The sequence below is a fragment of the Streptomyces sp. NPDC058796 genome (assembly GCF_042745235.1).
GTDB lineage: Bacteria > Actinomycetota > Actinomycetes > Streptomycetales > Streptomycetaceae > Streptomyces.
This window is the reverse complement of record NZ_JBHYOP010000005.1, coordinates 1-360,000: the sequence shown is the minus strand read 5'-3', so window position 1 is coordinate 360,000 and position 360,000 is coordinate 1. Positions and strand designations below refer to the sequence as shown.

At 72.7% G+C, this 360,000-nt stretch carries 298 protein-coding genes, 4 tRNA genes, 3 pseudogenes and 1 riboswitch (1 of these 306 only partly in view); of the genes and pseudogenes, 168 read left to right on the top strand and 137 right to left on the bottom strand.

The window, feature by feature from the left end; translation table 11 throughout:
- The 4 genes from ACFW47_RS15770 to ACFW47_RS15755 form a co-directional block, all read left to right on the top strand.
- Nucleotides 1-498 carry the 3' portion of an RNA polymerase sigma factor SigF gene (locus tag ACFW47_RS15770; RefSeq protein ID WP_386278518.1) on the top strand. It extends 297 nt beyond the left edge of the window, so 498 of the gene's 795 nt are visible here — the last part of the coding sequence; its start codon lies off the left edge, out of view; it ends in the stop codon at nucleotides 496-498.
- Between the two features lie 356 nt (nucleotides 499-854).
- A complete protein-coding gene (locus tag ACFW47_RS15765) occupies nucleotides 855-1,703 on the top strand; it encodes a hypothetical protein (RefSeq protein WP_386306058.1) in 849 nt (282 codons plus the stop codon).
- A 146-nt stretch (nucleotides 1,704-1,849) separates the two neighbouring features.
- Nucleotides 1,850-3,157, top strand: coding sequence for an aminotransferase class I/II-fold pyridoxal phosphate-dependent enzyme (locus tag ACFW47_RS15760; RefSeq protein WP_386278514.1), 1,308 nt, complete (start codon nucleotides 1,850-1,852; stop codon nucleotides 3,155-3,157).
- Nucleotides 3,154-4,221, top strand: a complete 1,068-nt coding sequence (locus tag ACFW47_RS15755; protein WP_386278512.1) for an MBL fold metallo-hydrolase — start codon at nucleotides 3,154-3,156, stop codon at nucleotides 4,219-4,221. The genes ACFW47_RS15760 and ACFW47_RS15755 overlap by 4 nt, the downstream gene beginning before the upstream one ends.
- A 49-nt stretch (nucleotides 4,222-4,270) precedes the next feature.
- On the opposite strand, the gene ACFW47_RS15750 is transcribed toward ACFW47_RS15755, so the two are convergent.
- Both ACFW47_RS15750 and ACFW47_RS15745 read right to left on the bottom strand, forming a co-directional pair.
- Nucleotides 4,271-4,897, bottom strand: a complete 627-nt coding sequence (locus ACFW47_RS15750) for a DedA family protein (RefSeq protein WP_386278511.1) — start codon at nucleotides 4,895-4,897, stop codon at nucleotides 4,271-4,273.
- A complete protein-coding gene (locus ACFW47_RS15745; protein WP_386278509.1) occupies nucleotides 4,894-5,667 on the bottom strand; it encodes an MBL fold metallo-hydrolase in 774 nt (257 codons plus the stop codon). The genes ACFW47_RS15750 and ACFW47_RS15745 overlap by 4 nt, the downstream gene beginning before the upstream one ends.
- Nucleotides 5,668-5,749: 82 nt before the next feature.
- Between ACFW47_RS15745 and ACFW47_RS15740 the strand changes: the two genes are divergently transcribed.
- From ACFW47_RS15740 to ACFW47_RS15715, 6 genes are all read left to right on the top strand, one after another.
- Nucleotides 5,750-6,151 carry a hypothetical protein gene (locus tag ACFW47_RS15740; RefSeq protein ID WP_386278507.1) on the top strand — a complete coding sequence of 134 codons (402 nt, stop codon included), beginning with the start codon at nucleotides 5,750-5,752 and terminating at the stop codon, nucleotides 6,149-6,151.
- Nucleotides 6,152-6,258: 107 nt separating this feature from the next.
- Complete coding sequence (locus ACFW47_RS15735; protein WP_386306057.1) at nucleotides 6,259-8,403, top strand: alkaline phosphatase family protein; 2,145 nt, start codon at nucleotides 6,259-6,261, stop codon at nucleotides 8,401-8,403.
- Between the two features lie 84 nt (nucleotides 8,404-8,487).
- Nucleotides 8,488-9,900 (top strand): amino acid permease, encoded by a 1,413-nt coding sequence (locus ACFW47_RS15730; protein ID WP_386306056.1) that lies wholly within the window; start codon nucleotides 8,488-8,490, stop codon nucleotides 9,898-9,900.
- 76 nt (nucleotides 9,901-9,976) lie between these two features.
- Nucleotides 9,977-11,038: an ATP-binding protein gene (locus ACFW47_RS15725; RefSeq protein ID WP_386306055.1), complete on the top strand. Its 1,062-nt coding sequence runs from the start codon at nucleotides 9,977-9,979 to the stop codon at nucleotides 11,036-11,038.
- Nucleotides 11,035-12,837 carry a hypothetical protein gene (locus ACFW47_RS15720; protein WP_386306054.1) on the top strand — a complete coding sequence of 601 codons (1,803 nt, stop codon included), beginning with the start codon at nucleotides 11,035-11,037 and terminating at the stop codon, nucleotides 12,835-12,837. Before ACFW47_RS15725 ends, ACFW47_RS15720 begins: the two co-directional genes overlap by 4 nt.
- Nucleotides 12,838-12,923: 86 nt before the next feature.
- Entirely contained in the window at nucleotides 12,924-13,349 is a 426-nt protein-coding gene (locus ACFW47_RS15715; RefSeq protein ID WP_217253971.1) for an OsmC family protein, read from the top strand.
- 4 nt (nucleotides 13,350-13,353) lie between these two features.
- Here the strand turns inward: ACFW47_RS15715 and narI are convergent, their stop codons facing one another.
- From narI to ACFW47_RS15685, 6 genes are all read right to left on the bottom strand, one after another.
- Complete coding sequence (narI, locus tag ACFW47_RS15710) at nucleotides 13,354-14,076, bottom strand: respiratory nitrate reductase subunit gamma (RefSeq protein WP_386278496.1); 723 nt, start codon at nucleotides 14,074-14,076, stop codon at nucleotides 13,354-13,356.
- A complete protein-coding gene (gene narJ, locus ACFW47_RS15705; protein ID WP_217253969.1) occupies nucleotides 14,073-14,567 on the bottom strand; it encodes a nitrate reductase molybdenum cofactor assembly chaperone in 495 nt (164 codons plus the stop codon). Before narJ ends, narI begins: the two co-directional genes overlap by 4 nt.
- A 4-nt stretch (nucleotides 14,568-14,571) precedes the next feature.
- Nucleotides 14,572-16,167 carry a nitrate reductase subunit beta gene (narH, locus tag ACFW47_RS15700; RefSeq protein WP_386306053.1) on the bottom strand — a complete coding sequence of 532 codons (1,596 nt, stop codon included), beginning with the start codon at nucleotides 16,165-16,167 and terminating at the stop codon, nucleotides 14,572-14,574.
- Complete coding sequence (locus ACFW47_RS15695; RefSeq protein WP_386306052.1) at nucleotides 16,167-19,862, bottom strand: nitrate reductase subunit alpha; 3,696 nt, start codon at nucleotides 19,860-19,862, stop codon at nucleotides 16,167-16,169. The genes narH and ACFW47_RS15695 overlap by 1 nt, the downstream gene beginning before the upstream one ends.
- Before the next feature lie 109 nt (nucleotides 19,863-19,971).
- Nucleotides 19,972-20,787, bottom strand: coding sequence for an SAM-dependent methyltransferase (locus ACFW47_RS15690; protein ID WP_386306051.1), 816 nt, complete (start codon nucleotides 20,785-20,787; stop codon nucleotides 19,972-19,974).
- A 57-nt stretch (nucleotides 20,788-20,844) separates the two neighbouring features.
- The gene (locus tag ACFW47_RS15685; protein WP_386306050.1) at nucleotides 20,845-21,708 is read right to left on the bottom strand and encodes a helix-turn-helix transcriptional regulator; all 864 of its coding nucleotides are present in this window, start codon (nucleotides 21,706-21,708) and stop codon (nucleotides 20,845-20,847) included.
- A 219-nt stretch (nucleotides 21,709-21,927) separates the two neighbouring features.
- Between ACFW47_RS15685 and ACFW47_RS15680 the strand changes: the two genes are divergently transcribed.
- Nucleotides 21,928-22,353, top strand: coding sequence for a hypothetical protein (locus tag ACFW47_RS15680; protein ID WP_386278486.1), 426 nt, complete (start codon nucleotides 21,928-21,930; stop codon nucleotides 22,351-22,353).
- Here the strand turns inward: ACFW47_RS15680 and ACFW47_RS15675 are convergent.
- Nucleotides 22,335-23,150: a helix-turn-helix domain-containing protein gene (locus ACFW47_RS15675; protein ID WP_386306049.1), complete on the bottom strand. Its 816-nt coding sequence runs from the start codon at nucleotides 23,148-23,150 to the stop codon at nucleotides 22,335-22,337. The genes ACFW47_RS15680 and ACFW47_RS15675 overlap by 19 nt on opposite strands.
- A gap of 149 nt (nucleotides 23,151-23,299) precedes the next feature.
- On the opposite strand from ACFW47_RS15675, the gene ACFW47_RS15670 reads away from it, so the two are divergent.
- The 4 genes from ACFW47_RS15670 to ACFW47_RS15655 all read left to right on the top strand — a co-directional run bounded on the left by ACFW47_RS15670 (nucleotide 23,300) and on the right by ACFW47_RS15655 (nucleotide 26,837).
- Nucleotides 23,300-23,605 carry a 4a-hydroxytetrahydrobiopterin dehydratase gene (locus ACFW47_RS15670; RefSeq protein WP_386306048.1) on the top strand — a complete coding sequence of 102 codons (306 nt, stop codon included), beginning with the start codon at nucleotides 23,300-23,302 and terminating at the stop codon, nucleotides 23,603-23,605.
- 4 nt (nucleotides 23,606-23,609) lie between these two features.
- Nucleotides 23,610-24,350 (top strand): class I SAM-dependent methyltransferase, encoded by a 741-nt coding sequence (locus tag ACFW47_RS15665; protein WP_386278480.1) that lies wholly within the window; start codon nucleotides 23,610-23,612, stop codon nucleotides 24,348-24,350.
- 101 nt (nucleotides 24,351-24,451) lie between these two features.
- Complete coding sequence (locus ACFW47_RS15660) at nucleotides 24,452-26,329, top strand: rhamnogalacturonan lyase (protein WP_386306047.1); 1,878 nt, start codon at nucleotides 24,452-24,454, stop codon at nucleotides 26,327-26,329.
- A 106-nt stretch (nucleotides 26,330-26,435) separates the two neighbouring features.
- Nucleotides 26,436-26,837 carry a hypothetical protein gene (locus tag ACFW47_RS15655; protein ID WP_386278476.1) on the top strand — a complete coding sequence of 134 codons (402 nt, stop codon included), beginning with the start codon at nucleotides 26,436-26,438 and terminating at the stop codon, nucleotides 26,835-26,837.
- 91 nt (nucleotides 26,838-26,928) lie between these two features.
- Here the strand turns inward: ACFW47_RS15655 and ACFW47_RS15650 are convergent, their stop codons facing one another.
- Both ACFW47_RS15650 and ACFW47_RS15645 read right to left on the bottom strand, forming a co-directional pair.
- Nucleotides 26,929-29,583, bottom strand: coding sequence for a cellulose binding domain-containing protein (locus ACFW47_RS15650; RefSeq protein ID WP_386306046.1), 2,655 nt, complete (start codon nucleotides 29,581-29,583; stop codon nucleotides 26,929-26,931).
- A gap of 218 nt (nucleotides 29,584-29,801) precedes the next feature.
- Entirely contained in the window at nucleotides 29,802-32,723 is a 2,922-nt protein-coding gene (locus ACFW47_RS15645; RefSeq protein WP_386278472.1) for a glycoside hydrolase family 48 protein, read from the bottom strand.
- Nucleotides 32,724-33,259: 536 nt separating this feature from the next.
- On the opposite strand from ACFW47_RS15645, the gene ACFW47_RS15640 reads away from it, so the two are divergent.
- Nucleotides 33,260-34,996 (top strand): glycoside hydrolase family 6 protein, encoded by a 1,737-nt coding sequence (locus ACFW47_RS15640; protein ID WP_386278470.1) that lies wholly within the window; start codon nucleotides 33,260-33,262, stop codon nucleotides 34,994-34,996.
- A 147-nt stretch (nucleotides 34,997-35,143) separates the two neighbouring features.
- Nucleotides 35,144-36,058, top strand: a complete 915-nt coding sequence (locus ACFW47_RS15635; RefSeq protein WP_386306045.1) for a class I SAM-dependent methyltransferase — start codon at nucleotides 35,144-35,146, stop codon at nucleotides 36,056-36,058.
- 178 nt (nucleotides 36,059-36,236) lie between these two features.
- On the opposite strand, the gene ACFW47_RS15630 is transcribed toward ACFW47_RS15635, so the two are convergent.
- The 3 genes from ACFW47_RS15630 to ACFW47_RS15620 form a co-directional block, all read right to left on the bottom strand.
- Nucleotides 36,237-37,073 (bottom strand): aldo/keto reductase, encoded by an 837-nt coding sequence (locus ACFW47_RS15630; RefSeq protein ID WP_386278462.1) that lies wholly within the window; start codon nucleotides 37,071-37,073, stop codon nucleotides 36,237-36,239.
- 83 nt (nucleotides 37,074-37,156) lie between these two features.
- Nucleotides 37,157-38,983, bottom strand: coding sequence for an AMP-dependent synthetase/ligase (locus tag ACFW47_RS15625; protein ID WP_386278460.1), 1,827 nt, complete (start codon nucleotides 38,981-38,983; stop codon nucleotides 37,157-37,159).
- Nucleotides 38,984-39,292: 309 nt separating this feature from the next.
- Nucleotides 39,293-40,174 carry a LysR substrate-binding domain-containing protein gene (locus tag ACFW47_RS15620; protein ID WP_386278458.1) on the bottom strand — a complete coding sequence of 294 codons (882 nt, stop codon included), beginning with the start codon at nucleotides 40,172-40,174 and terminating at the stop codon, nucleotides 39,293-39,295.
- A gap of 176 nt (nucleotides 40,175-40,350) precedes the next feature.
- On the opposite strand from ACFW47_RS15620, the gene ACFW47_RS15615 reads away from it, so the two are divergent.
- Nucleotides 40,351-41,355, top strand: coding sequence for a bile acid:sodium symporter family protein (locus tag ACFW47_RS15615; RefSeq protein ID WP_386306044.1), 1,005 nt, complete (start codon nucleotides 40,351-40,353; stop codon nucleotides 41,353-41,355).
- A 15-nt stretch (nucleotides 41,356-41,370) separates the two neighbouring features.
- On the opposite strand, the gene ACFW47_RS15610 is transcribed toward ACFW47_RS15615, so the two are convergent.
- The 6 genes from ACFW47_RS15610 to ACFW47_RS15585 all read right to left on the bottom strand — a co-directional run bounded on the left by ACFW47_RS15610 (nucleotide 41,371) and on the right by ACFW47_RS15585 (nucleotide 50,007).
- Nucleotides 41,371-43,257: an exo-alpha-sialidase gene (locus ACFW47_RS15610; protein WP_386278454.1), complete on the bottom strand. Its 1,887-nt coding sequence runs from the start codon at nucleotides 43,255-43,257 to the stop codon at nucleotides 41,371-41,373.
- 209 nt (nucleotides 43,258-43,466) lie between these two features.
- The gene (gene fdhD / locus ACFW47_RS15605) at nucleotides 43,467-44,315 is read right to left on the bottom strand and encodes a formate dehydrogenase accessory sulfurtransferase FdhD (RefSeq protein WP_386306043.1); all 849 of its coding nucleotides are present in this window, start codon (nucleotides 44,313-44,315) and stop codon (nucleotides 43,467-43,469) included.
- Between the two features lie 5 nt (nucleotides 44,316-44,320).
- The gene (locus ACFW47_RS15600; protein WP_386278450.1) at nucleotides 44,321-45,181 is read right to left on the bottom strand and encodes a 2Fe-2S iron-sulfur cluster-binding protein; all 861 of its coding nucleotides are present in this window, start codon (nucleotides 45,179-45,181) and stop codon (nucleotides 44,321-44,323) included.
- Nucleotides 45,178-47,136, bottom strand: a complete 1,959-nt coding sequence (locus tag ACFW47_RS15595) for an NAD(P)H-dependent oxidoreductase subunit E (protein ID WP_386306042.1) — start codon at nucleotides 47,134-47,136, stop codon at nucleotides 45,178-45,180. The genes ACFW47_RS15600 and ACFW47_RS15595 overlap by 4 nt, the downstream gene beginning before the upstream one ends.
- The gene (locus ACFW47_RS15590) at nucleotides 47,117-49,039 is read right to left on the bottom strand and encodes a molybdopterin oxidoreductase family protein (protein WP_386306041.1); all 1,923 of its coding nucleotides are present in this window, start codon (nucleotides 49,037-49,039) and stop codon (nucleotides 47,117-47,119) included. Before ACFW47_RS15590 ends, ACFW47_RS15595 begins: the two co-directional genes overlap by 20 nt.
- Nucleotides 49,036-50,007, bottom strand: a complete 972-nt coding sequence (locus ACFW47_RS15585; protein ID WP_386278445.1) for a 2-dehydropantoate 2-reductase — start codon at nucleotides 50,005-50,007, stop codon at nucleotides 49,036-49,038. Before ACFW47_RS15585 ends, ACFW47_RS15590 begins: the two co-directional genes overlap by 4 nt.
- Nucleotides 50,008-50,183: 176 nt before the next feature.
- On the opposite strand from ACFW47_RS15585, the gene ACFW47_RS15580 reads away from it, so the two are divergent.
- The 19 genes from ACFW47_RS15580 to ACFW47_RS15490 all read left to right on the top strand — a co-directional run bounded on the left by ACFW47_RS15580 (nucleotide 50,184) and on the right by ACFW47_RS15490 (nucleotide 74,152).
- Entirely contained in the window at nucleotides 50,184-51,503 is a 1,320-nt protein-coding gene (locus tag ACFW47_RS15580; RefSeq protein WP_386278443.1) for an OFA family MFS transporter, read from the top strand.
- The gene (locus tag ACFW47_RS15575) at nucleotides 51,493-51,636 is read left to right on the top strand and encodes a hypothetical protein (RefSeq protein ID WP_217253948.1); all 144 of its coding nucleotides are present in this window, start codon (nucleotides 51,493-51,495) and stop codon (nucleotides 51,634-51,636) included. Before ACFW47_RS15580 ends, ACFW47_RS15575 begins: the two co-directional genes overlap by 11 nt.
- A 137-nt stretch (nucleotides 51,637-51,773) precedes the next feature.
- Nucleotides 51,774-52,724 carry a beta-ketoacyl-ACP synthase III gene (locus tag ACFW47_RS15570; RefSeq protein ID WP_386278439.1) on the top strand — a complete coding sequence of 317 codons (951 nt, stop codon included), beginning with the start codon at nucleotides 51,774-51,776 and terminating at the stop codon, nucleotides 52,722-52,724.
- 117 nt (nucleotides 52,725-52,841) lie between these two features.
- Nucleotides 52,842-53,519, top strand: a complete 678-nt coding sequence (locus ACFW47_RS15565; protein ID WP_386278436.1) for a GntR family transcriptional regulator — start codon at nucleotides 52,842-52,844, stop codon at nucleotides 53,517-53,519.
- Between the two features lie 261 nt (nucleotides 53,520-53,780).
- Complete coding sequence (locus ACFW47_RS15560) at nucleotides 53,781-54,962, top strand: ROK family protein (protein ID WP_386278434.1); 1,182 nt, start codon at nucleotides 53,781-53,783, stop codon at nucleotides 54,960-54,962.
- 134 nt (nucleotides 54,963-55,096) lie between these two features.
- Nucleotides 55,097-56,614 (top strand): sugar ABC transporter ATP-binding protein, encoded by a 1,518-nt coding sequence (locus ACFW47_RS15555; RefSeq protein ID WP_386278432.1) that lies wholly within the window; start codon nucleotides 55,097-55,099, stop codon nucleotides 56,612-56,614.
- Nucleotides 56,611-57,630 carry an ABC transporter permease gene (locus ACFW47_RS15550; protein ID WP_386278430.1) on the top strand — a complete coding sequence of 340 codons (1,020 nt, stop codon included), beginning with the start codon at nucleotides 56,611-56,613 and terminating at the stop codon, nucleotides 57,628-57,630. Before ACFW47_RS15555 ends, ACFW47_RS15550 begins: the two co-directional genes overlap by 4 nt.
- 17 nt (nucleotides 57,631-57,647) lie before the next feature.
- Nucleotides 57,648-58,691 carry a substrate-binding domain-containing protein gene (locus ACFW47_RS15545; protein ID WP_386306040.1) on the top strand — a complete coding sequence of 348 codons (1,044 nt, stop codon included), beginning with the start codon at nucleotides 57,648-57,650 and terminating at the stop codon, nucleotides 58,689-58,691.
- An 85-nt stretch (nucleotides 58,692-58,776) separates the two neighbouring features.
- Nucleotides 58,777-60,066, top strand: coding sequence for a Gfo/Idh/MocA family protein (locus ACFW47_RS15540; protein ID WP_386278426.1), 1,290 nt, complete (start codon nucleotides 58,777-58,779; stop codon nucleotides 60,064-60,066).
- 16 nt (nucleotides 60,067-60,082) lie between these two features.
- Nucleotides 60,083-61,081, top strand: coding sequence for a sugar phosphate isomerase/epimerase family protein (locus ACFW47_RS15535; protein WP_386306039.1), 999 nt, complete (start codon nucleotides 60,083-60,085; stop codon nucleotides 61,079-61,081).
- 293 nt (nucleotides 61,082-61,374) lie between these two features.
- On the top strand, nucleotides 61,375-65,088 hold the full coding sequence (locus ACFW47_RS15530) for a ThuA domain-containing protein (protein ID WP_386306038.1): 3,714 nt from the start codon (nucleotides 61,375-61,377) through the stop codon (nucleotides 65,086-65,088).
- A gap of 159 nt (nucleotides 65,089-65,247) precedes the next feature.
- The gene (locus tag ACFW47_RS15525) at nucleotides 65,248-66,564 is read left to right on the top strand and encodes an inositol-3-phosphate synthase (RefSeq protein WP_386306037.1); all 1,317 of its coding nucleotides are present in this window, start codon (nucleotides 65,248-65,250) and stop codon (nucleotides 66,562-66,564) included.
- Nucleotides 66,561-67,646: an SCO3242 family prenyltransferase gene (locus ACFW47_RS15520; protein WP_386306036.1), complete on the top strand. Its 1,086-nt coding sequence runs from the start codon at nucleotides 66,561-66,563 to the stop codon at nucleotides 67,644-67,646. The genes ACFW47_RS15525 and ACFW47_RS15520 overlap by 4 nt, the downstream gene beginning before the upstream one ends.
- Nucleotides 67,643-68,611, top strand: a complete 969-nt coding sequence (locus ACFW47_RS15515; RefSeq protein WP_386306035.1) for a sugar phosphate isomerase/epimerase family protein — start codon at nucleotides 67,643-67,645, stop codon at nucleotides 68,609-68,611. Before ACFW47_RS15520 ends, ACFW47_RS15515 begins: the two co-directional genes overlap by 4 nt.
- 14 nt (nucleotides 68,612-68,625) lie before the next feature.
- Nucleotides 68,626-69,363 (top strand): EboA domain-containing protein, encoded by a 738-nt coding sequence (locus ACFW47_RS15510; protein ID WP_386306034.1) that lies wholly within the window; start codon nucleotides 68,626-68,628, stop codon nucleotides 69,361-69,363.
- Nucleotides 69,363-70,211: a TatD family hydrolase gene (locus ACFW47_RS15505; protein WP_386306033.1), complete on the top strand. Its 849-nt coding sequence runs from the start codon at nucleotides 69,363-69,365 to the stop codon at nucleotides 70,209-70,211. Before ACFW47_RS15510 ends, ACFW47_RS15505 begins: the two co-directional genes overlap by 1 nt.
- 3 nt (nucleotides 70,212-70,214) lie before the next feature.
- Nucleotides 70,215-71,432 (top strand): metabolite traffic protein EboE, encoded by a 1,218-nt coding sequence (gene eboE, locus ACFW47_RS15500; protein ID WP_386306032.1) that lies wholly within the window; start codon nucleotides 70,215-70,217, stop codon nucleotides 71,430-71,432.
- Nucleotides 71,429-72,829, top strand: a complete 1,401-nt coding sequence (locus ACFW47_RS15495; RefSeq protein ID WP_386278409.1) for an alkaline phosphatase family protein — start codon at nucleotides 71,429-71,431, stop codon at nucleotides 72,827-72,829. Before eboE ends, ACFW47_RS15495 begins: the two co-directional genes overlap by 4 nt.
- A gap of 114 nt (nucleotides 72,830-72,943) precedes the next feature.
- Nucleotides 72,944-74,152, top strand: coding sequence for a sugar phosphate isomerase/epimerase family protein (locus tag ACFW47_RS15490; protein WP_386306031.1), 1,209 nt, complete (start codon nucleotides 72,944-72,946; stop codon nucleotides 74,150-74,152).
- A gap of 77 nt (nucleotides 74,153-74,229) precedes the next feature.
- On the opposite strand, the gene ACFW47_RS15485 is transcribed toward ACFW47_RS15490, so the two are convergent.
- The 4 genes from ACFW47_RS15485 to ACFW47_RS15470 all read right to left on the bottom strand — a co-directional run bounded on the left by ACFW47_RS15485 (nucleotide 74,230) and on the right by ACFW47_RS15470 (nucleotide 80,806).
- On the bottom strand, nucleotides 74,230-75,609 hold the full coding sequence (locus ACFW47_RS15485) for an OFA family MFS transporter (protein WP_386278405.1): 1,380 nt from the start codon (nucleotides 75,607-75,609) through the stop codon (nucleotides 74,230-74,232).
- A gap of 121 nt (nucleotides 75,610-75,730) precedes the next feature.
- Entirely contained in the window at nucleotides 75,731-77,875 is a 2,145-nt protein-coding gene (locus ACFW47_RS15480) for an acetate--CoA ligase family protein (RefSeq protein WP_386306030.1), read from the bottom strand.
- A 4-nt stretch (nucleotides 77,876-77,879) separates the two neighbouring features.
- Entirely contained in the window at nucleotides 77,880-79,112 is a 1,233-nt protein-coding gene (gene frc / locus ACFW47_RS15475; RefSeq protein ID WP_386278401.1) for a formyl-CoA transferase, read from the bottom strand.
- A gap of 11 nt (nucleotides 79,113-79,123) precedes the next feature.
- Nucleotides 79,124-80,806: a thiamine pyrophosphate-binding protein gene (locus ACFW47_RS15470; RefSeq protein WP_386278399.1), complete on the bottom strand. Its 1,683-nt coding sequence runs from the start codon at nucleotides 80,804-80,806 to the stop codon at nucleotides 79,124-79,126.
- A gap of 142 nt (nucleotides 80,807-80,948) precedes the next feature.
- On the opposite strand from ACFW47_RS15470, the gene sucC reads away from it, so the two are divergent.
- From sucC to ACFW47_RS15455, 3 genes are read left to right on the top strand one after another with little or no spacing between them, the layout of a single operon-like run.
- Complete coding sequence (gene sucC / locus ACFW47_RS15465; RefSeq protein ID WP_386278397.1) at nucleotides 80,949-82,079, top strand: ADP-forming succinate--CoA ligase subunit beta; 1,131 nt, start codon at nucleotides 80,949-80,951, stop codon at nucleotides 82,077-82,079.
- Nucleotides 82,080-82,093: 14 nt separating this feature from the next.
- On the top strand, nucleotides 82,094-83,005 hold the full coding sequence (sucD, locus tag ACFW47_RS15460; protein ID WP_386278395.1) for a succinate--CoA ligase subunit alpha: 912 nt from the start codon (nucleotides 82,094-82,096) through the stop codon (nucleotides 83,003-83,005).
- A complete protein-coding gene (locus ACFW47_RS15455; RefSeq protein ID WP_386306029.1) occupies nucleotides 83,002-84,579 on the top strand; it encodes an aldehyde dehydrogenase family protein in 1,578 nt (525 codons plus the stop codon). Before sucD ends, ACFW47_RS15455 begins: the two co-directional genes overlap by 4 nt.
- A gap of 40 nt (nucleotides 84,580-84,619) precedes the next feature.
- Here the strand turns inward: ACFW47_RS15455 and ACFW47_RS15450 are convergent, their stop codons facing one another.
- Entirely contained in the window at nucleotides 84,620-85,951 is a 1,332-nt protein-coding gene (locus ACFW47_RS15450; protein ID WP_386278391.1) for a DUF2254 domain-containing protein, read from the bottom strand.
- 141 nt (nucleotides 85,952-86,092) lie between these two features.
- Between ACFW47_RS15450 and ACFW47_RS15445 the strand changes: the two genes are divergently transcribed.
- Together ACFW47_RS15445 and fusA are read left to right on the top strand one after the other, a co-directional pair.
- Nucleotides 86,093-86,177, top strand: a tRNA-Leu gene (locus ACFW47_RS15445).
- A 390-nt stretch (nucleotides 86,178-86,567) separates the two neighbouring features.
- A complete protein-coding gene (gene fusA, locus ACFW47_RS15440; protein WP_386306028.1) occupies nucleotides 86,568-88,613 on the top strand; it encodes an elongation factor G in 2,046 nt (681 codons plus the stop codon).
- 173 nt (nucleotides 88,614-88,786) lie between these two features.
- Here fusA and ACFW47_RS15435 read toward each other — a convergent pair whose 3' ends face one another.
- Genes ACFW47_RS15435 through ACFW47_RS15415 form a run of 5 tightly spaced genes read right to left on the bottom strand, consistent with a single transcriptional unit; the run spans nucleotide 88,787 to nucleotide 96,314 of the window.
- Nucleotides 88,787-91,765 (bottom strand): hypothetical protein, encoded by a 2,979-nt coding sequence (locus ACFW47_RS15435; RefSeq protein ID WP_386306027.1) that lies wholly within the window; start codon nucleotides 91,763-91,765, stop codon nucleotides 88,787-88,789.
- Entirely contained in the window at nucleotides 91,762-92,886 is a 1,125-nt protein-coding gene (locus ACFW47_RS15430) for an AAA family ATPase (RefSeq protein ID WP_019330725.1), read from the bottom strand. Before ACFW47_RS15430 ends, ACFW47_RS15435 begins: the two co-directional genes overlap by 4 nt.
- Nucleotides 92,887-92,944: 58 nt before the next feature.
- Nucleotides 92,945-94,396 carry a VWA domain-containing protein gene (locus tag ACFW47_RS15425; protein ID WP_386278385.1) on the bottom strand — a complete coding sequence of 484 codons (1,452 nt, stop codon included), beginning with the start codon at nucleotides 94,394-94,396 and terminating at the stop codon, nucleotides 92,945-92,947.
- Nucleotides 94,393-95,796, bottom strand: coding sequence for a hypothetical protein (locus ACFW47_RS15420; RefSeq protein WP_386306026.1), 1,404 nt, complete (start codon nucleotides 95,794-95,796; stop codon nucleotides 94,393-94,395). The genes ACFW47_RS15425 and ACFW47_RS15420 overlap by 4 nt, the downstream gene beginning before the upstream one ends.
- Entirely contained in the window at nucleotides 95,796-96,314 is a 519-nt protein-coding gene (locus ACFW47_RS15415; protein WP_386278619.1) for a hypothetical protein, read from the bottom strand. The genes ACFW47_RS15420 and ACFW47_RS15415 overlap by 1 nt, the downstream gene beginning before the upstream one ends.
- Before the next feature lie 115 nt (nucleotides 96,315-96,429).
- Here ACFW47_RS15415 and ACFW47_RS15410 point away from each other — a divergent pair, with 115 nt between their 5' ends.
- From ACFW47_RS15410 to ACFW47_RS15365, 10 genes are all read left to right on the top strand, one after another.
- Nucleotides 96,430-96,879, top strand: a complete 450-nt coding sequence (locus tag ACFW47_RS15410) for a hypothetical protein (RefSeq protein ID WP_386278381.1) — start codon at nucleotides 96,430-96,432, stop codon at nucleotides 96,877-96,879.
- Between the two features lie 187 nt (nucleotides 96,880-97,066).
- Nucleotides 97,067-98,695: a phosphodiester glycosidase family protein gene (locus ACFW47_RS15405; protein WP_386306025.1), complete on the top strand. Its 1,629-nt coding sequence runs from the start codon at nucleotides 97,067-97,069 to the stop codon at nucleotides 98,693-98,695.
- A 73-nt stretch (nucleotides 98,696-98,768) separates the two neighbouring features.
- Nucleotides 98,769-99,791 carry an alpha/beta hydrolase gene (locus ACFW47_RS15400; RefSeq protein ID WP_386306024.1) on the top strand — a complete coding sequence of 341 codons (1,023 nt, stop codon included), beginning with the start codon at nucleotides 98,769-98,771 and terminating at the stop codon, nucleotides 99,789-99,791.
- Between the two features lie 472 nt (nucleotides 99,792-100,263).
- Entirely contained in the window at nucleotides 100,264-102,150 is a 1,887-nt protein-coding gene (locus ACFW47_RS15395; protein WP_386306023.1) for a DNA/RNA helicase domain-containing protein, read from the top strand.
- 113 nt (nucleotides 102,151-102,263) lie between these two features.
- Nucleotides 102,264-103,250: a DNA/RNA helicase domain-containing protein gene (locus ACFW47_RS15390; RefSeq protein ID WP_386306112.1), complete on the top strand. Its 987-nt coding sequence runs from the start codon at nucleotides 102,264-102,266 to the stop codon at nucleotides 103,248-103,250.
- A 132-nt stretch (nucleotides 103,251-103,382) separates the two neighbouring features.
- Nucleotides 103,383-103,655 carry a hypothetical protein gene (locus ACFW47_RS15385; protein WP_386306022.1) on the top strand — a complete coding sequence of 91 codons (273 nt, stop codon included), beginning with the start codon at nucleotides 103,383-103,385 and terminating at the stop codon, nucleotides 103,653-103,655.
- A gap of 131 nt (nucleotides 103,656-103,786) precedes the next feature.
- A complete protein-coding gene (locus tag ACFW47_RS15380) occupies nucleotides 103,787-104,323 on the top strand; it encodes a GNAT family N-acetyltransferase (RefSeq protein WP_386306021.1) in 537 nt (178 codons plus the stop codon).
- Nucleotides 104,324-104,437: 114 nt separating this feature from the next.
- The gene (locus ACFW47_RS15375; protein ID WP_386306020.1) at nucleotides 104,438-105,943 is read left to right on the top strand and encodes an ABC transporter substrate-binding protein; all 1,506 of its coding nucleotides are present in this window, start codon (nucleotides 104,438-104,440) and stop codon (nucleotides 105,941-105,943) included.
- Between the two features lie 3 nt (nucleotides 105,944-105,946).
- Nucleotides 105,947-107,737, top strand: a complete 1,791-nt coding sequence (locus tag ACFW47_RS15370; RefSeq protein ID WP_386278332.1) for an ABC transporter permease subunit — start codon at nucleotides 105,947-105,949, stop codon at nucleotides 107,735-107,737.
- Complete coding sequence (locus tag ACFW47_RS15365) at nucleotides 107,734-108,972, top strand: MDR family MFS transporter (protein ID WP_386306019.1); 1,239 nt, start codon at nucleotides 107,734-107,736, stop codon at nucleotides 108,970-108,972. The genes ACFW47_RS15370 and ACFW47_RS15365 overlap by 4 nt, the downstream gene beginning before the upstream one ends.
- 524 nt (nucleotides 108,973-109,496) lie before the next feature.
- Here the strand turns inward: ACFW47_RS15365 and ACFW47_RS15360 are convergent.
- On the bottom strand, nucleotides 109,497-110,288 hold the full coding sequence (locus tag ACFW47_RS15360; RefSeq protein WP_386306018.1) for a CDP-alcohol phosphatidyltransferase family protein: 792 nt from the start codon (nucleotides 110,286-110,288) through the stop codon (nucleotides 109,497-109,499).
- A gap of 107 nt (nucleotides 110,289-110,395) precedes the next feature.
- Here ACFW47_RS15360 and ACFW47_RS15355 point away from each other — a divergent pair, with 107 nt between their 5' ends.
- The 5 genes and pseudogenes from ACFW47_RS15355 to ACFW47_RS15335 all read left to right on the top strand — a co-directional run.
- Complete coding sequence (locus ACFW47_RS15355; RefSeq protein ID WP_386278326.1) at nucleotides 110,396-111,382, top strand: zinc-binding alcohol dehydrogenase; 987 nt, start codon at nucleotides 110,396-110,398, stop codon at nucleotides 111,380-111,382.
- A gap of 139 nt (nucleotides 111,383-111,521) precedes the next feature.
- A complete protein-coding gene (locus ACFW47_RS15350) occupies nucleotides 111,522-111,920 on the top strand; it encodes a 6-pyruvoyl tetrahydropterin synthase family protein (protein WP_386278324.1) in 399 nt (132 codons plus the stop codon).
- A complete protein-coding gene (locus ACFW47_RS15345) occupies nucleotides 111,917-113,125 on the top strand; it encodes a glycosyltransferase family 4 protein (protein WP_386278322.1) in 1,209 nt (402 codons plus the stop codon). The genes ACFW47_RS15350 and ACFW47_RS15345 overlap by 4 nt, the downstream gene beginning before the upstream one ends.
- Before the next feature lie 419 nt (nucleotides 113,126-113,544).
- Nucleotides 113,545-114,492 carry a class I SAM-dependent methyltransferase gene (locus ACFW47_RS15340; protein WP_386306111.1) on the top strand — a complete coding sequence of 316 codons (948 nt, stop codon included), beginning with the start codon at nucleotides 113,545-113,547 and terminating at the stop codon, nucleotides 114,490-114,492.
- Nucleotides 114,465-115,409 (top strand): annotated as a pseudogene (locus tag ACFW47_RS15335) (YbhN family protein); the annotation flags it as partial. The gene ACFW47_RS15340 and the pseudogene ACFW47_RS15335, both read left to right, overlap by 28 nt.
- Before the next feature lie 137 nt (nucleotides 115,410-115,546).
- Here ACFW47_RS15335 and ACFW47_RS15330 read toward each other — a convergent pair.
- Nucleotides 115,547-116,305 carry a creatininase family protein gene (locus ACFW47_RS15330; RefSeq protein WP_386278320.1) on the bottom strand — a complete coding sequence of 253 codons (759 nt, stop codon included), beginning with the start codon at nucleotides 116,303-116,305 and terminating at the stop codon, nucleotides 115,547-115,549.
- A 73-nt stretch (nucleotides 116,306-116,378) separates the two neighbouring features.
- Between ACFW47_RS15330 and ribA the strand changes: the two genes are divergently transcribed.
- Entirely contained in the window at nucleotides 116,379-117,041 is a 663-nt protein-coding gene (gene ribA, locus ACFW47_RS15325) for a GTP cyclohydrolase II (protein WP_386278318.1), read from the top strand.
- 13 nt (nucleotides 117,042-117,054) lie between these two features.
- Here the strand turns inward: ribA and ACFW47_RS15320 are convergent, their stop codons facing one another.
- Nucleotides 117,055-118,287, bottom strand: coding sequence for a serine hydrolase domain-containing protein (locus ACFW47_RS15320; RefSeq protein ID WP_386306017.1), 1,233 nt, complete (start codon nucleotides 118,285-118,287; stop codon nucleotides 117,055-117,057).
- 66 nt (nucleotides 118,288-118,353) lie between these two features.
- Entirely contained in the window at nucleotides 118,354-119,238 is an 885-nt protein-coding gene (locus ACFW47_RS15315; RefSeq protein WP_386306016.1) for an NAD(P)-dependent oxidoreductase, read from the bottom strand.
- A 158-nt stretch (nucleotides 119,239-119,396) separates the two neighbouring features.
- Between ACFW47_RS15315 and ACFW47_RS15310 the strand changes: the two genes are divergently transcribed.
- The gene (locus tag ACFW47_RS15310; RefSeq protein ID WP_386278312.1) at nucleotides 119,397-119,993 is read left to right on the top strand and encodes a TetR/AcrR family transcriptional regulator; all 597 of its coding nucleotides are present in this window, start codon (nucleotides 119,397-119,399) and stop codon (nucleotides 119,991-119,993) included.
- Nucleotides 119,994-120,051: 58 nt separating this feature from the next.
- Here the strand turns inward: ACFW47_RS15310 and ACFW47_RS15305 are convergent, their stop codons facing one another.
- Nucleotides 120,052-121,410, bottom strand: coding sequence for an MFS transporter (locus ACFW47_RS15305; RefSeq protein ID WP_386306015.1), 1,359 nt, complete (start codon nucleotides 121,408-121,410; stop codon nucleotides 120,052-120,054).
- A 162-nt stretch (nucleotides 121,411-121,572) separates the two neighbouring features.
- Nucleotides 121,573-122,238 carry a TetR/AcrR family transcriptional regulator gene (locus ACFW47_RS15300; protein WP_386306014.1) on the bottom strand — a complete coding sequence of 222 codons (666 nt, stop codon included), beginning with the start codon at nucleotides 122,236-122,238 and terminating at the stop codon, nucleotides 121,573-121,575.
- A gap of 180 nt (nucleotides 122,239-122,418) precedes the next feature.
- Between ACFW47_RS15300 and ACFW47_RS15295 the strand changes: the two genes are divergently transcribed.
- Both ACFW47_RS15295 and ACFW47_RS15290 read left to right on the top strand, forming a co-directional pair.
- Entirely contained in the window at nucleotides 122,419-123,297 is an 879-nt protein-coding gene (locus tag ACFW47_RS15295; protein ID WP_386306013.1) for a shikimate dehydrogenase, read from the top strand.
- Between the two features lie 14 nt (nucleotides 123,298-123,311).
- The gene (locus tag ACFW47_RS15290; protein ID WP_386306012.1) at nucleotides 123,312-125,108 is read left to right on the top strand and encodes a bifunctional sugar phosphate isomerase/epimerase/4-hydroxyphenylpyruvate dioxygenase family protein; all 1,797 of its coding nucleotides are present in this window, start codon (nucleotides 123,312-123,314) and stop codon (nucleotides 125,106-125,108) included.
- On the opposite strand, the gene ACFW47_RS15285 is transcribed toward ACFW47_RS15290, so the two are convergent.
- From ACFW47_RS15285 to tkt, 7 genes are all read right to left on the bottom strand, one after another.
- Nucleotides 125,095-126,555, bottom strand: coding sequence for a membrane-associated oxidoreductase (locus ACFW47_RS15285; protein WP_386278303.1), 1,461 nt, complete (start codon nucleotides 126,553-126,555; stop codon nucleotides 125,095-125,097). The genes ACFW47_RS15290 and ACFW47_RS15285 overlap by 14 nt on opposite strands.
- 79 nt (nucleotides 126,556-126,634) lie before the next feature.
- Nucleotides 126,635-127,516, bottom strand: a complete 882-nt coding sequence (gene gnd / locus ACFW47_RS15280; protein WP_386278301.1) for a phosphogluconate dehydrogenase (NAD(+)-dependent, decarboxylating) — start codon at nucleotides 127,514-127,516, stop codon at nucleotides 126,635-126,637.
- A 1-nt stretch (nucleotide 127,517) separates the two neighbouring features.
- Nucleotides 127,518-129,176 carry a glucose-6-phosphate isomerase gene (pgi, locus tag ACFW47_RS15275; RefSeq protein WP_386306011.1) on the bottom strand — a complete coding sequence of 553 codons (1,659 nt, stop codon included), beginning with the start codon at nucleotides 129,174-129,176 and terminating at the stop codon, nucleotides 127,518-127,520.
- A complete protein-coding gene (gene opcA / locus ACFW47_RS15270) occupies nucleotides 129,169-130,104 on the bottom strand; it encodes a glucose-6-phosphate dehydrogenase assembly protein OpcA (protein WP_386278296.1) in 936 nt (311 codons plus the stop codon). The genes pgi and opcA overlap by 8 nt, the downstream gene beginning before the upstream one ends.
- Nucleotides 130,101-131,879, bottom strand: a complete 1,779-nt coding sequence (zwf, locus tag ACFW47_RS15265) for a glucose-6-phosphate dehydrogenase (protein WP_386278294.1) — start codon at nucleotides 131,877-131,879, stop codon at nucleotides 130,101-130,103. The genes opcA and zwf overlap by 4 nt, the downstream gene beginning before the upstream one ends.
- Complete coding sequence (tal, locus tag ACFW47_RS15260; RefSeq protein WP_386278292.1) at nucleotides 131,876-133,045, bottom strand: transaldolase; 1,170 nt, start codon at nucleotides 133,043-133,045, stop codon at nucleotides 131,876-131,878. Before tal ends, zwf begins: the two co-directional genes overlap by 4 nt.
- Nucleotides 133,046-133,075: 30 nt before the next feature.
- Nucleotides 133,076-135,160 (bottom strand): transketolase, encoded by a 2,085-nt coding sequence (gene tkt / locus ACFW47_RS15255; RefSeq protein WP_386306010.1) that lies wholly within the window; start codon nucleotides 135,158-135,160, stop codon nucleotides 133,076-133,078.
- A 157-nt stretch (nucleotides 135,161-135,317) separates the two neighbouring features.
- Between tkt and ACFW47_RS15250 the strand changes: the two genes are divergently transcribed.
- On the top strand, nucleotides 135,318-136,235 hold the full coding sequence (locus tag ACFW47_RS15250; RefSeq protein ID WP_386306009.1) for an AraC family transcriptional regulator: 918 nt from the start codon (nucleotides 135,318-135,320) through the stop codon (nucleotides 136,233-136,235).
- Nucleotides 136,236-136,307: 72 nt separating this feature from the next.
- Here ACFW47_RS15250 and ACFW47_RS15245 read toward each other — a convergent pair whose 3' ends face one another.
- From ACFW47_RS15245 to ACFW47_RS15230, 4 genes are all read right to left on the bottom strand, one after another.
- The gene (locus ACFW47_RS15245) at nucleotides 136,308-138,413 is read right to left on the bottom strand and encodes an MMPL family transporter (protein ID WP_386306008.1); all 2,106 of its coding nucleotides are present in this window, start codon (nucleotides 138,411-138,413) and stop codon (nucleotides 136,308-136,310) included.
- Nucleotides 138,414-138,575: 162 nt separating this feature from the next.
- The gene (locus ACFW47_RS15240; RefSeq protein ID WP_386278284.1) at nucleotides 138,576-139,244 is read right to left on the bottom strand and encodes a response regulator; all 669 of its coding nucleotides are present in this window, start codon (nucleotides 139,242-139,244) and stop codon (nucleotides 138,576-138,578) included.
- On the bottom strand, nucleotides 139,241-140,482 hold the full coding sequence (locus tag ACFW47_RS15235; RefSeq protein ID WP_386278282.1) for a sensor histidine kinase: 1,242 nt from the start codon (nucleotides 140,480-140,482) through the stop codon (nucleotides 139,241-139,243). Before ACFW47_RS15235 ends, ACFW47_RS15240 begins: the two co-directional genes overlap by 4 nt.
- A 136-nt stretch (nucleotides 140,483-140,618) precedes the next feature.
- Nucleotides 140,619-141,449 carry an IclR family transcriptional regulator gene (locus ACFW47_RS15230; RefSeq protein ID WP_386306007.1) on the bottom strand — a complete coding sequence of 277 codons (831 nt, stop codon included), beginning with the start codon at nucleotides 141,447-141,449 and terminating at the stop codon, nucleotides 140,619-140,621.
- Nucleotides 141,450-141,607: 158 nt separating this feature from the next.
- Between ACFW47_RS15230 and ACFW47_RS15225 the strand changes: the two genes are divergently transcribed.
- On the top strand, nucleotides 141,608-142,945 hold the full coding sequence (locus ACFW47_RS15225) for a 6-phospho-beta-glucosidase (protein WP_386306006.1): 1,338 nt from the start codon (nucleotides 141,608-141,610) through the stop codon (nucleotides 142,943-142,945).
- A gap of 197 nt (nucleotides 142,946-143,142) precedes the next feature.
- Here the strand turns inward: ACFW47_RS15225 and ACFW47_RS15220 are convergent, their stop codons facing one another.
- Nucleotides 143,143-144,300, bottom strand: a complete 1,158-nt coding sequence (locus ACFW47_RS15220) for an ATP-grasp domain-containing protein (RefSeq protein ID WP_386278275.1) — start codon at nucleotides 144,298-144,300, stop codon at nucleotides 143,143-143,145.
- Nucleotides 144,301-144,581: 281 nt separating this feature from the next.
- On the opposite strand from ACFW47_RS15220, the gene ACFW47_RS15215 reads away from it, so the two are divergent.
- The gene (locus ACFW47_RS15215; protein WP_386278273.1) at nucleotides 144,582-145,451 is read left to right on the top strand and encodes a metallophosphoesterase family protein; all 870 of its coding nucleotides are present in this window, start codon (nucleotides 144,582-144,584) and stop codon (nucleotides 145,449-145,451) included.
- On the top strand, nucleotides 145,448-146,128 hold the full coding sequence (locus ACFW47_RS15210; RefSeq protein WP_386306005.1) for a 4'-phosphopantetheinyl transferase: 681 nt from the start codon (nucleotides 145,448-145,450) through the stop codon (nucleotides 146,126-146,128). The genes ACFW47_RS15215 and ACFW47_RS15210 overlap by 4 nt, the downstream gene beginning before the upstream one ends.
- A 30-nt stretch (nucleotides 146,129-146,158) precedes the next feature.
- Here ACFW47_RS15210 and ACFW47_RS15205 read toward each other — a convergent pair whose 3' ends face one another.
- From ACFW47_RS15205 to ACFW47_RS15195, 3 genes are all read right to left on the bottom strand, one after another.
- Nucleotides 146,159-146,395, bottom strand: coding sequence for a hypothetical protein (locus ACFW47_RS15205; protein WP_386278269.1), 237 nt, complete (start codon nucleotides 146,393-146,395; stop codon nucleotides 146,159-146,161).
- 134 nt (nucleotides 146,396-146,529) lie between these two features.
- On the bottom strand, nucleotides 146,530-147,069 hold the full coding sequence (locus ACFW47_RS15200) for a toxin-antitoxin system, toxin component (RefSeq protein WP_386306110.1): 540 nt from the start codon (nucleotides 147,067-147,069) through the stop codon (nucleotides 146,530-146,532).
- Between the two features lie 32 nt (nucleotides 147,070-147,101).
- Nucleotides 147,102-147,758 carry a helix-turn-helix domain-containing protein gene (locus ACFW47_RS15195; RefSeq protein WP_386278267.1) on the bottom strand — a complete coding sequence of 219 codons (657 nt, stop codon included), beginning with the start codon at nucleotides 147,756-147,758 and terminating at the stop codon, nucleotides 147,102-147,104.
- 232 nt (nucleotides 147,759-147,990) lie between these two features.
- Here ACFW47_RS15195 and ACFW47_RS15190 point away from each other — a divergent pair, with 232 nt between their 5' ends.
- On the top strand, nucleotides 147,991-148,650 hold the full coding sequence (locus ACFW47_RS15190) for a hypothetical protein (protein ID WP_386278265.1): 660 nt from the start codon (nucleotides 147,991-147,993) through the stop codon (nucleotides 148,648-148,650).
- 11 nt (nucleotides 148,651-148,661) lie between these two features.
- Here the strand turns inward: ACFW47_RS15190 and ACFW47_RS15185 are convergent, their stop codons facing one another.
- From ACFW47_RS15185 to ACFW47_RS15170, 4 genes are read right to left on the bottom strand one after another with little or no spacing between them, the layout of a single operon-like run.
- Entirely contained in the window at nucleotides 148,662-149,465 is an 804-nt protein-coding gene (locus ACFW47_RS15185) for an ABC transporter ATP-binding protein (protein ID WP_386306004.1), read from the bottom strand.
- Between the two features lie 11 nt (nucleotides 149,466-149,476).
- Complete coding sequence (locus ACFW47_RS15180; RefSeq protein ID WP_386306003.1) at nucleotides 149,477-150,265, bottom strand: ABC transporter permease; 789 nt, start codon at nucleotides 150,263-150,265, stop codon at nucleotides 149,477-149,479.
- On the bottom strand, nucleotides 150,262-151,035 hold the full coding sequence (locus ACFW47_RS15175) for an ABC transporter permease (protein WP_386306002.1): 774 nt from the start codon (nucleotides 151,033-151,035) through the stop codon (nucleotides 150,262-150,264). Before ACFW47_RS15175 ends, ACFW47_RS15180 begins: the two co-directional genes overlap by 4 nt.
- Nucleotides 151,032-152,006, bottom strand: coding sequence for an ABC transporter substrate-binding protein (locus tag ACFW47_RS15170; RefSeq protein WP_386278257.1), 975 nt, complete (start codon nucleotides 152,004-152,006; stop codon nucleotides 151,032-151,034). Before ACFW47_RS15170 ends, ACFW47_RS15175 begins: the two co-directional genes overlap by 4 nt.
- Before the next feature lie 235 nt (nucleotides 152,007-152,241).
- Here ACFW47_RS15170 and ACFW47_RS15165 point away from each other — a divergent pair, with 235 nt between their 5' ends.
- Nucleotides 152,242-153,072 (top strand): IclR family transcriptional regulator C-terminal domain-containing protein, encoded by an 831-nt coding sequence (locus ACFW47_RS15165; protein ID WP_386278255.1) that lies wholly within the window; start codon nucleotides 152,242-152,244, stop codon nucleotides 153,070-153,072.
- Here ACFW47_RS15165 and ACFW47_RS15160 read toward each other — a convergent pair.
- From ACFW47_RS15160 to ACFW47_RS15145, 4 genes are all read right to left on the bottom strand, one after another.
- Entirely contained in the window at nucleotides 153,023-153,961 is a 939-nt protein-coding gene (locus ACFW47_RS15160; RefSeq protein ID WP_386306001.1) for a PDR/VanB family oxidoreductase, read from the bottom strand. The two genes, ACFW47_RS15165 and ACFW47_RS15160, sit on opposite strands and share 50 nt — an antisense overlap.
- Nucleotides 153,958-154,140 (bottom strand): hypothetical protein, encoded by a 183-nt coding sequence (locus tag ACFW47_RS15155; RefSeq protein WP_386278251.1) that lies wholly within the window; start codon nucleotides 154,138-154,140, stop codon nucleotides 153,958-153,960. Before ACFW47_RS15155 ends, ACFW47_RS15160 begins: the two co-directional genes overlap by 4 nt.
- Nucleotides 154,137-155,213 carry a Rieske 2Fe-2S domain-containing protein gene (locus ACFW47_RS15150; RefSeq protein ID WP_386306000.1) on the bottom strand — a complete coding sequence of 359 codons (1,077 nt, stop codon included), beginning with the start codon at nucleotides 155,211-155,213 and terminating at the stop codon, nucleotides 154,137-154,139. Before ACFW47_RS15150 ends, ACFW47_RS15155 begins: the two co-directional genes overlap by 4 nt.
- Before the next feature lie 107 nt (nucleotides 155,214-155,320).
- Entirely contained in the window at nucleotides 155,321-156,616 is a 1,296-nt protein-coding gene (locus tag ACFW47_RS15145) for an MFS transporter (RefSeq protein ID WP_386305999.1), read from the bottom strand.
- 170 nt (nucleotides 156,617-156,786) lie between these two features.
- Between ACFW47_RS15145 and ACFW47_RS15140 the strand changes: the two genes are divergently transcribed.
- On the top strand, nucleotides 156,787-158,841 hold the full coding sequence (locus tag ACFW47_RS15140; RefSeq protein ID WP_386305998.1) for a phosphocholine-specific phospholipase C: 2,055 nt from the start codon (nucleotides 156,787-156,789) through the stop codon (nucleotides 158,839-158,841).
- A gap of 498 nt (nucleotides 158,842-159,339) precedes the next feature.
- Here ACFW47_RS15140 and ACFW47_RS15135 read toward each other — a convergent pair whose 3' ends face one another.
- Complete coding sequence (locus ACFW47_RS15135) at nucleotides 159,340-160,275, bottom strand: hypothetical protein (protein WP_386305997.1); 936 nt, start codon at nucleotides 160,273-160,275, stop codon at nucleotides 159,340-159,342.
- Nucleotides 160,272-161,075 (bottom strand): phosphatase PAP2 family protein, encoded by an 804-nt coding sequence (locus ACFW47_RS15130; protein ID WP_386305996.1) that lies wholly within the window; start codon nucleotides 161,073-161,075, stop codon nucleotides 160,272-160,274. The genes ACFW47_RS15135 and ACFW47_RS15130 overlap by 4 nt, the downstream gene beginning before the upstream one ends.
- Before the next feature lie 212 nt (nucleotides 161,076-161,287).
- Here ACFW47_RS15130 and ACFW47_RS15125 point away from each other — a divergent pair, with 212 nt between their 5' ends.
- Nucleotides 161,288-161,902: a TetR/AcrR family transcriptional regulator gene (locus ACFW47_RS15125; protein WP_386305995.1), complete on the top strand. Its 615-nt coding sequence runs from the start codon at nucleotides 161,288-161,290 to the stop codon at nucleotides 161,900-161,902.
- A 144-nt stretch (nucleotides 161,903-162,046) separates the two neighbouring features.
- Here the strand turns inward: ACFW47_RS15125 and ACFW47_RS15120 are convergent, their stop codons facing one another.
- Nucleotides 162,047-163,096, bottom strand: coding sequence for a DUF2510 domain-containing protein (locus tag ACFW47_RS15120; protein ID WP_386305994.1), 1,050 nt, complete (start codon nucleotides 163,094-163,096; stop codon nucleotides 162,047-162,049).
- A gap of 273 nt (nucleotides 163,097-163,369) precedes the next feature.
- Here ACFW47_RS15120 and ACFW47_RS15115 point away from each other — a divergent pair, with 273 nt between their 5' ends.
- Nucleotides 163,370-166,048, top strand: coding sequence for an ATP-binding protein (locus tag ACFW47_RS15115; protein WP_386278234.1), 2,679 nt, complete (start codon nucleotides 163,370-163,372; stop codon nucleotides 166,046-166,048).
- 2 nt (nucleotides 166,049-166,050) lie between these two features.
- Here ACFW47_RS15115 and pcaD read toward each other — a convergent pair whose 3' ends face one another.
- From pcaD to ACFW47_RS15080, 7 genes are read right to left on the bottom strand one after another with little or no spacing between them, the layout of a single operon-like run.
- Entirely contained in the window at nucleotides 166,051-167,172 is a 1,122-nt protein-coding gene (gene pcaD / locus ACFW47_RS15110; protein WP_386305993.1) for a 3-oxoadipate enol-lactonase, read from the bottom strand.
- Nucleotides 167,169-168,515, bottom strand: coding sequence for a 3-carboxy-cis,cis-muconate cycloisomerase (gene pcaB, locus ACFW47_RS15105; RefSeq protein WP_386278230.1), 1,347 nt, complete (start codon nucleotides 168,513-168,515; stop codon nucleotides 167,169-167,171). The genes pcaD and pcaB overlap by 4 nt, the downstream gene beginning before the upstream one ends.
- Nucleotides 168,512-169,117, bottom strand: coding sequence for a protocatechuate 3,4-dioxygenase subunit alpha (pcaG, locus tag ACFW47_RS15100; protein WP_386278228.1), 606 nt, complete (start codon nucleotides 169,115-169,117; stop codon nucleotides 168,512-168,514). The genes pcaB and pcaG overlap by 4 nt, the downstream gene beginning before the upstream one ends.
- Nucleotides 169,118-169,122: 5 nt before the next feature.
- Nucleotides 169,123-169,896, bottom strand: coding sequence for a protocatechuate 3,4-dioxygenase subunit beta (gene pcaH, locus ACFW47_RS15095; RefSeq protein WP_386305992.1), 774 nt, complete (start codon nucleotides 169,894-169,896; stop codon nucleotides 169,123-169,125).
- 18 nt (nucleotides 169,897-169,914) lie between these two features.
- Nucleotides 169,915-171,117: a thiolase family protein gene (locus ACFW47_RS15090; protein ID WP_386305991.1), complete on the bottom strand. Its 1,203-nt coding sequence runs from the start codon at nucleotides 171,115-171,117 to the stop codon at nucleotides 169,915-169,917.
- Nucleotides 171,114-171,758, bottom strand: coding sequence for a CoA transferase subunit B (locus ACFW47_RS15085; protein WP_386278222.1), 645 nt, complete (start codon nucleotides 171,756-171,758; stop codon nucleotides 171,114-171,116). The genes ACFW47_RS15090 and ACFW47_RS15085 overlap by 4 nt, the downstream gene beginning before the upstream one ends.
- Nucleotides 171,758-172,513, bottom strand: coding sequence for a CoA transferase subunit A (locus ACFW47_RS15080; protein ID WP_386305990.1), 756 nt, complete (start codon nucleotides 172,511-172,513; stop codon nucleotides 171,758-171,760). The genes ACFW47_RS15085 and ACFW47_RS15080 overlap by 1 nt, the downstream gene beginning before the upstream one ends.
- Nucleotides 172,514-172,705: 192 nt before the next feature.
- On the opposite strand from ACFW47_RS15080, the gene ACFW47_RS15075 reads away from it, so the two are divergent.
- Entirely contained in the window at nucleotides 172,706-173,170 is a 465-nt protein-coding gene (locus tag ACFW47_RS15075; protein WP_386278218.1) for a MarR family winged helix-turn-helix transcriptional regulator, read from the top strand.
- 66 nt (nucleotides 173,171-173,236) lie between these two features.
- Here ACFW47_RS15075 and ACFW47_RS15070 read toward each other — a convergent pair whose 3' ends face one another.
- Complete coding sequence (locus ACFW47_RS15070) at nucleotides 173,237-174,217, bottom strand: DUF3048 domain-containing protein (RefSeq protein ID WP_386278216.1); 981 nt, start codon at nucleotides 174,215-174,217, stop codon at nucleotides 173,237-173,239.
- A gap of 219 nt (nucleotides 174,218-174,436) precedes the next feature.
- Between ACFW47_RS15070 and ACFW47_RS15065 the strand changes: the two genes are divergently transcribed.
- Nucleotides 174,437-175,627 carry a zinc-dependent alcohol dehydrogenase gene (locus ACFW47_RS15065; RefSeq protein WP_386305989.1) on the top strand — a complete coding sequence of 397 codons (1,191 nt, stop codon included), beginning with the start codon at nucleotides 174,437-174,439 and terminating at the stop codon, nucleotides 175,625-175,627.
- A 27-nt stretch (nucleotides 175,628-175,654) separates the two neighbouring features.
- On the opposite strand, the gene ACFW47_RS15060 is transcribed toward ACFW47_RS15065, so the two are convergent.
- Nucleotides 175,655-176,722, bottom strand: a complete 1,068-nt coding sequence (locus tag ACFW47_RS15060; protein ID WP_386278212.1) for an ATP-dependent DNA ligase — start codon at nucleotides 176,720-176,722, stop codon at nucleotides 175,655-175,657.
- 190 nt (nucleotides 176,723-176,912) lie between these two features.
- Here ACFW47_RS15060 and ACFW47_RS15055 point away from each other — a divergent pair, with 190 nt between their 5' ends.
- Complete coding sequence (locus tag ACFW47_RS15055; protein ID WP_386278210.1) at nucleotides 176,913-178,607, top strand: TlrC/CarA/OleB/SrmB family ABC-F type ribosomal protection protein; 1,695 nt, start codon at nucleotides 176,913-176,915, stop codon at nucleotides 178,605-178,607.
- Nucleotides 178,608-178,701: 94 nt separating this feature from the next.
- A complete protein-coding gene (gene ligD, locus ACFW47_RS15050; RefSeq protein ID WP_386305988.1) occupies nucleotides 178,702-179,727 on the top strand; it encodes a non-homologous end-joining DNA ligase in 1,026 nt (341 codons plus the stop codon).
- 1 nt (nucleotide 179,728) lies between these two features.
- Here the strand turns inward: ligD and ACFW47_RS15045 are convergent, their stop codons facing one another.
- Both ACFW47_RS15045 and ACFW47_RS15040 read right to left on the bottom strand, forming a co-directional pair.
- On the bottom strand, nucleotides 179,729-181,918 hold the full coding sequence (locus ACFW47_RS15045) for an OmpL47-type beta-barrel domain-containing protein (protein WP_386278613.1): 2,190 nt from the start codon (nucleotides 181,916-181,918) through the stop codon (nucleotides 179,729-179,731).
- Between the two features lie 14 nt (nucleotides 181,919-181,932).
- The gene (locus ACFW47_RS15040) at nucleotides 181,933-184,410 is read right to left on the bottom strand and encodes a ThuA domain-containing protein (protein WP_386305987.1); all 2,478 of its coding nucleotides are present in this window, start codon (nucleotides 184,408-184,410) and stop codon (nucleotides 181,933-181,935) included.
- Nucleotides 184,411-184,620: 210 nt separating this feature from the next.
- On the opposite strand from ACFW47_RS15040, the gene ACFW47_RS15035 reads away from it, so the two are divergent.
- The 3 genes from ACFW47_RS15035 (at nucleotide 184,621) to ACFW47_RS15025 (ending at nucleotide 187,161) form a co-directional block, all read left to right on the top strand.
- Nucleotides 184,621-185,625: a multicopper oxidase domain-containing protein gene (locus ACFW47_RS15035; RefSeq protein WP_386305986.1), complete on the top strand. Its 1,005-nt coding sequence runs from the start codon at nucleotides 184,621-184,623 to the stop codon at nucleotides 185,623-185,625.
- 87 nt (nucleotides 185,626-185,712) lie between these two features.
- The gene (locus ACFW47_RS15030) at nucleotides 185,713-186,762 is read left to right on the top strand and encodes a LacI family DNA-binding transcriptional regulator (RefSeq protein WP_386305985.1); all 1,050 of its coding nucleotides are present in this window, start codon (nucleotides 185,713-185,715) and stop codon (nucleotides 186,760-186,762) included.
- Nucleotides 186,763-186,909: 147 nt separating this feature from the next.
- On the top strand, nucleotides 186,910-187,161 hold the full coding sequence (locus tag ACFW47_RS15025) for a WhiB family transcriptional regulator (protein WP_386278200.1): 252 nt from the start codon (nucleotides 186,910-186,912) through the stop codon (nucleotides 187,159-187,161).
- Nucleotides 187,162-187,551: 390 nt separating this feature from the next.
- Here the strand turns inward: ACFW47_RS15025 and ACFW47_RS15020 are convergent, their stop codons facing one another.
- From ACFW47_RS15020 to ACFW47_RS15005, 4 genes are all read right to left on the bottom strand, one after another.
- Nucleotides 187,552-188,526: an acyl-ACP desaturase gene (locus ACFW47_RS15020; RefSeq protein ID WP_386278198.1), complete on the bottom strand. Its 975-nt coding sequence runs from the start codon at nucleotides 188,524-188,526 to the stop codon at nucleotides 187,552-187,554.
- 216 nt (nucleotides 188,527-188,742) lie between these two features.
- Nucleotides 188,743-189,519: a dimethylargininase gene (ddaH, locus tag ACFW47_RS15015; protein ID WP_386305984.1), complete on the bottom strand. Its 777-nt coding sequence runs from the start codon at nucleotides 189,517-189,519 to the stop codon at nucleotides 188,743-188,745.
- Between the two features lie 104 nt (nucleotides 189,520-189,623).
- The gene (locus tag ACFW47_RS15010) at nucleotides 189,624-191,882 is read right to left on the bottom strand and encodes an ATP-binding cassette domain-containing protein (protein ID WP_386278193.1); all 2,259 of its coding nucleotides are present in this window, start codon (nucleotides 191,880-191,882) and stop codon (nucleotides 189,624-189,626) included.
- Nucleotides 191,883-191,892: 10 nt separating this feature from the next.
- Entirely contained in the window at nucleotides 191,893-193,515 is a 1,623-nt protein-coding gene (locus ACFW47_RS15005; protein WP_386305983.1) for an ABC-F family ATP-binding cassette domain-containing protein, read from the bottom strand.
- 328 nt (nucleotides 193,516-193,843) lie between these two features.
- Between ACFW47_RS15005 and ACFW47_RS15000 the strand changes: the two genes are divergently transcribed.
- Complete coding sequence (locus tag ACFW47_RS15000) at nucleotides 193,844-194,521, top strand: GPP34 family phosphoprotein (RefSeq protein ID WP_386278189.1); 678 nt, start codon at nucleotides 193,844-193,846, stop codon at nucleotides 194,519-194,521.
- A 35-nt stretch (nucleotides 194,522-194,556) separates the two neighbouring features.
- On the opposite strand, the gene ACFW47_RS14995 is transcribed toward ACFW47_RS15000, so the two are convergent.
- On the bottom strand, nucleotides 194,557-194,973 hold the full coding sequence (locus ACFW47_RS14995; protein ID WP_386278188.1) for an SsgA family sporulation/cell division regulator: 417 nt from the start codon (nucleotides 194,971-194,973) through the stop codon (nucleotides 194,557-194,559).
- A gap of 262 nt (nucleotides 194,974-195,235) precedes the next feature.
- On the opposite strand from ACFW47_RS14995, the gene ACFW47_RS14990 reads away from it, so the two are divergent.
- Together ACFW47_RS14990 and ACFW47_RS14985 are read left to right on the top strand one after the other, a co-directional pair.
- Nucleotides 195,236-196,345, top strand: a complete 1,110-nt coding sequence (locus ACFW47_RS14990; RefSeq protein WP_386305982.1) for a WD40/YVTN/BNR-like repeat-containing protein — start codon at nucleotides 195,236-195,238, stop codon at nucleotides 196,343-196,345.
- A 71-nt stretch (nucleotides 196,346-196,416) separates the two neighbouring features.
- A complete protein-coding gene (locus tag ACFW47_RS14985) occupies nucleotides 196,417-196,746 on the top strand; it encodes a plasmid stabilization protein (protein ID WP_386305981.1) in 330 nt (109 codons plus the stop codon).
- Nucleotides 196,747-196,749: 3 nt separating this feature from the next.
- On the opposite strand, the gene ACFW47_RS14980 is transcribed toward ACFW47_RS14985, so the two are convergent.
- Entirely contained in the window at nucleotides 196,750-197,052 is a 303-nt protein-coding gene (locus ACFW47_RS14980) for a YciI family protein (RefSeq protein WP_386278183.1), read from the bottom strand.
- Between the two features lie 42 nt (nucleotides 197,053-197,094).
- Between ACFW47_RS14980 and ACFW47_RS14975 the strand changes: the two genes are divergently transcribed.
- A complete protein-coding gene (locus ACFW47_RS14975) occupies nucleotides 197,095-197,796 on the top strand; it encodes an endonuclease V (protein WP_386305980.1) in 702 nt (233 codons plus the stop codon).
- Here the strand turns inward: ACFW47_RS14975 and ACFW47_RS14970 are convergent.
- Entirely contained in the window at nucleotides 197,784-197,978 is a 195-nt protein-coding gene (locus tag ACFW47_RS14970; protein ID WP_386278179.1) for a hypothetical protein, read from the bottom strand. The genes ACFW47_RS14975 and ACFW47_RS14970 overlap by 13 nt on opposite strands.
- Nucleotides 197,979-198,158: 180 nt before the next feature.
- Here ACFW47_RS14970 and mmpA point away from each other — a divergent pair, with 180 nt between their 5' ends.
- On the top strand, nucleotides 198,159-198,308 hold the full coding sequence (gene mmpA, locus ACFW47_RS14965) for a morphogenic membrane protein MmpA (protein WP_386278611.1): 150 nt from the start codon (nucleotides 198,159-198,161) through the stop codon (nucleotides 198,306-198,308).
- Between the two features lie 34 nt (nucleotides 198,309-198,342).
- Here mmpA and ACFW47_RS14960 read toward each other — a convergent pair whose 3' ends face one another.
- The gene (locus tag ACFW47_RS14960; RefSeq protein WP_386305979.1) at nucleotides 198,343-199,521 is read right to left on the bottom strand and encodes a saccharopine dehydrogenase family protein; all 1,179 of its coding nucleotides are present in this window, start codon (nucleotides 199,519-199,521) and stop codon (nucleotides 198,343-198,345) included.
- 204 nt (nucleotides 199,522-199,725) lie between these two features.
- Between ACFW47_RS14960 and ACFW47_RS14955 the strand changes: the two genes are divergently transcribed.
- Genes ACFW47_RS14955 through ACFW47_RS14945 form a run of 3 tightly spaced genes read left to right on the top strand, consistent with a single transcriptional unit; the run spans nucleotide 199,726 to nucleotide 204,335 of the window.
- Nucleotides 199,726-200,883 (top strand): CaiB/BaiF CoA transferase family protein, encoded by a 1,158-nt coding sequence (locus ACFW47_RS14955; protein ID WP_386278175.1) that lies wholly within the window; start codon nucleotides 199,726-199,728, stop codon nucleotides 200,881-200,883.
- An 11-nt stretch (nucleotides 200,884-200,894) separates the two neighbouring features.
- Nucleotides 200,895-202,109 (top strand): acetyl-CoA C-acetyltransferase, encoded by a 1,215-nt coding sequence (locus ACFW47_RS14950; protein ID WP_386305978.1) that lies wholly within the window; start codon nucleotides 200,895-200,897, stop codon nucleotides 202,107-202,109.
- A 45-nt stretch (nucleotides 202,110-202,154) separates the two neighbouring features.
- Nucleotides 202,155-204,335 (top strand): 3-hydroxyacyl-CoA dehydrogenase NAD-binding domain-containing protein, encoded by a 2,181-nt coding sequence (locus ACFW47_RS14945; protein WP_386305977.1) that lies wholly within the window; start codon nucleotides 202,155-202,157, stop codon nucleotides 204,333-204,335.
- 27 nt (nucleotides 204,336-204,362) lie between these two features.
- Here ACFW47_RS14945 and ACFW47_RS14940 read toward each other — a convergent pair whose 3' ends face one another.
- Nucleotides 204,363-205,085, bottom strand: coding sequence for a MerR family transcriptional regulator (locus tag ACFW47_RS14940; protein ID WP_386278169.1), 723 nt, complete (start codon nucleotides 205,083-205,085; stop codon nucleotides 204,363-204,365).
- Between the two features lie 267 nt (nucleotides 205,086-205,352).
- On the opposite strand from ACFW47_RS14940, the gene ACFW47_RS14935 reads away from it, so the two are divergent.
- Nucleotides 205,353-206,819 carry an amino acid permease gene (locus ACFW47_RS14935; RefSeq protein ID WP_386278167.1) on the top strand — a complete coding sequence of 489 codons (1,467 nt, stop codon included), beginning with the start codon at nucleotides 205,353-205,355 and terminating at the stop codon, nucleotides 206,817-206,819.
- Nucleotides 206,820-206,873: 54 nt separating this feature from the next.
- A pseudogene (locus ACFW47_RS14930) lies at nucleotides 206,874-207,113 on the top strand (GNAT family N-acetyltransferase); the annotation flags it as partial.
- Between the two features lie 103 nt (nucleotides 207,114-207,216).
- Here ACFW47_RS14930 and ACFW47_RS14925 read toward each other — a convergent pair.
- Nucleotides 207,217-207,426: pseudogene (locus tag ACFW47_RS14925) on the bottom strand (M1 family peptidase); the annotation flags it as partial.
- A gap of 199 nt (nucleotides 207,427-207,625) precedes the next feature.
- On the opposite strand from ACFW47_RS14925, the gene ACFW47_RS14920 reads away from it, so the two are divergent.
- The 3 genes from ACFW47_RS14920 (at nucleotide 207,626) to ACFW47_RS14910 (ending at nucleotide 212,675) form a co-directional block, all read left to right on the top strand.
- Nucleotides 207,626-209,587 (top strand): Xaa-Pro dipeptidyl-peptidase, encoded by a 1,962-nt coding sequence (locus ACFW47_RS14920; protein WP_386305976.1) that lies wholly within the window; start codon nucleotides 207,626-207,628, stop codon nucleotides 209,585-209,587.
- Entirely contained in the window at nucleotides 209,584-210,864 is a 1,281-nt protein-coding gene (locus tag ACFW47_RS14915) for a M14 family metallocarboxypeptidase (RefSeq protein WP_386278163.1), read from the top strand. The genes ACFW47_RS14920 and ACFW47_RS14915 overlap by 4 nt, the downstream gene beginning before the upstream one ends.
- An 80-nt stretch (nucleotides 210,865-210,944) precedes the next feature.
- Nucleotides 210,945-212,675 (top strand): BCCT family transporter, encoded by a 1,731-nt coding sequence (locus ACFW47_RS14910; protein WP_386278161.1) that lies wholly within the window; start codon nucleotides 210,945-210,947, stop codon nucleotides 212,673-212,675.
- A gap of 78 nt (nucleotides 212,676-212,753) precedes the next feature.
- Here ACFW47_RS14910 and ACFW47_RS14905 read toward each other — a convergent pair whose 3' ends face one another.
- Entirely contained in the window at nucleotides 212,754-213,707 is a 954-nt protein-coding gene (locus ACFW47_RS14905) for an FAD-dependent oxidoreductase (protein WP_386278159.1), read from the bottom strand.
- A 65-nt stretch (nucleotides 213,708-213,772) separates the two neighbouring features.
- On the opposite strand from ACFW47_RS14905, the gene ACFW47_RS14900 reads away from it, so the two are divergent.
- Together ACFW47_RS14900 and ACFW47_RS14895 are read left to right on the top strand one after the other, a co-directional pair.
- Nucleotides 213,773-214,810: an oxidoreductase gene (locus tag ACFW47_RS14900; RefSeq protein ID WP_386305975.1), complete on the top strand. Its 1,038-nt coding sequence runs from the start codon at nucleotides 213,773-213,775 to the stop codon at nucleotides 214,808-214,810.
- Between the two features lie 35 nt (nucleotides 214,811-214,845).
- On the top strand, nucleotides 214,846-216,486 hold the full coding sequence (locus tag ACFW47_RS14895; protein WP_386305974.1) for an ABC-F family ATP-binding cassette domain-containing protein: 1,641 nt from the start codon (nucleotides 214,846-214,848) through the stop codon (nucleotides 216,484-216,486).
- Nucleotides 216,487-216,509: 23 nt separating this feature from the next.
- On the opposite strand, the gene ACFW47_RS14890 is transcribed toward ACFW47_RS14895, so the two are convergent.
- The 3 genes from ACFW47_RS14890 to ACFW47_RS14880 form a co-directional block, all read right to left on the bottom strand.
- On the bottom strand, nucleotides 216,510-218,855 hold the full coding sequence (locus ACFW47_RS14890; protein ID WP_386305973.1) for a Tex family protein: 2,346 nt from the start codon (nucleotides 218,853-218,855) through the stop codon (nucleotides 216,510-216,512).
- Nucleotides 218,856-218,970: 115 nt separating this feature from the next.
- Nucleotides 218,971-219,102 carry an LPFR motif small protein gene (locus ACFW47_RS14885; RefSeq protein ID WP_257003040.1) on the bottom strand — a complete coding sequence of 44 codons (132 nt, stop codon included), beginning with the start codon at nucleotides 219,100-219,102 and terminating at the stop codon, nucleotides 218,971-218,973.
- A 198-nt stretch (nucleotides 219,103-219,300) separates the two neighbouring features.
- Entirely contained in the window at nucleotides 219,301-220,170 is an 870-nt protein-coding gene (locus ACFW47_RS14880; protein WP_386278149.1) for a hypothetical protein, read from the bottom strand.
- 122 nt (nucleotides 220,171-220,292) lie between these two features.
- Between ACFW47_RS14880 and ACFW47_RS14875 the strand changes: the two genes are divergently transcribed.
- On the top strand, nucleotides 220,293-221,255 hold the full coding sequence (locus ACFW47_RS14875) for a GlxA family transcriptional regulator (protein ID WP_386278147.1): 963 nt from the start codon (nucleotides 220,293-220,295) through the stop codon (nucleotides 221,253-221,255).
- A gap of 37 nt (nucleotides 221,256-221,292) precedes the next feature.
- A complete protein-coding gene (locus tag ACFW47_RS14870) occupies nucleotides 221,293-221,928 on the top strand; it encodes a DJ-1/PfpI family protein (protein WP_386278145.1) in 636 nt (211 codons plus the stop codon).
- Here ACFW47_RS14870 and ACFW47_RS14865 read toward each other — a convergent pair.
- Nucleotides 221,915-222,682 carry an enoyl-CoA hydratase/isomerase family protein gene (locus ACFW47_RS14865; RefSeq protein WP_386278143.1) on the bottom strand — a complete coding sequence of 256 codons (768 nt, stop codon included), beginning with the start codon at nucleotides 222,680-222,682 and terminating at the stop codon, nucleotides 221,915-221,917. The two genes, ACFW47_RS14870 and ACFW47_RS14865, sit on opposite strands and share 14 nt — an antisense overlap.
- Nucleotides 222,683-222,887: 205 nt before the next feature.
- On the opposite strand from ACFW47_RS14865, the gene ACFW47_RS14860 reads away from it, so the two are divergent.
- Nucleotides 222,888-223,340, top strand: coding sequence for an ATP-binding protein (locus tag ACFW47_RS14860; RefSeq protein ID WP_217254077.1), 453 nt, complete (start codon nucleotides 222,888-222,890; stop codon nucleotides 223,338-223,340).
- A 6-nt stretch (nucleotides 223,341-223,346) separates the two neighbouring features.
- Here the strand turns inward: ACFW47_RS14860 and idi are convergent, their stop codons facing one another.
- A complete protein-coding gene (idi, locus tag ACFW47_RS14855) occupies nucleotides 223,347-223,940 on the bottom strand; it encodes an isopentenyl-diphosphate Delta-isomerase (protein WP_386278141.1) in 594 nt (197 codons plus the stop codon).
- 360 nt (nucleotides 223,941-224,300) lie between these two features.
- Nucleotides 224,301-225,239 (bottom strand): cation diffusion facilitator family transporter, encoded by a 939-nt coding sequence (locus tag ACFW47_RS14850; protein ID WP_386278139.1) that lies wholly within the window; start codon nucleotides 225,237-225,239, stop codon nucleotides 224,301-224,303.
- A 487-nt stretch (nucleotides 225,240-225,726) separates the two neighbouring features.
- Here ACFW47_RS14850 and ACFW47_RS14845 point away from each other — a divergent pair, with 487 nt between their 5' ends.
- The 20 genes from ACFW47_RS14845 to ACFW47_RS14750 all read left to right on the top strand — a co-directional run bounded on the left by ACFW47_RS14845 (nucleotide 225,727) and on the right by ACFW47_RS14750 (nucleotide 246,990).
- Nucleotides 225,727-227,586: a DUF5941 domain-containing protein gene (locus tag ACFW47_RS14845; protein ID WP_386278137.1), complete on the top strand. Its 1,860-nt coding sequence runs from the start codon at nucleotides 225,727-225,729 to the stop codon at nucleotides 227,584-227,586.
- Complete coding sequence (locus ACFW47_RS14840; RefSeq protein ID WP_386305972.1) at nucleotides 227,583-228,335, top strand: sugar phosphate nucleotidyltransferase; 753 nt, start codon at nucleotides 227,583-227,585, stop codon at nucleotides 228,333-228,335. Before ACFW47_RS14845 ends, ACFW47_RS14840 begins: the two co-directional genes overlap by 4 nt.
- Nucleotides 228,323-229,384, top strand: coding sequence for an iron-containing alcohol dehydrogenase family protein (locus tag ACFW47_RS14835; protein WP_386278132.1), 1,062 nt, complete (start codon nucleotides 228,323-228,325; stop codon nucleotides 229,382-229,384). Before ACFW47_RS14840 ends, ACFW47_RS14835 begins: the two co-directional genes overlap by 13 nt.
- Entirely contained in the window at nucleotides 229,362-230,141 is a 780-nt protein-coding gene (locus ACFW47_RS14830) for a CDP-alcohol phosphatidyltransferase family protein (RefSeq protein WP_361210689.1), read from the top strand. The genes ACFW47_RS14835 and ACFW47_RS14830 overlap by 23 nt, the downstream gene beginning before the upstream one ends.
- An 8-nt stretch (nucleotides 230,142-230,149) precedes the next feature.
- A complete protein-coding gene (locus ACFW47_RS14825) occupies nucleotides 230,150-231,022 on the top strand; it encodes a glycosyltransferase family 2 protein (protein ID WP_386278128.1) in 873 nt (290 codons plus the stop codon).
- 119 nt (nucleotides 231,023-231,141) lie between these two features.
- Nucleotides 231,142-232,071: an ABC transporter permease gene (locus ACFW47_RS14820; protein ID WP_386278126.1), complete on the top strand. Its 930-nt coding sequence runs from the start codon at nucleotides 231,142-231,144 to the stop codon at nucleotides 232,069-232,071.
- Entirely contained in the window at nucleotides 232,064-232,852 is a 789-nt protein-coding gene (locus ACFW47_RS14815) for an ABC transporter ATP-binding protein (RefSeq protein ID WP_386278124.1), read from the top strand. The genes ACFW47_RS14820 and ACFW47_RS14815 overlap by 8 nt, the downstream gene beginning before the upstream one ends.
- A 358-nt stretch (nucleotides 232,853-233,210) precedes the next feature.
- The gene (gene hpnC / locus ACFW47_RS14810) at nucleotides 233,211-234,113 is read left to right on the top strand and encodes a squalene synthase HpnC (RefSeq protein ID WP_386278122.1); all 903 of its coding nucleotides are present in this window, start codon (nucleotides 233,211-233,213) and stop codon (nucleotides 234,111-234,113) included.
- On the top strand, nucleotides 234,110-235,060 hold the full coding sequence (hpnD, locus tag ACFW47_RS14805) for a presqualene diphosphate synthase HpnD (protein ID WP_386305971.1): 951 nt from the start codon (nucleotides 234,110-234,112) through the stop codon (nucleotides 235,058-235,060). The genes hpnC and hpnD overlap by 4 nt, the downstream gene beginning before the upstream one ends.
- Nucleotides 235,060-235,218, top strand: coding sequence for a DUF6380 family protein (locus ACFW47_RS14800; protein ID WP_386278118.1), 159 nt, complete (start codon nucleotides 235,060-235,062; stop codon nucleotides 235,216-235,218). The genes hpnD and ACFW47_RS14800 overlap by 1 nt, the downstream gene beginning before the upstream one ends.
- Nucleotides 235,215-236,651, top strand: a complete 1,437-nt coding sequence (hpnE, locus tag ACFW47_RS14795; protein ID WP_386278116.1) for a hydroxysqualene dehydroxylase HpnE — start codon at nucleotides 235,215-235,217, stop codon at nucleotides 236,649-236,651. Before ACFW47_RS14800 ends, hpnE begins: the two co-directional genes overlap by 4 nt.
- 68 nt (nucleotides 236,652-236,719) lie before the next feature.
- A complete protein-coding gene (locus ACFW47_RS14790) occupies nucleotides 236,720-237,784 on the top strand; it encodes a polyprenyl synthetase family protein (RefSeq protein WP_386278609.1) in 1,065 nt (354 codons plus the stop codon).
- Between the two features lie 117 nt (nucleotides 237,785-237,901).
- Nucleotides 237,902-239,959, top strand: a complete 2,058-nt coding sequence (gene shc / locus ACFW47_RS14785; RefSeq protein ID WP_386278114.1) for a squalene--hopene cyclase — start codon at nucleotides 237,902-237,904, stop codon at nucleotides 239,957-239,959.
- Nucleotides 239,959-240,600: a 1-hydroxy-2-methyl-2-butenyl 4-diphosphate reductase gene (locus tag ACFW47_RS14780; RefSeq protein WP_386278112.1), complete on the top strand. Its 642-nt coding sequence runs from the start codon at nucleotides 239,959-239,961 to the stop codon at nucleotides 240,598-240,600. Before shc ends, ACFW47_RS14780 begins: the two co-directional genes overlap by 1 nt.
- A gap of 6 nt (nucleotides 240,601-240,606) precedes the next feature.
- The gene (hpnH, locus tag ACFW47_RS14775; RefSeq protein ID WP_073728153.1) at nucleotides 240,607-241,629 is read left to right on the top strand and encodes an adenosyl-hopene transferase HpnH; all 1,023 of its coding nucleotides are present in this window, start codon (nucleotides 240,607-240,609) and stop codon (nucleotides 241,627-241,629) included.
- A 4-nt stretch (nucleotides 241,630-241,633) separates the two neighbouring features.
- Nucleotides 241,634-242,788 carry a flavodoxin-dependent (E)-4-hydroxy-3-methylbut-2-enyl-diphosphate synthase gene (gene ispG / locus ACFW47_RS14770; RefSeq protein ID WP_386278109.1) on the top strand — a complete coding sequence of 385 codons (1,155 nt, stop codon included), beginning with the start codon at nucleotides 241,634-241,636 and terminating at the stop codon, nucleotides 242,786-242,788.
- Nucleotides 242,789-242,815: 27 nt separating this feature from the next.
- Nucleotides 242,816-244,732 carry a 1-deoxy-D-xylulose-5-phosphate synthase gene (gene dxs / locus ACFW47_RS14765; protein ID WP_386278107.1) on the top strand — a complete coding sequence of 639 codons (1,917 nt, stop codon included), beginning with the start codon at nucleotides 242,816-242,818 and terminating at the stop codon, nucleotides 244,730-244,732.
- Complete coding sequence (locus tag ACFW47_RS14760; protein ID WP_386305970.1) at nucleotides 244,733-246,118, top strand: aspartate aminotransferase family protein; 1,386 nt, start codon at nucleotides 244,733-244,735, stop codon at nucleotides 246,116-246,118. It abuts the gene before it with no gap.
- Between the two features lie 87 nt (nucleotides 246,119-246,205).
- Nucleotides 246,206-246,871 (top strand): helix-turn-helix domain-containing protein, encoded by a 666-nt coding sequence (locus tag ACFW47_RS14755; protein ID WP_386305969.1) that lies wholly within the window; start codon nucleotides 246,206-246,208, stop codon nucleotides 246,869-246,871.
- Nucleotides 246,872-246,873: 2 nt separating this feature from the next.
- Complete coding sequence (locus tag ACFW47_RS14750; protein ID WP_079187547.1) at nucleotides 246,874-246,990, top strand: DUF6126 family protein; 117 nt, start codon at nucleotides 246,874-246,876, stop codon at nucleotides 246,988-246,990.
- A 9-nt stretch (nucleotides 246,991-246,999) separates the two neighbouring features.
- On the opposite strand, the gene ACFW47_RS14745 is transcribed toward ACFW47_RS14750, so the two are convergent.
- Nucleotides 247,000-247,797, bottom strand: a complete 798-nt coding sequence (locus ACFW47_RS14745; RefSeq protein ID WP_386305968.1) for a tyrosine-protein phosphatase — start codon at nucleotides 247,795-247,797, stop codon at nucleotides 247,000-247,002.
- Nucleotides 247,798-248,219: 422 nt separating this feature from the next.
- Nucleotides 248,220-248,377, top strand: a riboswitch (cyclic di-AMP (ydaO/yuaA leader).
- Between the two features lie 4 nt (nucleotides 248,378-248,381).
- Here ACFW47_RS14745 and ACFW47_RS14740 point away from each other — a divergent pair.
- Both ACFW47_RS14740 and ACFW47_RS14735 read left to right on the top strand, forming a co-directional pair.
- On the top strand, nucleotides 248,382-249,338 hold the full coding sequence (locus tag ACFW47_RS14740) for a peptidoglycan DD-metalloendopeptidase family protein (protein WP_386305967.1): 957 nt from the start codon (nucleotides 248,382-248,384) through the stop codon (nucleotides 249,336-249,338).
- Between the two features lie 201 nt (nucleotides 249,339-249,539).
- Complete coding sequence (locus ACFW47_RS14735) at nucleotides 249,540-250,325, top strand: SGNH/GDSL hydrolase family protein (RefSeq protein ID WP_386278606.1); 786 nt, start codon at nucleotides 249,540-249,542, stop codon at nucleotides 250,323-250,325.
- Between the two features lie 23 nt (nucleotides 250,326-250,348).
- Here the strand turns inward: ACFW47_RS14735 and ACFW47_RS14730 are convergent, their stop codons facing one another.
- Together ACFW47_RS14730 and ACFW47_RS14725 are read right to left on the bottom strand one after the other, a co-directional pair.
- A complete protein-coding gene (locus tag ACFW47_RS14730) occupies nucleotides 250,349-250,969 on the bottom strand; it encodes a TetR/AcrR family transcriptional regulator (RefSeq protein WP_386305966.1) in 621 nt (206 codons plus the stop codon).
- A gap of 52 nt (nucleotides 250,970-251,021) precedes the next feature.
- On the bottom strand, nucleotides 251,022-251,609 hold the full coding sequence (locus ACFW47_RS14725) for a carboxymuconolactone decarboxylase family protein (protein WP_386305965.1): 588 nt from the start codon (nucleotides 251,607-251,609) through the stop codon (nucleotides 251,022-251,024).
- Between the two features lie 176 nt (nucleotides 251,610-251,785).
- On the opposite strand from ACFW47_RS14725, the gene ACFW47_RS14720 reads away from it, so the two are divergent.
- Nucleotides 251,786-252,979: an MBL fold metallo-hydrolase gene (locus ACFW47_RS14720; protein ID WP_386278092.1), complete on the top strand. Its 1,194-nt coding sequence runs from the start codon at nucleotides 251,786-251,788 to the stop codon at nucleotides 252,977-252,979.
- Between the two features lie 181 nt (nucleotides 252,980-253,160).
- On the opposite strand, the gene ACFW47_RS14715 is transcribed toward ACFW47_RS14720, so the two are convergent.
- Nucleotides 253,161-253,865 carry a hypothetical protein gene (locus ACFW47_RS14715; RefSeq protein ID WP_386305964.1) on the bottom strand — a complete coding sequence of 235 codons (705 nt, stop codon included), beginning with the start codon at nucleotides 253,863-253,865 and terminating at the stop codon, nucleotides 253,161-253,163.
- A 455-nt stretch (nucleotides 253,866-254,320) separates the two neighbouring features.
- Between ACFW47_RS14715 and ACFW47_RS14710 the strand changes: the two genes are divergently transcribed.
- The 19 genes from ACFW47_RS14710 (at nucleotide 254,321) to mnhG (ending at nucleotide 271,734) form a co-directional block, all read left to right on the top strand.
- Nucleotides 254,321-256,276 (top strand): ATP-binding protein, encoded by a 1,956-nt coding sequence (locus ACFW47_RS14710; protein ID WP_386278087.1) that lies wholly within the window; start codon nucleotides 254,321-254,323, stop codon nucleotides 256,274-256,276.
- Nucleotides 256,277-256,392: 116 nt separating this feature from the next.
- The gene (locus ACFW47_RS14705; RefSeq protein WP_217253603.1) at nucleotides 256,393-256,827 is read left to right on the top strand and encodes a roadblock/LC7 domain-containing protein; all 435 of its coding nucleotides are present in this window, start codon (nucleotides 256,393-256,395) and stop codon (nucleotides 256,825-256,827) included.
- Nucleotides 256,828-256,829: 2 nt separating this feature from the next.
- A complete protein-coding gene (locus tag ACFW47_RS14700) occupies nucleotides 256,830-257,204 on the top strand; it encodes a DUF742 domain-containing protein (RefSeq protein ID WP_019330485.1) in 375 nt (124 codons plus the stop codon).
- Complete coding sequence (locus ACFW47_RS14695; protein WP_386278084.1) at nucleotides 257,182-257,832, top strand: ATP/GTP-binding protein; 651 nt, start codon at nucleotides 257,182-257,184, stop codon at nucleotides 257,830-257,832. Before ACFW47_RS14700 ends, ACFW47_RS14695 begins: the two co-directional genes overlap by 23 nt.
- Complete coding sequence (locus ACFW47_RS14690; protein WP_386305963.1) at nucleotides 257,829-258,404, top strand: GAF domain-containing protein; 576 nt, start codon at nucleotides 257,829-257,831, stop codon at nucleotides 258,402-258,404. Before ACFW47_RS14695 ends, ACFW47_RS14690 begins: the two co-directional genes overlap by 4 nt.
- A gap of 203 nt (nucleotides 258,405-258,607) precedes the next feature.
- Nucleotides 258,608-259,636, top strand: a complete 1,029-nt coding sequence (gene tdh, locus ACFW47_RS14685; protein WP_386278079.1) for an L-threonine 3-dehydrogenase — start codon at nucleotides 258,608-258,610, stop codon at nucleotides 259,634-259,636.
- 40 nt (nucleotides 259,637-259,676) lie between these two features.
- A complete protein-coding gene (locus ACFW47_RS14680) occupies nucleotides 259,677-260,870 on the top strand; it encodes a glycine C-acetyltransferase (protein WP_386305962.1) in 1,194 nt (397 codons plus the stop codon).
- A gap of 41 nt (nucleotides 260,871-260,911) precedes the next feature.
- A complete protein-coding gene (locus ACFW47_RS14675; protein WP_386278075.1) occupies nucleotides 260,912-261,814 on the top strand; it encodes a LysR family transcriptional regulator in 903 nt (300 codons plus the stop codon).
- Nucleotides 261,815-261,860: 46 nt separating this feature from the next.
- Nucleotides 261,861-262,430, top strand: a complete 570-nt coding sequence (locus ACFW47_RS14670; protein ID WP_386278073.1) for a helix-turn-helix domain-containing protein — start codon at nucleotides 261,861-261,863, stop codon at nucleotides 262,428-262,430.
- Nucleotides 262,427-262,960: a GNAT family N-acetyltransferase gene (locus ACFW47_RS14665; protein ID WP_386305961.1), complete on the top strand. Its 534-nt coding sequence runs from the start codon at nucleotides 262,427-262,429 to the stop codon at nucleotides 262,958-262,960. Before ACFW47_RS14670 ends, ACFW47_RS14665 begins: the two co-directional genes overlap by 4 nt.
- A gap of 30 nt (nucleotides 262,961-262,990) precedes the next feature.
- Nucleotides 262,991-263,359, top strand: coding sequence for an MmcQ/YjbR family DNA-binding protein (locus ACFW47_RS14660; RefSeq protein ID WP_386305960.1), 369 nt, complete (start codon nucleotides 262,991-262,993; stop codon nucleotides 263,357-263,359).
- Between the two features lie 161 nt (nucleotides 263,360-263,520).
- Nucleotides 263,521-264,846 (top strand): MFS transporter, encoded by a 1,326-nt coding sequence (locus ACFW47_RS14655; protein WP_386278067.1) that lies wholly within the window; start codon nucleotides 263,521-263,523, stop codon nucleotides 264,844-264,846.
- Between the two features lie 106 nt (nucleotides 264,847-264,952).
- Nucleotides 264,953-265,026 (top strand) — tRNA-Pro (locus tag ACFW47_RS14650).
- 116 nt (nucleotides 265,027-265,142) lie between these two features.
- Complete coding sequence (locus tag ACFW47_RS14645; protein WP_386305959.1) at nucleotides 265,143-268,061, top strand: Na+/H+ antiporter subunit A; 2,919 nt, start codon at nucleotides 265,143-265,145, stop codon at nucleotides 268,059-268,061.
- Nucleotides 268,058-268,819: a Na(+)/H(+) antiporter subunit C gene (locus tag ACFW47_RS14640; RefSeq protein ID WP_386278063.1), complete on the top strand. Its 762-nt coding sequence runs from the start codon at nucleotides 268,058-268,060 to the stop codon at nucleotides 268,817-268,819. The genes ACFW47_RS14645 and ACFW47_RS14640 overlap by 4 nt, the downstream gene beginning before the upstream one ends.
- Nucleotides 268,816-270,462 carry a Na+/H+ antiporter subunit D gene (locus ACFW47_RS14635; protein ID WP_386278061.1) on the top strand — a complete coding sequence of 549 codons (1,647 nt, stop codon included), beginning with the start codon at nucleotides 268,816-268,818 and terminating at the stop codon, nucleotides 270,460-270,462. Before ACFW47_RS14640 ends, ACFW47_RS14635 begins: the two co-directional genes overlap by 4 nt.
- Nucleotides 270,459-271,058, top strand: coding sequence for a Na+/H+ antiporter subunit E (locus ACFW47_RS14630; protein ID WP_386305958.1), 600 nt, complete (start codon nucleotides 270,459-270,461; stop codon nucleotides 271,056-271,058). Before ACFW47_RS14635 ends, ACFW47_RS14630 begins: the two co-directional genes overlap by 4 nt.
- Nucleotides 271,055-271,372, top strand: coding sequence for a monovalent cation/H+ antiporter complex subunit F (locus ACFW47_RS14625; protein WP_382713400.1), 318 nt, complete (start codon nucleotides 271,055-271,057; stop codon nucleotides 271,370-271,372). The genes ACFW47_RS14630 and ACFW47_RS14625 overlap by 4 nt, the downstream gene beginning before the upstream one ends.
- The gene (gene mnhG, locus ACFW47_RS14620) at nucleotides 271,369-271,734 is read left to right on the top strand and encodes a monovalent cation/H(+) antiporter subunit G (protein WP_386278057.1); all 366 of its coding nucleotides are present in this window, start codon (nucleotides 271,369-271,371) and stop codon (nucleotides 271,732-271,734) included. Before ACFW47_RS14625 ends, mnhG begins: the two co-directional genes overlap by 4 nt.
- Nucleotides 271,735-271,749: 15 nt before the next feature.
- Here mnhG and ACFW47_RS14615 read toward each other — a convergent pair whose 3' ends face one another.
- From ACFW47_RS14615 to ACFW47_RS14585, 7 genes are all read right to left on the bottom strand, one after another.
- On the bottom strand, nucleotides 271,750-272,277 hold the full coding sequence (locus tag ACFW47_RS14615; RefSeq protein ID WP_217254071.1) for an NUDIX hydrolase family protein: 528 nt from the start codon (nucleotides 272,275-272,277) through the stop codon (nucleotides 271,750-271,752).
- Between the two features lie 80 nt (nucleotides 272,278-272,357).
- Entirely contained in the window at nucleotides 272,358-273,515 is a 1,158-nt protein-coding gene (locus ACFW47_RS14610; protein ID WP_386305957.1) for an amidohydrolase family protein, read from the bottom strand.
- Between the two features lies 1 nt (nucleotide 273,516).
- The gene (locus ACFW47_RS14605) at nucleotides 273,517-274,917 is read right to left on the bottom strand and encodes a glutamine synthetase (RefSeq protein ID WP_386278053.1); all 1,401 of its coding nucleotides are present in this window, start codon (nucleotides 274,915-274,917) and stop codon (nucleotides 273,517-273,519) included.
- A 105-nt stretch (nucleotides 274,918-275,022) separates the two neighbouring features.
- Nucleotides 275,023-275,883, bottom strand: coding sequence for a hypothetical protein (locus ACFW47_RS14600; RefSeq protein WP_386305956.1), 861 nt, complete (start codon nucleotides 275,881-275,883; stop codon nucleotides 275,023-275,025).
- A 101-nt stretch (nucleotides 275,884-275,984) separates the two neighbouring features.
- The gene (locus tag ACFW47_RS14595) at nucleotides 275,985-276,635 is read right to left on the bottom strand and encodes an endonuclease (protein ID WP_386305955.1); all 651 of its coding nucleotides are present in this window, start codon (nucleotides 276,633-276,635) and stop codon (nucleotides 275,985-275,987) included.
- 2 nt (nucleotides 276,636-276,637) lie between these two features.
- The gene (locus ACFW47_RS14590) at nucleotides 276,638-276,970 is read right to left on the bottom strand and encodes a DUF3140 domain-containing protein (RefSeq protein WP_386278047.1); all 333 of its coding nucleotides are present in this window, start codon (nucleotides 276,968-276,970) and stop codon (nucleotides 276,638-276,640) included.
- A 108-nt stretch (nucleotides 276,971-277,078) separates the two neighbouring features.
- On the bottom strand, nucleotides 277,079-277,888 hold the full coding sequence (locus tag ACFW47_RS14585) for an alpha/beta hydrolase (protein WP_386278045.1): 810 nt from the start codon (nucleotides 277,886-277,888) through the stop codon (nucleotides 277,079-277,081).
- A 146-nt stretch (nucleotides 277,889-278,034) separates the two neighbouring features.
- Between ACFW47_RS14585 and ACFW47_RS14580 the strand changes: the two genes are divergently transcribed.
- The 4 genes from ACFW47_RS14580 to ACFW47_RS14565 all read left to right on the top strand — a co-directional run bounded on the left by ACFW47_RS14580 (nucleotide 278,035) and on the right by ACFW47_RS14565 (nucleotide 282,469).
- Nucleotides 278,035-279,222 (top strand): thiolase family protein, encoded by a 1,188-nt coding sequence (locus ACFW47_RS14580; RefSeq protein ID WP_386278043.1) that lies wholly within the window; start codon nucleotides 278,035-278,037, stop codon nucleotides 279,220-279,222.
- Between the two features lie 59 nt (nucleotides 279,223-279,281).
- A complete protein-coding gene (locus ACFW47_RS14575; RefSeq protein WP_386278041.1) occupies nucleotides 279,282-280,793 on the top strand; it encodes a long-chain fatty acid--CoA ligase in 1,512 nt (503 codons plus the stop codon).
- A 74-nt stretch (nucleotides 280,794-280,867) separates the two neighbouring features.
- On the top strand, nucleotides 280,868-281,659 hold the full coding sequence (locus tag ACFW47_RS14570; protein WP_386305954.1) for a sulfite exporter TauE/SafE family protein: 792 nt from the start codon (nucleotides 280,868-280,870) through the stop codon (nucleotides 281,657-281,659).
- Nucleotides 281,660-281,704: 45 nt separating this feature from the next.
- Entirely contained in the window at nucleotides 281,705-282,469 is a 765-nt protein-coding gene (locus tag ACFW47_RS14565) for a cobalt-precorrin-6A reductase (protein WP_386305953.1), read from the top strand.
- Between the two features lie 22 nt (nucleotides 282,470-282,491).
- Here ACFW47_RS14565 and ACFW47_RS14560 read toward each other — a convergent pair whose 3' ends face one another.
- From ACFW47_RS14560 to ACFW47_RS14550, 3 genes are all read right to left on the bottom strand, one after another.
- Entirely contained in the window at nucleotides 282,492-284,561 is a 2,070-nt protein-coding gene (locus ACFW47_RS14560; RefSeq protein WP_386305952.1) for an MDR family MFS transporter, read from the bottom strand.
- An 87-nt stretch (nucleotides 284,562-284,648) separates the two neighbouring features.
- Nucleotides 284,649-285,422 (bottom strand): precorrin-6A synthase (deacetylating), encoded by a 774-nt coding sequence (gene cobF / locus ACFW47_RS14555; RefSeq protein ID WP_386278032.1) that lies wholly within the window; start codon nucleotides 285,420-285,422, stop codon nucleotides 284,649-284,651.
- Between the two features lie 49 nt (nucleotides 285,423-285,471).
- Nucleotides 285,472-286,023, bottom strand: coding sequence for a DUF309 domain-containing protein (locus ACFW47_RS14550; protein WP_386305951.1), 552 nt, complete (start codon nucleotides 286,021-286,023; stop codon nucleotides 285,472-285,474).
- Between the two features lie 99 nt (nucleotides 286,024-286,122).
- Between ACFW47_RS14550 and ACFW47_RS14545 the strand changes: the two genes are divergently transcribed.
- Nucleotides 286,123-286,196, top strand: a tRNA-Pro gene (locus ACFW47_RS14545).
- Between the two features lie 114 nt (nucleotides 286,197-286,310).
- Here ACFW47_RS14545 and ACFW47_RS14540 read toward each other — a convergent pair.
- Nucleotides 286,311-287,582, bottom strand: coding sequence for a S1 RNA-binding domain-containing protein (locus ACFW47_RS14540; protein ID WP_386278028.1), 1,272 nt, complete (start codon nucleotides 287,580-287,582; stop codon nucleotides 286,311-286,313).
- A 184-nt stretch (nucleotides 287,583-287,766) separates the two neighbouring features.
- Here ACFW47_RS14540 and ACFW47_RS14535 point away from each other — a divergent pair, with 184 nt between their 5' ends.
- Nucleotides 287,767-288,975 (top strand): hypothetical protein, encoded by a 1,209-nt coding sequence (locus tag ACFW47_RS14535; protein ID WP_386305950.1) that lies wholly within the window; start codon nucleotides 287,767-287,769, stop codon nucleotides 288,973-288,975.
- 13 nt (nucleotides 288,976-288,988) lie between these two features.
- Here the strand turns inward: ACFW47_RS14535 and ACFW47_RS14530 are convergent, their stop codons facing one another.
- The 6 genes from ACFW47_RS14530 to ACFW47_RS14505 form a co-directional block, all read right to left on the bottom strand.
- Nucleotides 288,989-291,469, bottom strand: a complete 2,481-nt coding sequence (locus ACFW47_RS14530) for a sensor histidine kinase (protein ID WP_386278024.1) — start codon at nucleotides 291,467-291,469, stop codon at nucleotides 288,989-288,991.
- A complete protein-coding gene (locus ACFW47_RS14525) occupies nucleotides 291,466-294,753 on the bottom strand; it encodes a hypothetical protein (RefSeq protein ID WP_386278022.1) in 3,288 nt (1,095 codons plus the stop codon). Before ACFW47_RS14525 ends, ACFW47_RS14530 begins: the two co-directional genes overlap by 4 nt.
- On the bottom strand, nucleotides 294,750-298,445 hold the full coding sequence (locus tag ACFW47_RS14520) for an AAA domain-containing protein (RefSeq protein WP_386278020.1): 3,696 nt from the start codon (nucleotides 298,443-298,445) through the stop codon (nucleotides 294,750-294,752). Before ACFW47_RS14520 ends, ACFW47_RS14525 begins: the two co-directional genes overlap by 4 nt.
- Nucleotides 298,446-298,685: 240 nt before the next feature.
- Nucleotides 298,686-299,108 (bottom strand): ankyrin repeat domain-containing protein, encoded by a 423-nt coding sequence (locus tag ACFW47_RS14515; protein ID WP_386278018.1) that lies wholly within the window; start codon nucleotides 299,106-299,108, stop codon nucleotides 298,686-298,688.
- A 44-nt stretch (nucleotides 299,109-299,152) separates the two neighbouring features.
- Entirely contained in the window at nucleotides 299,153-300,154 is a 1,002-nt protein-coding gene (locus tag ACFW47_RS14510; protein WP_386278603.1) for an SDR family NAD(P)-dependent oxidoreductase, read from the bottom strand.
- A gap of 11 nt (nucleotides 300,155-300,165) precedes the next feature.
- On the bottom strand, nucleotides 300,166-301,293 hold the full coding sequence (locus ACFW47_RS14505; protein ID WP_386306109.1) for a glycosyltransferase: 1,128 nt from the start codon (nucleotides 301,291-301,293) through the stop codon (nucleotides 300,166-300,168).
- Between the two features lie 150 nt (nucleotides 301,294-301,443).
- Here ACFW47_RS14505 and ACFW47_RS14500 point away from each other — a divergent pair, with 150 nt between their 5' ends.
- The 4 genes from ACFW47_RS14500 (at nucleotide 301,444) to ACFW47_RS14485 (ending at nucleotide 305,446) form a co-directional block, all read left to right on the top strand.
- Nucleotides 301,444-302,130, top strand: coding sequence for a response regulator transcription factor (locus tag ACFW47_RS14500; protein ID WP_386278016.1), 687 nt, complete (start codon nucleotides 301,444-301,446; stop codon nucleotides 302,128-302,130).
- Nucleotides 302,127-303,566: a sensor histidine kinase gene (locus ACFW47_RS14495; protein ID WP_386278014.1), complete on the top strand. Its 1,440-nt coding sequence runs from the start codon at nucleotides 302,127-302,129 to the stop codon at nucleotides 303,564-303,566. Before ACFW47_RS14500 ends, ACFW47_RS14495 begins: the two co-directional genes overlap by 4 nt.
- A gap of 497 nt (nucleotides 303,567-304,063) precedes the next feature.
- The gene (locus ACFW47_RS14490; protein ID WP_386278010.1) at nucleotides 304,064-304,795 is read left to right on the top strand and encodes an NUDIX domain-containing protein; all 732 of its coding nucleotides are present in this window, start codon (nucleotides 304,064-304,066) and stop codon (nucleotides 304,793-304,795) included.
- A 15-nt stretch (nucleotides 304,796-304,810) separates the two neighbouring features.
- On the top strand, nucleotides 304,811-305,446 hold the full coding sequence (locus ACFW47_RS14485; RefSeq protein WP_386278008.1) for a class I SAM-dependent methyltransferase: 636 nt from the start codon (nucleotides 304,811-304,813) through the stop codon (nucleotides 305,444-305,446).
- On the opposite strand, the gene ACFW47_RS14480 is transcribed toward ACFW47_RS14485, so the two are convergent.
- From ACFW47_RS14480 to iolC, 5 genes are read right to left on the bottom strand one after another with little or no spacing between them, the layout of a single operon-like run.
- Nucleotides 305,436-306,221 (bottom strand): GntR family transcriptional regulator, encoded by a 786-nt coding sequence (locus tag ACFW47_RS14480; RefSeq protein ID WP_386278006.1) that lies wholly within the window; start codon nucleotides 306,219-306,221, stop codon nucleotides 305,436-305,438. The two genes, ACFW47_RS14485 and ACFW47_RS14480, sit on opposite strands and share 11 nt — an antisense overlap.
- Before the next feature lie 32 nt (nucleotides 306,222-306,253).
- Nucleotides 306,254-308,128: a 3D-(3,5/4)-trihydroxycyclohexane-1,2-dione acylhydrolase (decyclizing) gene (gene iolD / locus ACFW47_RS14475; protein ID WP_386278004.1), complete on the bottom strand. Its 1,875-nt coding sequence runs from the start codon at nucleotides 308,126-308,128 to the stop codon at nucleotides 306,254-306,256.
- Nucleotides 308,125-309,042: a 5-deoxy-glucuronate isomerase gene (gene iolB, locus ACFW47_RS14470; protein WP_386278002.1), complete on the bottom strand. Its 918-nt coding sequence runs from the start codon at nucleotides 309,040-309,042 to the stop codon at nucleotides 308,125-308,127. Before iolB ends, iolD begins: the two co-directional genes overlap by 4 nt.
- A gap of 42 nt (nucleotides 309,043-309,084) precedes the next feature.
- The gene (locus ACFW47_RS14465) at nucleotides 309,085-309,972 is read right to left on the bottom strand and encodes a deoxyribose-phosphate aldolase (protein WP_386278000.1); all 888 of its coding nucleotides are present in this window, start codon (nucleotides 309,970-309,972) and stop codon (nucleotides 309,085-309,087) included.
- Between the two features lie 13 nt (nucleotides 309,973-309,985).
- Complete coding sequence (iolC, locus tag ACFW47_RS14460) at nucleotides 309,986-310,948, bottom strand: 5-dehydro-2-deoxygluconokinase (RefSeq protein ID WP_386277998.1); 963 nt, start codon at nucleotides 310,946-310,948, stop codon at nucleotides 309,986-309,988.
- 238 nt (nucleotides 310,949-311,186) lie between these two features.
- Here iolC and ACFW47_RS14455 point away from each other — a divergent pair, with 238 nt between their 5' ends.
- From ACFW47_RS14455 to ACFW47_RS14435, 5 genes are all read left to right on the top strand, one after another.
- A complete protein-coding gene (locus tag ACFW47_RS14455) occupies nucleotides 311,187-312,209 on the top strand; it encodes a sugar ABC transporter substrate-binding protein (protein ID WP_386277996.1) in 1,023 nt (340 codons plus the stop codon).
- On the top strand, nucleotides 312,209-313,285 hold the full coding sequence (locus ACFW47_RS14450) for an ABC transporter permease (RefSeq protein ID WP_386305949.1): 1,077 nt from the start codon (nucleotides 312,209-312,211) through the stop codon (nucleotides 313,283-313,285). The genes ACFW47_RS14455 and ACFW47_RS14450 overlap by 1 nt, the downstream gene beginning before the upstream one ends.
- A 5-nt stretch (nucleotides 313,286-313,290) precedes the next feature.
- Nucleotides 313,291-314,259 (top strand): ATP-binding cassette domain-containing protein, encoded by a 969-nt coding sequence (locus tag ACFW47_RS14445; protein WP_386305948.1) that lies wholly within the window; start codon nucleotides 313,291-313,293, stop codon nucleotides 314,257-314,259.
- Nucleotide 314,260: 1 nt separating this feature from the next.
- Nucleotides 314,261-315,163, top strand: coding sequence for a sugar phosphate isomerase/epimerase family protein (locus tag ACFW47_RS14440; RefSeq protein WP_386305947.1), 903 nt, complete (start codon nucleotides 314,261-314,263; stop codon nucleotides 315,161-315,163).
- A gap of 113 nt (nucleotides 315,164-315,276) precedes the next feature.
- Nucleotides 315,277-315,690: a VOC family protein gene (locus ACFW47_RS14435; RefSeq protein WP_386305946.1), complete on the top strand. Its 414-nt coding sequence runs from the start codon at nucleotides 315,277-315,279 to the stop codon at nucleotides 315,688-315,690.
- A 30-nt stretch (nucleotides 315,691-315,720) separates the two neighbouring features.
- Here the strand turns inward: ACFW47_RS14435 and ACFW47_RS14430 are convergent, their stop codons facing one another.
- From ACFW47_RS14430 to ACFW47_RS14420, 3 genes are all read right to left on the bottom strand, one after another.
- Nucleotides 315,721-316,725, bottom strand: a complete 1,005-nt coding sequence (locus ACFW47_RS14430) for a Gfo/Idh/MocA family oxidoreductase (RefSeq protein ID WP_386305945.1) — start codon at nucleotides 316,723-316,725, stop codon at nucleotides 315,721-315,723.
- A gap of 104 nt (nucleotides 316,726-316,829) precedes the next feature.
- On the bottom strand, nucleotides 316,830-317,606 hold the full coding sequence (locus ACFW47_RS14425) for an SDR family oxidoreductase (RefSeq protein WP_386305944.1): 777 nt from the start codon (nucleotides 317,604-317,606) through the stop codon (nucleotides 316,830-316,832).
- Entirely contained in the window at nucleotides 317,603-318,775 is a 1,173-nt protein-coding gene (locus tag ACFW47_RS14420) for a phytanoyl-CoA dioxygenase family protein (RefSeq protein ID WP_386305943.1), read from the bottom strand. Before ACFW47_RS14420 ends, ACFW47_RS14425 begins: the two co-directional genes overlap by 4 nt.
- A gap of 129 nt (nucleotides 318,776-318,904) precedes the next feature.
- Here ACFW47_RS14420 and ACFW47_RS14415 point away from each other — a divergent pair, with 129 nt between their 5' ends.
- Together ACFW47_RS14415 and ACFW47_RS14410 are read left to right on the top strand one after the other, a co-directional pair.
- Entirely contained in the window at nucleotides 318,905-319,939 is a 1,035-nt protein-coding gene (locus tag ACFW47_RS14415; RefSeq protein WP_386305942.1) for a LacI family DNA-binding transcriptional regulator, read from the top strand.
- A 63-nt stretch (nucleotides 319,940-320,002) separates the two neighbouring features.
- Nucleotides 320,003-320,644 carry a TMEM175 family protein gene (locus ACFW47_RS14410; RefSeq protein ID WP_386305941.1) on the top strand — a complete coding sequence of 214 codons (642 nt, stop codon included), beginning with the start codon at nucleotides 320,003-320,005 and terminating at the stop codon, nucleotides 320,642-320,644.
- On the opposite strand, the gene ACFW47_RS14405 is transcribed toward ACFW47_RS14410, so the two are convergent.
- On the bottom strand, nucleotides 320,622-321,785 hold the full coding sequence (locus ACFW47_RS14405; RefSeq protein WP_386305940.1) for a Gfo/Idh/MocA family protein: 1,164 nt from the start codon (nucleotides 321,783-321,785) through the stop codon (nucleotides 320,622-320,624). The two genes, ACFW47_RS14410 and ACFW47_RS14405, sit on opposite strands and share 23 nt — an antisense overlap.
- 66 nt (nucleotides 321,786-321,851) lie before the next feature.
- Nucleotides 321,852-322,238 carry a cupin domain-containing protein gene (locus ACFW47_RS14400; RefSeq protein ID WP_386305939.1) on the bottom strand — a complete coding sequence of 129 codons (387 nt, stop codon included), beginning with the start codon at nucleotides 322,236-322,238 and terminating at the stop codon, nucleotides 321,852-321,854.
- 150 nt (nucleotides 322,239-322,388) lie between these two features.
- On the opposite strand from ACFW47_RS14400, the gene ACFW47_RS14395 reads away from it, so the two are divergent.
- Nucleotides 322,389-322,865, top strand: a complete 477-nt coding sequence (locus ACFW47_RS14395; protein ID WP_386277970.1) for a GNAT family N-acetyltransferase — start codon at nucleotides 322,389-322,391, stop codon at nucleotides 322,863-322,865.
- Here the strand turns inward: ACFW47_RS14395 and ACFW47_RS14390 are convergent.
- Entirely contained in the window at nucleotides 322,848-323,807 is a 960-nt protein-coding gene (locus ACFW47_RS14390; RefSeq protein WP_386277968.1) for a bile acid:sodium symporter family protein, read from the bottom strand. The two genes, ACFW47_RS14395 and ACFW47_RS14390, sit on opposite strands and share 18 nt — an antisense overlap.
- Before the next feature lie 152 nt (nucleotides 323,808-323,959).
- Between ACFW47_RS14390 and ACFW47_RS14385 the strand changes: the two genes are divergently transcribed.
- Nucleotides 323,960-324,033 (top strand) — tRNA-Pro (locus ACFW47_RS14385).
- Nucleotides 324,034-324,226: 193 nt separating this feature from the next.
- Nucleotides 324,227-325,015 carry an FHA domain-containing protein gene (locus ACFW47_RS14380; protein ID WP_386277966.1) on the top strand — a complete coding sequence of 263 codons (789 nt, stop codon included), beginning with the start codon at nucleotides 324,227-324,229 and terminating at the stop codon, nucleotides 325,013-325,015.
- 45 nt (nucleotides 325,016-325,060) lie between these two features.
- Here the strand turns inward: ACFW47_RS14380 and ACFW47_RS14375 are convergent, their stop codons facing one another.
- A complete protein-coding gene (locus tag ACFW47_RS14375) occupies nucleotides 325,061-327,007 on the bottom strand; it encodes a serine/threonine-protein kinase (protein ID WP_386305938.1) in 1,947 nt (648 codons plus the stop codon).
- A gap of 224 nt (nucleotides 327,008-327,231) precedes the next feature.
- On the opposite strand from ACFW47_RS14375, the gene ACFW47_RS14370 reads away from it, so the two are divergent.
- From ACFW47_RS14370 to ACFW47_RS14345, 6 genes are all read left to right on the top strand, one after another.
- The gene (locus tag ACFW47_RS14370) at nucleotides 327,232-328,014 is read left to right on the top strand and encodes a polysaccharide lyase family 7 protein (protein ID WP_386305937.1); all 783 of its coding nucleotides are present in this window, start codon (nucleotides 327,232-327,234) and stop codon (nucleotides 328,012-328,014) included.
- Between the two features lie 99 nt (nucleotides 328,015-328,113).
- Entirely contained in the window at nucleotides 328,114-329,196 is a 1,083-nt protein-coding gene (locus ACFW47_RS14365) for a protein kinase (RefSeq protein WP_386277960.1), read from the top strand.
- A 62-nt stretch (nucleotides 329,197-329,258) separates the two neighbouring features.
- On the top strand, nucleotides 329,259-330,515 hold the full coding sequence (locus tag ACFW47_RS14360; protein WP_386277958.1) for a hypothetical protein: 1,257 nt from the start codon (nucleotides 329,259-329,261) through the stop codon (nucleotides 330,513-330,515).
- A gap of 26 nt (nucleotides 330,516-330,541) precedes the next feature.
- Nucleotides 330,542-331,054, top strand: a complete 513-nt coding sequence (locus tag ACFW47_RS14355; protein WP_386277956.1) for a hypothetical protein — start codon at nucleotides 330,542-330,544, stop codon at nucleotides 331,052-331,054.
- Between the two features lie 21 nt (nucleotides 331,055-331,075).
- On the top strand, nucleotides 331,076-333,577 hold the full coding sequence (locus ACFW47_RS14350) for an Hsp70 family protein (protein ID WP_386277954.1): 2,502 nt from the start codon (nucleotides 331,076-331,078) through the stop codon (nucleotides 333,575-333,577).
- A gap of 23 nt (nucleotides 333,578-333,600) precedes the next feature.
- Nucleotides 333,601-334,704 (top strand): tetratricopeptide repeat protein, encoded by a 1,104-nt coding sequence (locus tag ACFW47_RS14345; RefSeq protein ID WP_386305936.1) that lies wholly within the window; start codon nucleotides 333,601-333,603, stop codon nucleotides 334,702-334,704.
- Between the two features lie 166 nt (nucleotides 334,705-334,870).
- Here the strand turns inward: ACFW47_RS14345 and ACFW47_RS14340 are convergent, their stop codons facing one another.
- Nucleotides 334,871-335,950, bottom strand: a complete 1,080-nt coding sequence (locus tag ACFW47_RS14340) for a hypothetical protein (RefSeq protein WP_386277950.1) — start codon at nucleotides 335,948-335,950, stop codon at nucleotides 334,871-334,873.
- 117 nt (nucleotides 335,951-336,067) lie between these two features.
- Here ACFW47_RS14340 and ACFW47_RS14335 point away from each other — a divergent pair, with 117 nt between their 5' ends.
- On the top strand, nucleotides 336,068-337,861 hold the full coding sequence (locus ACFW47_RS14335) for a LuxR C-terminal-related transcriptional regulator (RefSeq protein WP_386305935.1): 1,794 nt from the start codon (nucleotides 336,068-336,070) through the stop codon (nucleotides 337,859-337,861).
- A gap of 105 nt (nucleotides 337,862-337,966) precedes the next feature.
- Here ACFW47_RS14335 and ACFW47_RS14330 read toward each other — a convergent pair whose 3' ends face one another.
- Entirely contained in the window at nucleotides 337,967-340,654 is a 2,688-nt protein-coding gene (locus ACFW47_RS14330) for a CHAT domain-containing protein (RefSeq protein ID WP_386306108.1), read from the bottom strand.
- A 181-nt stretch (nucleotides 340,655-340,835) separates the two neighbouring features.
- Here ACFW47_RS14330 and ACFW47_RS14325 point away from each other — a divergent pair, with 181 nt between their 5' ends.
- Genes ACFW47_RS14325 through ACFW47_RS14315 form a run of 3 tightly spaced genes read left to right on the top strand, consistent with a single transcriptional unit; the run spans nucleotide 340,836 to nucleotide 343,386 of the window.
- Complete coding sequence (locus tag ACFW47_RS14325) at nucleotides 340,836-342,269, top strand: S8/S53 family peptidase (protein ID WP_386305934.1); 1,434 nt, start codon at nucleotides 340,836-340,838, stop codon at nucleotides 342,267-342,269.
- 8 nt (nucleotides 342,270-342,277) lie between these two features.
- Nucleotides 342,278-342,919 (top strand): RNA polymerase sigma factor, encoded by a 642-nt coding sequence (locus ACFW47_RS14320; RefSeq protein ID WP_386277944.1) that lies wholly within the window; start codon nucleotides 342,278-342,280, stop codon nucleotides 342,917-342,919.
- Complete coding sequence (locus ACFW47_RS14315) at nucleotides 342,916-343,386, top strand: hypothetical protein (protein ID WP_386277942.1); 471 nt, start codon at nucleotides 342,916-342,918, stop codon at nucleotides 343,384-343,386. The genes ACFW47_RS14320 and ACFW47_RS14315 overlap by 4 nt, the downstream gene beginning before the upstream one ends.
- Before the next feature lie 11 nt (nucleotides 343,387-343,397).
- On the opposite strand, the gene ACFW47_RS14310 is transcribed toward ACFW47_RS14315, so the two are convergent.
- The 6 genes from ACFW47_RS14310 to ACFW47_RS14285 all read right to left on the bottom strand — a co-directional run bounded on the left by ACFW47_RS14310 (nucleotide 343,398) and on the right by ACFW47_RS14285 (nucleotide 350,583).
- A complete protein-coding gene (locus tag ACFW47_RS14310) occupies nucleotides 343,398-344,624 on the bottom strand; it encodes a cytochrome P450 (RefSeq protein WP_386305933.1) in 1,227 nt (408 codons plus the stop codon).
- A gap of 82 nt (nucleotides 344,625-344,706) precedes the next feature.
- Nucleotides 344,707-345,504 (bottom strand): N-formylglutamate amidohydrolase, encoded by a 798-nt coding sequence (locus ACFW47_RS14305; RefSeq protein ID WP_386277938.1) that lies wholly within the window; start codon nucleotides 345,502-345,504, stop codon nucleotides 344,707-344,709.
- 120 nt (nucleotides 345,505-345,624) lie between these two features.
- The gene (locus ACFW47_RS14300; RefSeq protein WP_386277936.1) at nucleotides 345,625-347,844 is read right to left on the bottom strand and encodes an NADP-dependent isocitrate dehydrogenase; all 2,220 of its coding nucleotides are present in this window, start codon (nucleotides 347,842-347,844) and stop codon (nucleotides 345,625-345,627) included.
- 128 nt (nucleotides 347,845-347,972) lie between these two features.
- Nucleotides 347,973-349,034: a mechanosensitive ion channel family protein gene (locus ACFW47_RS14295; protein WP_386278597.1), complete on the bottom strand. Its 1,062-nt coding sequence runs from the start codon at nucleotides 349,032-349,034 to the stop codon at nucleotides 347,973-347,975.
- Between the two features lie 131 nt (nucleotides 349,035-349,165).
- Nucleotides 349,166-349,636 carry a GNAT family N-acetyltransferase gene (locus tag ACFW47_RS14290; RefSeq protein WP_386277934.1) on the bottom strand — a complete coding sequence of 157 codons (471 nt, stop codon included), beginning with the start codon at nucleotides 349,634-349,636 and terminating at the stop codon, nucleotides 349,166-349,168.
- A gap of 47 nt (nucleotides 349,637-349,683) precedes the next feature.
- Nucleotides 349,684-350,583, bottom strand: coding sequence for a YbhN family protein (locus ACFW47_RS14285; protein WP_386278595.1), 900 nt, complete (start codon nucleotides 350,581-350,583; stop codon nucleotides 349,684-349,686).
- A gap of 231 nt (nucleotides 350,584-350,814) precedes the next feature.
- Here ACFW47_RS14285 and ACFW47_RS14280 point away from each other — a divergent pair, with 231 nt between their 5' ends.
- Complete coding sequence (locus ACFW47_RS14280; RefSeq protein WP_386306107.1) at nucleotides 350,815-352,689, top strand: ABC transporter ATP-binding protein; 1,875 nt, start codon at nucleotides 350,815-350,817, stop codon at nucleotides 352,687-352,689.
- Nucleotides 352,690-352,693: 4 nt separating this feature from the next.
- Here ACFW47_RS14280 and ACFW47_RS14275 read toward each other — a convergent pair whose 3' ends face one another.
- The 6 genes from ACFW47_RS14275 to ACFW47_RS14250 all read right to left on the bottom strand — a co-directional run.
- A complete protein-coding gene (locus tag ACFW47_RS14275; protein WP_386305932.1) occupies nucleotides 352,694-354,499 on the bottom strand; it encodes a SpoIIE family protein phosphatase in 1,806 nt (601 codons plus the stop codon).
- 113 nt (nucleotides 354,500-354,612) lie between these two features.
- Nucleotides 354,613-356,217, bottom strand: a complete 1,605-nt coding sequence (locus ACFW47_RS14270; protein WP_386277930.1) for a glycoside hydrolase family 13 protein — start codon at nucleotides 356,215-356,217, stop codon at nucleotides 354,613-354,615.
- Nucleotides 356,218-356,337: 120 nt separating this feature from the next.
- Entirely contained in the window at nucleotides 356,338-357,213 is an 876-nt protein-coding gene (locus ACFW47_RS14265) for a carbohydrate ABC transporter permease (RefSeq protein WP_073728334.1), read from the bottom strand.
- 17 nt (nucleotides 357,214-357,230) lie between these two features.
- A complete protein-coding gene (locus ACFW47_RS14260) occupies nucleotides 357,231-358,190 on the bottom strand; it encodes a carbohydrate ABC transporter permease (protein WP_386305931.1) in 960 nt (319 codons plus the stop codon).
- Nucleotides 358,191-358,257: 67 nt separating this feature from the next.
- Nucleotides 358,258-359,673 carry an extracellular solute-binding protein gene (locus tag ACFW47_RS14255; protein ID WP_386277925.1) on the bottom strand — a complete coding sequence of 472 codons (1,416 nt, stop codon included), beginning with the start codon at nucleotides 359,671-359,673 and terminating at the stop codon, nucleotides 358,258-358,260.
- A 162-nt stretch (nucleotides 359,674-359,835) separates the two neighbouring features.
- The coding region (locus tag ACFW47_RS14250) for a substrate-binding domain-containing protein (RefSeq protein ID WP_386306106.1) at nucleotides 359,836-360,000 on the bottom strand (165 nt) is incomplete at its 5' end.

Here is a 360,000-nt window from a genome sequence, read left to right as displayed (position 1 = left end):
ATCAAGCGGCACTTCCGCGACCACATGTGGACCCTGCACGTGCCGCGCCGGGTACAGGACCTGCGCAACCGGGTCCGCCACGCCGGGCAGGACCTGTCCCAGACCATCTCGGGCCGCAGGCCCACCGTCGCCGAGATCGCCGAGCACGCCGACATGAGCGAGGAGGACGCGCGGGTCGGCCTGGAGGCCCTGGAGAGCTTCACGGCCCTGTCCCTGGACGCCGAACTCCCCGGCAGTGAGGACGGCTACTCCCTCGGCGACGCCCTCGGCGCCTCCGACCCCGCCCTGGACACCGTCGTCGACCGCGAGGCCGTGAAGGACCGCCTGGCCGCGCTGCCCGAGCGCGAACGCGCCATCCTCTACATGCGCTTCTTCGACGACATGACCCAGAGCCGCATCGCCGAACAGCTCGGCATCTCCCAGATGCACGTCTCCCGACTGATCAGCCGCTGCTGCGACCGGGTACGGGAACAGGTACTGCGGGACCCGGCGGCCTGACCCGGGGCCGCTCCGGACCCCGACCCCGGTGACCGGCGAGGAGGGCGCGTCCCCGAGCCGCCCCGCCCTCGCCGCCCGGCCGACGGACCGCGCACGCCGTCCTGCCCCCCGTCGGTCGGTCCGCGAGCGACCCGTCTCCGTTGGCCGACGAGCGCGGCGGGCGTCGTCGCGTCGGCCGTTTCCGTGTCGTGGGCGGCACCCGCGAGGGCGGGTCCCAAACCTGGGTCTCACCCGCTCGGGCGCTCGGTTCCCGCGAACGGCGCACGGCGGCGCGCGGGCCCGTGCCGGGCGGGCTGTGATGGCCGAGGGGCGCGAGTGCCGTGCCCCCGCAGCCGTCGCTCGAAGGAGCCCGACCCATGCGCCGCACCGCCCGCGCCCTGTCCACCACCGTCCTGGCCGGTGCCGCCCTCGGCGTCTTCGCGGCGCCCGCACCGGCCGACCCCGGCGTTCCCCCGCCCCCCGTCGGCGTCGGTGAACCCGTCGCCGAGGTCACCCCGGCCGAGGCGGCCCCCGGCGGCACCGTCACCGTCTCCGTGACCTGCGCCCCGACCGGCGGCTCCGCACCCGCGACCCTCGACGCCACGTCGTCGGCCTTCGAGTCGGGCACGGTCGAGCTGCGCAAGGTGGGCGGCGGGAACGAGGCGACGGCCGGGGCCGCCTACCGGGGCACCGCCCGCATAGCCGCGGCCGGGGACGTGGCGAGCGATCCCGGGGCGAGCGACCCGGAGGCGGCGGGCTCCGAGGAGGCGTGGACCGTCGACGGCGCCTGCCCGGAGGCGTCCGGCGAGGAGGGCGACCCCTGGAGCGCGACGATGACCGCGCCCCAGGCGCCGCGGACGGTGCCCGAGGAACCGCTGACGGTGCCGGACGAGCCGGCGGCCGTGCCGGAGGAGGGCGCCGGCACCGTCGCTCCGCCCTGCCCCGTACCGACGGCCGGGCACGGCGGAGCCTCCTCCCGCGGTACGTCCTGTGCCACGAAACCCGCGTGCCCGGAACCGGCCGCCCCGCACGACGGCGCCGCCGCGCAGCGGAAGGACTGCGGCGGCACGACCGCGGAGCACGGAGTGCACGCCGGCGCGGGCGGAACCTTCACCGACTCGGTGCCCGCGCTGGCCGCCGGAGGTCTCCTCATCGCGGGCGCGGGAGCCGCCGCCGCGCACCGGCTGCTGCGGTTCCGGCCGCGCGGGGACGCCGAGCACCGCTGACCCGCACCGCGTCCGGCCCGCGTGTGATCCGTACGACCGGGGGCCACAGCCATGGCCGGGCGCCCCGGTGGGTACTTGGAGCAACGACCGGACGAATCGTGCCGGCGGCGACGGGACACGGCACCACGGACTGCGCGGAGGCACGCATGCGGCGGACGGACCCCTCAGGGCACGGCCCCGACCGTCATGACTCCGAGGGCCGTGCCTCCGAAGACCACGACCCGGTGGGGCACGGGCCCGTCCGCTACGGCCCGCACCTCCCCGACGACGGGCTGCCGGTCCTGCCCGAGCTGTCCGCCGTACTCGCCGCCGCCGCGGGCCGCGCCGAGGAGGAACCCGCCGGGGGCGCGCCGGCCCTCCTGGACGCCGCCTGCGGCTACTGGGACCGGCGCGGACTGACCACCGACCCGGGTCACGTCGCCGCCGCCCCCGGCGCGGGCGCCCTGCTGCTCGCGCTGACCGCCGCGCTCGGCGGCGACGTCCTGGTGCCCCGGCCCTGCGCCGCCTGGTGGGCGCCGTACGCGCGGCTGCTGGGCAGGCCCGTCTTCCACGTGCCGACCCAGGCCGAGTCCGGCGGCGTCCCCGACCCGTACGCCCTCCTGGAGACCGTCCGACGGGTCCGCGCCGAGGGCGGCGAACCCCGCCTGCTCGTCCTGTCGGTCGCCGACGACCCGACCGGCACCGTCGCGCCGCCCGAGCTGCTGCACGAGACCGTGGAGGCGGCCGCGGGCGAGGGGCTGCACCTGGTCAGCGACGAGACCTGGCGCGACACCCTGCACGACCCCCACGCCACCGTGATCCTCAGCCCCGCCGAGATGCTGCACGAGCGGGTCACCGTCGTCACCGACCTGGCCGGCGCGCTGCTGCCGCCCGCCTGGCCCGCCGCCGTCGCCCGCTTCCCGGCGTCCGCCGCCGGAGACGGCCTGCACGCCCGCGTCCTCGACGTGCTCACCGCGCTCGGCGCCCGCGTCGCCGCGCCCGTCGCCGCCGCGGCCGGATACGCGCTCGGCGAACCCGAGCCCGTGACCGAACGCCGGTCCGCCGCCGTACGCCTGCACGCACGGCTGGCCGCCGCCGCGCACGCGGCCGTCGTCGCCGCGGGCGCCACCGCCCGGCCCCCGCAGGCCGGCCGCCACCTCTACGCCGACCTCGGCCCGCTGCGCGACGCGCTCGCCGCCGAGGGCGTCGGCGACGCCCAGGAACTGGAGGACCTCCTCACCGCCCGGCTCGGCATGCCCGCCCCAGGCGGCCACCGCTTCGGCGACGACCTGTCGGCCCTGCGCGTACGACTCGCCACCGGCCCCTTGCTCGGCAGCGGCACGGGCGAGCGGCGCGCGGAATGCCTCACGTCCCCCGACCCGTTGGAACTGCCACAGGTGCAACGCGCGTTGGTCCGCCTGGAGTCGGTCTTCGGCGGCCTCCGCGACGCTCAGCGATGGGAGCCTCCTCGATGACGCAGCAGCCCCGGTCGACCACGAGCACCCCCACTCCCGCCGTGGCCGCGGACGCGGACGCGCCGCCGGTCAAGCCCTCCCCGGCCCCCTCGTACCCGCCGCTCGCCGACCCCCGGCCGCCGGCCGAGCACCGGGTCTGGCCGCGCACCTTCCACGACCGGCTGACCGCGCCGCTGCCCGGACTGAAGGCCATCGCGAGATTCGCCCGCGAGGGGGCGGTCAGACCCGGCCCCGAAGGCCTCGCCGACATCCCCCGGCTGCCGTACGAGCCCGGCCCGCTGCCCAGTGTGGACGCCGGCACAGTCGCCGTCACCTGGGCGGGACACGCCAGCTGGGTGGTGCGGATCGGCGGGCTCACCGTGCTGACCGACCCGGTCTGGTCCCGCCGCATCCTCGGCACCCCGGCCCGCGTCACGCCCGTCGGCGTCCCCTGGAGCGCCCTGCCGCGCGTCGACGCGGTCGTCATCAGCCACAACCACTACGACCATCTGGACGCCCCGACCCTGCGCAGGCTCCCGCGCGACACCCCCGTCCTCGTACCGGCCGGACTCGGCCGCTGGTTCCACCGCCGCCGCTTCACCCGCGTCACCGAACTGGACTGGTGGGAGGCGACGGAGCTGGACGGCGTCCGCTTCGACTTCGTACCGGCCCACCACTGGTCCAAGCGCACCCTCACCGACACCTGCCGCACCCTGTGGGGCGGCTGGGTCCTCACCGCGCCCGACGGCCGGCGCGTGTACTTCGCCGGCGACACCGGGTACGGCCACTGGTTCGCCCGCATCGGCCGCCGCTACCCCGGCATCGACCTCGCCCTGCTCCCCATCGGCGCCTACGACCCGCGCTGGTGGCTCCGGGACGTCCACTGCGACCCGGAGGAAGCGGTGCGGGCCGCCCAGGACGTCGGCGCCCGCCGGATGGCGCCGATGCACTGGGGCACGTTCGTCCTGTCCGCGGAACCGGTCCTGGAACCCCTCACCCGCGTACGCACCGCCTGGCAACGCGCCGGCCTGCCCCGCGAGCACCTGTGGGACCTGCCGGTGGGCGCCTCCCGCGTACTGGAGTGACTTCCCGCCGGCCGTCCCGGCCCCCACCACGGTCACACCGCCGGGAGGCCTAAGCCCTCGCGGGCCCCCGCAGCCGCCGCCACACGCTCGGCGCGCCGCTGACCAGCACCGTCAGGGCGATCGCCGCGGCCACGCCCTCCCACGGCTTGCTGAACAGGGCACCGCTCAGGATGCCGATCAGCTGGTACGTCACCGCCCAGGCCAGGCAAGCCGGGAGGTTGCCCCGGGCGAAGCGGCGCGCCGGCCACTCGGCCAGCAGGCAGGCCAGCATCACGGGTATGCGGCCCGCCGGCACCAGCCGCGACAGCACCAGCACCGCGACGTCGTGCTCGGCGAGCTTCTCCTGCGCCTGCTCCAGCCGGTCCTCGGGTGCCCTGGACCGGATCGCCTCCAGCCACCGCGAGCCGTTCTTCGAACCGACCCCGCGCCGCCCCAGCCAGTACAGCGCCATGTCCCCGCAGAACGCGGCCAGCGACGCGGTGGCGAACACCATCAGCATCGAGAACGGCAGCGTCTGGTGCATCGCCACCACGGCCGCCGAACTCACCAGCGCACCCGTCGGCACCACCGGCACCAGCGCCCCGATCAGCACCAGCAGGAACAGCGAGGGATAGCCGAACGCCTGCTGGGCCGGCTCGGTCGGAATGCTCGTCACGGCGGTGCCCAGCGTGCTCACCGCGCGACCTCCACGCGCACACTCCCACCGTGCGCCAGCCGGTGCACCGCCACGCCGGGCGCGCGCAGCGCCGCCAGGCGCACGAACTCCTCACCCGGCGTGTGGAACTCGTGCGGGCGCACCGCGTCCATCCCGATCGGCCAGTACGTGCCGTAGTGCACCGGCACCGCCGTGTGCGGCGCCAGCCGGGCCAGCGCCTCGGCCGCCCGCCCCGCGTCCAGGTGCTCGGAGCCCAGGTACGGCCCCCAGCCGCCCACCGGCAGCAGCGCCGCGTCGACCGGCCCGACCTCCTTCTCCATGTCGTCGAACAGACCGGTGTCCCCGGCGAAGTACGTCCGGGCCTCGCCCTCGACGACATAGCCGAGCGCGGGGGAGCGGTGCGGGCCGAGCGGCAGCCGGCGACCGTCGTGCCGGGCGGGAACCGCCCGTATCCGCAGGTCGCCGACGGCCGTCTCGTCGCCGGGCGCCACCTCGGTCAGCCTCAGATGCCCGAGCCTGCGCATCCCCGGCACCGCACGCGGCGCGCCCCGGGGCACGAGCAGGCGCGTACCCGGCGCGAGCCGCGCGAGCGACGGCACGTGCAGGTGGTCGGCGTGCAGGTGCGACACCAGCACCACGTCCGCGCGCCAGGCGTCCGGCGGCGGCACCGCGCCCCGTCTGCGCCGCAGGTGGGCGAGCCGGCGGACGAACAGGGGATCGGTGAGCACGCGTATGTCCGAGTCCTCGACCGTGCAGGTGGCGTGACCCCACCACGTGAGCTCCACCGGCACCTCTTTGCCTCCTTCGCGCGACTCCCCGAAGCCTACGTCCAGGAGTAGGGTCGGCGGCGAAACGGGAGGTGAGGGGGACATCATGGGGCCGGTGAGGGTGACGGCGATCGCGAGTCTGACGCCGCTGGAGCAGCTGGACGACGACCCCTTCCTGGTCGACTCCCGCAGCCAGCACGCCATGTGCGCCCGCTGGGCCGCGGAACAGGGCTACGTCGTCGCGCGGGAACTGCTGGTGCGCGGACTGCGGCCCGACCACGACGCCCTGTGGGACGGAGTGCGCCCCGGGCGCGACCTGTTCGTCGCGCCCAGCCGCCGGGTGCTGGAGAGCGCGCTGTCGTCCGTGGACGCGTTCACCGCCGAGTGCGCGCGGCGCGGGGTCCGCGTCGAGACCGTCGGCCGTGCCGAACCGGCGTACGACGCCCGGATGAAGGCGTGCGTGCACCGGCGCCTGTCCATGCCGACTGCGGGGTACGACGGCCGCTGACCCCGTGCGGGGGGTCTGAACCGGACCCGGGGGGACAAACGGACGTCCCGGAGCGTTGTGGCAGGGTGGGGAAGGCCCGCGCCGACGGACGGGCCGGGACGTGAGGTGTGCGGAGCGTGGGTGGAGGGCGTTGGCGCCGGGTCGCCAGTCAGATCGGCCGGATGGTCACGGTGTGGGCCGTGTCGACCCTCACCATGCTCACGCTCGCCGGCATCCTGCCGGACTTCCGGCTCCAGTCGCCGGACGGGGACAGCGCCACCGACATCGCCGTGACCGCCGCGGTCGGCGCCGGCGCCTTCGGTCTGCTGTCCGCCCTGGTGTGGCCGCTGATGGTGCGGCTGCTGCTCCTGGTGCCGGCGCTCGTCCTCGGACTGCTGGTCTTCTTCCTCAACGGCGGTCTGCTGCTCCTCGCCATCGACGTCAACCCGGCCGGCCGCGGCGGCGTCGCCCCGGAGACCGCGGTCGTGGTGGCCGCCGTCATGTCCGCCGTCGCCTCCGCCACCGGCGGTGCCCTGGCCGTGCGCGACGACGACGCCTACCGGCGCCGGCTCTACCGCCTCGCCGACCGCCGCCGCAGATCCGGCCCGCCCTGCCCGGCCGGCCCCGGCACCGTCTTCCTGCAACTGGACGGCGTCGGCCACGACGTCCTGCTGGACGCCGTCGACGCCGGCGACATGCCCACCGTCGCCCGCTGGCTCGGCCGCGACGGCGCCGGTGCCACCCACCGCCTCGCACCGTGGCGCACCGACTGGTCCAGCCAGACCGGCGCCAGCCAGCTCGGCATCCTGCACGGCTCCAACCACGACGTCCCCGCCTTCCGCTGGTTCGAGAAGGACACCGGCGAGGTCGTGGTCTGCAACCGCCCCACCAGCGCCGCCGCACTCCAGCACCGCGCCATCGAGCGCACCGGCGACGGCGGGCTGCTGACCTTCGACGGCGCCAGCCGCGGCAACCTCTTCAGCGGCGGCGCCGACGAGCAGGCCCTCGTCCTGTCCATCGCCACCCGCCGCCGCAGCAAGGAGAACCGCTCCCGCTCCGGCTACTTCGCCTACTTCTCCGACCCGGCCAACGCGGTGCGCACCGCGATGTCCTTCGTCGCCGAGGTGTGCCGGGAGATCGGCCAGTCCACCCGCGCCCGCGTCCACAAGGTCCGCCCCCGTGTCTCCCGCGGCGGCCTCTACCCCTTCGTCCGCGCCTTCGCCACCGTCGTCGAACGGGACGTCGTCGTCGCCGCGGTGATGGGCGACATGCTCGCCGGCCGCACCGCCGTCTACGCCGACCTGGTCGCCTACGACGAGGTCGCGCACCACTCCGGACCGCGCAGCCGGGACGCCGCGAAGGTCCTCCAGCGGCTCGACCGCTCCCTCGCGCTGATCGAGAAGGTCGCCGAGCACGCCCCCCGCAAGTACCGGATCGTCGTCCTGTCCGACCACGGCCAGAGCCCCGGGGAGACCTTCCGCGCCCGCTACGGCCTCACCCTCGGCGACCTGGTCCGGGCCGGCTGCGGACTGCCCGTGCCCCGCCGGGCCCAGCGCACCCGCAGCGGCGCCGAGGCCCGCAACACCGTACGGGCCGCCCTGCACCGCCCCGTCGAGGAGGGCGCCGACCAGCAGCGCCCCGCGGACCGTCCCGGCGGCCGCCGCTCCGACCCGATCGTGCTGGCCTCCGGCAACCTGGGCCTGGTCTCCTTCCCGGACGTCCACCACCGGATGACCCGCGAGGAGATCGACGCCCGCTACCCGGCCCTGCTGCCCACCCTCGCCAACCACCCCGGCATCGGCTTCCTGCTCGTCGGCAGCGAGGAGCACGACGGTGTGGTGCTCGGCGCCCGCGGCGCGGAGGTCCCGCTGGACCGGCTCGACGAGGACCCCGGCCCGCTCGCGCCCTTCGGACCCGGCGCCGCCGACGCCGTCCGTCGCACCCACTCCTTCCCGCACACCGCCGACATCATGGTCAACTCCTTCCACGACCCGGCCGACGGCGAGGTGCTCGCCTTCGAGGAGCAGATCGGCTCCCACGGCGGACTCGGCGGCGCCCAGTCCCGCGCCTTCCTGCTCTCTCCGGTCGTCCTGTCCGCGCCGGCCGGCGAGGGCACGGAGATCGCCGGGGCCGAGGCCGTCCACCGGGTGCTGCGCCGCTGGCTGCGCGAGTCCAACGGCCCGCAGGTCCCCGTGGAGGATCCCCGGCCCAGAGCCGTCGGCGGCGGACCATTTCCGGTCCCGGACGGGGTCGTGCAGGACAAAAGCGCCTGATTTGGAGCCGTGCCCGGCCGTGCCGGACCATGGGCGCCGTCCCGGCGATCCCGGGCACCAGTTCCAAGGAAGGCGCACCACCCCATGCACGTCACCGGGACCGTCCCCCCATCGGCTCCGGCCCCGCAGGAGACCCCCGCGGCCCCCGGTTCCACCCCCGCCCCCGAGGGCACCAGGCACGCCCGCCGCTTCGGGCTCCCCGTCGCCACCGCTCTGGTCATGGGCAACATCATCGGCGGCGGCATCTTCCTGCTCCCGGCCTCCGTCGCCCCCTTCGGCACCATCAGCCTGCTCGCCTTCGGCGTCCTCACCGTCGGCGCCATCGCGCTCGCCCTGGTCTTCGGCAGCCTCGCCCAGCGCGACCCGCGCACCGGCGGCCCGTACGTCTACGCCCGCGAGGCCTTCGGCGACTTCGCCGGCTTCCTCGCCGCCTGGGCCTACTGGATCACCACCTGGGTGTCCAACGCGGCCCTCGCCGTCGCGGCCGTCGGCTACCTCGACGTCCTGATCCCGGTGGGCGACCACCGCTGGACCGCCTGTCTGGCGGCCCTCGTCATCCAGTGGCTGCCCGCGCTCGCCAACTTCGCCGGCACCCGCTACGTCGGCGCCGTCCAGCTCGTCGCGACGGTCCTGAAGTTCGCGCCGCTCCTGCTCGTCGCCGTCGGCGGTCTGTTCTTCTTCGACGCCGACAACCTGGGCCCGTTCAACGCCACCGGCGGCAGCGGCATCGGCGCGGTCTCGGCCGCCGCCGCGATCCTGCTCTTCTCCTACCTCGGCGTGGAGTCCGCCGCCGTCAGCGCCGGCGAGGTCAAGGACCCCCGCCGCACGGTCGGCCGTGCCACCGTCATCGGCACCGCGGGCGCCGCCCTCGTCTACCTGCTGGGCACTCTCTCGGTCTTCGGCACGGTCGCCCACGACCGCCTGGTCGACTCCACCGCCCCCTTCTCGGACGCCGTCGACGCCATGTTCGGCGGGGCCTGGGGCGGCTGGGCCGTCGCCCTGGCCGCCCTGGTCTCGATGACCGGCTGCCTCAACGGCTGGACCCTGCTGAGCGCCCAGACCCCGTACGCGGCGGCGAAGGACGGCCTCTTCCCGGCCGCGTTCGCGCGCAAGCGGCGCGGGGTCCCCACCGTCGGCGTCGGCGTCACCGTCGTCCTCGCCTCCCTGCTCACCGTCTACAACTACACGGCCGGCTCGGCGAAGGTCTTCGAGATCCTGGTCCTCGTCACCACCTTCACGGCGACCGTGCCCTACCTGCTGGCCACCGCCGCCCAGCTCTTCCACCTGCTCTCCGGGCAGCGCGAGAAGGTCGACCGGGGCCGGCTGGTGCGGGACGGCGTGATCGCGGCGGTCGCGGCCGGCTTCTCCCTCTGGCTGGTCGCCGGCGCCGGCTACGCGGCCGTCTACCAGGGCGTCCTCTTCCTCTTCGCGGGCGTGCTGGTCTACGCGGTGATGGCGGCCCGCAGGCGGCGCGCGGAGGGTCCCGGCACACCGTAATTCGGCTGCGCGGGAACGGGCGGGGACCCACACTGGTGCGGTCCCCTCCCGCCCCCTCCCCCCGAGGAGCCCCTGCGTGCAGGCAGCCGTCACCGTCACTCCCGCCCGCCTCCCGGAGCTGCTGCTCGGTCTCGCCACCGTGCGGCCGGTCTTCCTCTGGGGCGCACCCGGCATCGGCAAGTCCTCCCTGGTGAGGAACTTCGCCGACTCGCTGGGCCTGGAGTGTGTGAGCCTGCTCGGCACCCAGCTCGCACCGGAGGACCTGATCGGCGTACCGCAGATCCGGGACGGCCGGTCGGTGTTCTGCCCTCCGGAGTCCATCGCCCGCGACGAGCCGTACTGCCTCTTCCTCGACGAGCTGAACGCGGCCACCCCCGACGTGCAGAAGGCGTTCTACTCCCTCATCCTCGACCGCCGCATCGGCAACTACGAGCTGCCCAAGGGCTCCATCGTCATCGGTGCCGGCAACCGCGCCACCGACAACGCCCTGGCCCGCCCCATCGCCTCCGCGCTGGTCAACCGCCTCACCCACGTCCACCTGGACGCCTCCGCGAAGGACTGGCTGGTCTGGGCTGCCGAGAACGGCATCCACCCCTGGATCACGGACCACCTCACCGACCGCCCCGGCCATCTGTGGTCCAAGCCGCCCAAGACCGAGGAGCCCTTCTCCACCCCACGCTCCTGGCACATGCTCTCCGACGCCCTGCACTCCTTCGGACGCGACCTCGACGAGGAGACGCTGAAGGTCCTCGCCCACGGCACGCTCTCCCCGTCCCACGCCACGGCCTTCTGCGGCTACGTCAAGATCGTGCGCAGCCGGTTCGGCATCGAGGCGATCCTCAAGGGCGAGGCCCGCTGGCCCAGCCGCCTGGAGGACCGCGACCTGCTCTACTACCTGGCCGAGTCCTTCCGCGGCCGGCTGGTCAAGGAACTGCCCGCGAGCAAGGAGCACATGTCGGCGAACGGCCGCCAGACCGCCTACCGCGCCAAGTCGCTGCTCGTCCAGCTCGCCGAGATCTCCGTCGAGGTCGCCCAGAGCGTCATCGCCTCCGACGCCGACGGCAACCCGGTGCTGCCCGCCTGGTTCCTCGTCGAGGCCGCCCGCGACATGCCCCGGCTGGTGGAGGCCCGGCGGTGAGCCCGGCCCGGACCACCAAGGGCAAGAAGAAGCGGGACCTGGCGGCGGAGGCGTTCGAGACGGGACTGCGGCTGGTCCGCGCCGACCCCTCCTTGAGCACGGTGGAATTCACGGTCTGCCGCCAGGAGCAGTGCACCGTCGCGCCCCGGGGCGGGCTGGTGCGCGTCGACTCCGACGGTGTCGTGCACGCCCACCCGGACCGGCTCGCCGATCCCGCTCTCTGGGCCTGGGCCATCGCCCACGCCGCACTCCACCTCGGCTTCGGCCACGTCCCCGCGGCCACGGGCGAGCGTGTCCAGCCGGACTGCGCCGACCTCGCCGCGCGCTGCGCCGTCGTCAACCGCTTCCTGCTCGGCTTCCGCGTCGGCCGCGCCCCCGACGACCTCCCCGCCGCCTACCCCGACGGCGACGAGGAGCGGCTCGCCGCGAGCTGGCGCAGGGACGGGGTGCCCGCCGTGTACGAGCGGTGCGGCACGGCGGGCCACGAGGCCGACCTGCAGCTCGTGCCGTGGAACGGCTGGCTCGGGCGGGTCCCTGACTGGCAGACGGCGTTCGCGAGCGCGCTCACCCGGACCGTCTCCACCGCGCTGGACATGGCGGGCGGCCGCCGGGACTCCATGGACGGCGAGGCTCCCCGCCTGCACCCCTGGCAGCAGGCGTTGAGCTGGTTCGTCTCCTCCTACCCGCTCCTCGGCGGCATCGCGGCCGGCATCACCCTCGTCGCCGACGCCGAACTCGCCCGCGCCCACGGCATCTCCGTCGCCGCCGTCAACGCCGAGGCCGGCGAGATCTACGTCAACCCGCTGCGCCGGTACGACGACGAGGAGTGGCGCTTCGTCCTCGCCCACGAGATGCTCCACGCCGCCCTGCGCCACGGCGACCGCCGCGGCACCCGCGACCCGTACCTCTTCAACGTCGCCTGCGACTACGTCGTCAACGGCTGGCTCGTCGAGATGCGGGTCGGCACCATGCCCGAGGGCCTGCTGCACGACCCGGCGCTGGCCGGCCTGTCCGCCGAGGAGGTCTACGACCGCATCGCCGGCGACCTGCGCCGCATGCGCCGCCTGTCCACCCCGCGCGGCAAGGGCGTCGGCGACATCCTCGGCGGCCCGCTCGGTCCGCCCCGTGACTACGTCGACCTCGACGGTTTCTACCGGCGCGGCCTCGCCCAGGGACTGGACCTGCACCAGCGGCAGGAGCGCGGTTTCCTGCCCGGCGGACTGGTCCAGGAGATCCGCGCCCTCAGCCATCCGCCGCTGCCCTGGGACGCGCGGCTCGCCCGCTGGTTCGACGAGTTCGTGCCCCGTCCCGAGCCCGTACGGTCGTACGCGCGCCCCTCCCGGCGCCAGGCCGCCACCCCCGGCATCCCGCGTGCCGGACGGTACTTCCCGCCGGAGGAGATCGCCCGCTGCACCTTCGGCGTAGTCCTGGACACCTCCGGCTCGATGGACCGCACCCTGCTCGGCAAGGCGCTCGGCGCCATCGCCTCCTACGCCGAGGCCCGCGACGTGCCCGCCGCCCGCGTCGTCTTCTGCGACGCGGCACCGCACGACGCCGGGTATCTGCCGGTGACGGACATCGCGGGCCGGGTGCGGGTGCACGGGCGCGGCGGCACCGTCCTCCAGCCCGGCGTGGACCTGCTGCTGCGCGCCGGCGACTTCCCGCCCACCGCGCCGGTCCTCGTCATCACCGACGGATGGTGCGACGTGCTGCGGGTGCGGCGCGAGCACGCCTACCTGATCCCGAAGGGCGCGCGGCTGCCGTTCACCGCCCGGGGGCCGGTCTTCCGGGTGAGCTGAGCCGGAGTGTGATCGGATGGGGGTGGGAACCCGGCCGCCGGGCTCCCACCGCCCAGGTACAGCAAGAGAATTCGAGAGGACCCGCCGTGGCAACCACGCGCTCCGCACACACCGTCTGGGAAGGCAACCTGCTCGAGGGCAACGGTGTCGTCACCTTCGACTCGTCCGGCATCGGCGAGCAGCCGGTGTCGTGGCCGTCGCGCGCCGAGCAGGCGAACGGCAAGACCAGCCCCGAGGAGCTGATCGCCGCCGCCCACTCCAGCTGCTTCTCCATGGCGCTGTCGCACGGCCTGGCCGGCGCCGGCACCCCGCCCACCAAGCTCACCACCTCCGCCGACGTCACCTTCCAGCCGGGTGAGGGCATCAAGGGCATCCACCTCACCGTGGAGGGCACCGTTCCCGGCATCGACAACGACGCGTTCGTCGCCGCCGCCGAGGACGCCAAGAAGAACTGCCCGGTCAGCCAGGCCCTGACCGGCACGACCATCACCCTCACCGCGAAGCTGGCGTAACCGGCTAGGAGCCCGCGCGCTCCCAGCCCCGCCGGTCCGGGCGCGGCCCCAGCTGCCTGGGGTCGCGTGACCGGTACACCACGTACGGGCGGGTGAGGTACTGCACCGGCGCGCTGAACATGTGCACCAGCCGGGTGTAGGGCACCAGCGCGATCAGCAGCATCCCGACCACGGCGTGCACCTGGTACAGCACCGGAACCCCCACCATCAGCTCCGTCTTCGGCTGCAGGGTGAACAGGCTGCGCGACCAGGGCGCGATGGTGTGCCGGTAGTCGTAGCCGGTGCCGGAGGCGTGCGCGAGCTTGGCGACCATGCCGAGGACGATCGCCGCCAGCAGGAAGACGTACATGACCTTGTCGTTGGCGGTCGTCGCCCGGAAGACGGGCGCGTTGGTGCGCCGGCGGTAGATCAGCATGAGGATGCCCGCGACGGCGAGCACCCCGGCCGCCGTGCCGCCGTACAGCGACAGCAGGTGGTACGCGTGCTCGCTCACGCCCAGCGCGTCCGTCCACGACTCCGGGACGAACAGCCCGACGAGGTGCCCGACCAGCACGAACAGGATGCCGTAGTGGAAGACCGGCGACGCGATGTTCAGCAGCTTCGACTCGTAGACCTGAGAGGAGCGTGTCGTCCAGCCGAAACGGTCGTAGCGGTGGCGCCAGACCAGGCCCGCGATCAGCAGGGCGAAGGCGGCGTAGGGCAGCACGCCCCAGAGAAAGACGGTCACGGGCGGGCTCCGGTGGGTGCGGGCGGCAGGGTGGCGCACACGGCGTCCAGGACGCACGCGTAGGGCGTGCCGAAGGCGGTCAGCCGGGAACGGAGCTGGTCCAGGGCCTCGCGGTGCTCGGTGAGCATGCCGATGTCCCCGGTGCGGGAGGCGAATTCCAGCACCGCCGGCAGGAAGTCGGGCAGCTCCTCGTCGGTGAACTCCAGTCCGTGCGCCCGGTACAGCTCCTTGAAGCGGACCAGGGACATCCCCCGGTTGCGGGTGTCGCCGTCGGTCCACCAGCTCAGGTACAGGCTGTGCCGGTTCTTGAAGTCGAAGACCTCCACGTAGTGCGCCTGCAGTTCGCCCTGCTCGGTCGCCGCCGCGTGGTCGGTGAAGCCGCGCAGTTGCGGCGCGGCCTCGCGCAGCAGCGGCAGCCGGGCGCGGAAGTCGTCGTCGGGATACGTCAGACAGAGCGCCGCCGCCTGGTACAGCACCTCGAAGCCGGGCATCGGATCAGACCTCCCTCTCGTCGTCCGCGGTCTGCCGCCTGCGCAGGATGTGGAAGTTCTCCACCGGCACCAGCGGCAGCCGCCTGCGCCCCGAGTCCTGGCCGAACGGCCCGTCCCCGCCCATCCCGGGGCCGCCGTCGGTGTCCAGGCTGCACGTGTCCGGCAGCGCGGAGGCCTCCAGCCGGTGCGCGTCGCCGACGGCCGCCGTCGGGATGACGTACCGCTCCTCGTACTTGGCGAGCGCCAGCAGGCGGTACATGTCCTCCACCTCCTGGGCGCTCATGCCGACACTGCCGCAGACACCGGGGTCGGGGTCCTCGCCGAGGTTGACCGACCGCATGTGGGAGCGCATCGCCGCCAGCTTCTCCAGCGACGCCCGCACGGGGCCGGTGTCGCCCGCCGTGAACAGCTCCGCCAGGTACTCCAGGGGGATGCGGAGCGTGTCGATGGCCCCGAAGAGGTTGTCCGCGTCCTCGCCGTCGTGTCCCGTCTCCGTCAGCGCGTCCACCACCGGTGACAGCGGCGGGATGTACCAGACCATCGGCATGGTGCGGTACTCCGGGTGCAGGGGCAGTGCGACGCGGTACCTGCTCACCAGCGCGTGCACGGGGGAGCGCCGGGCCGCCTCGATCCAGTCGAACGGGACGCCCGCCTCCTCGGCCGCCCGCCGCACCGCGGGGTCCCCGGGGTCGAGGAAGACGCCCAGCTGGGCCTCGTACAGCTCCTGCTCATTCGGTGTCGAGGCCGCCTCGGTCACCCTGTCGGCGTCGTACAGCACCACACCCAGGTACCGGAGCCGGCCGACGCAGGTCTCCGAGCAGACCGTCGGCTGACCGATCTCGATGCGCGGGTAGCAGAAGGTGCACTTCTCGGCCTTGCCGGTGCGGTGGTTGAAGTACACCTTCTTGTACGGGCATCCGGTCACGCACATCCGCCAGCCCCGGCAGCGGTCCTGGTCGACGAGGACGATGCCGTCCTCCGAGCGCTTGTACATCGCCCCGGACGGGCACGACGCCACGCACGACGGATTGAGGCAGTGCTCGCAGATGCGCGGCAGGTAGAACATGAAGGTCTCTTCGTACGCGAACCGCACCTTCTGAGAAGCCTCCTGCCGGGTCCGCTCCACCATGGGGTCGAGGTCGCCGTAGGCGGGGGCACCGCCCAGGTTGTCGTCCCAGTTCGAGGACCAGCCGATCTTCACCGGCTTGCCGTCGAGCTGGGAGACGGGCCGCGCGACGGGGTAGTCGGACCCGAGCGGGGCGTCGGTGAGGTTCTTGTAGTCGTACGTCCAGGGCTCGTAGTAGTCCTTGATCTCCGGGAGCCTCGGGTTGGAGAAGATCCCGGCGAGCTTCTTGATCCGGCCGCCCGCCTTGAGCTTGAGCGCGCCGCGCCGGTTCAGCTCCCAGCCGCCCCTCCACTTCTCCTGGTCCTCGTAGCGGCGCGGATACCCCTGCCCAGGGCGGGTCTCGACGTTGTTGAACCAGACGTACTCCATGCCGCGCCGGTTCGTCCACGCCTGCTTGCAGGTGACCGAGCAGGTGTGGCAGCCGATGCACTTGTCGAGGTTCATGACCATCGCGACCTGGGCCATCACTCGCATCAGTACTCGACCTCCTGGCCGCGGCGGCGGATGACGGTGACCTCGTCGCGCTGGTTGCCCGTCGGACCGAGGTAGTTGAACGCCCACGACAACTGGGCGTAGCCGCCGATGAGATGGCTCGGTTTGAGGAGCAGCCGGGTGAGCGAGTTGTGGATGCCGCCGCGCTTCCCGGTGGTCTCCGCGAGCGGCACGTTCACCGTGCGTTCCTGCGCGTGGTGCATGTAGACGGTGCCCGGCGGCATCCGGTGCGAGACGATCGCGCGGGCCACCACCACGCCGTTGCGGTTGACGGCCTCGATCCAGTCGTCGTCACAGACCCCGATCGCCTCCGCGTCCCGCGCCGACATCCAGATGGTCTGGCCGCCCCGGGACAGCGCCAGCATGAACAGGTTGTCCTGGTACTCGGAGTGGATGGACCACTTGTTGTGCGGGGTGAGGTAGCGGACCGTCACCTCGCGGTGCCCGTCGGGGCCGAGCTGCGGCTCGCCGAAGAGCCGGCTCATGTCCAGCGGCGGCCGGTACACGGGCAGCGCCTCGCCCAGCTCGTGCATCCAGTCGTGGTCGAGGAAGAAGTGCTGCCGCCCGGTGAGCGTGTGCCAGGGCTTGAGGTGCTCGGTGTTGAGCGTGAACGCCGTGTAGCGCCGGCCACCGGCCTCGCTGCCCGACCACTCCGGCGAGGTGATGACCGGCACGGGTGCCGCCTGGGTGTCGGCGTACGTGATCCGCTTGCCCTCGTGCTCGGCGGCGAGGTGGGCCATCTCCTGCCCGGTCTTCGCCTCCAGGGTGTGGAAGCCCTGGGTGGCCAGGCGGCCGTTGGTGGTGCCGGACAGGGCCAGGATGGTGTTGGCGGCCTTCACCGCGGTGTCCAGTGCCGGGCGGCCGTCGGCCGGGCCGCCGCGCACCGCGCCGTTCAGCTCCCGCAGCCGCGCCACCTCCTCGTCCGGCCGCAGCGTGATCCCCTTCGCGGGCAGGCCCTCGGCCTCCACCAGCGGGCCCAGTGCCGCGAACTTGGCGCCGATCGCCGTGTAGTCCCGCTCCACGACGACGAGGTTCGGCATGGTCTTCCCGGGCTCCGGGTCACACTCCCCGCGCCGCCAGTCCCGTACGACCCCGCCCGGCTGGGCGGTCTCGCCCGGCGTGTCGTGCTGGAGCGGCGCCGCCACCAGGTCCTTGCGCACGCCGAGGTGGCCGGCGGCCAGCTCGCTCAGCTTCTCCGCGAGCACCTTGAACGTGTCGAAGTCGGTGCGCGTCTGCCACGGAGGGCTCACGGCCGGGGAGAAGGCGTGCACATAGGGGTGCATGTCCGTGCTGGACAGGTCGTGCTTCTCGTACCAGGTCGCGGCGGGCAGCACCACGTCGGACAGCAGCGTGGACGAGGTGTGCCGGAAGTCCAGCGACAGCAGCAGGTCGAGCTTGCCCTCGGGCGCCTCCTCGTGCCACACCACGTCCCGGGGCCGCTGGTCCGGTGCGGCCTCCTCGGCGCGCAGCGAGGAGTGGGTGCCCAGCAGGTGCCTGGTGAAGTACTCGGCGCCCTTGGCCGACGAGCCCAGCAGGTTGGCCCGCCACAGGGTCACGATGCGCGGCCAGTTCTCCGGCGCGTCCGGGTCCTCGCAGGCGAACTTCAGAGTGCCCGCCCGCAGTTCGGCCACCGCGTTCGCCACCGGGTCGCCGAAGGTCTCGCCCAGCTCCAGGGGATTGCGGTCGAACGTCGGGTACGACGGCATCCACCCCGTCCGCGCCGACAGCGCCAGGCAGTCCGCGCCCGTCATCCCCTCGAACCGGCCCTCACCCAGCGGCGAGGCCAGCACGTCCGCACCGAACCGGTCGTAGCGGAACTGGTCGGTGTTCAGATACCAGTACGCGGTGCCGATCATCTGGCGCGGCGGGCGCGACCAGTCCGAGGCGGCGGCCAGCGACGCCCAGCCCGTCACCGGACGGCACTTCTCCTGGCCCACGTAGTGCGCCCAGCCGCCGCCGTTGCGGCCCTGGCAGCCGGTGAGCTGGAGCAGGGCGAGGAACGCCCGGTAGATCGTCTCGGAGTGGAACCAGTGGTTGGTGCCCGCGCCCATGAGGATCATGCAGCGCCCCTTGGAGCGCTCGGCGGTCCGCGCGAACTCCCGGGCGATCCGCACACAGGCCGCCGCCGGCACTGAGGTGTGCGTCTCCTGCCAGGCCGGGGTGCCGAGCGCGTCCGCGTCCTCGTACGACGCCGGCCACTCGCCCGGCACCCCCGGCCGCGCCACGCCGTACTGGGCCAGCAGCAGGTCGAACACCGTCGTCACCAGGGGCCCGGTCGCCCCGCCCAGCCGTGTCGCCGGCACGCCCCGCGTCACGACCTCACCACGGCCCTGCGCGTGCGCGCCGCCCTCGGTGTCGAAGCGGGGGAGCAGCACCGAAACGCCCGACGCCATCTCGTGGCCGTGCAGGCTCAGCCGGGGGCGCACGTCACCCAGATCGAGGTTCCACCTGCCCTGGTCGGCCTCGTTCCAGCGGAAGCCCAGCGAGCCGTTCGGCACGACCGCGCGGCCCGTCGCGTCGTCCAGCACCACCGTCTTCCAGGCGGCGTCCGCGCCCTCCTGCCCCAGATCGGCCGCGCGCAGGAACTTCGCCGGCACGTACGCCCCGTCCCGCTCGGTCAGCGTCACCAGGAACGGCAGGTCGGTGAAGCGCCGTACGTAGTCGTCGAAGAAGGGCGTCTCGCGGTCGACGAAGAACTCCTTGAGCACCACGTGCCCCATCGCCAGGGCCAGCGCGGCGTCCGTGCCCGGGTGCGGGTGCAGCCACTGGTCGGCGAACTTGGTGTTGTCGGCGTAGTCCGGCGAGACCACGACCACCTTCTGGCCCCGGTAGCGGGCCTCCGCCATCCAGTGCGCGTCCGGCGTCCGCGTCACCGGGACGTTCGACCCCCACATGATCAGGTAGGCCGCGTCCCACCAGTCGCCCGACTCCGGCACGTCCGTCTGGTCGCCGAAGACCTGAGGGGACGCCACCGGCAGGTCGGCGTACCAGTCGTAGAACGACAGCATCGGGGCGCCGATGAGGGAGTGGAAGCGGGCCCCCGCCGCGTGCGACACCATCGACATCGCCGGGATGGGGGAGAAACCCGCGATGCGGTCCGGGCCCTGGGTGCGGATGGTGTGGACGTGGGCCGCTGCCACCATCTCGACCGCCTCGTCCCAGCTCGCCCGGACCAGGCCGCCCTTGCCGCGCGCCCGCTGGTAGCACCGCCGCCGCTCGGGGTCGCCCTGGACGTCGGCCCAGGCCAGCACCGGGTCCGTCAGCCGCGCCTTCGCCTCCCGGTACATCTCCAGGAGCACCCCGCGCACGTAGGGGTAGCGCACCCGGGTCGGCGAGTACGTGTACCAGGAGAACGCCGCGCCCCTCGGACAGCCGCGCGGCTCGTACTCGGGGCGGTCCGGGCCCACCGACGGGTAGTCCGTCGCCTGAGTCTCCCAGGTGATGATGCCGTCCTTGACGAACACGTTCCAGCGGCACGATCCCGTGCAGTTCACGCCGTGCGTGGAGGTCACGACCTTGTCGTGGCTCCAGCGGTCCCGGTAGAACGCGTCCGACTCCCGGCCGCCGACCAGACCGATGCTGTGCAGGTCGGGGGCGGCGGTGCCGGGCCGGAAGAACCGGCCCGCGCGCAGCAGTGCCGCGCCCGGTTCGGTGGGCGGTGTCCGCGTGTCGGTCACGTGCGCTCCCTTGATCGACCGGGCCCTGGTTTCCGAACCTAGGGGCGGGCGCGGGAGCGCACCCGTTCGCGGCGCCCGTACGGGTCAGTGCGGACGCCGGCCGGTCCCGTCAGACCTTGCGCGCCACCCCCGCGTACACCGGCACGATGCCCTCCGCCTGGACCGCCACGTCCTCCGGGTCCGGCCGCCAGCCGGTGACCGGGATGACGCCGGGGCCCAGCAGCTCCAGGCCCTCGAAGAAGCGGGAGAACTCGCCGAGCGAGCGCGGGTGGAACGGCGTGCCGCTGCTGGCGAACAGACCGGCCGCCTTCCCCACCGCCTCCGGGTTCAGGTCCGGCGTGACCTGGGAGAGGACCAGGTAGCTCCCCGGCGCCAGGGCGTCCACGTACCGCTTCAGCAGGCCGTGCACGTCGTCGCCGTCGGCCGCGTCCCCGAGGTAGTGCGTCAGGGCCACCATCGACAGCGCCACCGGCCGGGCGAAGTCCAGGGACTCGGCCGCCAGCCGCAGAATGGTGTCCGGGTCGCGGACGTCCGCGTGGACGTACTCCGTCGAGCCCTCGGCGGAGCCGTGCAGCAGCGCCTCGGCGTGCCGCAGCACGATCGGGTCGTTGTCGGCGTAGACCACCCGCGCCTCCGTCGCCACGGCCTGCGCGACCTGGTGCAGGTTCGGTTCGGTGGGGATGCCGGTGCCGATGTCCAGGAACTGGCGCACCCCGGCCTCGGCGAGGGTCCGCACCGCACGGTGCATGAACCGGCGGTTGGCCCGCGCGCCGCGAACCGCCGTGTCGTCCGCGGCGAGGATCCTGCGGGCCAGTTCCTCGTCCACGGGGTAGTTGTCCTTGCCGCCCAGCCACCAGTCGTAGACGCGGGCCGGGTGCGGCCGGCTGGTGTCGATGGGCGCGGGGGTGGCGCCGGATCCGGTCATGCGGGGTGGTCTCCTCGGTGCCGGGGTGTGAGAGGTGCGGTTGCCGGGACTGCCGGTTCAGAAGTACTCGCGGTACGCGCGCAGGATCTTCTCGGTGCGCTGGGTCGAGGCCGCGCGCGCCGTCATGTGGTCCAGGACCTCCAGGTGCGCGGAGACCTCCGTACGGGAGTCCAGGTACAGGGCGCCCGTCAGGTACTCGGTGAAGACCATGTCGGGCAGCTCCGGCTCCGCGAACCGGAACAGGGTGAACGGCGCGTACGTCCCGGGGTGCGGACCGTCGTCGAACTCGGCGACCTGGAGCGTCACCCGGTCCCGGGTCGCGAACTCCAGCAACTTGTCCAGCTGACCGCGCATCACCCGCCCGTCGATGCTCACCGGCCGCCGCAGCACCGTCTCGTCCATCACCACCCACAGGTGCGGCGGGTCCGCCCGCTCCAGCAGCCGCTGCCGCTCCATGCGCAGCGACACGTGCCGCTCGACGGCCTCACCGCCCGCGTTGCCGATCGTCCCGGCCTCCATGACCGCGCGCGCGTAGTCCTCGGTCTGCAGCAGCCCCGGCACGAAGTGCGGCTCGTAGGAGCGGACGATCCGCGCGGCGCCCTCCAGGCTCACGTACATGCTGAACCAGTCCGGCAGCACGTCGTGGTACCGCTGCCACCAGCCCGGCTGGTTCGCCTCCTCGGCCAGCGCCACGAACGCCGTGACCTCCGCCGCGGGCACCCCGTACGCCGTCAGCAGGATCTGGACGTACGGTATTTTCAGCGCGACCTCGGCCATCTCCATGCGCCGCACGGTCGCCGGGGCCACCCGGAGCACCTTGGCGGCCTCCTCGCGCTTGAGGCCCGCCGTCTCCCGCAGTTCCTGCAGCCTTCTGCCCAGGACCACCTGGCCCACGGTGGGTGCGGCCCGCCGCTCACTCACGCCACGCCTCCCCAACGCGCCCAAGTCTCAACGCAGTCTGTCATGTTCCCCTGTCAGTCTCACAAGGGGTGTTCGTGGATCAACATCATTACCTGCCGGGTAATCGACCGTGCGCGGCCGGGGCGCCATCGTGGAGCCACCGGGTTCCGGGCCGGCGCACTCCGTTCCGGAACCCGGTCCCCGCAGCCGCGCACCGACCCCGACGGAGGATGACTCGTCATGTCCACCAACCAGCTGGCCGTCCTCGCCCGCACCACCGAACCGCAGCTGATGCTGCGCCGGTTCCTCGCCCTCGACGCGGTGGTGACCGGCGCCAACGCGGTCGCCTACCTCGCGCTCTCCGGGCCGCTCGGCCGCTTCCTCGGCGCCGGCTCCGGGCTGCTCCTCGCCCTCGGCGCGTTCCTCGCGGTGTACGCCGGGTGCGTCGCCCTGCTGGCCGCGCGCCCCCGGCCGCCGGCCCTCGGGGTGCGGGCGGTCGTCGAGGCCAACCTCGCCTGGGCGGCGGTCAGCTTCGCCGCCCTCGGCCTGTGGCTGACGCCCACCACGGCCGGCGCCGTGTGGACCGTCCTCCAGGCGCTCACCGTCGCCGGGTTCGCACTGCTCCAGTACGCAGCGCTGAGGCAGCGTCAGGACACCAGCGTCTGAAGGTGCTTGACCGTCGCCGGGTCGGCCGGGAGCAGCGTCTCGATGGCCAGCTCGGCGACGGTCACGTCCATCGGCGTGTTGAAGGTGGAGATGGACGAGATGAACGACAGGGTCCGTCCCTCGTGCTCGATCTGCATCGGCAGCGCGAAGTACGGCACGGGTTCGGCCGGCTCCTCACCCGCGCCGCCGACCGGCACCGGGTACGCCGCCACCTCCTCGTACAGCGCGCGGAGCGGCTCCGAGCGGTGCAGGGCGATCTGCCGCTCCATCTGCTCCAGCAGGTGCCCGCGCCACTCGCGCAGATTGCGGATGCGCGGCGCCAGGCCCTCCGGGTGCAGGGTCAGCCGCATCGCGTTGACCGGTGGCTGGAGCAGGTGCTCCGGCAGGCCCTCCAGCAGCATCAGGATGCCCCGGTTGGCGGCCAGCACCTGGTACGTCGCGTCCACGACCAGGGCGGGATACGGCTCGTAGCCCCGGATCAGCCGTTCCATGCCCTCGCGCAGGGCACCCAGCGCCGGGTCGTCCAGCGGGGTCTCCGGGTAGCGCGGGGCGTAACCGGCCGCGAGCAGCAGCGCGTTGCGCTCGCGCACCGGCACTTCCAGGTGCTCGGCGAGCCGCAGCACCATCTCCTCGCTCGGCCGGGAGCGGCCCGTCTCGACGAAGCTGATGTGCCGGGCGGAGGAGTCGGCGCGCAGCGCCAGCTCCAGCTGGCTGACCCGCCGCCGCTCCCGCCAGGCCCGCAGCAGCGGACCCACGCCCTGGGCGGTGGGGGCGGTACCTGACACGAGTGCGGTCATACTCCGCACGGTAGCCGACCCGGGCCCCTGAAGGGGCGGGCCGGCCCTCCTGACCAGGGCCCGCACGGCCCGGCTGTGGCAGGCTGAGGGTGATGCGGCCACCGAGCAGTCCGCCGAGCCGTCGGCCGCCCAGGAAAGGAGCGCAGCCCATGCCCGTCGAACCGCTGTCGCGGCAGGAGATCGAGGAACGGCTGGCCGGGCTGCCGGGCTGGTCCCTCGACGACGGCCGCCTCACCCGCTCCTACCGGCTCGGCTCGCACTTCGCGGCGGCCGCGATGGTCGTCCACGTCGCCCAGGTGCAGGAGGAGCTCGACCACCACTCCGACCTGACCCTCGGCTACAACACGGTCTCCCTCGCCGTGCACACCCACAGCGCGGGCGGCGCCGTCACCGAGAAGGACGTGGAGCTCGCCCGCAGGGTGGAGGACCTGGCCGCCGGCCACGGGGCACACTGACGGTGTGCTCGACTACGACAAGGAAGCGGAAGTCTACGACGCCTCCCGCGGCGGCGAGCCGCGCGCCGAGGCCGCCGCACGGGCCGTACTGAGCCTCGTACCGGCACGGGCGCGCAGCCTGCTCGACGTCGCCTGCGGCACCGGCATCGTCACCCGGCGGCTCGCGGCCGGCCGGGCGGGGCTGCGCGTGACCGGCGCCGACCTGGCGCCCGCCATGGCCCGGCGCGCCGCCGCGCGGCTGCCCGGCGCGGTGCTGCTCGCCGACAGCCGCAGGCTGCCTTTCCGGGACGGCGAGTTCGACGCCGTCAGCAGCGTGTGGCTGCTCCACCTGGCGGGCGGCGGCGCGAACGTGCGGGCGATCGTCGGGGAGTGCGCCCGCGTCCTGCGCCCCGGCGGGGTGTACGTGACCACGGTCGACAAGGGCGCCTCGCACAACGTGGGCAGCGACATCGACGCCGTACTGGCCACCCGCCCGCCGAGCACCGCGCACGACGCGGCCGGCCTCGTCGAGTCCCACGCCCGCGCCCACGGCCTGCTCCCCGCCGGACACGCCCGCTTCACCGGCCACGGCCAGGGACGCAGCCCCCGCCGCACGATCGCCGACCTCAGGCGCGGCTGGTTCGTCACGCTGCCGCCGGGCGACCCGCTCGCGGACGAGTTCGCCGACCGGCTCGCGGCGCTGCCCGACCAGGACCGGCCCCGGCCCGACCCGGTGTTCACGCTGAGGGCGTTCGCGAAGCCGTAGGGGACCGAACACGGGGAATCCGTGGGCGGCGGGCGGCAACCCGGCCGTGCCGGGCGGCGACCAAGAGACGGAACCCATCCGTCCTCCAGGAGGTCCGTCCCGTGAGCCACCCCCACAAGCACCGCAGACGCCGTCCGCTCGTCCTCGGCGCGGCCCTCGCCGCCGCCGCACTCGTCGGCACCGGTCTGACCACGCTCACCACCGACACCGCCGAAGCGGCGACCGCCCGGCAGGCCGAGGCACTCGACCGGGGCGTGGTCAGCGTCCACACGGGCGCCGGCAACCTGGTCGGCTGGCGCTGGCTGGCCACCGACCCGGACAACGTCTCCTTCAACGTCTACCGGGCCGGCACGAAGGTCAACTCCACCCCCGTCACCGGCTCCACGACCTTCTTCCACTCCGGCGCCCCCTCCCACGCCGACTACACCGTCCGCGCGGTCGTGAACGGCACCGAGCAGGGCGACTCGGTCCACGCGATCCAGTTCCGGGCCGGGTACAAGGACGTGCCGATCTCCCCGCCCGCCGGCGGCACCACCCCCGACGGCGTCTCCTACACCTACGAGGCCAACGACGCCTCCGTCGGCGACCTCGACGGCGACGGCGCCCTCGACCTCGTCCTGAAGTGGCAGCCCACCAACGCCAAGGACAACTCCCAGTCCGGCCACACCGGCAACACGATCGTCGACGGCATCCGGCTCGACGGCACCCGGCTGTGGCGCGTCGACCTGGGCCGCAACATCCGCTCCGGCGCCCACTACACGCAGTTCCAGGTGTACGACTACGACGGCGACGGCAGGGCCGAGGTCGCCATGAAGACCGCCGACGGCACGATGGACGGCACGGGCGCGGTCATCGGCGACTCATCGGCCGACCACCGCAACTCGTCCGGATACATCCTCACCGGCCCCGAGTACCTGACGATGTTCGACGGGCGGACCGGCAGGGCCATGGGCACGGTCGACTACGTCCCCGGCCGGGGCAACGTCTCCTCCTGGGGCGACTCCTACGGCAACCGCGTCGACCGCTTTCTGGCCGGCACGGCCTACCTGGACGGCTCCCGCCCCTCCCTGATCATGGCGCGCGGCTACTACACCCGCTCGGTGATCGCCGCCTGGGACTGGCGGGACGGCCGCTTCACCCGCCGCTGGACCTTCGACACCAACTCCTCCACCAACGCGGGCAAGGGCTACGACGGCCAGGGCAACCACCAGCTGTCCGTGGCGGACGTCGACGGCGACGGCAGGGACGAGATCGTGTACGGCGCGATGGCCGTCGACGACAACGGCCACGCCCTGTGGACCACGCGCAACGGCCACGGCGACACGATGCACGTCGGCGACCTCGACCCGTCCCGTCCCGGCCTGGAGGAGTTCAAGGTCGACGAGGACAGTTCGAAGCCCTCCTCCTGGATGGCCGACGCCCGCACCGGCCAGATCATCTGGGCGACGGGCGCGAGCGGCGACAACGGCCGGGGCGTCTCGGCCGACATCTGGTCCGGCAGCGCGGGCGCGGAGTCCTGGTCGTCGGCCGAGAGCGGCATCCGCAACCCGAAGGGCACGGTCGTACACAGCCGCAAGCCCTCCAGCGCCAACTTCCTGTCCTGGTGGGACGGCGACCCCGTCCGCGAACTCCTCGACGGCACCCGCGTCGACAAGTACGGCACCTCGGGCGACACCCGCCTGCTCACCGGCTCCTCGGTCGCCTCCAACAACGGCACGAAGGCCACCCCGGTCCTGTCCGGCGACATCCTCGGCGACTGGCGGGAGGAGGTCGTCTGGCGCACGAGCAACAACACCGCCCTGCGTATCTACTCGACCCCGCACGACACGGACCGCAGGATCACGACCCTCCTTCACGACACCCAGTACCGCACCGCCCTGGCCTGGCAGAACACCGCCTACAACCAGCCTCCGCACCCGAGCTTCTTCATCGGCGCGGGGATGGCGACGGCGCCGAGGCCGACGGTGTACACGCCGTGAACTGCGGTGAGGGAGGTGGAAGCGAGTTTCCGCAAGTGATTCACGTGTGGCATATTGTCCCGAGCATGCCAGGGGCGCGGTGTCCGTGGCAGGAGGGGAACGCAACATGAAGAGCCGCAGAACCGCGGTCCGCGCACTCGTCACCGGCGCCTGTGCGGTCGGCCTGGCCGTCGGGATGCAGGGACAGGCCTGGGCGGGCAGCGTGACCATCTACGCGCCCAACAGCGCGGGCAGCGCAACCTTCAACGCGGACCCCTCCGGTTCGATCCCCGGCGACGCCATCCGGGCGTGCGACACCAAGTCGGACGGCTGGGGCATCGAGGCCGCGCTGGACTACAACTTCGACGGGATCGTCGACCGCAGGGTGGACACCCGCGGTCACACCGCCGGGTACTGCAGCCCCTGGAAGAGCGGCGACCTCACCGAGGGCAAGTCCGTCCGGCTGTACGTCGTGCCGGTCAAGGGCAGCAGCTACGGGCCCTGGACGTACATCGACGTCGTCGCCTGACCTGCCCGGCAGGGCGACGGCCCCGGACCGACACGGTCCGGGGCCGTCGCGCGTGGCCGTCCGGGCCGCCGCGGGGCGCGGGCGGGCTGGATCAGCCGGTGGAGCAGGCCTCACCCCCGGCGGTGAACGACGCCGGAAGGGAGTTGCCTCCCGACCATTGACCCGTGAAGCCGAAGGCCACCGACGCTCCGGCGGCCACCGTGCCGTTCCAGCCGGTGTTCCGCGCGGTCACCGACCCGCCCGACGCGGTGTGTTCCGCGTTCCACATCCGGGTCACCCGCTGGCCGTCCGGGAAGGACCAGCGCAGGGACCAGCCGTCCCAGGCGGAGGTGCCCGTGTTGGTGAGCCGCACATCGGCCTGGAAGCCGCCCCCCCACTGGTTGGTGACCGTGTACGCCACCGCGCACGCCCCGGCCGGCTCCGGGTCCGGCCCGGGGCCGGGGTCGGTACCGGCGGTGTCGCCGTAGACGATCCCGCGCCCGTTGGTCGCCACGTACACCCGCCCGTAGACGCGCGGGTCGCCCGTGATGGCCGCGCCGGTCCAGCCCCACTGGTGGGCGTCGTCGTTGACGCGGGTCCAGGTGGCGCCCTGGTCGGTGGAGCGGAAGATGCCGCGCACCCCGGCTATCTCGGCGCTGGTGTAGAGGGTCTGGTACGAGGCGCCCGGCGCCGCCTTGCCGAAGCCGACGGTGTCGGCCTCGTCGACGTTCGGCAGCTTGGTGAAGCTCGCGCCGCCGTCCGTCGAGTGCCACAGCCCGTACGGACCGTCCGCAGCCCCGCCCGCCAGCCAGATGTCACCCTCCCCGCCCGGCAGCGCCTTGAAGCGTACGCTGTCCCCGGCGGGCAGGCCGGTGGCCACCGACGCGGTGAAGGTCGCGCCGCCGTCCGTGCTGACGTAGAACTTCCCGGACTTGAAGCCGTAGAAGGTGTGCGGGTCGACCCGGTCGGACTCTACGACCGCGCCGGCCGGGATGCCGCTCGACGGCTGCCAGGACGTGCCGAAGCCCGCCGTGTGGTGCACTCCGGCGCCCTGCGGGCTCCACACGAAGCGGCTGCCGTCCGCGCCGGCGGCCACGGTGCCCCCGCCACTCACGCCCGCGGGGTCGGTGCCGCCGAACCAGTTGGCGCCGTTGTCCGTGGAGAAGGCGATGTGCGGGCCCGCGTCGAGGTTCCCGGCCCGCACGACGACGTCCGGGTTCGTCTCCGCGAAGTCCAGACTCGTGGTGGAGGTGAAGTTGGGGGAGGTGAACATCATCGACGGCACCTCGGTCAGGCTCGTGTGCCGGAAGCCGCCGACGTCACCCAGCGCACTGAGCAGCGGGGCGCCCGACGGGGGAGCGGCCAGGTCGTTCACGGCCGTCTCCTCCAGCCCGCGGACCATGGGCTCGATGGCGAACTCGCCGCCCTCGTCGTCCCAGTTCGTGAGGTTCTCCGTGCCGTAGACGGTCGCCCCGGTCCCGTACATCATCCGGTCCGAGTCGAACGGGTCGATCTCCAGCGCCTCCGTCATCCAGCCCAGCTTCGGCGTCTGCTCGGGCGGGCTGGGATTCGCGCCCCAGGTCAGCCACGGGGACGAGGAGACGTCCATGGTGTAGCGGTTCTCGCGGGCCGGGTACGACGTGTACTCCCATGCCTGCGTCCACGTCGCGCCGCTGTCCGTGGAGCGGTAGATCTGCGTGTCCGGCCACCAGGAGCTGTACGCCGTCGCCATCACCGTGCCGGGGTTCTGCCGGTCGACGGTCAGTCCGCTGAAGCCGAAGTAGGTGTCGGCCTCGGCGACCGGGCTGATGTCCGTCCAGGTGCCCGTCACCGTCGCGTACCGGTACAGCCGGCCCTTGCCGCCGTCGTACGGGCCGCCCGTGTCGCTGTAGGCCAGGTACAGGTGGCCGTTCTCGGCGTCCAGGACGCCCTTGTGGGCGAGGTAGCCGGTCGGCTGCCCGGCGACGCGCTCCCAGGTCGCGCCCGCGTCGGTCGAGCGGTAGACGGCGTTCTCCTTGTCGGCGACCCCCATGTAGACCGTCTTCGTGGGGGCGCCCGCCGTACCCGTGGACTCGTCGAAGGTGACCCAGACGACGCCCTGGTTGTCCGAGGCGTAGCCGCTCGTGTCCGTGGGGTCCTGCACGTAGTTCCCGGGGTTGGGGAAAGCCGTCACCTCGGACCAGGTGACACCCGCGTCCGTCGAGCGCCACAGGCCGTTGCCGCTGGGCGCGCCCAGGTACAGCACGTCGTTGTCGTGCGGGTCGACGGCCAGGCGCTCGCCCATGCCGCGGCCCGGCATGTTGCCGCCCAGCTTGAACGGCAGGTCGGCCTTCTCCCACGTCGCGCCCCGGTCGGCGGAGCGCAGCACCGCGCCGTTGCCCGGGTCCCAGTCGTTGGTGTACGTGCCGACCGCCGCGTACACCCGGTCGGGGTCGACGGAGTCGGAGGCGACGCTGACCACGCCCGTGTGGCCCCAGTCGTCCCAGCCGACGTGGTCGAGGAGGGGAGTCCAGCTCTTCGTCCCCTCCTCCCAGCGGTAGGCGCCGCCGATGTCGGTGCGGGCGTAGGCCAGGTCCTTCTCGGAGCGGTTGAAGACGATGCCGGGGACGAAGCCGCCCCCGTCGACGCGGGCGTTCTTCCAGGTGTAGGAGTCGGCGGCCACGGCGGCCGCCGCCGGTGAACCGGAGGCCAGCGCGGCGGGCGGGCCGCCGGTGAGGAGGCCGGCCGCCAGGGCCAGCAGGACTGTGAGGATCCGGGTTCTTCGCACGGTGGGGAACCGTCCTTCCGTCGGGAACAGAACACATGCGAGGCCGGGCGGCCCTCGGCGTGGACGAGGGCCGCCCGGCAGATGGCCCCGCCGTCCGGTGGCGGAACCCTGCACACGGAGCCGTCAAGCGCCCCGGCGCGGCGCGGGGAACTGCGCGACCAGCCACGCACGGCCCGCAGCCGAGCATCCCGCGCCACCCGCGGAGCGCTTCGCGGGGGCTATTCGAGAAGCTCCGCGTACGAACCCATGGCGAGGGCGATGTCCGCCTGCGCCCAGAAGCGGTGGTACGTGAACGTGGGCGCGGCGCCGCCCGCGAGGTAGCTCTCGATCTTGGACCAGGCGGGGTCGTCCTGGTAGAAGGAGCGGATCGAGGAGAAGGTCGACGACGCGTCGATCGTGTCGCCGTTCGGCATGGTCCCGGTCCAGCCGCTGGGGACGTGCACCGGGTCGTCGAAGCGGTTGTAGTCGGCGCGGGTCTCCGGGACGGCGATGCCCAGCGCGGTCTGGTTGTTCTCCCACATGCCGTCCAGCAGTGCCTTGGCCGTCGACGCCGCCTCCGAGTCGCCGGAGCGGTCGGCGTAGTACGTCAGGGTCTTGGCGTACGCCGCCGCCACACCGACGTCGTTCGTGTAGTCCGCGACGGTGACGTGCAGGCCGGCGTTGTCACCGGGGGAGGACGCGTTCCAGGTGTCCGGCTGCCCCGACCACTTCAGCGTCGCCGGGATCAGGAAGGTGCCGTCCGGGTTGACCGTCGTCTCCGACAGCGCCCAGTCGACCCACTTGTCCAGGACCTCCTCGGCCCGCGCGTCGCCGCTCTGCTGGTAGTACTCGGCGACCCGCTCCATGGACCACGCCTGGAAGCCGAACCACTGGTTGGACGGCGGGTCGTGGTAGACCGGCTTCTCGTCGTAGTACATGCCGTAGAAAGTCGGCGTACCGGCCGGCGGGGTCGCGTACCGGCCCGCCCAGCTGTTGGTGGCGCCGCCCGCGATGGCGCCCTCGTCGGACTGGAGCCAGCGGTAGAACTCGATCTGCCGGTCCAGGGACTTGGCCCAGTCCGCCGCGCCCGTCGCCGACTTCGGCTTCAGGTCGTCGTACGTGCTCAGCGCGTACGCCGCCAGCGGGTTCTGGTAGCCGCCGTGGGTGTGGCTGGAGCCGATGCGCCAGGCCCAGCCCGCCGAGGTGTCCACGGCGCCGCCCCACGCGTAGTACCAGGACAGCAGGTAGTGCGAGGAGTCCTTGCCGGTGCCCGCCGGGCAGCTCGACGGCCCCACACAGTTCCCGACCTTCTTGAAATACTTGTCGTACATGGCGTAGCGCAGGTAGTCACCCATCTTGGCGGCCTTGTCCAGGGTGCCGGCGATCTCCTCGCCCCTGCCCTGCTCCTCGGCCCAGACGTCCGCCCAGTACGCCGCCTGCACCGCCCGCGCGTCGGCGTCCGGGGCGTTGGTGAACTTCCACTGCTTCGCGTAGGAGGCGTCACCCGTGAACAGGTCCAGGTAGCCGTTGGGGCCGCCGTACTTGAAGGCGTCGCAGGTCGGCTGCGGCACCGTCTCCCACACCGACTCCTGCGCGCCGCGCTGGAAGGTGTTGATGTAGGAGGGGCCGGTGTCCGACGGGCCCGCCTCGCAGTTGCCGGGCGAGTTGCCGTAGCCGTAGGTGTTGTCGACGTCCTGGAGCCAGTGCATGCCGTAGACGTCGTCCGTGCCGTACGCCGACCTCAGCTCGCCGGCGATCGGGTCCGGACCGACCGGCACCGTGCCGTCCAGCGGCGCCGGGTACTCGTCCGGCGTGTCCAGCTCGGGGGCGTAGGTCGCCGGCTCGGACGCGTTGTAGGACGAGTTGGTCGGCTGGTCGGCGTGGGTGGGGATCATGTAGGTCTCCATGATCTCCCAGGCGTTGTTGAACCGGTCCCAGTCGCCGGTCACCTTGCCGTACATGGCCTGGAGCCACAGCAGGTAGCTGTACGCCTCGGACGTGGTCTCGTGCCCGTGGTCCGGCGCCTCCACGATCAGCGTTTCGACCGAGTGGTACGGAATGCCCTCGGGGGAGAAGTAGCCGTTCGCCGGGTCGGTGATCTTCCCGTAGAGCTCCAGGAAGCGGGCGTCGTAATCCTTCTGGGCGCCCAGCTGGGTCACGGTGACCGAGGCCTTGCCGTGGCCGGGGGCCGTCGACTCGAAGACCGCCGAGCCGGTGCCGGAGGCGTCGGCCGCGATGGTCACCTCCTGGGCGGTGTCCCAGTTCGCCGGGGTGAAGGTGAGGCTCGCCCCGGCGGAGACCGACAGGCCGGTGTTGCCGCTCGCGCGTGCCGTGGTCACCGTGACGTTCGCGGCCGGCTCCTTCGAGAGCTTGACCTCGTACGTGCCCGACTCGCCCTGCTGGACGCCCAGTTGCCCGGGCGTGGCGACCACGGTCGGTCCCGAGGCGACCGTGATGCCGACCGGCACGGAGGCGGCGGAGGCGCCCATGCTGTCGTAGGCCTTCGCCACCAGGGAATGACTGCCCACGGTCAAACCGGAGGCGGAGTAGGTGTAGGGGGCGCTGGTGTCGGTGCCCAGCAGCGTGGTGTCGTCGTAGAACTCCACCTTGCTGATGGTGGCGTCGTCGGCCGCCGCGGCCGTGGCGGCCAGTGGAACGGCCTCGCCCTGCGAGTAGACCGATCCCGGCTCCGGGCTGGTCAGCACGGTGATCGGGGGCTGGTGCGCGCCGGCGCAGGTGGTGCCGTTGACGGCGAAGCTCGTCGGCGCGGTGTTGGCGCCGCTGTAGGTGAACTGCCCGCCGGTGGTGACGGCGGCGCCGGCCGCGACGCGGGCGTTGTACGCGGCGTTCTTGACGGTGACGGTCTTCCCGGACTGGCTCCAGGTGCCGTTCCAGCCGTTGGTCAGCTTCTGGTTGCCCGCGTAGTCGTACGTCAGCGTCCAGCCGTCGATGGCGTCGGTGCCGCGGTTGGTGAGCGTCAGCTCGGCGGTGAATCCGGAGCCCCAGTCGTTGGTCCTGTAGTCCACGCTGCACTGAAGTGCGGCCGCCTGGGCGGGAGTCGAACCGGTGCCCAGCATGGTGAGGGGTAAGGCGAGGGCCGCCAGGGCGGCCGTCCACAGACGCCGCGCGGTGCGGCGTCTGGGTCTGTGTGCGGGGTGCATGGTGCTGGTTCCTCCTTGCGGCTCGGGGAGTGTGGGGGAGGAGCGACAAGCCTTGAACCAGTGGGAGCGCTCCCATAGTGGGGAGGGGGGTCTGTGCGGTCAAGATGTGTGGAGAGTCGAAAAGATTCGACACGCACCGCCGGGAGAAAATCGGTAACTCCTCTGTTCTTTACCGTCACTTGGCGCTACCTTCATCGGCACCAGTGGGAGCGGTTCCATCAGTCGAAGTGTCCGTCGCGGCGCTTCCGAACTGCGAGGAGTCGCTCATGCGCCACCCCCCGCACCACCTTTCGCGTTCAGGACTTGGAGCCGTGGCAGCGGCACGTCCGACGCTTCACCGGCCGGCGCGCCGGCTCGTACACGCACACCCCCCGGGCCGCTCCACCGTGCCCGCGGGCCGTTCCTGATCTCCGTCCGCGACGGCACCCCCTTGCCGTGCGGAGGCGGACCGTGCCCAGTGCGCGCGGTCCCGGACGAACAGCACGCGCACCCCTGACCGCAGCACGCGCACCCCACGAAAGAAGGAACCCGCACTCATGACCCGCAGCAGAACCGCGATGCTCGCCGCCCTGGCGCTGGTCGCCGGGGCCTCCGGCACGGCCTTCGCCGCGCAGTCCGCCGGCGCCGGCGCGGCGGCCGTCCCGTGCACCGTCGACTACCAGGTGCAGAACGACTGGGGGAGCGGCTTCACCGCCGCCGTGACCGTCACCAACAACGGTGCCGCCACCTCCGGCTGGTCCCTGGGCTGGACGTTCGCCGGCAGCCAGAAGGTCACCAACGGCTGGAACGCGAAGCTCAGCCAGAGCGGCGCCGCCGTCACCGCGACCAACGAGGCCTACAACGGCACGCTCTCCACGGGCGGTTCGGCGAGCTTCGGCTTCCAGGGCACCTACAGCGGCAGCAACGCCGTCCCCGCCACCTTCACCCTGAACGGCGTGACCTGCAACGTCGACGACGGCGGTTCGACCGACCCCGACCCGACCGACCCGCCGGACCCGACCGATCCGCCGGAGCAGGGCGAGCGGGTGGACAACCCGTACGACGGAGCCAAGGTCTACGTGAACCCCGAGTGGAGCGCCAAGGCGGCGGCCGAGCCCGGCGGCGACCGCATCGCCGACCAGCCCACCGGTGTGTGGCTCGACCGGATCGCCGCCATCGAGGGGGTCAACGGCGGCATGGGGCTGCGCGACCACCTCGACGAGGCGCTGACACAGAAGGGCTCCGGGGAACTCGCCGTCCAGCTCGTCATCTACAACCTGCCCGGACGCGACTGCGCCGCCCTCGCCTCCAACGGCGAGCTGGGCCCGACGGAGATCGACCGGTACAAGACCGAGTACATCGACCCGATCGCCGAGATCCTCGCCGACCCCAAGTACGCGGACCTCCGGATCGTCACCACGGTCGAGATCGACTCGCTGCCCAACCTGGTCACCAACGTCTCCGGGCGGCCGACCGCCACGGAGAACTGCGACGTCATGAAGGCCAACGGCAACTACCAGAAGGGCGTCGGGTACGCCCTGAACAAGCTCGGCGACGTCGGCAACGTCTACAACTACGTCGACGCCGGCCACCACGGCTGGCTCGGCTGGGACAGCAACTTCGGTCCCTCCGCCGACATGTTCAAGACCGCCGCCACCACCGAGGGCGCGACCGTCGACGATGTGCACGGCTTCATCGTCAACACCGCCAACTACAGCGCCCTGAAGGAGGAGAACTTCAAGATCACGGACTCGGTCAACGGAACCTCCGTGCGCCAGTCCGACTGGATCGACTGGAACCAGTACACCGACGAGCTGTCCTACGCCCAGGCCATGCGCGACAAGCTGGTCTCGCTCGGCTTCGACCAGAACCTCGGCATGCTGATCGACACCTCGCGCAACGGCTGGGGCGGCGAGGCGCGGCCCACCGGACCGGGCGCGACGACCGACGTGAACACCTACGTGGACGGCGGGCGCTACGACCGCCGCATCCACCTCGGCAACTGGTGCAACCAGTCCGGAGCCGGCCTCGGCGAGCGGCCGCAGGCCAGCCCCGCCGCCGGGATCGACGCGTACGTGTGGATGAAGCCCCCGGGCGAGTCCGACGGCGCGAGCGAGGAGATCCCGAACGACGAGGGCAAGGGCTTCGACCGGATGTGCGACCCCACCTACGAGGGCAACGCGCGCAACGGCAACAGCCCCTCCGGTGCGCTGCCCGACGCACCGATCTCCGGCCACTGGTTCTCCGCGCAGTTCCAGGAGCTGATGAAGAACGCCTACCCGCCCCTGTCCTGACGGGACTCCGGCGTAGCTGACGCCGTCGGGGCCCGGCCCTCCCCGGCCGGGCCCCGGCGGTACTTTTTGCGGTCACGGCAACTTCGTTTGCCTTCGCGCGGTGCGTCGTCGCACCCTGACGGCACCGCGAACGGGAGGCTGACCACCATGGCGCACGACCACCACGACACCCACCACCGGCACGACACCGGACACGGACACGACCACGGCCACGGCCACAGCGACATGGACTGGGCCGAGATGGCCCCGCTGCTTCAGGCCCAGGCGGAGCTGTACACACCGCTGTACCGGCAGGCCATGACCTGGCTGGCGCGGGAGGTGACCGAGCCCGGCCTGGTCGTCGACGTCGGCAGCGGACCCGGCGTCGTCTCCTGCCTGTTCGCCGACACCTTCCCCGGCGCCCGCGTCCTCGCCGTCGACGGCGCCGAGCCCCTGCTGGAGCGCGCCCGCGACCGCGCCGCCCGTCTCGGTGCCGCCGACCGCTTCGGCACCCTCGCCGGAGAGCTGCCCGGGGTGCTGGGCGAGCTGGACTACCCGGCCGACCTGATGTGGGCGAGCCAGAGCCTGCACCACCTCGGCGACCAGCGCGCGGCCGTGGCCGCACTCGCCGGGCACCTCGCACCGGGCGGCACCCTGGCGCTCCTGGAGGGCGGGCTGCCCGCCCGTTTCCTGCCCCGAGACATCGGGATCGGGCGTCCCGGGCTGCAGGCCCGGATGCACGCGGTGGAGGAGGACGCCTTCGCCGAGATGCGCGCGAACACGCCCGGCTCCGTGCCCGAGACCGAGGACTGGCCGGCGATGCTGACCGCCGCCGGCCTGAAGCACACCGGCACCCGGAGCTTCCTGCTGGACCTGCCTGCGCCGCTGTCGGACGAGGCCCGCGCCTACGTCACCACGTCCCTGTCCCGCCTGCGCGACCGCCTCGGCGACGGCCTGGACGCCACCGACCGGGAGACCCTCGACCGGCTGCTCGACCCCGCCGACGAGGCGAGCGCGCACCGGCGGCAGGACGTGTTCGTACTGGTGGCGCACACGGTCTACACGGCGGTGCGGCCCGCCTGACGCGCAGGCGCCGGTCTCCCTGCTGGTGAGGCGCCCGGCGGATGCCCGGTGGCCCCGACCGGCACCGTGCAGAGCCGGGCCAGGCGCCTGATTCTGAGGGTGACGGCGGCCCCGGCCCGAGCGAAGCCGAGAGTCGGGGCCGGGCCGGTGCCGGCCCGGCCCCCACGCGGGCGTCGTCTCACTCGCCGTTGAACTCCGCCGGGTCCGGGCCGGTGCGCCGGTCCTCGTTGAGCGCGCTGATCGCCGCGAGGTCCTCGGTGTCCAGGCTGAAGCCGAACACGTCGATGTTCTCCTTGATCCGCGACGGCGTCACGGACTTCGGGATCACCACGTTGCCGACCTGGAGGTGCCAGCGCAGCACCACCTGCGCCGGGGTGCGGCCGTGCTTCTGGGCGATCGCCACGATCGCCGGGATCTCGAGGATGCCCTTGCCGGAGCCGAGCGGGGACCACGCCTCGGTGGCGATGCCCTGCTCCGCGTGGTACTCGCGGGCGGCGTGCTGCTGGAGGTGCGGGTGCAGCTCGATCTGGTTGACGGCAGGGATGACCGACGTCTCGCCGATCAGCCGCTCCAGGTGCTCCGGCAGGAAGTTGGAGACGCCGATGGCCCGGATACGGCCGTCGGCGTGCAGCTTCTCGAACGCCTTGTACGTGTCGACGTAGCGCTCCTTGGCCGGCATCGGCCAGTGGATCAGGTACAGGTCCACGTATTCCAGGCCCAGCTTCGCCAGCGACGTGTCGAAGGCGCGGAGGGTCGAGTCGTATCCCTGGTCCTTGTTCCAGAGCTTGGTGGTGACGAACAGATCCTCGCGGGGGACGCCGGAGGCGGCGATCGCCCGGCCGGTGCCCTCCTCGTTGCCGTAGATCGCCGCTGTGTCGATGCTGCGGTACCCGGCCTCCAGCGCCTGGGCGACGGCCGTCTGAGCCTCGTCGTCCGGCACCTGCCAGACGCCGAAGCCCAGCTGGGGCATCTCGACGCCGTTGTTCAGGGTGATCGGGGGGACCTTGCTGCTCACGAGCTCTTGATCCTTCGGTTGTGGTCAGGTGGTACTCACATCGTCAACGATCACGGCCCGTGCCGCATTCCTGACCGGCGAACTCACGCTCTGTAAAGCGCCTCGACCTCCGCGCCGTAGGCGTTCTCGATGGCCTTGCGCTTGAGCTTGAGCGACGGGGTGAGCAGCCCGTGCTCCTCGGTGAACGGCTGGGCCAGTATGCGGAAGGTGCGGATCGACTCGGCCTGCGACACCAGCGTGTTGGCGGCCACGACCGCCCGCCGCACCTCCGTCTCCAGGTCGGCGTCGTGCACCAGCTCGGCCGGGGACATCCGTGGCTTGTTGCGCATGGTCAGCCAGTGGTCGACCGCCTCACTGTCCAGGGTGATGAGGGCGGCGACGTAGGGGCGGTCGTTGCCGACGACGATGCACTGGTTGACCAGCGGGTGGTCCCGGACGCGCTCCTCCAGCAGGCCGGGGGAGACGCTCTTGCCGCCGGAGGTCACCAGGATCTCCTTCTTGCGGCCGGTGATGGTCAGGTAGCCGTCCTCGTCCAGCACGCCCAGGTCACCGGTGGCCAGCCAGCCCTCGTGCAGGGTCTCGTCGGTGGCCTTGGGGTTGTTCAGGTAGCCCTGGAAGACGTTGTCGCCGTTCAGCCAGATCTCGCCGTCGTCCGCGATGTGCACGGTGACGCCCGGGACGGGCCGGCCGACGGTGCCGTAGCGGGTGCGCTCGGGCGGGTTGGCGGTGGCCGCCGCGGTGGACTCGGTCAGTCCGTAGCCCTCGTAGATCTGCACGCCCGCGCCCGCGAAGAAGAGTCCGAGCCGCCGGTCCATCGCCGAGCCGCCCGACATGGCGTTGCGGATGCGTCCGCCCATCGCCGCCCGCACCTTGGCGTAGACGAGCTTGTCGAAGAGCTGGTGCTGCATCCGCAGGCCCGCCGACGGTCCCGGCCCGATGCCCCAGGCCTTCGCCTCCACCGCCTCCGCGTACCGCACGGCCACGTCGACGGCCTTCTCGAAGGGGCCGGCCTTGCCCTCCTTCTCGGCCTTGCGCCGGGCCGCGTGGAACACCTTCTCGAAGATGTACGGCACGGCCAGGATGAAGGTCGGTCTGAAGGCGGCCAGGTCGGGCAGGAGCGCGGCGGCGTTGAGCTGCGGCTGGTGGCCGAAGCGGACCTTGCCGCGGATCGCCGCGACCTCCACCATCCGCCCGAAGACGTGGGCGAGCGGGAGGAACAGCAGGGTCGCCACCTCGTCGCCCTTCTTGGAGTGGAACACCGGCTCCCAGCGCTCGATGACGGTGTCCGCCTCGTACATGAAGTTGCCGTGCGTCAGCACGCAGCCCTTGGGGCGGCCCGTGGTGCCCGAGGTGTAGATGACGGTGGCGACCGTGTCCGGCGTGACCGCCTTGCGGTGCCGGTGCACCACCTCGTCGTCGAGGTGGGCGCCCGCGTCGTACAGTTCCTGGACGGCGCCGGAGTCGAGCTGCCACAGGCCGCGCAGGCGCGGCAGCCGGTCGATGACGGTGGCGATCGTCATCGCGTGGTCCTCGTGCTCCACGACCGCGGCCGTCACCTCGGCGTCGTGGAGCATCCACAGGCACTGCTCGGCCGAGGAGGTCGGGTAGACGGGCACCACCTGGGCGCCGATCGTCCACAGGGCGAAGTCGAAGAGCGTCCACTCGTAGCGGGTGCGGGACATGATGGCGACCCGGTCACCGAAGCGGACGCCCTGGGCGAGCAGCCCCTTGGCGAGGGCCAGCACCTCGTCGCGGAACGCGCCCGCGGTCACGTCCCGCCACTGCCCGGCGTCGTCCTTACGGCCGAGCGCGATGTGTCCCGGGTCCTCCTGGGCATGCCGGAAGACGACATCGGCCAGACCGCCCACCGGTGGTGCCGACGTCGACGGAGGACTGGTGAACTCGCGCAAACCCCGCTCCCCGCTCCTGGCTCCCTGGCTCCGGGTGACGCCCCGCACAGCGCGGTGAAAGCTACCCCACGCGGAACGGCGGCGGCAGGGGCGGCGAATGCGAGCAGTGCTCAGGTCCGCGCTGGTCAGCGGGAGGAAATGCGCTCACATGGGGAAGGGTCGGACACGTTCCTGACGTTTGAGTAAGTTTCGGTGGCGTAATCTCCACCGAATCTGTACGGCCCACTTACCGCCGGTCGCGCGGCGGCCGACGCCCCTCCCCTCTACAGCGCGGGCGGCGGGGAAGGTGTCACACCACGCGTCGCCCGGCTACCCGAGCGCGGCCCGCCTCGATCGGTGCAGGCGGTCGCCGCCCGCCAGGATCGCGGCCGCCAGGGCGTCCGCCGCGCCCTGCGCCGAGCGATGCCGCCTGCCGTGCACGAGTACGAAGTCGACCCGGCCGAGCTCCGGCAGCCCGGCCCGGTCCGGCACCCGCACCAGGCCGGGCGGGATCAGCCCCCGCGAGTGCGCCATCACGCCGAGTCCGGCGCGAGCCGCCGCGATCAGTCCGTTGAGGCTGCCGCTGGTGCAGGCGACGCGCCACTCGCGGCCCTGCCGCTGCAGGGCGTCGAAGGCGAGCGCGCGGGTGATGCCCGGCGGGGGGTAGACGATGAGCGGTACCGGACGGTCCGGGTCGAGACGCAGGCGCTCCGCGCCGATCCACACCAGCCGGTCGCTCCAGACCGGCTCGCCCCGCGGGTCCTCGGGCCGCCGCTTGGCCAGGACCAGGTCCAGCTTCCCGGCGGCCAGCTGCTCGTGCAGCGTCCCCGACAGTTCCACCGTCAGCTCCAGGTCGACGTCGGGGTGATCGTGCCGGAAGCCCTCCAGGATCTCCGGCAGCCGGGTCAGCACGAAGTCCTCGGACGCCCCGAACCGCAGCCGCCCGCGCAGCCGCGTACCGGTGAAGAAGGCCGTCGCCTGCTCGTGCACCTCCAGAATGCGGCGCGCGAACCCGAGCATCGCCTCGCCGTCCTCGGTCAGCTCCACGGAGTGGGTGTCGCGGCTGAAGAGCTGCCGGCCGGTGGCGTCCTCCAGCCGCCGCACGTGCTGGCTCACGGTCGACTGGCGCAGCCCGAGCCGCCGGGCGGCCTGCGTGAAGCTCAGCGTCTGCGCCACCGACAGGAAAGTGCGCAGGTGGGACGGCTCGTACATCCCACCAGCCTATCGCCGATCGTGATGGCAGTCAGAGCGGTATACCGGATTCCCGATCGCCGGGCGGGGGAGCAGGATGGAGCGGGGACCCGTGAGCCCCAAAAGCGCGACGAACGACCAGAACGAGCAGAACGAGCAAGTGGAGCACCGTGAGACGCCTGCGATGGCCGCGTTGGATGCCGATCGACCCGTACATCCTGCTGCTGCTCGGTACGGTGGGGCTCGCGGCACTGCTGCCGGCCCGGGACACGGGCGCGGACGTCGCCTCCGGCGCGTCCACGGCCGCGATCGCCTTCCTCTTCTTCCTCTACGGGGCCCGTCTCTCCACTCGTGAGGCGATGGACGGACTGCGGCACTGGCGGCTCCACGTCACCGTGCTGGCCTGCACCTTCGTCGTCTTCCCGCTGCTGGGCCTCGCCTCGCGCGGACTCGTCCCGGTCTTCCTGACCGACCCCCTCTACCAGGGCCTGCTCTTCCTCACCCTGGTGCCGTCCACCATCCAGTCGTCGATCGCCTTCACCTCGATCGCCCGCGGCAACGTGCCCGCCGCGATCTGCGCGGGCTCCTTCTCCTCGCTGGTCGGCATCGTCGTGACGCCGCTGCTGGCGGCCGCGCTGCTGGGCGGCGACGGGGGCGGGTTCTCCGCCGACTCGGTGGTGGAGATCGTGCTGCAACTGCTGGTGCCGTTCGCCGCCGGGCAGGCGCTGCGCCGCTGGATCGGAGGCTTCGTGGCCCGGCACAAGAAGGTGCTCGGGCTCGTCGACCGCGGCTCGATCCTCCTCGTCGTCTACACGGCGTTCAGCGAGGGCATGGTCGAGGGGGTCTGGCACCAGGTCAGCCCGGCGCGGATGGCCGGGCTGCTGGCCGTCCAGGCCGTGCTGCTCGCCGTGATGCTGCTGCTGACCTGGTACGGGGCGAAGGCCCTGGGCTTCGGCCGGGCGGACCGGATCGCGATCCAGTTCGCCGGGTCCAAGAAGTCCCTCGCCGCCGGACTGCCGATGGCGAGCGTCCTGTTCGGCGCCCAGGCCTCGCTGGCCGTGCTGCCGCTGATGCTCTTCCACCAGATGCAGCTGATGGTGTGCGCGGTCATCGCCAAGCGCCGGTCGCACGACCCGGAGGCGGAAGACGCCGAGGGGGCGGCCGCTCCCGAAGGCGCGGCGGCGGGCACCGGCGGCCGCTGACCCGGGGCGGCGGTCTCACCCGCCCGGCGCCACCTCGTCCATGGGCAGGTGCAGCACGGTGTTCCCCAGCGCCGAGGGCGGGTTCCCGGCGGCGATCTCCTCGTCGGTCAGTGCCCGGTTCCACACGTGCACCTCGTCGATCGCGCCGGTGAAGCGGGCCCGGCCGTCCATCCGCTCGCCGATGTGCACACCGAACGGAGAGTAGCGGCTCACCGATCCGGGGACGTCCGCCGTGCCGGCCGCCGTACCGTCGAGGAACAGGGTCAGCCGGCCACCGCCGCGGCGGAGCGCCAGGTGGTGCCAGCGGCCGTCGTTGTGGGCACCGTCGGTACGCACCCACGCCGAGCGCGGGGCGTCCCCGCCGTCGCGTGCGGTGATCAGCCCCTGGACCCGGCCGTTGCCGGGCTCGGCGCGCAACCACACCTGGGGCTGCCGGGTGCCGATCCCGCCCATCCACAGCAGCGGCTGCTCCCCGTCGTCCGCCGAGTACCGGAACCACAGTGACGCCGTGAAGTCCCCGCTCCCCAGCGGCAGCCGCTCGCGGTACGGCAGCCGTACGGCGTCGTCGGCGCCGTCGAAGCGGAGGGCGCCGCCCACCGCGCCGTCCGTCGTCCCGGCGCCCCCGAGCACGGCCGCGGGCGCGGCACCGGCGGCCAGGTCGGGGGTGGCGGGACCGGCGCCCCGGCGCGGCTGGAGCCAGTCCTCGGAGAAGCGGGCGAAGCGGATCTCGTCCCGGGCGTCCACCGGTCCGGCCTCGTACAGCAGCCCCACCGTCCCGTCGTCGTCCACGGCCGCCATGTCGGAGTAGCCGGACCAGTCCCGGGTGACGACCGTGCCGCGGTCCACGCTGTCCCAGGTCGCCCCGCCGTCGTAGGAGGAGCGGACGGTCATCGTGCGGCGGCGGTCGGGGTCGGCGGGGGCGGACAGCAGGAGGCGGTCGCCGAGCCGGAGCACGGCGCCCTGCACCTGTGGGGTGTACAGGTCCGGCAGGGCCCTGAACGGCGCCGTGAAGCTGTCGCCGCCGTCACGGCTGACGGCCTGGGTGCGGTGGCCGAGGTCGGTGCCGTTCTCCTCCCGGCCGCTGACCAGGAGTGAGCCGTCGGCGCGCTCGGTGAGGGTGAGTTCGGACGGCTTCTGCCGGAAGGTGCCGTCGGCGGCCACCGGCCAGGTGTCGGTGGCCCCGATCCTCCAGTGCTCGCCGCCGTCGTCGCTGACCACGAGCGCCGCGTGGTTGGCGGTGACCCGGTCGCCGTCCCAGGTCTCCGCGTTGACGCCGATCACCAGCCGCCCGGCGTGGCCGCCGCCGGTGAGCTGGACGCCGTGCACGGGGCCGGTGGCGTACCAGGAGTTCCAGTCGGGCGGCAGGATCTGGGCGCCCAGGTCGCGGGGCGCTGACCAGGTGCGGCCGTCGTCGTCGCTGTACTGGAGGTGGGGCGTGCGGGCACAGGGCACCGCGCAGTTGCCGGCGTCCGCGCGGCCCGCGTTGTACGTCTCGACCAGCAGGACGCGCCCGGTGGTGCGGTCCACGACCGGCGCCGGGTTGCCGTGGGTGTCGCCGCCGCCCTCGTTGACGACCCGGAGCGGGCCCCAGGTGCGCCCGCCGTCCGTGGAGCGCTTGACGACGATGTCGATGTCGCCGGCGTCCCCGCAGTCGAGGACGCGCCCCTCGGCGAAGGCCAGCAGGGTGCCCTCCGTCGTCCGCACGATCGCCGGGATGCGGAAGCAGGCGTAGCCTCCCGGGTCCTGGTCGGCCCGGAAGAGCACCCGCTCCTCGAACTCCCCGGCCCTGCCGAGCCCCTCCGCGTGTACGGCGGGGACGGGCAGCGCGGAGGCGGCCAGGGCGAACAGGGCGGCGAGGGCGAGCAGGGGGGAGCGCGGACGCGTGCGGGGAGGTGACGGCATGGAGCGGTCTGCCCTTCAGGCGGCTGGTCGGAGCCGGTCGTCAGGGCCTCAGTAGATCAGGGCGGCGGGTGTCTGATACGCCCCATTCGTTCGCTCGCGTGTCGCCGTGCGGTGCCCGGGCCCCGGGGCCCGGATCACGGCGGGGCCCCTGCGGCGCAGGGGGCGCTCCCCGCCGGTCGGGGCCCCGCCGCCGTGCCGCGGGGAGCCGGTCAGCCCCGGGCGGCCGCGGCCCGGAGGACGACGCGGTCCTCACCCGCGTACACGTTCATGGAGTCGCCGCGCAGGAAGCCCACCAGGGTCAGCCCCGTCTCGGCGGCCAGGTCCACCGCGAGCGAGGACGGCGCCGACACGGCTGCCAGCACCGGGATGCCCGCCATCACGGCCTTCTGCGCCAGCTCGAACGAGGCCCGGCCCGACACCAGCAGCACCGAGCGGGACAGCGGCAGGTCCCCGTTCCGCAGCGCGCGGCCGACCAGCTTGTCGACCGCGTTGTGCCGGCCCACGTCCTCCCGTACGTCCACCAGTTCACCGCCCTCGTCGAACAGGGCCGCCGCGTGCAGGCCCCCGGTGCGGTCGAAGACCCGCTGGGCGGCGCGCAGCCGGTCGGGCAGGCTCGCCAGCAGTTCGGGGGTGACGCGGACCGGGGGAGTGTCGGCGATGGGCCAGCGGGCCGTCGTGCGCACCGCGTCCAGGCTCGCCTTGCCGCACAGGCCGCAGGAGGAGGTGGTGTAGACGTTCCGCTCCAGGGTGATGTCCGGCACCGGCACGTGCGCGGCGGTCCGCACGTCCACCACGTTGTACGTGTTCGAGCCGTTCTCCGTCGCGCCCGCGCAGTAGACGATGTTCCGCAGGTCGTCCTGGCCGGCGAGCACGCCCTCGCTCACCAGGAAACCGGCCGCCAGCGCGAAGTCGTCACCCGGAGTGCGCATCGTGATCGCGAGGGGCTTGCCGTTCAGCCGGATCTCCAGCGGTTCCTCGGCGACGAGCGTGTCCGGCCGGGTGGAGACCGCGCCGTCCCGGATGCGGATGACCTTGCGTCGTTCCGTGACTCGTCCCATGTGTGTCAGTCCCGGTTCTGTACGTGCTGGTAGCCGAAGCGGCCCTTGATGCAGAGGTTGCCGTGGGTCACCGGATTGTCGTGCGGGGAGGTGACCTTCACGATCTCATTGTCCTGCACGTGGAGGGTGAGGTTGCAGCCCACACCGCAGTACGCGCACACCGTGGTCGTCTCCGTCTGCCGCTCCTCGTCCCAGGTGCCGGCCGCGCGCATGTCGTACTCGGACTTGAAGGACAGCGCCCCGGTGGGGCAGACCTCGACGCAGTTGCCGCAGTAGACGCACGCCGAGTCGGTCAGCGGGGCGTCGTGCTCGACGGAGATCCGGGCGTCGAAGCCGCGTCCGGCAACGGAGATCGCGAAGGTGTTCTGCCACTGGTCGCCGCAGGCGTCCACGCACTTGTAGCAGAGGATGCACTTGCCGTAGTCGCGGACGTACAGGTCGTTGTCGATCCGCGGTTCCTCGTCGACCCGGGCCGCGTCCGGACCGAAGCGGCCGGGTTTCGCCTCGTACTCCTTCAGCCATCCGGCGACCTCCGGAGTCGTGGACAGGTCGACGGAGGAGGCGAGCAGCTCGAGGACGACCTTGCGGCTGTGCCGGGCCCGCTCGGTGTCCGTGCGCACCACCATGCCCGGTTCCGCCCGGCGGGAGCAGGCGGGGGCGAGGGCGCGGGCGCCCTCGACCTCGACCACGCAGACCCGGCAGGCGTTCTTCGGGGTGAGCGTGTCGCCCTGGCAGAGCGTCGGGACGTCCTTCCCGGCGGCCCGGCAGGCGTCGAGGATCGTCGAACCCTCGGGGACCCGGGCCTCCTGCCCGTCGAGGGTGAACTCCACGAGCCGGCGCGGCACGCCGAGCGGAATCGCGGTCATTCGTAGGCCCCCAGACGGTCGATGGCGGATTCCACGGCGTTCCACGCGGTCTGCCCCAGGCCGCAGATCGAGGCGTCCCGCATCGCTCGGCCCACCTCGCGCAGAAGGGTGATGTCCAAGGCGGCGTCGGCTCCCGTGCGCTCGGCGATCCGGCGCAGCGCCTCCTCCTGGCGCACGGTCCCGACGCGGCAGGGCACGCACTGCCCGCACGACTCGTCGCGGAAGAACTCGGCGATGCGCAGGAGCAGGCGGGGGAGGGGCACCGTGTCGTCGAAGGCCATCACGACCCCGGAGCCGAGTGTCGTGCCCGCCTCGCGGGTGCCCTCGAAGGTGAGCGGGATGTCGAGTTCGTCCGGGCGCACGAAGCCGCCGGCGGCTCCGCCGAGCAGGACCGCCCTCAGGTTGTCCCGGACGCCGGCGAGCGTGAGCAGGTCACCCAGCGTCGTACCGAAGGGGAGTTCGTAGACACCGGGGCGGGCCACGCTGCCCGAGACGCAGAACAGCTTCGGGCCGGTGGAGGCGGGGGTGCCGATCGCCGCGTACGCCTGGGCGCCCATGGTGAGGATCGGCAGGACGTTGACCAGCGTCTCGACGTTGTTCGCCACCGTGGGCTTGCCGAACAGGCCCTTCTCGACCGGGAACGGCGGCTTGGAACGGGGTTCGCCCCGGTGGCCCTCGATGGAGTTGAACAGGGCCGTCTCCTCGCCGCAGACGTACGCGCCCGCGCCGCGCCGGATCTCGATGTCGAAGGCGTAGCCCTGGCCCAGGACGTCTTCGCCGAGCAGCCCGCGGGCACGGGCCTGCGCGATGGCGTGGGTCAGGCGGGCGAGGGCGCGCGGGTACTCGCCGCGGAGGTAGAGGTAGCCCTGGTGGGCGCCGGTCGCGTACGCGGCGACGGTCATCGCCTCGACGAGTGCGTACGGGTCGCCCTCCATGAGGACGCGGTCCTTGAAGGTGCCCGGTTCGGACTCGTCGGCGTTGCAGACGAGGTAGTGCGGGTGGTCGGGCTGGGCGGCGGTCGCCTGCCACTTGCGACCGGTGGGGAAGGCGGCTCCGCCGCGGCCGAGCAGGCCGGCGTCGGTGACCTCGCGGATGACACCGGCGGGGCCGAGGGCGAAGGCGCGGCGGAGGGCGGTGTAGCCGCCGTGGGCGCGGTAGTCGTCGAGGGAGGTGGGGTCGGTGGTGCCGACGCGGGTGAGGAGGGCGAGGGTGGGGTCGCCTGCTTGGGGGACGGCGAGGGCGGGGGCGGGCTCGGCGGGGGCCGATTCGGGGGCGGTGGCCGCGTGGAGTGCGGTGGCTGGGGTCGCGGGGGCGCATACGGCGGTGGCGTGGAGGGTGTTTCGCCCCCGCCGCCCCTTCCCGTCCCGTCCCCGGGGGCTGCGCCCCCGGACCCCCGCTGCGGCCTGGACGGCCTCGTCCTCGAACGCCGGACGGGCCGGGATGACACCCTGCGCCGGACGGGCTGAGGGCCTGCCTGCCCGCACCACCAGCGCCGCCGGTGCCCGCTCGCACAGGCCCAGGCACGGGGACTGCTCGACCCGCACCCCGCTCTCCGGACCCAGCCGCCGCTCCACATCCGCGCACAGCTCCGCCGCCCCCGCCGCCGTGCACGCCAGGTCGGTGCAGACCTGGAGGACCGTGGCCGGGCGGGGGCGGAGGGAGAACATGGCGTAGAAGGTCGCCACGCCGTACGCCTCGGCCGGGGGGACCGTCAGGCGGCGGCACACGTACTCCAGGGCGCCCTCGCTGATCCAGCCGACCCGGTCGTTGACCGCGTGCAGGGCCGGGAGGAGCAGGTCGCGGCGGTCGCGGGCCTGCCTGCCGCCCCGCGCCCACCTGAGGTCCGCGTCGGTGCGGTCGGCGCCCTCCCAGGACGACTCGGGCGGGCCGAGCAGGGCGTCGACGGCCTCGCGCTCCTCGTCCGTGGGCTTGCTGTCACCGAAGCGCAGGTCCACCGCCGCTCACCTTCTCGATCCGGATCGCCGAGGCCTTGAACTCCGCCGTACCGGCGATCGGGCAGTTGGCCTCGATGGTCAGCTGGTTGGTGTCCACCTCGTCGGGAAAGTGGAAGCTCATGAAGGCCAGTCCGGGACGCAGCGCCGTGTCGACCCAGACGGGCGCGAGCAGCGTCCCGCGCCGTGAGGTCACCCGTACCTCCTCGCCGACCACGACCCCGTAGCGCTCGGCGTCCTCCGGGCACAGCTCGACGGACTCGCCGCGCCGCAGGGGGGAGGCGTAGCCGCCGCTCTGGACGCCGGTGTTGTAGGAGTCGAGGCGCCTGCCCGTGGTGAGGCGGATCGGGTACTCCTCGTCGGTGAGGTCCACCGGCGGCTCGTGCCGGACGAGACCGAAGGGCGCGCGGGGGCCGCGGCGCGCCGGGTCCGGGTCCCACAACCTGCCGTGCAGGTACGTCGGCTCCAGTTCCTCGGTGCTCGGGCACGGCCACTGGATGCCCTGGTGCTCCTCCAGGCGCGCGTAGGTCATTCCGCGGTGGTCCGGCGAGAGGGAGCGCAGCTCGTTCCAGACCGCCTCGGCGTCGGCGTACTTCCAGTCGTGGCCGAGGCGCGCCGCCAGGTCGCAGAGGATGTCGATGTCCTCGCGGGCCTCGCCGGGCGGGGTCACGGCCCGGCGCACGCGCTGGACGCGCCGCTCGCTGTTGGTGGTGGTGCCTTCGGTCTCCGCCCAGCCGGCGGTGGCCGGGAGGACCACGTCGGCCAGTTCGGCGGTCCGGGTGAGGAAGATGTCCTGGACGACGAGGAAGTCCAGGCTCCGCAGGCGGCGGACCGCCTGCTCGCTGTCGGCCTCCGACTGGGCCGGGTTCTCGCCGATGCAGTACACGGCCCGCAGCGCCCCCTCGTCCATGGCCTCGAACATCTCGGTGAGGGTGAGGCCGTGGTGCGGTCGGATGACGGTGTCCCAGGCCGACTCGAACTTACGGCGGACGCCGTCGTCGAGGACGTCCTGGAAGCCGGGCAGCCGGTTGGGGATCGCCCCCATGTCGCCGCCGCCCTGCACGTTGTTCTGGCCGCGCAGCGGCTGCAGCCCGCAGCCGTAGCGGCCGACGTGTCCGGTGAGCAGGGAGAGGTTGATCAGCGCGCGCACGTTGTCCGTGCCGTTGTGGTGCTCGGTGATGCCGAGGGTCCAGCACAACTGGGCGCGCTCGGCGCGGGCGTAGGCGTGCGCCAGGTCCCGGACGGCGGCGGCCGGTACGCCGGTCACCTTCTCCGCGAGGGAGAGCGTCCACGGTTCGACCAGGGCCCGGTACTCCTCGTAGCCGGTGGTGGCCCGTTCGACGAACGCCTCGTTGACGAGCCCCGCGTGGATGATCTCGCGGCCGACCGCGTGCGCCAGCGGGATGTCGGTGCCGACGTTCGGGCCGAGCCAGCTCTCCGCCCACTCGGCGGTGGCGGTGCGGCGCGGGTCGACGGCGTACATGCGGGCGCCGTTCCGGATCCCCTTCAGGACGTGCTGGAAGAAGATGGGGTGGGCGAAGCGGGCGTTGGAGCCCCACATCACGATGACGTCGGTGTGCTCGATCTCCTCGTACGAGGAGGTGCCGCCGCCCGAGCCGAAGGCGGCCGAGAGTCCGGCGACGCTCGGGGCGTGGCAGGTGCGGTTGCAGGAGTCGACGTTGTGGGTGCCCATGACCACCCGGGCGAACTTCTGGGCGACGTAGTTCATCTCGTTGGTCGCGCGGGCGCAGGAGAACATCCCGAACGCGCCGCGCGCCGCGGCCAGGCCCCGGGCGGTGCGTTCCAGGGCCTCGTCCCAGGAGGCGCGGCGGAAGGGCTGGTCGCGCGAGTCGCGGACCAGGGGGTGGGTGAGGCGGGTGTAGGTCTTCGGTTGCCGTTTCCTCATGCGGCGCTCCTCAGCGCGAGCAGGTCGGACAGGGCGTGCACGGTGCGCAGGGTGGGCACCGGGACCCCGGTGATCTCCGCCAGCTCGACGACGGCCGCGAGCAGGACGTCGAGTTCCAGCGGCTTGCCGCGCTCCAGGTCCTGGAGCGTGGAGGTGCGGTGGTCGCCGACCCGCTCGGCGCCCGCGAGCCGGCGTTCGATGGAGACGCCGACCTCGCAGCCGAGGGCCGCGGCGACCGCCAGCGTCTCGGTCATCATCGTCTCGATGACCCGGCGGGTGCCGCCGTGCAGACACATCTGGCGCATGGTGGCGCGGGCCAGGGCGCTGATCGGGTTGAAGGAGATGTTGCCCAGCAGCTTGAGCCAGATGTCCTGGCGCAGGTCCGGTTCGACGGGGCACTTCAGTCCGCCCGCGCGCATCGCCTCGCTCAGTGCCAGGCAGCGGGCGGAGACGCCGCGGCCGGGTTCGCCGAGCGAGAAGCGGGTGCCCTCCACGTGGCGTACGACGCCGGGCTGTTCGAGCTCGGTGGCCGCGTAGACGACGCAGCCGACGGCGCGTTCGGGGGCGAGCACGGCGCTGACCGCGCCGCCGGGGTCGACGCTCTCCAGACGGCGGCCGTCGTACGGACCGCCGTGCCGGTGGAAGTACCACCAGGGGATGCCGTTCTGGGCGGCCACGATCGCCGTGGTGTCGTGGAGCAGCGGCTCGATCAGCGGCCCGCACGCCGCGTACGAGGTCGCCTTGAGGCCCAGGAACACGTAGTCGGCCGGGCCGACCTCGGCGGGGTCGTCGGTGGCGCGGGGGTGCGCGGTGAAGTCGCCGCGCGGACTGCGCACCCGTACTCCGTACTGCCTCATGACCGCCAGATGCGGTCCACGGGCGATGAGGTGCACGTCGGCGCCCGCGCGGTGGAGCGCGGCACCGACGTAGGCGCCGATCGCCCCGGCGCCGAGGACTGCGACTTTCATGGCGGGGAAGCTCCGTTCGGTCGAGGGATACCGCGGAACTGTCGATGAGGAGGACAACGTCGACGAAATATTGTCTACAGTATGGAAGATGGCCCGGCAAGGCTTTGTGCAAGGACGGTGGTTGTCCGCTCAACCGTCTTCTCAACCGCTTTCCGCCTGCCTACGGTTGGGGACCCATGAGTCCCCCCGTCGCACCCCCGGGCTGGAGCCGCTGGCTCGTCCCCCCCGCCGCACTCTCCGTCCACCTCTCCATCGGCCAGGCCTACGCCTGGTCCGTGTTCAAACCGCCCCTGGAGTCCGCCCTCGGTCTCAGCGGCACGCAGAGCGCGCTGCCGTTCCAGCTCGGCATCGTCATGCTCGGGCTGTCCGCCGCCTTCGGCGGCACGCTCGTGGAACGGCACGGCCCGCGCTGGGCGATGACCGTCGCCCTGGTCTGCTTCTCGTCCGGCTTCCTGCTCTCCGCGCTCGGCGCGGCGGCGGAGCAGTACTGGCTGATCGTCCTCGGCTACGGCTTCGTCGGCGGCATCGGCCTCGGCATCGGCTACATCTCGCCCGTCTCGACGCTCATCAAGTGGTTCCCGGACCGGCCCGGCATGGCCACCGGCATCGCCATCATGGGCTTCGGCGGCGGCGCGCTGATCGCCTCGCCCTGGTCGGCGCAGATGCTGAAGTCCTTCGGCACCGACAGCTCCGGCATCGCCCTCGCCTTCCTCGTGCACGGACTCGCGTACGCCGTCTTCATGCTGCTGGGCGTGCTGCTGGTGCGGGTGCCGCGCCCCGAGCGACGGGCGGACGGCGAACCGGCCGCCCTCGAAGGCGTCCAGGTGTCGGCGCGCGGTGCCATGCGCACCCCGCAGTTCTGGCTGCTGTGGGTCGTGCTCTGCATGAACGTCACGGCCGGCATCGGCATCCTGGAGAAGGCCGCGCCGATGATCACCGACTTCTTCGCCGACACCTCCGCACCGGTCTCGGCCACGGCCGCCGCCGGGTTCGTGGCGCTGCTGTCGGCGGCCAACATGGCCGGCCGCATCGGCTGGTCCTCGGCCTCCGACCTGATCGGGCGCAAGAACATCTACCGCGTCTACCTGGGCGTCGGCGCACTGATGTACACGCTGATCGCCCTGTTCGGCGACTCCTCAAAGCCGCTGTTCGTGCTGTGCGCCCTGGTCGTCCTCTCCTTCTACGGCGGCGGCTTCGCCGCGGTCCCCGCCTATCTGAAGGACCTCTTCGGCACCTACCAGGTCGGCGCGATCCACGGCCGGCTGCTGACCGCCTGGTCCGCGGCCGGCGTCCTCGGGCCGCTGATCGTGAACTGGATCGCCGACCGGCAGGAGGAGGCCGGCAAGCACGGCGCCGCCCTGTACGGAACGAGCTTCGTCATCATGATCGGACTGCTGGTCGTCGGCTTCGTGGCCAACGAACTCGTCCGCCCGGTCCACCCCCGCCACCACGTGTCCGCCGCCCCGGCGCGGAAGGAGGCCGTCGATGTCCCATGACAGCAGCCAGAGCCCGCCTGACCTGCCTTCCCGGCGGCCGCTGATCGCCTTCACCTGGCTGTGGGTGGGGGCACCGCTCGGTTACGGTCTGTACGAACTCGTCCGCAAGGCCACCCAGCTGTTCACCGGGTGACGCCCGAGCAGCGTCCGGGATGCTGATCGAAGCCGACAAGGCGGACGCCCGTTTCCTGTCGCTTCACCTGCCCTCGTACCCGTCGGTCACTGATCACACTGGTGGATCCCGTACCCGAGGCAGCGAGGACTCCACCCATGCACCACGGCTCCCGCATCACCGCCGTCGGCCACTACCAGCCCGCCGGAATCCTCACCAACGAGGACCTGGCGGGCATGGTCGACACCAGCGACGAGTGGATCCGGAGCCGTGTCGGCATTCGTTCCCGCCGGATCGCCGGGCCCGACGAGCCGGTCGACGAGCTGGCCGGCCACGCCGCCGCCAAGGCGCTCGCGGCGGCCGGGGCCACCCCCGCCGACGTGGACCTGGTCGTGGTCGCCACCTCCACCGCGATCGACCGCTCCCCGAACACCGCCGCCCGCGTCGCGGCCCGCCTCGGCATCCCCGGGCCCGCCGCGCTGGACGTGAACGTCGTGTGCGCGGGCTTCACCCACGCCCTGGCCACCGCCGACCACGCCGTCCGGGCCGGCTCGGCCGGCCGGGCGCTGGTCATCGGCGCCGACAAGATGTCCGAGGTGACCGACTGGTCCGACCGCACCACCTGCGTGCTGGTCGGCGACGGGGCGGGGGCCGCCGTCGTGGAGGCCTGCGCCCCGGGCGAGGATGCCGGGATCGGACCCGTGCTGTGGGGATCGGTGCCGGAGATGGGCAACGCGGTCCGCATCGAGGGCACCCCGCCGAGGTTCGCGCAGGAGGGCCAGAGCGTCTACCGCTGGGCGACCACGAAGCTGCCCGCCATCGCCCGCCAGGCCTGCGCGCGGTCCGGGCTCGCACCCTCCGACCTCGCCGCGGTCGTCCTGCACCAGGCCAACCTGCGCATCATCGAACCCCTCGCCGCGAAGATCGGCGCCGTGAACGCCGTCGTCGCCCGCGACGTCGTGGAGTCCGGCAACACCTCGGCGGCGAGCATCCCCCTTGCCCTCTCCAAGCTGGTCGAGCGGGGCGAGATCACCACCGGCGACCCGGTGCTGCTCTTCGGCTTCGGCGGCAACCTCTCCTACGCCGGACAGGTCGTCCGCTGCCCCTGACGAGCCGTCACCGGACCCGGGTGTGACGTACCACACCCCTCTCCGTCGGGACACGCGCGCCGTAGACTGTAGACGAAAGACAATCACTGCTCGGCGTCACGCTTCCGAGGGGGACCGATGTTGTCCGCAGGACTGCCGCAGGGCGCGGTGCCCAGACTCGAACGGCCCGGCCCGCTGCGCGACCGCGTTTACGAGGCGCTGCTGGAACTCATCACGACCCGGGCCCTCCAGCCCGGCCAGCACCTCGTCGAGAGCGAACTCGCCGGCCATCTCGGGGTGTCGAGGCAGCCCGTACGGGAAGCGCTGCAGCGGCTCAACACCGAGGGCTGGGTCGATCTGCGGCCCGCCCAGGGCGCCTTCGTGCACGAGCCGACAGAGGAGGAGGCCGACCAGCTGCTGACGGTCCGTACGCTGCTGGAGGCCGAGGCCGCCCGGCTCGCCGCCGCGAACGCCTCCAGCGCGGGCGTGGCCGCCCTGGAGGAGCTGTGCGAGGAGGGGGAGGCGGCCGTCGCCGCGGACGACGTGGACGGCGCCGTCGCCGCCAACGCCCGCTTCCACGCGAAGATCATGGAGTTGGCGGGCAACGCCGTCCTCGCCGAACTCGCCGCGCAGGTCGACCGCCGGGTCCGCTGGTACTACACGCCCGTCGCCCGCCAGCGCGGCCGGCAGTCCTGGATCGAGCACCGCCGGCTGATCACCGCGATCACCGACCGGGACGAGCAGACGGCGACGCGGCTCATGCGCGAGCACACCGAACACACCCGGCGTTCCTACCACGCGCGCGGACAAGCGTAGGGATCGCAGAGGAAAACACGAGGTCAGCGGCTGCTCGTGGGCCGCCCGGCGGGAAGGCCGGGCGGCCCTGCCGCGTCCCGGGCCCGGGAACGCCCGGCTCGCCTTTGTCCACTCAGTGGAGAAAGTTCGCAGGAATTCGTGCGTGACTTCTTCCCACGCCGGGCGCCCACTGCTACGTTCCCTCCGAAAGCAAGCCAAGGAACGTGGCCGGAAACCGGCACACTCAAGGCCGATTGAGGCGGGGAGGGGCTCGTGAGACGCATGACCGCACGACCCGCCAACACCCACCAGGCGCGACTGCTCCAGCTGCTGCGCGACTCGGGACCCAACTCCCGCGCCCAGCTCGGCGACCAGGTCGACCTCTCCCGGTCGAAGCTGGCCGTCGAGGTGGACCGGCTGCTGGAGACCGGACTGGTCGTGGCCGACGGGCTCGCCGCCTCGCGCGGCGGGCGGCGCAGCCACAACGTCCGGCTCAATCCCGAACTGCGCTTCCTCGGCGTCGACATCGGCGCGACCTCGGTCGACGTCGCCGTCACCAACGCCGAGCTGGAGATCCTCGGGCACATCAACCAGCCCATGGACGTACGCGAGGGACCGGTCGCGGTCTTCGAGCAGGTGCTGTCCATGGCCGCCAAGTTGCGTGCCTCGGGGCTCGCGGAGGGCTTCGACGGCGCCGGTATCGGCGTCCCCGGGCCCGTCCGCTTCCCCGAGGGCGTGCCGGTGGCTCCGCCGATCATGCCGGGCTGGGACGGCTTCCCCGTGCGGGAGGCGCTCAGCCAGGAACTCGGCTGCCCGGTCATGGTCGACAACGACGTGAACCTGATGGCGCTGGGGGAGCAGCACGCGGGCGTCGCCCGCACCGTGCACGACTTCCTCGTCGTCAAGATCGGTACCGGCATCGGCTGCGGCATCGTCGTCGGCGGTGAGGTCTACCGCGGTACGACGGGCAGCGCGGGCGACATCGGGCACATCCAGGCCGTGCCCGACGGACGCCCGTGCGCCTGCGGCAACCGGGGCTGTCTGGAGGCCCACTTCAGCGGCGCGGCCCTGGCCCGCGACGCCACCGAGGCCGCCCAGCAGGGACTGTCGGCCGAACTCGCGGGCCGGCTGGAGGCGAACGGGGGCCTCAGCGCCGCCGACGTCGCCGCCGCGGCCGCCGCGGGTGACGCCACGGCGCTCGGCCTGATCCGGGAGGGCGGCCGGAGCACCGGTCAGGTCATCGCCGGTCTGGTCAGCTTCTTCAACCCGGGCCTGGTGGTGATCGGCGGCGGGGTGACCGGCCTCGGCCACAACCTGCTCGCCGCGATCCGCACCCAGGTCTACCGCCAGTCGCTGCCGCTGGCGACCGGCAACCTGCCCATCGTCCTGGGCGAGCTGGGCCCCACCGCCGGAGTCATCGGCGGAGCCCGGCTGATCAGCGACCACCTGTTCTCACCCGCGTAGGCACCGACCGCCTCCACGGGCCCCGCAGCGCCACCCGGCACAACGCCCTACCCAGATACGCCCTGTTCTGCTCAGCCCAGCTCTGCCCTGCTCTGCCCTGACACCGGCCCGCATGCCCGCCGAGGGGACCTCACATGGCACCAGAACCACCGCTGCTCAGCATGTCCGGCATCACCAAGTCGTTCCCCGGAGTCCGGGCCCTGGACGGCGTCGACCTCGACGTCCAGGCGGGCGAGGTGCACTGCCTGCTCGGCCAGAACGGCGCCGGCAAGTCCACCCTCATCAAGGTGCTGGCCGGCGCCCATCAGCCCGACACCGGCACCATCAGCTGGCGCGGCGAGAACGTCACGCTGCGCTCGCCCATCGCGGCCATGCGCCTCGGCATCGCCACCATCTACCAGGAACTCGACCTGGTCGAGCACATGTCCGTCGCCGAGAACGTCCATCTCGGCCACGAGCCGACCTCGGCCGGTTTCGTCGTACGCGGGAAGGCCGCCAAGGAGTCGACGGCCGCGCTGCTGGCGCGGCTCGGGCACCCGGAGGTCGACCCCGGACGGCTGGTCGGGGAACTCTCGGCGGCGCAGCAGCAGATCGTGTCCATGGCGCGGGCGCTGTCGCACGACGTACGGCTGATCGTGATGGACGAGCCGTCCGCCGCACTCGACCCGGACGAGGTCGACAACCTCTTCCGCATCGTCGCCGACCTCACCGCCGCCGGCGTCGCCGTCGTCTACATCTCGCACCGCCTGGAGGAGATCCGCCGCATCGGCGACCGGGTCACCGTCCTCAAGGACGGCCGGGCCGTCGCGGGCGGGCTGCCCGCCGAGTCGACGCCCACCCGCGACGTGGTGGCGCTGATGACCGGCCGCAACGTCGAGTACGTCTTCCCGGAACGGCCGGCCGCGCCACCCGCGGGCGAGCCCGTGCTGAGCGTCAAGGGACTCTCCCGCCAGGGCGAGTTCGAGACCCTCGACCTGGAGGTCCGGCCCGGCGAGATCGTCGGTCTCGCCGGCCTCGTCGGCTCCGGCCGCTCCGAGATCCTGGAGACGGTCTACGGCGCCCGCAAGGCGGGCACCGGCCAGGTCCTCGTCGAGGGACGGCCGCTCAGGCCGGGCAGCGTGCGCGCCGCCGTCCGCGCCGGTCTCGGCCTCGCCCCCGAGGAACGCAAGGCCCAGGCCCTGCTGATGCTGGAGTCCGTCACCCGCAACGTGTCGGTCTCCGCCATGTCCCGCTTCTCGCGCGGCGGCTGGCTCGACCGCGGCGCCGAACTGGCCGCGGCCCGCGCGGCGACCCGCGAGCTGTCCCTGCGGCCCGACAACCCCTCCGTGCCCGTGCGCACCCTGTCCGGCGGCAACCAGCAGAAGGCGGTCCTCGCCCGCTGGCTGCTGCGCGGCTGCAAGGTCCTGCTGCTCGACGAACCCACCCGCGGCGTCGACGTCGGCGCCCGCGCCGAGCTCTACGCGGTCATCCGCCGCCTCGCCGACGAGGGTCTCGCCGTCCTGCTGGTCTCCAGCGAGGTGCCCGAGGTGCTGGGCCTCGCCGACCGCGTGCTGGTACTGCGCGAGGGCCGGGTCGTGCACGAGGCCCCCGCCCGCGAACTCGACGAACACCGCGTACTCGACCTCGTGATGGAAGGAAGCCCGGCGTCATGACGCAGCACGTGTCCCCGCCCCGGGACGGCACCGGCAAGGCGGCACCGGTGGACGGTCCGCCCGCCTGGCGGGTCCAGTTGGGCCGCGCCGACGTCCGCACCCTCACCCTGCTCGGCGTGCTCGCCGCACTGGTCCTCATCGGCGGCATCACCCAGCCCGACTCGTTCCTCGACACCCGCAACCTCCAACTGGTGCTCACCCAGGCGTCCGTGATCGGGGTCGTCACCGTCGGCATGACCTTCGTGATCATCTCCGGGGGCATCGACCTGTCCGTGGGTGCCATCGTCGCCCTGGCGTCGGTGTGGGCGACCACCGTCGCCACCCAGGAGTTCGGGTTCTTCGGCATCCTCTTCACGGCGATCGTGGTCGGAGTGGGCTGCGGACTGGTCAACGGGGTGCTCATAGCCTTCGGCCAGATGGTGCCGTTCATCGCCACCCTCGCCATGCTGGCCTCGGCCCGTGGCCTCGCGCTCCAGATCACCGACGGCCGCACCCAGGTCGTCACGGTCCCCAGCGTCCTCGACCTCGGCGAGCGCGACTCCTACGTCCTCGGCATCCCGCCGCTGGTCCTCGTCTTCGCGGCCGTCACCGTCATCGGCTGGCTGGTGCTCAACCGGACCACCTTCGGCCGCCGCACCGTGGCTGTCGGCGGCAACGCGGAGGCCGCCCGCCTGGCCGGCATCGACGTCCGCCGCCAGCGGCTCTACCTCTACCTGCTGTCCGGGCTGTGCTGCGGCATCGCCGCCTTCCTGCTGATCGTCCTGGCCGGCTCCGGCCAGAACACCAACGGCAACCTCTACGAACTCGACGCCATCGCCGCCGCGATCATCGGCGGCACCCTGCTCAGCGGCGGCCGCGGCACCATCGTCGGCTCCGTGCTCGGCGTCCTGATCTTCACCACCATCACCAACATCTTCGCCCTGAACAACCTCGAGACCGCCGTCCAGCAGATCGCCAAGGGAGCGATCATCGTCGCCGCCGTGCTGGTCCAGCGCCGTACCGCAAGCACGCATTGAGGAAAGGGTCCACCGTCATGACGAACCTCACGAGCCGCAGAGGGCTGCTCTTCGGAGCGGCCGCCGTGTCCGCCGGTGCCGTCCTCACCGGGTGCACGAGCAACGAACCCGACGACGGCGGCGACAAGGCCGCGGACACGCAGCCGGCCGCCGACGACAAGCCGGGCAAGCAGGTCACCATCGGCTACGCCGGCCCGCTGGCCGACCACGGCTGGCTCAACGCCGTCAACGACCAGGCCCAGAAGCGCGCCGAGAAGTACTCCGACGTCACCCTGGAGGTGACCGAGGGTTCCAACGACACCGCCCAGCAGATCGGCCAGATCGAGACCCTCATCAACAAGAAGGTCGACGTCCTGGTCGTCCTGCCCGCCGACGGCAAGGCCCTCACCCAGGTGGGGCTGAAGGCGATGCGCGCCGGAATCCCGGTCGTCAACCTCGACCGCATCTTCAACAGCCCGCAGGCCTACCGCTGCTGGATCGGCGGTGACAACTACGGCATGGGCCTCAACGCCGCCCACTACATCGGCGAGAAGCTGAAGGGCAAGCAGAACGCCAAGGTCATCGAGCTGGCCGGCCTGGACAACCTGGAGCTGACCCAGCAGCGCACCAAGGGCTTCGACGACGGCCTGAAGAACTACCCGTACATCCAGAAGGTGGCCCGCCAGGCCGCCGAGTTCACCGTCGAGTCGGGACAGTCCAAGATGGCCCAGCTGCTCCAGGCCCAGTCCCAGTTCGACGCCCTGTGGAACCACGACGACGACCAGGGCGTGGGCGCCCTGCGCGCCATCGAGCAGGCCGGGCGCGACGACTTCCTGATGGTCGGCGGCGCGGGCGCGCTCTCCGCCTTCCAGGCCATCAAGGCGGACAGCGGCGTGCTGAAGGCGACCGTGCTGTACCCGCCGACCATGGCCGCCTCCGCGATCGACCTCGCCCGTGCGCTCGGCCAGGGCAAGGGGGTCAGCGGCCTCGCCGAGTTCGAGATCCCCTCGACCGTCACGTGCTACTCGGCCGTCGTCGACAAGGAGAACGTCGACCAGTACATGTCCACGGGCTTCAAGTGAGGGCCGCCGCCCCGGAGCGGCCCGACCAGCCGACCGGGGCGGGGCCCACCCCCCACCGCGCCACGACGACGAGGAGGACATCCGCATGGGACAGCCGCAGCAGCCCGAGGGGGCCGGGGAACACGAATCGGCCACCGGGAGCGGGGCCGGCAACGGGACCGGAGCGACGGGGGCGTCCGCGACCAGACCGCCGCTGCGCGTCGGCATGGTCGGCTACGCCTTCATGGGCGCCGCACACTCCCAGGGCTGGCGCACCGCCGGCCGGGTCTTCGACCTGCCGCTGAACCCGGTCCGGGCGGCCATCTGCGGCCGGGACGCCGACGCCGTCCGCACGGCTGCCGACCGGCACGGCTGGGCGAGCACCGAGACCGACTGGCGGACCCTGGTCGAACGGGACGACATCGACCTCGTCGACATCTGCACCCCCGGCGACAGCCATGCCGAGATCGCGCTGGCCGCGCTCGCCGCCGGCAAGCACGTCCTGTGCGAGAAGCCGCTGGCCAACACGGTCGCGGAGGCGGAGGCGATGACCCGGGCCGCCGAGGAGGCCGGCGCCCGAGGCCAACTGGCCATGGTCGGCTTCAACTACCGCCGGGTACCCGCCACCGCGCTGGCCCGGCGGATGGTGGCCGAGGGCCGCGTCGGCCGGCTGCGGCACGTGCGGGTGACGTACCTCCAGGACTGGCTGGTGGACCCGAAGGCGCCGCTGACCTGGCGGCTGCGCAAGGACCTGGCCGGCTCGGGAGCCCTCGGCGACCTGGGCGCGCACATCGTCGACCTCGCGCAGTACCTGACGGGGGAGCGGATCGCGGGCGTCTCCGCCCTCACCGAGACCTTCGTGCGGGAACGCCCGCTGCCCGAGGGCGCCGCCCGGGGCCTGTCGGCCGGTTCGGCGGACGGCACCACGGGAGAGGTGACCGTGGACGACGCCGCCGTGTTCACCGGCCGCCTCACCTCCGGCGCCCTGGTCTCCTTCGAGGCCACCCGGTACGCCACCGGCCGCAAGAACGCCCTGCGCATCGAGCTCAACGGTGAGCGCGGATCGCTCGCCTTCGACCTGGAGCGGCTGAACGAGCTGGAGTACCACGACGGTACGGAGCCGGGGGAGCACGCCGGTTTCCGCCGCATCCTCGTCACCGAACCCGAGCACCCCTACCTGGACGCCTGGTGGCCGCCGGGCCACGGCCTCGGCTACGAGCACACCTTCGTCCACCAGGTGCGCGACCTCGTCCACGCCGTCGCCGAGGGCCGCCGGCCCGAACCGTCCTTCGCCGACGGGCTGCAGGTGCAGCGCGTGCTGGCCGCGGTCGAGGAGAGCGCCGAGAAGAACTCCGTCTACACCCCGATAGCCCCCACTGCCCCCATCGCGCCCTGAGGAGGCCGGCAGCGACATGCCACGCAACTTCACTCTCTTCACCGGCCAGTGGGCGGACCTGCCGCTGGAGGAGGTCTGCCGGCTCGCCCGCGACTTCGGCTACGACGGCCTGGAACTCGCCTGCTGGGGCGACCACTTCGAGGTCGACAAGGCTCTGGCCGACCCGTCGTACGTGGACTCGCGCCACCAGCTGCTCGACAAGTACGGGCTGAAGTGCTGGGCGATCTCCAACCACCTGGTCGGCCAGGCCGTCTGCGACGCCATCATCGACGAACGCCACGAGGCCATCCTGCCCGCCCGCATCTGGGGCGACGGCGACGCCGAGGGCGTACGGCAGCGGGCCGCGGCCGAGATCAAGGACACCGCGCGGGCCGCCGCACGCTTCGGCGTCGACACCGTCATCGGCTTCACCGGCTCGGCGATCTGGCACCTGGTCGCCATGTTCCCGCCCGCCCCGGAGTCCATGATCGAACGCGGTTACCAGGACTTCGCCGACCGCTGGAACCCCATCCTCGACGTCTTCGACGCCGAGGGCGTGCGGTTCGCCCACGAGGTCCACCCCAGCGAGATCGCCTACGACTACTGGACGACCCAGCGGGCGCTGGAGGCGGTGGACCACCGCCCGGCCTTCGGTCTCAACTTCGACCCCTCGCACTTCGTGTGGCAGGACCTCGACCCGGTCGGCTTCCTGTGGGACTTCCGCGACCGGATCTACCACGTCGACTGCAAGGAGGCCCGCAGGCGCCTCGACGGCCGCAACGGGCGGCTCGGCTCCCACCTGCCGTGGGGCGACCCGCGCCGCGGCTGGGACTTCGTGTCGGCCGGCCACGGCGACGTCCCCTGGGAGGACGTCTTCCGGATGCTGCGCTCCATCGACTACCAGGGCCCCGTCTCCGTGGAATGGGAAGACGCCGGCATGGACCGCCTCCAGGGCGCCCCCGAGGCCCTCACCCGGCTCAAGGCCTTCGACTTCGAGCCGCCGACCGTATCCTTCGACGCCGCGTTCAACAGCTGATCCGCACACCCGGCAGCAGGCCGGGACGGGGACCGGGGGCCGGTGTGCTCCGCCGGTCCCCGGTCCGGCCTGCCCGGATACCGCTTTGTCCTCTGATGAGATGAAGTTCAACTATTCCTGACCCGCGGGGTGTCGGCCCAGGACGAACGCGGCTACCGTCGCTGAAGTGTTCAGGACACTCACGCCTCCGGGGTGACGGCGCACCCCGGCGCCCGCACCGCACGTCTCCTCTCGCACGTACCGCACGCTCTCGCACCATCCCGTACGGCCCATCCCGTTCCCGGAGGGACTTCGTGCACAGAAGCAGACCCAAAGGCACCCACACCACGAGGCGTCCCAGGCTTCGCACCGCCCTCGCCCTGGCCACCGGCCTGATGCTGGCCGTGGGCACACCGGCGACCGTCGCCGGGGCCCAGCCGGCGGCCGACGAGCCGGCCGCCGCCGAGGGGCAGTTCCAGCAGGTACCGCTCGCCAAGGGCGAGCCCGAGACGGGCGAGCCGATGTCGCTCGCCGTGCTCCCGGACCGCAGCGTCCTGCACACCTCGCGCGACGGGACCCTGCGCATCACCGACCAGGGCGGCGTCACCAAGGTCGCCGGCAAGCTCGACGTCTACAGCCACGACGAGGAGGGCCTGCAGGGCGTAGGCGTCGACCCGGACTTCGAGAACAACCGGGCGGTCTACCTCTACTACGCCCCGCCGCTCGACACCCCCGCGGGTGACGCCCCGGAGACCGGCACCACCGAGGACTTCGCGAAGTTCGACGGCGTCAACCGCCTCTCCCGGTTCGTCCTCAACCCCAACGGCACGCTGGACATGGCCAGCGAGAAGAAGGTGCTGGACGTCGCGGCCTCCCGCGGCACCTGCTGCCACGTCGGCGGCGACATCGACTTCGACGCCGAGGGCAACCTCTACCTGTCCACCGGCGACGACACCAACCCCTTCGCCTCCGACGGCTACACGCCGATCGACGAGCGGGAGAACCGCAACCCGGCCTTCGACGCCCGCCGCAGCTCCGGAAACACCAACGACCTGCGCGGCAAGATCCTGCGCATCAAGGTCGCCGAGGACGGCTCGTACACCGTCCCGGAGGGCAACCTCTTCGCCCCCGGGACCGAGAAGACCCGTCCCGAGATCTACGCGATGGGCTTCCGCAACCCGTTCCGCATGAGCGTCGACGACAAGACCGGTACGGTCTACGTCGGCGACTACGGTCCCGACGCCGGCTCCGCCGACCCGAACCGCGGCCCGGCCGGACAGGTCGAGTTCGCCAAGGTCACCAAGCCCGCCAACTTCGGCTGGCCGTTCTGCACCGGCGCCAACGACGCCTACGTCGACTACGACTTCGCCACCGGCACCTCCGGCGGGAAGTTCGACTGCGCCGCACCGAAGAACACCTCGCGGCACAACACCGGCCTGGTCGACCTGCCGCCCGCCCAGCCCGCCTGGATCCCGTACGACGGCGGCAGCGTCCCCGAGTTCGGCAGCGGGTCCGAGTCCCCGATGGCGGGCCCGGTCTACCGCTACGACCCGGAGCTCGACTCCTCGGTGAAGTTCCCGGAGGAGTTCGACGGCGACTTCTTCGCGGGTGAGTTCGGCCGCCGCTGGATCAAGCGGATCGAGCAGACCGAAGACGGACCCGACGGCACCGTCGCGAAGATCAACGACTTCCCGTGGACCGGCACCCAGATCATGGACATGGAGTTCGGCCCCGACGGCGCGCTCTACGTCCTCGACTACGGCGTCTCCTGGTTCCAGGGCGACGAGCACTCCGCGCTGTACCGGATCGAGAACGCCGAGGACGGCTTCTCACCGATCGCCGAGGTCAGGGCGGACAAGACGTCCGGCGCCGCCGGCCTGAAGGTCAAGTTCACCGCCACCGCCAAGGACGCCGACTCCCCGGACCTCACCTACGGCTGGGACTTCGGCGACGGCACCAAGGGCGAGGGCCTGACCCCCACCCACAAGTACAAGAAGGTCGGCACCTACACCGCGACCTTCACCGCCAAGGACCCCGAGGGCAACACCGGCAACGCCAGCGTGCGCGTCGTCGTCGGCAACACCGAGCCCAAGGTGACCATCGAGACCCCGGGCAACGGCACCCTGCTGCCCATGGGGGAGCCCGTCCCCTTCAAGGTAAAGGTCACCGACCCCGAGGAGACGATCGACTGCTCCAAGGTCAAGGTCGCCTACAGCCTCGGCCACGACTCCCACGCCCACGAGCTGACCAGCGAGACGGGCTGTGAGGGTACCCTCAACCCGCCGCCGGGCGACGGCGGCCACGACCCCAACGCCAACATCTACGGCGTCGTCGGCGCGAGCTACACCGACGGCGGGGCCAACGGCCAGGAGGCCCTGACCGGCACCGCGCGCACCGTCATCCAGCCCCCGCACCGCCAGGCCGAGCACTTCACCACCCAGTCGGGCGTCAAAACGTACGACAAGACCGGTGCCAACGGCGGCAAGACCGTCGGGGACATCCACGACGGCGACTGGATCTCCTTCAGCCCCTACAAGTTCGACGGGCAGAAGAAGCTGACCGTCCGCGCCTCCTCCGGCGGCTCCGGCGGCTTCATCGAGCTGCGCACCGGCTCGCCCACCGGCAAGCTGCACGGCTCCGCGTACATCCCGCCGACCGGCAGCTGGGAGACGTTCCAGAACGTCGACGTGCCGCTGCGGTCACTGCCGGGACGCACCACGGAGATCTACCTGGTCTTCCGCGGCGGCGACGGCGCGCTCTACGACGTGGACGACTTCGAGTTCTCCAAGGAGCCGTTCAAGAAGGGCAAGAAGGTCCTGGTCTTCTCCAGGACGGCCGGCTTCCGCCACGACTCCATCCCGGAGGGCATCGCCGCCCTGAAGGAGCTGGGCGCCCCGGCCGGCATCTCGGTCGCGGCCACCGAGGAGGCCCGCCAGTTCACCACGGCCAACCTCGCCAAGTACGACGCGGTCGCCTTCCTGTCGACCACCGGTGACGTGCTCAACGCCGACCAGCAGAAGGCGTTCGAGAACTACGTCAAGAACGGCGGCGGCTACATGGGCATCCACGCCGCCGCCGACACCGAGTACGACTGGGAGTTCTACGGCGGCCTGGTCGGCGCCTACTTCGACTCGCACCCGGCCATCCAGGAGGCCACCGTCCGCGTCCACGACCACGACCACCCGTCCACCGCGCACCTCGGCGACACCTGGGAGCGCACCGACGAGTGGTACAACTACCGCACCAACCCGCGTGATCAGGCCAAGGTACTCGCCACCCTGGACGAGACCACCTACGACGGCGGCAACATGAAGGGCGACCACCCGATCGCCTGGTGCCAGAACTACGGCGGCGGCCGCTCCTTCTACACCGGCGGCGGCCACACCAAGGAGTCCTACGCCGACGAGGCCTTCCGCGCCCACCTGCTCGGCGGTCTGCAGTACGCCACCGGCCAGGTCAAGGCGGACTGCAAGCCGAGCAAGGGCTACCGGGACATCTTCAACGGCGAGACCCTGGACGGCTGGAAGCAGGCCGGCCCCGGCAGGTTCACCGTCAAGGACGGCACCATGGAGTCCGAAGGCGGCATGGGCCTGCTCTGGTACCAGGCCAAGGAGCTGCAGTCGTACTCCCTCAAGCTCGACTGGAAGATGCGGGGCGACGACAACTCCGGGATCTTCGTCGGCTTCCCGGCCTCCGACGACCCCTGGTCCGCGGTGAACAAGGGCTACGAGATCCAGATCGACGCCACCGACGCGCCCGACCGCACCACGGGCTCCGTCTACTCGTTCAAGTCGGCGAACATCAAGGCCCGTGACCAGGTCCTGCGGCCGCCCGGCCAGTGGAACTCCTACGAGATCAAGGTCCGCGGCGAGCGCCTCCAGGTGTTCCTCAACGGAGTCAAGATCAACGACTTCACCAACACGGACCCCGAGCGGAGCCTGACCGACGGCTACATCGGCCTGCAGAACCACGGCGCCGACGACCAGGTCTCCTTCCGCAACATCCAGCTGAAGGAACTGCCCTCCTAGGGCCACCAGCCCCTTTGGGGCAACCGCCCTCCGGGGCGACCCGAACGGCGGCGGGCGGAGGACGCCGGACCTCCGCCCGCCGTCCCGCCGGGGCCACCGCGCCCGGCACCCCCTCCTCCGGCGCTCGCACCAGGTTCGCGTACGACAAGGAGGCTGCCCATGTCCGCCGAACCGTCCCTGCCCCTTCCCTCCACGGCCCCGCGCTTCGGCGTCTGGCTCATCGGGGCGCGCGGCTCCGTCGCCACGACCGCGATCGCGGGCTGCGCCGCCGTCGCCGCCGGGCTCCACCCGCCGACCGGCATGGTCACCGAGACCCCCGACTTCGCCGCGTGCGGTCTGCCATCGTTGTCCTCCCTCGTCTTCGGCGGTCACGACACTCTCGACTGTCCGCTGCCCAAGCGGGCCGAGCACCTCGCCGCCGGCGGTGTCCTGCCGCACGGCCTGCCCTCCGCCGTGCACGCCGAACTCGTCGCCGCCGACCGCGAGATCAGGCCCGGCGGCCCCCTGCCCGGCGACATGGACGGCGGTCCCGCCCGCACCGACGAGGACTGGATCGACGTGTTCGCCGCCGACATCCGCGACTTCGTCCGCCGCCACCGCCTCGCGGGCGCCGTCGTGGTGAACGTCGCCTCCACCGAGCCGGCAACCACCGACGCCTCGCTCCCGCCCAGCTCCCTCTACGCGGCGGCCGCCCTGCGCGCCGACTGCCCCTACGTCAACTTCACCCCTTCCACGGGCCTGCACCACCCGGCGCTGGCCCCGCTCGCCGAGGCCTCGGGCCTGCCGTACGCCGGCCGTGACGGCAAGACCGGGCAGACCCTGCTGCGCTCGGTGCTTGGCCCGATGTTCGCGCAGCGGGCGCTGGCGGTCCGGGCCTGGTCGGGCACGAACCTGCTGGGCGGCGGCGACGGTGCCGCCCTCGCCGACCCGGATGCCGCCGCCGCGAAGAACGCCGGCAAGGAACGCGTCCTCGCCGACACCCTCGGTGCCGTGCCCGAGGGCGAGGTCCACATCGACGACGTGCCCTCGCTCGGCGACTGGAAGACCGCTTGGGACCACATCACCTTCGACGGCTTCCTCGGCGCCCGCATGGTCCTCCAGACCACCTGGCAGGGCTGCGACTCCGCGCTCGCCGCCCCGCTCGTCCTCGACCTGGCCCGGCTGGCCGCCCGCGCCCGGGAGCGGGGCCTGTCCGGTCCGCTGGGCGAACTGGGCTTCTACTTCAAGGACCCGGTCGGTGACGGCCCCGCGTCACTGGCCGAGCAGTACGCCGAGCTGAAACGCTTCGCCGGGCGACTGCGGGACGGCGCGGACGTGCGGGGGGACGCGGGGGCCCGGCGTGCAGCCGGGAGCGACGCGTACCTGGACGCGTCCGGGGACGGTGGTGCCGGCGGCCGGAAGGCCGGAAGGCCGGGTGTGGACGCGAGGGCCGGAAGGTCCCGGCCGGGCGCCGACGAGCGCGGTGAGCAGCGATGAGCCGCACGGCAGCCGCGGCGCGGGCCGGGGTCGCGGCGGATCCGTCCGCTCCGGGGCAGCGCCCGACGTCCGGGACCGTCGCCCCGGCGACCTCCTCCGACGCCGTGTCCCGTGCTTCCCGCCGCCCCTCGGGACGGGTCGGTGCCGGCGCCTGGGCCGAACTGCTCCGCCTGCCCGCCTTGTTCACCGTCCCCGGCGACGCCCTGGCCGGCGCGGCGGCGGCCGGCGCGCGGCCGGGACCCCGGACCCTGCTCGCCATCGGCTCCTCCCTGTGCCTGTACGAGGCCGGCATGGCCCTGAACGACTGGGCGGACCGCGCCGAGGACGCCGTGGAACGCCCGCACCGCCCCCTGCCGTCCGGCCGCATCCGCCCGGCGGCCGCCCTCGCGGCGGCCGGCGCCCTCACCGGCGCCGGACTGGCGCTGGCCGCAGGTGCCGGACGCCCCGCCCTCGCGGTGGCCGCGCCCCTGGCGGCGACCGTCTGGGCCTACGACCTCACCCTGAAGCACACTCCCGCCGGACCGGCGGCCATGGCCGCCGCCCGCGGCCTGGACCTGCTCCTGGGTGCCGCCGCCACCGGCGGCGGCACCCGCGCCGCACTGCCCTCCGCCGCGCTGCTCGGCAGCCACACCCTCGCGGTCACGGCCGTGTCCCGGCGGGAGACGACCGGCGGTTCGGTCCTGGCCCCGCTCGCGGCCCTCGCGACGACGGGGGCGCTGACCCGGCTGGTCACCGACGGCCGCATCCGACTCCCGGCAGGCCGGCGGGCAGCAGCCGCCCCCGGCCTGCCGGGCCCCACCCCGGCCGCCCGGCCGTCCCGGACCACCGGCGCCCTCACCACCGCACTGGCCGCCGCCTACGCCGCCACCGCCGCCCGCCCCTACTTCCACGCCACCCTCAACCCCTCACCCCCACTCACCCAACGCGCGGTCGGCGACGGCATCCGGGCCACCGTCCCGCTCCAGGCCGCACTGGCCGCCCGCTCCGGCGCGCCCGTCACCTCCCTGCTGGTCGCCGCCCTGGCCCCGGCGGGCCGGCTGTTCGCGCGGAGGGCCGGCATGAGGAAGGTGAGCATCACGTGAACACGCACCCCGCTCAAGGACCGCAGGAGCGGACGGCGGACGGCCCGCCAACACACCGGGACGCGTCCGGGGACGCCACGCGCCCCCTCCGTTTCGGCTACGGCACCAACGGACTCGCCGACCTCCGTCTCGACGACGCCCTCGCCCTCCTCGCCGACCTCGGCTACGACGGCGTCGGCCTGACCCTCGACCACATGCACCTCGATCCGCTCGCTCCCGGCCTGGCCGCCCGCACCCGGCGGGTCGCGCACCGGCTGACGGAGCTCGGACTCGGCGTCACCGTGGAGACCGGGGCCCGCTACGTCCTCGACCCGCGCCGCAAGCACGGTCCCTCGCTCCTCGACCCCGACCCCGGGGACCGGGCGCTCCGCACGGACCTGCTGCTGCGGGCCGTGCGCGTCGCCGCCGACCTCGGTGCGCACGCCGTGCACTGCTTCAGCGGCATCACCCCGCCGGGGACGGACGAGGAGACGGCGTGGAAGCGCCTCGCGGAAACCCTCACCCCGGTACTGGACGCCGCGGCGGCCGCCGGTGTGCCGCTCGCGGTGGAGCCGGAACCGGGCCACCTCCTGGCCGACCTCGACGGCTTCCACCGGCTGCGGCGCGCCCTCGGTGACCCCGAGCCCCTCGGCCTCACCCTCGACATCGGTCACTGCCAGTGCCTCGAACCCCTCCCTCCCGCCGACTGCGTACGCGCCGCCGCTCCCTGGCTGCGTCACGTCCAGATCGAGGACATGCGCCGCGGCGTCCACGAACACCTTCCCTTCGGTGACGGCGAGATCGACTTCCCCCCCGTCCTCGAGGCCCTCGCCGCCACCGGCTACCAAGGCCTGACCGTCGTCGAACTGCCCCGCCACTCCCACGCGGGCCCCCACTTCGCCGAACGCTCCCTCCCCTTCCTCCGCCGGGCCGCTGCCGCCTCACCCCGCACGAACCGCTCGGGCGAGCCCTCCGCCACCCACTGAAGGGAGCCACTCCCATGACCCAGCCACACGCCACCCGCGACACCTCACAGACCCGGTCCCCCAACGGCCCCTTCGCCGAGCGGAACCCTCAGGGCACCACCCCCGCCCACATGTCGCCCGCGGACCTGCGCACCGCCCTCGCCGCCGTGCTCGACGGAGCCGCCCGGGCCTGGCTGGACCAGGCCCTGGACGAGGCCGCCGCCCACCCCGGCACGCACGGGCCCATCTCGGTGTGGGAGCTGCGCCTGGCCGAGGCCGGCCGCCGCTGCGGTCCCGCCCACGCGGATGCCGCCCGTGTCCTGGTCCTGCACGCCGCCCGCGCCGGCACCGACGCCCTGACCCGGGTCTACTACCAGGGCACATCCGACGAACGCCGCGCCGTCCTGCACGCCCTCGCGCACCTCGTCCCCGGCCCCGACGCCCTCCCGCTCGTCGAGGACGCCCTGCGCACCAACGACACCCGGCTGGTCGCCGCCGCACTCGGCCCGTACGCCGCCCGGCACCTCGACGCCCACCAGTGGCGGCACGCCGTGCTCAAGTGCCTGTTCACCGGCGTCCCCGTCGACCACGTGGCGGACCTCGCCCGACGGGCCGCCGCCGACGCGGAACTGGCCCGCATGCTCGCCGACTACGCCGCCGAACGCACCGCCGCCGGCCGCCCCGTCCCCGAAGACCTCCACCGCGTCCTGGCCCTGACCGAGTCCGAGCCCTCCGCTCCCGGCCCGGTCGACCCCCACGGCAAGGAGTCCTGATGCGCATCTTCGACCCCCACATCCACATGACCTCCCGCACCACCGACGACTACGAGGCCATGCACGCCGCCGGCGTCCGCGCCGTCGTCGAGCCCTCCTTCTGGCTCGGCCAGCCCCGTACCTCCCCCGACTCCTTCCGCGACTACTTCGACGCCCTGCTCGGCTGGGAACCCTTCCGCGCCGCCCAGTACGGCATCGCCCACCACTGCACGATCGCCCTCAACCCCAAGGAGGCGAACGACCCGCGCTGCACCCCCGTCCTCGACGAGCTGCCCCGCTACCTCGTCAAGGACCGCGTCGTGGCGGTCGGTGAGATCGGCTACGACTCCATGACCGCCGCCGAGGACGCCGCCCTGGCCGCCCAGCTCCAGCTCGCCGCCGACCACGGCCTGCCCGCCCTCGTGCACACCCCGCACCGCGACAAGCTCGCCGGCCTGCGCCGCACCCTGGACGCCGTGCGCGAGTCCGCGCTGCCCACGGACCGGGTGCTGATCGACCACCTCAACGAGACCACTGTGAAGGAGGCGAAGGACAGCGGCGCCTGGCTCGGCTTCTCCGTCTACCCGGACACCAAGATGGACGAGGCCCGGATGGTCGCCCTGCTGCGCGAGTACGGCCCGGAACGGGTCCTGGTGAACTCCGCCGCCGACTGGGGCAAGAGCGACCCGCTCAAGACCCGCAAGGTCGGCGACCTGATGCTCGACGAGGGCTTCAGCGAGGACGACGTGGACCGCGTGCTGTGGCGCAATCCCGTCGCCTTCTACGGCCTTAGCGGACGCCTGAGCCTGGACGTCACCTCGCAGGACGCCACGCACGAGGGCAACTCCATCCTGCGCGGCGGTGAGTGAGCCATGCGCTTCCGGCACCCGGACGGCTCGACCGTCCACCTCGCCTACTGCACCAACGTCCACCCCGCCGAGACCCTCGACGGCGTCCTCGCCCAGCTGCGCGACCACTGCGAGCCGGTCCGCCGCCGCCTCGGCCGCGACCGCCTCGGCATCGGGCTGTGGCTCGCCAGGGACGCCGCCCAAGCCCTGGTCACCGACCCCTCCGCGCTGCGCGGCCTGCGCTTCGAACTCGACCGGCGCGGCCTGGAGGTCGTCACCCTCAACGGCTTCCCCTATGAGGGCTTCGGCGCCGAGGAGGTCAAGTACCGCGTCTACAAGCCGGACTGGGCCGACCCCGAACGTCTCGAGCACACCACCTCCCTGGCCCGTGTCCTCGCCGGACTGCTGCCCGACGACGTCACGGACGGCTCCATCTCCACCCTGCCGCTCGCCTGGCGCACCGCCTACGACGAGACCCGCGCCGACAAGGCCCGCACGGCTCTGGTCACCCTCGCCGAACGCCTCGACGCCCTCCAGGAGCTGACCGGCCGCTCCATCCGCGTCGGCCTGGAACCCGAACCGGGCTGCGTCGTCGAGACCACCCGCGACGCCATCGCCCCCCTGACCGCGATCGCGCACGACCGCATCGGCATCTGCGTCGACACCTGCCACCTCGCCACCTCCTTCGAAGACCCGCACACCGCCCTGGACGCGCTGACCGCGGCCCGCGTCCCCGTGGTCAAGTCCCAGCTCTCCGCCGCCCTGCACGCCGAGCACCCCTCCCGTCCCGAAGTACGCGACGCCCTCGCCGCCTTCGCCGAACCCCGCTTCCTGCACCAGACCCGCACCGTCACCCCGCCGGCCACCACCGCCCCGACGGACCCCGCCGCCACGACGGCCACGGCCGGCCTGCGCGGCACCGACGACCTCGACGAGGCCCTGGCCGGCGACGGGCCGCTGCCCGGCACCGCGCCCTGGCGCGCCCACTTCCACGTCCCCCTGCACGCGGCGCCCGCCGCGCCCCTCACCTCCACACTCCCCGTGCTCAAGGCCGCACTGACCCGCCTCGTCGGCGGCCCGCACCCGCTCACCCGCCATCTGGAGGTCGAGACCTACACCTGGCAGGCCCTCCCGCCCGAGCTGCGGCCCCGCGCCCGCGCCCAGCTCACCGACGGCATCGCCGCCGAGCTCACCCTCGCCCGCGACCTGCTGACCGATCTCGGCCTCAAGGAGCTGCCATGACCTCGGCCACCTCCTCCTCCGGCGGACCGACCCCGCTGCTGGTCCTGGACGTCGTCGGCCTCACCCCCCGTCTCCTGGACCACATGCCCCACCTCAAGCAGCTCGGCCAGTCCGGCTGCCGGGCCCCGCTGGGCACCGTCCTGCCGGCCGTGACCTGCGCCGCCCAGTCCACCTTCCTCACCGGCACGCCCCCGTCGCAGCACGGCATCGTCGGCAACGGCTGGTACTTCCGCGAACTCGGCGACGTCCTGCTGTGGCGCCAGCACAACGGACTCGTCGCCGGCGACAAACTCTGGGACGCCGCCCGCCGCGCCCACCCCGGCTACACCGTCGCCAACATCTGCTGGTGGTACGCCATGGGCGCCGACACCGACATCACCGTCACCCCCCGTCCCGTCTACTACGCCGACGGCCGCAAGGAACCCGACTGCTACACCCGCCCTGCGGCCCTGCACGACGAACTCACCGACAAGCTCGGCACCTTCCCCCTCTTCCACTTCTGGGGACCCGGCGCCGACCTGGTCTCCAGCCAGTGGATCATCAACGCCACCCGCCACATCATGACGACCCGCCACCCCGACCTGACCCTCTGCTACCTCCCACACCTCGACTACGACCTGCAGCGCTACGGCCCCGACGACCCGCGCTCCCTGAAGGCGGCGGCCGACCTGGACACCGCCCTGGCCCCCCTCCTCGACGACGCCCGCGCCCAGGGACGCACCGTCGTCGCGCTCTCCGAGTACGGCATCACCCCCGTCAGCCGGCCCGTGGACATCAACCGCGCCCTGCGCCGCGCCGGACTGCTCGAGGTGCACACCCAGGACGGCATGGAATACCTCGACCCGATGGCCTCCCGCGCCTTCGCGGTCGCCGACCACCAGATCGCCCACGTGTACGTCCGCCGCCCCGAAGACCTCGACGCCGCCCGGAACGCCCTCGACGGCCTGCCCGGCATCGAGACGCTCCTCGACGACGAGGGCAAGAAGGCCCACGACCTCGACCACCCCCGCGCCGGCGAACTCGTCGCCGTCGCGGAGCCCGACGCCTGGTTCACGTACTACTACTGGCTCGACGACGACCGCGCGCCCGACTTCGCGCAGCTCGTCGAGATCCACCGCAAACCCGGCTACGACCCGGCCGAGCTGTTCATGGATCCCCTCGACCCCTACGTCAAGGTCAAGGCGGCCACCGCCCTGGCCCGCAAGAAACTCGGCATGCGCTACCGCATGGCGGTCGTGCCCCTGGACGCCTCACCTGTCCGGGGCAGCCACGGCCGCCTCCCAGCGAGCGACGACGACGGACCGCTCCTCATCTGCTCCACCCCCCGCGCTGTCGGAGACCGCGTCGCGGCCACCGACGTGAAACAACTCCTGCTCCGGCTGGCCGGACTCGGCTGAGGCACCATCCGGCAACTCCGCCGAGATCCGACTACTGAGAGTGAAACACACGGCACTGACAACGGCCCGCCCCAGCCGCATCGGAGCAGGCCACGACCCAGAAGGCAGGCACCCGTGACCCCGTTCTCACACCCCGCCCGCACCGGCGCCACCGCGGACCCGTCCGCCGGCGGCCCGGACGAGGGCCTGCGCCGCACCCTCGGCGTCGACCGGCGCCGCTTCCTCAGCACCTGCACCGCCGTAGCCGCCGGCGCGGTCGCGGCACCCGTGTTCGGCGCCGCCCCGGCCCTGGCTCACGACCGGGACAGAGACCACGACCGGGACCGCGACCACGGACACGGACACGTCCTCGTCCCGGCGGACAAGCGCGGCATCATCCTCTACACGGTCCGGGACGCGACCGCTCGCGACCCCCTCGCCACCGACCTGCCCTCCGGCTTCCGCGAGGTGTTCAAGCAGCTCTCCCGCCACGGCTACCGCCAGGTGGAGTTCGCCGGCTACCGGCAGCACGCCAACGCCCCCGGCGGCGCCAACCTCGAATCCGTGGAGGGCGCCAGGCTGCTGCGCCGCTGGCTCGACGACTACGGGCTGCGCGCCCAGGGCAACCACGGCTTCATCCCGCCCTCCTGGCCGCTCACCACGGCGGACAAGGACACCTTCAAGAAGCACCTGGAGATCGCCAACATCATCGGCATGGACCACATGGGCACCGGTGGCGATCCCACGGGCAGCTCCTACCGCGCCGACTGGGACGTCGCCGCCGACAAGTGGAACGCACTCGGTGCGATAGCCCGCCGGGAGGGCATCAAGCTCTACACCCACAACCACGACAGCGCCTACGGCTTCCTGCTCGACGGCGGCCCGCTGGACGACCAGGGCCGGCCGACCCGCAGCTCGGGCATCCGCAAGCTCGAGTACTTCCTGAAGGTCACCGACCCGAGGCTGGTCTGGCTGGAGATGGACATCTTCTGGGCGCACGTCGCCCAGTACAAGTTCCACACCTACACCGCCCACGACGGCTCGACTCGCAGGGACGTCTTCGACCCGGCCGGTCTCGTCGCCCGCCACAACAAGCGCTACCCGCTGTTCCACGCCAAGGACGGCGTCGTCAGCACGACCAACGGCATGGGCTACGACATGGTGCCCTTCGGAACGGGCGTCATCGACTACACCACGTTCTTCTCACGCGTCGGACAGCGGAACTACCACAACCCGATGGTCGAGGACGACAACTCCCCGAGCGCCACCGACCCGGCGCAGTCACTGCGCGAAGCCAAGATCAGCTACGACAACCTGGCGGCCCTGCGCAGGCGTCGCCGCTGACCCGGAACACGGACCGGGCGGTCCCTCCCGCGTGCTGGGGGAGGGGCCGCCCGGTCCGTGCGAGAAGACCAGCCGCCTCATCCCTCACCCAGTGGCCGGGGGTTGGGTGTGACGCGCTTGGCCTTCGGCCTGCCCGGAGGCCGCAGGAACAGGGCCATGAAGCCAGCGAAGATCGAGATGCAGCCCGCCAGGGTGAAGGCACCGTTGTAGCCCCAGGCGGCGACGACCACGGAACCCATGCCCGCGCCCAGCCCGGAGACGAGCTTGGAGCTGTAGACCATTCCGTAGTTCGTGGCGTTGTTGTTCTCGCCGAAGTAGTCCGCCGTCAGTGCCGCGAACATCGGGAATATGGCACCGCCGCCGAATCCGGAGACGGCGGAGAACAGCAGGAACAGCGGCAGGTTCTTGATCTCGGCCGACCAGATGATGCCGAACTGGGCGAGGCCCAGGATCGCGCACACGTAGAGCAGGCACTGCTTGCGGCCGTACAGGTCGGAGAGCCAGCCGATGACCCCGCGCCCGGTGCCGTTGACGATCGCCTTCAGCGACATCGCGGTGGCCACGATCCCGGCCGCGAAGCCCGCCTCCTCACCGATGTCGACCTGGAAGGCGATGCCGAAGATGTTCACGCCGGAGGTGCAGGCGAGACAGAACCACATCAGGGCCACCCGGCCGGTCCGCCAGGCCTCCATGGGGGAGTACTGCTTGACGGCCGGGGGATTCTTCTCCAGCGAACGCCGGGCCCGCGGGTCGGCCGGCGGGTTCAGCGGGTCGACGTCCGCCGGCCACCAGTTCTTCGGCGGGTCCCGGAAGTAGAACCCGGCGATCGCCACCGTCGCGGCGAGGAAGACACCCGCGGAAACGAGCACCCAGCGGAAGTTGGAGGTGTCCATGTAGCCGTGGAAGATGAAGACGAACGGCACCGAGCCGTAGGCGAAACCGCCGTTGACGAAGCCGGTCTTCCCGCCCCTGCGCTCCGGGTACCACTTGCCGACCATGTTGACGCAGGTCGCGTAGACCATGCCCGCGCCCATGCCGCTGAACACGCCGAACCCGATGAAGGCGAGCGTGACGTGCGGCGCGAACGCCAGCGACAGGTAGCCGAGCAGGGTGCCGGCCGAACCCAGCATCATCGCCCAGCGCGCCGGCAGTCTGCCGCTCTCCCGCAGCCGCCCCGCCGGAAAGGCGACCGCGGCCTGGCAGAACACCCAGGCGGTCATCATCCAGTAGATGCTGCCGCTGGACCAGTGGTGGGCCTCGTGGAGCGTGTCCTCGGCGGACGCGAACGCGTACTCCGCGGAGGAGATGCCCATCATGCCGACCCACGGCAGGATCACCATCCACTTGCGCTTGCGCCCCATGATGTCGATGTCGGACTCGCCCACGCGGTAGACGCGCCCGTTCCTGTCGGTCACCTCCCGGTAGGCGGCGACCCGTGTGACATCGGTGGTTGTCATGTCGTTTGCACCCCTAGCGTCGAAAGTTCTGGCCAGCGCCCCCTGTCCAATGCCTTTCGTGCGCGCGCGGGTCCCGGGCCGGCCGACGCGCACCCGCCGGCCGGTCCCTCGCTGCCTCAGCTCATGAACCGCCCCCCAGCAGCCCCGCGGCCCGCGCCCACCGGTACTTCGCACCCAGCACGGCCACCGGCTTCTCCGTCGTGTACGGGTACGCCACGACCCCGCGCTCGAAGAGGTACTGGCACGCCTCCTCCACCTCCACGTCGCCCGCGAGGGAGGCCACCACGGGCTTCTCGATCCCGCGTTCGCGGAACTCGGCCACCACGCGCGCGGTGAGTTCGGCGAACACCATGGGAGGCGTGACGATGGTGTGCCAGTAGCCGAGCACCAGCGCGTGGATGCGCGGGTCCTGAAGACCGAGCCGGATCGTCGCCTCGTACGTCGACGGCGGCTCGCCCCCGGTGATGTCCACCGGGTTGCCCGCCGCCCCGAACGGCGGGATGAACGCGCGGAACGCCGCGTCCAGGTCCGGCGGTATCTCCATCAGCGACAGCCCGTTGTCCGTCACCGCGTCGGAGAGCAGCACTCCGCTTCCGCCGGCCCCGGTGATGATCACCACGTTGTCGCCCTCCGGGGCGGGCAGCACCGGCAACGCGCGCGCGTACTCGAGCATCTCGTTGAGCCCCGGTGCCCGGATGACACCGGCCTGCCTGAGGACGTCGTCGTACACGGCGTCGTCCCCGGCGAGCGCTCCGGTGTGCGAGCCCGCGGCCCTCGCGCCCGCCGCCGTACGTCCCGCCTTGAGCACCACGACCGGCTTCCTCGGCACGGTCGCCCGCGCGGCGTCCACGAAGGCGCGCCCGTCCTTGAGGTCCTCCAGGTGCATCGCGACGCACTCGGTGCGCGGGTCCTCGGCGAACCAGGTCAGCAGGTCGTCCTCGTCCAGGTCCGACTTGTTGCCCAGGCCGACGATCGCCGACACGCCGGTCTTCGTGGCCCGCGCGAAGCCCAGGATCGCCATACCGATGCCGCCCGACTGCGAGGTCAGCGCGACGCCGCCCTTCACGTCGTACGGCGTGCAGAACGTGGCGCACAGGTTCTGCCAGGTGGAGTAGTAGCCGTAGATGTTCGGCCCCAGCAGGCGGACGCCGTGCCGCTCGGCGACCGCCACGATCTCCTCCTGCAGGGCGTGCTCACCGGTCTCCGCGAACCCGGAGGGGATCAGCACGGCGTTGGGTATCCTCTTCCGCCCCACCTCCTCCAGCGCCGCCGCCACGAACCGCGCGGGGATCGCGAAGACCGCCACATCCACCTCGCCGGGAACGTCGGTGACACTCTTGTACGCCTTGCGGCCCAAGATGTCATCGGCCTTGGGGTTCACCGGATGGATCCCGCCCGCGAAACCGCCGTCGACGAGGTTGCGCATCACCGAGTTGCCGATCTTGCCGGGCTCGGCCGACGCGCCGATCACCGCGACCGACGAGGGCTGCATCAGGCGGCGCATCGAGGTGAGGATCTCCTCGCGCGTGTACCGGCGCCGTTCCCTCGGCAGGCCGGTCGCCAGGATCACCCGGATGTCGGCGGCGACCGCCCCCTCGGACGTCGCGATCACGGGGTTCAGGTCCACCTCGGCGATCTCCGGGAAGTCGGCGACCAGCTCGGAGACCCGGCGTATCTGCTCCGCCACCGCCCACCGGTCCACGCCGGCCCGCCCGCGCACCCCGCGCAGTACCTCGGCCGCACGGATCGAGCCGAGCATGGACAGCGCCTCGCCGGCGTCCACGGGGGCGAGCCGGAAGGTGACGTCCTTCAGCACCTCCACCAGCACTCCGCCGAGCCCGAACGCCACCACCTTCCCGAACGTCGGATCGGTGACCGCGCCGACGATGACCTCCAGCCCCGGCGGCAGCAGCTCCTGGATCTGCACGCCCTCGATCCGCGCGGAGGCGTCGTACGCCCGCGCGTTGCCGACGATCCGGCAGAACGCGGCCCGCACGTCCGCCGCGCCCTCCACCCCCACGACCACCCCGCCCGCGTCGGTCTTGTGCAGGATGTCCGGCGACACGATCTTCATCACCACCGGCCCGCCGAAGCGCGCCGCGCAGGCCACCGCCTCGTCGACGTCCCGCGCCAGCTCCTCGCCCGGCACGGCGATCCCGTAGGCGTCGGCGAGCGCCTTCCCCTCGGGAGCCGTCAGGGCGGTGCGTCCGTCGGCCCGCACGGAGTCCAGCAGCCGGCGCACCCGCTGTGCGCGGTCCTCGGCCACCACCTCAGACCACCCCGTTCGACTTGAGCAGGCGCAGCTCCTCGTCGCCGAGGCCCAGCTCGCCGACGTAGACCTCTTCGTTGTGCTCGCCGAGCAGCGGCGAACTGCTGATCTCCACCGGTGAGTCGGAGAGCTTGAGCGGGCTGCCGACCGTCACGAACTCGCCGCGCTCGGGGTGCGGGACGGTGACGATCATCTCGTTGGCCGCCAGCGAACGGTCCTCGATGATCTCCTTGGCGGACAGGATCGGCCCGCACGGGATGTTGTGGGCGTTCAGCCGCTCCAGGACCTCCCACTTGGGAAGGGTGGACGACCACTCCTCGATCAGCTGGAACATCTTGTTCAGCTTCGGCAGCCGTGCCTGGGGCGTCGCCCACTCGGGGTCGTCGGCCAGCTCGGGCCGGCCGATCAGCTCGCTCAGCGGGCGCCAGCCGACCGGCTGGACGATGACGTACACGTAGTCGTTGGGGCCGCCCGGCGCGCACTTGACGGCCCAGCCCGGCTGCCCGCCGCCGGACGCGTTCCCGGACCTGGGAACCTCCGCGCCGAAGTCCTCGTTGGGATATTCGGCGAGTGGACCATGGGCCAGGCGCTGCTGGTCGCGCAGCTTCACCCGGCAGAGGTTGAGCACCGCGTGCTGCATGGCCACGTTCACCCGCTGACCGCGTCCGGTGCGCTCCCGCTGGTACAGCGCGGCGAGGATGCCCGCCACGACGTGCACGCCCGTGCCCGAGTCCCCGATCTGGGCTCCCGTCGCCAGCGGTGGCCCGTCCTCGAAACCGGTGGTGGACATCGATCCGCCCATGGCCTGTGCGACGACCTCGTACGCCTTGAAGTCGGTGTACGGGCCCTCGCCGAACCCCTTGACGGAGGCGTAGACGATCCGTGGATTGATCTCCTTGACGCGGTCCCAGGTGAACCCCATCCGGTCGACCGCGCCCGGCCCGAAGTTCTCGACCATGACGTCCGAGCGCCGGATCAGCTCGGTGAGGATCTCCTTGCCGCGCTCGGTCTTGGTGTTGAGGGTGATGCTCCGCTTGTTGCAGTTGAGCATCGTGAAGTAGAGGGAGTCGACGTCCGGCAGATCGCGCAGTTGCTTCCGCGTGATGTCACCGCTCGGCGCCTCCAGCTTGACGACGTCCGCGCCGAGCCAGGCGAGGAGCTGGGTCGCGGAGGGTCCCGACTGCACGTGCGTCATGTCCAGGACGCGGATGCCCTCAAGAGCCTTGGCTGTCATGGGCGGTCACCTCACTTGTACATCGTCTGGTTCATGGTTCCGGGGGCGTACGCGTCCGGGTCGACCCAGACGTTGACCAGGGACGGCTTGCCGGACTCGCGGGCACGCCGCAGGGCCGGGCCGATGTCGGCGGGGTCGCGGACCTCCTCGCCGTGACCGCCCAGCATCCGGGCGAACTGGTCGTACGGGACGTCGCCGAGCGTGTTGCCGACCCGCTCGCGGTCCTTGCCGTACTTGGCGGCCTGGCCGTAGCGGATCTGGTTCATGGAGGAGTTGTTGCCGACGATGCCGACGAAGGGCAGGTCGTAGCGGACGAGGGTCTCGAAGTCCCAGCCGGTGAGCGAGAAGGCACCGTCGCCGAAGAGGGCGACGACCTCCTTGTCGGGCCGGGCCTGCTTGGCCGCCAGTACGAAGGGGACACCGACCCCGAGCGTGCCCAGCGGACCCGGGTCCATCCAGTGGCCCGGTGACTTGGGCTGCACGACCTGCCCGGAGAAGGTGACGATGTCGCCGCCGTCGCCGATGTAGACCGAGTCCTCGGTGAGGAAGTCGTTGATCTCGCTCACCAGCCGGTACGGGTGGATGGGGGAGGCGTCCGACCTGAGCTGCGGCAGCCGCTTGTCCAGGGCGGTCCGCTCGGCCGCGCGCAGCTCGTCCAGCCACTCCTTGCGTCTCGACGCGCCGCCGTTGACCCGCCCCGACGCCGCCTCGGTCACCGACCTCAGGACGAGCCCGGCGTCGCCGACGATGCCGAGGTCGATGTCGCGGTTCTTGCCTACGGTGCGGTAGTCGAGGTCGATCTGCACCACGGTCGCGTCGGGGGAGAGCCGCTTGCCGTAGCCCATGCGGAAGTCGAAGGGCGTGCCGACGATGACGATGACGTCGGCGTTGGAGAAGGCGTACCGGCGCGAGAGCTGGAAGTGGTGCGGGTCGCCGGGCGGCAGGGTGCCGCGTCCGGCGCCGTTCATGTACGCCGGAACGTTCAGTGTGCGGACGAGTTCGACGGCGGCCTCCGTCGCGCGCGTCGTCCACACCTGGCTGCCGAGCAGGATGGCCGGCTTCTCGGCGTGTACCAGCAGGTCGGCCAGCCGCTCGACGGCGTCGGGGTCGCCCGGGGAGCGGGTCGAGGCGCGGTAGGCCCCGGCCTTCGGCACCCGGGCCCTGTCCGTCGCCACCTTGGCGTCCAGCACGTCGCGGGGGATCTCCAGGAAGGAGGGGCCGGGCGCGCCGTGGTAGCACTCGCGGAACGCCATCGACACCATGTCCGCCGCCCGCGCGGTGTCCGGCACGGTCGCCGCGAACTTGGTGATCGGTGTCATCATGTCGACGTGCGGCAGGTCCTGGAGGGAGCCCATCTTGTGCTGGGTGTGCGCGCCCTGACCGCCAATCAGCAGCATCGGTGACTCGGCGCGGAAGGCGTTGGCGACACCGGTGACGGCGTCGGTCGTACCCGGTCCCGCGGTGACCACCGCGCAGCCGGGCTTGCCGGTGACGCGGGCGTAGCCGTCGGCGGCGTGCGCGGCGACCTGCTCGTGGCGTACGTCGACGACCTCGATGCCCTCGTCGACGCAGCCGTCGTAGATGTCGATGATGTGGCCGCCGCACAGGGTGTATATGCGGTCGACTCCCTCGGCCTTGAGTGCCTTGGCGACGAGGTGACCGCCGGAGATGACGTCCTGGGTGTCGTCGGGCATGGCGAAGTCCTGTCCCTTCACGAGGGGTTGGGGCGCTTTCCCGTACATTGCATACAGTCGACGAATACTGTATGAAGCTTGTTATCCCGCATCCGGTGGGTGGTGTCCAGGGGGCGTGCGGCACTTTCAGACAGGAGCCGGAATGGACCTGTACGAACACCAGGCAAGGGAACTCTTCGCGGAGCACGGCATTCTGGTGCCGAGGGCCGAGGTCACCGCCTCGCCCGAACGCGCCCGGGAGATCGCCCGCGGTCTCGGCGGACGCGCCGTCGTCAAGGCGCAGGTGAGGACCGGCGGGCGCGGCAAGGCGGGCGGGGTGCGGCTCGCCGCCGACCCGGCCGCGGCCGAGGAGGCCGCCCGGCACATCCTCGGCATGGACATCAAGGGCCACACGGCCGACACGGTCATGCTCGCCGAACCGGTCGACGTCGAGCGCGAGTTCTACGTCTCCTACGTCCTCGACCGCGCGGCCGGCCGTTTCCTGGCCGTCGCCTCCGCCGAGGGCGGCACGGAGATCGAGGAGGTCGCGGGCGAACGGCCCGAGGCCGTCGCGCGCGTCCCCGTCGACCCCGCCGTGGGGGTGACCACGGCCACCGCGGTACGCATCGCGGACGCGGCCGGGCTGCCCCCGCAGACCGTCGACACCCTGGTACGGCTCTGGCGGGTCCTGGTCCGCGAGGACGCCCTGCTCGTGGAGGTCAACCCGCTGGTCCGGACGGCCGACGGGAGGACGATGGCCCTCGACGGCAAGGTCACCCTCGACGACAACGCCCTCTTCCGCCAGGCGCGATGGGGGGACGAACGCGCGATGCCCGCCGACCCGTCGGAGGCACGGGCCGCCGCCAAGGGCCTCGACTACGTGAAGCTCCACGGCGAGGTCGGCGTCATCGGGAACGGCGCCGGACTGGTCATGTCGACGCTCGACGTGGTCGCCGGCTGCGGGGCCCGCCCCGCCAACTTCCTCGACATCGGCGGCGGCGCCTCCGCGCGGGTGATGGCCGACGGGCTGTCGGTCGTCCTCTCCGACCCCGCCGTGAAGTCCGTCCTCGTCAACGTCTTCGGCGGCATCACCGCCTGCGACGCGGTCGCCGACGGCATCGTCCGGGCCCTGGAGGAGGTCCGGCCGACCAAACCGCTCGTCGTGCGCCTCGACGGCAACAACGCCGCCCGCGGCCGGGCCGTCCTCGACGCACGCGCGCATCCGCTGGTCGAACAGGCCACCACCATGGACGGCGCCGCCCGCCGTGCCGCCCGACTCGCCACCACGGCGTGAGGAGACAGACCGACATGGCGATATACCTCACCAAGGAGAGCAGGATCCTCGTCCAGGGCATGACCGGAGCCGAGGGCATGAAGCACACCCGTCGGATGCTGGCCGCCGGCACCGACGTGGCCGGCGGCGTCAACCCGCGCAAGGCCGGCCGCACCGTGGCCTTCGACGGACGGTCCGTACCCGTCTTCGGTTCGGTGAGCGAAGGAGTGGAGCGCACCGGCGCGGACGTGACCGTCGTCTTCGTACCGCCCGCCTTCGCCAAGGCCGCGGTCGTCGAGGCCGCCGACGCGGGGATCGGCCTCACCGTCGTCATCACCGAGGGCATCCCGGTCCACGACTCCGTCGCCTTCACCGCGTACGCCGGGGCCAGGGGCACCCGGGTCATCGGCCCCAACTGCCCCGGCCTGATCAGCCCCGGCCAGTCCGACGCGGGCATCATCCCGCCGGACATCGCCAGACCCGGCCGCGTCGGTCTGGTCTCCAAGTCGGGCACGCTCACGTACCAGCTCATGCACGAGCTGCGCGACACCGGCTTCTCCACCTGCGTCGGCATCGGCGGCGACCCGGTGGTCGGCACCACTCACATCGACTGCCTCGCCGCCTTCCAGGGCGACCCCGACACCGATCTGATCGTCCTCATCGGCGAGATCGGCGGCGACGCCGAGGAACGCGCCGCGGCCCACATCCGCGACCACGTCACCAAGCCGGTCGTCGGCTACATCGCCGGATTCACCGCCCCCGAGGGCCGCACCATGGGACACGCCGGCGCGATCGTGTCCGGGTCCTCGGGCACGGCCCGTGCCAAGAAGGAAGCCCTGGAGGCCGCCGGCGTGCTGGTCGGCTCCACCCCGACGGAGACGGCACGTCACGTACTGGCCGTCCTCGCCGGCCTCGGCGGCGGGGCACGGGACGGAGCACCCGCATGACGGCACGACACCCCCGCACCACGACCGGCGCCGAGCCCGCCGCCCTGACCCTCAAGTCCGGCACCTCCTGGACCGACCTCTGGCGCCGTTGCCTCGCCGTCGCCCCCGAGGCGTTCCGGGACGACCGGGTCCTCAACCTCTGGGACGCCCGGTGGCGGGCCGACGGCCGGGTCCTGCCCGCCACCAGCCCCGTCGACGGCACCCCGGTCGCAGGCCCGCCCCGGCTGGACGGGACCACCGCCCACCGGGCCGTACGCGCCTCGCTCGACCAGCACCGCGCCTGGCGCCACGTGCCCCTGCCCGAACGCCGTGCCCGCGTCGCCGCCACCCTCGACGCCCTCGCCCAGCACCGGGAACTCCTCGCGCTGCTCCTCGTCCGGGAGATCGGCAAGCCCTGGCGGCTCGCGCAGGCCGACGTCGACCGCGCGGTGGACGGCGTGCGCTGGTACGTCGACGGCATCGACCGGATGACCGAGGGGCGCGCGCCGCTGGACGGGCCGGTGTCCAACATCGCCAGCTGGAACTACCCGATGAGCGTGCTCGTTCACGCATTGCTGGTACAGGCCCTCGCGGGCAACGCGGTCATCGCCAAGACCCCGACCGACGGCGGTGTCGCCTGTCTGACCCTGGCCTGCGCACTCGCCGCCCGCGAAGGGATACCCGTCACCCTCGTCAGCGGCAGCGGGGGCGAGCTGTCCCAGGCGCTGGTCCGGGCGCCCGAGATCGGCTGCGTCTCCTTCGTAGGCGGGCGCGGCACCGGCGCCGCCGTCGCCACGGCCCTCGCCGACCTCGGCAAGCGGCACATCCTCGAACAGGAAGGACTGAACACCTGGGGCATCTGGAACTTCACGGACTGGCCCACGCTCACCGCGGTCATCCCCAAGCTCTTCGACTACGGCAAGCAGCGCTGCACCGCCTACCCGCGCTTCGTCGTCCAGCGGCACCTGTTCGACGCGTTCCTCGCGGCGTACCTCCCGGCGGTCCGCACACTGCGCGTCGGCCACCCGCTCGCCGTCGCGGCACCGGACGACCCGTACCCGGAGCTGGACTTCGGACCGTTGATCAACGCGGTCAAGGCCAAGGAGCTGGGCGACCAGGTCGCCGAGGCCGTCGAGCGCGGCGCCGTACCACTGCACCGCGGCAGCGCGGCCGACGCACGGTTCCTGCCCGGCCAGGACACCTCCGCCTACCTGCAGCCGGTCACGCTGCTGAACCCGCCACGGTCCTCGCCGCTGCACCACGCCGAACCGTTCGGCCCGGTCGACACCGTCGTCCTGGTCGACACCGAGGCCGAGCTGCTCGCCGCGATGAACGCCTCCAACGGCGCGCTGGTCGCCACGCTCTCCACGGACGACCGGGCGACGTACGACAGGCTGGCGCCGCAGATCCGCGCGTTCAAGACCGGCCACGGCGTCCCGCGCTCCCGGGGCGACCGCGAGGAGCTGTTCGGCGGACACGGCGGGTCCTGGCGTGGCGCCTTCGTCGGCGGCGAGCTGCTGGTGCGCGCCGTCACGCGGGGTCCGGCGGGGGAGCGGCTGCCGGGGAACTTCCCGGACCATCACCTCATGCCGTGACCGTCGCCGTCCGCGGGCATCCGTGCGGGGCGTTCGCGGGTCAGCCGATGCCCTGACGGTCCGGCAGCAGGGCGAAGGCCCGGTCCGCCGGGGTCGGCGCGATCCGCTCGACGGCCTGCCGCAGCAGCTCACGGTGGCGCCGCAGCGGCTCGCGCCGCTCCGGCGGGGCGAGCCGCAGCAGGTCGTCGAGCCCGGCCAGTATCCGCCGCGTGACCTGTGCGTTTCCCACCCCGCAGGACCGGATCTCGGTGAACCCGAGGTCCACCAGTTCCGCCCAGCCCGGCACGGGCTGCACGAGCCGGACGGCACCGCGCCGGTCCCGGTGCACGACGGCGTCCAGCGGCCGGCGGGACAGGGTGGCCAGGATCTGGACGATCCGGTCCAGGGCCTGGACAGCGGTGGTCGGATCGTTGACCGCGCTGGACAGGGCCCGCAACGCGATGTCGGACAGCTGGCGCAGCCCGAACGCCAGGTCCTGGTGGAAGGTTCGCTCCACCCCCACGCTCAGGGCGTACCGCAGCACCCGGCGCGGGGGCGCCTGCCCGCCGTGCACCGCCAGGACGGGGGTGCCCGGCACCAGGAAGTCACCGATGCGAGGGACGAGCCGCAGGACCACCCCCTGTTTGCGCGCCACCCGCACCAGACGCGCGATGTGCACGTCCCGCAGCACACCGGCATGCCCGCCGTGATCGACCCAGGCGGTCACCGGGCCGAGGACGGGTGCCCGCCCGCCCTCCGCCGGCGCGGGCATCAGCGCCGCCACCCGGAAGGACTCCGCCGCGATCCGGGCGATCACATGACTGACCCGCATCAGCCGCAGCGTCGCGTTCACGTACATCACGAAGAGCAGCAGGCTCAGCGCGACCATGACGAGCGTGAGCACCGACTGGACCAGCGGGACAGAGCTGGTGACCCGGGGGTCGGGGGTGCTGTCGTAGCTCGTCAGGACGAGCAGCGTCAGCACGAAGGTGGCGAGGAAGACCGCGAACGTGGCCTTCGTGATCCGGCTGCGCACGAAGAGCCGCACCACCCGCGGCGTGAACTGCCCGCTCGCCATCTGCACCGCCACCAGCGAGATGCTGAACACCACACCGATGAACGTCATCATCGCCGAGCCGACCGCCGACACCACCGTCTTCGCGTCGTCCGCGAACCGCAGCAGTTCGGCGACCGTCTCGTAGTCACCGGCGTCCTGCAGCGACCGGACGAGAGCGGCGTCGAGCTCCTGGGCCGCCAGCCACACCGCGAAGACGCCCACCATGGCGGCGGTGGGCGCGAACCAGAACGTGTCCCGCAGATGCTCCCTGAGCGGCGACAACGCGCGCGGCCGACGACGCGGAAGCGGGCTCTGGGTAACCGACCAGTCACTCATGGTGCGACCTTAGGCGCAGCGGAGCCGCCGGCCCCGGATCGGCGCTCAGGGGAAGGAAACGCAGGTGAAAGGCACTGCGAAACCTTGGTATGGTTGTCCATGTCGCCGCGAGGGAAAGCCCGCGCGGGCGACAGACACCTAGTCCGGGTGGCGGAATGGCAGACGCGCTAGCTTGAGGTGCTAGTGCCCTTTATCGGGCGTGGGGGTTCAAGTCCCCCCTCGGACACAGATCAGGTCGAGCGAGATGCCGGCCGGGAGAGATCCCGGCCGGCATCTCGCGTTGTGTGCGCCGTGGGGCGCGGACGGCGCGACCGTTGCCGCGAAAATGCGCTGCGGCGCGCCGCCCCGCTTCCCTACACTCACCACGACATCGAGAACGAGTGAGGGGAGCCGGGCCGTGCGCATCCGCACCGCTGCCGTCGTTCCCCCGTCCCGGTACGAGGTGATCCTCGTGTCTCGGGCCGTCCGGTGTCCGCAGCGCGGTCGGCACCGGAAGCCCGCGACGAGCATCTGACGAGCGACCGCTCCCGTCACCGTGCGGTGAGCCCCGTCCTCGCTCCGTCCTCCTCCCGGGAATCGCGCCGCCCTGCTCACACACAGCGAAAGGCCACGGGCCGTGCGCACCAACACCAACCCCCTCGCCACCGTACGCAACCTGGGCATCCTCGCCCACGTCGACGCCGGCAAGACCACCGTCACCGAGCGGATCCTCTACACCACCGGCACCACCTACAAGCGCGGCGAGGTCCACGACGGCACCACCGTCACCGACTTCGACCCGCAGGAGCGCGACCGCGGCATCACCATCTTCGCCGCGGCCGTCAGCTGCTCCTGGGACGGCCACCGGATCAACCTGATCGACACCCCGGGCCACGTCGACTTCGCCGACGAGGTCGAGCGCTCCCTGCGCGTGCTGGACGGGGCGGTCGCCGTGTTCGACGCCGTCGCGGGCGTGGAACCGCAGAGCGAGTCCGTGTGGCGGCAGGCCGACCGGCACGGGGTGCCGAGGATCGCGTTCGTCAACAAGATGGACCGCGCGGGCGCCGACCTGGACACCGCCGTCGCCTCGATCCGCGAGCGGCTGCACCCGGTCCCCCTGGTCGTGCAGCTGCCCATCGGCGCCGAGGACGAGTTCACCGGCGTGGTCGACCTGCTGCGCATGCGGGCCCTGGTGTGGACGGACGGTGCGGAGACGGCCGAGGAGGGGCCGGTGCCCGACGCCCTGCGCGAAGAGGCGGCCCGCAGGCGGCGCCTGCTGGAGGAAGCGGTGGCGGAACGGCACCCGGCCGCGCTGGAGGAGTTCTGCGACCGGGAGACGCTCACGGCGGACACCCTCGCCGGCGCACTGCGCGACCTGACCCGCGAAGGCGACGGCGTGGTGGTGCTGTGCGGCTCGGCCTACCGCAACCGCGGTGTCGAGCCGCTGCTGGACGCCGTGGTCGCCTACCTGCCGTCCCCGCTGGACGTGCCCCCCGTGCGCGGCACCCACGACGGCACGGAGCAGGAACGGACCGCCGACCCGGCGGCACCGATGGCGGCACTCGCGTTCAAGGTGAACGCCACCCCGACGGGACGGCTGACGTACGTGAGGGTGTACTCGGGCACGATCGAGAAGGGAGACACCGTGCGGGACGCGGGCACCGGCCGCGCCGAACGCGTCGGCCGCCTCCTGCGGGTACGGGCCGACCGCCACGACCCGCTGGAGCGCGCGGTGGCCGGGGACATCGTCGCGGTGATCGGGCTGAAGGCCGCCCGCGCCGGTTCGACCCTGTGCGCGCCGGGTTCCCCGCTCGTCCTGGAACCGCCGGGCGTCGCCGAACCGGTCGTGCACGTCGCGGTCGAGGCCCGCCGCGCCACCGACACCGACCGGCTGGCCTCGGCGCTGGCGCGGCTGACCGAGGAGGACCCCTCGCTGGCCGTGCGGTCCGACCCGGAGACCGGGCAGACCGTCCTGTCGGGCATGGGCGAACTTCACCTGGAGGTCGCGGTGGAGCGGGTGCGCCGCGAGCACGGTCTCGAGGTCACCGTCGGACGGCCGGGCGTGGCGTACCGCGAGACGGTCGGCGAGGGCGTGACCGGGTTCGTCCACCGGCACGTCAAGCAGGACGGCGGTGCCGGGCAGTTCGCGCACGTCGTCCTCGACGTCGAGCCCAGGGACGAGGGCGGGTTCGAGTTCCGTTCCACGGTGGTCGGCGGGCGCGTGCCGCAGGAGTTCGTGCGGGCCGTCGAGGCGGGCTGCCGGGAAGCCCTGGCCGAGGGGCCCCTCGGCGGTCACCCGGTGACCGGCCTCAGGGTCACGCTCACCGACGGCCAGACCCACGTGAAGGACTCCTCGGACACCGCCTTCCGCACCGCCGGCCGGTTCGGTCTCCGCGACGCCCTGCGCGCCTCGGCGATGGTCCTGCTGGAACCGGTCGTCGAGGTCACGGTCACTGTGCCCGAGGACGCGGTCGGCGGCGTACTGGGCGACCTCGCCGCCCGCCGCGGCCGGGTCACCGGCTCCGACACGCGGGGCGGCGCGGCGGTCGTCACGGCCACTGTGCCGCTGGCCGAACTGTTCGGCTACGCGACCCGGCTGCGCAGCCGCACCCAGGGCCGCGGCACCTTCACGGCCCGTCCGACCGGCTACGCACCGGCACCGGCAGCCGTGCCGGCGCGGTAGCGCACGGGTCGCCCACTCCCGCGATGCCACCGGTGAAATCGGGGGCTCTTGAGTGACGTCGGTCGCGCGGCTCGCGAGACCCCGGCCCGCAACCGCAGGTCACACCCGGCAGCGCTTCGCCCCGCCGAGCAAGAACTCGACGGGGCGAAGCGCCGTTCGCTGCCGCTCGCCCGTCACACTCCCGTCAGGAGCGACTCGAGCGCCGCCGACGTCGCGGGGTGACGGCTCGTCAGCACGGCACCCGGCGTGTGGGTGCCGCCTGCCGGAGCCGCCCACTCCTCGTCGCAGCCGAGCAGCTCCGCCACCGCGTCGCAGGCCGCCGGATGTACGACCAGCAGGCCGACCCCCGGCCGAGCCGCCCCGGCCCGGTCCCCGGGGCTCGCCCACCCCTCCGTGCAGCCCAGCAGGCCGGCCACCGCGTCGCAGGCCGCCGGATGGGCCGGGAGCAGTGCCGCGCCCCGGGGGCCCTCCTCCCCGGCGCCCGTCCGGCGTGCCGCCGGCGTGACCGGGGGCGTCCGCCACGGGGGCACCCAAGCGTCCAGCGCCTCCAGCCGGCCGGGGAAGATCCGCCCGGCCTCGCGGATCAGCAGCGGGGCGAGTTCCGCGGCACCGGACCGCAGGGTGGTGATCAGCAGCGGCAGCCACGGCAGCAGCACCCGGTCCGGCAGCCGCCCGAACGCGTTCGACACCGCCTCCACGACCACGTCCGCCAGCCCCGGAACGGGCTCCAGCGCGTGGACGAAGCCGCTGAGGTAGCGCGGATACGAGGGCACCACCAGCGGATTGTCCAGCAACTCGTCGCACCGGGCCCGCAGCTCGGCCCGCGACAGCGTGCCCAGTTGCACCTGCGCCGCCCACAACAGGGCCGTCTTGGACGGGTCCTCCGGATGCGACTGGGCGACCGCCAGCTCCAGCTGGGCGCGGTCGCACCCCAGCGACAGGGCGAGGCCCTCCATGCTGAACAGGAAGCCCAGCATCGCCGCGACCTGCCCGACCGCCGCCTCCTCGTCCCGGAAAGCCGTCGGCAGCAGTGTGCAGTAGTGCGCGTACCCGGTCTTGACGAACGACTCGATCCACGTCGGCAGCACCGGTTCGCTGGTCCGGTAGTAGGCCAGCAGCGTGCGCACCCGGCGCAGCACCTCCGGCGCGCCGTCGACGCTGCGTTCGGTGGCGAGCACCTTCAGCGCGTGGGTGCCGAGCTCGTCGGCGAGGCGGCGGCTGCCGAGATACAGGGTCGCGTCCTCGACGGCGGCCAGCACGGTCGCCGTCGTCGCCCGCGGCCCGTAGGCGTCACGCCGCAGCCGCTGCTCCAGGACCTGCTCGATGCTGACGCCCTCGTAGCCGAGTTCGATGAGCGCCCGCTGATGGGTGCCGAGCGCCAGGTCCCAGGACTCCTGGATCGACCGCTCGCCGAGCTTGCGCTCGCCCATGATGGGCCGCGCCGTGCCGTGCGGCATCAGGCGCCGCAGCATCCACAGCACGTCGGAACACGCCTCGAGCTCCGGCCGGGACGCCATGTCGAGCAGTGCCCGCTGCACCCCGCGCTGCTGGAGCTTCAGCCCGAGCGGCGCCAGCCGGTCGTGCACGTCACGGGCGAGCGGCGGCAGCGCCTCGTAGCCGACCTGGCCGACCCGGTCGCCACCCATCATGATCTCGACGAGCCGCCGCACGTCCCGGCGCCCGGGGACGATGTCCTTCTCGATGCAGGTGACCGCCGCGTCCTGGAAGTCGTACGGCGTCGGCTTGGCCCGGTCCCGCATGCCGGCGAGCAGGATCGACGTCTCGAAGACGGCGATGGCGTCGGCGGTGGAGGCGAGGTAGCCGGCCCGCCGGGCGGCCCGCACGATGTCCACGGACCAGCCGAGCAGCTCCGCCTCGTCCAGCGAGTCGATCACGGGCGGCCGCTGCAGGAACCCGGACAGCCGGTCCTCGGCGGCGGAGTCCGACACCGGGGCGGGCGAGGGCTGCGTGGGCCGGGCCGCCACCGCCTTCCTCGCGGTGCGCTTCTTCGCCCCCGCCTGCCCCGCCAGCCGGTACGCCTGCACGCGGGTGCGCTTGAGGCTCTTCGCCCACTCCGTCGCCGCGATCGACACCGAACCCGCGGCGAGGCCGAACTGCGCCTCGATCGCCGCGTGACTCGACGGGATCAGCCCGTACTGCCAGGTGGTACCGGTACGCGGTGAAATGGTGAACGTGTCGCTGCCGTCCACTCCGAACTCGGCCACCCGGCTGGCCGCGTGGAAGGCCCCGCACACGTACAGCGCGTCCGCCGGATCGGTCCCGGTCGCGCTCATGTGCTCACGCATCCGCGTCCACATGTACCGTTCGCGGTCCTCGTCCACGCGGACCCGGGCCCCGTCACCGGGGGCGAGCCGCCGGAAGAGGCTGCCGATGAGGAACATGACCTGGCGGTAGGTGTCGTGGTCGGCCGCGCTGTCGCCGAGCGGTACCTCGACGTACTGGTGCCACCACTCCGACCAGTGCCGCACCTTGCCGTGGCGCAGCAGGTGCTCCTCCAGCTCGGCGAAGCGCGGCCGCAGGTCGCCGATCTCGACGCCGACGGCCTCGCCGTGCAGGGCGGCCTCGGGTTCCTCGGGAGCCCGGGAGGTCTCGCCGTTCTCGGCCGCCTTCCCGCCCCTGCTGTCCCACTGGAAGACGTGGTCCGCCGACCGGTCGACGAGGACCAGCTCCACGCCCGGGGTGTCGAGGGCGTACGCGATCGCCTGGTACTCGGCGGACGCCTCGGTGATCGGCGCGACGACCGACAACGGTGCCCACTCCTGGGGGAAGCCGTCGACGTCACCGGCGAACGCCTGCACCGCCACCGGCAGCCGGCAGTTGCGCAGCTCGGTCAGCAGCGGCGCCATGTCCTCGCACAGCTCCAGATACACGACCTTGGGCTGCTTCTGACGCAGCCGGCGGGCCATGGCGGTCGCCGAGGCGGGGGAGTGGTGGCAGACGGGGAATATCTCCAGCGGCTCGCGCACCGCCCGGTCGACGTCGTCGACCAGTCCGAGGAGGATGCCCTCCAACGCGTCCGGACCGCCCGCGAAGGCGGCGGCGGCCTCCTGCAACTGCCCCCGCAGCGCGGCGAACGACGTGCTCTCCTGCGGGCCGCCTTCCTGGGGCGCCCTCTTCCGGGGCCCGCTCACGACAGCGTGGCGATCGCGTCGCGGCCGCCCTCCAGGAACTCGGGCCAGGAGCCGCCCTCCTCCTTGCTGCGCGGCTCGACGACGCCGTGCAGGTACTTGTTGAGGATGGCCAGGTCCTCGGGCTCGCGGCGGGTGAGGGAACCGACGAGCGACGAGGCGAGCGTACGGGCGGTCAGCGCGCGCTCGCCGAAGAAGTTGCTGTGCAGGACGGCGTCCTCCAGCACGCCGATCTGCTCGGCCGTCGACAGCGCGGACTCCAGCTTCTCGTCGTCGCTGCCGGCCGCGGCGGCGGAGGCGCGCAGGTCGGCGAAGCTCTGCAGGAGCACGTCCAGCAGGGTCGGCGGCACGTCCAGGTCGATGGAGTGCCGGCGCAGCAGCTCCTCCGTGCGGAAGCGGACGATCTCCGCCTCGCTCTTCTTGTTCGTCACGACCGGGATGCGTACGAAGTTGAAACGGCGCTTGAGCGCGGAGGAGAGGTCGTTGACACCCCGGTCGCGGCTGTTGGCCGTGGCGATGATCGAGAAGCCGGGCTTGGCGAAGACGATGTTGTCGTCACCGCCGCCGCTCTCCAGTTCGGGAACGGAGATGTACTTCTCGGAGAGGATCGAGATCAGGGCGTCCTGGACGTCGCTGGTCGACCGGGTCAGCTCCTCGAACCGTCCGATGGAACCGGCCTCCATCGCGGTCATGATCGGCGAGGGGATCATCGACTCGCGCGACTGCCCCTTGGCGATGACCATGGAGACGTTCCACGAGTACTTGATGTGGTCCTCGGTGGTGCCGGCCGTGCCCTGCACCACCAGCGTGGAGTTGCGGCAGATCGCTGCCGACAGCAGCTCGGCCAGCCAGCTCTTGCCGGTGCCGGGGTCGCCGATGAGCAGCAGCCCGCGGTCGGAGGCGAGGGTGACGATCGACCGCTCCACGAAACTGCGGTCACCGAACCACTTCTGCGAGACCTCCCGGTCCAGGCCGTCGGACCGCTCGGACCCGAGGATGAACAGCCGGACCATCTTCGGCGACAGACGCCACGAGAACGGCTTGGGGTTGTCGTCGATCGACTCCAGCCAGTCGAGCTCCTCGGCGTACTTGATCTCGGCGGGCGCGCGCAGCAGGTCGGACATGAGGGAAGAGCCTTTCCGTACGGGGATCACTACGAGACGAAGGAGATGTACTCGGTGATCAGGTGAGAAACGTCTTGAGCTCGTGCACGAGCTTCTTGATGTGGCCGGAGATCACCGGCGCGCCGAGGTCCTTGAACCGCTCCCGGAACCACGGGTTGACGCTGCCGCGTCCGGAGCTGGTCACCGACCCGACCGGGATGAACTTCGCGCCCGAGCGGTGGACCGCGGCCATGCTGTCGAACAGCTCCTGCTGCCGCCACTCGTAGAAGTCCGAGATCCACACCACCACGGTGTTGCGCGGCTCGGCGATCTTCGGCTGGGCGAGCGCCATGGCGACCGTTCCGTCGGTGCCGCCGCCGAGCTTCGTGCGCAGCAGCGTCTCGAACGGGTCGTGCGCCCAGGGAGTGAGGTCCAGCGCCTGCGTGTCGTACGCGATCAGATGGACGTCCACCTTCGGCAGCCCGGCGAAGATCGACGCCAGGATGGTGCAGTTGACCATCGAGTCGACCATCGACCCCGACTGGTCCACGACGACGATCAGCCGCTGGGGCGTCGTCTTGCGGCTGGTGTGCCGGTAGTAGAGCCGGTCGACGTAGAGCCGCTCCTCCTCCGGGCTCCAGTTGGTGAGGTTCTTCCAGATGGTGCGGTCGATGTCGAGGTTGCGGAAGACCCGCTTGGGCGGCACGGACCGGTCCAGCTCGCCGACCGTGGACTTCTCCACCTGGGTGCGCAGCACCTCGGTGACCTCGTCGACGTAACGCCGGATCAGCGCCTTGGCGTTGCTGAGGGCCACCCCGGACAGGTTGTCCTTGTCCCGCAGCAACTGCTCGATCAACGACATGCTCGGCGTCAGCCGCGCGGCCAGCGCGGGATCGGCCAGCACCTCACGCAGGTGCATGCGCTTGACGAGACCGGCCTCGATGGAGCCGAGCTCCGGACCGATCGCGGGGATCAGGCGGCTGAGGTCGGGCGCGGGCGCGCCGACGCCGGTGCCCGTCGGACTGACACCGGTACCGCCCGCGGCACCCGCCCGTCCCGCGCCGCCCCGTCCGCCCCGCAGCTCGCCGGGCCGGCAGCCGAGGGCCCGCTCCAGCCACTCGGCGTCGGACTGCCAGCGGGCCAGCTGCTCGGCGGTGACCGTGCCCGGGCTGGAGGCGAAGACGTTCAGCAGCACCTTCGACGCCAGCGCCGCGCGCCGCACCTCGGCGGCCCGGTCACGCCCGCCCTCCTCCTCCGGCTCGGGCGTCATCAACCCGTCGAACTCGGCCGCGAGCTCCGGATGCCGCTGCACGACGGAGCCTACGGACGCCCCCGGGTCGAGCAGGGCGGACGGCAGACCGATGTCCTCGACGACGGCGAGACTCGCCGACTCCAGGGCGGGCTGCTCCTCGTGGTCGAAGAGCCGGGCGAGCAGGCGCCAGTAGAGCACCTGCCGACGGTTGTCGTTCGGGTCGGGGACGCCGGCGGCGGCGTCCGCGCCCGCTCCGTGTTCGCCAGTCTGGTGGGTCATTTCCGCAGCAGCTTCCCCGCGCGTTCGCGCAGCACCTTGACGGCGTCGGTGGCGGCCTTCTCCGCCCGGACCCCCGCCTTGTCGGTCGTACCCCCGGCCCAGGCCCCGGCGTGCACGGCGACGGTCTTCTTCCGCACGGTCCGCTCGACGGCGAGCGGCTGGAGCAGGAACGCCCCGGCGTCCCAGCGCAGCAGCCCCAGGCAGGCCCCGGACGAGGCCACCATCTCCGGCGTCAGCGGCCCGGCGGCCGGCACCCGGCCGGCGTCGACCCCGATACGGCACCCGGCGACCTCGAACACGAGCCCGCCGTCCCCTTCGGCTTCCTCCACGCCGTACCCCTCCAGCAGGACGGGCACCGCGATCCGGGCCGGATGCCGGTCGAGCGGCGAGACGGCGGACGCGGCGGCGGCCGGCAGAGCTACCCGGGCGGTGACGAACGCGTCGGCGGGCTCACCCGCCCGGGCGTGGGCGTCGTCCCATACGAGGTCACCCTCGGCGGTGACCGGCATCGCGTCGAGCTCCATGGAGCGGCCTTCGCTCACGGCCCCCAGCAGGGACATGTGCGGCCGCAGCAACTGCCACAGACCGGCCCCGACGACCGTGTCGGGCTTGGGCGCGGACACCGAGGCCCGCACCAGCCGCGAGGCACCCCCGTCCGACGGCTCGAACACCGCGTGCACCTGCGCCTGAACGGCGGTGGCGTGCTCCTGGACGTCGACGCCGAGCGGCAGCAGACGCCCGCTCGCCTCGCCCACCGCGGGCGCGGAGCCCGCCCCGGGCAGCGTCAGCAACAGGGCCCGCGACCACAGATCCGCCCAGCGACGCACCGGCACCCGCTCCAGGGAGGCACCGGGACAGGACGCGGCCAGCTCGGCGGCGAACCCGTCGAGGAGCGTCGCGAGCCGACGCAGCGCCGGGTCGGGCAGCATCGCGGAGACCACGGACGCGGCACCGCCGACGAGGTCGTGATCGATGCCCTGCCAGCCGGCCCGCGCCAGATCACACAGCCAACTGCGCGCGGCGGCACACAGGTTGCCGGCGTGCTCCTCTCCGGTGACCGAGCCGCCACCCGCGTCAGCCGCGGCCCCCGACCGCCCGGTGGCTTCCCCCACCCGGGCGACGAGCGCGTCGTGCACGGACCCGAACAGCGCCGTACGAGCCGCGGCGAGCGCGACGAAGTGCCCCTCGTCACCGGCCCCGGCGGCCGTCTTGTCGGCGGCCTCGGCCACCCGCGACGCCAGCGGCGTCCCGGCCACGGCGTCCGCGAGTCCGGTCAGCCCCCCGGCCTGCCCGGGCTGCGGTCGCAGCAGCCCGCCCACGAGCGCGGCGTCGAAACCGTCCACCGCGGCAAGCGCCTCGTCGAGCCCGTCCACGTCGTCGAAAAGCAGGTCGGCACGCATCAGGCCGCCACCGCCCCGGCCGTCGGGAACCACTGCATTTCGGGCAACGGCCCGGTGCTCGCCGGAAGTTCGAGATAGGCGAGGTGTCGCAGGAACCGGCTGAACACCTGAGCGGCAGCCGAGCCGTCGTCCGCCCCGGGCCGCGTGGCCGTCATGGCGGACGTGAGGACGTGCGCGTCGGCGGCCCCTTCGGCGTCGACCTTCAGATACCGGCCCACACGCTCCGCCCCGTACTGCAGCACCGCCTCACCGACGAGCGCCCGGACATGGTTGCAGAACGAACCCCGCGCCCCGCCGCAGGGACGGTTGTTGTTGGTACTGCACGAGTACGCGTACGACCCCGCCGCGATCGACGACACGTACACGCGCCCGATGTCCGACCCACTGGACACCACACCCTGCAACCGCCCGTCCGCCAACTCGGCGAACGGCACCTTGGCGAGCTTCCGCGGCCGCGCGGACGGCACCACCCGAACCGTGCTCGACTTCTCCCAGACCGACAACGCACCATCTCCCATGCAGGCGAAGGGGGCGTCCACGCCACCTCGGCGGAACGAGATCGAATCTATCGGCGACCACTGACAACGAGGTCTCCGGCGGACGCCGGGAGGCCGGCCTCGTAGCCTGACGACCATGGCCGACCTCTACGAACTCCAGCTCACGCTCAACCTGCCCGACTCCCTCCCGAGCGAGGAAGTGGACCTGATCCGCTGGCACCTGGGCCAGGAGAACGGCCCGTACGACGGGGACGCGTACGACTACCCGCTCTGGAACGCCCGAGGGCCGGCGCACCGCATCGAAGGTGCCCTGGTGGGAGAGCTGTGCCCGAACGGGAGGGGCTGGTCACTGACCGTGCGACAGGAAGCGCACCCGGACGAGTTCGGCGACCTCCGAAGGATGGTGGAGTGGCTGGGTGCGCGCACGACGAGCCGGGGAGCGATCGGCTACCTGCGCTTCTACGAGTCCACTGTGCCCGACGTACTGATCGCCCAGGAGGAAGCGGCGCAGGGAGCGGTGAGCTGCGCCGTCCTACGGGGGGACAAGGTCGTCGGCACGTTCGCCGAGGCGATCGCCGGGCTCTGACGGAGAAGGCCGCGACCTTGACGGTGCGCCCGAAGGGGCCACTACTTGTGCAGTGAGCGTTGGACGGCTGTCCACGTCCGCTTCAGGAGTGAGCGGAGAGGATGGACGGCGAACGATCGCCCCACCCCAGGTCACCGGGCTCATCCATGCGCCCGTCACCTCGAGCCCATCCCCCCAGGCGGTGCAGATGAAGAAGAGACTGTGCGGCGCGGCTGCCGTCCTCGGCGTCCTCGTCACGGCGAGCGCTCTGCCGTCCCAGGCAATCGCCCCGGCCGCTCAGCCGACCCGGCACGCACTCCCCCTCGGCCCCGCCGACCTCACCGAGACCCGCACCACCACAACCCTCCAACCCGGCGTCACTCTCACCCGCATCGTGCGAGGCGGCGGGACCGCCGACTCCGCCCTGCACTGGACGGTCGAGGTCTCCATCCCCGGCGGCGAGACCTCACCGGACCCCGACGCGCCGCCGACCACCCTCAAGGACCGGGCGAGCGCCGACGAACTGACCGCCGAGCTGAGGGCAAAGGGCTTCCAGGCCCGCGCGGAGCAGGTCAGGACACCGCGCACGGCCGACTACGCGGGCGGCACCCTCGGCTGGCGGGTCCGCGTAGGCACATTCGACTCCCAGTCCGCCGCGAGCGCCGAACGAACACGCCTGAGATCGGCCGGTCACACGGGATCGGCCGTCTACACCGGCTGGGACGGCGACGCCGACGCCCGCGGCCCGTGGCACATCGACGTGCTCACCATCGACCCGCGCGAGTTCCGCGGCCGCCTCGACGCGTCGTACGGCCCCGACCTGGAGAACCGCGAGACGACCAGCGACCTGTCCACGACGGCCGGCGCCACCGCGGCGGTCAACGCCGGCTTCTTCGTCCTCGACCCCAAGGCGGGCGCCCCCGGCGACCCGGCGGGCGTGGGCGTCTACGACGGCCGTCTCCTGAGCGAACCGGTCGCCGGACGCCCCGGCCTCGTGCTCCAGGACAACGGCAGACGCACGCAGGTCACCCGCCTCACCTGGCGAGGCAGCGTCAGCGCAGGAACCGCCTCCCTCCCCCTGAACGGCATCAACCGAGTACCCGGCCTGATCAGGAACTGCGGCGGCACCACCGGTGACGTCCCGACCTCCCTGCCCCTCCACGACGTGACCTGCACCAACCCCGACGAACTGGTCACCTTCACCCCCGAGTACGGCGACACCACACCACCCGGCGACGGAGCGGAAGCCGTACTGGACGCCCACGACCGGGTGGTCGAACTGCGCTCACCCCGAGGCGGCACCCTCCCGCCCGGCGGCAGCTCCGTCCAGGCGACCGGCCGACGCGTCGCGGACCTGACCTCCCTCGCACACGTCGGCGACCGTCTCCGCATCACCACGACCCTCCTGGACGAACGAGGCCACCGCGTCCAGCCAACACCCAAGACGCACATCCTGAACGCGGGCCCGGAACTGGTCCGCGACGGACGCCTGCACGTCACCCCCGCCACCGACGGCATGGTCCACCCGGACGACCCGAGCTGGTACTACGGCTGGGTCCACAAGCGCAACCCGCGCACCCTGGCCGGCGTGGACACAGCAGGCCGGACCGTCCTCGTCACGGCCGACGGCCGCAGCACCGAGTCCCTCGGCCTGAGCATCGGCGAGAGCGCCGAGGTCGCCAAGTCCCTGGGCCTGCGCGACGCCGTCAACTTCGACGGCGGCGGCTCCACGACGATGGTGACCGACGGCGCCCTGCTCAACGACCCGTCCGACGCCGCCGGCGAACGCCCGGTCGGCGACGCGCTGCTGATCCTGCCCCGCAGGCAGGGCCACTGACGCCGACCGAGCCCGCCCCGCACGCGAGAACCGCACCGCAGCGAAGCACCACCACCCACCCCAGGGAGCCGCCGTGTTCGCGAACGTGCCCACCGCCCTGACCCTACGAACAGCCCTACGAACCCGAGTCCTGCTCATCCTGTCCGTACTGCTCGCCACCCTGAGCCCCACCGCCCCGGCCCTGGCGGCAGCCCACTCCTCCGGCTCCCACGGCGCGGAGGTCGTGGCCGTCACCCGGGTCGCGGACCGCCAGGTCGACCTCTCGGTCCGCTCGACGGCCCTCGGCGGCCGTACGGTCAAGGTCCGCCTGCTGACCCCCGACGGCTGGAACCCCCACGACCGACGCCGACAGCACTGGCCGACCCTGTGGCTCCTGCACGGCTGCTGCGGCGACTACACGTCGTGGACCGCGATGACGGACGTCGCGGAGACCGATGCCCTCCGCGACGTCCTCGTCGTCATGCCGGAGGCGGGCTGGAACGGCTGGTACAGCGACTGGTGGAACCACGGCCGGGGCGGCGGCCCCGCCTGGGAGACCTTCCACACCAAGGAGCTGCGCCACCTCCTGGAACGCGACTGGGGCGCCGGCCGCGACCGCGTCGTCGCCGGCCTCTCGATGGGCGGCCAGGGCGCCCTCCTGTACGCCGCCCGCCACCCGGGCATGTTCAAGGCGACGGCCTCCTACTCCGGCTCGGCCCACCCCCTCCTCGACGAGGAGTCGGTCAACCGCATCCTGGGCCTCTTCGCCGGCCGGGACAACGACCCGTTGAGGGTCTGGGGAGACCCGGTCGCGCAACGCCGGATCTGGGAGGCACACGACCCCGTCCACCTCGCGAAACGGCTCCGCCACATCCCGGTGTACCTCTCCTGCGGGGACGGGACGACGGGACCGCTGGACGCGCCGGGTGCCACCAGTGCCCTCGAGGCCGACTTCAATCGGCAGAACCATGCGCTCGCCGGTGAGCTGCGGCGGGTGGGGGCGCGGCATCTGACGACCAACTTCTACGGGCCGGGGACCCACGGGTGGGCGTATTGGGAGCGGGAGCTGCGTGCTTCGTTGCCGGTGTTGCTGGGGGCGCTGGTGGGCGACGGATGATGGGGGCCGGTGAGCGTCTGCCGTGCGACTGCACAGTGGACGATCACGACACAGCTCGGCTAAAGGATGTCCTGTCAGAAGGTTGGCCACCAGGTGCCGTGTGGCTGTTGGGTCCAGGTGGTCCGACGGAGCGGCGGCCACGTCCGCCAGGGCTGTTTCGGCGATTGTGGACCCTGGGTGTGCTGGACGCGTAGCCGTTCCAAGAGGAGCCGTGGGTACCGACACGGCGGGCAGGCGTCGCCGGGCACCGGTCACACCACTGACGGGCGCGATCCGTTCAGCGTCCGGGGCGAACTGAACCGGGCTGGCTGCCCAGCCGGCTCGGCGGCCACCAGCGAACTCTGTCAGGGGCACCAGGTAATGTCACACACATCGTCAAAGCGGCCCGACGGGCTTCCGCTCCGCCTCGGTGGAGTCTCGAAGGACATGCCCCCACCCGCACGAGTCATTTCGTGCTGCCTGGGGGAAGTTCTTGCTGTTCCGCGAGTCCGCCAAGTCGATCGCCGCGAGGACGCTCGACAGTTCTCTGTATCTCCACCTCACCGAGCAGTTCGTCCACATGCATGGATACCGACCCGGAGCCGCAGAGGCGCGATCCTGGGAACGGAGCATCCCCGCGCTGACGGCGGCCCTGATCGACGCGGGTCTCGGCGACGTCGAGGTGTTGATCGAGTACGCGCTCCCGCTGAACAGCAAGCGGGCCGATGCCGTGCTCGCGGGCGTGCACCCCGACACGGGTGAACCGTCGTACGTCGTGGTGGAACTGAAGCAGTGGAGTCAGGCACTCCCCAACGAGGACGACCCCACCCTGTGCCACGTGGATGCCTATTCCCACCCCGTCCTCAACCCCATTGAGCAAGTACGCCGGTACTGCGAGTACCTGGTCAACTTCAACGGAGCCGTTGCGGAGCACGGCCACAGGGTCAGCGGGGTGGCGTTCCTGCACAATGCCACCGAGTTCGGGGTGACCGGCCTGCGGGAGATCGAGCGCGACGGCCGCGGTCTGCTCTTCACCGGGGAACGCCGAGGTGCCTTCCTCGACCACCTCCGCGCGAAACTGAGCGACAAGCATTCGGGCGCACGCGCGGCGGACGAACTGTGCGACGGCGTCAAGGTGCCCTCGAAGCAGCTGATGTCGGTGGCTGCTGAAGAGGTGCGAGAGCGCACGCAGTTCGTGCTCCTCGACGAGCAGCAGGTCGCTTACCGCATGGTGCTCAATGCCGTGCAAAAGGCGAAGAACGCAGACCGCAAGGAAGTCGTCGTCGTCACGGGCGGTCCGGGAACGGGCAAGAGCGTCGTCGCCCTCCAGTTGCTCGGCGAGTTGTACCGCCGCGGTGTACCCGCGCTGCACGCCACCGGGTCCCAATCCTTCACCAAGACGATGAGGAAGATCGCCGGGGCCCGCAAGCGAGAGGTCCAGGACCTCTTCAAGTACTTCAACAGCTTCATGACGGCAGAGAAGAACAGTTTGGGTGCTCTGATCTGCGACGAGGCCCACCGTATCCGCGAGACTTCGGCCAACCGGTACACCCGAGCCGCGCTCCGAACCGGCAGGGCACAGATCGACGAACTGATCGATGTCGCCTATGTTCCCGTCTTCTTCCTGGACGAGCATCAGGTTGTGCGTCCTGGTGAGATGGGCACCGTGGCGGACATCAAGAAAGCTGCGGCAAGGCGGGACATCCCTTGCCGCGTCGTCCCTCTGGACAGCCAGTTCCGCTGCGGCGGCAGCGACGCCTACCTGCGCTGGGTGGTCCGACTACTGGGCCTCGAACCCGGTGGGCCCGTGACCTGGGAACCCGACGGCCGTATGCAGTTGCTGGTCGCCGGCAGCCCGCAGCAGATGGAGGCGTTCCTCGAGGCGCGCCGCGTCCAGGGCTACGGCGCTCGTATGTCCGCCGGTTACTGCTGGCGGTGGTCGCCGGAACCCAAGCCCGGAAGTCCTCTTCCGCCCGACGTCGTCATCGGCGACTGGGCCCGCCCCTGGAACCTGCGCGGTGACCGCTCCGTCTCCGGTGCCCCACCGGCAGCCCTGTGGGCCACCGACCCGGCAGGTTTCGGACAGGTCGGCTGTGTCTACACCGCCCAAGGCTTCGAATACGACTGGTCCGGCGTCATCATCGGTCCCGATCTGCTGTGGCGAGGCGACCGCTGGATCACTGACCGTACGGCGTCGGAGGACCCGGTCTTCAAGAAGTCGACTACCGACGAAGACGTCGACCGCCTGATCCGCAACACCTACAAGGTGTTGCTGACGCGGGGGATGGTCGGCACGGTCGTCTTCTCGACGGACCCCGAGACCAGGGAGAAATTGCGTCAGCTGGCGGGAGGTTCGACTCGGGTACCCGCTTCGGTCTGACCGTTTCCGCCCGCTAAGATCCCCGACACCGGTTGCGGCCCGACGGGCTTCCTGCATGGACACGCCCCCACCCGCACGAGTCACTCGTGCTCTGGGGGATCGTCCTCGTGTCCATGCTCCTGCTGCGATTGGCAGCACAGGATTTGCTTGCCCTGAATGAACGGCGTCGCCTGGTACCCCACCTGGCTGCCCGTTGGGTGCACTTTCAACGGGGCGAATCCTCTGACGGCGAGCGCTCGGCATGGGCTGAAAGTCTTGTCTCGCTCGCCCAAGACCTGGTTGCCGCCGAGCGCGGCAATGTCGAGATGATCGTTGAGTGTTCTCCGACGGTGGACGCGTCCGAAGGGGCGAACGGGCTGGGCCAGATTGATGTGGTCCTCGTAGGCCGACATCCCGTGAAAGGGGACCTCTCCGTACAACTTGTCGAGCTGAAGCAATGGTCGTCGGTGACGAGGGTGGAGGCCGCGACAGCTGACCTCGTGTACGTGCCGGGGATCGAAGATCCCGTTGCTCACCCTGCTCTTCAGCTCGGTGAGTACCACGCACTGTTCACCGGTCCCACCGGACCACTCAACGGGCTCCAGTTCGAATGCGGTGGCTTCGCGTATCTCCACAACGCCACGGACGACTCGGTCCGGCCACTGCTCGGGGTCGATGCCCCTACGGGACCGTACGCCCGTACGTACACCAAGGACACCCGGGGCAGACTCCTCAAGGATTTGCAAGCTCACTTCGCCGCCGGCGACGACTACTCCTCCGCCGAATACATCCTGCACCGGATGAACCTCCGGAACACCCCGCTCCTCGACGCCATGGTCAGATCGAACGGGGAGGACACCGTCTTCACCCTGAGGGACAGGCAGAAGGAGGTGGCCGACGACGTGCTCGAGGCGTCGGAGCTGATTCTGGACAGTCCGGACCGTGAGGCACTCGTCCCCCGGCCACAGCGCGCGGTCTTCCTGATCACCGGGGGCGCGGGCACTGGGAAGAGCGCGATCGGGCTTCAGTTGCGAGCCGACCTCGAAGGCGCCGGGCGAACGGTGAAATACGCGAGCGGATCGCGAGCCTTCAACGGCACTCGCCGACGCCAGGACGCCTGAACCGGCCGGCGCCAAGACGGCCGAACCCACTCCCGGCGGGAAACGGACAGCCCCCAGGCCGGACAGGGAGACTCTGGAGCCGCTCGCCGCCCGCGCGTCCTGCTGCAAGACACCGCACGCGCCGGAACAACGGTGACCTGGGGGGATCTGCGCCGACGGATGGGCGGCGAGCTGCCCTACCTGCATCCGGACGACCAGGGCGAGATTCTTTTCCTGGCCGACCGGGAGACCCCGGCGGGTGAGCCTATGCTGTCCGCGTTGGTAGCCGGTGCCGACCTGTCGCCGCACGCCCTGCACCGCCACGTCCGTTACAGCCTCGGCCGGGAGCGTATACGGGAGAAGTCCCTCGAGACGCACTGGCGGATGGAGGTCTCCCAGCTCTACAGGCTATGGCGGCACCGCTGATCGTCCGCTACCCGGCCCGGCGCTCAGGCGGAGGCGCCGGGATGTGCCTCGTCGTCAGGGCCGGCACGCAGACGAGTCCTGCACGGAAGCCCCTGAACAGCGCCGTCCCCCTTAATGCGTACGATGTGCAAGTGCGCACCACCGACTACACCATCAGGACAGCGACCGCCGCCGACCTGGACGGAGCCCGAGCCGTCATGCTCGACACCGTCTACCGCGACTTCGGTACCGGCTACGTCCCCCGCTGGCACGGCGACATCATCGACCTGGCCGGGGCCTACGTGACCCCCGAGCGGCACACCCTCCTCGTCGCCGTCGATGAGGAGGGCGAGGCCGTCGCCACCGCTGCCCTGGACTCCCGCGGCCCCGCGCACCCCCCGAACCCGCTGCACGTCGCCGAGAAGTACCCCTCCGGCGTCACCGCGCAGCTGCGTCGCGTGTACGTCCGGCCCGAGCACCGTCGGCGCGGACTCGCGCGGCGGCTCGTGGACGAGCTGCTCGCCTTCGCCGCCGCCGATGGCGGGTACCGGGCCGTGTACCTGCACACCGATCCCGCCGTCACCGGCGCCGAGCCGTTCTGGCGTTCGCTCGCCAAGGTCGTGCACGACGAGCGGGAGGACGCGGGAGGCGGCCAGGGGATCGTCCACTTCGACGTGCCCATGGGTTGAGTTCCCGAGTTTTCCTGCGCTGATTTCGTTGTGAAAATCGTTCTCATGTAATCTCCGGTTCGCTGCCTCAAGCCCGGCCTCCCTGCCCCACGCCCCCCGACCGATCCGAGGACCATGCGCTCCCACCGCCGCTCCCGGCTGCTCGCCCCCCTCATGCTCGCCCCGCTGATAGCCGGCTGCTTCGCCTCCGGAGGCGGTGACGACTCCGGGGACGGTGGCGGCGACGGAGGGTCCCGTCTCCGTGTCGCCCTCGCCTTCCCGCCCGCCGAGAACCTCTCCCCGTACGGCGCCGACGCCACCCTCCTCAGCCGTCTCGGTGTCACCGAAGGCCTCACCGCCCTCGACGCCAACGGCTCCGCCGCCCCCGCACTCGCCGAGTCCTGGCGCAGGGACGGGGAGAAGACCTGGGAGTTCACCCTCCGCGACGCCACCTTCCAGGACGGCGGCGACGTCACCCCGGCCGCAGTCGCCGACTCCCTCACCCACGCCACCGACGCGAAGCCCGCGCCCGCCGCCCTCGCCGGTGTCACCCTCAGTGCCAGGGCGCAGGGGGAGAGGGTCGTCCGGATCACCACCGCCGAGCCCGACCCCGTACTGCCGCTGCGGCTGTCCAGCCCGAGCCTCGCCATCCTCTCCGCGAAGGCCTACGAGAAGGGGAACGGCCGTGTCGACCCCGTCGGCCACGCCACCGGCCCCTTCGAGCTGACCAAGGTCAACGGCGCCACCTCCGCCTCCCTCGACCGGTTCGACGACTACTGGGGAGGGCGCGCCCAGGCCTCCGGCATCGACGCCCGCTTCATCGCCGACGGCACCGCACGCGCCAACGCCCTGCGGACCGGGGAGCTCGACATCGCCGAGGCCGTTCCGGTGGCCCAGGCGGCGACGCTCGACGAGGAGACGCGGCGCGACACCGCCACCACCCGGACCACCAGCCTGCTCCTCAACGCCTCCTCCGGGACGTTCAAGGACGCCGGGCAGCGGGCCGCCGCGCGTGCCGCCATCGACACCTCCGTGTTCGCCAAGGACGTGTACGAGGGGTACGCCGACCCCAGTGCGGGGATCTACGGGCCCGCCGTGACCTGGGCCGAGGGGAAGCGGACCGAGCCCGTCGGGCGGGCGGAGGCGAAGAAGCCCGGCGGTGAGACCGTCAACCTCGCCACCTACGACAACCGGCCCGAGCTGCCCGAGGTCGCCCAGGTGGTGAAGCAGCAGCTGGAGAAGGCCGGGTTCAAGGTGAAGCTCACCGTGCGGGAGTACTCGCGGCTGGAGCAGGACGCCCTCGACGGCATGTTCGACGCCTTCGTGCTCGCCCGCAACACCCTCCTCGACACCGGTGACCCCGTCGCCGTGCTCGCCAGCGACTACACCTGCGACGGCGGGTTCAACATCGCCCAGCTCTGCGACAAGGGCGTGGACCGCGCCGTCGCCGACGCCGAGAAGATCGCCGACACCGCGAAGCGGCAGGACGCCGCCATGGCCGCCGAGGCCCGCGTCCTCGGCAGCGACGCCGTCGTGCCGCTCGTGCACCAGCGGATCATCACCGGGGTCGCCGACTCCGTACAGGGCGTGATCCTCGACCCGTACGAGCGCACCCTCGTCGGCACCGGCACCCGGCGCTGAGCCGTGCGGCAGCGGGTGGCCACCGCGGTGTGGCGGATCGTGCTGGCGGCGGGACTGGTGTGCGGGGTCGGGCTGCTGCCGTGGCTGACGCGGACGGACCCCGCCCACACCGTGCTCAAGGCGCGGTCCGCCGAGCGCGAGCCCACGCCCGAGGTGCTCGACGGCATACGCGCACAGCTCGGGCTCGACGGCGGGCCGATGCACGTGCTCGGGCGGTGGCTCGGCGGGCTGGCGCACGGGGACGCCGGGCGGTCGTGGATCTCCGGGAGCGACGTCCTGCCCGACGTCTTGCGGGCGCTCGGGGCCTCACTGCTGCTCATGTCCGTCGCGCTCGTCGTCGCCGCCCTCACCGCCGGGATCGTCTGCGCCCGCACACTGCGGCTGGGCGCCCGGCGGCGGCTCGACGGGAGGCGGCGCGGGGGGACCGGGTCCGCCGTGATCGCCTCGCTGCCCGAGTTCCTCGTCGCCTCCGTGCTCGCCACCGTCGTCGGGGTACAGCTGGGGTGGCTGCCCGCGCTGGGGTGGTACGGGGCCCAGTGGACCGTGCTGCCCGCGCTCGCGCTCGGGTTGCCCGCCGGGGCCGTGATCGGGCGGCTGCTGGATGATCTGCTGCCGGGTGCCTTCGGTGAGCCGTGGGCGCTCGCCGCCGCCGCCCGCGGCCTGACGGGCCGGCGGATCGCACGGCAGGCGCTGCGGCGGTGCGTGCCCGCGCTGCTGCCCAACCTCGGGCTGTTCGTCGTGGGGCTCACCGGCGGCGCCGTCGCCGTCGAGCAGGTCTTCGACATCCCGGGGCTGGGCCGGACCACCCTCCAGGCCGCCCTCGCCCAGGACCTGCCCGTCCTCCAGGCCGGCACCCTCGTGCTCCTCCTGCTCGCCGCGCTCGCCACCGGCGTCACCCGCCTCGCCGCCCGCCTGCTCACCGGGCCCGCCCTGCGCGACGGCGCCCTGTCCTCCCTGCACCGACCCACCCCGCCCGCCCGCGGGCTGCTGCCGCTCGTCTACGGTGCCGTGCTGCTCGCCGTCATCGGGGCCGGGCTCCCCCGTGACCCGCTCGCCCTCGACACGGGGGAGCGGCTGCTGGCGCCCTCCCCCGACCATCCCTTCGGCACCGACTCCCTCGGGCGCGACCTGCTCGCCCGCGTCGGGCACGGCGCGCTCGACACCCTGCTGCTCGCCTCCGCCATCAGCGCCGCCGCGCTGCTCGCGGGCGTACTCCTCGGGCTCGTGCCCCGCGTGTCCGGACCGCTCGTCGACACCGTCAACGCCGTGCCGCCCGTGCTCGTCGCCCTCCTCGTCACCGCCGTCGCGGGCAGCGGAGCGGCCACGCCCGCCCTCGCCGTGGGCGCCGTCGCCTGGGCGCCGCTCGCCGCGCACACCGCCGCGCTGCTCCGCCAGGAACGCGCCACGCTGCACATCACCGCCACCCGGGGGCTGGGCGCCGGACGCTGGTACCTGCTGCGCCGCGAACTGCTGCCGGCCGTGCTGCCCCCCGTCCTGCGCCACGCGCTGCTGCGGCTGCCCGCCGTCGCACTCTCCCTCGCCTCCCTCGGGTTCCTCGGGCTGGGCGCACAGCCGCCGTCGCCCGAGTGGGGGCTGCTCCTCGCCGAGAACCAGCCCTACGCCGAACGCGCCCCCTGGGCCGTCCTCGCCCCCGCCGCCGTCCTCGCCCTGCTCGGCGCCCTCGCCGTCACCGCGGCGGGCGGACTGCGCCGGCCCCGGAGGCGACGTGAAGCGGTCGAACCGGTCGCTCCGGAACAGCCGACCGCGGAGAAGGAACTGGCCGGCGCACGATGACCTCGCTGTTCACCGGCCGGAAGGCAGGCTCCGCCGCCGCCCCCGCGGCCGCGCCGCTCTCGCCGCTACTGCGCCTCCTCGTCCTCACCCAGCTCGCCTTCAACATCGGCTTCTTCGCCGTGCTGCCCTTCCTCTCCGAGCATCTGGGGCAGGGCATCGGCATGGCCGGGTGGCTGGTCGGGTTCGTGCTCGGGCTGCGGACCTTCAGCCAGCAGGGGCTGTTCGTGGTGGGCGGGGCGCTCGCCGACCGGTACGGCGTCCGGCCCGTCGTGCTCGCAGGGTGCGTGCTGCGGATCGCCGGGTTCGTCTGGCTCGGGTTCGCCGAGCGGACCGGGGCCGTCGTGGCCGCCGTGCTGCTCATCGGGTTCGCCGCCGCGCTCTTCTCCCCGGCCGTCGAGTCCGAAGTGGCCCGGCAGGCCGTCGTGTGGGAGGAGACGGGCGGTGGGGACCGGACCCGGGTGCTCGCGCTGTTCACCGTCGCCGGGCAGGCGGGGGCCTTCGTCGGGCCGCTGCTCGGCGCGCTGCTGCTGGCCGTCGACTTCCGTACCGCGTGTCTGGCCGGGGCCGCTGTCTTCGTGCTGGTCCTCGGCGGGCACGCCTGGCTGCTGCCGCAGCACATTCCGGGGCGGGCGAAAGTCCAGGTCAAGGGCGGCGCGCGGCTGCTGCTGCGCAACCGGCGCTTCCTCGCACTGTGCTGCGCGTACGGCGCCTACCTGCTCGCCTACAACCAGCTCTACCTCGCCCTGCCCGCCGAGGTGGAGCGGGCGGCCGGTTCACAGGCACCGCTGGCCTGGTTGTTCGCGCTGTCCTCGCTGCTGGTGGTGACGGCGCAGTTGCCGGTGACGCGGTGGGCGGGGGAGCGGCTGGCACCGCGCCGGTCGATGGTGGCGGGGCTGGCGCTGGTCGCGGCCGGGTTCGGTGTCGTGGGTGTCGCGCGGCCCGCCGGGTGGACGGGGACGGGTGGGCTGGTGCCCGCCGCCGGGTTCGTCGTCCTGCTCACCCTCGGGCAGATGCTGGTCGCGCCCGTCGCCCGGGCCTGGGTGCCGGACCTGGCCGAGGACGGACGGCTCGGGCTGTACACGGGGGCGCTGTCCTCGGTCTCCGGGCTCATCGTGCTCGTCGGCAGTTCCGCGACCGGGCTGCTGCTGGACGGTGGGCTGCCGAGCGCCGTGCCGTGGCTGGTCCTGGCCGCCGTACCGCTGGCGGCGGCGGGGTTGCTGCCCCGGCGGCACTGAGTCCCGTCCGTCCATGAGCCACAGGGTCAGGCCCGACACTCCGGCCGCGCTCAACAGGGCTCCCGGTACACGCAGCCGAGGCTCTTCGAAAACCGCCGCGAGCGGGAGGAAGTGCAGCCCCACGACGATCGCGATCAGCGGGGGAATGAGTGCGGGCGCCCCGGCGCGAGCGCACACCTGGGCGGTGATCAGGCGCAACAGCCACTGGAGGCCGTTGATCTGGACGAATCGCCGGCGCCGGTCGGCGGGGAACGGACCGTCCGCCGACGCGGGAAGAACGCGGCGCGCGGTGAGCATCAGCCCCACCGCGACGGCACAGCCGGCCAGGACCCCGGCCGGCCGCACAGAGCCGCCGACCGCACTCGAGGCCAGCAGCCACCAGCCCAGCCCGAACAACGCGAGGACCCCACCCCTGACTTGCACATGATCGACACCCTAGGCGGAACAGCACCGCGCCCACGGGAATGGTGAAGTCCGACGAAGGCCGACGGAAGGCAGGGCGCCGATCCCTTCCCCGCCCCGGCTCACCGGGCGGCGGGCTCCCGCGCCGCCGCCCGCGCCAGTGCCCGCGGCACCCGCCACAGCCACAGCACGTCCCGGCCGAAGGACCACACCAGCAGCCCCAGCGCCAGCACCACCACACCCGCGTTGGCCGGCCGGGGGAGCAGGTCCGCGCCCGCCACCAGCAGCAGTACGCCCTGCAGCGCGGCCACCGTCTTGCGGGCCGTGCTCGGCGGCAGCGGGGCGGTCAGCCACGGCCACACGCGGGCCGCGGCGACGAACGCGTAGCGCATGCCGCCGATGAGCAGCACCCACGGGCCCAGGTCCGTCGCGACGTACACGCTGAGCACCAGGATCAGGAACGCGTCGACCTCCATGTCGAAGCGGGCGCCCAGCGGGGAGCAGGTGCCGGTGCGGCGGGCGACCTTGCCGTCCACGCCGTCCAGGAGCAGGGCCACGGCCGTCAGGCCGACGAGGAGGGAGACGGGCGGTGCGCCGCTGAAGGAGTCCGCGACCAGTGCCGTCACCCCGCCGACCAGGGTGGCCCGGCCGAGGGTGACCCGGTTGGCGGGGCCGAACGACGGCAGCCGGGAGCGGTGCAGGGCCCGGGAGAGCACCGCCCAGGACGCCAGGGCGAAGGCCAGGCCGGTCAGCCAGCCCGCGGTGCCCATGCCGATCGCGGTACCGAGCAGCACGAGCAGGAGGGTCTGCGCGGCCGCTCCCACCGCGGTCTCCTGCTGAACGGGCCTCGCGTCGTAAGCGTCATAAGCGTCGTAGGCGTTGTACGTGTCGTCGTACGTGTTGTTCAGGGCCACCGAACACCCTCCGGCCGAGTGACAGAGTCGATCGACGCCGCTACTGTGCGCGGCTCGTGCATCCCTCGGTACGTGGGCGGCTCGGCGATCGTTCAGGAGGACATCCGATGACAGGCACCGCACGCGCGTTCTGGCTCGACTCTCCCGGCCGGGGTGTGATCCGCGAGGTGCGGCTGCCCGGGCCGGGGGCGGGCGAGGTGCTGGTGCGTACGCTCTTCAGCGGGGTCAGCCGGGGCACGGAGACGCTCGTCTTCCGCGGCCGGGTGCCCGAGAGCCAGCACGCCGCCATGCGCGCGCCGTTCCAGGAGGGCGGCTTCCCGGGGCCCGTGAAGTACGGCTACCTCAATGTGGGTGTGGTGGAGGCGGGACCGGAGGACCTCGTCGGCCGGACCGTTTTCTGCCTGTACCCGCACCAGACGCGGTACGTCGTCCCGGCCGCCGCCGTCACCCCGGTGCCCCCGGCCGTCCCCGCCGGGCGGGCCGTGCTCGCCGGCACCGTCGAGACCGCCGTGAACGCGCTGTGGGACGCGGCGCCCCTGGTCGGGGACCGGATCGCCGTGGTCGGCGGCGGCATGGTCGGCTGCTCGGTGGCCGCGCTGCTGGCCCGTTTCCCGGGCGTCCGCGTCCAGTTGGTCGACGCCGACCCGGAACGGGCGAAGGTCGCGGACGCGCTCGGTGTCGGCTTCGCGCCCCCCGCCGACGCCCTCGGCGGCCTCGACCTCGTCGTGCACGCCAGCGCGACCGAGGCGGGGCTCGCCCGGTCGCTGGAGCTGCTGCGGCCGGAGGGCACCGTCCTCGAACTCAGCTGGTACGGCGACCGGCGCGTCGCCCTCCCGCTCGGCGAGGCCTTCCACTCCCGCCGCCTGACCCTGCGGAGCAGCCAGGTCGGCACCGTCTCCCCGGCGCGCGCGGCCACCCGCACCTACGCCGACCGGCTCGCCCTCGCCCTCGACCTGCTCGGCGACCCGGCGCTGGACGCGCTCGTCACCGGCGAGTCCGCGTTCGCCGATCTGCCCGACGTCATGCCGGGGCTGGCCTCCGGCGAGATCCCCGCCCTGTGCCACCGGATCAGGTACGCCGGGGACGACCACTGAGGCGGTGCCGGAGCATCGGCGCCTGACCTTGAGAAAGAGGTGCGGCCGCTGAACACGGGACGGCACCCGGCCGTAAAGGACGGTACCCCGCGCAGCGACAGGCGGGAGACCAGACGTGCCACACCGGGAGGGTCGTCCGTTGTTCAGCATCACCGTCCGCGATCACATCATGATCGCCCACAGCTTCCGCGGCGAGGTCTTCGGGCCGGCGCAGCGCCTGCACGGAGCGACGTTCCTGGTGGACGCCACCTTCCGGCGCGAGCAGCTGGACGACGACAACATCGTCGTCGACATCGGACTGGCCACCCGGGAGCTGGCCGCCGTCGTCAGCGAGCTGAACTACCGCAACCTCGACCACGAACCGGATTTCGCCGGCGTCAACACCTCGACCGAGTTCCTGGCGAAGGTCGTCGCCGACCGGCTCGCCGAGCGCGTGCACAAGGGGGCGCTGGGCGAGGGGGCCGAAGGCCTGGCCGGCCTGACCGTGACCCTGCACGAGTCGCACGTCGCCTGGGCGAGTTACGAGCGTGCGCTGTGACGGACGTGTCCACCGAACCGGTGGTGTCCCCGACGGCGGGGCGCGCTCGTCTCGCCCACGTGCCCGCACAGACGACGGCCGCCCCGAGGAACGGCGGGATCGTCCCCATGTCCCTGCGCTCCGTGCACTTCGTCATGCCCGGCGGGGTCGACGACCCGGCCGCGCCCAGCGGCGGCAACGCCTATGACCGGCGCGTGCGGCTGGACCTGCCCGGCTTCGGCTGGCGGGTGCGCGGGCTGCCCGTCGACGGGGCCTGGCCACGGCCGGACGAGTCCGCACGCGCCGAACTCGCGCGCTCCCTGCGGCGGTTGCCGGACGGAGCCGTCGTACTGCTCGACGGGCTGGTCGCCTGCGGCGTACCGGAGATCGTCGTCCCGGAGGCGGAGCGGCTGCGCATGGCCGTCCTCGTCCACCTCCCGCTGGGCGACGAAACCGGCCTCGACGCCGCCGTCGCCGCCGACCTGGACGCCCGCGAGCGCGCGGTGCTCCGTGCCGTCCCCGCGGTCGTCGCGACCAGCGACTGGGCGGTGCGCCGGCTCGTCTCCCACCACGGGCTCGACCCGGCCCGCGTCCACGTCGCCGCGCCCGGAGCCGACATCGCGCCGCTCGCGCCCGGCACCGACGGCGTCTCCCGGCTGGTCTGCGTCGCCGCCGTCACCCCGCGCAAGGGCCAGCACCGGCTCGTGGAGGCGCTCGCGGCCGTCGCCGACCTGCCGTGGAGCTGCGTGTGCGTCGGCGGGCTGGGGCACGACCCCGAGTACGTCGACCGGCTGCGGGAGCGGATCGCGGGGCACGGCCTGGCGGAACGGCTCGTGCTCGCCGGACCGCGGTCCGGCGCGGAACTGGACGCCACCTACGCCACCGCCGACCTCTTGGTTCTCACCTCCTACGCCGAGACGTACGGCATGGCCGTGACGGAGGCCCTCGCACGCGGCATCCCCGTGCTGGCCACGGATGTCGGCGGCCTGCCGGAGGCGGTGGGGCGCGCGCCCGACGGCGGGGTGCCCGGCATCCTCGTCCCGCCGGAGGAGCCCGCCGCGCTCGCCGCCGAACTGCGCGGCTGGTTCGGCGAGGCGGACGTACGGCGCCGGCTCAAGGCCGCGGCACGAGGCCGCCGCGCGGCCCTGAACGGCTGGGCGGCCACGGCCCGGAGCCTGGCGGCGGTACTGCACCGGCTGACGGACCAACCGCGGAGGGCGGCATGAGGAAGACGACGGCACCGGCCGCGGGGGCCATTCCTGCCCAGCCCGGCCCGCAGGACGCCGCCGAGTCCACGAACGGTGTGATCCCCGGCGCCGGACCGGCCGGTGGCCGGCCGACGCCACGACCGGCGGAGCCGCGGGGGGTTTCCACCGGGGGGCGACAGGGGGCGCGGAGCGCGAACCCGCCCACCGGCGCCGCCGAGCCCACCGACGCCGCCGAGCCTGCCGGGTCGGCCGCGTCCGTCGGGTCCGCCGCCTCCACCGGCTGGCCCGCCGCCTGGGCCGCCGGACGGTCGAGTGGGCACGCGGGCCCGGTGGGCACGCGAGGTGAGGACGGTCCCGGCCGTCGCGAGGAGCGGCAGGGTGAGGGGCTCACGGACGGCGGTGGTACCGACCGGGCCGCAGCACTCGCCCCCGGTCCCATCGCCCCTGCCGCCCTGCCGGGCACCGGGCGGCATCTCACCGACGACCCCGCCCGGCCCGCCGCCGAGCGAGCCACCCTCCGCCTCCGCGACCGCGCCCCTGGGCAACCCGGCGACCCGCCGCGCTACGCGCCCGAGTGGCTGCGGCTCCGCGAGCCCGCCGACGGCGCCGCTCGGTCGCACGATCTGCTCGATCCGCTCCGGATCCGCCTCGCCAACCTGCCGAGCCGGGCGGACGGGCTGGTCGTGCACGACGTGGGCTGCGGCACCGGCTCGATGGGGCGCTGGCTCGCCCCGCTGCTCGACGGCGCCCAGCACTGGGTGCTGCACGACCGCGACCCCTACCTCCTGCACTTCGCCGCCGTCGGCGCCCCGCGTTCGGCGGCGGACGGAAGCCGCGTCACCGTCGAGACCCGGCGCGGCGACCTCGCCCGGCTCACGCCGGACGCGCTGGCCGGCGCCGGGCTGGTCACGGCGTCCGCGCTGCTGGACGTGCTCACCGCCGAGGAGGTGGGCACCCTCGCCGCCTCCTGCGCCGCGGCGGGCTGCCCGGCTCTGCTGACGCTCTCCGTCGCCGGGCGGGTCGAACTCACCCCCGCCCACCCCTTGGACGCCGAGATCACCGAGGCGTTCAACGACCACCAGCGGCGCACCGGCATGCTCGGTCCGGACGCGGTGACCTGCGCCGCGGAGGCCTTCGCCGCGCACGGTGCCACCGTACGGGCGCACCCCAGTGCCTGGCGGCTGGGTGCGGGCGAGGCAGCGCTCGCCGAGCAGTGGCTGCGCGGCTGGGTCGCCGCGGCCGTGGAGCAGCGGCCGGAGCTGGGCGAGCCGGCCCGCCGGTACCTGGAGGAGCGTCTCGCCGCCTGTGCCGCGGGGGAGTTGCGCGTCGTCGTCCACCACACCGACCTGCTGGCGCTGTGCCGGCCGACGGGCGGTCCGGCGTGAGCGCGCCGACGGTGGCGGCGGGAGCCGAGCCCTTGCCGGCGGCGACGCCCCGGAACCCCTCGACCTCCACCACCACCGGCGGCGACGGCGGCGCGCCCCGCCGCCGGGCCGCCCTGCGCACCCGTCTGGGGACGCTCGCCGGCCTCGCCGTCCTCGGCGTGCTCCTGTGGCGGACGGGGACCGGCCCCCTCCTGGACGGGCTGCGCGGGATCGACGGGCCCACACTGCTGGCGGCCCTCGGCATCGGGCTCGTCACCACCGTGTTCAGCGCCTGGCGCTGGGCCCTGGTGGCCCGGGGGCTGCGCATCCGGCTGCGGCTCGCACCGGCCGTCGCCGACTACTACCGCGCGCTGTTCCTGAACGCCGCCCTCCCCGGCGGTGTCCTCGGCGACGTGCACCGCGCGGTGCGGCACGGGCGGAGCGCCGGCGACCTGGGGCGCGGAGTGCGGTCCGTCGTCCTCGAACGCGCCGCCGGACAGGCGGCGTTGATCCTCGTCGCGGTCGTCGTGCTGCTCACCATGCCGTCCCCGGTGCTGACCGGGGCCCGGCAGGTCGCGCCGCTCGTGGGGCTGGCGCTGGCCGGGGCGCTCGCCGTCGTCCTGGCCCTGCGCATGAACCAGGCGCCCTCCCGCGGGAGACGGGTGCTGCGGGCGATGCTCGCCGAGGCGCGCGAAGCGCTGCTGTCCCGGCGGAACCTGCCGTGGGTCGCGGTGTCGTCGGCCGTCGTCCTGGCCGGGTACCTCGCGATGTTCGTCCTCGCCGCCCGCGTGGCCGGCAGCGGCGCCCCCGTCGCCGTACTGACACCGCTGGCCGTGCTCGCGCTGCTCGCCATGACGCTGCCCCTGAACGTCGGCGGCTGGGGCCCCCGGGAGGGCGTCACCGCCTGGGCGTTCGGCGCGGCCGGGCTCGGGGCCGGCACCGGACTGGGCGTGGCCGCGGTGTACGGGGTGCTCAGCCTCGTGGCGAGCCTGCCCGGCGCCGTCGTGCTCCTCGTACGCCGGTACGGGGGGAAGCGCGCGGGGTCGGCGGCGGCCGAGTCCGGCCCCGGCGGGCACTACCCGCGTTCGCCCCCCTGCCGGGGCGCCTCCGCCGCCGTCAGGACCGAGAAATACGCCCCGAAGGAATCCGCGAGGCTCGCCAGCAGTTCCTTCCCCTTTTCCGCCGAACCGAGTGACGGGCGCCCGATGACACCGGAATCGGTATAGGCGGACATACCGAGGGAGAGCAGATGACGCCGGTCGTCCGCGACGAAGTCGGCGGCCTCGTAACCGGGCCGGACCAAATCGGGATGCGTGTGCAGAAGAATGGAGGTCTCTATTTCCCCCGCGTGCATGTCGGTGAGCAGCGAGGTGGCCACCCCCGCCCGCTCCCGGGCCGTCTCCCAGTCCTCCGCGGCCGGGAACAGCGCCATCCGCTCGCCGCGCGCGGAGGCCTCCTGGACGACGTTGCCCAGGACGTAGTTGCCGCCGTGGCCGTTCACGACGACCAGGGCGTCGACACCCGAGCGGCGCAGGGAGTCCGCTATGTCCCGCACCACCGCGTGCAGGGTGACCGCGGAGACGCTGACGGTCCCCGGCCAGTCCGCGTGCTCGTGCGAGCAGCCGACCGTCACCGGCGGCAGCGGGTGCACCGGGTGGGCGGCGGCGATGCTCCGGGAGACGGCGCAGGCGACGAGCGTGTCGGTCGCCAGCGGCAGGTACGGCCCGTGCTGCTCGTAACTGCCCACAGGCAGCACCGCCACCTGGCGCGGCGCTCCGGAGCCCCGCCCGCGCACGTCCTCGGTCGTGTCCGCCGGCACCAGTGAGACATCCATCCCCGCACGGCCTTTCGTCTCGGTCGAGAAAACTGTTGAGCCATTAGAGCACCTGTTGAGGAACGCGAGAATCATGACCGAAAAAATTGGTGTACTCGGCAAAAAAGCGGCGCAGCGCACGGATGTGGAGCGCGTCGTGGTGACACCGTTGCCCACCGTGTACGGGGAATTCCGGGTGTACGGCTACGTCGACCACGAGCGCGGTGACGAGCAGGTCGCCCTCGTCCACGGCGATCCGGGCACCGACGGGGTGCTCACCCGGCTGCACTCCGAGTGCCTGACGGGCGATGCCTTCGGCTCCCAGCACTGCGAGTGCGGCGCCCAACTCGCCTCGGCGCTGCGGGAGGTGGCCGCCGCCGGCAGCGGTGTCGTCGTCTATCTGCGCGGGCACGAGGGGCGCGGCATCGGGCTGCTCGCGAAGCTGCGTGCGATGGCGTTGCAGGCGGAGGGCCTGGACACCGTGGAGGCGAACCTCGCCCTCGGCCTGCCGGTGGACGCCCGCGACTACGGCGTGGCCGCCCGTATCCTGGCCGACCTCGGGGTGAGTTCGGTGCGCCTGATGTCCAACAACCCGCGCAAACGGGAGGCGTTGCTGCGGCACGGCATCGAGGTCACCGAGCAGGTGCCGCTGCTGATACCGCCGTGCGAGAGCAACATCACCTACCTGCGCACGAAGCGGGAACGTCTCGACCACCACCTGCCCCACCTCGACGCGGTGGCCCACCTGTCCTTCTGAAACAGGAGGAGCGTCAGTCCGCCACGGCGGCGGCCACCAGCCGCTTGAGGTCCGGGTAGACCGTGTGCGACGACTTCGGCCGCACCTGCGTCATGAACTGCACCGTCAGGTCGTGCTCCGGGTCGACCCAGAAGGTGGTCGTCGCCACCCCGCTCCAGCCGTACGTGCCGAGCCCGGACGGCGCCTCGGTGCGGCCGGGGTCGATCACCACGGAGATCCCGAGGCCGAACCCGACACCGTCGTTGCCGGGCCGGTCGTGCGCCGGGCGGCTGCCGACGGCGCGCAGGTCGGCGCCGCCGGGCAGGTGGTTGCGGGTCATCAGGTCCACCGTCGCGGGGGCGAGCAGGCGCACACCGTCGAGTTCGCCCCGGCGCCGCAGGAGTTCCGCGAAGCGGTGCACGTCGTACGCCGAGGAGACCAGGCCGCCGCTGCCCGACAGGAACCGCGGCCGCCCGCCCCGCAGCGGCAGTCCGGGGACCGGCTCGATGCCGCCGCCGTCCGTCTCGCCGTACAGTTCGGCCAGCCGGCCCGCCTGCTCGTCGGTCACGTGGAACCCGGTGTCCGTCATGCCGAGCGGCTGGAAGATCCGCTCGGCGCAGAACGCGTCGAGCGGCAGCCCGGACACCACCTCCACGAGCCGCCCGAGCACATTGCTGGCCACCGAGTAGTTCCAGCGCGTGCCCGGCTCGAACTGGAGCGGCAGACCGGCGTACAGGTCGACGGTCTCGGCCAGGTCGGCGCCCGGCCGCACCGACGACTCCAGGCCGGCCGCCCGGTACAGCGCGTCGACCGGGTGGGCGTGGTAGAAGCCGAAGGTCAGTCCGGCGGTGTGGGTCATCAGGTGCCGGACGAGGACCGGTCCGGCGGCGGGCCGGGTGACCGCCTCGTGCGCGGGCCCCTCCACGTACACCCGGGGCTCGGCGAACGCCGGGAGGTACCGGTCCACCGGGTCGTCGAGCGACAGCCGTCCCTCCTCCACCAGCATCAGCACGGCCACCGCCGTGACCGGCTTGGTCATGGAGTAGATCCGCCACAGCGTGTCGGCCGTCACGGGCAGTCCGGCCGCGACGTCCCGCAGGCCGTGCACGGTCAGGTGGGCGACGCGCCCGCCCCGGGCGACGGCCACCAGGAATCCGGGCAGCCGCCCCTCGTCGACCTGCCCGGCGAAGTGCCCGTCGAGCCGGTCCAGAGCCTTCGCGTCCAGTCCCGCCGCCTCCGCGTCGATCTCCTGCCGCAGCGGTGCCATGCCCATCGCCTCCCTGGTCGTTCACCGAGGTGCGTCCGGCATACCCCGCCAGGGCGCCTTCAGACCTCAGGACCCGCCGCGCGCTCCGGTACGCGCCTCGATCGCGCGCAGCACCGCCACCATGTCCTCGCCGCCGTGCCCGAGGGCCACCGTCTCCTCGAACAGGGCGTGGGCGGTGTCGAGGAGGGGTGAGGCGAGACCCGCCCCGCGGGCGGCCTCGGCGATCAGCCGGTTGTTCTTCAGGACGTCCAGGGCCGCCGCCTGCACGCTGTAGTCGCCCGTCAGCAGCTTCGGCGCCTTCATGCGGGATACGGCGCTGGCCATGGGGCCGGCTTCGAGGACGTCGAGGAAGCGGCCGCGGTCCAGACCCTGGCGTTCCGCGAAGTGGAACGCCTCGACGAGGCCGGTCACCTGGGTGATCAGGAACAGGTTCACGGACAGTTTCGTCAGCAGGGCGTCCGGCACCGCGCCGCACACGAACGACTCGTGGCACAGGGGAGCGAGGAGCGGAGCCACCTCGGCCACCGCGTTCTCCTCGCCGGCCAGCATCGCCACCAGCCGGCCGTTCTCCGCCGGTACGCGGGAGCCGGAGACGGGCGCCTCGACGTAGCGCCCGCCCGCCGCGCGGACGTCGGCCTCCAGGCCGCGTGAGTACCGCGGTGACGTCGTGCCCATGTGGACGACCGTGCGGCCGTCGACGCGGGAGGCGAACTCTGGTGTGCCGCGTGCCACAACGGCGTCCGTCGCCGTCTCGTCGGCGAGCATGAGGAGCACCGTGCCGGCGCGCTCGAAGACCTCGGCTGGACCGGCCGCCACCTCGGCGCCGGCCGCGCGCAGGGGCTCGGCCCGTGCGGCCGTGCGGTTGAACACCACGAGGGGTGTCCCGGCGTCCGCCAGGCGCAGCGCCATCGGCTGACCCATGACGCCGAGACCGATGAAACCGACCCGCATGACGCACCACCCGTCCCTCCGCCACGGGCACACCGCTCGGCGGCCCTCGTTATGACACTCGTCATAGTAGCCCTGCTTATGACGGCCGTCATAGAGTGGTCGCGCAGCCGCAGCCGCGGGCGCGGTGGGCGGCGCGGAACGGGGCAGGGAGGCCGGCGATGGCGAAGTCCGAGCGGGGGCCGAGGGAGCGGATGGTCTTCAGCGCCGCCCAGCTCATCCGCCGCGACGGCGTGGAGGCGACCGGGATGCGCGACGTCGCCGCGCACGCCGGGGCGCCCCGGGGCTCGCTCCAGCACTACTTCCCCGGCGGCAAGGAGCAGCTCGTCGGCGAGGCCCTGCGGTGGGCGGGACGGTACGCGGCCAAGCGGGTCGACCGCTTCCTGGCGGCGATGGAGCGGCCGACGCCGAGCGGGCTGTTCGAGGCGATGGTGGGCCAGTGGACCGACGAGTACGAGACCGCCGGCTTCGCCGCCGGGTGCCCGGTCGCGGCGGCGACGGTGGACTGCGCCGGGAGCAGCGACGCCACCCGCGAGGCGGCCGCCGACGCCTTCGCCACCTGGACCCGGCCCGTCGCCGACGCGCTGACCGGCATGGGCGTGCCCGCGGCCCGGTCCGAGCCGCTCGCCACGCTGATGATCAGCGCCCTGGAGGGGGCGGTCGTCATCGCCCGCGCCGAGCGGGACGTACGGGCGCTGACGACCGTCGCCCGCGAACTGGGGCCGCTGCTGGACGCAGCCGTCGCCACCGGAGCGTGAACCGGGGCGGCGGAGCGACCAGCGGGCCGGCACGGGCGGCCGGGGACGGCCCCGGGCTTCAGACCGTCACCGTCTCCGGCTTCGCGGCCTCCGCGCGGTCCCGCTCGCCCAGCTCCTGTGTCGGCACCCGGTGGGTCTCCCGGGCCGACAGCGCGGCGATCACCGGCGGGACGCACAGCGCCGCCGTGAACAGTGCCACCGCGAACCAGTCGTCGCCGTCCGGACCGGCGATCTGCGCCGCGAAGGTCACCGCGAACCCGGCCACCGCGAAGCCGATCTGCGTGCCGATCGCCACGCCGGACAGGCGGACCCGCGTGGAGAACATCTCGCCGTAGAAGGCGGGCCACACGCCGTTCGCGGCGCTGTAGACGACGCCGAAGGCGATGATGCCGGTGAGGAAGGTGAGCGGGTACGAGCCGGTCGAGACCGCCCACAGGTACAGGAACATCGTCACCGCGCTGCCCACCGCGCCGATCAGATACACCGGGCGCCGGCCGATCCGGTCGGACAGCGTCGCCCACAGCGGGATGGCGGCGAGCGCGACGACGTTGGCGAGGGCACCCACCCACAGCATCGCGGTACGGGACATGCCGACCGAGTCGCTGGTGGCGTACGCCAGCGCCCACACCGTGAAGATCGTGCTGACCGAGGCGATCAGCGCACCGGCGACCACCCGCAGCACGTCCGCCCAGTGGTCGCGCGCCAGCACGGCCAGCGGCATCTTCGCGACGCCCTCCGTGGCGGTCTGCTGCGTGAAGGCCGGCGTCTCGTCCAGCTTGCGGCGGATGACGTAGCCGACGGCCGCGACCACGACGCTCAGCCAGAACGGCACGCGCCAGCCCCAGGCCAGCAGGTGCTCCTCGGGCAGCGCGGCGACGGGGAGGAAGACCAGGGTGGCGAGCAGCTGCCCGCCCTGGGTGCCACTGAGGGTGAAGCTGGTGAAGAAGCCGCGTTTGCCCGGCGGCGCGTGCTCGAGCGTCATCGAGTTGGCGCTGGCCTGCTCGCCCGCCGCCGAAATGCCCTGGAGGATCCGGCACAGCACCAGCAGGACCGGGGCGAGCGTGCCGACCTGGTCCCGCGTGGGCAGACAGCCGATGAGGAACGTCGACACGCCCATCAGGATCAGTGTGAACACCATGATCTTCTTGCGGCCCATGCGGTCGCCGATGTGGCCGAGGAAGAACGCGCCGACCGGGCGGGCGGCGTAGGCGACACCGAACGTGGCCAGCGACAGCAGGGTCGCGGTGGCCGGATCGGACTCGTCGAAGAAGATCTCGGGGAAGATCAGGGCGGCGGCGCTGCCGTAGATGAAGAAGTCGTAGTACTCCAGCGCGCTGCCGATCCAGGCGGCGGTCGCCGCCTTCTTCGGCTGGCCGGGCGGGGCGGCGCCCTGTGGCGCGGGGGCGGGGACGGACACGGCGTTGCTCCTTCGGGGGACCCCACGGTAGGCGGAGTGAGCGGAGGGGAGAAGTGCCGATCGGCTAATTAACCCACTGGGTAGTTAGTCGCGGTTGGGAAGGGATGTTGCGCGCACGTTTCCCGTGTGTCAAGAGGTCCCGCCGCTCCGGAGCCGGAACGCTCAGTCCGCCGCGCGCTCCGCCGTCAGATACGCGATCACCATGTCGCCGAGCATGGTCCGGTAGTGCTCGCGCTGGTCCGGGGCGACCAGGTCGCGGCCGAACAGGGCGCCGAAGGTGTGCCGGTTGGCGACCCGGAAGAAGCAGAAGGAACTGATCATCGCGTGCAGGTCGACGGCGTCCACGTCGGCCGTGAACAGACCCGAGCGCTGCCCCTCCTCCAGGATGCGCCGGATGACGTCGAGGGCCGGGGAGCCGATGCTCGCCAGCATCTCCGAGGACGCGATGTGCTCGGCGTCGTGGATGTTCTCGATGGAGACCAGGCGGATGAAGTCGGGGTGCCGTTCGTGGTGGTCGAAGGTCACCTCGGTCAGGCGCCGGATGGCCGCCACCGGGTCCAGGTGTTCGACGTCGAGCTGCTGTTCGGCCTCCCGGATCACGCCGTACGCCCGCTCCAGTACGGCCGTGAACAGCTGCTCCTTGCCGCCGAAGTAGTAGTAGATCATCCGCTTGGTGGTCCGGGTGCGGGCGGCGATCTCGTCGACGCGGGCCCCGTCGTAGCCGGCCCGGGCGAACTCCCGCGTGGCCACGTCGAGGATCTCGGCCTGGGTGCGGGCGGCGTCGCGGGTGCGCGTGCCGGATCGTGCCGGTTCGTCGACGCTGGTCATCGGGTTCCTTCGGGGGCCGGGGCGGGAACTGCGGGGCTGGGAGGCGACTGCGGGCGAGGGGCGTGCGGTGATTGTAGAAGCCCCGGCCTTCCCATCCGCCCCGGCCTCCTGCTATGACTAACGTACTGGTTCGTACATTGGTCGCTCGGGTGCGGACCCGAGCCGCTCAGGAGGTCCCCGGTGGCCAAGGACTCGTATCTCGTCGGGCTGATCGGCTCCGGCATCGGCCCGTCGCTCAGCCCGGCACTGCACCAGCGGGAGGCCGGCCGCCAGGGTCTGCGCTACCTGTACCGGCTGATCGACATCGACACCCTCGGGGTGCCGCCCGAGGGGGTGGGCGACCTGGTGCGCGCGGCCCGGGACCTCGGCTTCGACGGACTGAACATCACCCACCCCTGCAAGCAGCTCGTCATCGGGCACCTGGACGCGCTCGCCCCGCAGGCCGAGGCGCTCGGCGCGGTCAACACGGTCGTCTTCGACGACGCGGGCCGGGCGACCGGTCACAACACCGACGTCACCGGCTTCGCCGCGTCCTTCGCCCGGGGCCTGCCCGACGCGCCGCTGGAGCGGATCGTGCAGCTCGGCGCCGGCGGCGCGGGCGCGGCGGTCGCCCACGCCACGCTCACCCTGGGCGCCGGCCGGGTCACCGTCGTGGACGCGCTGCCCGACCGGGCCGCCGCCCTCGCCACGCAGCTCGAGAGGCACTTCGGCGAGGGACGCGCCGCACACGCCACCCCGGACCGGCTGCCCGCGCTGCTGACCACCGCCGACGGCATCGTGCACGCCACCCCCACCGGCATGGCCGCCCACCCCGGCCTGCCCCTGCCCGCCGGCCTGCTCCACCCCGGGCTGTGGGTCGCCGAGGTCGTCTACCGCCCGCTGGAGACCGAACTGCTGCGCACCGCCCGGGCCCTGGGCTGCGCCACCCTCGACGGCGGCGGCATGGCCGTCTTCCAGGCCGCCGACGCGTTCCGGCTGTTCACCGGGCGGGAACCCGACGCCGTACGGATGCTCGCCGACATCACCGGCCTGGCCGGCGTGGTCGGCGCCCCGAAGTAGGAAGAGGTACCGACGTGCGGACGTCCATCGCCACCGTCTCCCTCAGCGGCTCGCTCACCGAGAAGCTGACCGCCGCCTCCCGGGCCGGCTTCGACGGCGTGGAGATCTTCGAGAACGACCTGCTGGCCAGCCCCCTGACCCCCGAGGAGATCCGCGCCCGCTGCGCCGACCTCGGCCTCTCGATCGACCTCTACCAGCCCATGCGGGACGTCGAGGCGCTGCCCGAGGGAGAGTTCGCCCGCGCCCTGTGCCGGGCCCGGCACAAGTTCGAGCTGATGGAGAGGCTCGGCGCGGACACCGTCCTGGTCTGCTCCAGCGTCTCCCCGCACGCCCTGGACGACGACGCCCTCGCCGCCGAGCAGCTGAGCCGCCTCGCCGGCCTGGCCGAGGACCACGGGGTCCGCGTCGCCTACGAGGCCTTGGCCTGGGGCCGGCACATCAGTACCTACGACCACGCCTGGCGCGTGGTCGAGACCGCCGGGCACCCCGCGCTCGGCACCTGCCTCGACAGCTTCCACATCCTCTCCCGGGGCAGCGACCCCAAGGGCATCGAGGACATCCCCGGGGAGAAGATCTTCTTCCTCCAGCTCGCCGACGCGCCGCTGCTCGCCATGGACGTCCTCCAGTGGAGCCGCCACTACCGCTGCTTCCCCGGCCAGGGCGGCTTCGACGTCGCCGGGCTGGTGCGGCACGTCCTGCGCGCCGGGTACGACGGCCCGCTCTCCCTGGAGGTGTTCAATGACGTCTTCCGGCAGTCCGAGGCCGGCCCGACGGCCGTGGACGCCCGGCGCTCCCTGCTGACCCTCCAGGAGACCGTCGGCCTCGCGGCCCCGCCCGCACCCGCCCCGCCCACCGGCATCGCCTTCGCCGAACTGGTCACGCCCGACGCCGCACCCGTCTCCGCCGTACTGGGCGCGCTGGGCTTCACCCGGACCGCACGGCACCGGGGCAAGCCCGTCGACCTGTGGCAGCACGGCGACGCGCGCGTCCTGGTCAACACCGGCCCGGCCGAACGCCGCGACGGCACCCGGCTGGCCGCCGTCGGCCTGGAGTCGCCCGACCCCGCCGGCGCGGCCCGCCGTGCCGAGGCGCTGCTCGCCCCGGTGCTGCCGCGCCGCCGGGCGCCCGGGGACGCGGCCCCGGAGGCGGTCGCCGCGCCCGACGGCACGGAGCTGTTCTTCTGCGCGACCGGACGCCCCGGGCTTCCCGACTGGCGCGCCGACTTCGAGGACGTCGCGCGCCCCACCCACCACGGCGGCCCCTGGCGCGTCGACCACCTCTCCCTCACCCAGCCCTGGCACCAGTTCGACGAGGCGGCGCTCTTCCACCGCGCCGTGCTCGGGCTGCGCCCGCAGGAGAGCGTGGACGTCGCCGACCCCTACGGCCTGCTGCGCAGTCGCGCCGTGAGCACGGACGACGGCGCCGTCCGCATCGTCCTGACCGTCGGCCCGGCACCCACGGACGGCACCGCGCACGCCCAGCACATCGCCCTGGCCACCGACGACGTGGTCGCCGCCGCCCGCCGCTACCGGGCGGCCGGAGGCGCCCCGCTGCCGATCCCCGCCAACTACTACGACGACCTCGCCGCCCGCTTCGAGTTCGCCGACGGGGAGCTGGAGACGTACCGGGAGCTGGGCATCCTCTACGACCGCGACGCGCACGGCACCTTCCGTCACTGCTACACGCACACCGTCGGCCGGGTCTTCTTCGAACTCGTCCAGCGCGACGGCGGCTACCGGGGCTACGGCGCGGCGAACGCCCCGGTCCGGCTGGCGGCGCAGCACGCGGTGCGCGGGTTCACTGGCGGCTGACGGTGCGGGTCAGACCCGTGATCACCGTCGTGGCGAGGATCCAGCCCGTGATGATGAGGACGTACGCCAGGGTCTGGTAGCCGCCCTCGGGGGCGAAGGCGTTCTCCTGACCGAAGGAGATCACCGGCAGCAGCAGGTCCAGGGTGTAGAAGACCGGGTCGAAGTCGGGGGACTCGGTGGGCTTGAGCGGCGGCGGATGGTGCAGCCCGTACGCGACCGAGCCGACCGCGAGCAGCGACAGCAGCCAGCCGCCGGCCCGCAGCGGCCGGAAGCCGTAGCCGACCGTGACGTCCTGGAGGTGCCCCCACAGCCTGCCGTACCAGGGCAGCGTGCGCCGGTGCCGCCGCTGCTTGGCGAGCTGGACCCTGCGGGCAGCGTCGTCGTCGCCGATCCTGCGGTAGGAGGCGGTCAGCTGCTCGTAGATGAAGGGCAGATAGCTGTCGCCCTTCTCCAGCATCGGCAACCGCCGCTCGGCGGGCTCGTGCGGGATCAGCGACGTGTAGGTGAGGTCGTTGAGCTGGACCCAGGCCGGTACGGCCTCCGGTTCGAGGAACAGGACGTCCACCTGGGAGCGGCGCAGATTGAGGGCGCCCGCCACCCTCGGGCACGCCCGCAGCCACAGTTCGCCGATCACACAGCTGCTGGCCCGCAGCGCGGTCCCGCCGGGGTTGTCCAGACGCGCGTGCGACAGGTCCAGCCGCCCCGGTATGCGCGCGCCGCGCAGCTCCAGCCGGCCCCGCACCTCGGCGTTCCGCATCAGCACGTCGGACTCGGCCGCCAGGGTCTCGGCCTTCAGCGCGGTGCCGCCCGGCCGGTCGAGCACCGCGTCGGTCAGGTTGACGGTCCCGGCCACCCGGGCACCGTCGAGCCGCACCTCGCCCCGCGCCACGAGGCCCGGTGCCCACAGGTCGGCGCCGAGCACCGCCTGGTTGAGCTGGAGCACCGGCCCCTCGGTGTCCGGCGCGTGGACACGCGTGCTCTCGAGGTACAGGCTCCCGGTGACCTCCGCGCCCCCGAGCCTCACCATCCCGGAGAACCGGGCGCGGGTCAGCCGCAGCACTCCCTCCACCCGGACGGCGTGCGAGATCAGCCCGGGCAGCACGGACTCGCTCAGGTTCACCTCGCGCAACCGCGCTCCGTACAGGCGCGGAACGTCCTCGAAGTAGCAGTGCCGCAGCCGCACCGGGTGGTCGACCGTCGCGTACTGGAGCTCCAGGACACCGCTGACGCGCGCCCCCGCCAGATTGAGCGCGGGCACCTCGCCGTCCGCGCGGGGGCCGTTCAGCAGCAGCGCCCTCAGCACGCCGGCACGGACGGTGCGTTCGGCGCCCCAGGCGCCCCCGTCGGACGGGTCCTCGTCCTCGGCTGCGCGGAAGTCCACGAGGGTGCCCGTGGCGAACGCCCGCCAGACGCGCGTCTCGGCCGGTGTCAGGTCGTTGATCTCCATCAGGGATGGACTCTGACCCGAACCGGCCGATCACGTCAACGCGCTTTCCGGACCGCCCCGGTGAGCGCCCGGAGAGCGTCTACTTCTTCGCCGCCTCCACCGCGTGGCCGCCGAACTGGTTGCGCAGCGCGGCGATCATCTTCATCTGCGGCGAGTCGTCCTGCCGGGACGCGAACCGCGCGAAGAGCGAGGCCGTGATCGCGGGCAGCGGCACCGCGTTGTCGATGGCCGCCTCGACGGTCCAGCGGCCCTCGCCCGAGTCCTGAGCGTAGCCGCGCAGGTTGTCCAGGTGGTGGTCCTCGTCGAGGGCGTTGACGGCCAGGTCGAGGAGCCAGGAGCGGATGACCGTGCCCTCCTGCCAGGAGCGGAAGACCTCGCGGACGTTGTCCACCGAGTCGACCTTCTCCAGCAGCTCCCAGCCCTCGGCGTAGGCCTGCATCATGGCGTACTCGATGCCGTTGTGGACCATCTTGGAGAAGTGCCCGGCGCCGACCTTGCCCGCGTGGACGTAGCCGTAGGGGCCCTCGGGCTTGAGCGCGTCGAAGATGGGCCTGAGGTCGTCGACGACCTCCTTCTCGCCGCCGACCATCAGAGCGTAGCCGTTCTTCAGGCCCCACACGCCGCCGGAGACGCCGGCGTCGACGAAGTTGATGCCGTGCTTGGCCAGCTCCTCGGCGTGCTTCTCGTCGTCCGTCCAGCGGGAGTTGCCGCCGTCGATGACGGTGTCGCCGTGCCGGAGCAGGGTCGCCAGCTGGTCGATGACGCCCTGGGTGGCGGCGCCGGCCGGCACCATCACCCAGACCGCGCGCGGCCGCTCCAGCTGCTCGACGAGGTCGACGAGGCTGCCCACGTCGGCCTTCTCCGGATCGGTGTCGTATCCGACGACCGTGTGGCCGGCGTTGCGCAGGCGCTCGCGCATGTTGCCGCCCATCTTGCCGAGACCCACAAGACCGATCTGCATGTCAGTGCACTTCCTTCAGTTCACGGTAGGCGGCCACCAGCGCGGCCGTGGACGGGTCGAGGCCGGGCACGTCGGCGCCCTCGGTCAGGGCGGGCTCGACGCGCTTGGCCAGTACCTTGCCGAGTTCGACGCCCCACTGGTCGAAGGAGTCGATGTTCCAGACCGCTCCCTGGACGAACACCTTGTGCTCGTACAGCGCGATCAGCTGCCCGAGAACGGAGGGGGTCAGTTCACCGGCCAGAACGGTGGTGGTCGGGTGGTTGCCCCGGAAGGTGCGGTGCGGCACCTGCTCCTCGGGCACACCCTCCGCGCGGACCTCGTCGGAGGTCTTGCCGAAGGCCAGCGCCTGCCCCTGGGCGAACAGGTTGGCCATCAGCAGGTCGTGCTGGGCCTTCAGCTCGTCGCTCAGCTCGGCGACGGGCCGGGCGAAGCCGATCAGGTCGGCCGGGATGAGCTTGGTGCCCTGGTGGATCAGCTGGTAGTAGGCGTGCTGGCCGTTGGTCCCCGGCGTGCCCCAGACCACCGGCCCGGTCTGCCACTGAACCGGCCGCCCCTCGCGGTCGACCGACTTGCCGTTCGACTCCATGTCCAGCTGCTGGAGGTAGGCCGTGAACTTCGACAGGTAATGGCTGTACGGCAGCACCGCGTGCGACTGGGCGCCCAGGAAGTTGCCGTACCAGACGCCCAGCAGGCCCAGGATCAGCGGGGCGTTGGCCGGGGCCTCGGCGTTCTGGAAGTGCTCGTCGACGATGCGGAAGCCGTCGAGCATCTCCCGGAAGCGGTCCGGGCCGATGGCGATCATCAGGGAGAGGCCGATCGCCGAGTCGTACGAGTAGCGGCCGCCGACCCAGTCCCAGAACTCGAACATGTTGGCCGTGTCGATGCCGAAGTCCGCGACCTTCTCGGCGTTCGTCGACAGGGCGACGAAGTGCTTGGCGACCGCCTTCTCCTCGCCGCCGAGGCCGGCCAGCAGCCAGGTGCGCGCCGAGGTCGCGTTCGTGATCGTCTCGATCGTCGTGAACGTCTTGGACGCCACGATGAACAGCGTCTCGGCCGGGTCCAGGTCCCGCACCGCCTCGTGCAGGTCGGCGCCGTCCACGTTCGACACGAACCGGAAGGTGAGCGAGCGGTCGGTGAACGCCCGCAGCGCCTCGTACGCCATCGCCGGACCGAGGTCCGATCCGCCGATGCCGATGTTGACCACGTTCTTGATGCGCTTGCCGGTGTGGCCGGTCCACTCGCCGGAGCGGACCCGGTCGGAGAAGCCGGCCATCTTGTCGAGCACGGCGTGCACCTTGGGGACGACGTTCTCGCCGTCGACCTCGATCACCGCGTCCCGCGGGGCGCGCAGCGCGGTGTGCAGGACCGCCCGGTCCTCGGTGATGTTGATCCGCTCGCCGCGGAACATGGCGTCGCGCAGTTCGAACACGCCGGTCGCGGCGGCCAGTTCCCGCAGCAGGGCCAGCGTCTCGTCGGTGACCAGGTTCTTCGAGTAGTCGATGCGCAGGTCGCCGACGCGCACGACGTACCGTTCGGCCCGCCCGGGGTCGTCGGCGAGCAGCTCGCGCAGGTCCGGGCGCGGCAGCGCGTCCTTGCGGTGGTCCGCCAGCGCGGTCCACTCGGGCCGCCGGTCGAGCTTCGGGGTGTCGGTGTCAGACATGGACAGGGGTCTCCTTGCCGGCCGCGCCGCGCAGGGCGACGGCGTACATGTCGTCCGCGTCGAGGCGCCTGAGCTCCTCGGCGATGAGCTCGGCGGTCGAGCGGACCTTCAGTGCGAGGGAACGCGGGGGCTGGTCGGGCAGGGTCATCGTGGCGATCGGTCCCTCGGGCCGGTCGATGACGATCTCCCCGTTCGCGGTCCCGAGACGGACGGCCGTGACGACCGGGCCGTCGGTGACCACCCGGTCGACCGTGACGTGCAGCCGCGCCTCCAGCCAGCGGGCCAGCAGCTCGGCCGCCGGGTTGTCCGCCTCGGCCTCCACGGTCGCCGAGGTCACCGGCACCCGGGCCTGGTCGAGGGCGGCGGCCAGCATGGAACGCCACAGCGTCAGCCGGGTCCAGGCCAGGTCGGTGTCGCCGGGCGTGTACGCGCGGACCCGGCGCTCCAGGGTCTCCATCGGGCGCTCCACCGCGTACAGGTCGGTGATGCGGCGCTGGGCCAGCGCGCCCAGCGGGTCGCCCGCCGGGTCGTCGGGCGCGTCCACCGGCCACCACACGACGACCGGGGCGTCCGGCAGCAGCAGCGGCAGCACGACCGAGTCGGCGTGCTCGGAGACCTCGCCGTACATGCGCAGCACCACCGTCTCGCCGGTGCCGGCCTCGGAGCCCACCCGGACCTCGGCGTCGAGGTGCGAACGGGTGCGGTCGCGCAGGTTGCGCGGGTGCCGCTTGATCACGACCAGGGTGCGCGAGGGGTGCTCGTGGGATGCCTCCTCGCCCGCCTTGATCGAGTCGTAGGCGTTCTCCTCGTCCGTGACGATCACCAGGGTGAGCACCATGCCCACCGCCGGGGTGCCGATGGCGCGGCGGCCCTGGACCAGCGCCTTGTTGATCTTGCTTGCCGTGGTGTCGGTCAGGTCGATCCTCATGGCCTGCGCCAGCTCCGTCCGTCTCGTGCGAGCATCTCGTCGGCTTCCCGCGGCCCCCAGCCGCCCGAGGCGTACTGCGCGGGCTTCCCGTGCGTGCCCCAGTACTCCTCGATCGGGTCGAGGATCCGCCAGGACTCTTCCACTTCCTGGTGACGGGGGAACAGGTTCGCGTCGCCCAGGAGGACGTCCAGGATCAGCCGTTCGTACGCCTCCGGGCTGGACTCCGTGAAGGACTCGCCGTACGCGAAGTCCATGGAGACGTCCCGGATCTCCATCGACGTGCCCGGCACCTTCGAACCGAACCGCACCGTCATGCCCTCGTCGGGCTGGACGCGGATGACGATCGCGTTCTCGCCCAGTTCCTCCGTCGCGGTGGAGTCGAAGGGGGAGTGCGGGGCCCGCTGGAAGACGACCGCGATCTCGGTGACGCGGCGGCCCAGGCGCTTGCCGGTGCGCAGGTAGAAGGGGACGCCCGCCCAGCGGCGGTTGTCGATGCCCAGCTTGATCGCCGCGTAGGTGTCGGTGACGGAGGCCGGGTCGATGCCCTCCTCCTCCAGGTAGCCGGGCACCTGCGCGCCGCCCTGCCAGCCGCCCTCGTACTGTCCGCGCACGGTGTGCTCACCGAGGTCGTCGGGCAGCCGCACGGCCTTGAGCACCTTCAGCTTCTCGGTGAGCAGCGACGGCGCGTCGAAGGAGGCGGGCTCTTCCATCGCGGTGAGCGCGAGGAGCTGGAGGAGGTGGTTCTGGATGACGTCGCGGGCGGCGCCGATGCCGTCGTAGTAGCCGGCCCGGCCGCCGATGCCGATGTCCTCGGCCATGGTGATCTGCACGTGGTCCACGTAGGACCGGTTCCAGATCGGCTCGTACATCTGGTTGGCGAAGCGCAGCGCCAGGATGTTCTGGACCGTCTCCTTGCCCAGGTAGTGGTCGATACGGAAGACCTGCTCCGGGTCGAACACCTCGTGCACCAGCGCGTTCAGCTCCCGGGCGCTGCCCAGGTCGTGCCCGAACGGCTTCTCGATCACCGCTCGGCGCCAGGAGCCGTCCGGGGCGTCGGTCAGCCCGTGCTTCTTGAGCTGCTGGACGACCTTCGGGAAGAACTTCGGCGGCACCGACAGGTAGAAGGCGTAGTTGCCGCTGGTCCCGCGTGAGGTGTCCAGCTCCTGCACGGCCTTGCGGAGCTGCTCGAACGCCTCGTCGTCGTCGAAGTCGCCGGGGATGAAGCGCATGCCCTCGGCGAGCTGCTGCCAGACCTCCTCGCGGAAGGGCGTGCGCGCGTGCTCCTTGACCGCGTCGTGCACGACCTGGGCGAAGTCCTGGTTCTCCCAGTCGCGCCGGGCGAAGCCGACCAGGGAGAAGCCCGGCGGCAGCAGGCCGCGGTTGGCCAGGTCGTAGACGGCCGGCATCAGCTTGCGGCGGGACAGGTCGCCGGTCACGCCGAAGATGACCAGTCCGGACGGGCCCGCGATCCGGGGGAGGCGGCGGTCCTGGGGATCGCGCAGGGGGTTGCTCCAGTCGAGGGGCGCGGCCGGCTCGACGGCCTTCTCGTCCGCCCCCGCCGCCTTGGCGCCCTGCGCGGCACCGGCGGTCCCGGTCTTCCTCCGGCCCCGGCCGGACCCGGCCGCCTTGGCCCCCTTGGGCGCCCCGGCCGCGCGGGACTCCTCGGTCTCCTGGGCGTGCAGCGGCCCCGCCGCCTCCCGGGCGGTCCCGGCCTCCTTGGCCTCCTTCGTCGCCTTGGTCTCGTGGACCGTCGTCGCGGGAAGGTCCTCGCTCATTCCCCGTCAACTCCCTTGCTGTCGAGGGACTTCGTCACGGCGTCCAGCAGGTCCTGCCAGGCCGCCTCGAACTTGGCCACGCCCTCCTGCTCCAGCTGCTCCACCACCTCGTCGTACGAGATGCCGAGCCGCTCCACGGCCGCGAGGTCGGCCCGGGCCTGGGCGTACCCACCGGTGACCGTGTCGCCCCGCACGTCGCCGTGGTCGGCGGCGGCGCGCAGGGTGGCCTCCGGCATCGTGTTCACGGTGCCGGGAGCGACCAGCTCCTCCACGTACAGGGTGTCCCGGAATGCCGGGTCCTTCACCCCGGTCGACGCCCACAGGGGACGCTGGGCGTTGGCACGGGCCCCGGCCAGCGCGGTGAACCGGTCGCCCGGCCGGGTCGCGGCGTCGGCGGAGCCGAACACGCTCTCGTACGCCTCGTAGGCCAGCCGCGCGTTGGCCAGCGCCGCCTTCCCCTTCAGGGCCAGGGCCTCGTCCGTGCCCAGCACCGTCAGCCGCTTGTCGATCTCGCTGTCGACCCGGGAGACGAAGAAGGAGGCCACGGAGTGGATGCCGGCGAGGTCCAGCCCGGCCGCCTGCGCCTGCTCCAGACCGGCGAGGTAGGCGTCCATGACCTCGCGGTAGCGCTCCAGCGAGAAGATCAGCGTGACGTTGACACTGATGCCGGCGCCGATGACCTCGGTGACCGCGGGGAGACCGGCCTTCGTCGCCGGGATCTTGATCATCACGTTGGGGCGGTCGACCAGCCAGGCCAGCTGACGCGCCTCGGCGACCGTGGCCCGCGTGTCGTGGGCGAGCCGCGGGTCGACCTCGATGGAGACCCGGCCGTCCCGCCCGCCGGTCGCGTCGAAGACCGGACGCAGCACGTCGGCGGCGGCGCGGACGTCGGCGGTGGTCATCATGCGGACGGCCTCGTCGACGGTGACGCCCCGGGTCGCGAGGTCGGCGAGCTGCTCCTCGTAGCCTTCGCCGGAGCCGATGGCGGCCTGGAAGATCGACGGGTTGGTGGTGACGCCGACGACGTGCTCCGTCCCGATGAGCTCGGCGAGGTTGCCGGACTCGATCCGCCGCCGCGACAGGTCGTCCAGCCAGATGGAGACGCCCGCCTCGGACAGGCGTCGCAGTGCTCCCGCGGTCGCGGTTGCTTCGGTCACAGTGATCATCTTCTCTTTCTGCTTGTCCGTGTGTCCGGCTCAGCCGCGGGCGGCGGCCAGGGACTCCCTGGCGGCGGCGGCCACGTGTTCGGCGGTGAAGCCGTACTCGGTGAACAGGGTCTTGGCGTCGGCGGAGGCGCCGAAGTGCTCCAGCGAGACGATGCGGCCCGCGTCGCCCACGAAGCGGTACCAGGTCAGGCCGATCCCGGCCTCCACGGCCACCCGGGCCCGCACGGCGGGCGGCAGTACGCTCTCGCGGTACTCGCGGGTCTGCTCCTCGAACCACTCCACGGACGGCATCGACACCACCCGCGTGGGCGTGCCCTCGGCCTCCAGCGCCTCCCGCGCGGCCACGGCGAGCTGGACCTCGGAACCGGTGGCGATCAGGATCACCTCCGGACTGTCCGCGGAGGCGTCGGCGAGGACGTAGCCGCCGCGTGCCGCGTCCGGGTTCGGCTCGTACGTCGGCACGCCCTGCCGGGTGAGGGCCAGACCGTGCGGGGCCGGGCGGGTGGAGTGCCGCTTGAGGATCTCCGCCCAGGCGATCGCGGTCTCGTTGGCGTCGGCCGGGCGGACCACGTTGAGGCCGGGGATGGCCCGCAGGGCGGCCAGGTGCTCGACCGGCTGGTGGGTCGGGCCGTCCTCGCCCAGGCCGACGGAGTCGTGCGTCCAGACGTACGTCACCGGGAGCTGCATGAGGGCCGACATGCGTACGGCGTTGCGCATGTAGTCGGAGAACACCAGGAAGGTGCCGCCGTAGACGCGGGTGTTGCCGTGCAGGGCGATGCCGTTCATCTCCGCCGCCATCGAGAACTCGCGGATGCCGAAGTGCACGGTGCGGCCGTACGGGTCGGCCTCCGGCAGCGGGTTGCCCGCGGGGAGGAAGGACGAGGTCTTGTCGATCGTCGTGTTGTTCGAGCCGGCCAGGTCGGCGGAGCCGCCCCACAGCTCCGGCAGTACGGGGCCGAGCGCCTGGAGGACCTTGCCGGACGCGGCGCGCGTGGCGACCGCCTTGCCGGTCTCGAACACCGGCAGGGTGTCCTCCCAGCCCTCGGGCAGCCGGCCCGCGACCACGCGGTCGAACAGCGCCGCGTGCTCGGGCCGGTCGTCCCGCCACGTGGCGATCCGCTTGTCCCAGGCGGCGTGCGCCTCGGTGCCCCGGTCCAGGGCACGGCGGGTGTGGGCGAGGACGTCGTCGGCGACCTCGAAGGACTTCTCCGGGTCGAAGCCGAGGACGCGCTTGGTGGCGGCGACCTCTTCCTCGCCGAGGGCGGAGCCGTGGGAGGCCTCGGTGTTCCGCGCGTTCGGGGCGGGCCACGCGATGATCGTGCGCATGGCGATGATGGAGGGGCGGCCGGTCTCCGCCTTCGCCGCCGTCAGGGCCGCGTACAGGGCGTGCACGTCGACGTCGCCGTTCTCGGCGGGCTCGACGCGCTGCACGTGCCAGCCGTAGGCCTCGTACCGCTTCAGCACGTCCTCGGAGAACGCGGTCGCGGTGTCGCCCTCGATGGAGATGTGGTTGTCGTCGTAGAGGAAGACGAGGTTGCCGAGCTTCTGGTGTCCGGCCATCGACGAGGCCTCGGCGGAGACGCCCTCCTGGAGGTCGCCGTCGGAGACGATCGCCCAGACGGTGTGGTCGAAGGGGGACTCGCCGGCCGGTGCCCCGGGGTCGAAGAGGCCGCGCTCGTAGCGGGCGGCCATTGCCATGCCGACCGCGTTGGCGACGCCCTGGCCGAGCGGCCCGGTCGTCGTCTCCACGCCCGCCGTGTGCCCGTACTCGGGGTGGCCGGGCGTCTTCGAGCCGTGCGTGCGGAAGGCCTTCAGGTCGTCCAGCTCCAGCTCGTACCCGGCGAGGTAGAGCTGGGTGTAGAGGGTCAGCGAGGTGTGACCGGGGGAGAGGACGAAGCGGTCACGGCCGGTCCACTCCGGGTCGGCCGGGTCGTGCCGCATCACCTTCTGAAAGATCGTGTACGCGGCGGGAGCCAGGGCCATCGCCGTGCCGGGGTGGCCGTTTCCGACCTTCTGCACCGCGTCGGCCGCGAGAATACGGGCCGTGTCGACGGCACGCCGGTCGAGTTCGGTCCATTCGAAGCGGTCCGCGCTGTCCACTGTGTGCGTGCTCATCTTCAAGAAATCCTCGATCGGAGCCGGGTAGCTGGTCTGACGTGTTCAAACTTAAAAGTCTGACTTTTGAGCGTGAAGGTCGTGGTGTGCCAGCCTTTGGTGAAACTGGGACACGCCCCGGCGCGCGGGCGCACGGGCGGGACGGCACGAGAAGGACATGGCGGACGAAAACCAACAAGACGGCGGCGGTGGCCCGAAGAGCGGCGACGGGATCAGAACGTTCCCCTTCCCGGTCGATCTCAGCCTCCTCGGGGTCGGCATGCAGGTGGGCCCCATGGGCGCCGGCCGCACCTGGCACGCGCACGCCCCGCTGCACCGCGTGCACCGCATCGACTTCCACGTCGTCATGCTCTTCACCGGCGACCCGGTCCGCCACATGATCGACTTCGCCGAGTACGAGGCGTCGGCCGGCGAGCTGCTGTGGATCCGGCCCGGACAGGTCCACCGCTTCTCGCCGGACAGCGAGTACCGCGGAACGGTGCTGACCATGCAGCCCGGCTTCCTGCCCCGCGCCACGGTGGAGGCCGCCGGCCTCTACCGCTACGACCTGCCGCCCCTGCTCCGCCCCGACGAGGCGCGGCTCGCCGGGCTCACCGCCTCCCTCGACCAGCTCCGCCGCGAGTACGAGGACGCCACCACCCTGCCGCTGAGCCTGCACACCGCCGTACTGCGCCACACGCTCTCCGCGTTCCTGCTGCGCCTCGCGCACCTCGCGGTCAGCTCGGCGCGGGAGGCGAGCCCGGGGGCGGCGTCCGGGGACACGACGTTCACCCTCTTCCGGGACGCCGTCGAGCGGGGCTTCCCCACCAACCACAGCGTCAGCGCCTACGCGGACACGCTCGGCTACTCCCGCCGCACCCTCGTCCGCGCGGTGCGCGCCGCCACCGGTCAGACGCCCAAGGGATTCATCGACAAGCGTGTCGTGCTGGAGGCGAAGCGGCTGCTCGCCCACACGGACATGCCGATCGGCCGGGTGGGTGCGGCGGTCGGCTTCCCGGACGCGGCGAACTTCTCGAAGTTCTTCCAGCAGCACACGGACCAGACGCCGGCGGCGTTCCGGGCGGAGCTGCGCTGACCGCGCGCGGGGAACAGGGGCTCCACGCGTGCGCGGAGCCCCTGTTCCTCCTGTGAGGGGGCCGGTCGCCGCTCAGCGGTGTGCCGGCTCCCGCAGCCGCGGGGCGGTGGCCTCCTCGCGCACCCCGAACCTCTCGTGCGCCCGGCGCAGCGGCTTCGGCGCCCACCAGGCGTGCCGCCCGAGCAGCGCCATGCTCGCCGGGACGAGCAGCATCCGTACGACCGTCGCGTCGATCAGCACCGCCAGGGTGAGGCCGAGCCCGATCTGCAGGATGGGGGAGAAGCCGCCCGTCATGAAGGCGCCGAACACCACGGCGAGGAGCAGCGCCGCACAGGTCACCACCCGGCCGGAGCGGCGCAGCCCGGTGACCACGGCCTCCCGGTCGCCGCCGCCTTGCTCCCGGGCCTCCCGCATCCGGGCCAGGATGAACAGCTCGTAGTCCATGGCGAGTCCGAACGCGATCGCGATGATCAGCGGCGGTGCCGTCAGACTCAGCGCGCCCAGCCCCTCCGCACCGACCAGCCCGGCCAGATGGCCGTCCTGGAACACCCAGACCACGGCGCCCAGCGCGGCGGCGAGACTGAGCAGCGTGGTCGCGATCGTGCGCAGCGGCAGCAGCACCGACCCGGTGAACGCGAACAGCAGCACGAAGATCCCGGCCAGCACGGTCAGCGCGGCCCAGGGCGCCCGGTCGGCCAGCATCTGCCGGAAGTCGACCAACTGGGCGGCGGTGCCGGTGACCTGGACGGGCGCGTCGCCGCGCAGGTCGCGTACCCGCTCGACCAGTGCGGTGGCCGCGGCTCCGTCGACCGTGCCGGCCGGCCGCAGTTCGAGCACGGTCGTACCACCGGGCAGCTCACGGCGCTCGGTGCCCGGCGCGAGCGTGCCGATCCGGTCGGCCGTCGCGTGGTCCGTGCCGGGCCGCAGGACCACGGTGACCGGCGAGACGCCCGTGCCCGGCGGGAAGTGCGCCTCCACGGCGTCGTACAACTGCCGTGCCTCGGTGCTCCCGGGGAGTTGCCGCGCGTCCCCGATGTTGATGCGCATCCCCGTGACGGGCAGCGCCAGCACCAGCAGGGCCGGGACCGCGACCGCCAGGACGGCCACCCGCCGACGGGCGGCGAAGCGGGCCAGGCGGGCGAAGAGCCGGCCCTCCTCGCCCTCCGGCCGGGCCTTGGCCGGGGCGATCCGCCCGCCGAACCGGGCCAGCAGCGCGGGCAGCAGGGTCAGCGCGGCGAGCATGTCGACGACGACGACCGCGGCCACCGCCAGGCCCATGCTGCGCAGGAAGGTGCTCGGGAAGACCAGCAGCCCGGCCAGGCTCACCGCCACCGTCAGCCCGGAGAACAGCACGGTCCGCCCGGCCGCCGCCACGGTGCGGTGCACGGCCTCCACCACGTCCGGGACCTCCCGGCGCTCTTCGCGGAAGCGGACCAGCATCAGCAGGGCGTAGTCCACGGCGAGGCCCAGCCCCAGCATCGTCGTGACCTGGATCGCGTAGACGGAGATGTCGGTGAACTGGCTGAACGCGAACAGGCCGAGGAAGGCGCCCGCGATGCCCGCCACCGCGACCAGCAGCGGCAGCCCGGCCGCGCGCAGCCCGCCGAAGACGACCAGCAGCAGCACCAGTACGACCGGCAGCGAGATCAACTCGGCGTTCTTCACGTCCTCCTGGGCGCGTTCGCCGAGCTGTTCGCCGAGCAGCGGTCCGCCGCTGACGTGGACCGCGGACGCGTCGATGCCGTGCAGCCGCCCGGCCGCCGCCGCCACCGCGTCCTGTTCGGCCTCGTCCCCCAGACCGCCCTCGAACTCGACGGGGACGATCAGCGCCCGCCCGTCCTCGGCGACCAGACCGCGCGTGGCGTACGGGTCGGGCACGGCGGCGACGCCGGCGAGCTCCCGCAGGTCGGCGACGGCCCGGCCCACCTCGGCGCGCACGGCGGGGCCGGTGACGGCGGCGGCCTCGACGACGGCGGTGATCGACTCGCCGGACGGGTCGAGGCCGTCCAGGTACTCGGCGGCCACCTCCGACTCGGTGCCGGGGACGTCGGGCACGTCGTCGGAGAGCTTCCCGAAGACGCCCGTGCCGAGGCCGAAGCCGAGCAGCAGGAACACGCCCCACAGGAGCATCACGGTCAGCGGGCGGCGGGTCGCCGCCCGGGCGAGTGTGGACAGCACGGTCCCTCCCGGCGGTGGTCGTACGGCATGGGACGCGTCCGACGCGCGACGCGTCGGTGGCATCGCCAACAGACTGGTGCCGGGAGGTGTGCCGCCGGATCGCCGGGGAGAGCGGTTTGCCCGGCTCGCCCGTGCGGGGGAGACGGGCGCCCGCCTCACCCGTCAGGGGGAGCCCGGGGCGACCAGGCCGGACTCGTAGGCGCAGATCACCGCCTGCACCCGGTCCCTGAGACCGAGCTTGCCCAGCACGTTGCTGACATGGGTCTTGACGGTGTGCTCGCTCACGAACAGAGTCGTGGCGATCTCGGAGTTGGACAGCCCGCGCGCCAGCAGCCGCAGCGTCTCCACCTCGCGGGCGGTCAGTACCTCCAGGCGCCGCGGGGTGGCGTCGGGGACGGCCTCCTCCCGCCGGCGGCGCACGATGTCCGCGACCAGCCGGCGCGTCACCGCGGGCGCCAGCAGCGAGTCGCCGGCCGCGACCACCCGCACCGCGTGCACCAGGTCGTCCCGGCGCACGTCCTTGAGCAGGAAGCCGCTGGCACCCGCGTACAGCGCCTCGTACACGTACTCGTCCAGGTCGAAGGTGGTCAGCATGACGACCTTGCAGGCCGACCGCGCGCACACCCGCCGGGCCGCCTCCAGGCCGTCCATGACCGGCATGCGGATGTCCAGGAGCAGTACGTCGGGCGCCCGCGCCTCGACCGCGGCGACCGCCCCGGCGCCGTCCCCGGCCTCGGCGACGACCTCGATGTCGGGCTGCGCCTCAAGGATCATGCTGAACCCGCTGCGGACCAGCTCCTGGTCGTCGGCGACGACCACCCGGATGCTCACCCGAGCCCCGTCCGCCGTCCGGCCCCGACCGGCAGGCGCACGGCGACGCGGAAGCCGCCGTCCGGTCCGCCGCCGGTGACGGCGTCGCCCCCGCAGGCGGCGGCCCGCTCCCGGATGCCGATCAGCCCGTGCCCGCCGCCGTCCCCGGGCGCCGGGGACGGCCCCCGCCCGTCGTCCGTCACCGTCAGGGTCACCTCGTCATCCCCCCAGTCGAGTCCGACCGTCGCGGAGGAAGCGTACGCGTGCTTGACTGTGTTGGTGAGTGCCTCCTGTGTGATCCGGTAGGCGGCGACCCCGGTGTCCGGCGGCAGCGGCCGCGGCTCGCCCGTCACGCGCAACTCCACGCGCAGCCCGGTCGACTCGGTGACCTGCCGGACCAGGCCGGACAGTCCGTCCACGCCCGGCTGCGGCAGCCGCCGCGGCCCGGCGTCCGGCTGCTCCTCGTTCAGCACGCCGAGGATGCGCCGCAGTTGGGCCATGGCGTCCCGCCCCGTGCCCGCGATCGCGTCGAACGCGGCCTCCGCCCGTGCGGGATCACTGCGCACCACCACCGGCCCCGCCTCGGCCTGTACCACCATCAGGCTCACCGCGTGCGCCAGGATGTCGTGCATGTCACGGGCGATCCGGGCGCGTTCCCGCGCCGCGGCCCGCGCGGTGTCGGCGGCCCGCTCGCGCTCCAGCCGCCGGGCCCGGTCCTCCAGTTCGGCCGTGTAGGCACGCTGTGTCCGGGCGAGCACGCCGAGGGCGTAGGCGCCCACGATGCTGAGCAGCTGGAAGGCGTACTCGAAGGGATCGGCGTCCTCGTTGTGCCGGATGGTGACGGCCACCCCGATGAGCCAGCCCGCCAGCATCAGCCGCCGCTGCCAGGGCCGGCCGAGGGCGGCCAGCGTGTACAGGACGACGAACCCGCCGTACATCAGGTCGGGCGGCGGCGCGTGGTACACCGCCTGCGCGGGGGTGGCCACCGACACGGCACAGGCCGTCGCGAAGGGCGCCGCGCGCCGCCACACCAAGGGCACCGCCGTGGCCGCCCCGAGCAGCCAGCCCTGCAAGGAGAGCGGGTCGTCCCCCTCGTCGGGGAACAGCCACTGCAGGGAGACGGCGAACAGGACCAGCACGGCGACGGCCGCGTCGACGGCGTACGGATGCGTCGTGCGCAGCCGGGCGACGACGGGGGCGAACGCGGTGAACGGATACCGGGAGAGCGGGGACCGGTGGAACGGCGGCCGGGCGGGCATGGGCGGCTCCTCAGGCAAGGGCCGTCCCAGTATCGGGGGCTCCCGGGGGTGCGTCCTCACCGGTGCGAGGGATATTCGGTGCCGGGCATCCGGTAGGCGGCCGATCCGGAGCGGCGGTCCTCCCGCCATGCGACGGTCAGTCCGTCAGGCGGTCCTCGCCGGCCGGCTGTCCCGGGCGCCACCCCAGCGCCCGTGACATCCCCCGCCCGGCCAGTCGGACGGCGGGCACCAGCGCCGGCACCCGCGCGCCCGCGTACGGGACGACGACCGAGACGGCCGCGGTCACCGCGCCGTCCGGGCCGTACACCGGAGCGGCCACCGACAGGGCGTCGTCCGTGACCTGCCGGTCGCTCACCGCGGTGCCGGTGCGCCGCACCTCGGCCAGCACCCGGCGCAGCCGGGCCGGATCGGTCAGGGTGTACGGGGTGAACGAGGCCAGCGGGCCCGCGAGGTAAGCCTCCTGGTACTCGGGCCCGGCGAACGCGAGCAGGGCGAGGCCGACCCCGGTGGCGTGCAGCGGCCAGCGGGTGCCGACGCGGATGTGCACGCCGACCGACGACCGGGCCGCCAGCCACTCGGTGTAGACGACCTCGTCGCCGTCCCGCACCGCCAGCTGCACGTTCTCGTGCGTCGCCTCGTACAGGTCCTCGAGATACGGCAGCGCGACCTGCCGCAGGGCGAGACCGCGCGGGGCGAGTGCGGCGATCTCCCAGAGCCGCAGCCCCACGTGGTACACGCCCGACTCGTCCCGCTCCAGTGCGCCCCACTCGGTCAGCGCACCCACCAGCCGGTGCGCGGTGGTCAGGCTCAGCCCGGCCCGGCGGCCGATGTCGGTCAGGCACAGCGCCGGATGCTCGTGGTCGAACGCGGCGAGCGCGGACAGCAGCCGGTCGGCCGCGGTGGGGGGACCCCCACGCGCACGGTGCCGGGCGTGGGGGAGCGGCCGGGGCCGGGGGACGGCGGTCATGGCGGGGCACCTCCTCGGGACGGGCGGGGCGGCGTTGCGGCAGAGCGTACGGTCCGCGCCGGGCTTCGCACAGGGGTGCCGGGGTCGGCCGGAAGCCGGGCCGGACGTGCCATGATCGGCGCCGGACGCACATGGGCCGGCGACGGAGGGGTACGGGCGTGAGGCTGACGATTCTGGGCGGCGGCGGATTCCGGGTGCCGCTCGTGTACGGGGCGCTCCTCGGGGACCGCGCCGACGGCAGGGTGACCGACGTCGTCCTGCACGACCTCGACGCGAACCGGCTGTCGGCGGTGACCCGGGTGCTGGCCGAGCAGGCGGCGGGGGTGCCGGACGCGCCGGCCGTCACCGCCACGACCGACCTGGACGAGGCCCTGCGCGGCGCCGACTTCGTCTTCTCCGCGATCCGCGTCGGCGGCCTGGAAGGGAGGGCCGAAGACGAGCGGGTGGCGCTCGCCGAGGGGGTCCTCGGGCAGGAGACGGTCGGTGCGGGCGGCATCGCCTACGGGCTGCGGACCGTGCCGGTCGCCGTCGACATCGCGCGCCGGGTGGCCCGGCTGGCGCCGGACGCCTGGGTCATCAACTTCACCAACCCGGCCGGTCTGGTCACCGAGGCCATGTCCCGGCACCTCGGCGACCGCGTCATCGGCATCTGCGACTCGCCGGTCGGCCTCGGCCGCCGCATCGCCCGTGTGCTGGGCGCCGACCCGGACCGGGCCTTCATCGACTACGTCGGGCTCAATCACCTCGGCTGGGTCCGCGGCCTCCGCGTCGCCGGCCGGGACGAACTCCCGCGGCTGCTCGCCGACCCCGCGCTGCTCGGCTCCTTCGAGGAGGGCCGGCTCTTCGGCCCCGAGTGGCTGCGCTCGCTCGGCGCGGTCCCCAACGAGTACCTGCACTACTACTACTTCAACCGCGAGACCGTCCGCGCGTACCAGGAGGCCGACCGCACCCGCGGCGCGTTCCTCCGCGACCAGCAGGCACGCTTCTACGAGCGGATGCGCCACGAGGACGCCCCCGCGCTGGCCACCTGGGACCGCACCCGCCACGAACGCGAGGCCACCTACATGGCCGAGAACCGGGAGACGGCGGGCGCCGGCGAGCGCGAGGCCGACGACCTGTCCGGCGGCTACGAGAAGGTGGCGCTGGCGCTGATGAGGGCCGTCGCCCGCGACGAGCGCGCCACCCTGATCCTCAACGTCCGCAACCGCGGCACGCTGTCCGCCCTCGACGCCGACGCCGTGATCGAGGGCCCGTGCCTGGTCGACGCGAACGGCGCCCACCCGGTGGCCGTGGACCCGCTGCCGGCCCACGCCACGGGCCTGGTCTGCGCCGTCAAGGCGGTGGAACGGGAGGTCCTGGCGGCGGCCGACTCGGGCTCCCGGGCCTCGGCGGTCCGCGCCTTCGCCCTGCATCCCCTGGTCGACTCGGTCAACGTCGCCCACCGCCTCGTCGAGGGCTACACGGCGGTCCATCCGGGCCTGGCGTATCTGCGGTAGGGCCCCGGCACGCCGGCCCCGCAGCCGCCCTCCAGGGCGGCAGTTGCCGCACGGCACGGGGAGCGGGGCAGCGGGTGCGGTGGGCGAGTCAGGCGGTGCTCGCGGACGGGCTGCTCGGTGCTTGGCGGCCGGTCGCCCGGTACTTGCGGGCCGGTCGCCGGGGGAGCCCGGGGTCTGCCCGTCCCCGCGCGGAGCGCCTACGCGGGGGCGCCGGCCGCCGGGTCGGGGGCGACGGCGCCGGCCGGGGTGGTGCGCGGCGCGGCGGGCGACCGGCGGGGCACGGGCGCCGGGGGCGGGGCGGCGGTGAGGTCCGTGCGCGGGTGGGGCACGGGGACCGGGCGCAGCGGACGCGGTCCGGACACCACCGAGTAGTCCTGGCCCAGGAAGGGCGGTGTCACCTCCCCCGGATCGTCCCCGAGGGCCAGCCGGACCGCCGCCCACGGCGCGTTGATCCCGCACAGCGCCAGCTGGTGCAGCCCCCCGGCCGGGCGCGTGTTGACGTCCATCAGCACCGGCCGGTCCCCGTACATCCGGAACTGCACGTTGGACAGGTGGTGCAGCCCGAACGTCTCGGCGATCCGCCGGGCCGGGGCCAGCCACTGCTCCTGGAGGGTGAACCCGCGGCGGCGGCCGTTCTTGGTGCGGCCCACGGCCATGCGCACACGGTTGTCGGGACCGGTGAGGCAGTCCACCGACACCTCCGGCTCCTCCAGCCGCGGCATCACCAGCCAGTCGACGGGTTCCTCGGCCGCCCGCAGCGCCTCGACGACCAGGGGCAACGGGACGTACGGGCTCGGGAAACCGTTCAGGTGCGTGAGCGAGAAGGGGTCCCGGGAGACCGTCCGGAAGCCCACGCCGCCCGCGCCGGAGGCCGGCTTGAAGCAGGCCTGGTGGCCGTGCGCCTCCAACTCCTCCACGGCGGCCACGAGCTCGTCGGCCGTGCGCACCCGCCACCACGGTGGCACCGGCACACCGACCGCCCGGACCGCCTCGTAGGCGATCACCTTGTCCTGGAAGACCGCCACGGCCTCGGGCGGCGGCGCCAGCAGGGCCGTGCCGGCCGCCTCGAACTCCGCGCGGTGGGCGACGATCGCCGTCTGGTGCAGACGGGGGACGAACACGTCGATGCCGCGCCGCGCACACTGGTCCAGCGCGAACTCGACGTAGGCCGCCGCGGACAGGCCCTCCGGCTCCAGGTCCGCGGTGTCGGCGGCGGCCAGCACGGGGGAGTCCGGGTCGCCGTGCGTGGCGTGGATCTCGACGGCCCGGTCGGCGGGATTTCGCCGCAGCTGATCCATGAAGAAGACGTTCTCCGCGTACGTGCGGTTGAGCCAGACGCGTACGGGAGAAACCATGCAGGCCGCCTTTCACGGTTCGCGGGCAGGGCGGAGCGGGCCGTGCCCGGCCAGGGGGTTGGAGGGACACCGAGCCGCCCTGCGCGAAGGGTGAATCGGGGCGGTGGTGTTGGGGCGATCATAGGGGTACGCACGCCTGCGAGTGCAAAGTGCGCCACTCGGGCCCCACAGCGCCGGGGCGGGGCGGCCAGAAGCCCCCGGCCGGACCCGGCGGGATTCGCTTGTGACCGGTGCCGGGATGTGATCTCGTGACATCGAACGCGCGTCCGGAAGGAGTGGGTATGGCGTCGGCGACCGGTGGCCCGAGGAGCATGTGGGCCATCAGCGACCTGCACATCGGATATCCGGACAACCGCGCGCTCGTGGAGGGGATGCGTCCCGGCACCGACGACGACTGGCTCCTGGTGGCCGGCGACGTGGCGGAGACCGTCTCCGACATCCACTGGGCGCTCGGCACCCTCGCGGACCGCTTCCGCCGGGTCGTGTGGGCCCCCGGCAACCACGAACTGTGGACCCACCCCAAGGACCCCGTCACGCTGCGCGGCGCCGCCCGCTACGAGCACCTCGTCGAAGTGTGCCGGGACCTGGGCGTGACGACGCCCGAGGACCCCTACCCCGTGTGGGACGGGCCCGGCGGCCCGGCGGTGGTCGCGCCGCTCTTCCTGCTGTACGACTACTCGTTCCTGCCCGCCGGATGCGCCACCAAGCACGAGGGACTGGCCTACGCCCACGGCACCGGCATCGTGTGCAGCGACGAGTTCCTGCTGCACCCCGACCCCTACCCGAGTCGCGAGGCCTGGTGCCGGGCGCGCGTCACCGAGACCGAGCGCAGGCTCGCGGGGCTCCCCGACGGCCTGCCGGCCGTCCTCGTCAACCACTACCCGCTGGACCGGCACCCCACCGAGGTCCTGTGGCACCCGGAGTTCGCCATGTGGTGCGGCACCCGGCTGACCGCCGACTGGCACCGCAGGTTCCGGGTCGACACCATGGTCTACGGTCATCTGCACATCCCCCGGACCACCTGGCGCGAGGGGGTCCGCTTCGAGGAGGTGTCGGTGGGCTATCCCCGTGAATGGCGCAAGCGGAGCGGACCGCCGGGCGAGCTGCGCCGCATCCTGCCCTCGCCGGCCCGGCAGGAGGCGGCCGGGTGATCGAGGAACTGCTGCCCGACACGGTCGCCACCGTCGAGGCCCACGGCGACGACGACGCGGATCACCTGCCCCTCTTCCCGGAGGAGGAGCCGCTCGTGGCGCGGGCGGTCGCCAAGCGCCGCCGGGAGTTCACCGTGGTGCGGTCCTGCGCCCGCCGGGCCATGGCGAAGCTGGGCGTGCCCGCGCGGCCCGTGCTCAACGGCGAGCGAGGGGCGCCCATCTGGCCCGAGGGGCTGACCGGAAGCATGACCCACTGCGACGGCTACTGCGCCGCCGCGCTCGTCCGCGTCACCGATCTCGCCTCCCTGGGCATCGACGCCGAGCCCGACGGGCCGCTCCCGGAGGGCGTCCTGCCCGCCGTCTCCCTGCCCACGGAGGCGGAGCGGCTGCGCCCACTGGCCCGGGAGCATCCCGGTGTCCACTGGGACCGGCTGCTGTTCAGCGCCAAGGAGGCCGTCTACAAGACGTGGTTCCCCCTCACCGGACGGTGGCTGGACTTCACCGAGGCCGACATCGAGATCACCGTGGACCCGGGCGACCCGCGCCGCGGCACCCTGCGCGCCTCGCTCCTGGTGCCGGGACCGACCGTGGGCGGCCGGCGCCTGTCCGGTTTCGACGGCCGCTGGACGGCCCGGCACGGCCTGGTCGCCACGGCCGTGACGGCCCCGCACGCCTGACCCGTCAGGACGCTCGCGGCATCCGGCCCGTCAGCTCGTCGGGCACCAGCTCCGCAGCAGCCGGAAGAACGCCTCCTCGTTCCCCGCCAGCCCCGCGGCCCGCAGCGCCTGCTCGGCCTCGGCCAGTACGGAGGGCGGTACGACGGCGGGCCGGGGCGCACCGGCCGGTCCCGGCGCGGCGTCGAACCCGGCCCGTACGGTGTGCAGCAGCCGCAGGTAGGCCTGTACGGCCGTGCGCTCGTGATCGGTCAGTACGGCGGTGGTCATCGGTCGGCTCTCCCCACAACGACGTCAGCGGTCACGCGCCCCCGCCCCCGGCGGCGGCACATGCCCAGCTTGCCGCCCACCACTGACAATCGCGGCGAGCCGCGCCCCGCGCCCGGCACGAGCCGGTCGAGGCATCAGCCCGGGTAGCCCAGCGACGCGCCGATCCGGCCCGCCAGGTGGTCCCGCTGCACCGGGCCGCGCAGCGGCGAACCGTCCAGCCACGTCCGGCACTTGCTGGCCAGCAGCAGCCCGAAGGACTCCGCCTCCTTCTCCTCGGCGAGGTCGAAGCGGGAGCGTGCGGCGACCGCGCGCACCGTGGCGCGCAACGCCTCCTCGTCCGGGTCCGGGCCGGCCCCGTCCAACAGCCGGGCCGCGACCCCACCGCCCTCGAAGTGGTGGCCGTGGTGCCCGGCCTGCATGTGCCACAGCTCGTGCCCCAGGATCACCAACTGGTGGTCCGGCGCGGTGCGTTCCTCGACCACGACCAGATCCTGCTCGGCCATGTCGAGCCACAGGCCGCTGGCCGTCCCCGGTGGAAAGGCGGCCGTGCGGTACACCACCGGACGGCCCCGGCGCCTGCTCATCGCCCCGCACAGCGCCGCGTACAGCTCGGCGGGCGGCGCGGGGGCGGGGAGCGTCAGCTCCTCGACCAGCTCACCGCACAGGCGGCGCATCTCCTTGCCGATGCCCACGTGTCTCCCCACACTCACGACTCGGGCCGCTTGACGCTCTCCAGGAGCATGTCCAGCCACTCGGCGACCTTGTCGCGGTGCTGGTCGGTGGGCAGTTGGGCGGCCCGCCAGGCGATGCCGCGCACGCCGTGGTCCTGGAGCAGCCGCTCCAGCGGGTCCTCGGCGGCGGCCGTCGCCGCCCGCTCCCGGTCGGCGAGCTGCTGCAGCAGTTCCTGCTCGGTGTGCTGGAGCGCGACCGCCAGCGCCTCGGGGTCCTCGGCGGTCAGGAAACCCGCGTGCACCCGGAAGAAGCGCTGGATGGCGTCGCAGTGCTCCATGGTGGGCCGCCGGTCGCCGTTGATGAGGGCACCCGCCTGCTGCCGGGACATGCCGGCGCCGTCGGCGATCTCCTGCTGGGTGTACCTGCGGCCGTTGGGCTTGAGCCGGGTGCGACGCAGCAGGTCCAGGCGCTGTACGAAACGGGCCTGCACATCGGGCTCCCCGGCGGGCCGGCCGCTCAGCAGCGCCGCGGCCACGGACTCGGGAACGCCGGACGCGGCGGACAGGCGGCCGATGTCGAAGACCTCCGCGGGAGGCACGCCGAGCCGCTCCGCGAGTGCGGTGACGCGGGCGACGACGGCGGGCAGCGCGGCCGTCGGCAGGGCGCCCGGACCCTCGAAGCCATCCGTCACCGACAGCTCTCCTACCTCTCTCACAGGCCTCACAGGCTTCTCACAAGCGGTTGCCGTGAACTTCCCGGAGAGTAACCTGCCGCTCGAACTCACATCCAGGTCTCGCCACAACTGTGGCCTATTTCAGCCGTCAACAGGCACGAAATGCCACGATAGTTGACACGCCTCGCGTCGGGGCACCAGGATCGGGACGCCGCGAGAAGGCCGCATAGGCAAGAGGGGTGACCTCCCGATGGCATTTCAGGCAGGAGGGCAGCGGCCGGCGCCGCGGCCCGCTCCCGCGACCCCCGAGGTCCAGGCGTATCTCCAGGACTACACGACGTTCCTGGAGGCCGTCCCCTTCCCTTCCTTCGTCGTCGACCACCGCTGGGACGTGGTGCTGACCAACGGCGCCTTCCGGACACTCTTCCAAGGTGCCGGACCGCACGCGACGGCGATGCCGGGCGACAACTTCCTCCGGTTCGTCCTGTTCCACCCGGACGCGTCCGCGGTCCTCGGGGACCACGAGTCGAGCTGGTGCCTGCCCATGCTGGCGCACTTCGCCGCGGCCCTGGAGCGGTACGGCCACGACCCCGGCCTGCAGGCCGTCCGCCGCGACATCGCCCAGGACCCGATCATGGAGGCCGCCTACCGCCAGGGCCTGCCGCACTGGGTCCGTGCCGTCGGCGCGGAGGCCGTCGAGCACGACGGCGCCGTACGGCCGCTGCACCACCCCGACCCGCGCCGGGGCACCACCGAGTGCCGGGTCGTGGTGGAGACGCCCAGGGTCCTGGCGGAGCTGGGCTACAGCCGCCTGACCCTGGTCCTGCGCGAGCCGCGCCGCACCCCGCCCCGTCTCGCACGCCCCCGCCGCACCGCGGCCCACCTGAGAGTGGTCTCCTCCTCCGAGTGACCGAGGGACGGTCACCGCCGCGGCGGGTCCGGCTTGACCGGCCGCTCCGCACCGCGCTTCGCCGCCTGGATCTGCTCGTACACATGGGTGCGCAGCTCGGCGAAGCGCGGGGCCACCCGGGTGTGCACCTGATCCCGCCCGTCCGGCAGGTCGACCCTCAGCTGCTCCCGGACGACGGTGGGGGAGGCGGACAGCACGACCACCCGCTCGCCCAGGTAGACGGCTTCGTCGATGTCGTGCGTGACGAACAGGATCGTCACCGAGCGCTCCCGCCACAGCCGCCGCACCAGGTCCTCCAGGTCGGCGCGGGTCTGCGCGTCCACCGCCGCGAACGGCTCGTCCATCAGCAGCACTTCGGGCTCGTAGGCCAGCGCCCGCGCGATGGCCACCCGCTGCTGCATGCCCCCGGACAGCTGCCACGGGTACGCCCCGGCGGCGTCCGAGAGCCCCACCGAGGCGAGGGCGTCCGCGACCAGCTCACCGCGCCGCGCCCTGCCCAGGTTCTTCTGCTTCAGCGGCAGTTCGACGTTCTCGCCGACCCGCATCCACGGGAACAGGCTCCGCCCGTACTCCTGGAAGACGAACGCCATGCCGTCGGGCGGGCCGTCCACCCTCCGCCCGGCCAGCAACACCTCACCGGCCGTCGGCCGCAGCAGCCCGCCGACGCACTTCAGCAGCGTCGTCTTGCCGCAGCCGGACGGGCCGACCAGGCACACCAGTTCCCCGGCCGCCACCGAGAAGGTCAGGTCCCGCACCGCCTCGACGCGCCGCCCGGATCCCTCGTACACCTTGTTCAGGCCGCGTACCTCGAGCATGGACCGCCCTTTCAGGAGCTTCGGCCGGACCGCCGGGCGGCGGCGCGCAGACCGTGGTACCAGCCGAGCGCCCGCCGCTCGACCAGCTGGAACAGGACCGAGAGTACGAAGCCGAGCAGACCGAGCAGCAGGATGCCGGTCCACATACCGGGGATCGCGAACGAACGCTGGAACTGCACGATGGTGAAGCCCAGCCCGTTGCTGGCCGCGAACATCTCGCTGATCACCATCAGGATGATGCCGATCGACAACGCCTGGCGCAGACCCGCGAAGATCTGCGGGCTCGCCGAGCGCAGCACCACGTGCCGCAGCCACGCCACACCCGTGATGCCGTACGAGCGGGCCGTCTCCGCCGTCACCGCGTCGACCGCCCGGACCCCTTCCACCGTGTTGAGCAGCACCGGCCACACACAGCCGGCCGCGATGACGACGATCTTCATCGTGTCGCCGATGCCCGCGAACAGCATGATCACCGGCACCAGCACCGGCGGCGGCACCGCCCGCAGGAACTCAAGCACCGGCTCGCACACCGCCCGCACCCGCCGGTGGGAGCCCACCAGGGTGCCGAGCGCCACGCCCACGACGGCCGCGAGCGCGTAGCCCGCCGCGAGCCTGAGCACGCTGGGCAGCACGTCCCCGCGCCACCGCTCACCGGTCCAAACCTCCGGGAAGGTCTCCAGGATGGTGCCGAGCGGCGGCCAGTACACGTCCTCGCTGCCGGCCGAGGAGACCCACCACACCGTCACCAGCACGGCCGGCAGCGCGCACACGTGCACCAGCCGCAGCAGCACGCGCCTCACACCGCCACCTCCCCGCGCACCGACTGGTGCCAGGCCAGCGCCCGCCGCTCCACCGTCCGGGCCCCGACGTTGATCAGCAGCCCCAGCAGACCGGCGACCACGATCAGCGCGTACATCTCGGGCACCGCCTGCGAGGTCTGCGCCACCGCGATCCGGGCACCCAGTCCCGGTGCGCCGATGACCAGTTCGGCGGTGATGGCGAGGATCAGCGCGACGGCCGCCGCGAGGCGCACGCCCGTCATGACATAGGGCAGCGCGGTCGGCCACAGCACGTGCCGGACCCGCGCCCAGGTGCCGAGGCCGTAGGACCGCGCCGTCTCCTCGGCGACCGGGTCGACGTCCCGCACCCCGTACAGGACCTGGATCAGCACCTGCCAGAAGGCGGCGTACACGACCAGGAGCAGCACCGACCTCAGCCCGGCGCCGTACAGCAGCACCGCCAGCGGGATCAGCGCCACCGACGGGATCGGGCGCAGGAACTCGATCGTGGACGCCGTCACCTCGCGCAGGTACGGCACCACCGAAAGGGCCACCCCCGCGACGATGCCGGCCACGGCCGCGATCGCCAGGCCCAGAGCCCAGCCGGTGAGGGTGTCGCCGAGCGCGGCCCAGAAGGCGCCGTCCCCGAGCTCCGTGCCGAGCGCGTCGGCGATGCGGCTGGCCGGCGGGAAGTACTCCTCCTTCACCAGGCCGAGCCGCGGCACCGCCTCGCCGAGGCCGAGGAAGACCGCGAGCCCGGCCGCCCCGAGGGCGGCGTCGGAGGCCCTCACGGCAGCAGCTCGTCCAGGTCCGGCGCCTTCTCGAACAGGCCGTCCGCCTCGCCGAGTTTCGCCAGCTCCTCGATGGCGGCGCGGTTGGGCTCGGCCGGCCATTTCGGCAGGGTCACCTTCGCCAGCACGTCCGCCGGGATCTTCGTGTACGTGGTGACGATCTCGCGCACCTCGTCGGGGTGGGAGTCGGCGTACGCCAGCGACTCGGCGGTGGCCTCCTGGAACTTCTTCACCGTCTCCGGGTTCTCCTGCGCGTACCGGGTGGAGGTGAAGTACATGGCGACCGTCAGCTCCGGCGCTATGTCCACCATGGGGGAGGCGATCTCCCGGCCGCCCTGGTCCTTGATCGTGGCCAGCGCCGGTTCCACCACCATCGCCGCGTCGACGCGGCCGGCGTCGAGCGCGGCCGGCATCTGGTCGAAGGCCAGCTCGACCAGCTCCACCTCGTCCGGGTCGCCCCCCGCCTCGCGCACCGAGGCCCGCACCGCGGTCTCGTTGATGTTCTTCAGCGTGTTGATGGCGACCTTCTTGCCCTCCAGCTCCTTCGGCGACTTGACCGGGCTGTCGCCCTTGACGGTGAGCGCCTCGAAGTCCTCGCCCACCACACCGGTCGAGGCGATGCCGTTGGCCACCGCCTTCACCGGCACGTCGTTGGACTGGGCGATCATGAGGGAGGTCGTGTTGCTGAAGCCGAACTGGAACTGGCCGCTCACCACACCGGGCACGATCGCCGCGCCGCCCTGCGCGCTGGAGAACTCGAGCTTCAGCCCGCGTTCTGCGAAGAAGCCCTTCTTCTGCCCCAGGTACAGGGGCGCCACGTCGACGATGGGGATGAGGCCCACCTTCACCGTGGTGGTGCCGCCGGCGCCCAAGGACCCGGAGTCGTCCGGCCCCCCGGAGCCGGACGAGCCGCACGCCGTCGCGGCGGCCAGGACGGACACGGCCGTGAGGCCGGTGAACAGACGACGCATGACTCCCCCTGTGGGACCGGACCAGGTACTCCGACAGGCTGTGCGCAGACAGCACGAACGTGCTCAGCGGGAACGTAGGGCCCGCGCCGAGTTCCGGTCAATGCCCTTGCACACAAGGCCTGTTGACGACCGCGGTGGCGGTCGTTGACAGTGCGAGTCGTGCACTCGTAGCGTGCGCACACCGTACGGCCGTCCGTGCCGTACGTCCTGCCGTGAGGCTTTCGCCGGAGGCCAGATGCCCGATGCAGCCCGCGCACCCCACTTCGTACGGTCCTTCGAGCGGGGCCTCGCCGTCATCCGCGCCTTCGACGCCGACCGTCCGGCGCTCACCCTGAGCGAGGTCGCCCGTGCCTCGGAGCTGACCCGCGCGGCGGCCCGCCGCTTCCTGCTCACCCTGGCCGACCTCGGCTACGTCCACACCGACGGCCGGCTCTTCCGGCTCACCCCGCGCGTGCTGGAGCTCGGCTACGCATACCTGGCCGGCTTCACACTGCCGCAGATCGCCGAACCGCACCTGGAGCAACTGGTCGGCCAGGTACGGGAGTCGTCCTCGCTGTGCGTCCTGGACGGCGACGACGTCGTGTACGTCGCGCGGGTGCCGACCAGCCGCATCATGACCGCGTCGATCACGGTCGGGACCCGCTTCCCGGCCCACCTCACCTCCGTGGGCCGGGTGATCCTCGCCGACCTGCCGGACGCCGAGATCGAGACCCGGCTGGGCCGGGCCGACCTGCGCCCGCACACCGCCCGCACCCTCACCTCGGCGGATGCCCTGCGCGCGGAACTGCGCCGGGTGCGCCGGCAGGGCTACTCCCTCGTCGACCAGGAACTGGAGGACGGCCTCAGGTCGGTCGCCGCGCCGGTGCGGGACCGGGACGGAGCCGTGGTGGCCGGCGTGAACATCGCCGTGCACGCCGGCCGCAACTCCGTGGAGTCCGTACGCCGGGACCTGCTGCCCCACCTGCTGGCGACGGTCGCCCGGATCGACGCCGACCTCCGGATCACCGGCGCGGGCGTCACAGGTCCAGCACCAGCCGCCGGCCACGGCAGCGCGACACACAGATGAGCATCGTCTCCCCGGCGGCCCGTTCCTCGTCGGTGAGCACCGAGTCCCGGTGGTCCGGCACGCCCTCGACGACGTCGGTCTCGCAGGTGCCGCAGGTGCCCTCGGTGCAGGAGTACAGCACCTCCACCCCGGCCCCGCGCACGGCGTCCAGCACGGAGACGCCGGGCGGCACGGCGACCGTGCGCCCGCTGCGCGCCAGTACGACGTCGAACTCCTCGTCCGGGGCGGCCGGTACGGGCTCCCTCGGGCTGAACCGCTCCACGCGCAGGACGCCGGGCGGGCAGCGCGCCTCGACCGCGTCCAGCAGCGGGCCGGGCCCGCAGCAGTAGACCAGGGTGGCCTCGGGCACGTCGTCGAGCACCGGGGCCAGGTCCAGCGGCCCCGTCTCGTCCTCGGGCGCGACGGTGACCCGGGCGCCGTAGCGCTCCAGCTCCCCGGTGAACGCCATGGTCCCGCGGGTGCGGCCGCCGTACAGCAGTGTCCATTCGGCGCCCGCGGCCTCCGCGGCGGCCAGCATCGGCAGGAGAGGGGTGATGCCGATGCCGCCGGCGACGAAGCGGTATCGGGCGGCCCGCTCCAGCCGGAAGTGGTTGCGCGGTCCCCGGACCCGTACCTTGTCGCCGGCCCGCAACTCCTCGTGCACGTAGACGGACCCGCCCCGGCCCCGCGCCTCGCGGAGCACGGCGACGCGCCACGCCTCCCGGTCGGCGGGGTCGCCGCACAGCGAGTACTGCCGTTCCAGATCCGGGCCGAGCACGACGTCGATGTGGGCGCCGGGCTCCCACCGGGGCAGCGGTTCGCCCAGCGGATGGCGCAGGGAGAGGACGAGCACGCCGGCGGCCGCGGTCTCCCGGCCGCCGACGACGAGTTCCGTCTCGTACGCGGTCATGAGCTCCGTCCCCGGACGTGGTGCACGGGTGGGTGTCCTTGCGGGTGGGCGAGCATCCAGTCCCACATGGCGACGGGGTCCTCGGCGGTGTGCTCGGCGCCGCAGTGGCAGGTGCCGTGCAGCACGTCGGTGCCCGGCAGCCAGTCGACGCGGTAGACGTCGCCGGTGCGGGCGCTCACCGGGCCGCCCGCTCGGCGGACTCGGCGCCGCCCTCCTCGACCAGCCGGGCGAGGATGCGCCGGGCGGCCAGGCCGCCGGTGTCGATGTTGATGCTCAGCTCCTGGTAGCCGGTGCGCTCGGAACCGAGCGTGCGCTGGAGCAGGTTGAGCGCGTCGACGTCCTGCATGACGACCGTGTGGTTGTTCTTCCGCAGGAACTCGGTGACCTCGGCGTCGTCCGTCGCCCAGTCCCGGGAGACCGCCCAGAAGTCGTACACCCTGCCGTCGCCGGACGGTGTGATGGCGTAGGTGATCTCGGTGTGGAAGCCGTGCGGGTCGCTGCCGTCCGCCTCGGGCCCCACGCCGGTCGGGGCGACCCTGCTGTGCAGCAGGTACAGACAGGGCGCGTGGTACTCGATGTCCTGCCAGCGGTCGATGCGGCCTTCCACGCCGGTGGACTTCGCGTAGAACGGCGGGCACTCGGCGTCGTCCATGTGCCGGCTGACCCGGACGATCCCCGCCCCCTCGTCGACCTCGGTGGTGATCGGCGTCTCGGCGACCTCGGGCGTGCCGATGTAGCCGCCGTGCAGATACGTCTCGTGGGACAGGTCCAGGAGGTTGTCGACCAGCAGCCCGTAGTCGGCGTCGATCGGCTCCATGCCGCGGACCGTGACCCAGCCGGGGGAGTCCAGGTGCCGGGCCCGCGGCACGCCTTCCGGGTCCGCCAGGGCGGGGTCGCCGATCCACACCCACACCAGGGAGTCCTGTTCGAGGACCGGGTAGGAGACGACGCGGGCGGTGCGCGGGACGCGCTTCTGGCCCGGCACGTACACGCAGGTGCCGGTCGTGTCGTAGGTGAACCCGTGGTAGCCGCAGACGATCCGGTCGCCGTCGAGCCGCGTCGGCGGCTCGGACAGCGGATAGCGGCGGTGCACGCACCGGTCGTGCAGGACGACCGGCGTGCCGTCCTCCTCGGAACGGTACAGGACGAGCGGCTCTCCGAGGACCGTCCGTCCCAGCAACTCGCGTCCCACCTCGTGGCTGTAGGCGGCGACGTACCACTGGTTCCTTGCGAAGGCGGTCATGTGCGGCATCGTTGCGGCTCCCGTCCGTCGTGGGTGCTGGCATCGTGGGCGAGGGCCCCGGGGCGGGGCAACGCCGCTTCCGCCGGGCGGAAGCCGTCGTGCTCACGCCCCGCGCGTCAGCGCTCCAGCTCCTTGTGCGCCGTCTCCGGCAGCCGCAGGTACACCAGCGAGGACAGCAGGCAGAGCGCGGCGACGTACCAGGGGAAGAACCCGGAGTGGCCGAGGTCCTTGAACAGCGTGCCCACGTACGGCGCCGTGCCGCCGAACAGGGCGACGGTGAGGGAGTAGGGGAAGCCGATGCCCGCCGCCCGCACCCGGGGCGGGAAGACCTCGGCGTTGACGGCCGCGCTGATCGAGGTGAAGCCGGTCAGCAGGATCATGCCGGCACACTGCACGAGCAGCAGCACGGCGAACGAGTCGCGCAGGGCGTGCAGCAGCGGCACGCTGAGCAGGGCGAAGCCCACACCGAAGAACAGCAGCAGCGGACGGCGGCCGAACCGGTCGGACAGCATCCCGCCGAGCGGCTGGAGCAGTGCGAAGAAGGCCAGCGAGATGGTGCCCGCCAGCAGCGCGTCCGACTTGTCCAGCCCGGTGTTGAGCTCCGCGTACGTCGGCAGGTACGACGTCCAGGTGTAGTAGGCGATGGTGCCGCCCGCCGTGATGCCGCAGATCAGCAGGGACTCGCGCGGGTGGCGCCACAGCGCCTCGAAGAGGCCGGGTCGCGGCGCCCGTCGCTGCTCCGCGCTGCGGGTCTCCTCGGCGCCCTGCCGGATCCAGAAGCCGACCAGGCTGAGCACGGCCCCGAGGACGAACGGCACGCGCCAGCCCCAGCCGTTCATCCGGTCCTCGCTGAGGGTGTCCACCAGCACCGTCGCCACACCCGACGCGACGAGCTGCCCGGCCGTGGTCGACACGTACTGGAAGCTGGAGAACAGCCCGCGCCGGCCCGGGCCCGCCGACTCCACCAGGAAGGTCGTCGAGGCCGCGAACTCGCCGCCCACCGACAGGCCCTGGAGCAGCCGCGCGGCGACCAGGATCACCGGGGCCAGCACACCGGCCGCCGCGTAGGTCGGGGTCAGGCCGACCAGCAGACTGCTGCCGCCCATCAGCAGGATGGTGACCGTCAGGGCGGCACGCCGTCCGCGCCGGTCGGCGACCGCGCCCATCAGCAGTCCGCCGACGGGCCGCATGAAGAACCCCACCGCGAACACGGCGAACGTGGACAGCAGCGGCACCAGCGAGTTGTCCGCGCTCTTCGGGAACACCTGGTCGGCGATGTAGGTGGCCAGGAAGGTGTACGCGTACCAGTCGTACCACTCCACGGCGTTGCCCACCGAGGCGGCGAGGAGCTGCCGTACGGGCCGTCGGGTGGGCGGGGATTCCACGTGCATGCCTGTCATGATCGCGACCATCCCCGGGCGGCGGATCCGTCACACCTCGCGTACCGAGGACTTTCACACGGGCGCCACCGGACCCTTCCCTGACGTTTGCTGCTCCTGGAACACTCCTTTCGCGCGCGATACGTCATCATCCGGCACCGTCCGGCCGGTTGAACCCCCCAAGGCGAAAGGCATGTCACCCCATGGCCGAAGTCAACCGGCGCAAATTTCTCCAACTCGCGGGCGCCACCACGGCGTTCAGTGCGCTGTCCGCGAGCATCGAGCGGGCCGCCGCGCTTCCCGCGAACCACCGCTCGGGGACGATCGAGGACGTCGAGCACATCGTCGTACTCATGCAGGAGAACCGGTCCTTCGACCACTACTTCGGCAGGCTGCGCGGCGTCCGCGGCTTCGGCGACCCGCACCCGGTGCGGTTGGACAGCGGCACGTCGGTGTGGCATCAGCGCAAGGGTGACGGCACGGAGGTGCTGCCCTTCCACCCGGAGGCCGACGACCTCGGCATGCAGTTCCTGGAAGGGCTGCCGCACGGCTGGTCCGACGGCCAGGACGCCTACCACAACGGCAAGTACGACCGCTGGCTGCCCGCCAAGGGCACCACCACCATGGCGTACCTGACCCGCGAGGACATCCCCTTCCACTACGCGCTCGCCGACACCTTCACCGTCTGCGACGCCTACCACTGCTCCTTCATCGGCTCCACCGACCCCAACCGCTACTACATGTGGTCGGGCCACACGGGCAACGACGGCGAGGGCGGCGGTCCGGTCCTCGGCAACGACGAACTCGGCTACGACTGGACGACGTACCCCGAGCGGCTGGAGGAGGCCGGGATCTCCTGGAAGATCTACCAGGACATCGGCGACGGCCTCGACGCGGCCGGCCACTGGGGCTGGATCGACGACGCCTACCGCGGCAACTACGGCGACAACTCACTGCTGTACTTCAACAAGTACCGGAACGCGAAGCCCGGCGACCCCTGGTACGACAAGGCCCGCACCGGCACGGACGTGAAGCACGGCGACGGCTACTTCGACCACCTGCGTGCCGACGTCAAGGCGGACCGGCTGCCGAAGATCTCCTGGATAGCCGCCCCGGAGGCCTTCACCGAGCACTCCAACTGGCCTTCGAACTACGGCGCCTGGTACATCTCCCAGGTCCTGGACGCGCTCACCTCCAACCCGGCGGTGTGGGCGAAGACGGCCCTGTTCATCACGTACGACGAGAACGACGGCTTCTTCGACCACCTGGTGCCGCCGCTGCCGCCGAAGTCGGCCGCGCAGGGCCGGTCCACCGTCGACGTCTCGCTGGACGTCTTCGAGGGCAGCGCCAAGCACCGCGAGGGCTTCTACGGGCTCGGCCCGCGCGTGCCCATGCTGGTCGTCTCGCCCTGGAGCAAGGGCGGCTTCGTCTGCTCCGAGACCTTCGACCACACGTCGATCATCCGCTTCATGGAACGCCGCTTCGGCGTCCGCGAACCCAACATCTCACCATGGCGCCGCGCCATCTGCGGCGACCTGACCAGTGCCTTCGACTTCTCCCGCAAGGACAGCCGCCCGGCCCGCCTGCCGGACACCGACGCCTACGAGCCGCCGGACCGCGAGCGCCACCCGGACTACCGTCCCACGCCGCCCGCCGACCCGGACATGCCCCGCCAGGAACGAGGCCTGCGGCCCGCCCGCCCTCTGCGGTACGCCCCGCACGTGGACGGTGCCGTGGACGCGGCGGCCGGCAGGTTCACGCTGACCTTCGCCTCCGGCCCGCGGGCGGGCGCCGCCTTCCTGGTCACCTCCGGCAACCGCACCGACGGCCCCTGGACGTACACCACCGAGGCCGGCAAGACCGTCGCGGACACCTGGAACTCGGTGTACTCGGAAGGCTCCTACGACCTGACCGTGCACGGCCCCAACGGCTTCCTGCGCACCTTCCGGGGCCCCAACGAGGTCACCGGTTGCGAGGTCACCGCCCGCCACACCGGCGACGACCTCCGCCTGACCCTCGCCAACGCCGGGAGCGGCACCGCCCGTCTCCGCGTCACCGACGGCTACGGCGGCCGGACCCGGACCGTCACCGTGCGCCCCGGCGCCACCGTCCACCACACCGTCGACCTCACGCACAGCCGGCGCTGGTACGACGTGACGGTGACCTCCGAGTCCGACCCGGCGTTCCTGCGGCGCCTCGCCGGGCACGTGGAGAACGGACGGCCGGGGGTGAGCGACCCGGCGATCGTCACGGACTGACGGCCCCCGCGACCGGCCCCGGCCGCGCGAGGCCCCCCGGCCCAACCCGCCGGGGCATCGTCACCGGTCCGCCGGTCCGGGCGGATCCGGTCTGGCTCCCGTGGTTCTGTCCCTGCGTGTAGGTGCTCTCCCGGATGCCGTCCGGCCGCGGGGACCAAGCCGGTCCGGCGCCCGGCGGTTCGGTCACGCGGGTGCGGGTGCTGCCGGTTACCGCCCCGCGGGTGGGGAACGCCCGTCCGGGCCATGCCGGTCCGGGCGGATCCGGTCTGGCTCCCGTGGTGCAGGTCCCGCGTGCGGGGGCACCTCCGCCGGTTCAGGCTTCGCCGGTCCGGTTCCGGTCGGTGCGGACCCGGCCGGTCCGGTCCCTCCGGTTCGTGTCCGGCCCGTCCGGGGCCTGGTGGTCCGGGACGAGCCCGTCCGGGTCCTGGTGGTCCGGGACGAGCCCCCGTCCGGGTCCCACCGGTCCGGATCCAGCCCGTCGGTTCCTGCCGGTTCCGGTCAAGCCCGTCCGGGCCATGCCGGTCCGGACCGAGCCGGGGCGGGTCCCACAGGCTCCGGTTCCGGCGGTCGCGGTCCGGCCTGCTCGGGGACGGGCGCCGGTCCGGCCGCGACCGGGCGCGGCGTCGCCCGGCTCAGTTGGACCACGCCCCAGGCGGCCAGCGCCGCGCCGGTCAGCGCGAGCAGCACGCCGCCCGCGCCGCCCCGCAGCCGCTCGCCGAGCAGGGAGAGCCCGATCACCGCGGCGGCCACCGGGTTGGCCAGGGTCACCACGGCCAGCGGGGCGCCCAGGCCTCCCCGGTAGGCGGTCTGCGACAGCAGCAGCCCGCCCGCCGCGAACGTCGCCACCAGGACCGCCACCCCGATCACCTGGGCGCTGAGCAGCGGGCCCGAGCGGTCCGTGGCGGCCACCGTCACGGTCTGGGTGAGCGCCGATGCCACCCCCGAGGCGATGCCCGACGCCGTCGCGTGCCGCAGCCCGGGCCGGGCGCCGGGCCGGGACAGCAGCCCGATCAGCGCCGCCGTGGCGCCGGACACCGTAAGCGCCTCGGGCACGCTCAGCACGTCGTCGGGCGCGGGTCCGGTCGCGGTGAGCAGCAGCGAGCCGAGACCGAGCAGCGTCAGTCCGGTGCCCCGCCACTCGGCCGCGCTGACCCGCCGGCCCACCAGCCGCGCCCCCAGGGGCACCGCCGCGACCAGGGTGAGCGCGCCGAGCGGCTGGACCACCGTCAGCGGCCCGTACTTGAGGGCCACGACGTGCAACAGCGCCGCCGAGGCGTTGAGCGCGACCGACCACCACCAGGCGCCGGAGGCCAGCAGCCGCAGCGCTCCCGCCGCGGAATCGCGGGCGGCCAGCCGTTCCTGGGCGACGGCCGCGGCGGCGTAGGCGCACGCGGAGACCAGTGAGAGCAGGACGGCGAGCAGAGCCGCGCTCATCGGCCCGCTCCCACCAGCTCGTGCCGCTGCGCTGTCCGGTGCCGCAGCGCCGGGCGGCGGTGGGGCACGGCGCGCCGCGGTCCGTGCGGCAGGCGGAGCATCACCAGGGCGAGGCCGAGCAGCGCGGCCGCCACGATCACGTCGAGCCAGAAGTGGTTGGCGGTGCCCACGATCACCAGCAGCGTCAGCAGCGGGTGCAGCAGCCACAGCCACCGCCAGCGCGTCCGCGTCGCCACGACCAGACCGATCGCCACCATCAGGGCCCAGCCGAAGTGCAGCGAGGGCATTGCCGCGAACTGGTTCGACAACTCGTCGGTGCTCGGCGGGCCGTAGACCGAGGGGCCGAAGACCCGGGCCGTGTCGATCAGGCCCGCGGCGCCCAGCATGCGCGGCGGGGCGAGCGGGAAGACGAGGTGCAGCACCAGCGCCGCACCGGTCAGCGCGGCCAGCACCCGCCGGGCCCAGACGTAGTGGGCCGGCCGGCGCAGGTACAGCCAGACGAGGAAGGCCGCCGTGGCGGGGAAGTGGACGACGGCGTAATAGGTGTTCGCCGTGTGTATCAGGGTGTCGCCGTGCAGGAGCAGCGACTGCACCGTGCCCTCGTCGGGCATCCGGAGTGCCCGCTCCCAGTCCCACACGCGATGGGCGTTGCGGAAGGCCTCGGCGGTGTGTCCCGTCGCCAGCTGCCGGCCGAACTTGTAGACGAGGAAGAGCCCTGCCACGAGCAGGAGCTCACGGACGAGCGGCGGGCGCGCGGGCGCGCCCGGCCCCGCTTCTGCAGGCTCGGTGCGGGCATTCATCCCCCGGCCCCTTCGCTGACGGTGGTGCGTGTGGCTCACAGGTGCGGGGCCGGGGTGACGGTTCTCATCGATACGGCTCCGTTCCGATACGCCAGTGTACCGATACGGTGGAGTACCGGTACACTGGCGTATCGATAGACATGCGACACACTGGACTGCGAGGCCCTCGAGCCTCGCTTCAGTGCCGCTGGACCTGGTGAGGAGCAGAGCCGATGACGTCGCAGGACGCGGACCGACCGGACACGGTCGTCGCCTCGCGCCGCTCCAAGATCACGCCCGAGCGTGAGCAGGAGTTCTTCGACGCCGTGATCGAACAGATCCGGTCCTGCGGCTACGACGCCGTCACCATGGAGGGCATCGCCGCCAGCACGCGGTGCAGCAAGTCCACGCTCTACCGCCAGTGGAAGACCAAGCCCCAGTTCGTGGCCGCGGCGCTCCGCTCCCACCGCCGGGTGCGCTTCGCCGAGATCGACACGGGCTCACTGGCCGAGGACCTGCGCCAGGCGGCCCGGGCCGCGGGCGGGGGAGCGGGCAAGGACACGGGGCTGCTCCAGGCGCTCGGACACGCCGTCATGGAGGACCCGGAGCTCAAGTGCGCGCTGCGCGAGGCACTCGTCGAGCCGGAGATCGCCGCGCTCCGCGGGATCCTCGAGCGGGGTGTCGACCGGGGCGAGGTCCCGGCCGGCCATCCGGCGCTGGAGTACGTGCCGGCGCAGCTGTTCGGCATGTTGCGGATGCGGCCCGTCGTCGAGGGCGAGCAGGCCGACGGGGAGTACCTCGTCGGGTTCGTGGAGGCCGTCGTGCTGCCGGCGCTCGGCCTCCCCTGAGACCCAGGTCGCCGTCCACGGGATGACTGGACGGTGGCCTGCCCGCGCCGCACCGTGGGGACGGGGGCGGCGCGCACCCCCGGCCGGGCGGGGCCCCTTTGAGCGGAGGGGCGCCCCGCCCGGCCGACCGCTTCGCGGGGCCGGTCAGACGCCCTGGCCGGTGCCGCCCCCGCCACCGGACGAGTCCGCCTCGATGCCCTCGGTGATCTCGTCGATCACCGGCAGGCCCTCCTCGACGTCGACGCCGAAGCGGACCACGACGATGCGCTCGGGATCGGCGGGCGCCGGGAAGGCGAGCGACTCGACGTAGCCGTCGGAGCCCTCCTTGGTGACCGCCTTCCAGCGGACCAGGTACCCCTTCTGCCCGGCGACCGTGACCGCCTTCGACGCCAGTTCCTCGTGCGAGGTGATCCCGCCGTAGGCGTCGCCGTAGGACTGCTCGGCGTTCACCTCGATGTCCGCCTTCGCGACCTCCTCGGCGGTACCGCCCTTCGTACCCAGCACCTCCTGGGGCGCCGAGTACGCGCCGCCCTTGGTGCAGGTCTCGGCCCGGTCGCCGGGGCACTCGTAGCTGTCGTCCGAGGTCACCGTCGCACCGACCGAGAGCTGCTGGCCGGACCAGCCGTCCGGGATGGGCAGGCTGATCCCGCTGACCGGGTCCGTCACCGACCCGCTGTCGATGGTGGGCGGCTCCGACTCACCCGGGGGGTCGGGCGTGGGAGAGTCGCCGCCTTCCCCGCCCCCGCCGCCTTCCCCGCCGAAGGGGTCGTTCTGGCCACCCGGACCGCGCCGGTCGTGCTGCGACGACGCGCTGCCGCCGCCGGAACCGTCGTCGGTCAGCACGTACACGCCGACGCCGATCCCGGCCAGCACGGCCACGGCCGCCGCGACGGCTATACCGGTCCGCAGCCGTCGCCGCCGCGCGGACGGCGGCTGGACGGGGAGCCCGGGATAGCCGGGATGCACGGGATAGCCCGGCGGCACGGGATACGGCCCGGCCGCTGTCCCGGGCGCCGCCGGCTGCGCGGGTGACGGCGCGGGAGGCTGTTCGGGCGGCGGCCCCGCCGCGGCGGCCGGCCCCGCGGGACGGACCTGGTCCGTCCACGCCTTGCCGTCCCACCAGCGCTCGGTGGCGGGACCGTCCTGCTTCTGTCCGGGGTCCGGGTACCACCCGGGAGGAGTCACCTGCGTCATGGGCCCACCGTATGAGGCGTCGGTGAAAGCCGGATGAGAGGCCCCGCCGCGACTCGATCCGGCGGGCGGGCCACCGCCCGGCCGCCGGTGCCGCCGCGACGAGTTGACGCCGGCCGCCGGCCCCGCCCCTGTTGACGGACCCGGCGCGTCGCCCGCGCTTTACCGCATGTCACCCGACACGGCAACTGCTGCCCGGACAGCCCACCGTTCGGGCCGCCGGGCGGATAGGCTCGAGCCCTGTACGTCATTCGGGCGACTTGGGGAGGCAGCGGGATGACGGAGGTAGGGCGGACGGCCGCAGCCTCGGCCTCCCTCTGGGAGCGCGACGAGGAGATCGCCACCATCACGCGGGCGGTCGACACCCTGTGCGCGGACCGGTCCTCCTCCGGCACCCTGCTGGTGGCCCGGGGCGAGGCCGGACTCGGCAAGACCGCGTTGCTCGCCGAGACCCGCCGCATCGCCGAGGCCCGGGGCTGCACCGTCTGGTCGGCGCGCGGAGGCGAGACCCTCAGGTCCGTCCCCTTCAACGTCGTGCGCCAACTGCTCCAGCCCGCGCTGGTGTCCATGCTCCCCGAAGAGGCGCGCGAGTACCTCGGGGACTGGTACGGCATCGCCGGCCCCGCCCTCGGCATAGCGGACCCGGGCGAGCGGCAGGCCGACCCGCAGGGCGTGTGCGACGGCCTGGTCGCCGCCGTACGCCGGCTCGCCCGCCGGGAGTGGCCCCTGGTCCTGCTGGTCGACGACGCCCACTGGGCCGACCAGGAGACCCTGCGCTGGCTCGCCGCGCTGGCCGAACGGCTCGACGAGACCTCCGTCCTGGTCGTCGTCGCGCGCCGCCCCGGCGACGTCAGCGGCGACAGCGCCCGCCACCTGGACGCGGCCGCCGCCGCGGGCCGGCCGCTCCTCCCGATGAACGTCCTCAGCCCCGACGCGACCGCCGGCCTCACCCGGGCCACCCTCGGCGACCACGCGGACGCCGCGTTCTGCCGCGAGGTGTGGGCCGTCACCGGCGGCAACCCCTACGAGACCGTCGAACTCCTCGCCAAGGTCCAGGACAGCGAACTGCAACCGGTCGAGGCGGAGGCCGCCGAACTGCGCGATCTGAACCGGTCCGCCCGGGGCGGCGGCCTGGTGGCCCGCCTGGAGCAACTCGGCGTCGACTCCACCCGGTTCGCCTGGGCCGCCGCCATCCTCGGCGACGGCATCACCGTCGACATGGTGGCGCGGCTCGCCACCCTCGACCGCGCCGACGCCGCCCGCTGCGCCGAACTCCTGCGCGGCGCCCGCATCCTCACCGCACCCGACCCCGCGTCGGGGCAGCCGCACGGGGACGGCCTGGAGTTCGTCCACCCCCTGATCGCCACGGCCGTCTACAACTCCATCCCCGAAGCACTGCGCACCGCGATGCACGGCATAGCGGCCCAGCTGGTCGCCGACTCTGGCCTCGGCGCGGCGGCCGCCTCCCGCCACCTCCTCCAGGTGCACCCCGACGACGACCCGGAAGTCGTCGGCCAGTTGCGCGACGCCGCCCGCGAGCACCTCGCCGTCGGCGCCCCCGAGGCCGCCCGCCGCTGTCTGGAACGGGCCCTGAAAGAACCGCCGTTGCCCGACATCCACGCCCGGGTGCTCTACGAGCTGGGCTGCGCCACCCTGCTCACGGCGCCCGCCACGACCATCGGTCACCTGCGCACCGCCCTCGCCATGCCCGGCCTCGACGGCGAGCAGCGCGTCAACGCGGTCTTCCGGCTCTCCGAGGCCCTGCTCCACAACGACCAGCTGGAAGAGGCCGTCCGGACCGTCCAGGCGGAGGCCGCCCGCAACCCGGACCCGTCCGTCCGGCTGCGGCTCCAGGCCGTCCAGTACATGTGGGAGGGCATCCACCCCGGCGAGACCTCCTCACCCGGACGGTCCGAACGCCTCGCCGAACTCGCCGCCACCTGCACCGGCCGCGACAACGCGGAGCGCGCCCTGCTCATCCTGCGCGGCTTCGACGCCATGACCCGGGGCGAGAACGCCGAAGAGGTCGTCGAGCTGTGCGACCGCGCCCTCGTCAACGGCCGCCTCGCCCCCGGGCTCGGCTGGACCGACACCGAGTGGGGCCTCGAACTGCCGATGATGCTGGCGACCTCCTACGCCTACACCGACCGGCTCGACCGGGCGGAGGCACTGTTCACCGAGGCGCTGAACACGTACGAGACGGCCGGCTGGAGCGGTGGCCACCTCGCCCTCGCGCACACCTACGTCGGCCTCGGCCACCGCAGGCGCGGCCGGCTGAGGGAGGCCGAGAAGTCGCTGCGCGAATCACTGCGCATCGCCGAACGCGTCGGCCGCGGACTGCCGCTGTACTGGTCCGCGGTCTGCAATCTGATCGACACGCTGCTCGCCCGCGGCCATGTCGAGGAGGCCCGGTCCGTCGCCGACCGGTACGGCTTCGACCCGCCCTACCCGTCCACCATCGTGCTGCCCGACCCGCGCCCCGTGCGGGCCCGGCTGCTGCTCGCCACCGGCCGCACCAAGGAAGGTGTCAACGAGCTGGAGACCGCCGAGAAGGCGGCCGCGGCACGCGGCCGGCACAACCCGGTGGTGCACCCCTGGACGACCGAACTGGCCCGCGCCCTCGCCACGGAGGACCCCGGCCGCGCCGCCCGTCTCGTCACCGACGCCCGCCGCCACGCCGAGCGCTTCGGCACGGACACCGCGATAGGGGAGGCCCTGCGCTGCGCCGCCGCGCTGGAGACCGGCCAGCGCGCCGTCCGGCTCGCCGCACAGGCCGTCACCTACCTGGAGGCGTCACCCTGCCAGTACGAGCACGCCGCCGCCCGGGTCGAGTACGGCATCGCCGCCCGCTCGGAGGCCGAGCTGCGCCGCGGCCTGGCCCTGGCGGACTCGTGCGGCGCCGACGGGCTGGTGGCACGGGCCCGCGAGGCGCTGGCGGCGGGGCACGTGGGCTGAGGTCAGCCGGTCGCGCCGTCCTCCTCGGCCAGCACCTGCTGGGCCGCCGCGAAGGCCGAGTTCGCCGCCGGTACGCCGCAGTACACCGCACTCTGCAGCAGCACCGCGCCGATCTCGTCCGGCGTCAGCCCGTTGCGCCGCGCCGCCCGCACGTGCATGGCCAGCTCCTCGTAGTGGCCGTGCGCGACCAGCGCGGTCAGCGTGATCATGCTGCGCTCGCGGCGCGACAGGGTCTCGTCCGTCCAGATCTCGCCCCAGGCGTAGCGCGAGATGAAGTCCTGGAAACGGGCCGTGAAGGGGGCCTGCCGCCCCTGAGCCCGGTCCACGTGTGCGTCGCCCAGCACCTCGCGCCGCACCGCCATGCCCCGCCGGGCGCCGCCGTCGAAGTGCGCCCGCAGCGCGGTCAGCACCGCCTCGGGCCGCTCCGCCGGCGCCAGGTGCGAGGCGCCCGGCAGCTCGGTCAGCGTCGCGCCCGGCACCGCGTCGGCGATCTCCCGCAGATGCGCGGGCGGTGTCGCCGGGTCCTCCCGGCCCGCGATCAGCAGCGTCGGCACGTCGATCTCGCCGAGCCGGTCCCGCAGGTCGAAGGCGGCCAGTGCGTCGCAGCAGGCGGCGTACGCCCCCGGGTCGGCGTCCCGGTGGTCCCGGACCAGCCGCGGCACGGTGAACCCGGGCGTGAACCACCGCCCGTCCGCACCCTCGGCGAGCTTCGCCAGCCCCTCCGCGCGCACCGTCGCGGCCCGCTCCTCCCACGCCTTGGCACCGTTGAAGTGCGCCGACGAGCAGACGACGGCCAGCGACGACACCCGCGTGGGATGGTGCACGGCCAGGTGCAGCCCCACCGCGCCGCCCAGCGACACGCCCGCGTAGGCGAACCGTTCCACCCCGAGCGAGTCGGCGAGCGCGAGCACCAGGCCGGCGAGGTCGCCGACGGTGGCGCCCGGCCCGATCAGCTCCGCCGCCGAACCGCCGTGCCCGGGCAGGTCCCAGCGGATCACCCGGTGCCCGATGGACAGTTCCGGCGCCACCTGGTCCCACAGGGCGTACGAGGTGCCCAGCGAGGGCCCCAGCAGCAGCGGGGGAGCGGATGCGGGGCCTTCGGTCAGGTGGTTGAGGAGGGTCAACGTCGCTCCAGAGCACGGTCGGTCAGGGCTCCCGCGGAGCCGGTGTAACGGGCGGGGTCGGTCAGGGGGGCGAGGTCGACGTCCTTCAACTCCGGTACCTCGGCCAGCAGTTCACCCAGGCCACGGTTCTCGGTGTACGTCCGCCGGGCCAGCTCGGTCAGCAGCTCCCTGGCGCGGGCCCGCCCGAGCACCGGCGCCAGTTCCGCGGAGAGCCGCTCGGACACGATCAGCCCGTGCGTCATGCCGAGGTGGGCGCGCATGGCCTCCGGGCGCACCCGCAGCCCCCCGGTCAGCTCGGCGGTGTCCCGGGCCGCGCCACCGGTGAGCCGCAGCAGGTCCCGCAGCGGCTCCCACTCGGCGTGCCAGGCCCCGGCGGGCCGCTCGTCCCCGGCGGCCAGCGAGCCGTACAGCGTGGCCGCGAGCTGCGGCGCGCGCCGGGCCGCGGCCGCGATCAGCGTGGCCCGTACGGGGTTGGCCTTGTGGGGCATCGCCGACGATCCGCCGCCGCTGCCCTCGGCGACCTCGCCGATCTCGGTGCGGGACAGCGTCAGCACGTCCTCGGCGATCTTCCCGAGGGCACCGGCGGCGAAGGCGAGGCAGCCGGCCAGGTCGGCCACCGGGGTGCGCAGCGTGTGCCAGGGCAACAGTGGTGCACGCAGGCCCAGTTCACGTGCGTACGCCGCCGGCAGTGCGAGCGGGTCCGCCGCCGCGTACGCCCCGAAAGCCGCCAGGGTGCCCGCCGCGCCGCCGAGTTGGGCCGGCAGCCCGTCGCGTACGGAGGTGATCCGGTCCCGCGCGTCCAGGACCAGCGTGCGCCAGCCGGCCGCCTTCAGTCCGAAGGTCGTCGGCACGGCGTGCTGGGTGAGCGTCCGGCCCGGCATCGCCGTGTCCCGGTGCTCGGCTGCCAGGCGGGCCAGCGCCCGTTCCGCACGGGCCAGATCGGCGAGCAGCAGGTCGAGGGTGCGGGCGGCGACCAGCATCAGCGCCGAGTCCAGGATGTCCTGACTGGTCGCACCCCGGTGGACGTACGGCCCGTACTCCTCGCCGACCGCCTTGGTCAGGTCGGCCACCAGCGGGATCACCGGGTTCCCGCCGGAGCGGGCGCGTTCGGCCAGGGAGCGCGCCTCGAAGCGGGCGGGGTCGGCCGCCTCGGTCACCACGTCCGCCGCCCGGGCCGGGGCCAGCCCCAGCCCGGACTGCGCCCGGGTCAGGGCGGCCTCGGCGTCCAGCAGCGCCCGCAGGACCGCGCCGTCCCCGGTCGCCCCGTCGGCCGGGGAGCCCGCCCACCCGGGTGCGAGCAGGCCCGTGCCGGGGGTGCCGGAAGCCTCGGGGGATGATGTCACTGGAACTCCAGGAAAACCGTCTCGCCTTCGCCCTGAAGGCGGATGTCGAAACGGTACGTCCCGTGGCCCTCGTCCGCGGCGACCAGCGTGTCGCGGCGCCCGGCGTCCACCCGGGACAGCAGCGGGTCCGCGGCGAGCGCCGCCTCGTCGCCCGGCAGGTAGATCCGGGTGAACAGGTGCACCAGCAGCCCGCGCGCGAACACGCACACGCTGACGTACGGCGCGCTGTTCCCCCGTGCGCCGGGGCGCAGGGTCCGCACGTACCAGTGGCCGTTCGCGTCGGTCTGGATGCGGCCGAAGCCGGTGAACTCCACGCCGTTGCGGCCGAGGAACCCGCCGGAGGCCGGGTCGCGCCGCATCGAGCCGTCGGCGGTCGGCAGCTCGCCGTCCGGGCCCGGCCCCCACACCTCCAGCAGCGCGTCCGGCAGCGGGTCGCCCTCGCCGTCGTACACGTACCCGTGGACGGTGATCGTGTCGGGGTGGCCGGTGGGCGCGATGTCCTCGCCGCCCCGGAAGGGCAGCGCGTACCCGTAGAACGGGCCGACCGTGTGCGACGGCGTGGGCAGCACGTTCTCCGGACCGCTGGTGTCGGTCTTCGTCATGGCGGTCAGCGTCCTTCTTCGATCCAGGTGGCGTTCGGGCCGTCGAGCACGATGTCCCAGTGGTAGCCGAGCGAGAACTCGGGCACCGACAGGCTGTGGTCGTACGTCGCGATCAGCCGCTGCCGGGCGGCGTCGTCCGTGACGGACTGCAGGATCGGGTCGTACGGGAACAGCGGGTCGTTCGGGAAGTACATCTGGGTCACGAGCCGCTGCGTGAACGCCGAGCCGAACACCGAGAAGTGGATGTGGGCGGGGCGCCAGGCGTTGACGTGGTTGCGCCACGGGTAGGGGCCCGGCTGCACGGTGGTGAAGCGGTAGAAGCCCTCTTCGTCGGAGAGGGTGCGGCCCACGCCGGTGAAGTTCGGGTCCAGCGGGGCGTCGTGCTGCTCGCGCTGGTGGGCGTAGCGGCCGGCCGAGTTGGCCTGCCAGATCTCCACGAGCTGGCCGCGCACGGGCTTGCCGTTCCGGTCGAGCAGGCGGCCGGAGACGGTGATCCGCTCGCCGACCGGCTCCCCGGTGTGCTGCCGGGTCAGGTCGTTGTCGATCTCGGTGATGTCCCGTTCCCCGAAGGCGGGGGAGGACAGCTCGACCAGCTCCGGGTCCTTGGTGACGTCGATGGCGATCGGCGGCTGCTCGGGGTGGCGCAGCACCGAGGAGCGGTAGGGGGCGTAGTCGCGGCGCGGGTGGTGCTCGACGGGCCCGCCGTCGGCGACCCGCTTCTCGTACGCGGCGTGCTCGGCCGCGATCTCCGCGTCGATGTCCTGCTGGGTGAGAGTCATAGGAGGTCCCGTGGGTGACTAGCGGTCGAGGACGAGGGCGAGGCCCTGGCCGACACCGATGCAGAGGGTGGCGACGCCCGTGCCGCCGCCCTTGCGGGCGAGCTGGTGGGCGACGGTGCCGGCGAGGCGGGCACCGGAGGCGCCCAGCGGGTGGCCCAGCGCGATGGCTCCGCCCTGAGGGTTGAGGATCGCGGGGTCGAACTCGGGCCACTCGGCGACGCAGCCCAGCACCTGGGCGGCGAACGCCTCGTTGAGTTCGAGGACGTCCAGGTCGGCGAAGGTGCGGCCGGCCCTGGCGAGGGCGCGGTTCACGGCCTCGACGGGGGCGAGCCCGAACCAGTGCGGGTCGGTCGCCGAGACACCGGTGGCGGAGACCCGGGCCAGCGGCTCGCGGCCGGTGGCCTTCAGGCCCTCCTCGTCGACCAGGAGCAGCGCCGCGGCGCCGTCGTTGAGGGGCGAGGCGTTCCCGGCGGTGACCGTGCCGTCGGTCTTCCGGAAGGACGGCCTGAGCTTCGCCATCGCCTCCAGGGAGGCGGTGGGGCGTACGCACTCGTCGGCGGCGAAGTCGACCGGGTCGCCCTTGCGCTGCGGCACGGGGACGGGCGCGAGTTCCCCGTCGAACAGGCCGTCGGCCTGCGCGCGGGCGGCCTTGTGGTGGGAGGCGAGGGCGAACTGGTCCTGCCGCTCGCGCGAGATCCCGTGCTTGTCGGCGATCAGCTCCGCCGACTCCCCGAGCGGAATCGTCCACTGCGGGTCCATCCGCGGGTTGACCATGCGCCAGCCGAGGGTGGTCGAGTACAGCTCGGTGTGCCCGGCGGGGAAGGGCCGGTCCGACTTGGGCAGCACGTAGGGGGCGCGGGTCATCGACTCCACGCCGCCCGCCAGCACGATCGAGGCGTCGCCGACGGCGATGGCGCGGGCGGCCTGGATCACCGCTTCGAGGCCGGAGGCGCACAGCCGGTTCACGGTGACGCCGGGGACGGTGGTGGGCAGGTCGGCCAGCAGGGCGGCCATGCGGGCGACGTTGCGGTTCTCCTCGCCGGCGCCGTTGGCGTTGCCGAAGTACACGTCGTCGACGCGGGCCGGGTCCAGGCCGGGCGTGCGGGCGAGGAGTGCGCGGACGGCGTGCGCGGCCAGGTCGTCCGGGCGCACGGCCGCGAGGGCGCCGTTGTACTTGCCGAACGGGGTGCGGACCGCGTCGACGACGTAGACGTCCTTCACTTCAGGTCCTCCGCGAGGGTCAGCTCGGTATCGGTCTTCTCGGTGATCTCGTCGACGGTCACACCCGGCGCGCACTCGGCCAGGACAAGGCCGTCGTCGGTGACGTCCAGGACGCCGAGGTCGGTGATGATCCGGTTCACGCACGCCTTGCCCGTGAGCGGCAGCGCGCACTTCTGGAGGATCTTGGGCGAGCCGTCCTTGGCGGTGTGGGTCATCACGACGATCACGGTGCGGGCACCGTGGACGAGGTCCATCGCGCCGCCGATCCCGGTGATCATCTTGCCGGGGATCGCCCAGTTGGCCAGGTCGCCCGTGGCGGACACCTGCATCGCGCCCAGGACCGCCACGTCGATGTGCCCGCCGCGGATCATGCCGAAGGAGAGCGCCGAGTCGAAGAAGGAGGCGCCCGGCAGGACGGTGACGGTCTCCTTGCCGGCGTTGATCAGGTCCGGGTCCACCTCGTCGTCGGTGGGGTAGCGGCCGGTGCCCAGGATGCCGTTCTCGGACTCCAGGGTCACCTCCACGCCCTCGGGGAGGTAGTTCGGGATCAGCGTCGGCAGGCCGATGCCGAGGTTGACGTACTGGCCGTCCCGCAGCTCCCGGGCCGCCCGCTCGGCCATCTGTTCACGCGTCCAGGCCATCAGGGAGTCACCGTCCGCCGCTCGATCTTCTTGTCCGCCGCCTGCCGAGCCGTCAGCGCGACCACCCGCTGCACGAAGATCCCCGGCAGGTGCACCGTGTCCGGGTCGATCCCGCCCGGCTCGACCAGTTCCTCCACCTCGGCGACCGTCACCCGGCCCGCCATCGCCGCCAGCGGGTTGAAGTTCCGGGACGACTTGTTGAACACCAGGTTCCCGTGCCGGTCGCCCCTGGCCGCCCGGACGAGGGCGAAGTCGGTGCGGATGCCGCGCTCCAGCACGTATTCCGTGCCGTCGAACTCGCGGACCTCCTTCGGCGGCGACGCCAGCGCGACCCCGCCGGAGCCGTCGTAGCGCCAGGGCAGCCCGCCGTCGGCGACCTGCGTCCCCACCCCGGCCGGGGTGTAGAAGGCGGGGATCCCGGCCCCGCCGGCCCGCAGCCGCTCGGCCAGCGTGCCCTGCGGGATCATCTCCACCTCCAGCTCACCGCCGAGGTACTGGCGCGCGAACTCCTTGTTCGCCCCGATGTACGAGCCGGTCACCCGGGCGATCCGCCCCGCCGCCAGCAACACCGCCAGCCCGGACTCCATCGCCCCGCAGTTGTTGGAGACGACCGAGAGTCCGCCGGTACCGCGCTCGTAGAGCGCCTGGATCAGCACGTTGGGCACACCGCTGAGGCCGAAGCCGCCCACGGCGAGCGACGCGCCGTCCGGTATGTCGGCCACCGCCTCGGCGGCCGTGGCCACCACCTTGTCCATCCGAGAAGCCCCATCTCTTCAAATTAATCAGGGCACTGAGTATTTCAGCGAGGTTTCCCACACGCTGCCATTGGGCGGCCGAAGCGTCAAGGCCCGGAAAAACAGGAGGTAGATCGCTTGGCTTGGTTACGGACAGCTGGAGCGTGCTCGATGTATCGTCAGTGCACCGACGAAATGACCACAGGAGCGCACATGGCCGCGGTCGACCTGACCACCCATCCCGGGCACCTGGCCCGGCGGCTGCAGCAGGCGCACTACCTGCTGTGGAACACGATGGTCTCGGAGGAGACCACCTCGCCGCAGTTCGCGGTCCTCAACGCCCTGGTCGCCGAGCCGGGGCTGGACCAGCGCACGGCGGGGGAGCGGGTCGGCCTGGACCGGTCCACCATCGCCGAGGTGATCACCCGGCTCGGCCGCCGCGGGCTGCTGGACAAGGTCCGCGACCCGCAGGACGGCCGCCGTTTCCTGCTGCGCCCGACCGACGAGGGCCGGCGCGTCCACCGCAAACTGGCGGTCAGGACGGCCCGCATGAACCAGGTCTTCCTCGCCCCGCTCTCCGCCGACGAGCAATCCGCGTTCTTCGACCTCATCCGCCGGGTCGCGGACGCCGCCGAAGGGCTCCGCAACCCGGCCGAGCCCGTGAACGCGCCGAGCTGACCAAGGCCGCCGGTCAGGACTTGTCCCCCGGGTCCCCCCCCCGAGTCCCCCCGAGCCTCCCGGAACTCAGGAGCCCGTCGAGTCGACGAACACCACCCACACCTGGCCTTCGGCGAAGTCCAGCGGCGTGCCGTTCCGGGTGGTGAAGGCGGTGCCGTCCGTCGCCGTGCCGCGCTTCCAGGCCGCGTCGTACACGCGCCCGTCGCGCAGTACTTCCGCCTCACCGAAGCCGACCGACTCGACGTAGGGCGAGTAGTTGCCCCGGGAGTCCCGGAAGTCGGACTCGCGCACGTCCACGTGCTGCACGACGACCGTCGCCGGTGCGAGGCGCCCGCCGTCGGCCGTGCGGGCCGGGTCGCCGTCCATGCCGACCAGCCAGCGGTCACGGCTCTCGGACCAGGTGAAGGTGAAGGACGCCGACGGGTAGCGCACCGTGCGCGACGACACTTCCCGGCCGCCCTCGGGCGTCTTCTCGCCATACCGGAAACCCGTGGTCAGCGCGTCGGCGCCGGGAGGGCCGGACAGCAGCCGGCCGGGACGCACGTAGAGGTTGTGCGGGGCGGGCCGTGCCGCGTCGCGGACGTAGGCGTCGGAGTCCTCGCCCGGCGGCTCCGCACGCAGGGGCGCCTTGTCGATGAGCGGCAGCAGCCTGCTCTGCGCGCCGGAGAACGCCAGCGTCGGCCGGTCGAACTGGCGCAGCAGGCCGAGGTCCGACTCCCGGGCGCTGCGCACCGGCCCGACCGACTCCGGCAACTCGGTCGCGTAGACCGCCATCAGGCGGCTCAGGCCCGCCTCCACCGGTTCCACGTAGACCACGTCCGCAGCCGCCAGACCCGTCTGCGGGCGGGCCTGGCGCACGTTGTCCACCTTCACGGCCAGCACCGACGCCGGGTGGCCCGCCTCGGTGCTCACCGAGCTCTCGGGGCTCGGCGCCCGCCCGTCCTCGCGCGCCCCGGGCCCACTCGTGCATCCCGCCGCCGCCAGCGACACCGCCACCGCCGCCGTCAGCAGGGCACCGCCCCGCCACCTGTGCGTCCTTCGTCGCATTTCGACCACCCGCCGCCCGTCCTCTGCCATCGATTGTGCGCTCTTTGAAGCTATTAGGAGCTTTTAGTGCGATACCTGACCGGAACGGACGCGGCACGCGGAGACGGGCACATAATCCGCTGTTCGGACGACACGGTCCGCGGTTCGGCGGACGACCCCTCGGGTACCCGGCCGCCACGCAAGACCGACGCGCACGGGCGACGGAGGGAGCGCGAGGCGATGAAGGCAGTGACGTGGCAGGGCAAGCGGGACGTGCGGGTGGAGGAGGTGCCCGACCCGAAGATCCAGGAACCGACGGACGCCGTCATCCGCGTCACGTCCTCCGGACTGTGCGGCTCCGACCTGCACCTGTACGAGGTGCTCACGCCGTTCATGACACCGGGCGACATCCTCGGACACGAGCCCATGGGCATCGTGGAGGAGGTCGGGTCCGAGGTGACCGGGCTGAAGCCCGGCGACCGGGTCGTCGTCCCGTTCCAGATCGCGTGCGGGCACTGCTTCATGTGCGGCACCGGACTGCCGACCCAGTGCGAGACGACCCAGGTCACCGGCGAGGGCATGGGCGCCCCGCTGTTCGGTTACACCCGCCTGTACGGCGCCGTCCCCGGCGGCCAGGCCGAGTACCTGCGCGTGCCGCAGGCCCAGTACGGGCCGATCAAGGTGCCCGAGGGTCCGGCCGACGACCGCTTCGTCTACCTCTCCGACGTGCTGCCCACCGCCTGGCAGGCGGTCGAGTACGCGGCCGTCCCGCAGGGCGGCACCGTGGCCGTGCTGGGCCTCGGCCCGATCGGCGACATGGCGTGCCGGATAGCCCGGGCGAAGGGGGTCGCACGGGTCTTCGGCGTCGACCTGGTGCCGGAGCGGCTGCGACGGGCCCGCGAGCGAGGCGTGGAGACCTACGACCTGCGCTCCTTCGACAACGAGAAGGAGCTCGTCGCGGCGATCCAGGACGAGACCGGCGGCCGCGGGCCGGACGCCGTGATCGACGCGGTCGGCACCGAGGCGCACGGCAGCGCCGCCGCCAAGATGGTGCAGCAGGCCGCCGCGGTGATGCCCCGGGCCATCGGCGGCCCGCTGGCCGAGCGGTTCAGCGTCGACCGGCTCGCCGCCCTCTACACGGCCATCGACCTGGTCCGGCGCGGCGGCACGATCTCGCTGTCCGGCGTGTACGGCGGCATGGCCGACCCGATGCCGATGCTCACCCTGTTCGACAAGCAGATCCAGCTGCGGATGGGGCAGGCCAACGTACGTCGCTGGAGCGACGAGATCATCCCGTTCCTCACCGACGAGGACCCCCTCGGCGTCGACGACTTCGCCACCCACCGGGTGCCGCTGACGGACGCGCCCCACGCGTACGAGATGTTCCAGAAGAAGCGGGACGGCGCGGTCAAGGTGCTCATGCGGCCGTGAGGCCGGTCGGCGGCCGGGCCGGCCTCGTCAGGGGCCGCCCAGGATCTCCGCCAGGTCGTAGCGGACCGGCTCCTCCAGCTGGGCGTAGGTGCAGCTCTCCGGCGTCCGGTCCGGGCGCCACCGGCGGAAGCGGGCCGTGTGCCGGAAGCGCGCCCCGTTCTCCATGTGGTCGTACGCCACCTCGGCCACCCGCTCGGGCCGCAGCGGAACCCAGGACAGGTCCTTCTTGCCCGACCAGCGGCTGGGCGCGCCGGGCAGCCGTGCCGACTCGTGCGCCGACTCCTCGGCCCACGCGGCCCACGGATGGCCCCGGACGTCGTCCATGCGCAGCGGATCCAGCTCCTCCACCAGCTCCGCGCGCCGCTTCATCGTGAACGCCGCGCTGACGCCCACGTGCTGGAGTGCGCCCTTGTCGTCGTAGAGGCCGAGCAGCAGCGAGCCGACCACCGGGCCGCTCTTGTGCAGGCGGTACCCGGCGACGACCACGTCCGCCGTCCGCTCGTGCTTGATCTTGTACATGGCCCGTTCGTCCTGGCGGTAGCGCAGGTCGAGCGGCTTGGCGACGACCCCGTCCAGCCCGGCCCCCTCGTACTGCTCGAACCACTGCCGGGCCACCTCGATGTCGTCCGTCGCCGGCGCCACGTGCACCGGCCCGCCGACCCCGGACAGCGACCGGATCAGCAGGGCCCGCCGGTCGGCGAGGGGCACGTCGAGCAGGGACTCGTCGTCCAGGGCCAGCAGGTCGAAGGCCACCAGCGAGGCCGGCGTCTTCTCGGCCAGCATCCGCACCCGGGAGTCCGCCGGGTGGATCCGCTCGGTGAGCGCGTCGAAGTCCAGGTGCCCCTCCCGCGCGATCACGATCTCGCCGTCCACCACGCACCGCTCGGGCAACCGCTCCCGCACCGCCGCCACCAGCTCCGGGAAGTACCTGGTCAGTGGCTTGCCGGTACGGCTGCCGAGCTCGACCTCGGCGCCGTCGCGGAACACGATCGACCGGAAACCGTCCCACTTGGCCTCGTAGTGCATGCCCGGCGGGATCTTCGCCACGGACTTGGCGAGCATCGGCTTCACGGGCGGCATGACGGGCAGATCCATGGTCCGACTGTATGAGCGGCCGGTGGAGCCCGCCTGTTAAGCTGGCCGTGTGATCAGGTTCTACTACTTCTACATCTGATACCGCCCCGGGAGACCGGGCGCCGATGCCGCCGCGCGCAAGCGGCGTGATTCCGGCTGCCCCGCTCCGTATCGGTCACCTGTTCACTTCTTCCGATATGGCGGATCACCCATGCACCGGCGTACCTCTGACGCCCCCACCCGCCCCACCACCCCTGCCGCGTCGACGCCCGGCTCCGGCGCCTTCCAGGTCGTCCTGGACGACGTCGTCCGCGCCCCCGGAGGCCGGCCCCTCCTGGACGGCGTGCACCAGTCGGTGTCCCTCGGCGAGCGCATCGGCGTCGTCGGCGAGAACGGCACCGGCAAGTCGACCCTGCTGCGCCTGCTGGCCGGCACCGACCAACCCGACGCGGGACATGTCCGCGTCCACGCCCCGGGCGGTGCGGGCTACCTGCCGCAGACCCCCGACCTGCCCCCGGACGACACCGTCCAGGACGCCGTCGACCACGCCCTCGCCGACCTGCGCGCCCTGGAGAGCGCCCTGCGCCGGGCCGAGCAGGCGCTGACCGAGGCCGGCCCCGACGAACTCGACGGTCTGCTCGCCGCGTACGGCGAACTCCTGGAGGCGTTCGAGGCCCGTGACGGCTACGCGGCCGACGCCCGCGTCGAGTCCGCCCTGCACGGGCTGGGCCTGCGCCACATCACCCCCGACCGGCGCCTCGGCAGCCTCTCGGGCGGCGAGCAGGCCCGCCTGGGCCTGGCCTGCCTGCTGGCGGCCGCACCCCAGCTCCTGCTGCTCGACGAGCCGACCAACCACCTCGACGTACCGGCCGTCGAGTGGCTGGAGGAGCACCTGCGTGCCCACCGGGGCAGCGTCCTGGCGGTCTCCCACGACCGCGTCTTCCTGGAACGCGTCGCCACCGCCCTGTGGGAGGTGGACGGCGAGCGCCGCACCGTCCACCGGCACGGCGGCGGCTACGCCGGATACCTGAGGGCCAAGGCCGGCGCCCGGCGCCGCTGGGAACAGGAGCACGCCGACTGGCAGCGTGAGCTGGCCGAACAGCGCACCCTGGCCCGCCGCGCCGCCGACACCATGGCCGCGGGACCCCGGCGCCGGTCCAACGCAGACCGCGAGGGCCAGCGCCACCAGCGCAGCGTGGAGAAGCAGATCTCCGCCCGCGTGCGGCAGGCGAAGGAACGGGTGCGGCGCCTGGAGGAGAACCCGGTGCCGCCGCCCCCGGCGCCCCTGCGCTTCCGGGTCCGGGTCGAGGGCGGCGACGCGGACCACCACGGCCCGCTCGCCGACCTGCACGGGGTCGCCGTCGGCGACCGGCTCGACGTCCACGACTTCACCGTCGGCCCGGGCGAACGGATCCTGGTCACCGGCGAGAACGGCGCCGGCAAGAGCACCCTGCTGCGGGTCCTCGCCGGCGACCTGCGCCCCGACCGGGGCACGTGCGCACGCCCGGAACGCGTCGGCTGGCTGCCCCAGGAGACCCCGGTCACCCATCCGCGGCGGACCCTGCTCGACGCCTACGCGGCCGGACTGCCCGGCGCCCCGGCCGAGCACCGCGGGGCACTGCTCGGCCTCGGCCTGTTCCGCCTCCCCGACCTGGCGACGGCGGTCGGCGACCTGTCCACCGGACAGCTGCGCCGGCTGGCGCTGGCCCGGCTGCTGCGCGACCCGGTGGACCTGCTGCTCCTGGACGAGCCCACCAACCACCTCTCACCCGCGCTGGTGGAGGACTTCGAGGACGCCCTGCACCACTACCGCGGCGCCCTGGTGATGGTCTCCCACGACCGCATGGTCGCCCGGCGGTTCACCGGCCGCCGGGTCAGGATGAGCAACGGCGCCCTGGCCGGGTAGGCGCGTCGCCGCCCGGGACGTCCGTCGGCGAACGGACCCGGGCGGCCCGCCGCCTGACATGCGGGGTGACCCGGGTGCGCCTACCGTGGCTCGCATGGCGGAAGCGGTGGAACTGGAAGCGGGCGGACGGACCGTGCGGCTCTCGAACCCGGGCAAGGTGTTCTTTCCGGAGGACGGCTACACCAAGCTCGACCTGGCCCGCTACTACCAGGCGGTCGCCCCCGGCATCCTGCGCGCCCTGCGCAACCGGCCCACCACCCTGCAGCGCTACCCGGACGGCATCACCGGCGAGTGGTTCTACCAGAAGCGCGCCCCCAAGGGCATGCCCGACTGGATCCCCACCGCCCACATCACCTTCCCCAGCGGACGCAGCGCCGACGAGATGTGCCCCACCGAGGAGGCGGCGGTGCTCTGGGCCGCCCAGTACGGCACCCTCACCTTCCACCCCTGGCCGGTGCGCCGCGACGACGTCGACCACCCCGACGAACTGCGCATCGACCTCGACCCGCAACCCGGCACCGACTACGACGACGCCGCCCGCGCCGCCCACGAACTGCGCGCCGTGCTGGAGGAGTTCGGCGGTCTGCGCGGCTGGCCCAAGACATCCGGCGGGCGCGGCATCCACGTCTTCGTGCCGATCGAGCCGCGCTGGACCTTCACCCAGGTGCGGCGCGCCGCCATCGCCGTCGGCCGCGAGATGGAACGGCGGATGCCCGACCAGGTCACCATCAAGTGGTGGAAGGAGGAGCGCGGCGAGCGCATCTTCATCGACTACAACCAGACCGCCCGGGACCGCACCATCGCCTCCGCCTACTCCGTGCGCCCCCGTCCGGGCGCCCCGGTCTCCGCGCCCCTGGCCTGGGACGAGGTGGGCGTCGCCCACCCGCGGGACTTCGACATCACGACCATGCCCGCGCGCTTCGCCGAACTCGGCGACGTGCACGCGGGCATGGACGAGCGTTCCCACTCCCTCGACGCCCTGCTGGAGCTGGCGACGAAGGACGAGCACGACCACGGGCTCGGTGATCTGCCGTACCCGCCCGAGTATCCGAAGATGCCGGGGGAACCCAGCCGGGTACAGCCGAGCCGCGCGAAGAAGCCGCGCCCTCAGAAGAGCTGACCTACAGTTCCCTGATTCTCACGTCCCGGTACGACACCACGTCCGTCGTGCCGTGGACCTGGAGTCCGACGTAGCCGGAGGCGTACCGCCGCCCGTCCGTGCCCGGGTCGTCCGAGCGCGCCGGGTAGAAGTCCTGGCCGCCGGTGTTGTCGAACTCGTTGATTAGCTTGCCGTTGCGGTAGATCGAGTAGTGCTGGTCGACAACGCGGATCTCGTAGTCGTTCCAGGTGCCCTTCTCCGTCACCCCGGCGCCGGCCAGGCCCACCCGGTCGAAGCCGTAGACGGACCCCGACTTGTACATGTCGCCGGTCGGGCTGTCGAACACCTGCACCTCGTGCCCGTACTTGATGGCGACCCACTCCGGCCGGGACTCCTCCGGGTGATCGTGCACCTGCGGGAAGCGCACGAAGACGCCGCCGTTGGTGTTGGCCGTGCCGGGCGCGTCGTCCCGCCACTGGAGCTTCAGCGAGAAGTCGCCGTACTTGCGCTCCGGGAACCACAGCATGCCCATGCCGGGCGTGCTGGTGCTGGAGGTGATCGAACCGTCCTCGTTCAGCGCGAACGAACCGCCGCCCACCTGCTCCCACTTGGCGAAGGACTCCTGGGAGCCGTCCAGGATCGCCCGGTAGCCCTCGGTCTGGCCGGGCACACCGATCTTGGACTGACGGGCGGCCTTCGTGATCGCCTGCCCCTCCCGCCGGTCGATGACGCCCTCGTCCCGCAGCGCCTCGACGACGTCGCGGACGTGCTTGAGGAACAGCTGCTGCGAGGACCAGTCCTTCTCGTCCTCGATCAGCTCGTTGATCCGGCACCGGTTGTTGGTGACCCGGTTCGGCACACCCGTGTCGACCGCGCCGACGATCACCGTGAGGCGCTCGTCGTACTCGGGGCAGGGCGGCGGCGGCACCTGGCCCGACACCACCGTGAAGCTCACGGTCATCGGCTCGGAGGTGTTGCCCGCCTTGTCGCTCGCCCGGTACGCCACGGTGTGCCGGCCGACCCGGTCGACGACGACCGGCCCGGTGTACTCCAGGTAGGGCCCGGCATCGAGCGAGTACTCCACGCCGGCCACCCCGGAACCGCCCTCGTCGGTGGCGCTGACGGTCACCTTGGCGCTGCCGACGTAGGCGCCGTCGGAGTCCTTGCTGCCCTCCACGGTCGCGCCGGTCACCGGCGGCACGGTGTCCTGCGGGGGAGCGGCGACGACGGTGAAGGTGACGTTCTTCTCCGCCGCGACGTTGCCCGCCTTGTCGGTGGCGCGGTAGCGCACGGTGTGCTCGCCGGCCTCGTGCACCATGACGGGCGCGGTGTACGGCTGCCAGGCGCCGTCCCCGACGGCGTACTCGATGGTGTTGACGCCGGAACCGGTGTCGGAGGCGGTGACGGTCACCGTCGCCATGTCGACGTAGGCACCGTCGGCGTTCTGCTCCCCGCTGACCGTCGCCGAGGTCTCCGGCGCGGTCGTGTCGTCGGTGTCCGGGGCGGCCACGGCGAAGGTGACGCTCTTCTCCTCGGCGGCGTTGCCCGCCTTGTCGAACGCCCGGTAGCGCACCGTGTGCTCGCCGACCTGGTCGACCACGACCGGCGTGGTGTACGGCTGCCAGGCGCCGTCGGCGCCGATGGCGTACTCGATCCGCTCGACGCCGGAGCCGCCCTCGTCGGTGGCGGCGAGCGTCACGGTCGCGGAGCCGACGTAGGCGCCGTCGGCGTTCTGCGTGCCGCCGACCTCCGCCGAGGTCGCAGGCGCCGTGCTGTCCTCGCCACCGCCGCCCTCGGTCACCACGAGCACGCCCTTCATCTCCCCGTGGCCGGGGATGGTGCAGTGGTAGAGGTAACGGCCGGGGGACAGGGTGACCTCGGCGGTGTGCTTGCCGCCCTGGTCGTCGAAGGGGTTGGCCAGGATGTTCAGCTGGACGTCCTGGTTGTACTCGGGATCGCTGGTCACGAACGTCAGCGTGTGCGGCATGCCGGTCGTGTTGCCGGTCGCCTCACTGTTCTCGAAGACGATCGTGGCCGGACCCGCCACCGCCGTCTCGGGCGCCGACGTGTACTTGGTGATGTCGTTGCCGGCGGTCCAGGTGAGGACCTGGTCCGCGGCGGCGGCCTCCGCCTCCGCCCTGGGCTGTCCGGAGGCGGACGTCGCCTGCAGCCCGAGCATCATCAGCAGGCCGGCCAGCAGCGCGGCCCACATTCTTCGTTGGCGTATCACTCGCTCCCCCTCGCCAGCTGTCCGGCGGCCGGTGTCGGGCCGCCGCCCTCGTAGGTGACCCGCCACAGGGCCGACTTGGAGTCCGAGGTGAAGAAGCCGCGGCCGTAGTCCAGGACGTACAGCGCGCCGTCCGGGCCGAACTTCCAGCCCATCAGGTTCTTGATGCCGTCGTTGCCGACCGGCACGATCTTCTTCAGCGACTCCGAGTGCACCGGCAGACCGCCGTCGCCCATCGTCTCCGGGTCCATCAGCACCGCGTTGCGCGGCTGGTCGGCGTCGTAGAAGTCACCGACGAACCACTTGCCGTCCCAGTACGCGGGCCACGCGACCTCGCTGCCGCCGTCCGCGTCGTAGCGGTAGACCGGGCCGTTCATCGCGGCCTGGCCGCCGCCCTTGAGCCAGGGCAGCTTGTACGTGGCCTCGTCCTGCTCGTACGACGGGACGCCGTTCTCGTCGCGCGGGAAGTCGGGGCCGCCGCCCTGCGGCGAGTACCAGATGTTGTTGCCGGTCACCGGCGGCAGGTTGACCAGGCCGTCGTTGTTCGGCGACTCGTTCTTCGGGGCGTCGCAGTCGTACCAGCCCAGCGGCTTCGACGGGTCCGGCAGGTTCCGGTCCCGGTACGGCTGCTTGTTGCCCATGCAGTACGGCCAGCCGTGGTTGCCGGCCTCGGTGATCGCGGCGAACGTGTCGTACTTCGCCGGACCCCACGTCGGCGACGGGGCGCCGGCGTCCGGGCCGACCCAGCCCGCGTAGAGGACGTCGGTCTTCTTGTCGACGGAGATGCGCGCCGGGTTGCGGACGCCCATCACGTAGATCTCGCCGCGCGTCTTGCCGCCGCCCTCGGCGGTCTCCTTCCCGGTGAACAGGTTGCCCTCGGGGAGCGTGTACGTCCCGTCCGGCTCCGGGTGGATGCGCAGGATCTTGCCGTTGAGGTTGTTGGTGTTGCCGGCGGTGCGGCGCGCGTCGGCGAAGGAGACGCCCTTGAAGTTGGGCTCCGGGTTGTTGCCGGAGTAACCGCCGCTGAAGCCGCTGGAGTTGTTGTCACCGGTGGCGATGTACAGGTTGCCCTTGGAGTCCCAGGCCATCCCGCCGCCCGCGTGGCAGCAGCTGTGGATCTGCACCGGCCACTTCAGCAGCACCTTCTCGCTGCCGGGGTCCAGCTTGTCGGTCGCCCGGTCGAGCGTGAAGCGGGAGACGCGCCGCTCGGCCATGCGGGTCTCGCGGTTGATCTCGGAGTGGGGTGTGTAGTGCAGGTACACCCACCCGTTCTCCTCGAACTCCGGGTCCAGCTCGATGCCGAGCAGTCCCTCCTCGACCTTGGTCAGCTCGTCGCCGCCGCCCTTGTTGCCGAAGACGGTCAGCTCACCGGCGAGGGTGACCTCCTTCGTCTTCGGGTCCCAGACGTGGATCTCGCCCTTGCCCTTGCCGATGTCCGGGTCGTTCCAGTCGGTGACCACGGGCTGGGAGGCGTCCGCGCCGCCCCGGCCGATGTAGAGGACGCGGCCGTCGGGGGCGGTGACCAGGCCGTGCGGTTCGCCGATCTGGTCGTTGTGGCCCGGCTGGTTGGGCTTGGTCAGGCGCTCGGCCTTGTAGTTGCCGGTGATGGTGGCCTTGCAGTCGGCCTGCGCCAGCCGCGTGGTCCACATGAGGGCACCGCGCAGATGAGCGCGGAAGTCGGTCTCGTCGTACGACGAGACCGTGCCGCCCATGCCGGTGTAGAAGGACCGGCCGCCGTCGTAGTCCCGGCACCAGCTGACCGGGTGGTCCCAGCCGTTGGCGCTCTCCCCGGGCGCGTACGTCGACTCGCGCACCCGGGCGACCGTGTGCACCTCACCGGACGGGTTCTTCTGCCAGTTCAGCCACTCGTCGGGCCGCTTCCACTCCATCGGCAGGTCCTTGGTGGCCGGATGGCGCCGGTCACCGACCTCTACGACGGCCCGTTGGACCTTCGTGGGGCTGGAGGCCGCCGGGCGGGCGCCGACCAGACCGGTGAACCAGTCCGAGTACGGCTCCGCGCGGGCCGCGTCGTGGATGCCGACGAACCCGCCGCCCGCCTCCATGTACGCCTCCAGGCCCGCCTCCTGCGCGGGCGTCAGGACGTCGCCGCCGCCGGTCAGGAACACGACCGCGTTGAAGCGGCTGAGCTTCTTGTCGTTGGTGAAGACGTTGGCGTTGTCCGTGGCTTCGACCCTGAAGCGTTCCTTCGCCGGGCCGGACAGCCCGATCCGCTCGATGGCCGAGATACCGGCGTTCACGGCCGGCGACTCGTCGCCGGCCGCGGCGGACCCGTAGAAGACCAGCACCCGTACATTCGCGCCGCCGGGAGGCGACTTGATCGACATCGTTGTCAGGAGCGGCTCCGGCGCCGGACGCGCACTGGCGGCAGGGCCGGCCAGTAGTCCCGCGGCGACGAGACCGGCGGTGGCGAACGCCGCCCAGCCTCTGCTTCTCGCGCTCAACCCTCTTAAGGGCATGGGCACCTCCTAGGTCACGGCAGCAGCGCCAAGGAAGCTAGACCTCTTTGCGCGGTTCGCCAATAGGTATGACCGGGATCCAACGAACTTTGTCCTGAGTGTGGATAAACCGGTCGGCAACCGGTACCGTCCCACAGGTTCATCACAGCCAATCAGGGCGATCCATTGGCTAGGTCTCCGCAAATTCCGTCTCAGCGTGGGGAGTTCGGCATGGACAGGCGAGGCTTCAACCGACGGGTACTGCTGGGCGGCGCGGCCGTCGCGACATCGTTGTCCATTGCTCCGGAGACCGCGGGCGCGGCCGGCGAGGGCAAGGGGGGCACGGCGCCGACGGCACCGGCCGGCGGCGAGGTGAGACACATCAAGATGTACGCCGAGAAGCTGCCCGACGGCCAGATGGGCTACGGCCTGGAGAAGGGCAAGGCGTCCGTCCCCGGACCGCTGATCGAACTCAACGAGGGCGACACGCTGCACATCGAGTTCACGAACACGATGGACGTGCGCGCCAGCCTGCACGTCCACGGCCTGGACTACGAGATCTCCAGCGACGGCACCGCCATGAACAAGAGCGACGTCGAGCCCGGCGGCACCCGCACCTACACCTGGCGCACCCACAAGCCGGGCCGCCGCGCGGACGGCACCTGGCGGGCGGGCAGCGCGGGCTACTGGCACTACCACGACCACGTCGTCGGCACCGAGCACGGCACGGGAGGCATCCGCAAGGGCCTGTACGGACCGGTGATCGTGCGCCGCAAGGGCGACGTGCTGCCGGACGCGACGCACACGATCGTCTTCAACGACATGCTCATCAACAACCGCGACCCGCACACCGGACCCGACTTCGAGGCCACCGTGGGCGACCGCGTCGAGATCGTCATGATCACGCACGGCGAGTACTACCACACCTTCCACATGCACGGTCACCGCTGGGCCGACAACCGCACCGGCATGCTCACCGGCCCCGACGACCCGAGCCGGGTCATCGACAACAAGATCACCGGCCCCGCCGACTCCTTCGGCTTCCAGATCATCGCGGGGGAGGGGGTGGGCGCCGGGGCGTGGATGTACCACTGCCACGTGCAGAGCCACTCCGACATGGGGATGGTGGGGCTGTTCCTGGTGAAGAAGCCGGACGGGACGATCCCGGGCTACGACCCGCACGAGCACGCGCACGGCGGCGAACAGACCGCGGAGGCGCCCGCGCACCAGCACTGACGGGTCCGGTGGACGGTGACGAGAGCGCTCTCTCCCGTCCGGTGGCTGCGGCTATCCTGGCCGCAGCCACCGACGAGGAGCCCAGAAGTGACCGACACAGCGCCACGTCCCACGCTGGAGGCCGTGGCCGAGCGGGCCGGGGTCTCGCGGGCCACCGTCTCCCGGGTGGTCAACGGGGCGCACGGGGTGCGGGAGGCGCTGGCCGAGCGGGTCCGGCGCGCGGTGGAGGAGCTGGGGTACGTGCCCAACCAGGCCGCCCGCTCCCTCGTGACCAGACGTCACGACGCCGTCGCCGTGGTCGCCGCCGAGCCGGAGACCCGGGTCTTCGCCGACCCGTACTTCGCCCAGCAGCTGCGCGGCATCAGCAAGGAGCTGACCGCCCACGACAGCCAGCTGGTGCTGCTGCTCACCGAGGGCCGCGAGGACCACGCCCGCGTCGGCCGCTACCTGGCCGGCGGCCATGTCGACGGCGCGCTGGTCTTCTCCCTGCACCTCGACGACCCGCTGCCCGGCCTCGTCCGCGGCGCCGGTGTGCCGACCGTGTTCGGCGGGCGCCCCGGCTGGGACGACGGGCGGGACGACGTGGTCTACGTCGACAGCGACAACCGCGGCGGCGCCCGCGACGCAGTGCGCCACCTCGCCGGCCTCGGCCGCACCCGCATCGCGCACATCACCGGTCCGCTCGACCAGACCTCCGCGGCCGACCGGCTGGCCGGCTTCCGCGACGTGCGGGCGGACGCCGGCGAGGGGCTGGTCGCGCGCGGGGACTTCACCTCGGGCGGCGGAGAGCGGGCGATGCGGGAACTGCTGGACCGCCGTCCCGACCTGGACGCCGTGTTCGCCGCCAACGACCTCACCGCGGCGGGCGCCCTGAGGGTGCTGCGCGAGCGCGGGCGGCGGGTGCCGGACGACGTGGCCGTGGCCGGCTTCGACGACATGCTGCCGGTCGCCGAGGAGACCGACCCGCCGCTGACCACGGTCCGTCAGGACATCGAGGGGATGGGGCGGCTGATGGCCCGCCTGCTGCTGCGCGGCCTGGACCGGGACCCGGGCGCCGGGACCACCGAGCCGTCCCCGGCGGTCACACCGTCGGGAGTCGTGCTGCCGACCACCCTGATCCGCCGCGCGAGCGCGTGAGGCGGTGTGGACGCACGGCCACGCGCTTCCGCGCGCCGCCGTGCACCCTGGAGCCGGGCGGGGGATCATCGGGGCGGCCGGGGGCCCACGGCGCGGTGTTGATCCCGCGTTGATCGAACGTTTTTCGCCGCCCGGCACGCTCCTGCCATGCACATCGAAACCATCGCGACGCCCGACCTCGCCTGGCAGGAGGAGGCGTTGTGCGCACAGACCGGGGGCGACTTCTTCTTCCCCGAGCCCGGCAGCTCCGTACGGGACGCGAAGCGGATCTGCGCCCTGTGCCCGATCCGCACGGCCTGCCTGGAGTACGCGCTGAGCAACGACGAGCGCTTCGGGGTGTGGGGCGGACTGTCGGAGAAGGAGCGGCTGGCCCTGCGCCGCACCGCACCCACCCTCTGACCCCACCACGCCGGGCAACCCGCCCACCCGACACCGAGGCCGCCCCGCACCCGCTGCCGTGGGCCGACGTCTCGCGCCGGTGCCTCTGCGCTCGTCCGCCTGGTACGGAGGCGTGTCGGGCCCGCGGTCGTGAGCGGAGCCGTCTGCCACCGGATCGCTCCCTCGCGGGCCGGCCTCGCGCCCTGCCGCCCGGCATCGAGGCCGGCTCGGGTTCGCCCGTCTTGCGCCCGGCTGTCCGGCGCCGGGCCGTGGTGCGCCCGGCGAGCACGCGCCGGAGCGCCCCACCCGTCCCGCCCGGTACCGAGGCTGCCTCTGGCCCGCCTTGAGCCGAGGCCGCCTAGCGCCCGCCGGTCCCGCGCCGGGGCGCACCGCCTCGGCGGGGATGTGGTGTCAGCCGGCCGCCCGGGCCGCCATCCGGGCCTTGCGCGCCGCCAGCTTCTCGTCGAACTTGGCGGCCTCCGAGTCCAGGCCGCCCATGAACAGCCCCAGCTCCTCCTGGGCCTGCTGCCCCTCCGGGCCCAGCCCGTCGATCTCCATGACCTTCAGGAAGCGCAGCACGGGCTGGATCACGTCGTCGTGGTGGATGCGCAGGTTGTAGACCTCGCCGATCGCCATCTGCGCGGCGGCCCGCTCGAACCCCGGGATGCCGTGTCCGGGCATCCGGAAGTTGACGACCACGTCCCGCACCGCCTGCATCGTGAGGTCGGGCGCGAGCTCGAAGGCGGCCTTGAGCAGGTTCCGGTAGAAGACCATGTGCAGGTTCTCGTCGGTCGCGATGCGGGCCAGCATGCGGTCGCAGACCGGGTCGCCGGACTGGTGACCGGTGTTGCGGTGCGAGATGCGGGTGGCCAGCTCCTGGAAGGCGACGTACGCCACCGAGTGCAGCATCGAGTGCCGGTTGTCCGACTCGAAGCCCTCGCTCATGTGGGCCATGCGGAACTGCTCCAGCTTGTCCGGGTCGACGGCCCGGGAGGTGAGCAGGTAGTCGCGCATGACGATGCCGTGGCGGCCCTCCTCGGCGGTCCAGCGGTGCACCCAGGTGCCCCAGGCACCGTCGCGGCCGAAGAGGCTCGCGATCTCGTGGTGATAGCTGGGGAGGTTGTCCTCCGTCAGGAGGTTCACCACGAGGGCGATCCGCCCGATCTCGGTGACCTTGGACTGGTCCTTCTCCCAGGCCTCGCCGTCCTCGAAGAGGCCCGGGAAGTTCCGGCCGTCGGTCCACGGCACGTACTCGTGCGGCATCCAGTCCTTGGCGACCTGCAGATGCCGGTTCAGTTCCTTCTCGACCACTTCCTCCAGCGCGTACAGCAGCCGGGCGTCGGTCCATTCGGCGGAACTGCCGAGGTGCGGGGAGACGATCGTCACGAATAACTCCAGGGGACGTGCGACAGACAGAGCGGAAAGCAACCGGCGAGCGGGCCGGCGAACTGAACCTACGGGATCGTAGGCTACGAAACCGTAGGTTACGAGGGCGTAGGTTAAACACACCGTAAAGGCCGCTGATCAGCACCCGTTCAGCAGGGCGTGCGAAGACCCCGAGACCCGCAGGTCCCGGGGCCGAACGGGTGGCCTGCCCGTCTCTCAGGCGTACAGCTCCCGCAGCCGGACCGAGAGACACGTCACACAGCCTTCGAGCTTCTCGAACTCGCCGATGTCCACCACCACCGGCTCGTGGCCGAGGTCGGCGAGCAGCTCCGCCGTCTTCGGCGCGCTCGCCGCCATCAGCAGCTTCCCGCCCCCGAGCAGCACCACGTGCGCCCCGGACTCCTCCGGCACCGGCAGGTACCGGGGGAACAGCGACGGCACGTCCGTCAGCGGGATGTGCCCGATCACCGACCCGTCCGGCAGCGCGGTCACCGCGGACTTCAGGTGCAGCACCCGGCTCACCGGCACGGCGACCACCCGGGCGCCCAACGGCTCGAACGCCGCCCGCAGCTGCTGGACACCGGCCGCGTTGGTGCGCCCGCCGCGCCCGACGTAGATCGTGTCGCCGATCTTCAGGACGTCGCCGCCGTCGAGTGTGCCCGGCTCCCAGACCCAGTTGACCGAGCAGCCCAGCCGCGCCACGGCCTCCTCGACACCCGGGATCTCCGCCCGCCGCGACTCTGCGCCGGGCCGCGTGATCAGGGCGACGTTCCGGTACATGACGACGGTGTCCTCGACGAAGACCGAGTCCGGGCAGTCGTCGGCCGGATCCACCTCCAGCGTCTCCCAGCCGTGCGCGCGCAGCGCCTCGACGTACGCCTCCCACTGTTCGACGGCGAGGCCGTGATCGACCCGCTCGCGTTCGACGTGGGTGACCAGCCCCTCGGCGAGGCGGGGGCTCGGGCGGCGGACGAGGGCCTTCTTGCTGGGCACGAGGGGTTCTCCGGGGTCTCCGAATCGGCGCTGGCTGGCTCCGGCGCCGGTGTCGCGGCGCCGGTTGGCCATCATGCAGGGCGGCCCGCGCGGACGAAACCCCGTCAGTGCCCCGTGGCCCTCCTGAGGTGCTCCGCCGTGCTGGAGTCCGGGGCGGTGAGCAGCTCGCGCGGGGTGCCCTCGAAGAGCACCCGGCCGCCGCGGCGGCCCCCGTCCGGGCCGAGGTCGATCACGTGGTCGGCGTGCGCGACCACGTCCAGGTTGTGCTCGACGACCACGACCGTGTTGCCGGCGTCGACCAGCCGGTCCAGCAGGGCGAGCAGCCCCTCGACGTCCGACATGTGCAGCCCCGTCGTCGGTTCGTCCAGGACGTACACCGCGCCGGTGCGGTGCAGGCGGGTCGCGAGCTTGATCCGCTGCCGCTCGCCGCCCGAGAGGGTGGACAGCGGCTGTCCGAGCGTGAGGTAGGTGAGGCCGACGTCGTGCAGGGCGCGCAGCCGCCGCCGTACGCCGGTGTCCGTGAAGAAGTCCAGGGCCTGCTCGGCGGTCATCCCGAGCACGTCGGCGATGGAGCTGCCGGCGACGGTCAGCCGCAGCACCTCCTCCCGGAAGCGCCGGCCCTCGCAGTCGCCGCAGACGGTCGTCACCGGGTCCATGAAGGCCAGGTCGGTGTAGATGATCCCGCGCCCCTCGCAGGTGCCGCACGCGCCCGCCGAGTTGAAGCTGAAGCAGCCCGCCTCGGCGCCCGTCTCCCGCGCGAAGATCCTCCGCACCGTGTCCATGATCCCGAGGTACGTCGCCGGAGTGGAGCGCGCCGAGACTCCGATCGACGACTGGTCGACGACCACCGTGTCCGGATGTCCGGCGACCAGTTCCGCGACCAGCGTGCTCTTGCCCGACCCGGCGACCCCCGTGACCGCCGTCAGCACACCGGTCGGGAAGGCCACCGTCACGTCCCGCAGGTTGTGCCGGTCGGCGCCCTTCACCCACAGCTCACCGGTCGGCGTCCGCGACTCCGCCTTCACCGTCGTACGGCGTCCGAGACAGCGGCCGGTGAGCGTGTCCGCCGCGGCCAGCTCGGCCGGCGTCCCCTCGAACACCACCCGGCCGCCGCCGGCGCCCGCCCGCGGGCCCATGTCGACCACGTGGTCCGCCAGCGCGACGACGTCCGGGTCGTGCTCGACGACCAGCACGGTGTTGCCCTTGTCGCGCAGGCGCAGCAGCAGGTCGCCGAGGCGCCCGACGTCGCGCGGGTGCAGCCCGACGCTGGGTTCGTCGAAGATGTACGTCATCCCGGTCAGGCTGGAGCCCAGGTGCCGCACGGTCTTCAGCCGCTGCCCCTCGCCGCCGGAGAGGGAGGCGGTCTCCCGGTCGAGGCTGAGGTAGCCGAGGCCGATCGCCTCGATCCGCTCCAGCGCGGCGACGGCGGCCCCGGCGACCGGCCGGGCCACCGGGTCGTCGATCCGCCGCAGTACGGCGATGAGGTCGGTGACCTGCATGCGGGAGCAGTCGGCGATGGAGTGCCCGTCGATCCGGGACGCGAGCGCCGCCGCGTTCAGCCGGGCGCCCCCGCAGTCGGGGCAGTCGCCCTCGACCAGGAACTCCCGCACCAGGTTCCGGGTCTTCTCGCTCATCGCCGACAGGTCCCGCTTCAGGTAGAGCCGCTCGAAGCGGTCGGCGAGCCCTTCGTACTCGGTGGTCCAGGTGCCGCCCGTGCCGTTCACGGTGACCTTGCTGCCGGGCCGGCCGCGCATCAGGAACGCCCGCTCCTCGTCGGTGAAGTCGCCGACGGGCTTGTCCGGGTCCAGTTCGTCGCTGTTGGTGTACGCCTGCCCCTGCCAGGTCCCCGCGGCGAACGGCGGGAAGCGGACCGCCCCGTCGGCCAGCGACCGGGCCGGGTCGAGGATGCGGTCCCAGTCGGGGCGCACCGTGCGGCCCAGCCCGTCGCAGCCCGGGCACATGCCCGACGGGTCGTTGAACGAGTACGCCGTCGCCGCCCCGGCACTGGGCGTGCCGTGCCGGGAGAACAGCACGCGCAGGGCCGAGTGGATGTCGGTCATGGTGCCGACGGTGGAGCGCGAGTGGCCGCCGACCGGCCGCTGGTCGACGACGATCGCGGGGGAGAGGTCCTCCAGGGCGTCCGCGTGGGGGCGCTCGTACTTGGGCAGCCGGTTGCGCACGAACCAGGTGAACGTCTCGTTCAGCTGGCGCTGCGACTCGACCGCGATCGTGTCGAACACGACCGACGACTTCCCCGAACCCGAGACGCCGGTGAACACGGTCAGCCGGCCCTTCGGGATGCGGAGGGTGACGTCCTGGAGGTTGTTCTCCCTGGCTCCGGTGATCGTGATGAACTCGCTCATGCGGGCGACGCTAGGCGGGATACCCGACAGCCTCTGGCGTGATTGCCCGAAGTTCTCCCTCCTCCAGCAGCAGCCACCGGGTGATGCCGATCGACTCCAGGAACGGCATGTCGTGGCTGGCCACGATCAGCGCCCCCTCGTACGACTCCAGCGCCGTGGTGAGCTGCCGGACGCTCGCCATGTCCAGGTTGTTCGTCGGCTCGTCCAGCATCAGCAGCTGCGGGGCGGGCTCCGCCAGCATCAGTGCGGCCAGCGTCGCCCGGAAGCGCTCGCCGCCGGACAGCGTCTGCGCCCGCTGGTCGGCACGGGCGCCCCGGAACAGGAAGCGCGCCAGCCGCGCCCGGATCCGGTTGTTGGTGGCGCCCGGCGCGAACCGGGCCACGTTCTCGGCGACGGTCAGCTCGCCGTCGAGGACGTCGAGGCGCTGCGGCAGGAACCGCAGCGGCACGTGCGCCGTCGCCTCGCCCGCCACCGGCTCCAGCTCGCCGGCTACGGTCCGCAGCAGCGTGGACTTGCCCGCGCCGTTGCGGCCGATCAGCGCGATCCGCTCCGGCCCGTGCAGGTCCAGCCCGCCCACTCGGGCCCCGTACCGCAGCTCCAGGTCCCTCAGGGTGAGCACGGACCGGCCCGGCGGCACGGCCGTGTACGGCAGGTCGACGCGGATCTCGTCGTCGTCCCGCACGGCCTCGACCGCGTCGTCGAGCCGCTCCCTGGCCTCGGCGAGCTTCTCCTCGTGCATGATGCGGTGCTTGCCCGCGGACTCCTGTGCCGCGCGCTTGCGTGCCCCCATGACGATCTTCGGCTCGCGCTTCTGGTCCCACATCTTCTGCCCGTACCGCTTGCGGCGGGCCAGCTTCACCTGGGCCTCGGTCAGCTCGCGCTTCTGTTTGCGCAGGTCGGACTCGGCGACGCGCACCATCCGCTCGGCCGCCTCCTGCTCGACGGCCAGCGCTTCCTCGTACGCCGAGAAGTTCCCGCCGTACCAGGTGATCCGCCCGGAACGCAGGTTGGCGATCTGGTCGACCAGGTCCAGCAGCTCCCGGTCGTGGCTGACCACGACCATGACGCCGGGCCAGGATTCGACGGCCGCGTACAGTCGCCGGCGCGCGTACAGGTCGAGGTTGTTGGTCGGTTCGTCCAGGAGCAGGACATCGGGCCGGCGCAGCAGCAGCGCGGCCAGCCGCAGCAGCACCGACTCGCCGCCCGACACCTCGCCGACGGTGCGGTCGAGACCCACGTGGGCCAGTCCGAGTTCGCCGAGTGTGGCGAGGGCGCGCTCCTCGACGTCCCAGTCGTCGCCGACCGTCTCGAAGTGCTCCTCGGCCACGTCACCGGCCTCGATGGCGTGCAGTGCGGCGCGCCGCGCGGCGATGCCGAGCGCCTCGTCGACCCGCAGCGCGGTGTCGAGCGTGACGTTCTGCGGCAGGTAACCGACCTCGCCGGCCAGGCGGACAGTGCCCTCGGCCGGGGTGAGCCGACCGGCGATCAGCTTCAACAGGGTGGACTTTCCCGACCCGTTGACGCCGACGAGCCCGGTGCGGCCGGTACCGAAGGAGGCGTCCAGTCCCTCGAAGACGGGGGTGCCGTCGGGCCAGGCGAAGGAGAGGGACGTGCAGGTGATCGAAACAGACATACGGGTCTCCGCGGTTGCTTGAAGCCGTCAGGGGCAAACGCGTATCGAGACACCGGGAGGAGGCGACCGCCGTCGGGCGAGGAAGGAGGATCCCGGGGAGTGCTGGGGCACGAAAAAAGCCCTGCTCCGCAAGGACGGCTCGAACGCCGAGGTCGCACGCGGCGTACACATGTGGCATGCGTTGACATGTGACGCGGTGTCTCAGGACCTCAGACGAGCAACGTCCTTCTCCAATCGGCGGCAACAGAAGCGTCGTACACAGTAAGAGGGACCGGTCCGACTGTCAACGCCTTTTGGCGAATCCGGTCCCACGCCCCTAGGAGGCCCCGTGCCCGACGGCTCGCTCTCCCTGCCGGCCCGGCTCTGCCTGCTGGCCTGGGACCCCACGCGGCCCGGCGCCACCGACACCGCCCGGGTCCACCACCTCGTGCGCGCGGGCGCGCTGACCGAGCTGGCACGACGAGGTCTGCTCACCGACGACGCAGGCATCGCCACCCCCGTCGACCTCGACTCCCGCTCCGGGGACGCCGTCCTGGACGGGCTGCTCGAACTCGTCCGCGAGTCCCTGCCGCACAGGTGGCGGACCTGGGTGCGGCGGTACGCCCGGGTCACCTTCGACGCCGCCCGGGAGCAGCTGGTGGCCGAAGGGTATCTGCGCGCCGAGAAGAAGCGGGTCCTCGGCGTCTTCCCGTCGGTGGAGTACGTCCCGGCACGCGCCGCGGCGGCGCGGACGCTGAGCGCGCGGACGCGGTCCGTCCTGGAGGGGGCGGTGCCGGCCGGTGAGGTGTGCGAGCGGGACGCGGTCGTGGCCGTACTGGCGGCGGCCGCGGAACCGCGCACCCTCGGACCCGCCGCGACCCGCGCGGGCCGGGAGGCCCGGATCGCGGAACTGACCGAACGCGGCACGGCGTCGGCGCCCGGCCTGCGCGCGATCCTGCTCGAGGTGCGGGGCGCGTTGCGCGCGGAGACGGGGGACGCCGCCGTGACGTCGTCGGGCGGCGGCTGAGGTGCTCCGGGAGGGCGGCCCCCTGGGCCTCTGTCTCAGCAGGTGCCGCGCATCAGCTCGGCCAGCTCGTGGTCCAGGTCCAGCTGGAGGTGCTCCAGCCCGACCGGCACCAGCTCGCCGGTGGCCTGCAGGAACCGGCGCAGCTCGCCCGAGCGGACGTGGATCACGGCGGTGCCCTCGGGCGCGTGGAACTCCAGCACGGTGCGGTCGTACCCGTACGGCCGCACCCGCACGTCGCCGTGGCCGTCCGGCTCCCGCATGCCCGAGATGAGCAGCTCGCGGGAGAACGTCCAGCACACCTCCACGCCTTCGAGGGTGGCCGGGGCCGGGAAGGTCATGCGGACGGCGAACGGGTCGCTGCGGTCGTAGCGCAGCGTGGCGGGAATGCTCGGCATACGCGGCGCGGCGGCGACGAGACGCGCCTCGACCGGCTGTTCGATGACGGTGGACAACGCCTTGCTCCCTCGTGACGGCTGGACGGGCGGGGGGTGGTTGGGCCGGGCACTGGAAGAGACGACGGAATCAGCCAATCCGTGCACACGACGAGCGAGTGACCTCTGTCACCGCGTTCATGCACGGGAGTGACGTGACTCTCCTCGCGCGCCACGCAAGGCACTTGGGCCACTCGTGCGCGGCCGCGCGTGCCGTCGCCGGCCCCCTGGACGGCGCCGGAGCGGTGGGCTAGCTTCGCCCGCCATGAGGCGCTTGGGGAGCATGCGACGCACGGTACGGTCCACCGGCAGGGGCGGCAGGCGCACGGGACGGGCGGTGATCGCGGGGGCGGTGTCCGCGGCCGCCCTCGCCGCGCTGACGGCCGCGGCCCCCGCGCAGGCGCACCAGCGGCCGCACTGGGAGCTGAAGGATACCGGGGACGCCGGGGCGTCCGACGTCCGTTTCCGCGGCCTCGCGGCGGTCAGCCGGCACACCGCCTGGGTGGCCGGCAGCCGGGGCACCGTCCTGCGGACCACCGACGGCGGCGACACCTGGCGGAACGTGTCGCCACCGGGCGCGGGCGGGCTGGAGTTCCGCGACGTCGAGGCGTTCGACGCCCGCCGGGCCGTGGTGCTGGCCATCGGCGAGGGGGAGGCGTCCCGCGTCTACCGCACCGACGACGGCGGGGCCACCTGGACCGAGGCCTTCCGCAACACCGACCCCCGGGCCTTCTACGACTGCCTCACCTTCTTCGACCGCCGGCACGGCCTCGCCATGAGCGACCCGGTGGACGGGAAGTTCCGCATCCTGTCGACCAGCGACGGCGGACGCTCCTGGAAGGTGCTGCCCAGCCGGGGCATGCCGGCCGCGCAGAACGGCGAGGCCGGATTCGCGGCCAGTGGCCAGTGCCTGGTCGCAGCGGGGCCGAAGGACGTCTGGCTGGCCACCGGCGGCGCGGCACGCGCCCGCGTGCTGCACTCCGCCGACCGCGGACTCACCTGGACGACGGCCGACGCCCCGGTCCCGGCCGGCGACCCGGCCCGGGGCGTCTTCGCCCTCGCCTTCCGCGACCGCGTCCACGGGCTCGCGGTCGGCGGCGACTTCCGCCCCGGCCAGACCTCCCCGAGGGCGGCGGCACGGACCGCCGACGGCGGCGGCACCTGGCGGTCCGCCGGCCGCTCGCCCGACGCCTACCGTTCCGGCGTCGCCTGGCTCCCCCACAGCCGGACCGCGGCCCTCGCGGTCGGGCCCACCGGCACGGACCTCACCACGGACGGCGGCCGCACCTGGCGGACGGTCGACACCGGCTCGTACGACACCGTGGACTGCACCACCGACCTGGGTTGCTGGGCGGCCGGTGAGCAGGGGCGGGTCGCCCGGCTGGAGCGCTGACACCGCGCGGGGCGGGGTGTTCGTCCGTAACGTGGGTACCCGTTCACCGAACGTGAGAGGAGTGAGCGGACATGCCGAGCGGTTCCGGCCCCAAGCGGGAGCGGCAGTACGAGCACATCAAGGACAGCGCCGAGGACCGTGGCGCGAGCACCAAGCGCGCCAAGGAGATCGCGGCCCGGACGGTGAACAAGGAGCGCGCGCAGTCCGGCGAGTCCAAGACCGCCAGCCGCACGTCCACGCGGGACAAGGCGCCGAGCAAGCGGGGCGGCCAGCGGTCCGGCAACCGCCAGGGTCCGCAGGGGCAGACCAAGGACCAGCTGTACCAGGAGGCCAAGCGCCGCGACATCAGCGGCCGTTCGAACATGAACAAGAGTGAGCTGCAGCGCGCGCTCGGCAGGTGAGCCCTACCCCTGGCCGAGCGTCTCCCGGTACGGCTCCAGCGCCGGCGCCGTCTTCGTGGCGACGAACTCGGTGACGCGGTAGGCGCACACGCCCGCCCTGACGAAGGGGTCGCCCGCCGCGATCTCCTCGACCCGCGCACGGTCCTCCGCGACGGCGATGATCACCCCGCCGTCGCGGGGTTCCTTGCGCCCGGACGCCAGGACCACCCCCCGCGCGTACAACTCGTCGAGCCACGCCACGTGCTCCTCCAGCACGGCGTCGACGGCATCCAGCGGGGCGGTGTAGGACAGCTCCAGTACGAACATGACCGGGAGCGTACTCCGGGGTCCCGTAGGCTTGCGGCCACCATGAGGACCGTGACCGCGCAGACCCCCGCCGACTGGCCCACGACCGAGGAGCGGGCCCGTGCCGTCCAGGACGAACTGCGGGCCCGCGCGGCGCTCGACGAACCGGGGCCGCCGCCCGGCATGGGCCGGGTGACCGGTGTGGACGTCGCCTACGACGACCAGCGCGACGTCGTCGCCGCGGCTGCCGTCGTCCTCGACGCCGCGACTCTCCGCGTCGTCGCCGAGACCACGGCCGTCGGGCGGATCTCCTTCCCGTACGTGCCCGGTCTGCTCGCCTTCCGCGAGATCCCCACCGTCCTCGCCGCCCTGGACGCGCTGCCCTGCCCGCCCGGTCTGGTCGTCTGCGACGGCTACGGCCTGGCCCACCCGCGCCGCTTCGGCCTCGCCAGCCACCTCGGGGTGCTCACCGGCCTGCCCGCCATCGGCGTCGCCAAGAACCCGTTCACCTTCACCCACGACGAACCGGACGCACCGCGCGGGAGCACGTCGCCGCTGCTCGACGGCTCCGAGGAGGTCGGACGGGCCGTGCGCACGCGTGACGGCGTCAAGCCGGTCTTCGTCTCCGTCGGCCACCGGGTGAGCCTGGACAACGCCTGCGCCCACACCCTGGCGCTGGCCCCGGCCTACCGGCTGCCGGAGACCACCCGCAGGGCCGACGCCCTGTGCCGCGAGGCCCTGCGGGCGGCCACCTACCCGGCCTGACCCTCGACGCTCCAGCGGCCCACCTCCCGGTAGGCCGAGTCGTGGATCTCGGCCCCGTCGCCGGGCCGCAGTCCGTAGTGCTTCAGGTTGCCGCCCCAGTACCGCAGGATCCGCTGCAGCTCGCCCGCGGGGTCCTCGGCGAGCGCGCCCTCGTCCATGGTGACTTCGAGAAGGAACTTCATACCTTCAAGGGTTTCATTGAACTCCTTCTTGGGACTTCACCGCGCTCGCTCACAGGTGCGGGCGCCCGACGGCGGACGAAGTCTCAAATCGGGGTGACGGTCATCGCCCGCCGGTGCTCAGCCGCGGGCTGAGTATCCGTACGGATGTCCCGTCCCGCCGGTGGCGGCAGGCTGGACGGCATGACGACGCACCGCACACCCGAGCAGTCCGCCCGCCGGCCCGCACCGCGCAGCGAGCGGGCGGTGGTCGCCGGGCTGGTGCTCGCCGTGGGTGCGGGACTGGCATGGGCCGGCGGAATGATCTACACGATCGTCGGTTGGTCGGGGTAGACGCCCGCCGCGGAGGCCCTTGAGGACAAGCGCGTCAGCGGGTCGCCGCCACCCGGAAGCGGAGGCCCGCGGCCCGCAGACGCTCGGTCAGGGCGTCGCCCATCGCCACGGCCGTCGTGACCTGCCCCGATGTCGGGGGCAGGTCGTCGAGGGCGAGGGAGAGCGCCGCCTCGGCGAACATCTTCGCCGTCTCGTCGTACCCGGGGTCACCGCCCGCGACCTCGGTGAACACCTTCCGGCCGCCACCCTCGCCCACGAAGCGGACCGAGAACCAGCTCTTCGCCCGCTTCTCGGCGCTCGGACCGTTGCCCGGCTCCAGCCGGGCGGACAGCCACCGCCGCGCGGGCGGCACCTGCGCCGCCGTCACCAGCGCGGCCACCGCCGCCACGCCGCCCACCGCGACGGGCAGCCGCCGCACGGCCGCGTAGTGGCGGTAGCGGAAGTCGGGGCCGTAGCGGTCCAGGGCCTTCGCGGAGCGGCGCACGATCTGCGCGTCGACGGTCGGCAGCGGCAACGCCCAGGCGCCCACCTCCCCGGCGAACCGGGGCGCGCCCGTCGGCGTCACCGCGCGGCGGCCCACCAGCCGGGGCTCGTGCCGCCGGCGTTCCAGCGCGGCGGCCCGCAGCTGGCGGCCGCGTGCGAACTGGCCCAGCGCCGAGGCGAACGTACCGCCGGAGAAGGCGGCGTCGACGCTCACGTAGCCGTCCACGGTCAGCGGTACGCCCTCGGGCAGCTGCCGCACGGTGAAGTACACGCCGAGGTCGTGCGGCACGGAGTCGAAACCGCAGGCGTGCACCAGCCGCGCGCCGGTCTCCCGCGCGCGTGCGTCATGACGGACGTACGTCAGGTCCACGAACTCGGGCTCACCGGTGAGGTCGAGGTAGTCCGTGCCCGCCTCCGCGCAGGCACCGGCGAGCGCGTCGCCGTAGCGGACGTACGGGCCCACCGTAGTGGCCACCACGCGCGCGTGCCCGGCGAGTTCACGCACCGAGGCCGGTTCGGACACGTCGGCGCGCAGCACCCCGACGTCCGGCGCGCCGGGCAGCCGGTCCCGCAGCCGGCGCAGTTTCTCCTCGTCGCGGCCGGCGACCGCCCAGCGCAACCCCTCGGGCGCGTGCGCGGCGAGATAGCGCGCGGTGAGCTCGCCGACGAAACCCGTCGCTCCGAAGAGCACGATGTCGTACGGCCGGTCGGCCTTGTTCTGCCCGCTCATGACACCCCTTCGTCACCCTTCGGCAACCCCTGGACCCGCAACGCGCGCCGTTGCCGGTGGCCGAGGCTAGCGTGAGGACCGCCGGCCCGAAGAGGGGCGCCCCATAATTGGCTAAGCGCTTGCTCGCTCGGGTCTTGTGCCCAGTGGGACACGTTCTTAGCATCACTGGTGTTACATCAGTTGTGTCACAGAGCTGGGGGCTCCATGTCGCAGGCAGGGACGGCGGGGCGGACACCGGGCGAGGGCCCGCTCGCCGGTGTGCGCGTGGTCGAGCTGGCCGGCATCGGACCCGGACCCTTCGCCGCCATGCTCCTGGCCGACCTGGGCGCCGACGTGGTCCGCGTGGACCGTCCCGGCGGCCCCGGCCTCGCGATCGACCCCGCGCACGACGTGACCAACCGCAACAAACGGTCCGTGGTCGTCGACCTGAAGGCGGCCGACGGCCCCGCCCGGGTCCTAGACCTGGCCGAACGCGCCGACGTGCTGATCGAGGGCTACCGCCCCGGCGTCGCCGAACGGCTCGGGGTCGGCCCCGGGGACTGCCACGCCCGCAACCCGCGCCTCGTCTACGGCCGCATGACCGGCTGGGGCCAGGACGGCCCGCTCGCCCAGCGCGCCGGACACGACATCGGGTACATCGCGCTCACCGGCGCCCTCGGCATGATCGGTGCCGCCGGCGCGCCGCCGGCCGTCCCGGCCAACCTCCTCGGCGACTACGCGGGCGGCTCCCTCTACCTGGTCGTCGGCGTACTCGCCGCTCTGCACCACGCCCGCGGGAGCGGCACCGGGCAGGTCGTGGACGCCGCCATCGTGGACGGCACCGCCCATCTCACCTCGATGATCCACGGCATGCTGTCCGCCGGCACCTGGCAGGACCGGCGCGGCACCAACCTCCTCGACGGCGGCTGCCCCTTCTACGGCACCTACGAGACCGCCGACGGCCGGTACATGGCGGTCGGCGCCCTGGAGCAGCGGTTCTACACCGAGTTCATGGAGCTCCTCGGCATCCCCGACCAGGCCCCGGCCCGCGACGACATGGCCCGCTGGACCGAACTGCGCGAGGCCGTGGCCGCCCGCTTCAAGTCCCGTACCCGCGACGAGTGGACGGCCGTGTTCACGGACTCCGACGCCTGCGTGGCCCCCGTCCTGACGCTGCGCGAGGCCCCGCACCATCCGCACCTCGCCGCGCGGGCCACCTTCACCGACCACGGCGGCACCACCCAGCCCGCCCCCGCGCCCCGCTTCTCCGCGACTCCCACCACCGTCCGCACCGGGCCCGCCCTGCCGGGCGCCGACACCGAGGCGGTGGCCCGCGACTGGGACGTCCCCCGGCTCGCCACCTCATCCGGAAACCCTCAGTGAAAGGCCTGCCAGTGAGTACCGAAGCGTACGTGTACGACGCGATCCGCACCCCGCGCGGACGCGGCAAGGCGAACGGCGCCTTGCACGGCACGAAGCCCGTCGACCTGGTCGTCGGCCTGATCCACGAGATCCGCGCGCGTTTCCCGGACCTGGACCCCGCCGCGGTCGACGACATCGTGCTCGGTGTCGTCGGGCCGGTCGGTGACCAGGGTTCGGACATCGCCCGCATCGCGGCGATCGCGGCCGGGCTGCCGGACACGGTGGCGGGCGTGCAGGAGAACCGCTTCTGTGCCTCGGGTCTGGAGGCGGTCAACCTGGCCGCCGCGAAGGTCCGCTCGGGCTGGGAGGACCTGGTCCTCGCGGGCGGCGTCGAGTCCATGTCCAGGGTGCCCATGGCCTCGGACGGCGGCGCCTGGTTCAACGACCCGATGACCAACCTCGCCACCAACTTCGTGCCGCAGGGCATCGGCGCCGACCTGATCGCCACCATCGAGGGCTTCTCCCGCCGCGACGTCGACGAGTACGCGGCCCTCTCCCAGGAGCGCGCGGCCACCGCCTGGAAGGAGAACCGCTTCGAGCGGTCCGTGGTGCCCGTGAAGGACCGCGCCGGCCTCACCGTCCTCGACCACGACGAGCACCTGCGGCCCGGTACGACCGCCGACTCCCTGGCGAAGCTCAAGCCGTCCTTCGCCGACATCGGTGAACTCGGCGGGTTCGACGCGGTGGCGCTGCAGAAGTACCACTGGGTCGAGAGGATCGACCACGTCCACCACGCGGGCAACTCCTCGGGCATCGTGGACGGCGCCTCCCTGGTCGCCATCGGATCCAAGGAGGTCGGTGACCGCTACGGGCTGCGTCCCCGCGCCCGGATCGTCGCCGCCGCCGTCTCCGGTTCCGAGCCCACCATCATGCTCACCGGGCCCGCCCCGGCCACCCGAAAGGCGCTCGCCAAGGCCGGGCTGACCATCGACGACATCGACCTGGTCGAGATCAACGAGGCGTTCGCGGCGGTCGTCCTGCGCTTCGTGAAGGACATGGGCCTGTCCCTGGAGAAGGTCAACGTCAACGGCGGCGCGATCGCGCTCGGCCATCCCCTCGGTGCCACCGGCGCGATGATCCTGGGCACGCTCGTGGACGAGCTGGAGCGCCAGGGCAAGCGGTACGGCCTCGCCACCCTGTGCGTGGGCGGCGGTATGGGCATCGCCACCATCCTCGAGCGCGTCTGAACCCCCTCCCGACGGACCACGACGGATCACCTGGAGCACACCCGCATGAGCACCGAGTCCACCACCATCCGCTGGGAGCAGGACGACACCGGGATCGTCACCCTCGTCCTCGACGACCCCGACCAGTCCGCCAACACCATGAACGCCGCGTTCCGTGAATCCCTCGCGGTGATCACCGACCGCCTGGAGGCCGAGAAGGACGACATCCGGGGCGTCATCCTCACCTCCGCCAAGAAGACCTTCTTCGCCGGCGGCGACCTGCGCGACCTGATCCGCGTCACCCCCGAGACCGCGCAGGACCTCTTCGACGGCGGCATGGCGATCAAGCGGAACCTGCGCCGCATCGAGACCCTCGGCAAGCCCGTCGTCGCCGCCATGAACGGCGCGGCCCTCGGCGGCGGCTACGAGATCGCCCTCGCCTGCCACCACCGCGTCGCCCTGGACGCGCCCGGCTCCAAGATCGGCTGCCCCGAGGTCACCCTCGGCCTGCTCCCCGGGGGCGGCGGCGTCGTCCGCACCGTCCGGATGCTCGGCATCACCGACGCGCTCCTCAAGGTGCTCCTCCAGGGCACCCAGTACAACCCGCGCCGCGCCCAGGAGAACGGCCTGGTCGACGAGGTCGCCGACAGCCGCGAGGACATGCTCGCCAAGGCCCGCGCCTTCATCGACGCCAACCCCGAGTCCGCCCAGCCCTGGGACAGGCCCGGCTACCGCATCCCCGGCGGCACCCCGTCCCACCCGAAGTTCGCGGCCAACCTGCCCGCCTTCCCGGCCAACCTGCGCAAGCAGACGAACGGCGCCCCCTACCCGGCGCCGCGCAACATCATGGCCGCCGCCGTCGAGGGCTCCCAGGTCGACTTCGAGACCGCCCAGGTCATCGAGGCCCGCTACTTCGTCGAGCTGGCCGCCGGTCAGACCTCGAAGAACATGATCCAGGCGTTCTTCTTCGACCTCCAGGCCGTCAACTCCGGCGCCAACCGGCCCCAGGGCATCGAGGCCCGCAAGGTCACCAAGGTGGCTGTCCTGGGCGCCGGGATGATGGGCGCGGGTATCGCGTATTCGTGTGCCCGCGCGGGCATCGAGGTCGTCCTGAAGGACGTGGCCCTGGAGTCGGCTCTCAAGGGCAAGGGCTACTCGGAGAAGCTGTGCGCCAAGGCCGTGGCCAAGGGCCGTACGACCCAGGAGAAGGCCGACGCGCTGCTCGCGCGGATCACGCCGACCGCGGAGGCGGCCGACCTGGCGGGCTGTGACGCGGTCATCGAGGCGGTCTTCGAGGACACCTCGCTCAAACACAAGGTGTTCCAGGAGATCCAGGACGTCGTCGCGCCGGACGCGCTGCTGTGTTCCAACACCTCGACGCTGCCCATCACCGCGCTGGCCGAGGGTGTCGAGCGGCAGGCCGACTTCATCGGGCTGCACTTCTTCTCACCGGTCGACAAGATGCCGCTGGTGGAGATCATCAGGGGGGAGCGGACCGGGGACGAGGCGCTGGCCCGGGCCTTCGACCTGGTCCGGCAGATCAGCAAGACGCCGATCGTGGTCAACGACTCGCGGGGTTTCTTCACCTCCCGGGTCATCGGTCACTTCATCAACGAGGGCGTCGCGATGGTCGGCGAGGGCATCGAGCCCGCCTCCGTCGAACAGGCCGCGGCCCAGGCCGGTTACCCGGCCAAGGTCCTGTCCCTCATGGACGAACTGACCCTCACCCTGCCCCGCAAGATCCGGGGCGAGACGAAGCGGGCCGTGGAGGAGTCCGGCGGCACCTGGACCGCACACCCCGCCGAGGCCGTCATCGACCGCATGGTCGACGAGTTCCAGCGCCCCGGCCGCAGCGGCGGCGCCGGCTTCTACGAGTACGGTGAGGACGGCAAGCGCGCCGGTCTGTGGCCGGGTCTGCGCGAGCACTTCACGAAGCCGGGCCACGAGATCCCCTTCCGGGACATGCAGGAGCGCATGCTCTTCTCGGAGGCGCTCGATACCGTCAAGCTCCTGGAGGAGGGCGTCCTGACCTCCGTCGCCGACGCCAACATCGGCTCGATCCTCGGCATCGGCTTCCCCGGCTGGACCGGCGGCGTACTCCAGTACATCAACGGCTACGAGGGCGGCCTGCCCGGCTTCGTCGCCCGCGCCCGGGAACTGGCCGACCGCTACGGCGAGCGCTTCACGCCGCCCGCGCTGCTCGTGGAGAAGGCGGAGAAGGGGGAGGTCTTCACCGACGGCCGCTGAGCCGCCCGTTCAGCTGAGGAGGCCGGATCATTCACCGGCCTCCTTGTCGAGCCACTCCCGCAGCTCCTCGCGCAGTGACCGCTGGAACGTGGTCAGCAGCGCCTGCACCACGAGCGGGTGCATGTGGGCGGACAGGGACCGCACGTCCCGCGTGTCGCGTTCGGCGACCGCGTCGCGCAGCAGGCGCGACAGGTCCCGCGCGGCGGCGCGGGAGTGCTCGAGGAGGGCCGTGCGGGCGGCGAGGACCGTCTCGGGGGAGAAGGGCACGTCGAGCAGCTCGACGCCGAGCCGGAGCAGCCCGGCGTCGAGGCGGTAGCCGTCGCCGTCGGGCGCCACGACGTCCATCGCGCCGAGCCGGTCCACCTCCTCGTCGGTCAGCGGCCGGCCCGCCCGCCTGCCCAGCTCCTCGCGGGTGACCCGCTCCACCGTCTCCGGCGCCCAGGAGGCCACCACCGCGCGGTGCAGCGCCAGGTCGTGCGCGCTCAGGTCCGGCGGCAGCTGCTTCAGGTACCGCTCGATCGCGGCCAGCGTCATGCCCTGGTGCTGCAACTCCTCGATCAGCGCCAGCCGGGCCAGGTGCTCCCCGCCGTAGCGCCCCACCCGGCGCGGGCCGATCACCGGCGGCGGCAGCAGCCCCTTGGTGCCGTAGAAGCGGACCGTGCGCACCGTGACGCCGGCCCGCCCGGCCAGCTCGTCGATCGTGAGGGTCTGCTCCCCGGTGTCGGCCGCCTCGGTGTCGCTCGTCGTCATGTGCAGCAGTATCGCTGTCTCACCATTGCTGTGACACCACCTGTGCACCACTGCTGTGCACCACACCTGTGCACCACCGGTGCGACAGGTGGAGACCGTCGGTGGATCATGTGAGAAGTCACGCTGTGTGACATGAGCCACCGCATGTCACGCAGCGTTGTGGGAAGGTGCTGCGTTGGTCTGTGCCGCGGGGGTGGTGCGGGCCTTGGCACTGTACGGACGACCTGGGCTCATCCCGCCCGGGCGCACCAGAGACTGGAACCACCCGTGAGCAAGGACGCCGTCGCCACGGCACAGGCCGCTGCCCACCCACAGGCGGCCGAACGACCCGCGGACGCGGGCGACGCCGGCTACAGCAAGGACCTCAAGGCCCGCCACGTCAACATGATCGCCATCGGCGGCGCGATCGGCACCGGCCTCTTCCTCGGTGCCGGCGGGCGCCTGCGCGACGCCGGACCGGCGCTCGCGATCGCCTACCTCGTGGCCGGCGTCTTCGCCTTCTTCGTCGTCAAGGCGCTGGGTGAGCTGGTGCTCTACCGGCCCTCGTCCGGATCGTTCGTGTCGTACGCGCGCGAGTTCCTCGGCGAGAAGGGCGCCTACGTCGCCGGCTGGATGTACTTCCTGAACTGGTCGACGACCGGGATCGCCGACATCACGGCGATCGCGCTGTACACGCACTACTGGAGCATGTTCACGAGCATCCCCCAATGGGTGCTCGCCCTGATCGCCCTCGCGGTGGTCCTGGCGGTGAACCTCATCTCCGTGAAGATCTTCGGCGAGATGGAGTTCTGGTTCGCGATCGTCAAGGTCGCCACCCTCGTCGCCTTCATGCTGATCGGCATCTTCCTGCTCGCCACCCAGCACGAGGTGGCCGGGCAGACCCCGGGTCTGGGCATGATCACCGACCACGGCGGCATCCTCCCGCACGGCGTGATGCCCGTGGTCCTCGTCATGCAGGGCGTGATCTTCTCCTACGCCGCCCTGGAGCTGGTCGGCGTCGCCGCCGGCGAGACCGCCGAACCGCACAGGATCGTGCCCCGCGCGGTGAACTCGATCATGTGGCGGGTCGCCCTGTTCTACGTCGGCTCGGTCGTCCTCCTGGCCCTGCTGCTGCCGAGCTCGCTCTACTCGGGCGACGAGAGCCCCTTCGTCACCGTGCTGTCGGGGATCGGTGTACCGGCCGCCGGTGACGTGATGAACCTCGTCGTCCTCACCGCCGCGATGTCGTCACTGAACTCCGGCCTGTACTCCACCGGCCGCATCCTGCGCTCCATGGCCATGGCGGGCTCCGCGCCCAGGTTCACCGGCGTGATGAGCCGCAGCCAGGTCCCCTACGGCGGCATCCTGCTGACCTGCGCGGTCTGCGTCCTCGGTGTCGGACTGAACTACCTGGTGCCGAACAAGGCCTTCGAGATCGTCCTGAACGTCGCTTCCCTGGGCATCATCAGCACCTGGGTGATCATCATGGTCTGCCACCTGGTGTTCGTGCGCCGGGCGCGTGCGGGACTGGTCGAACGGCCGCGCTTCCGGCTGCCCGGCAGCCCCGTCACGGAGATCGTCACGATCGCCTTCCTGCTGGCGGTCATCGGCCTGATGTGGAACGACGAGGAGGTCGGCCGCAAGACCGTGCTGCTGGTGCCGGTGATCGCGGTGATGCTGGTGGCCGGCTGGTTCGGCGTCCGGCGCCGCGTGGCGCGCAACGCCGAGCAGGAGCTGTCGGCGCTGCGGAAGTAACGGCCCGGGGCCACTGTCAGTGGTGGTCCCTACGGTGGGGTCATGTCGGAGACCATGGAGATCCGGCCCGACGCTGTCGGCTACCGCCAGCTGATGCCGCAGTACTTCGCTGTCCTGCCGGAGGTCCGCGGCCACGGCTTGGGGCGTCTGCTGTGGCGCGCGGCCATGCACTGGGGGCAGAGTCACGCCGCCGACTACCAGCTGCTCCAGACGGAGGTGGGCGGGGCATCGGACCGTCTGTGCCGCGCGGAAGGCCTCACGTCGCTCGGCTTCGTCTGTACGCGAAAGGTGTGACAGAGGGAGGCGGAGGCCGCTCCGCTCGCCACCTCTGCGGCGGATGGGCGGGGCCTCTTCCCGCCGCCGTTCGATGATCCAGTCCGGGTGATCACTAGGCAGTCGTCGCCGTACCCTCCAGCCGGTCCGAGTCCGGCCGGTACTTCAGGCGCAGGTCGTAGTGGGAGACGTCCTATCCGCCGTTGCCGTAGGCCGGGTAGTAGGGGTCGCCGATGCCCGGCGCGCCGGGGGAGTGGGCCGCCGCCGAGGCCTGGATCGCCAGCAGGACGGAGGCGGCGCCCAGTGCGCCCGGCACGATGATTCTGCGGTGCACGAAAGCTCCAAGTCGTAGGGACACGGGATCTGTTCGGAGCCTACTCAGCTCCTGCGCGCCCGGCCATGTCCACCGCCACCCCTGTCACACCATCGCCATCCGGCCGACATGGGACCCCCTGCCGTCACGAGGCCCGCGGCCGTCACGCGTCCCCGAACGCCCTCTTCTGCACGGGAGTTGACCGATGTACCGTCCGCGCATGCCGATACGCACGCGCTTCACGACCTGGAGACCGCTCGCGACGGCGGCCACGGCCGCACTCATGGCAACCTTGCTCACGCCCGTCGCCACGGCCCACCCCGCGACCCCGCGGCAGAGCGAACCGGTGCACTCCTACGACGACGCCATCCGCGAGGCCGTCTGGGTGGACACCGGGTACGACGGGGACGGCGACGGTGAGGACGACCGCGTCGCCGTCGACATCGTCCGCCCCCGCGAACCCGCCGCAGTGGGCCGCAAGATCCCCGTCATCATGGACGCCAGCCCGTACTACTCCTGCTGCGGGCGCGGCAACGAGAGCCAGAAGAAGACCTACGACGCCGACGGGAACGTCGTCGGGATGCCGCTGTACTACGACAACTACTTCGTGCCGCGCGGCTACGCCTTCGTCGGCGTCGACCTGGCCGGAACCAACCGCTCCGACGGCTGTGTCGACGTCGGCGGACGTTCCGACGTCCGGTCCGCGAAGGCCGTCGTCGACTGGCTCAACGGCCGCGCGAAGGCCTACACCAGCCGCACCGGCGGCGAGCGCGCCGAGGCCGACTGGACCAACGGCAGGACCGGCATGATCGGCAAGAGCTGGGACGGCACCATCGCCAACGGCGTGGCCGCGACCGGAGTCGAGGGCCTGGAGACCATCGTCCCGATCGCCGCCATCTCCTCCTGGTACGACTACTACTTCAGCCAGGGCGCCCCGCTCTACGACTCCGGCCCCGACTGGCTCTCCGACTACGTCAACAGCCCCGACGCCCGCGCACACTGCGACGCCGTGCAGCAGAGGCTCGTCGACGGTGCCCCGCGCACCGGCGACTGGACCCGGCTGTGGTTCGAGCGCGACTACGTGAAGGCCGCGAGCAAGGTGAAGGCGAGCGTCTTCCTCGTCCACGGCATGCAGGACCTCAACGTCCGCATGCAGCACGTCGGACCGTGGTGGAACGCCCTCGCGAAGAACGGCGTCGACCGCAAGATCTGGCTCTCCCAGACCGGCCACGTCGACCCCTTCGACTTCCGCCGGGCCGAGTGGGTCGACACCCTGCACCGCTGGTTCGACCACGAACTCCTCGGCTACGACAACGGAATCGACCGCGAGCCCATGGCCGACATCGAACGCCGGCCGGACCAGTGGGAGACGTCCAGGACCTGGCCGCCGAGCTCCACCGCCACCACCACCCTGCGCCCCGCCGACGGTGACCGGCCGGGCGTCGGCACCCTCGGCCTGCGCCGCGACCGCGGCACCGAGACCTTCAGCGACGACCCGGCGCTGAGCGAGACCGACTGGGCCGCGCACATCGACGAGCCGACCCCGGGCAAGGCCGGCTTCGTCACCGGCCCGCTCACCCGCGACCTGCGCCTGTCCGGCACCTCCGAGGTCACCGTCACCGCGCGCTCCAGCACCCCGACGGCCCACCTGTCCGCCGTGCTCGTCGACCTCGGCCCCGACACCATCCGCGACTACGCCGACCGCGGCGAGGGCGTCACCACCCGCACCGACCGCACCTGCTGGGGCCCGAGCACCCCGGGCGACAGCTCCTGCTACCTGGAAACGGCTGCGAAGACCACCGACGTGGACTACACGGTCGTCAGCCGCGGCTGGGCCGACCTCGGCAACCACGCCTCCAAGTGGCACGGCCGCCCGCTCACCCCCGGCAAGGCGTACACCGTCACCCTGGACCTCGCGGCCACCGACCACGTCGTCCCCGCCGGCCACCGCCTCGCGCTGATCGTCGCCGGCACCGACAAGGACCTCATCGACCCGCCAGCCGACACGCCGACCCTCACGCTGGACCTCTCCCGCACGTCGGCACGCGTACCGTTCGTCGGCGGCACGGCCGCGTTCGCCCGGGCCACCGCCGGGACGGCAACCGCGGCACCCGCGCCCACGCCCCTCGACGGCGTGAACGCCCCGCACACCACGCACCGCGTCCCGAAGGGAGCCCGATGAACCGCCTGCGCACCCTCACCGTGACCACCGCGGCCCTCGCCGCGTCCCTCCTCACCGCCCCGGCCCACGCCGCCGCCGGCCACGAGCCGCCCCGCACCGGCTTCGAGGAGACGCACGGCGCCCGCTGGACCACCCAGCCCGAGGAGCAGGCGCTGCTGGCCGCCGCCGACCGGGCGAGCGACCGCGTCAGCGTCGACCGCATCGGCACCACGAAACAGAACCGGCCGCTCCAGCTGGTGACGATCGGCAGGCCCTCCGCCCCCAACAAGGTGCTCCTCGTGTGCAGCCAGCACGGCGACGAACCCGCCGGCCGCGAGGCCTGCCTGTCCACCGTCCGCGACCTCGCCTGGGCCAAGGACCGGCGTACCCGGCACTTCCTCGACCGCACCACCGTGCTGGTCCTGCCCACCGCCAACCCGGACGGCCGCGCGGCGAACACCCGGGGCAACAGCGACGGCGTGGACATCAACCGCGACCACCTCTCCCTGAGGACCGCCGAGGCCCGCGCCCTGGCCGCCGTCGTCCGCGACCGGCGCCCCGACGTCCTCTACGACCTGCACGAGTACGGTGCCACACCCCCGTACTACGACAAGGACCTCTTCGACCTCTGGCCCCGCAACCTCAACACCCACACCCGCGTCCACGACGAGGCGCAGGCACTCTCCGGGAAGTACGTCCGTCCCGCCGCGGACGAGGCCGGTTACTCGACCGGCACCTACGGCATCTGGACCGACCCCGAGACCGGCGACCCCATCAAGCAGACCGCCGGAGACGGCCAGGAACGCATCCTGCGGAACATGTCCGGCGTGAAACACGCGGTCGGCCTGCTCATCGAGAGCCGCGTCGACCCGCTCACCGACGCCGAACGCGAGGACCAGGCGCTGAACAACCGACGTCGGGTGGACTCGCAGCTCGCGGCCCTGGACGGCATGTTCCGCTACGCGGACCAGCGGCGCGGACGCGTGGAGGCGGCCACGGCGACCGCCCGGTGGTCCGGGCTGACCGACACGGGCCCCGTGTACGTCGGCGGAGCGGACAACGACCCGGCCGAAGCCACCGAGGTCATCCAGGACCCGCCCTGCGGCTACCGGCTGACCGCTGCCCAATACACGGACATCCGGGACGAACTGGTCCTGCACGGTGTACATGCGCGCTCGGCCGGGGAGGAGGGCGCCTACGTACCGCTGCGCCAGCCACTGCGCGCCCTCGTGCCGCTGCTCCTCGACGAGCGGGCGACGTACCACTTGACGGTGGGTGAACCCGACACCCGCTGCTGAAAGGGTGAGTTCTGCGTCGCACGTGGTAATGGCGTAGCGGAGGAGTATTTTCAGCCTCACCGACTTGAAAGGTGCCGCCTGTGACGCAGGACCGACCAAGCGACAAGGAACACCACGAAAGAGGAACGCTGCCGGGTTCGGAAGCGGGCCTGCCGGGCCAGGAGCACAAACCGCGGACCGACCGCGTCGTCTTCGGCGTCACCGCCGTCCTGACCCTCGCCTTCGTCCTCTGGGGCGCCATCGGCACCGACTCGCTGGAGGACGCCTCCGGCACCATGCTCGGCGGACTGATGCACAACGGCGGCTGGGCGTTCGTGCTGGCGGCCTCCGGGTTCGTGATCTTCGCCCTCTGGCTCGCGGCCAGCCGCTACGGCCGCATCCACCTGGGGGCCGAAGGTGAGGAACCCGAGTTCCGCACGGTGTCCTGGGTCGCCATGATGTTCAGCGCGGGCATGGGCATCGGCCTGATGTTCTGGGGCGTGAGCGAGCCGCTCGCGCACTACGACACCGCCCCGCCCGGCACCTCTCCCGCCGACTCCGGCGACCGCATGGAGACGGCCATGGCCACCACCCTGTTCCACTGGACGCTCCACCCGTGGGCGATCTACGCGGTGGTCGGCCTCGGCATCGCCTACAGCACCTTCCGCAGGCGCCGCCGGCAGACCATCAGCGCCGTGTTCACCCCGCTCATCGGCACCAAGCACGCCAACGGCACCGGTGGCCGGATCATCGACATCCTCGCCATCATCGCGACGGTCTTCGGCTCCGCGGCCTCCCTCGGTCTCGGCGCCCTCCAGATCGGCTCCGGCGTGGAGAAGCTCGACTGGATGGACAAGGTCAGCACCGGTCTGCTGGTCGGCATCATCGCGGTGCTGACCGTGGCGTTCGTGGCCTCGGCGATCTCCGGCGTCGAGAAGGGCATCCAGTGGCTGTCCAACACCAACATGGTGCTGGCGCTGCTCCTGGCCGTCTTCGTGTTCGTCGCCGGTCCGACCATCCTGATCCTCGACCTGCTGCCGACCTCGGTCTTCACCTACCTCGGCGACCTGCCCGAGATGGCCGGCCGCACCGAGATCAGCGGCGGCGAGGGCGTCGCGGACTGGCTGAGCAGCTGGACCGTCTTCTACTGGGCGTGGTGGATCTCCTGGACGCCGTTCGTCGGCATGTTCATCGCCCGCATCAGCCGGGGCCGGACCATCCGCCAGTTCATCGGCGGCGTCATCCTCGTGCCCAGCACGGTCAGCCTGGTCTGGTTCGCCATCTTCGGCGGCTCGGCCATGCGGCTCCAGGAGCAGAACCGGCTCGGGGACGAGACCACCCCCGAGGGCCGGCTCTTCGCCGTCCTCCAGGAGTACCCCATCGCCACCGCCACCAGCCTGCTGGTGATGATCCTCGTCGGCATCTTCTTCGTCTCCGGCGCCGACGCGGCCTCCATCGTGATGGGCACCCTCTCGCAGAAGGGCGCGCTGGAGCCCAACCGCTGGGTGGTCGTGTTCTGGGGCGTGGTGACCGGCGCGGTCGCCGCCATCATGCTCCTGGTCGGCAGCGGCGAGGGAGACGCACTGACCGGACTGCAGAACCTCACGATCCTCGCGGCGGCACCCTTCGTCATCGTGATGATCGGCATGTGCGTCGCCCTCATGCGGGACCTGCGCCGCGACCCCCTCATCGTGCGCGGCGAGATGGCCTCCGAGGCCGTCGAGATGGCCGTCATCGAGGGCCACAAGCAGTACGAGGGCGACTTCGAGATCCGCATCGGTCCGGGCACCGGCCCGGACGTGGAGGGAGACCCGATCGGCAAGCACCACTGAGCCGGAGGACGGGTGAACGGGCAGGGGCCGGCACGCACCGCGTGCCGGCCCCTCCCCGTGGAGCAACCGCCCGCACCGTCAGCCGGACGCGAGCTCGGCAGCCTCCCGTGCACAGCCCCAGGCCACGGTGACGCCCCCGCCGCCGTGACCGTAGTTGTGCACCAGCACCCGCCCGTCCGGCAGCGACTCGCGCTCCAGCCGCACCGCGTCCCGCGCCGGCCTGAGCCCCACCAGATGACCGAGCACCCGCGCCCCCGCGATCTCCGGCCGCAGCGCCGCACACCGCCGCACGATCGCCTCCGCGACCGCCGGGTCCGGCTCGTCCGCCCAGACGTCTTCCTCGGCCGTGCCGCCCAGCAGGAGCCGGCCCGGCTGCGGCAGGAAGTACGCCACCTCCCCGGACACCGGGTCGGTGGAGACCAGCCAGGTGTCGACACCCGGGTTCTCCACCACGACCAGCTGCCCGCGCACCGGCCGCACCGACGGGTCCGGCACCAGCTCCCGGGCGCCCAGGCCCGTGCAGTTGACCACCACCGGCGCCTCGACCTCGTCCAGACGGTCCACGGCGCGGTTCTCCAGCACCCCGCCCGCCGCCGCGAACCGCTCCCGCAGCCACGACAGGTGCGCCGGCATGTCGATGAGCGGCAACCGCGCCCACAGCCCCGCTCCGCCGTACTCCTCGGCGGTCGCCGCGCGCAGCCCCGGCAGCCGGGCGGCGGCCCAGGCGTCCACCTCGTCCAGGCCGGTCTCGCCCAGCACCCCTTCGACCATGCGTACGCCGGTCACTTCGGGCCGCGCCGCCAGCTCCTCGTACACGTCCAGCGACCGCAGCGCCCACGCCCGAGCCAGCGCCACCGGTTCGACGCGGTACGGCCACCACAGGCCGCCGGCGACCGCCGAGGTGGTCCGCTCGGCGGCCTCTCTCGTCCACAGCCGTACCCGCCTGCCGCGCTCGGCGAGCACGACGGCCGTCGTCAGGCCGACCACCCCGCCACCGACCACGACGGCTTCGTCACCCAGTTCGGTTTCCATCCGGGGACGTTAGCGAACATGCCAAGGCGTGCGCAGACCGGCCCCGAGGCGGGAATACTCACCGCATGGCAGCCGAGTACGCGACCTTCGGCCTGGCACCGGCGACGCGGGCCGGCGGGGTCCTCGCCGACGGTGACTACCAGGTCCACCGCGACTTCATGGACTTCGTCGTCGACGGACGCCCCCTGCTGTTCCGCCTGTCCGACCTCGACGCCGTCTCCCCGCTCGCCTCCGACGTGCCACCCGCGATCTTCACCGCACAGGTCCGCGGCCTGCTCCTGGAGACCGAGGCGCCCCTGCCCGGCGGCCGTTACGTCATCTACGGCTGCCCCGAGTGCGCGGACCTCGCCTGCGGCGCGGTGACCGCCGTGATCGTGCGGGACGGCGGCGACTTCGTCTGGCGGGACTTCGCCTGGCAGACCGGCGACCACGCCGACCTGGAGTTCAACGGCTACCACGGCATCGGCCCGTACCGCTTCCCCGGCGCCGAGTACCGGGCCGCCCTCGCCGCCCTGCTCGACGGCGACCGCACCGCGCACACCCGCCGCCGGGTCCTGCTCATCGGCGCCCGCGTCGCCCTGCTCGCCAGACTCGCCGCCGCGCTGCGCGCCATCGGCATCGGCGCCGACATCACCGGGGACGCCGGGGCCGTACCGGCCGAGGAGCTGCGTGCCTACGGCGCGGTCGCCTTCGGCACCGGGGCCGACGCGGAACAGCGGTCAGCCGTACGCCGTGCCTTTACCGACGCAGGGGTGGACGTGCCCCACGTCGACGGCCTCGCCCCGATCGTGCCGCTGCTCGTCGCCCAGATCGAACACGCCCTGGACGACGGCCCGGCCGGGCGGCGCCGGCTGACCCGGCTGACGGCTACCGGCACCGCCGCGGACGTCGAGGTCACCTCGCCCTGCCGGGTACGGCTCACCGCGTACCGCGTCGACCGGCTCCACCGCACCCGCGTCCACGAGGTCTTCGACGGAGTGCTCGGACCGGGCACCCACCGCGTCACCCTCGACGCCGGGACGGTGAAGGGGGAGTCCTACCTGGTGGCCCGCGCTCCCGGAAGCGTGCTGGTGACGGCGGTGACGCCCCCGGAACCCGGCTGAGCGTGCGGCGGACCGCCGCTAGGATCGACGGTCTGATGACTGCCACCCTCGTCGCCAAGAACCTCGCCGCCGGCCACGGCGACCGCTCCCTGTTCGCCGGACTCGACCTCGTCGTGGCCCCCGGCGACGTGATCGGTCTCGTCGGAGCCAACGGCGCGGGCAAGTCCACCCTGCTGCGGATGTTCGCCGGGCTGAGCGCGCCGGAGGAGGGCGAGCTGCGCCTGTCGCCGCCCACCGCCACCGTCGGACACCTCCCGCAGGAGCCGGAACGCCGGCCCGGTGAGACCGTCCGGGCCTTCCTCGCCCGCCGCACCGGCGTCACCGAGGCCCAGCGGGCCATGGACGAGGCCACGCAGGCCCTGGTCGACGCGGTCCCCGGCGCCGACGACGCGTACGCGACGAGCCTGGAGCGCTGGCTGGCCCTCGGCGGAGCCGACCTCGACGAACGCGCCGAGGAGACCGCCGACGCGCTGGGCCTGACGGTCGGGCTCGACCAGCCGATGACGTCCCTGTCCGGAGGCCAGGCCGCCCGCGCCGGCCTCGCCTCCCTCCTCCTGTCCCGCTACGACGTCTTCCTCCTGGACGAGCCGACCAACGACCTCGACCTGGACGGACTGGAGCGCCTCGAACGCTTCGTCACCGGCCTGCGGGCCGGCACCGTCGTGGTCAGCCACGACCGCGAGTTCCTCACCCGCACCGTCACCAGGGTCCTGGAACTCGACCTCGCCCAGCGCCGGATCAGCCTCTACGGCGGCGGCTACCAGGGCTACCTGGAGGAACGCGAGGTCGCCCGCCGCCACGCCCGCGACGAGTACGAGGAGTACGCCGACAAGCGCGCCGCCCTCCAGGACCGGGCGCAGATGCAGCGCACCTGGATGGACAAGGGCGTCAAGAACGCCCGGCGCAAGGCGGGCAACGACAACGACAAGATCGGCCGCAAGTTCCGCAGCGAGGCCAGCGAGAAGCAGGCCGCCAAGGCCCGCCAGACCCAGCGCATGATCGAGCGCCTGGAGGTCGTCGAGGAGCCGCGCAAGGAGTGGGAACTGCGGATGGAGATCGCCTCGGCGCCCCGCTCCGGCGCCGTGGTGGCCACCTTGCGCGACGCCGAGGTCCGCCGGGGCGACTTCGTCCTCGGCCCGGTCTCCCTCCAGATCGACTGGGCGGACCGGGTCGCGGTGACCGGAGCCAACGGCGCGGGCAAGTCCACTCTCCTCGGGGCCCTCCTCGGCCGCGTCCCACTGGACGCCGGACACGCCGCGCTCGGCTCCGGCGTCCTGCTCGGCGAGGTGGACCAGGCGCGCGAGCTGTTCCACGGGCCCGAGCCGCTGCTGGACGCCTTCCGCGCCGCCGTCCCGGACACGGAACCGGCGGACGTCCGCACCCTCCTGGCCAAGTTCGGCCTGAAGGCGGACCACGTCATGCGCCCGGCGGCGACCCTGTCACCGGGCGAGCGCACGAGGGCCGCCCTCGCGCTCCTCCAGGGCCGGGGCGTCAACCTCCTGGTCCTCGACGAGCCGACCAACCACCTCGACCTCCCGGCCATCGAACAGCTGGAATCGGCCCTGGACGCCTACGAGGGCACCCTCCTCCTGATCACCCACGACCGCCGCATGCTGGACGCGGTCAGGGTGACCCGCCGCCTGGAGGTGACGGACGGCAAGGTGGCGGAGCGCTAGCACCAGCCGCGCCCCTCCGGCGCCTACGCCAGCCCGGCCCGCCGCAACGCGTCGGCCATCGCCCCATTGGAAGGCGCCGGCGCCGCAGAGGCCCTCCCCTTGCCGCCGGTGGCCTTCCGCTGCCGAGGCGGCTTCCCCTCACGCTCCTTCTTCTGCTCCCCCTGGGCGGCAGCCTCGTCGTCCAACCGCAGCGTCAACGAGATCCGCTTCCGCGGAATGTCGACGTCCAGCACCTTCACCTTCACGATGTCCCCGGGCTTCACCACGTCCCGCGGATCCTTCACGAACGTCTTGGACATCGCGGACACATGCACCAGACCGTCCTGGTGCACACCGACGTCCACGAACGCCCCGAAGGCCGCCACGTTCGTGACGACCCCCTCCAGCACCATCCCCGACGACAGGTCGGAGATCTTCTCCACGCCCTCCTTGAAGGTGGCCGTCTTGAAGGCCGGCCGCGGGTCGCGCCCCGGCTTCTCCAGCTCCCGCAGGATGTCGGAGACCGTCGGCAGACCGAACGTCTCGTCCACGAAGTCCGCCGGCTTCAGCGACCGCAGCACGGACGTGTTGCCGATCAGCCCGGCCACCTCCTGCCCGGCGGTCTTCACCATCCTGCGCACCACGGGGTACGCCTCGGGGTGCACGCTGGAGGCGTCCAGCGGGTCGCTGCCGCCCCGGATCCGCAGGAAGCCCGCGCACTGCTCGTACGCCTTGGGACCGAGCCGCGACACCTTCTTCAGCTCGGTCCGCGAGGAGAACGGGCCGTTCGCGTCACGGTGCGCGACGATGTTCTCGGCGAGTCCGGAGGTGATGCCGGAGACCCGCGCGAGCAGCGGCGCCGACGCCGTGTTGACGTCCACGCCCACGCCGTTCACACAGTCCTCGACGACCGCGTCCAGTGAGCGGGACAGCTTCACCTCGGACAGGTCGTGCTGGTACTGGCCGACGCCGATCGACTTCGGGTCGATCTTCACCAGCTCGGCCAGCGGGTCCTGGAGCCGCCGGGCGATCGACACGGCGCCGCGCAGGGAGACGTCCATGTCCGGCAGCTCCTGCGAGGCGAAGGCGGAGGCGGAGTACACGGAGGCGCCGGCCTCGGACACCATCACCTTGGTCAGCTTCAGCTCCGGGTGCTTGGCGATGAGCTCCCCGGCGAGCTTGTCGGTCTCGCGGGACGCCGTGCCGTTGCCGATGGCGATCAGCTCGACCGCGTGCTCCTTCGCGAGCCGCGCCAGCTTGGCGATCGCCTCGTCCCACCGGTTGGCCGGCACGTGCGGGTGGATCACGTCGGTGGCCACGACCTTGCCGGTCGCGTCGACCACGGCCACCTTCACACCCGTACGGAAGCCCGGGTCCAGGCCGAGCGTCGCGCGGGTGCCCGCCGGTGCGGCCAGCAGCAGATCGCGCAGGTTGGCGGCGAAGACGTTCACCGCCTCGTCCTCGGCGGCCGTGCGCAGCCTCAGCCTCAGGTCGATGCCGAGGTGGACCAGGATGCGGGTGCGCCAGGCCCAGCGGACCGTGTCCTTCAGCCACTTGTCGCCGGGCCGGCCGCGGTCGGCGATCCCGAACCGGCTCGCGACGACACCGTCGTACGACGACGGACCGTCGGTGGCCTCCTCGGGCTCCAGGACGAGGTCGAGCACGTCCTCCTTCTCGCCGCGCAGCATGGCGAGGACGCGGTGCGAGGGCAGCTCGGTGAACGGCTCGGCGAAGTCGAAGTAGTCGGCGAACTTGGCGCCGGCCTCCTCCTTGCCCTCCTTCACCCTGGCCACGAGCCGCCCGCGTCCCCACATCCGCTCGCGAAGCTCGCCGATCAGGTCGGCGTCCTCCGAGAACTTCTCGGTGAGGATCGACCGGGCCCCGTCCAGGGCGGCCTGCGGATCCGCCACGCCCTTGCCGGCGTCCACGAACGCGGCAGCGGCGGCCAGGGGGTCCACCGACGGGTCGGCGAGCAGGCCCTCGGCCAGCGGCTCGAGCCCCGCTTCGCGCGCGATCTGCGCCTTCGTCCGCCGCTTCGGCTTGAACGGCAGGTAGATGTCCTCCAGCCGGGCCTTGGTCCCGGCCGTCCGGATGCGCGCCTCCAGCTCCTCGGTGAGCTTGCCCTGCTCGCGCACCGAGTCGAGAATCGCCGCGCGCCGCTCCTCCAACTCCCGCAGATAGCGCAGCCGCTCCTCGAGCGTGCGCAACTGCGCGTCGTCGAGCATCTCGGTCGCTTCCTTGCGGTAGCGGGCGATGAAGGGCACCGTCGAGCCGCCGTCGAGCAGCTCCACCGCGGCCTTCACCTGCCGCTCCCGCACGCCGAGTTCCTCGGCGATCCTGCCTTCGATGGACCTCACGTCGCTGGACGCGCTGGACCCGGGTGTCGTCACGATCCCGTACCGCCTTCTCACTGAGGTTGCGCGGCAATTGTGGCAGGTGACACCGACAATCGGGGATCAGGGCGGCACCCGGGCCCGTCGCGACCGGGTCGCACCGCAGCCGGCATCAGACCCTGCGGCCGCGGGTGGCGGACGACGCGCCGCCGAAGAGCCGGGCCAGGGCCCGGAAAGGAAGCGTCACGACGGTGGCGATGGCGCCACCGATCTGGCGCAGTACGTCTGCGATGGCACGGAACACGGAAAGCCCCTCTCGTCTCCCCGGCCCCTCCGGCCGGGGAGAGTACGGGTACCTCCTCATCGGCGCGGCATGCTCACCAACGGCCCGTGATCCACGACTCATGCCCGCGAGCCCCGCCCCGGAGCCCCGGACGCGCGACCCTCGCCCCGCCGCGCCCGCGAAGCGGGGCCGGCCCCCGGCGTGCGCCGTGCGATGTTCTCAGCGCTTGCCGAACAGGTCCGCCGGGAAGGCGCCCGCGCCGACCGCCTTGCGGGCGAAGGCCGACGCGAGGTCCGTCAGGCGCGCCACACCCTCCGCCCCCAGGTGTGTGTAGGGGGCCGCGTCGAGCCGGTCCGTCTCCTGTTCGATCCCGTCGCGCAGTGCCGCCCCGCGATCCGTCAGCTCTCCGGCGTCGTCGACGAGGCCGCGCCCGCGCAGCCGGTCCACCGCCGCGTCCCACTCCTCCCGGGACCAGCCACGGGTGCTGAAGACCCACTTCGGCGCCATGCCCCTGCCGGTCGCGGTGTGCGTCACCAGCGCCTCCAGACCGTCCAGCCCGGCCGCCGCCAGCGCGAGGAGGTGACCGTCGCCCCGGTGTTCGCGCAGCAGCGTCGCCGCGTGCCACAACGCCAGGTGCGGCGCGTCGGGCACGGGCAGGTCGGCGTGGGCCGAGTACAGCGGGCGCGCACCGCGCGAGCAGGCCTCGGCGGCGCGCAGCGCCAGAGCGGCCGCCTCCGCCATCTCCGCCGACGACACGGTCTCCTCGCCGAGCAGCCGGCGCAGCGTCGCGTCGACGGCATGCTCGCGCGCCGCCAGCGCCTGCCGGGGCGCCACGGTGTCCCACACGGCGGGCACGTGCCGGGCGACGAGGTCGTGCTTGTAGTTGTAGAACACCGCCGTCACGGTGCCGGCGCCGACCGGCCCGAGCGCGGCGGCGCGCACCGCGAAGTTGACCGCCCGGGGGTCGGTGACCCCGAGGACGCTCAGCTCCCGGTCCGTGTCGGGCGAGAAGTAGTGCGTCGAGTGCAGCGAGTTGAGCGCGTTGTGGCAGCGGCGGCCGGCGCGGGCGTCGATGGCGGCAGTGGTCATGTCCGGCACATTACCAACCGCTCAGTACGTCATCCAGGGCTGATGCGGGCGCGTGCGGCATGGCAGAAAAGGTGGGGTACGCGTCATTGCGGACGTTCGAGCCCTGGGCGAAGAATCGACGCATGGCCCAGCGAACCGTCCTCGTCGTCCTCTTCGACGACGTCCAGAGCCTCGATGTCACCGGCCCCGTGGAGGTCTTCGCGGGCGCGGAGAAGCACGCGCCGGGGACGTACCGCATCCGTACGGCCTCGCTGGACGGCGCTCCCGTACGCACGTCCAGCGGTCTGACCGTCGTACCGGACGAGTCCCTCGCCCCGGCCTCGGAAGACCCGGACACCCTGGTCGTCCCGGGCGGCCAGGGAACCCGGCACCCCGACCGGCACCTGATCGAATGGCTGCGCGCGCACGGCCCCCGCGCCCGGCGCCTGGTCTCCGTGTGCACGGGAGCGATCCTGCTCGCCCGGGCGGGACTGCTGGACGGTCGCCGCGCGACCACCCACTGGGCGTACTCGGGCCGGCTCGCCCGCGACCACCCGGCCGTCGACATCGACCCCGACCCGATCTACATCCGCGACGGTCACGTCGCCACCTCCGCCGGTGTCACCTCCGGCATCGACCTCGCCCTCGCCCTGGTCGAGGAGGACCTGGGCCGGGACGCCGCCCTGACCGTCGCCCGCCACCTGGTGGTGTTCCTGCGCCGGCCCGGCAACCAGGCCCAGTTCAGCGCCCAGCTCGCAGCGCAGACCGCGCGGCGCGAGCCCTTGCGTGAGGTCCAGCAGTGGATCACGGAGCACCCCGGGGCCGACCTGAGCGTCGAGTCGCTCGCCGCCCGCACCGGCTTCTCGCCCCGCCACTTCGCCCGGGCCTTCCAGGCGGAGACGGGCACGACACCCGGCCGCTACGTCGACCGGGTCCGGCTGGAGCACGCGCGACGGCTGCTGGAGGACACGGCGGACGGCGTCGAAGAGGTCTCCCGCGCCAGCGGGTACGGCACGCCGGAGGCCATGCGGCGCGCCTTCGTCAGGACCCTCGGAACCTCACCGGCCGAGTACCGTCGTCGCTTCCGCCCGGCACCCGTCCGGTGACCCCCGTACCACCATCACGCCGACCGGAAGGAAACCCGTGCAGATCGCGATCGTCCTCTTCGACCGCTTCACCGCCCTGGACGCGGTGGGACCGTACGAGGCCCTCAGCCGCATCCCGGACGCGGAGACGGTGTTCGTCGCCGAGCGGACCGGTCCTGTCCGCAACGACACGGGCAGCCTGGCGCTGACCGCCGACCGGACCCTTTCCGACGTGCCGCACCCGGACGTCGTCGTCGTGCCCGGCGGTCCCGGACAGGACGCGCAGATGGACAACGCGCCCCTCTTGGAGTGGCTCCGCGCGGCCGACGCCACCAGCATCTGGACCACCTCGGTCTGCTCCGGTTCCCTGCTGCTCGCCGCCGCGGGTCTGCTGGACGGCCGCCGCGCCACCTCGCACTGGCTGGCCCTGGACCTCCTGAAGCGGTTCGGCGCCGAGCCGACCGGGGAGCGGGTGGTCACCGACGGCAAGTACGTGACGGCGGCCGGCGTCTCCTCCGGCATCGACATGGGCCTCACCCTGGTCGGCCGGATCGCCGGTGACGAGCACGCCCAGGCCGTTCAGCTGCTGACCGAGTACGACCCCCAGCCGCCCTACGACGCGGGGTCCCCCGAGAAGGCGCCCGCCCATCTCGTCGAGGAGTTCCGCACCCGCAACCGGTTCACCCTGACGTAGGCGCGCTCCCCGGGACCCGCCAGCCGAACTCCGGCTGCCTGCGCTCAAGGAAGGCGGCGACCCCCTCCGTGAGGTCGCCGCTGCCGCGTGCCTGCGCCGTCCAGTACGCGTCCCGGTCGGTGCGCCCGTCCGCGAACTCCTTCGCCGCGGCCTGCGTCAGCTGCGAGCGGGACGTGAGGGTCCGGGTGAACTCCGCCACCCGCTTGCCGAGTTCGCCCTCCGGCAGCACCTCGTCGACCAGGCCCGTGCGCAGCGCCCGCCCGGCGTCGATCAACTCCCCGGAGAACAGCAGGTACTTCGCGGTGGCCGGCCCGGTCAGCGCTGCCAGCCGCCGGGTCGAGGACGCCGGATACACGACCCCCAGTTTGGCCGGAGTCACCCCGAACAGCGCCGACTCCTCGGCGAACCGCAGGTCGCAGGCGGCCGCCAGCTGCGTCCCGCCGCCCACGCAGTGACCGCGGACCGCCGCCAGCGTCGGCTTGGGGAAGGCGGCCAGGGCCTCCTCGGCCAGCACGGCGAGCCCCTGTGCCTCCTCCGCGGACTCCCGCAGGGTCGAGATGTCGGCCCCGGCGCAGAACGTGCCGCCCTCACCGGTGAGCACCAGCGCCCGCACCGCCGGGTCGTCGGCCAGGGCGTCGAGGAGTTGCGGCAGCGCCCGCCACATCCGCGCCGTCATGGCGTTGCGCTTGGCCGGGTGGTGGACGACGACGGTCGCGACCGAGTCGGCGACCCGGTGCAGCAGCTGGGGCTCCATGCGCCGGATGCTATCCGCCGACCCGTTGGGTTCGTACGGACGGTGTGAGCGGAACAGGAACGGTCCCACAACTGACCGTGTCATACGCCAACGATCAGAACCGTTCGATACCAGCTGACTTGTGTTCAGTCATCCGGAGGGGAGCGACGCGTTCCCAACACTCAGGGGTGTGGTGACAATCGAGCCCAGGGGTGGCGACCGGACGATGGACGAGACCGGGCCCGCCGGGCCGCTGCCGTACGAAGGCGTCTGGCGGTTCACCGCCCCCGCCGTGGAGGCGTCGGTCCCGCAGGCGAGGCACGCCGTGCGGGACCTGCTGGTGCGCCAGGGCGTGCCGGTCTCCGACGACGTGACGCAGGGACTGCTCCTGATCGTCTCGGAACTGGTCACCAACGCCGTCCGGCACGCGGCGGTGCTGTCGCCGGTGCTCGCCGTGGAGGTCGCCGTCGGGCCCGAGTGGGTGCGGGTGTCCGTGGAGGACAGCCACCCCTACCGCCCGACCGCCCTGGAGGCCGACCACGGGCAGACGGGCGGGCGCGGACTGCTCCTGGTCCGGGAGATCACCCGGGAGGCGGGCGGGGCGTGCGACGTGGCCCACACGGCGAGCGGCGGCAAGGTGATCTGGGCCGCCCTGCCGCTCAAGCACGCCCTGCGGTAGGCGGGCTCACCAACCGGCCGAGGGGCCCGTCAGTTCACGGACGGCGGGCCGGGCCGCGTCCAGCACGGTCATGAACCACGCCGAGAACATGTCCTTCGCGTGCCGCTCGGACAGCTCGGCCGGGTCCACGAAGGCGGTCTCGGCCACCTCCTCCGGGTCGGGCCGCAGCGCGGCCTGCACCAGACCGACGAAGAGGTGGTTGTACTCCTGCTCCACCAGCCCGGAGGCCGGGTCGGGGTGGTTGTAGCGCACGGTGCCGGCCTCGGCGAGCAGCGAGGGGGAGACGCCGAGCTCCTCGTACGTCCGCCGGGCCGCCGCCGCGAAGGGCGCCTCACCGGGGTAGGGGTGGCCGCAGCAGGTGTTGGACCACACACCGGGGGAGTGGTACTTGCCCAGCGCCCGCTGCTGGAGCAGCAGCCGGCCCCGCTCGTCGAAGAGGAACACGGAGAAGGCGCGGTGCAGCCGTCCCGGCGGCTGGTGCGCGGAGAGCTTCTCCGCGGTGCCGATCGTCGCGCCGTTCTCGTCGACCAGTTCCAGCAAGATCGCGTCTGCGGTGCCGTTCGACGAACTGTGCGTCTCGGTGGCAGGAGTGATCGGCATACCCATCCTTCAACTCGGTCCTCGCGCCCCAAGTGTGCCGTACGAATCCGGCACTCTCGGCACTTCCCGGCACTCCGCATGTCCCGCGCGGCGGCGCGGGCGGCGGTCTGACCGGTCGGACGCCGAGGTGGGGCCGAGGGTTGATCATTCCCGGCGGCGCGGTCCGGGAACCGTCGGGGACGCGACCGGGAAGGGTGGCGCGGAGGGCGGAAGCGCACGGGCGGAGGACGGGGCCCGTTCGGGCGGAGGACGGGACGCGCTCGGGCGGCGGACGGCCGCACTCCACGGCGCGTACCCCCTACGTGCGCGCCCCCTGGCCCGTCCGCCGGGCCTGGCCCGTCCGCCGGGGCCGCGCCGGTCTCAGTGGCACAACCTGGCCTCGTGCTCCGCGTGCCCGCCGGGCTCCAGCTGGAAGGTGCAGTGCTCCACGTCGAAGTGGTCGCCCAGGCAGCCCTGCAACTCGTGCAGCATCTTCTCGTGGCCGATCGCGCTCAGCACCTCGCCGCTGACCACGACGTGCGCCGACAGCACCGGCATGCCCGAGGTGATCGTCCAGGCGTGCAGGTCGTGGACGTCCTCGACGCCGTCCAGCGCCAGTATGTGGGCGCGCACCTCGGCGATGTCGACGTCCTTGGGCGCAGCCTCCAGCAGGACGTCCAGCGTCTCGCGCAGCAGCCGTACCGTGCGCGGCACGATCATCAGTCCGATGACCAGCGAGGCGATCGGGTCGGCCGCCTGCCAGCCGGTGGCCAGGATCACCAGCGCGGAGACGATCACGGTCAGCGAGCCCAGCGCGTCCGCCGCCACCTCCAGGAAGGCGCCGCGCACGTTGAGGCTCTCCTTCTGCCCCCGCATCAGCAGGGTGAGCGACACCATGTTGGCGACCAGGCCGATCGCGCCGAAGACGACGGCCAGCCCGCCGTCGGTGCCGGCGGGCGTGATGAACCGTTCGATCGCCTCGAAGAGGATGTAGCCCCCGACCCCGAGCAGCAGCAGACAGTTGGCCAGGGCGGCGAGGATCTCCGCGCGGGCGTACCCGAAGGTCCGCCGGTCGCTCGGCGGCCGGTTCGCGAAGTGGATGGCCAGCAGCGCCATGCCGAGGCCCAGCGCGTCCGTGGCCATGTGTGCCGCGTCGGCGACCAGGGCGAGCGAGTCGGCGAGCAGACCGCCGACGACCTGGACGATCATGACGAAGACGGTGATCGCCAGCGCCACCCGGAGCCTGCCCCGGTACGCGGCGCTCGCCGTCCCGCCGCCGTGCGCCCCGTGCGCATGCCCGTGATCGTGCCCAGCCCCCATGAGAAGCCGCCTCCCTGTGCGTCCGTCGTCCGGCGTCCGGCGTCGCGCCCGGCGTCCGGACGACAGTCAACTACGGGTAGGGGGTATCGGGCAACGCGGCACTGAACACCGTTGTCATCTGCCCTGACCTGCGAAAACGTTGTGCAGGTCAGAGTGTTCGAAGCGGCCCGGTCAGTCGGTCCGGAGGAGGTCGGCGGGCGGCGGCGGGGGCATGGCCCTGACCCAGGGCGCGTGTCCGTCGACCCTGTGCGATGTCCGCGATGTCCGGTCTGGGGGCGCGGTTTGTGGGGCGGGCCCCGCATCCACGATGATGATCGAGGCCAAGGCGGGTGCAAGCGGCGTCGACCGACCGTGAAACGGGCGGTGAACACGGCGTTCCGGGCATCCGATAACCTCTGCCGACATGCCACCCGGGTGCCGCAGGCGCGGGCGCCCCACCATGCACAGGCCCGGCGCCCAGGCGTCGGCACCCAGGGAGTGAGTTCGGTTGTCGACCGCCATCCTCACCGGTCAGCTGGTCCCCGGTTCGTCGATCGAGAGCGAGCTGCGGTCCCTGGGCTTCGGCGTCGAGCACGCCCCGGACGCCGCCGACGCCGAGACACTGCTGGCCCGGGTGCCGGCCGGAGAGCGGGTCGCCGTGGTCGACGCCCGCTTCGTCGGCCACGTGCACGCCCTGCGCCTCGGTCTCACCGACCCCCGCTTCCCGCTCGCCGCGATCCCGGGCGCCGTGACCGCCCAGCCGGAGGCCCGCCAGACCCTGACCCGCGCCATGGCCCGGGAGCACTCGGCGAACGGCGCCACCGCGCACGCCGGCGCCGCGCCGGCGAAGCCGGACGCGGGAGGCCCCGAGGGCCTCGCCGACCGGATCACCGCCGCCCTCGACGCCGACGGTGCCGATGTGCACCGCCCCGAGCTGGGCAGCCTCGTCGCCGCCGTCCCCGCCGGCCCGCAGGCACGCAACGAGGCCCGGCAGGCCGTCTCGGTCGTCGACGACGAGGCGGTACGCCTGAAGTCGGCCGTGAAGGCCCGCGACGGCTTCGTCACCACCTTCTTCATCAGCCCCTACTCCCGCTACATCGCCCGCTGGTGCGCACGCCGTGGACTGACCCCCAACCAGGTCACCACCGCCTCCCTGATCACCGCGCTCATAGCGGCGGGCTGCGCGGCCACCGGCACCCGCGGCGGCTTCGTCGCCGCCGGCGTCCTGCTCATCGCCTCGTTCGTCCTCGACTGCACCGACGGTCAGCTGGCCCGCTACTCCCTGCAGTACTCCACGCTCGGCGCCTGGCTGGACGCCACCTTCGACCGGGCCAAGGAGTACGCCTACTACGCGGGCCTCGCCCTCGGTGCCGCCCGCGGCGGCGACGACGTGTGGGCCCTCGCCCTCGGCGCGATGGTCCTCCAGACCTGCCGGCACGTCGTCGACTTCTCCTTCAACGAGGCCAATGTCGACAGCACGGCCGCCACCGCCAACACCAGCCCCACCGCCGCGCTCTCCGACCGGCTCGACAGCGTCGGCTGGACCGTCTGGGTACGCCGGATGATCGTCCTGCCCATCGGCGAACGCTGGGCGATGATCGCCGTGCTGACCGCCGTCGCCACCCCCCGCATCACCTTCTACGCCCTGCTGATCGGCTGCGCCTTCGCCGCGACGTACACGACGGCCGGCCGGGTGCTGCGCTCGCTGACCCGGAAGGCGTCGCGGACCGACCGGGCCGCGACGGCGCTCGCCGACCTCGCCGACTCCGGCCCGCTCGCCGGGACCGTCGCGAAGGGCTTCGCGAAGCCCGCCCGCCGCCTGCCCGGCTTCACCGCCCCCGCCGTCGCCCTCCTCGGCGGCCTCGCCGTCGTCGCCACGGCCGCCCTCACCGACTTCGGCGGTCCCTGGCCGGCGGTCGCCGCGCTCGTCTACGTACTGACCTCCGCCCTCGCCGTCGCCCGCCCCCTCAAGGGCGCCTTCGACTGGCTGGTCCCGCCCTTCTTCCGTGCCGCCGAGTACGGCACCGTGCTGGTCCTCGCGGCCAACGCGGACGTGAACGGGGCGCTTCCTGCGGCTTTCGGGCTGGTGGCCGCGGTCGCCTACCATCACTACGACACGGTCTACCGCATCCGCGGCGGTGCGGGCGCGCCACCGCAGTGGCTGGTGCGGACGATCGGGGGGCACGAGGGCCGCACGCTGCTGATCACCGTGCTGGCCGTGCTGCTCACCGCCACACAGTTCAAAGTCGCGCTCACGGTCCTCGCCGTGGCCGTGGCACTCGTGGTGCTCGTCGAGAGCATCCGCTTCTGGGTCGCCGCCCACAGGGGCGGCGCGCCCGCCGTACACGACGAAGGAGAACCCGCATGATCGGCCTCGTGCTGGCGGCCGGCGCCGGCCGGCGTCTGCGCCCCTACACCGACACCCTGCCCAAGGCACTGGTGCCGGTCGGCCCCGAGGGGGCGGAGGACAGCATCACGGTGCTGGACCTGACCCTGGCGAACTTCGCCGAGGTCGGCCTGACCGAGGTCGGGATCATCGTCGGCTACCGCAAGGAGGCCGTGTACGACCGCAAGGAGGAGCTGGAGCGCAAGTACGGCGTCAGGCTCACCCTCATCGACAACGACAAGGCCGAGGAGTGGAACAACGCCTACTCCCTGTGGTGCGGCCGTGACGCCCTCAAGGACGGCGTGATCCTCGCCAACGGCGACACCGTGCACCCGGTCTCCGTCGAGAAGACCCTGCTCGCCGCCCGCGGCGACGGCAAGAAGATCATCCTCGCCCTCGACACGGTGAAGAACCTCGCCGAGGAGGAGATGAAGGTCGTCGTCGACCCCGACAAGGGCGTCCAGCGCATCACCAAGCTCATGGACCCGGCCGAGGCGACCGGCGAGTACATCGGCGTCACCCTCATCGAGGGCGAGGCCGCCGCCGACCTGGCCGACGCCCTGAAGACCACCTTCGAGCGCGACCCGCAGCTCTACTACGAGGACGGCTACCAGGAGCTGGTCGACCGCGGCTTCAAGATCGACGTGGCACCGATCGGCGACGTCAAGTGGGTCGAGATCGACAACCACGACGACCTCGCCAAGGGCAGGGAGATCGCGTGCCAGTACTGACGAGGCTCATCCCGTCGCCGGTCGTCGTCGACATCCGCGCGGGAGCACTCGACGACCTGGGATGTGTGCTCGCCGACGAGCGCATCTCCCACTCGGGCAAGCTCGCCGTCGCCGTCAGCGGCGGCTCGGGCGCCCGGCTGCGCGAGCGCGTCGCCCCGTCCCTGCCCGGCGCCGACTGGTACGAGGTCGGCGGCGGCACCCTGGACGACGCGATCAAGCTGGCCGGTGCCATGAAGGCCGGTCACTACGACGCGGTCGTCGGCCTCGGCGGCGGCAAGATCATCGACTGCGCCAAGTTCGCCGCGGCGCGCGTCGGCCTCCCGCTGGTCGCCGTGCCGACGAACCTCGCGCACGACGGCCTGTGCTCTCCGGTCGCCACCCTCGACAACGACGCGGGCCGTGGCTCCTACGGCGTGCCGAACCCGATCGCGGTCGTCATCGACCTCGACGTGATCCGTGCGGCACCGGGCCGTTTCGTGCGGGCGGGCATCGGCGACGCCGTCTCCAACGTCTCCGCGATCGCGGACTGGGAGCTGGCCAACCGGGTCAAGGGCGAGCGGATCGACGGTCTGGCCGCCGCGATGGCCCGCCAGGCGGGCGAGGCGGTCCTCCGTCACCCGGGCGGCATCGGGGACAACGAGTTCCTCCAGGTGCTGGCCGAGGCGCTGGTGCTCAGCGGCATCGCCATGTCGGTCTCGGGTGACTCGCGTCCGTCCTCCGGCGCCTGCCACGAGATCAACCACGCCTTCGACCTGCTCTACCCGCAGCGCGCCGCCGCCCACGGCGAGCAGTGCGGCCTGGGCGCGGCCTTCGCGATGTACCTGCGCGGCGCCCACGAGGAGTCCGCCCACATGGCCGGGGTGCTGCGCCGGCACGGGCTGCCGGTGCTGCCCGAGGAGATCGGGTTCACGCCGGACGAGTTCGTCCGGGCCGTGGAGTTCGCCCCGCAGACGCGGCCCGGCCGTTACACGATCCTCGAGCACCTCGACCTCAAAACCGACCAGATCAAGGACCTGTACGCCGACTATGTCAAGGCCATCGGTAGCTGAACTCCGTCCGGTCGTCCACCCCGCCGGGGTCAAGGACCGGCGCAGCGGTGAGCACTGGGCGGGACGCCTCTACATGCGTGAGGTCTCGCTGCGGATCGACCGCTACCTGGTGAACACCAGGATCACGCCCAACCAGCTCACGTACCTGATGACCGTCTGCGGCGTGCTCGCGGCCCCGGCCCTGCTGGTGCCGGGCATCACGGGCGCCGTGCTCGGCGTCGTGGCGGTCCAGCTGTACCTGCTGCTGGACTGCGTCGACGGCGAGGTCGCGCGCTGGAAGAAGCAGTACTCCCTGGGCGGTGTCTACCTCGACCGGGTCGGCGCCTACCTCACCGACGCCGCCGTCCTGGTCGGCCTCGGCCTGCGCGCCGCCGACATCTGGGGCACCGGGCGGATCGACTGGCTGTGGGCCTTCCTCGGCACCCTGGCCGCCCTCGGCGCCATCCTGATCAAGGCCGAGACCGACCTGGTCGGCGTCGCCCGGCACCAGGCCGGGATGCCCCCGGTCAAGGAGGCCGCGTCCGAGCCCCGCTCCTCGGGCATGGCGCTGGCCCGCCGGGCCGCCGGTGCGCTCAAGTTCCACCGGTTGATCCTCGGCATCGAGGCGTCGCTGCTCATCCTGGTCCTCGCCATAGTCGACGCGAGCCGCGGTGACCTGTTCTTCACCCGGCTCGGCACCGCCGTACTCGCCGGCATCGCGCTGCTTCAGACCCTGCTGCACCTGGTGTCCGTCCTCGCCTCCAGCAGGCTCAAGTGAGTGCGGCCATGAAGGTCGGGGCGGTCGTCATCACCATGGGCAACCGTCCCGACGAGCTGCGTGCCCTCCTCGACTCGGTCGCGGGGCAGGACGGCGACCCGGTCGAGGTGGTCGTGGTCGGCAACGGCTCGCCCGTCCCGGAGGTGCCGGCCGGCGTCCGCACCGTCGAGCTGCCCGAGAACCTGGGCATCCCCGGCGGCCGCAACGTCGGCATCGAGGCCTTCGGACCGGGCGGCCAGGACGTCGACATCCTGCTCTTCCTAGACGACGACGGCCTGCTGGCCCGCACGGACACCGCCGAGCTGTGCCGCCAGGCCTTCGCGGCCGACGACGAGCTGGGCATCATCAGCTTCCGCATCGCCGACCCGGACACCGGCGAGACCCAGCGCCGGCACGTGCCGAGGCTGCGCGCCTCCGACCCGATGCGCTCCTCCCGGGTCACCACCTTCCTCGGCGGCGCCAACGCCGTGCGCACCCGCGTCCTCGCGCAGGTCGGCGGCCTGCCGGACGCGTTCTTCTACGCCCACGAGGAGACCGACCTCGCCTGGCGGGCCCTCGACGCCGGCTGGATGATCGACTACCGCTCCGACATGGTGCTGCACCACCCGACGACCGCGCCCTCCCGGCACGCCGTCTACCACCGCATGGTCGCCCGCAACCGCGTCTGGCTGGCCCGCCGCAACCTGCCCGCGCTCCTCGTCCCGGTCTACCTCGGGTTGTGGATGCTGCTCACCCTGCTCCGCCGCCCCTCGCGCCCGGCCCTGAAGGCCTGGTTCGGCGGCTTCCGGGAGGGCTGGGCCACCCCCTGCGGTCCCCGTCGGCCCATGCGGTGGCGTACGGTGTGGCGGCTGACCCGGCTGGGCCGGCCTCCGGTGATCTGACAAGCTCGTACCCGAGGGCTTGTGGCCCCACCCGGGTCCGACCGGACCCCCTTCGAGGCCGACAGGACCGTGCCAGCCCCGTACCGGCCGCGCACGGACGAAGACGAAAGTTTCCACTAGTGAGTGAGACAACGCACGACGGCACGGTCGCCATGACCAAGCCCGTGTCGCCCGACGAGGGCCTCACGGCGGCCCAGCTCGCCGCCAGGCACGGGCTGACCGTGAGCGGTGCCCGGCCGTCCCTCGCGGAGTACGTCCGTCAGCTCTGGGGGCGGCGCCACTTCATCCTCGCCTTCTCCCAGGCGAAGCTGACCGCCCAGTACAGCCAGGCCAAGCTCGGCCAGCTGTGGCAGGTGGCCACACCGCTGCTGAACGCGCTCGTCTACTTCCTGATCTTCGGCCTGATCCTGAACGCGGGCCGCGGCATGGAGAAGGACGTGTACATCCCGTTCCTGGTGACGGGTGTGTTCGTCTTCACCTTCACCCAGTCCTCCGCGATGGCGGGCGTGCGCGCCATCTCCGGCAACCTCGGCCTGGTGCGGGCGCTGCACTTCCCCCGCGCCTCGCTGCCGATCTCGTTCGCGTTCCAGCAGCTCCAGCAGCTGCTGGCGTCGATGATCGTGATGTTCGCGGTGGTGATCGGCTTCGGCAGCTACCCCTCGCTGTCCTGGCTGCTGATCCTCCCGGCGCTGGTCCTGCAGTTCCTCTTCAACACGGGGCTGGCACTGGTCGTGGCCCGGATGGGCGCCAAGACGCCGGACCTGGCCCAGCTGATGCCGTTCGTCATGCGGACCTGGATGTACGGGTCCGGCGTGATGTTCTCCATCCCGATCATGCTGGAGGACAAGCCGGCCTGGCTGGCCGACGTGCTCCAGTGGAACCCGGCCGCCGTCTACATGGACCTGATCCGCTTCGCGCTGATCGACGGGTACGGCTCCGAGAACCTGCCGCCGCACGTGTGGGCGGTGGCGCTCGGCTGGGCCGTGGCCCTCGCCGTGGGCGGTTTCGTGTACTTCTGGAAGGCTGAGGAGAGGTACGGCCGTGGCTGAGCAGCAGCAGGGCACGCGGGTCCCGACGGTCATCGCGGACGACCTGCACATCGTCTACCGCGTCAACGGCGCCAAGACCGGCAAGGGCAGCGCGACCGCCGCGCTCAGCCGGATGATCAAGCGGGGCTCCGACGACGCGGCCCGGGGCGTGCGCAAGGTGCACGCCGTGCGCGGCGTCTCCTTCACCGCCTACCGGGGCGAGGCCATCGGCCTCATCGGCTCCAACGGGTCCGGCAAGTCGACCCTGCTGCGGGCCATCGCCGGCCTGCTGCCCGCCGAACGCGGCAAGGTCTACACCGACGGCCAGCCCTCCCTGCTCGGCGTGAACGCGGCCCTGATGAACGACCTGACCGGCGAGCGCAACGTCATCCTCGGCGGCCTCGCCATGGGCATGTCCCGCGAGCAGATCAAGGAGCGTTACCAGGACATCGTCGACTTCTCCGGGATCAACGAGAAGGGCGACTTCATCACCCTGCCGATGCGCACCTACTCCTCCGGCATGGCCGCCCGCCTGCGGTTCTCCATCGCCGCCGCGAAGGACCACGACGTCCTGATGATCGACGAGGCGCTGGCCACCGGTGACCGCAAGTTCCAGACGCGCTCCGAGCAGCGCATCCGGGAGCTGCGCAAGGAGGCGGGCACCGTCTTCCTGGTCAGCCACAACAACAAGTCCATCCGGGACACCTGCAACCGCGTGCTGTGGCTGGAGCGCGGCGAGCTGCGCATGGACGGCCCGACCGACGAGGTGCTCAAGGAGTACGAGAAGTTCACGGGCAAGTAGCCCGACACGCCGAAGCCCCGCCGGAACCGGTCCGGCGGGACCCGCTTGCGCAAAGGAAACGTCAACTCCTGGTGTTCTCAGGAATCTTGATGTGAATCGGTGTGTTCTTGTGATGCGCGGAGGACCCCGGCGGACCCCCGTGCGTTGTACAACGTAAGCTGGACCGGTCCCGAAACGCGGCACATGGGGCGATAATGCCCGACACCCTCGAGCGGGCCCGCCGCACGGGCGGCCGGGCGGCGTGTCCGAAATAGTGTCAATTGGGTCGGCAGTGTAGAACGGGAGATGTGACGGCAATGGCGACGGAAACTCCCCACCTCCGCGAAGCGTGCGCCGTCTCCGCCCAGGGCAGCCCGCGATGACGACCACCGACCCGGCACAGGCGGTCGACGCGGCACGCGGCACCCTGGCCAAAGCCGCGGACGAGAACTTCCCCGTCGCCCCCTTCTTCCTGCCCCGCGACTGGCGCGCCGACCTCATGGCCGTGTACGGCTTCGCCCGCCTCGTGGACGACATCGGCGACGGCGACCTGGCACCCGGCGGCGCCGACGCCCGCCTCCTCGGCGTGCCCGGAGACCGGGCCGGCGACCGGCTGCTGATGCTGGACGCCTTCGAGGACGACCTGCGCCGCGTCTTCGACGGCACCCCCCGCCACCCGCTGCTGCGCCGCCTGGTGCCGACCGTGCGCCGCCGCTCGCTCACCCCCGAGCCCTTCCTCGGCCTGATCGCCGCCAACCGCCAGGACCAGCTGGTCGGCCGGTACGAGACCTACGACGACCTCCTCGCCTACTGCGAGCTGTCCGCCAACCCGGTGGGCCGGCTCGTCCTCGCCGTCACCGGCACCTCGACACCCGAACGGGTCCGCCGCTCCGACGCGGTCTGCACCGCCCTGCAGATCGTCGAGCACCTCCAGGACGTGGCCGAGGACCTGACCCGGGACCGGATCTACCTGCCCGCCGAGGACATGAAGCGCTTCCACGTCCAGGAGGCGGACCTCGCCGCGCCCACCGCGGGCGCGTCGGTGCGCGCCCTGATCGCCTTCGAGGCACAGCGCGCCCGCGACCTGCTGAGCGAGGGCGCGCCCCTGGTGGGCAGCGTCCGCGGCCGGCTGCGCCTGCTGCTCGCGGGGTTCGTGGCGGGCGGCAGGGCGGCCCTCGGGGCGATCGCCGCCGCCGATCACGACGTACTTCCCGGTCCGCCCAAGCCCGGCAAGGCCCGCTTGCTGCGCGAGGTGGGCCCGACCCTGCGAGGAGAGGGGTGATCGGGACCGTGGAGTCGTCAGCGCACGCGTCGGCACCGGTACTCGCCGCCTACAGCTACTGCGAGACCGTCACCGGACAGCAGGCCCGCAACTTCGCCTACGGCATCCGGCTGCTGCCGACGCCCAAGCGCCGGGCGATGTCGGCGCTGTACGCGTTCTCGCGCCGCGTCGACGACATCGGCGACGGGGAGCTGGCCGGGGACGTCAAGGTCGCCCGGCTGGAGGAGACCCGGGCGACACTCGCCCGGATCCACGCGGGCGAGGTCGCCGAGGACGACACCGACCCGGTCGCCGTCGCCCTCGCGCACGCCGCCCGGCAGTTCCCGATCCCGCTCGGCGGGCTCGACGAACTGATCGACGGCGTCCAGATGGACCTGCGCGGCGAGACCTACGAGACCTGGGACGACCTGAAGGTCTACTGCCGCTGCGTGGCCGGCGCCATCGGCCGCCTCTCGCTCGGCGTCTTCGGCACCGAACCGGGGGCGCGCGGCGCCGAGCGCGCGCCCGAGTATGCCGACACGCTCGGCCTCGCGCTCCAGCTCACCAACATCCTGCGGGACGTCCGGGAGGACGCCGAGGGCGGGCGCGCCTACCTGCCCGCCGACGACCTCGCCAAGTTCGGCTGCTCGGCCGGGTTCGACGGGCCGAAACCGCCCGAGGGCTCCGACTTCGCGGGTCTCGTGCACTTCGAAGTGCGTCGGGCCCGCGCCCTTTTCGCCGAGGGCTACCGGCTGCTGCCCATGCTCGACCGGCGCAGCGGCGCCTGCGTGGCCGCCATGGCCGGCATCTACCGCCGCCTCCTGGACCGCATCGAGCGAGACCCGGAGGCAGTGCTGCGGGGCCGGGTCTCGCTCCCCGGACGCGAGAAGGCGTACGTTGCGGTGCGCGGTCTCTCGGGTCTCGACACCCGACACGTCACCCGGCGGGCCGTCAGGAGGCGCGCCTGATGGACACACCCGGCACACTCGACACTCCGGACCGGCACCACCGGGCCGGCGAAGAACGGCGGGCAACCCTCCGGTGGCGGGCGGCGTCCCAGACTGAGACGGTCTGCCGTACGCCGTTCAAGCACCACGGCGACCGGAGAGGGAAGGGCGCACCATGACGCACGGCAACGGCACGCGCGAGGGCGGGCGGCTGGCGGACGTCTCCGCCGTCCGCCCCGGCGGACACGCCGTCGTGGTCGGCGGTGGACTCGCCGGCGTCACCGCCGCGCTCGCGCTCGCCGACGCCGGGGTGCGCGTCACCCTGCTCGAAGGGCGTCCGCGCCTGGGCGGGCTCGCCTTCTCCTTCCAGCGCGGCGGTCTCACCGTCGACAACGGCCAGCACGTCTACCTGCGCTGCTGCACCGCCTACCGCTGGTTCCTCGACCGTATCGGCGGGACGGCGCTGGCCCCCGTGCAGGAACGTCTCGACGTGCCCGTCGTCGACCTCGCCCGGCCCGAGGGACGACGGCTCGGCAGGCTGCGGCGCGACGCGCTGCCCGTCCCCCTCCACCTGGGGCGCAGCCTCGCCACGTACCCGCACCTCTCGCTCGCCGAACGTGCGAGCGTCGGGCGGGCCGCGCTCGCGCTCAAGGGGCTCGACCTGGCCGATCCGGCGCTGGACACCCAGGACTTCGGCAGCTGGCTGGCCGCGCACGGCCAGTCGGCGCGCGCCGTCGAGGCCCTGTGGGATCTCGTCGGGGTCGCCACCCTCAACGCGGTCGCGGGCGACGCCTCGCTCGGGCTCGCCGCGATGGTGTTCAAGACCGGTCTGCTGTCCGACCCGGGCGCGGCCGACATCGGCTGGGCCCGCGTCCCGCTGGGCGAACTGCACGACCGGCTGGCCCGCAGGGAGCTCGACTCCGCGGGCGTGCGCACCGAGGTCCGTACACGCGTCACCTCCGTCCGGGAGAACGACAACGGCGGCTGGAGCGTTCAGGTTCCCGGCGAGACGCTCCAGGCGGACGCGGTCGTCCTCGCCGTACCGCAGCGCGAGGCGCACGGCCTGCTGCCCGAAGGCGCGCTCGACGCCCCGGAGAACCTCCTGGAGATCGGCACCGCGCCGATCCTCAACGTCCACGTGATCTACGACCGGAAGGTGCTCGCCGCGCCCTTCCTCACGGCGCTCGGCACGCCGGTGCAATGGGTGTTCGACCGCACCGAGGCCTCCGGACTGAGGGAGGGTCAGTACCTGGCGCTGTCGCAGTCGACGGCCCAGAACGAGATCGACGAGCCCGTGGCCGCGCTGCGCGAGCGGTACCTGCCCGAGCTGGAGCGGCTGCTGCCCCGCACCAGGGGTGCCGAGGTGAAGGACTTCTTCGTGACCAGGGAGCGCACCGCGACCTTCGCTCCCGCCCCCGGCGTCGGCCGCCTCAGGCCCGGCGCCCGCACCAAGGCACCCGGCCTGTACCTGGCCGGAGCGTGGACCGCCACCGGGTGGCCCGCGACCATGGAGAGCGCGGTCCGCAGCGGTGTCGGGGCGGCGGGCGCCGCACTCGGCGCCCTGGGCCGGTCCCGCGGCCTCCTCCCCGACTTCTTCGAGGAGGCGGCGTGAAAACCGATCCGCGAGGCACCGACGCCCGCGCTCCCGGCACCGCAACTGGAGGAAAGACTGTGCCCACTGTGCCACCGGCCACGAAGGCCGACCCACGGACCACGGTGGACGTGACCACGCTCCTGGAGCGCGGCCGGACCCTGTCCACGCCGGTCCTGCGGGCGGCAGTCGACCGTCTGGCGCCTCCCATGGACACCGTCGCCGCCTACCACTTCGGCTGGATCGACGCCCACGGCAGGCCCGCGGACGGCGACGGCGGCAAGGCCGTGCGCCCCGCCCTCGCGGTGCTCTCCGCCGAGGTCACCGGAGCCGCGCCCGAGGTCGGCGTCCCCGGCGCGGTGGCGGTGGAGCTGGTGCACAATTTCTCCCTCCTGCACGACGACCTGATGGACGGCGACGAGCAGCGCCGCCACCGCGACACCGTCTGGAAGGTGCACGGCCCCGCCCAGGCCATCCTGGTCGGCGACGCCCTGTTCGCCTTGGCCAACGAGGTGCTGCTGGAACTCGGCACCGTCGAGGCCGGCCGCGCCACCCGCCGCCTGACCAAGGCCTCCCGCGCCCTGATCGACGGTCAGGCCCAGGACATCTCCTACGAGCACCGCGACCGCGTCAGCGTCGAGGAGTGCCTGGAGATGGAGGGCAACAAGACCGGCGCCCTGCTCGCCTCCGCCAGCTCCATCGGCGCGGTCCTCGGCGGCGCCGACGAGCACACCGCCGACACGCTGGAGAAGTACGGCTACCACCTGGGCCTCGCCTTCCAGGCCGTCGACGACCTCCTCGGCATCTGGGGCGACCCGGACGCCACCGGCAAGCAGACCTGGAGCGACCTGCGCCAGCGCAAGAAGTCCCTGCCGGTCGTCGCCGCCCTCGCCGCGGGCGGCCCCGCCTCCGAACGGCTCGGCGAGATCCTCACCGCCGACGCCAAGACCAGTGACTTCGCGAACTTCTCCGAGGAGGAGTTCGCGGCCCGCGCCGCCCTCATCGAGGAAGCGGGCGGGCGGGAGTGGACCGCCGACGAGGCGCGTCGCCAGCACACCATCGCCATCGAAGCCCTCGACGCCGTCGACATGCCCGACCGGGTGCGGGACATGTTCACCGCGCTCGCGGACTTCGTCGTCGTACGAAAGAGATGATCACTATCGGTCGAATAGCCCTCGCGTAGTCGCCGGCCGGTGCCGCAGGTACACGAGCACCGGCCGACGGCGGACCCACAGCAGAAGCGCCACTTGTTACTGCACGAAGGGGAAGCCATGACAGCGACGACCGACGGAAGCACCGGGGCCACCCTGAAGCCCCTGGCAACCGCGGCCAGCGAAACCGACATCACGATCCCCGACACGGCGGCCGGGGTACCTGAAGCCGCCGCCCGCGCCACCCGGCGCGCCACGGACTTCCTGCTCTCCCGGCAGGACGCCCAGGGCTGGTGGAAGGGCGACCTCGAGACGAACGTCACCATGGACGCCGAGGACCTGCTGCTGCGCCAGTTCCTCGGCATTCTGGAAGAGGACACCACTCGGGCCGCCGCCCTCTTCATCCGCGGCGAGCAGCGCGAGGACGGCACCTGGGCCACCTTCTACGGCGGCCCCGGCGACCTGTCCGCCACGATCGAGGCCTACGTCGCCCTCCGCCTGGCCGGCGACGCGCCCGACGCCCCGCACATGGCGCGGGCCGCCGAGTGGATCCGGTCCCGGGGGGGCATCGCGGCCTCCCGCGTCTTCACCCGGATCTGGCTCGCCCTCTTCGGCTGGTGGAAATGGGACGACCTGCCCGAGCTGCCGCCGGAGCTGATCTACTTCCCCACCTGGGTGCCGCTCAACATCTACGACTTCGGCTGCTGGGCCCGGCAGACCATCGTGCCGCTCACCATCGTCTCCGCCAAGCGGCCGGTACGCCCCGCGCCCTTCTCGCTGGACGAACTGCACACCGACCCGCACCGTCCCAACCCGCCGCGGCCCCTGGCGCCCGCGGCGAGCTGGGACGGCGCCTTCCAGCGCATCGACAAGGCCCTGCACGCCTACCGCAGGATCGCCCCGCGCCGGCTGCGCCGGGCCGCCATGAACACGGCCGCCCGCTGGATCATCGAGCGCCAGGAGAACGACGGCTGCTGGGGCGGCATCCAGCCCCCGGCCGTGTACTCCGTCATCGCCCTCTACCTGCTCGGTTACGACCTCGAACACCCGGTGATGCGGGCCGGCCTGGAGTCGCTGGACCGCTTCGCCGTGTGGCGCGAGGACGGCGCCCGGATGATCGAGGCCTGCCAGTCCCCGGTGTGGGACACCTGCCTGGCGACCATCGCGCTGGCCGACGCGGGCGTGCCCGCCGACCACCCGCAGCTGGTGAAGGCCGCCGACTGGATGCTCGGCGAGCAGATCGTCCGCCCCGGCGACTGGTCGGTGAAGCGGCCCGGACTCCCGCCCGGCGGCTGGGCGTTCGAGTTCCACAACGACAACTACCCCGACATCGACGACACCGCCGAGGTCGTCCTCGCCCTGCGCCGGGTCAAGCACCACGACCCGGAGCGAGTGGAGCAGGCCATCGGCCGCGGGGTGCGCTGGAACCTCGGCATGCAGTCGAAGAACGGCGCCTGGGGCGCGTTCGACGTCGACAACACCAGTGCCTTCCCCAACCGGCTGCCCTTCTGCGACTTCGGCGAGGTCATCGACCCGCCGTCCGCGGACGTCACCGCGCACGTCGTGGAGATGCTCGCCGTCGAGGGCCTCACCCACGACCCGCGTACCCGGCGCGGCATCCAGTGGCTGCTGGCCGAGCAGGAGGCGGACGGCTCCTGGTTCGGCCGCTGGGGCGTCAACTACGTCTACGGCACCGGTTCCGTCGTGCCCGCGCTGACCGCCGCCGGACTCCCCGCCTCGCACCCCGCGATCCGCCGCGCGGTCTCGTGGCTGGAGTCCGTCCAGAACGACGACGGCGGCTGGGGCGAGGACCTGCGCTCCTACCGGTACGTGAGGGAGTGGAGCGGCCGGGGCGCCTCGACCGCCTCGCAGACCGCCTGGGCGCTGATGGCGCTGCTGGCGGCGGGGGAGCGGGAGTCCAAGACCGTCGAACGGGGCATCGCCTGGCTCGCCGCCACCCAGCGGGAGGACGGCTCCTGGGACGAGCCCCACTTCACCGGCACCGGCTTCCCCTGGGACTTCTCCATCAACTACCACCTGTACCGGCAGGTCTTCCCGCTCACCGCACTCGGCCGGTACGTGCACGGGGAGCCGTTCGCCAAGAAGTCCGGCGCGGGGAAGTCCGGCGCCGGCCAGCCCTCCACCCAGACGTCCGTGGCCGAGGTGAAGGGCAGCTGATGACCCCGCAGACCGGCCCGTCCCCGCTGCTGATCGCCTGCGCGCTCGGCATCGAGCACCTCGCCCTGCGCACCGGTGACCGCGCCGGCGCCGGCGGGCCGGTCACCGTCCTGCGTACGGGCATGGGCCCGAAGGCGGCCGAGCGCTCGGCCGCCCGGGTCCTGGCCGACCCGGCGCTCGACGGCGCCGCCGTGCTGGCCACCGGCTTCTGCGCCGGACTCGCCCCCGGCATGCACCCCGGCGACCTGGTCGTCGCCGAGGAGACCCGGGACCCGCGCGGTACGGTCGCCTGCGCCGGTACCGACCGGCTGGTGAAGGAACTCGCGCGCGCCCTGCCCAGGCGCACCGTCCACCGGGGCCCGCTGACCGGCTCGGACCACGTCGTCCGCGGCCCCGAACGCGCCGACCTGCTCGCGACCGGCGCGATCGCCGTCGACATGGAGTCCGCGGCCACGCTCCTGAGCGCCGTCCGCACGGGCGCGCGCCCCGTTGCGGCCGTACGGGTGGTCGTGGACGCTCCAGAACACGAACTCGTCCGGATCGGCACGTTGCGCGGTGGAATATCTGCTTTCCGCGTTCTTCGATCAGTTCTTCCCGCATTCTTCGAATGGCACCGTTCTTTGCTGCTCCCCCGGAGGTGAGCCCAGATGGCCATGCCGCTGCGTCAGTCCGTCAAGGTCGCTACATACCTGGCCGAACAGAAGATCCGCCGACGGGACAAGTTTCCGCTCATCGTGGAGTTGGAGCCCCTTTTCGCCTGCAACCTGAAGTGCGAGGGGTGCGGGAAGATCCAGCACCCGGCCGGGGTGCTCAAGCAGCGCATGCCGGTCGCGCAGGCCGTCGGGGCGGTGCTCGAATCGGGTGCGCCGATGGTCTCCATCGCCGGCGGTGAGCCGCTGATGCACCCTCAGATCGACGAGATCGTGCGCCAGCTGGTCGCCAAGCGGAAGTACGTCTTCCTCTGCACCAACGCCCTGCTCATGCGCAAGAAGATGGACAAGTTCAAGCCCTCGCCCTATTTCGCCTTCGCGGTGCACATCGACGGGCTGCGCGAGCGGCACGACGAGTCCGTGGCCAAGGAAGGTGTGTTCGACGAGGCGGTGGAGGCCATCAAGGAGGCCAAGCGGCGCGGCTTCCGGGTGACCACCAACTCGACCTTCTTCAACACCGACACCCCCCAGACCATCGTCGAGGTCCTCAACTTCCTCAACGACGACCTCAAGGTCGACGAGATGATGATCTCGCCCGCCTACGCCTACGAGAAGGCACCCGACCAGGAGCACTTCCTGGGCGTGGAGCAGACCCGCGAGCTGTTCAAGAAGGCGTTCTCGGGCGGCAACCGGGCCCGCTGGCGGCTCAACCACTCCCCGCTCTTCCTGGACTTCCTCGAGGGCAAGGTCGACTTCCCCTGCACCGCCTGGGCGATCCCGAACTACTCCCTGTTCGGCTGGCAGCGCCCCTGCTACCTGATGAGCGACGGCTACGTTCCGACGTACCGGGAGCTGATCGAGGAGACCGACTGGGACAAGTACGGCCGGGGCAAGGACCCGCGCTGTGCCAACTGCATGGCGCACTGCGGCTACGAGCCCACCGCCGTCCTGGCCACCATGGGCTCCCTCAAGGAGTCCCTGCGGGCCATGCGCGAGACCGTCTCCTCGAACCGGGAGTGACGTCGTGACCGCCATCTCCCTGGGCGTTCCCGAGGTCCCGGTCCGGCCGATCGCCGAGCGGCGCCCGTCGCGACGCATCCAGGTCGGGCCGGTGGCCGTCGGGGGCGGGGCCCCGGTATCGGTGCAGTCCATGACCACCACCCGTACCTCCGACGTCGGCGCGACGCTCCAGCAGATCGCCGAGCTGACGGCGTCCGGCTGCGAGATCGTGCGCGTGGCCTGCCCCACCCAGGACGACGCGGACGCCCTCCCGGTGATCGCGAAGAAGTCGCAGATCCCGGTGATCGCCGACATCCACTTCCAGCCCAAGTACGTGTTCGCCGCGATCGAGGCGGGCTGCGCGGCGGTCCGCGTGAACCCGGGCAACATCAAGAGGTTCGACGACCAGGTCAAGGAGATCGCCAAGGCGGCCAAGGACCACGGCACGCCGATCCGCATCGGTGTGAACGCCGGCTCCCTGGACCGCCGCCTGCTGGAGAAGTACGGGAAGGCGACCCCAGAGGCGCTGGCCGAGTCGGCGCTGTGGGAGGCGTCGCTCTTCGAGGAGCACGACTTCCGGGACATCAAGATCTCCGTCAAGCACAACGACCCGGTCGTCATGGTCGAGGCCTACCGGCAGCTCGCCGCCCAGTGCGACTACCCGTTGCACCTCGGGGTGACGGAGGCCGGTCCGGCCTTCCAGGGCACCATCAAGTCGGCGGTCGCCTTCGGGGCGCTGCTCTCGCAGGGCATCGGCGACACCATCCGGGTGTCGTTGAGCGCGCCGCCCGCCGAGGAGGTCAAGGTCGGGCTCCAGATCCTCCAGTCGCTGGGGCTCAGGCAGCGCCGGCTGGAGATCGTCTCGTGCCCGTCCTGCGGTCGCGCCCAGGTCGACGTGTACAAGCTCGCCGACGAGGTGACGGCGGGCCTGGAGGGCATGGAGGTGCCGCTGCGCGTCGCCGTCATGGGCTGTGTCGTCAACGGCCCCGGCGAGGCCCGCGAGGCCGACCTCGGCGTCGCCTCCGGCAACGGCAAGGGCCAGATCTTCGTCAGGGGCGAGGTCGTCAGGACCGTCCCCGAGTCGAGGATCGTCGAGACGCTGATCGACGAGGCGACGCGGATCGCCGAGCAGATGGAGAAGGACGGCGCGTCGGGGGAGCCGGCCGTCACCGTGAGCTGAACAGCACGGACCGAAGGGGGCCCGAGCGTGACGATTCTGGAGAACATCCGGGGACCACGCGACCTGAAGGCGCTGTCCGAGGCGGAACTCGGCGAACTTTCCGACGAGATACGTGACTTTTTGGTGCACGCGGTCGCCCGCACCGGTGGACACCTCGGCCCGAACCTGGGGGTCGTCGAACTCACCGTCGCCCTGCACCGGGTCTTCGAGTCACCGGCCGACCGCATCCTGTGGGACACCGGCCACCAGAGCTACGTGCACAAGCTCCTGACCGGGCGTCAGGACTTCTCCAAACTGCGCGGCAAGGGAGGGCTGTCCGGCTACCCCTCGCGTGAGGAGTCCGAGCACGACGTCATCGAGAACAGCCACGCCTCCACCGTCCTCGGCTGGGCCGACGGCCTCGCCAAGGCCCGCCGGGTGCGCGGGGAGCGGGGTCACGTCGTCGCCGTCATCGGTGACGGCGCGCTCACCGGCGGCATGGCGTGGGAGGCGCTGAACAACATCGCGGCGGCCCCGGACCGGCCACTGATCATCGTCGTCAACGACAACGAGCGCTCCTACGCGCCGACCATCGGCGGCCTCGCCAACCACCTGGCGACGCTCCGCACGACGGACGGCTACGAGCGGATGCTGGCCTGGGGCAAGGACGTGCTCCAGCGCACGCCCGTGGTCGGCAACACCGTCTACGAGGCGCTGCACGGCGCCAAGAAGGGCTTCAAGGACGCCTTCGCCCCCCAGGGACTCTTCGAGGACCTGGGGCTGAAGTACGTCGGGCCCATCGACGGACACGACACCGGGGCGGTCGAGTCGGCGCTGCGCCGCGCGAAGCGCTTCCACGGGCCCGTACTGGTCCACTGCCTCACGGAGAAGGGCCGTGGCTACGAGCCCGCCCTGCGCGACGAGGCGGACCACTTCCACACCGTCGGCGCCATGGACCCGCTGACCTGCGCGCCGCTGACGCCCTCCGGCGCGCCTTCCTGGACCTCGGTGTTCGGCGAGGAGATCGTGCGGATCGGCGAGGAGCGCGACGACGTCGTGGCGATCACCGCGGCCATGCTCCACCCGGTCGGCCTCGGCCCCTTCGCCGAGCGGTTCCCCGACCGGGTCTGGGACGTCGGCATCGCCGAGCAGCACGCCGCCGTCTCCGCGGCCGGGCTTGCCACCGGCGGCCTCCACCCGGTCGTCGCCGTCTACGCCACCTTCCTCAACCGCGCCTTCGACCAGCTCCTGATGGACGTCGCCCTGCACCGCTGCGGCGTCACCTTCGTCCTGGACCGCGCAGGCGTCACCGGCGCGGACGGACCCTCGCACAACGGCATGTGGGACATGTCCGTCCTCCAGGTCGTCCCGGGACTGCGCATCGCCGCGCCCCGCGACGCGGACCAACTCCGCGCCCAGTTGCGCGAAGCGGTCGCCGTCGACGACGCGCCGACCCTGGTGCGCTTCCCCAAGGAGTCCGTCGGTCCCGCCGTACCGGCCGTCGACCGGATCGGCGGCATGGACGTCCTGCACGCCACCGGCCGTCCCGGGGTGCTGCTCGTGGCCGTCGGAGTGATGGCGCCCGTATGCCTCCGGGCCGCCGAGCTGCTCGAAGCCCGCGGCATCGGCTGCACCGTCGTCGACCCGCGCTGGGTCAAACCCGTCGACCCGGCGCTCGCGCCCCTGGCCGCCCGGCACCGCCTGGTGGCCGTCGTCGAGGACAACAGCCGTGCCGCCGGGGTCGGTTCGGCGGTGGCTCTGGCGCTCGGGGACGCCGAGGTCGACGTACCCGTGCGCCGCTTCGGCATCCCCGAGCAGTTCCTCGCGCACGCCAAGCGCGCCGAGGTGCTCGCCGACATCGGTCTCACCCCGGTCGAGATCGCCGGCCGGATCAGCGCGAGCCTGGCCGTCGCCGGACAGACCGGACACGGCCCGATCGCCACGCCAGTGCAAGGAGAGAACTGAATGACCAAGGAGTTCGACCTCACCGCGCTCCTGGCCGAGCGCGGAGCCGAGCGGTACGAGCTGCACGCCAGGTACCTCAACCACCAGCAGCCGCGCATGCTGCGCACCATCGGCTTCGACAAGGTCTACGAGCGGGCCGAGGGCGCACACTTCTGGGACGCGGACGGCAACGACTACCTGGACATGCTCGCCGGGTTCGCGGTGATGGGCCTGGGCCGCCACCACCCCGTCGTCCGCAAGGCACTGCACGACGTCCTCGACGCCTCGCTCGCCGACCTGACCCGCTTCGACTGCCCGCCGCTGCCCGGACTGCTGGCCGAGAAGCTGCTCTCCTACAGCCCTCACCTGGACCGCGTCTTCTTCGGCAACAGCGGCACCGAGGCGGTGGAGACCGCGCTCAAGTTCGCCCGGTACGCGACCGGCAGGCCGAGGGTCCTGTACTGCGCGCATGCCTTCCACGGGCTGACCACCGGCTCGCTCTCCGTCAACGGCGAGGACGGCTTCCGCAACGGCTTCGCACCGCTGCTGCCCGACACCCCCGTACCGCTCGGCGATGTGGACGCCCTGGCACGGGAGCTGAAGAAGGGTGACGTGGCCGCGCTGATCGTGGAGCCCATCCAGGGCAAGGGCGTGCACGAGGCCCCGCCCGGCTACCTGCGCGCCGCCCAGGAGCTGCTGCACCGGCACAAGGCCCTGCTGATCGCCGACGAGGTGCAGACGGGGCTGGGCCGGACCGGGAAGTTCTACGCCTTCCAGCACGAGGACGGCGTGGAACCCGACCTGGTGTGCGTCGCCAAGGCGCTGTCCGGCGGGTACGTGCCGGTGGGCGCGACGCTGGGCAAGGACTGGATCTTCCAGAAGGTGTACTCCTCGATGGACCGGGTGCAGGTCCACTCGGCCAGCTTCGGGTCCAACGCGCAGGCCATGGCGGCCGGGCTCGCGGTGCTGTCGGTGATGGAGAACGAGGAGATCGTCGCGAACGCCGCCGCGGTCGGTGAGCGGCTGAAGTCCCGGCTCGCGGAGCTGGTGGACCGCTACGAACTGCTCGCCGACGTCCGCGGCCGGGGGCTGATGATCGGCATCGAGTTCGGCCGGCCCCGGTCCCTCAAGCTGCGCAGTCGCTGGACGATGCTCCAGGCGGCCCGGAGGGGACTCTTCGCCCAGATGGTCGTGGTGCCGTTGCTGCAGCGTCACCACATCCTGACCCAGGTATCCGGCGACCACCTGGAGGTGATCAAGCTGATCCCGCCCCTGATCATCGACACGGCGGACGCGGACCGCTTCGTCGACGCCTTCACCGAGGTGATGGAGGACGCGCACAGCGGCGGCGGCCTGATGTGGGACTTCGGGAAGACACTGGTCAAGCAGGCGGTCGCCAACCGCTAGGGGGACCAGGGAGGGAGCGCTTCCCGCGCCTTTGCCTCACAGGCAAGAAAATTGCCCGGCGGGCAAAACTGGGGCTCAATGGGAGGCATGACCTCCCACGAGACCGGGCCGCCGGCGCCGGAGTCGCCGGCACTCCAGTCGTCGACGGACGCGGTGTCCGTCGTCGCGCCGCAGCTGCGCGCCCTGCGGCGCCGGGCCGCCCTCACCCTGGAGGCGGCGGCCCGTGCCGCCGGACTCTCGCCCGCGCACCTCTCCCGGCTGGAGACCGGGCAGCGCCAGCCTTCCCTGCCGATGCTCCTGTCCCTCGCCCGTGTCTACGGTACGACCGTCTCGGAACTGCTCGGCGAGACGGCCGCGGACCGGGACGCGGTCGTGCGGGCCGACGCAATGGAGCCGAGCTTCGCCGGCGGCTGGACCTACTGGCAGGCCGGTGGGGCCGGCCGCGGTATGCAGGCCCTGCGTGTGCACGTGCCGCACGGCTCCCAGGGCGACATCGTCCGGGTGCACCCCGGTGAGGAGTGGATCCACGTCCTGCGGGGCCGGCTGCGGCTCCGGCTCGGGGACGCGGTATACCGGCTCGGTGCGGGCGACAGCGCCCACTTCGACTCGCTGACCCCGCACCGCATCGCCGCTCAGGACGCCGACGGGGTCGAGCTCCTCTTCGTCCACACGCTGCTCCAGAGCCCGACGGCGGCGCTGTGCCTGGGCCCGGCCGCCGCGCCGGGCCACCCCTTCCCTGGAGAGACATCATGAACATGCAGGACAAGTGGCCGCGCGCGGTCTGGGTGCGGCTCTTCATCTACCTCGTCGTGGGGCATGTGCTGGCAGCCTTCATCTACCTGCTCTTCGAGGTGGGTGCCAACAGCGGATGAGCCGCCGGCTCAGTCCAGCATCCGCTCGCGCAGCCGGTCGCGGGTCTGCGGAGTGATCCGCAGGCCCTTCTCCAGGTAGGGGTCGACGCCGCCCCAGGTCTGCTCGACCGTCTCGAAGGCCGCCGCCAGGTACTCGGCGCGGGCGTCGAAGAGAGGGCTGAGCAGCTCCATGACCTCGGGGGAGTAGGCGGAGGCGGCGGTGCTGCTGCGGCGCACCTTGTAGCGGCGGTGCGTGGCGTTCGACTTCAGGTAGTCCTCGACGACGGCGTCGCGCTCGACACCGAGGGCGAGCAGCGTGATCGCGATCGACAGGCCCGCACGGTCCTTGCCGGCCGCGCAGTGCATCAGGGCGGGGACGCTGTCCTCGGCGAGCGCGTGCAGCACCCGGGAGTGCTCCGCCGTGCGCTCCTTGATGATCATGCGGTACGAGTCGATCATCCGCTGGGCGCCCTTGCCGTCCGCGAGGATCTCGCGCAGCTGGTCGAGGTCGCCGTCGCGGACCATCTTCCAGAACTCGGCGCCGTCGGCCGGGTCGCTCAGCGGCAGGTTCACATTGCGCACGCCCGGCAGCTCGACGTCGGGGCCGTCGAGCTTCTGGTCGGCGGCGTTGCGGAAGTCGAAGATCGTGTGCAGGCCCAGCGAGGACAGGAACGCGGCGTCCTCCCCGGTGGCGTGCGCGAGGTGGCCGCTGCGGAACAGCACCCCCTGCCGCACCCTCCGTCCGTCCACGGTCGGCAGTCCGCCCACGTCGCGGAAGTTGCGCACCCCGGCCAGCTCGGGTTCGGTCGACGGCACCTGCTGCGTCACGGGGGCTCCTCCCACTCCGCTCCGCCGGCGCCGCTCGCCGACGGGTGTCACTCGACGATACGGCACGGTGCGGAGGCGCAGGGGTGAAGTGAACCGACTGTGCCGCTTCCGGGCTTTCTGTCCGAAATAGTGCCTTAATCCCAACTCGCTCTGGAATAAAAGAGGCTAAGGGGGAGGCGCGTGAGCAGCGTCATATCCGTGACGGTGCGTTGCTCGTCATGTTCACGTAATTCAGCCGGTTTTCATGGCCGTTCGCGAGAAACGGCGCCACAGGAATCGACGGAGTGTGACGGGCGTTCCCGGTAATGGATCAACCGGAACACCCGTCGAGGGAACCCCTCGCTTGTCCCTGTGCGTCTTGGTCCCTTACGTTCACCACCGATCCGGACGGACGCCTAATCCTGCCGCCGACCGGAGCCCGCATTCATCCACCACCCGTACACGGCAGGAGCGGGGGACCCACAGGTACGACCGCCTGTTCCGGTTCCCGGAACGGCTTGGGGTTAAGCCGCGTCTCGGCGCGGCCGGGCATCTCCAGCCCGAACCCGACAGCTCACCTCGCAGGCGCCGGAGAGGAATTCGTCATGCCCGCGAAGGGTAAGCACCGTCGTACCAAGGCCATGCGCCTGACCCGTGCCATCGCCGTCGCCGGAACCGGCGGCGCCGCGCTCGCGCTCCCGCTGATGGGTGCCGCCGGCGCCCAGGCCGCTCCCGCCCAGTCCGTTTCCGAGCAGGCCGTGCAGTCCGCTCCGGCGTCGGCCCAGAAGGCCGCCGCCGAGAAGAACTCCGACTCGCGCACGTACACCGTGCGCAGCGGTGACTACCTCTCGAAGATCGCCGACGAGCAGGACGTCGACGGCGGCTGGAAGAAGCTCTACGCGGACAACCGCGAGGCCGTCGGGTCCGACCCGTCGCTGATCCACCCCGGCCTGGAGCTCACGCTCGGCGGGCAGGCCGCCAAGTCCGAGCAGCCCGCCGCCGAGCAGCCCGCGGCCGAGAAGCCCGCCAAGACCGAGAAGTCGTCCTCCGGGAAGACCGAGTCGGCCGAGGCCGGGAAGTCCTCCGACGCCGCGAAGGCCTCCTCCTCGGACTCCGGCTCCTCCGGCACGAGCACCCAGTCCGCCGGCACCGCCAGCGGCTTCACCTCGCCGGTCCCGAGCGGCACCATCGGCACCCCGTACCACCAGACGGGCAGCATGTGGTCCAGCGGCTACCACACCGGCACCGACTTCGTCGTCCCGACCGGCACCTCGCTCAAGGCCGTCGGCGCGGGCACCGTCGTCTCCGCCGGCTGGGGCGGCGCCTACGGCAACCAGGTCGTCATCCGGCTCGCCGACGGCCACTACGCCCAGTACGCCCACCTGTCCTCCCTCTCCGTCTCGGCCGGTCAGTCCGTGACGGCGGGTCAGCAGGTCGGCCTGTCGGGTGCCACCGGCAACGTGACCGGCCCGCACCTGCACTTCGAGATCCGCACCACCCCGGACTACGGATCGGACGTGGACCCGATCGCGTACCTGCGCTCGCACGGCGTCTCTCTCTGACGACCGTTCGGCGCGGCCCGCGCCACCGAAGGCCGGACCCCGATCCCCGGGTCCGGCCTTCGGCGTATTCCTGAATTGGTGAACACTTTAGGCGTGGTGTTTCTCACCGCCCGTCAACCCCTTCCTACGGTCGCGTAGGTCACATTCCGAGGTGAATGATGGGTCGATGTGGCAGACGATTCGAAGAGTGACAGCAGAGCAGTGATCGGGTCGTACGTGGCGGTGGGGGACAGCTTCACCGAGGGCGTCGGCGACCCCGGCCCCGACGGGGCGTTCGTCGGCTGGGCCGACCGGTTCGCCGTACTGCTCGCGGACCGGCGCCCCGAGGGCGACTTCACGTACACGAACCTCGCCGTACGCGGCAGGCTGCTCGACCAGATCGTGGCCGAGCAGGTGCCCCGGGCCGTCGAACTCGCGCCGGACCTGGTCTCGTTCTGCGCCGGCGGCAACGACATCATCCGGCCCGGCACCGACCCCGACGAGGTGGCCGAGCGGTTCGAGCGGGCGGTGGCCGCGCTGACCGCCGCCGCGGGCACCGTCCTGGTGACGACCGGATTCGACACCCGCGGGGTGCCCGTCCTCAAGCACCTGCGCGGCAAGATCGCCACGTACAACGGACACGTCCGCGCCGTCGCCGACCGCTACGGCTGCCCCGTGCTCGACCTGTGGTCGCTGCGCACCGTCCAGGACCGCAGGGCGTGGGACGCCGACCGGTTGCACCTGTCGCCGGAGGGCCACACGCGAGTGGCACTGCGCGCGGGCCAGGTCCTCGGCCTGCCCGTCCCCGCCGACCCGGACCAGCCCTGGCCGCCGCTGCCGCCCCGCGGCACCCTGGACGTCCGGCGGGACGACGTGCACTGGGCCCGCGAGTACCTGGTGCCGTGGATCGGACGCCGGCTGCGCGGCGAGTCCTCGGGCGACCACGTGATGGCCAAGGGGACGCTGTCCGCGGACGACATCAAGATGCGGATCGCGTCGGTGGCCTGACGGAGCCGTTCAGCCGTCAGCCCCTAGCCGCGGGGCCCCGTCAGTGCCTCCCGGTCCAGGCCCAGCTCCCGCGCGAGCGCCTCGTCCGTCCACTCGCGGGCCCTGGCCCGGGGCACCGTGCCCGCGTACGACGTCAGCTGCACCGCCAGCCCGTCGAGGAAGGCGGTCAGACGCAGGGCGGCGCCGTCGGGATCCGCGCACCGGAACTCCCCGGCGGCCACGCCCTCGGCGATGACCCCGGAGAGCGCCGCCTTCCACTGCCGGTCCAGGTCCCGGGCGACCTCCCGCAGCGCGGGTTCGCGCAGCGCCGCCGCCCAGCCCTCGATCCACAGCCGCCAGCCCTTGGCCTGCCCGGTCGGGGCGTACCACCGCACCGCCGCCCGCAGCCGGCGCAGCGCCGACGTGCGCCGGCCGAGCAGCTTGCGCAGGCGCGCGAGATCGTCCCGGGCGGCGTGTGTGAACGCGGCGGCGACGAGCTTCTCCTTCGTGGAGAAGTGGTAGAGCACCAGCGCGTTGCTGACCCCGAGCGCGGCGGCCACGTCGGCGATCCGTAACGCCGCCACGCCCCGCGCCGATATCTGCTCCACGGCCGCACGCAGCAGCTCCTCGCGCCGCTGCGCCACACTCAACCGGACTCTCCCCACGCCCGTCACCCTATACAGCTGCCCGGACCTGCGGCGACAGCCGCCGGGAGGCTCAGTCCGACGTCGCGGTGGCGGCCGCGTCCGTGGGCCTCGCGCCGGGTACCTCGCACGAGTCCTTGAAGCCCTGGCTGGTCAGATCGAGCGCCGCGTTGATGCGGGAGCGCAGGTTCTCGACGGCGACCATGGCCGTCAGCTCCACGAACGCCGGCTCGCCCAGCGCCGATCGCAGCCGGGCGGCGAGTCCGTCGCCGACCGTCGGCGGCGTCGCCGTCATCGCCTCGGCGTACTCCATGACGTCCCGCTCCAGCGGCGTGTAGGCGTCGCTGTCCCGCCACACCGGCACGTCGTGGAGCTTGCGCCGGTCCATGCCGCGCTCGGCGTTCTCCCAGTATCCGAAGTCCATGCACCACGAGCAGCCGATCGAGGCGGCCGAGGCCATCACGGCGAGCGCCTTCAGGTCGGAGTCCAGCTTCTTCCACTTGGCGACGGACTGCTCGAAGCGCAGGTCGCCCCAGAGCACCCGCGGATTGTGGGCGAGCGCCTTGCCGGGGTCCAGGACCTTGCCGTACGTCCGCCGGGAGTACCACTCCATCACGCGGAAGAAGATCGTGCGGGGCGGGTCGAGCGATACGCGGGCCATGGGGGCCACCTTCCTGTCCGTCGGTCGTGCCGTGTGCTACCGGGCGCTCTGCGGGACGCCCGCACCGGTACGACGGACGGAGGGAACACAGATGTGACATCGGTCGTTCGAGTGACGTCGGGCAACAGTCGCACGAGACGACAAGGAGAGCCCGATCCACTTCACCTGGAGGTACCGTGGCCGGTTTCCGTTCCCCGAACCAGGGGCTCCGCCTGCCGCTGCCCGCGGCCTTCGGCGCGGATCCCAGCGGTGCGCGCATGGCCCGCATCCGCCGATCGCCGAACTTCCGCGACGGCGTCTTCCAGAACCCCGGGGGCACCGCGCGGACCCGGCCCTCCGGCTCGGCCCGCGAGTTCGCCAAGGTCTACTTCGACAAGGAATCGCGGCTGAGTCGCGCGCCGCGGGGCGCCGTCCCCGTGCACGCCACCACACTCGCCGACCTCGCCCGGCCGCCCGCCTCCGGGCTGCGCCTGACCTGGATGGGCCACTCCAGCGTGCTCGCCGAGATTGACGGACAGCGGGTCCTCTTCGACCCCGTCTGGGGCGAGCGCTGCTCCCCGGTCCCCTTCGCCGGGCCCAAACGGCTGCACCCGGTCCCGGTCCCGCTCGCGGCCCTCGGCCCCGTCGACGTCGTCGTCATCTCCCACGACCACTACGACCACCTGGACCTGCCCACGATCAAGGCGCTGGCCGGCACGGACACCCGGTTCGCGGTGCCGCTGGGCGTCGGCGCCCACCTTGAACACTGGGGCGTCTGTGCCGACCGGCTGCGCGAACTGGACTGGCACGAGTCGACCCGCGTCGGCGGCCTCACGCTCACCGCCACCCCGGCCCGGCACTTCTGCGGACGCGGCCTGCGCAACACCCAGCACACCCTCTGGGCGTCCTGGGTCGTGGCCGGTGAGGAGCACCGCGTCTTCCACAGCGGGGACACCGGCTACTTCGACGGCTTCAGGGACATCGGCGCCGCCCACGGCCCCTTCGACGCCACGATGATCCAGCTCGGGGCGTACGCGGAGTTCTGGCCGGACATCCACATGACGCCCGAGGAGGGCGTCCGCGCCCACCTGGACCTGCAGCAGGGGCGGCCGGGCGGCGCCCTGCTGCCCATCCACTGGGGGACCTTCAACCTCGCGCCGCACGCCTGGGCGGAGCCGGGGGAGTGGACGCTGGCCGCGGCCGGGGAGGCGGGGCAGACGGTGGCCCTTCCGCGGCCGGGCGAGCCGTTCGAGCCGGCGGGCGCGCTGCCGGTGGAGCCGTGGTGGCGGGCGGTGTCCCGGCCGATCGCGCGCCCGTGGCACCGTGCCCGAGGTGCCGAGAAGGCGGACGAGACGCGCAGCGGCGATCTCGACCTCGCGGGCGAGCGGTGATGCCGGTCGTGGACCGGCAGCAGCGGGCAGTTCGGATGCCCCGGAGTCTTGTGCGCCCAGGAGGCGGCCGTCGGCCGCACCCCGGCAGGGCTCGTGGGTGCTGGTGGCCCGCTCAGCAGTTCAGACCTTCACCGGCCCGTCGTACGGTGTGACGGACCGGTGGCGTTGAGGGGCGGGTCGCTCAGTTGTCGACGGGGGTGAACGAGTAGCCGAAGGTGTCCATGACCACCGAGAAGGTCGTGGTGCGGTTGCCGGCCTCGTGCCACACCTGGCACTTGTAACCGGTGTCGGCGCCCTTCTCGACGGCCTTGACAGCCGGTATCTCGTCACACGTCAGCTTCTGCTCATAACCGCCGCTGTCCTCGTGACGCTCCCAGAACTCCTGGTAGACGCGCTTGGCGACGAGGAGGTCCTTCTCCTGCTGCGCGTCGTACCGGATGAGGAAGTCGCCGGCTCCGTAGTCGTCGGCGATCTTCACCGTGAAGGGGATCTCGACGCCCTCGTAGGAGGCCGTGCACGTGCTGGCTGCGGAAGCCTTGAGGGTGACGCCCGCCGGGCAGTCGGCGGTGGTCTTCCCGTTCACCTTCGCGGCCCGCAGCAGGTCCTTGCGCAGCCTGTGCTCCACCTTCTCCGTGAACTCCGAGCTGCTGTCGGGCTCGGGCTGCGGCGTCTCGAGGTCGTCGTTGTCCTGGACGACTTCGGCCTGGGCCTGCGTGAGTTCGACGGCGAGCGGCTTGCTCTCCGGCTTCTGCTCCTGCTGCTGCGAGCCGCTCCCGGCCGAGTTCTGGCTGTTGTTGTTCCCGTTGTCGCCGTCTCCGTCGGACCCGCATCCCGCGGTGAGCAGAACCGCGGCCACGACGACTGGGGCGATCTTGCGTATGCGCATGCCTCTTACTGTAAAGCCGGGGTAAAGCCCGGCCGCGACAGGGGGGTTCAGCCCCTGGGGCCGGCACAGGCGCGAAGGCGGCGTGGTGGCGTGGCTCTTCGACCGTTGCGCTCCGCGCGATGTTTGTCCTGGGCCGTGTGAGCCGGCGGCTGCGCGCGGCCAGGACTCAGACGGCTGCTACCGAGAGTGACCATTTCTGATCTCTTCTGGGTGACTCGCGATCGTTCTCCGGCCTCTTCGGAACGGAACCTTCACCGGCTTATCGGGCTGTCGTACGAGGCCTCATACCAGAGCGGGACGTTGTCCGAGGGACTTTGGCAACTGCCCATCGCGCATGCCGCTCGGGCGACTACTGTCAGTGTCCGTCGGGCGGCGTAGGTCGCCTGTCCGCGTGGCGTCCGTCCGACGCGCGCACTCCAGGCCCGACGGACCAACGGACCAGTACGAGGACCCCGATGTCTCACCTCCGCGCCCCGGCCGCGCGAGCAGACCGCCGCGAGGGCGGGCGGCACGGCCGGCCGGCCTCCCGTACCGCCCCCGCACTGCCCGAGACCCACATACGGCCCCAGCTTCTGCGTCTCGCCGTACTGCCGCCCGTCGCGGTCGCCCTCAGTGCCTGTGCGGTCGTCCTGTTCACCATCCGGTCCACCGGCGTCCGGCCCGGCCTCGTCCTGTGGGGCGTGCTCGCCGGGGCGGTCTCGGTCACCGTCGCGGCCGTCGTCATCGCCGCCGTGGCCGCCGGCCGTGCCGCCCGCTCCGTGCACGACCGCGTCGGCGCCCTGCGACGCAGCACCGCGCGCGGCGAGGGCGATCTGCGCGCCGTGGTCGAGGCCTTGCGCCGCGGGGAGACCCCGCCCCGGCGCAAGCCGCGCGGCGGACCGCCGGACGACGCCGACGACTTCGAACTGCTCGCCGCCGACCTCTCCCGCGCCCACGACGGCGCCGTCACCGCCGTCGTCCGTGCCGCCCAGCTCTCCAGTCAGGCGGGCAGCGAACAGAAGCTCGAGGTCTTCGTCAACCTGGCCCGGCGCCTGCAGTCCCTGGTGCACCGGGAGATCTCCATCCTGGACGAGCTGGAGAACGAGATCGAGGACCCCGACCTCCTCAAGGGCCTCTTCCACGTCGACCACCTCGCCACCCGCATCCGCCGCCACGCCGAGAACCTCGCCGTGCTCGGCGGCGCCGTCTCCCGCCGGCAGTGGAGCAACCCGGTCGACATGACCGAGGTGCTGCGCTCGGCCATCGCGGAGGTCGAGCAGTACTCACGCGTCCGGCTGGTCCCCCCGATCGACGGCACCCTGCGCGGCCACGCCGTCGCCGACGTCATCCATCTGCTGGCCGAACTCGTCGAGAACGCCACGCTGTTCTCCGCCCCGCAGACCCAGGTGCTGATGCGGGCCAGCCTCGTCACCTCCGGGCTCGCCGTGGAGGTCGAGGACCGCGGACTCGGCATGCCCGTCGCCGAGCAGAGCCGGATGAACGCCCTCCTCGCCGACCCCGACCAGGTCAACGTCGCCCGTCTCCTCGCGGACGGCCGCATCGGCCTGTTCGTCGTCTCCCAGCTCGCCAAGCGGCACGGCATCACCGTCCGCCTGCAGACCAACATCTACGGTGGTGTCCAGGCCGTACTGGTCGTGCCGCAGGCCCTGTTGGGCGCGGAGCCGGGCGTACTGCCAGGGGGCGCGACCGGGCCGGAGCAGGTCGCCGGGACGGAGGCCGTGCCGCCGCACCCGGAGCAGCCGCGGTCCGTGACCCCCGCGGTGCGGCCGGCTCCGGCCGGCTCCGGCTCCGCCGGTCCTGAGGCCGACGGCTCCGGTTCCGTTGTTCCTCGGTCCGTCGTTCCCGACTCGACCGGACCGGCTCCCACCGCACCCGATCCCTCCGTGCCCGGCTCAGCCGTTCCCGCTCCCGTGCCGGCCCCCGCCGCACCGCCCGGTGCCCATCGGGCGGGCAGGGGAGAGCCGGCGCCGCTGCCCGTGCGCGGCGCCCACGAGGACCGGCCCACGCCGGCCGCCGCAGTGCCCGGAGTCCGGCCGGCCGACCGGGGCGTCGTCGCCGAGCACGCGGCCACCCCGCCCGTCCCGCGCCACAGCGCGGTCCGCGGCACCATGGGCAAGCCCCAACTGCCCCGTCGTCGCGCCCAGGAGCACATCGCCCCGCAGTTGCGCGGCGGCCCCGCACCGCGCCAGGAACCCGAGCAGCACGCCGGTCACGACCCCGGTCTGATGGCGGCCTTCCAACGCGGCATCGGCCTCGCGGAGGCCCAGCAGCGCAGGGAGCCGATCCCCGCCGAGCCCGCGCCCCCCAGGCCGCTCTCCGCGGAACCGTCCCGCACGGAACCACCCCGCACGGAGCCGCCCCTCATGGGCCTACCAGCGATGGAACCCACCCGCAGGGACCCCGCCGGATGACGGCGATCTCCCCCACGACCACCCACAGCCCCCTCCCCGCCCCCACCGGCAAACCCACCCCCACTCCCACGACCAGCGCTCCCGCAGACCTTCGTACCCCAAGGAGTCGATCCACCATGGCGAGCGATGCGCCGACCGGCCAAGTGTCCGACCTCGACTGGCTGATGAGCGGCCTCGTCCAGCGCGTACCGCACACGACCAGCGCGGTGCTCCTGTCCGCCGACGGACTGGTCAAGTCCGTCCACGGCCTCGACGCGGACAGCGCCGACCACATGGCGGCCCTGGCCTCCGGCCTGTACTCCCTCGGCCGCAGCGCCGGCGTCCGCTTCGGCGACGGCGGCGACGTACGGCAGGTCGTCGTCGAACTCGACTCGACCCTGTTGTTCGTCACCACCGCCGGTTCCGGCACCTGCCTCGCCGTACTCGCCGACCGCGAGGCCGACGCGGCCGTCCTCGGCTACGAGATGGCGATGCTGGTCAAGAGCGTCCGCCCCTACCTCGTCACCGCCCCCCGGCAGTACGCCGTCGAACCACCGGCGATGAGGCCTTGAGGGTGGCCGCGGCCGGCGACGGGCCCTGGCTCGACGACGCGGCCGGACGGCTGGTGCGCCCCTTCACCGTGAGCAACGGCCGTACCCGGCCCACCGTCGCGCTCGACCTGATGTCCCAGGTGATGGCCACGGGGGCGACCCCCCTCGGCTACCTGGGTCCCGAGCACGCGCAGGCACTCGACCTGTGCCGGGCGCCCCTCCCGGTCGCCGAGCTCGCCGCTCACCTGAGGCTTCCGGTGGCAGTCACCAAGGTGCTGCTGTCGGACCTCGTGGACTGCGGCGCGCTGACCACCAAACCCCCCGCCGCGTTCCACCACGACCCAACGGACCGGGCCCTTCTGGAGGCAGTGCTCGATGGACTACGACGACAGCTCTGACTACGGCCACGGATCCGGACCGGGATCCGGCCACGACACCACCGATCCCTTCCCCACCGCGCTGAAGATCCTCGTGGCGGGCGGGTTCGGCGTGGGCAAGACGACCTTCGTCGGCGCGGTCAGCGAGATCGCGCCGCTGAGCACGGAGGAACTGCTCACCACGGTCAGCGCCGCCACCGACAACCTCGACGGAATCGAGAACAAACTCGAAACGACCGTGGCCATGGACTTCGGCCGCATCACCCTCGACCCGGAACACGTGCTGTACCTGTTCGGGACGCCCGGCCAGGAACGCTTCTGGTTCATGTGGGACGAACTCTGCGAGGGCGCGCTCGGTGCCGTGATCATCGCCGACACCCGGCGGCTCGACGAGTCCTTCGCCGCCGTCGACTTCTTCGAGGAGCGCGGGCTCGGCTTCATCGTCGCGATCAACGAGTTCGACGGCGCCTACCGCTACGACCCCGAGGAAGTGCGCGCCGCCATGGACCTCCACCCCGGGATCCCCATCGTGCGCTGCGACGCCCGGATCTCCAGCTCCGGCGTACAGACCCTGCTCACCCTCGTACGCCACCTCATCGACCACACCCCGGCCTCCACGACGGGGTACGGGGCCGGAGCCCGCCCATGAGCTATGACCCGCCGCGCCCGGTCGGACGCCTGCTGCTCACGCCCGAGGACCGGGAGGCCCCCGCCCGGGTGCGACGGCTGCGCCGGCTCGGCCTGGTGGGACGGCCGGACCCGGCCCTCGACACGTTCGCGGCCCACCTCGCGCACCTCGCCGAGGCGCCGTACGCGATGGTCAACTTCCTGGTCGAGGGCGGGCAGTTCTTCGCGGGCCTGCGGGTGCCCGAGATACCGCCGGTGACGCGCGACGACGGCACCAGCGCCGAGTTCGGCCGCGTCCAGCCCCGCGACCACGGCTTCTGCCCCCACGTGGTGGTCCGGCGCAAGGCGCTGGTCCTGGAGGACGTGCGCGACTACCCGCGCTTCGCGGGCAACCCGGTGGTCGACACGTTCGGCATCCGTTCCTATCTCGGCGCCCCGCTCATCGACAGCACCGGGACGGTGCTGGGCACGGTGTCCGCCTCCGACGTGCGGCCCCGCACCTGGGGAAGGGCGGGCCTGACCACCATCAAGTCGACGGCGGCCGACCTGGTGCGGCGCATCGAACGCAGCGCGGAGGACGGGCTGCCGCTGTGAACCGCGGGGCGGGCGGGCGCCCGCGGGGCAGGCGGCGAGAGCGGGCGGCGTGAAGGAAAGCTGCGGCCGGGCTTAAGAAAGGCTCGATGGACCCGGGGCGGTCTCGTACGGCAGATTGCTGTGCGATTCCCCTCCCCATCCCGGACGCGGGCAGCCTCGGCATGCCCGGCGCCGGGACCTCACCCCCGTCAGGAGCCGTAGCGTTGAAGGCGCTGGTCAAGGAGAAGGCGGAGCCCGGGCTGTGGCTCGCGGACGTGCCCGAGCCCGCCGTCGGACCCGGTGACGTACTCATCAAAGTGCTGCGCACCGGCATCTGCGGCACCGACCTGCACATCCGGGCCTGGGACGGCTGGGCGCGGCAGGCCATCAGCACCCCGCTCGTCGTCGGCCACGAGTTCGTCGGCGAGGTCGTCGACACCGGCCGCGACGTCACCGACATCAAGACCGGCGACCGCGTCAGCGGCGAGGGCCACCTCGTCTGCGGCAAGTGCCGCAACTGCCAGGCCGGGCGGCGCCACCTGTGCCGCGCCACCGTCGGCCTCGGCGTCGGCCGGGACGGTGCGTTCGCCGAGTACGTCGCCCTGCCCGCGTCCAACGTGTGGGTGCACCGCGTCCCCGTCGACCTCGACGTCGCCGCGATCTTCGACCCGTTCGGCAACGCCGTGCACACCGCCCTGTCCTTCCCGCTGGTCGGCGAGGACGTCCTCATCACCGGCGCCGGACCGATCGGCCTGATGGCCGCCGCCGTCGCCCGGCACGCCGGCGCCCGCAACGTCATGATCACCGACGTGAGCCAGGAGCGCCTGGACCTCGCCCTCAAGGTCGGTGTGAGCCTCGCCCTCGACGTCTCCAGGATGTCCATCGCCGACGGACAGCGCGAACTCGGCCTGCGCGAGGGCTTCGACATCGGCCTGGAGATGTCCGGCCGCCCCGAGGCGATGCGCGACATGATCGCCAACATGACGCACGGCGGCCGGATCGCGATGCTCGGCCTGCCCGCCGAGGAGTTCCCCGTCGACTGGGCCCGGATCGTCACCTCGATGATCACCCTCAAGGGCATCTACGGCCGCGAGATGTTCGAGACCTGGTACGCCATGTCGGTGCTGCTCGAAGGCGGCCTCGACCTCGCCCCGGTGATCACCGGACGCTACTCCCACCGCGACTTCGAGGCCGCGTTCGCCGACGCGGCCAGCGGCAAGGGCGGCAAGGTCATCCTCGACTGGACCGCGTAAGACGACCGCGTAAGACGTACGTACTCCTAGGAGCTTTCAGATGTTCGACTCCGTGCGCGACGACCTGCGCGCCACCCTCGACGAGATCCGCGCCGCCGGCCTGCACAAGCCCGAGCGCGTCATCGGCACCCCCCAGTCCGCGACCGTGAACGTCACCGCCGGCGGCCGCCCCGGCGAGGTCCTCAACTTCTGCGCCAACAACTACCTCGGCCTCGCCGACCACCCCGAGGTCGTCGCCGCCGCCCACGAGGCGCTGGACCGCTGGGGCTACGGCATGGCCTCCGTGCGTTTCATCTGCGGCACCCAGGAGGTCCACAAGGAACTGGAGGCCCGGCTCTCCGCGTTCCTCGGCCAGGAGGACACGATTCTCTACTCCTCCTGCTTCGACGCCAACGGCGGCGTCTTCGAGACCCTCCTCGGCCCCGAGGACGCGGTGATCTCCGACGCTCTCAACCACGCCTCGATCATCGACGGCATCCGCCTCTCCAAGGCCAGGCGCCTCCGGTACGCCAACCGCGACCTGGCCGACCTGGAGACCCAGCTCAAGGCCGCCGGCGACGCCCGCCGCAGGCTGATCGTCACCGACGGCGTCTTCTCCATGGACGGCTACGTCGCCCCGCTCGCCGAGATCTGCGACCTGGCCGACCGCTACGACGCGATGGTGATGGTCGACGACTCGCACGCCGTGGGCTTCGTCGGCCCCGGCGGACGCGGCACCCCCGAACTGCACGGCGTCATGGACCGCGTCGACATCATCACCGGCACCCTCGGCAAGGCCCTCGGCGGCGCCTCCGGCGGCTACGTCGCCGCCCGCGCCGAGATCGTCGCCCTGCTGCGCCAGCGGTCGCGGCCGTACCTCTTCTCCAACACCCTCGCCCCGGTGATCGCCGCCGCCTCCCTCAAGGTGCTCGACCTGCTGGAGTCGGCCGACGACCTGCGGGTGCGGCTCGCCGAGAACACCGCCCTGTTCCGCCGCCGGATGACCGAGGAGGGCTTCGACATCCTCCCCGGCGACCACGCCATCGCGCCCGTCATGATCGGCGACGCGTCGCAGGCCGGCCGCATGGCGGAGCTGCTCCTGGAGCGCGGCGTGTACGTGATCGGCTTCTCCTACCCGGTCGTGCCGCAGGGCCAGGCGCGCATCCGCGTGCAGCTGTCCGCCGCCCACTCCACCGAGGACGTGAACCGCGCGGTGGACGCCTTCGTGGCGGCGCGGGAGGAGCTGGACGCCTGACGCGTGCGTGACCCGCGCGGACCGGTGAGAGAATCGATCCCGTGATCGAAGCGCGGCGGCTGCACATCCTCCGGGCGGTGGCGGACCACCGCACCGTGACGGCGGCCGCCGCCGCGCTCTACCTCACTCCCTCGGCGGTCTCCCAGCAGCTCGCCGCCCTGGAGCAGGAGACCGGGCACCGCCTGGTCGAGCGCGGCGCCAAGGGCGTACGGCTCACCCCGGCCGGCGAGATCCTGCTCAGCCACACCAACGCCGTCCTCGCCCAGCTGGAGCGGGCCGAGGCGGAACTCGCCGCGTACAGCTCGGGCGCGGCCGGCACGGTCACGGTCGCCTCCTTCGCGACCGGCATCGCCCTGGTCGTCGCGCCCGCCCTGGCCCGCCTCGCCGAGTCGGCGCCCGGCATCCGCATCCGGGTCCAGGACGCGGAGGGCGACGCCAGCCTGCCGATGGTCCTGGACCGGCAGGTCGACGTGGCGGTCGCCGTCGAGTACCGCGGGGCACCGCCCGCCGACGACCCCCGCCTGACCCACGTCCCCCTCTACGCCGAACCCTTCGACGCGGTCGTCCCGGTCACCCACCGGCTCGCCGACGCCGCCGAGGTCCCGCTCGCCGAGCTGGCCAAGGACTCCTGGATCGGCCCCTACCCGGGCAACCCGTGTCACGACGTCGTGGTCCTGGCCTGCGAGAACGCCGGCTTCCAGCCCCGCATGGAGCACTCCTCGGACGACTTCCGCGCGGTGGTGTCCCTGGCCGCCGCCGACATCGGTGTGGCGCTCGTCCCGCGCTCGGCACTGCACGGCACCGACCTCACCGGTGTCGTCGTCCGCCCCGTCGACGGCGTGGCGCCCACCCGCCGCGTCTTCGCCGCCGTACGCCGGGGCGCCGAGGAACACCCGCTGATCCGCCCGGTGCTGGACGCACTCGGCGAGGCGGCTCGGGCGTGAGGCTTCCGTAACACGGGCGTCCCATCTTCGGGATAAGTTCCCGGATATGAGAGACGACGTCGATTCCGTGGACGCCCGCCTCGCCGCGAGGCTGACCGAGCTGCGCACCGAACGCGGCTGGTCCCTGGAGGAGCTGGCGGAGCGCACCGGACTGAGCCGGTCCACGCTGTCGAGGACCGAACGGGCCGAGACCAGCCCTACCGCCTCCCTCCTCAACCGCCTCTGCGCGGTCTACGGACGGACCATGTCCCGACTCCTCAGCGAGGTCGAGGCGGAACCCGCACTGCTGGTGCGGGCCGCCGACCAGCCGGTGTGGGAGGACCGGCCGGCCGGGTTCGTACGCCGCTCGGTGTCCCCGCCGCACGCCGGGCTGCGCGGCGAACTGGTCGAGGGCCGCCTCGCCGCAGGCGCCGGCATCGCCTACGACCGGCCGCCCGTGCCCGGCCTCGAACAGCACGTCTGGGTCCTGGACGGTGCCCTGGAGATCACGGCACAGGACGTCGAGCACCACCTCGCCGCCGGGGACTGCCTGCGGATGCGGGTGTGGGGGCCGACGCGGTTTTGGTGCGCCGGCCCCGCGGACGCGCGCTACGCGCTGGCGGTGGTGCTGCCGTGAAGGTGAGCCGGGTCGACGAGCACGGACTGAGGGCGCGGCTGGACGGGCTGGCCGGTCTGCTGGCCGACACGGTCTCGGGCGGCGCCTCCGTCGGTTTCCTCGCTCCGCTGGGCCACGAGGAGGCGGCCGCATGGTGGCGCGGGCGGGCCGCCGCCGTGGCCGCCGGGCAGCTCGCCGTATGGGTGGCGCGGGACGGCGAGCGGGTGACCGGGACCGTGAGCCTCGCGCTGCCGGACAAGCCCAACGGACGCCACCGCGCGGAGCTGGTCAAACTCATGGTGTCCCGGGAGGCCCGCGGCAGGGGGGTGGGCCGCACCCTCCTGGCCGTCGCAGAGGAGGCGGCCGCGGCGGCCGGCATCACCCTCCTCCACCTGGACACCGAGACCGGCACCCCCGCCGAACACCTGTACCGCTCGGCGGGCTGGACCCGGGCCGGGACGATCCCCGACTACGCCGCCGACCCGGGCGGCGGGCTGCGGCCGACGACGCTGTACTTCAAGCAGGTCGGAGCTCTCGCCGTCGCCGGGTGATTGTCAGTGGCGGCCGCTACGGTGCCTGACATGCCGGACGCAGAAGACGTACGCCGTATCGCCCTGTCCCTGCCGGACACGACGGAGAAGACCGCCTGGAGCATGCCCACTTTCCGGGTGGCGGGGAAGATGTTCGCCACGCTGCCCGAGGACGAGACCTCCCTCGCCGTGCGCTGCCCGAAGGAGGAGCGCGACGAACTGGTGCTGGCCGAGCCGGAGAAGTTCTGGATCGCCGGTCACGAGGCGCAGTTCGCCTGGGTGCGGGCCCGCCTCGCGGCGCTGGAGGGCGAGGACGAGCTGCGCGACATCCTCGCCGACTCCTGGCGCCAGGCGGCACCGACCCGGCTGTTGGAGGCCCATCCGAAGCTGGGGCTGCCGTCCGGGGGGTCCGGCGGCTGAAAATCCCTCGGGCGTTGTCAGTGCCCCGTGGCATGATCCGGGGACATGCGTGGCAGCCGGGGCCGGAGGGGGGCTCCGGCTGCCAGGAGCACGCGCAGGGGACGGGCAGAGGCCGCACGGGGCGTACGCCGGCGGGCCGGCCGGGGAGGGGATGGCGCGGGATGGCGGGGACGTCGTCGCAGACCGGGCAGGAGCGGGCGGCAGGCGGAGAGGCGGCGCGGGCCGTCTGGTCGCGGGACTTCGCGCTGTTCTTCACCGCGCGGGCGATCGCGCGGCTCGGGGACACCATGCTCCCGGTCGCGCTCGCCGCGGGCCTGCTCCAGCACGGGTACGGGGCGGGCGCGGTCGGCCTCGCCATGGCCGCGACGGCCGCCGCATTCGCCGGTCTGGTCATCTTCGGCGGAGTCCTCGCCGACCGCTTCAGCACCCGCAAGCTGATGATCGGCGCCGACCTGGTGCGGCTCGGCACCCAGGCCCTGGCCGCCGCGCTCTTCTTCTCCGGCCACGTCGTGCTCTGGCAGATCTGCGCCATCGGGTTCGTCAACGGCGTCGCGGGCGCCGTCTTCCAGCCCGGCGTCGCCAGCACCGTGCCCCGGCTCGCCTCCGACATCCAGGGCGCGAACGGCGCGATACGCGTCGCCGAGTCCGCCGCCCAGCTGGCCGGGCCCGCCGTCGCCGGCCTCCTGGTCGGTTTCGCCTCGCCCGGCGGTGTCTTCGCCGCCCACGCCACCACGTACGCGATCAGCGCCCTGTGCCTGCTGCTGCTCCGGCTGCCCCCGCTCGCGCCGGGCCGCCGGGCCGTGGCCGGCCGCGGCTCCAAGGCGTTCCGTGCCGACCTGGCCGAGGGGTGGCGGGAGTTCCGTGCCCGCCGGTGGCTGTGGGGCGTCATCGCCGTCTGGTGCGTCTACATGATCGCCGTCTGGGGCCCGACCGTCCCCCTGGTGGCGACCGAGGTGGTGGGCGAACACGGACCGCGCGCCTACGGCCTGGTCAACTCCGCCCTGGGCGCCGGCACCGTCGTCGGCGGTCTCCTCGCGCTGCGGCTGCGTCCCCGCCGGATGCTCCGCGCCGGCGCGATCGCCCTCGTCGGCTTCGCCGCCTTCCCCGCGAGCGTCGGCGCCGGGCTCGGCGTGCCGGCCATGGCGACCGGCGCCGCCGTCGCCGGGGCCGGGATGTCCTTCTGGGGCGTGATGTGGGCGACCAGCGTGCAGACCCAGGTCCCGCCGGACGTCCTCAACCGCATCCACGCCTACGACGTCGCGGGCTCGCTGGCGATGATGCCCGTCGGCCAGGCCCTCGCCGGCCCGGCCGCGGCGGCCCTCGGCGCCGACCACGTGCTCCTCGTCGCCGGCGCGACGAGCTTCGGCGTGTGCGCCGCCCTGCTCCTGATACCGGCGGTGCGCGGACTGGTGCGGGTCGACGCCACCGCGGCCGCCTCCGAGCGGACGGCGGCGGCGCCCGAGCCGTCCCGCGCGGAGAAGTGCTGACCGGCCGGTTCCGGTCCCCGGAAAAGCGATGCGCGACCACCGGCCCGAGTGCGGTATGGTTTTCCTGCGCGTTCAGCCGGGGGGAAACCCCAGGTCAGACGGGCAACGGGACGTGGCGCAGCTTGGTAGCGCACTTGACTGGGGGTCAAGGGGTCGCAGGTTCAAATCCTGTCGTCCCGACTGGAGACAGTCGTTGATCGAGGGGCGGTTCCGGAGAGATCCGGAACCGCCCCTCGATTGTTCTCCCTGCGGCGTGCCTGGGCGCTCAGGCGAGATGCCCGATATATCACTGTCGGGTGTCCGTGCTCATCCTCTGCCACTTCGCGCTCGCGCTGTTCGCCGCGCCGCTGGTGAGATGGTGCGGGACCCGTGCCTTCCTCCTGCTGGCCCTGCCGCCCGCCGCGACGGCCGTCTGGGCGGCCACCCGGTGGAGCGCGACGGCCGCGGGCGGCACCGACACCGCCGAGTGGGCCTGGCTGCCCGCCTACCAGGTGGACTGGGCGCTGCGCCTGGACGCCCTGGCCGAGCTCATGGTGCTGCTCGCCGCGGGAGTGGGCACCCTCGTCCTGGTCTACTGCGCCTCGTACTTCGACGACCGGTCGCGGCAGCTCGGCAGGTTCGCCGGGAACCTCCTCGCCTTCGCCGGGGCGATGCTCGGCCTGGTCCTCGCCGACGACCTGATCCTGCTCTACGTCTTCTGGGAACTGACCACCGTCTTCTCCTACCTGCTGATCGGCCAGACCAGCGACCACAAGCGGAACCGGCGCAGCGCGCTGCAGGCCCTGACGGTCACCACCCTCGGCGGACTGAGCATGCTGGTCGGCTTCCTGATCCTGGGTCACGAGGCCGGCACCTACCGGATCTCGGCGCTCCTCGCCGACCCGCCGCCCGCGTCGGCGGCGCTGTCCACGGCGGTCGTGCTGATCCTCGTCGGCGCCCTCTCCAAGTCCGCGATCTGGCCGTTCAGCCTGTGGCTGCCCAACGCCATGGCGGCCCCCACCCCGGTCAGCGCCTACCTGCACGCCGCCGCCATGGTCAAGGCGGGCGTCTACCTCATCGCCCGGCTCGCCCCCGCCTTCGCGGAGATCACGCCCTGGCGGCCGGTGCTGCTCGTCCTGGGTTCCGCGACGATGCTGCTGGGCGGCTGGCGGGCACTGCGCCTGCACGACCTGAAACTCGTCCTCGCGTACGGCACGGTCAGCCAGCTCGGCTTCCTCACCGTCCTCGCCGGCGCGGGCCGCCGCGACACCGCCGTCGCCGCCACCGCCATGATCCTCGCCCACGCCCTGTTCAAGGCCCCGCTCTTCCTCGTCACCGGGATCGTCGACCACACCACCGGCACCCGTGACCTGCGCAGACTCTCCGGGCTGGGGCGCCGGCTGCCCGCCGTGTGCGCGGTCGCCGTCGTCGCCGGACTGTCCATGGCCGCCGTCCCGCCGCTGCTCGGCTTCACCGCGAAGGAAGCCGCGTTCCAGTCCCTCCTGGACGGTGACACCGCCGACCGCTGGGCGCTCGCCATGACGGTCGTCGGCTCGGCCCTGACCACCGCCTACACCCTGCGCTACCTGTGGGGCACCTTCGCCCGCAAGCCCGGCGTCCCGGACACCGAGGCGCACGCCGTGCCTCCGGCCTTCCTCGCCCCGCCCGCCGTACTCGCCCTGGCCTGCCTCGTCCTAGGACCCGGCGTGCCCTGGCTCCAGGGGCTCCTCGGTACCTACGCCGAGCAGTTCCCGGCGCCCGCACACCCGTACCACCTGGCGCTGTGGCACGGAGCGGGCCTCGCCCTCGGCCTGTCCTGCGCGTCCTGGGCGGGCGGGGTGCTGCTCTTCCTCGCCGCGAGCCCCGTCCAGCGGGTCGGCCACCTCCTGGCCTGGCGCTCCGCCGACCGGAATTTCGGGCGGCTGCTGCTCGCACTGGAACGCACCGCCCTGCAGTGCACCGGCTTCGTGCAGCGCGGCTCGCTGTCGGTGTACCTGGTGACGACGATGAGCGTGGTCCTCGCCGGGCAGCTCGCCGTCCTGATCGTGGACGAACCCTGGACCTCGGTGCCCGCGCCCCGCCTGTGGGACCACCCGGCCCAGGCCGGTGTCGCGCTGCTGACCTGCGCCGCCGCCCTGCTGTGCCTGGGCGTGCGGCGCCGGATGAAGGCCGTGGTGTTCGCCGGCCTCACCGGGTACGGCACCGCGCTGCTCTTCGTCGCGCAGGGCGCGCCCGACCTCGCGCTGACCCAGTTCTGCGTGGAGACCGTCTCGATGATCGTCTTCGTGCTGGTGCTGCGCCGGATGCCGGTGCACTTCGAGGAGACCTACAGCCGGGCCCGGCGTGCCCTGCGGATGCCGGTGGCGCTCGTGGGCGGCGCCGCCGTCGCCTTCGTCGTCTGGATCATGGCGGGGCACCGCCGGGCCGACAGTGCCGGGGCGGCGATGGTCGAGGAGACCGCGGACCACGACCTGAAGGACGTCGTCGCGACGATCCTCGTCGATCTGCGGGCCTGGGACACGATGGGGGAGTCCGCGGTGCTCGCCGCCGCCGCGATCGGCGTCACCAGCCTCATCTACCTGCACCGCCGCACCGACGCCGCCGAGCAGCCCGTACTGCCGCTGCCCGGGGACCACCCGCACGCCGGACTGCGCACCGCCTGGCGGGCGTCCCCGTACGAACTCGCGGGCCTGCCCAGCGGCGACGAGGGCGCGCCGGAGCGGACCTGGCTCGCGGCCAGCTCCACCCTCGCCCCCGAGCGCCGCTCCGTCGTCCTGGAAGCGGTCGCGCGCCTCATCTTCCACCCCATCCTCGTCCTCTCCGTCTACCTGCTGATGTGCGCGGAGAACCTGCCGGGCGGCGGCTTCGTGGGAGGCCTGACCGCCGGTGTCGCCTTCATCGCCCGCTACCTCGCGGGCGGACGGCACGAACTCGCCGACGCCGTGCCCGCCAAGCCGGGCCTGTTCACCGGCCTCGGCATGTTCCTGTCCACCGGGGTCGCGCTGGGCGGACTCGCCGAGGGGACCGTGCTGCACGGCTGGACCTGGCACGGCCACCTGCCCGTGTGGGGTGACGCCCACCTGTCCACCGCCGTCCTCTTCGACTGCGGCGTCTACCTCCTCGTCCTCGGCGTGGTCCTCGACATCGTCCGGGCTCTCGGCGCGCGTATCGACCGGCAGGTCGAACGGGCCGCCGCCGGACGCCACGGCCCACGCGGTGAGGCGGGCCCCGCATGACCGTGAGCCTCTCCCTCCTGGTGGCCGCCGCCGTCCTCAGCGCCGTCGGCGGCAGCCTGCTGCTGACCCGGTCGCTGACCCGGATCCTGCTCGGCGCGGTGGTCCTCGGCAACGGCGTCAACCTGCTGGTCCTCGCCTCGACGGGCAGTGCGGGCGCCCCACCGCTGCTCTACCCGCACGTCATCCGCAACCGGATCACCGACCCGCTGCCCCAGGCCATCGCCCTCACCGCGATCGTCATCACCCTCGCCACCACCGCGTTCCTGCTCGCCATGGCCTACCGCAGCCACCAGGTCACCGGCTCCGACGAGATCAGCGACGACACCGAGGACCGGCTGGTCGCCCTGCGCGCCGAATTCCTCGACCGGCGCGGCGAACTGCGCGACCGCTACCGCGAGGCCCGCGCCGAACCCGGCACCGACCCCGAACTGGGCGCCCGCTACCGCGCCGCCCGCAGGCGGCTGCGCCGCCGGGTCCGCGAGGAACGCGCCTACCAGGCCCGCGCCAACGACGTCTCCGGAAACATCTGGAACGACATCCTCGGTGCCGACCCCGAGGACTACCGCGAGGGCCGGGAGCTGGGCTCCACCGACGCGGCGGGCCGTCCCGGCCCCGCGCCGGCCCGCGTCGCCGGGCCCTCCAACGACCCCGAGGAGTCCGGCCGCGAGCCCGACTCCCGCCCCGGCGAGGACTCCGGCCACCCCCCGCCCGACCAGCCCGACGACCCCGAGGGCGCCGGCACGGAAGGAACCAGGTGAACGCGCTCGTCCCCCTCCCCGTCCTGCTGCCCCTGTGCGTCACCGGCCTGAAGCTGGCCATCGGCCCCCGGCTCCAGCGGTTCCAGCGCTTCATCACCCTCGCCGTGCTCGCCGCGGTCCTCGTGCTCTCCGTGCTCCTCATGGTGGCCGCCGACCGCCACGGCCCGCTCAGCGTGCACCTCGGGGACTTCGCGCCGCCCATCGGCATCACCCTCGTCGCCGACCGGCTCGCCGGCCTGATGCTCACCGTGTCCAGCGCCGTCACCCTGCTCGTCAACCTGTACTCGCTCGGCCAGGGCATGGCCGACCGCGACGACCAGACGCCGGTCGGCGTCTTCCACCCCGCCTACCTCATCCTCGTGGCCGGCGTCTCCTGCACCTTCCTCGCCGGGGACCTCGTCAACCTCTACGTCGGCTTCGAGATCATGCTCGTCGCGAGCTTCGTCCTGCTCACCATCGGCGGTACCGCGACCCGCATCCGCGCCGGGTCGACGTACGTGATCATCTCGCTGTTCTCCTCGGTGCTCTTCCTCGTCGCGATCGCCATGACGTACTCGGTCGCGGGGACGGTGAACTTCGCCCAGCTCGCGGGACGGCTGCAGGAGGTGCCGGCCGGGGTGCGCACCCTGCTGGAGGCCATGCTGCTGACGGTCTTCGCCATCAAGGCGGCGGTGTTCCCCCTCGCGGCCTGGCTGCCCGACTCCTACCCGACCGCGCCCGCGCCGGTCACCGCGGTCTTCGCCGGCCTGCTGACCAAGGTCGGCGTGTACTCGATGCTGCGCACCCAGACCCTGCTCTTCCCCGGCCACCGCCTCGGCGACGTGCTGATGCTCGCCGCGCTCGCGTCCATGGTCGTCGGCATCCTCGGCGCGGTCGCCCAGACCGACCTGAAGCGGGTGCTGTCCTTCACTCTCATCAGTCACATCGGCTACATGGTCTTCGGCATCGCGCTCGCCGGGCGCGGCTCGATCAGCGGCGCGATCGTGTACGTGGCCCACCACATCACCGTGCAGACCACCCTCTTCCTCGTCGCCGGGCTCATCGAACGGCGCGACGGCACCACGGAACTCACCCGGCTCGGCGGCCTGGCGAAGTCCGCGCCGCTCCTCGCCGTGCTGTTCTTCGTGCCCGCCATGAACCTCGGGGGCATCCCGCCGCTCTCCGGGTTCATCGGCAAGCTCGGCCTGATGCGGGCGGGCGTCGACGACGGCGGCGGCTGGGCCTGGGCGCTGGTCGCCGGGTCCGCCGCCACCAGCCTGCTCACCCTCTACGTCATGGCGAAGGTCTGGAACCTCGCCTTCTGGCGTGACGCGCCGCCGGGGACCGAGGGCGAGGGCAGGGTGCTGGAGTCCGCCGAGGACGATCCGGGCGACGACGGCCAGGAGGCCGAGGACGCGAGGGCGGCCGGGGCCGGCCGCGGCCTGCCGGTACCGGCGGGCGCCGTGGTCTCCGCCGGATTCCTGGGGCAGTCCATCACCACCACGAAGCGGCTGCCCTGGCCGATGCTGGTGGCGACCGGCGCCGCCGTCGCCCTCGGTCTGCTCTACACCGTGCTCGGCGGCCCCCTCACCACCTTCACCGACGCCGCCGCCGCCGAACTCCTCGCCCGCACCCCCTACATCGAGGCGGTGCTCGGCCGATGAGCAACCTCCTGCGGGACCGTTCCCCCTACAGCTGGTCGTTCCGCATCGGCGGCGGCAGGCGCATCCTCGATCTGCCGCTCATCGCCTGGCTGACGGTGATCTGGGTCCTGCTGTGGGGCACCCTGTCCTGGGCCAACCTCGTCAACGGCGTCATCGTCGCGGTGTCCCTGTGCCTCGCCTTCCCGCTGCCCGCGGTCGACCTCGGCCTCAGGCTGCGCCCCCTGGGCATCCTGCGGCTAGCTGCCTACCTGCTGTACGACATGTTCGCCTCCAGCGTCGCGGTCACCCGGCAGATCTTCGCCAAGGGCCCCTACCGCGCCGCGGTCGTCGCCGTCCCGCTGCGGGTGCGCAGCGACCTCATGCTCACCGCCACCACCGTCGCCGTCTCCAACGTCCCCGGCGGCTCCGTGATCGAGGTGCGCCGGTCCACGGCCACCGTGTTCCTGCACGTCCTGGACGCCGACGACCCCGGTGAGATCGAGCGGGCCCGGCGACAGGTGTGGCGCGTGGAGGCACTCGTGGCCCGCGCCTTCGGCACCGCCGAGGACATCGCCCACGCCGCCCGTCCCGTACCGGAAGGGAACCCCTCGCCGTGACCACCCTGCACGACGTCGAGGAGGCCGTGCTGGTCGCCTCGCTGGTGATGATCCTCGTCGCCGGAGCCCTGCTGCTGTACCGCATCTGGTACGGGCCCTCGATGCTGGACCGCGCGGTCGCCCTGGACGTGGCGGCGGCGCTCATCATCGCCGGCATCGCCGTCAAGGCCGCCCACGACGGCGACTCCTTCTACTTCCCCGTGATGCTGGTACTCGCCTTCCTCGGCTTCACGGGCTCGGTGGGCATCGCCCGGTTCATCGCCGTACGCGACCGGCCCTCGAGGCGGGCGGACGGTACGGAGGACCACCGGTGAACGCCTGGACGCAGGCCGCCGACCTGATCGGGGCCGTCCTCCTGTTCCTCGGCTGCCTGCAGTGCCTGCTCGGGGTGATCGGGATGCTCCGCCTCCCCGACGTGCTCTCCCGCAGCCACGCCGCCACCAAACCGCAGACGCTCGGCATCCTCCTCGTCCTCGTCGGGGTGGCGCTGCGGCTGCGGCACGGCATCGACATGGGCACCCTCGCGCTCATCGTCTTCTTCCAGTTCCTCACCAGCCCGGTCGCCTCCCACCTGGTGGCCCGCTCCGCCTACCGCACCGGCCAGACGGGGTCCCGGGGCCTGCTCCGGGACGACCTGGACCCGCAGTTGAGCGACGGGGACCGGCAAGGGGAGTAGCTTCGCCGCGGCCGTTCAGACCACGCAGCCCGCGTGCGCCAGCGCCTGCTTCAGCAGCACCCCGTGCCCACCGGGCATCTCGCTCTGCACCGCCTCGGACAGCGCCTCGCGCGGATCGAACCAGACCAGGTCCAGCGCGTCCTGCCGAGGCCGGCAGTCACCGGCGACGGGCACGACGTAGGCCAGGGAGACGGCGTGCTGCCGGGGGTCGTGGTACGGCGTCACCCCGTGCGTGGGGAAGTATTCGGCCACCGTGAAGGGCTGGAGCGAGGCGGGCACCCGGGGCAGCGCCACCGGGCCGAGGTCCTTCTCCAGATGACGCAGCAGGGCGTCCCGGACCCGCTCGTGGTGCAGGACCCGCCCGGAGACCAGCGTCCGGCTGACCGTCCCGTCGGGGCCGATGCGCAGGAGCAGACCCACGCTGGTGACTTCACCGCTGTCGTCGACGCGCACGGGCACCGCCTCGACGTACAGGATCGGCATACGGGCGCGTGCCATTTCCAGTTCGTCGGTCGTCAGCCAGCCCGGCGTGGTCTCGGTCATGTCAGACATCGCTTGATCATACTTTCAGCCGTTCCTGCGTCCCGGGCGGCGCTCCGGGACTGTGATGGGCGCCACGCCACTCAGCCGTCGTCGGGAGCCTCGTCGCGCGGTCCGCCCGGCAACCGGTAGACACGGCGCGCGTTGTCGCGCCCCGCCCAGCGAGCGATGCGCAACGCGTCCGGCAGGGCCATCTCGTCGGCGGCCACCCGCTCCTCCAGCAGCCCGCCCAGCCCCTGCCGGAAGGCCAGCGCCCCCAGGTGGTGGAACTCGGCCACCCCGTAGGCGTCGGAGCTGTACAGCAGTTTGCGGAACGGCGTGATCTCCAGCGCCTCCGCGAGGATCGCGCCCGCCCGGGCGGGGCCGACGTGGTGCAGGGTCAGTCCCACGTCGACGTAGACCCGTTCGAAGACCGCCGACAGGTAGGCCGCCTGGCGCTGGTAGGGCCAGCAGTGCAGCAGCAGGACCGGGATCGTGCCGGCGGTCAGGTGCAGCCAGTCGGTCAGGCGGGTGGGGTCCACGCGGTGCATGCGGATGTCGCTGTCCCCGAACCCGGTGTGCAGCTGCAAGGGGCGCCCGAGGTCCACCGCGGTCCACAGCAGGTGCCGTACGAGCACCGGGTCGTCGAGCCGGCCGCCGCGGGCCAGCCAGTGCCGGGCGGCCTCGGTGACCTCCGCCGGTGAGGGACGCGCCGGATCCAGGTCGAAGCCGGTGCGGTAGGCGGCCACCGACTTGACGCCCACCACGCCCGGCCGCCGTACCGCCTCCCAGGCCGCCGCCCGGAACGCCGCCGCGTACGCGTCCGGTTCGACGCCCCGGGCCGCCACCGACTCCGCGACGCCCTCCAGCCGCGCCACCTCGTACGCCACCGCGCCCGCGGCCCCGGCCAGTTCCTCCGGTGTCGTCACCCGGTCCGGGGCGAACCCGGTGTCCACGCAGAACACCCCGGTGCCCGCCGCGCGCAGGAACCGCCGGTTGACCTCCTCGGCGCCCAGTTCGGCCCGCCGGGCCACGTACACGTCGGCGGGGGTGTGGCGCGGCAGGTCCAGCAGGGGAGCGCAGTGGCGGCGGACGGCGAGGCCGACGGGGCTGTCGAAGGGGGAGACGCCGGGCCACGCCTCGCCCTCGGTGAGGAGGGACTCGAAGCCCGCCCGGCCAAGTTCGTGGGTGACCGCGCCGTGGCAGTGGTGGTCGACCAGTTCCAGCACGGCGAGCCGCTCCTGCACGGGGCCGGCCGCCATGTCAGTACTTCCAGCGGTAGGCCGCCGCCACCCGGTCGTCGTCGAGCCCGTCGACCGCCTCGATCTCCCCCTGCCGCACCGCGATCACGGCGTCGGCCAGGACGGGCCCCAGAGCGGCCCGGAGCACGCCGTCCGCGCGGAACGCCACGACCGACTCCGCGAGGGACACCGGCAGCCGGCGCACACCCCGGGCCACGGCCTCGGCGGCGTCGAGCCGGGCCGGGTCGCCCGTGGTCTCTTCGGGCAGCGGCGCGGACGACGCGAGCCCGTCCAGTCCGGCGGCGATCACCGAGGCGAGCGCGAGGTAGGGGTTCGCGGCCAGGTCGACCGGCTTGACCTCCAGGTTCGCCGCCCGGTCACGCACGCCGGTGGTGCCGGTGACGATCCGCAGGGCGGCCTCGCGGGTCTCCCGGCCCCAGGCGGTGAACACCCCCGCCCACTGCGAGGGACGCAGCCGCAGCCGGCTGGCCGGGCTCGGGGCGGTCATCGCGGTGAGCGCCGGCAGGTGGTCCAGCACCCCGGCCACGAAGGACTCGGCCTCGGCCGTCATTCCATACCGGCCCGGGCCGCCCGCGTGCAGGTTGCGCCCGTCGCGCCAGGCGGAGAGGTGGAGGTGCCCGCCGTTGCCGACGCCCCGGCCGAGGACCGCCGGGGCGAAGGAGACCCGCAGCCCGTGCCGCCGGGACACGGCCCGGATCGTCTGCCGCACCAGCACGCTGCGGTCGGCCGCCGCCACCGGGTCGAGAGCGCCCACCGAGACCTCGAACTGCCCCGCCGCGTACTCGGGGTGCAGCTGCTCCACGTCCACGCCCTGCGCCGCGAGGGCCGCCAGCAGGTCGGCGGCGCAGTCGCTCAGCTCGACCTGCCGGACGGCGCCGTACGCCGGTCCGGACACCGCCGGGACGAAGTCGTCACCGGGCGTGTCACCCCGGCCCACGGCCCACTCGATCTCGACGGCGGCCTTGAAGGAGAGTCCGTGCGACCGGGCGGCCTCGGCGACGACGCTGCGCAGCGCGGTGCGTCCGCAGGCCGGGTGCGGCTCGCCCTCCTGCGTGATCCGGTCGACCGGCGCCCACGCCCAGCCGGGCTGCGCGGCCAGTACGGTCAGCCGGTCGAGGTCGGGGTAGAGGCGCAGGTCGCCGTCGGGGGAGCCGAGGACGTCCGTGGTGACGATCGAGTCGTTCGCCAGGAACGTGTCGAACACCGGGGACATGCCGACGCCCCAGGCCGCGGCCGAGGCGAGCTTCGCGGTGGGCACGGTCTTCACCCGGCCGATGCCCGCCGTGTCGACGTACGCCAGCACCACCCCGTGCACGTCCTGCCCGGTCAGCTCCGCGCTCAGCGCGGTGGCCCGCTCGACCTCACCCGGACGCCCGCCGGGCACGGGGCCGCCATCGGTCACGTCTCGGCTCCTTCGCGCGTGCGCCGTCCGCCGCGCACCATTGTGCCGTCCGGTGATCACCCTGTCCGGGTTTCGCCGCAGATGCCGTGAGTCCCGGCGGGTGGTTCAGTCCAGGCCGGCGGGTTGCGGGGACGGGGTCCCGCCGGCCAGTACGGTCTGCAGCCGCTCGGTGCCCTGGCGCGCGCCCTGCTCCACGGCGGTGATCTCGCGCCCGTCCAGGCCGCCGCCCGTGACGGTGAGGGCGGAGCTGCCGACGCGTACGGCGGCGATGTCGAGGGTGAGCGTGGCCGGGTTGTCGGCGGCGGTGCCCCGCACGGTCACGTGCAGCCCCTCGCGGGCGTCGCCGAGGTCGGGCACCGATGCCTCGGTCACCTGGACGGTGCGCTTCTCGCCCGTCTCGCCGGTCGCCGTGAACTGGTCGCAGTCGACCGGCAGGGAGTCCATCCACTCCAGCGCGTCGTCCAGGGCCGCACGGTCGTAGGCGGCGACCTGCTCCAGCAGCCGGGAGTCGCCCTGTTCGAAGCCGGTGAGCGCCGACGCGCCCGGCGGCTTGCCCAGCAGGTCCTGGCTGTAGAGGCGGTCGAGCAGCCGCTGGCACTCGGCGGCCTCGGTCTTGGCGGTGAGGAAGTCGGAGACGTCGACCTCGCCGACGAGCAGGCTCTCGCGCCACTTCCCGGCGTTGTCGACCTGGTTCCAGTCGCCCTCCAGGTCGGCCTCGGTGAGCAGGGCCGCCCTGGCGCCGGATTCCGTGAGAGCTGAGGGGGAGGCGCTGGGCGAGGCCTTGCGGGAGCCGGTCGGGGGCTGCCGCACGGTGTCCTCCTCGGCGGCACGGGCCTGCTCGGCCGCGGTGTCCGCGGCCGCCGTCGGACCACTGCCGCCGTCCGAGCAGGCCCCGGTGGTGAGCAGCGCGCCCACCGCGAGGGCGGAGGCCACGAGACGGAGAGGGGGGACGGGACGAGGGCTCATCGCGGATGCCTCCTGGGACGTTGCACGGTGTCCTCAGGGCATCACCGCCCCCGTCGTGCCACCAGCGCACGCGGCTGTTCGGGTGACCCGGCGCCGGCCGGTCAGCCGACGCGGTCGAGGGTGTCCTGGGCGACGTCCTTGTCCACCGAGGCCCGCACCAGCGCGGCCGCGAGGACCGCGGGTTCCGTCTCGCCGGCCAGGTCCAGCAGCCGGTCGGGATCCTTCGGCAGACCCAGGCGCTCCGCGCCCTGGAGGGCCTTGCGGTCCAGGTAGGGTGCCGCCCCGGGCCAGACCCGCTGGGCCTCGCGCAGGAAGATGTCCGCGCCGGCCGGACCGATCCCGGGGAACTCCTGGAGCAGCCGTCGCACCTCGGGAATCTCGCCGCCCGCCTCCGCCCGCAGGCGGCGCAGGTCCCCGCCCCACCGCTCGGTCAGCAGTTCCGCGGCCTCGCCGAGCTGCGTGGCGGTGCGCTCGTCGTAACGCCGGTAGCCGCCCCGGCCGAGCGCGTCCACCCGTTCCTGCCAGTCCGCGTCGGCCATGCGGCGGGGGTCGCTGAGCCCGGCTTCCTGGAGGGCTCGGGCGGTGGCCAGGGCGATCGAGCCGCGGATGCGGGCGCTGAGCAGGTGGGCGAGGACCAGCAGCCGGTACAGCGGCTGCGGGGTGTCCTTCAGCCCGATGCCCGCCTCCTCCGCGTACGTCTGCCCGTGCGCGTCGACCAGTTCCCGTACGACGCTTTCCTGGTCCCGGCCCACGGCTACGGCTTCAGTGGGTCGTGCCCGACCGTCATGAGGCGGTGCCTGAGGCGGCTGTCCTCGGCCCGCGGTTCGTTCTCCAGGTCGGTCTGCGACGTCACGGTGTCCACCACCTTGCGCATCGCGCGGAGATCGTCCTCGGTCAGGTCCGTGCGCCGCTTCTGCAGGATCGCCAGCACGTGCTGCCCGAGCGGCGGCCCGGCGTCGTCCGGCAGCGGCTCGGTCAGCTCGCCGGAGTCACGCACCCGGAGCCAGTCCGCGAGCTCCGCGGAGGTCATGTTCACCACGCGGTGGAAGTCCTCCCACAGCGCGTCGAGTTCGAGGGCGTCGGCCATGGTGCCCCTCCGTCGGTCGTGGTGCATGCGTACGCGGCGCGGGTGCCCCTGGCACAGCGGGGCAAACGCCCCGGTGGGCAGCCCTGCGGCCCCCGGACGCCCGGCCGCTCAGCGGGCGAGCACGACGTCCAGGAAGCGCGTGACGTCCGCGAAGACCTCCGCCCGGTTCGTCTCGTTGAACAACTCGTGCCGGGCGCCCGGGTAGATCCGCTCGGTGAGGTCGCCACCGCTGAGCGCTTCAACGCCGGGACGGCTGCCGGGCAGCGGCACCAGCCGGTCGTCGTCGCCGTGCACCCACAGCAGGGGCAGCGGGCCGACGTCACCGCCCTTGGCCACGGTGTCCAGGGTCCGCACGAACGCCTCGGCCGTCGCCCGCTTCATCGGCCCGTGCCACACCAACGGGTCCGCCGCGTACGCCGCGCCGACCGCCGGGTCCCGGGAGAGGGCGGACGGGCTGATCGGCTTGTCCGGGATCTCGTCCAGGGCGAGCAGGGTGCGCGGCAGCTCCCAGTCGCCGATGACCGGCCCGGACAGCACCAGCGCGGTCAGCTCGCCGGGGTGGCGCTGGGCGTAGCGGGAGGCGATCAGGCCGCCCATCGAGTGCCCGACCATGACCACCGGCAGGCCGGGGTGGTCGCCCCGGGCCCGCTCCGCCACGGTGCGCACGTCGGTGACCACGTCCTCGAAGTCCTGGATCAGCACCCGTTCTCCGTCCGAGCGCCCGTGACCGGCGTGGTCCACGCCGTAGACGGCGGCCCCGTGCCGCGTCAGCACGCCGGCCACCTCCTCGTAGCGGCCGATGTGCTCGCCGTAGCCGTGCACCAGCAGGGCCACGTACGCGGGCCGCTCGGTGGGCCACTCACGGGCGGTGAGCCGTCCCCGCGTTCCGGTCAGATCGTGCTCGCGGGCCTCGGTCATGTCTCCTCCGGCTGCGTCGGTGACGGTCACGGGGGATCTTCCCAGGGAGGCGCCCGGAGGTCTATAGTCCAAAACTAGCAGTGCTAATTAAGCCGGTAACCTGTCGGTCCGCCCCGCGGCGGCCGAGCGACGGTCAGGAGTCCCCCGTGCGCCCCGTCCACTTCGCGGCCGCCCGCCGCACCCCGATCGGCAAGCTCCGCGGCGCCCTGTCCACCGTGCGCCCCGACGACCTCGCCGCCGCCGTGATCCGGGGCCTGGTGGCGGACGTCCCCGCCCTCGACCCCGCCCGCGTCGACGACGTCTACTGGGGCGCCGCCAACCAGGCCGGCGAGGACAACCGCAACGTCGCCCGCATGGCCGCCCTGCTCGCCGGCCTGCCCGACTCCGTGCCCGGCGCCACGGTGAACCGCCTGTGCGCCTCCGGCCTCGAGGCGGTCACCGCCGCCGCCCGCACCATCGCCGCGGGCGAGGCCGACATCGTGCTCGCCGGCGGCTCGGAGTCGATGAGCCGCGCCCCCTTCGTGCTGCCCCGCCCGGACGAGGCCCTGCCGCACCGCGTCGAGACCGCCGACACCCGGCTCGGCTGGCGCCTGGTCAACCCGGCGATGAAGGAACTGCACGGCCTGCTGGCCATGGGCGAGACCGCCGAGGAGGTCGCCGAGCGGTACGGCGTCGGGCGTGAGCGGCAGGACGAGTTCGCTCTGCGCAGCCACCGCCTGGCCGCCGAGGCCCGCAAGAACGGCCACTTCGACGGCGAACTCCTGCCGGTCGAGCGCCCCGACGGCGTGGTCGTCGACACCGACGAGTGCGTCCGCGAGGACACCTCCGTCGAGAAGCTGGCCCGCCTCAAACCGGTCTTCCGCGCCGGCGGCACGGTCACCGCGGGCAACGCCTCCCCGATGAACGACGGCGCCGCCGGACTCCTCCTGGTCAGTGAGGAGGCACTGAACGAACTGGGCCTCGAGTCGCTGGGCCGGTACGTCGCCGGCGGCTCCGCCGGTGTGCACCCGGACGTCATGGGCATCGGCCCGGTCCCCGCCACCCGCAAGGTCCTGGCCCGCGCCGGCTGGAGCGTCGGCGACCTCGAGACGGCCGAGTTCAACGAGGCGTTCGCCGCCCAGGCCCTCGCCTGCGTCGACCAGCTCGGCATCGACCCCGACCTGGTCAACCCCGCCGGCGGCGCCATCGCGCTGGGCCACCCGCTCGGCTGCTCCGGCGCCCGCATCCTCACCACCCTGCTCCACCGCATGCGCCGCACGGGCGCGGGCCGCGGGCTCGCCACGATGTGCGTCGGCGTGGGGCAGGGCAGCGCGGTGCTGGTCGAACGGCAGTAGCCGCAGCCACGACGCCACCCACCCCTCGCAGAGCCGCCGCAAGGAACGGAGCAACATCCATGGCAACCCTCTCCGTCGCCGCCATCCTCGCCGAGAACGCACGGCGCCGCCCGGACAAGGAGGCACTGGTCGAGGGCGACCTGCGGCTGACCTTCGCCGAGGTGTGGCAGCGGGCCCGGGCCCAGGCCGGCGCCCTCACCGGCCTGGGCGTGCGGCCGGGGGACCGGGTGGCCCTGATGGCGCCGAACACCGCCGACTTCCCGCAGGCGTACTACGCGATCGCCGCCGCCGGAGGCGTGGTCGTGCCGGTCCACCTGCTGCTGTCGCCGACCGAGGTCGAGCACGTGCTGCGGGACAGCGGCGCGACCCTGCTGCTGTGCCACCCGGCCCAGGCGGAGACCGGAGCCGCCGCCGCGCGGCGGACGGGCGTACGCATGATCACCCTCGGCGACGAGCTGGGCAAACTCGCCGCCGACGCCGAGCCGCTGCCCTCCTACGTCACCCGCGACGCCGACGACCCGGCCGTCGTCTTCTACACCAGCGGCACCACGGGCGTCCCCAAGGGCGCCGTGCTCAGCCACTTCAACCTGGTGATGAACGCGACCGTCAACGCCTTCGACGCCAACGACATCCGGCCCGACGACATCGCGCTCGGCGCCCTGCCGCTGTTCCACGCCTTCGGCCAGACCGTCTCCCTCAACTCCACCTGGCGCGCGGGCGCCACCCTCGTCCTGCTGCCCCGTTTCGACGCGGCGCGCGCGATCGGGCTGATGGTGGCGGAGAAGGTCAACACCTTCCACGGCGTGCCGACCATGTTCGTCGCCCTCGCCGCCGCCGCGGCCGACGCGGACGCCCTGCCCGACCTGCGGGTGTGCGTCTCCGGAGGCGCCTCGCTGCCCGTCGCCGTGCTGGAGCGGTTCGAGGAGGCGTTCGGCGCCAGGATCTACGAGGGGTACGGGCTGTCGGAGACGTCCCCGGCGGCGGCGGTGAACCAGCCGGTGTTCGGCGCCAAACCCGGCACCATCGGCCACCCGCTGTGGGGCGTGGACGTGGAGATCGCCCGCGCGGAGGTCGAGGGCGCCATCGAGCTGCTGCCGCCGGGGGAACTGGGCGAGGTCGTCGTACGCGGCCACAACGTCTTCTCCGGTTACCTCGGCCGCCCCGAGGCCACCGCCGAGGCGCTGGTCGGCGGCTGGTTCCGCACCGGGGACCTCGGCACCAAGGACGACGAGGGATTCCTGCGGATCGTCGACCGGAAGAAGGACGTTGTCATCCGCGGCGGCTACAACGTCTATCCACGCGAGGTCGAGGAGGTGCTGATGCGCCACCCCGGCATCGCGCAGGTCGCCGTCATCGGCCTCCCGGACGAGCTGCACGGCGAGGAGGTGTGCGCGGTCGTCGTCCCCGCCGGCGACGCGGCACCCGAGGCCGCCGAGGTCGTCGAGTGGTCCAAGCAGCACCTCGGCAAGTACAAGTACCCGCGCCGCGTGGAGTTCGCGCGGGAGCTGCCGCTGGGGCCCAGCATGAAGGTGCTGAAGCGGGAACTGCGGGCCCGGTACGCGCCCCGCTGACGGCCCGTTAAGGCCCGTACGGCGAGACGGTGCTTACGACGCCGGTGGGGGTGCGCATAGCATCGGTGCCCGCAATGGACACCATGACGCTGTGGCACCTCACCGGCTGGGAATTCGCCGCCCTCGCCTTCGCCGCCTTCCTCGTCGGCTTCTCCAAGACCGCCGTGAGCGGCGCCAACACGGTCAGTCTCGCGATCTTCGCGGCGGTGCTGCCGGCCCGTGCCTCCACCGGCATCCTGCTGCCGGTGCTCATCGCCGGCGACGTCCTCGCCGTCCTCACCTACCGGCGCCACGCGCACTGGCCCACGCTGTGGCGGCTGTTCCCGGCGGTGGGGGCCGGCGTGGTGGTGGGCACCGTGTTCCTGGTGTGGGCCGACGACGCGGTCGTCAGGATGTCGATCGGCGTGATCCTGCTGGTGATGGCCGGGGTGACGGTGTGGCGCCGGCGGCAGGCCGACCCGGACGGGCGACCCGGCGCGGACGGGAAGCCCGACGCGGTCACCCCGCGGACCGGGCGCGTGAAGGCCCGCTCGTACGGCGTCCTGGGCGGTTTCACCACCATGGTCGCCAACGCGGGCGGCCCGGTGATGTCGATGTACCTCCTCTCGGCGGGCTTCCGCAAGCTCGGCTTCCTCGGCACGTCGGCCTTCTTCTTCCTGATCGTCAACGTGTCCAAGCTGCCCTTCAGCGCCGGCCTGGGCCTGATCGACGGCCGCTCGCTGCTCCTCGACGCGGCGCTCGTGGTGTTCGTGGTACCCGGCGCGTTCATCGGCAGATGGGCTGTGACCCGCATCAACCAGCGGTTGTTCGAGCGCCTGGTCATCGCGGCGACGGTGGTGGGCGGCCTGGAACTGCTGCTGCCCTGAGGGGGCCGGGGTCCCGGCCCGGCCGAGGGGCCGTACTCTCGGCCCATGTCCCGTCCGTCACCGCACGTGCTGATCCTCGGCGGCACCACCGAGGCCCGCCGCCTGGCCGCCGACCTGGCGGCCCGGCCGGGCGTCCGCGTCACCACCTCCCTCGCCGGACGGGTGACCCGCCCGGGCACCCTCGCCGGGGAGGTGCGGACCGGTGGCTTCGGCGGACCCGAGGGGCTGGCCGCCTGGCTGCGGGAGCGGCGGGTGGACGCCCTCGTCGACGCGACCCATCCCTTCGCCGAGCGCATGACGTCGAACGCCGCACAGGCCGCGGCGGCCACCGGCACCCCCGCCGTCCTCCTGCGCCGCCCGGGCTGGCAGGCGGGCCCCGGCGACGACTGGCACCCGGTCGCTTCGCTCGCCGAGGCCGCCGGCCTGCTGCCGCACCTCGGCGACCGCGTCTTCCTCACCACCGGCCGCCTGGGCCTCGCCGCCTTCGCGCACCTGTCCGCCCTCCACTTCCTCGTCCGCTCGGTGGAGCCCCCCGAACCGCCACGGCCGCCGGACATCCGCGTCCTGACGGCCCGCGGCCCCTTCACGGTGGCCGACGAGACGGCCCTCCTGCGCGAGCACCGCATCGACGTGCTGGTCACCAAGGACAGCGGGGGAGCGGCCACCGCGGCCAAGCTGACGGCGGCCCGGGACCTCGCCCTGCCGGTGGTCGTGGTCCGCAGACCCCCGCTGCCGGACGGCGTGCCCGTGGTGTCCGACGTCCGGGCGGTGCTGGAGCGACTGGAAGGGCTGGGTCTCACCGGGCCGTGACCGGCCGGCGCGCTCAGCCCCCTCAGCGGGTCGCGGCAGGCTGCCGCACGCGCTCCGGCAGGCCGCGGCTCAGGTCCTCGACCAGCAGACGCTTGGCGATGGAGTCGACCGCGGCCCGCAGGTCCGCGTCGGTGGGCCGGCCCACGTCCTGCTCCACCCGGTCCTCCAGCCAGGCGGCCCAGGCCCGGCCGATGACCAGGGCCTCACGGGCGCCCGCCTCGGTGTGCGAGAGCAGGGAGCCGTGACGGGTCAGGAAACCCTCCTCCACCATCCGGTCGAAGACCGGCAGCAGTACCTCGGGCGGCACCCGGCGCCGAGCGGCGATCAGCCCCAGGCTGGCGTGCCCGACCAGCCGTGTGAACAGCTCGACCTGCATCACGGCCCACGCTCCCGCGACGTCGAGCCGGGTGTCGCTGTCCGCGATGATCCGCCGGGCGCTGTCCAGCTCGGTACTGCCGATGATCTTGCCTACGGAGGCCTCCAGCGCCCGTCTGCTGTCGGCGTCGTGCGGTGAGGCGAAGCCCTCGCCCATGTCGGTGGAGCCCAGCCGGGCGCTGTCGCGCAACTGCACCTGCTTGAGGAACAGCGCGACGACCAGGCCGAGCGCCGCGACCGGCACCGTCCACAGGAACACGGTCTGGATGGTGTCCGTGTACGCGCCCACGATCGGCACCGACGCCTCGGGCGGCAGGCGGTGCACACCCTCAGGACTGGTCGCCGCCCTGCCGATCACTGCCGGATCCGCGGTGCCGGTGCCCACGGCGGCCGTGACGCCGTCGCGCAGGTTGGGGGTGAGCGTGTTGGCGTAGATCGTGCCGAAGACGGCCGTGCCGAAGGAACTGCCCAGCGTGCGGAAGAAGGTGACGCCGGAGGTCGCGGTGCCGAGGTCGGCGTAGTCGACGGTGTTCTGCACGGCGATGGTCAGCACCTGCATGGACAGGCCGATGCCCGTGCCCAGCACGAACATGTACAGCGACTCCAGCCACGCTCCCGTGGACGGCCCCATCAGGGACATCAGGTACAGGCCGACGCCCATCACCAGCGTGCCCGCGATCGGAAACACCCGGTACCGGCCGGTCCTGCTGACCACACTGCCGCTGAAGACCGAGGCGATCAGCAGACCGGCCACCATGGGCAGCGTCCGCACGCCCGAGACGGTGGCCGAGTCGCCGTCGACGTACTGCAGATAGGTCGGCAGGTAGGTCAGCGCGCCGAGCATCGCGAAGCCGACGATGAAGCTCAGGACCGAGCAGACCGTGAACACCGGGTTGGAGAACAGCCGCATCGGCAGCATCGGCTCGGCCGCGCGGGTCTCCGCCCGGCAGAACAGACCGAGCGCGATCAGCCCGCCCGCGAACAGGCCGATGATGACCGCAGAGCCCCACGCGTACTCGTTGCCGCCCCAGCTGGTCGCCAGGATCAGGGCGCTCGCGCCCACCGCCACCAGGGCGATGCCCAGGTAGTCGATGACGGGCCGGGCGGCCGACTTCACCACCGGGATGGTGCGGGCGGCGGCGATGACCACGACGATCGCGATGGGCACGTTGACGTAGAACGCCCAGCGCCAGGACAGGTGGTCGGTGAACAGCCCGCCCAGCAGCGGGCCGATGACCGTCGCCACCCCGAACACCGCGCCGATGGCGCCCTGGTACTTGCCGCGCTCGCGCAACGGGATGACGTCCGCGATCAGCGCCATCGACGTGACCATCAGACCGCCCGCGCCGACGCCCTGCATCGCCCGCCAGATGATCAGCAGCGGCATGCTGGTGGCCAGTCCGCACAGGAACGAACCCGTGATGAAGACGACCGCCGAGACCTGGAAGACGACCTTGCGGCCGAACATGTCGCCGAACTTGCCGACCAGCACCGTCGCCACGGTCTCCGCGAGCAGGTACGAGGTCACCACCCAGGACATGTGCTCGCCGCCGCCCAGGTCCGACACGATCGTCGGGAGCGCGGTGCCGACGATCGTCTGGTCCAGGGCCGCGAGCAGCATGCCCAGCATGATCGTGACGAAGACGACGTTGCGGCGGCGCTTGTCCAGCACGGGCGGCTGGGCGGCGGTCCGGGGCGTTTCCTCGGCGACTGTCACACGGTCACGATCACACCCGTGCACGGGCCACGCATGCGGGGGCGGTCCGCCCGGGTACGGTCGCCGCTCGGGCCGCGCCCGGCCCGGTCAGCCGTCGCCGGGGTTGCGCCGCAGCAGGTACGTGTCCATGATCCAGCCCTTGCGCTCCCGGGCCTCGGCGCGCAGCCGCTCGATGCGGGGCGCGGCCTCGGCGATCGGGCCGGAGGCGAGGATCTCGTCCGGGGTGCCTAGGTAGGCGCCCCAGTAGATGTGGATGTCCTGGTCCGCGTACTGCCGGAAGACCTGGTGGGCGTCGAGCATCACCACGACGTCGTCCACCCCCTCCGGGAATCCCTCCGCGAGCCGCCGCCCGGTGGTGATCTGCACGGGCCGCGCCACCCGGTTCAGCCCCGTGCGGTGCCTGGCGACGAGCGAGGAGACGCTGCTGACGCCCGGCACGACGTCGTACTCGAACGCCACCGTGCCGCGCTCCAGGATCTCCTCCAGGATGCCCAGCGTGCTGTCGTACAGCGCGGGGTCGCCCCACACCAGGAAGGCCCCGCTCTCGTCCTCGCCCAGCTCCTCGGCGATCATCCGCTCGTAGATGCCGGCACGGGCGCTGCGCCAGTCACCGACGGCGGGGGAGTAGTCCGCTCCGCCCGCGCGCCGGTCCCGCTCGGGGTCGCGCGCCTCGACGATCCGGTACGTTCCCTCCGGTACGTGCGTCTCCAGCATGTCCCGGCGCAGCCGCACCAGGTCGGCCTTCACCTCGCCCTTGTCCAGGACGAAGAACACGTCCGTGCTCCGCAGCGCCCTGACCGCCTGCAGGGTGAGCTGGTCGGGGTCGCCCGCGCCGATACCGATCACATGAATTGTCCGCACGCCACGAGTCTGCCGCACGCCACTGACAACGCCCCCGCCGGGCCGCCCCTCAGCCCCGCAGCCGCGGCGCCCGCGCCCCCGCGTCCACGGACGCGCCGCCCTCCACCTCGCCCGCCAGCGCGCGGGCCCACTCGGCGACCCCGCCCAGGTCCATCCCGTACGGCCGCCCCCGCCCGGCCCCCGGCGCCGCCCAGTCCGTCACGGCCCCGGCGCCACGCCGCAGCAGCCTGGCGCCGCCCGTCACGTTGCCGCGGGCCGCGTGGGTGAGCCCGACGGCCAGCTGGGCCATCCCCCGCCACAGCTGCCGCTCCTCCTCGGGCCCCGACTTCCAGGCGTCCTCGAAGACCTCGTGCGCGTGGAACGGCTTCCCCTCGTCCAGCAGCCGCTGGGCCTCGGCCACCGTCTCCTCCGGTTCCCGCACGACACCCTCCGGCTGGCGGGGCACACCGTCCGTGCCGTACGGCAGCGGGCGGCCGAGCCCGTCCCGGGGCCTGGCGTTGCGCGCCCGCCCCTCGTCGTCGCGGTCCCGCGCGTCCACCGCGCGGCCGGAGGCCGTACGGTCCGTCGTGCTGTCCATGGGGCTGTCGGCAGGGCTGTCCATGCGCCGATTGTCCCTCGCCGGTGCCCGCTTAGGCGTGGCCCGGCCGGTGAGGTAAAGTGCTGTCCGCGTGATCGCGCGGTGCACCGCGCGTGAGCACACCGGGACGTGGCGCAGCTTGGTAGCGCACTTGACTGGGGGTCAAGGGGTCGCAGGTTCAAATCCTGTCGTCCCGACTGGAGACAGTCGCAGGTCAGGGCCGGTTTCGGAGGTTTCCGAAACCGGCCCTTGATCATTTTCCGCAGATTGCCGGGGCGAGCGGCCTCACCCGTGTGGTGCGCGGGCGCGGGTCAGGCCGCGTCACCCACCTCGTCGGATTCCTCCTCCGGCACGTCCCGCACCAGAACCTTGTCCCGGGCGCCGTCGACCGAGACGACCTCCACGTCGATCACCTCGTCGCGTTCGACCTCGCCCGCGTTGAGGTCCTGCCGGAGGTCCTCGCTCATCGCCGAACAGTGCAGCAGCACCGGACGTGCGCGGCCCGCGACCTTGAGCAGGATGTAGCCGCCCTTGTCCTCCGGCACGGCCTTGTGCACGCGGCCCTCCAGGCGGTCGCCGGGCCGGAGGCCGGGCGGTGAGGCCTGCTTCCGGATCGGGGTGGGCACCGGGAGCCGCTCGTGCAGCCGGAGGGTGATCCGGCGGCGGCGCACGTCGACGTCAACGACGCTCACGTCGACCTGGCCGCCCGGGTTGACCTCGACGCCCTCGGGCAGGGTGCTGCGCGGCACCAGGCCGTTGATGTCGTCGGTGACGCGGACGAAGACACCGGCGTCCCGCACGCTGTGCACGGCCGCCGTGAACCGGTGCCCGGCGGGGTGGCCGGCCGCCAGGGCCTGCCACGGGTTCGGACGGCCCGCGATCAGCGTGTACTTGGCGCCCCCGGTGGGCTGGAGCTCGAAGGCGCCGTCGAGGACGTCGCCCACCGCGTACAGGCGGGTCATGTCGGCCACGATCCGCGACCAGTCGACGTCGTCGTGCCCGAGCACGCCGTGGGTTCCGTCGTCGGCCCGGACCACCGCGAACTCCCGGCTGACCGACACCACGCGCGCCCGCGCCGGGACGGTGCCCTTGGTGGCCATGGGGATGAGGGCCATCTCCTGGACGGGCTCCTGCCGCACCGCCTGCAGCTGGACCCGCAGCTCCTCGCGCATGTGGGACATGTCGGCGTACAGGTTGCTGTACGGGATGTACCGCAGCCCGCGGACGTCGCTCGGGATGTCGTCCGCGGACTGGGCGAGGTAGATCATGCGCTTGCCGATGAGCTTGGCCGCCATGTACTCCATCGCCACGTTCGGGGCGCGGCAGGAGAAGTCGACGACGATCAGCTCGGCCTGCTGGATGGCCCGCCAGACGACGTTCAGCACGGACGCCGGGCCGTACACCGAGTCGCCGCGGACCGGGGTCATGCCGGCTTCGGTGACGGTGGGGCCGATGACGTCCGTGTACAGCCAGTCGAAGTCGAAGGTGGTGCCGTCGGGCAGGGTCTTCTTGCCGAAGGGGGCGATGACCATGACGTTGCCTTCGATGGGCTGCTCGTCGCGGGTCAGTCGTACTTCGTGCATGGTGGTCACCTCTGGTTCTCGTCGACCGTCGGTCACCGGCGGCATGTCGCGCCGGTAACCCTCAGGACCAAAAATGTCGGCCCAGACGGCGATTCGGGACGCGTGCCCGCTGAGATTCCGACGGGACGCGGGCGGTTGCGGCGAAAACGCTCAGCGTGGCGTCGTCGGCGACTACGGTGTGTTCATGGGTCTTTCGGGGGAGATCTGGAGAATCCAGGTACTGGGTCCGTTGACGGTGTGGCGCGACGGTGTGCTGCTCGAAGCGCCACCCAGGGGACTGAGATGCGCGGTTCTGGTCTGCCTCGCGGCGGCGGGCAGACGGGGGCTCGATCCGCAGCGGCTGCTCGGGTCGGTGCTCAGCCCGGACGGCCGCCGACGGGGTATCAAGTCGCTCAACGCCCTGGAGCAGCACGTCACTGAGCTGCGCCGGCTGGGGCTGCCCATTCCGGAGCGGGGACGGGGCGCGGCTGACCCCTACACGCTCGACTTCACACGGGTCCGGGTCGACGCGGAGGACTTCATGGCCGGGCTGCGGGACCTGCCGTCCCGCCCGGACGCCGGCCGGCTGTCCGCTCTCATGGCGCACTGGACCGGCGATCCGCTCCTGCACCACCCGCAGGTGGCACGGCTGCTGTGGAACCGTCATCTGAAGGGCCGCGGCGCCCTGCTCAGGCACGTGCGCGCCACGGACCTGACGTCGGTGCCCGAGCTGGCAGAGTTCCTGGACCTGTTCCCCGACGACCCGGCCGGCCAGCTGCTGCGGGCGGACCTCGCCCGGCTGGAACGCAAACGGCTCCTCGTCGTCGAGGATCAGAACATGGACCAGATCGTCGACCTGCTGGACGCCTACGACTGCGTACGGGTCACGGACCTGGCGGACTGGGAGCGCCAGCTGAAGGAGCACCGGGACGAGATCCTCTCCGTGCACGGCGCGCTCATCGACCTGCACCTCACGGACACCTTCCGCGACCACGACGGCTACCAGATCGCCGACTGGCTGCGCCGCCACACCGAGATCCCGGCCTCGGTGATGACGATGGCCCCTCCGGCGGGCAACCTCCGGCAGGAGAGCACCGTCCAGCAGAAGCGCTACCGGCTGCTCCAGATCGTCTACAAGGGCTACGGCGCCTTCAACGCTCCTGCCATCCGTGCCGCCGCCGCGCAGCTCACCTCGGACGAGGACACCCATGTACGGGAGCGGCTGGCCGCCACGCTGGAGACCGCACACTTCCACGCCCGGCGGCGGCTGAGCTACCCCTCGCCCGAGCACAACCACACGCGGCTGAAACAGTGCGAGGCGGAGGCCGAGGCGGCCGCGCGTCGGCTGAAGACCGGCACCCTGCCCGAAGCCCGGCGCGCGGTCCGGGACTTCCGCGACACCTGGCGTCCGTGACCCGCCCGGCCGGTCAGACCAGCGGCAGCCAGACCTTCAGATGAGCGCCGCCCAGCGGCGAGCGCTCCAGGATGTCGATCCTGCCTCGGCACTCCCGCACCAGCTTGCGGGCCAGCGCCAGCCCCGACCCCCCACTGCCGTTGCGGGAGAAGGTGCGGCCCACCCGCAGCGCGGCGCGCTCCTCCTCGGTCAGGCCGGGACCGTTGTCCTCCACGTCGATGGTGCACCACGGGGCGGGCTCGCCGTCTCCGGGCCCGCGGTCGGTGCCGCGCAGTCGCACCACGATGCGCGGCTCTCCGTTGTCGTCCACCGTGCGCAGCGCCTGCGCCGCGTTGATCAGCAGATTCTCGACCGCGATCTTGACGTAGGCCTTCACGGCGTGGACCGGCAGCGGTGCCGGGTCGGGCGGCCACACGTCGATCTGCACGCCGTACTCGTGCTGGACGGCGGTTGTCACCTCCTGGACGGTCTCCACGAGGTTCCCCCGTTCGGCCGGCCGCAGGAAGCCGGCCACGGCGTCCTGGTAGTGCTCCCTGCGAAACTGGGTCGCCCGGTCCCGGAGCCGGTCCAGCACGTCACGGGACTCCGGCGGCAGCGCGGCCTCCAGCCGGGCCAGATCGTCCAGGATGCTCGCGACACGGTTGTCGTTGCGATGGCCGATCACGGTCATCGCCTGGTCGGTGAGCGCGACCCGGGCGTGCGCGTCGGCCTGTTCCACCCTGGCCAGCAAGGCGCGCAGGGAGCTGTCGGCCAGTTCCTCGGCCTCCTCGGCGAGCAGTCGTCCCACACCCGAACCGAGGGTCGTCCAGGAGGCGCCGTCGGTGGACAGCAGCCCGTACGAGACGAGCTGCGCGAGCGCGGCGTCCACGTCGAGCAGCCGCATCGTCTCCGCCGTGAACTCCGTGGGGACGTCGAAGAACGTCATGTCCGCCGCCAGGTCCGCGGCCTGGAACGCGACTCGCGGATGGAGCGCGTACGCCATGCCGAGCACAGCGCCCTCGTTCAGGCGCAGGGGTGCGGTCAGCACGGCGCGCAGGTCGTCACGCGTGCGAGGGTTGCGGATGGTGGCCAGCGCGGTGAGCGTCAGGGTCCTCGGGGACGGCAGCCGGGACAGCAGGCCGCCCAGAAGACGGGCAAGGATCACCGGGTGGGCTCCCGTCTCGTAGTGCAGGGTGTCCATGACCACCGCCTCCGCCGACACGGCGAGCAGGTCGAGGAGCCAGGCCAGTCCCTCTCGCGCGGAGACGCCGCGGCCGAGCGCGATGCCGGCTTCGGGATCGGACATCGCCGCAGTACCGAGCTGGGGCACGAGCATCCGCAGCAGGTTCACGCGGCGCGTGGCCGGGCCCTCGGGAGTGCCGGGCGCGGGCCGGGCGAGCAGGCGCAGCAGGTCCGTGGCGGTGAGGACGGCCACGCCGTCGGGGCGGCCGGCGGGTTCGCGCTGCTGACCGGTGGTGCGGAACCAGACCAGGGGCCGCTCCAGGTCGTCCGGGGGCGGGGCGCCCTCGTCGGCGATCCACAGGACGGCACCGGTCTCCCGGTGCAGGCTGGTGCGGGGCAGCCGGGCGTCGTGCAGCCCGACGAACGCCGTACGGAAACCGCCGTCGCGCTCGACCACGGGCAGCCGGACGTCCTCGCCCAGCAGCCGGCACAGGGCGCCTGCGAACGCTCCCGCGGACGACGTGTCCGGCCGGGCGGCCAGTTCCCGCAGCGCCCGTACGGTCTCGCGGCCGGTGTCGTCGACGTCGGTGAAGCGCCGCAGCCTCAGGTCCGCCCGGGCCCGGGCGTCGGTCGTGTAATGCGGGAGGATGTCGTCCAGCCGACTGCCGAGCGCGGAGTCCCACAGCGGCGGGCGGGGCACCGCGGCCGGGCCGCCGTTCTCCTGCTCGAGGTGGTTGGATTCCAGCAGGAGCCTGGCCGCGGGGAACTCGCCCGCTTTCAGGCAGTCCCGCACAGCCTGGCGGTCGACCCGGTCGTCGGGGAGTTCGGTCAGTCGCCGTTCCAGCTGTTCGCGCAGCATCCGCTCCGCCGGGACGATCCTGTTCTCCCGTTCCCGCTTCAGCAGTTCGGCCGCGCGGGACGTGCGGCGGTTCACCTCGTCGAGGACACCGGGCAGGACGGGCGACTCGAGGCCGGCCCGGCCGGCCCGCTCGGCGAGCAGCGCGAGGTCGCGTTCCGCCTCGGCGCGGGCGGCGCGACGGGCCTCGGCCAGTGCCTCCCTGATCCGGGCGGTGTCCACCGGGTCGATGTCCTTGAGCGCGTGCCCGTCGGCGGCGCACTCGGCCAGGAACTCGTCCACCAGCTCGAAGTCGCCCCGCTCCAGGAGCCTCTCGACGCCCTCGGTGGTGCTCAGGGGGTCGGCGAGCCCGGCCAGCAGATGTGCGGCGGCCTCGTCGAGCGTGCCGTGCCGCTCACCGGAGAAGGCGTCGGCGAGGTCCGGATGGCGCCAGCGTCCGGGCCACTCGGCGAGGACGGACAGCAGCGGCTCGGTCATGACGCCCTCCAGCGGGCCAGTTCCTCCAGGTCCTCCAAGAAGGCGTCCGCCAGCCGTCCCTCGGGCCCGGGCAGCGCGGCCGTCGCCTCGCACAGTGCCTCCCAGCGCATGGCCAGCCAGCCGCCGAACTCCTCCGCCGCCGCCACGTGCCGGTCGCGTGGCCGGGCATCGCCGTCCGTGGACAGCCGCAGCACCGCCGCCGTCTGGTCGAGGACGGGCTCGAGCCGCTTCAAATACCGCTTGAGGTGGTCGCCGTGCATCGGCGGGTGCCCCGGGGAGACGTCGGCGCCGACCCGTTCCACGAGCCGCGTCAGGTCCTGCAGGGCCGGTGCCGACCGCCAGGCGGCGAGCCGGGCCGGGGCCCGCGCGGCGACGATGTCGGAGAGCACCGCGAACTCTCCCGACTCCCGGTCGAACAGGGCGCGGTGGGTGCGGTTGCTGAGCGTGTTCTCGAAGGTGGAGGCACGGGCGTGGTCGAGCAGGCGTTCCAGCGCCTCCCACGCGTGTATCCGCGCCCGGTCCGTGCTGGTGCTGCGCAGGTCGCTGCGGACGAGTTCCATCGGCACCGGCACGTAGCTGTCCCGCCAGTACTGGCCGGTGCGCTCGGCGAGTGCCAGCCAGATGCCCTCGGCGCTGTCGGCGAGGAACTCGCTCAGGGCGTCGGCGGCGCCCTGGCTGCCCCGGAACAGGACCGCGCCGACCGCGGCGAGCAGGGTCGGCGGCATCTCGGCGGGAATCATGACGGACAACACGAGGCTCTCGACGGCCTCCGTCACTCGTGGGGTGCCCCGGGTCGCGGCGAGGAGGGCCAGGTTCGGCCGGGGGCGCAGGTCCGGATCGGGCAGGACGTGGCGCAGGACGGCGGCCTGGACGTAGGCGCGCTCCTGCCAGCGTTCCTGCAGGAGCCATTCGGACCAGCGGCGGCGGTGTTCGGCGTCGGCGGGCACCGCGGGTTCGTTCAGACACCGGGCGACGGCGATGCGCAGCAGGTCGGCGGGACCGTCCTCGCCGAGGCTGTCCAGAATATCCCAGGGTGCGGCGGTCTCGGCCAGAACGCGACGGACGCCGTCGGCGTCGGGTGAGCCGTCCTGGCGCCGCTGCACCAGCAGGAGCCGCGCGCCGCGGAAGGCGGGACCCGGTGGGGCGGCCGGCGGTTCGGTCTTTGGTTCCGGCCGGTCCGCGGGGACCGCGCCAAGGGCCCGGGCGACGGCGTCGGCCACCGCCTGACCGGTCAGCCGCACGCTCAGCTCGGACGACTGCCGCCGACGGCCGTAGCGGCCCTCGAACGAGAGGTAGTTGAAGCTCCCGACGACGGCCTCGTCGTCCCAGACGAGCACTTTGGCGTGGTTGTTCCCCAATCCCTTGACGCTGAGCAGGTCGGGGAAGACTTCGCTGAGAGCAGTCAGTTCGGCATGGGCCCGCTGCCAGTGGTCGCGGGCCCGGACCTTTTCCGGCGGGCCGGGGTGGACGAGCGTCACCCGTACCCCCCGTTCCAGGCATTCCCGCAGATCGGTGAGGAACGCCTGGTCGACGGCCTCGTCCGACAACCCCCCGGACGCGATGACCAGTTGGTACCGGGACCGGACGAGCGCGGTGCGCAGCAGTGTGCGGTGGGCGCTGTCGGTGACCGGCCGGACCGAGGGAAGCACGCGTCCGCCGAGGAACTCCCGGCAGTGGGCCACATGCGCTTGCCAGTCACCGGCCCAGAGGCGCACGGCAGTCTCGGCGGACGAGTCGTCGTCCGGCGGTTCGATGGCCAGGGGCGGCGGGGCCTGGCGGTCCGCGCCGCCCGGTGTCGGAACCGCCGGCTTGTCCAGGGGGCGGGTGCGGACCGTCCGGCTGTGCTCGTAGGAGGGCACGGCGGTGCGCACCCAGTCGAGGAGCTCGCGGATGACGGTCTCGCCGATGCCGTCGCGGGCGGTGAGCTCCACGCCGAGTTCCGCTCGGGAACCGTCGGAGGAAAGGGGGTTGCGGCTGGTGACGAACGCGGTGTGGTGATCGGCGACGACAAGTTTGGCGTGCGTACGGCTACTGGTGCGCGGCAGGACGACCTGGCGCAGGACCTCGCCGCCGGAGCTGCGGGCCAGGTCCTCCAGGGCGTTGCGTGTCTGATCGTCGAATGTGTCGTCGTACTCGCTGTCGGCGCCCGGCCCCCAGACGAGGACGAGGGTCACGCCGCGCTTGACGGCGGCGTTGAGGGCTTCGAGGTGACGGCCGAGGGCGCGGTACCGGATCCAGGGGCTGACGACGACCAACTGGTGCCGTGCCTCGCGAACGAGGTCGTCCAGGGTGCGGGCCTGGTCCGCGGTGTCGACGAGGCGGACCTCGATCTCCCGTTCGACGCGGGACCGCAGCAGCCCGTCCAGCTGCCGCGCGTCGTCGGCGAGTTCCTGGTGCCAGGCCCGGCGCTGGCCGGCCGGTATGTCGGGCGCCTGGGCGACCCGGCGGGCCAGCCGGTCGAGGGCCTTCGGGGCGGTGGGGGGTTCGGCGAGGGTGGTCTGCGCCTGCCGCCGCAGTTCCACGAAGACGGGATCGCGGGGTCGTTCGACGGCCAGCTGGGTGAGCCGCTGTGAGGCGCCTTCGCGCAACTCCGCAGGGATGCGGTCGTCGACGACCGTGACGGTGAGGCACTCGCCGTCGTCGTCCCAGTGGGAGGCCACCTTGACGTCGATCCACCGCCGTCCGGTGGCGGACCGCAGTCCGGGCGGTGGAATCCGGTACGAGTGGATGTGCCGGGCGCGGGGCGCGATCGCCGGCGTGCTGCTGCCGTCGGCCGGGGCCTGACGGCGCCGTTCGTCCCTGCGCAGCGACTCGCGCAGCGCCTGGAGTATGTGGGCTTCGGGTGCCTCGGAGAGACTCACCCGCAGGCCGTCGAGCGGCACGGCGAACCGTGAGTTGGGCACCTTCGACCAGCCGGAGGCGGGCAGCACCCGCAGCGTCAGCTTCTCGATCATCAGGTCGCGGGTCTCCTGCACGCTCTCGGCGCCGCGCAGCCGCTTGAGGTCGCCGTCCCGCAGGCATTGAGCGACGGAACGGGAGACCGCGACGGTGCTTTCCGCCGTGTTGGCGGTGAGATAGCCCTGCCGCCACAGGTCGTAGACGAGATCGCGGACGAGCCGGCTGCCGAGGTGCAGGTGCTCGACGAGCTGCCGCACGTCGTCCAGACCGGCGTGGATGGCGCGCAGGACGAGTTCCTCGACGGGCGACAGGGTGTCGCCGTAGTCCATCTTCACGTTGACCCTGACGACGTCGCAGGGCACGTAGATGGTCGTGACGCTGTTCAACGCACCACCTCGGGCAGGACGGTCGCGGCGTCGTAGACGTGTCCGTAGTGGTCGACGGCCTGGCAGACCTCGGGCCAGAACGGGTCGTTGTCGTCGTGGAAGCGTGCGAAGTGCCCGTAGTCGCCGACGACGACGAGCAGGCGTCTGGCACGGGAGAACAAGACGTTGATGAGGTCGCGGCGGGCGAGATGCCCGTAGCTCTCCGCGGCGCTGCCGGTGCCCCGGACCCGGTTGCGTACGAGTGATACGACGACGATGTCGGCTTCGCGGCCCTGGAAGGCGTGCACGGTCTGCACGTACTTGGCGAGGCTGACGTCACGGCGGAGTTCCTCGGCCTGGAGCCGGTAGGGCGTGAGCACGGCGAGAGGTTCGGCGCTGTAGCCGTGCCGGCCGGGGACCGGTTCGGGGTCGAGGGACCGCACGACGGCATGGACGACCGCCGCCTCCCCTTCGTTGCGCCAGTGGGGTTCCTCGGCACACCCGGTCAGCCGGGCGGTGTCCACCCACACCAGGGCCCGCCCCTTCAGCCAGTGGGGTGCCCGCAGCGGGGACGGCCGTTCGTCGTGGTGGGTGGCGAGTCCGCCGGGTTTCAGACCGTCGTCGGGGACGCTCTCGCCGGATTCGAGGGCGCGGGGATAGAAGACGCGGCTCACGACCTGGGCGATGGGCTCGCGCATCCGGAACTGGGTGGAGAGCATCGCCACGGGCCGCTCCCGCGGACCGGGCCGCTCGACGAAGAGGTTACGGAACAGGTCGAACGCCTCGACGTACTTCTGCCGCTGGTCACCGGCGACGGCGATGCCGGCGTTGGGGTCGCCGACGCAGGAGTCCAGGAAGCGCACTACTTCGTCACGGCGGTGGGCGGGCAGCTGGAAATGGTCGCCGATCAGGGTCCAGCGGGTGCCGCGCACCAGAGGGATGGCGAGTTCCGTCGGCCAGGCCTTGGCGGCTTCCTCGACGATCACCCAGTCGAAGGCCGAGGCGCCGCCGGCGGTGCCTATGTTGCGCGGGGTGGCGGTGGCGCAGGTCGCGAACACGATGTTGGCGCCGCGCTGGAGCCGGTCGCCCAGCTCCGGGAGGATGGAGTGCCCGTCCCGCTGGGCGAGGAGGTCATGCCAGTCCTGCAGGACCGGCCGCACGTCGCCGTCGATGCCGCCCTCCAGCAGGGCCTGTACCTGTTTACGCATCTGCCGGGAGCGCCGCACCACGAGTTCGTCGCGGAGCCACGGCCGGACGGTCTCGTCGGGGGTGGTGCGCTGGGAGACCATGCGCAGGGCGATGGGCACGTCGGTGAACCGGTCGGTGGGCCCGTCGTCGTCGCGGGCACCGATGTCCTTGAGTATGCGCGCGGCGAGGTTGTCCAGGGTGAAGTTCGACTGGGCGGAGACCAGGATACGGTGGGTCGGCTCCTGCTTCAGGTAGGCGGCGACCGCCCGTGAGGTGACGGTGGTCTTGCCGGTCCCGGGAGGCCCTTGAAGGGCGAAGAACGGCTGGTGGGTGAGGATGTCCCGGACCGCTTCCCGGCCGCCTTCGAGCAGGCCCTCGCCGGCGTCCTTCCACCGGTTGGGGAGGGTCCTGATCGCGGTGGGGTTGCGGAGCCGGGAGGTGAGGGGGGCGAGCGCGAAGAGTTCGAAGCGTGCGTCGACCTGGCGTCTGAGGACGACCTCCGTGCCCACGTCGTCGGCCGGACGCATCCATCCCCGGGAGGGCAGCCTGGGCTGCCCGGGCTTGCGGCGCAGTACGACCCGGTCCTGGCCTTCCCGCCGCACCACGTGGGCGAGGACGCCCTGAACACTGCCGGGTTTGCGGTCGCTGTCGCTGTCGTAGACCTCCACCTCGGAGCTGCCGCTCTCCTCGTTCTCCAGCCGGCCGAAGAAGTCCCCGAAGGAGGGCCGGAGGTCGGCGTCCCGGGCGTACTTGGCGAGCAGCGCCCGCCGGTAGATCCGGTCGCGGTCCCGCTCGCGGTCCCAGTGGACGAGGATCTCCTCGCCCCGTCCGTGTTCACCGGCGGGGTCGGTGCGGAAGGGGTACCGGCGGGCCTGGAGCTCGACGCCCTGGTACTCCAGGAGCCAGTCGATGGCCCGCTGGTAGTCGAGTTGTGCCTCGGACTTGGACCCGACCGGTCTGATGGTTTCGACGAGAGCCTGCCAGGACGGGCGGTCGCGGCGCAGAGCGTTCAGCCGGATCAGCGGCATCCGGTAGTCGATGGGCTGGACCTCGGGAACGGACCGGGACCGTACGGCGTTCTCCAGGCTCCTGAGGCGATCGTTGACGGCGTGCGCGTCGCGCTGTGCGACGTACTTGATGACCAGGACCTCGGGCATGGGCTCGCCGAGCCCGTGCCCGGTGTTGGGCGGTCGCAGGAGCTGCCCGAACCACAGGGCACGCTCCCCGACGAGGACGGTGGTGGCGAGCCGCTTGGCCTCGGTGGACCCGCCGCCCACGAAGGGGTCCGCGCCGTCCTCCGAGAAGAGCACGGTGGCCTTCTTCAAGTCCGCGCGCAGGAGTTCGGCCGTCTCACGGATGCCTTCGTCGGTGTCCGCGTCGAAGGTCAGCCACTCCCAGCGGCCCAGGGTCTCGTCGCTCTTGTCGGGCATGAACGCCAGCAGGTACGGCACGTCGCTGCCGGGGCCGCCGAGACCGACGACATTGTTGTCGTGGGCGTCGCTCAGCTCGTTGACGACCTCGGTGGATGTGGGACGGGCGTCGGGGTCGGAGTCGAGCATCCGCCGCAGCAGCGCGCCGAGATCACGGGGCACGTCGGCGGTGGCGAGACCGGTGTGGAGATGGTCCCCAAGTCGTTCGAGCTGGTCGTGGGCGGACCGGCGCTCCTCCTCGGTCTCGGGCAGCCGGTGGGGGACGAGGCCGGCGGGCAACGGGCCGACGAACCACTCCCAGGCCATGACCGCGAGGCTGTACACGTCGCCGGTGGCGTTCTCGTGGGGCGCCGTCGACCGTTCGTCTAGGGGCAGCAGGAAGCGCCATCTTTCGGGCGGCATGTAGGCCAGGGAGCCGGGCCCGCCGCTGAGGAAGAGGCGGCGCAGCGTGCCGGGCGCGGTCTGCGAGTCGAGGGTGGGCCCGCCGCCGAGGAGGCTGGAGACGAAGGCGCTCATCTCGAACCGGGCGAGTCTCAGCCGTGGGCTGCCGAGGTGGGTGTCGACGACGTCCACGCTGTCCGGCGACAGGTTGCGGTGGGCGAGTCCGAGGTCGTGGAGGACGGCGAGACCGTCGGCGAGGTGCTCGAACTGGCGCAGCGCCTCCACACGGTCCTGCCGGAAGGCGACCGTGCCGTACACGGCCAGGGTGTAGTCGGAGCCCTCGGTGGCGACGAAGGCGGCGCCGTCCCGCAAGACGCCGGCCGCCTCGACCGCCTCCCGCTCCTGGTACCCGCCGCCGAGCAGTTCGGGCAGGGCGGGGTGCGCGAGCCCGGAGAGCCGGGACAACGCCCTGACCTCCTGATCCCACATCAGACCGCCCAGATCGGACAGGCCGAGGTGCACGGACACGTCGACGATCCGCGCGGAGAGGGCGTCGCCGTCCAGGAGCTGGCAGGCGTACAGCTGGCCGGGCAGCACCTCCCGGACGTCGGGGTCACCGCCGAGGACAACGGTCTCGTAGGGGCCGTAGCGAGCTGTCCGCTCGTCGCAGCAGAAGTACCGGATCAGTCGTTTCGCGTCATCGATCGCCGCCACAGTGACGCCCCCAAGCTCCCCGACTGCGCGTGTCTGCAGTATGGCGGACGGAGTGCCCGCTTGGCCCCGTTTCGGAAGAGACCCGTGCGGGTGGACGATTCGCGTGCTAGCAGGTGGCCCAGCCCCGGTCCCGGGCACTCCCGACGGGTCCGGGGCGCGGCCGTTGTGCCGTCGCGGACGATCCGCCGGGAGCAGCTCGGACGGCGGTGGGGAGAGCGGTGCAGGCTCGAATCCGCGGTGCTACGGCCGCGGCCGCGCCCCCGCGGCGGTCAGGAGGTCGGCGGCCTCGCCGTGCGACCCGTGCGTCGCCCAGTCCAGCGCGGTCCAGCCCGTGCCGTGGTCCTCCCGGAGGTTCGGGTCGGCGCCCGCTTCCAGGAGGGCGCGGACGGCCTCGGTGTGTCCCCAGCAGGCCGCCCCGCACAGCGGTGTGCCCTCCGAGCCGGTCCCGCTCTCCGTGTCGGGCGCGGCACCGGCCGCCAGCAGCACGCGGACGATGTCGGCGGCCCCGTTCACGGACGCCTGGTACAGCGGCGTGGTGCCCGCGGAGTCGGCCGTCTCCGCCGGCGCGCCCGAGCGCAGCAGCGCGCGTACCTGGGCGAGGTCGCCGACCAGCACGGCCGTGACGAGACGCTCCGACAGCTTCTTCCTCCGTCGTCTGTTCACAGGTACGGAGCCTAGTGAGCCCGCCGCGCCACCGCCCCGCCGGGTCAGACCTGGTAGCGCTCCGCGGCGAACAGGTGCAGGTGCTCCTTCACCCACTCCGAGGTCCGGCGCAGCCCGTCCGTCAGACCGACCCGCGGCTCCCAGCCCGCCCACTCGCGGGCGCGGGAGTTGTCGGACAGGAGCCGCTGCACCTCGCTGCCGCCGGGCCGCAGCCTGGCCCGGTCCACGACGATCTCGGCGTCGCTCCCGGAGGCGACGGTGAGCGCCTGCGCCAGGTCGCCGATGGATATCTCGCGGCCCGAGCCGAGGTTGACCACCTGTCCGAGGGCACGGTCGCAGTCGGCCATGGCCAAGAAGCCCCGCGCGGTGTCGGTGACGTAGGTGAAGTCGCGGGTCGGGGTGAGCGAGCCGAGTTTGATCGTGCGGGCGCCGGAGTGGAGCTGGGCGAGGATCGCCGGGATCACGGCGCGGGCGGACTGCCGGGGGCCGTAGGTGTTGAAGGGGCGCACCACCGTCACCGGCAGTTCGAAGGCGTGCCAGTGGGACAGCGCCATCATGTCGGCGCCGATCTTGGACGCGGAGTACGGCGACTGGGGCTGCAGGGGGTGGCTCTCGGCGATGGGCGCCGTGCGGGCGGTGCCGTACACCTCGCTGGTGGAGGTGTGCACCAGGCGGCGCACCCGGTGGCGCCGGCAGGCCTCGGCGACGTTCTCGGTGCCGACGACGTTCGTCTGCACGTAGGCGCCCGGGGAGTCGTAGCTGTACGGGATGCCGATGAGCGCGGCGAGGTGGAAGACGGTGTCGCAGCCCTCCACGGCGTCCATCACCCGGCCCGCGTCGCGGACGTCTCCGGTGCACGTCTCGACCAGGGGATGGTTCAGCAGGTGGGCGAGGTGGCCCTTCTCCGCGTACGGCTTGTAGTGCGTGAACGCCCTGACCCGGGCGCCCTGGGCGACGAGCAGTTCGACGAGTGCGGAGCCGATGAAACCCTCGGCGCCGGTGACCAGGACCTGGCGGCCGGTCCAGTCGGCGGTGCGGGCAGGGATGGCGGTGCTGTTCACGGGGTGTGCTCCAGGAAGTGGGTGGGCAGGGGGTGGCCGGCGAGGTGCAGTACCTCGGCGGCGAGCAGGTCGGCGGCGCGCGCGTGCGGGCCGGGGTCGGCGGCCGACTCCATGGCGGCCAGCCGCGAGGGATCGGCCAGCAGCGGGTCGATCAGCTCGGCGAGCCGCGCCGCGCAGGTCTCGGCGTCGGGGAGCAGGAGACCGGCCCCGACGTCGGTCAGCACCCGGGCGTTGTGGGTCTGGTGGTCGCCGGGGGCGTGCGGGTAGGGCACGAGCACGGCGGGCACGCCGGTGCTGGCGAGTTCGGCGACGGTCGCCGAACCGGCGCGGCAGATCACCAGGTCGGCGGCGGCGTACACCTGGTCCATGTGGTCCAGGTAGGACACCACGCGGGCCACCGGACTGCCCGCGAGCCGGAACCGCGCCTCCTCCAGGGCGTCCGGCCCCGTCTTGATCAGCAGGTGCACGTCGGTGCGCCGCCGCCAGTGCCGGGCCAGTTCCGTCGCCGCCTCGGTGAGCCGGGCGGCGCCGAGGCTGCCGCCGTTGACGACGACCAGCCGCGCACGGTCCGGCACGCCCAGCGCCTGCCGGGCCTCGTGGCGCCGCCCCGCCCGGTCCAGACCGGCGAGGGCCGCCGCGATGGGCATGCCGACGAGGCGGGCCCGCTCCCCGCCGGCGAGGCCCGCGCGGGACCGGTCGAAGGCGACCGTGACGTGCGGCGTGAGCCGGGCGGCGAAACGGTTGGCGCGGCCGGGGACGGCGTTGGACTCGTGGATGAGGCTCGGCAGACCCGACCAACGGGCCCCGAGGATCACCGGGGCGCTCGGGTATCCGCCCATGCCGACCGCCACCTGGGCACGCTGCTCGCGCAGGATCGACCGGCACTGCCCGGCGGACCGCACCAGCGCCGAGGGCAGCAGGTAGCGCCTGGCGCCGAGGGACGGGTCGAAGGGGATCATGTCGACGGTGTGCAGCCGGTAGCCGGCCTGCGGGATCAGCCGGGTCTCCAGGCCCCGCGTGGTGCCGACGAAGGAGATCTCCGCCGCCGGTACGGCGCGGCGCAGCGCGTCGGCGAGGGCGAGCCCCGGGTAGATGTGCCCGCCGGTGCCGCCCGCCCCGATCACCACGGAGAGCCGGGACGGTGGAGCGGGAGGTCCGGCGGGCGGCACGGGGGCCGGCGGGCCGGAGGACGAGTGGGAAGGTCCGAACATGGGCGCCACGGTCACAAGCCGCCCTAAGAAGGTTTTAAGACGCTCCTTTGGCAGGCTGGGCGCGTGCTGAAACGAATCCTGGTGGTCGACGACGAGCCCGAGGTGCGGGCCGCGGTCGAGGACGGACTCACCGTCGAGGGCTACGCGGTGCGGGGCGCCGCCGACGGCCTCGCGGCCCTGTCCGAGCTGGCCGCCTGGCAGCCGGACGCCGTCGTCGTCGACGTGATGATGCCGGTGCTGGACGGGCTGGGGTTCTGCCGTCAGTTGCGGGCCGTCGGCGACCGTACGCCGGTGCTGGTGCTGACCGCGCTGGACTCGGTCAGCGAACGGGTCGACGGGCTGGACGCCGGGGCCGACGACTACCTGGTCAAGCCGTTCGCGCTGGACGAGCTGACCGCGCGGGTGCGGGCCCTGCTGCGCAGGGCGGACACCGGCGCGCCGGAGCCGGGCGACCGGCTGTCCTACGCCGACCTGGTGGTGGACCCGGCGACGCGCACCGGGCGGCGCGGGGACCGGGCCATCGATTTCAGCCGGACCGAGTTCGCGCTGCTGGAGGAACTGTTGCGCAACCCCGGGCAGGTGCTCACCCGGGAGACGCTCTTCGAGCGGGTCTGGGGACGCGACTTCGGGCCCGGCTCCAACTCGCTCGCGGTCTACGTGGGCTATCTGCGCCGCAAACTGGAGGCGGAGGGCGAACCGCGCCTGGTGCACACCGTGCACGGGGTGGGCTACCGCCTGGGCGCGGCATGAACCGGCCGGACCCGTCCACCGCCGAAGGCAGCCCCGCCACCACCGCCTCCGGCACCACCCGGCCCCGGCGCCGGTGGTGGCGCGGTGTCGTGCCGCGCCCCCGCCGCCTGCGCTCCCGGCTGGCGCTGGCGGCCTCGGCCGCCGTCGTCCTCGTCACCGTCGGCGTGTGCACGGCCTCGTTCTTCGTCCTCCGCTACAAGCTCTACCAGCAGGTCGACCAGAGCCTCGCCCAGTCGGCCACCCTCGTCGCACGGGAGGACCGGGACGGCGAGCCGGCCGTCCTGCGCGGCGAATGCCGCTACCTGGGCGCCCCGGCCTGCGCCCAGACGGTCCCGCCCCACCGCGCCGACGATCCGGCGGAGCGGTACGTCCTGCCCGTGTCCCCGGCGGTCCGCGAGGTCGCGGCCGGACGCCGGGCGCCCTACTACCGGGACATCACCGTCGACGGGCACCCCGCCCGCATGCTCACCACGACCTTCGGCCACGGCACCGCCGTCCAGGTGGCCCTGCGTTCCGACGTGGCCGAGCGTGGTGTGCGCCAGACCGCCTGGCTGCTGATCGGCGTCGGCGGGGCCGGCGTGGTCGTCGCCGGACTGCTCGGTCACGCCGTCGCCCGCACCGGCCTGCGCCCCGTCACCCGGCTCACCGCCACGGCGGAACGGGTGGCCGCCACCCGCGATCCGCGCCACCGCATCGAGCTCCCGCCGGGCGGCCGGCACCGGGGCGACGAGACCACGCGGCTGGCGACGACCTTCAACACCATGCTCGACGAGCTGGACCGCTCGGTCACCGCCCAGCGCCGCCTGATCGCCGACGCCTCGCACGAGCTGCGAACCCCGCTGACCGCCCTGCGTACCAACGCCGAACTCCTCGCGCGTGCCGACCGCCTTCCCCCGGACCGGCGCGAGCGGGCGGCCGGCGCCCTGGTCCGGCAGCTGGAGGACGTCACCAGCCTGGTCAACGACCTGATCGAGCTGGCCCGGGACGAGGAACCGCAGCCGCTCCTGGAACAGATCGACCTCGCCACCCTCACCCGGCACGCGGTGGACACCGCCCGCGAGCGCTGGCCCCACCTCACCTTCACCCTGGAGGTCGCCGACCGCGCGGCGGGCGTGCTGCGCCCCGGCATCCCGGCGCGGCTGGCCCGGCTGCTCGGCAACCTGCTGGACAACGCGGCCAAGTTCAGTCCGCCGGGCGGGACGGTCGAGGTAGCACTGACCGAGCGGGAGCTGACCGTGCGCGACCACGGGCCCGGCATCGCGGCCGAGGACCTGCCGCACATCTTCGACCGCTTCTACCGGGCGCCGTCCGCCCGCGCACTGCCGGGTTCGGGGCTCGGGCTGGCGATGGCCCGCCAGATCGCCCGCACACACGGCGCGGAACTCACCGCCGAGCGGGCACCCGGCACGGGGGCGCTGTTCCGGCTGACCCTGTGAGTCCGGGGACCGAAAAGGGGGGCGTGGCGTCCTGCGGCGCCCGGACCACCGGCGGCTCCCCGCGCGGCAGCGACAGGGCGGTGCGCAGTGCCGCGGCCTGCGCGGCGCCGATGCGGTCGGCCAGGACGCCTCGATGACCGCGAGTCCGGGACTTGTTCCTCCCGGGACGAGCAGGCCGTGCACGGCCTGCTCGGCGGTCCGGCGGGTGACGCCGAGGCGGCGGGCGCTCGGCGGTGCCCTCCGGGTCCAGGAACGCGAGCACCTGGCCCTGCGCGACACTCAGCGGCTGCTCGGCGGCCGCCAGGCCGTCGTCGAACCAGCGCTTGGCAGCGGCCAGTCGCGGCGGCATGTGCGGTGCAGAACGACGTGACCTTCCTGCCCGACCACCGGTGGCGCACGGGATCACCTTGAGAGCCCCGCACGCCCGTGCCCGCCTCGCACGTGATACAAGCGGACATGACCATTTCGCCCCACCCCGTACTTCTGGACGGCCGTCCGTGACCGCCGGCATCGACACCCCGGACCGCCGCGGCCGCACCGGACTCGACCGGGCCGGTCAGGACCTGACCGGCAACCCCCGGGTCAAGATCACGGACGTACGGCTGCTCTCCAGCCACTGGTACGTCGAACGCACCACGACCTTCCAGTTCCAGCGCGCCGACGGCACCTGGAGCACCCAGGAACGCGAGACCCACGACCGCGGCAACGGCGCCACCGTGCTGCTGTACGACACCGAACGCGGAACCGTCCTCCTCACTCGCCAGTTCCGGCTCCCCGCCTACGTCAACGGCCACCCCGACGGCATGCTGATCGAGACCGCCGGCGGGCTCCTCGACGACGAGGACGAGCACCCCGAGATCGCCGTGCGCCGCGAGGTCGTGGAGGAGACCGGGCACACCGTCGGCGAGGTCCGGCACGTCTTCGACGTCTACATGAGCCCCGGCTCGGTCACCGAGCGCGTCAGCTTCTACGCCGCCGCCTACGGCCCCGCCACCCGCACCCACGAGGGCGGCGGCCTCGACGAGGAGGGCGAGGACATCGAAACCCTCGAACTGCCCTTCCGCCGGGCCCTGGAGATGATCCGGACCGGCGAGATCGCCGACGCGAAGACGATCATGCTGCTCCAGTGGGCGGCACTGGAGGGCCCGTTCGCCGGCCTCGGCCCGGACGCCGGGGACGGTGGGTCCACCGGGGCCGGGAAAAGCGATGGCCCGCCCCGCCTCCGGTGACTACCGTCGCCCGGTGTGGACACCACGGACCCGAAGGACATCGTGCGGCGCGGCTACGACGCCCTGGCGGCACGCTACGACGAGGCGTACGGAGGTGACACCAAGTACCGGCCGTGGCTCGACGAACTCCGCCGGCTGCTCCCGGCCGCCGGCACCGTCCTCGACCTCGGCTGCGGCAGCGGCGTGCCGGTCGCCCGCACCCTGACCGACGCCGGGCACCCGGTCACCGGCGTCGACATCAGCGAGGTGCAGATCCGCAGGGCGCGCGAGCGGGTGCCCGGCGCCGAGTTCCACCGCGCCGACGTCACGGACGTCGCCTTCGAGCCCGGCTCCTTCGACGCGGTGGTCTGCTTCTACGCCCTCATCCACCTCCCGCTGGCCGAACAGCCGCCGCTGCTGCGCCGGGTCGCCCGCTGGCTGCGCCCGGGCGGCCGGTTCGTCGCCACCACCGGGCACGGCGCCTGGACCGGCACCGACGAGGACTGGCTCGGCGGTGGCGCCCCGATGTGGTGGAGCCACACCGACGCCGCCGGCTACCGGGAGTGGATCACCCGGGCCGGACTGACCGTCGAGCGCGAGGAGTACGTGCCGGAGGGTGACGGCGAGATCCGGCACGCCCTCTTCTGGGCGCGCAAGCCCGTCAGCCCCTGACCAGCAGCTGGAAGTCGAAGGCGTACCGGGAGGCCCGGTAGACGTGCGTCCCGTACTCGACCGGCCGGCCGGTGTCGTCGTACGCCGTGCGCCGCATGGTCAGCAGGGCGGCGCCCTCCTTCTCGTCGAGCCACGCGGCCTCCTCGCGGGCGGCGGTGCGGGCGCCGACGGTCTGGCGGGCGCTGTGCAGGGTGATGCCACACGCGCGCATCATCCGGTACAGGCCCGTCGACTCGAGCCTGGCACCGTCCAGGTCCAGCAGCCCGGCCGGCAGGTAGTTGCACAGCAGCGCCACGGGCTGGCCATGGGTGAGGCGCAGCCGTTCCAGGACGGAGACCTCGCCACCCTCCGCGATGCCGAGGGCCGCCGCCACGTCGGCGGGGGCGGGGACGGTCTCGTTGCGCACCACCCGCGTGGTGGGTCCCTGCCCCGCCGCCTCCAGGTCGTCGTAGAGACTGCTCAGCTCCAGCGGGCGCTTGACCTGGCTGTGCACCACCTGCGTGCCCACCCCGCGCCGCCGGACCAGCAGCCCCTTGTCGACCAGGGACTGGATGGCCTGGCGGACGGTGGGCCGGGACAGCCCGAGGCGGACGGAGAGGTCCACCTCGTTGCCCAGGAGGTCGCCCGGGGCGAGGACACCGTGCTCTATCGCCGCCTCCAGCTGCTGGGCGAGCTGGTAGTACAGCGGCACCGGACTGCTCCGGTCCAGGGCGAAGTCCAGGGTGCTGAGCGCGGTGACGGTCACGGCACGTGCCCGGTCGCCGGTTCTCGCCATGGACGTACCTCCCTTGCGTCGGTGACGGGCTCTCAGAGGTGGCGGCGGCGGTCGGCGACCGCCCGTTCGTACTGCGCGCGGGCGTCGGTTGCGGCTTCGCGGGCGGACACCTCGGCCACCGGCACGTCCCACCAGGCCTCGGCGGCGGGGGCGGTCGGCGTGGGATCGGTCTCCACGTAGACGCAGGTCGGACGGTCCGACGCGCGGGCCGTCCGCAGGGCCTCGCGCAACTCCCGCACGGTCTTGGCGCGCAGCACCTCCATGCCGAGGCTGGCCGCGTTGGCGGCGAGGTCGACGGGCAGCGGAGCCCCGGTGAAGGAGCCGTCGGGAATCCGGTGGCGGTACGCCGTGCCGAACCGCTCGGCGCCCACCGACTCGGACAGACCTCCGATGGAGGCGTAGCCGTGGTTCTGGACGAGGATCATCTTCACCGGCAGGTTTTCCTGCACGGCGGTGACGATCTCCGTCGGGTTCATCAGGTACGTGCCGTCGCCGACCAGGGCCCACACCGGCGTGCCCGGCGCGGCCTGCTGGACGCCGAGCGCGGCCGGGATCTCGTAGCCCATGCAGGAGTAGCCGTACTCCAGGTGGTACTGGCGCGGGGAGCGGGCCCGCCACAGCTTGTGGAGGTCACCGGGGAGCGACCCGGCCGCGTTGATCACCACGTCCTCGTCGCCGACGACCGCGTCCAGCGCGCCCAGCACCTGGGTCTGGGTGGGGACGGCGCTGTCGTCGTCGGCGCGGTAGGCGGTCCGTACGACCTCCTCCCAGCGGGACTTGCCCGCGCGGTACTCGGACTCGTACGCCGCGTCCACGCGGTGGCCGGACAGTGACTCCGTCAGTGCCGTGAGCCCGGCCCGGGCGTCGCAGACCAGGGTGCGGGCGGCGAGCTTGTGGGCGTCGAAGGAGGTGATGTTGAGGTTCAGGAAGCGGACGCCGGGGTGCTGGAAGAGGGTGCCGGAGGCGGTGGTGAAGTCCGAGTAGCGGGTGCCGACGCCGATCACCAGGTCGGCGGTGCGGGCGAGGTCGTCGGCCACCGTGGTGCCGGTGTGGCCGATGCCGCCGAGGTCCGCCGGGTGGTCGTGGCGCAGCGCGCCCTTGCCGGCCTGGGTGGAGGCGACCGGGATGCCGGTGGCGTCCACCAGCGCCCGCAGCTCCTCCTCTGCCTCGCTGTGGTGGACGCCGCCGCCCGCGACGACCAGCGGGCGCTCGGCGGCGCGGACCGCTCGGACCGCCTCGGCCAGTTCCACCGGGTCGGGGGCCGGACGCCGCACCCGCCAGACGCGGTCGGCGAAGAACTCCTCGGGCCAGTCGTACGCCTCCGCCTGCACGTCCTGGGGGAGCGCGAGGGTGACGGCGCCGGTCTCGGCCGGGTCGGTGAGTACGCGCATCGCCTGGAGCGCGGAGGCCACCAGGGCCTCGGGACGGGTGATCCGGTCGAAGTAGCGGGAGACGGGACGCAGGGTGTCGTTGACCGACACGTCGGCCTCGGTCGGGTGCTCCAGCTGCTGGAGCAGCGGGTCGGCGGCGTGCGAGGCGAAGTAGTCGCCGGGGAGGAGGAGGACCGGGAGGCGGTTGATCGTGGCGAGCGCGGCGCCGGTGACCAGGTTGGTGGCGCCGGGGCCGATGGACGTCGTCACCGCCTGCGCGGACAGGCGGTTCAGGTGGCGGGCGTGGCCCACGGCCGCGTGCACCATGGCCTGTTCGTTGCGGCCCTGGTGGTACGGCATGACGTCGGCGTACTCGACGAGGGCCTGGCCGATCCCGGCCACGTTGCCGTGGCCGAAGACGCCCCAGGTGCCGGCGATCAGGCGGCGCCGCACGCCGTCGCGTTCGGTGTGCTGGGCGGCCAGGAAGCGCACCAGGGCCTGGGCGGTGGTCAGTCGGCGGGTGGCGGCGGCGCTCATGCGGACCTCTCCGGTGCGGTGTAGAGGGGGAGTCGGGGGTCGACGGCCTGCTCGGGCCAGGTGTCGCGGATCCAGGCGTGGTCGGGGTGGTCGCGGATCAGCCAGGCGCGTTCGGCCTCCGGGCCGGCCATGACGTTGAGGTAGTACATGTGGTGGCCGGGGACCGCCATCGACGGTCCGTGCCAGCCGTCGGGGATCAGTACGACGTCTCCGTCGCGGACCTCGGCCAGCACGTCCGTGCCCTGCCCGTGCCCGGAGGGGGAGACGCGCTGGTAACCGAGGCCGGGGACGCCCTCGTGGGGCGCGAACTCGAAGTAGTAGATCTCCTCCAGCACCGACTCCTCGCCGGGGCGGTGCTCGTCGTGCTTGTGCGGCGGGAAGGACGACCAGTTGCCGCCGGGGGTGAGGACCTCGACCGCGATGAGCTTGTCGCACTCGAAACCCTGTTCATCGCCGCCTCCGGCGGGGGCAGCGGCACCGAAGTTGTTGACCTGACGCGAGCAGTTGCCGCTGCCCCGCAGCTCCACCGGCACCGACGACGCCGGTCCGTAGCGGGCGGGCAGGCGGCGGGTGCAGCGGGCGCCGGTGAGGGCGAAGCGGCCGCCGCCGCGGGAGGTCACGGTCGTACGGGCGTCGCGCGGTACGTACGCGAAGTCACTGACGCCGCTGAACACGCTGTCCCGGCCGGTGAGTTCGAAGGTCTCCTGGCCGAAGTCGTCGGCCGTGGCGACCGCGCAGCCGCCGCTGAGCGGGAGGACGATCCACTCGCTGTCCCCGCTGTCGAAGGTGTGGCTGCCGCCGGGCGGCAGGTCGAGCACGCGCAGGGCGGCGTGGCCCCAGCCGGCCTTCTCGGGCGTCACGTCGACGGTCAGCACACCGTCCGCCGTCTTGCCCGCCGGGAGGTGGTACGTCATCTCCTCTTCCCCTCTCGTCGTGTCTCGTCGTGTCCGCTTCGGTCACAGCAGTCCGACCGCCGTGTCCACCGCCTGCTCCACGCTGCCCTCGGCCGGGTAGAGCAGCGAGCGGCCGACGACCATGCCCTGCACGGTGGGCAGCCGGAGCGCCTTGCGCCAGCGTTCGTAGGCGGCGGCCTGGTCCGCGGGGGAACCGCCTATGTCACCGCCGAGCAGGACGGCGGGCAGCGTGGAGGTCTCCAGGACCTCGCCCATGTCGTCCGGGTCCTGGGTGACGGGCAGTTTCAGCCAGGTGTAGGCCGACGTGCCGCCCAGCCCCGAGGCGATGGCGATGGACCGGGTGACGGCCTCGGCGGACAGGTCGTTGCGGACCCGGCCCCCGACGCGGCGGGAGATGAACGGCTCGACGAAGACGGGCAGTTCACGCGCGGCCATCGCGTCCACCGCGCGGGCGGTCGCCTCCATGGTGGTCAGCGAGCCGGGGTCGTCGTAGTCGATGCGCAGCAGCAGCTTGCCCGCGTCGAAGCGGAGGCGCGCGATGTCCTGCGCGCGGTGGCCGGTGAAGCGGTCGTCCATCTCGAAGGCGGCGCCCGCCAGACCGCCGCGGTTCATGGAGCCCATGACGACCTTGCCGTCCAGCACCCCCAGCAGCAGCAGGTCCTCCAGCACGTCGGCGGTGGCGAGCACCCCGTCGACGCCGGGCCGGGACAGTGCCGTGCACAGGCGTTCCAGCAGGTCGGCCCGGTTGGCCATGGCGAGCCCGCGGTCGCCGACGCCGAGCGCGCCGCGCGCCGGGTGGTCGGCGGCCACGATCATCAGGCGGCCGGAGGCGCCGATCAGCGGTCGGCGTACCCGGCGGGCCGCCGCCTCGGCGATCGCCTCCGGGTGGCGGGCTCTGACCGCGGTGAGGTCGGGGATGCTGAGGGACAAGGCGTTGCTCCGTTCAGGGAGTGGCTCGCGCGAGGAGGTCGTCGACCTCCGCCCCGGTGGGCATCGCGGAGGAACAGGCGAGACGGGAGGCGACGAGGGCGCCGGCCGCGTTGGCGTACCGCATGGTCCGCTCCAGGTCCCAGCCGGAGAGCAGACCGTGGCAGAGCGAGCCGCCGAACGCGTCGCCCGCGCCGAGGCCGTTGACCACCTCGACCGGCACCGGTGGCACCTCGGCGCTGCGGCCGTCGCGGTGCACGGCGAGGACGCCCTTCGGGCCCTGCTTGACCACGGCCAGCTCGACGCCGGCCGCCAGCAGCGCCTCGGCACAGGCGCGCGGTTCGCGTACGCCCGTGGCGATCTCGCACTCGTCGACGTTGCCGACCGCGACGGTCGCGTGCCGCAGCGCCTCGGAGTAGTACGGGCGGGCCTGGCCGGGGTCGGTCCAGAACATCGGGCGCCAGTCCAGGTCGAAGACCGTGGTGCCGGACTTCGCTCGGTGGGCGAGGGCGGTGAGGGTGGCCGTGCGGCTCGGCTCCTCGCTCAGCCCGGTCCCGGTGATCCAGAAGACGGAGGCGGCGCGGATGGCGTCGAGGTCCAGCTCCCGCGGGTGGATCTCCAGGTCGGGGGCTTTCGGACGGCGGTAGAAGTACAGCGGGAAGTCGTCCGGGGGGAAGATCTCGCAGAAGGTGACCGGGGTCGGGTACGCGGCGACCGGGGTGACCCAGCGGTCGTCGACGCCGAACTCCTTGAGCGCCCGGTGGAGAAAGCCGCCGAACGGGTCCTCGCCCGTGCGGGTGATGAGGGCCGTGGCACGGCCGAGCCGGGCGGCGGCGACCGCCACGTTGGCGGCCGAACCGCCGAGGAATTTGCCGAAGGTCTCAACCTCCGCCAGGGGTACGCCCGTCTGCAAGGGATAGAGATCGACCCCGATGCGGCCCATCGTGATCAGATCGAAACGCGGGACTGACTCGGCCATGTGCGACGCTCCTCGGGCTGGGCGGGGGCCTGCCGCCTCCCAGGTGTATGACTCCCGGACGACCATGTCAATAGTTTGTACTTACATTCGGACCTGTGAGTGAAATGATGTCTTGACAAAGTATTGACAGCGGGCGTTTCAAGGACTTGTATCCGGACCCAGCGCAGCAACAGCCGTTCTTCTCCGGTCTGGCACACGGCTTCCCCGTCGCACAGTCGCACAGTGAGGTGCAGGAAAGATGGACCGCTCTTCGCACGCCCGCTCCCGCGGATTCGCCCCCGCCGTGGCCCTCGCCGCCGCAGCGGCCCTGACCCTCGCCGGCTGCTCCAGCGGCTCCGGAGGGAAGAAGGCCGACGAGGAAGGGGACTCGGGCGCCTCCGCGGGCAAGGCGAACACCCCTCGCATGACCGTCGCCCTGGTCACCCACCAGGCGCCCGGCGACACGTTCTGGGACATTGTCCGCAAGGGTGCCGAGGCCGCCGCCGCCAAGGACAACATCAAGCTCGTCTACTCCGCCGACCCGAACGCGGGCAACCAGGCCAACCTGGTGCAGAACGCGATCGACCAGAAGGTCGACGGCATCGCCGTCACCCTCGCCAAGCCGGATGCCCTGCGGGGCGTCCTCGGCAAGGCGGAGAAGGCCGGGATACCCGTCGTCGGGCTCAACTCCGGCCTGGCGGACTGGAAGGAGCTCGGCCTGCTGGAGTTCTTCGGCCAGGACGAGAGCGTGGCGGGCGAGGCGTTCGGCAAGAAGCTGAACGAGGTGGGTTCCGAGAAGGCCCTCTGCGTGATCCACGAACAGGGCAACGTGGGTCTGACCCAGCGCTGCGACGGCCTGAAGAAGACCTTCGAGGGCTCGGTGGAGAACCTCTACGTCAACGGCGCCGACAAGCCCTCGGTGAAGGCGACGGTCACCGCCAAACTGCAGGAGGACAGCGACATCGACCACGTCGTCACCCTCGGTGCCCCGTTCGCCATGACCGCCGTGCAGTCGGTGGACGAGACGGGCAGCAAGGCCAAGGTCGCCACCTTCGACCTCAACAAGGAGCTGACCGGCGCCATCGACAAGGGCGACATCGAGTTCGCCGTCGACCAGCAGCCCTACCTCCAGGGCTACCTCGCCGTCGACGGCCTGTGGCTCTACAAGAACAACGGCAACTACAGCGGCGGCGGTGAGCAGCCGGTGCTGACCGGCCCCGCCTTCGTCGACAAGTCCAACGTCAAGGCCGTCGCCGGGTTCGCCGCGAAGGGCACCCGGTGATGAGCATGACCCAACAGGCTGAGCCGGCGGTGGACACACCGCCGGCCCCCGGCCCGAAGGAGACCGACGGGCGGACCAGGCAGCGTTCCATGACGCTGCGTCTGCTCGCCCGGCCCGAGGTCGGCGTCTTCCTCGGTGCCGTCGCCGTGTTCATCTTCTTCCTGATCGCCGCGCCCACGGTCCGCGAGGGCGGCTCCATGGCGACGGTGCTGTACCAGTCGTCCACCATCGGCATCATGGCGCTGCCGGTGGCGCTGCTGATGATCGGCGGCGAGTTCGACCTGTCGGCCGGTGTCGCCGTCGTCACCTCCGCGCTCACCGCGAGCATGCTCAGCTACCAGCTGACCATGAACGTCTGGGTGGGCGTGATCGTCGCCCTCGTGGTCTCCCTCGCGGTCGGCGCCTTCAACGGCTGGGTGCTGGTGAAGACCGGCCTGCCGAGCTTCCTGGTGACGCTCGGCACCTTCCTGATCCTCCAGGGCGTGAACCTCGCGGTCACCAAGCTGGTCACCGGCAACGTCGCCACCGACGACATCAGCGACATGGACGGTTTCGACCAGGCCAAGGCCCTCTTCGCCTCTTCCTTCGACCTCGGCGGCGTCCAGGTGAAGATCACGGTCGTGTGGTGGCTGGCCTTCGCGGCGCTGGCGACCTGGGTGCTGCTGCGCACCAAGTACGGCAACTGGATCTTCGCGGTCGGCGGCAGCAAGGAGTCCGCCCGCGCGGTGGGCGTCCCCGTCACCTTCACCAAGATCACCCTGTTCATGCTGGTCGGCTTCGGCGCCTGGTTCGTCGGCATGCACCAGCTCTTCTCCTTCAACACCGTGCAGTCCGGCGAAGGCGTCGGCCAGGAGCTGATCTACATCGCCGCGGCCGTCATCGGCGGCTGCCTGCTCACCGGCGGCTACGGCTCCGCCATCGGCCCCGTCTTCGGCGCCTTCATGTTCGGCATGGTGAACCAGGGCATCGTCTACGCCGGCTGGAACCCCGACTGGTTCAAGGCCTTCCTCGGCGTGATGCTGCTCGGAGCCGTCCTCATCAACCTGTACGTCCGCCGCGCGGCGACCCGGAGGTGACCGCGATGACCAGCAAGACCCCCGGCACCCACGGCGCCGTCCTCGCCGACCCGGCCCCCGGGCGGGACCGGCCGATCGTCGAACTGCGCGGCGCCGGCAAGGCCTACGGCAACATCCGCGCCCTGCACGGCGTCGACCTCGCCGTCCACCCCGGACGGGTGACCTGCGTCCTCGGCGACAACGGCGCCGGCAAGTCCACCCTCATCAAGATCATTTCCGGGCTGCACCAGCACACGGAGGGCGAGTTCCTCGTCGACGGCGAACCGGTGCGCTTCAGCACGCCGCGCGACGCCCTCGCCCGGGGCATCGCCACCGTCTACCAGGACCTCGCGACCATCCCGCTGATGCCGGTGTGGCGGAACTTCTTCCTCGGCTCCGAGATGACCAAGGGCCCCTGGCCCGTCCGCCGTCTCGACATCGCCCGCATGAAGCGGACCGCCGACGAGGAACTGCGCCACATGGGCATCGTCCTGGACGATCTGGAACAGCCCATCGGCACCCTCTCCGGCGGCCAGCGCCAGTGCGTCGCCATCGCCCGCGCCGTCTACTTCGGCGCCCGTGTCCTCATCCTCGACGAGCCCACCGCCGCCCTCGGCGTCAAGCAGTCCGGCGTCGTCCTCAAGTACATCGCCGCCGCCCGCGAACGCGGACTCGGCGTCATCTTCATCACCCACAATCCCCACCACGCCTACCTGGTCGGCGACCACTTCAGCGTGCTGCGCCTGGGCACCCTCGAACTGAGCGCCGCCCGCGCCGGCATCACCCTCGAAGAACTCACCAACCACATGGCGGGCGGCGCCGAACTGGCCGCCCTCAAGCACGAACTGGCACAGGCCGGCGGCGTGGACGTGGCGGCGCTCCCCGAGGAGCCGGAGGCTCCCGCGGCCGGCGGCCCGGCCCCGGCCGACGACACGACCGCGTCCGACGACACCACCGTGTCCGGCGCCGCCGCACCCGCCGAAGGGAAGGCCTGACATGCCCACTGCCCTGGACCGCATCCGCGTCGGCTCCGCCCCCGACTCCTGGGGCGTCTGGTTCCCCGACGACCCGCGGCAGGTCCCCTGGGAACGCTTCCTGGACGAGGTCACCGAAGCCGGCTACGAGTGGATCGAGCTCGGCCCCTACGGCTACCTCCCCACCGACCCCGCCCGCCTCACCGACGAGGTGACCCGGCGCGGCCTCAAGGTCTCCGCCGGCACCATCTTCTGCGGTCTGCACCGCGGCCCCTCCGAATGGGACGGCACCTGGGAACAGGTCAGCCGCGTCGCCGCCCTCACGCGGGCCATGGACGCGAAGCACCTAGTCGTCATCCCGTCCTTCTGGCGCGACGACAAGACCGCCGAGATCCTGGAGCCGCCGGAGCTGACCGGCGAGCAGTGGTCCCACCTCACCAAGGGCATGGAGCGACTCGGCCACGAGGTGCGGGAGCGCTACGGCCTGGACGTCGTCGTCCACCCGCACGCCGACACCCACATCGACACCGAGGAGCACGTCGAGCGCTTCCTCGACGCCACCGACTCCGACCTGGTGAGCCTCTGCCTGGACACCGGCCACTACGCCTACTGCGGCGGCGACAGCGTGAAGCTGATCGAGACCTACGGCGAGCGCATCGGCTACCTCCACCTCAAGCAGGTCGACCCGGAGATCCTCGCCGACGTGCGGGCGAACGGCGTCCCGTTCGGGCCGGCCGTGCAGCGCGGGGTGATGTGCGAGCCGCCCGCCGGAGTGCCCGAACTGGGGCCCGTGCTCACCGCCGCCCAGGAGCTCGGTGTCGACCTGTTCGCCATCGTCGAGCAGGACATGTACCCGTGCGAGCCGGACCAGCCCCTGCCCATCGCGGCACGCACCCGGAAGTTCCTGCGCTCCTGCGGCGCCTGACGGTCGCGCCGGCGGGGCACGGGTCCCGCCGGCGCGCCTCTCGGCGGGCCGTTGTCAGCGGTGCGCGCTAGCGTGCGGAGCACTGGCCCTTCGTCCCGTTCCGGGAGGCAGTCATGACCTCGCGTCTCAATCCCTACCTGAGCTTCGACGGCGACGCCCGACAGGCGATGGAGTTCTACGAGCAGGTGTTCGGCGGCACGCTGTCCCTGAACACCTTCGGCGAGTCCGGCATGCCCGACAGCGCCTACACCGACAAGATCATGCACGCCATGCTGGAGACACCGGGCGGCTTCACCCTGATGGCCTCGGACACCCCGCCCGGAATGGACCACACCCCGGGCACCAACTTCTCGGTGAGCCTCAGCGGTGACGACGAGGCCGAGCTGCGCGGCTACTGGGAGAAGCTGTCCGCCGGCGGCTCCGTCGCCGTGCCGCTGGAGAAGCAGATGTGGGGCGACGTCTTCGGCATGTGCACGGACCGGTTCGGCGTCCCCTGGATGGTGGACATCACCGAGCCGGCGGGCTGATCGCGCTCCGCCGGCCCGTCCTGACCGGCCTCAGGCCCGCCTGACCTCCGCCACCGTCACGGGGCGGTGCTCCCGCAGCGACAGCGTGCACGCCTCGGCGATCCAGCCCGCCTCCAGCGCGTCCTCGATCGTGCAGGGGGAGGGGCGGGCACCCGCGACGACCTCGGTGAACGCGGTCAGCTCGGCGCGGTAGGCGGCGGCGAAGCGGTCCATGAAGAAGTCGTGCGGCACACCGGCCGGGAAGGCCGTGCCGGGCTCGACCGAGCGCAGCGGCAGCTTGTCCTCCAGGCCGACCGCGATGGAGTCGGCGAAGCCGTGGATCTCCATGCGGACGTCGTAACCGCGCGCGTTGTGACGGCTGTTGGAGACCACGGCGATCGTGCCGTCGTCCAGCGTGAGGACCGCGCCGGTGGTGTCCGCGTCGCCCGCCTCCCGGATGAAGTCGGCACCCCGGTTGCCGCCGACGGCGTACACCTCGCTCACCTCGCGGCCCGTCACCCAGCGGATGACGTCGAAGTCGTGCACCGCGCAGTCGCGGAAGATGCCGCCGGAGGCGGCGATGTACGCGGCCGGCGGCGGCGCCGGGTCCAGCGTGGTCGACCGCACGGTGTGCAGCGCGCCCAGTTCACCTCCCTGTACGGCCGCCCGCGCCGCGACGAAGCCGGCGTCGAAGCGGCGGTTGAAGCCGATCTGCACCGGCACGTCACGGCCCGCGACCGCCTTGAGCACCTCCACGCCCTCCGCCATGGTGCGGGCGACGGGCTTCTCGCAGAAGACGGGCACGCCGGCCTCGACGGCGGCCAGGATCAGGTCCGGGTGGGCGTCGGTCGCCGCCGCGACCACCACACCGTCCACCCCGGCGGCCAGCACCGCCTCGGGGGAGTCCGCGATCTCGGCGCCGAACCGCTCGGCGGCCGCCTTCGCGGCGTCCGCGAACGGGTCGGCGACGACCAGCGAGCCGACGGCGTCCAGGGAGGAGAGGGTCTCGGCGTGGAAGGCGCCGATGCGGCCGAGGCCGAGGATTGCGATGCGCATGCTTCTCGTTGCTCCTTGTGCGTGTTCTGCCGTGCCGGGTCCGCGGTGCGTGATCGCCGTGCCGGGCGGCCCGCGGGGAGTGGATGTCGTGCCGGGCCGCGTACTCAGTCCAGTCCGCCCAGGACGTTCTGGTCCCAGTCGATCACCGAGCCCGTGACCACGCCGGACCGGTCCGACAGCAGCAGGACCACGAAGTCGGCGATCTCGTCCGGCTGCCCGAGCCTGCCCATCGGCAACCGCGCACCGGCCCGCTCGCGCCAGTCGTCCCCGGCGCCGTGGAAGGCCCGCTGGGTGGCGTCCTCGCCCTCGGTCGCCGTCCAGCCGATGTTCAGGCCGTTGATCCGCACCCGGTCGAAGCGGTGCGCGTGCGCGGCGTTCCTGGTGAGACCCGCCAGACCGGCCTTCGCGGCGACGTACGGCGCCAGGAACGGCTGCCCGCCGTGCGCCGACGACGTGATGATGTTGACGACGGTGCCGGGCGCGCCCCGGCCCACCATGTCAGCGACCGCCGCCTGCATCGCGAAGAACGGCGCCCTGAGGTTGATCGCGATGTGCTGGTCGAACAGCTCGGGCGTGGTGTCCAGCAGCGTCCCCCGGGACGTCAGCCCCGCCGAGTTGACCAGGCAGTCGACCCGGCCGTACGCCTCCACCACCCGGCCCACGGAGGCCTTCGCCTCTCCCGCGTCCGCCAGGTCGGCCCGCACGAACACCGCCTCGCCGCCCGCCGCCGTCAGCTCGGCCACCAGGGCCTCGCCGGGCTCCGGGCGCCGCCCCGTGACGGCAACGGCCGCCCCCTCCCGGACGGCGGCCCGCGCGATCGCGGCACCGACGCCCTGGCTGCCGCCGTTGACCAGGACGGCCTTCCCGTCGAGCAGGCTCACCGCGGCCCCCCGCTCTCCCGGCGTCCGGCACCGGCCCGCAGCTCGGCACGGAGCACGTCCGGCGCCCACTCCTCACGCAACGCCCGCCGCACGACGTCCGCCTGGGCGGGCGGGGCCAGGCCGTCCACCGGCGGATCGCTGTCCAGATCGGTGGGGAACGGGTAGCCCTCGGCGCTCGCGGCGACCACGTTCTCCAGCCACTGCTCGCCCGCCCCCTCGGCCCTGCGCTTCAGCAGCACCGGGAAGACGGCGTTCGCGACCGCCTCCCGGTCCACGGTCTCCATCGCCCGGCCGAAGGCCGAGGAGATCTGCAGCAGGTTGGCCATGCGGCGGATGCCGGACGAGCGGTTGGTGCCCGCCGCGTGGAACAGGGCCGGGCTGAAGAAGACCGCGTCGCCCTTGGCGAGGGGCAGCTGCACGTGGCGCGACTCGAAGTAGGCCCGGAACTCGGGAAGCCGCCAGGCCAGATAGCCCGGCTCGTACTTCTGGGAGTGCGGCAGGTACATCGTCGGTCCCGACTCCACGGGCATGTCGCAGTGGGCGACCGCGCCCTGGAGCGTCAGCACGGGGGAGAGGCGGTGCACGTGCGCCGGGTAGGCCGCCGCGGCCTCGGCCGACAGGAAGCCGAGGTGGTAGTCGCGGTGCACCGTCTGGGCGGCACCGCCCGGGTTGACCACGTTGATCTGCGAGGTGACCTGGTAGCCGGGGCCCAGCCAGGACCGGGCGACCAGGGCCAGGACGTCGTTGGCGTAGTAGTCGGCGAAGGCCTCGGGGTCGTGCAGGGCGGCCTTCTCCAGCGCGTTCCACACCCGGTCGTTGGCTCCCGGCGCGGCGAAGTGGTCGCCGGCGGTGGCGCCCGAGGCGCGCTGCCCGTCGATCAGCGCGTCGAACACCGCGGTGGCCCGGTCGACGACCTCCGGGTCCGGGAAGGCGCCCTTGAGGACGACGATGCCGGGACCTTCGGCGAGGGCGTGGACCAGCTCTGCCGCCGTCTCCTCGTCGTCGCGCAGCTCCCCGGCGTCGTACACGGGGACGTTCCGCTCCACGGCGGCGGCCCGCGGGTACGCGGACGGGTCGGTCGGCTGCTCGACGAGCGCGCGGAAGGCGCCGAGGTCGCAGTCGCGTTCGGACAGGTGGGCGCGGTGTGCGGGGACGGGCGCTGCGGACATCGTCGTCCTTTCGCTGACAGGGGCGACGCGGTGCTGCCATTCTTGTCCTGACAAACGCGTCGAACAACCAGCGGGCGGCCATCAAAAACCCCTCAGAGCGCGCCGCGGGAGGAAGCCGAGGAGCCGGTCATGGGACACCCCTTCCCGATCCGGGAGATCGCCCGGCAGGCGGGCCTGAGCGAGGCGACCGTCGACCGGGTGCTCAACGGCCGCGGCGGCGTGCGCGAGAGCACCGCGTACGAGGTGCGCCGGGCCATCGCCGACCTGGACCGCCAGCGCACCCAGGTCCGGCTGGTCGGCCGCACGTTCATGTGCGACATCGTGATGCAGGCCCCGGAGCGCTTCTCCACCGCCGTGCGGGCCGCACTGGAGGCCGAACTGCCCGCCCTGCAACCGGCGGTGGTGCGCTGCCGGTTCCACTTCCGCGAGACGGACCCGGCCGGGGAGCTGACCGAGACCCTGGACCGGATCGCCCGGCGCGGCTCCCAGGGGGTGATCCTCAAGGCCCCGGACGTCCCCGAGGTGAACGCCGCCGTGAGCCGGCTGGCCGCCGCGGGCATCCCCGTCGTCACCCTGGCGACGGACCTGCCCGCCGGCCCCCGGGTGGCCTACGTCGGCATCGACGACCGGGCGGCCGGCGCGACCGCCGCCTACCTCATGGGCCAGTGGCTCGGCGACCGCCCCGGCAACGTCCTCACCAGCCTCAGCAGCGGCTTCTTCCGCAACGAGGAGGAGCGCGAGATGGGTTTCCGGGGCGTCATGCGGGCCCGGCACCCCGGACGGGCCCTCGTCGAGATCGCCGAGGGGCAGGGCCTGGACGCCACCCAGTACGACCTGGTGCGTGCCGCGCTGGAACGCGATCAGGACATCCGGGCGGTCTACTCGATCGGCGGCGGCAACATCGCCACCCTGCGCGCCTTCGAGGACCTCGGCCGCACCTGCGAGGTGTTCGTCGCCCACGACCTCGACCAGGACAACACCCGCCTGCTGCGAGAGCGGCGCCTGTCCGTCGTCCTCCACCACGACCTGCGCCAGGACCTGCGCGAGGCGTGCCGCCACGTGATGCGGGCCCACGGCGCCCTCCCGCCCGCCGGTCCGGCGCGGCCGTCGGCGATCCAGGTCGTCACCCCGCACAACATGCCTCCCGACACCGCGACCGTGTGACACGCGGCGCCGCCCCGGGCGTGTGGCGCGGCCGTCCGCGTCGTCGCTCATACCGTCGGTCGCATGTGGAAATCGACTCCGGCCGGGGGTCCCGAGCGGGTGGTGGCGCTGGCCGACGGCGTCTTCGCGATCGCCATCACCCTGCTCGTCCTCGACTTCTCGGTGCCCCGCGACCTGGACTCCGCGGCCTACCACGCCGCACTGCGCGACCTCGCCCCCAACCTGGGTGCGTACGTGCTCAGTCTGCTGGTGCTCGGACTGTTCTGGCGCGACCACCGCCGGATCTTCGGCTTCGTCGAACGGGTCGACGGCCAGGTGATCACTCTGTCCCTGGTGGGCCTGGGCGTCGCGGCACTCGTCCCCTTCCCCACCAAGCTCATCTCCGAGTACGGGGACGAGCCGGTCTCCGTCGCCGTCTACGCGGCGGCGATCGCCGCCCTGGGCGCCTCCCACCTCGCCCTGCTCGCCGTGCTCGCCACCCGGCCCCGGCTGCGCGGCGACGCGGCACCCGAGGAGGGGTTCTGGCTCTTCGGCCTGGACATCGCGGCGACGACGGTGGTATTCGCGCTGAGCATCCCGCTCGCCCTGGCGGTCGGTCCCGCGGCCATGTGGAGCTGGCTCGTGCTGGTCCCGGTGCAGGGCCTGCTGGGCCGGTGGGCGATGCGCGCCCGCCGCGACGCCCTCACCCGGGAATCCGGGGACTGACCCAGGTGCCGCGCTCGGCCGACCGGGCCATCGCGTCCAGTACGGCCGCGCTGTGCACGGCGTCCGGCAGGGTGGCGCCGTACGGGGTGGCCTCCGCGATCGAGCGCAGGAAGCGGTGGGCCTCCACCACCTTGAGGTCGTCGTAGCCCATGGCGTTCGCGGCCCCCGGCTGGAAGGCCGCGAACTCGCCGTGCGCCGGGCCGACGTAGACCGTGCTGACCGGCTGGTCCTGGTACTCCGTGCCGCGGCTGACGCCCAGTTCGTTCATCCGGCGGAAGTCCCAGAACACCGCGCCCGTGGTGCCGTGCACCTCGAAGCCGTAGTTGTTCTGCTCGCCGACCGAGACCCGGCAGGCCTCCAGCACCCCGCGGGCGCCGGAGGCGAAGCGCAGCAGGCAGCTGACGTAGTCCTCGTTCTCGACCGGCCCCAGCTCGCCGCCGGCCGCCCGAGCGTGACCGGCGGTGGCGGCGGCGGGCCGGGCCCGCTGAGGCAGGAAAACGGCCGTGTCGGCGGTCAGCGACGCGATGTCACCGAGCAGGAACCGGGCCAGGTCCGCGCCGTGCGAGGCCAGGTCGCCGAGCACCCCACTCCCGCCGCGCTCCCGCTCGTAACGCCAGGTCAGCGCACCTTCGGGATGGGCGGCGTAGTCGCTGAACAGCCGGATGCGGGCATGGGTGACGGTGCCGATCTGCCCTGTCGCGATCAGCTCGCGGGCGGCCTCCACGGCGGGCGCGTTGCGGTAGTTGAAGCCGACCGTGCCCTGCACACCCGCCTTGGCGACCGCCTCGGCGACGGCCTGTGCGTCGTCGACGGACAGGCCGACCGGCTTCTCGATCCAGATGTGCTTGCCGGCCTCGGCCATCGCCACGGCGATCTCCCGATGGAGGAAGTTCGGCGCGGTGATGCTGACCGCGTGGACCCGCGGGTCCGCGGCCACCTCGTGCCAGTCGCGGGCGGTCGAGGCGAAGCCGAACTGCGCGGCGGCCTCCTCGGCCCGCCCCGGCACCTCCTCGGCGACCGTCACCAGCTCGGGACGGAGGGCGAGCCGCGGATAGTGGTGGCGGACCCGGGCGTACGCCTGGGTGTGCACCCGGCCCATCCAGCCGAAACCGACGACGGCGACACCGAGTGCGTCCACCATGAGAGCCCCTCTTCGGACCGGTCCCTGCGCTGTCCCGCCCACCCTGTGCGGAGCTTCGGCATCATGTCAACCTTTTGACAGGACAAAGCCCGGCCGGATGTCCCGCCGGCCCAGGTTGATCGAGTACGCCTTGCGCAGCGTCTCGTGCACCGTCCACGTCGTGCGGTCGCCCTCGCGCAGCACGGCCAGGTCGCCAGCTCCGACCGTCAGTGTCGGACCGCCCGCCACCTCGATGGTGGCCGAGCCGCTGAGCACCACGAACATCTCGTCCGCCTCGGTGTCGGTGACGACGCCCGGGGTGATCTGCCAGACCCCTCGCACCTGGCGGCCGTCCGCCGACTCCCAGACCACCTTGCCGGTCACTTCGGGGGTGCCGGAGACGATCTGCTCGGGGGCGAGGGGCTCGGGTTCGAGCTCGGTGTCGGGGACGTGGACGACGAAGCTGTTGGTCATGCGGTGACGCTAGCCGGGGCCGAGGGGACCACGGGGGCGACAGTGTGTGGCGTATCCGGTGGGGCGTACGGACACATCGTCGGGCCCGCCGGCGCGTACCGGCGGCCTCGGGGGGTACCGGGCAGGTGCCCGGCCGCTAGTGTGGCGATCATGGTGCAGTGGGAACTCCGGCCGGCGTCGGCGTCGGACGTGGAAGCCGTCGCCGAGTTGCGGGCCGTGGTGCTGCGGCCGGATCTGGAGCGACTCGGCCGGTACGACGGGCGCCGGGTGCGGCAGCGGCTGAGGGACGGCTTCGACCGGACGCACACCTGGGTGATCCAGGTGGAGAACGCCTTCGCCGGCTGTGTGGCGCTGCGACCGGCTCGGGACGCCCGGTGGCTGGAGCACTTCTACCTCGCCCCGCGCCTCCAGGGCGCCGGGATCGGCTCGGCCGTACTGCGCGAGCTGCTGACGGGATGCGACCGCGGCGGTGACCTCGTCCGCCTCAACGTGCTGCGGGGCAGCGCGGCCCGGAGGCTGTACGAGCGGCACGGGTTCACCGTCGAGACCGAGGACTCGGTGGACGTGTTCATGGTCCGTGAGCCGGTCGGACCCGGACCGGCCGACCCGTCACCGCCCCCGGCGTGAGAGCCACGCCGCCGTCACCGCGCCGGAGACGTTGTGCCAGACGGAGAACACCGCCGCCGGCAGGGCCGCGAGCGGGCTGAAGTGGGCCGTGGCCAGGGAGGCCGCGAGGCCGGAGTTCTGCATGCCGACCTCGAAGGCCATCGCGCGGCTCGCCGGTTCGCCGAGCCGGCCGAGGCGCCCCGCGCCGTAACCGAGCGCCAGCCCGAGGCCGTTGTGCAGGACCACGGCGAGGAACACCATCGCCGCGGCCGACTTGATGGCGTCGGCGCTGCCCGCCACCACCACCGCCACGATCACCGAGATCGTCACCGCCGACAGCCAGGGCAGCGCCGGCAGCGCCCGCTCCACGTACCGTCCCGCCAGCAGCCGCACCGCCAGCCCCGCGAGGACCGGCAGCAGCACCGTCTTGAGGATGTCGGCGACCATGGACCCGGCGTCCACCGGCAGGTACTCGCCGGCCAGCAGCAGCGTCAGCGGCGGGGTCACCAGAGGGGCGACGAGGGTGGAGACCGTCGCCACGGAGACCGACAGGGCGACGTCGCCCCGCGCCAGGTACGTCACCACGTTGGAGGCGGTGCCGCTGGGCGCGCAGCCGACGAGGACGACACCGGCCGCGAGCTGCGGGGGGAGGTCGAGCAGGTGGGCGACGGCCCAGCCGAGTCCCGGCATGATGACGTAGTGCGCGACCAGCCCGAGGGCCACCGCCCAGGGGCGCTTCACGACCCCGCGGAAGTCCTCGGGCGTCATGGTGATGCCCATGCAGAACATCACGACACCCAGCAGGTACGGCACCGCCTCGCTCCACCCGGTGAAACTCCCGGGGAGCAGCAGGCCGAGGGCGCCGGCCAGGAGGACGAGGACGGGGAAGACGGTCACGGCACGGCGCGCGGAGCGGTCGCCGGTGACGTCATGGCTGAGCTGTTCGGGTCGTTCGGTACGCACCGTGCGAGGTAACGCCCGCCGGGAGGCCGGTCGCAACGCCGTCTCGCGATGTGATCATCAAGGTGGTCGTGGCCGGCCGCACCATCGGCGTGCCCGTCCCGCGGATGAGGTAGGCTTGACCAGCGCGATCACACGCAAGCGTGGACGCGCGACGGGACGTGGCGCAGCTTGGTAGCGCACTTGACTGGGGGTCAAGGGGTCGCAGGTTCAAATCCTGTCGTCCCGACGTGAAGCAACAGGCCAGAGGCCGTACCGGGACATTCCGGTACGGCCTCTGGGTCGTGCGCCGACGCCGCTGAACGTCATGGCCTCCACCTGGAGCGGGAGGGGTCCCGGGGCGGGCGCGGACACTGGTCGGTACCCCGGACGCCCGCCGAGCGGCTGCCGTACGCCGGGCTCACGAACCGAGGAGACCAGCGATGACTCTCTCCACCAGCCTCGCTCGTGGTGTGGCGCCCACCACGCCCGGAACCCTGCACGCCCGTACGGTCGCCGGCCAGCTCAGTGCGCCGCCCCGGCAGGGGCTGACCGTCCGCTTCGGACGAGGTGAGAAGCCGGACGTGGACCTCGGCGTCGGGGTGGACGACCTGCGGGTGAGCCGGCGGCACGGCGAGCTGACCTACCGCCGCGGACAGTGGTGGCTGCGCAACACCGGGCAGCAGCTCGTCCGGCTGCCGCGCGGCCGGATGATGCACCTCACCACCGAGCCGCTCCCGCTCGCGCCCGGGTACACCCCGCTGTTCGTCAAGGGCTCGGGCTACCGCGAGCATCTGGTCGAGCTGTACGTGGCGGGCCACGACGACCAGGGGCCGGTGTCCCGGCGGCGCGCCGACACCGTGCGGCCGGAGACGTGGTCGCTGGACGACGACGAGCGGCTTCTGCTGGTGGTCCTCGGCCAGCGGTACCTGCTGTACGAGGAGGACCCGCGTCCGCTGTCGTACCGCCAGGCCGCCGAGCGGCTGGCCTACCTGCGTCCGGACGCCAGGTGGAACGAGCGCCGGATCGAGTTCCGCGTCGAGGCCGTGCGCCGGCGGCTGCACGGCACCGGCTTCAAGTACCCGCTGCTGCACGACAAGTCCGGGGGCCGTCCGGCCGACAACAGCCTGCTGCACAACCTGATCAGGGGACTCGTGGAGTCGACGACCCTCGTGCCGCCGGACCTGGAGCTGATGGAGGACGACGAGTCCTGGCCGGATCCGTCGCTCTGAGGCGGCGGCGTCCACCGGGCCCCCGGAGGGTGGGCCCACGCGGGTTCAGCGCGCGCGGAGTTCGGCGGCGGCCGAGGCCGCCAGTCCCGTGGCCGTCGTGCAGAGCCGGTCCGCGGGCCGCTGCCCGCCGACGTCCAGGCGGACCATCTCGACGGCGGTCTCGGCGCCCTGGCCGCTGTACCTGCGGTACTCGACGAACACCGCGCAGGTGCCGTCCTCGGCGTCCGGTTCGACGATCGTGCGGTAGCCGCTCAGTTCGGTGGCGGTGGCGTCGCCCTGCGCGGACTTGGGCTGGTCGCGGAAGAAACTCACCTCCACGTCCAGGTCGTCGACCACGCTCGACCACTCGCAGCTCCAGTTCGCGACCCCGACCTCCGGCACGTCGGCCCGCAGGCCGGGGACGGCGGACAGCGCCCGGGCGTCCAGGAGTTCACAGGCGTCCTTCCACGCCAGCGACGTGCGCGGGTAGGCCGGGGAGCGCCGGGGGACCGGGCCCCGGTTCAGCACCTCGGCCGCGCTCGTGGCGGCCTTGTCGGCGACCGTGCACAGGGTCGCCCTGCCGCCGACCACGGAGCCCTTGCCCATGTTGACGCGGACGCCGACCAGGGTGCCGTCCGCGCCGTCCCCGGAGGTCAGCAGCAGCTCGCACTCGCCGCTCTCCGCCTCCTCCTCACGGATGCCCACCCTCCCGACGGTGCGGGAAGGTTCCGATCCCTCCGGCGGCGCCCCCTGGAGGAGACGGACCGACACGTCGATCCGGGTGCGGTCGTCGACACCGACGAGCACGTCGCAGCGGTCGAAGTTCCCGTAGTCCACGTCCACGTGGATGTCCCCGTCGCCGAACCCGTCCAGGGCGGTGGGGTCGGCCAGCGCGCACACGTCGGCCGTGTGCGGATCGCCGATCAGGGCCCGGCGTTCGCCGTCCGAGGCACGCGTCTGCGTCCCGCTCCGCCCGGGGCCGGGGGCGGCCTTCCCGCCGTCGCCGTGCCCGGGGAGGACGACGGCGAGTCCCAGGGCCAGTGCGGCGCTGACACCGACGGCCGCCGCGATCAGTGGCCGGCGCATGCGCCTGCGACCGGCGACGGTGTCGGCGCCGTGCCGGGACGCCTTCGGACCGGCCCCGGCGATCTCCTCCAGTCGCCGCCCGGCCTCGGCGGCGTCGGGGCGTTGCCGCGGATCGCGGCGCAGCATGGCGGTGAGCACGGGATACAGCGGACCCACGGAGGCGTCCACCTCGACGACGCCCTGCTCGGCCTTCCAGTACCGCAGCCGCTCCGCCTCCTCGCCGTCGTCGACCGTCCCGGCGGAGCCGGCTTCCTCCGCGGGGGTGCCGCCTCGTGGCGGCGCGCCGATGACCAGGGCGTGCAGGGTGGCGGCCAGACAGAACACGTCCGAGGCGGGCCTGGGCACGTTGCCCCGGGCCAGCTCGGGAGCGGCGTAGTCGGGGGTGAAGCTGAAGGGGCCGTTGACGGTGATGGTCTCCGTGCCGCCGACCCGGTAGGCGGCCCCGAAGTCCAGTAACTTCGCCCCGCCGTGCCGGGTGAGGCCGATGTTGGCGGGCTTGACGTCGCAGTGGACGATGCCCGATTCGTGCAGGGCGGCCAGGGCGTCGGCGAGCTGGGCACCGATGCGCGCCGCCCGCTCCGGAGGAACCGCCGGCTGCCGGTCCAGGCCGCCCCCGGGCACGTGCTCCATGACGAACCAGTACGTCCGCCCGCCCCCCTCGGCCCCGTGCCCTTCCCCGTCTCGCGGCTCGGCCACGACATCGAACAGCGTCACCACATGGGGATGGCTCCGGAACTTGGCCATGGCACGCGGTTCACCCAGCAGCCGCCGTACCGCGGTGTCGCTCTCGCCGTCCGCCCGTTCCGGTTTGAGCGCGACGTCCTGGCCCACCACCGTGTCGTGGGCCAGCCACACGTCACCGCCCCGTCCCGCGCCGATGACCTCCTTGAGGACATAGCGGTCGGCGAACCGGTCCCCGGAACGCACGGATCTTCCCCCTCGGTCGACTCCGGAACCCCACACGGCCCCGTGCCGCGCGTACGGAACGAACCTACTGCGTGGAGCGCACCGTTCGCACCGTCTGCCCAGAGCCTCCATCAGTCGCCCTCATGCCCGTACGGGACGCGGTCGCGGGCACCGGGACCGGTCCCGGACGCGACGCCTACGGTACGCGTCGCACCGACCGCCCGACCTGACAGGAGCGCCCCTCCATGGCTCGTACCCCGACCCTCGTGCTGGCCGGCATCACGGCGGCCGTCTCGACCACCACGCTCGCACCGTCCGCCCACGCGGGCACCCCGGCCCCGCACGACCGGCCCGCCGCCCGGTGCGCACACCCCGCCGACGTCCTCGACCTGACGGACTGGAAGCTGACGCTGCCCACCGGTGACGACGAGAACCCCACCGAGACAACCCAGCCCGAGCTGGCCGCCTTCTCCGCCGCCCCCTGGTTCCGGGCCGAGGCCGGCTGCGACGCGGTGAGATTCCGGGCCGCCGTCAACGGGGTCACCACGGGAGGTTCCAGCTACCCGCGCGCCGAGCTGCGGGAGATGACCGAGGGCGGCGAGGACGAAGCCGCCTGGTCCACCACCGACGGCACCCACACCCTCGTGGTCAGGGAGGCGTTCACGGCCCTGCCCGAGGAGCGGCCCCACGTGGTCGGCGCGCAGGTCCACGGCGGTGACGACGACGTCACCGTCTTCCGCCTCGAGGGCAGCCGCCTCTACGTCACCGACGGCGACGACCGCCACCACCACCTGGTGACCGACGACTACGAGCCGGGCACCGAATTCGAGGCCCGGTTCGTCGCGAAGGACGGGGAGATCGACGCGTACTACAACGGCCTGCTGCAGACCACGATCCCTCACGACGGCGAGACCAACTACTTCAAGGCGGGCGCCTACACACAGGCCAACTGTGACAACTCCGAACCGTGCGCCGCACGCAATCACGGCGAGGTCCGCATCTCCCACCTCCGGGTCGCCCACTCCTGACCGGCGGACCGCGACCGGGCGGCGGTACCGGCGTCCGGGAGGGGTCCCGAAGAAGGCGTGTCACGGTGAGCGTGCACGGAGGCACAGAAGGGGGAGCCGATGACGGGGGACACGACGGGCGCGGAGGGGACCCTGCTCACCCGTGGGCAGCGGATCAACTCCGCGCTCGTCGTGGATCGCCGGCTGGGCGAGGGCGCCTTCGCCGAGGTGTACCGGGTGCGGCACCACATCCTCGGCTGGCAGGCGCTCAAGCTCTTCAAGCACGTGGCCTCGCTGGAGGCCACCTCCAGGATGTTCGACGAGGCACGCATCCTCTCCACCCTGGGCCACCCCAACATCATCCGGGTGTTCGACGCGGGCACCGTGCAGACCTCCGAGGGCGTGCGCGGCTACATCACCATGGAGTACGTCGCGGGCGGCAGCCTGGAGCGGCTGGTCGCCTCCCACTCCGGCGCGGTACCGGTGGGTGAGGCGTCGGCCGTGCTGCGCCAGGCCGCGGACGGGCTCGCCGTCGCCCACGAGCGACCGCACCCGATCGTGCACCGCGACCTGTCGCTGGCCAACGTGCTGATCACCTACGACGAGTCCGGGCTCCGGGTGAAGGTGAGCGACTTCGGGCTGGCCAAGGAGACCGACCCGGGCACCATGGCGGCCAGCGCCCAGGGGACGGTCGCCTACATGCCGCCGGAAGTGCTGCGCCGGGGCACCGGGTACTCGTGCGCCGGTGACGTGTGGGCGCTGGGCACCATCGCCTACTTCCTGCTCACCGCCCAGTTCCCGTACGACGGTGGGGACCCGGTGCAGTCTTTCTCCCTGGAGCGGTTCAACCGCCCGCTGCCGCCGCCGAGCGCCTACAACGACGAGGTGGCACCCGAAATGGACCGCCTGGTCACGGACATGCTGCGGACGGACCCGGCCGACCGGCCCGCCACCGCCCGCGAGGTGGCCGAACGGGCCGTGGCCCTACGGCCCTCGCCGGGCCCGCAGCCGGCCCGGGACGCACCGGCGGAGGTGGAGCGGGCCGCCGAGGAACAGGTACGGGCCGCCGTCGAGCTCTCCCGGACGCCGGGCCGGCTGGCCGAGGCCGCGAACCAGCTGGAAGAGGCCGTCAGCCGGCACCCCCGGCTCAGGGAACGGCACGTGGCACGGCTGATGACGTGGCGCCGCGGGGTGGTCATGTGAACGGCCCGACGCCCCCGGCTCACAAGGAACGCATGTACCGGCAGCGGACGTACGGAGAGCGGATGGACGACACGACTGCGGGCGGCCGGACGGATCAGCCGTGCGCCGTCCGGCGCGGCACCGGAAAGCTGTCCCGGTTCGCGGACCTGGCCGGCGTACGCCTCTACCACGACAACGCCTTCGCCGTGACCGGGCTCGCGGTGACCGCCCAGGGCCGTGCCGTACGGCAGCACAGGCAGCGGCTGGAGGCCCGGCTCGCGGTGCGGGACCACCTCCCCCCGGACCCGGACTCGCCGCTCACGGGATGGCGTCGCAAGGAAGAGGTGCGGGCCGCGTTCGAGGAGTTCCAGGACCCGCGGCGACGACTGGTCGACGAACTCCTGTGGCGGTGGGGCGAACCGGGCTCCGGTTGCGGCTGTCCGGCGTCCGTGCACGAGGAGCACGACGACGCGGTGCGCCTGCACGCCTTGGCGCTGGAGGCGGAGGCCGGCCGGACCATCACCGCCCCGGACGGGCGGGACACCCTGTGGCGGGGCGCGGCCGCCGGCTGGGGACCGCTGCTGGAACGCCCCGAGCTCCGGCGGCACCTCGCCCACCGGATCGGTGAACTGGACGACCCCCGGCTGGGCGGGCTGTCCGCGGACGACTTCCTCACCGAGCTTCCCCACCTCCTGGTCTCCCCGTTCCGGGACCTCGCCGCCGACCGCGGCTTCCGGCCGCGGCTCGCCCGCGTCTGCGCGAGCTGGGCGGAGTACGAGGCCTTCGCGGACCTCTTCTCCGGTTTGTTCGAGGAGATGGTGGAGGAGACCGTCCAGGAGATCACCGACGGACTGCGGTCCGCGAACGCGAAGAAGGAGGCCAGGCTGTTCGGCGACGCCGAACTGGTCCTGCGGCGAGAGGTGCTTCCGGCGTTCGACCGGATCGGTGAGCTCCGGGCGTTCGTGTCGGACTGGCGGTACGAGGACGTCTCGCACGTCGTCGCCGTGGGCGTGGGCAATCTGGCCGTGGCGATGCTGGGCTACCACCAGTTCAGCCCGCCGACCCCCCGACAGGCGGAGACGGTGGTCGAACTCGCGGAGAAGGCCTACGAGATCGCCCCGGAAGCCGATGTGCGGGCGTTCAAGGAGAACTGGGACGTCATCTACGAGTGGTCCACCGGCTCCGGGCTCCCCGCACCGGCCAGACCTTTCCCCTGGAAGAAGGTCGGCGTCGGCGTCGGCGTCGTGGCGTGCGTGGTGTCCGTCGCGGGCTACTTCTTCGGACCCGCCGTGGCGATCGGCCTGCTGGTCGCCCTCCTGTACATGGCGACCGCGGGGTGAACACCGCGGCACGGAAGGAGACAGAGATGAGCCCCGGCGTCTGCCGCCGGCTGCGCGAGGCGCGTGCGACCCTCCGCCAGCTCCGGCACCCACCCGAGTTCCGCGTCCCTCGCCCGCTCCTGACGCCCGCACAGGCCGCCTGGGCCGCGACCGTGCTCGCCGAGGCCGAGGCCGCCGAGGCCCTGGCGAGACGGCCCGGCGCCGGAACCGACGCGCTGCTGGGGGCGGCCATCGGCATCTGGCGCGCCCTGCGCAAGCTCGACAAGGGAACCGGCCCCCTCTCGGCGGCCGACCTCAGGCAGGTGCGCCGCCAGGTCAACGCGAGCCGCCAGGCGCTCGCCGACGACGGGCTGGAGATCCAGGAGCACGACGGCCTGCCCTTCGACTCGGGCCAGTCCCTGGAGGCCCTGGTGATCCAGGACGAGCCGGGACTGGACCGGGAGACCGTGCTGGAGACCGTCCGGCCCACCGTCTACTTCCGCGGCGAACGGATCCAGATGGGCCAGGTCGTCGTCGGCAGGCCCGCGTCCCCCGCCTGAGCCACCAAGGAGACCACGACCATGCGCGAGACCATCGACTTCGGAATCGACCTCGGCACCACCAACAGCGCCATCGCGGTGGCCGAGGACGACGGCGTACGCGTCATCAAGAACAACGACGGCTGGGACTTCACACCCTCCGCCGTGTGGATCCCCAAGGAGGGGGTGGTCCACGTGGGCAGGCGGGCCCGGGAGCGCACGGAGACCGACCCCGGAAACGCCTACGCGGAGTTCAAACTGGAGATGGGCGCCGCCGGCGCGAGCCGGCTCTTCGAGCGCACCGGCGCGTCGCTGACGCCCGAGGAGCTCTCCGCCGAGGTCCTCAAGTCCCTGCGGCAGGACGCCGCACACGAGTACGGCCACCAGCCGGAGGCGGCCGTGATCACCGTCCCGGCCTCCTTCGCGCTGAACCAGAACAACGCCACCAGCTCGGCCGCCGCCCTCGCCGGACTCGGCGAGCACTGTCCCCTGGTGCAGGAGCCGACCGCCGCGGCCATCGCCTACGGCGTGCAGGACGCGTCCGACTCCGCGCACTGGATGGTGTTCGACCTGGGCGGCGGCACCTTCGACGCCGCCCTGATGAGCAAGCGCGACGGCGAACTCCAGCTCATCCAGCACGCCGGCGACCCCTACCTGGGCGGCAAGCTCATCGACTGGGCCCTCGTCGACGACCTGCTCGCCCCCGCGGTCCGGCGGGACCTCGGCCTCGCCGACTTCGACCGCACCCACCGCGGCCGCTGGCGCAAGAACTTCGCCAAGCTCAAGCTGGAGGCGGAGAACGCCAAGATCGCGCTGTCCCGTGCCGGTTCGGTCGAGATCTCCGTCGACCTCGACGACGGCAGCGGCGGCACCGAACCCTTCGAGTACACCCTGACCCGGGGCGCCCTCGACGACCTGGCGCTGCCGTTCTACACCCGCGCGGTGCGGCTGTGCCGCGAGGCGCTGGCCGAGAGCTCTCTGCGCCCCGACCACATCGACCGGCTGCTCCTGGTCGGCGGCGCCACCCTCAGCCCCGGCCTGCGCGAACTGCTCGCCGACCCGGACGACGGCCCCGGGATCCCCCTCGACCACAGCCAGGACCCCACCACCGTCGTCGCGCGCGGTGCCGCCGTCTTCGCCCGCACGGTCCGCCTGCCCAAGAAGCCGCAGCGGGCGGCGCCGGGCGAGTTCGCGATCGAACTGCACTACCCGGCGCAGTCCGTCGACACCACCGGCATCCCGGTCTCCGGCAAGGTCAGCAGCGGCAGCGCGGTCGACTGGACGCGGTACACCGTCACCCTGACCAACCCCGAGGGCCGCCCGCCCTTCCGCGGCCCGCGCACCGAGCTCGGCCCGGACGGCACCTTCTACACCGAGGTGGCCATCGACACCGACGCCAGGTCCCGCTTCACCGTGGAGCTGACCGACACCTCCGGCACACGGCGGAACCTCGCCGGGGACACCTTCTCCATCGCCCACGCCTCCGTCCTCCCCGGCGACGCGGTGCTCACCGGCACGCTCGGCATCGGCAAGGCCGACGGCACCTTCGACCCGCTGCTGCGCAAGGGCACCACGCTGCCGGCCCAGGTGACCAAGCCGTACCGGACGACCATCCCCCTGCGCCGCGCCCAGCCCGACGCCGTCATCCGCATCCCGCTGCTGGAGGGGGAGCGCAGGCGCGCCGACCGCAACACCCGGGTCGGGCTGATCGAGGTCCGCCCGCGCGACATCCGCATCGACCTGCCGGCCCAGAGCGAGGTCGAGGTGACGTTCGAGATCCAGGCGAGCAACCGGGAAGTCCTGGTCACCGCCGACATCCCGCTGCTGGAGCAGCAGTTCGAGGCGACGATCGACCGCTCCGAACTGCTGGCGCCCGAACACGGCGAACTCGTGGACCGGCTGCACGATCTGGAACAGCGCGTGCACCTCCTCCAGGACCAGGCGGAGAACGTGTTCTCCGAACAGGCACAGGCCCGGCTGGACGACCTCGCCGAGCAGAAGACCGTGCCGCAGCTGCGCAAGGAGGTCGACGCGGCGGCCGTCGACACCGGCGCCGCCGTCACCAGCGACCGCCGCATCCGGGACGTGGAGGCGCTGCTCGACGACATCGAGGAGGCCATCGAGATCCCCGGGCTGCAACGCGAGCTGTGGGACCTGCTCAGCGCCTGCGAGGACGTGATCGAGCAGGTCGGGGGCGGCCCGTCGGACCGGCGGGAGCTGCAGACCATGCGCGACCGCGCCGGCGCGCTCGGCGAGGACGCCTCACCGGCGGATCTGCGGCGGCTGATCAAACGGGCCGGGGATTTCCACGTCGAGCTGCTGCGCCGCACGGACCAGTGGGAGTACGTGGTATTCAACGCGCTGGTCGAGGTCCGCGACGACATGTTCTCCCGTGCCCAGGCGGACGCCGCGATCCTCGAGGGCCGCCGGGCCGTCGCCGCCGGCGACCGGCGCGCCCTCGCCGGAGTCAACGAGCGGTTGCGGCGACTGCTGCCGCCCGGGGCCGCGGAGGAGGCCGAGCGGCTGTCCGGCGGGATCAACTAGTCAGCGGGAACGAGGAGTCGAAGGTGGCCACATCCCGAATCCCGGCGGGCCCTCCGCCCGGCGCGATCCTGTCGGCGGGCCAGGGCGCTACGGAGGCCGGCGGCACCGGGCCGGACCGGACGGAACCCGGCCCCGGGCCCGCGGGTACGCCGTCCCCCGCCCACACGCTCAAGGTGGCCCTGCTCGTCTCGCGGGCCCGGACGGCGGCCCGCTCCGGCGACTTGGACGGGGCCCTGCGGCTGCTGCGCGACGCCGACACCGCGGGGGCGGGGGCGCGGACCGGTGCGGGCGACCGGCCCGGACAGCGGGCGACGGACCCGGGCGATCCGGTCGTCGCCGGTCACCGCGACGTATTGGACCTGCTCGCCCGGGTGCACGCCCAGCTCGGCGAGCCGGAGCAGGCCGCGGCCCACTGGCGAAGGGTCCTGGAGCTCGACCCGGGGGACGCCGCCGCGACCGCCGGACTGACGAGGATCGACCGGCTCGGCCGCCGCGGCCCGAGGGCCGCGCTCGCCCGGCACCGAGCCGGCACCGCCCTGGCCGCCGCCGTCTGCGCGGTGGCCGCGGTGACGGCCGGCACCGTCGTCCTCGCGGACGGCACCGGCGCGCCGCTGGAGCGCCCGGGCCCCTCCCGGGCCGACCTGCTCGAGCAACGGGCCCGGCAGCTCGCCGCCGAGCACCGGGCCCGACAGGCGAGGGACCGGGACCGCGCGGCGGCCCGCCGGGCACAAGCGGCCGAGGAACTGGCCCGCACGCTGCGGGCGCCGGGCATCCTGCCACGCGTGCACGGGGACGCCGTGGAGGTCGTCTTCACCGACGGACTGTTCTCCCGGGGCGCCGAGCTCACCCCGGCCGGCGCCGGCCGGCTCACCGCCCTCGGCGAACGCCTGGGCGGACGACGGCTGCACGTCGAGATCCACGGCCACGCGGCCACCGTCCCCGGCGCCCCGACCCGCGGTGGATCAGTCGTCTCCCTGTGGCGCGCCCTCGTCGCGGCCCGCGAGCTCAGCGCCGCCACCGGCAGGCCCCTCACCGACTTCACCACCATCAGCGCGGACCAGCGCGAGGCACCGTACTCCGACCCGGCGAAGAACCGGACGGTCACCGTGGCGGTCACGCCCGGGTAGCGGCGGCCGCACAGAGCCGAGCCCGCCTCCTCCCCCGAAGAAGCGGGCCCGGCGGGCTGGGACGTCACCGGGTGTCAGAGCGACACCGTCCCCCGAAGGTGACGTCCTCAGCCGCCCCCGGCGCCGGACTGCGGCCGCGGCGCCCGGGTGTCTCGGAGCCGTGCGGTCACCAGCACATGACCGCCGTTTCGCCCGCACCCCACGAGGAGTACAGGCGCACCCGGACGACATAGCGGCGGCCCTTGACGAAACGGGCCCTGATCGTGGCGTTGCGGGGTGTTCCCCCGTCGTCGTGTCCGGCGAGGTAGCGGGGCTTCCCGTCCCGCACCTCGAAGATCACGACAACGGCGTCGCTGTCACCGAAGGTGCCCACGGTGTACTCGCGGGTCTCCGGCGGGTCCAGGCGGAAGTCGGCCTGTTCGCCCGGCCCGAGCCCCAGCGGCACCGAACGGAACGGCACCAGCGGGCCCGGCCGGCCGGTGGGCGGGTACCAGCGCAGGGCGAACTCCTTGTCGGCGGCCGAGAGGGTACCGGGCGGGTGCAGGCCCGAGCGGTAGTGCTCCGGCTCCAGTATCAGCCCCGACGGGAAGGGATACTCCATGATCGACTGCGGGTCCCAGACCGGGCCGTTGGCCTCGTCGCCGTCGAGCTTGCGCAGGATGTTGTGGAACGTCCGCTCCCGGCTCCAGTGGTTCGGCGGGCCCGCCAGCTCCGCGTAGACGGCCTCGTCGTCCCAGAGGATTCCGGAGTACGGGCTCTGGTGCTCGTGCAGCATCCCGAGCGCGTGCCCGATCTGGTGCAGGGCCGTGGCGCGCTCCCCGGGAGCGGTCAGGTCCCACCCGAAGTTCATCGTGCGGTCGTTCAGGCCGACCCGGAGCGCGTCCCTGCCCACCGCCGACCACGATCCGTCGCCGGGCTGGAAGCCGATGCGCAGCTCGGCCTCCGAGCGGTCGCCGACCTCGGTGAGGACGAGCCCGACACCGAGGTCCTGCCACTCCTGGAAGCAGTCGCGGACCACTTCCCGCTGCTCCTCGGTCCCGGCCCACGCCCCCCGCGCCGGACGCCCGGTGCCCGGCATGGGCACGACCGAGGAGTCCGTGTCCCCGCCGAGGAAGCAGTAGTGCAGCACCGTGCCGTTGACCCACATCCGCTGCCCGCCGACGAGCGCGGCGACGCGCTCGGCGGCCAGTCCCGGTGCGAGCACGGGAGCCGGCTGCCGCGCGAGCGAGCAGTAGCGTGCGGTCATGGCCCCCAGAATGCCGTGCGGGCGGGTGCGGGCACCTGAGTCGGGGGGTACTCAAGTCGCCCTGTATCAAGGCTGAGTACGCGGACTCCTATTGCCGTGACGACTTCTCTGCGGGACGTGAGGACACTTCGGACGCCCTGGCCGTTCACCGGGCGGGCGGAGGAACTGGAGCTGGTGCGCCGGTCGGTGGCCGGCAAGGGCGGCGGCATCGTGGTGACCGGCCCGGCCGGCTGCGGCAGGACCCGGCTCGTGGCCGAGGCGGTCCGCGGCACGGACTGCGCCAGGGCCGCCGGGACGCCGGAGACCCGGGACATCCCCTTCGCCGCCTTCGCCCACCTGTTGCCCGGTACCGTCACCCTGCACCGTGCGGTACAGCTCCTGTCCGGCGCACGGCTGCTGCTGGTCGACGACGCTCACCTGCTCGACGACGCCTCCGCCGCCCTGCTGCACCAGCTCGCCGTGCACGGCCGCACCCGGCTCCTGGTCGTCACCGCGGAGGGCGTGCCCGTGCCGGGCGCCGTGTCCCGGCTGTGGTCCGGGGAGCTGCTGCCGCGCCTCACGCTTCGGCCGCTGCCCCGCGAGGACACCGCCGAACTGCTCACGGCCGGCGCGGGGGCCGCCCTCGACCCGCTCACCGCGGACCGGTTGCACCGCCTGTGCCGCGGCGACCTGCGACTGCTGCGCGAGCTGCTGACCGCCGTGCGCGAGCGGAGCCTGCTCACGCCGGTCCCGGACACGGACCGGTGGGCCTGGCGGGGGCCCGTGCCGGTCACCGCGGCCGTGCGGGAACGCGCCGCCCACGTTCTGGACCGGGTGTGCCCCGAGGAGCGCGAAACGCTCGAACGCCTGGCGTTCGCGGAACCGCTGCCCCTCGGCCTGGACGCCTTCGACGTGCGCGTCCTGGAGCGCCTGGAGGCCGAGGGCCTGGTCGCCGTCGACGACCGGGGCGCCACCCGGCTCGCCCATCCCCTGCACGGGCCGGTGCTGCGCGCCACCACGGGCCGACTGCGGGCACGGCGCCTGGCCCCCGGGTCCGAGAGGTACGAACCCGCCCTGGCGGCGGAGAGAGCGGCCCTGGACCACCGCATCGAGCAGGGCGACGTACGGGAGCCCGCGGCGCCGGTGGGGGAGTGGCTGGCGGCCGAGGGCGTGCCGCTGCCGGCCCGGTACGCGGCGCTGCGCGCCCGGTTCGCCCGTCTGCGCGGACGGCTGTCCGAGGCGGCGGCGTGGGCTCGCGAGGGCCTGCGGACCGACCCGGACGACGGGGCCTGCCGCGGCGAACTCACCCTGGCCGCCGCCCAGTCGGGCGACGCGACGGCAGGGGACGGTGAGCGGGCGGAGCACGCCGGGGCGGTCGCCACCTGGGTCGCCGCCGCGCACGGCGACCTCGACGAGGCCATCCGGTCGGCCGCCGAGGGGGGCGACCCCTACGACGCCGTCCGGCTGGGCGCGCCCGAGCGGGCGGCCGGACGGCTGACCGGCGTCTTCGCCGCGCACGCCGACGCCCTCGCGCGGGGCGACGGACCGGCACTGGACGAGGTGGCCGGGCAGCTGGAACGACGCGGCTTCCTGCTCTTCGCGGCCGAGGCGTACGCCCAGGCGGTACGCGCCCACCGCGACCCGAGCGCCGCCCGCACCGCCCGCACCCGCGCCGCCGCCCTCGCCCGGCACTGCGAGGGTGCCCGCACCCCCGCCCTGTCCGGGCTGGTCCTGGGCGAACTCACCGCCCGTCAACGCCAGATCGTCACGCTCGCCGCCGCCGGCCTGAGCAACCGGCAGATCGCGGAGCGACTCACCCTCTCCGTCCGCACCGTCGGCAACCACCTCTACGGCGCCTACACCCGCCTCGGCGCCGGCGACCGCGGCGCCCTGCCCTGGCTGATGGACCTGCCCGAGCGCCAGCCGGCGTGACACCGGCCACGGCAGACTCCGCAGCGCGCGGCACGCGGCGTCGCGCGGCGCCCCTTCGCCGGGTCATGCGGCGACGTCGGGCCGGCGCATCACGGTCCCGGCAGGTCAGGCCGCTCCGAACGCGGAGAACGCCCAGCCCGTCGCCCGGTGCACCGCGTCGTCCGGCAGGGCCGCCCGCGCGTCGCGCAGCGCCTCCGCGAGGGACAGCCCGGCGTCCAGGCCCTTGTGCAGCGCGAGCATCAACGGCACCACCGCGGCGTCGTTGACCGGCGCGCTGCACGCCACCACCCCGGCCGTGCCCAGCGGCAGCAGCGCGGTGACCAGCCCGAGCAGCTCGTCCGCGCCGACCGAGGCGAAGCGGGCGGTGTCGCAGCAGGAGAGGATGATCCGGTACGGACTGCGGTCCAGCCGCTCGAAGTCGTGCACGATGAGCGGCCCGTCCGCCATCCGCAGCGAAGAGAACAGGGGACTGTCCGCCCGGAACGTCCCGTGCGCGGCGATGTGCGACAACGCTGCTCCGTCCAGCTCCCGCAACACCCGGGGCACACGCGCCTCGTCCCCCTCCAGCACACTCGTGACGCGGCCGTCCGCCGGTACCGCGTCCGCTCGTGCTCCGGCCGGCACGTCCGGCACGTCCGGCACGCCCGTGGCACCGCCCGCGGGCCCCTCACCGCCCGGCCGTGTCAGCGGAACCGCCCCGTACCGGTCGGCGAGTTCCGGCACCTCGGCGCCGCCGCTGGCCAGGCCCGGACCGCGGACCAGGACCTGGCGGCCGCCGGGCGGCGGGGCGGTCTCCTTCGCGCGGAGCCAGCTGCTCGCCGACGGTGAGACGCTCAGGACCCGTTCGCGCAACGCGGGCAGCAGAGTCCACGGCACGCGGTGCAGCCGGCCCGGCGGCACCACGACGACCGGGCCGTTGCCGAGGTGGGCCGCGGCGGGGCCGAGGAGGAGTTCCTGGAGGCGGGCCCCCGCCGCCTCCACCAGGGGCAGCCGGGCCTCGCCGCCGGGGTGCGCCAGCCGCCGCAGACCGGCCTGTACGTGCTCGGCCTCCCGCTCCGCCTCGGCCAGCAGCCCGGCCTCGAACCGCCGCACCCGCCCCTGCCCGCACAGCAGTACGTGCACGCGCCCGTCCAGCACGGCCAGCTCCACCAGGCGCAGGTCGTCACCGAGCCGGTCCAGCAGCCGCCCGACGTCGAACCGGCCTCCGTCACCGGGCCCCTCGCCCCGCATGTGCAGGGTGCGGGAGCGGATCTCCCGTTCCAGGCGCCGCTGCTCGCGCTCCAGCGCGGGGGCGGGACGGCCGCCGTCCGTGCGGGCCTCGTCCGCCCGGGCGGCCAGTTCCCGGAAGGCCGTCATGGTGGTCAGCAGCACCGGATCGGCGGGCGGCCGGGTCGGCGGCGCCGACAGCACCGTCGCCCGCCACCGCTCGCTCCACACCAGCAGCCGCCGCGGCCCGCCCGACACGAGGCTCGCCCGCTGTGCCAGCGCGGCCAGCTCCGCGCCCTGCGCGGTGGCCCGCGCCCGCAACTCCGAGGCCCCCAGCGTCATCCGGTGGTCGTCGAGGACGTCCAGACCCCTTCGGCAGGCCTCCAGCACCCCACGGGCCGACCCCGCCGCCCGCGCCCGCAGCGCCTGTGCCGCCCAGCCCGTCATCCGCGCGAGCGGCGGCCCGCCGTGCCGGCTGCGCGCGGCGACCGCCAGATGCCGCTCCGCGTCCGCCGTCCAGCCGAGCCCCAGCGCGATCCGTCCCGCCAGCAGCGACGCCTCCGGCGCGGCCGGCGCCCCGAAGGCGGCCAGCCGTTCCGCCACCGCCGCCGCGTCCGCCACCAGCCGCCCCGAGGCGCGCCCCGTCGCGACCCGAGCCTCCAGCAGCACCAGCCGGGCGTGCGTCTCGTACCAGGTGCGCCGCTGCCCGGCGAACAGCCGCACCGCCAGGGCCGCGCGCGCCAGCGAGGTCTGCGCGTCGCCCGCCAGCCGGGCCGCCCGCGCGGCCACCAGCAGCAGCTCCGCCTTGCGGGTGGACTGCCCGCCGATGCCGTCCAGCGCCGCGATCGCCCCGTCCGCCTCGGCCAGCGCCTCCGTGGCGAGCCCCGCCGCCATCAGCACCTCGCAGCGCCGGATGGTCAGCATGAACGTCGGCGTGCCCAGCTTGGCGTACCGCTCCTCCGCCTCGTCCAGCAGCCTGAGCGCCGCCGGCACGTCGCCCGACCGGAACGCCGCCAGCCCCCGGCTCTCCACCGCGTCGGCCTTGTCGTGCTCCTGGCCGGTGGTGTCCCACAGCGCCTCCGCCGCCGTGAAGTCGGCGTCCGCCCGGTCCACCGCGCCGAGCGCCAGGTGCACGGTCGCCCGCAGGGTCAGCGCCCGCGCCGTCCAGATCACGTCGTCGGCCTGCCGCAGCACCGGGACCGCCCGCCGTACGTCCTCCAGCGCCTCGCCGTGCCGCCCCAGCACCCACCAGACGTACGCCCGCCGGTACAGCACCCGCGCCCTGGTGTGCCCGGTGCCGCGCGCCACGCCCTGCTCGAACGCCGCCAGGCCGTCCCGGGTCCGACCGGCGTGCACCAGCGCCACGCCGAGCGTGGCCAGCACGTCCGCCTCCCGCTCCGCCGAGTCCGCGCGGGCCGCGAGTTCGCGGGCGCGCCGCAGATGGGCCAGCGCCCGCCGGGTGTCGCCGAAGTCCCGCTGCCAGATGCCGATCACCTGATGGGCGACCGAGGCGTGCAGCGGTGAGGGATCGGCCCCGAGCAGTTCCTCCGCGCGGGCCAGCGCCTCGCCGGGGGCGGCGAACACCATCGGCAGCAGTTGGAGAACCGAGTCGTTTCCCGCTGTCACCCCACGGATGGTAGTGGTCCGGAACCACACCCCACAGGTGCGAGTCTGTATCAATCGGCCACCCCCGGACTCTGATTGACGACTGTCGCCACCACCGTGGCCAAGACCGCCGTCACACCGCCGCCCCAGTGGAGGACACGCCATGGCACCACAGCGATTCCGTGAGCAGTTCGACCAGATCCAGCGCTCGATGCCGGACGTCCCGCTGGTGATGGGGCCGGACGACTCCGCCGAGTTCTTCTACGAGAAGGGCGTCGTCCTCGCCCGCGACGGCGAGGAGGCCCGCCTCGTCGAGGACACCGTGCGCGACCACTTCACCACGATGGCGGGCCTGACCCCGGACCACGTGCGCCGGGCGGGCCCCGAGAGCAACCGCACCGGCGTCACCCGCATCCAGGTCGGCGACCCCGGCGCGGGCGACGGCAGCGGCGACCCCGACGTCGCCCACGCCCTGCGCTCCCTGCGGACCCTGGAGGGCCGCGCGGGCCGCCGGCTGATCAGCCGCAACCACGTCGTCTCCATCGCCGTCAACGCCTGCCCCGGCGACGAACCCGTGCCCGTCCCGATCAGCGAGCCGCCGAACCCGGCCGCCGCCGGCACACCGTACGACGCGGGGACCGCCGTCGGCGTCCTCGTCATCGACACCGGACTCATGCACGACTACCGCGCCTACCCGCTGCTCGCCCGCACGGACGGCGACGCCCAGATCAAGGAGTGCGACGAGGACGGCGTCCTCCAGCAGTACGTCGGCCACGGCACCTTCATCGCCGGACTCGTCGCCGCCGTCGCCCCCAACACCCACGTGACCGTCCGCAACACCCTCAACGACGCGGGCGCCATCCTGGAGTCCGAACTCGGCGAGAAGCTCTTCGAGGCCGTCGACCGGGACGGCTGGCCCGAGATCCTCAGCCTCTCCGCCGGCACCTCCAACGGCCGCACCGACGGCCTGCTCGGCGTGCACGCCTTCATGGAGGAACTGCGCGACCAGCGCACCCTGCTGGTCGCCGCCGCCGGCAACAACGGCAGCGCCACGCCCTTCTGGCCCGCCGCCTACGCCGAACTCCCCGGCTGGGAGAACTCGGTGCTGTCGGTCGGCGCGCTGCGCGGCGACGGCGAGTTCGGCGCCTGCTTCAGCAACCACGGCGGCTGGGTCAAGGTCTACGCCCCCGGCGAGCGCCTCACCAGCGCCCTCACCGGATTCGGGTCACCCGTGCCGTACGTCTACCAGCACTCCACCTACGACGCCTGCCGGTACGGCTTCGGCTACGCCTGCACCTGCCAGTACCCCCGGCACAACGGAGTGCTCAGCGAGCCCGGTGAGGCACCCGCCAAGCCGGACCAGGTGATGTTCGAGGGACACGCGCAGTGGAGCGGCACCTCCTTCGCCACCCCCGTCGTCGCGGGCATGGTCGCCTCGCACATGACCGAGAGCAAGGAACGGAACCCGCGCGCGGCCCGCAGGCAACTGCTCGCCGCCAACACGGAGTACGCGGAGGTGCGCGGAGCACACGTCCCGGCGCTGCTGCCGCCCACCTGGCACCCGGTCACCGTCGAGGTGCCGGGCGACGGGGCGTGAGCGGCGCGATGCCCGTCGGAACGACCCACTCCACAGCGTACGATGGCGTGTCGTACACGAGGGGTGGGACCGTGGACCGTGCAGATGTCGGGGTGCTCGTCCAGTTGGCCGCCGACGGGGACGCGGCGGCCTGGAAGTCGTTGGTGGACGGGCTGGGCCCGCTGGTGTGGTCCGTCGCGCGTTCGCACGGACTCTCCGACGCCGACGCGCACGAGGTGTACCAGACCGCCTGGTTCCGGTTCGCCCAGCACCTGGGGCGGATCCGCGAACCGGAGAAGACCGGTTCCTGGCTGGCGAGCACGGCACGGCACGAGTGCCTGAAACTGTTGAAGGCGTCGAAGCGGTGGACACCGACCGACGACCCGCAGCTGCTCGACCGGCCGAGCGAGGAGCGTACGCCCGAGGAGTCGGTGCTCGACTCCGAGGAGGCCGCCGCGCAGACCGAGCGCGTGCGTCGGCTGTGGCAGGAGTTCGAGGAACTGGGCGAGCGGTGCCGCCAGTTGCTGCGGGTACTGATCTCCTCGCCGCCGCCCAGTTACCAGGAGGTGTCCGCCGCACTGGGAATCGCGGTGGGCAGCATCGGGCCGATGCGCCAGCGCTGTCTGCGCCGGCTGCGGGCCCGTCTAGAGGCACGGGGGACGACGACATGAGCGACACGCACGACGAGGCCTTCGGGGACGACGAACTCGACACGGGTCTCCTGGAGGAGGAGCTGCGGCAGGCCGCCGCGATACTGGACCCGGTCCCGGCGGAGCTGAGGCGGATCGCCGTCGACGCCTTCGCGCTGCACGACCTGGACGCCCGCGTCGCCGAGCTGACCTTCGACTCGCTGGTCGACGCCGTCCCGGTCAGGGGAGCGACGGACCCGCCGCGGATGCTCACCTTCCGCGCGGACGACGTGACCGTCGACGTCGAGGTGACGGGGGACGGCCTGATCGGCCAGCTGCTGCCGCCGGGGCCGGCCGACGTCGAGGTGCTGAGCGGCCCGCGGGCCCACGCCCTGCTGACGGCGGACGACCTGGGCCGCTTCACCGGCGGGGCCCCGCCCGCCGGCCCGTTCGCGCTGCGGCTGCGGACCGGCTCGGACGTGGTCGTCACGGAGTGGCTGCGCGCCTGAGAACGCCCGGCTCACCAGGCGCAGGGCAGGGTGCGCGGCCCGCGGATCATGGTCTTGCGGCGCCACTCCACCTGCTCGGCCCGGACCGCGAGCCGAAGCCCCGGCAGCCGCGCCAGCAGCGTGTCGACCAGCAGCTCGGTCTGCATCCGGGCGAGCACGGCACCCGTGCAATAGTGGTGCCCGTTGCCGTAGGACAGGTGCGGGCTGGGGTCGCGGTCCGGGTCGATCCGGTCCGGGTCCGGGAAGACCTCCGGGTCCCGGTTGGCGGCCAGGTACGAGACGTACACGGGCTCGCCGGCGCCGATGCGCACCCCGCGCACGTCGACGTCGTCCAGGGCGATGCGGGCGAGCCCCACCGAGGTGCGGTGCGGGATCCAGCGCAGCAGCTCGTCCAGGAGCGCGCCCCGCGCTTCGGGGCGGTCGTCACGCATCCGGGCCAGCAGCTCCGGCCGGGTCAGCAGTACGTAGAGCATCTGCCCGACGTTGTGCGTGACGGCCTCGCCGCCGATCTGCAGCGGCCCGGCCAGCCCGATCGCCTCCGTCTCACCGACCTCGCCCCGGCCCACCGCGGCGCCCAGCATCGAGTACACGTCCTCGCCGGTGCTGCCCGCGCGGGCGCGCACGGTCTCGGTGATCCACCCGTACAGGCCCTGCTTGGCCCGCTCGGCGGCCTCGGCGCCGCCGGAGGTGGAGATGATCTGCCGGGTCCAGGAGTGCACCCGCTCCCGGTCGGCGGGCGGTACGCCCATCACCTCGCTGACGACGGCGATCGGGAAGGGCTCCAGGACCCGCTCGACCAGGTCGGCGGGCGGCCCGTCCCGTACGACCCCGTCCACGAGCCCGTCGAGGATCGCCTGCGCCCTCGGCCGCAGCGCCTTCGCCCTGCCCACGGTGAACGCCCCGGCGACCGCGCGCCGCAGCCGGTTGTGGTCGGGCTGGTCGGCGAAGGCGAGCGAGCCGGGGCGCGGCTTGAAGTGCGGGGCGAGCCGCGTGATCTGCCGTTTCGTCACCTCCGCGCGCGAGAAGCGCGGATCGTTGGTGATGGCCTTCACGTCCTCGTAGCGGGTGGCCAGCCACGCCCAGCCCTCGCCGTGCGGCAACCGTACGCGGGTCAGCGGCCCCTCGCGCATCAGCTCGGCGAGGACGGGGTCGAACTCCGGGCCGTCCAGGTCGAGGGCGGGCCAGTCCCGTACCGGGGGCGGGGACTGGCCGGTCAGCGTGGTGGTCTCCTGCGTCATGCACCCACCCTCCCCGCGTGCCCGGCGGCTGTCGCGCGGGAGTGCTCCAGCCGGTGGGCGCGCGGGCCCCGGAGGTGACCGGTCAGCCGGACACGGCGTCGACGAGGGCCGCCAGCGACGCGGCGAGGCGGGACAGCCCGGGGCCGGCCGGTCCGCCGGGCTCGGTCATGTAGGTGTCCCGGCGGATCTCCACCATCAGCGCGCCGACCTCGGCCCGCTTCCCGTAGAAGTCCAGCGGCACGTAGGTCCCGCTGAACGGGCTGTCCAGCCCGGTCTCCCCGCACGGCGCGAACGCCTCGCGGGCCGCGGACAGCAGCTCCGGCGACGTGTGGAAACCGTCCGTGCCCAGGCAGACCGGCGGGCGCGGGCCCTCGCCGTGCAGCTCATAGGGCAGGGGCTCGGTGGGGTAGGAGTGCACGTCGATGATCACCGCCCGGCCGGTGGCGGCGAGCCGGCCGGCGACCGCCTCGGTCATCGCCCGTGCGTACGGCCGGAAGTACCGCTCGACCAACGGCTCGGGGCCGGTTCCGTCGGCGCGCAGGACCTCCCGGTGGGTGGTCCGCGTGTAGACCGCGCCCATCCCGACGGCCGCCATCTCCTCCCGCTCGTCCGGGAACCGCTCCGGGTCGACGACCAGCCGCGAGGCCCGGTTGACGAACCGCCAGGGCGTGCGGCCCGCGAGTCCGGCCGCCGCCTCGGCGATCTGAGCGGTGTGCGCGTCGGTGATGTGGTCCAGCTCCCGTTCCAGGGCCGCGTCGTCCAGGACGATGCCGGGGCGGACGTCGGCGGGGATGTGCCGTGAGGAGTGCGGCACGTGAAGGATCACGGGGGAGGCGGGATCGCCGGGGACGGACTCGAAGGACGCCGGGGCGTCGCTCACGGGGTGCCTCGCAATGTACGTGACGGACGGCAGGGGTGGGACAGACGGACACCCCGTCTCCGGGAGACGGAGACGGGGTGTCACGAACCCTTCGTGAGCCCTTCGCGGGCCCGGTGAGGATCAGGCGAGGGACGCCAGCGCCTCGTTCCAGGTGGCCGACGGGCGCATGACCTCGGCGGCCTTGGCCGGGTCGGGCTGGTAGTAGCCGCCGATCTCGGCGGGCTTGCCCTGGACGGCGTTCAGCTCGTCGACGATCTTCTGCTCGTCGGCGGTCAGCTTCTCGGCGAGCGGCGCGAAGACCTTGGCCAGGTCCGCGTCGTCGGTCTGCTTGGCCAGCTCCTGCGCCCAGTACAGGGACAGGTAGAAGTGGCTGCCGCGGTTGTCGATGCCGCCGACGCGGCGGGTCGGGGACTTGTCCTCGTTGAGGAAGGTCGCCGTGGCGCGGTCGAGGGTGTCGGCGAGGACCTTGGCCTTGGTGTTGCCGGTGACCGCCGCGTACTGCTCCAGGGACGGCACCAGGGCGAAGAACTCGCCGAGGGAGTCCCAGCGCAGGTAGTTCTCCTTGACCAGCTGCTGCACGTGCTTGGGCGCCGAGCCGCCCGCCCCGGTCTCGAACAGGCCGCCGCCCGCCATCAGCGGGACGACCGACAGCATCTTGGCGCTGGTGCCCAGCTCCAGGATCGGGAAGAGGTCGGTCAGGTAGTCGCGCAGCACGTTGCCGGTGACGGAGATGGTGTTCTCGCCGCGGCGGATGCGCTCGACCGACAGCTTGGTCGCCTCGACGGGGGACAGGATCCGGATGTCCAGGCCCTCGGTGTCGTGCTCCGGCAGGTACTGCTTGACCTTGGCGATCAGGTTGGCGTCGTGGGCGCGGCCCTCGTCCAGCCAGAAGACCGCCGGGTCTCCGGTGGCGCGGGCGCGGGTGACGGCCAGCTTCACCCAGTCGCGGATCGGGTCGTCCTTGGTCTGGCAGGCGCGGAAGATGTCGCCCGCGGAGACCGTCTGCTCCAGGACGGCGTTGCCGGCCGCGTCGACCAGGCGGACCGTGCCCGTGGTGGGGATCTCGAAGGTCTTGTCGTGGCTGCCGTACTCCTCGGCCTTCTGCGCCATGAGGCCGACGTTCGGAACCGAGCCCATCGTGGACGGGTCGTAGGCGCCGTTGGCGCGGCAGTCGTCGATGACGGCCTGGTACACGCCGGCGTAGGAGGAGTCCGGGATGACCGCGAGGGCGTCGTGCTCCTGGCCGTCCGGGCCCCACATGTGGCCGGAGGTGCGGATCATGGCCGGCATGGAGGCGTCGATGATGACGTCCGAGGGCACGTGCAGGTTGCTGATGCCCTTGTCGGAGTCGACCATCGCCAGCTCCGGGCCCTCGGCGAGCTCGGCGTCGAAGGACGCCTTGATCTCGGCGCCCTCGGGCAGGGACTCCAGGCCCTTGTAGATGCCGCCCAGACCGTCGTTCGGGGTCAGGCCCGCCGAGGCGAGCGCCTCGCCGTACTTCGCGAAGGTCTTCGGGAAGAAGGCGCGCACCACGTGGCCGAAGATGATCGGGTCGGAGACCTTCATCATGGTGGCCTTCAGGTGCACCGAGTACAGGATGCCCTCGGCCTTGGCGCGGGCGACCTGTGCGGTCAGGAACTCGCGCAGCGCGGCGACGCGCAGCACGGAGGCGTCGACGACCTCGTCCTTCTTCACCGGCACCGACTCGCGCAGCACCGTGGTGGTGCCGTCGTCGCCGACCAGCTCGATCCGCAGCGCGCCGTCCTCGGCGATCACCACGGACTTCTCGGTGGAGCGGAAGTCGTTCTCGCCCATGGTGGCGACGTTGGTCTTGGAGTCGCCGGTCCAGGCACCCATGCGGTGCGGGTGGTTCTTGGCGTAGTTCTTCACCGAGGCCGGGGCGCGGCGGTCGGAGTTGCCCTCGCGCAGGACCGGGTTGACGGCGGAGCCCTTGACCTTGTCGTAGCGGGCGCGGATGTCGCGCTCCTCGTCGGTCTTCGGGTCGTCCGGGTAGTCCGGCAGGGCGTAGCCCTGGGCCTGCAGCTCGGCGACGGCGGCCTTGAGCTGCGGGATGGAGGCCGAGATGTTCGGCAGCTTGATGATGTTGGCGGCCGGGGTCTTGGCCAGCTCGCCGAGCTCCGCGAGGGCGTCCGGGATGCGCTGGTCCTCGGTCAGGTACTCCGGGAACACGGCGATGATCCGGCCGGCCAGCGAGATGTCGCGGGTCTCGACGGCGACACCCGCCGGCGAGGCGTACGCCCGGATCACCGGCAGGAACGAATACGTCGCCAGGGCCGGGGCCTCGTCAGTGTGTGTATAGATGATGGTCGAGTCAGTCACCGGGTGCTCCGCTCCACGTCTGCAACATTGCTCGACATCAAGATATCTCCTGATCGACGCCGGCTCGACAGGGGCCGCACGGAGATTCCGGACAACCGGCCGGGCGACCCCGTCGAACGCGTGGACGATCACAGGTGGGCGGGAGCGTCCTCACCCGTGCGCTGCTGCGGGAACGCGACGCCGCCCTGCTGGAGGGCGACCGTACGGGCGGGCGCGGGGATGCGGATGCCCTCCGCGCGGTACCGCTTGTGCAGGCGTTTGATGAACTCGTGCTTGATCCGGTACTGGTCGCTGAACTCGCCGACGCCCAGGATGATCGTGAAGCCGATCCGGGAGTCGCCGAAGGTGTGGAAGCGTACGGCGGGCTCGTGGTCCGGGACGGCCCCGGCGATCTCCGTCATGACCTCCGCGACCACCTCCGTCGTGACCCGCTCCACATGGTCCAGGTCGCTGTCGTAGGCCACACCCGCCTGCACCAGGATGGTGAGCTTCTGCTCGGGCCGCATGAAGTTGGTCATGTTCGACTTGGCGAGCTGCCCGTTCGGAATCACGACCAGGTTGTTGGACAGCTCACGGACGGTGGTCTGCCGCCAGTTGATGTCCTCGACGTAGCCCTCCTCGCCGCTGTCGAGCTGGATGTAGTCGCCCGGCTGCACGGTCTTCGAGGCCAGGATGTGGATGCCCGCGAAGAGGTTGGCCAGCGTGTCCTGGAGGGCGAGTGCGACCGCCAGACCGCCCACGCCGAGGGCGGTGAGCAGCGGGGCTATGGAGACGCCCAGCGTCTGGAGCATCACCAGGAAGCCGATGGCCAGCACCAGGATGCGGGTGATGTTGACGAAGATCGTGGCCGACCCGGCGACCCCGGAACGGGAGGTGGTCAGCGTCCGCACCAGACCGGCGATCACCCGGGCCGCCGAGACGGTCGTCACGAAGATCAGCAGGACCGTCAGCACCTGGTTGACGTTGTGCTGCACGGTCCGCGTCAGCGGCAGCGCCGCCGCGGCCCCCGCCACGCCGCCCGCGACCGCCGCCCAGGGTGCCACCGTGCGCAGCGCGGCCACGATCACGTCGTCGCCGCTCCAGCGGGTGCGCCCGGCGTGCCCCGCCAGCCAGCGCAGCAGCACGCGCAGCAGGAACGCCGCCACCAGGCCGGCCGCCAGCGCGATGCCGGCGGGCACCAGGTGGTCCATGGTCAGGTCTTCGGTCACCGGTCACCTCGGGATGTCGGTTTGCATGACTGCCCCGGTCCGCAAGGCAGTTCGACCGGGGCGAGCGTTCATCCTGCCGCATCCCGAGCGGTGCTCCGTACCGCGCCGAGGGGTCAGGCGTCCCGGCGCTCGATGGTGAGCGCCAGTCGCGGCAGCACCCGGCCGGCGACGGAACCCGAGGGGACCTGCCCCACGCGCACCGCGCCCATCGCACGGTAGAAGGGCTCGGCGTTCGGGTCCGCGTCGATGGTGAGCCGGGTGAAGCCCAGGTCCCGTCCGGCGGCGACGGTGTGCGCGAACAGGCGGCGGCCGACTCCCCGGCCGATCACCCGCGGCTCGACGAACATCATGCCGAGCACCCCCACGGGCGGCTCTCCCTCGAGCGTCGTGAAACCCAGGACCCGGCCGCCCGCGTCGGCCACCAGGGCCCGTCGGCGTGCGACCTCGTCCGCACGCACGGTCAGCTCCTCCCGGCACGCCTCCAGGAACCCGGCGTCGTAGCCCCAGTGCGCCTTGGACCGCAGTGCCAGCTCGCCGAGCAGCTCCGCCTCCGAGGCCCTCGCGGGCCTGATCAGCACGTCCATCTGCCCCTCCCCAGTCAGGTCCGGTTCCCGCGATCCTCGCACCCGCCTCAGATCACCCGCATCCGAACCAGCGCCGCCAGCGTCAGGGCCCCCGGCAGCAACGGCAGCCAGACGGTCAGCAGCCGGAAGGCCAGCACCACCGCCGTGGCCACGGCCGCCGGGCCGCCCGCCGCCACCAGCGCCACGACCAGCGCCGCCTCGACCGAACCGATGCCGCCCGGCGTCGGCACCAGCGCGACCGCGACCGTCGCCGCCAGGTACGCCACCGCCATGTGCCCGACGGGCACGTCGAGCGCCAGCGACTTGCCCACCATGACCAGCGCCGCCGTCTGGAGCGCCGGGAAGGCGAGCGCCCCGCCCCACAGCGCCAGCGTCCGCGCCGGGCGGGCGTGCACCGAGCGGGCCTCACCGAGCGCCGTCCGCAGGAAGGACTCCACCGCGCCGCGCAGCCGCGGCACCAGCGCCAGTACGCCCGCCGCGACGACCGGCACCGCCCCGGCCGCGATCAGCAGCGGCCCCACGGCGCCGTCGGGGAGGAGCGTGCCGAGCCGCAGTGCGCCGGGGAACGCGAGCAGCAGGGCGCCCAGCAGCGCGACGCGGCCGACGCTCTCCGCCAGCAGGTACAGGGCGAGGGCGGCCGAGGAACGGGCGAGCGGCAGCCCGCACACCGCCATGAACCGCAGATTGACCGCGCTCGCGCCCAGTCCCGTCGGCAGCAGGTGATTGGCCGCGCCCGCCGCGAACTGCGTGGCCAGCAGCCGCCGCCGGGGCAGCCGCCGGACCACGGCTCCCTGCCGGGTGCAGGCCGCCGCGACCCAGGTCAGACAGGTGGCGCAGGCCGCCGCCAGCAGCCAGGGCCACCGGGCCGTCGCGAGATGGCCCAAGCCTTCGGCCAGCACCGACCGGTGCCGCACCGCGACCACGGCGACCAGCAGCAGCGGGAGCACGCAGCACACCCGCCGGACCAGCCGGGCACGGCCCTCCCGGCGGACGGGGGCGCGCACGGGCACGGACTCCTGGGGAATCTCCACCGCTGTCACACCACAAGAGATTCCCCGAGCCGCGCCAACTGCGGATGGCCGACGCGCGGACGACGGCTTACGGACCGCGGGCGGCAGGCTCACTCCTCGACGCTTGACCTCAAGGAAACTCGAGGTTCTACCGTCACCCGCATGAGCATGGAGACCACAGCCTGGACCCAGCTGCACAGCGTCATGAACGCCGAGCAGGACCGCCGCCCCCTCGCCCGCGCCACGCTGCGCCGCATCGGCGCCTTCGCCCGCCCGCACCGCTCCCGTATCGTCCGGTTCGTCCTGCTCGGGGTGGTGACCGCACTCTTCGCCGTCGCCACACCCGTACTCGCCGGACGCGTCGTGGACGCGATCGTGTCGGGCGGCGACGAGGGCACGGTCGTCCGGCTCGCCCTGCTGATCGCGCTGATCGCGGTCGCCGAGGCGGCACTCGGCATCCTCTCCCGGAGGCTGTCGGCGATGCTCGGGGAGGGACTGATCCTCGATCTGCGCACGGCTGTGTTCGATCATGTGCAGCGCATGCCGGTCGCGTTCTTCACACGCACTCGTACGGGCGCCCTGGTCTCCCGGCTCAACAACGACGTCATCGGCGCCCAGCGCGCCTTCAGCAACACCCTCTCCGGCGTGGTGACCAACCTGGTCACTCTGGTCCTCACCCTCGCCGTGATGCTCACCCTCTCCTGGCAGATCACCCTGCTCGCCCTGGTCCTGCTCCCCGTCTTCGTGCTCCCGGCCCGCCGCATGGGCCGCCGCATGGCCCGCATGCAGCGCGAGGCCGCCACCCTGAACGCCGCGATGGGCACCCGCATGACCGAGCGCTTCTCCGCACCCGGCGCCACGCTGATCAAGCTGTTCGGCCGTCCCGAGGAGGAGTCGGCCGAGTTCGCCGACCGCGCCCGCCGCGTCGCCGACATCGGCGTGCGCACCGCCACCGCACAGGCGGCCTTCATCACCGCGCTCACCCTGGTCTCCGCCCTCGCCCTGGCCCTCGTCTACGGCCTCGGCGGCTTCTTCGCCCTGCGCGGCACCCTGGACGCGGGTGCCGTCGTCGCGCTGGCCCTGCTGCTCACCCGCCTGTACGCGCCGCTCACCGCGCTCGCCGGGGCCCGTGTCGAGGTCATGAGCGCCCTCGTCAGCTTCGAGCGGGTCTTCGAGGTACTGGACCTGGCCCCGCTCATCGACGACAAAACCGACGCCGTCCCGGTCCCCGACGGCCCGGTCGCCGTCGAGTTCGACGACGTCCGCTTCGGCTACCCGTCCGCCGACAAGGTCTCCCTGGCCTCCCTCGAGGAGGTCGCCGCGCTGGACACCCGGGGCGGCGACGAGGTCCTGCACGGCCTCTCCTTCCGCGCCGAACCGGGCCAGACCATCGCCCTCGTCGGCTCCTCCGGCGCCGGCAAGTCCACCATCGCCCAGCTCCTGCCGCGCCTGTACGACACCGACGGCGGCACCGTGCGCATCGGCGGCGTCGACGTCCGCGACCTGAGCGCCCGCTCCCTGCGCGACACCGTCGGCATGGTCACCCAGGACGGCCACCTCTTCCACGACACCGTCCGTGCCAACCTGCTCCTGGCCCGGCCCGGGGCCTCCGACACCGAACTGTGGGACGCGCTGCGCCGCGCCCGCCTGACCGACCTCGTACGGTCCCTGCCCGACGGCCTCGACACCGTGGTCGGCGAGCGCGGCTACCGGCTCTCCGGCGGAGAGCGCCAGCGCATGACCATCGCCCGGCTGCTGCTGGCCCGCCAGCGCGTCGTCATCCTCGACGAGGCCACCGCCCACCTGGACAACACCTCCGAGGCCGCCGTCCAGGAGGCCCTGACCGAGGCACTGGAGGGCAGGACCGCCGTGGTCATCGCGCACCGGCTGTCCACCGTCCGGGCGGCCGACCAGATCCTGGTGGTCGAGGCCGGCCGCATCGTGGAGCGCGGCACGCACGACGAACTCCTCACGGCCGGCGGCCGCTACGCCCAGCTGCACCGCACCCAGTTCGGGCGGCGGGCGATGGAGAAGGCCGCATAGCGGACTAAGCGGGGCCAGGGTGCTGCTGCCCGTGCGGCCGGGGAGCACCCGCCCGCACGGGCAGGTCCTGCTCGGCCCAGACCACCTTCCCCGACGGCGTACGGCACGAGCCCCAGCGCCGGCACAGCATGTTGATCAGCTGGAGACCGCGCCCGCTCTCGTCGCTCACGTCCGCGTGCTGGATCTGCGGCAGGTCGGGCCCGGAGTCGGAGACCTCCACCGACAGCCGCTCGTCCCGCAGCAGCCGCAGCTCACCCGGGGCGTTCCCGTACCGCAGGGCGTTGCCCACCAGCTCGCTGACGACCAGCTCCGTGGTGTCGACCAGCTCCTCCAGCCCCCACTTCACCAACTGCTCGCGCACCGTCGTGCGCGCCTGCCCGGCGGCCTTGCCGTCCGGCGGCAGCGTCCGTACGAACACGTCACCGTCCGGACCCAGCGGACGGGCGCCCGCGACCAGGACGATCGCGTCGTCGGACCGGTCGCTCCCCACCCGCTCGGTGACCGCCCGGCACACCGCGCCGCCCTCGGGCACGGCGCCGCCGGCCGCCTCGCGCAGCCGCTCCATCCGGTCGGCGAGCCCGGCGGTCCGCGACCTGAGCAGGCCGTCCGTGTACAGCGTCAGACGGCTCCCCCCGGGCGCGGGAACGTCCACCGGGTCGTACGGGATCACCCCGGCGCCCAGCGGCGCTCCGGAAGGCACGTCCAGATACGCGGCGATTCCGTCGGCGCCGGTGAGCAGCGGCGGCGGATGACCGGCGCTGGCGATGCGGAAGGCGGAGCCGTACGGGTCGTAGACCGCGCACAGACAGCTGGCGTACTGGTCCTCCTCCAGGTCGCGGGCGGCCAGGTCCAGCCGGGCCAGCAGCCGCTCGGGCGCGATGTCCAGCGCCATCAGCGTGCGGGCCACCGTGCGCAGCCGCCCCATGGTCGCGGCAGCGGCCAGCCCGCGCCCCATCACGTCGCCCACCATCAGCGCGGTGCGCCCGCTGGGCAGCGCGACCACGTCGAACCAGTCGCCGCCCACGGCGCCCGGATCGGCGGCGGGGTCGTAGCACGAGGAGACCGCGAGCCCCGGGGTGCTCGGACTGGACCGGGGAAGCAGCGCGCGCTGCAGCGTGACCACGTGCTCGCGCTCCCTCCCGTAGAGCCGGGCGTTGTCGATGGACACGGCCGCCTTGGACGCCAGCTCCATGGCCAGCGCCGCGTCGCCCTCGGTGAACGGTGCCCGGCTGCCGGCCCGGACGAAGTCCGCCAGCCCCAGCAGCACCCCGCGGGCGACCAGCGGAACCACCAGGTACGAGTGGACTCCCGCGCGCCGCATGACGTCGGCGGACTCGGGGGTCGGGGCGACGACGGCGTAGTCCGCCCGCGTCATCCGGGCGATCAGCACCGGTTCGCGCGTGGTCAGGCACCTGAGACCCAGCCGGTCCGCGCTGTGCACGGACAGCTCGCCGACCGGGTCCGGCGCGAGGTCCAGGCCGTCGATCTCCGCCACCGCCATCGCCCTGAGCCGCGGGGGTTCGCTGCCCCGGACGCGGTCGCCGTCCTGGAACCGCAGCACGGTGTCCAGCAGGTCCACCGCGGAGCCGTCGGCCAGCTCCGGGACGGTGAACGCGGCCAGCTCCTCCGCCGTGCGCCGCAGGTCCAGCGTGGTGCCGATCCACGTACCGGCCTCGTTCAGCCAGGCCAGCCGGCGTCGCGCGCCCAGTGCCTCCGTCATCGGCCGCAGCGCTCCGCGCAGCGCCCGGCGCCCGCCGACGAGCGCTTTCGCAGGGCGGCGCACCTCGCGCCGCCACGGTCGCTCCCGCACGCGTCGCCTCCTCCCACGCCTCCTGCCCCGATTCTGCCTCGCCTGCGGACGGGCGGCGACGGCGGCGCCGCGACGGATGGGACGGGAGGCCACGGCTCCGCCGGGGTTGTGCCTCAGGCGCGCAGCCACACCGCCGTGTCCCGCGGCAGCCGGCCGTCCCCGTCCAGGGGGCCGCTGCCGAGCAGGAGCGTGCCGTGCTCCGGCAGGCGGACCGGCCCGGGGGACAGGTTGACCACGCACATCAGGCCGCCGGGGCGCCGGAAGGCCAGGACGCCGTCCGGCGCGGGCAGCCAGCCGAGCGGACCGTCGCCGAAGCCGTCGGTGGTGCGCCGCAGGCGCAGTGCCTCGCGGTAGAGGGCGAGCATCGACGCCGGGTCGCTGCCCTGGCGGTCCGCCGCGTATGCCGACCAGCCCGCCGGCTGCGGCAGCCAGGGCTCCGTCTCGGAGCCGAAACCGCAGTACGGGGCGTCGGCCGACCACGGCAGCGGCACACGGCAGCCGTCCCGGCCGGGATCGACGCCCCCGGAGCGGTGGTGCATCGGGTCCTGGATGCGGTCGAGCGGGACGTCGGCCTCGGGCAGACCGAGCTCCTCCCCCTGGTACAGGTAGACGGACCCGGGCAGGGCCAGCGTCAGCAGCGCGCCGGCCCGGGCGCGCCGCGTCCCGAGCGTCAGGTCGGTGGGCGTGCCGAAGGCCTTCTTGGCGAAGTCGAAGCCGGTGTCCTCGCGTCCGTACCGGGTCACGGTGCGGGTCACGTCGTGGTTGCACAGCACCCAGGTGGCGGGGGCGCCGACGGGGGCGTGCTCGGCGAGTGTGTCGTCGATGGTGCGGCGCAGCCGGTCCGCGTCCCAGGGGCAGGACAGGAAGTTGAAGTTGAACGCGGTGTGCAGTTCGTCGGGGCGCAGGTAGCGGGCGAAGCGTTCGGCGTCGGGCAGCCACACCTCGCCGACGAAGACGCCCCCGTACTCGTCGGCGACGGCCCGCCAGGAGCGGTAGATGTCGTGCAGTTCGTCCTGGTCGATGTAGGGGTGCGGGTCGACGCCCTCCTCGAAGTCCGCCAGCGCGGGGTCCTTCGCGAGCAGGGCGGCGGAGTCGATGCGTACGCCCGCCACCCCGCGCTCGAACCAGAAGCGCAGCACGTCCTCGTGCTCCTGGCGCACCTCGGGGTGGGCCCAGTTCAGGTCGGGCTGCTCCGGGGTGAACAGGTGGAGGTACCACTCGCCGTCCGGGACCCGGGTCCAGGTGCGGCCGGAGAACTGGGAGGGCCAGTTGTTGGGCGGCAGCTCGCCGTTCTCACCGCGTCCGGGACGGAAGTGGAAGCGTTTGCGCTCCGCGCTGCCGGGGCCGGCGGCCAGCGCCGCCCGGAACCAGGCGTGCCGGTCGGAGACGTGGTTCGGGACGATGTCGACGATGGTGCGGATGCCCAGCTCCCGCGCCTCGGCGATCAGCTTCTCGGCCTCGCCGAGGGTGCCGAAGGCCGGGTCGATGGTGCGGTAGTCGGCGACGTCGTAGCCGCCGTCGACGAGCGGCGAGACGTACCAGGGGGTGAACCACACGGCGTCCACGCCGAGTTCGGCGAGGTAGGGCAGTCTCGCCCTCACGCCCGCGAGGTCACCGGTGCCGTCGCCGTCGCCGTCGGCGAAACTGCGGGGGTACACCTGGTAGATGACGGCGTCGCGCCACCAGTCAGCGGTGCGGTGCGAGTTGGGGGCTGCCACGTGACGGTCCTTTCGGGCAGGTCGGATCTTCGCCGCCGGCCCGGACAGGGCGGGGCGGCCGGGCGGGCCGGCGGCGAAGGCTGACGGGGACGGAGCCGGGGAGGGGCGGCGCGGGGCGCCTCAGCCCTTGAGTCCGCCGGCGGTGAGTCCGCTCATGATGTTGCGCTGGAAGATCAGGAAGATGATCAGGGTCGGCAGCGAGGCCATGGTGAGCGCGGCGATCAGCACGTTGACGGGCACGCCGTTGGACAGCGAGTAGATGCCGACGTTCAGGGTCTGCTTGGCCGGGTCCGGCAGCGTCAGCATGGGCCAGAGGAAGTCCTTCCAGACGCCCACGATCGCGAAGATGGACACCACGCCGAGGATCGGCCGGGAGATGGGCAGGACGATCGACCACAGGGTGCGCATCGGTGAGGCGCCGTCCATGGACGCGGCGTCCAGCAGCTCCCTCGGGATCGAGTCGAAGAACCGCTTCAGCAGGAAGATGTTGAAGGCGTTGGTCACCGAGGGCAGCCAGATCGCCCACGGCGTGTTGAGCAGGTTGCGCTCGAAGACCGGCACGTCCAGCACCGTCAGGTACTGCGGCACGACCAGCACGGTCGCCGGGATCATCAGCGTCGCCAGCATCATGCCGAGGATGGCCTTGCCGAAGACCGGGCGGAGTTTGGACAGCGAGTACGCCGCCGCCACGTCCAGCACCAGCTGGAAGGCGAGCGCGCCGAACGCGTAGTACAGCGTGTTGCCCAGCAGGCCGGCCAGGTCCATGACGTTCCAGGCCTGCGAGTAGTTGTCCGGCTGGAAGGACTCGGGGATCAGCGTCGGCGGGGTCGCGACCGCTTCCTGGGTGTCCTTGAAGCCGCTGGAGACCATCCAGTACATCGGGCCGAGGAAGACCACGGTGAACACCGTGACGACCAGGCCGAACGTCAGCCAGTACAGGCGTTTGCCGCGCGGCCGGGCGAGCTGGGCCGGCGAGATGAGCGTGCGTGTGGACATCGGTGGATTCCCCCGGCCTATTCGTTCCCGGCGCGGTTCAGCTTCACGTACGCCGCCGAGAAACCGGCGAGCAGTACGAGGAGCAGCAGACCGAGGGCCGCAGCGGCGCCGTAGTTGTTGAAGTTGAAGGCGTACTGGTAGATCAGGTAGACGACCGTCGTGGTCGACCCCTCGGGTCCGGCGCCGCCGGTGAGCAGGAAGGGCTCCACGAAGACCTGCATGGTGGCGATGATCTGCATCAGCAGCAGCAGCGACAGGATCAGCCGCGTCTGCGGGATCGTCACGTGCCAGATCTTGCGGAACAGTCCGGCCCCGTCCAGCTCCGCCGCCTCGTAGAGCTCCCCGGGGATGCCCTGGAGAGCGGCGAGGTAGATGAGGGCCGCCCCGCCCATGTTCATCCAGGTCGACGCGATCACCACGGAGAGCATGGAGAGGTCGGGGTCCTGCAGCCACTGCTGCTCGGGCAGTCCCACGGTGCTGAACAACTCGTTGAGCAGGCCGTAGCCGGGGTCGTACAGGTACTTGAAGAGCAGGACGGCGGCGACCGGCGGCAGCATCACCGGCAGGTAGACCAGCAGCCGCAGATAGCCCTTGCCGTGCCTCAGTTCGTTGATGACGAGCGCGACGACGAACGGCACCGCGAAGCCGAGCACCAGCGCCAGCACGGTGAACAGCAGGGTGTTGCGCCAGGCCTGCCAGAAGGCCGGGTCGTTGAAGACCGTGCGCAGGTTGTCCAGGCCGACCCAGGAGACCTCGCCCTGGTCCGTCTTCTGGAAGGCGAGGAGGAACTCCCGGACCATCGGGTACCAGGAGAAGAACGCGAAGCAGAGGACCCCGCCGATCAGGAAGCCGTGCGCGGTGAGGTTGCGCTTCAGGCTCCGGGCGAAGGCCCCGCCGGGCGGGGGCGGGCCGTCCGGCGGCGGCTGGGCGTGGCGGGCTCTCGCCGCCTTGCTCGGGGACAGGCTGGGGGCCGACATCGTCGCTCCTCGGTACTGATCTCATGGGCCCCGGGGGGCGGTGCGGCCCGCCCCCCGAGGGAGCCGGTCACTGCGTGGCCAGAACCTGGTTGACCTGCTGCTCGGCCGTTTCGAGCAGCTTGTCGATGTCGGCGTCCTCGTTGGTGAGGATGCCGGACATCACGTTGTCCAGGACCTTGTAGACCTCCTGGGCCTTCGGCGGCTCGGCCTTGCCCGGGACCGGGGAGTCCATGAACGTCTTGAAGTTCTCGACCGGCATGGTGGCGTGCTCGACGCGGGCCGCGTCGTCCTTCTTCTTCGACTCGTTCAGCCAGAAGTTGGGCTGGGGGAGACCGACCGGCAGGTCGTCCTTCTTCTTGCGCTCCCAGTTGAACTGGCCCTCGCCGACGGTGAGGTTCTGGAAGTTGAGCCAGGCGATCGCGGCCTTGACCTTGTCGGGGGAGATGCCCTTCTTGATCATGTAGCTGTTGCCGCCGGCCAGGGTGTTCTCGGCACCCGGGATCGGCCCCATACCGAAGTTCTCGTAGTCGGCGCCGAGTTGCTGGACCATGTACGTGATGTCGTCGGGCGCGGCGAGGAACATGCCGAGCTTGTCGGTCGCGATCTGCTTCTGCAGGTCGCCCCACTTGAGCAGCTGGGTCTTGCCCATGCTCCCGTCCTCCCAGCGCATCGCGTGGAGGTTCTCGGCGACCTGCTTGCCCAGCTCGTCGTTGAACGCGGCCTTCTTGCCGCTCGCGTCGACGACGTCGCCGCCGAGGCTGTACATCTGGGCGGTGAAGTGCCAGCCGCCGGTGTTGCCCGCGCTGTACTCGCCGAAGCCGGCGATGCCGTCGCCCAGGTCGGAGATCTTCTTGGCGGCGGTGCGGACCTCGTCCCAGGTGCGCGGCGGGCTGTCCGGGTCCAGTCCGGCCTTCTCGAAGAGCTTGCGATTGATCAGCAGGCCCATCGTGTAGTTGCTGGTCGGCAGGCCGTACAGCTTGTTCTCATGCTTGAGCTGGCCGAGGACGTTCGGGTCGATGTCCGCGAGGGCCGGCACGGTCTTGTCGTTGACGTACGCGGTGATGTCCTCGGCGCCGTCGTTGTCCAGCACCTGGGGCAGGTCGGTGAAGTACGTGTAGAAGACGTCGGGCTGCGACTTGGCCTTCAGCATCGCGGTGAAGCGCGGGGGCTCCAGGCACTGACCGGGGGTGGAGCGGCCGTCGATGGTGACGTTGGGGTACTTCTCGTTGAATTCGGCGACGTCCTCCTTCCACTCCTTCAGCTCGGCCGCCTTCGCCGCCGGGGGCATGCAGTCGATGGTGATGGTCACCTTGGTCTTCGGGTCCAGGGGAGCTGCCGGGTCGGAGGACCCGCTCCCGCCTTCGGAACCGCCGCCGTCGTCGCTGCTGCTCGTGCCGCAGGCGGCCAGAGCGGTCAGCGTGAGGGCGGAGACGAGCGTGATGGCGCCGGCACGACGGGTACGGCGGAACCGAGCACTTCTCATGGGTGGTCCCCTTCGGGCATGAACGTGGAAGGCGCCCCACCGCCGATGCGTTGTGGGGCGCCGCTCACTCAACCACCGTGAACAAGTGAACGCAATATCTCGCGCAGGTTTCGTAATTGTTCGACAGTCTGCTGTAGATGTTGAGGGTCGATTGAGGGCCGGTTACTTGACGGCCGCCTGTGCGGTGGAGCCGCGGACGACGAGTTCCGGTTCGAAGAGCAGCTCGCGATGGGGCACTTCGGTGCCCTGGATCTGTGCGCAGAGGAGGTCGACGGCGGCGCGTCCCATGGCCTCGATGGGCTGGCGGACGGTGGTGAGGGGTGGTTC

Coding starts and splice junctions, on each gene's coding strand:
- ACFW47_RS15765 (WP_386306058.1), top strand. CDS start 855: ATGCGCCGCACCGCCCGCGCCCTGTCCACCACCGTCCTGGCCGGTGCC.
- ACFW47_RS15760 (WP_386278514.1), top strand. CDS start 1,850: ATGCGGCGGACGGACCCCTCAGGGCACGGCCCCGACCGTCATGACTCC.
- ACFW47_RS15755 (WP_386278512.1), top strand. CDS start 3,154: ATGACGCAGCAGCCCCGGTCGACCACGAGCACCCCCACTCCCGCCGTG.
- ACFW47_RS15740 (WP_386278507.1), top strand. CDS start 5,750: ATGGGGCCGGTGAGGGTGACGGCGATCGCGAGTCTGACGCCGCTGGAG.
- ACFW47_RS15730 (WP_386306056.1), top strand. CDS start 8,488: ATGCACGTCACCGGGACCGTCCCCCCATCGGCTCCGGCCCCGCAGGAG.
- narJ (WP_217253969.1), bottom strand. CDS start 14,567: ATGCCCGGCTTCGAGGTGCTGTACCAGGCGGCGGCGCTCTGTCTGACG.
- narH (WP_386306053.1), bottom strand. CDS start 16,167: ATGCGAGTGATGGCCCAGGTCGCGATGGTCATGAACCTCGACAAGTGC.
- ACFW47_RS15690 (WP_386306051.1), bottom strand. CDS start 20,787: ATGACCGGATCCGGCGCCACCCCCGCGCCCATCGACACCAGCCGGCCG.
- ACFW47_RS15680 (WP_386278486.1), top strand. CDS start 21,928: ATGTCCACCAACCAGCTGGCCGTCCTCGCCCGCACCACCGAACCGCAG.
- ACFW47_RS15675 (WP_386306049.1), bottom strand. CDS start 23,150: ATGACCGCACTCGTGTCAGGTACCGCCCCCACCGCCCAGGGCGTGGGT.
- ACFW47_RS15670 (WP_386306048.1), top strand. CDS start 23,300: ATGCCCGTCGAACCGCTGTCGCGGCAGGAGATCGAGGAACGGCTGGCC.
- ACFW47_RS15655 (WP_386278476.1), top strand. CDS start 26,436: ATGAAGAGCCGCAGAACCGCGGTCCGCGCACTCGTCACCGGCGCCTGT.
- ACFW47_RS15645 (WP_386278472.1), bottom strand. CDS start 32,723: ATGCACCCCGCACACAGACCCAGACGCCGCACCGCGCGGCGTCTGTGG.
- ACFW47_RS15640 (WP_386278470.1), top strand. CDS start 33,260: ATGACCCGCAGCAGAACCGCGATGCTCGCCGCCCTGGCGCTGGTCGCC.
- ACFW47_RS15635 (WP_386306045.1), top strand. CDS start 35,144: ATGGCGCACGACCACCACGACACCCACCACCGGCACGACACCGGACAC.
- ACFW47_RS15620 (WP_386278458.1), bottom strand. CDS start 40,174: ATGTACGAGCCGTCCCACCTGCGCACTTTCCTGTCGGTGGCGCAGACG.
- ACFW47_RS15615 (WP_386306044.1), top strand. CDS start 40,351: ATGCCGATCGACCCGTACATCCTGCTGCTGCTCGGTACGGTGGGGCTC.
- ACFW47_RS15610 (WP_386278454.1), bottom strand. CDS start 43,257: ATGCCGTCACCTCCCCGCACGCGTCCGCGCTCCCCCCTGCTCGCCCTC.
- fdhD (WP_386306043.1), bottom strand. CDS start 44,315: ATGGGACGAGTCACGGAACGACGCAAGGTCATCCGCATCCGGGACGGC.
- ACFW47_RS15600 (WP_386278450.1), bottom strand. CDS start 45,181: ATGACCGCGATTCCGCTCGGCGTGCCGCGCCGGCTCGTGGAGTTCACC.
- ACFW47_RS15590 (WP_386306041.1), bottom strand. CDS start 49,039: ATGAGGAAACGGCAACCGAAGACCTACACCCGCCTCACCCACCCCCTG.
- ACFW47_RS15585 (WP_386278445.1), bottom strand. CDS start 50,007: ATGAAAGTCGCAGTCCTCGGCGCCGGGGCGATCGGCGCCTACGTCGGT.
- ACFW47_RS15580 (WP_386278443.1), top strand. CDS start 50,184: ATGAGTCCCCCCGTCGCACCCCCGGGCTGGAGCCGCTGGCTCGTCCCC.
- ACFW47_RS15575 (WP_217253948.1), top strand. CDS start 51,493: ATGTCCCATGACAGCAGCCAGAGCCCGCCTGACCTGCCTTCCCGGCGG.
- ACFW47_RS15570 (WP_386278439.1), top strand. CDS start 51,774: ATGCACCACGGCTCCCGCATCACCGCCGTCGGCCACTACCAGCCCGCC.
- ACFW47_RS15565 (WP_386278436.1), top strand. CDS start 52,842: ATGTTGTCCGCAGGACTGCCGCAGGGCGCGGTGCCCAGACTCGAACGG.
- ACFW47_RS15560 (WP_386278434.1), top strand. CDS start 53,781: ATGACCGCACGACCCGCCAACACCCACCAGGCGCGACTGCTCCAGCTG.
- ACFW47_RS15555 (WP_386278432.1), top strand. CDS start 55,097: ATGGCACCAGAACCACCGCTGCTCAGCATGTCCGGCATCACCAAGTCG.
- ACFW47_RS15550 (WP_386278430.1), top strand. CDS start 56,611: ATGACGCAGCACGTGTCCCCGCCCCGGGACGGCACCGGCAAGGCGGCA.
- ACFW47_RS15545 (WP_386306040.1), top strand. CDS start 57,648: ATGACGAACCTCACGAGCCGCAGAGGGCTGCTCTTCGGAGCGGCCGCC.
- ACFW47_RS15540 (WP_386278426.1), top strand. CDS start 58,777: ATGGGACAGCCGCAGCAGCCCGAGGGGGCCGGGGAACACGAATCGGCC.
- ACFW47_RS15535 (WP_386306039.1), top strand. CDS start 60,083: ATGCCACGCAACTTCACTCTCTTCACCGGCCAGTGGGCGGACCTGCCG.
- ACFW47_RS15525 (WP_386306037.1), top strand. CDS start 65,248: ATGTCCGCCGAACCGTCCCTGCCCCTTCCCTCCACGGCCCCGCGCTTC.
- ACFW47_RS15520 (WP_386306036.1), top strand. CDS start 66,561: ATGAGCCGCACGGCAGCCGCGGCGCGGGCCGGGGTCGCGGCGGATCCG.
- ACFW47_RS15510 (WP_386306034.1), top strand. CDS start 68,626: ATGACCCAGCCACACGCCACCCGCGACACCTCACAGACCCGGTCCCCC.
- ACFW47_RS15505 (WP_386306033.1), top strand. CDS start 69,363: ATGCGCATCTTCGACCCCCACATCCACATGACCTCCCGCACCACCGAC.
- eboE (WP_386306032.1), top strand. CDS start 70,215: ATGCGCTTCCGGCACCCGGACGGCTCGACCGTCCACCTCGCCTACTGC.
- ACFW47_RS15495 (WP_386278409.1), top strand. CDS start 71,429: ATGACCTCGGCCACCTCCTCCTCCGGCGGACCGACCCCGCTGCTGGTC.
- ACFW47_RS15485 (WP_386278405.1), bottom strand. CDS start 75,609: ATGACAACCACCGATGTCACACGGGTCGCCGCCTACCGGGAGGTGACC.
- frc (WP_386278401.1), bottom strand. CDS start 79,112: ATGACAGCCAAGGCTCTTGAGGGCATCCGCGTCCTGGACATGACGCAC.
- ACFW47_RS15470 (WP_386278399.1), bottom strand. CDS start 80,806: ATGCCCGACGACACCCAGGACGTCATCTCCGGCGGTCACCTCGTCGCC.
- sucC (WP_386278397.1), top strand. CDS start 80,949: ATGGACCTGTACGAACACCAGGCAAGGGAACTCTTCGCGGAGCACGGC.
- sucD (WP_386278395.1), top strand. CDS start 82,094: ATGGCGATATACCTCACCAAGGAGAGCAGGATCCTCGTCCAGGGCATG.
- ACFW47_RS15455 (WP_386306029.1), top strand. CDS start 83,002: ATGACGGCACGACACCCCCGCACCACGACCGGCGCCGAGCCCGCCGCC.
- ACFW47_RS15450 (WP_386278391.1), bottom strand. CDS start 85,951: ATGAGTGACTGGTCGGTTACCCAGAGCCCGCTTCCGCGTCGTCGGCCG.
- ACFW47_RS15430 (WP_019330725.1), bottom strand. CDS start 92,886: ATGTCCGACCTGCTGCGCGCGCCCGCCGAGATCAAGTACGCCGAGGAG.
- ACFW47_RS15425 (WP_386278385.1), bottom strand. CDS start 94,396: ATGACCCACCAGACTGGCGAACACGGAGCGGGCGCGGACGCCGCCGCC.
- ACFW47_RS15420 (WP_386306026.1), bottom strand. CDS start 95,796: ATGCGTGCCGACCTGCTTTTCGACGACGTGGACGGGCTCGACGAGGCG.
- ACFW47_RS15415 (WP_386278619.1), bottom strand. CDS start 96,314: ATGGGAGATGGTGCGTTGTCGGTCTGGGAGAAGTCGAGCACGGTTCGG.
- ACFW47_RS15410 (WP_386278381.1), top strand. CDS start 96,430: ATGGCCGACCTCTACGAACTCCAGCTCACGCTCAACCTGCCCGACTCC.
- ACFW47_RS15405 (WP_386306025.1), top strand. CDS start 97,067: ATGAAGAAGAGACTGTGCGGCGCGGCTGCCGTCCTCGGCGTCCTCGTC.
- ACFW47_RS15390 (WP_386306112.1), top strand. CDS start 102,264: ATGCTCCTGCTGCGATTGGCAGCACAGGATTTGCTTGCCCTGAATGAA.
- ACFW47_RS15375 (WP_386306020.1), top strand. CDS start 104,438: ATGCGCTCCCACCGCCGCTCCCGGCTGCTCGCCCCCCTCATGCTCGCC.
- ACFW47_RS15365 (WP_386306019.1), top strand. CDS start 107,734: ATGACCTCGCTGTTCACCGGCCGGAAGGCAGGCTCCGCCGCCGCCCCC.
- ACFW47_RS15355 (WP_386278326.1), top strand. CDS start 110,396: ATGACAGGCACCGCACGCGCGTTCTGGCTCGACTCTCCCGGCCGGGGT.
- ACFW47_RS15330 (WP_386278320.1), bottom strand. CDS start 116,305: ATGGATGTCTCACTGGTGCCGGCGGACACGACCGAGGACGTGCGCGGG.
- ribA (WP_386278318.1), top strand. CDS start 116,379: ATGACCGAAAAAATTGGTGTACTCGGCAAAAAAGCGGCGCAGCGCACG.
- ACFW47_RS15320 (WP_386306017.1), bottom strand. CDS start 118,287: ATGGCACCGCTGCGGCAGGAGATCGACGCGGAGGCGGCGGGACTGGAC.
- ACFW47_RS15315 (WP_386306016.1), bottom strand. CDS start 119,238: ATGCGGGTCGGTTTCATCGGTCTCGGCGTCATGGGTCAGCCGATGGCG.
- ACFW47_RS15310 (WP_386278312.1), top strand. CDS start 119,397: ATGGCGAAGTCCGAGCGGGGGCCGAGGGAGCGGATGGTCTTCAGCGCC.
- ACFW47_RS15300 (WP_386306014.1), bottom strand. CDS start 122,238: ATGACCAGCGTCGACGAACCGGCACGATCCGGCACGCGCACCCGCGAC.
- ACFW47_RS15285 (WP_386278303.1), bottom strand. CDS start 126,555: ATGGAGATCAACGACCTGACACCGGCCGAGACGCGCGTCTGGCGGGCG.
- gnd (WP_386278301.1), bottom strand. CDS start 127,516: ATGCAGATCGGTCTTGTGGGTCTCGGCAAGATGGGCGGCAACATGCGC.
- pgi (WP_386306011.1), bottom strand. CDS start 129,176: ATGTCTGACACCGACACCCCGAAGCTCGACCGGCGGCCCGAGTGGACC.
- opcA (WP_386278296.1), bottom strand. CDS start 130,104: ATGAGGATCGACCTGACCGACACCACGGCAAGCAAGATCAACAAGGCG.
- zwf (WP_386278294.1), bottom strand. CDS start 131,879: ATGAGCGAGGACCTTCCCGCGACGACGGTCCACGAGACCAAGGCGACG.
- tal (WP_386278292.1), bottom strand. CDS start 133,045: ATGATCACTGTGACCGAAGCAACCGCGACCGCGGGAGCACTGCGACGC.
- tkt (WP_386306010.1), bottom strand. CDS start 135,160: ATGAGCACGCACACAGTGGACAGCGCGGACCGCTTCGAATGGACCGAA.
- ACFW47_RS15250 (WP_386306009.1), top strand. CDS start 135,318: ATGGCGGACGAAAACCAACAAGACGGCGGCGGTGGCCCGAAGAGCGGC.
- ACFW47_RS15235 (WP_386278282.1), bottom strand. CDS start 140,482: ATGCCCGCCCGGCCGCCGTTCCACCGGTCCCCGCTCTCCCGGTATCCG.
- ACFW47_RS15230 (WP_386306007.1), bottom strand. CDS start 141,449: ATGACCGCCGTCCCCCGGCCCCGGCCGCTCCCCCACGCCCGGCACCGT.
- ACFW47_RS15220 (WP_386278275.1), bottom strand. CDS start 144,300: ATGGTTTCTCCCGTACGCGTCTGGCTCAACCGCACGTACGCGGAGAAC.
- ACFW47_RS15215 (WP_386278273.1), top strand. CDS start 144,582: ATGGCGTCGGCGACCGGTGGCCCGAGGAGCATGTGGGCCATCAGCGAC.
- ACFW47_RS15205 (WP_386278269.1), bottom strand. CDS start 146,395: ATGACCACCGCCGTACTGACCGATCACGAGCGCACGGCCGTACAGGCC.
- ACFW47_RS15200 (WP_386306110.1), bottom strand. CDS start 147,069: ATGCGCCGCCTGTGCGGTGAGCTGGTCGAGGAGCTGACGCTCCCCGCC.
- ACFW47_RS15190 (WP_386278265.1), top strand. CDS start 147,991: ATGGCATTTCAGGCAGGAGGGCAGCGGCCGGCGCCGCGGCCCGCTCCC.
- ACFW47_RS15185 (WP_386306004.1), bottom strand. CDS start 149,465: ATGCTCGAGGTACGCGGCCTGAACAAGGTGTACGAGGGATCCGGGCGG.
- ACFW47_RS15170 (WP_386278257.1), bottom strand. CDS start 152,006: ATGCGTCGTCTGTTCACCGGCCTCACGGCCGTGTCCGTCCTGGCCGCC.
- ACFW47_RS15165 (WP_386278255.1), top strand. CDS start 152,242: ATGCCCGATGCAGCCCGCGCACCCCACTTCGTACGGTCCTTCGAGCGG.
- ACFW47_RS15160 (WP_386306001.1), bottom strand. CDS start 153,961: ATGACCGCGTACGAGACGGAACTCGTCGTCGGCGGCCGGGAGACCGCG.
- ACFW47_RS15150 (WP_386306000.1), bottom strand. CDS start 155,213: ATGCCGCACATGACCGCCTTCGCAAGGAACCAGTGGTACGTCGCCGCC.
- ACFW47_RS15145 (WP_386305999.1), bottom strand. CDS start 156,616: ATGGTCGCGATCATGACAGGCATGCACGTGGAATCCCCGCCCACCCGA.
- ACFW47_RS15140 (WP_386305998.1), top strand. CDS start 156,787: ATGGCCGAAGTCAACCGGCGCAAATTTCTCCAACTCGCGGGCGCCACC.
- ACFW47_RS15135 (WP_386305997.1), bottom strand. CDS start 160,275: ATGAGCGCGGCTCTGCTCGCCGTCCTGCTCTCACTGGTCTCCGCGTGC.
- ACFW47_RS15130 (WP_386305996.1), bottom strand. CDS start 161,075: ATGAATGCCCGCACCGAGCCTGCAGAAGCGGGGCCGGGCGCGCCCGCG.
- ACFW47_RS15125 (WP_386305995.1), top strand. CDS start 161,288: ATGACGTCGCAGGACGCGGACCGACCGGACACGGTCGTCGCCTCGCGC.
- ACFW47_RS15120 (WP_386305994.1), bottom strand. CDS start 163,096: ATGACGCAGGTGACTCCTCCCGGGTGGTACCCGGACCCCGGACAGAAG.
- ACFW47_RS15115 (WP_386278234.1), top strand. CDS start 163,370: ATGACGGAGGTAGGGCGGACGGCCGCAGCCTCGGCCTCCCTCTGGGAG.
- pcaG (WP_386278228.1), bottom strand. CDS start 169,117: ATGACGAAGACCGACACCAGCGGTCCGGAGAACGTGCTGCCCACGCCG.
- pcaH (WP_386305992.1), bottom strand. CDS start 169,896: ATGACTCTCACCCAGCAGGACATCGACGCGGAGATCGCGGCCGAGCAC.
- ACFW47_RS15085 (WP_386278222.1), bottom strand. CDS start 171,758: ATGGCCTGGACGCGTGAACAGATGGCCGAGCGGGCGGCCCGGGAGCTG.
- ACFW47_RS15080 (WP_386305990.1), bottom strand. CDS start 172,513: ATGGACAAGGTGGTGGCCACGGCCGCCGAGGCGGTGGCCGACATACCG.
- ACFW47_RS15075 (WP_386278218.1), top strand. CDS start 172,706: ATGGCCGCGGTCGACCTGACCACCCATCCCGGGCACCTGGCCCGGCGG.
- ACFW47_RS15070 (WP_386278216.1), bottom strand. CDS start 174,217: ATGCGACGAAGGACGCACAGGTGGCGGGGCGGTGCCCTGCTGACGGCG.
- ACFW47_RS15065 (WP_386305989.1), top strand. CDS start 174,437: ATGAAGGCAGTGACGTGGCAGGGCAAGCGGGACGTGCGGGTGGAGGAG.
- ACFW47_RS15060 (WP_386278212.1), bottom strand. CDS start 176,722: ATGGATCTGCCCGTCATGCCGCCCGTGAAGCCGATGCTCGCCAAGTCC.
- ACFW47_RS15055 (WP_386278210.1), top strand. CDS start 176,913: ATGCACCGGCGTACCTCTGACGCCCCCACCCGCCCCACCACCCCTGCC.
- ligD (WP_386305988.1), top strand. CDS start 178,702: ATGGCGGAAGCGGTGGAACTGGAAGCGGGCGGACGGACCGTGCGGCTC.
- ACFW47_RS15045 (WP_386278613.1), bottom strand. CDS start 181,918: ATGTGGGCCGCGCTGCTGGCCGGCCTGCTGATGATGCTCGGGCTGCAG.
- ACFW47_RS15040 (WP_386305987.1), bottom strand. CDS start 184,410: ATGCCCTTAAGAGGGTTGAGCGCGAGAAGCAGAGGCTGGGCGGCGTTC.
- ACFW47_RS15035 (WP_386305986.1), top strand. CDS start 184,621: ATGGACAGGCGAGGCTTCAACCGACGGGTACTGCTGGGCGGCGCGGCC.
- ACFW47_RS15025 (WP_386278200.1), top strand. CDS start 186,910: ATGCACATCGAAACCATCGCGACGCCCGACCTCGCCTGGCAGGAGGAG.
- ACFW47_RS15010 (WP_386278193.1), bottom strand. CDS start 191,882: ATGAGCGAGTTCATCACGATCACCGGAGCCAGGGAGAACAACCTCCAG.
- ACFW47_RS15005 (WP_386305983.1), bottom strand. CDS start 193,515: ATGTCTGTTTCGATCACCTGCACGTCCCTCTCCTTCGCCTGGCCCGAC.
- ACFW47_RS14990 (WP_386305982.1), top strand. CDS start 195,236: ATGCGACGCACGGTACGGTCCACCGGCAGGGGCGGCAGGCGCACGGGA.
- ACFW47_RS14985 (WP_386305981.1), top strand. CDS start 196,417: ATGCCGAGCGGTTCCGGCCCCAAGCGGGAGCGGCAGTACGAGCACATC.
- ACFW47_RS14980 (WP_386278183.1), bottom strand. CDS start 197,052: ATGTTCGTACTGGAGCTGTCCTACACCGCCCCGCTGGATGCCGTCGAC.
- ACFW47_RS14975 (WP_386305980.1), top strand. CDS start 197,095: ATGAGGACCGTGACCGCGCAGACCCCCGCCGACTGGCCCACGACCGAG.
- ACFW47_RS14970 (WP_386278179.1), bottom strand. CDS start 197,978: ATGAAGTTCCTTCTCGAAGTCACCATGGACGAGGGCGCGCTCGCCGAG.
- mmpA (WP_386278611.1), top strand. CDS start 198,159: ATGACGACGCACCGCACACCCGAGCAGTCCGCCCGCCGGCCCGCACCG.
- ACFW47_RS14960 (WP_386305979.1), bottom strand. CDS start 199,521: ATGAGCGGGCAGAACAAGGCCGACCGGCCGTACGACATCGTGCTCTTC.
- ACFW47_RS14955 (WP_386278175.1), top strand. CDS start 199,726: ATGTCGCAGGCAGGGACGGCGGGGCGGACACCGGGCGAGGGCCCGCTC.
- ACFW47_RS14945 (WP_386305977.1), top strand. CDS start 202,155: ATGAGCACCGAGTCCACCACCATCCGCTGGGAGCAGGACGACACCGGG.
- ACFW47_RS14940 (WP_386278169.1), bottom strand. CDS start 205,085: ATGACGACGAGCGACACCGAGGCGGCCGACACCGGGGAGCAGACCCTC.
- ACFW47_RS14920 (WP_386305976.1), top strand. CDS start 207,626: ATGCCGATACGCACGCGCTTCACGACCTGGAGACCGCTCGCGACGGCG.
- ACFW47_RS14915 (WP_386278163.1), top strand. CDS start 209,584: ATGAACCGCCTGCGCACCCTCACCGTGACCACCGCGGCCCTCGCCGCG.
- ACFW47_RS14905 (WP_386278159.1), bottom strand. CDS start 213,707: ATGGAAACCGAACTGGGTGACGAAGCCGTCGTGGTCGGTGGCGGGGTG.
- ACFW47_RS14900 (WP_386305975.1), top strand. CDS start 213,773: ATGGCAGCCGAGTACGCGACCTTCGGCCTGGCACCGGCGACGCGGGCC.
- ACFW47_RS14895 (WP_386305974.1), top strand. CDS start 214,846: ATGACTGCCACCCTCGTCGCCAAGAACCTCGCCGCCGGCCACGGCGAC.
- ACFW47_RS14880 (WP_386278149.1), bottom strand. CDS start 220,170: ATGACCACTGCCGCCATCGACGCCCGCGCCGGCCGCCGCTGCCACAAC.
- ACFW47_RS14875 (WP_386278147.1), top strand. CDS start 220,293: ATGGCCCAGCGAACCGTCCTCGTCGTCCTCTTCGACGACGTCCAGAGC.
- ACFW47_RS14865 (WP_386278143.1), bottom strand. CDS start 222,682: ATGGAGCCCCAGCTGCTGCACCGGGTCGCCGACTCGGTCGCGACCGTC.
- ACFW47_RS14860 (WP_217254077.1), top strand. CDS start 222,888: ATGGACGAGACCGGGCCCGCCGGGCCGCTGCCGTACGAAGGCGTCTGG.
- idi (WP_386278141.1), bottom strand. CDS start 223,940: ATGCCGATCACTCCTGCCACCGAGACGCACAGTTCGTCGAACGGCACC.
- ACFW47_RS14850 (WP_386278139.1), bottom strand. CDS start 225,239: ATGGGGGCTGGGCACGATCACGGGCATGCGCACGGGGCGCACGGCGGC.
- ACFW47_RS14840 (WP_386305972.1), top strand. CDS start 227,583: ATGATCGGCCTCGTGCTGGCGGCCGGCGCCGGCCGGCGTCTGCGCCCC.
- ACFW47_RS14830 (WP_361210689.1), top strand. CDS start 229,362: ATGTCAAGGCCATCGGTAGCTGAACTCCGTCCGGTCGTCCACCCCGCC.
- ACFW47_RS14825 (WP_386278128.1), top strand. CDS start 230,150: ATGAAGGTCGGGGCGGTCGTCATCACCATGGGCAACCGTCCCGACGAG.
- hpnC (WP_386278122.1), top strand. CDS start 233,211: ATGACGACCACCGACCCGGCACAGGCGGTCGACGCGGCACGCGGCACC.
- ACFW47_RS14800 (WP_386278118.1), top strand. CDS start 235,060: ATGGACACACCCGGCACACTCGACACTCCGGACCGGCACCACCGGGCC.
- hpnE (WP_386278116.1), top strand. CDS start 235,215: ATGACGCACGGCAACGGCACGCGCGAGGGCGGGCGGCTGGCGGACGTC.
- shc (WP_386278114.1), top strand. CDS start 237,902: ATGACAGCGACGACCGACGGAAGCACCGGGGCCACCCTGAAGCCCCTG.
- ACFW47_RS14780 (WP_386278112.1), top strand. CDS start 239,959: ATGACCCCGCAGACCGGCCCGTCCCCGCTGCTGATCGCCTGCGCGCTC.
- hpnH (WP_073728153.1), top strand. CDS start 240,607: ATGGCCATGCCGCTGCGTCAGTCCGTCAAGGTCGCTACATACCTGGCC.
- ACFW47_RS14760 (WP_386305970.1), top strand. CDS start 244,733: ATGACCAAGGAGTTCGACCTCACCGCGCTCCTGGCCGAGCGCGGAGCC.
- ACFW47_RS14755 (WP_386305969.1), top strand. CDS start 246,206: ATGACCTCCCACGAGACCGGGCCGCCGGCGCCGGAGTCGCCGGCACTC.
- ACFW47_RS14750 (WP_079187547.1), top strand. CDS start 246,874: ATGCAGGACAAGTGGCCGCGCGCGGTCTGGGTGCGGCTCTTCATCTAC.
- ACFW47_RS14740 (WP_386305967.1), top strand. CDS start 248,382: ATGCCCGCGAAGGGTAAGCACCGTCGTACCAAGGCCATGCGCCTGACC.
- ACFW47_RS14725 (WP_386305965.1), bottom strand. CDS start 251,609: ATGGCCCGCGTATCGCTCGACCCGCCCCGCACGATCTTCTTCCGCGTG.
- ACFW47_RS14715 (WP_386305964.1), bottom strand. CDS start 253,865: ATGCGCATACGCAAGATCGCCCCAGTCGTCGTGGCCGCGGTTCTGCTC.
- ACFW47_RS14710 (WP_386278087.1), top strand. CDS start 254,321: ATGTCTCACCTCCGCGCCCCGGCCGCGCGAGCAGACCGCCGCGAGGGC.
- ACFW47_RS14705 (WP_217253603.1), top strand. CDS start 256,393: ATGGCGAGCGATGCGCCGACCGGCCAAGTGTCCGACCTCGACTGGCTG.
- ACFW47_RS14695 (WP_386278084.1), top strand. CDS start 257,182: ATGGACTACGACGACAGCTCTGACTACGGCCACGGATCCGGACCGGGA.
- ACFW47_RS14690 (WP_386305963.1), top strand. CDS start 257,829: ATGAGCTATGACCCGCCGCGCCCGGTCGGACGCCTGCTGCTCACGCCC.
- ACFW47_RS14680 (WP_386305962.1), top strand. CDS start 259,677: ATGTTCGACTCCGTGCGCGACGACCTGCGCGCCACCCTCGACGAGATC.
- ACFW47_RS14670 (WP_386278073.1), top strand. CDS start 261,861: ATGAGAGACGACGTCGATTCCGTGGACGCCCGCCTCGCCGCGAGGCTG.
- ACFW47_RS14660 (WP_386305960.1), top strand. CDS start 262,991: ATGCCGGACGCAGAAGACGTACGCCGTATCGCCCTGTCCCTGCCGGAC.
- ACFW47_RS14655 (WP_386278067.1), top strand. CDS start 263,521: ATGGCGGGGACGTCGTCGCAGACCGGGCAGGAGCGGGCGGCAGGCGGA.
- ACFW47_RS14640 (WP_386278063.1), top strand. CDS start 268,058: ATGACCGTGAGCCTCTCCCTCCTGGTGGCCGCCGCCGTCCTCAGCGCC.
- ACFW47_RS14630 (WP_386305958.1), top strand. CDS start 270,459: ATGAGCAACCTCCTGCGGGACCGTTCCCCCTACAGCTGGTCGTTCCGC.
- ACFW47_RS14615 (WP_217254071.1), bottom strand. CDS start 272,277: ATGACCGAGACCACGCCGGGCTGGCTGACGACCGACGAACTGGAAATG.
- ACFW47_RS14610 (WP_386305957.1), bottom strand. CDS start 273,515: ATGGCGGCCGGCCCCGTGCAGGAGCGGCTCGCCGTGCTGGAACTGGTC.
- ACFW47_RS14600 (WP_386305956.1), bottom strand. CDS start 275,883: ATGAGCCCTCGTCCCGTCCCCCCTCTCCGTCTCGTGGCCTCCGCCCTC.
- ACFW47_RS14590 (WP_386278047.1), bottom strand. CDS start 276,970: ATGGCCGACGCCCTCGAACTCGACGCGCTGTGGGAGGACTTCCACCGC.
- ACFW47_RS14585 (WP_386278045.1), bottom strand. CDS start 277,888: ATGACCGAGGCCCGCGAGCACGATCTGACCGGAACGCGGGGACGGCTC.
- ACFW47_RS14575 (WP_386278041.1), top strand. CDS start 279,282: ATGGCAACCCTCTCCGTCGCCGCCATCCTCGCCGAGAACGCACGGCGC.
- ACFW47_RS14570 (WP_386305954.1), top strand. CDS start 280,868: ATGGACACCATGACGCTGTGGCACCTCACCGGCTGGGAATTCGCCGCC.
- ACFW47_RS14565 (WP_386305953.1), top strand. CDS start 281,705: ATGTCCCGTCCGTCACCGCACGTGCTGATCCTCGGCGGCACCACCGAG.
- ACFW47_RS14550 (WP_386305951.1), bottom strand. CDS start 286,023: ATGGACAGCCCTGCCGACAGCCCCATGGACAGCACGACGGACCGTACG.
- ACFW47_RS14540 (WP_386278028.1), bottom strand. CDS start 287,582: ATGCACGAAGTACGACTGACCCGCGACGAGCAGCCCATCGAAGGCAAC.
- ACFW47_RS14535 (WP_386305950.1), top strand. CDS start 287,767: ATGGGTCTTTCGGGGGAGATCTGGAGAATCCAGGTACTGGGTCCGTTG.
- ACFW47_RS14530 (WP_386278024.1), bottom strand. CDS start 291,469: ATGACCGAGCCGCTGCTGTCCGTCCTCGCCGAGTGGCCCGGACGCTGG.
- ACFW47_RS14495 (WP_386278014.1), top strand. CDS start 302,127: ATGAACCGGCCGGACCCGTCCACCGCCGAAGGCAGCCCCGCCACCACC.
- ACFW47_RS14480 (WP_386278006.1), bottom strand. CDS start 306,221: ATGGCGAGAACCGGCGACCGGGCACGTGCCGTGACCGTCACCGCGCTC.
- iolD (WP_386278004.1), bottom strand. CDS start 308,128: ATGAGCGCCGCCGCCACCCGCCGACTGACCACCGCCCAGGCCCTGGTG.
- iolB (WP_386278002.1), bottom strand. CDS start 309,042: ATGACGTACCACCTCCCGGCGGGCAAGACGGCGGACGGTGTGCTGACC.
- iolC (WP_386277998.1), bottom strand. CDS start 310,948: ATGGCCGAGTCAGTCCCGCGTTTCGATCTGATCACGATGGGCCGCATC.
- ACFW47_RS14455 (WP_386277996.1), top strand. CDS start 311,187: ATGGACCGCTCTTCGCACGCCCGCTCCCGCGGATTCGCCCCCGCCGTG.
- ACFW47_RS14450 (WP_386305949.1), top strand. CDS start 312,209: ATGAGCATGACCCAACAGGCTGAGCCGGCGGTGGACACACCGCCGGCC.
- ACFW47_RS14445 (WP_386305948.1), top strand. CDS start 313,291: ATGACCAGCAAGACCCCCGGCACCCACGGCGCCGTCCTCGCCGACCCG.
- ACFW47_RS14440 (WP_386305947.1), top strand. CDS start 314,261: ATGCCCACTGCCCTGGACCGCATCCGCGTCGGCTCCGCCCCCGACTCC.
- ACFW47_RS14435 (WP_386305946.1), top strand. CDS start 315,277: ATGACCTCGCGTCTCAATCCCTACCTGAGCTTCGACGGCGACGCCCGA.
- ACFW47_RS14430 (WP_386305945.1), bottom strand. CDS start 316,725: ATGCGCATCGCAATCCTCGGCCTCGGCCGCATCGGCGCCTTCCACGCC.
- ACFW47_RS14420 (WP_386305943.1), bottom strand. CDS start 318,775: ATGTCCGCAGCGCCCGTCCCCGCACACCGCGCCCACCTGTCCGAACGC.
- ACFW47_RS14415 (WP_386305942.1), top strand. CDS start 318,905: ATGGGACACCCCTTCCCGATCCGGGAGATCGCCCGGCAGGCGGGCCTG.
- ACFW47_RS14410 (WP_386305941.1), top strand. CDS start 320,003: ATGTGGAAATCGACTCCGGCCGGGGGTCCCGAGCGGGTGGTGGCGCTG.
- ACFW47_RS14405 (WP_386305940.1), bottom strand. CDS start 321,785: ATGGTGGACGCACTCGGTGTCGCCGTCGTCGGTTTCGGCTGGATGGGC.
- ACFW47_RS14400 (WP_386305939.1), bottom strand. CDS start 322,238: ATGACCAACAGCTTCGTCGTCCACGTCCCCGACACCGAGCTCGAACCC.
- ACFW47_RS14395 (WP_386277970.1), top strand. CDS start 322,389: ATGGTGCAGTGGGAACTCCGGCCGGCGTCGGCGTCGGACGTGGAAGCC.
- ACFW47_RS14380 (WP_386277966.1), top strand. CDS start 324,227: ATGACTCTCTCCACCAGCCTCGCTCGTGGTGTGGCGCCCACCACGCCC.
- ACFW47_RS14370 (WP_386305937.1), top strand. CDS start 327,232: ATGGCTCGTACCCCGACCCTCGTGCTGGCCGGCATCACGGCGGCCGTC.
- ACFW47_RS14365 (WP_386277960.1), top strand. CDS start 328,114: ATGACGGGGGACACGACGGGCGCGGAGGGGACCCTGCTCACCCGTGGG.
- ACFW47_RS14360 (WP_386277958.1), top strand. CDS start 329,259: ATGGACGACACGACTGCGGGCGGCCGGACGGATCAGCCGTGCGCCGTC.
- ACFW47_RS14355 (WP_386277956.1), top strand. CDS start 330,542: ATGAGCCCCGGCGTCTGCCGCCGGCTGCGCGAGGCGCGTGCGACCCTC.
- ACFW47_RS14350 (WP_386277954.1), top strand. CDS start 331,076: ATGCGCGAGACCATCGACTTCGGAATCGACCTCGGCACCACCAACAGC.
- ACFW47_RS14340 (WP_386277950.1), bottom strand. CDS start 335,950: ATGACCGCACGCTACTGCTCGCTCGCGCGGCAGCCGGCTCCCGTGCTC.
- ACFW47_RS14330 (WP_386306108.1), bottom strand. CDS start 340,654: ATGGTGTTCGCCGCCCCCGGCGAGGCGCTGGCCCGCGCGGAGGAACTG.
- ACFW47_RS14325 (WP_386305934.1), top strand. CDS start 340,836: ATGGCACCACAGCGATTCCGTGAGCAGTTCGACCAGATCCAGCGCTCG.
- ACFW47_RS14320 (WP_386277944.1), top strand. CDS start 342,278: ATGCCCGTCGGAACGACCCACTCCACAGCGTACGATGGCGTGTCGTAC.
- ACFW47_RS14315 (WP_386277942.1), top strand. CDS start 342,916: ATGAGCGACACGCACGACGAGGCCTTCGGGGACGACGAACTCGACACG.
- ACFW47_RS14310 (WP_386305933.1), bottom strand. CDS start 344,624: ATGACGCAGGAGACCACCACGCTGACCGGCCAGTCCCCGCCCCCGGTA.
- ACFW47_RS14295 (WP_386278597.1), bottom strand. CDS start 349,034: ATGGACCACCTGGTGCCCGCCGGCATCGCGCTGGCGGCCGGCCTGGTG.
- ACFW47_RS14290 (WP_386277934.1), bottom strand. CDS start 349,636: ATGGACGTGCTGATCAGGCCCGCGAGGGCCTCGGAGGCGGAGCTGCTC.
- ACFW47_RS14280 (WP_386306107.1), top strand. CDS start 350,815: ATGGAGACCACAGCCTGGACCCAGCTGCACAGCGTCATGAACGCCGAG.
- ACFW47_RS14265 (WP_073728334.1), bottom strand. CDS start 357,213: ATGTCCACACGCACGCTCATCTCGCCGGCCCAGCTCGCCCGGCCGCGC.
- ACFW47_RS14260 (WP_386305931.1), bottom strand. CDS start 358,190: ATGTCGGCCCCCAGCCTGTCCCCGAGCAAGGCGGCGAGAGCCCGCCAC.
- ACFW47_RS14255 (WP_386277925.1), bottom strand. CDS start 359,673: ATGAGAAGTGCTCGGTTCCGCCGTACCCGTCGTGCCGGCGCCATCACG.